438 protein-coding genes, 5 tRNA genes, 2 rRNA genes, 1 other RNA gene and 1 pseudogene (1 of these 447 only partly in view) are annotated in these 442,404 nt (G+C 63.4%); 227 read left to right on the top strand and 220 right to left on the bottom strand.

Annotated features, from left to right (window positions below):
• The 3 genes from IB262_RS07215 to IB262_RS07225 form a co-directional block, all read left to right on the top strand.
• Positions 1-107, top strand: a 23S ribosomal RNA gene (locus IB262_RS07215); the annotation flags it as partial.
• A gap of 145 nt (positions 108-252) precedes the next feature.
• Positions 253-367: ribosomal RNA gene (gene rrf, locus IB262_RS07220) — 5S ribosomal RNA — on the top strand.
• Between the two features lie 206 nt (positions 368-573).
• Positions 574-650, top strand: a tRNA-Met gene (locus tag IB262_RS07225).
• A gap of 91 nt (positions 651-741) precedes the next feature.
• Here IB262_RS07225 and IB262_RS07230 read toward each other — a convergent pair.
• The gene (locus IB262_RS07230) at positions 742-1,473 is read right to left on the bottom strand and encodes an alpha/beta hydrolase (protein WP_162728890.1); all 732 of its coding nucleotides are present in this window, start codon (positions 1,471-1,473) and stop codon (positions 742-744) included.
• Positions 1,474-1,684: 211 nt separating this feature from the next.
• Between IB262_RS07230 and IB262_RS07235 the strand changes: the two genes are divergently transcribed.
• The 9 genes from IB262_RS07235 (at position 1,685) to deoA (ending at position 12,464) form a co-directional block, all read left to right on the top strand.
• Positions 1,685-2,392 carry a lysoplasmalogenase gene (locus IB262_RS07235; RefSeq protein WP_034805132.1) on the top strand — a complete coding sequence of 236 codons (708 nt, stop codon included), beginning with the start codon at positions 1,685-1,687 and terminating at the stop codon, positions 2,390-2,392.
• The gene (locus tag IB262_RS07240) at positions 2,376-3,647 is read left to right on the top strand and encodes an aldehyde dehydrogenase family protein (RefSeq protein ID WP_192493498.1); all 1,272 of its coding nucleotides are present in this window, start codon (positions 2,376-2,378) and stop codon (positions 3,645-3,647) included. Before IB262_RS07235 ends, IB262_RS07240 begins: the two co-directional genes overlap by 17 nt.
• Positions 3,648-3,742: 95 nt before the next feature.
• On the top strand, positions 3,743-6,061 hold the full coding sequence (locus IB262_RS07245; protein ID WP_192356750.1) for a heavy metal translocating P-type ATPase: 2,319 nt from the start codon (positions 3,743-3,745) through the stop codon (positions 6,059-6,061).
• Between the two features lie 248 nt (positions 6,062-6,309).
• A complete protein-coding gene (locus IB262_RS07250) occupies positions 6,310-7,845 on the top strand; it encodes an ABC transporter ATP-binding protein (protein ID WP_034805126.1) in 1,536 nt (511 codons plus the stop codon).
• Positions 7,842-8,975, top strand: coding sequence for an ABC transporter permease (locus tag IB262_RS07255; protein ID WP_034805123.1), 1,134 nt, complete (start codon positions 7,842-7,844; stop codon positions 8,973-8,975). The genes IB262_RS07250 and IB262_RS07255 overlap by 4 nt, the downstream gene beginning before the upstream one ends.
• Before the next feature lie 4 nt (positions 8,976-8,979).
• Positions 8,980-9,951 (top strand): ABC transporter permease, encoded by a 972-nt coding sequence (locus IB262_RS07260; RefSeq protein ID WP_043622808.1) that lies wholly within the window; start codon positions 8,980-8,982, stop codon positions 9,949-9,951.
• Positions 9,952-9,955: 4 nt separating this feature from the next.
• The gene (locus tag IB262_RS07265; protein ID WP_034805117.1) at positions 9,956-10,348 is read left to right on the top strand and encodes a cytidine deaminase; all 393 of its coding nucleotides are present in this window, start codon (positions 9,956-9,958) and stop codon (positions 10,346-10,348) included.
• The gene (locus IB262_RS07270) at positions 10,345-11,151 is read left to right on the top strand and encodes a purine-nucleoside phosphorylase (RefSeq protein ID WP_060580511.1); all 807 of its coding nucleotides are present in this window, start codon (positions 10,345-10,347) and stop codon (positions 11,149-11,151) included. The genes IB262_RS07265 and IB262_RS07270 overlap by 4 nt, the downstream gene beginning before the upstream one ends.
• Positions 11,148-12,464, top strand: coding sequence for a thymidine phosphorylase (gene deoA, locus IB262_RS07275; protein WP_192493499.1), 1,317 nt, complete (start codon positions 11,148-11,150; stop codon positions 12,462-12,464). The genes IB262_RS07270 and deoA overlap by 4 nt, the downstream gene beginning before the upstream one ends.
• Here deoA and IB262_RS07280 read toward each other — a convergent pair.
• The 7 genes from IB262_RS07280 to IB262_RS07310 form a co-directional block, all read right to left on the bottom strand.
• A complete protein-coding gene (locus IB262_RS07280; protein WP_089043333.1) occupies positions 12,457-12,984 on the bottom strand; it encodes a TIGR02281 family clan AA aspartic protease in 528 nt (175 codons plus the stop codon). The two genes, deoA and IB262_RS07280, sit on opposite strands and share 8 nt — an antisense overlap.
• A 128-nt stretch (positions 12,985-13,112) precedes the next feature.
• Positions 13,113-13,742: a uracil phosphoribosyltransferase gene (gene upp, locus IB262_RS07285; protein WP_034805105.1), complete on the bottom strand. Its 630-nt coding sequence runs from the start codon at positions 13,740-13,742 to the stop codon at positions 13,113-13,115.
• A gap of 117 nt (positions 13,743-13,859) precedes the next feature.
• Positions 13,860-14,828: an adenosine deaminase gene (locus IB262_RS07290; RefSeq protein WP_192493500.1), complete on the bottom strand. Its 969-nt coding sequence runs from the start codon at positions 14,826-14,828 to the stop codon at positions 13,860-13,862.
• Positions 14,825-16,045 (bottom strand): phosphopentomutase, encoded by a 1,221-nt coding sequence (locus tag IB262_RS07295; protein WP_112977013.1) that lies wholly within the window; start codon positions 16,043-16,045, stop codon positions 14,825-14,827. The genes IB262_RS07290 and IB262_RS07295 overlap by 4 nt, the downstream gene beginning before the upstream one ends.
• Positions 16,046-16,186: 141 nt before the next feature.
• A complete protein-coding gene (locus tag IB262_RS07300) occupies positions 16,187-16,774 on the bottom strand; it encodes a TadE/TadG family type IV pilus assembly protein (RefSeq protein WP_112977012.1) in 588 nt (195 codons plus the stop codon).
• 11 nt (positions 16,775-16,785) lie between these two features.
• Entirely contained in the window at positions 16,786-17,409 is a 624-nt protein-coding gene (locus IB262_RS07305; RefSeq protein ID WP_060580516.1) for a TadE/TadG family type IV pilus assembly protein, read from the bottom strand.
• 116 nt (positions 17,410-17,525) lie between these two features.
• Positions 17,526-17,939, bottom strand: a complete 414-nt coding sequence (locus IB262_RS07310) for a pilus assembly protein N-terminal domain-containing protein (protein ID WP_034805079.1) — start codon at positions 17,937-17,939, stop codon at positions 17,526-17,528.
• A 257-nt stretch (positions 17,940-18,196) separates the two neighbouring features.
• Here IB262_RS07310 and IB262_RS07315 point away from each other — a divergent pair, with 257 nt between their 5' ends.
• The 10 genes from IB262_RS07315 (at position 18,197) to IB262_RS07360 (ending at position 27,298) form a co-directional block, all read left to right on the top strand.
• Positions 18,197-18,382, top strand: a complete 186-nt coding sequence (locus IB262_RS07315; RefSeq protein WP_060580517.1) for a Flp family type IVb pilin — start codon at positions 18,197-18,199, stop codon at positions 18,380-18,382.
• A gap of 33 nt (positions 18,383-18,415) precedes the next feature.
• Complete coding sequence (locus IB262_RS07320) at positions 18,416-18,601, top strand: Flp family type IVb pilin (protein ID WP_060580518.1); 186 nt, start codon at positions 18,416-18,418, stop codon at positions 18,599-18,601.
• A 123-nt stretch (positions 18,602-18,724) separates the two neighbouring features.
• Positions 18,725-19,237, top strand: a complete 513-nt coding sequence (locus IB262_RS07325) for a prepilin peptidase (protein WP_060580519.1) — start codon at positions 18,725-18,727, stop codon at positions 19,235-19,237.
• 121 nt (positions 19,238-19,358) lie between these two features.
• On the top strand, positions 19,359-20,168 hold the full coding sequence (cpaB, locus tag IB262_RS07330; RefSeq protein ID WP_034805067.1) for a Flp pilus assembly protein CpaB: 810 nt from the start codon (positions 19,359-19,361) through the stop codon (positions 20,166-20,168).
• Positions 20,165-21,742, top strand: coding sequence for a type II and III secretion system protein family protein (locus IB262_RS07335; protein WP_060580520.1), 1,578 nt, complete (start codon positions 20,165-20,167; stop codon positions 21,740-21,742). Before cpaB ends, IB262_RS07335 begins: the two co-directional genes overlap by 4 nt.
• A 56-nt stretch (positions 21,743-21,798) precedes the next feature.
• Positions 21,799-22,494 (top strand): CpaD family pilus assembly protein, encoded by a 696-nt coding sequence (locus IB262_RS07340; RefSeq protein WP_090296388.1) that lies wholly within the window; start codon positions 21,799-21,801, stop codon positions 22,492-22,494.
• An 18-nt stretch (positions 22,495-22,512) separates the two neighbouring features.
• Positions 22,513-23,799 carry a CpaE family protein gene (locus IB262_RS07345; RefSeq protein WP_060580521.1) on the top strand — a complete coding sequence of 429 codons (1,287 nt, stop codon included), beginning with the start codon at positions 22,513-22,515 and terminating at the stop codon, positions 23,797-23,799.
• Between the two features lie 17 nt (positions 23,800-23,816).
• Entirely contained in the window at positions 23,817-25,283 is a 1,467-nt protein-coding gene (locus IB262_RS07350; RefSeq protein ID WP_060580522.1) for a CpaF family protein, read from the top strand.
• 8 nt (positions 25,284-25,291) lie between these two features.
• Positions 25,292-26,302, top strand: coding sequence for a type II secretion system F family protein (locus tag IB262_RS07355; protein ID WP_060609560.1), 1,011 nt, complete (start codon positions 25,292-25,294; stop codon positions 26,300-26,302).
• 9 nt (positions 26,303-26,311) lie between these two features.
• Entirely contained in the window at positions 26,312-27,298 is a 987-nt protein-coding gene (locus IB262_RS07360) for a type II secretion system F family protein (RefSeq protein WP_060609557.1), read from the top strand.
• 169 nt (positions 27,299-27,467) lie between these two features.
• Here IB262_RS07360 and IB262_RS07365 read toward each other — a convergent pair whose 3' ends face one another.
• Positions 27,468-28,292 (bottom strand): tetratricopeptide repeat protein, encoded by an 825-nt coding sequence (locus IB262_RS07365; RefSeq protein ID WP_112977011.1) that lies wholly within the window; start codon positions 28,290-28,292, stop codon positions 27,468-27,470.
• Positions 28,293-28,423: 131 nt separating this feature from the next.
• Here IB262_RS07365 and IB262_RS07370 point away from each other — a divergent pair, with 131 nt between their 5' ends.
• The 3 genes from IB262_RS07370 (at position 28,424) to IB262_RS07380 (ending at position 31,113) form a co-directional block, all read left to right on the top strand.
• Complete coding sequence (locus tag IB262_RS07370; protein ID WP_112977010.1) at positions 28,424-29,815, top strand: M17 family metallopeptidase; 1,392 nt, start codon at positions 28,424-28,426, stop codon at positions 29,813-29,815.
• 86 nt (positions 29,816-29,901) lie between these two features.
• The gene (locus IB262_RS07375; RefSeq protein ID WP_034805040.1) at positions 29,902-30,252 is read left to right on the top strand and encodes a MarR family winged helix-turn-helix transcriptional regulator; all 351 of its coding nucleotides are present in this window, start codon (positions 29,902-29,904) and stop codon (positions 30,250-30,252) included.
• A gap of 6 nt (positions 30,253-30,258) precedes the next feature.
• Entirely contained in the window at positions 30,259-31,113 is an 855-nt protein-coding gene (locus IB262_RS07380; protein ID WP_112977009.1) for an NlpC/P60 family protein, read from the top strand.
• 145 nt (positions 31,114-31,258) lie between these two features.
• Here the strand turns inward: IB262_RS07380 and IB262_RS07385 are convergent, their stop codons facing one another.
• From IB262_RS07385 to IB262_RS07405, 5 genes are all read right to left on the bottom strand, one after another.
• A complete protein-coding gene (locus IB262_RS07385; RefSeq protein ID WP_112977008.1) occupies positions 31,259-32,218 on the bottom strand; it encodes a glyoxylate/hydroxypyruvate reductase A in 960 nt (319 codons plus the stop codon).
• A gap of 8 nt (positions 32,219-32,226) precedes the next feature.
• The gene (locus tag IB262_RS07390) at positions 32,227-33,855 is read right to left on the bottom strand and encodes an ABC transporter ATP-binding protein (RefSeq protein ID WP_034805312.1); all 1,629 of its coding nucleotides are present in this window, start codon (positions 33,853-33,855) and stop codon (positions 32,227-32,229) included.
• A gap of 8 nt (positions 33,856-33,863) precedes the next feature.
• Positions 33,864-35,000 carry an ABC transporter permease gene (locus IB262_RS07395; protein ID WP_034805015.1) on the bottom strand — a complete coding sequence of 379 codons (1,137 nt, stop codon included), beginning with the start codon at positions 34,998-35,000 and terminating at the stop codon, positions 33,864-33,866.
• Positions 35,000-36,082, bottom strand: coding sequence for a microcin C ABC transporter permease YejB (locus tag IB262_RS07400; protein WP_034805012.1), 1,083 nt, complete (start codon positions 36,080-36,082; stop codon positions 35,000-35,002). The genes IB262_RS07395 and IB262_RS07400 overlap by 1 nt, the downstream gene beginning before the upstream one ends.
• Before the next feature lie 177 nt (positions 36,083-36,259).
• Entirely contained in the window at positions 36,260-38,119 is a 1,860-nt protein-coding gene (locus IB262_RS07405) for an extracellular solute-binding protein (protein WP_089043066.1), read from the bottom strand.
• A gap of 230 nt (positions 38,120-38,349) precedes the next feature.
• Here IB262_RS07405 and mepA point away from each other — a divergent pair, with 230 nt between their 5' ends.
• From mepA to IB262_RS07435, 6 genes are all read left to right on the top strand, one after another.
• On the top strand, positions 38,350-39,402 hold the full coding sequence (gene mepA, locus IB262_RS07410; protein ID WP_112977007.1) for a penicillin-insensitive murein endopeptidase: 1,053 nt from the start codon (positions 38,350-38,352) through the stop codon (positions 39,400-39,402).
• A gap of 105 nt (positions 39,403-39,507) precedes the next feature.
• The gene (locus IB262_RS07415; RefSeq protein ID WP_034805003.1) at positions 39,508-39,888 is read left to right on the top strand and encodes a methylglyoxal synthase; all 381 of its coding nucleotides are present in this window, start codon (positions 39,508-39,510) and stop codon (positions 39,886-39,888) included.
• Positions 39,889-40,000: 112 nt separating this feature from the next.
• On the top strand, positions 40,001-41,020 hold the full coding sequence (locus tag IB262_RS07420; protein ID WP_112977032.1) for a glucokinase: 1,020 nt from the start codon (positions 40,001-40,003) through the stop codon (positions 41,018-41,020).
• A 112-nt stretch (positions 41,021-41,132) separates the two neighbouring features.
• Positions 41,133-42,968, top strand: coding sequence for an ABC transporter ATP-binding protein (locus IB262_RS07425; protein WP_051659689.1), 1,836 nt, complete (start codon positions 41,133-41,135; stop codon positions 42,966-42,968).
• A 21-nt stretch (positions 42,969-42,989) separates the two neighbouring features.
• Positions 42,990-43,808, top strand: a complete 819-nt coding sequence (gene dapB / locus IB262_RS07430; protein ID WP_060580530.1) for a 4-hydroxy-tetrahydrodipicolinate reductase — start codon at positions 42,990-42,992, stop codon at positions 43,806-43,808.
• Positions 43,809-43,842: 34 nt separating this feature from the next.
• Positions 43,843-44,478, top strand: coding sequence for a 2,3-bisphosphoglycerate-dependent phosphoglycerate mutase (locus IB262_RS07435; RefSeq protein WP_060519435.1), 636 nt, complete (start codon positions 43,843-43,845; stop codon positions 44,476-44,478).
• A gap of 77 nt (positions 44,479-44,555) precedes the next feature.
• Here the strand turns inward: IB262_RS07435 and IB262_RS07440 are convergent, their stop codons facing one another.
• Together IB262_RS07440 and IB262_RS07445 are read right to left on the bottom strand one after the other, a co-directional pair.
• Positions 44,556-45,443, bottom strand: a complete 888-nt coding sequence (locus IB262_RS07440) for a bifunctional helix-turn-helix domain-containing protein/methylated-DNA--[protein]-cysteine S-methyltransferase (protein WP_112977006.1) — start codon at positions 45,441-45,443, stop codon at positions 44,556-44,558.
• 105 nt (positions 45,444-45,548) lie between these two features.
• A complete protein-coding gene (locus IB262_RS07445; RefSeq protein ID WP_034804964.1) occupies positions 45,549-46,046 on the bottom strand; it encodes a DUF2244 domain-containing protein in 498 nt (165 codons plus the stop codon).
• A gap of 22 nt (positions 46,047-46,068) precedes the next feature.
• On the opposite strand from IB262_RS07445, the gene nth reads away from it, so the two are divergent.
• Entirely contained in the window at positions 46,069-46,839 is a 771-nt protein-coding gene (nth, locus tag IB262_RS07450) for an endonuclease III (protein ID WP_034805307.1), read from the top strand.
• A 22-nt stretch (positions 46,840-46,861) separates the two neighbouring features.
• Here nth and IB262_RS07455 read toward each other — a convergent pair whose 3' ends face one another.
• On the bottom strand, positions 46,862-47,455 hold the full coding sequence (locus IB262_RS07455; protein WP_060609535.1) for a TetR/AcrR family transcriptional regulator: 594 nt from the start codon (positions 47,453-47,455) through the stop codon (positions 46,862-46,864).
• A gap of 68 nt (positions 47,456-47,523) precedes the next feature.
• Between IB262_RS07455 and IB262_RS07460 the strand changes: the two genes are divergently transcribed.
• Together IB262_RS07460 and IB262_RS07465 are read left to right on the top strand one after the other, a co-directional pair.
• Complete coding sequence (locus IB262_RS07460; protein WP_034804958.1) at positions 47,524-47,952, top strand: VOC family protein; 429 nt, start codon at positions 47,524-47,526, stop codon at positions 47,950-47,952.
• Between the two features lie 87 nt (positions 47,953-48,039).
• On the top strand, positions 48,040-49,032 hold the full coding sequence (locus IB262_RS07465; RefSeq protein ID WP_034804955.1) for an adenosine kinase: 993 nt from the start codon (positions 48,040-48,042) through the stop codon (positions 49,030-49,032).
• A 39-nt stretch (positions 49,033-49,071) separates the two neighbouring features.
• Here IB262_RS07465 and IB262_RS07470 read toward each other — a convergent pair whose 3' ends face one another.
• Positions 49,072-49,623, bottom strand: coding sequence for an SH3 domain-containing protein (locus IB262_RS07470; protein WP_034804952.1), 552 nt, complete (start codon positions 49,621-49,623; stop codon positions 49,072-49,074).
• A gap of 182 nt (positions 49,624-49,805) precedes the next feature.
• Between IB262_RS07470 and IB262_RS07475 the strand changes: the two genes are divergently transcribed.
• Positions 49,806-50,810, top strand: a complete 1,005-nt coding sequence (locus tag IB262_RS07475) for a D-glycerate dehydrogenase (protein ID WP_034804939.1) — start codon at positions 49,806-49,808, stop codon at positions 50,808-50,810.
• Between the two features lie 48 nt (positions 50,811-50,858).
• On the opposite strand, the gene IB262_RS07480 is transcribed toward IB262_RS07475, so the two are convergent.
• From IB262_RS07480 to recF, 3 genes are read right to left on the bottom strand one after another with little or no spacing between them, the layout of a single operon-like run.
• A complete protein-coding gene (locus tag IB262_RS07480; protein ID WP_112977031.1) occupies positions 50,859-51,326 on the bottom strand; it encodes a GNAT family N-acetyltransferase in 468 nt (155 codons plus the stop codon).
• A 10-nt stretch (positions 51,327-51,336) separates the two neighbouring features.
• Positions 51,337-52,098, bottom strand: a complete 762-nt coding sequence (locus IB262_RS07485; protein WP_090296137.1) for a molybdopterin-synthase adenylyltransferase MoeB — start codon at positions 52,096-52,098, stop codon at positions 51,337-51,339.
• Between the two features lie 27 nt (positions 52,099-52,125).
• A complete protein-coding gene (recF, locus tag IB262_RS07490) occupies positions 52,126-53,250 on the bottom strand; it encodes a DNA replication/repair protein RecF (RefSeq protein ID WP_112977030.1) in 1,125 nt (374 codons plus the stop codon).
• Between the two features lie 203 nt (positions 53,251-53,453).
• Between recF and IB262_RS07495 the strand changes: the two genes are divergently transcribed.
• Together IB262_RS07495 and IB262_RS07500 are read left to right on the top strand one after the other, a co-directional pair.
• Positions 53,454-54,098, top strand: a complete 645-nt coding sequence (locus IB262_RS07495) for a DUF47 domain-containing protein (RefSeq protein WP_112977005.1) — start codon at positions 53,454-53,456, stop codon at positions 54,096-54,098.
• The gene (locus IB262_RS07500; protein ID WP_034804933.1) at positions 54,098-55,102 is read left to right on the top strand and encodes an inorganic phosphate transporter; all 1,005 of its coding nucleotides are present in this window, start codon (positions 54,098-54,100) and stop codon (positions 55,100-55,102) included. Before IB262_RS07495 ends, IB262_RS07500 begins: the two co-directional genes overlap by 1 nt.
• Positions 55,103-55,151: 49 nt before the next feature.
• Here IB262_RS07500 and IB262_RS07505 read toward each other — a convergent pair whose 3' ends face one another.
• Both IB262_RS07505 and IB262_RS07510 read right to left on the bottom strand, forming a co-directional pair.
• Entirely contained in the window at positions 55,152-56,540 is a 1,389-nt protein-coding gene (locus tag IB262_RS07505) for a serine hydrolase (protein ID WP_210333106.1), read from the bottom strand.
• A 140-nt stretch (positions 56,541-56,680) separates the two neighbouring features.
• Positions 56,681-57,580: a LysR family transcriptional regulator gene (locus IB262_RS07510; RefSeq protein WP_112977004.1), complete on the bottom strand. Its 900-nt coding sequence runs from the start codon at positions 57,578-57,580 to the stop codon at positions 56,681-56,683.
• Between the two features lie 133 nt (positions 57,581-57,713).
• Here IB262_RS07510 and IB262_RS07515 point away from each other — a divergent pair, with 133 nt between their 5' ends.
• The 3 genes from IB262_RS07515 to IB262_RS07525 all read left to right on the top strand — a co-directional run bounded on the left by IB262_RS07515 (position 57,714) and on the right by IB262_RS07525 (position 60,202).
• The gene (locus tag IB262_RS07515) at positions 57,714-58,463 is read left to right on the top strand and encodes an SDR family oxidoreductase (protein ID WP_089043338.1); all 750 of its coding nucleotides are present in this window, start codon (positions 57,714-57,716) and stop codon (positions 58,461-58,463) included.
• Positions 58,464-58,667: 204 nt separating this feature from the next.
• Entirely contained in the window at positions 58,668-59,303 is a 636-nt protein-coding gene (locus IB262_RS07520) for a DUF1326 domain-containing protein (protein WP_034804927.1), read from the top strand.
• 5 nt (positions 59,304-59,308) lie between these two features.
• Positions 59,309-60,202 carry a DUF2182 domain-containing protein gene (locus tag IB262_RS07525; protein WP_192493501.1) on the top strand — a complete coding sequence of 298 codons (894 nt, stop codon included), beginning with the start codon at positions 59,309-59,311 and terminating at the stop codon, positions 60,200-60,202.
• Positions 60,203-60,265: 63 nt separating this feature from the next.
• Here IB262_RS07525 and dnaJ read toward each other — a convergent pair whose 3' ends face one another.
• From dnaJ to IB262_RS07545, 4 genes are all read right to left on the bottom strand, one after another.
• Positions 60,266-61,396, bottom strand: coding sequence for a molecular chaperone DnaJ (gene dnaJ / locus IB262_RS07530; RefSeq protein WP_034804924.1), 1,131 nt, complete (start codon positions 61,394-61,396; stop codon positions 60,266-60,268).
• 251 nt (positions 61,397-61,647) lie between these two features.
• The gene (gene dnaK / locus IB262_RS07535; RefSeq protein WP_034804922.1) at positions 61,648-63,570 is read right to left on the bottom strand and encodes a molecular chaperone DnaK; all 1,923 of its coding nucleotides are present in this window, start codon (positions 63,568-63,570) and stop codon (positions 61,648-61,650) included.
• Between the two features lie 261 nt (positions 63,571-63,831).
• On the bottom strand, positions 63,832-66,102 hold the full coding sequence (locus IB262_RS07540) for a transglycosylase domain-containing protein (protein ID WP_192493502.1): 2,271 nt from the start codon (positions 66,100-66,102) through the stop codon (positions 63,832-63,834).
• A 236-nt stretch (positions 66,103-66,338) separates the two neighbouring features.
• Entirely contained in the window at positions 66,339-66,689 is a 351-nt protein-coding gene (locus IB262_RS07545) for a hypothetical protein (RefSeq protein ID WP_127889670.1), read from the bottom strand.
• A gap of 570 nt (positions 66,690-67,259) precedes the next feature.
• On the opposite strand from IB262_RS07545, the gene IB262_RS07550 reads away from it, so the two are divergent.
• Positions 67,260-67,748 (top strand): hypothetical protein, encoded by a 489-nt coding sequence (locus IB262_RS07550; protein WP_034804913.1) that lies wholly within the window; start codon positions 67,260-67,262, stop codon positions 67,746-67,748.
• 27 nt (positions 67,749-67,775) lie between these two features.
• On the opposite strand, the gene IB262_RS07555 is transcribed toward IB262_RS07550, so the two are convergent.
• The 3 genes from IB262_RS07555 to IB262_RS07565 all read right to left on the bottom strand — a co-directional run bounded on the left by IB262_RS07555 (position 67,776) and on the right by IB262_RS07565 (position 71,277).
• A complete protein-coding gene (locus IB262_RS07555) occupies positions 67,776-68,735 on the bottom strand; it encodes a YbhN family protein (RefSeq protein WP_034804910.1) in 960 nt (319 codons plus the stop codon).
• Between the two features lie 476 nt (positions 68,736-69,211).
• A complete protein-coding gene (locus tag IB262_RS07560) occupies positions 69,212-70,603 on the bottom strand; it encodes a M20/M25/M40 family metallo-hydrolase (RefSeq protein WP_089043078.1) in 1,392 nt (463 codons plus the stop codon).
• Between the two features lie 230 nt (positions 70,604-70,833).
• Positions 70,834-71,277, bottom strand: coding sequence for a MarR family transcriptional regulator (locus tag IB262_RS07565; protein ID WP_192493503.1), 444 nt, complete (start codon positions 71,275-71,277; stop codon positions 70,834-70,836).
• Between the two features lie 511 nt (positions 71,278-71,788).
• Between IB262_RS07565 and polA the strand changes: the two genes are divergently transcribed.
• Positions 71,789-74,797 (top strand): DNA polymerase I, encoded by a 3,009-nt coding sequence (gene polA / locus IB262_RS07570; protein ID WP_192493504.1) that lies wholly within the window; start codon positions 71,789-71,791, stop codon positions 74,795-74,797.
• Positions 74,798-75,033: 236 nt separating this feature from the next.
• Positions 75,034-75,888, top strand: a complete 855-nt coding sequence (gene purU, locus IB262_RS07575; RefSeq protein WP_112977000.1) for a formyltetrahydrofolate deformylase — start codon at positions 75,034-75,036, stop codon at positions 75,886-75,888.
• A 57-nt stretch (positions 75,889-75,945) separates the two neighbouring features.
• On the opposite strand, the gene IB262_RS07580 is transcribed toward purU, so the two are convergent.
• The 9 genes from IB262_RS07580 to IB262_RS07620 form a co-directional block, all read right to left on the bottom strand.
• Positions 75,946-76,590, bottom strand: a complete 645-nt coding sequence (locus IB262_RS07580; RefSeq protein WP_034804901.1) for a TetR family transcriptional regulator — start codon at positions 76,588-76,590, stop codon at positions 75,946-75,948.
• Between the two features lie 51 nt (positions 76,591-76,641).
• Positions 76,642-79,782, bottom strand: a complete 3,141-nt coding sequence (locus IB262_RS07585; protein ID WP_192493505.1) for an efflux RND transporter permease subunit — start codon at positions 79,780-79,782, stop codon at positions 76,642-76,644.
• A 9-nt stretch (positions 79,783-79,791) separates the two neighbouring features.
• Positions 79,792-81,015 (bottom strand): efflux RND transporter periplasmic adaptor subunit, encoded by a 1,224-nt coding sequence (locus IB262_RS07590; RefSeq protein WP_034804880.1) that lies wholly within the window; start codon positions 81,013-81,015, stop codon positions 79,792-79,794.
• A 256-nt stretch (positions 81,016-81,271) separates the two neighbouring features.
• Entirely contained in the window at positions 81,272-82,273 is a 1,002-nt protein-coding gene (locus tag IB262_RS07595; protein WP_034804877.1) for an ATP-binding cassette domain-containing protein, read from the bottom strand.
• 13 nt (positions 82,274-82,286) lie between these two features.
• The gene (locus IB262_RS07600) at positions 82,287-83,351 is read right to left on the bottom strand and encodes a Gfo/Idh/MocA family oxidoreductase (protein WP_110818580.1); all 1,065 of its coding nucleotides are present in this window, start codon (positions 83,349-83,351) and stop codon (positions 82,287-82,289) included.
• Positions 83,348-84,187, bottom strand: a complete 840-nt coding sequence (locus IB262_RS07605; protein ID WP_060609508.1) for a carbohydrate ABC transporter permease — start codon at positions 84,185-84,187, stop codon at positions 83,348-83,350. Before IB262_RS07605 ends, IB262_RS07600 begins: the two co-directional genes overlap by 4 nt.
• An 11-nt stretch (positions 84,188-84,198) precedes the next feature.
• Positions 84,199-85,149, bottom strand: coding sequence for a sugar ABC transporter permease (locus tag IB262_RS07610; RefSeq protein ID WP_034804869.1), 951 nt, complete (start codon positions 85,147-85,149; stop codon positions 84,199-84,201).
• A gap of 342 nt (positions 85,150-85,491) precedes the next feature.
• A complete protein-coding gene (locus IB262_RS07615) occupies positions 85,492-86,751 on the bottom strand; it encodes an ABC transporter substrate-binding protein (protein WP_034804866.1) in 1,260 nt (419 codons plus the stop codon).
• A gap of 57 nt (positions 86,752-86,808) precedes the next feature.
• Positions 86,809-87,705 carry an N-acetylmuramic acid 6-phosphate etherase gene (locus tag IB262_RS07620; RefSeq protein WP_060519462.1) on the bottom strand — a complete coding sequence of 299 codons (897 nt, stop codon included), beginning with the start codon at positions 87,703-87,705 and terminating at the stop codon, positions 86,809-86,811.
• A 198-nt stretch (positions 87,706-87,903) separates the two neighbouring features.
• On the opposite strand from IB262_RS07620, the gene IB262_RS07625 reads away from it, so the two are divergent.
• From IB262_RS07625 to nagA, 4 genes are read left to right on the top strand one after another with little or no spacing between them, the layout of a single operon-like run.
• Positions 87,904-88,788: an N-acetylglucosamine kinase gene (locus IB262_RS07625; protein WP_112976998.1), complete on the top strand. Its 885-nt coding sequence runs from the start codon at positions 87,904-87,906 to the stop codon at positions 88,786-88,788.
• On the top strand, positions 88,785-89,549 hold the full coding sequence (locus IB262_RS07630; RefSeq protein WP_034804855.1) for a GntR family transcriptional regulator: 765 nt from the start codon (positions 88,785-88,787) through the stop codon (positions 89,547-89,549). The genes IB262_RS07625 and IB262_RS07630 overlap by 4 nt, the downstream gene beginning before the upstream one ends.
• Positions 89,550-89,582: 33 nt before the next feature.
• The gene (locus IB262_RS07635; protein ID WP_043626593.1) at positions 89,583-90,605 is read left to right on the top strand and encodes an SIS domain-containing protein; all 1,023 of its coding nucleotides are present in this window, start codon (positions 89,583-89,585) and stop codon (positions 90,603-90,605) included.
• Positions 90,602-91,762, top strand: coding sequence for an N-acetylglucosamine-6-phosphate deacetylase (gene nagA, locus IB262_RS07640; protein WP_060519466.1), 1,161 nt, complete (start codon positions 90,602-90,604; stop codon positions 91,760-91,762). The genes IB262_RS07635 and nagA overlap by 4 nt, the downstream gene beginning before the upstream one ends.
• An 86-nt stretch (positions 91,763-91,848) precedes the next feature.
• Here nagA and IB262_RS07645 read toward each other — a convergent pair whose 3' ends face one another.
• Genes IB262_RS07645 through IB262_RS07655 form a run of 3 tightly spaced genes read right to left on the bottom strand, consistent with a single transcriptional unit; the run spans position 91,849 to position 94,849 of the window.
• Entirely contained in the window at positions 91,849-92,583 is a 735-nt protein-coding gene (locus IB262_RS07645) for a copper homeostasis protein CutC (RefSeq protein WP_034804846.1), read from the bottom strand.
• A complete protein-coding gene (locus tag IB262_RS07650) occupies positions 92,580-93,491 on the bottom strand; it encodes an ROK family protein (protein WP_060519468.1) in 912 nt (303 codons plus the stop codon). The genes IB262_RS07645 and IB262_RS07650 overlap by 4 nt, the downstream gene beginning before the upstream one ends.
• Positions 93,488-94,849, bottom strand: coding sequence for an amidase (locus IB262_RS07655; protein ID WP_034804840.1), 1,362 nt, complete (start codon positions 94,847-94,849; stop codon positions 93,488-93,490). Before IB262_RS07655 ends, IB262_RS07650 begins: the two co-directional genes overlap by 4 nt.
• 194 nt (positions 94,850-95,043) lie before the next feature.
• On the opposite strand from IB262_RS07655, the gene IB262_RS07660 reads away from it, so the two are divergent.
• Complete coding sequence (locus IB262_RS07660; RefSeq protein WP_034804837.1) at positions 95,044-95,775, top strand: sulfate transporter family protein; 732 nt, start codon at positions 95,044-95,046, stop codon at positions 95,773-95,775.
• Between the two features lie 75 nt (positions 95,776-95,850).
• Positions 95,851-96,060: a SlyX family protein gene (locus tag IB262_RS07665; protein ID WP_034804834.1), complete on the top strand. Its 210-nt coding sequence runs from the start codon at positions 95,851-95,853 to the stop codon at positions 96,058-96,060.
• Between the two features lie 81 nt (positions 96,061-96,141).
• Here the strand turns inward: IB262_RS07665 and IB262_RS07670 are convergent, their stop codons facing one another.
• From IB262_RS07670 to IB262_RS07680, 3 genes are all read right to left on the bottom strand, one after another.
• The gene (locus IB262_RS07670) at positions 96,142-97,134 is read right to left on the bottom strand and encodes a BMP family ABC transporter substrate-binding protein (RefSeq protein ID WP_034804831.1); all 993 of its coding nucleotides are present in this window, start codon (positions 97,132-97,134) and stop codon (positions 96,142-96,144) included.
• Between the two features lie 305 nt (positions 97,135-97,439).
• Positions 97,440-98,093: a peptide-methionine (S)-S-oxide reductase MsrA gene (gene msrA, locus IB262_RS07675; protein WP_192493506.1), complete on the bottom strand. Its 654-nt coding sequence runs from the start codon at positions 98,091-98,093 to the stop codon at positions 97,440-97,442.
• 39 nt (positions 98,094-98,132) lie between these two features.
• Positions 98,133-98,450: a membrane protein gene (locus tag IB262_RS07680; protein ID WP_034804825.1), complete on the bottom strand. Its 318-nt coding sequence runs from the start codon at positions 98,448-98,450 to the stop codon at positions 98,133-98,135.
• A 382-nt stretch (positions 98,451-98,832) separates the two neighbouring features.
• Between IB262_RS07680 and IB262_RS07685 the strand changes: the two genes are divergently transcribed.
• The 7 genes from IB262_RS07685 to IB262_RS07715 all read left to right on the top strand — a co-directional run bounded on the left by IB262_RS07685 (position 98,833) and on the right by IB262_RS07715 (position 102,748).
• Positions 98,833-98,922, top strand: a tRNA-Ser gene (locus IB262_RS07685).
• Between the two features lie 185 nt (positions 98,923-99,107).
• Complete coding sequence (locus tag IB262_RS07690) at positions 99,108-99,422, top strand: metalloregulator ArsR/SmtB family transcription factor (protein WP_034804822.1); 315 nt, start codon at positions 99,108-99,110, stop codon at positions 99,420-99,422.
• Positions 99,419-99,775, top strand: a complete 357-nt coding sequence (locus tag IB262_RS07695; protein WP_112976983.1) for a hypothetical protein — start codon at positions 99,419-99,421, stop codon at positions 99,773-99,775. Before IB262_RS07690 ends, IB262_RS07695 begins: the two co-directional genes overlap by 4 nt.
• Before the next feature lie 44 nt (positions 99,776-99,819).
• Complete coding sequence (locus tag IB262_RS07700; RefSeq protein ID WP_112770704.1) at positions 99,820-100,455, top strand: ATP-dependent Clp protease proteolytic subunit; 636 nt, start codon at positions 99,820-99,822, stop codon at positions 100,453-100,455.
• Between the two features lie 190 nt (positions 100,456-100,645).
• Complete coding sequence (locus IB262_RS07705; RefSeq protein ID WP_112770703.1) at positions 100,646-100,951, top strand: antibiotic biosynthesis monooxygenase; 306 nt, start codon at positions 100,646-100,648, stop codon at positions 100,949-100,951.
• A gap of 118 nt (positions 100,952-101,069) precedes the next feature.
• Positions 101,070-101,927 carry a sigma-70 family RNA polymerase sigma factor gene (locus tag IB262_RS07710; RefSeq protein ID WP_281435717.1) on the top strand — a complete coding sequence of 286 codons (858 nt, stop codon included), beginning with the start codon at positions 101,070-101,072 and terminating at the stop codon, positions 101,925-101,927.
• A gap of 182 nt (positions 101,928-102,109) precedes the next feature.
• On the top strand, positions 102,110-102,748 hold the full coding sequence (locus IB262_RS07715) for a class I SAM-dependent methyltransferase (RefSeq protein WP_112770701.1): 639 nt from the start codon (positions 102,110-102,112) through the stop codon (positions 102,746-102,748).
• Between the two features lie 102 nt (positions 102,749-102,850).
• On the opposite strand, the gene IB262_RS07720 is transcribed toward IB262_RS07715, so the two are convergent.
• Entirely contained in the window at positions 102,851-103,078 is a 228-nt protein-coding gene (locus tag IB262_RS07720; protein WP_348646536.1) for a DoxX family membrane protein, read from the bottom strand.
• A 35-nt stretch (positions 103,079-103,113) separates the two neighbouring features.
• On the opposite strand from IB262_RS07720, the gene IB262_RS35890 reads away from it, so the two are divergent.
• The 4 genes from IB262_RS35890 to IB262_RS07740 all read left to right on the top strand — a co-directional run bounded on the left by IB262_RS35890 (position 103,114) and on the right by IB262_RS07740 (position 105,043).
• On the top strand, positions 103,114-103,458 hold the full coding sequence (locus tag IB262_RS35890; RefSeq protein ID WP_246802616.1) for a hypothetical protein: 345 nt from the start codon (positions 103,114-103,116) through the stop codon (positions 103,456-103,458).
• Between the two features lie 137 nt (positions 103,459-103,595).
• Entirely contained in the window at positions 103,596-103,934 is a 339-nt protein-coding gene (locus tag IB262_RS07730; protein WP_192493508.1) for a metalloregulator ArsR/SmtB family transcription factor, read from the top strand.
• Positions 103,931-104,407 (top strand): SRPBCC family protein, encoded by a 477-nt coding sequence (locus IB262_RS07735; RefSeq protein WP_060519493.1) that lies wholly within the window; start codon positions 103,931-103,933, stop codon positions 104,405-104,407. The genes IB262_RS07730 and IB262_RS07735 overlap by 4 nt, the downstream gene beginning before the upstream one ends.
• A 12-nt stretch (positions 104,408-104,419) precedes the next feature.
• A complete protein-coding gene (locus tag IB262_RS07740; RefSeq protein ID WP_112976980.1) occupies positions 104,420-105,043 on the top strand; it encodes a dihydrofolate reductase family protein in 624 nt (207 codons plus the stop codon).
• A gap of 118 nt (positions 105,044-105,161) precedes the next feature.
• Here the strand turns inward: IB262_RS07740 and IB262_RS07745 are convergent, their stop codons facing one another.
• The 4 genes from IB262_RS07745 to IB262_RS07760 all read right to left on the bottom strand — a co-directional run bounded on the left by IB262_RS07745 (position 105,162) and on the right by IB262_RS07760 (position 108,762).
• On the bottom strand, positions 105,162-106,091 hold the full coding sequence (locus IB262_RS07745; RefSeq protein ID WP_192493509.1) for a hypothetical protein: 930 nt from the start codon (positions 106,089-106,091) through the stop codon (positions 105,162-105,164).
• 39 nt (positions 106,092-106,130) lie between these two features.
• A complete protein-coding gene (locus IB262_RS07750; protein WP_112976979.1) occupies positions 106,131-106,937 on the bottom strand; it encodes a MerR family transcriptional regulator in 807 nt (268 codons plus the stop codon).
• A gap of 104 nt (positions 106,938-107,041) precedes the next feature.
• Positions 107,042-108,238, bottom strand: a complete 1,197-nt coding sequence (cml, locus tag IB262_RS07755) for a CmlA/FloR family chloramphenicol efflux MFS transporter (protein ID WP_112976978.1) — start codon at positions 108,236-108,238, stop codon at positions 107,042-107,044.
• A gap of 242 nt (positions 108,239-108,480) precedes the next feature.
• On the bottom strand, positions 108,481-108,762 hold the full coding sequence (locus IB262_RS07760) for a BON domain-containing protein (protein ID WP_112976977.1): 282 nt from the start codon (positions 108,760-108,762) through the stop codon (positions 108,481-108,483).
• Between the two features lie 241 nt (positions 108,763-109,003).
• Here IB262_RS07760 and IB262_RS07765 point away from each other — a divergent pair, with 241 nt between their 5' ends.
• Complete coding sequence (locus IB262_RS07765) at positions 109,004-109,948, top strand: AEC family transporter (RefSeq protein ID WP_034805271.1); 945 nt, start codon at positions 109,004-109,006, stop codon at positions 109,946-109,948.
• A gap of 146 nt (positions 109,949-110,094) precedes the next feature.
• Here the strand turns inward: IB262_RS07765 and IB262_RS07770 are convergent, their stop codons facing one another.
• Positions 110,095-110,778, bottom strand: a complete 684-nt coding sequence (locus IB262_RS07770) for a cytochrome c family protein (protein ID WP_060519503.1) — start codon at positions 110,776-110,778, stop codon at positions 110,095-110,097.
• A gap of 156 nt (positions 110,779-110,934) precedes the next feature.
• Between IB262_RS07770 and IB262_RS07775 the strand changes: the two genes are divergently transcribed.
• The 3 genes from IB262_RS07775 (at position 110,935) to IB262_RS07785 (ending at position 113,132) form a co-directional block, all read left to right on the top strand.
• The gene (locus tag IB262_RS07775; protein WP_060580563.1) at positions 110,935-111,690 is read left to right on the top strand and encodes a 3-deoxy-manno-octulosonate cytidylyltransferase; all 756 of its coding nucleotides are present in this window, start codon (positions 110,935-110,937) and stop codon (positions 111,688-111,690) included.
• A gap of 26 nt (positions 111,691-111,716) precedes the next feature.
• A complete protein-coding gene (locus tag IB262_RS07780; RefSeq protein WP_029742350.1) occupies positions 111,717-112,571 on the top strand; it encodes a prephenate dehydratase in 855 nt (284 codons plus the stop codon).
• A gap of 423 nt (positions 112,572-112,994) precedes the next feature.
• Positions 112,995-113,132 carry a DUF1127 domain-containing protein gene (locus IB262_RS07785; protein ID WP_064817013.1) on the top strand — a complete coding sequence of 46 codons (138 nt, stop codon included), beginning with the start codon at positions 112,995-112,997 and terminating at the stop codon, positions 113,130-113,132.
• A 64-nt stretch (positions 113,133-113,196) separates the two neighbouring features.
• Here IB262_RS07785 and IB262_RS07790 read toward each other — a convergent pair whose 3' ends face one another.
• The 4 genes from IB262_RS07790 to IB262_RS07805 all read right to left on the bottom strand — a co-directional run bounded on the left by IB262_RS07790 (position 113,197) and on the right by IB262_RS07805 (position 115,814).
• Entirely contained in the window at positions 113,197-113,565 is a 369-nt protein-coding gene (locus IB262_RS07790; RefSeq protein WP_034804768.1) for a VOC family protein, read from the bottom strand.
• Positions 113,566-113,645: 80 nt separating this feature from the next.
• Positions 113,646-114,353 carry a YafY family protein gene (locus IB262_RS07795; RefSeq protein ID WP_112976976.1) on the bottom strand — a complete coding sequence of 236 codons (708 nt, stop codon included), beginning with the start codon at positions 114,351-114,353 and terminating at the stop codon, positions 113,646-113,648.
• Positions 114,354-114,378: 25 nt separating this feature from the next.
• A complete protein-coding gene (nudC, locus tag IB262_RS07800; RefSeq protein ID WP_034804765.1) occupies positions 114,379-115,359 on the bottom strand; it encodes an NAD(+) diphosphatase in 981 nt (326 codons plus the stop codon).
• A gap of 2 nt (positions 115,360-115,361) precedes the next feature.
• The gene (locus IB262_RS07805; RefSeq protein ID WP_029742355.1) at positions 115,362-115,814 is read right to left on the bottom strand and encodes an HIT family protein; all 453 of its coding nucleotides are present in this window, start codon (positions 115,812-115,814) and stop codon (positions 115,362-115,364) included.
• A gap of 64 nt (positions 115,815-115,878) precedes the next feature.
• Between IB262_RS07805 and ffs the strand changes: the two genes are divergently transcribed.
• From ffs to IB262_RS07830, 5 genes are all read left to right on the top strand, one after another.
• Positions 115,879-115,976, top strand: an RNA gene (gene ffs, locus IB262_RS07810) — signal recognition particle sRNA small type.
• Between the two features lie 45 nt (positions 115,977-116,021).
• Complete coding sequence (locus IB262_RS07815; RefSeq protein WP_112976975.1) at positions 116,022-117,890, top strand: DNA polymerase III subunit gamma/tau; 1,869 nt, start codon at positions 116,022-116,024, stop codon at positions 117,888-117,890.
• A 39-nt stretch (positions 117,891-117,929) separates the two neighbouring features.
• On the top strand, positions 117,930-118,253 hold the full coding sequence (locus IB262_RS07820; protein WP_029742357.1) for a YbaB/EbfC family nucleoid-associated protein: 324 nt from the start codon (positions 117,930-117,932) through the stop codon (positions 118,251-118,253).
• A gap of 162 nt (positions 118,254-118,415) precedes the next feature.
• Entirely contained in the window at positions 118,416-119,021 is a 606-nt protein-coding gene (gene recR, locus IB262_RS07825; RefSeq protein ID WP_029742358.1) for a recombination mediator RecR, read from the top strand.
• A 42-nt stretch (positions 119,022-119,063) separates the two neighbouring features.
• Positions 119,064-120,302 (top strand): lytic murein transglycosylase, encoded by a 1,239-nt coding sequence (locus IB262_RS07830; protein WP_029742359.1) that lies wholly within the window; start codon positions 119,064-119,066, stop codon positions 120,300-120,302.
• A gap of 109 nt (positions 120,303-120,411) precedes the next feature.
• Here the strand turns inward: IB262_RS07830 and IB262_RS07835 are convergent, their stop codons facing one another.
• Entirely contained in the window at positions 120,412-122,046 is a 1,635-nt protein-coding gene (locus tag IB262_RS07835) for an MFS transporter (RefSeq protein ID WP_029742360.1), read from the bottom strand.
• Between the two features lie 273 nt (positions 122,047-122,319).
• Between IB262_RS07835 and rimP the strand changes: the two genes are divergently transcribed.
• The 12 genes from rimP (at position 122,320) to IB262_RS07895 (ending at position 136,441) form a co-directional block, all read left to right on the top strand.
• Positions 122,320-122,940 carry a ribosome maturation factor RimP gene (rimP, locus tag IB262_RS07840; protein WP_029742361.1) on the top strand — a complete coding sequence of 207 codons (621 nt, stop codon included), beginning with the start codon at positions 122,320-122,322 and terminating at the stop codon, positions 122,938-122,940.
• 46 nt (positions 122,941-122,986) lie between these two features.
• Positions 122,987-124,606 (top strand): transcription termination factor NusA, encoded by a 1,620-nt coding sequence (gene nusA, locus IB262_RS07845; RefSeq protein ID WP_029742362.1) that lies wholly within the window; start codon positions 122,987-122,989, stop codon positions 124,604-124,606.
• Between the two features lie 5 nt (positions 124,607-124,611).
• A complete protein-coding gene (locus tag IB262_RS07850; RefSeq protein WP_089043097.1) occupies positions 124,612-125,319 on the top strand; it encodes an RNA-binding protein in 708 nt (235 codons plus the stop codon).
• Positions 125,320-125,424: 105 nt separating this feature from the next.
• Positions 125,425-128,136, top strand: a complete 2,712-nt coding sequence (gene infB, locus IB262_RS07855) for a translation initiation factor IF-2 (RefSeq protein ID WP_034804758.1) — start codon at positions 125,425-125,427, stop codon at positions 128,134-128,136.
• Entirely contained in the window at positions 128,136-128,588 is a 453-nt protein-coding gene (locus IB262_RS07860) for a hypothetical protein (RefSeq protein ID WP_029742365.1), read from the top strand. The genes infB and IB262_RS07860 overlap by 1 nt, the downstream gene beginning before the upstream one ends.
• A 79-nt stretch (positions 128,589-128,667) precedes the next feature.
• Positions 128,668-129,075, top strand: a complete 408-nt coding sequence (gene rbfA / locus IB262_RS07865) for a 30S ribosome-binding factor RbfA (protein ID WP_029742366.1) — start codon at positions 128,668-128,670, stop codon at positions 129,073-129,075.
• A gap of 8 nt (positions 129,076-129,083) precedes the next feature.
• A complete protein-coding gene (truB, locus tag IB262_RS07870) occupies positions 129,084-130,019 on the top strand; it encodes a tRNA pseudouridine(55) synthase TruB (RefSeq protein WP_034804752.1) in 936 nt (311 codons plus the stop codon).
• A gap of 183 nt (positions 130,020-130,202) precedes the next feature.
• Positions 130,203-131,915: a sensor histidine kinase gene (locus IB262_RS07875; protein WP_162728885.1), complete on the top strand. Its 1,713-nt coding sequence runs from the start codon at positions 130,203-130,205 to the stop codon at positions 131,913-131,915.
• Positions 131,916-132,185: 270 nt separating this feature from the next.
• Entirely contained in the window at positions 132,186-132,455 is a 270-nt protein-coding gene (gene rpsO, locus IB262_RS07880; RefSeq protein ID WP_029742369.1) for a 30S ribosomal protein S15, read from the top strand.
• Between the two features lie 355 nt (positions 132,456-132,810).
• The gene (gene pnp, locus IB262_RS07885) at positions 132,811-134,964 is read left to right on the top strand and encodes a polyribonucleotide nucleotidyltransferase (protein WP_112976974.1); all 2,154 of its coding nucleotides are present in this window, start codon (positions 132,811-132,813) and stop codon (positions 134,962-134,964) included.
• Positions 134,965-135,045: 81 nt separating this feature from the next.
• Entirely contained in the window at positions 135,046-136,062 is a 1,017-nt protein-coding gene (locus IB262_RS07890) for a class I SAM-dependent methyltransferase (protein ID WP_060580570.1), read from the top strand.
• Between the two features lie 157 nt (positions 136,063-136,219).
• Complete coding sequence (locus tag IB262_RS07895) at positions 136,220-136,441, top strand: hypothetical protein (protein WP_029742372.1); 222 nt, start codon at positions 136,220-136,222, stop codon at positions 136,439-136,441.
• Positions 136,442-136,477: 36 nt separating this feature from the next.
• On the opposite strand, the gene IB262_RS07900 is transcribed toward IB262_RS07895, so the two are convergent.
• The gene (locus tag IB262_RS07900) at positions 136,478-137,677 is read right to left on the bottom strand and encodes an MFS transporter (RefSeq protein ID WP_112976973.1); all 1,200 of its coding nucleotides are present in this window, start codon (positions 137,675-137,677) and stop codon (positions 136,478-136,480) included.
• 13 nt (positions 137,678-137,690) lie between these two features.
• On the bottom strand, positions 137,691-137,924 hold the full coding sequence (locus IB262_RS07905; protein ID WP_112977027.1) for a DUF1127 domain-containing protein: 234 nt from the start codon (positions 137,922-137,924) through the stop codon (positions 137,691-137,693).
• Positions 137,925-138,063: 139 nt separating this feature from the next.
• Here IB262_RS07905 and IB262_RS07910 point away from each other — a divergent pair, with 139 nt between their 5' ends.
• Entirely contained in the window at positions 138,064-139,569 is a 1,506-nt protein-coding gene (locus tag IB262_RS07910; RefSeq protein WP_034804746.1) for a winged helix-turn-helix domain-containing tetratricopeptide repeat protein, read from the top strand.
• 114 nt (positions 139,570-139,683) lie between these two features.
• Here the strand turns inward: IB262_RS07910 and fabI are convergent, their stop codons facing one another.
• From fabI to fabA, 3 genes are read right to left on the bottom strand one after another with little or no spacing between them, the layout of a single operon-like run.
• Entirely contained in the window at positions 139,684-140,490 is an 807-nt protein-coding gene (gene fabI, locus IB262_RS07915; protein WP_029742377.1) for an enoyl-ACP reductase FabI, read from the bottom strand.
• Between the two features lie 4 nt (positions 140,491-140,494).
• A complete protein-coding gene (gene fabB, locus IB262_RS07920; RefSeq protein ID WP_029742378.1) occupies positions 140,495-141,718 on the bottom strand; it encodes a beta-ketoacyl-ACP synthase I in 1,224 nt (407 codons plus the stop codon).
• A gap of 47 nt (positions 141,719-141,765) precedes the next feature.
• Positions 141,766-142,281 carry a 3-hydroxyacyl-[acyl-carrier-protein] dehydratase FabA gene (gene fabA / locus IB262_RS07925; protein ID WP_029742379.1) on the bottom strand — a complete coding sequence of 172 codons (516 nt, stop codon included), beginning with the start codon at positions 142,279-142,281 and terminating at the stop codon, positions 141,766-141,768.
• Between the two features lie 321 nt (positions 142,282-142,602).
• Between fabA and irrA the strand changes: the two genes are divergently transcribed.
• Entirely contained in the window at positions 142,603-143,025 is a 423-nt protein-coding gene (gene irrA, locus IB262_RS07930) for an iron response transcriptional regulator IrrA (protein ID WP_029742380.1), read from the top strand.
• A gap of 45 nt (positions 143,026-143,070) precedes the next feature.
• On the opposite strand, the gene IB262_RS07935 is transcribed toward irrA, so the two are convergent.
• The 3 genes from IB262_RS07935 to IB262_RS07945 form a co-directional block, all read right to left on the bottom strand.
• A complete protein-coding gene (locus IB262_RS07935; RefSeq protein WP_034804743.1) occupies positions 143,071-143,496 on the bottom strand; it encodes a plastocyanin/azurin family copper-binding protein in 426 nt (141 codons plus the stop codon).
• Between the two features lie 104 nt (positions 143,497-143,600).
• Positions 143,601-144,236, bottom strand: coding sequence for a trimeric intracellular cation channel family protein (locus IB262_RS07940; RefSeq protein WP_034804739.1), 636 nt, complete (start codon positions 144,234-144,236; stop codon positions 143,601-143,603).
• Positions 144,237-144,343: 107 nt separating this feature from the next.
• The gene (locus IB262_RS07945; protein ID WP_112976972.1) at positions 144,344-145,129 is read right to left on the bottom strand and encodes a YdcF family protein; all 786 of its coding nucleotides are present in this window, start codon (positions 145,127-145,129) and stop codon (positions 144,344-144,346) included.
• Between IB262_RS07945 and IB262_RS07950 the strand changes: the two genes are divergently transcribed.
• Positions 145,098-145,628, top strand: a complete 531-nt coding sequence (locus tag IB262_RS07950; RefSeq protein ID WP_143106248.1) for a hypothetical protein — start codon at positions 145,098-145,100, stop codon at positions 145,626-145,628. The two genes, IB262_RS07945 and IB262_RS07950, sit on opposite strands and share 32 nt — an antisense overlap.
• 32 nt (positions 145,629-145,660) lie before the next feature.
• Here the strand turns inward: IB262_RS07950 and IB262_RS07955 are convergent.
• Both IB262_RS07955 and IB262_RS07960 read right to left on the bottom strand, forming a co-directional pair.
• Positions 145,661-145,736: transfer RNA gene (locus tag IB262_RS07955), tRNA-Ala, on the bottom strand.
• A 200-nt stretch (positions 145,737-145,936) separates the two neighbouring features.
• A complete protein-coding gene (locus IB262_RS07960) occupies positions 145,937-146,329 on the bottom strand; it encodes a TIGR02300 family protein (RefSeq protein ID WP_029742385.1) in 393 nt (130 codons plus the stop codon).
• A 297-nt stretch (positions 146,330-146,626) separates the two neighbouring features.
• Between IB262_RS07960 and aroA the strand changes: the two genes are divergently transcribed.
• From aroA to rpsA, 4 genes are all read left to right on the top strand, one after another.
• Positions 146,627-147,973 (top strand): 3-phosphoshikimate 1-carboxyvinyltransferase, encoded by a 1,347-nt coding sequence (gene aroA / locus IB262_RS07965; protein ID WP_034804733.1) that lies wholly within the window; start codon positions 146,627-146,629, stop codon positions 147,971-147,973.
• 23 nt (positions 147,974-147,996) lie between these two features.
• On the top strand, positions 147,997-148,803 hold the full coding sequence (locus tag IB262_RS07970) for a hypothetical protein (RefSeq protein WP_034804730.1): 807 nt from the start codon (positions 147,997-147,999) through the stop codon (positions 148,801-148,803).
• The gene (gene cmk / locus IB262_RS07975; RefSeq protein WP_034804727.1) at positions 148,800-149,438 is read left to right on the top strand and encodes a (d)CMP kinase; all 639 of its coding nucleotides are present in this window, start codon (positions 148,800-148,802) and stop codon (positions 149,436-149,438) included. The genes IB262_RS07970 and cmk overlap by 4 nt, the downstream gene beginning before the upstream one ends.
• Positions 149,439-149,586: 148 nt before the next feature.
• Complete coding sequence (gene rpsA / locus IB262_RS07980; protein WP_082005877.1) at positions 149,587-151,311, top strand: 30S ribosomal protein S1; 1,725 nt, start codon at positions 149,587-149,589, stop codon at positions 151,309-151,311.
• Between the two features lie 137 nt (positions 151,312-151,448).
• Here the strand turns inward: rpsA and IB262_RS07985 are convergent, their stop codons facing one another.
• Entirely contained in the window at positions 151,449-153,041 is a 1,593-nt protein-coding gene (locus IB262_RS07985; protein WP_162728884.1) for a hypothetical protein, read from the bottom strand.
• Positions 153,042-153,381: 340 nt separating this feature from the next.
• Between IB262_RS07985 and IB262_RS07990 the strand changes: the two genes are divergently transcribed.
• On the top strand, positions 153,382-153,723 hold the full coding sequence (locus IB262_RS07990; protein ID WP_060608536.1) for a DUF6665 family protein: 342 nt from the start codon (positions 153,382-153,384) through the stop codon (positions 153,721-153,723).
• On the opposite strand, the gene IB262_RS07995 is transcribed toward IB262_RS07990, so the two are convergent.
• Positions 153,712-154,467, bottom strand: a complete 756-nt coding sequence (locus tag IB262_RS07995; protein ID WP_112976969.1) for a hypothetical protein — start codon at positions 154,465-154,467, stop codon at positions 153,712-153,714. The genes IB262_RS07990 and IB262_RS07995 overlap by 12 nt on opposite strands.
• A 233-nt stretch (positions 154,468-154,700) precedes the next feature.
• Positions 154,701-155,228, bottom strand: coding sequence for a BA14K family protein (locus IB262_RS08000; RefSeq protein WP_034805252.1), 528 nt, complete (start codon positions 155,226-155,228; stop codon positions 154,701-154,703).
• A 223-nt stretch (positions 155,229-155,451) separates the two neighbouring features.
• On the opposite strand from IB262_RS08000, the gene IB262_RS08005 reads away from it, so the two are divergent.
• From IB262_RS08005 to IB262_RS08015, 3 genes are all read left to right on the top strand, one after another.
• Complete coding sequence (locus IB262_RS08005) at positions 155,452-156,879, top strand: phosphomannomutase (RefSeq protein ID WP_192493525.1); 1,428 nt, start codon at positions 155,452-155,454, stop codon at positions 156,877-156,879.
• A gap of 77 nt (positions 156,880-156,956) precedes the next feature.
• Positions 156,957-157,043, top strand: a tRNA-Leu gene (locus tag IB262_RS08010).
• A 278-nt stretch (positions 157,044-157,321) separates the two neighbouring features.
• Complete coding sequence (locus tag IB262_RS08015; RefSeq protein WP_060580579.1) at positions 157,322-158,269, top strand: adenylate/guanylate cyclase domain-containing protein; 948 nt, start codon at positions 157,322-157,324, stop codon at positions 158,267-158,269.
• 3 nt (positions 158,270-158,272) lie between these two features.
• On the opposite strand, the gene IB262_RS08020 is transcribed toward IB262_RS08015, so the two are convergent.
• The 3 genes from IB262_RS08020 to IB262_RS08030 all read right to left on the bottom strand — a co-directional run bounded on the left by IB262_RS08020 (position 158,273) and on the right by IB262_RS08030 (position 161,977).
• Positions 158,273-160,279, bottom strand: coding sequence for an adenylate/guanylate cyclase domain-containing protein (locus tag IB262_RS08020; protein WP_112976968.1), 2,007 nt, complete (start codon positions 160,277-160,279; stop codon positions 158,273-158,275).
• 149 nt (positions 160,280-160,428) lie between these two features.
• Positions 160,429-161,457 carry a hydroxyacid dehydrogenase gene (locus tag IB262_RS08025; protein WP_060580580.1) on the bottom strand — a complete coding sequence of 343 codons (1,029 nt, stop codon included), beginning with the start codon at positions 161,455-161,457 and terminating at the stop codon, positions 160,429-160,431.
• 208 nt (positions 161,458-161,665) lie between these two features.
• Positions 161,666-161,977, bottom strand: coding sequence for a hypothetical protein (locus IB262_RS08030; RefSeq protein WP_029742399.1), 312 nt, complete (start codon positions 161,975-161,977; stop codon positions 161,666-161,668).
• A 107-nt stretch (positions 161,978-162,084) separates the two neighbouring features.
• On the opposite strand from IB262_RS08030, the gene IB262_RS08035 reads away from it, so the two are divergent.
• Complete coding sequence (locus IB262_RS08035; protein ID WP_029742400.1) at positions 162,085-162,711, top strand: ribonuclease D; 627 nt, start codon at positions 162,085-162,087, stop codon at positions 162,709-162,711.
• 14 nt (positions 162,712-162,725) lie between these two features.
• On the opposite strand, the gene IB262_RS08040 is transcribed toward IB262_RS08035, so the two are convergent.
• Both IB262_RS08040 and IB262_RS08045 read right to left on the bottom strand, forming a co-directional pair.
• A complete protein-coding gene (locus IB262_RS08040) occupies positions 162,726-163,070 on the bottom strand; it encodes a YqaA family protein (RefSeq protein ID WP_082566375.1) in 345 nt (114 codons plus the stop codon).
• A gap of 83 nt (positions 163,071-163,153) precedes the next feature.
• Positions 163,154-163,435, bottom strand: a complete 282-nt coding sequence (locus IB262_RS08045) for a SelT/SelW/SelH family protein (RefSeq protein ID WP_029742402.1) — start codon at positions 163,433-163,435, stop codon at positions 163,154-163,156.
• 214 nt (positions 163,436-163,649) lie between these two features.
• Here IB262_RS08045 and IB262_RS08050 point away from each other — a divergent pair, with 214 nt between their 5' ends.
• Positions 163,650-164,105 carry a DoxX family protein gene (locus tag IB262_RS08050; protein WP_029742404.1) on the top strand — a complete coding sequence of 152 codons (456 nt, stop codon included), beginning with the start codon at positions 163,650-163,652 and terminating at the stop codon, positions 164,103-164,105.
• Between the two features lie 95 nt (positions 164,106-164,200).
• On the opposite strand, the gene rnk is transcribed toward IB262_RS08050, so the two are convergent.
• A complete protein-coding gene (rnk, locus tag IB262_RS08055) occupies positions 164,201-164,605 on the bottom strand; it encodes a nucleoside diphosphate kinase regulator (protein WP_029742406.1) in 405 nt (134 codons plus the stop codon).
• 354 nt (positions 164,606-164,959) lie between these two features.
• Here rnk and IB262_RS08060 point away from each other — a divergent pair, with 354 nt between their 5' ends.
• Genes IB262_RS08060 through IB262_RS08075 form a run of 4 tightly spaced genes read left to right on the top strand, consistent with a single transcriptional unit; the run spans position 164,960 to position 167,289 of the window.
• A complete protein-coding gene (locus IB262_RS08060) occupies positions 164,960-165,715 on the top strand; it encodes a type 1 glutamine amidotransferase (RefSeq protein ID WP_112977025.1) in 756 nt (251 codons plus the stop codon).
• On the top strand, positions 165,712-166,191 hold the full coding sequence (locus tag IB262_RS08065) for a GFA family protein (protein ID WP_029742408.1): 480 nt from the start codon (positions 165,712-165,714) through the stop codon (positions 166,189-166,191). Before IB262_RS08060 ends, IB262_RS08065 begins: the two co-directional genes overlap by 4 nt.
• Entirely contained in the window at positions 166,188-166,751 is a 564-nt protein-coding gene (locus tag IB262_RS08070) for a sugar O-acetyltransferase (RefSeq protein WP_029742409.1), read from the top strand. Before IB262_RS08065 ends, IB262_RS08070 begins: the two co-directional genes overlap by 4 nt.
• A 25-nt stretch (positions 166,752-166,776) precedes the next feature.
• A complete protein-coding gene (locus tag IB262_RS08075) occupies positions 166,777-167,289 on the top strand; it encodes a GNAT family N-acetyltransferase (RefSeq protein ID WP_246802605.1) in 513 nt (170 codons plus the stop codon).
• A 191-nt stretch (positions 167,290-167,480) separates the two neighbouring features.
• Here IB262_RS08075 and IB262_RS08080 read toward each other — a convergent pair whose 3' ends face one another.
• The gene (locus IB262_RS08080) at positions 167,481-168,095 is read right to left on the bottom strand and encodes a helix-turn-helix domain-containing protein (protein ID WP_034804706.1); all 615 of its coding nucleotides are present in this window, start codon (positions 168,093-168,095) and stop codon (positions 167,481-167,483) included.
• Positions 168,096-168,224: 129 nt separating this feature from the next.
• On the opposite strand from IB262_RS08080, the gene IB262_RS08085 reads away from it, so the two are divergent.
• Complete coding sequence (locus tag IB262_RS08085) at positions 168,225-169,691, top strand: MFS transporter (RefSeq protein ID WP_112976967.1); 1,467 nt, start codon at positions 168,225-168,227, stop codon at positions 169,689-169,691.
• A 176-nt stretch (positions 169,692-169,867) separates the two neighbouring features.
• On the opposite strand, the gene lepA is transcribed toward IB262_RS08085, so the two are convergent.
• The gene (gene lepA, locus IB262_RS08090; protein ID WP_029742414.1) at positions 169,868-171,703 is read right to left on the bottom strand and encodes a translation elongation factor 4; all 1,836 of its coding nucleotides are present in this window, start codon (positions 171,701-171,703) and stop codon (positions 169,868-169,870) included.
• Between the two features lie 61 nt (positions 171,704-171,764).
• Positions 171,765-173,006 carry an MFS transporter gene (locus IB262_RS08095; protein WP_029742415.1) on the bottom strand — a complete coding sequence of 414 codons (1,242 nt, stop codon included), beginning with the start codon at positions 173,004-173,006 and terminating at the stop codon, positions 171,765-171,767.
• Between the two features lie 218 nt (positions 173,007-173,224).
• On the opposite strand from IB262_RS08095, the gene IB262_RS08100 reads away from it, so the two are divergent.
• The 4 genes from IB262_RS08100 (at position 173,225) to IB262_RS08115 (ending at position 176,098) form a co-directional block, all read left to right on the top strand.
• On the top strand, positions 173,225-173,803 hold the full coding sequence (locus IB262_RS08100; protein ID WP_082566367.1) for a helix-turn-helix domain-containing protein: 579 nt from the start codon (positions 173,225-173,227) through the stop codon (positions 173,801-173,803).
• A 2-nt stretch (positions 173,804-173,805) separates the two neighbouring features.
• On the top strand, positions 173,806-174,333 hold the full coding sequence (locus tag IB262_RS08105) for a GNAT family N-acetyltransferase (RefSeq protein ID WP_192356756.1): 528 nt from the start codon (positions 173,806-173,808) through the stop codon (positions 174,331-174,333).
• Between the two features lie 292 nt (positions 174,334-174,625).
• Positions 174,626-175,651, top strand: coding sequence for a histone deacetylase family protein (locus IB262_RS08110; protein ID WP_113554452.1), 1,026 nt, complete (start codon positions 174,626-174,628; stop codon positions 175,649-175,651).
• A gap of 99 nt (positions 175,652-175,750) precedes the next feature.
• A complete protein-coding gene (locus tag IB262_RS08115; RefSeq protein WP_112976964.1) occupies positions 175,751-176,098 on the top strand; it encodes an antibiotic biosynthesis monooxygenase in 348 nt (115 codons plus the stop codon).
• A 117-nt stretch (positions 176,099-176,215) separates the two neighbouring features.
• On the opposite strand, the gene IB262_RS08120 is transcribed toward IB262_RS08115, so the two are convergent.
• Entirely contained in the window at positions 176,216-176,854 is a 639-nt protein-coding gene (locus IB262_RS08120) for an exopolysaccharide biosynthesis protein (protein WP_034804677.1), read from the bottom strand.
• Between the two features lie 203 nt (positions 176,855-177,057).
• Here IB262_RS08120 and IB262_RS08125 point away from each other — a divergent pair, with 203 nt between their 5' ends.
• Positions 177,058-177,720, top strand: a complete 663-nt coding sequence (locus IB262_RS08125; RefSeq protein ID WP_029742421.1) for an OmpA family protein — start codon at positions 177,058-177,060, stop codon at positions 177,718-177,720.
• Positions 177,721-177,791: 71 nt separating this feature from the next.
• Here IB262_RS08125 and IB262_RS08130 read toward each other — a convergent pair whose 3' ends face one another.
• The 6 genes from IB262_RS08130 to epmA form a co-directional block, all read right to left on the bottom strand.
• Entirely contained in the window at positions 177,792-178,607 is an 816-nt protein-coding gene (locus IB262_RS08130) for a class I SAM-dependent methyltransferase (RefSeq protein ID WP_089043119.1), read from the bottom strand.
• Positions 178,608-178,692: 85 nt separating this feature from the next.
• A complete protein-coding gene (locus IB262_RS08135; protein ID WP_112976963.1) occupies positions 178,693-180,120 on the bottom strand; it encodes an MFS transporter in 1,428 nt (475 codons plus the stop codon).
• A gap of 90 nt (positions 180,121-180,210) precedes the next feature.
• Positions 180,211-181,104, bottom strand: a complete 894-nt coding sequence (gene sigJ / locus IB262_RS08140; RefSeq protein WP_034804673.1) for an RNA polymerase sigma factor SigJ — start codon at positions 181,102-181,104, stop codon at positions 180,211-180,213.
• 1 nt (position 181,105) lies between these two features.
• Positions 181,106-181,537, bottom strand: a complete 432-nt coding sequence (locus IB262_RS08145; protein WP_034804671.1) for a carboxymuconolactone decarboxylase family protein — start codon at positions 181,535-181,537, stop codon at positions 181,106-181,108.
• Between the two features lie 169 nt (positions 181,538-181,706).
• Complete coding sequence (locus IB262_RS08150) at positions 181,707-182,759, bottom strand: lysine-2,3-aminomutase-like protein (RefSeq protein WP_060580591.1); 1,053 nt, start codon at positions 182,757-182,759, stop codon at positions 181,707-181,709.
• Positions 182,756-183,808 carry an EF-P lysine aminoacylase EpmA gene (epmA, locus tag IB262_RS08155; protein ID WP_029742427.1) on the bottom strand — a complete coding sequence of 351 codons (1,053 nt, stop codon included), beginning with the start codon at positions 183,806-183,808 and terminating at the stop codon, positions 182,756-182,758. Before epmA ends, IB262_RS08150 begins: the two co-directional genes overlap by 4 nt.
• 160 nt (positions 183,809-183,968) lie before the next feature.
• Here epmA and efp point away from each other — a divergent pair, with 160 nt between their 5' ends.
• Both efp and IB262_RS08165 read left to right on the top strand, forming a co-directional pair.
• Positions 183,969-184,538: an elongation factor P gene (gene efp / locus IB262_RS08160; RefSeq protein WP_029742428.1), complete on the top strand. Its 570-nt coding sequence runs from the start codon at positions 183,969-183,971 to the stop codon at positions 184,536-184,538.
• A gap of 160 nt (positions 184,539-184,698) precedes the next feature.
• Complete coding sequence (locus IB262_RS08165) at positions 184,699-185,940, top strand: cyclopropane-fatty-acyl-phospholipid synthase family protein (protein WP_112976962.1); 1,242 nt, start codon at positions 184,699-184,701, stop codon at positions 185,938-185,940.
• Here the strand turns inward: IB262_RS08165 and IB262_RS08170 are convergent.
• Entirely contained in the window at positions 185,930-186,760 is an 831-nt protein-coding gene (locus IB262_RS08170) for a lipo-like protein (RefSeq protein ID WP_060580593.1), read from the bottom strand. The genes IB262_RS08165 and IB262_RS08170 overlap by 11 nt on opposite strands.
• Positions 186,761-186,925: 165 nt before the next feature.
• Here IB262_RS08170 and mbfA point away from each other — a divergent pair, with 165 nt between their 5' ends.
• The gene (mbfA, locus tag IB262_RS08175) at positions 186,926-187,909 is read left to right on the top strand and encodes an iron exporter MbfA (RefSeq protein ID WP_029742431.1); all 984 of its coding nucleotides are present in this window, start codon (positions 186,926-186,928) and stop codon (positions 187,907-187,909) included.
• A 73-nt stretch (positions 187,910-187,982) separates the two neighbouring features.
• On the opposite strand, the gene IB262_RS08180 is transcribed toward mbfA, so the two are convergent.
• Positions 187,983-188,603 (bottom strand): transglutaminase-like cysteine peptidase, encoded by a 621-nt coding sequence (locus IB262_RS08180; protein ID WP_029742432.1) that lies wholly within the window; start codon positions 188,601-188,603, stop codon positions 187,983-187,985.
• Between the two features lie 289 nt (positions 188,604-188,892).
• On the bottom strand, positions 188,893-189,696 hold the full coding sequence (locus IB262_RS08185) for an alpha/beta hydrolase (protein ID WP_192493510.1): 804 nt from the start codon (positions 189,694-189,696) through the stop codon (positions 188,893-188,895).
• 220 nt (positions 189,697-189,916) lie between these two features.
• Between IB262_RS08185 and infC the strand changes: the two genes are divergently transcribed.
• Positions 189,917-190,453, top strand: a complete 537-nt coding sequence (gene infC, locus IB262_RS08190; RefSeq protein WP_034804663.1) for a translation initiation factor IF-3 — start codon at positions 189,917-189,919, stop codon at positions 190,451-190,453.
• A gap of 174 nt (positions 190,454-190,627) precedes the next feature.
• Here infC and IB262_RS08195 read toward each other — a convergent pair whose 3' ends face one another.
• Positions 190,628-190,945 carry a hypothetical protein gene (locus tag IB262_RS08195; RefSeq protein ID WP_112976960.1) on the bottom strand — a complete coding sequence of 106 codons (318 nt, stop codon included), beginning with the start codon at positions 190,943-190,945 and terminating at the stop codon, positions 190,628-190,630.
• Between the two features lie 15 nt (positions 190,946-190,960).
• Between IB262_RS08195 and IB262_RS08200 the strand changes: the two genes are divergently transcribed.
• From IB262_RS08200 to pheT, 9 genes are all read left to right on the top strand, one after another.
• Positions 190,961-191,149, top strand: a complete 189-nt coding sequence (locus IB262_RS08200; protein ID WP_029742436.1) for a hypothetical protein — start codon at positions 190,961-190,963, stop codon at positions 191,147-191,149.
• A 280-nt stretch (positions 191,150-191,429) separates the two neighbouring features.
• Positions 191,430-191,903: a hypothetical protein gene (locus IB262_RS08205; RefSeq protein WP_060580595.1), complete on the top strand. Its 474-nt coding sequence runs from the start codon at positions 191,430-191,432 to the stop codon at positions 191,901-191,903.
• Between the two features lie 9 nt (positions 191,904-191,912).
• Positions 191,913-192,578: a response regulator transcription factor gene (locus IB262_RS08210; RefSeq protein ID WP_112976959.1), complete on the top strand. Its 666-nt coding sequence runs from the start codon at positions 191,913-191,915 to the stop codon at positions 192,576-192,578.
• Positions 192,575-193,942 carry a sensor histidine kinase gene (locus IB262_RS08215; protein ID WP_060580596.1) on the top strand — a complete coding sequence of 456 codons (1,368 nt, stop codon included), beginning with the start codon at positions 192,575-192,577 and terminating at the stop codon, positions 193,940-193,942. Before IB262_RS08210 ends, IB262_RS08215 begins: the two co-directional genes overlap by 4 nt.
• Positions 193,943-194,164: 222 nt before the next feature.
• Positions 194,165-194,368 carry a 50S ribosomal protein L35 gene (rpmI, locus tag IB262_RS08220; RefSeq protein ID WP_025425550.1) on the top strand — a complete coding sequence of 68 codons (204 nt, stop codon included), beginning with the start codon at positions 194,165-194,167 and terminating at the stop codon, positions 194,366-194,368.
• A 39-nt stretch (positions 194,369-194,407) separates the two neighbouring features.
• A complete protein-coding gene (gene rplT, locus IB262_RS08225; protein WP_029742440.1) occupies positions 194,408-194,812 on the top strand; it encodes a 50S ribosomal protein L20 in 405 nt (134 codons plus the stop codon).
• 145 nt (positions 194,813-194,957) lie between these two features.
• Positions 194,958-195,731 (top strand): serine/threonine protein phosphatase, encoded by a 774-nt coding sequence (locus IB262_RS08230; protein ID WP_112976958.1) that lies wholly within the window; start codon positions 194,958-194,960, stop codon positions 195,729-195,731.
• Between the two features lie 52 nt (positions 195,732-195,783).
• On the top strand, positions 195,784-196,866 hold the full coding sequence (pheS, locus tag IB262_RS08235) for a phenylalanine--tRNA ligase subunit alpha (RefSeq protein ID WP_029742442.1): 1,083 nt from the start codon (positions 195,784-195,786) through the stop codon (positions 196,864-196,866).
• Between the two features lie 33 nt (positions 196,867-196,899).
• The gene (gene pheT, locus IB262_RS08240; RefSeq protein WP_112976957.1) at positions 196,900-199,326 is read left to right on the top strand and encodes a phenylalanine--tRNA ligase subunit beta; all 2,427 of its coding nucleotides are present in this window, start codon (positions 196,900-196,902) and stop codon (positions 199,324-199,326) included.
• A 63-nt stretch (positions 199,327-199,389) separates the two neighbouring features.
• Here the strand turns inward: pheT and IB262_RS08245 are convergent, their stop codons facing one another.
• From IB262_RS08245 to IB262_RS08255, 3 genes are all read right to left on the bottom strand, one after another.
• On the bottom strand, positions 199,390-199,788 hold the full coding sequence (locus IB262_RS08245; RefSeq protein WP_112976956.1) for a VOC family protein: 399 nt from the start codon (positions 199,786-199,788) through the stop codon (positions 199,390-199,392).
• Complete coding sequence (locus tag IB262_RS08250; protein ID WP_034804642.1) at positions 199,785-200,147, bottom strand: nuclear transport factor 2 family protein; 363 nt, start codon at positions 200,145-200,147, stop codon at positions 199,785-199,787. Before IB262_RS08250 ends, IB262_RS08245 begins: the two co-directional genes overlap by 4 nt.
• Before the next feature lie 98 nt (positions 200,148-200,245).
• Complete coding sequence (locus IB262_RS08255; protein WP_112976955.1) at positions 200,246-201,241, bottom strand: aldo/keto reductase; 996 nt, start codon at positions 201,239-201,241, stop codon at positions 200,246-200,248.
• A gap of 249 nt (positions 201,242-201,490) precedes the next feature.
• Between IB262_RS08255 and IB262_RS08260 the strand changes: the two genes are divergently transcribed.
• Both IB262_RS08260 and IB262_RS08265 read left to right on the top strand, forming a co-directional pair.
• Positions 201,491-202,381, top strand: coding sequence for a LysR family transcriptional regulator (locus tag IB262_RS08260; protein WP_112976954.1), 891 nt, complete (start codon positions 201,491-201,493; stop codon positions 202,379-202,381).
• Positions 202,382-202,461: 80 nt separating this feature from the next.
• Entirely contained in the window at positions 202,462-203,097 is a 636-nt protein-coding gene (locus tag IB262_RS08265; protein ID WP_060580601.1) for a hypothetical protein, read from the top strand.
• Here the strand turns inward: IB262_RS08265 and IB262_RS08270 are convergent.
• Both IB262_RS08270 and IB262_RS08275 read right to left on the bottom strand, forming a co-directional pair.
• Complete coding sequence (locus tag IB262_RS08270) at positions 203,049-203,522, bottom strand: GNAT family N-acetyltransferase (RefSeq protein WP_029742450.1); 474 nt, start codon at positions 203,520-203,522, stop codon at positions 203,049-203,051. The genes IB262_RS08265 and IB262_RS08270 overlap by 49 nt on opposite strands.
• A gap of 19 nt (positions 203,523-203,541) precedes the next feature.
• Positions 203,542-204,492: an aldo/keto reductase gene (locus tag IB262_RS08275; protein WP_029742451.1), complete on the bottom strand. Its 951-nt coding sequence runs from the start codon at positions 204,490-204,492 to the stop codon at positions 203,542-203,544.
• A gap of 199 nt (positions 204,493-204,691) precedes the next feature.
• Here IB262_RS08275 and IB262_RS08280 point away from each other — a divergent pair, with 199 nt between their 5' ends.
• Positions 204,692-205,678, top strand: a complete 987-nt coding sequence (locus IB262_RS08280) for a Gfo/Idh/MocA family oxidoreductase (protein ID WP_029742452.1) — start codon at positions 204,692-204,694, stop codon at positions 205,676-205,678.
• Between the two features lie 64 nt (positions 205,679-205,742).
• Here the strand turns inward: IB262_RS08280 and IB262_RS08285 are convergent, their stop codons facing one another.
• Positions 205,743-206,198 (bottom strand): hypothetical protein, encoded by a 456-nt coding sequence (locus IB262_RS08285; RefSeq protein WP_246802606.1) that lies wholly within the window; start codon positions 206,196-206,198, stop codon positions 205,743-205,745.
• Positions 206,199-206,275: 77 nt separating this feature from the next.
• Here IB262_RS08285 and IB262_RS08290 point away from each other — a divergent pair, with 77 nt between their 5' ends.
• Entirely contained in the window at positions 206,276-207,055 is a 780-nt protein-coding gene (locus IB262_RS08290; protein WP_112976953.1) for a helix-turn-helix transcriptional regulator, read from the top strand.
• A gap of 4 nt (positions 207,056-207,059) precedes the next feature.
• On the opposite strand, the gene IB262_RS08295 is transcribed toward IB262_RS08290, so the two are convergent.
• From IB262_RS08295 to IB262_RS08310, 4 genes are read right to left on the bottom strand one after another with little or no spacing between them, the layout of a single operon-like run.
• On the bottom strand, positions 207,060-207,269 hold the full coding sequence (locus IB262_RS08295) for a hypothetical protein (protein ID WP_060519609.1): 210 nt from the start codon (positions 207,267-207,269) through the stop codon (positions 207,060-207,062).
• 17 nt (positions 207,270-207,286) lie between these two features.
• Positions 207,287-207,655: a transporter gene (locus IB262_RS08300; RefSeq protein ID WP_234798717.1), complete on the bottom strand. Its 369-nt coding sequence runs from the start codon at positions 207,653-207,655 to the stop codon at positions 207,287-207,289.
• Positions 207,656-207,658: 3 nt separating this feature from the next.
• Entirely contained in the window at positions 207,659-208,366 is a 708-nt protein-coding gene (locus IB262_RS08305) for a class I SAM-dependent methyltransferase (RefSeq protein WP_112976952.1), read from the bottom strand.
• A complete protein-coding gene (locus tag IB262_RS08310) occupies positions 208,363-209,391 on the bottom strand; it encodes a glycosyltransferase family 2 protein (protein WP_112977022.1) in 1,029 nt (342 codons plus the stop codon). The genes IB262_RS08305 and IB262_RS08310 overlap by 4 nt, the downstream gene beginning before the upstream one ends.
• Before the next feature lie 169 nt (positions 209,392-209,560).
• Between IB262_RS08310 and IB262_RS08315 the strand changes: the two genes are divergently transcribed.
• From IB262_RS08315 to IB262_RS08330, 4 genes are all read left to right on the top strand, one after another.
• On the top strand, positions 209,561-211,381 hold the full coding sequence (locus IB262_RS08315) for a hypothetical protein (protein WP_192356759.1): 1,821 nt from the start codon (positions 209,561-209,563) through the stop codon (positions 211,379-211,381).
• A gap of 73 nt (positions 211,382-211,454) precedes the next feature.
• On the top strand, positions 211,455-213,059 hold the full coding sequence (gene xseA / locus IB262_RS08320) for an exodeoxyribonuclease VII large subunit (protein ID WP_112976949.1): 1,605 nt from the start codon (positions 211,455-211,457) through the stop codon (positions 213,057-213,059).
• A 66-nt stretch (positions 213,060-213,125) separates the two neighbouring features.
• On the top strand, positions 213,126-213,710 hold the full coding sequence (locus IB262_RS08325) for an AAA family ATPase (RefSeq protein ID WP_112976948.1): 585 nt from the start codon (positions 213,126-213,128) through the stop codon (positions 213,708-213,710).
• 165 nt (positions 213,711-213,875) lie between these two features.
• Positions 213,876-214,466: an NAD(P)H-dependent oxidoreductase gene (locus IB262_RS08330; RefSeq protein ID WP_029742900.1), complete on the top strand. Its 591-nt coding sequence runs from the start codon at positions 213,876-213,878 to the stop codon at positions 214,464-214,466.
• Between the two features lie 6 nt (positions 214,467-214,472).
• On the opposite strand, the gene IB262_RS08335 is transcribed toward IB262_RS08330, so the two are convergent.
• The gene (locus IB262_RS08335) at positions 214,473-214,967 is read right to left on the bottom strand and encodes a MarR family transcriptional regulator (RefSeq protein WP_112976947.1); all 495 of its coding nucleotides are present in this window, start codon (positions 214,965-214,967) and stop codon (positions 214,473-214,475) included.
• Between the two features lie 89 nt (positions 214,968-215,056).
• On the opposite strand from IB262_RS08335, the gene IB262_RS08340 reads away from it, so the two are divergent.
• The 3 genes from IB262_RS08340 to IB262_RS08350 are packed head-to-tail and all read left to right on the top strand — an operon-like array spanning position 215,057 to position 217,057.
• Positions 215,057-215,935 carry an EamA family transporter gene (locus IB262_RS08340; protein WP_112976946.1) on the top strand — a complete coding sequence of 293 codons (879 nt, stop codon included), beginning with the start codon at positions 215,057-215,059 and terminating at the stop codon, positions 215,933-215,935.
• Positions 215,936-215,944: 9 nt separating this feature from the next.
• The gene (locus tag IB262_RS08345; RefSeq protein ID WP_246802607.1) at positions 215,945-216,637 is read left to right on the top strand and encodes a sigma factor; all 693 of its coding nucleotides are present in this window, start codon (positions 215,945-215,947) and stop codon (positions 216,635-216,637) included.
• A gap of 21 nt (positions 216,638-216,658) precedes the next feature.
• Positions 216,659-217,057, top strand: coding sequence for a VOC family protein (locus IB262_RS08350; protein ID WP_034804610.1), 399 nt, complete (start codon positions 216,659-216,661; stop codon positions 217,055-217,057).
• 90 nt (positions 217,058-217,147) lie between these two features.
• Here IB262_RS08350 and IB262_RS08355 read toward each other — a convergent pair whose 3' ends face one another.
• The 3 genes from IB262_RS08355 to IB262_RS08365 form a co-directional block, all read right to left on the bottom strand.
• Positions 217,148-218,401 carry an aminopeptidase gene (locus IB262_RS08355; protein WP_112976945.1) on the bottom strand — a complete coding sequence of 418 codons (1,254 nt, stop codon included), beginning with the start codon at positions 218,399-218,401 and terminating at the stop codon, positions 217,148-217,150.
• An 88-nt stretch (positions 218,402-218,489) separates the two neighbouring features.
• Complete coding sequence (locus IB262_RS08360) at positions 218,490-219,368, bottom strand: MBL fold metallo-hydrolase (protein ID WP_246802613.1); 879 nt, start codon at positions 219,366-219,368, stop codon at positions 218,490-218,492.
• Between the two features lie 93 nt (positions 219,369-219,461).
• A complete protein-coding gene (locus IB262_RS08365) occupies positions 219,462-220,133 on the bottom strand; it encodes a glutathione S-transferase family protein (protein ID WP_112977021.1) in 672 nt (223 codons plus the stop codon).
• A gap of 84 nt (positions 220,134-220,217) precedes the next feature.
• Between IB262_RS08365 and IB262_RS08370 the strand changes: the two genes are divergently transcribed.
• On the top strand, positions 220,218-220,673 hold the full coding sequence (locus IB262_RS08370) for a MarR family winged helix-turn-helix transcriptional regulator (protein WP_246802608.1): 456 nt from the start codon (positions 220,218-220,220) through the stop codon (positions 220,671-220,673).
• 282 nt (positions 220,674-220,955) lie between these two features.
• Here the strand turns inward: IB262_RS08370 and IB262_RS08375 are convergent, their stop codons facing one another.
• The 5 genes from IB262_RS08375 to tatA form a co-directional block, all read right to left on the bottom strand.
• The gene (locus IB262_RS08375) at positions 220,956-221,543 is read right to left on the bottom strand and encodes a dual specificity protein phosphatase family protein (RefSeq protein WP_112976943.1); all 588 of its coding nucleotides are present in this window, start codon (positions 221,541-221,543) and stop codon (positions 220,956-220,958) included.
• A gap of 109 nt (positions 221,544-221,652) precedes the next feature.
• Entirely contained in the window at positions 221,653-222,126 is a 474-nt protein-coding gene (ybaK, locus tag IB262_RS08380) for a Cys-tRNA(Pro) deacylase (protein ID WP_112976942.1), read from the bottom strand.
• A 21-nt stretch (positions 222,127-222,147) separates the two neighbouring features.
• On the bottom strand, positions 222,148-222,501 hold the full coding sequence (locus tag IB262_RS08385; protein WP_034804565.1) for an ArsC family reductase: 354 nt from the start codon (positions 222,499-222,501) through the stop codon (positions 222,148-222,150).
• Between the two features lie 122 nt (positions 222,502-222,623).
• The gene (locus IB262_RS08390; RefSeq protein WP_089043143.1) at positions 222,624-223,256 is read right to left on the bottom strand and encodes a YitT family protein; all 633 of its coding nucleotides are present in this window, start codon (positions 223,254-223,256) and stop codon (positions 222,624-222,626) included.
• 8 nt (positions 223,257-223,264) lie between these two features.
• Positions 223,265-224,434: a tyrosine aminotransferase gene (gene tatA, locus IB262_RS08395; RefSeq protein ID WP_089043144.1), complete on the bottom strand. Its 1,170-nt coding sequence runs from the start codon at positions 224,432-224,434 to the stop codon at positions 223,265-223,267.
• A gap of 238 nt (positions 224,435-224,672) precedes the next feature.
• Between tatA and IB262_RS08400 the strand changes: the two genes are divergently transcribed.
• Complete coding sequence (locus IB262_RS08400) at positions 224,673-225,146, top strand: Lrp/AsnC family transcriptional regulator (RefSeq protein WP_192356761.1); 474 nt, start codon at positions 224,673-224,675, stop codon at positions 225,144-225,146.
• A 28-nt stretch (positions 225,147-225,174) separates the two neighbouring features.
• Here the strand turns inward: IB262_RS08400 and IB262_RS08405 are convergent, their stop codons facing one another.
• Positions 225,175-226,233 (bottom strand): succinylglutamate desuccinylase/aspartoacylase family protein, encoded by a 1,059-nt coding sequence (locus IB262_RS08405; RefSeq protein WP_060519636.1) that lies wholly within the window; start codon positions 226,231-226,233, stop codon positions 225,175-225,177.
• Between the two features lie 171 nt (positions 226,234-226,404).
• Here IB262_RS08405 and IB262_RS08410 point away from each other — a divergent pair, with 171 nt between their 5' ends.
• Entirely contained in the window at positions 226,405-227,031 is a 627-nt protein-coding gene (locus tag IB262_RS08410) for a glutathione S-transferase family protein (protein ID WP_034804548.1), read from the top strand.
• 66 nt (positions 227,032-227,097) lie between these two features.
• Here the strand turns inward: IB262_RS08410 and IB262_RS08415 are convergent, their stop codons facing one another.
• The 6 genes from IB262_RS08415 to IB262_RS08440 all read right to left on the bottom strand — a co-directional run bounded on the left by IB262_RS08415 (position 227,098) and on the right by IB262_RS08440 (position 231,012).
• The gene (locus tag IB262_RS08415; protein ID WP_162728878.1) at positions 227,098-227,670 is read right to left on the bottom strand and encodes a hypothetical protein; all 573 of its coding nucleotides are present in this window, start codon (positions 227,668-227,670) and stop codon (positions 227,098-227,100) included.
• Positions 227,671-227,802: 132 nt separating this feature from the next.
• The gene (locus IB262_RS08420; RefSeq protein ID WP_112976940.1) at positions 227,803-228,216 is read right to left on the bottom strand and encodes a GFA family protein; all 414 of its coding nucleotides are present in this window, start codon (positions 228,214-228,216) and stop codon (positions 227,803-227,805) included.
• Between the two features lie 119 nt (positions 228,217-228,335).
• A complete protein-coding gene (locus IB262_RS08425; protein ID WP_112976939.1) occupies positions 228,336-228,803 on the bottom strand; it encodes an SRPBCC domain-containing protein in 468 nt (155 codons plus the stop codon).
• Positions 228,800-229,129, bottom strand: coding sequence for a metalloregulator ArsR/SmtB family transcription factor (locus IB262_RS08430; RefSeq protein ID WP_112977019.1), 330 nt, complete (start codon positions 229,127-229,129; stop codon positions 228,800-228,802). The genes IB262_RS08425 and IB262_RS08430 overlap by 4 nt, the downstream gene beginning before the upstream one ends.
• Positions 229,130-229,253: 124 nt before the next feature.
• The gene (locus IB262_RS08435; RefSeq protein WP_060580615.1) at positions 229,254-229,988 is read right to left on the bottom strand and encodes an SDR family oxidoreductase; all 735 of its coding nucleotides are present in this window, start codon (positions 229,986-229,988) and stop codon (positions 229,254-229,256) included.
• Between the two features lie 265 nt (positions 229,989-230,253).
• Positions 230,254-231,012 (bottom strand): alpha/beta hydrolase, encoded by a 759-nt coding sequence (locus tag IB262_RS08440; protein ID WP_034804533.1) that lies wholly within the window; start codon positions 231,010-231,012, stop codon positions 230,254-230,256.
• 147 nt (positions 231,013-231,159) lie between these two features.
• On the opposite strand from IB262_RS08440, the gene IB262_RS08445 reads away from it, so the two are divergent.
• On the top strand, positions 231,160-231,606 hold the full coding sequence (locus IB262_RS08445) for a MarR family transcriptional regulator (protein WP_034804530.1): 447 nt from the start codon (positions 231,160-231,162) through the stop codon (positions 231,604-231,606).
• A gap of 101 nt (positions 231,607-231,707) precedes the next feature.
• On the opposite strand, the gene guaA is transcribed toward IB262_RS08445, so the two are convergent.
• The 4 genes from guaA to IB262_RS08465 form a co-directional block, all read right to left on the bottom strand.
• A complete protein-coding gene (gene guaA, locus IB262_RS08450) occupies positions 231,708-233,270 on the bottom strand; it encodes a glutamine-hydrolyzing GMP synthase (protein WP_034804526.1) in 1,563 nt (520 codons plus the stop codon).
• 207 nt (positions 233,271-233,477) lie between these two features.
• Positions 233,478-234,116 carry a 5'-methylthioadenosine/S-adenosylhomocysteine nucleosidase gene (locus IB262_RS08455; RefSeq protein WP_112770658.1) on the bottom strand — a complete coding sequence of 213 codons (639 nt, stop codon included), beginning with the start codon at positions 234,114-234,116 and terminating at the stop codon, positions 233,478-233,480.
• On the bottom strand, positions 234,113-234,565 hold the full coding sequence (locus tag IB262_RS08460) for a PaaI family thioesterase (protein WP_112976937.1): 453 nt from the start codon (positions 234,563-234,565) through the stop codon (positions 234,113-234,115). The genes IB262_RS08455 and IB262_RS08460 overlap by 4 nt, the downstream gene beginning before the upstream one ends.
• Positions 234,566-234,629: 64 nt before the next feature.
• Positions 234,630-235,082, bottom strand: coding sequence for a TspO/MBR family protein (locus IB262_RS08465; RefSeq protein ID WP_192493512.1), 453 nt, complete (start codon positions 235,080-235,082; stop codon positions 234,630-234,632).
• 84 nt (positions 235,083-235,166) lie between these two features.
• Between IB262_RS08465 and IB262_RS08470 the strand changes: the two genes are divergently transcribed.
• On the top strand, positions 235,167-235,721 hold the full coding sequence (locus IB262_RS08470; protein WP_034804517.1) for a GNAT family N-acetyltransferase: 555 nt from the start codon (positions 235,167-235,169) through the stop codon (positions 235,719-235,721).
• A 13-nt stretch (positions 235,722-235,734) separates the two neighbouring features.
• Here IB262_RS08470 and IB262_RS08475 read toward each other — a convergent pair whose 3' ends face one another.
• The 10 genes from IB262_RS08475 to IB262_RS08520 form a co-directional block, all read right to left on the bottom strand.
• Positions 235,735-236,838, bottom strand: a complete 1,104-nt coding sequence (locus IB262_RS08475) for a DUF1513 domain-containing protein (protein ID WP_226020645.1) — start codon at positions 236,836-236,838, stop codon at positions 235,735-235,737.
• A 61-nt stretch (positions 236,839-236,899) separates the two neighbouring features.
• Positions 236,900-237,889 carry a magnesium transporter CorA family protein gene (locus IB262_RS08480; RefSeq protein WP_060519881.1) on the bottom strand — a complete coding sequence of 330 codons (990 nt, stop codon included), beginning with the start codon at positions 237,887-237,889 and terminating at the stop codon, positions 236,900-236,902.
• A gap of 242 nt (positions 237,890-238,131) precedes the next feature.
• Positions 238,132-239,247 carry an imelysin family protein gene (locus IB262_RS08485; RefSeq protein ID WP_192493513.1) on the bottom strand — a complete coding sequence of 372 codons (1,116 nt, stop codon included), beginning with the start codon at positions 239,245-239,247 and terminating at the stop codon, positions 238,132-238,134.
• Complete coding sequence (locus tag IB262_RS08490) at positions 239,247-240,776, bottom strand: di-heme oxidoredictase family protein (protein WP_112976936.1); 1,530 nt, start codon at positions 240,774-240,776, stop codon at positions 239,247-239,249. Before IB262_RS08490 ends, IB262_RS08485 begins: the two co-directional genes overlap by 1 nt.
• A 49-nt stretch (positions 240,777-240,825) precedes the next feature.
• Positions 240,826-242,106: an imelysin family protein gene (locus IB262_RS08495; protein WP_090296315.1), complete on the bottom strand. Its 1,281-nt coding sequence runs from the start codon at positions 242,104-242,106 to the stop codon at positions 240,826-240,828.
• Positions 242,107-242,295: 189 nt separating this feature from the next.
• Positions 242,296-243,582: an RsmB/NOP family class I SAM-dependent RNA methyltransferase gene (locus tag IB262_RS08500; protein ID WP_034804507.1), complete on the bottom strand. Its 1,287-nt coding sequence runs from the start codon at positions 243,580-243,582 to the stop codon at positions 242,296-242,298.
• Positions 243,583-243,718: 136 nt separating this feature from the next.
• Positions 243,719-244,093: a septal ring lytic transglycosylase RlpA family protein gene (locus IB262_RS08505; protein ID WP_060519659.1), complete on the bottom strand. Its 375-nt coding sequence runs from the start codon at positions 244,091-244,093 to the stop codon at positions 243,719-243,721.
• A 460-nt stretch (positions 244,094-244,553) separates the two neighbouring features.
• On the bottom strand, positions 244,554-245,429 hold the full coding sequence (locus tag IB262_RS08510) for an SDR family oxidoreductase (protein ID WP_089043155.1): 876 nt from the start codon (positions 245,427-245,429) through the stop codon (positions 244,554-244,556).
• Positions 245,417-246,589, bottom strand: a complete 1,173-nt coding sequence (gene queG / locus IB262_RS08515) for a tRNA epoxyqueuosine(34) reductase QueG (RefSeq protein ID WP_112976935.1) — start codon at positions 246,587-246,589, stop codon at positions 245,417-245,419. The genes IB262_RS08510 and queG overlap by 13 nt, the downstream gene beginning before the upstream one ends.
• A gap of 10 nt (positions 246,590-246,599) precedes the next feature.
• Positions 246,600-247,292 (bottom strand): glutathione S-transferase family protein, encoded by a 693-nt coding sequence (locus IB262_RS08520; protein WP_034804500.1) that lies wholly within the window; start codon positions 247,290-247,292, stop codon positions 246,600-246,602.
• Positions 247,293-247,453: 161 nt separating this feature from the next.
• Here IB262_RS08520 and IB262_RS08525 point away from each other — a divergent pair, with 161 nt between their 5' ends.
• Complete coding sequence (locus IB262_RS08525) at positions 247,454-248,260, top strand: undecaprenyl-diphosphate phosphatase (protein ID WP_034804497.1); 807 nt, start codon at positions 247,454-247,456, stop codon at positions 248,258-248,260.
• 165 nt (positions 248,261-248,425) lie between these two features.
• Here the strand turns inward: IB262_RS08525 and IB262_RS08530 are convergent, their stop codons facing one another.
• The 7 genes from IB262_RS08530 to dnaN all read right to left on the bottom strand — a co-directional run bounded on the left by IB262_RS08530 (position 248,426) and on the right by dnaN (position 253,591).
• The gene (locus tag IB262_RS08530; protein WP_034804494.1) at positions 248,426-248,587 is read right to left on the bottom strand and encodes a hypothetical protein; all 162 of its coding nucleotides are present in this window, start codon (positions 248,585-248,587) and stop codon (positions 248,426-248,428) included.
• Between the two features lie 240 nt (positions 248,588-248,827).
• Positions 248,828-249,808 (bottom strand): complex I NDUFA9 subunit family protein, encoded by a 981-nt coding sequence (locus tag IB262_RS08535; protein ID WP_060519663.1) that lies wholly within the window; start codon positions 249,806-249,808, stop codon positions 248,828-248,830.
• A 120-nt stretch (positions 249,809-249,928) separates the two neighbouring features.
• Positions 249,929-250,216 (bottom strand): DUF1330 domain-containing protein, encoded by a 288-nt coding sequence (locus tag IB262_RS08540; protein ID WP_034804478.1) that lies wholly within the window; start codon positions 250,214-250,216, stop codon positions 249,929-249,931.
• A gap of 115 nt (positions 250,217-250,331) precedes the next feature.
• Positions 250,332-251,036 carry an orotidine-5'-phosphate decarboxylase gene (gene pyrF, locus IB262_RS08545; protein ID WP_034804475.1) on the bottom strand — a complete coding sequence of 235 codons (705 nt, stop codon included), beginning with the start codon at positions 251,034-251,036 and terminating at the stop codon, positions 250,332-250,334.
• Positions 251,037-251,039: 3 nt separating this feature from the next.
• Positions 251,040-251,627, bottom strand: a complete 588-nt coding sequence (locus IB262_RS08550; RefSeq protein ID WP_112976934.1) for a histidine phosphatase family protein — start codon at positions 251,625-251,627, stop codon at positions 251,040-251,042.
• 4 nt (positions 251,628-251,631) lie between these two features.
• On the bottom strand, positions 251,632-252,234 hold the full coding sequence (gene pmtA / locus IB262_RS08555; RefSeq protein WP_082005986.1) for a phospholipid N-methyltransferase PmtA: 603 nt from the start codon (positions 252,232-252,234) through the stop codon (positions 251,632-251,634).
• Positions 252,235-252,472: 238 nt separating this feature from the next.
• Positions 252,473-253,591 (bottom strand): DNA polymerase III subunit beta, encoded by a 1,119-nt coding sequence (gene dnaN, locus IB262_RS08560; protein WP_034804468.1) that lies wholly within the window; start codon positions 253,589-253,591, stop codon positions 252,473-252,475.
• A 252-nt stretch (positions 253,592-253,843) separates the two neighbouring features.
• Between dnaN and rsmI the strand changes: the two genes are divergently transcribed.
• From rsmI to IB262_RS08605, 9 genes are all read left to right on the top strand, one after another.
• Positions 253,844-254,773, top strand: coding sequence for a 16S rRNA (cytidine(1402)-2'-O)-methyltransferase (rsmI, locus tag IB262_RS08565; protein WP_034804465.1), 930 nt, complete (start codon positions 253,844-253,846; stop codon positions 254,771-254,773).
• Positions 254,763-255,131 (top strand): YraN family protein, encoded by a 369-nt coding sequence (locus IB262_RS08570; protein WP_060608384.1) that lies wholly within the window; start codon positions 254,763-254,765, stop codon positions 255,129-255,131. Before rsmI ends, IB262_RS08570 begins: the two co-directional genes overlap by 11 nt.
• A 160-nt stretch (positions 255,132-255,291) precedes the next feature.
• Positions 255,292-256,590 carry an extracellular solute-binding protein gene (locus tag IB262_RS08575; protein WP_029742937.1) on the top strand — a complete coding sequence of 433 codons (1,299 nt, stop codon included), beginning with the start codon at positions 255,292-255,294 and terminating at the stop codon, positions 256,588-256,590.
• 5 nt (positions 256,591-256,595) lie between these two features.
• A complete protein-coding gene (locus tag IB262_RS08580) occupies positions 256,596-257,600 on the top strand; it encodes an ABC transporter permease subunit (RefSeq protein WP_226020646.1) in 1,005 nt (334 codons plus the stop codon).
• 10 nt (positions 257,601-257,610) lie between these two features.
• Entirely contained in the window at positions 257,611-258,453 is an 843-nt protein-coding gene (ugpE, locus tag IB262_RS08585) for a sn-glycerol-3-phosphate ABC transporter permease UgpE (protein ID WP_034804459.1), read from the top strand.
• A gap of 66 nt (positions 258,454-258,519) precedes the next feature.
• Positions 258,520-259,632: a sn-glycerol-3-phosphate import ATP-binding protein UgpC gene (locus tag IB262_RS08590; protein ID WP_034804456.1), complete on the top strand. Its 1,113-nt coding sequence runs from the start codon at positions 258,520-258,522 to the stop codon at positions 259,630-259,632.
• Positions 259,629-260,618, top strand: coding sequence for an endonuclease (locus tag IB262_RS08595; RefSeq protein ID WP_162731846.1), 990 nt, complete (start codon positions 259,629-259,631; stop codon positions 260,616-260,618). The genes IB262_RS08590 and IB262_RS08595 overlap by 4 nt, the downstream gene beginning before the upstream one ends.
• Positions 260,619-260,767: 149 nt before the next feature.
• Positions 260,768-261,715: a glutathione synthase gene (gshB, locus tag IB262_RS08600; RefSeq protein WP_060519677.1), complete on the top strand. Its 948-nt coding sequence runs from the start codon at positions 260,768-260,770 to the stop codon at positions 261,713-261,715.
• A 217-nt stretch (positions 261,716-261,932) separates the two neighbouring features.
• Positions 261,933-263,465 (top strand): YifB family Mg chelatase-like AAA ATPase, encoded by a 1,533-nt coding sequence (locus IB262_RS08605; RefSeq protein WP_112974787.1) that lies wholly within the window; start codon positions 261,933-261,935, stop codon positions 263,463-263,465.
• Positions 263,466-263,532: 67 nt separating this feature from the next.
• Here the strand turns inward: IB262_RS08605 and cysK are convergent, their stop codons facing one another.
• Together cysK and IB262_RS08615 are read right to left on the bottom strand one after the other, a co-directional pair.
• Entirely contained in the window at positions 263,533-264,501 is a 969-nt protein-coding gene (gene cysK / locus IB262_RS08610) for a cysteine synthase A (RefSeq protein WP_034797566.1), read from the bottom strand.
• 137 nt (positions 264,502-264,638) lie between these two features.
• Positions 264,639-265,256 carry a LysE family translocator gene (locus IB262_RS08615; protein WP_060580631.1) on the bottom strand — a complete coding sequence of 206 codons (618 nt, stop codon included), beginning with the start codon at positions 265,254-265,256 and terminating at the stop codon, positions 264,639-264,641.
• A gap of 174 nt (positions 265,257-265,430) precedes the next feature.
• Here IB262_RS08615 and IB262_RS08620 point away from each other — a divergent pair, with 174 nt between their 5' ends.
• The gene (locus IB262_RS08620) at positions 265,431-266,063 is read left to right on the top strand and encodes a LysE family translocator (RefSeq protein WP_034797562.1); all 633 of its coding nucleotides are present in this window, start codon (positions 265,431-265,433) and stop codon (positions 266,061-266,063) included.
• Positions 266,064-266,102: 39 nt separating this feature from the next.
• Here IB262_RS08620 and IB262_RS08625 read toward each other — a convergent pair whose 3' ends face one another.
• Together IB262_RS08625 and IB262_RS08630 are read right to left on the bottom strand one after the other, a co-directional pair.
• Positions 266,103-266,408: an NIPSNAP family protein gene (locus IB262_RS08625; protein WP_112974788.1), complete on the bottom strand. Its 306-nt coding sequence runs from the start codon at positions 266,406-266,408 to the stop codon at positions 266,103-266,105.
• Positions 266,405-267,322, bottom strand: a complete 918-nt coding sequence (locus tag IB262_RS08630; protein WP_192493514.1) for a DMT family transporter — start codon at positions 267,320-267,322, stop codon at positions 266,405-266,407. Before IB262_RS08630 ends, IB262_RS08625 begins: the two co-directional genes overlap by 4 nt.
• Positions 267,323-267,452: 130 nt before the next feature.
• On the opposite strand from IB262_RS08630, the gene IB262_RS08635 reads away from it, so the two are divergent.
• Positions 267,453-267,890, top strand: a complete 438-nt coding sequence (locus IB262_RS08635) for an Lrp/AsnC family transcriptional regulator (RefSeq protein ID WP_060519687.1) — start codon at positions 267,453-267,455, stop codon at positions 267,888-267,890.
• A gap of 203 nt (positions 267,891-268,093) precedes the next feature.
• On the opposite strand, the gene dut is transcribed toward IB262_RS08635, so the two are convergent.
• Positions 268,094-268,567, bottom strand: coding sequence for a dUTP diphosphatase (dut, locus tag IB262_RS08640; protein WP_034797555.1), 474 nt, complete (start codon positions 268,565-268,567; stop codon positions 268,094-268,096).
• Between the two features lie 91 nt (positions 268,568-268,658).
• Between dut and IB262_RS08645 the strand changes: the two genes are divergently transcribed.
• Positions 268,659-270,242 carry a peptide chain release factor 3 gene (locus IB262_RS08645; protein WP_034797554.1) on the top strand — a complete coding sequence of 528 codons (1,584 nt, stop codon included), beginning with the start codon at positions 268,659-268,661 and terminating at the stop codon, positions 270,240-270,242.
• Positions 270,243-270,317: 75 nt separating this feature from the next.
• On the opposite strand, the gene IB262_RS08650 is transcribed toward IB262_RS08645, so the two are convergent.
• From IB262_RS08650 to IB262_RS08660, 3 genes are all read right to left on the bottom strand, one after another.
• A complete protein-coding gene (locus tag IB262_RS08650; protein WP_060580632.1) occupies positions 270,318-271,016 on the bottom strand; it encodes a phenylalanine--tRNA ligase beta subunit-related protein in 699 nt (232 codons plus the stop codon).
• A gap of 33 nt (positions 271,017-271,049) precedes the next feature.
• Positions 271,050-271,967, bottom strand: coding sequence for a DMT family transporter (locus IB262_RS08655; protein ID WP_112974789.1), 918 nt, complete (start codon positions 271,965-271,967; stop codon positions 271,050-271,052).
• A gap of 94 nt (positions 271,968-272,061) precedes the next feature.
• The gene (locus tag IB262_RS08660; protein WP_112974790.1) at positions 272,062-272,868 is read right to left on the bottom strand and encodes an AraC family transcriptional regulator; all 807 of its coding nucleotides are present in this window, start codon (positions 272,866-272,868) and stop codon (positions 272,062-272,064) included.
• A 200-nt stretch (positions 272,869-273,068) separates the two neighbouring features.
• On the opposite strand from IB262_RS08660, the gene IB262_RS08665 reads away from it, so the two are divergent.
• Positions 273,069-273,764: a DUF2268 domain-containing putative Zn-dependent protease gene (locus IB262_RS08665; protein WP_162728661.1), complete on the top strand. Its 696-nt coding sequence runs from the start codon at positions 273,069-273,071 to the stop codon at positions 273,762-273,764.
• A gap of 18 nt (positions 273,765-273,782) precedes the next feature.
• Here IB262_RS08665 and IB262_RS08670 read toward each other — a convergent pair whose 3' ends face one another.
• The 7 genes from IB262_RS08670 to IB262_RS08700 all read right to left on the bottom strand — a co-directional run bounded on the left by IB262_RS08670 (position 273,783) and on the right by IB262_RS08700 (position 282,649).
• Positions 273,783-274,202, bottom strand: coding sequence for a GFA family protein (locus tag IB262_RS08670; protein WP_112974792.1), 420 nt, complete (start codon positions 274,200-274,202; stop codon positions 273,783-273,785).
• Between the two features lie 169 nt (positions 274,203-274,371).
• A complete protein-coding gene (gene iolB / locus IB262_RS08675; protein WP_112974793.1) occupies positions 274,372-275,172 on the bottom strand; it encodes a 5-deoxy-glucuronate isomerase in 801 nt (266 codons plus the stop codon).
• Between the two features lie 261 nt (positions 275,173-275,433).
• Positions 275,434-276,333, bottom strand: coding sequence for a myo-inosose-2 dehydratase (gene iolE / locus IB262_RS08680; RefSeq protein ID WP_034797543.1), 900 nt, complete (start codon positions 276,331-276,333; stop codon positions 275,434-275,436).
• A 98-nt stretch (positions 276,334-276,431) separates the two neighbouring features.
• Positions 276,432-278,285, bottom strand: a complete 1,854-nt coding sequence (gene iolD / locus IB262_RS08685) for a 3D-(3,5/4)-trihydroxycyclohexane-1,2-dione acylhydrolase (decyclizing) (RefSeq protein ID WP_112974794.1) — start codon at positions 278,283-278,285, stop codon at positions 276,432-276,434.
• A gap of 73 nt (positions 278,286-278,358) precedes the next feature.
• Positions 278,359-280,296 (bottom strand): 5-dehydro-2-deoxygluconokinase, encoded by a 1,938-nt coding sequence (gene iolC, locus IB262_RS08690; RefSeq protein WP_112974795.1) that lies wholly within the window; start codon positions 280,294-280,296, stop codon positions 278,359-278,361.
• Positions 280,297-280,420: 124 nt separating this feature from the next.
• Positions 280,421-281,275 carry a MurR/RpiR family transcriptional regulator gene (locus tag IB262_RS08695; RefSeq protein WP_060519708.1) on the bottom strand — a complete coding sequence of 285 codons (855 nt, stop codon included), beginning with the start codon at positions 281,273-281,275 and terminating at the stop codon, positions 280,421-280,423.
• 246 nt (positions 281,276-281,521) lie between these two features.
• A complete protein-coding gene (locus IB262_RS08700; protein WP_112974796.1) occupies positions 281,522-282,649 on the bottom strand; it encodes a Gfo/Idh/MocA family oxidoreductase in 1,128 nt (375 codons plus the stop codon).
• Between the two features lie 271 nt (positions 282,650-282,920).
• Here IB262_RS08700 and IB262_RS08705 point away from each other — a divergent pair, with 271 nt between their 5' ends.
• Complete coding sequence (locus IB262_RS08705) at positions 282,921-283,727, top strand: class II glutamine amidotransferase (protein ID WP_034797533.1); 807 nt, start codon at positions 282,921-282,923, stop codon at positions 283,725-283,727.
• Positions 283,728-283,997: 270 nt separating this feature from the next.
• Here the strand turns inward: IB262_RS08705 and coaBC are convergent, their stop codons facing one another.
• Positions 283,998-285,206: a bifunctional phosphopantothenoylcysteine decarboxylase/phosphopantothenate--cysteine ligase CoaBC gene (coaBC, locus tag IB262_RS08710; RefSeq protein ID WP_060580642.1), complete on the bottom strand. Its 1,209-nt coding sequence runs from the start codon at positions 285,204-285,206 to the stop codon at positions 283,998-284,000.
• A gap of 268 nt (positions 285,207-285,474) precedes the next feature.
• On the opposite strand from coaBC, the gene IB262_RS08715 reads away from it, so the two are divergent.
• A complete protein-coding gene (locus IB262_RS08715) occupies positions 285,475-287,286 on the top strand; it encodes a sensor domain-containing diguanylate cyclase (RefSeq protein ID WP_112974797.1) in 1,812 nt (603 codons plus the stop codon).
• A 161-nt stretch (positions 287,287-287,447) separates the two neighbouring features.
• A complete protein-coding gene (locus IB262_RS08720; RefSeq protein WP_112974798.1) occupies positions 287,448-289,028 on the top strand; it encodes an ABC-F family ATP-binding cassette domain-containing protein in 1,581 nt (526 codons plus the stop codon).
• Between the two features lie 5 nt (positions 289,029-289,033).
• Here the strand turns inward: IB262_RS08720 and IB262_RS08725 are convergent, their stop codons facing one another.
• Positions 289,034-289,936 carry a cation transporter gene (locus tag IB262_RS08725; protein ID WP_210333109.1) on the bottom strand — a complete coding sequence of 301 codons (903 nt, stop codon included), beginning with the start codon at positions 289,934-289,936 and terminating at the stop codon, positions 289,034-289,036.
• A 213-nt stretch (positions 289,937-290,149) separates the two neighbouring features.
• Here IB262_RS08725 and IB262_RS08730 point away from each other — a divergent pair, with 213 nt between their 5' ends.
• On the top strand, positions 290,150-290,926 hold the full coding sequence (locus IB262_RS08730) for a DUF4239 domain-containing protein (protein ID WP_034797523.1): 777 nt from the start codon (positions 290,150-290,152) through the stop codon (positions 290,924-290,926).
• A 6-nt stretch (positions 290,927-290,932) separates the two neighbouring features.
• On the opposite strand, the gene IB262_RS08735 is transcribed toward IB262_RS08730, so the two are convergent.
• From IB262_RS08735 to IB262_RS08745, 3 genes are all read right to left on the bottom strand, one after another.
• Positions 290,933-292,201, bottom strand: a complete 1,269-nt coding sequence (locus tag IB262_RS08735) for an MFS transporter (protein ID WP_060519722.1) — start codon at positions 292,199-292,201, stop codon at positions 290,933-290,935.
• A gap of 213 nt (positions 292,202-292,414) precedes the next feature.
• Positions 292,415-292,885 carry a nucleoside deaminase gene (locus IB262_RS08740; RefSeq protein ID WP_112974799.1) on the bottom strand — a complete coding sequence of 157 codons (471 nt, stop codon included), beginning with the start codon at positions 292,883-292,885 and terminating at the stop codon, positions 292,415-292,417.
• An 11-nt stretch (positions 292,886-292,896) separates the two neighbouring features.
• Positions 292,897-293,490, bottom strand: a complete 594-nt coding sequence (locus tag IB262_RS08745) for an ankyrin repeat domain-containing protein (RefSeq protein WP_192493526.1) — start codon at positions 293,488-293,490, stop codon at positions 292,897-292,899.
• Positions 293,491-293,848: 358 nt separating this feature from the next.
• Here IB262_RS08745 and IB262_RS08750 point away from each other — a divergent pair, with 358 nt between their 5' ends.
• On the top strand, positions 293,849-294,721 hold the full coding sequence (locus IB262_RS08750; protein ID WP_112974800.1) for a LysR family transcriptional regulator: 873 nt from the start codon (positions 293,849-293,851) through the stop codon (positions 294,719-294,721).
• Positions 294,722-294,773: 52 nt separating this feature from the next.
• On the opposite strand, the gene IB262_RS08755 is transcribed toward IB262_RS08750, so the two are convergent.
• The 5 genes from IB262_RS08755 to ubiE form a co-directional block, all read right to left on the bottom strand.
• Positions 294,774-295,553 (bottom strand): SDR family oxidoreductase, encoded by a 780-nt coding sequence (locus IB262_RS08755; protein ID WP_112974801.1) that lies wholly within the window; start codon positions 295,551-295,553, stop codon positions 294,774-294,776.
• A 158-nt stretch (positions 295,554-295,711) separates the two neighbouring features.
• A complete protein-coding gene (locus tag IB262_RS08760; protein ID WP_034797516.1) occupies positions 295,712-295,972 on the bottom strand; it encodes a hypothetical protein in 261 nt (86 codons plus the stop codon).
• A gap of 169 nt (positions 295,973-296,141) precedes the next feature.
• Complete coding sequence (locus IB262_RS08765; protein WP_112974802.1) at positions 296,142-296,672, bottom strand: GNAT family N-acetyltransferase; 531 nt, start codon at positions 296,670-296,672, stop codon at positions 296,142-296,144.
• A gap of 222 nt (positions 296,673-296,894) precedes the next feature.
• Positions 296,895-298,469, bottom strand: a complete 1,575-nt coding sequence (gene ubiB, locus IB262_RS08770) for a 2-polyprenylphenol 6-hydroxylase (RefSeq protein ID WP_090300967.1) — start codon at positions 298,467-298,469, stop codon at positions 296,895-296,897.
• Positions 298,470-298,474: 5 nt separating this feature from the next.
• A complete protein-coding gene (ubiE, locus tag IB262_RS08775; RefSeq protein ID WP_034797505.1) occupies positions 298,475-299,251 on the bottom strand; it encodes a bifunctional demethylmenaquinone methyltransferase/2-methoxy-6-polyprenyl-1,4-benzoquinol methylase UbiE in 777 nt (258 codons plus the stop codon).
• Positions 299,252-299,423: 172 nt separating this feature from the next.
• On the opposite strand from ubiE, the gene mutM reads away from it, so the two are divergent.
• The 4 genes from mutM (at position 299,424) to dnaA (ending at position 304,181) form a co-directional block, all read left to right on the top strand.
• On the top strand, positions 299,424-300,314 hold the full coding sequence (mutM, locus tag IB262_RS08780) for a bifunctional DNA-formamidopyrimidine glycosylase/DNA-(apurinic or apyrimidinic site) lyase (RefSeq protein WP_034797500.1): 891 nt from the start codon (positions 299,424-299,426) through the stop codon (positions 300,312-300,314).
• A gap of 46 nt (positions 300,315-300,360) precedes the next feature.
• Positions 300,361-301,134 carry an enoyl-CoA hydratase gene (locus IB262_RS08785; RefSeq protein WP_060580650.1) on the top strand — a complete coding sequence of 258 codons (774 nt, stop codon included), beginning with the start codon at positions 300,361-300,363 and terminating at the stop codon, positions 301,132-301,134.
• A gap of 191 nt (positions 301,135-301,325) precedes the next feature.
• A complete protein-coding gene (gene rpsT / locus IB262_RS08790) occupies positions 301,326-301,592 on the top strand; it encodes a 30S ribosomal protein S20 (RefSeq protein WP_034797494.1) in 267 nt (88 codons plus the stop codon).
• Positions 301,593-302,735: 1,143 nt separating this feature from the next.
• A complete protein-coding gene (dnaA, locus tag IB262_RS08795; protein ID WP_034797490.1) occupies positions 302,736-304,181 on the top strand; it encodes a chromosomal replication initiator protein DnaA in 1,446 nt (481 codons plus the stop codon).
• Positions 304,182-304,233: 52 nt separating this feature from the next.
• On the opposite strand, the gene gcvA is transcribed toward dnaA, so the two are convergent.
• Positions 304,234-305,178: a transcriptional regulator GcvA gene (gcvA, locus tag IB262_RS08800; RefSeq protein WP_112974804.1), complete on the bottom strand. Its 945-nt coding sequence runs from the start codon at positions 305,176-305,178 to the stop codon at positions 304,234-304,236.
• A gap of 134 nt (positions 305,179-305,312) precedes the next feature.
• On the opposite strand from gcvA, the gene IB262_RS08805 reads away from it, so the two are divergent.
• The 6 genes from IB262_RS08805 to IB262_RS08830 all read left to right on the top strand — a co-directional run bounded on the left by IB262_RS08805 (position 305,313) and on the right by IB262_RS08830 (position 309,641).
• Positions 305,313-306,272, top strand: coding sequence for a DMT family transporter (locus IB262_RS08805; protein WP_234824388.1), 960 nt, complete (start codon positions 305,313-305,315; stop codon positions 306,270-306,272).
• Positions 306,273-306,394: 122 nt separating this feature from the next.
• A complete protein-coding gene (locus tag IB262_RS08810) occupies positions 306,395-306,769 on the top strand; it encodes a YciI family protein (RefSeq protein WP_034797485.1) in 375 nt (124 codons plus the stop codon).
• The gene (locus IB262_RS08815) at positions 306,766-308,037 is read left to right on the top strand and encodes an RNA polymerase sigma factor (RefSeq protein ID WP_034797482.1); all 1,272 of its coding nucleotides are present in this window, start codon (positions 306,766-306,768) and stop codon (positions 308,035-308,037) included. The genes IB262_RS08810 and IB262_RS08815 overlap by 4 nt, the downstream gene beginning before the upstream one ends.
• Positions 308,038-308,124: 87 nt before the next feature.
• The gene (locus IB262_RS08820) at positions 308,125-308,520 is read left to right on the top strand and encodes a DoxX family protein (protein WP_192356877.1); all 396 of its coding nucleotides are present in this window, start codon (positions 308,125-308,127) and stop codon (positions 308,518-308,520) included.
• Positions 308,521-308,547: 27 nt separating this feature from the next.
• A complete protein-coding gene (locus tag IB262_RS08825; protein ID WP_112974805.1) occupies positions 308,548-308,919 on the top strand; it encodes a DUF1801 domain-containing protein in 372 nt (123 codons plus the stop codon).
• A 107-nt stretch (positions 308,920-309,026) separates the two neighbouring features.
• Positions 309,027-309,641 (top strand): glutathione S-transferase family protein, encoded by a 615-nt coding sequence (locus tag IB262_RS08830; RefSeq protein ID WP_112974806.1) that lies wholly within the window; start codon positions 309,027-309,029, stop codon positions 309,639-309,641.
• A gap of 28 nt (positions 309,642-309,669) precedes the next feature.
• Here the strand turns inward: IB262_RS08830 and hemW are convergent, their stop codons facing one another.
• The 4 genes from hemW to rph form a co-directional block, all read right to left on the bottom strand.
• Complete coding sequence (gene hemW, locus IB262_RS08835; protein WP_060580654.1) at positions 309,670-310,854, bottom strand: radical SAM family heme chaperone HemW; 1,185 nt, start codon at positions 310,852-310,854, stop codon at positions 309,670-309,672.
• A 78-nt stretch (positions 310,855-310,932) separates the two neighbouring features.
• On the bottom strand, positions 310,933-311,577 hold the full coding sequence (gene rdgB, locus IB262_RS08840) for an RdgB/HAM1 family non-canonical purine NTP pyrophosphatase (protein ID WP_034797474.1): 645 nt from the start codon (positions 311,575-311,577) through the stop codon (positions 310,933-310,935).
• A gap of 17 nt (positions 311,578-311,594) precedes the next feature.
• Positions 311,595-311,990 (bottom strand): VOC family protein, encoded by a 396-nt coding sequence (locus IB262_RS08845; RefSeq protein WP_034797471.1) that lies wholly within the window; start codon positions 311,988-311,990, stop codon positions 311,595-311,597.
• Positions 311,991-312,005: 15 nt separating this feature from the next.
• A complete protein-coding gene (gene rph, locus IB262_RS08850) occupies positions 312,006-312,725 on the bottom strand; it encodes a ribonuclease PH (protein WP_034797469.1) in 720 nt (239 codons plus the stop codon).
• A 262-nt stretch (positions 312,726-312,987) separates the two neighbouring features.
• Here rph and hrcA point away from each other — a divergent pair, with 262 nt between their 5' ends.
• Both hrcA and grpE read left to right on the top strand, forming a co-directional pair.
• Positions 312,988-314,067, top strand: a complete 1,080-nt coding sequence (gene hrcA / locus IB262_RS08855) for a heat-inducible transcriptional repressor HrcA (RefSeq protein ID WP_112974808.1) — start codon at positions 312,988-312,990, stop codon at positions 314,065-314,067.
• Between the two features lie 262 nt (positions 314,068-314,329).
• Entirely contained in the window at positions 314,330-314,938 is a 609-nt protein-coding gene (gene grpE / locus IB262_RS08860) for a nucleotide exchange factor GrpE (RefSeq protein ID WP_112974810.1), read from the top strand.
• Between the two features lie 94 nt (positions 314,939-315,032).
• On the opposite strand, the gene IB262_RS08865 is transcribed toward grpE, so the two are convergent.
• Entirely contained in the window at positions 315,033-316,268 is a 1,236-nt protein-coding gene (locus IB262_RS08865; protein ID WP_090300954.1) for a D-arabinono-1,4-lactone oxidase, read from the bottom strand.
• 11 nt (positions 316,269-316,279) lie between these two features.
• Complete coding sequence (locus IB262_RS08870; protein WP_060519753.1) at positions 316,280-317,047, bottom strand: SDR family NAD(P)-dependent oxidoreductase; 768 nt, start codon at positions 317,045-317,047, stop codon at positions 316,280-316,282.
• A gap of 150 nt (positions 317,048-317,197) precedes the next feature.
• Here IB262_RS08870 and IB262_RS08875 point away from each other — a divergent pair, with 150 nt between their 5' ends.
• The gene (locus tag IB262_RS08875) at positions 317,198-318,010 is read left to right on the top strand and encodes a helix-turn-helix transcriptional regulator (RefSeq protein ID WP_060607300.1); all 813 of its coding nucleotides are present in this window, start codon (positions 317,198-317,200) and stop codon (positions 318,008-318,010) included.
• A gap of 54 nt (positions 318,011-318,064) precedes the next feature.
• Here the strand turns inward: IB262_RS08875 and ptsN are convergent, their stop codons facing one another.
• From ptsN to lptC, 6 genes are all read right to left on the bottom strand, one after another.
• Positions 318,065-318,529, bottom strand: a complete 465-nt coding sequence (ptsN, locus tag IB262_RS08880; protein ID WP_034797457.1) for a PTS IIA-like nitrogen regulatory protein PtsN — start codon at positions 318,527-318,529, stop codon at positions 318,065-318,067.
• 172 nt (positions 318,530-318,701) lie between these two features.
• On the bottom strand, positions 318,702-319,274 hold the full coding sequence (gene raiA / locus IB262_RS08885; protein ID WP_034797455.1) for a ribosome-associated translation inhibitor RaiA: 573 nt from the start codon (positions 319,272-319,274) through the stop codon (positions 318,702-318,704).
• 223 nt (positions 319,275-319,497) lie between these two features.
• Complete coding sequence (rpoN, locus tag IB262_RS08890) at positions 319,498-321,036, bottom strand: RNA polymerase factor sigma-54 (RefSeq protein ID WP_112974811.1); 1,539 nt, start codon at positions 321,034-321,036, stop codon at positions 319,498-319,500.
• A gap of 146 nt (positions 321,037-321,182) precedes the next feature.
• Positions 321,183-322,001 (bottom strand): LPS export ABC transporter ATP-binding protein, encoded by an 819-nt coding sequence (gene lptB / locus IB262_RS08895; RefSeq protein ID WP_034797451.1) that lies wholly within the window; start codon positions 321,999-322,001, stop codon positions 321,183-321,185.
• Between the two features lie 12 nt (positions 322,002-322,013).
• On the bottom strand, positions 322,014-322,574 hold the full coding sequence (locus IB262_RS08900; protein WP_034797449.1) for an LptA/OstA family protein: 561 nt from the start codon (positions 322,572-322,574) through the stop codon (positions 322,014-322,016).
• A gap of 15 nt (positions 322,575-322,589) precedes the next feature.
• Positions 322,590-323,258, bottom strand: coding sequence for an LPS export ABC transporter periplasmic protein LptC (gene lptC / locus IB262_RS08905; RefSeq protein ID WP_034797447.1), 669 nt, complete (start codon positions 323,256-323,258; stop codon positions 322,590-322,592).
• 263 nt (positions 323,259-323,521) lie between these two features.
• On the opposite strand from lptC, the gene sppA reads away from it, so the two are divergent.
• From sppA to IB262_RS08920, 3 genes are all read left to right on the top strand, one after another.
• The gene (gene sppA, locus IB262_RS08910; RefSeq protein ID WP_034797445.1) at positions 323,522-324,481 is read left to right on the top strand and encodes a signal peptide peptidase SppA; all 960 of its coding nucleotides are present in this window, start codon (positions 323,522-323,524) and stop codon (positions 324,479-324,481) included.
• A 54-nt stretch (positions 324,482-324,535) separates the two neighbouring features.
• Positions 324,536-324,913: an integration host factor subunit beta gene (locus tag IB262_RS08915; protein ID WP_226020731.1), complete on the top strand. Its 378-nt coding sequence runs from the start codon at positions 324,536-324,538 to the stop codon at positions 324,911-324,913.
• Positions 324,914-325,020: 107 nt separating this feature from the next.
• On the top strand, positions 325,021-325,365 hold the full coding sequence (locus IB262_RS08920; RefSeq protein WP_034797442.1) for a lipopolysaccharide assembly protein LapA domain-containing protein: 345 nt from the start codon (positions 325,021-325,023) through the stop codon (positions 325,363-325,365).
• Positions 325,366-325,426: 61 nt separating this feature from the next.
• Here IB262_RS08920 and IB262_RS08925 read toward each other — a convergent pair whose 3' ends face one another.
• Complete coding sequence (locus IB262_RS08925; protein ID WP_034797441.1) at positions 325,427-325,885, bottom strand: carbon monoxide dehydrogenase subunit G; 459 nt, start codon at positions 325,883-325,885, stop codon at positions 325,427-325,429.
• A gap of 309 nt (positions 325,886-326,194) precedes the next feature.
• On the opposite strand from IB262_RS08925, the gene IB262_RS08930 reads away from it, so the two are divergent.
• From IB262_RS08930 to IB262_RS08950, 5 genes are all read left to right on the top strand, one after another.
• Complete coding sequence (locus IB262_RS08930) at positions 326,195-327,349, top strand: class I SAM-dependent rRNA methyltransferase (protein ID WP_113079945.1); 1,155 nt, start codon at positions 326,195-326,197, stop codon at positions 327,347-327,349.
• Positions 327,346-328,206 (top strand): RNA methyltransferase, encoded by an 861-nt coding sequence (locus IB262_RS08935; RefSeq protein ID WP_043615629.1) that lies wholly within the window; start codon positions 327,346-327,348, stop codon positions 328,204-328,206. The genes IB262_RS08930 and IB262_RS08935 overlap by 4 nt, the downstream gene beginning before the upstream one ends.
• Positions 328,203-328,694 (top strand): signal peptidase II, encoded by a 492-nt coding sequence (gene lspA / locus IB262_RS08940; RefSeq protein ID WP_034797436.1) that lies wholly within the window; start codon positions 328,203-328,205, stop codon positions 328,692-328,694. Before IB262_RS08935 ends, lspA begins: the two co-directional genes overlap by 4 nt.
• Positions 328,695-328,965: 271 nt before the next feature.
• Entirely contained in the window at positions 328,966-331,026 is a 2,061-nt protein-coding gene (locus tag IB262_RS08945) for an ATP-binding protein (RefSeq protein WP_246802615.1), read from the top strand.
• A 121-nt stretch (positions 331,027-331,147) separates the two neighbouring features.
• A complete protein-coding gene (locus IB262_RS08950; RefSeq protein WP_034797430.1) occupies positions 331,148-332,038 on the top strand; it encodes a GNAT family N-acetyltransferase in 891 nt (296 codons plus the stop codon).
• 349 nt (positions 332,039-332,387) lie between these two features.
• On the opposite strand, the gene IB262_RS08955 is transcribed toward IB262_RS08950, so the two are convergent.
• Positions 332,388-334,673, bottom strand: a complete 2,286-nt coding sequence (locus IB262_RS08955; protein ID WP_060519765.1) for an NADP-dependent malic enzyme — start codon at positions 334,671-334,673, stop codon at positions 332,388-332,390.
• Positions 334,674-334,776: 103 nt separating this feature from the next.
• On the opposite strand from IB262_RS08955, the gene mutS reads away from it, so the two are divergent.
• From mutS to IB262_RS09035, 16 genes are all read left to right on the top strand, one after another.
• Entirely contained in the window at positions 334,777-337,530 is a 2,754-nt protein-coding gene (gene mutS / locus IB262_RS08960) for a DNA mismatch repair protein MutS (RefSeq protein ID WP_112974815.1), read from the top strand.
• Positions 337,531-337,766: 236 nt separating this feature from the next.
• Positions 337,767-340,610, top strand: a complete 2,844-nt coding sequence (locus tag IB262_RS08965; RefSeq protein WP_034797421.1) for a [protein-PII] uridylyltransferase — start codon at positions 337,767-337,769, stop codon at positions 340,608-340,610.
• Complete coding sequence (murJ, locus tag IB262_RS08970) at positions 340,607-342,211, top strand: murein biosynthesis integral membrane protein MurJ (protein ID WP_112974816.1); 1,605 nt, start codon at positions 340,607-340,609, stop codon at positions 342,209-342,211. Before IB262_RS08965 ends, murJ begins: the two co-directional genes overlap by 4 nt.
• Positions 342,211-342,603 (top strand): VOC family protein, encoded by a 393-nt coding sequence (locus IB262_RS08975; protein ID WP_112974817.1) that lies wholly within the window; start codon positions 342,211-342,213, stop codon positions 342,601-342,603. Before murJ ends, IB262_RS08975 begins: the two co-directional genes overlap by 1 nt.
• 111 nt (positions 342,604-342,714) lie before the next feature.
• Positions 342,715-343,779: a tryptophan--tRNA ligase gene (gene trpS / locus IB262_RS08980; protein WP_034797415.1), complete on the top strand. Its 1,065-nt coding sequence runs from the start codon at positions 342,715-342,717 to the stop codon at positions 343,777-343,779.
• 166 nt (positions 343,780-343,945) lie between these two features.
• On the top strand, positions 343,946-344,437 hold the full coding sequence (locus IB262_RS08985; protein ID WP_034797413.1) for a universal stress protein: 492 nt from the start codon (positions 343,946-343,948) through the stop codon (positions 344,435-344,437).
• Positions 344,438-344,542: 105 nt separating this feature from the next.
• On the top strand, positions 344,543-345,109 hold the full coding sequence (locus IB262_RS08990; RefSeq protein ID WP_034797411.1) for a NifU family protein: 567 nt from the start codon (positions 344,543-344,545) through the stop codon (positions 345,107-345,109).
• 101 nt (positions 345,110-345,210) lie between these two features.
• The gene (gene tsaB, locus IB262_RS08995) at positions 345,211-345,870 is read left to right on the top strand and encodes a tRNA (adenosine(37)-N6)-threonylcarbamoyltransferase complex dimerization subunit type 1 TsaB (RefSeq protein WP_034797409.1); all 660 of its coding nucleotides are present in this window, start codon (positions 345,211-345,213) and stop codon (positions 345,868-345,870) included.
• A 6-nt stretch (positions 345,871-345,876) separates the two neighbouring features.
• Positions 345,877-346,374 (top strand): N-acetyltransferase, encoded by a 498-nt coding sequence (locus IB262_RS09000; protein WP_192493515.1) that lies wholly within the window; start codon positions 345,877-345,879, stop codon positions 346,372-346,374.
• A gap of 154 nt (positions 346,375-346,528) precedes the next feature.
• Positions 346,529-347,320: a lysophospholipid acyltransferase family protein gene (locus IB262_RS09005; protein ID WP_060519777.1), complete on the top strand. Its 792-nt coding sequence runs from the start codon at positions 346,529-346,531 to the stop codon at positions 347,318-347,320.
• 71 nt (positions 347,321-347,391) lie between these two features.
• On the top strand, positions 347,392-348,792 hold the full coding sequence (gene miaB, locus IB262_RS09010) for a tRNA (N6-isopentenyl adenosine(37)-C2)-methylthiotransferase MiaB (RefSeq protein ID WP_034797403.1): 1,401 nt from the start codon (positions 347,392-347,394) through the stop codon (positions 348,790-348,792).
• A 27-nt stretch (positions 348,793-348,819) separates the two neighbouring features.
• Positions 348,820-349,875, top strand: coding sequence for a PhoH family protein (locus tag IB262_RS09015; RefSeq protein ID WP_034797402.1), 1,056 nt, complete (start codon positions 348,820-348,822; stop codon positions 349,873-349,875).
• An 18-nt stretch (positions 349,876-349,893) separates the two neighbouring features.
• On the top strand, positions 349,894-350,400 hold the full coding sequence (gene ybeY, locus IB262_RS09020; RefSeq protein WP_060519781.1) for an rRNA maturation RNase YbeY: 507 nt from the start codon (positions 349,894-349,896) through the stop codon (positions 350,398-350,400).
• Between the two features lie 12 nt (positions 350,401-350,412).
• On the top strand, positions 350,413-351,573 hold the full coding sequence (locus IB262_RS09025) for a hemolysin family protein (RefSeq protein WP_192356767.1): 1,161 nt from the start codon (positions 350,413-350,415) through the stop codon (positions 351,571-351,573).
• A gap of 229 nt (positions 351,574-351,802) precedes the next feature.
• Positions 351,803-353,398, top strand: coding sequence for an apolipoprotein N-acyltransferase (gene lnt / locus IB262_RS09030; protein WP_112974819.1), 1,596 nt, complete (start codon positions 351,803-351,805; stop codon positions 353,396-353,398).
• A 146-nt stretch (positions 353,399-353,544) separates the two neighbouring features.
• Entirely contained in the window at positions 353,545-353,964 is a 420-nt protein-coding gene (locus tag IB262_RS09035) for a helix-turn-helix domain-containing protein (protein ID WP_034797393.1), read from the top strand.
• On the opposite strand, the gene IB262_RS09040 is transcribed toward IB262_RS09035, so the two are convergent.
• On the bottom strand, positions 353,930-354,151 hold the full coding sequence (locus IB262_RS09040; RefSeq protein ID WP_192493516.1) for a hypothetical protein: 222 nt from the start codon (positions 354,149-354,151) through the stop codon (positions 353,930-353,932). The two genes, IB262_RS09035 and IB262_RS09040, sit on opposite strands and share 35 nt — an antisense overlap.
• Positions 354,152-354,167: 16 nt before the next feature.
• On the opposite strand from IB262_RS09040, the gene metK reads away from it, so the two are divergent.
• Positions 354,168-355,436: a methionine adenosyltransferase gene (metK, locus tag IB262_RS09045; protein WP_034797391.1), complete on the top strand. Its 1,269-nt coding sequence runs from the start codon at positions 354,168-354,170 to the stop codon at positions 355,434-355,436.
• A gap of 166 nt (positions 355,437-355,602) precedes the next feature.
• The gene (locus tag IB262_RS09050) at positions 355,603-356,301 is read left to right on the top strand and encodes a tRNA (guanosine(46)-N(7))-methyltransferase TrmB (RefSeq protein WP_089043191.1); all 699 of its coding nucleotides are present in this window, start codon (positions 355,603-355,605) and stop codon (positions 356,299-356,301) included.
• Positions 356,302-356,631: 330 nt separating this feature from the next.
• Here IB262_RS09050 and IB262_RS09055 read toward each other — a convergent pair whose 3' ends face one another.
• Both IB262_RS09055 and IB262_RS09060 read right to left on the bottom strand, forming a co-directional pair.
• Positions 356,632-356,889 (bottom strand): DUF1150 family protein, encoded by a 258-nt coding sequence (locus IB262_RS09055; RefSeq protein ID WP_034797387.1) that lies wholly within the window; start codon positions 356,887-356,889, stop codon positions 356,632-356,634.
• Positions 356,890-356,936: 47 nt separating this feature from the next.
• Entirely contained in the window at positions 356,937-357,368 is a 432-nt protein-coding gene (locus tag IB262_RS09060) for an Hsp20 family protein (RefSeq protein WP_034797386.1), read from the bottom strand.
• 240 nt (positions 357,369-357,608) lie between these two features.
• On the opposite strand from IB262_RS09060, the gene IB262_RS09065 reads away from it, so the two are divergent.
• Positions 357,609-358,553: a nucleoside hydrolase gene (locus IB262_RS09065; RefSeq protein ID WP_112974820.1), complete on the top strand. Its 945-nt coding sequence runs from the start codon at positions 357,609-357,611 to the stop codon at positions 358,551-358,553.
• Positions 358,554-358,628: 75 nt separating this feature from the next.
• On the opposite strand, the gene IB262_RS09070 is transcribed toward IB262_RS09065, so the two are convergent.
• The 3 genes from IB262_RS09070 to IB262_RS09080 form a co-directional block, all read right to left on the bottom strand.
• Positions 358,629-361,034, bottom strand: a complete 2,406-nt coding sequence (locus IB262_RS09070) for a methyl-accepting chemotaxis protein (RefSeq protein WP_112974821.1) — start codon at positions 361,032-361,034, stop codon at positions 358,629-358,631.
• A 358-nt stretch (positions 361,035-361,392) separates the two neighbouring features.
• Positions 361,393-362,292 carry a ribokinase gene (locus IB262_RS09075; RefSeq protein WP_112974822.1) on the bottom strand — a complete coding sequence of 300 codons (900 nt, stop codon included), beginning with the start codon at positions 362,290-362,292 and terminating at the stop codon, positions 361,393-361,395.
• 52 nt (positions 362,293-362,344) lie between these two features.
• Positions 362,345-363,538, bottom strand: coding sequence for a DNA recombination protein RmuC (locus IB262_RS09080; protein ID WP_060519794.1), 1,194 nt, complete (start codon positions 363,536-363,538; stop codon positions 362,345-362,347).
• Between the two features lie 151 nt (positions 363,539-363,689).
• Between IB262_RS09080 and def the strand changes: the two genes are divergently transcribed.
• From def to truA, 3 genes are all read left to right on the top strand, one after another.
• A complete protein-coding gene (gene def / locus IB262_RS09085; protein ID WP_112974866.1) occupies positions 363,690-364,214 on the top strand; it encodes a peptide deformylase in 525 nt (174 codons plus the stop codon).
• Positions 364,215-364,377: 163 nt separating this feature from the next.
• Positions 364,378-365,313, top strand: a complete 936-nt coding sequence (gene fmt, locus IB262_RS09090) for a methionyl-tRNA formyltransferase (RefSeq protein WP_112974823.1) — start codon at positions 364,378-364,380, stop codon at positions 365,311-365,313.
• Positions 365,313-366,056, top strand: coding sequence for a tRNA pseudouridine(38-40) synthase TruA (truA, locus tag IB262_RS09095; protein ID WP_034797373.1), 744 nt, complete (start codon positions 365,313-365,315; stop codon positions 366,054-366,056). Before fmt ends, truA begins: the two co-directional genes overlap by 1 nt.
• A gap of 10 nt (positions 366,057-366,066) precedes the next feature.
• Here the strand turns inward: truA and IB262_RS09100 are convergent, their stop codons facing one another.
• The 5 genes from IB262_RS09100 to IB262_RS09120 form a co-directional block, all read right to left on the bottom strand.
• The gene (locus IB262_RS09100) at positions 366,067-366,666 is read right to left on the bottom strand and encodes a hypothetical protein (RefSeq protein WP_034797371.1); all 600 of its coding nucleotides are present in this window, start codon (positions 366,664-366,666) and stop codon (positions 366,067-366,069) included.
• Positions 366,653-367,846 (bottom strand): succinyl-diaminopimelate desuccinylase, encoded by a 1,194-nt coding sequence (dapE, locus tag IB262_RS09105; protein ID WP_112974824.1) that lies wholly within the window; start codon positions 367,844-367,846, stop codon positions 366,653-366,655. The genes IB262_RS09100 and dapE overlap by 14 nt, the downstream gene beginning before the upstream one ends.
• A 222-nt stretch (positions 367,847-368,068) precedes the next feature.
• The gene (locus IB262_RS09110) at positions 368,069-371,254 is read right to left on the bottom strand and encodes an efflux RND transporter permease subunit (protein WP_060519801.1); all 3,186 of its coding nucleotides are present in this window, start codon (positions 371,252-371,254) and stop codon (positions 368,069-368,071) included.
• Between the two features lie 128 nt (positions 371,255-371,382).
• Positions 371,383-372,585 carry an efflux RND transporter periplasmic adaptor subunit gene (locus IB262_RS09115; protein ID WP_192493517.1) on the bottom strand — a complete coding sequence of 401 codons (1,203 nt, stop codon included), beginning with the start codon at positions 372,583-372,585 and terminating at the stop codon, positions 371,383-371,385.
• Between the two features lie 79 nt (positions 372,586-372,664).
• Entirely contained in the window at positions 372,665-373,489 is an 825-nt protein-coding gene (locus IB262_RS09120; RefSeq protein WP_034797364.1) for an alpha/beta hydrolase fold domain-containing protein, read from the bottom strand.
• Positions 373,490-373,629: 140 nt separating this feature from the next.
• On the opposite strand from IB262_RS09120, the gene IB262_RS09125 reads away from it, so the two are divergent.
• On the top strand, positions 373,630-374,541 hold the full coding sequence (locus IB262_RS09125; protein ID WP_034797362.1) for a LysR family transcriptional regulator: 912 nt from the start codon (positions 373,630-373,632) through the stop codon (positions 374,539-374,541).
• 164 nt (positions 374,542-374,705) lie between these two features.
• Here IB262_RS09125 and IB262_RS09130 read toward each other — a convergent pair whose 3' ends face one another.
• The 3 genes from IB262_RS09130 to dapD form a co-directional block, all read right to left on the bottom strand.
• On the bottom strand, positions 374,706-376,676 hold the full coding sequence (locus IB262_RS09130; RefSeq protein WP_112974826.1) for a DEAD/DEAH box helicase: 1,971 nt from the start codon (positions 376,674-376,676) through the stop codon (positions 374,706-374,708).
• A gap of 139 nt (positions 376,677-376,815) precedes the next feature.
• Positions 376,816-377,199, bottom strand: coding sequence for a DUF805 domain-containing protein (locus IB262_RS09135; protein WP_034797357.1), 384 nt, complete (start codon positions 377,197-377,199; stop codon positions 376,816-376,818).
• A 5-nt stretch (positions 377,200-377,204) separates the two neighbouring features.
• Positions 377,205-378,062, bottom strand: coding sequence for a 2,3,4,5-tetrahydropyridine-2,6-dicarboxylate N-succinyltransferase (dapD, locus tag IB262_RS09140; RefSeq protein ID WP_034797345.1), 858 nt, complete (start codon positions 378,060-378,062; stop codon positions 377,205-377,207).
• Positions 378,063-378,427: 365 nt separating this feature from the next.
• On the opposite strand from dapD, the gene IB262_RS09145 reads away from it, so the two are divergent.
• A complete protein-coding gene (locus tag IB262_RS09145) occupies positions 378,428-379,327 on the top strand; it encodes an LOG family protein (RefSeq protein WP_077962548.1) in 900 nt (299 codons plus the stop codon).
• Positions 379,328-379,445: 118 nt separating this feature from the next.
• Here the strand turns inward: IB262_RS09145 and IB262_RS09150 are convergent, their stop codons facing one another.
• Both IB262_RS09150 and IB262_RS09155 read right to left on the bottom strand, forming a co-directional pair.
• Positions 379,446-379,967 carry an EF-hand domain-containing protein gene (locus tag IB262_RS09150; protein WP_162728662.1) on the bottom strand — a complete coding sequence of 174 codons (522 nt, stop codon included), beginning with the start codon at positions 379,965-379,967 and terminating at the stop codon, positions 379,446-379,448.
• Between the two features lie 168 nt (positions 379,968-380,135).
• Entirely contained in the window at positions 380,136-380,849 is a 714-nt protein-coding gene (locus IB262_RS09155) for a pyrimidine 5'-nucleotidase (protein ID WP_090295082.1), read from the bottom strand.
• Positions 380,850-381,004: 155 nt separating this feature from the next.
• Here IB262_RS09155 and IB262_RS09160 point away from each other — a divergent pair, with 155 nt between their 5' ends.
• From IB262_RS09160 to IB262_RS09175, 4 genes are read left to right on the top strand one after another with little or no spacing between them, the layout of a single operon-like run.
• On the top strand, positions 381,005-381,796 hold the full coding sequence (locus IB262_RS09160; protein ID WP_060581818.1) for a sterol desaturase family protein: 792 nt from the start codon (positions 381,005-381,007) through the stop codon (positions 381,794-381,796).
• A gap of 58 nt (positions 381,797-381,854) precedes the next feature.
• Positions 381,855-382,769, top strand: a complete 915-nt coding sequence (locus tag IB262_RS09165) for a DMT family transporter (protein ID WP_034797329.1) — start codon at positions 381,855-381,857, stop codon at positions 382,767-382,769.
• A 57-nt stretch (positions 382,770-382,826) separates the two neighbouring features.
• Positions 382,827-383,906 (top strand): trifunctional transcriptional activator/DNA repair protein Ada/methylated-DNA--[protein]-cysteine S-methyltransferase, encoded by a 1,080-nt coding sequence (locus IB262_RS09170; protein ID WP_060607227.1) that lies wholly within the window; start codon positions 382,827-382,829, stop codon positions 383,904-383,906.
• Positions 383,903-384,670 carry an isocitrate lyase/phosphoenolpyruvate mutase family protein gene (locus tag IB262_RS09175; protein ID WP_112974828.1) on the top strand — a complete coding sequence of 256 codons (768 nt, stop codon included), beginning with the start codon at positions 383,903-383,905 and terminating at the stop codon, positions 384,668-384,670. Before IB262_RS09170 ends, IB262_RS09175 begins: the two co-directional genes overlap by 4 nt.
• Positions 384,671-384,756: 86 nt before the next feature.
• Here IB262_RS09175 and argB read toward each other — a convergent pair whose 3' ends face one another.
• Positions 384,757-385,644 carry an acetylglutamate kinase gene (gene argB, locus IB262_RS09180; RefSeq protein ID WP_192493518.1) on the bottom strand — a complete coding sequence of 296 codons (888 nt, stop codon included), beginning with the start codon at positions 385,642-385,644 and terminating at the stop codon, positions 384,757-384,759.
• Positions 385,645-385,796: 152 nt separating this feature from the next.
• Here argB and IB262_RS09185 point away from each other — a divergent pair, with 152 nt between their 5' ends.
• From IB262_RS09185 to msrB, 4 genes are all read left to right on the top strand, one after another.
• Complete coding sequence (locus tag IB262_RS09185; protein ID WP_034797319.1) at positions 385,797-386,336, top strand: sigma-70 family RNA polymerase sigma factor; 540 nt, start codon at positions 385,797-385,799, stop codon at positions 386,334-386,336.
• On the top strand, positions 386,333-387,052 hold the full coding sequence (locus IB262_RS09190; protein ID WP_112974829.1) for an anti-sigma factor: 720 nt from the start codon (positions 386,333-386,335) through the stop codon (positions 387,050-387,052). Before IB262_RS09185 ends, IB262_RS09190 begins: the two co-directional genes overlap by 4 nt.
• A gap of 166 nt (positions 387,053-387,218) precedes the next feature.
• On the top strand, positions 387,219-387,776 hold the full coding sequence (locus tag IB262_RS09195; protein WP_192493519.1) for a fasciclin domain-containing protein: 558 nt from the start codon (positions 387,219-387,221) through the stop codon (positions 387,774-387,776).
• Between the two features lie 212 nt (positions 387,777-387,988).
• Entirely contained in the window at positions 387,989-388,480 is a 492-nt protein-coding gene (gene msrB, locus IB262_RS09200; RefSeq protein WP_112974831.1) for a peptide-methionine (R)-S-oxide reductase MsrB, read from the top strand.
• A 13-nt stretch (positions 388,481-388,493) separates the two neighbouring features.
• On the opposite strand, the gene IB262_RS09205 is transcribed toward msrB, so the two are convergent.
• The 6 genes from IB262_RS09205 to rpmH all read right to left on the bottom strand — a co-directional run bounded on the left by IB262_RS09205 (position 388,494) and on the right by rpmH (position 393,322).
• A complete protein-coding gene (locus tag IB262_RS09205) occupies positions 388,494-389,030 on the bottom strand; it encodes a DUF1269 domain-containing protein (protein WP_034797308.1) in 537 nt (178 codons plus the stop codon).
• A gap of 149 nt (positions 389,031-389,179) precedes the next feature.
• The gene (gene yihA / locus IB262_RS09210) at positions 389,180-389,833 is read right to left on the bottom strand and encodes a ribosome biogenesis GTP-binding protein YihA/YsxC (protein ID WP_060607324.1); all 654 of its coding nucleotides are present in this window, start codon (positions 389,831-389,833) and stop codon (positions 389,180-389,182) included.
• A gap of 56 nt (positions 389,834-389,889) precedes the next feature.
• A complete protein-coding gene (locus IB262_RS09215) occupies positions 389,890-390,822 on the bottom strand; it encodes a DMT family transporter (RefSeq protein WP_060581823.1) in 933 nt (310 codons plus the stop codon).
• Between the two features lie 159 nt (positions 390,823-390,981).
• A complete protein-coding gene (gene yidC, locus IB262_RS09220; protein ID WP_060607207.1) occupies positions 390,982-392,769 on the bottom strand; it encodes a membrane protein insertase YidC in 1,788 nt (595 codons plus the stop codon).
• Positions 392,769-393,167: a ribonuclease P protein component gene (gene rnpA, locus IB262_RS09225; RefSeq protein WP_034797300.1), complete on the bottom strand. Its 399-nt coding sequence runs from the start codon at positions 393,165-393,167 to the stop codon at positions 392,769-392,771. The genes yidC and rnpA overlap by 1 nt, the downstream gene beginning before the upstream one ends.
• Before the next feature lie 20 nt (positions 393,168-393,187).
• Complete coding sequence (rpmH, locus tag IB262_RS09230) at positions 393,188-393,322, bottom strand: 50S ribosomal protein L34 (protein ID WP_060519824.1); 135 nt, start codon at positions 393,320-393,322, stop codon at positions 393,188-393,190.
• Positions 393,323-393,719: 397 nt separating this feature from the next.
• On the opposite strand from rpmH, the gene IB262_RS09235 reads away from it, so the two are divergent.
• The 3 genes from IB262_RS09235 to IB262_RS09245 all read left to right on the top strand — a co-directional run bounded on the left by IB262_RS09235 (position 393,720) and on the right by IB262_RS09245 (position 398,047).
• Entirely contained in the window at positions 393,720-395,723 is a 2,004-nt protein-coding gene (locus tag IB262_RS09235; RefSeq protein WP_034797297.1) for a methyl-accepting chemotaxis protein, read from the top strand.
• A 444-nt stretch (positions 395,724-396,167) separates the two neighbouring features.
• Positions 396,168-397,649, top strand: coding sequence for a HAMP domain-containing sensor histidine kinase (locus IB262_RS09240; protein WP_034797295.1), 1,482 nt, complete (start codon positions 396,168-396,170; stop codon positions 397,647-397,649).
• A gap of 321 nt (positions 397,650-397,970) precedes the next feature.
• Positions 397,971-398,047: transfer RNA gene (locus IB262_RS09245), tRNA-Arg, on the top strand.
• Positions 398,048-398,298: 251 nt separating this feature from the next.
• On the opposite strand, the gene IB262_RS09250 is transcribed toward IB262_RS09245, so the two are convergent.
• From IB262_RS09250 to IB262_RS09285, 8 genes are all read right to left on the bottom strand, one after another.
• Positions 398,299-398,967, bottom strand: a complete 669-nt coding sequence (locus tag IB262_RS09250; RefSeq protein ID WP_210333112.1) for a hypothetical protein — start codon at positions 398,965-398,967, stop codon at positions 398,299-398,301.
• 218 nt (positions 398,968-399,185) lie between these two features.
• Positions 399,186-399,563 carry a MerR family transcriptional regulator gene (locus IB262_RS09255; protein ID WP_060607201.1) on the bottom strand — a complete coding sequence of 126 codons (378 nt, stop codon included), beginning with the start codon at positions 399,561-399,563 and terminating at the stop codon, positions 399,186-399,188.
• A gap of 492 nt (positions 399,564-400,055) precedes the next feature.
• Positions 400,056-400,487 carry a DUF1810 domain-containing protein gene (locus IB262_RS09260; RefSeq protein ID WP_060581827.1) on the bottom strand — a complete coding sequence of 144 codons (432 nt, stop codon included), beginning with the start codon at positions 400,485-400,487 and terminating at the stop codon, positions 400,056-400,058.
• A gap of 40 nt (positions 400,488-400,527) precedes the next feature.
• Entirely contained in the window at positions 400,528-401,514 is a 987-nt protein-coding gene (locus IB262_RS09265; RefSeq protein ID WP_112974867.1) for an aldo/keto reductase, read from the bottom strand.
• 177 nt (positions 401,515-401,691) lie between these two features.
• Positions 401,692-402,276, bottom strand: coding sequence for a YigZ family protein (locus IB262_RS09270; RefSeq protein ID WP_112974833.1), 585 nt, complete (start codon positions 402,274-402,276; stop codon positions 401,692-401,694).
• Between the two features lie 220 nt (positions 402,277-402,496).
• Positions 402,497-406,204 carry a trifunctional transcriptional regulator/proline dehydrogenase/L-glutamate gamma-semialdehyde dehydrogenase gene (gene putA / locus IB262_RS09275; protein ID WP_112974834.1) on the bottom strand — a complete coding sequence of 1,236 codons (3,708 nt, stop codon included), beginning with the start codon at positions 406,202-406,204 and terminating at the stop codon, positions 402,497-402,499.
• A 186-nt stretch (positions 406,205-406,390) separates the two neighbouring features.
• Complete coding sequence (locus IB262_RS09280; RefSeq protein WP_034797263.1) at positions 406,391-406,705, bottom strand: YkgJ family cysteine cluster protein; 315 nt, start codon at positions 406,703-406,705, stop codon at positions 406,391-406,393.
• 40 nt (positions 406,706-406,745) lie between these two features.
• Positions 406,746-407,552, bottom strand: a complete 807-nt coding sequence (locus tag IB262_RS09285) for a phosphodiesterase (protein ID WP_112974835.1) — start codon at positions 407,550-407,552, stop codon at positions 406,746-406,748.
• A 200-nt stretch (positions 407,553-407,752) separates the two neighbouring features.
• On the opposite strand from IB262_RS09285, the gene IB262_RS09290 reads away from it, so the two are divergent.
• On the top strand, positions 407,753-408,787 hold the full coding sequence (locus IB262_RS09290; protein ID WP_034797259.1) for a proline racemase family protein: 1,035 nt from the start codon (positions 407,753-407,755) through the stop codon (positions 408,785-408,787).
• Positions 408,788-408,879: 92 nt separating this feature from the next.
• Here IB262_RS09290 and IB262_RS36660 read toward each other — a convergent pair whose 3' ends face one another.
• Together IB262_RS36660 and IB262_RS36665 are read right to left on the bottom strand one after the other, a co-directional pair.
• Positions 408,880-409,218 (bottom strand): tetratricopeptide repeat protein, encoded by a 339-nt coding sequence (locus IB262_RS36660; RefSeq protein WP_309139233.1) that lies wholly within the window; start codon positions 409,216-409,218, stop codon positions 408,880-408,882.
• A pseudogene (locus tag IB262_RS36665) lies at positions 409,195-409,740 on the bottom strand (sel1 repeat family protein); the annotation flags it as partial. The pseudogene IB262_RS36665 and the gene IB262_RS36660, both read right to left, overlap by 24 nt.
• Positions 409,741-409,950: 210 nt before the next feature.
• Between IB262_RS36665 and IB262_RS09300 the strand changes: the two are divergent.
• Entirely contained in the window at positions 409,951-410,574 is a 624-nt protein-coding gene (locus IB262_RS09300; RefSeq protein WP_060607322.1) for a FecR family protein, read from the top strand.
• A 48-nt stretch (positions 410,575-410,622) separates the two neighbouring features.
• Here IB262_RS09300 and IB262_RS09305 read toward each other — a convergent pair whose 3' ends face one another.
• Genes IB262_RS09305 through IB262_RS09315 form a run of 3 tightly spaced genes read right to left on the bottom strand, consistent with a single transcriptional unit; the run spans position 410,623 to position 413,352 of the window.
• A complete protein-coding gene (locus tag IB262_RS09305; protein ID WP_112974836.1) occupies positions 410,623-412,485 on the bottom strand; it encodes a CHASE2 domain-containing protein in 1,863 nt (620 codons plus the stop codon).
• Between the two features lie 5 nt (positions 412,486-412,490).
• Positions 412,491-413,195 carry a Crp/Fnr family transcriptional regulator gene (locus IB262_RS09310; RefSeq protein WP_034797255.1) on the bottom strand — a complete coding sequence of 235 codons (705 nt, stop codon included), beginning with the start codon at positions 413,193-413,195 and terminating at the stop codon, positions 412,491-412,493.
• Complete coding sequence (locus tag IB262_RS09315) at positions 413,143-413,352, bottom strand: hypothetical protein (protein ID WP_192493520.1); 210 nt, start codon at positions 413,350-413,352, stop codon at positions 413,143-413,145. Before IB262_RS09315 ends, IB262_RS09310 begins: the two co-directional genes overlap by 53 nt.
• Before the next feature lie 106 nt (positions 413,353-413,458).
• Between IB262_RS09315 and IB262_RS09320 the strand changes: the two genes are divergently transcribed.
• Entirely contained in the window at positions 413,459-413,881 is a 423-nt protein-coding gene (locus IB262_RS09320) for a DoxX family protein (RefSeq protein WP_034797251.1), read from the top strand.
• 73 nt (positions 413,882-413,954) lie between these two features.
• Here the strand turns inward: IB262_RS09320 and IB262_RS09325 are convergent, their stop codons facing one another.
• Both IB262_RS09325 and IB262_RS09330 read right to left on the bottom strand, forming a co-directional pair.
• On the bottom strand, positions 413,955-414,383 hold the full coding sequence (locus IB262_RS09325) for an RbsD/FucU family protein (protein ID WP_060519841.1): 429 nt from the start codon (positions 414,381-414,383) through the stop codon (positions 413,955-413,957).
• Positions 414,383-415,615: an ROK family transcriptional regulator gene (locus tag IB262_RS09330; protein ID WP_060519843.1), complete on the bottom strand. Its 1,233-nt coding sequence runs from the start codon at positions 415,613-415,615 to the stop codon at positions 414,383-414,385. The genes IB262_RS09325 and IB262_RS09330 overlap by 1 nt, the downstream gene beginning before the upstream one ends.
• Before the next feature lie 342 nt (positions 415,616-415,957).
• Between IB262_RS09330 and IB262_RS09335 the strand changes: the two genes are divergently transcribed.
• From IB262_RS09335 to IB262_RS09365, 7 genes are all read left to right on the top strand, one after another.
• Complete coding sequence (locus tag IB262_RS09335) at positions 415,958-416,983, top strand: sugar ABC transporter substrate-binding protein (protein WP_034797243.1); 1,026 nt, start codon at positions 415,958-415,960, stop codon at positions 416,981-416,983.
• Between the two features lie 198 nt (positions 416,984-417,181).
• Positions 417,182-418,267 (top strand): ABC transporter permease, encoded by a 1,086-nt coding sequence (locus tag IB262_RS09340; protein WP_034797242.1) that lies wholly within the window; start codon positions 417,182-417,184, stop codon positions 418,265-418,267.
• On the top strand, positions 418,267-419,049 hold the full coding sequence (locus IB262_RS09345; protein WP_034797240.1) for an ATP-binding cassette domain-containing protein: 783 nt from the start codon (positions 418,267-418,269) through the stop codon (positions 419,047-419,049). The genes IB262_RS09340 and IB262_RS09345 overlap by 1 nt, the downstream gene beginning before the upstream one ends.
• Positions 419,046-419,666 carry a nucleoside triphosphate hydrolase gene (locus IB262_RS09350; protein WP_112974839.1) on the top strand — a complete coding sequence of 207 codons (621 nt, stop codon included), beginning with the start codon at positions 419,046-419,048 and terminating at the stop codon, positions 419,664-419,666. Before IB262_RS09345 ends, IB262_RS09350 begins: the two co-directional genes overlap by 4 nt.
• A 186-nt stretch (positions 419,667-419,852) precedes the next feature.
• Positions 419,853-420,890 carry a dihydroorotase gene (pyrC, locus tag IB262_RS09355; protein WP_112974840.1) on the top strand — a complete coding sequence of 346 codons (1,038 nt, stop codon included), beginning with the start codon at positions 419,853-419,855 and terminating at the stop codon, positions 420,888-420,890.
• A 27-nt stretch (positions 420,891-420,917) separates the two neighbouring features.
• Positions 420,918-421,610: an orotate phosphoribosyltransferase gene (locus IB262_RS09360; protein ID WP_043618867.1), complete on the top strand. Its 693-nt coding sequence runs from the start codon at positions 420,918-420,920 to the stop codon at positions 421,608-421,610.
• 92 nt (positions 421,611-421,702) lie between these two features.
• Positions 421,703-422,629: a carbohydrate kinase gene (locus IB262_RS09365; RefSeq protein ID WP_034797231.1), complete on the top strand. Its 927-nt coding sequence runs from the start codon at positions 421,703-421,705 to the stop codon at positions 422,627-422,629.
• 3 nt (positions 422,630-422,632) lie between these two features.
• On the opposite strand, the gene IB262_RS09370 is transcribed toward IB262_RS09365, so the two are convergent.
• The 4 genes from IB262_RS09370 to IB262_RS09385 all read right to left on the bottom strand — a co-directional run bounded on the left by IB262_RS09370 (position 422,633) and on the right by IB262_RS09385 (position 427,421).
• The gene (locus IB262_RS09370; protein WP_034797229.1) at positions 422,633-422,845 is read right to left on the bottom strand and encodes a helix-turn-helix transcriptional regulator; all 213 of its coding nucleotides are present in this window, start codon (positions 422,843-422,845) and stop codon (positions 422,633-422,635) included.
• Positions 422,846-422,848: 3 nt separating this feature from the next.
• Complete coding sequence (locus IB262_RS09375) at positions 422,849-423,403, bottom strand: DUF2975 domain-containing protein (protein WP_034797227.1); 555 nt, start codon at positions 423,401-423,403, stop codon at positions 422,849-422,851.
• A gap of 552 nt (positions 423,404-423,955) precedes the next feature.
• Positions 423,956-425,581 (bottom strand): glucose-6-phosphate isomerase, encoded by a 1,626-nt coding sequence (pgi, locus tag IB262_RS09380; protein WP_112974841.1) that lies wholly within the window; start codon positions 425,579-425,581, stop codon positions 423,956-423,958.
• Positions 425,582-425,720: 139 nt separating this feature from the next.
• Positions 425,721-427,421, bottom strand: a complete 1,701-nt coding sequence (locus tag IB262_RS09385) for a long-chain fatty acid--CoA ligase (protein WP_060522360.1) — start codon at positions 427,419-427,421, stop codon at positions 425,721-425,723.
• A 336-nt stretch (positions 427,422-427,757) separates the two neighbouring features.
• Between IB262_RS09385 and IB262_RS09390 the strand changes: the two genes are divergently transcribed.
• The 7 genes from IB262_RS09390 (at position 427,758) to IB262_RS09425 (ending at position 438,723) form a co-directional block, all read left to right on the top strand.
• Positions 427,758-428,993, top strand: a complete 1,236-nt coding sequence (locus IB262_RS09390) for an MFS transporter (RefSeq protein WP_060581841.1) — start codon at positions 427,758-427,760, stop codon at positions 428,991-428,993.
• A 188-nt stretch (positions 428,994-429,181) separates the two neighbouring features.
• The gene (locus IB262_RS09395; protein ID WP_034797607.1) at positions 429,182-430,342 is read left to right on the top strand and encodes an AI-2E family transporter; all 1,161 of its coding nucleotides are present in this window, start codon (positions 429,182-429,184) and stop codon (positions 430,340-430,342) included.
• A gap of 500 nt (positions 430,343-430,842) precedes the next feature.
• Complete coding sequence (gene kdpA / locus IB262_RS09405) at positions 430,843-432,552, top strand: potassium-transporting ATPase subunit KdpA (RefSeq protein ID WP_060522356.1); 1,710 nt, start codon at positions 430,843-430,845, stop codon at positions 432,550-432,552.
• Positions 432,553-432,565: 13 nt separating this feature from the next.
• Positions 432,566-434,683 (top strand): potassium-transporting ATPase subunit KdpB, encoded by a 2,118-nt coding sequence (kdpB, locus tag IB262_RS09410; RefSeq protein ID WP_192493521.1) that lies wholly within the window; start codon positions 432,566-432,568, stop codon positions 434,681-434,683.
• 2 nt (positions 434,684-434,685) lie between these two features.
• Positions 434,686-435,255: a potassium-transporting ATPase subunit KdpC gene (gene kdpC, locus IB262_RS09415; protein ID WP_060581843.1), complete on the top strand. Its 570-nt coding sequence runs from the start codon at positions 434,686-434,688 to the stop codon at positions 435,253-435,255.
• 82 nt (positions 435,256-435,337) lie between these two features.
• Positions 435,338-438,034, top strand: coding sequence for a sensor histidine kinase KdpD (locus tag IB262_RS09420; RefSeq protein WP_192493522.1), 2,697 nt, complete (start codon positions 435,338-435,340; stop codon positions 438,032-438,034).
• Positions 438,031-438,723 (top strand): response regulator transcription factor, encoded by a 693-nt coding sequence (locus IB262_RS09425; protein ID WP_034797205.1) that lies wholly within the window; start codon positions 438,031-438,033, stop codon positions 438,721-438,723. The genes IB262_RS09420 and IB262_RS09425 overlap by 4 nt, the downstream gene beginning before the upstream one ends.
• Positions 438,724-438,744: 21 nt before the next feature.
• Here the strand turns inward: IB262_RS09425 and IB262_RS09430 are convergent, their stop codons facing one another.
• A complete protein-coding gene (locus IB262_RS09430; protein WP_246802611.1) occupies positions 438,745-439,959 on the bottom strand; it encodes an alpha/beta hydrolase in 1,215 nt (404 codons plus the stop codon).
• 248 nt (positions 439,960-440,207) lie between these two features.
• Positions 440,208-441,380, bottom strand: a complete 1,173-nt coding sequence (gene ampC, locus IB262_RS09435; RefSeq protein WP_192493523.1) for a class C beta-lactamase — start codon at positions 441,378-441,380, stop codon at positions 440,208-440,210.
• Between the two features lie 543 nt (positions 441,381-441,923).
• Here ampC and IB262_RS09440 point away from each other — a divergent pair.
• Positions 441,924-442,175 carry a glycine zipper 2TM domain-containing protein gene (locus IB262_RS09440; protein WP_034797201.1) on the top strand — a complete coding sequence of 84 codons (252 nt, stop codon included), beginning with the start codon at positions 441,924-441,926 and terminating at the stop codon, positions 442,173-442,175.
• A 17-nt stretch (positions 442,176-442,192) separates the two neighbouring features.
• A protein-coding gene (locus IB262_RS09445; RefSeq protein ID WP_060581847.1) for an EF-hand domain-containing protein crosses the window boundary here: on the top strand, positions 442,193-442,404 show its 5' portion. Its footprint extends 139 nt past the window's final position; only the first 212 of its 351 coding nucleotides appear in the window; the start codon lies at positions 442,193-442,195; its stop codon lies off the right edge, out of view.

The following is a 442,404-nucleotide window of genomic DNA, read 5'->3' on the forward strand; positions in this document are numbered from 1 at the left end:
AGTATTCCCTTGAGAACCGTGGAAGACGACCACGTTGATAGGCTGGGTGTGGAAGTGCGGCAACGCATGAAGCTTACCAGTACTAATCGTTCGATTGGCTTGATCGTTCCCATTGCTCATGCTCATCATCCAGATGAGCGACGTGTTCAAAACAAAACGAGTGAAGGCGATAAACCGCAAGCGGTTTACGCCGACCTCACCAGCTTCTCATCCGGTTTGCGTCCGCTAGACGCAAATCTTGCGCTTTGCCGACCTGGTGGTTCTGGCGGGGTGGCTGCACCCGTTCCCATTCCGAACACGGCCGTGAAACGCCCCAGCGCCGATGGTACTTCGTCTTAAGACGCGGGAGAGTAGGTCGCTGCCAGGTCTGCAAATCGCAAGAAAATCCGGAAATCTTCTCGACACAAAACTCGGCCAAGCCGAAACGCAAGGGCCGCCACCAAGCGGCCTTTTTGCGTAGGTAAAATCGAAACACACAACGGGATTTTGCTTCGCAAAACCCGGACCGGAAAAAGCATAAACCGCCAAGCGGTTTACGCTACCGCGCCAAATCCCAAAGGGATTTGCGCTGGACGCGGGGTGGAGCAGCCCGGTAGCTCGTCAGGCTCATAACCTGAAGGCCGCAGGTTCAAATCCTGCCCCCGCAACCAAATCAAAAAAAGCCCGCATGGAGAAATCCAGCGGGCTTTTTGGCGTTTGAACGGCCGAAAGCATTCCCCTGCTAAGCCGCAAGCGTCCAATTTAGGTGACGTCCTGAGATCTGATCACGTCCGCCAGGATGGCATTCAGCGCAAACGCACGCTCCAGTGGGACATAATGGCCGCAAGCCGGGAGGACGTGCACACGGCCGTCGATCGCGGCGGCGGCCTGTGAGGCGCCCGCCCTTGGCCCCGGAGCGACGTCGTCCGCTCCGGACACGATCGTGATCGGCCCTGGAAACGTCGAGAGGCAGTGATCCCGGCTCTGCCGCGTATGAAACACGGTAACGCCCCTTGCTATCTCCGCCGCCGAGGATCGTAACGCCATTACTTTCGCCCGGTTGACGGTCGCCGCACTGGTGGCGCGGGAAAACAGCGGCGCCCAATAGGATTCCCAGGCAGCTTCCGGGCCTTCCTCGCCAATCAGCCTGAGCGCGGAGGCATGGAAAGTCGGATCGGGATGATGCCTGGCCTTCGTGCCGATAAGCACCAGCGCCGAGACCCGTTGCGGTGCGATGGTCGCGACCTCGAGCGCGCACGATCCGCCGACGGAACAGCCGACCACGATGATATTGTCGCCCTTCAGCGGTTCGAGTGCGGCCCGCGCCCATGCGTCAATCGTCTCTCCCGAAGAATAGAGGGTCGGGGCATGGGTTGCGCCTGGCAGCAGATGCATCTGCTCCGCCCACATGGAACCGTCGAGCGGCAATGCGTGCAGCAGCAAGAGTTCGGGGGCCGATCTTGGCTGCGGCCCGTTGGTGGAATGGGCGATCATGGAACGCACTATGAGCCAGCCGCCGGCGAAAGGGCAATCCTGCCGCGCTTCGGACGGTTCACCAGCGGAGCGATGTCCGCAGTAGTCCGTCAGGAGTGTAGTGTTGCTCGATATGCCCGCGCGCGCCCGCTGGACAATCGCGCAAAAATAGAAACTATCGCCGTGACCGGAACAGAGTCGAAACGCGGCCTTAGGGCGGGAGTGGCACGACATGAGTTATCAGGGAACCTTGGACGTTCACCGAAGCCGGCCCGTCCACGTGCTCTTTTTCGTCTGCGCCGCTTTGGCGATCCTCGGCAGCCTGCTTGCCGCCCCCGACGATTCTCCCTGGCGCTGGCTGCATTATCTGACGAAGCCGACGGCGACGCTGCTGCTTCTCGTCGTGGTGTTGCGAACGATCTCTGAAACACCCAGCGCCTATGCCTGGGCCGTTGCTATCGGTCTCGTCTTCGCGGCGGCCGGCGATGTCTTTCTTATGCTGCCGGGTGATTATTTCCTGGCAGGCCTCGTTTGCTTTCTGCTGACCCATTGCACCTATATTTACGCACTCACCCGTGATGCCAAGTTTGCCGAAAGCAAAGGCATCTTCGCGGCCTTTGCCCTCGTTGCGCTCGCCGTTGTCGGTGGGCTCTGGACCTCGCTTCCTGACGAAATGCGCATTCCCGTCATCATCTACGCCCTGGCGCTTGGAGCAATGGCGGCTCAGGCCATTTCGCGCGCCCGACAGCTTTCGGGAACGCCCCGGGCAACGGCGGCACGGCTCGCCGCCTATGGCGGCCTGTTGTTCCTGATCAGTGACAGCATACTCGCCTATGGCCGCTTCCGCTTCGCGATCCCCTTCAACGCGCTCTGGGTGCTTGGCACCTACTACGCAGCCCAATGGTTCTTTGCCCGCTCGACCGATGACCATAGCCACTGACAACCCCGCAGGTCTCCATGCCACTTTCGACGGGCTACGCACGACCTGGCGCGACAACCGGCCGTCCGTCGAACAACGCCGTGCGGACCTGAGCCGGCTCAGGGACCGCCTGCGCGACCGCATGGAGGAGATGTGCGAGGCGATCGAAGAGGATTTTGGTCATCGCGCCCTCGGTGTCGTCGGTATCATTTCGCCGTGGAACTACCCGGTCAACCTGGCGCTTGCCCCCTTGGTGGCGGCGATCGCGGCCGGTAACCACGTGTACCTGAAGCCGTCCGAACACACGCCGCGCACCGCGGAATTCCTTCGCTCGCTGCTTGCCGAAGTCTTTCCCGAGACACGGGTGGCTGTTGCCCTGGGGGCCGCCGAGCTTTCGGCAGCCTTCTCCGCCCTTCCCTTCGATCACTTGTTCTTCACCGGCTCGACCGCCGTCGGCCGCAAGGTGATGGCGGCGGCCGCGCAGAACCTGACACCTGTCACGCTGGAGCTCGGCGGCAAATCGCCGGCGATCGTCGGCGAAGCCGCAGACCTCGCCAAGGCTGCTGCGCGCATCGCGACCGGAAAGTTCTTCAACGCCGGGCAGACCTGTATCGCGCCCGACTATGTGCTGATCCATGAGAGCAGGCGGGATGCTTTCGTGGAGCAGCTCAAACGGGAGGCTGTGGCGCGCTATCGGTCGAAGCGTGGTCTCGACGATTACACGTCGATCATCAACGACGCCCAGTACGAGCGCCTGAAGCGGCTCATTGCGGATGTCGAGGCGCGCGGTCATCCGGTGGTTTCCCTTCTCGAAGGGGCAGCAGACGCGATAGCGCGGGAACGCGTCCTGCTGCCGACGCTCGTGCTTGATCCGGACCACGACAGCGCCGTCATGGGCGAGGAGATTTTTGGGCCCATCCTTCCCATCGTCAGTTACGCTTCCATCGACGAAGCCATCGCCTATGTGCGCGATCGCGACCGCCCGTTGGCACTTTATTGCTTCAGTCGCGATAACGTTGAAATCGAGGCCGTCCTGTCACGCATCGTCGCCGGCGGGGTCTGCGTCAACGACACGCTCTACCAGTTCGGCTGCAACGACCTGCCTTTCGGCGGCGTCGGCGCCAGCGGCATGGGCCACTATCACGGGCGCGACGGGTTCCTGACCTTCTCCAAGGCGATGCCGGTGCTGAGGAAACTCGATCCGGCGCCGAGCGACCTGGTGAAACCGCCCTATCGGGGCATTGCCGACTGGGTCATCCGCTTCCTGTCGCGATAATTCGCCAAAAAATCTGCAATCACGCAGCAATTTGGCCTTGTAGCTCTAGTTGCTAGAGGTCGTAGCCTTGCTTCAGAATTTGCAAGGAGCAGGTTATGGCGAGCACTATTCGGGAAGCCCGTTATCGCGTCGAGGGCATGGATTGCGCGTCCTGCGCGTCCAAGATCGATACGGCGGTGCGCCGGCTGTCGGGCGTCGAGGACGTATCGGTCTCTGTGTCGGCGGGCACCATGTCGGTCAAGTTTGCCGACGAAAACGATCTTGCGACGTCGATTGTGAGCAGGGTCGGAAAGCTCGGCTATCGTTTGCATCCGATCCAGGCAGGCCAGGCGTCGGAGCGGAAAGCGGCGCATGTCTGCTCCGGACACGATCATGATCATAACCACGACCACGATCACGGCGATCACAGTCATGACCATGACCATGACCATGATCATGGTAATCGACACGATGAGCACGCCCATCATCACGAGGGTAACGCCAGCCAGAAGGGCGAGACAGCCGCGGCAGCGATGGGCCTTCACGGTCATGACCACGGCCCGACGAGCGGCCCCTGGTGGAAGTCGGGCAAGGGCAAGCTGACGATTGCCAGCGGCCTGGCGCTGATTGCCGCCTATGCGGTCGGCAAGACGATCCCGGCGACCGAGCCCTTGATCTTTACCCTCGCCATGCTCGTCGGCCTGTTGCCGATTGCGCGGCGCGCCTTTGTCGCTGCGACCATGGGCACGCCGTTTTCGATCGAGATGCTGATGACGATCGCCGCGATCGGCGCGGTCTTCATCGGCGCGACGGAAGAGGCGGCAATGGTCGTCCTGCTCTTCCTGGTCGGTGAACTGCTGGAGGGCGTGGCCGCCGGCAAGGCGCGCGCCAGCATCCAGTCGCTGACGGCGCTCGTTCCGAAATCCGCCTTCGTCGAGCGCGATGGGCGGCTGGATGAGGTTCCGGCCGAAACGCTGAGCGTGGGCGCCGTCATTCTCGTTCGCCCCGGCGACCGCATTCCGGCTGACGGAGTCATTCTCTCCGGCGAAAGTGCCGTCGACGAAGCGCCGGTTACCGGCGAGAGCACGCCGGTGCGCAAGGAAGTCGATGACACCGTGGTTGCGGGCACCGTCAATGGCTCCGGCGCGCTGCGCGTGCGGGTCACGGCCGCCGCTGCCGACAACACCATTGCGCGCATCGTCCGCATGGTGGAGGAAGCCCAGGAAAGCAAGGCGCCGACCGAGCGCTTTATCGACCGCTTCTCGCGCTACTATACGCCGGGTGTCGTCGTCGTCGCGGCGCTTGTGGCGGTGCTGCCGCCGCTTCTCTCCGGCGGCTCCTGGGACGAGTGGATCTACAAGGGTCTTGCCATCCTTCTGATCGGCTGCCCCTGCGCGCTGGTCATCTCGACACCGGCAGCGATCGCCGCCAGCCTTTCGGCCGGCGCCCGTCGCGGTTTGCTGATGAAGGGCGGCGCTGTGCTTGAGAATGTCGGCAAGGTCACGGCCGCCGCCTTCGACAAGACCGGAACGCTGACCGAAGGCAAGCCGAAGGTGACGGACATCGTCGGCTTCGGCCGGTCGGAGGCGGAGGTCCTGCGTCTTGCCGCAGCACTGGAGCAGGGATCGAGCCACCCGCTTGCCCGGGCCATCCTGGAGCGCAGCACGGCTGATGGCGTTGCGATCCCCAATATCGCCACTGTGAACGCGGTGGGCGGCAAGGGGCTGGAAGGCACCGTCGAAGGCATCGCGCTGTTCTTCGGTTCGCCGAAGGCCGCAGCCGAGCGGACGCCGATGACGGCCGACGAAAAGGCGCGCGTCGCCGCTCTCAACGATGAGGGCAAAACCGTTTCTGTGCTGGTCGCCGGTGGCGTGATGGCCGGTGCCATTGCCATGCGTGACGAGCCTCGGCCGGATGCGGCCGCGGGTGTGAAGGCGCTCACGGACGCCGGCCTCCGCGTCGTCATGCTGACGGGCGACAACCGCCGCACGGCCGAAGCGATCGGCCGCCAGTTCGGCATGGAGGTCCGTGCGGAGCTCCTGCCCGAGGACAAGCAACGTATCGTGCGCGAACTGAAGGCGGAAGGCTTCAACGTTGCCAAGATCGGTGACGGCATCAACGACGCGCCGGCGCTGGCCGCGGCCGACATCGGCATCGCCATGGGCGGCGGCACCGATGTGGCGCTGGAAACGGCGGACGCGGCGGTGTTGCACGGCCGTGTCGGCGACGTTGCGGCGATGATCCGGCTCTCCCGCTCGACGATGCGCAACATCGTTCAGAACATCACGATTGCGCTTGGCCTGAAGGCGGTCTTCCTGGTGACGACGATCATCGGCGTTACCGGCCTTTGGCCGGCGATCCTCGCCGACACCGGTGCGACCGTTCTCGTCACGATGAATGCCCTCAGGCTGCTTCGGCCCGTACGAGCCGTCTGAGAACCACCAAATAATCCCAATATGAAGGACCGGCGGCACCCGTTGTCGCCGGTTTTTCGCGTCCAAGTGCCTGTGTATATTCACGCTGGACTCTCACCAGCGATCTGATGAGAGTATAAGGAGATCACGGTTGAGGGCTTTCGCCCCGAAAAATCGATGATAAACTTAGACCAAATGGTAAAAAAATCGCCGGCACGGTTTCTGGGAAGAATGCCGAAGCGGGCCAGTTTGGGGATCGCAAGGCCAATATGGACAATATTGCCATCGAACTGCGTGGGATCGACAAGAGTTTCGGTCCGGTCCACGCCAACAAGAACATCAATCTAAAAGTCCGCAAAGGGACGATCCACGGCATCATCGGCGAAAACGGTGCGGGAAAATCGACCCTGATGTCGATCCTCTACGGCTTCTATCAGGCCGATAGCGGTGAAATCCTCGTCGACGGAAAACCCGTCGCGATCCGCGATCCGAATGCGGCGATCGCCGCCGGCATCGGCATGGTCCACCAGCATTTCATGCTGGTCGAGAACTTCACGGTGCTCGAAAACATCATGCTCGGCGCCGAGGACAGCCAGATCCTCAACAAAGGTATTGCCAAGGCGCGCGTCGAGCTGAAGCGGCTGGAGCGCGAATATGCGCTAGAAGTCGATCCGGATGCCGTCATCGAGGAACTGCCCGTTGGCCTGCAGCAGCGCGTCGAGATCCTGAAAGCACTTTATCGCCGGGCCGATATCCTGATCCTCGACGAGCCGACCGGCGTCTTGACGCCGGCTGAGGCCGACCATCTCTTCCGGGTGCTCGAACAGCTGAAGAACCAGGGCAAGACCGTCATCCTCATCACCCACAAGCTGCGCGAGATCATGGCGATCACCGACGAGGTGTCGGTCATGCGCCGCGGCGAGATGGTAGCAACGCGCACGACGGCTGAAACCTCGGTCGAAGAGCTTGCCGAACTCATGGTCGGGCGTCGCGTCTTGCTGCGTGTCGAAAAGGGCGAGGCCAAGCCCGGCGAGGTGAAGCTCGCGGTCGAGGGGCTGACGGTCAAGGACGGCCGCGGTGTCACCATGGTTGACAACGTCTCCTTCAACCTGAGGGCGGGTGAGATCGTCGGCATTGCCGGAGTTGCCGGCAACGGCCAATCCGAGCTGCTCGAAGCGATTTCGGGCATTCGTCGCGCCGTGTCGGGCTCCGTGCTTCTCAACGGTAAGCCCATCGACGTTACCGGCCGCGCCGACCCCTCCGAACTGCGCAATCGTGGTCTCGCCCACGTGCCGGAAGACCGCCACCATGTCGGTCTCGTGCTGAAGTTCGAGGAATGCGAAAACGCGATCCTCGGCTATCATCACGACAAGCGTTACCTCAACGGCGTCTTCCTGAACGTCGATGCGATCCGCAAGGACGCAGAGCAGCGCATCGCCGAATACGATATCCGCCCGCCGAATCCGCGGCTGAAGACCGCCAATTTCTCCGGCGGCAACCAGCAGAAGATCGTGCTGGCGCGTGAAATGGAGCGCGGGCCCGATGTGCTGATCATCGGCCAGCCGACGCGCGGCGTCGATGTCGGCGCCATCGAATTCATCCATAGACGGATCATCGAGATGCGCGACCAGGGCATGGCTGTCCTGTTGGTCTCCGTCGAGCTCGATGAAATCCGCGCCCTGTCGGACCGTATCCTCGTCATGTTTGCCGGCCGTGTCGTCGGCGAGCGCGATCCGGATGCGACCGAGGGCGAACTCGGCCTGCTGATGGCCGGCGTTGAAGGCCGCAAGGAGGCCGCAGAATGAGCACCCCCTATGCTAAGCTTCCGGGCTGGGTCGAATACGGCCTCGTCCCGCTGGTCAACCTCGCTGTTGCCTTCCTCGTCGCCGGTCTCGTCGTGTTGCTCGTCGGTGAAAATCCGTTGGAAGCGGCCTATCACCTGATCAACGGCGCCTTCGGCCGCGGCGAATATCTCGGCTTCACGCTGTACTACGCCACCACCTTCATCTTCACCGGTCTTGCCGTCGCCGTCGCCTTCCATGCCGGCCTCTTCAACATCGGCGGCGAAGGCCAGGCCTATGTCGGCGGTATCGGCGTGGCGCTTGCCTGCCTCTGGCTCGACCAGACGATGCCGTGGTTCGTGGTGTTCCCGCTGGCGATCCTCGGGTCCGCCTTCTTCGGCGCCGCCTGGGCCTTCCTGCCCGGCTGGCTGCAGGCCAAGCGCGGCAGCCACATCGTCATCACGACGATCATGTTCAACTTCATCGCCTCGAGCCTGATGGTCTACCTGTTGACGCGGGTGCTGAAGCCGCTCGGCTCGATGTCGCCGCAGACGCGCACCTTCGCCGAAGGCGGGCAACTGCCCAAGCTCGATTGGCTGCTCGCGATCTTCGGGCTGGATATCGGTACGGCGCCGTTCAACGTCTCGTTCCTGCTGGCGCTGGTCGCGGCCTTCTGCGTCTGGCTTCTGATCTGGCGCACCAAGCTCGGCTATGAAATGCGCACCATGGGCCACAGCCCTTCGGCCGCGCGCTACGCCGGCATGAGTGAAAGCCGCATCACCGTCATCACCATGATGATATCCGGTGCGCTTGCCGGCATGATGGCGCTCAATCCGATCATGGGCGAGCAGGGGCGCATGCAGCTCGACTTCGTGCAGGGCGCAGGCTTCGTCGGCATCGCCGTGGCGCTGATGGGCCGCTCGCATCCGGCCGGCATCATCCCGGCCGCCATTCTCTTCGGCATGCTTTACCAGGGCGGAGCCGAAATCTCCTTCGAAATGCCGTCGATCTCGCGCGACATGATCGTGATCATCCAGGGTCTCGTCATTCTCTTTGCCGGTGCACTCGAAAACATGTTCAGGCCGGCGATCGCCCGGCTGTTTGCGATGCAGAGCCGCCGTGCGGCCGTCGTGGCACAGACCAAGGGAGCTTGAAGCCATGGATTTCTTCCACGTCATCGTGGTGCTCCTCGAGTCCACCATCCGCGTATCCGTCCCGCTGATCTTCGCAGCGCTGGCAGGGCTCTTCACCGAGCGCGCCGGCATCTTCGACATCGGCCTTGAAGGCAAGATGCTTGGTGCTGCCTTTGCCGCCGGCGCTGTTGCGGCCGTCACCCAGTCGGTCTGGATGGGGCTGCTTGCCGCCATCCTGATCTCGATCGCGTTGTCGCTGGTGCACGGCTATGCCTCGATCACCCAGCGCGGCAACCAGATCGTCTCGGGCGTCGCGATCAACTTCATCGTCGCCGGCTCGACCGTCATCCTTGGCGAGGCCTGGTTCCGCCAGGGCGGCCGCACGCCGGCGCTCGGCGAAGGCGCACGCTTCCAGACGATCACCTTTCCCTATGCCGACAGCATCCGCGAAATCCCGATCCTCGGCCCGATCTATTCGGACCTGCTTTCCGGGCATTTCATCCTGACCTATGTCGCCTTTGCCATGGTGCCGATCAGCTGGTGGATCCTCTATCGCACCCGCTTCGGCCTGCGGCTGCGCGCCGTCGGCGAGAACCCGGGCGCGGTCGACACAGCCGGTATTTCGGTGATCTGGATGCGCTATCGCGCCGTCATCTGCTGCGGCATTCTCTGCGGCTTTGCAGGTGCCTATCTGTCGCTGGCCATGACCGCCGGCTTCGTCAAGGGAATGACCGCCGGTAAGGGTTATATCGCGCTGGCAGCGTTGATCTTCGCCAAGTGGCGTCCATTCAACATCATGCTCGCCTGCCTGCTTTTCGGCTTCCTAGATGCGCTCGCCATCCGTCTGCAGGGCAATCCGCTGCCGCTGATCGGCCAGGTGCCGGTGCAGTTGATGCAGGCGCTGCCCTATATCCTCACCGTAATCCTGCTTGCCGGTTTCATCGGCAAGGCCATTCCGCCGAAGGCCGGCGGCGTCCCCTATGTCAAGGAGCGCTAGAACCATGGAAAAGGAACTGTTCGAAGCCGCGCGTGACGCAATGGCCAAGGCGCATGCGCCCTACTCGAAGTTTCCGGTCGGCGCGGCGATCCGCGCCGAGGACGGCAAGATCTATACCGGCGCCAACATCGAGAACCTGTCCTTCCCCGAGGGCTGGTGCGCCGAAACCACCGCGATCAGCCATATGGTCATGGCCGGCCAGCGCAAGATCATGGAAGTCGCCGTCATTGCCGAGAAGCTGGCGCTCTGCCCGCCCTGCGGCGGCTGCCGCCAGCGGCTGGCGGAGTTCTCCGGCGCCAGCACGCGCATCTTCCTGTGCGACGAGACCGGCGTGAAAAAGACCCTGGCACTGTCGGACCTGCTGCCGCACAGCTTCGAGACCGAGATTCTCGGATGACCGCGGCCGCTGAACTGTTGAAGGCCAGGCTCGGGGGCCTCTCTCCACGCTATGGCATCGTGCTCGGCTCTGGCCTCGGTTCTCTGGTCGAGGCTTTGGACGAGACGTTGCGCCTCTCCTACGCCGAGATCCCCGGGTTCCCGGTCAGCAGCGTCTCCGGCCATGCCGGCGAACTTGTGGCCGGAACGCTCTCGGGCGTGCCTGTTGTCATGCTGTCTGGTCGTGTCCACTACTACGAGCAGGGCGACGCCAATGCGATGCGCGTCCCGCTCGAAACCCTTAGGGCGCTCGGCATCGAATGCCTGGTGCTGACCAATTCCGCCGGATCGCTGCGGGACGATCTGCCGCCGGGATCGGTGATGCGGATATCCGACCACATCAACTATTCGGGCTTCAACCCGCTGATCGGCGTCGACAGCGACGATCGCTTCGTCGGCATGACCAATGCCTATGATGCCGAGCTTGCGGAAAGAATGCAGGAGAGCGCCGAGCGCCTCGGCATTCCGCTTCTCGCCGGCGTCTACATGTGGTTCTCCGGACCGAGCTTCGAAACGCCGGCGGAGATCCGCATGGCGCGCATCCTTGGCGCCGATGCGGTCGGCATGTCCACGGTTCCGGAAGTCATCCTCGCGCGCTTCTTCGGCCTCCGCGTCGTTGCCGCCTCTGTGATCACCAATTTCGGCGCCGGCATGACCGGTGGCGAGATCAGCCATCACGAGACGAAGGACATGGCGCCGATCGGCGGCAAGCGGCTTGCCGCGATCCTCGCCGACATGATCGCGGCCGACGCGGTGTGCGGGTGACGATGCTTCCGCAGGAAACCATCAGGCGCAAACGCAACGGCGAGCACCTCGCCCCGGCCGAGATCGCGGATTTCGTTCGCGGCCTGTCGGATGGTTCGATCTCCGAAGGGCAGGTCGCCGCCTTCGCCATGGCGATCTGGTTCTCCGGCATGAGCCGCGAGGAGACCGTCGCGCTGACATTGGCGATGCGCGATAGTGGCGAAACACTCGACTGGAGCACCATCAGACGACCCATAGCCGACAAACATTCGACCGGCGGTGTCGGCGACAACGTCTCGCTGATGCTGGCGCCGATCGTTGCCGCCTGCGGGCTCGCCGTGCCGATGATATCAGGGCGCGGGCTCGGGCACACCGGCGGCACGCTCGACAAGCTCGAATCCATACCCGGCTATGATATCCAGCCGTCGGCGAGTGTCTTCCGCAGGACGGTCGACGAGATCGGTTGCGCCATCATCGGCCAGACCGCTAATCTCGCGCCTGCCGACAAGCGCCTCTATGCGATCCGCGATGTCACTGCGACCGTCGATTCGGTACCGCTGATCACGGCCTCGATTCTGTCGAAGAAGCTCGCGGCCGGCCTTCAGTCGCTGGTGCTGGACGTCAAGCTCGGCAACGGCTCCTTCATGAGCGATGCGCGTGAGGCCGAGATCCTGGCGCGCTCGTTGGTCGACGTTGCCAATGGCGCCGGCGTTCGCACCTCCGCACTCCTGACCGACATGAACGAGCCCCTGGCAGACGCGGCCGGCAATGCACTGGAGATCGACAATTGCCTGGCTTTCCTTCGAGGCGAGAAGAAGGGAACGCGGCTTGAAACCGTCGTGCTCGCCTTTGCCGCCGAAATGTTGGTGGCCGGCGGCGCTGCCGGCGATGCCGAACAGGGTGAAGCCCAGGCGCGCAAAGTGCTTGCCAGCGGAGCGGCACTGGAACGGTTCGGGAAGATGGTACATGCGCTGGGTGGACCGGCGGACTTCATCGAGGGCTCGGGCGCCTATCTCGGACGTGCGCCGGTCATTCTGCCGGTCGAAGCCGAGCAGTCCGGCTATCTCGCCGCCTGCGAGACGCGGGAACTGGGCATGGCCGTCATCGCGCTCGGCGGCGGGCGTTCGCATCCAGACGACAGGATCGATCACCGCGTCGGTTTCGATGCGCTGAAGCCGCTTGGAACGCGGGTCGAGAAGGGCGATCTCATCGCCTTCGTTCACGCGGCAGACCAGGAGGCTGCGGAAGCGGCCCGGCGACGCCTTTTGGCACTCTACACGATCGATGAGGCCGAGCCGGAGACGAGGTCCCCGATCGTCGCGAAAATCACCTGACGAGATGCAGGTCGCCGTCCTCGACACGGAAAGAGGACAGCCGGTTCAGGAAGGTCATGCCGATCAGAGTCCCCGAGAGCGCCTTGTCCGGAAGCACCAGCGCCTGAACGTCGCGCACCGATATGCCTCCGATCTCGATTCGGCTGAGGACCGCCGGCGCTGCCCCGACGATGCCATTGGCCGTGTTGACACGTGCCGCGGCGAAGTCGAGCGTGCTCGCCGAAATCCCGAGCCGCCTTGCGGTTGAAAAATTGATAATGATCGCACTGGCGCCGGTATCGACCAGTCCGCGTTCCGTTCGCCCATTGATGCGGAAGGTGCCAATGAAATGGCCTCTGTCGTCGGCGTCGAGCACGACGCTGCGCCCCATCGCGTATTTCGCGGTGGTCGTCGGCGGGGCTGCAGCTTCCTGTGTGGTCTTCCCGTTGTCTGCGTGGGACAGAAACCTGGTCGCAAGGTTCGGGACCAAGATGGCCGCGACTGCCGCAGCGCCGGCCAATGTCAGCAAACGGACGAGCATGGACATCACCTCTCAATCTAACTTATGCTCGTGCAAGTAGAGCTGGTGATGCCTAAGACGACATAAAAAAACCGCCGGGATCCGGCGGTTTTCTCATCGATTTCAGATCCTGGTTAAGGATCTGAAAATCACTTGGTGCCGTACATGCGGTCGCCGGCGTCACCCAGACCGGGCATGATGTAGCCGAGTTCGTTCAGGTGGCTGTCGATCGAGGCGGTGAAGATCGGCACGTCCGGGTGCGCGCTCTGGAAATTGCGGATGCCTTCAGGAGCGGCGAGCAGGCAGAGGAAGCGCATGTTCTTGGCGCCGCGCTCCTTCAGCTTGTCGATCGCCGCGATCGAGGAATTGCCGGTGGCAAGCATCGGATCGACGACGATGATCAGGCGCTCTGACAGGCTCTCCGGTGCCTTGAAGTAGTATTCCACCGCCTCCAGCGTCTCATGGTCGCGATAGACGCCGATATGGGAGACGCGGGCCGAAGGCACCAGTTCGAGCATGCCTTCCAGCAGCCCGTTGCCGGCGCGTAGGATCGAGGCGAAGACAAGCTTCTTGCCTTCGAGGACCGGCGAGTCGATTTCCTGCAGCGGCGTTTCGATGCGCTCCATCGTCAGCTCGAGATCGCGCGTCACCTCGTAGCAGAGCAGCGTCGAGATCTCACGGAGAAGCCGGCGGAAACCCGCAGTCGAGGTCTCCTTCTTGCGCATGATGGTCAGCTTGTGCTGCACAAGCGGATGATCGATCACTGTAACGCCGTTCATGGCTCACCTTTCCGGATTTTTTGTATCCGTCCTTTTTCCATGGAATGCGCCTTCGCCGCAAGGGTATTGGCCGACCGGAGACCGTCATCCCCAGCCGGCAAATCGCGACCTGTACCCCTAGATCCGCGTCAGCAACCGCTGGCGCGTCGCCTCGTCGACAAAGGCGGCTTCGATCGCGGTCCTGGTCATGCCGTTGATCTCATCGTCGCTGAAGCCCATCACCGCGGAGGCGATGTCGTATTCCTGGGCGAGCGAAGTGTGGAAGAACGGCGGGTCGTCGGAATTGAGCGTGACGCGCACGCCGGCCTCGTGCAGGGCCCGCAGCGGATGCGACGCGAAATCGGGGAAGACCTGAAGCGAGATGTTGGAGCCGGGGCAAACCTCGAGCACCACACCCTCATCGGCGAGGCGCCGCACCAGATCCGCGTCTTCGATCGCCCGCACACCGTGGCTGATGCGCGACGGGCGCACGTGGTCGAGCGCGTCGCGAACGCTGAAGGCGCCCGAGAGTTCGCCCGCATGGATCGTCAGCCCGAGGCCGGCATCACGCACGATGTCGAAGGCGCGCGCGAAGTCGGCGACCTTGTGCATGCGCTCTTCGCCGGCAAGGTTGAAGCCGGTGACGAGCTTGTGTTCGCGCCTGGCGGCGAATTCGGCCGTCTTGATCACCGATTCCGGGCCGAGATGGCGGATGCCCGTGATCAGCATGCGCGATTCGATGCCGGTCTTCTGCCGGGCCGCTTCCATGCCGGCGGCAAGACCTTCGAGATAGGCGTGGGCACCCAGGCCGATCGTGTTGCCGTGGTCGGGCGAAACGATGATTTCGCTATAGCTCGTTCCGGCTTCGGCAAGTTCGGTCAGATAGGCTTCCGCGAGCAGCGCGTAGTCTTCCTCGGTCTTAAACAGCGAGGCGATGGCGTCGTAGCATTTCACGAAGCTGGTGAAGTCTTCCCAGACATAGGCCTTGTCGCGGATGATTGCGCTGGTGTCGACGCCATATTTCTCGGCCTGGGCCAAAGCCAGTTCGGGCGGCGTCGCACCCTCGATGTGGCAATGCAGTTCCGCCTTCTTCAGATGTGCGGTCAAATGAGGCTTCTCCCATGGTGGCCCGGCGCGATGCCGAGATGCTTGGCGACGGTTTCGCCGATATGCGTGAAGGTATTGGCAATGCCAAGCGAGCGGCTGCGCAGGGACGGCCCGAACATCAGCACCGGCACGCGCTCGCGCGTATGGTCGGTACCGCGCCAGGTCGGGTCGCAGCCATGGTCGGCCGTCAGGATGACGATGTCGCCCGGCTGCAGGCGCCGGTCGAGATCGGGCAGGCGCGCGTCGAAGGCCTCGAGGGCAGCCGCATAGCCGGCAACGTCGCGACGATGCCCGTAGAGCATGTCGAAATCGACGAAGTTGGTGAAGACCAGGCTTCCGTCCTCGGCCTCGTCGATGGCTGCAATGCTGGCATCGAAGAGGGCCATGTTGCCATCGGCCTTGGTCAGCTTGGTCACGCCCTGATGGGCGAAGATGTCGCCGATCTTGCCGATGGCGTGAACCGTGCGCTCGGCCTCCACCAGCCGGTCGAGGATCGTCGGCTCCGGCGGCAGCACCGAAAAGTCGCGCCGGTTGCCGGTGCGCGCAAAAGTCTGCGGGCTCGCGCCGACGAAGGGGCGGGCGATGACGCGGCCGATATTGTAGTGGTCGAGTAGGCGGCGAACGATCTGGCAAAGCTCGAGCAGGCGGTCGAGGCCAAAACTCTGCTCGTGCGCTGCGATCTGGAAGACCGAGTCCGACGAAGTGTAGCAGATCGGCTTGCCACTGCGCATGTGCTCCTCGCCGTGGCGGACGATGATATCGGTGCCGGAGGCGTGGCAGTTGCCGAGAATGCCGGGAATGTTGGCCTCGCGGCAGATCGCTTCGACAAGCTCCGGCGGAAAGGCGTCGCCTTCGGCGGAGAAGTAGCCCCAGTCGAACATGACGGGTGTCCCGGCGATTTCCCAATGACCGGAGGGCGTGTCCTTGCCGCGCGATACTTCGCTCGCCGCGCCATAGGCGCCATAAACGCGATTGGGCACCGGCATGCCCTGGGGAATCGTGCCGGTCGCAAGCTTTGCCGCGTGGATCAGGCCAAGCGCGGACATGTTCGGCAGGCTGAGCGGGCCCTCGCGCAATCCGGGCCGGTCGGCAGCACCGATAGCGCAGAACTCGGCGATATGGCCAAGCGTGTTGGCACCGAGATCGCCGAAGGCTTCGGCGTCCGGCGCTCCGCCTATGCCAAAGGAATCGAGAACGAATAGAAAGGCACGCGCCATGATGCACCTGACAGCGGGCGCGCGGCGATCGCGGCCCGAAACCTCCGGAAAAGCGCAGGCACGCCCTCTAGGGCACCCGCGCAATCTCGAAGGGATAGCGCCGCTCGTTGCTCAATGCAATTGCGCCGCATGTCTGTCCGATCAGCAATCCGAGCATTTTATCGGCTGGGAGAGGCGTGCGTGGAAGTAGGCCGTCTTGGAGAGATCGATGGTCTTTGTCGTCGCCTGAAGGTTGGGCGCATAGAGTAGGAGTTCGTGCGGTACCGTCAGTTCCGTGCGAATGACGAAGGAGTTGGTCGCTGTGAACTGGGCGGGCAGGGAGACCTTGGTATTGACGGCATAGGGCGTGCCGCCTGCCTGATCGCGCGACCACAGGATCGTGCCCTCATTGGTGTTCGTGACCGCGATGCCGCTGATCTTCAGCGTGTAGTTGGCGTTTCCGTAGGGCGCCAGGATGCTCTTTGCGATGTTCGGCACGTTGGCGAGGAAGGCCTTGTTGACCTCCGTCTGCTGCGCGACGACGTCGGCCGTAGCGCTTGCGGCGCGCGCGGTCTTGCCGGCAACTGTAAAACCGACCGAGAGTTCGAAGGCGCCGAGATAGGCCATCACCAGCAGCGGGGCGACGATCGCGAATTCGACCGCACCGACGCCGCTTCTGTCGCGCCGCAGCGCGCCAAGGGCCTTGGTGATCGGCTTGAGGCGCAGGATTTCAAACGCGGAATACGGCATCGCGGGGCGCCTCACTCGCTCTCGTTTCGGAAGGTGGCGGTCGCCACCATGAGATAGTCCTTCGGCATGCTTGAGCCGGCGGGCCGCAGGTTGGTGATGAACGGCCTGACGAGGTCCGTGAAGACGCTCCAGCGATAATAGGCGCGAACCACGTTGAAGGAGCCGGGGCCGCCAGGGGCAAACTTGAAGCCGGTCGTGTCGATGTCGGTGGAATCGGCCTTCCGCGGGATCAGCACGGGAAACTTGCTGAGATCACTGACCGCTCTGACGTCCAGATAGAATTGCGAGGGTAGGCCGGCTTCAGTGGCCGAGCACTTCATCAGGACCGAGATCTCGTCGCAGAACGCCTGGCGGAACTGAGCCTCGCTCATGTCGGTCTGTTTTCCCTGCTGGAAGGTGATCTGACCGGTGCGGACCTTGCGCGCCATCGTCTCCGTCGCATTCGCCAGGAGCTGGTCGCCGTAGAAGGCGGCGAAGGTTTCGAGCGAGGCGAAGATCACCACGAAGAAGGGAAGCGCGAGAATGGCGAACTCGATGCTTGTCGTGCCTTTGCGGTTGCGAAGGAAGCGGCTGAAAATGCCTTTTCGCCTTTTTTCGGCCCCGCTCGGCCGCCATGTTGCCTGCTCGATGTTCATTGCGCCGTCCCATCATGTTACGCCAGACGGGCGGCAGATTATGGAGCAACCATTGATATTTCGTTCTCAGGGATGGTGCGCATTTTAACGAACCACGCGCTTCGAACCCATAAAAATCAATTGGTGCTACCTGTGGTTTTGCGTTCCGCGTGACGCTCGCAATTTGGTGTGCAGGAGAGCACGGTGCGGGACGTTTGTTTATAGACGCGCACGGTGTTACCTTCGTCGATCGACACCAGGATCCGCTCGTCGACGATGGCGTTTCCGTCCTGATCGAGGATGACCAGGTTGGTGGTTCCGAAGTTGCGGCCGGTAATGACGATCGTACGGGCGTCCGCAACCGTCGCGTCCGCCACCTCGGCATTGCCGATGATGACCTTGCTGACCGGGCGATCGAGCTTCAATACGCGCGCATGATCCATATACACGCGCATCATGTCGCTTTCGGCCGCGGCGGCAACCGATGGGGCGAGGGCGGCGATCGCGAATGCGAATATGGCGGCTCGGCCGGTCGCGAATGGCGTGGTCATGGCGGGTCCCTAGGTGGTGTTCATGCCATACTCACCGGTCTTGGTGAACGAACCGTTAAGTCGGTCCTATTGAGGCTTTGCGGAGGCTTCGCCGTTTTCTGTTCGTTTACCCAATAATCAGGGATGCTTCGTTAACCTTCAGGTAACCGCCTTCTTTAAGTTGATGGCAATGCGCCAGGACTAGTTTGGGGTTCATCCGATCAACGGCAACAGTTGGCGGAAGTGCTGAACAACAAACGTGAAGTAGGAGAATCATCATGAAGAAGATTTTTGCCCGTCTGATGAAGGACGAGTCCGGCGCGACCGCCATCGAGTATGGCCTCATTGCCGCGCTCATCTCCGTTGCCCTGATCGCAGGCGCAACGACCCTCGGCGACCAGCTGAATTCCGTATTCAGCAGCCTCGGCACCAAGATGACGACTGCCGCGACCGCAGCAAAGTAATCGGGCTGACCGCCTCGAACGGAGGGGATTTCGATGAAGTCGATTTTCTGCCGCTTGCTGCGGGATGAGTCCGGAGCGACCGCGATCGAATACGGCATGATTGCCGCCCTCGTCTCGGTGGCGCTCATTGTCGGTGCAAGTTCGCTCGGCAATGCGATTAACGCCACGTTCAGCGGGGTCGAAACAACGGTTTCGACGAGCACGGCCGGAAAACTGTGATGATCCAGCTTTCGTAGCGGATCGACGATGGAGCCGCCCCCGAAAAGGGCGGCTCCATCGGTATCTATGGATACTGCGATCGGATCTCAGATCGCGTGCATCTGATTTCGGGAGGCCGTGAATATGACTGAAGCCGCCATTTTCGTAGTCTTTCCCTTTTGCCTGGGATTTGCGGCGTTTTCCGACCTGCTGACGATGACGATCCCGAACCGTGTTTCGGTGATCCTGCTTGGTGCCTTTTTCCTGGTGGCGCCAATGTCCGGCTTGGGGTTCGCCGAGATCGGCCTGCATGTGCTCGCGGCCGCCGCAGTCTTTGCCGCATGTTTTGCCCTGTTTGCGACGAACGTGATGGGCGGCGGGGACGCGAAGCTCCTGACGGCCTGCGCCATCTGGTTCGGCCTGACGTCGTCGTTGACGGCCTTCCTGCTCTATGTCTCGATCTTCGGCGGCGTGCTGACGCTCGCGGTGCTTTTGTTGCGCCAGCAGGAGGATACGCTCCTTGCGAGCGGCATTCCTTTCCCGCAGCTTTTGCTCACGGCCAAGAAAATTCCTTACGGGATCGCGATCGCGCTTGGGGGCTTTGCCGCCTATCCCTCGTCGCCGCTTATGGAGGCGGCCTTCGCGCGGCTGACTTGAGAGACCTTTGGGCCGACTGGTCAGCTTTCGTTAACTGCGCTCATAAGTAATCCGTTAACCATAATTACACCAATTCCTGATCAATCTGAGCCTGGCATTTCTTCGGGGCTCGGAAACAATCATGAAACCGGTTCGCATCATCATACTGGCAGTGGCCGTTCTCTCGGCTGCGATGGCCGGTCTTTTGGCGATGAGGCTGACGGGCGCGCCTGCGCCGCAGATGGCTGAACCGGTCGTCGAGCGTGCCCCCACCGTCAACGTGCTTGTCGCCAGCAAGAGCCTGCCCGTCGGATCGCGACTGGGCGGCGACAGCATCCAATGGATGGCTTGGCCGAAGGACGGTGTGGTCGATGGCATCATTACCGAAGAAAATCAGCCGACCGCGATCGATGATCTGAGCGGCGCGGTCGTGCGTCTGCCGATCTTCAACGGCGAACCCGTGCGCCACGAAAAGGTGGCAGATTCGTCCAGCCGCATCATGTCGTCGCTGCTGCCGGCGGGCAAGCGCGCCGTTGCGACCGAAATCACGGTCGCAACCGGTGCCGGTGGCTTCATCCTGCCGAACGACCGCGTCGACGTGATCATGGTGCGCAAGGGTGACGGCGAACTCTACCTGACCGAAACCGTGCTCAGCAATGTGCGTGTGCTCGCGATCGACCAGCAGGTCGAGGAAAAGGATGACGGCACCAAGGCGGTGGTTGGAACCACGGCCACGCTGGAACTTACGCCCGACCAGTCGAAGGTGATGACGGTTGCGCAGCAGATGGCGGAACGTATTTCGCTGGCGCTCCGAAGCGTCGCCGATGCGCAGGAGTCTGACACGGACGCCGCGGACTATCTGCTGAGCGGTGACGGCCAACCGAACATTCAGGTCATCAAGTCCGGCTCCATCGTCAAGGGCGATGGAACGGTCGGCCAGACGCAGCAATGACAGACACGAGCAGGAACCAGGTGAGAACGGGGCATAAGGTGAAACGGAGCGGAAACAAATTTCGGGCGTCTGTCGCAGCCGGCCTATCATTCTGCCTGGCGGCTACCGGCATGTATCTGCCGGCGCCGACGGAAGCTTTTGCCGGCGCGTCCTCGGTCGTCCGCATAGTCGAAAGCGGCCCCGGCGTGAAGAAGAAGGTCAGCCTCGGTTTGAACAAGGCCGTAGTCGTCGATTTGCCTGCAGACGCGCATGATATCCTCGTTGCCGACCCGTCTCTCGCCGACGCCGTGACCCGTACGTCGCGGCGCATCTACCTCTTCGGCAAGTCGGTCGGCCAGACCAACATCTTCGTCTTCGGTCCCAATGGCGAGGAGATCGTCTCCCTCGACATCGAGGTCGAACGCGATGTCTCCAGCCTTCAGTCCAACCTGCGCCGCTTCATTCCGGACGCCGATATCAACGTCGAGATCGTCTCGGACAACATCGTGCTGACCGGCACCGTGCGCACACCGCTCGATTCCACCCGTGCCGTCGACCTTGCCAAGGCCTTCCTTCAGGGCGGTGAGGCGACCACGCGCAACATCACGGCCCAGGGCAACAATGGTGACGCCGATATTTTCGCCGAAGACCGGCAGGTGTCGCAGATCGTCAATCTCCTGACCATCGATGGCGACGACCAGGTCAATCTCAAGGTCACCGTGGCCGAGGTCAGCCGCCAGGTGCTGAAACAGCTCGGCTTCAACGGCCGTGTTGGCGACGGCGAAAGCGGGATTGCTTTCCGAAACCCGGCCAACCTCGGCGATGCGGTCGGCGTCGGCGTGAACGCGATCATCAACAAGACGGTCGGCGGCACGGTGATCTCCAGCTACATCAACGCGATGGAGCAGGCCGGCGTCATGCGGACGCTGGCTGAGCCAAGCCTGACGGCGATTTCGGGCCAAGAAGCCAAATTCTACGTCGGCGGCGAGTTTCGCCTGCCCGGAACCCAGGAAGTCACGACTGATGACAAGACCGGCGAGGAAAAGGTTACACGCGAAGTCAACGATGTCGAATACGGTATCCGCCTGAACTTCAAGCCGGTCGTCCTCGGCCCCGGGCGCATCAGCCTGAAGATCGAGACGAATGTCTCCGAGCCTACCTACGAGGGATCGGTCGTCACCGGCAACGGCAAGAACGCGATCCCCGGCAACACCTTCCTCGGCATCCGCAAGCGTGAGGCATCGACCAGCGTCGAACTGCCGTCCGGTGGTTCGATCGTGATCGCCGGCCTGGTTCAGGACAACATTCGCCAGGCGATGTCTGGCCTGCCGGGCGCTTCGAAGATCCCGGTCCTCGGCACGCTGTTCCGCAGCAAGGACTTCGTGCGCAACGAGACCGAACTGGTCATCATCGCCACGCCCTATCTGGTCCGTCCGGTTGCCAGAAGCGCGATCTCCCGGCCTGACGACAACTTCAATCCGGCCAACGATCTCGACAGTTACTTCCTCGGCCGCGTGAACCGCATTTACGGACGGCCGGAAGCGACCGCTCCGGCAGGCCGTTACCACGGCAACGTTGGCTTCATCTACAAATAGGCTGGGTCATGACGCTTCGAACCGATTTCCACGTGAATTCCGAAAGGCCGAACGCCATGTCCTCAGGTCCGTCCGGAACATTCATCCGTCGCACGAGCCGGGCAGCCGTCCTGGTGCTGGCCGGTGCCCTGCTTGCCGGTTGCGGCACGAGGGACAATCTGGCGACCGGCTCCATCCCCGACGACTACCGCACCCGGCATCCGATTGTGCTCGCCGAAGGGGAACGCGTCATCGATATCCCGATCGCCTCGGGCGATCGCCGTCTTACTCAGGGCACGCGCGATGTCATCGCCGGTTTTGCGGCCGACTATCGCAACTCGGCAAGCGGCGTCGTGCAGATCATGATGCCGCGGGGCGCTGCCAACAGCCACGCCGCCCAGGCGATGCGCCGGGAAATCCGCGGGGTGCTGGTGAATGCCGGCGTACCGGCCAAGAGGTTGCTGGAGACGAGCTACGACGCCGGACCCTATGGCGACGCGGCCCCTATCCGTCTGAGCTATGTGGCGATCACGGCGCAGACGGGACCTTGCGGCACCTGGCCGGAAGACATGAACCTCAACACCATGGAAAACAAGAACTACTACAACTTCGGTTGCGCCTCGCAATCGAACCTGGCGGCCCAGCTTGCCAACCCGACGGACCTCCTCGGTCCGCGTCAGATGTCGCCGATCGACGCCGAGCAGCGCGGCCAGGTGATCACGGATTGGCGTGGAACCGAGAAGAAGGACGGCACGGTCATCACCTTCAACTGATATCGGCTGGATGAAAAGATGAGTACCATCGATTACAGGATCGAGACTGGGACCGAGGGGGACGACCCGTCCTTCGATGCGCGTATGAGCGATCTGGAGCAGGTTCGTCCGTTGCCGCGGATTTCGATCCACGCGTTTTGCGAAAGCAACGCGATGTTGCGGCTGATGGAGCGGTGCGGCCAGGATCGGCGCATGGCGAAGGTGAGCCTGCGCATCAACAGCGGCAGCATCGATGCCGCCGCCAACATGTTCGCGACCGTATCGACGCCCAACCTGATCATTCTCGAGACGGCGACGGAACCGCGTTCGCTGCTGACCGAACTGGCACCGCTGGCGGAAGTCTGCGATCCCAGCACCAAGGTGATCCTCGTCGGCAAGCACAACGATATCGGGCTCTACCGCGAACTCATCCGCAACGGCATTTCCGAATACATGGTCGCGCCGGTTTCGATGCCGGACATTCTCACTGCCGTTTCGGCGATCTTCGTCGACCCGGATGCCGAACCCTTGGGGCGAAGCATCGCCTTCATCGGTGCGAAGGGCGGCTGCGGATCGTCCGTGATCGCGCACAATTGTGCCTGGGGCATCTCCAGCCTGTTCTCGACCGAAACGATTCTCGCCGATCTCGACTTGCCCTATGGCACCGCCAACATCGATTTCGACCAGGATCCGCCGCAGGGCATTGCCGAGGCGGTCTTTGCGCCGGAGCGCCTGGACGAGGTGTTTCTCGACCGTCTGCTGACCAAGTGCTCCGAGCACCTGTCGCTGCTGGCGGCACCTTCGATGCTCGACCGCGCCTATGACTTCGAGACCGGGGCTTTCCACCCGATCCTCGAGATCCTGCAGCGCAGCGCCCCCGTTTCCGTTCTCGACATTCCGCACCTGTGGACGGACTGGACACGGTCCGTGCTCGGCGAAGCCGACGAGGTGGTGATCACGGCGATCCCCGATCTTGCCAGCCTGCGCAACACCAAGAACCTGCTCGACGCCCTGAAGAGGCTGCGCCCCAACGACAAGGCGCCCCACCTGGTGCTGAACCAGGTCGGCATGCCGAAGCGGCCGGAGATTGCCGCCAACGAGTTCTGCGATTCGCTGGAAATCGAAGCCGCGGCCATCATTCCCTTCGACGCGGCTCTGTTCGGTAACGCTTCGAACAGCGGGCGGATGATCGCCGAAATCGACAAGAAAGCGCCGGCCGCTGAAACCTTCTCGCAGCTCGCACATCTTCTGACCGGCCGCGTGACGATGAAGAAGGCCCGGCGCGGCGGCCTCGGCAAGATGCTTGCAGCGCTCGGCAGGAAATAGGAAGTAGGATTACGCAGATGTTTGGCAAGCGCGGAAACGAAGGCTTCGGCAAAGGCGGCGGCACCCCGGTTTCCGCCCCTCCGCCGATCGTGGCTGCGGTGCAAGCGCCGGTGGTCGAGCGCGCCGTGCCGGTACTCGCCGATACGCCCTCCGCCAGCGCCAGAGTGCCGACGCCCGCCCCGCCGGCAAGACGGCGGCAGGCGCGGACGGAAGACTACTACGACACGAAATCGCAGGTCTTCTCCGCGCTGATCGACACGATCGACCTGTCGCAGCTCGCCAAGCTCGATACCGAGAGCGCGCGCGAGGAAATCCGCGATATCGTCAACGACATCATCACGATCAAGAACTTCGCGATGTCGATCTCCGAGCAGGAGGAACTGCTCGACGATATCTGCAACGACGTTCTGGGTTACGGTCCGCTCGAACCGTTGCTTGCCCGCGACGACATCGCCGACATCATGGTCAACGGTGCCGGCCAGACCTTCATCGAAGTCGCCGGTAAAGTGCAGGAATCGGAAATCCGGTTCCGCGACAACGCGCAGCTTCTTTCGATCTGCCAGCGCATCGTCGGCCAGGTCGGCCGCCGCGTCGACGAATCGAGCCCGATCTGCGACGCCCGCCTGCCGGACGGGTCCCGCGTCAACGTCATTGCCCCACCGCTCGCCATCGACGGCACGGCGCTGACCATCCGCAAGTTCAAGAAGGACAAGCTGACGCTCGAGCAGCTGGTCCGCTTCGGCTCGATCACGCCAGAGGGCGCCGTTCTCCTGCAGATTATCGGTCGCGTCCGCTGCAACATCGTCATTTCGGGCGGCACGGGCTCGGGCAAGACGACGCTTCTCAATTGCCTGACACGCTATATCGACACGGATGAGCGCGTGATCACCTGCGAAGACACGGCCGAACTGCAATTGCAGCAGCCGCATGTCGTGCGCCTCGAAACCCGGCCACCGAACATCGAAGGCGAAGGCGAGATCACCATGCGCGATCTCATCAAGAACTGCCTGCGCATGCGCCCCGAACGCATCATCGTCGGCGAAGTGCGTGGCCCGGAAGTCTTCGACCTGCTGCAGGCGATGAACACCGGCCATGACGGCTCGATGGGAACCATCCACGCCAACACGCCGCGCGAATGCTTGAGCCGCATGGAATCAATGATCGCGCTTGGCGGTTATACGCTGCCTGCAAAGACCGTGCGCGAGATCATCGCCGGATCGGTGGACGTGATCATCCAGGCGTCCCGCCTTCGCGATGGTTCCCGCCGCATCACCCACATCACCGAGGTGGTGGGCATGGAAGGCGACGTGATCATCACCCAGGACCTGATGCGCTACGAGATCGATGGCGAAGACGCCGGCGGGCGGATCATCGGCCGCCATATGTCGACCGGCATCGGCCGGCCGCACTTCTGGGATCGCGCGCGCTACTTCAACGAGGACAAGCGACTGGCCGCGACCCTCGACGCGATGGACAAGGGCTAGGAGCTGCGATGTTCGGGATAGACATCACCGTTCTGGCGCTAGCGGCCCTCGTCGCCATATCGGCGGCGGCGCTTGCCTACGGCCTGCTGTTCTCGCGCATCGAAAGCGAAAAGAAGGCGGAAGGCCGCGTGCGCAAGATCAGCGTGGCGGAAACCGACCGCGCCAAGATGAAGGCCGCACGCGACCGCGTGAGCGAACTGTCGAAACGGCGAAAATCCGTCCAGGATTCGCTGAAGGAACTGGAAAAGAAACAGCAGGAGCGCTCGGCCAAAGCCACCCCCTCGATGAAGGTGCGTCTCACCCAGGCGGACCTGTCGATCTCCATCGGGCGCTTTTATCTGTTCAGCGCGCTCTTCGGTTTTTTCGCCTTTCTGGTCGTGCTGATATTGGGCGCCGGGCTCCCCATTGCCGTCGGCTTTGGCATGATCGCCGGTCTCGGCCTGCCGCGCTGGTTCATCGGCTACCTGGTCAAGCGGCGCTGCAAGAAGTTCCTTGAGGAATTCCCGAACGCGCTCGAAGTCATGGTCCGCTCCATCAAGTCGGGCCTTCCCTTGAACGACGCACTGCGCCTCATCGCCGCCGACGGCCAGGAGCCGGTCAAGACCGAGTTTCGCCGCGTGGTGGAATCCCAGCAGGTGGGCCTGAGCGTGACCGAGGCCTGCGCCCGTATGGTCAACAGCATTCCCCTGCCGGAGGTGAATTTCTTCGCCATCGTGATCGCCATCCAGGCGCAGGCGGGCGGCAACCTCTCGGAAGCTCTCGGCAACCTGTCCAGGGTCCTGCGCGAGCGCAGGAAGATGCGGGCGAAGGTCAGCGCCATGTCGATGGAAGCCAAGGCCTCGGCCTGCATCATCGGCGCCCTGCCGTTCATCGTCACGCTTTTGGTCTACCTGACATCACCCGCCTACATGATGGTGCTTTTCACCGACCCCCGCGGTCATCTGATCATCGGTGCCGGCCTGTTCTGGATGAGCATCGGCATTTGGGTGATGCGCAACATGATCAACTTCGACATCTGAGGGGCGTCGATGAGCACTGACCTGATCAAGACCCTGACCGATCCCAACGTCGTCGTCGCCATTCTGGTTTCGCTCGCCGTGCTCGCAACCTTCTATTCGCTGATCGTGCCGCTGTTCGATCGCGGCGATCTCGGGAAGCGGATGAAGTCCGTTGCCACCGAGCGCGAACAGATCCGGGCGCGCGAGCGCGCGCGGCTTGCCACCGAGGTTCAAAACGGCAGGGCAAGCCTGCGGGGGCAGAACAACGCCTCCATCCGGCAGGTCGTCGAGCGGCTCAACCTGCGCTCGGCGCTCGTCGACGACAACACGGTCAACCGGTTGAAAATGGCCGGCTTCCGTTCGCAGAACGCGCTCAACACCTTCCTGTTCGCGCGCTTCTGCCTGCCCTTCCTGTTCCTGATCGTCGCGCTCGTCTACATCTTCGTGCTCGGCAATTTTGCCGACAAGCCGCTGATGGTACGGCTGTTCTTCGCGATTGGCTTTGCCTATGTCGGCTTTTACGCGCCGAATATCGTGGTGGCCAACGCCGTCTCCAAGCGCCAGGCATCGATACGTCGGGCCTGGCCGGATGCGCTGGATCTCCTGCTGATCTGCGTCGAATCGGGCGTGTCGATGGAACTGGGGATGCGTCGCGTCGCCGACGAAGTGGCCTCGCAGTCGCAGCCGCTGGCGGAAGAGCTGGTGCTGACGACGGCGGAACTGTCGTTCCTGCCCGACCGCCGGGTTGCGCTTGAAAATCTCGGGCAGCGCACCGGCCTCGAAGAGGTGAAGTCCGTGGTCCAGGCGCTGATCCAGGCGGACCGCTACGGCACGCCGATCGGCCAGGCTCTGCGCGTGCTTGCACAGGAAAGCCGCGACCAGCGCATGACGGCAGCCGAGAAGAAGGCGGCTGCCCTGCCGCCGAAGCTGACCGTGCCGATGATCCTGTTCTTCCTGCCGGTGCTGGTCGCCGTCATCCTTGGACCGGCCGGCATCCAGGTCGCCGACAAATTCTAGGCAGCGGCGCCGCTGTCGGCGCTCTACAAACATGGGTTCGAAAACCGCTTGCGCGGTGGCGGACAAAGGCATGCCGCGCAAATGTGCGCGGCTGACTTTGCGGATGACGGTAGCGGTAGATGGGAAGCGCTAGAGGCGCCAAGAGCGTCTCTGAAGAACGCGGCGCGCCTTAGTTGGCGACCTTCTTGTCGTCGGCCTTGGCGAGCTCTTTCCATGCGCCCTGCTGCGACAGCATTGAGCGCAGATAGGCGACGTTCGCTTCCGCCTGCTCGCTGGAAAGTTCCTGGCGGGCGATCGTCTCGGCTTCCTGGAAGCGGCCCTGAAGGCCGACGGCGAGCGCGAGGTTCTGGCGCACGCTGCTGTCGGCGCCGGGCTGGCTTGCCGCCGACTTGAGATAGGTTTCGGCGGTGCGAAGGTCCTTGGTCAAAAGATAGGACATGCCGAGATTGGAGAGTACTGACGGCTCGTTCGGCTTGAGGTCGAGAGCCTCGCGGTAGCGTAGTCGCGCCTCCTGGGCGCGGCCCAGCTGGTCGAGGATTGCGCCCTCGGCCGATTTCAGCTTCCAGTCCGGACGGTCGGGTGTCTGCGCCCGGCCGATTGTCGCAAGCGCCTGCTCGAGCTGACCGGCGGCGGCCTGTGCCTTGCCGTAGGCGCCGAGCACTTCGCGGTCCGACGGATGGTTGATCGCGACCTGCTGCATCACCGCAAGCGCCTGCTCATTGCGGCCGGTCATGCGCAGGAGATTGGCATAGTTGAGGCCCGCTTCGCGATCCTTGGGGTTCTTTTCATAGGCCTGGCCGATGCTTTCGGCAGCGGCCGAAAGCTCAGGCGCGGTCATCGACTGCACCGGTTTTGACGTTCTGGAGATCGACCCCGTCGTCAGTTCCTTCTTCGGCTGGTTGGCGCAGCCGGCAAGCGAAAGCGCCACCAGCGCGATTGCCGCGCCCTGCAAGAAACGGGCGTGTCTCGAGGATGAGGTCGTATATTTGGCCATGTGTGTCCCCAGCATGCATTCGCGCACCTGAACTTCAGACAACACCGGCGCAACTTTCACTCCAGCAATAATCTGTTAACCCTAACAGAGCGTTAATGGCGCGATTCCATCTCTGTCAGCCGAGGACTTTCATGGCTCCCTATCAGTTCATCGAGCGGCCTTCGCCGTTCAACACCAGCGCCGGCAAGACCCTGCCGATCTTCGCCGTCACGCCGGCGCATATCGAGACGGGGACGATCGACCCGATCGCTTTGGACTGGGCGCGCAAGGCAGGCTTTACGGCCGAGTCCGGCGCGGTGCTGTTGATCCCGTCCGCCGACGGCCATCTTGGCGGCGCGCTCTTCGGCCTCGGCAGCAACCCGTCGGAAGCGCCGTTCCTCGCAGGCAAGCTGGCGCGGGCGCTGCCGGCCGGCAAATGGCATATCGAAACGGCACCGCTGACGGCCAACCGGCTGGCGCTCGGCTACGGCCTCGGCTCCTATCGCTTCGAGCGCTACAAGTCCGCCAAGGGTGAACCGCCGACGCTGCTCATCCCCGCCGATGCGGACGCGACCGACATCAAGCGCCAGCTCGCCGGCGTGTTCCTCGCCCGTGACCTCATCAACACGCCGACCAACGACATGGGACCGGAAGCGCTCGAAGGCGCGTTCCGCGCGCTTGCCGCCCACTACAAGGCCGATGTTTCGGTCATAACCGGCGAAGCGCTGCTGACGCAGAACTTCCCGCTGGTTCACACCGTCGGCCGCGCCAGCGCCGAGGCTCCGCGCCTGCTGGAGCTGCGCTGGGGCAAGAAGGGCCACAAGAAGGTAACGCTCGTCGGCAAGGGCGTGTGCTTCGATACCGGCGGTCTCGACATCAAGCCGTCGGCCTCCATGCTGCTGATGAAGAAGGACATGGGCGGTGCCGCCAACGTCCTTGGCCTGGCGCTGATGATCATGGACGCCAAGCTCAAGGTGGATCTGCGCGTCATCGTGCCGGTGGTCGAAAACTCTATTTCCGCCAATGCTTTCCGGCCCGGCGACATCTATCGCAGCCGCAAGGGCCTGACGGTGCAGATCGACAATACCGATGCCGAAGGCCGGCTGATCCTTGCCGACGCGCTCGCCTATGCCGACGAAGAGAAGACGGATCTGCTCGTCGACATGGCGACGCTGACCGGTGCCGCGCGCGTCGCGCTCGGCCCGGATCTGCCGCCTTTCTTCACCGACGATGCCGATCTGGCCCACGATCTGACGGAAGCAAGCCTCGAGGTCGACGATCCGATGTGGCGCATGCCGCTCTATAACGGCTACGACAAGGATGTCTCGGCCCGCATCGCCGACCTCACCAACGCGCCTGCGGGCGGCATGGCCGGATCGATCACCGCGGCACTCTTCCTCCGACGCTTCGTCACCGACGCCAAGAGCTGGGTCCATTTCGATATCTTCGGCTGGGCTCCGTCCGAGCGCCCGCATTCGACGGTTGGCGGGGAGGCGCAGGCAATCCGTGCGCTTTACCAGCACGTCGAGAAGATGACGAGGTAACCGCAACCAGCGTAACCGGCAAAGAAACGCTTGCGTAACGATCCGCCGCTATCGTGGCGGATCAGTATCACGCGTAGGAGCCGCCATTGCCGATCGAGCTAACGCCCTCCCAGGCCCTCGGGCTTTGGCATTCGGTGTCGCTCGCCCAGGTTCGCGTCGACAGCCGCGACCTGACCTTGCGGCAGCTGGCGATCCTGCTGCACATCTACCTCGTGCCGCCGCCGCACACCGTGCGTGGATTGGCGGCGACGCTTGGGGTCACCAAGCCGGTCATCACCCGCGCGCTCGACACCATGGGAGCGCTTGGACTTGTCGATCGCACCCGCGACGAGCGTGATCGCCGCAACGTCGTCATCAAAAGGACAGTCGAGGGTGCTCTCTATCTTGAAAAATTCGGTGACCTGATCATTGATCAGGGCCGCAAGCAGCTGAAGTGAGTAGACATGTCGACACCGCCCGATCGCCGCCTGAACGCCTATCGCCCCGACCTCGCAGAGAGCCGGCTACGCGGTGTCGTGCAAGCCGAACGCTACGTCGAGGGAAGCGTTGCGCGCATCTCTGTTCCGGTTGCGCCCCTGCGGGCCAAGCCCGATCTCGCCTGCGGCACCGACACCGAGCTGCTGCTCGGCGAATCCGTTCGGGTACTCGACACCAACGAAAGCTGGTGTTGGGTGAAGGCCGATCTCGACGGCTATGTCGGCTATCTTCCGGAATATTGCCTTGCGCCGGTGGTCAAGAGCCCGACCCATATCGTGACGGCGCCGCGCACCTTCGTCTATACCGGCCATGATCTGCGTTTCCCGACGGTCTATCCGCTGTCGATGGGCAGCCGGTTGACGGTTGTCGATGAACGCGAAACGAGGGGCACGCGCTACTTTCTGCTCGACGGCGGCCAGGCGGTCATCGCCAATCACTGCATCGAGGTCGGCAGTGTCGTGCCGGGAGACTATGTCTCGGTCGCTGCCCGCTTCGTCGAAACACCCTATCTCTGGGGCGGGCGTTCCGGCTTCGGCATCGATTGCTCCGGCCTTGTGCAATTGTCGATGATGATGGTCGGCAGGCAGGCGCCGCGCGATTCCGACATGCAGGGGACGGGGTTGGGAACGCCGATTGGGCGCGAAGAGCTCACACGCGGCGACCTCGTCTTCTGGAAAGGGCACGTCGCGCTGATGGAGGACGACGAAACCCTGATCCACGCCAACGGTCACACGATGACGGTTGCGCGAGAGGGCTTGGAGGCCTCGATCGAGCGGATTGGCTGGCTCTATGAGCAGCCGACGGGCTACCGCCGTCCCTGAGCGCCCGCAAACGGAGCGTAGGGGGGCGCGAGCCTCCGCAATCGTAGCCGATGAAGGCAAAACACCCGTTCACGTCGCAGAATGCGACGCTGCGTCTCTGCCAGGAGGCTCGGCGTGGCAAGCGTCGCACCTCGCTTTCGCTGGATCAGTAGCCGGCTACTTTGTCGACGACGTGTTCGAGCGCCTGTCCGCCTTCGAAGCGGGCGATCTGCTGCTCCACATGGCGGAAGAGGGCCTTGACGTCGGAGGATGCCGCCACGTGCGGTGTGACGTAGACGTTGGGCAGGGTCCAGAAGCGGCTGTCCTGGGCAAGCGGCTCCTGCTCGAAAACGTCGAGCGAGGCACCAGCGAGCACGCCGCTGTCGAGCGCCTTCAGGATGTCCGCTTCGACCTGGCTACCGCCGCGGCCGGCATTGATGAAGACAGGCGCGCCGAACGGGCCGTTACGGCTGAGCCTTGCAAACAGGCGCAGGTTGAAAATGCCGCGGGTGTCCGGCGTCAGCGGCAGCAGGCCGACAAGGAAGTCGCTGCGTGCCAGTAAGCTGTCGAGTTCGTTGCCGCCAAAGGTCTCGATGCCGGCGACGTCGCGCTTGCTGCGCGACCAGCCGATGACCTTGAAGCCCATGGCCGAGAGCTTGCGGGCGGCGTCCTGGCCAAGCACGCCCATGCCCATGATGCCGACGGTGATGTCGGCGGCTTCCGGCTGGGTCAGGTCGCGCCATTCGCGTTTCGCCGCCTGCGCCTCGTAGGTGCGGTGCTGGCGCAGGTGCATGAGGCACTGCATGACCACCCATTCGCTCATGCGCGTCGTCAGCGTCTGGTCGACGAAGCGCACGAGCGGCACTTCGGGAAGGCCCGGCAAGGTCAGGACGTGGTCGACGCCGGCGCCGCCGGAGAACACCACCTTGAGATCCGGCGCCCGGTCGAACAGGTCCGGTGCCGATTTCCAGACGACTGCATAGTCGATGCCGGAGAGGTCGCGGTTGTGGTGCACGGCATCGGCGCGGTTGATCACCTCGCGATCCGGGAAGGCCCCGCGAAGCGCCGCCTCGACCTCCTCCGGAATGAACTTCAGATCGACGATGACGGGGCTTTTTGCGGACATTCGGGCACCTATTGACGGATCGCGGTCAAGTTGACGGCTTCGAGGTTGAAGGCGGCAGCCATCAGCGCCTTCGTGTAGTCCTGGCTCGGGGCATTGAAGATGCGTTCGGCCGGGCCCTGCTCAACCACCTTGCCCATGCGCATCACGATCATCTCGTTGGCAAGGGCGCGCACGACCTTGAGGTCGTGGCTGATGAACAGATAGGCGAGGTCGTGTTTGCTCTGCAGGTCCCGCAGGAGGTCGACCACCTGCGCCTGCACGCTCATGTCGAGCGCCGAGGTCGGCTCGTCGAGCATCACGAATTGCGGCTTAAGCACCATGGCGCGGGCAATGGCGATGCGCTGCCGCTGGCCACCGGAGAACTCGTGCGGATAGCGCCAGCGGGTCGCGGGATCGAGGCCCACTTCTTCGAGCGCCGCCGCGACGCGGGCGTCGCGCTCGTTGTCGGATAGGGAGCGCTCGTGGATTTTCAGGCCCTCGGCGATGATATCGGCCACCGACATGCGCGGGCTGAGTGAGCCGTAGGGATCCTGGAAGACGATCTGCATCCGGTTTCGAAGCGGCCGCATCTCGTTGAAGCTGTAGCGGTCGATGTCCTTGCCGATGAAGGCGATGCGACCCTTCGACGAGATCAGCCGCGTCAACGCAAGCCCGAGCGTCGTCTTGCCGGAGCCGGATTCGCCGACGACGCCGAGTGTCTGGCCTGCACGCAGCTTCAGATCGATGCCGTCGACGGCCTTCACATGATCGACCACCTTGCGCAGGAATCCCGCCTTGATTGGGAACCACACCTTCATCTCAGAGGCTTCCATCACGATCGGCTTCGACGCGTCAGACGGCGGCGGATTGCCCTTCGGCTCGGAGGCGAGCAGATGGCGGGTGTAGGCATGCTGCGGATTGGCAAAGATCTCGGCGGTCGGTCCCGTTTCAACGATCTTGCCCTTGGTCATGACGCAGACCCGATCGGCGATCTTGCGCACGATGCCGAGGTCATGGGTGATGAACAGCATCGACATGCCGTGCTCATCCTTGAGCGTCTTCAACAGCTCGAGGATCTGTGCCTGCACGGTGACGTCGAGTGCGGTCGTCGGCTCGTCGGCGATCAAGAGTTCCGGTCGGTTGGCGAGCGCCATCGCGATCATCACACGCTGGCGCTGGCCACCCGAGAGCTCGTGCGGATAGGCGCTCAGCCGCTTCTCCGGCTCGCGGATGCCGACCTGGTTGAGCAGCTCGAGAATGCGCGTGCGCCGCGCTGCACCCTCCAGCCCCTGGTGCAGTTCGAGGATCTCGCCGATCTGCCGCTCGATCGAATGCAGCGGGTTGAGCGAGGTCATCGGCTCCTGGAAGATCATGGTGATGTCGTTGCCGCGGGCGTGGCGCAGCTCCGCATCGCTGGCTTTCAGCAGGTCCTTGCCGTTGAAGACGATTTCGCCGCTCGGGTGGCTGGCGGACGGGTAGGGCAAGAGCTTCAGGATCGAGTTGGCCGAGACCGATTTGCCCGAACCGGATTCGCCGACAAGCGCCACGGTCTCGCCGCGCCTGATGTCGAAGGAGATATGGTCGACGGCAACGGAGGTGTTGCCGCCCTGGTGAAAGGCGACGGAAAGGTCACGGACGGAGAGGATTGGATCTGTCATCGTCGCGCTCACCGGAACGTCTTTCTCGGATCGAAGGCATCGCGCGTCGCTTCGCCCACGAAGATCAGCAGCGACAGCATCAGCGACATGACGCAGAAGGCCGTCAGCCCCAGCCAGGGCGCCTGCAGGTTGGACTTGCCCTGGGCGATCATCTCGCCGAGCGAGGGCGATCCCGGCGGCATGCCGAAGCCGAGGAAGTCGAGCGAAGTCAGCGTCGTGATCGAGCCAGAGAGGATGAAGGGCAGGAAGGTCAGCGTCGCCACCATCGCGTTCGGCAGGAGGTGGCGATACATGATCGTGCCATTGCCGACGCCGAGCGCGCGTGCCGCGTTGACGTATTCGAAATTGCGAGCCCGCAGGAACTCGGCGCGCACGACACCGACGAAACCGACCCAGGAGAACAAGAGCATGATGCCGAGCAGGATGAAGAAGCCTGGCGGCAGGATCGCGGCGATGATCAGGAGAATGTAGAGCACCGGCATCGACGACCAGATCTCGATGAAGCGCTGCATCAGGAGGTCGGTCCAGCCGCCGAAATAGCCCTGGATGGCGCCGGCGGTGACGCCGATCACCGCCGAGGCGATGGTGAGCGTCAGGCCGAAGAGCACCGAGATGCGGAAGCCGTAGATCATGCGCGCAAAGACGTCGCGGGCCTGGTCATCGGTGCCGAGCCAATTGAGGTTTCCGACGATGCAGTTCCGGTCGTTGGTTTTGTCAGGGTAGGCGGAGCAGCGCTCTTCCTTGTCCATCAGCCAGAACGGCTTGGTCGGCGCCGAATGCGGGATGTTGGAATTGACCGTCTGGTAGGAATAGCGCACCGGCGGCCAGATCATCCAGCCATTGGCCTCGATCTCGTCGCGGATGAAGTCGGAGCGATAGTCGGTCTCGGCCAGGAAGCCGCCGAACTTTTCCTCCGGATAGTCGATGACGACAGGGAACAAAAGCTCGCCCTTGTAGGAGGCGATGATCGGCTTGTCGTTGGCGATCAGTTCACCGACCAGGCTGAGCCCGAACAGCGCCAGGAACAGCCAAAGCGACCAGTAGCCGCGTCGGTTCGCCTTGAAATTCTGCCAGCGGCGCTGGTTGACCGGCGACAACCAGCCACGCGGCGCCACAGCGGTCGGGGACGTTGCGAGGCTTGCCATCAGACGTCCCTCCGCTCGAAATCGATGCGCGGATCGACCCAGGTGTAGATGAGGTCCGACAGCAGGCTGACGAGCAGGCCCATCAGCGAGAAGATGAAGAGCGTGGCAAAGACGATCGGATAGTCGCGCTTGACGACCGAATCATAGCCGAGCCGGCCGAGGCCATCGAGCGAGAAGATGTATTCGATCAAAAGCGAGCCGGTGAAGAAGGCCGAGATGAAGGCGCCGGGGAAGCCGGCGATGATGATCAGCATGGCGTTGCGGAAGACGTGGCCATAGAGCACCTGGCCGTCGGTCAGGCCCTTGGCCCGTGCCGTCGTTACATACTGCTTCTTGATTTCGTCGATGAAGGAATTCTTGGTGAGCAGCGTCGTCGTCGCAAAGGCCGAGAGCAGCAGCGTGATCAGCGGCAGTGTCATGTGCCAGATGTAGTCGAGGATCTTCTGCCACCAGGGCAAATCCCAGAAATTGTCGGAGACGATACCACGCAGCGGGAACCAGTCGAAGAACGAGCCGCCGGCAAAGACGACGATCAGCAGGATGCCGAAGAGGAAGCTCGGCACGGCGTAGCCGATGACGATGATGCCCGAGGTCCAGACGTCGAAGGCCGAACCGTCGGATACGGCCTTCTTGATGCCGAGCGGGATGGAGATCGCGTAGGAGAATAGAAGGATCCACAGCCCGAGCGAGATCGAGACCGGCATCTTCTCCTTGATCAGATCGATCACCGAGGTGTTGCGGAAGAAGCTCTCGCCGAAATCGAAGCGGAGATAGTTCCACATCATGGTAGCGAAGCGTTCGAGCGGCGGCTTGTCGAAGCCGAACTGCTTTTCGAGCTTGGCGATGAACTCCGGGTCAAGCCCTTGAGCGCCGCGATAGCGCCCGCCTTCGTCGCCGCCGGCCTGCATCAGGTCGCCGCTGCTGCCCGACAGGCGATCGGAGCCGCCGGCATTGGTCAGGTCCGAGATCACCTGCTCGACCGGGCCGCCGGGCGCGAATTGCACCACGATGAAGGAGATCGCCATGATCCCGAAGATCGTCGGGATCATCAAAAGCAGGCGGCGCAGGATGTAGGCACCCATCAGGCGGGCCTTTCGATCGACGTGTGGGCGGTGGCCCGGACCGGCGAAGCGTCGGCAAGCCGTCTATGGTGTCTCAATCCCTGTGTCTCCTTGCGGCTGTCAGGCCCGGATCGGGGCTTGTTTCAGTGATTCGTTTTTTTGCATTTGGAATCGAGACGCCATTCGAGTGCAAGGACTTCATTTGGGGGAGGCGTTTTTCGACCACCACGCGTCCGGAAAGCCTATTCCGTAGTAGGGCAGTTCCTGCGGACGGGCGAGCTGGTTCCAGTAAGCCACGCGAACCGAGCGCGAGTAGAACAGCGGAACCACGAAGTGATGGGCGAGAAGAACGCGATCGAGGGCCCGTGTTGTTGCCACCAGTTCGTCGCGGTTGGGCGCGAAGATGATCCTGCGGATGAGTTCGTCGATCGCCGGATCGGATATGCCGGCATAGTTTCTCGATCCCTGCTGATTGACCGAAGCCGAACCCCAGTAGTCGATCTGCTCGTTGCCGGGTACCAGTGTTTGCGCCCATATGCCGTAGATCATGTCATAGTCGAAGCTTCGGACGCGGTTGGTGTATTGCGAATCGTCGACGGTCCGGATGCGCGCATCGATGCCGATCTTCTTCACGCTGTTGATGAACGGCGTGACGGTGCGCTCGAACGACGGGTTGGCCAAGAGTAATTCGAAGCTGAAGGGCTCGCCGCTCTTTACGTTGACCAGGCGGTTGCCCTTGAGTTCGTAGCCCGCCTCCTTGAACAGCGCCAGCGCCTTGCGCAGGTTGTCGCGCACCTTCTGCGGGTCGCCGTTGACCGGGTTCGCGTAGGGCGCGGTGAAGACTTCTGGAGGAACCTTGTCCTTCAGTTCCTCCAGAATGGCCTTCTCGCGTCCTTCCGGCAAAGCCTTGGAGGCAAGCTCGGTGCCCCAGAAATAGCTGTCGACACGCTGGAAGGCGTTGTAGGCGAGGTTGCGGTTCAGGTCCTCGAAGTCGAAGGCGTAGTTCAGCGCCTCGCGCACGCGCTGATCCTTGAATTTGTCGCGGCGCATGTTCGGCACGAAGGCTTGCATGATGCCGGCTGCGCGCAGCGGATTCTCGATCTCCTCGCGGACCACACGGCCATCCTTCATCGCCGGAAAGTCATAGGCGGTCGCCCAGTGACTGGCGCTGTTGTCCTGGTAGAAATCGACGTTGCCGGCGCGGAAGGCTTCGAACTGCACGTTCCTGTCGCTGAAGAAGGCATAGCTGATCACGCCGAAATTATATTGCCCGACATTGACGTTGAGGCTCTTGCCCCAATAGTCGTCCCTGCGTTCGAAGCGGATCGAGCCGCCGGCCTGGAACGACGCAATCTTGTAGGGGCCTGAGCCCATCACCGGCTCCAGCGTCGTGCGGCTGATGTCGCGCTTGTTGCCCTTCTCGTCCTCGCCTTCCCACCAGTGTTTCGGCACGATGGGGAACTGGCCGAGGATGTTCGGCATTTCGTGGTTGTTCTTCTCGTCGAAGCGGAAGGTGACGTCGCGGTCGCCAGTCTTTTCCGCCGAAACCACGTGGCGGTAGTAGTTGGACAGAAGCGGATTGTGTTCCTTCACTTTTTCGAACGAAAAAACCACGTCCTCCGGCGTCACAGGCTTTCCGTCAGCCCACTTGGCCTCGGCGCGCAGGCGAAACGTCGCGGAGGAAATATCGTCGGGATAGGAAACGCCCTCGGCCAGCAGCCCATAGGCGGTTGTGATCTCGTCCTCGGCCGATTTCATCAACGTATCGAAGACGAGCGAGGTTACGCCGCTCGCCGCCTCGCCCTTGGAGAGAATTGGATTGAAGGTATCGAATGTACCGCTCTCCGACAGGCGCAGCTCTCCACCCTTGGGAGCGTCAGGATTGACGTAGTCGAAGCGCGCAAAATCGGGCTTGTATTTCAGTTCACCGATTGACGATGTTCCGTAGCGCCAGACGGGCTGTTCTTGGGCATTGCCTGCAGGAGGGAGGAGAAGAAACGCCGCTGTCAGTAGCGAGGCAGCGAGGCCAGGTTTCACGGTCCTGCAGAAGTTTGGCATCCAGCCGGTACCCCTTATATTTCAAACTTCTTTTGCGAGAGCATAGGCGAAATCAGGGCAAATGACAGGCACTGCCGCAAATCAGGCCAAATTTTTGAGTCACATCCCGGTGATTCACAAGCTGTAACGCGTAAGGCTGAGGCAAAGACGGGGCCTTAGGATCGGGGTTCGCCGGAGAGGCATGCCGCATATCGGCGCCGCTCGGCGCGAGACAAACGGGACGAAATTCAATGATTGCTCCATTTCGACGTTGCGGCTCGGCGTTTCTTGCGCTGCTGCTCGGAACAAGCCTCCTGATCGCGGACAACGCCGCGGCGGACGAAACGCCGGCCAAGGCGCTTTTCGGCGCCAAGGCCCTGCCTGCCGAGATGGCGGCAAATTCCTACGGCTTCTATGCGAAGGGGTGCCTAGCCGGCGGTGTCGCCATCCCGACCGACGGGCCGACCTGGCAGGCAATGCGGCTGTCGCGCAACCGCCGCTGGGGCCATCCGCAGATGATCGCGCTGATCGAGCAGTTTTCCCACGATGCCGCCGACAAGGTCGGCTGGCCGGGCCTGTTGCTCGGCGATATCTCGCAGCCGCGCGGCGGTCCGATGCTGTCGGGCCACGCCTCGCACCAGATCGGGCTCGATGCCGATATCTGGCTGACGCCGATGCCGCAACGCACGCTCACCTATCGCGAGCGCGAGGACATCTCCGCCACCTCGATGTTGCAGAAGAACAAATTCCTGACGGTCGACCGTTCGATCTGGACGCCGAAGCACGCGCAGCTGATCATGCTGGCGGCGAGCTACCCGCAGGTGGAGCGCGTCTTCGTCAATCCGGCGATCAAGAAGAAGCTTTGCGATACCTGGGCGGGCGACCGCACGAATCTTGGCAAGGTCCGACCGATCTACGGCCACGATTATCACTTCCACATCCGCATCAAGTGCCCCGCCGGCGCTTCGACCTGCAAGGATCAGGCGGAAGTGCCGGCGGGCGACGGCTGCGACAAGTCGCTGGCCTGGTGGTTCACCGACGAGCCATGGGCGAAGCCGACGAAGAAGCCGGACGCAAAGCCCGTCAAGCCGAAGGTGACGACGCTTGCCGACTTGCCGAAGGCCTGCGCTCTGGTCCTGAACGGCCCGGCGCCGGCCTCGGAAGCCGCCGCCACTTTTGGCACGGCCTACCGGGCTGCCGCGCCGGCCGCAGCGAACGATAGCATCGAGCAGGTGATCGGTGCGTCCGGTGATGTCCCTCCGGCCGATATCCCCGTACCAATGGCGCGTCCGACGCTGCAGTAGGATTAAGGACACACGAGCGGGGCGGGGAGGCATCAGCCTTCCCATTCCCGTGGCGCTCATGTATAGGGCAATCAAATCGATTTAAATATTGATGCGAGGCCCGGCATGGCGGATCGGAAATGTGTTGCGCTGATCGCGCATGATCAGAAGAAGGACGATCTTGCGGACTTTGCCAAGGCGCACGAGACGGTTCTGGCTGACTGGCGGATCGTCGCCACCGGCACGACCGGCGGTCGCGTCCTCGACGTCTGCCCAAGCCTCGATATCACCCGGCTGAAAAGCGGCCCCCTCGGCGGCGACCAGCAGATCGGCGCGATGATCGCCACCGGCGAAGTGCAACTGTTGATCTTCTTCGTCGATCCGCTGACCGCCATGCCGCACGATGTCGACGTCAAGGCGCTGATGCGCCTCGCCATCGTCTACGACATTCCGATGGCGCTCAATCGTGCAACGGCCGAGCAGTTGATCGACCTGAACCCCAGATGATGCGGGCTCCCGGCGGGCGGATTCTACTGAGATCCTCCCGCACTTTTCCTCATCCCGTTCTGTCTGATAGACAGTTCAGCAACCCAAGATGACGATCAGGATGGATCTTGCGATGTCCGGCACCAGTGAACACAGCTTTCCTTTTCCGATCCTGATCGGCGACATCGGCGGCACCAATGCGCGCTTCGCCCTGCTCATCGACGCTTTTGCCGACCCGAAGCAGCTGCCGCCGATCAAGACCGGTGATTTCGAGACGATCGAGGAGGCGCTGCAGAAGAGCATTCTCGACAAGACCTCGGTGCAGCCGCGCTCGGCGATCCTGGCGGTCGCTGGTCCGATTCGGGGCGACGAAATTCCGTTAACCAACGCCGGCTGGGTGATCCGGCCGAAGGACATGCTTTCGAGCCTCGGCCTCGAAGACGTGCTCATCATCAACGACTTCGAGGCGCAGGCGCTTGCCGTCGCCGCTCCGGCGGATGAGGATCTGGTGCAGATCGGCGGCGGCAGCATTCGGCCGATGACCTCCCGCGTCGTGCTGGGTCCGGGAACGGGCCTTGGCGTCGGCGGTCTGGTCTTTGCCCAGCACACCTGGTTCCCGGTGCCGGGCGAAGGCGGACATGTCGATATCGGTCCGCGCACTGAACGCGACTTCCAGATCTGGCCCTTTCTCGAGCCGATCGAAGGCCGCATGGCCGGCGAGCAGATCCTCTGCGGCCGCGGCATCATGAACCTTTACCGCGCGGTCTGCGCCGCCGATGGCGTTGACCCGGTTCTGACGGACCCCGCGGAAGTAACGACGCACGCACTGGCCGACAGCGACAGGGCGGCGATCGAGACCATCTCGCTGTTCTCGACCTATCTCGGGCGGGTCGCCGGCGACATGGCGCTGATCTTCATGGCGCGTGGCGGCGTTTTTCTGGCGGGCGGCATCTCGCAGAAGATCCTGCCGGCGCTCTTGAAGTCGCCCTTCCGTGCTGCCTTCGAGGACAAGGCGCCGCACTCGGCGCTGATGCGGACGATCCCCACCTTTGCCGTCATTCACCCGATGGCGGCGCTCTCGGGATTGGCGGCCTTTGCCCGCACACCGAGGGATTTCGGTGTGGCAACGGAAGGACGCCGCTGGAGAAGCTGAGCCCGCTGCGCGCGCAAAGACTCGCCAAAGCGATATCAAACCACTATAGAGCGCCGGGAAAGATCGGGCCGGATGCCGGCTCTCCAGATTGGTTCCAGGGAAGACGGGCTTTTTGAGCGCCAGCAAGAAAAAACAGCACGCGGTCGACTCCGATACGATCAGCGGAATCCTCAAGCGGGTGATTGCCGAAAACGGTCGTGACCACATTCGCGGCTATGTTTTCGCCATCAGTTGCCTGGCCGTGGTCGCCGCGACGACCGGCTTTACCGCCTCGATCATGGAAACCGTGATCAACGAGGCCTTCGCCAACAAGCGGGCGGACATCGTTCTGCTCGTCTGCGGCGCAATCCTTGCCGCCTTCGTGCTGCGCGGCTTTGCGACCTATGGCCAGGCCGTCGCGCTTTCGAAGATCGGCAACAACATCGTCGCGCGCTACCAGCGCCGCCTTTATGCCCATCTGATGGCGCTCAGCGTCGGCTATTTCAACGAGACCCGCTCGGCGCAGCTCGCAGCCCAGATCAGCCAGAATGTCAGCGGCATTCGCGACGTGCTCAATCTGACCGTTACCTCGATCGCGCGCGACCTGCTGACGCTGATCGGCCTGGTCGGCGTCATGTTCGCCAAGGACTGGCTGCTGTCGATCATCGTCTTTGTCGCAGCGCCTCCTCTGCTCCTGGGCCTGCGCTATGTGTCCAAGCGCTTGCGCTCGGCCACGCGCGAGGCGATCGAGGTCAACAGCCGTGTTCTCGGCGCGATGCAGGAGACCATTCAGGGCATCACCATCGTCAAGGCCTTCACCATGGAGGGCGAGCTGCGCGGCAAAGTCGAGACGATCATCGACCGGGCCGAAAACCGCGCCAACCGCATTGCGCGGCTGAGCGAGCGCACCGCGCCGATGACCGAAACCTTCGCGGGTCTGGCGATTTCGGCCGTGCTTGCCTATTCGGCCTTCCGCGCCATCTACGCCGACGTGCCGCCCGGTGCATTCTTCGCCTTCGTCGTGGCCCTGCTCATGGCCTATGATCCGGCCCGCCGCCTGGCGCGCCTTCAGGTCTCGCTCGAACGCGCCGCCGTCAACGCCCGTATGGTCTACGAGATCCTCGACACCGTGCCGCACCAGCGCGACAAGGCCGATGCCAAGGAACTGGCGTTTACGAATGCCGCTGTCGAACTGCGTGACGTGCGCTTCCGCTATCCCAATGGCGACGAGGTGCTGAAGGGCGTCAGCTTCGTGGCCGAGGGCGGCAAGACGACCGCGCTGGTCGGCCCCTCGGGTGCCGGCAAGTCCACGGTCATCAGCCTCATTCCACGGTTCTACGATCCGGCATCCGGCCAGATCCTTATCGACGGGCAGGACATCGCCGACGTCACCAAGCAGTCGCTGCGCCAGGGCATCGCCTATGTGTCGCAGCAGCCCTATCTCTTCGAAGGCTCGATCCGCGACAACATCCGCTACGGCCGCATCGACGCAACGGATGCCGAGGTGGAGGACGCCGCACGGCTTGCCTACGCCCATGAGTTCATCTTGGCGCAGCCGCAGGGCTACGATACGCCGGTCGGCGAGAACGGCATGACGCTGTCGGGCGGTCAGCGCCAGCGTCTGTCGATCGCACGTGCGCTTGTGCGCAACGCCCCGATCCTTCTGCTCGACGAGGCTACCTCCGCACTGGATACCGAATCGGAAGCCGCCGTGCAGAAGGCGCTCGACCACGCGATGGATGGCCGGACGGTGATCGTGATCGCGCATAGACTTTCGACCGTCGTCAACGCCGACAAGATCATCGTCATGAAGGATGGCTCCGTCGTCGAGGAAGGCACCCATGTCGATCTTGCACGGCGGCCGGACGGTCTCTACGCTCGCCTCCACAATCTCCAGGGCCAGTCTTCGGAAGAGCAGTCGCCTGAAGGCGAGGCGCCCGAAGCGCCGGCCGACGCCGAAATTCACTAGCGGACAAGAAGGAAATCACCGATGGGCGCAAACGATATGAAGCTCGTGGTGGTGGGTGCGGCCGGCCGTATGGGTCAGACGCTGATCAGGACGGTTCACGCGATGGATGGCGTTCGCCTGCATGCGGCCATCGAGCGCCCGGGTTCCCCCTTCATTGGCCGCGATGCGGGCGAGCTCTCCGGCCTCGGCCCGATCGGCGTGCCGGTGACCGACCAGCCGCTCGAAGCCTTCGTCGAAGCAGAAGGCGTCCTTGATTTCACGGCGCCGGCTGGCACCGTCGAGTTTGCCGGGCTCGCCGCCCAGGCCCGCATCGTCCATGTGATCGGCACCACCGGCTGCTCGTCCGACGACGAGGCGAAGATCCGCGCTGCCGCCCGCCACGCCCGTATCGTCAAGTCGGGCAATATGAGCCTCGGCGTCAACCTGCTCGGTGTGTTGACGGAGAAGGCGGCGCGGGCGCTGGGTTCGGCCGACTGGGACATCGAAATCCTCGAAATGCACCACAAGCACAAGGTAGATGCGCCCTCGGGCACGGCCCTGCTTCTCGGCGCGGCGGCGGCGAAGGGGCGCGATATCGCCCTTGCCGACCACTCCGTGCGCGTGCGTGACGGTCATACGGGTCCGCGTCCGGCTGGCACGATCGGTTTTGCGACGCTGCGCGGCGGCTCGGTCATCGGCGACCACTCGGTCATTCTTGCCGGCGAAGGCGAGCAGGTGACGCTCTCGCACAGCGCCACGGACCGTTCGATCTTCGCGCGCGGCGCCGTCACCGCTGCACTCTGGGCCCGCGGCCAGAAACCCGGCTTCTATTCGATGCTCGACGTTCTCGGGCTCAACTGACCTTTCCACTCTCAAGTCTCAAGGGGAATTCGACATGAGCGGTACTCTCGTCCTCGTCCGGCATGGCCAGAGCGACTGGAACCTGAAGAACCTGTTCACCGGCTGGCGTGATCCGGACCTGACGGAACTCGGCGTCGAGGAAGCCAAGGCCGGCGGCAAGGCGCTTGCCGACTACGGCATCAAGTTCGACATCGCGTTCACTTCGGATCTCATCCGCGCCCAGCGCACGTGCCAGTTCGTGCTCGACGCCGTCGGCCAGTCCTCGCTCGAAACGATCCGCGACCAGGCGCTGAACGAACGCGACTACGGCGACCTGTCGGGCCTTAACAAGGATGACGCCCGCGAGAAGTGGGGCGAAGAGCAGGTGCATATCTGGCGCCGCTCCTACGACATTCCGCCTCCGGGCGGCGAGAGCCTGCGCGACACCGGCGCACGCGTCTGGCCCTATTACCTGACCGAGATCCTGCCGCGCGTGCTGTCGGGCCAGAAGGTCCTGGTCGCTGCACACGGCAACTCGCTGCGCTCGCTGGTCATGGTGCTCGATCGCCTGAGCAAGGAACAGATCCTGAAGCTCAACCTCGCGACCGGCGTGCCGATGGTCTACAAGCTCAACGCCAATTCGACCGTCGCTTCCAAGGAAGTGCTCGGCGACATGTCCGGCGCCCACTGAGCGCTGACAGACGGAGAATGAAAAAGGGGCGCTGGGCGCCCCTTTTTGCGTCTGTGATGATGCTGGGAAGCCTGTAATCAGATCGTGCCGTCGGCCGCCTTGCCGGCTTCCCAGCCGAGGATGGCGCGTTTGCGCGTCAGGCCCCAGTGATAGCCGGTGAGATCGCCGCTTTTGCCAAGCGCGCGGTGGCACGGAACCACGAACGAGATCGGGTTGCGCCCGACCGCAGCACCCACAGCGCGCGATGCCGTCGGCTGGCCGATGTTGCCGGCGATGTTCGAATAGGTGGTGGCGCAGCCGAGCGGGATCTTGAGCAGCGCCTGCCAGACCCGGATCTGGAAGTCGGAGCCGATGAGGAAGATGCGCAGCGGCTCGTCCTGCCGCCAGCGCGAAGGATCGAAGATGCGCGCGGCGTATTGGGACGTCGCCGCGCTGTCCTCGATGTAGCGGGCGTTCGGCCAGCGTTGCGCCATGTCCTCGAAGCTTGCCTGCTCGCCGCCGGCATCGTTGAAGGCAAGGCCGGCGAGGCCGCGCTCGGTGATCATCACCAGCGCCGTGCCGAAGAGCGAGGGGTGATAGCCGAAGCGGATTGTCAGCCCTTCGCCGCGCGCCTTCCATTCGCCCGGCGACATCGCCTCGTGGGTGACGAACAGGTCGTGCAGCCGGCTCGGTCCTGACAGGCCCACTTCGATGCTGGTTTCCAGCAGCGGCATGTCTTCCTGGCGCAGCAGGCGCTTGGCGTGGTCGAGCGTGACGGCCTGCAGGAAGGCCTTCGGCGAAAGCCCGGCCCAGCGGGTGAAGACCTTTTGGAGCTGCGTCGGCGACTGCTTCAGGCGCTGTGCCACGGATTCGAGCGACGGCTGGTCGCGATAGTCCTCGGTGAGCATTTCGATCACGCGGCTGACCGTATCATAGTCGGTGCCTTTCGGCGTGATGTCGGTGGGTACGGATGTCGCAATGTTCATGGCTCTTCTCCTGTCTTGCCACAGGTAACCATTTGCTGGCCCCGTCAACCACCCGAAACTTGAAAACACGCGATCGCCGGGTGCCGCGATTACCAGCGCCAGGCGTCAGCGGCGGCGCACGGTCGCAAGCGCCCCCGAGAGCGCCAGCGCAAAGGTCTCGCGGTCGTCGCGGTTGAGGAACGAGCCGATATCGGTTCGGCGGCCACCGCCGCTGATCGTCATCGAGACGATGCCGATCTCCTGATGCCGGGCGACATTCAAGCGCGCCCAGAACGGATTGAAACGATGCTCGCTGATCTGGCCCGAGGGCGTGAACTTGCGCACCGAAACGTCCGTCCTGCTAACGCGGACCTCTTCGCGGCTGAGCCCCGAGCGATTGTTCAGCCAGAAGGCGCCGAACAGCAGCAGGTAGTCGAGCCCGAAAAAGAACACCACCGGCCAGGCGCCGATGATGAGGAAGACGAGGCCGTGAACGAGGCTCAGGAGCCCGGCGATCAGGAAGAACATTTTGAAGCCGCGGCGCCCGAGCGAGCGATAGGGCGTGAGCTCGGCGGTGAAGACCGGAGCGTCCTCAGATGGGGTGGTGGCGTTGCCATGGATCATGACCTTTGACTATAGATGCATCATGAAAAACGTGAAGCCAAAATTGCCCGTGGGTGTTGCAAAACCGAAGGCGAGCCGCCGCGCCACGCCGCGGGTGAAGAGCCTCTATAGCCAGGACGAGCTCAAGGAGATCTTCCGTCGCTTCTCGATCCAGCGGCCGGAGCCGAAGGGCGAGCTCGAGCACGTCAATCCCTTCACGCTGGTCGTCGCCGTGGCGCTCTCGGCGCAGGCGACCGATGCCGGCGTCAACAAGGCGACGCGTGCGCTCTTTGCCATCGCCGATACGCCGGAAAAGATGCTGGCGCTCGGCGAAGAAAAAGTCCGGGACTACATCAAGACCATCGGCCTCTATCGCAACAAGGCGAAGAACGTCATCGCGCTGAGCGAAAAGCTGATCCGCGACTTCGGCGGCGAGGTGCCGCGCACACGCGAAGAGCTGGTGACTCTGCCGGGCGTCGGGCGCAAGACCGCCAATGTCGTGCTCTCCATGGCCTTCGGCCAGTCGACGATCGCCGTCGACACCCACATCCTGCGCATCGCCAACAGGATCTGTCTGGCGCCGGGCAAGACCCCGGACGAGGTGGAAGACAAGCTGATAAAGATCATCCCCGACGAGTATCTCTACCACGCCCATCACTGGCTGATCTTGCACGGGCGCTACTGCTGCAAGGCGCGCAAGCCTGAGTGCGAGCGCTGCGTCATCGCCGATATCTGCAAGTCGCCGGAAAAGACCTGCGACATCCCGGCGTCGCTCGTCGAATTGCCGCCGCAGATGATCTCCGCCGCAAGCTGACGCCTGCCGTAAACGCTGATCCTTACGGCGACACCATCCGGTCGATCAGCGTGCCGATCGTTTCCGCATAGACCTCGCTCGACGCGCCATCGGCTATGTCGAGCGCCGCGCGATCGAAAGCAGCTGAAAGCAGCGAAGCCATGGCCGACAACCTTTCGGCAGAAACGGTGGCCGGAGCCATTGCCTCGGCAATCCCTTCCTCGAGCGTTCTCTGCGCGTTGGCCGCGTCGATCGCCATCATCTCCAGCTTACCGAGGACGGCAGGTCCATCAAGCAAGAGCAGGCGGATACGCCCCGGCTCGCGCATGGCGTCGAAATAGGCGCGGGCGCCGACCTTCAGTGCCTGGCGGGCCGAAAGGTCGCCTGACGTCGCCTGCTCGATCGACGTCGCCACAGCAATTGCTTCCCGTTCCGCCACCGCGCGAAACAACGCCTTCTTGTCTTCGAAGTGGTGATAGAGCGCGCCGCGGGTCAGGCCGGCGGCCGCGACGATGTCCGGCGTCGAGGTGTCGGCGTAGCCCCTGGTGACGAAGAGGCCGCGGGCGGCATCGAGGATCGCGGCGCGCGTCGTGTCGGAGCGCTCGCGATTGGAGCGTCGGGAGATTTCCTGTTGCATACATGCAGCCTGTATGTTAATTGAAGAAACATACAGATTGTATGATATTGCCGGAGCGAGGAAAAGCCATGAAATCGACGAGCTATTACCCGGTCATCATGACGGCCGACGTTGCCGCCACCGCCGCCTTCTATGTCGATCACTTCCGTTTCCAGGCGCTCTTCACCAGCGACTGGTATGTGCATCTTCAATCGGTCGAGGACGAGCATGTGACGTTGGCCGTGCTCGATTACCGCCACGAGACGATCCCCGAGGAGGCGCGTGCGCCGACGCGCGGTCTGCTTTTGAACTTCGAGGTCGATAATCCGGATGCGATCTATGCGCAGGCGCTTGCTGCCGGCCTGCCGATCCTCAAAACCTTGCGCGACGAGGATTTCGGCCAGCGCCATTTCATCACTGCCGACCCGAATGGCGTGCTGATCGATATCATCAAGCCCATTCCGCCGAGCGCCGAATTCGCCGCCGCCTATGAGGAAAGCGCGCTTCCTACGGCGTGAAGCCGCCTGCACGCGTCTTTTGTCTTCCAAATGGCCGGAAAACCGGTATTAACGAACACCGGCCATCACGGAGACCGGACGAGGTTCATGACAAAATACGACGTGCTGACGATCGGCAACGCCATCGTTGATATCATCGCGCGCTGCGACGATGCTTTTCTCAATGAAAACGGCATCATAAAGGGCGCCATGAACCTCATCGATGCCGAGCGAGCCGAGTTGCTGTACTCGCGCATGGGCCCGGCGGTCGAAGCCTCCGGCGGCAGCGCCGGCAATACGGCTGCGGGCGTTGCCAGCCTCGGCGGCCGCGCTGCCTATTTCGGCAAGACCGCAAGCGACCAGCTCGGCGAGATCTTCGCCCACGACATCCGTGCCCAGGGCGTCTATTTCCAGACGAAGCCGCTCGAAACCGTGCCGCCGACGGCGCGCTCGATGATCTTCGTCACCGAGGATGGCGAACGGTCGATGAATACCTATCTCGGCGCCTGCGTCGAGCTTGGCCCCGAGGACGTCGAAGCCGACGTCGTCGCTGAGGCCAAGGTCACCTATTTCGAAGGTTATCTCTGGGATCCGCCGCGCGCCAAGGATGCTATCCGCGAAACCGCACGGATCGCCCATGCGAATGGCCGCGAGACCGCGATCACGCTGTCGGACAGCTTCTGCGTTCACCGCTATCGCGACGAGTTCCTGGAACTCATGCGCTCCGGCACGGTCGACATCGTCTTTGCCAACAAGCAGGAGGCGCTGGCGCTCTACGAGACCGAGGATTTCGATCTGGCGCTGGAGAAGCTCTCGAAGGATTGCAAGCTTGCGGCGGTAACGCTCAGCGAAGAGGGTTCGGTTGTCGTGCGCGGCGACGAACGCGTTCGGGTCACCGCAACGCCGATCGCCCAGGTTGTCGATACGACCGGCGCCGGCGACCTCTATGCCGCCGGCTTCCTTCACGGCTACACGAGCGGGCGCTCGCTCGAAGACTGCAGCAAGCTCGGCAATCTCGCGGCCGGCATCGTCATCGGCCAGATCGGGCCGCGGCCGATGGTCTCGCTGGAAACGGCCGCCAAACAGGCTGGTCTCGCCTGATCCGACCGAATTGATTTTTGGTTAAAGACGGGCGCGGCCTTACTTGAAGGCCTCGCCCGGATAGGCGCCCCAGATTTCGCCTTGGGCGATCCAGCCTTCGACGCCTTGCGCTTCGGCATGGCACCAGTCGCCATTGCACTCGCCGACTTTCACGATGACACCGGGCTCCATGCGGGCGACGATCGGGGAATTGCCCTGCGCGTCGCGGCGCATGTTGACGAAGACGCCTTCGCCCTTGCCGCGCATCCAGGGGGCTGCAACGGCTGTGCGGTCGCCGGAAAGCAGCGCCTGGTTCACCCAGCCTTCGGTGCCGTCGGCGTCGCGGATGCGGCGCCAGTTGTCGTATTCCTGAATGATCTCGACCGGCACGCCCGGCTTCATGTAGCGGAAGGCGACTGCGTAATCGACGCTCGGGCCGATCCGCAGATTGACGCTCTTGGACTTCAGGCTGACGAAGCGCGGCAGCGGCAGCCCGCTGGCGCCCTTGGCGGCCTGAGCGTAAGCCGCTGACGTCATGATCGCGGCGCCAAGGCAGGCGGCGATCAACGAGAGCGAGAATCTGGAAATGACGTGACGCATGACGAAGCCCATTTTCCGTGGCACTAGCTTTTGCAGGCGCAGTTCACTTGAGGCCCGTGGGTCGGGCGGAAATCGCGGGGACGACGACGCGAGTTTTGTTTGTCTTCCCGGTGGGGTCTGGTAGAAATTGCGGCTACAGGGAGAAAGTATCGCCCAACTTGGTTAAGGACCCGTCAACAAGGCCCGTCGCAGCAATGACAAGCAAGAAGAAGCCCACGGTCTACATCACCCGCAAATTGCCTGACATCGTCGAGACGCGCATGCGCGAGCTCTTCGATGCGGAGCTGAACATCGACGACACGCCGCGCAGCCAGCCGGAACTCGTTGCCGCGGTGAAACGCGCCGACGTGCTGGTGCCGACGGTGACCGATCGCATCGATGCGGCGCTGATCGAGCAGGCCGGCCCGCAGCTGAAGCTGATCGCAAGCTTTTCCAACGGCGTCGACAACATCGATGTCGATGCTGCGGCCCGCAAGGGTATCACCGTGACCAACACGCCGAACGTGTTGACCGAAGACACCGCGGACATGGCGATGGCGCTGATCCTCGCCGTGCCGCGCCGGCTTGCCGAAGGTGCGCAGATCCTGACCGATCGCAAGGGTGAATGGGCTGGCTGGTCGCCGACCTGGATGCTCGGCCGGCGCATTGCCGGCAAGCGCATCGGCATCGTCGGCATGGGCCGGATCGGCACCGCTGTCGCCCGCCGCGCCAAGGCCTTCGGCCTTTCGATCCACTACCACAACCGCCACCGGGTGAAGGCGGAAACCGAAGAGATGCTGGAGGCGACCTATTGGGACAGCCTCGACCAGATGCTTGCCCGCGTCGATATCGTCTCGGTCAACTGCCCGTCGACGCCGGCGACCTACCACCTGCTCTCGGCACGGCGATTGGCGCTGATGCGACCGGACAGCTACATCGTCAACACCGCCCGCGGCGGCATCATCGACGAGACGGCGCTGATCAAGTCGCTGCGCGAAGGCAAGATCGCTGGCGCCGGCCTCGACGTCTTCGAGAACGAGCCGGCCGTCAATCCGAAGCTGATCAAGCTTGCCGGTGAGGGCAAGGTCGTGCTTCTGCCGCATATGAGCTCGGCGACGCTTGAGGGCCGCATCGACATGGGCGAGAAGGTGGTGATTAACATCCGCACCTTCTTCGATGGCCACCGACCACCGGACCGCGTGCTTCCGGGCCGCGACTGAACGCGAAACGCCGTGCGGCCGTCCATTCGGTTCGCTCAAGCCCGGAAGCTAAAGTGTCTTGCGCATCTCGATCGCCGTCGGCCGGGTAAAACCGGGATGGCACATCGTGCCGCTCTGGACGAAGCCCCAGGCGGCAAAGGCGCGGTGATTGTCGATGAGTTCGATGCGGGTGAGGAGCCTCAGCGCCGGCAGCTTCAGCGCACGCGCCGTCGCCTCCGCTTCGGCGAGCAGCAGCCGACCGATACCCTTTCCTTGCGTCTCAGGCGCGACGGCAAGCTTGCCGATATAGAGACAATCGTCCTCCGGCTTGCAGAAGATGCAGCCGACGAGCCTTTCGCCGTCGCGGACGCCGAAGGCAATCTCGTCAACGATCTTCTGCCGGAGCAACTCGATGTTCAATGCATGCGCCGACGACGGCGGGTCGATCCGCCCGTCCATGTAGGAGAAGGCGCCAAGGATCAGCGCCAGCAGTTCCTCGTAGCGGTCGAATGCTTCGTCGATGCGAAAGATCTGCACCATGGTCGGCCTATGCTCTGCGGCGATAGCGGATGGTGTTGAACTGTGCCGTCAGTGCGTCATACATCAGCAGCCGTCCGACCAGCGGTTCGCCGAAGCCGGCGATCACCTTGATTGCCTCCATCGCCTGCAAGGTGCCGATGACGCCAGTCAGCGCGCCGACGATGCCGGCCTCCGCGCAGGAGGGCACGACACCGGCCGGCGGCGGCTCGGGAAAGAGATCGCGATAGGATGGGTTCGGCCGTCCATCGGCGCCGGCGCTGTAGGGCATCAGCACTGTCAGCGATCCGTCGAAGCGGCCGACGGCGCCGGTCACCAGCGGAATGCCGACCGCTGCCGCCGTATCGGCGGCGAGATAGCGCGTATCGAAATTGTCCGAGCCGTCGATCACCAGGTCATATTGCCGGAAAAGCGCCTCGGCATTGTCGGGGTTGAGCCTGAGCCTGTGTTCGTCGACGCCGACATGCGGGTTGAGGGCGGTGATCGCCTCGGCGGCCCGCTCGACCTTGGCGCGGTCGATGTCTTCAGTGCGGTGTATGATCTGCCGCTGCAGGTTGGAAAGCGCGACCGCATCGTCGTCGACGATGCCGATCCGGCCGATGCCGGCGGCGGCAAGATAGACGAGCACTGGAGCGCCGAGCCCGCCGGCCCCGATCACCAGCACACGGGCCGCCTTCAGCCTTTGTTGCCCGGCACCCCCGATCTCCGGCAGCACGATATGGCGGGCGTAGCGGGTGATCTCCGATTGGTCGAGCTTGTCCTCACCGGTCATGGCAAAATCCTCCTCGGTGACCTCTGCTTATCCCGTAACACTGCCGTGCGAAACCGTCAGAAAGCGGCCGCGTTCGCACAGCGCCTCGAACATCGCTTGGTCCGTCCCGGTCATGAAGGCCTGGCCGCCAAGGCCGTCGACGAGATCGAACAGAGCGGCGCGCCGGTTGACGTCGAGATGGGCGGCGATCTCGTCGAGCAGCAGGATCGGCGCGTGGCCGGTCATGTCGCCGACGAGGCGCGCATGCGCCAGCACCAGGCCGACGAGCAGCGCCTTCTGCTCCCCGGTCGAGCAGCGTGCTGCCTCCATGTCCTTCTCGCGGTGACGCACGAGCAGGTCGCTCCGGTGCGGCCCGTCGAGCGTGCGTCCCGCCGCGGCGTCGCGCGGACGCCCATCACGCAGCATCGTCAGATATTGTTCTTCCAGATCATAGGCCGGACGATGGCCCTCGTCGTCGAGAAAGCCCGACAACGCCAGGCGTGCCGACGGAAAGACGCTTTCATCGACAGTGCGCTCGACCAGCGCCGTCAACAGACCGAGCATTTCCTGCCGCGCCAGCGCCATGGAGACGCCGAGACCGGCCATTTCCTTTTCGATCGCCGTCAGCCAGGAAGGGTCCGGGCGGAATTCACCGAGCAGCCGGTTGCGGCTGCGCATCGCCCGGTCGAATTCGCTGGCGCGACGGCCATGCTCCGGATCGAGCGACAGCACAAGACGATCGAGGAAACGCCGCCGGTCGGCCGAAGGCCCGGTAAAGAGCCCATCCATCGATGGCGTCAGCCAGAGGACGCGCAGGTGATCGGTCAGTTCGTCGACGGTCGCTGCCGGTGTTCCATTCAGCCGCAGCCGCCGGGATTGCCCTTCCGTGACGCCGGCAGTCCCGGTGCCGATCTCGACGGTTCCCTCCATGCCCTCGACTTCCGCAAAGACCGAGAACCCGTCGCCGGCACCGACCCGGGTCACGTCCGCATAGGCTGCGCGCCTGAGGCCGCGGCCGGGCGAAAGGAAAGAGACGGCTTCCATGAGGTTGGTCTTGCCGGCGCCGTTCTCCCCCGTCAGCACCACATGGCGCTGATCGAGCTCAAGCGAGAGGGCCGCATAGTTGCGGAACTCCGTAAGCTTCAGGCGGTTGAGAAAGACCTTGTTTGGCATCGGCAGTCCGGATTCGACGTTGGGCGCAGCTAGGACGAAAGCGCCTGCCAAGGCAAGGCGAAATGGGGCGCGTCGCCATATCGTGCAAGATAGGCCGATATCGACAGGGGAAAGGCGACAAACCCCTTTGATTCGGTGCTTTTCATAAAGGACCTAGTGAAATATGACAGCCGCATGACAATCCACAGATGGATATACGTGTGATGCTGGCTTGGTTCCGCAAACTTCTTCCCCGCGAGGATCGCTTCTTCGACCTCTTCGCAAAACATTCGCGCACCGTCGTCGGTGCTGCCGATGCGCTCGACAAGGTTCTCGCTGGCGGCGGCGATCTGGAAAGACACTGCGACCGGATCGTCGCGCTCGAGGATGAGGCGGACCACATCACCGCCGAGGTGCTGCTGGCCGTGCGCCGGTCCTTTATCACGCCCTTCGACCGCGGCGACATCAAGGATCTGATCCAGTCGATGGATGATGCCATCGACATGATGCACAAGACCGTCAAGACGATCCGCCTTTACGAACAGAAGAGCTTCGATCCCGGCATGCGCGAAATGGGCACCACGGTCGTCAAGGCCGCGCACCTGATCGCCGAGGCCATTCCGCTGCTCGATAGGATCGGCGCCAATCACGACCGCCTGATCGCGATCGCCGAAGAGGTCACCCGCATCGAGGGCCGCTCCGACGAACTGCACGAACAGGGCCTCAAGGACCTGTTCCGCCGCCACGGCGCCAGCAACCCGATGGCCTACATCATCGGCAGCGAGATCTATGGCGAGCTCGAAAAGGTCGTCGACCGCTTCGAGGACGTCGCCAATGAAATCAGCGGCATCGTGATCGAGAACGTCTGATGGATGCGACGCTCGCCTTTCCGTTGCTCGTCGGGCTGATCGGCATCGCGCTGTTCTTCGACTTCCTGAACGGTCTGCACGACGCAGCCAACTCGATCGCGACGATCGTCTCGACACGGGTGCTCCGGCCGCAATATGCCGTCATGTGGGCGGCCTTCTTCAACTTCATCGCCTTCCTGTTCTTCGGCCTGCACGTAGCCGAGACGCTGGGCAAGGGCATCATCGATCCCGGCATCGTCACGCCGCTGGTGATCTTCTCGGCGCTGATCGGCGCGATCGTCTGGAACATCGTCACCTGGCTCTTCGGCATCCCGTCGAGTTCGTCGCACGCGCTGATCGGCGGCCTCGTCGGCGCCGGTCTTGCGAGCACCGGTTTCAGTTCGATCGTCTGGACCGGCCTTTTGAAGACCGTGGGCGCCATCTTCATGTCGCCGGCGATCGGCTTTTTCCTGGCGCTCATGCTGGTGCTGATCGTTTCGTGGATCTTCGTGCGCCAGACGCCCTTTGCCGTCGACCGCACCTTCCGCGTCATGCAGTTCGTCTCGGCCTCGCTCTATTCGCTCGGCCATGGCGGCAACGACGCGCAGAAGACCATGGGCATCATCGCGGTGCTGCTCTACTCGCAAGGCTATCTCGGCTCGGAGTTCTATGTGCCGTTCTGGGTGGTGATCACCTGCCAGGCGGCGATCGCGCTCGGCACGCTGTTCGGCGGTTGGCGCATCGTCCACACCATGGGCTCGAAGATTACCAGGCTCAATCCGATGCAGGGCTTCTGCGCCGAGACCGGCGGAGCGATCACGCTCTTTGCCGCCACCTGGCTCGGCATCCCGGTCTCGACGACGCACACCATCACCGGAGCGATCATCGGCGTTGGTGCTGCGCGTCGCGTTTCGGCCGTGCGCTGGGGGCTTGCCGGCAATATCGTCATTGCCTGGTTCATCACCATGCCCGCCGCAGCGGCGATTTCGGCGCTCGCCTACTTCACCATCGATCTGCTGTTCTGATCGATCTGGAAATCGTCTCCCGCCTTCATAAGCAGGCGGGAGACGCCCGTCATTTCGAGACCCGAGGCGCAGGGCTGCTCTGCCCACCCTGGTGCAAGGTCAGGCTTTCGGCTCGGTCGCCTTTGAGCGTGAAGCTGATCTGGGCATCGATGAGCTTCGTAAAGAAGCGGTGCTCGGCCTCCGGAAGGATTTCGAGCCGGTCCTGCCCGGTCGCCTGGGCAAACAGGCTATCGCCATCCCGAAAGATCGTGAGTTCGAAGTCGGGCGCCAGCCTGTAGGTGCCGACATAGACATCATAGCGCGCCGGGTCGATCACTATGGCCGTGCGCTTGACGATCGGCGGCGCAAGCGGCGCGTTGCGATTGAGCAGATGGCGGCCGATGTCGTCGACGCCGACGTCGGTCGACGCATTCGACAGGGCGACCACGCCGACACCCGTCGACGGACGGTAGCCGACGAAGGATCTGTAGCCGCCGGTTCCGCCATTGTGCCAGATGAACTGCTCGTCGCCCTTGCCGGAGACGACCCAGCCGAGCGCCTGCTGGTCGCGATCGCCGTTGCCGAGCGGTTGTCGGGTCGACAGCAGCGTGCTGAAGGCGGGAGCGAGCGGCGATGCTGTCTTTCCCATGGCCGCCTCAAGGAAAAGCAGGAGATCGTCGACGGTCGAGCGCAGGGCGCCTGCACCCTGCAGCGCGTCGAGATCCCAATCGCTCACCGGCTCCATGGCCGCATCGTGGCCCGTTGCCCGGCGTTCGGCCCAGTCGGGCTGCTGCGTGATCGCCGTGTCCTTCATGCCGAGGGGAACGGCGATACGGCTGATGACGAGGTCTTCATAGGAGACTCCGGCCTTCAAGGCGATCGCGTGGCCGAGAAGCCCGGCGCCGAGATTGGAGTATTCATGCTCGACGCCGGGGCGGCGCTGCGGCTTGTGACTGGAGAGGAAAGCATAGAGCTTCGCCGCGTCGTAGCCGGCATAGGGATTGCTCATGTCGGCCGGCACCAGATTGCTGGGCAATCGCGGCAGGCCGGACATGTGCGTTGCGAGGTCGCCGAGCGTGATCGGCGTCTGCTTGTCCTCGGGCATGATCACGCTCTCGGGAAGAAGCGTGGCGACGGGTGTGCCGAGGCTGAGTGTGCCTTTCTCCATCGCATCGGCCAGCAGCAGCGCGGTAAAGACCTTGGTGACCGAGCCGATCTCGAACACGGTCTGCCCGTCGACGGGGCGCGGGTCACCTTTGGCCGGATGGCCGTGGGCGATGATGCGCCGGCCATTGGCATCGATGATACCGACGACGATGCCGATCGACTGCTGCTGCTTGTCGATCCGGTCGGCCAGGATCTCCTGAATTTCTGCGTCGGTGGGAGCGGGAAGCGGACTTGCGTGAGCGTTGGTGCCAAGCGCCATGAGGACGATCCAGTTCAGAAAGCGGTTCCGCATGAAAGATAGGAATCCAATTTTCGGTTGTCAGGGGATGCGCTGATGATGCCAGCCGGTTTCGGTCAAGCCTTGGTCAAGACTTGATCGGCGATCGGCGCGATACCGTCGCCCGCAACGATTGTGCCGGGATTGCGGAGCCGTCACGGATCCCAATAGGGCGGATCGCCGAAGGCTTCCTTCAGGTGCTGGGCGATGGCTCTGAGCTTGGTGGAGGCGCGCCGGCCCTCTGGATGCGCCATGTAGATGAACTCCGGCTCCGGGCTGAGCCCGACGTCGATCTCGTTCAGTTGCCCCTCGCGCACGGCCGGACCGGCGATGAAGGCGGGCAACAGCGCGATGCCGAGCCCGGCGACGGCGGCATCGTGCAACATGTCGCCATTGTTCATGCCAAGCGCCAGGCGCGCCCGTACGACTGTCGCACCGCCAGGTCCTTCGAAGCGCCAGTCGGCAGCACCCCGGTTGGTGTAGAAGATGCCGCGATGGCCCTCGAGTTCGGCGAGCGACGCGGGCGTGCCGTGCCGGTCGAGATAGTCGGGCGCGGCGACCAGCAGGCGCCGGCTTCTCGCAAGTTTCCACACGACCAGCCGCGAGTCGGCGATCGCGCCATGGCGCACGATCGCGTCGTAGCCTTCGGAGGCGGCATCGACCCGTCGGTCGTCGAGGTCAAGCGTCAGCTCGATCTCCGGGTGTTGGGCCAGGAACGGATAGAGCGCCGGGCCGAGATGCCTTCGGCCGAAGCTGACGGGGGCCGCGAACCGAAGCGGTCCCGTCAGCAGCCCGCGGCGTTCGGCAAGATCGCTGGCGGCCGCCTGCACTTCGCTGACAATCCGGATGGCGCGCTCGCGAAACGCGATGCCATCCTCGGTGAGCGTCAGCTTGCGTGTGGTGCGGTGGAGAAGCGTGGCGTTGAGCCCGCGCTCCAGTTCTGCCACTCTTTCGCTGACGACGGATTTCGACAGCCGCAGGCGACGTGCCGCCTCGCTGATCGAGCCGGCTTCGGCCACGGCGACAAAGGCAGCTATTCCTTCGATCTTCATCATCGTTCGGCTTTTCCGAATTCGAGTTCCACGATTGGGAGACTAATCCGAACGACCGTTTTCCGCCATATCTGTGGGCATCGAAGGACGGCCAATTGAACCGGCCTCCTTCTCAACCCAGCAAGAGGATTTCATCATGTCACGTTTGGAGAACAAGACGGCACTCATCACCGGCGGCACCAGCGGCATCGGTCTCGAAACCGCCCGCCAGTTCATTGCCGAAGGCGCACGCGTTGCCGTCACCGGCACCAATCCGAAGAACATCGCCGAAGCCCGATCCGTCCTTGGCGAGGCTGCGCTCATCATCGAGGCCGATGCCGGCAATGTCGCCGGCCAGGCGGCCGTTGCCGAAAAGATCCGTGCCGCCTTCGGCACGCTCGACATCCTGTTCATCAATGCCGGCATCGCCAAGCTGCAGCCGATCGAAGAGTGGGACGAGGCGAGCTTCGACCGGTCGATCGCCATCAACGTCAAGGGCCCGTACTTCCTGATCCAGGCACTGCTGCCCGTGTTCTCCAAGCGCGCCTCGGTCGTGCTCAACACCTCGATCAACGCCCATATCGGCATGCCGACCTCCAGCGTCTATGCGTTGACCAAGGCGGGCCTGCTGTCGCTGGCCCGCACGCTCTCCGGCGAACTCGTCGGCCGCGGCATCCGGGTCAATGCCGTCAGCCCCGGCCCAATCCGCACGCCGCTTCATGACGGCCACGCCCCGACGCCCGAACAAAACAAGCAAGTGGTTGATGCGATCGCCGCGCAGATCCCGCTTGGCCGTTTCGGCGATGCGAGCGAGATCGCCAAGGCCGTGGTCTTCCTCGCTTCGGACGAAGCCACTTTTACCGTCGGTGCCGAACTGATCGTCGATGGCGGCATGGCGACGCTCTAGGACGCACACCGATAAAGAGCTCGAAACCTGATCATCCAAGCGCCGCGGGTCCGACCGACCCACGGCGCTGTCGTGTTCCCGCCTTTGCCCATCGCCTGCCGTTGGCATCGGCGGCGGAGAAGAGTATATTTTTCTATTCTAATAAAAGGCATCCGTTTGCGGGGAACCGCGAGACGAACACCGATCAGATCTCAGGAGGAGACGATGACGAGTGTCAGATGGATGATGAAGGGGCGTGAGTTCATTCATTGCAATTGCGCCTATGGCTGCCCCTGCCAGTTCAACGCTCTGCCGACCCAAGGCCATTGCAGCGCTGTCGGCGCCTTCGAGATCGAGGAAGGCTATCACGGCGACACGCGGCTCGATGGGCTTCGCGGCGGCCTGATCGCCGCCTGGCCGGGCGCGATCCATGAGGGCAGGGGGCAGGTGGTGCCGATCGTCGACAGCCGCGCATCGGACGAACAGCGCGGCGCGCTGCTGCGCATTATGAGTGGCGAGGATACGGAACCCGGCGCGACCTTCTTCCAGGTCTTCGCAACCACCTTCGAAACCATGCACGATCCGGTCTTTGCCGAGATCGATTTCGAGGTTGATGTTGGCGCCCGAACGGCGCGGCTGAACGTGCCGGGCTGGATCGCCGCACGCGGCGAGCCGATCCTCAATCCCGTGACCGGCGCCGCCCATCAGGCGCGCATCAATCTCCCCCATGGCTTCGAATACGACATTTGCGAAGTCGGGCGCGGATGGGCCGATACGAAAGGGCCGCTGACTTTGGCGCTTGCGGATTCGCATGCCCATTTCGCCCGGATGCATTTGACCGAAAGCGGCGTGATCCACTGACGCCGATGGGAGACACGGCGCTCGAAACCCTGCTTAGACGTGACCGCGTCATCGTCGTGGCGGCGCTGGTCACCCTGACGGCGATCAGCTGGCTCTACATCCTGTGGCTGGCGTCGGCCATGGACATGGCTGGTCCCCCGGCTCCTTCAGCCAGCATGGATATGGGCTCCGGCATGGACATGGATATGCCCATGGACATGCCGGCGGACAAACCCATGACCATGGGGGCACAGCAGGGCGCCATGGCATCGATGGCGGGCGCGGTTGCCGCTCCCTGGTCCGCCACGACCTTCGCCTATGCCCTCGTCATGTGGGCCGTAATGATGGTCGGCATGATGGTGCCGTCGGCGACGCCGATGATCCTGCTCTATGCCCGTGTCGGCCGCAAGGCCGCCCAACAGGGCAAGCCCTTTGCCGCCACCGGTTTCTTTGCCGCCGGCTATCTGTCGGCGTGGATCCTGTTCGCGCTCGTCGCCGTTCTCGGGCAATGGCTGCTCGATCGCGCCCTGTTGCTCACGCCGGCGCTTGCAAGCGCCAGTGCGGTCCTCAGCGGCATCGTTCTGACTGCTGTCGGCCTGTTCCAGTTCACGCCGCTCAAGGATCGCTGTCTCAGCCAATGCCAGGCGCCGCTGCTTTTCATCCAGTCCCACGGCGGCTTTCGTCGGGAAGCGGGCGGTGCCTTCGGCCTCGGTGTGCGGCACGGGCTCTATTGCGTCGGCTGCTGCTGGGCGCTGATGGCGCTGCTGTTCGTCGGCGGGGTGATGAACGTGCTGTGGATCGCCGCGATCGCCATCTTCGTTCTAGCGGAGAAGGTCGTGCCCGGCGGCAGGATCCTGTCTCGCATCGCTGGGGCAGCGCTCGTTTTGGCCGGGCTGTGGCAGCTCATGGCCTTGCTCTGAAATAGAAGCGCCGCGCAACCGTTTCCGGCGCGCGGCACTGCAGAAGTCGTCGGGCTTGAAGCCTTAGTCGCTCAGCGTATCGAAGAAATCCTTCATCCGGGCAAAGAAGCCGGTCGATTCCGGATTGTTGTCCTTGGAGGAGATCTCCTCGAATTCCTGCAGCAGTTCGCGCTGGCGCTTGGTCAGCTTCTGCGGCGTTTCGATCTGGATCTGGATGTAGAGGTCGCCCGATTGCGCCGAGCGCAGCACCGGCATGCCCTTGCCCTTCAAGCGGAACTGCTTGCCGGCCTGGGTGCCCTCGGGAACCGTGACGCGCGACTTGGTGCCGTCGAGTGTCGTCACGTCGAACTTGCCGCCAAGGGCAGCCGTCGTCATCGAGATCGGCACGCTGCAATAGAGATCGGCGCCGTCGCGCTGGTAGAACTCATGCGGCCTGACCGAAAGGAAGATGTAGAGGTCGCCCGACGGTCCGCCGCGAAGGCCGGCTTCGCCTTCGCCCGAAAGGCGGATGCGCGTACCGTCCTCGATGCCGGCCGGAATGTTGACCGAGAGGGTGCGCTCTTCGGTGACCCGGCCCTGGCCGTGGCACTTGCCGCAGGGGTCGGTGATCGTCTGACCGCGCCCGCCGCAGGTGGGGCAGGTGCGTTCGATCGAGAAGAAGCCTTGAGCGGCGCGCACGCGGCCGGAGCCGTGGCAGGTGCCGCAGGTCTTGGGGCTGGTGCCCGGCTTGGCGCCGGAGCCGGTGCAGACGTCGCAGGTGATCGAGGTCGGAACGCGGATCTGCGCCGTTTTGCCGCCGAAGGCTTCCTCGAGCGAGATCTCCATGTTGTAGCGAAGATCGGCGCCGCGCTCGCGGCCGCCCGATGAGCGCCGCTGGCGCCCGCCGCCCATCATCTCGCCGAAGATGTCTTCGAAGATGTCGGAGAAACCGCCGGCGCCACCGCCGCCGAAGCCGTTGCCCATGCCGCCCTGCTCGAAAGCCGCATGACCGTAGCGGTCATAGGCCGCCCGCTTCTGCGGGTCCTTGAGCATCTCGTAGGCTTCGTTGATTTCCTTGAAGGTCTTCTCCGCTGCCGCGTCGCCGGGGTTCTTGTCCGGATGATACTTCATCGCGAGCTTGCGGAAGGCGCTCTTCAGCTCCTTTTCGTCGGCGTTCTTGGCAACACCAAGCGTTTCGTAGAGATCACGTTTCATTCGTAGAAGATTATCCTGTTGGCAAGCCAGCGCGATGGCTCGGCGGCTGCCCGTTTACCTTGCCACCGATTTAGTAAACCTTGAAGCGCGATACCATAGCCCGAACGGCGGTAGATACGGTTTTTTGTCGGAAAAGGTACGTTTGCGGCAAGTCACAGTGCCGATCGCCGATATTGCAGGCCCTGACGGGCGAGACCGGCAACAAAAAAGCCCGGGCGAACCCGGGCTTTTCCGTCTGTTTGAAGGGCGACTTAGGCCGAACGCTTGCGATCGTCTTCGTCGTTGACTTCTTCGTAGTCGGCATCGACGACATCGCCGTCACGGGCAGCGTCGGCGGCGGCATCCGCATGAGCGGCTTCCGTCTGCTGCGCTTCGTAGATCGCCTGGCCGAGTTTCATGGAAACTTCCATGAGCGTGTTGGTCTTGGCCTTGATGTCTTCGGCGTCCGGCTCGGAGGCTTCGACGGCGGTCTTCAGCGCGGCAATCGCGTCGGAGATCGCCTTGCGGTCCGTTTCCGAAACCTTGTCGCCGTAATCCTTCAGCGACTTCTCGCTGGAGTGGATCAGGCTTTCGGCCTGGTTCTTGGCTTCCACGCCTTCGCGACGCTTCTTGTCGACTTCAGCGTTGGCTTCGGCGTCCTTGACCATCTTTTCGATGTCGGCGTCGGAGAGGCCGCCAGATGCCTGGATGCGGATCTGGTGTTCCTTGCCGGTGCCTTTGTCCTTGGCCGAAACCTGCACGATGCCGTTGGCATCGATGTCGAAGGTCACTTCGATCTGCGGCATGCCGCGCGGTGCCGGCGGAATGCCGACGAGGTCGAACTGGCCGAGCAGCTTGTTGTCTGCAGCCATTTCACGCTCGCCCTGGGAGACGCGGATCGTCACGGCCGACTGGTTGTCGTCGGCGGTCGAGAAGGTCTGCGACTTCTTGGTCGGGATCGTCGTGTTGCGTTCGATCAGGCGGGTGAAGACGCCACCGAGCGTTTCGATGCCGAGCGACAGCGGGGTGACGTCGAGCAGGAGAACGTCCTTGACGTCGCCCTGCAGAACGCCGGCCTGGATGGCGGCGCCCATGGCGACCACTTCATCCGGGTTCACGCCCTTGTGCGGCTCCTTGCCGAACAGCTGCTTGACGGTTTCCTGCACCTTCGGCATGCGGCTCATGCCACCGACGAGAACGACTTCGTCGATCTCGGCAGCCGAGACGCCAGCATCCTTGAGGGCTGCCTTGCACGGCGCGACGGTGCGCTGGATCAGGTCGTCGACAAGCGCTTCGAACTTGGCGCGGGTCAGCTTCATCGTCAGGTGCTTCGGACCGGAAGCGTCAGCCGTGATGAAGGGCAGGTTGATTTCGGTCTGCTGCGACGAGGACAGCTCGATCTTAGCCTTTTCAGCGGCTTCCTTCAGGCGCTGAAGAGCGAGCTTGTCGTTCTTCAGGTCGATGCCCTGTTCCTTCTTGAACTCGCCGGCGAGGTACTGGACGAGACGCATGTCGAAGTCTTCGCCACCGAGGAAGGTGTCGCCGTTGGTCGACTTCACTTCGAAGACGCCGTCGCCGATTTCGAGAACCGAGATATCGAAGGTACCACCACCCAAGTCGTAAACGGCGATCGTCTTGCCGTCCTTCTTGTCGAGGCCGTAGGCGAGCGCTGCCGCGGTCGGCTCGTTGATGATGCGCAGAACTTCGAGACCGGCGATCTTGCCGGCATCCTTGGTTGCCTGGCGCTGGGCGTCGTTGAAGTAGGCCGGTACGGTGATGACGGCCTTCTCGACCTTTTCACCGAGGTAGGATTCGGCCGTTTCCTTCATCTTCTGAAGGATCATGGCGGAGATCTGCGACGGGGAGTAATCCGTGCCGTGCGCTTCGACCCAGGCGTCGCCATTGTCGGCCTTGGTAATCTTGTAAGGAACCATGTCCTTGTCTTTTTGCGTGGTCGGGTCCTGGAAGGTCCGGCCGATCAGGCGCTTGATCGCAAAAAGCGTGTTTTCCGGATTGGTGACAGCCTGGCGCTTGGCCGGCTGGCCAACGAGACGCTCGCCGTCTTCGCTGAATGCCACCATCGAGGGGGTCGTGCGCGCACCCTCGGCATTTTCGATCACCTTCGCGTCTTTACCGTCCATGACGGCGACGCAGGAGTTGGTCGTTCCCAGGTCAATACCAATAACTTTAGCCATGTCGTTCTCTCCTTGCAGCGGACTGTCGGAACCCGGTCAGGCATTCGTGAGACAGCCCCTAACGGGATGGTCTTTGGATTTCTTCGCAGCTTAGACTGCGCCGATGCGGCGTATATAAGGACCGGCGTTTCGGACTGCAAGGCATTCTGCGGGGCGTTTGGGGGCAAAAGCAAGCCCGGGATTTGTCTAGCCCGAAATGGGCCATCGGCCGCAGCCTGCCTACAGGCCGGATCCCCTGTCAAATCGAGGTTCACGGGCGGCTCAGCCGCCGGTCAGAATATCGAAAAGCGTGGTGCGGCGCGTGGCCCCGGTCGTCTGGCCGACATCGGCCGGCGGTACCAGGCCGCCGTTGCCCTGGTCCGCCGTCTGGCCGCCCCACGGGGCGCCGCCCTGGTCGACCGGACGTTGCCCGACCGCGACGCCGCCATCGACGCCGACGGGTGCTTCCGGGAAGGCTTCCGGGTCGCCGGACATCAGGTCGCCGGGGGGCGGCGCGGTGCTGTCGTCGAAGACCGGCTGCACGCCGGTCGTCCCGAACAGCGGCGAGGGCGAAAGCCCTTCGTGGGCCGCCATCATGAAATCGTGCCAGGCCTTGGCCGGCAGGCCGCCGCCGGTGACCTTCTTCATCGACTTGCCGTCGTCGTTGCCGAACCAGACGCCGGTCGTGAGATTCGAGGTGTAGCCGACGAACAGCGCGTCGCGGAAGGACTGCGTCGTGCCGGTCTTGCCGGCCGCTTCCCAGCCTTTCAGTTGCGCCTTCTTGCCAGTGCCCTTGGTCAGCACCCGCAGCAGCATCTGGTTCATCTCGCTGACGATCGCCGGATCGAGCACGCGCGGCGGGTTGTCGTAGGTGTTTTCGTAGAGCACCGTTCCGTCCGCCTTGGAAATGCGGCGGATCACGTGCGGCGTCGCCTTGAAGCCGCCATTCATGAAGGGGGCATAGGCCGACGTCAGTTCGACGAGGCTCACTTCCGACGTCCCGAGCGCGATCGAGGCGTTTGCCTGCATCTCGGAATCGATACCGAGGCGGTGCGCGACCTTGACGACGTTGGAAGGACCGACCTCCATGACCAGCTGGGCTGCGATCGTGTTCAGCGAGTTGGCGAGCGCATCGGCAAGCGTCACCTCGCCGCGATATTTCTGGTCGTAATTCTCCGGCGTCCAGTTGCCGATCCGAACCGGACCGTCGTTGCGGATCGACATCGGCGTGCGGCCGATCTCCATGGCCGCGGCATAAACGAAGGGCTTGAAGGCCGAGCCCGGCTGGCGCTTGGCCTTGGAGGCGCGGTCGAACTGGCTCTCGGCATAGTCCTTGCCGCCGACGAGCGCCCGGATGGCGCCGGTGCCGTCGACCGAGACGAGGGCGGCCTGCGAGGCGTCGAGCTTCTTGCCGTCGGCGTCCAGCGTCGCGGCAATCACTTCCTCGGCCTTCTTCTCGAGATTGAGGTCGATCGTCGTGTCGATGACCAGGTCTTCCTTGATCTCGCCGATCATGCCCGGAAGCTGGTCCATCACCATGTCGGCGACATAATGCTCGGCGCCCGACCAGTAGCTCTTGGCCTTGGTCGGCGTTTGCGACATCGCCGTCTTGATCTCGCTGTCGGTGACGAAGCCTTCCTCGCGCATCGCGCCCAGCACGATCTGGGCGCGCTCTTCCGCCGCCTTCGGATCACGCGCCGGCGAGAGCCGCGAAGGGGCCTTGAGCAAGCCCGCGAGCAGGGCCGCCTCGCCGAGGTTGACGTCGCGTGCCGACTTGTTGAAGTAGCGCCGCGAGGCCGCTTCGACGCCATAGGCGTTGGAGCCGAAGAACACCCGGTTGAGATACATCGCCAGGATCTGGTCCTTGGAATATTTCTGCTCGAGCCAGAAGGCGAGCAAGACTTCCTGCACCTTGCGCTCCAGCGTGCGCTCCGGCGACAGGAACAGGTTCTTGGCGAGCTGCTGCGTCAGCGTCGAGCCGCCCTGGACCATGCGGCCCGTAGTGACGTTCGTCAGCATGGCGCGGGCCAGACCTAAGGGGTCGATGCCGAAATGGGAGTAGAAGCGCCGGTCTTCGATGGCGATGACTGCCTGCGGGATATAGGGCGACATGTTTTCGAGCGAAAGCGCTTCGCCGCCCGTGGTGCCGCGGTTGGCGATGATGTCGCCGCTGACGGCAAGGATCTTCACGTTCGGCGGGCGATCGGGGATCGACCAGCTTTCGGCGCTCGGCATGCGCGCGCCATAGTAGAGCACCAGGCCGCCGACGCCCATCGCGCCCCAGATGCCGAGCACGATGCACCAGTAGAACAGGGTGCGGACAAGGCCGACTAAGCCACCGCCACCGGAGCCGCGACGGCCGCCGCCGCGCTTGCCGGCTGGCTTCTTCTTGCCGTTGCTCCTGTTGGTCTGGCCGGAAGATTTGCCGCGTGGCGCCTTGCGGCTCGTGGTCACGCGGTCGCTGGCCTCGACGCGAAAATCGTCGTCGTCATCGTCCTCGTTTCCGCCGAACGAGGGCTCGATCCGCTGTCCTGACCTGCCGCTTGCTGCCATGCCGTTTGATCTATCCCTCACCGCCCAGCGGTGGCCCTTGGCGCTATCGTTGCGGCCAATCGATTTCGACGGCGGTAACGGCGTCCCACGCCCATCCGCCACGGCGACCGGGTGAACTTTAAATGCGGCAATTTAAGGGGTGGTTAAGAAAGTCGTTGTGAAAAAGCCTGATGGTTCAAAACCTTGACGGTGAGGCGCGCAGGCACCTCCAAGTCCGAGCCTGTGCTCGCCGGTTCTCACTGGATGGCGTTTCGAAGCGGAGTCTCTTCGACCGATGCCGTGGGGCTCACCGGATAGGGATCGGTGAAATCGTAGAGCCATTGGTTGAAAGGCATCCGCAGCAGCACCCGCTTGCTCAGATGGTTCATGGCCACCTCCTCGCAGTCGGCGGCCGGGTGGGCCCGACGGCCGCACATGCCGAGCGGGCTGTCGATCAGACGGAAGCCATGTCCCTGATAAACGAGGGCCGTCATCGCTTTGAGCTTGAGGGAGCCGGGCGGCAGCACCACGAGACGGAGGCTGGCAAGCCAGGTCGCAAGGATCAGGACAACGATGAGGGCGGTCGGAATCTGGAGCAGCAATTTCATTTGAGCGCCTGCAATTACTGAGTGAAAATTTATTCTTGGTTTACACGTAGATGTATGTCGAAAAAGCTGAACAAAAGGAACCTGCCATCAATAGTTGTGGTTTCTATGAGGTTATCGGTCGCGGTGGTCCTCCGGATGCACCATCCGCGATCCGACGTCAGGGACGATGCTTTTGGCCCTGCCTTTCCTTCACGATTTTGTGCAGTGCAAAATTATGTCTTGAAATTGTTGCGGCGCATAATTATTGTACGACTTATCGAAGCGCTGCACCTCCTCCCGCGGCGCCCGATGCGGATCGGCGGCACTCCTCCTCCCAGCTGCCGATCAAGTTCGAGAGCCCCGTGTACCTCCTCCCACACGGGGCTCTTTTCATTTTGCGCTTATGCCCGCGGCTTTCTGCTCATCGGCGTGACGCCGCCCACCGCCTCCCAAATTTACTGAGGTCAAACGGATCGCCGGTGCCGCGCCGGCCGGTGGCTGTCCTATGTCGTTATCGATCCACTCGCGAATCCTGCTATGGCTTCGCCTCATTGTTGTGTTCGGCTGCCCGCACGACAAAGGAGGACTGCCATGAAGCTTCGATCCACCGTCTTCGCCCTCGGCGCATTTGCAGCCCTGAATGGCGAAGCTCTGGCGCAGGACAGCGTCGCCTATGTCGATGACCGGTCCGATGGGGCCGCGCTCGTCCGCTCGCTCTACAACGCCGTCAACCGCAAGGAATATGCCCGCGCCTATGGTTATTTCGGCGAATCGAAACCCGTCGGCGGCTTCAAGGCGTTCACCCGCGGCTATGAGCGCACGGTGTCTGTCGAGATCAAGGTAGGCAAGGTGAAGACGGAGGCCGGGGCGGGCAGCATCTATTCCGCCGTTCCCGTCGCGGTGAAATCGATCGAGAAGCGGGGGCGGGTACGGTTCTTCGCCGGCTGCTATGTCGCCCGCATCATCAATCCGTCGCTGCAGGTGCCGCCGTTTACACCCTACCAGATCGAAGCGGCGCGCCTGCACGAGGTGAAGGGGCCGCTCGAGCAGGCGCTGCCCACTGTCTGCAACGCGCCCTGATATCCGTGATGGACGCGGTCCCTTCGCCTAGGGGAGGTCGCTTCCCTTTGGCGGCTGGCGCTCCGCCACGAAACGCGCCCGCTCGAACACCAGGATCACGATCAGCGCAAGCACGAACGGGATGACGAGGTAAAGCAGCCGGAAGATCGCAAGCGCCGCAAGCACGGCAGCCGGGTCCATTTCCGGCAAGGCGGCGATGAAAATCAGCTCGAGTACGCCAAGCCCGCCGGGCGCATGCGACAGAAGGGCTGCCGAAAAGGACGCAAGGAAGATCCCGAGAATGACGATATAGCCCGGATTTCCCGCTTCCGGCAGGGCGAAATAGATGATCCCGGCGGCGCCGATCAGCTCCACCGGAGCGATCACCAGCTGCCGGAAAACGATCTTCGGCTTCGGGTAGTGCAGCTGGAACCAGCGCGTGCGGAACGACGGCAGCCCGACGAGACTGCCGATGACATAGAGCCCGATGACGATGAGGATGAGCACGCCGGTTGTGAGCGACATTTCGACCGGCAGGAATTCGGCAAAACGCTCGATGATGTCGGGCCGTACCAGAAGCACGACGGCCGATAGAACCAAGGTCCCGAGCGTGAAGGTGAAGGAGCAGAAGGCGACGAGAACGCCGACTTCGCCCGGGGAAAGCCCCTTGGAGCGGTAGGCGCGGTAGCGCACGACCGCGCCGGAGAACACCGAGGCGCCGAGATTGTGCGACAGCGCGTAGGTCGTGAACGAGCAGAGCGTGATGAACCAGAGCGAAATGCGGTGGCCGAGGTGGTCGAGCGCAAGTCGGTCGTAGGCCGCCAGAGCCGCATAGGCGAGGAGCGTCGAGCCGATCGCCAGAAGCCAGCTCCTCAGCGAAATCGCATTGAAGCTTGCGAGAAACTCGTCGAACGACAGGCCGCGCAGCTCATGATAGAGCGCGTTCACCGAAAACAGGATCGCGAGAAGGCCGACAACGGGCCAGAAATAGGTCTGCAGCCGCTTCATGCCGGTGCCGCGATGGATGCGAGGGCGTGGCGGGGTTGTTTCAAGGACACTTCCGTTGCAGCGGCCGGAGGGTTTCTCCGAGCGGAGACGTTCAGTTTTCTGAGCCGCTTTGTCATAACGTCACGCCCGCAGCGCGACGCTTCGGTCCTTACCCTTGCCAACGATCCGATTTCCCTTTGTGATTTGTTTCACAAAAAGGAAGCACCTGAGACCCCGGAGGTCAAGGATTGACGGCCCGCCGACAACGGAGAAACCGCCGGGAAACAGTGAAGGGGAAACGGTAAAGCGTGGACATCCCATCGATCAGGCAGCGATGCATGCGCGTCGATGGAGCGCTTGCGCGCGAGGGCTGCATCATCTCCAGCCACGCAACCAAAACGAAGAAGCCGTGGCGGAGAGCTCCGCCACGGCTTCCGGGGTCAAGTGGCTCGGGCGGGATGCGCGCAGAAAATCGCAGCCCCGTCCCGCACCGATCATCAGGCGGCGAGCGCGTCGAGGATACGGATCCAAGAGCGGATGCCCTTGTGATAGGACTGCAGCTCGTACTTCTCGTTCGGCGAATGGATGCGGTCGTCGGAAAGACCGAAGCCGACGAGCAGCGATTCCATGCCGAGCATCTTCTGGAAGTCGCCGACGATCGGGATCGAGCCGCCCATGCCGATGATGACGGCCGGCTTCGGCCACTCGTCGGACAGGGCCACCTTCGCCGTGTTGAGCAGCGGCGATTCGTATGGAAGATGGATCGCTGGCGAACCGCCATGGGCATGGAACTCGACCGAGCAGTCGGCCGGAACCTTGGAGCGCACATAAGCGCGGAAGGCTTCGCGGATCTTTTCCGGGTTCTGGTTGCCGACCAGGCGGAAGGAAACCTTGGCTGAGGCCTCGGCCGCAATCACCGTCTTGAAGCCTTCGCCGGTATAGCCGCCGGTGATGCCGTTGACTTCCGCGGTCGGCCGCGCCCAGGTCAGTTCCAGCACCGAGCGGTTCTTTTCACCCGACGGGATCGAAAGGCCGATTTCGCCGAGGAACTTCTCTGCCGTCTGGCCGAGCGTTTCCCAGGCCGCCTTGATCTGGGCCGGGGTCTCTTCGACACCGTCGTAGAAGCCTGGCAGCGTCACGCGGCTGTTTTCGTCATGAAGGCCGGCGAGAATGGTGGTGAGGATGCGGATCGGGTTGGCGGCAGCACCACCGAAATAACCGGAATGCAGGTCGCGGTCGGCAGCCCGGACGATGACTTCTTCGCCGACGAGGCCGCGCAGGCCAGCGGAGATCGCCGGCGTATCGCGGTCCCACATGCTGGTGTCGCAGACCAGCGCATAGTCGGCCTTGAGTTCGGCGGCATTGGCTTCGAGGAAGGGCTTCAGCGACGGCGAGCCGGATTCCTCTTCGCCTTCGAACAGGATGGTGACGCGGCAGGGCAGGGCGCCATGCACGTCCTTGTAGGCGCGCACCGCCTCGACGAAGGTCAGGAGCTGGCCCTTGTCGTCAGCCGTGCCACGGCCGGTGATCACCTTGCGGCCGGGTTCGATTTCCTTGATGCCGGGCTCGAACGGATCCGTGTCCCAGAGGTTCAGCGGATCGACCGGCTGAACGTCATAGTGGCCATAGAACAGCACATGCGGCGCATCGGGCTTGGCGCCGTCATGGTGGGCGACGACCATCGGATGGCCGGGGGTGTCGCGCACCGATGCGGTGAAGCCGAGGCTGTTGAGTTCGGCCACCAGCCATTCGGCCGCCTTGCGGCATTCCGCCTTGAAGGCCGGGTCGGTCGAGATCGACTTGATCCGAACGAGGTCGAACAGCCGGTCGAGGCTCCTTGGCAGGTTGGCGTCTGCGCGTTCGAGAACGGGGGTGATGTCAGCCATCATGCATATCCTTGCTTCAAGTTTCGCCGGAACCTACTGCATGTGCCGCCAAAGCGAAATCGATTTGAGCGATTTTGGGCAGAGGTCTCAGGTAACGGTGAACGGAGAGCCTGGCGCGTCGGCAAGGTGAGCGCCGGGGCGCCCGGATCGACGCGTCTGCCCCCGCTTTAGAACGGGCGAACGCCCGCTTTAAGCCAAATTTTTTGATGGAATGATCATAAGGGGGTGGTGCGTCAGGCGCGACTGTCGCTGCGTGCCACGCTCGCGAGCGCCATGCGCATATATTCGAGCATCAGTTCGCGTTCGAAATTCCTGAGGCCGGCAAGCAGCGACTGGTCGGCGGAAAGCGCTGCCTCCTTGGCGGCCGCCTCCATCTCCTTTGCCTTTTCGGTGAGGTAGATCTGCTGCGAGCGCTTGTCCTGCGGATGCTTGCGGCGGAGGATGAGCCCGTCGCGCTCCATGCGCGAGAGCGTGTTTGCCATCGTCGCCTGTTCGATGTCGAGGCGATCGAGCAGTTGTTTCTGCGTCAGGCCTTCCTCGGCCCAAAGCTCGAGCAGGATGGGAAACTGACCGGGCGCGAAACCAAGCTTCTGGCCGCGCTCGTGCAGCGCGCGCGAAAAGCTCTTAGCCAGCAGGCTGGCCAGGTAGGTCGCAGATTCCATACGATTGAAGGCCATGCCTATCGGTACGCCCGAACCGCCATGAAGACAAGTTACAATGCAGGCGATGGACCTTGAGACCGTCGGGTCTCACCGGGATTTGAGCGGAGGTGATCGGACGGCAGAAACAAAAAACCGTCACGGTGCGGAGGCGGCGCCGTGACGGTCTTTTGAAAACGGGACAAAGGCCCGGAGAGGGGGATAAGGCCTTTGTCCTCATCTGGTGCGGGCGGGGGACAGGCCAATCACCAGAAGACGGCATCACTCGGTGCCGTTGAGTAAGATTTGAGGATTCAAATGTGGCTTTTCAAGGATACCGGGGCTGAATCGGACATTACAAATATGTAACGTTTGCGTGAAGCCGAACGGGCGCTTGCGAAGCCTTTTGGCGCTCGATCCCAAGGCGAAATCAGCCCCCGTTTTCGCAATCCGCGGTGGCGATCGCGGCCACCGCGACCGGTGGAGAATGTAGTGTCTGGCGGGAAAACCGCAATGGACCTTTGGCTTGCCCCGCGCTATCCATTTGCCCATGAAAAACGGTGATCATCTCTTCCTCGTCGACGGCTCCGGATTCATCTTCCGGGCGTTCCACGCCATCCCGCCGCTCAACCGCAAATCCGATGGCCTTCCGGTCAACGCGGTATCGGGTTTCTGCAACATGTTGTGGAAGCTGCTCACTGATGCGCGCGACACCTCGGTCGGCGTCACGCCGACCCATTTCGCGGTCATCTTCGACTATTCGTCGAAGACCTTCCGCAACGCGCTCTACGATCAGTACAAGGCGAACCGCACGGCGCCGCCGGAAGATCTGATCCCGCAGTTCGGGCTGATCCGTCACGCGACCCGCGCCTTCAACCTGCCCTGCATCGAGAAGGAAGGCTATGAGGCCGACGACCTGATCGCCACCTACGCCCGGCTTGCAGAAGCCGCCGGCGCCGGCGTCACCATCGTCTCGTCCGACAAGGACCTGATGCAGCTCGTGACCTCGAACGTGTCGATGTACGACAGTATGAAGGACAAGCAGATCTCGATCCCGGAAGTGATCGAGAAATGGGGCGTGCCGCCGGAAAAGATGATCGACCTGCAGGCGATGACCGGTGACTCCACCGACAACGTCCCCGGTATTCCCGGCATCGGCCCGAAGACGGCGGCACAGCTGCTCGAGGAGTACGGCGATCTCGAAACGCTGCTGGCCCGCGCCGGCGAGATCAAGCAGGCCAAGCGCCGCGAGAACATCATCGCCAATGCCGATCTCGCTCGTCTGTCGCGCCAGCTCGTCGAACTCAAGACCGACACGCCGCTCGACGTTCCGCTCGAAGAGCTGAGCCTCGAGCCGCAGAACGGTCCGAAGCTGATCGCCTTCCTGAAGGCGATGGAATTCACAACGCTGACGCGTCGCGTCGCCGCCGCGACCGGTACGGACGCCGATGCCGTTGAAGCAGCCTTGGTGCCGGTAGAATGGGGCGCCGAGGCGCGCGGCCCTGATCTCGACAAGGGAGATGGGGCGGAAAAGGTCAGCGAGGGCTCCTCCACCGCGGCTGCCGCCCGTGGCGAGGCCGCACAAGCCGCCGCCGTCCTGTCGCGTGCCGGCGAAGCGAATGGCGCGGACGCGACGCCCGAGGCGCTCGCTGCGGCACGCGCTGAAATCTTCGACAAGGCGCCGATGGATCAGAGCGCCTATGTGACGATCCGCGACATCGCCACTCTCGACCGGTGGATATCGGACGCGCGCGAAGCCGGTGTCGTCGGCTTCGACACGGAAACGACCTCGCTCGATGCAATGCAGGCCGACCTCGTCGGCTTCTCGCTGGCGATCGCCGACCACAAGGCTGACCCGACCGGCGCCTCGATCCGGGCGGCCTATGTGCCGCTGATCCACAAGACCGGCGTCGGCGACTTGCTCGGCGGCGGGCTCGCCGAAAACCAGATCCCGGTCGCAGAAGCCTTGAGCCGGCTGAAGCGCCTGCTGGAGGACCCTTCGGTCCTCAAGGTCGCCCAGAACCTGAAATACGATTACCTCGTGATGAAGCGGCACGGCATCACCGTCGAAAGCTTCGACGACACGATGCTGATGTCCTACGTCGTCGATGCCGGCAACGGCACCCATGGCATGGACTCGCTGTCTGAGCGCTGGCTGAACCACAAGCCGATCGCCTACAAGGACATCACCGGAACCGGCAAATCCTCGGTGACCTTCGACTTCGTCGATATCGACCGGGCAACCGCCTACGCGGCTGAGGATGCGGACGTCACGCTCAGGCTCTGGCATATCCTGAAGGCCCGATTGGCCGCCAAGGGGCTGATGCGCGTCTATGAGCGGCTGGAGCGGCCCCTGGTTGCCGTTCTGGCACGCATGGAAGACCGCGGCATCACCGTCGACCGCCAGATCCTCTCGCGGCTTTCGGGCGAGCTCGCCCAGGGCGCAGCCGGGCTCGAGGACGAGATCTACAAGCTCGCTGGCGAAACCTTCACCATCGGTTCGCCGAAGCAGCTCGGCGATATCCTCTTCGGCAAGATGGGCTTTGCCGGCGGCTCGAAGACCAAGACCGGGCAATGGTCGACCTCGGCACAGGTTCTGGAAGACCTGGCAGCCGAAGGCCACGAACTGCCGCGCAAGATCGTCGACTGGCGACAGCTGACCAAGCTCAAGTCCACCTATACCGATGCGCTTCCGGGCTTCGTCCATCCGGAGACGAAGCGCGTGCATACGTCCTACGCGCTTGCCGCCACGACCACCGGCCGCCTGTCGTCGTCCGATCCGAACCTGCAGAACATTCCGGTGCGCACCGCCGAAGGCCGCAAGATCCGCACCGCCTTCATCGCAACGCCCGGCCACAAGCTCGTCTCGGCCGACTACAGCCAGATCGAACTGCGCGTGCTTGCCCATGTTGCGGACATTCCGCAGCTTCGCCAGGCCTTTGCCGATGGCGTCGACATTCATGCGATGACCGCATCGGAAATGTTCGGCGTTCCGGTCGAGGGCATGCCGAGCGAAATCCGCCGGCGCGCCAAGGCGATTAACTTCGGTATCATCTACGGCATCTCCGCCTTCGGCCTTGCCAACCAGCTGTCGATCGAGCGCTCCGAAGCCAGCGACTACATCAAGCGCTATTTCGAGCGTTTCCCCGGCATCCGCGACTACATGGAGGGCACCAAGGTGTTTGCCCGCGAGCACGGCTACGTCGAGACGATCTTCGGTCGCCGCGCCCACTATCCGGACATCCGCTCGTCGATCCCGTCGCACCGTGCCTTCAACGAGCGCGCCGCGATCAACGCGCCGATCCAGGGCTCGGCCGCCGACATCATCCGCCGCGCCATGGTGAAGATGGAGCCGGCGCTGGCCGAGGCGAAGCTTTCGGCCCGCATGCTGCTGCAGGTGCACGACGAACTGATCTTCGAGGTCGAGGACGCCGAGGTCGAAAACACCATTCCGGTCGTGGTCTCGGTGATGGAGAACGCCGCCATGCCGGCGCTCGACATGAAGGTGCCGCTGAAGGTCGATGCGCGCGCGGCGACCAACTGGGACGAGGCGCACTGATCTAGTCGGTGCACACCGGGTTTTTGATGGAAACCTCTCAGAAAACCTCAAAAGCCGGATGCGACGAATCTTGCAGCGCCCGGGGGCATTCCATGCTCCCGGGCGCCTTTCCATCAGGATGATAGAAAGCGTCAGTCGTCGCAGCCGGAACGATTGCCGGCGCGTTCAACTCCTCATAGGCAGCCTTTGGGAAGGGGCTCGAGCCTCATCCGAAACGGCTGCAATCGGAGGAGATCATGGCGCCGAAGACCTTCATTCTTGTCCTGTCCTGCGACGACAAACCCGGCATTGTCGCCGCCGTCACCACGGAGCTTGCCGCCCTTGGCGCAAACATCGCCGAGAGCAACCAGTTCTGGGATACCAAGACCAACAGCTTCTTCATGCGCATCGCCTTCCAGGTTGCAGCGAGCGTTCAGGCTGGTGATGTCGAGCGGGCGCTTCACCCGGCCGTCGAGCGTTTCCAGATGCGGACCACGCTTGCGGATGCTGCGGTCAAGCCGAAGATCCTGGTCCTCGTCTCCAAGTTCGACCATGCGCTCCTGCACCTGCTTTACCAGATCCGCGTCGGCTGGTTGAACGCGGAGGTCGTCGCCATCGTCTCCAACCACGAAGACAGCCGGCGTACGGCTGAAGCCGAAGGGCTCGCCTATCACTGTTGGTCGGTATCGAAGGACAACAAGGCCGAGCAGGAGGAAAGGCTTCTGCGACTGGTCCAGGAGACCGGCGCCGATCTCGTCATCCTTGCCCGCTACATGCAGGTGTTTTCCGACAATCTGTCGAAGCGCCTCTACGGCAAGGCGATCAACATCCACCATTCGTTCCTGCCGAGCTTCAAGGGCGCCAAGCCCTATCATCAGGCGCATGAGCGTGGCGTGAAGCTGATCGGGGCGACGGCGCACTACGTCACGCCGGACCTCGACGAAGGCCCGATCATCGAACAGGAAACCGAACGCGTCAGCCATGCCTTGACGGCGGAAGATTTCGTCGCCACCGGCCGCGATATCGAAAGCCGGGTGCTGGCGCGCGCCGTCAAGCTGCACCTGGAGCGGCGCGTCATGCTCAACGGTCACAAGACGGTCGTGTTCAGCTAGAGGGTTCCGGAAGGCGCTTCATGTAGCCGGTACTCACAGGGGTGCCGGCTACAGCTGTTACAGGCGGGCTACGACGGCGGTCGCGGTAACGGCCGGCGCGCGGAAGCTGGCAAAGAGCCGGCTCAGACCCTCGCGTCCCTCGGCCGTCAGATCGAAGGTGCGGCCGAACAGCAGCCATTCCGTACAGAGCCCGAGCATCATCCAATGCAGGGTCCGCGTCGCGGAGGCGGGGGTCCAGGTCTCGTGCATCTGCCCCTTGGCAAGCGCGCGGGAAAAAGCGAGTTCGAGCACGACATTGTGGTGCTCGTCGAGTTCCTTCTGGCGGGCGAGGACCTCGCCCAGGTCGCCGTCGTAATTGGTGCGCAGCATGATCGTCAGAATGCGCTGGCGCTGCTCGTCGGCGGCCAGAACATCCAGCCAGTCGCCCATGGCACCTTCGAGGATGGAGAGTGTATCGGCAGCTTCCGCTTCGATCTCGCGGGCGACCATGTCTTCCTGCGGCAAGGGCACAGCGTCGTGCAGCGCGAGGAACAGGTCGGTCTTGTTGGCAAAGTGCCAGTAGATGGCGCCACGGGTCACGCCGGCGGCCTTGGCTATTTCTTCGAGCGTCGTGTTCGAGACGCCCTTTTCGTAGAAGACGCGCTCGGCGGCGCTCAGGATCTTCTGTCTTGTTGCTTCTGCATCGGCCTTTGTTCGGCGCATTCATTCCTCCTCATGCGACGGCCCGCCAGAGGCGGGCCGTCCAGTCTTGTTTTATTCGGCGGGTGTCGGGTTTTCTGCGGCTGTCGGTGTGTTCTCCACCTTCTTTCGGCTGAAGAGCTTCGTGACGAACACGAAGAAGACAGGAACGAAGAAGATGGCGAGCACCGTTGCCGAGATCATCCCGCCCATGACGCCCGTGCCGATGGCGCGCTGGCTGCCGGAGCTGGCACCCGTGGCGATTGCCAGCGGCAGAACGCCGAGCGTGAAGGCCAGCGACGTCATCAGGATCGGCCGGAAGCGAAGATGTGCCGCCTCCAGGGTCGCGTCGATCAGCGACTTGCCCTGCTCACGCAGTTCCTTGGCGAACTCGATGATCAGGATCGCGTTCTTGGCCGAGAGACCGATGATCGCGATCAGGCCGACCTTGAAGTAGACGTCGTTCGGCATGTCGCGCATCATTACGGCGAGCACCGAACCGATGACGCCGAGCGGAACGACCATGATCACCGCCACCGGGATCGACCAGCTCTCATAGAGAGCTGCAAGGCACAGGAACACCAGAAGGCACGACAGCGCGATCAAGAGAGGCGCCTGGGTGCCGGACTGGATTTCCTGCAGCGACTGGCCGGTCCATTCGTAACCGAAGCCTGCAGGCAACTGGCCTGCCAGCCGTTGCATCTCGGCGATCGCGTCACCCGAGGAGTAGCCGTGGGCGGCTTCGCCGCTGATACGGACCGACGGGTAGCCGTTGTAGCCGATCGTCTGGGTCGACGCCTTGACCCACTCCACCGTCGCGAAGGCCGACAGGGGCACCATGCCGCCATTGGCGTTGCGGACGTTGAGGTTCAGGAGGTCGGCGGTCTGCATGCGCTGACCTTCGTCCGCCTGCACAGTCACGCGCTGCATGCGTCCGGCATTGGGGAAGTCGTTGACGTAGGACGAGCCGAGGTTGGTCGAGATCGTCGAGTTGATATCGGCGAAGGTCACACCGAAGGTGTTGGCCTTCTCGCGATCGATCGTGACGCTGACCTGAGCCGCATCGGGCATGCCCTCGAAGCGGACGCCGGAGAGCACCTTGCTCTCAGCAGCCATGCCGAGCAGCTGGTCGCGGGCCTGCGACAGCGCCGCCTGGCCGAGACCGCCACGGTCCTGCAGGCGGAACGAGAAGCCGCCGGTGGTGCCGAGGCCCTGGATCGCCGGCGGCGACAGCGCGAAGCTGATCGCATCCTTGATCTGGCTCATCGCCATCGTCGCCCGCATGGCGATCGACTGTGCGGCGTTGTCGGCGTCACGTTCCTTCCAGTCCTTCAGCGTCACGAAGGCGAGCGCTGCGTTCTGGCCGGTACCGAAGAAGGAGAAGCCGTTGATCGCGATGATGCGTTCGACTGCCGTTTCCTGGCCGAAGATCTTCTCGGCCTGCTCCACCACCTCGGTCGTGCGGTTGCCCGTTGCTTCCGACGGCAGCTGCATCATGACGATCACGAAGCCCTGGTCTTCGTCCGGAAGGAACGACGACGGCAGCTTCATGAACAGCCAGCCGAGACCGGCGAGCACCGCGACATAGACGATCATGTAGCGGCCGGTCCGGTGGACCAGGCGCTTCACGATGCCGCTATAGCCGTGCGACGTCTTGTCGAACGAGCGGTTGAACCAGCCGAAGAAGCCACGCTTGGCGTGATGATGACCCTTCGGAACCTGCTTCAGGAAGCTCGCGCAGAGCGCCGGTGTCAGCGACAAAGCGAGAAGTGCGGAGAACAGGATCGAGACGACCATCGTCAGCGAGAACTGGCGATAGATCACACCGACCGCGCCCGGGAAGAAGGCCATCGGAATGAACACCGAGGCGAGAACCAGCGTGATGCCGATGACGGCGCCGGTGATCTGCTTCATCGCCTTACGGGTGGCTTCTTTCGGCGTTGCCCCTTCCTCGGACATGATGCGTTCGACGTTTTCGACGACGATGATCGCATCGTCGACGAGAATGCCGATCGCCAGCACCATGCCGAACATGGTCAGAACGTTGATCGAGAAGCCCATCGCCAGCATGACCGCGCAGGTGCCGAGGAGCGCCACCGGCACGACGAGCGTCGGGATGATGGTGTAGCGGATGTTCTGCAGGAACAGGAACATCACGATGAACACGAGCGCGACCGCTTCGACCAGCGTGGAAAGCACCTTCTCGATGGAAACGGCGACGAAGGGCGAGGTGTCGTAGGGAACCGAATATTCGAGGCCCTGCGGGAAGAACTTCGCCAGTTCGTCCATGCGTTCCTTGATCGCGGCCGAGGTCGACATGGCGTTGCCGCTCGGCGAAAGCTGGACGGCGATAGCCGCCGACGGCTTGCCGTTCAGGCGCGTCGAGAAGGCGTAGCTTTCGCCACCGATCTCGATGCGGGCAACGTCGCGCAGGCGGACGGAGGAGCCGTCCGGATTGGCGCGAAGCACGATCGCACCGAACTCTTCGGCGCTTTCGAGCTGACCCTTGACGACGACGGGCGCGCTGATCTGCTGGGTGATCGGGTTCGGCTGTGCGCCGATCGAGCCCGAAGCGATCTGGGCGTTCTGCGCCGTGATCGCATTGGTCGCGTCCGCAGCCGTCAGGTTCAGACCCAGCATCTTGTCCGGATCGAGCCAGACGCGCATCGAGCGTTCCGTGGCAAACAGCTGCGCACGGCCGACGCCGGGCACGCGCTGAATTTCGCTAAGCACGTTGCGGCTTAGATAGTCGCCGAGACCGATGGCGTCCATCGAGCCGTCGGTCGAGGTGAGCGCCACGATCATCAGGAAGCCGGAGCCGGCTTCATCGACCTGGACGCCCTGGCGCTTGACCGAATCGGGCAGGCGCGGTTCGACGCGGCGAACGCGGTTCTGGATGTCGACGGCCGCCTGTCCCGGATCGGTGCCCGGTGCAAAGGTGGCGCTGATTTCGACCGAGCCGGAGGCGCTGGAGGTCGACTCGAAATAGAGCAGGCCTTCGACGCCGTTCAGCTCGTCTTCGATCAGTCGCGTGACGCTCTGATAGGTGTCTTGCGACGAGGCGCCGGGGTAGCTCGTGTTGATGGAGATCTGCGGCGGCGCGACGTCAGGATATTGCGATACCGGCAGAAGCGGAATCGCAATGACGCCGGCGACCATGATGAAGATCGCCACCACCCAGGCAAAAATAGGCCTGTCGATGAAAAAACTAGGCATCAATCAAACTCACTTTGTAGCTTCGGCAGGCTTTTCGTCGGCAGCGGCCGTCGTCTGCGCTGCTTCGGCAGTCGGCTTGGCGTCCGGGTTCCAGTCCGTCGGCTCGACGGGAGCACCGGGGCCGATCTTCTGGAAGCCTTCGACGATGACCTTTTCGCCGGCCTTGATGCCGGAGGTCACCTGCCAGCGGGTGCCGATCGTGCGGCCGAGGGTCACGTTGCGGAACTCGACCTTGTTGTCGGCGCCGACGACATAAACCTGCGACTGGCCGGCGTTGTTGCGCTGGACGGCCTGCTGTGGAACGGTGATCGCGTCCTTCTCGACGCCCTGCTGCACAAGTACGCGAACATACATGCCGGGAAGCAGGTCGTTGTCGGGGTTCGGGAATTCGCCGCGCAGGGTCACCTGGCCGGTCGTCGCGTCGACGGCGGCTTCCGAGAACAGGAGCTTGCCCTTGTGCTCATAGGTGGTGCCGTCGTCGAGCACGAGCTGGACTTCGGCTTCCTCGCCGTCGCCGTTCATCATCTGGCCGTCCTCGAGCGCCTTGCGCAGGCGGATGAGGTCGGTCGCCGACTGGGTGAAGTCGGCGTAGAGCGGGTCGAGCTGCTGGATCGTCGCGAGATTTTCCGAGCTGTTGGTGCTGACGAGCGCGCCTTCGGTGATCAGCGCACGGCCGATGCGGCCGCTGATCGGTGCCGTCACGTCGGCATATTGCAGGTCGAGCTTGGCCGCAGCGAGGCCGGCTTCGGCGATCGCGACATCGGCGTCGGCGGTAGCTAGCAGCGCAGCCGCATCTTCCAGCTGCTGCGCGGCGACGACGTTCGCCTTCTTCAGCTGCTCCTGGCGATCGGCCTTCTGCTGGGCCTGCTGGCGAATGGATTGGGCGCGCCGAAGCGTTGCCTCTGCCTTTTCGACCTGGACGCGGAAGGGCGCGGGATCGATGCGGTAGAGCACGTCACCGGCATTGACCTTGGAGCCCTGCTGGAAGACGCGTTCGACGACAATGCCGGAAACGCGCGGACGGACCTCGGCGACACGGGTCGCGGCGATGCGGCCCGGAAGCTCGTTGGTGATCGGCAGGGTTTCGGTCTTGGTCGTGAAGACCGCGACGGCGGACGGTGGGAATGCGGCGGCGCCCTGTTGTGCTTCCTCTTTCTGGCAGCCGGAAAGAAGAATCACAGTTGCCAAGGCGGCGGCCAGTGTCGGTCGGTTCATGCGCATAGCGATGTCCATATTCGGTGACCGCAGGCGACAGGTGCATCTCGCAAGGTGCCCGTGCGGTCCGGAAGTGAAGGGGAGCGAGACCGGTATTGCTTGGGGAAAATACCGGAAAGCTAATATACAAACACAAATGTATGTTAAATTGCTTTGCAGCGCAACAGAGTCATTCAGCACGGCCATTCAAAAAATAAATCAGCCGCCACAAGGGGTTAGTCCCGTGGCGGCTGGTTTTCACGCAGCTGTGATGAGGCCTTAGCCTCAAAACGGATCAGGCGAGGACGCGGTCGTCGTCGCCGAAACGGTGCATGGCACCGACCGTCGGCGTCGCATAGACGATGTCGTCAGGCGCGTAGCGATGTTCGCCGAAGAGGCGGACGGTGATGGTGCCGACCTGCTCGGAATCGATATAGACGATGGTGTCGGCGCCGAGGTGCTCGACATGCACCACCTTGCCCTTCCAGTCGCCGCTCTCGCGTGAAAGCGCCATGTGCTCCGGGCGGATGCCGATCGTCTTGGCTTTGACATCGCCGAGCCGGGCGCCTTCGATGAAGTTCATCTGCGGCGAGCCGATGAAGCCAGCGACGAAGACGTTGGCCGGGCGATTGTAGAGATCCATCGGCGAGCCGATCTGTTCGATCTGGCCGGCGTTGAGGACGACGATCTTGTCGGCGAGCGTCATCGCCTCCACCTGGTCGTGGGTCACGTAGATCATCGTTGCCTTCAGGCTTCGATGCAGCCGGGCAATCTCAAGCCGGGTGTTGACGCGCAGCGCCGCGTCGAGGTTCGAAAGCGGCTCGTCGAACAGGAAGAGCTTCGGTTCGCGCACGATCGCGCGGCCGATCGCGACGCGCTGACGCTGGCCGCCCGAAAGCTCGGCCGGGCGACGGGCGAGGTAGGGATCGAGCGACAGCATGTTCGCTGCCTTGCCGACCTTGTCCTCGATCTCCGCCTTCGGAGCGCCGGCCTGTTTCAGGCCAAGGCCCATATTGTCCTTCACCGACAGGTGCGGATAGAGCGCGTAGGACTGGAACACCATGGCGATGCCGCGCTTGGCGGGCGCCACGTGGCCGACTTCCGTGCCGTCGATCTGCACGCTACCGGAGGTCGCGTCCTCGAGACCGGCGATGGTGCGCAGCAAGGTCGACTTGCCGCAGCCCGACGGGCCGACGAAGATGACGAACTCGCCGTCCTTCACCTCGAGGTCGATGCCCTTCAGCACCTCATGGCTACCGTAGGCCTTGCGGATGGATTTGAGTTGAAGCGATCCCACCTGGTTGCCCCCTTTAAAGTTTGACTGGTCTGCCGGTGCGCACGCTTTCGTCTGCGGCAAGGCAGATGCGTAGCGACTGCACGGCGTCGTTCATGTGACGGTCGAGGTCGATGTTTTCGCGAATGGCCTTCAGCACATAGGCCTGCTCGCGGTCGCAGAGTTCCTGGTGGCCGGGCTCGCCGTCCATCTTCAGGTCCTCGTCGGCTTTCAGGAAACGGCCATCGGGACCGGTTTCGGCATTGTGCAGCCGGATCACCGCGGTTTTGGTGTGCATGTCGATGTCGTCGGACTTGGCATTCTGGTCCATGACGATCGACACCGATCCCTTCGGCGACATCACGTCCTTCACGAAAAAGGCGGTTTCCGAGATCATCGGCCCCCAGCCGGCTTCATACCAGCCGGCCGAACCATCCTCGAAGATCACCTGCAGGTGACCGTAATTGTACATGTCGGGCGCGATCTCGTCGGAGAGACGGAGCCCCATGCCGCGCACTTCCACCGGCTTGGCATCGGTGATCTGGCACATGACGTCGACATAGTGCACGCCGCAATCGACGATCGGCGACGTCGTCTTCATCAGCGACTTGTGCGTCTCCCAGGTCGGTCCGCTGGACTGCTGGTTCAGGTTCATGCGGAAGACATACGGACCGCCGAGCTTGCGCGCTTCGGCGATCAGCCGGATCCACGAGGGGTGATGGCGCAGGATGTAGCCGATCACCAGCTTGCGGCCGTGCTTCTTCGCAGCCGCGACGACGCGCTGGGCGTCGGCGACGGTGGTTGCGAGCGGCTTTTCGACGAAGACGTCGGCGCCGGCCTCGAACGCCATGACCGCAAAGTCCGCATGGCTGTCCGAATAGGTGCAGATCGAGCAGAGCTCGGGCTTCAATTCGGCCAGGGCCGTCTTGAAGTCCGGATGGATCGTGTAGCCGCTCAGTTCCTCCGGCAGCGGCACCTTCGAGCGGTTGACGAGGCCGACGATCTCGAAGCCGGGATTGTTGTGATAGGCGAGCGCATGGCTGCGCCCCATGTTGCCGAGCCCCGCGACGAGGACCCGGACCGGTTTGCTGCTTGCACTCACTTGACTGCTCCTGCCGTGATGCCGCGGATCAGTTGCCGCGAGAAGATGACGTAGAGGACGAGAACCGGAAGGATGGCGAGCGACAGCGCCGCCAGAACCGCGTTCCAGTTGGTGACGAACTGGCCGATGAAGATCTGCGAGCCGAGCGTCACGGTCTTGGTGGTTTCCGCCGGCGCGAGGATCAGTGGGAACCAGAGATCGTTCCAGATCGGGATCATCGTGAAGACCGCGACGGTTGCCATGGCCGGACGGACGAGCGGCAGAACCAGGCGGAAGAAGATCGAATATTCCGACAGCCCGTCGATGCGCCCGGCGTTCTTCAAGTCATCCGAGACCGTGCGCATGAACTCCGAGAGAATGAAGATCGCGAGCGGCAGGCCTTGGGCTGTATAGACGAGGATCAGTGCCGTCAGCGTGTTGACGAGGTTGGCAGCGACCATGCCCTGCAGAATGGCGACGGTGCCGAGACGGATCGGGATCATGATGCCGATCGCGAGATAAAGGCCCATCAGCGTGTTGCCACGGAAGCGGTATTCCGACAGCGCGAAGGCGGCCATCGCCCCGAAGAGCAGAACCAACGCGATCGAGACGATCGTGACGATGAAGCTGTTCTGGAAATAGGTGGCGAAGTCGCCCTGGCCGAGGACGGTCTGATAGCCGATCAGGCTGAAGGTCTGCGGCGTCGGGATCGTCAGCGGCGCCCGAAAGATCGCGTTGCGATCCTTGAACGAGTTGATGATCGTCAGGAACACCGGAAACAGCGAGATGAGCGTGTAGGCGATGAGCGCTGCATGCACGAAGCCGGTGCGGAGAAATGAATCGCGTGCTTTCGACATCTCCGGTCTCCTCAGAACTGGTAGCGGCGCATGCGGCGCTGAATGACGAAGAGGTAGAGCGAGACGCCGGCGAGGATGATGAGGAACATCACCGTGGCGATCGTCGCGCCCATCGAGCGGTCGCCGAGCTGCAGCTGGAAACCGAAGAAGGTGCGGTAGAGCAGCGTACCGAGAATGTCGGTCGAGCCGTCAGGACCGGCAAGCGCGCCCTGCACCGTGTAGACCAGGTCGAAGGCGTTGAAGTTGCCGACGAAGGTCAGGATCGAGATGATGCCGATGGCGGGCAGGATCAGCGGCAGCTTGATCTTCCAGAACTGGCTCCAGCCGGTGACGCCGTCGCATTCGGCAGCCTCGATCACCTCATCCGGTATGTTGAGCAGGGCGGCATAGATCAGCATCATCGGGATGCCGACATATTGCCAGACCGAGATCAGCGACACGGTGATGAGCGCCGAGCCCGGCTTGCCGAGCCAGGGGGCAAACAGCGACTTCAGGCCGACGAGGTCGAGCATGCCGGGTGCCACGCCCCAGATCGGCGACAGGATCAGCTTCCAGATGAAGCCGACGATCACGAAGGAAAGCAGCGTCGGCAGGAAGATCGCCGTGCGGTAAAAGGTGACGAAGCGCAGCTTCGGGATCGACAACATGGCGGCGAGCGCAACGCCGATAGGGTTCTGCACGCACATGTGGATGATGAAGAAGATGACGTTGTTCTTCAGCGCATTCCAGAAGTCGTGCGCCCAGCGCTCTTCGCCAAACAGCGTCTGGAAATTCGCAAGTCCGACAAAGGTCGACTGGCCGTCGACCGTGTTGAACAGCGAAAGCCTGAGCGTCTCGATCAACGGCAGGATCATCACCGCCGAATAGACCAGGAAGGCCGGCAGCAGGAAGACGAGGATGTGCCAGCGTTTCGGCCGCCTTGCGGTCGGCTGTCCCTCTTGCACTGAAAGAGCGTCACTCATGGATCCATCCGTTTCTAGAAGACCGGTCCCCAGACAATCATGATGCGCACCGGCGCCACGCGGCCGGTCGCGCCGCATGCCGTCTGCCCCTTTATCGAGGGCTCATGACGAAGGTTAAGTCTATCGCGTTCTTTTGCAAACGACTGCGTCGGTGGCCTCCCACTGTGGGAGGCCGGTGACGCTTCGGCTGGGGGAGTGCCGTCATTCGGCATGTCGCCCCGCCCGGTCCCTACGGCATCCTTAAATCCATCCGGCTAAAGGTGCTCTATGCACGTCCAGGACGTGCGGCGCCGTAGGGCCGACCCTCCCCAAGAAGGGGAGGGAACCTGTTGCGCTTACGTCTTACTTCGCCGGCTTGTACCAGGCGTCGAGGCCCTTCTGCAGCTTCTCGGCGGCAACCTCAGGCGTATCCGTGCCGTTGATCACGTTGGCCGATTCGACCCAGGTCTCATTTTCCAGGCTCGGGGTGCCGCGTGCCAGGATCTGGTAGGTCGAGCGGATCGTCGGCTTGCACTTTTCGCGCCAGGAGACGAATTCCTGGGCGAGCGGATCGGTCATCTTCACCGGGGTCGAGTTGAGGCTGAAGAAGCCCGGCAGTGCGTTGGCGTAGATGTCGGCGAACTCAGGCGAAGCAACCCAGGTCAGGAAGGTCTTGGCCTGCTCGGCATGTGCGCTCTTGGCATTGAGGCCGATACCGATGTCGTTGTGGTCCGAAATGTAGCAGGTGTCGCCAGCGTTTTTGACCGGCGGCGGGAAGGCGCCCATCTTGAACTGAGCCTGGGTGTTGAACAGGCCGATCTCCCACGAGCCGGCCGGATAGATGGCGGCACGGCCGAGGGTGAACAGGTTCTGGCTGTCCGGATAGGTCTGGGCTTCGAAGCCGTCGCCGAGATAATCCTTCCACTTGGCAAGAACGCGGTAGGGCTCGACCCACGGCTCATCGGTCAGCTTCTGCTCGCCCTTGATCAGCGCGGCGCGGCCTTCCTCACCCTTCCAGTAGTTCGGGCCGATGTTCTGGTAGCCCATGGTTGCGGCTTCCCAGAGATCCTTGGTGCCCATCGCCATCGGGATGTAGTTACCGTCGGCCTTGATCTTGTCGAGGGCAGCGAAGAATTCCGCTTCCGTCGTCGGGATCTGGATGCCGAGCTGGTCGAAGGCGTCCTTGTTGTAGATGAAGCCGTGGATGACCGATGCCATAGGCACGCAGAAGGTGGCCTTGCCGTCATCGGTGGTCCAGGCGGACTTGGCGACCGGCGAGAAGTTTTCCATGCCCGGCAGGCTCGTCAGGTCGGCGAGGTGCTTCTTGTTGTAAAGTTCGAGCGAGACGTCGAACGGACGGCAGGTGACGAGGTCGCCTGCGGAGCCGGCGTCGAGCTTGGCGTTGAGCGCGGCATTGTATTCGGTCGGTGCCATCGGGGCGAACTTGACCTTGATGCCCGGGTTCTTGGCTTCGAAGGCCGGGATCAGCTTTTCCTGCCAGATCGCCAGGTCGTCGTTGCGCCAGCTTTCGATGGTCAGCGTCACGTCCTCGGCGTGCGCCAGCCCGGCCGTGCCGAGAATGCTCGACGCAAGCAGCAGGCCCTTGATAGTCGTACGGGTCATTCAGCTTCTCCCTCTTATGTTGCGCCGTTTTGGCGCGGTTTGAATCCCAGGCTTATGTCAGGCCGTGACGATATCGATCGCCCGGCGCAGGTTCTGTCTGGCCTCTTTCAGTGCCGCCTCCGCGACCGCAACGTCCTTCGCGCCAGAGGCGAGAAGGATTGCGACCTTGACCGAGCCGGAGGCCATGTTGATCAGCCGGCCGGCCTCGCCAGCGCTGATGCCGGTAATGTCGGTAACGATGCGGATTGCGCGGCCGTGCAGCTTGATATTGTCGGCGCGCAGGTTGACCATGTGGCCGTCGAGGACGTGCCCGAGTTGAATGCCGACCAGCGTCGAGAACATGTTGAAGGCGATCTTCTGCGCGGTACCGGCGCCCATGCGCGTCGAACCGGAAACCACTTCCGGGGGCGTCTGCAGAAGGATCGAAACGTCGGCGTCCTTGAACAGCGCCGCACCAGGATTGTTGGCGACAGCGATCACCTTGGCGCCCAGCTTGCGGGCCTCGTCGGCCGCGGCGAGCGCGTAAGGGGTGGAGCCGCTGGCGGAAACGGAAACAAGGCAGTCGCCCGCGCCGATGCCGGCCTTGCGGACGTCGTTGCGGGCAAGGTCCATGTCGTCTTCATAGCCGCCCGCAAGGTCGCTCAGGCTGGCGGTGCCGCCGGCAAGCAGAACGACGATCTGGTCCTGGGGAATGCCGTAGGTGCCGGGCAGTTCGAGCGCATCGGCCATGGCCATCAGGCCGGAACTGCCAGCGCCCGCATAGGCGAGACGCCGGCCGGATGCGAGGGATTCGGCCGCGAGCGATGCGGCAGCCGCAATCGACTCGATCGCCGCGTCGACGGCCTTGGCGGCCGCCTGCTGGCCGGACGCGAGCAGCCGGAGCGCCAGCGCCGGATGCATAAGATCCAGGCCCTTGGCGTTGTCGTGGCGCTCTTCGGTCTTGGCTGACGGCATGGGTTGTATCTCCTCTTGGTCAAATTAATGCCAAAAAAATACCAATTGTCCAGCAGAATTTAAGTTTTGACATCTTAAAAAACTAAACAGCTAAATTAGCCCTTGAATTTCAACGTATTGCAACGAAAACGAAACTGCAGACGGATTCAGGCTTGGTTATTGGTATTTTTTTGGTATCCTCAATGGGCGGAGGTGCTCATGACAAATTACCTGATCGGAATCGATGGCGGCGGAACGAGCTGCCGGGCTGCCGTGGCATCGGCGGACGGGCGCATTCTCGGGCGCGGCAAAGCGGGTGCGGCCAATATCCTGACAGACCCGGAAACCGCGCTTGCCAATATCGGTGAGGCCGCACGCGCCGCCTTTATAGAAGCGGGCCTTGATCCCCAGGGCATAACCGCTGCCAAGGCGATCGTCGGTGTCGCCGGGCACAATGTCGGCGACGCCGTGCATTATGTGAAGCGCCGCCTGCCGTTCGCCGCAGCCGATATCGAATCCGATGGCTTGATTGCCCTTCAGGGCGCGCTCGGCAATCGTGACGGTGCGGTCGCCATTCTCGGTACCGGCAGCATCTATATCCTTCGCCAGGGCGAAACCGTCAGCTATGTCGGCGGCTGGGGCTTCACCATCGGCGACCATGGCAGCGGTGCACGCATCGGCCATGCGCTTCTGCAGGAAAGCCTGCTTGCCTTCGACAATATTCATGAAGCCTCGGCGGTCACCGACAGCGTCCTTGCCGAATTCAACAACGAGGCGCGCGACGTCGTCGATTTCGCCCGCCTCGCCAAGCCCGGGGAATTCGGCCGCTATGCGCCGCGTGTTTTCGAAGGCGCCGCCGCCGGCGACCCGGTTGCCGTGCGCATCCTGAAAGCCGCTGCCCTCACAGTGGACGAGGCGCTTGATGTCGTCGTTGCAAGAGGCTGCGAAAGATTGTGCCTTCTTGGCGGATTGGCGCCGCTCTATCGCCCCTGGCTTGCCGATCGGCATCAGGCCCTGCTCGTCGAGGCGGAAGCCGACGCGCTGACCGGATCGGTCGCCGTTGCCGCCCAGCGTTTCGGCACCCAGGCGAGGGCAGGCGCATGACGCACCAGCTCGCTTCCATTCTGCCGCTCGAGGGTCTGCAGTCCGGAGGGTCGGGGCCGCTCTATCTCAAGCTTCGGCAATCGCTCGAAGACGCGATCCAGTCGGGCAAGTTGAACCACGGCGACGCTCTGCCGCCCGAGCGTGATCTTGCCGACTACGCCAACATCAGCCGCGTCACCGTGCGCAAGGCGGTGGACGATCTCGTGCGCGACGGCCTGCTGGTTCGCCGCCACGGCTCCGGCACCTTCGTCGTCAAGCCGGTCTCCAAGGTGCAGCAGTCGCTCTCGCGGCTAACCTCGTTCACGGAAGACATGGCGCGCCGCGGCCTGAACACCCACGCCCGCTGGCTGGAGCGCGGCCTGTTTCACCCCTCTCCGGATGAAATGATGGCGCTCGGCCTTCCGGCCGACGCGCTGGTTGCTCGCCTCGGGCGCCTGCGCATCGCCGACGACATGCCGCTTGCCATCGAGCGCGCCAGCATTTCGGCGGAGTTCCTGCCGGACCCGCAGGCCGTCACCTCGTCGCTCTATACTGCGCTCGACAAGACCCGCTCGCGACCGGTTCGCGCCGTGCAGCGCATCTCCGCCTGCAACATCAAGGATCCGGATGCCTCGATGCTCGGCGTTGCCGTCGGTTCGGCCGGCCTTTCCATCGAACGTGTCTCCTATCTCGCATCGGGACGCGTCGTCGAATTCACCCGCTCGCTCTACCGGGGCGATGCCTATGACTTTGTCGCGGAACTGACGCTGTCGGAATCCTAAAAGCGACGGCTCCGCCAAGAAAGGGAATTGACCATGCAGACCAATATGCGCCGAGAAATCGACGAGATCCCCGAAGCCGCCCAGCGTCTGCTGGAACGCTCCGCCGACCAGCTCAAGGCGGCCGGCGCCGCACTGCGCGCCAAGGATCCGGCCTTCCTCGTCACTATCGCCCGCGGCTCCTCCGACCATGCGGCGCTGTTCCTCAAATATGCGATCGAGCTGCAAGCCGGCGTGCCCGTCGCTTCGCTCGGCCCGTCGCTCGCCTCGATCTACGGTGCCAAGCTGAAGCTCGGCGGTGCCGCGGCGATCGCGATTTCGCAGTCGGGCAAGAGCCCGGATATCGTCGCCATGGCAAAGGCTGCGACCGATGCCGGCGCGGTCTCGATCGCGCTCACCAACACGCTGCCGTCGCCGATTTCAGAGGCCTGCACCAACCCGCTCGACATCTTGGCCGGTCCGGAAATCGCCGTTGCCGCCACGAAGTCATACGTCAATTCGATCGTCGCCGGCCTTGCCGTGCTCGGCGAATGGACCGGCGACGCTGCACTTCAGCGCGCGGTCGCCGACCTGCCGAACCAGTTTGCCAAGGCCGTGAAGCTCGACTGGCAGGCCTTTGCCGACGATCTCGGCGAAGCCGAATCGCTCTATGTGCTTGGCCGCGGCCCGGCGCTCGCCATCGCCAGCGAAGCGGCGCTGAAGTTCAAGGAAACCTCCGGCATGCATGCGGAAGCCTATTCGGCGGCCGAAGTGCTGCACGGACCGGTGGCGCTCGTCGGCGCCAAGTTCCCGGTGCTGACGCTTGCAGCCCGTGATGCGGCCGAGACGTCGGTTGCCGGCATTGCCGACGGTATGGCGGAAAAGGGCGCGGTGGTTCATGCTACCTCGAACCTCGCCGCCAAGGCCAAGCGCCTGCCGTTCGTCGAGACCGGTCACCCGATCACCGACGCGCTGACGCTGATCCTGCCGTTCTACGGTTTCGTCGAGGCCTGGTCGCGTTCGCGCGGTCTCAATCCCGATGCGCCGGCAAGCCTCAAGAAGGTAACGGAGACGAGATGAGCGAGAGGAAGGCAATCACCGGCGCCCGCCTGTTCGACGGCGTCGAATGGCACGACGGCTGCGCCCTCGTCATCGAAGCTGGTCGCGTCAAGGCGATCGTGGCGTCGGCCGACATTCCCGCCGGCGCCGAACGGATCGATGCCCACGGCATGCTGCTGGTGCCGGGTTTCATCGACCTGCAGGTCAACGGCGGCGGTGGTGCGCTTCTGAACGAGGAGCCGACCGTCGAAGGCATCCGGCAGATCTGCTCGGCCCATGCCAAGTTCGGCACCACGGCGCTTCTGCCGACGCTGATCACCGATACGCGCGAAATCCGAAGCGCCACCATCAAGGCCGGCCTTGAGGCAAAGGCGGCCGGTGTGCCCGGTTTCCTCGGGCTGCATCTCGAAGGCCCGCATCTTTCGGTCGCGCGCAAGGGTGCTCATGATCCGAAACTGATCCGGTCGATGGACGATGCCGATCTCGCCGAAATGCTCGATTGCGCCAAGGCGCTCGGTGTCCTGATGGTGACTGTGGCGCCGGAAAACGCCACGAGGGAGCAGGTAAAGGCGCTCGCCGATGCCGGTGCCGTCGTCAGCCTCGGCCACACGGATGTCGGCTATGAAACTGCGGTCGCCTACGCCAAGGCGGGTGCACGTACCGTCACTCACCTCTTCAATGCCATGAGCGGTCTCGGCCATCGCGAGCCGGGCGTGGTCGGTGCTGCGCTTGCCACCGGCACGCTGCATGCGGGCCTGATTGCCGACGGCTATCACGTCGAGCCGGCGTCGATGGGCGTGGCGCTGCGCGCCAAGGTGGGGCCGGGCCAGATCTTTCTCGTCACGGACGCGATGTCGCCGATCGGCACCGACATGAAGAGCTTCCAGCTCAATGGCCGCGAAATCCTGCGCGAAGGTGGCCGCTTGACGCTTGCCGACGGCACGCTTGCCGGCGCCGACATCGACATGCTGTCTTCGGTGCGCTTCGTGCACGAGAAGCTTGGCCTCCCGGTCGAGGAAGCCCTTCGCATGGCGTCCGCCTATCCGGCCGATGCCATGGGGCTTGCCACTCACAAGGGACGGCTGAAGCCCGGAGCGGACGCCGATTTCGTGTTGCTCACGCCTGAACTCGGCATGGGCTCCACCTGGATTGGCGGCGACCAGGTCTACGCAGCCTGATTGCCGCTTACGAGAAGATTTGACAAGAAGACCCGGAAAGCGCTCCGCTCTCCGGGTCTTTCCTATGAGGGAAGGAAAGGCGCCGATCAGCGCGGGCTGCGGGCCGCAAGCTTCACCTTCATCGCCCGCACCGTCTCCGGATCGGTGCGGCGCCGATCGGAAGAAACGAACCCCATATCGACCAAGCGTGGATCCTGAGCCGGCTCACTAATCGAGCAGGAGGAGTGCACCTCGCTGACCGTGAGGTGATCGAGCAGAGCGTCGACCGTCTTCAGCGTGACGCCGGATCCCGGCATGATCGACAGCCTGGCCTTGGCAAGGCCGATGATTTCGCTAAGGCGGTCGATCGCCTGCGGCGCGCTCCTGGCCCCGCCTGAGGTGAGAATGCGCTCGAAGCCAAGGTCGACTGCGATTTCCATCGCCTCGGCGAAATCCGGGACGAGGTCGAAGGCCCGGTGCAGCGTCATGCCGAGTCCGGCCGCATGGCCGCTGAGCTTGGTGAGCATCGACGTGTCGAGCCGGCCATCGGCAAGCGAGGCGCCGAGCACGACGCCGGCCAGACCGGCATCCCGCACCGCGTCGATATCGCGGCGCATCGCGTCGAGGTCAGCGGTTGAGAAAATGAAGTCGCCGGGCCGCGGCCGGATCATCGCGTAGACGGGCACTCGTGGCGGGCCAGCCAGCGCCATAAGGCCGGGATTGGGCGTGAGGCCACCGACGGAAAGGGCGGCGCAAAGCTCGATCCGGTCGGCGCCGCCTTCGATGGCCGCGTAAAGCCCGTCGGCATCGTCGACGCAGACTTCGAGTTTGATGTCGCTCATGCCTTGTCTCCTGAAAGCCCGAGCAGCGCCGCGCCGATGAGGCCGGGCTCGATCCGGCATTCGCCGCGCACAACCAACGGCCGGTCGAACCGCCGCAGAATCCGGCTACGCACCGCCTTGTCGATCTCGGCGAGCAGTTCCTCGGCATTGGAAAGGCCGCCGCCGACGGGCACGATCGTCGCACCCGTGATGTTGATGACGAGCGCCAGCGGTGAGCTGACGAGATCGACGAGCAGGTCGACCGTGCGTTTCGCCTCGGCGTCGCCAACCTTCCAGGCCTCGATGATCTCGTGGCTCGAAAGCGTCTTGCCATGGGCCGTCTGGTGCAGCCGTTCCAGCCCGCGGGCGCCGCCGACGGTATCGACGCAGCGCTTCTGGCCGCAGCCGCAGGCATAGGCGGAAATCGCCATTGGTGGATCCCCGGCCTCCGACGCGATCGCCGGGCCATGGCCCCATTCGCCGGCGAATCCGCCATCGGCATTGATCAGCCGGCCGTCGATGACAAGGCCGCCGCCGACCCCGGTGCCGAGGATGGCACCAAAGACGATGCGATGACCGCGCCCTGCACCCGCTCCGGCCTCGGCCAGCGCAAAACAGTCGGCGTCATTGGCGATCTTCACCGGCAGATGCAGCGCCGCCTCGAGTTCAGCAACCAGTTCGAGCCCGTCGATGCAGGGAATGTTGGCGCATTTGATGCGCCGCGTCTCGGGATCGATCACGCCGGTGATCGAGATCGCCACGCAGTCCGGGTGTCCGCCCGCTTCGTCCAGAACCGATTCGAGCGCCTGCACGAACTGGCGGAAATTGGTAAGCGGCGTGGTTCGGCGCGGCAACGGAAAGATCCGGTCGCGCGAATGCACGATCGCGCCTTTGATTGCAGAGCCGCCGATATCGAAACAGACGATCATGCCTCACCCCGGATGATCGCCTCGGCCGAAAGCGCCACCGAAAGCAGCCGGTCGTCCTGGTGATGCGGGGCCGCAAGCTGGAAGCCGACCGGCATTTCCGCCGCCCCGAGCCCGCAAGGAATGGAGATGCCGCAGAAATCCAGGAAGTTGCCGATCGAGGTGTTGCGCAGCGTCTTGCCGTTGATCTTGAAGAACAGCTCGTCGTCTTCGAGAAGCGGCGCGATCGGCGGGGCGACATGGGGCAGCGTCGGGTGGGCGATGAGTTCGTTCGGCTTCAGACTTTCGACCGTCTCGTGGATCAGCTGGTCGCGCGCGTCGAGGAGCGCGATGTAGTCGGGCATGGAGATCTTCTCGCCGAGCCGCGTGCGGGCGACGACGCGTGGATCCATCGCGTTGGCCTCCGGCCCGGCCAGACGCTCGCGGTGCAGCGCATAGGCCTCCGCCGTCACCAGGGCGCCGTGGCGGGCCATCAGCCCGAACACCGCCGAGAAGGATGGAAAAGCGCGGCGGCTGACGGCAACGCCCGCCTTCTCGAGCCGCTTGATCGCGTCCTCGAAGGCCTCGACGACTTCCGGCTCCGCATCGTCGAACACCACTGTTTCCGGGATCACCAGCGCGATGCTCGAGAGGTCGGCGCGGCGCACGGTCGGCGCCGTCAGCCCGTGCATGGCGGCGTCCACCCAGACGGCATCCTGTACCGTGTGGCAGAGTGGCCCGAGCGAATCGAGGCTTTCAGCCAGCGGAAAAATGCCCTTCATCGCATAGCGGCCGCGCGTCGCCTTGTAGCCGACGATGCCGGTGAAGGCTGCGGGAATGCGGACAGATCCGCCGGTGTCGGTACCGATGGCCGCCGGCACCAGTCCGGCCGCAACCGCGACCGCCGAGCCCGACGACGAGCCGCCGGGAATGCGCTCGACGTCGGTGGCCGCCGGGTTGCGCGGCGTGCCGTAGTGCGGGTTGAGGCCAAGGCCGGAGAAGGCGAATTCACTAAGGTTGGTGCGACCGACACTGACCATGCCGGCGGCGGAAACGGCGGCGACCACAGGCGCGTCGCTCGTTGCCGGCGCGTTCGTCCGAAGCACGGCCGAGCCGGCGGTCGTAACGTTGCCGGCGGTGTCGAACAGGTCCTTCCAGGCGACCGGCAGGCCGTCGAGCAGACCGAGCGACCGCCCGGCCCTCAGACGCTTCGAGGCAGCCTCCGCATCCCGCGTCGCGCGCTCCGGCGTCAGCTCGACAAAGATGGCGTAATCGCCGTGTGCGTCGATCGCCGCATAGGTTTCCTTGGCGAGCTCCACCGGATCCAGCTTGCCGCTCTGCACCAGCACTGAAAGGCTGGCGAGTGTCTTTTGTTCTGTCATGTCATCCTCCGCGGAGCGCTGCTGCCGGCATCCCGTATGTCTACAATATCGCCGCTCCCGGCGTTTTCCATGCTTCCCTTAGACGAGGCGCATGAATCTTGCATAAAGACGGGTGCCTGCCGGGACTATCTTGTCGCCGGTAGCGCCTCTGCCTACATGCACCATCGAACCTTGGCCCATGCTGGAGAGCGATGATGATCCTGGACGCGGCGCGACTGTCGCTTGCCAATCTGTTTGCACCCGAGACCCGATCGGTCTTCTGGAAGGTGCTGGGCCTGACGATCCTTGCGCTTGTCGCCCTGTGGTTTGCGGTGCGCGAAGTGTTCATCTGGCTCGCCTTGCCCTGGATCGACACGCTGATGCCGGGCACACCCGTCTGGGCCGGCTGGCTGACCTTCGTGCTCGGCATCTTCGCAAGCCTTGGCCTGGCCTTGGCGCTCGCCCTGCTTCTTGCGCCCGTCACCGCACTGATCGCCGGCTTCTTCCTCGACGACGTCGCCGACGTCATCGAGAAGCGTGACTATCCGAACGAGCCCCCGGGACGGCCGCTGCCGCTCGGCGAGGCGGTTGCCGGCTCACTGAAGTTCCTGGGCGTCGTGATCCTCGGCAACCTCCTGGCGCTGGTGCTGCTGCTCGTTCCGGGCGTCAATCTCGTCGCCTTCTTCCTGGTCAACGGCTATCTGCTCGGCCGCGAATTCTTCGAGTTTGCGGCGATGCGCTATCGCGCGCCGGCGGAAGCGCGGCTCTTCCGGGAAAAGCACCGCTCGACCGTCTTTCTCGCCGGTCTGCTGCTCGCGGGCTTCCTGGCTGTGCCCTTCGTCAACCTTTTGACGCCGCTCTTTGCCGCCGGCCTGATGGTGCACCTACACAAGCGTCTTTCGGCTAGGGATCCCGGGTTCTCGCTGCGTGTGGCGGCGAAGGCATAAGGCCTTGCTTGACATAAGGCCGGCTGTGGCCAATCTGCCGGCAAACGGCGCCGCGCGCCCATGGAGTTTGCAAGAATGAGCAACACCGACGAACGGATCACCCGCCTCGAGGAGACCGTGGCCCATCAGGCCAAGACCATCGAGGAGCTTTCCGATCAGCTTGCCGAGCAATGGAAGGTGGTCGAGCAGGCGCGCGCCAAGCTCGACCGGCTGACCGAAAGGTTCCTGACGCTCGAAGAGCAGTCGCTCGACGCGCCGGCAATCACGAAGCCGCCGCATTACTGATCGCCGCGCTCACGTCAGGACAAGAAAAATGGCCGCCGGTCCAATGAACCGGCGGCCTTTTTCATGACGCAAGCGCTGCTCTTAGTAAGGGCAGGACTCGTCGCTCATGTAGTCGTGGACCTGGACCTTGCCGGCAATGATTTCGGCTTTCACCTTTTCCACCGCGTCGAGCATCTCCGGCGTGATCAGCGCCTTGTTGTTGTCGTCGAGCGCGTAGCCGACGCCGTCTTCCTTGAGGCCGAGGTTGGAAATGCCGAATTCGAACTTGTCGTTCTTGGCTGCCGTGAAGGCTTCGTAGACGGCGACGTCGACGCGCTTCAGCATCGAGGTCAGGACCTTGCCCGGCTGCAGGGCGTTCTGGTTGCTATCGACGCCGATGCCGAGCTTGCCCGCATCTGCGGCTGCCTGCAGAACGCCGACACCGGTGCCGCCGGCTGCGTGGTAGACGACATCCGAGCCCTGGTCGATCTGGGACTTGGCGATTTCGCCGCCCTTGACCGGGTCGTTCCAGGCGTCCGGCGTCGTGCCGGTGTAGGCTTCCAGAACCTTGACGTCAGCGCCGGTCGACTTGGCGCCGCCAACGTAGCCACAGGCGAACTTGTGGATCAGCGGAACGTCCATGCCGCCGACAAAGCTGACGGTCTTCGACTTGGAAGCGAGACCGGCGAGAACGCCGACGAGGTAGGAGCCTTCCTGTTCCTTGAAGACGACCGACTTGACGTTCGGCTTCTCGACGACCATGTCGATGATCGCGAACTTGATATCCGGATATTCCGGCGCGATCTTCTCGAGCGAAGCCGCCCAGTTGAAGCCGGCCATGACGATCGGGCTGTTGCCGTCGCTGGCGAAGCGGCGCAGCGCCTGTTCGCGCTGGGCATCGTTGGCGATTTCGAACTCGCGGTATTCGACGCCCGATTCCGTCTTGAACTTCTCGGCGCCGTTAAAGGCAGCCTCGTTGAAGGATTTGTCGAACTTGCCGCCGAGATCGTAGATGATCGCCGGCTTGATGTCGGCGGCCAGTGCCGTGGCGGACATCATCGAAAAGGCAAAAAGACCGAGAATTGTTTTTTTCATCGTGCAGCCCTGTTGTCGCTATTGATCTTATTGGGTCCTCCCGCCGGCTCCCTGACGGAAGCCTGTCTGCGGAACCCACCCCCTTCTCCTTGGGGCTAGGGTGGCGCATCCTTGCACGGTCACGGCAAAAAAACACTCAAAATTTTTCAGATGGTAAAAATTGAAGCCACGGATACCGGCACTCGTAAGGCACCGGTTCTGTTGCATTTTTTGAGATCACGACAAGGTGTCCCGGTCGGTCCGGCGCGGCCTCAGGGTTGTGGGTATCGCGACCGCGCGCGGGATGCCATCCGCGGGGTATGCGTCTAGTGGCCGATCGGGCAGTTGACGCCGGTGCCGCGCAGGCCGCAATAGCCGCTGGGGTTCTTTGCCAGATATTGCTGGTGGTAGTCCTCGGCGAAATAGAACGGTCCCGCCATGCCGATCTCGGTCGTCACCCGGCCGCCGTGATTGGCGTGCTTCAGCGCCGTCTGGAAAGTGGTGCGCGCGGCCTTGGCGTGCGCCAACTGCTCGTCGTCATAGGCATAGATCGCCGAGCGGTAGGTGGTGCCGATATCGTTGCCCTGGCGCATGCCCTGCGTCGGGTCGTGTTCCTCGAAGAAGGTCCTGAGCAGGCTCGCGAGCTTCACCTTTTCCGGATGATAGACGACCAGGACCACTTCGGCATGGCCGGTAAGCCCTGTCGTCGTTTCCTGGTAGGTCGGGTTCGGCGTCAGCCCGCCGGCATAGCCGACCGCCGTCACGTAGACGCCGGGGATGTTCCACAGCAATCGTTCGGCGCCCCAGAAGCAGCCCATGCCCAGAAGGATGCTCTTGGTGCCGTCGGGGTAGGGGCCTTTCAACGGCCGGCCGGAAACGAAATGTGTCTCGGCCGTCGGGATCGCGGCGTCACGGCCCGGCAGCGCCGTCTGCGCGTCCGGCATGATCGTTTTCTTGTTGAACATGTCGATCAGGAACATCAGCACACTCCTTTCGATGCGAAGGCCGCCTGCAATGCGTCAGGCGGCGAATCGTCCGGCCGCCGGCCGCTTCTTGTATCCGACCATCCATAGCACGAGGGCGATCAGCGCCAGCACCGCAAAGGCCGGCTGTTGCAGCAGCCAATGCAGCATCCCGTGCCAGATCGTCGGTGCGGTATCGGAACGTTGTGCAAACTGGACCCAGCTTGCCGTGTCGGCGCCAAGCGCTTCCAGGTCGTCGCCGAGCGACGTCATGACCAGTTCCGATGCTGCGACCGACTGGATCGCGTCGACGGCACCGGCAAGCACGGCGGCAAACAACACGACGGCGCTCGCCAGCCTCAGTAGAAATCGCATCGGACGGCATTCCCTTCAATTCGCTGGCTGGCACCGGTCATCGGCTCGGCGCGTCGCCCTGCCGCATCTTCTCCGATCGCCCGTGCCTCGGACAAGGCCCGACAATGAAAATATGCGGCAATCTGGCATGCCGGAGGATGTGGCCGAGACGGGCCGGACGCATCGGACACGCCCTGACGCAAGAGATAAGCCCCTTGCCCGGAGTGCACAATGGGAACCGGGAACCCGCCCGCGTCACAAGATGTCAATAATCTGTCAGAAAGCAGTTGATCCCGGGCAAATCATCGGTATATAGACGCGCGTCCGCCGGTTATCAGCCGGCTGACGCCGAAGGGCCCCGCCCTTCCCATCCAGCCGGATTGACCATCGGCTGCTGACGGATGGACAGGTGGCCGAGTGGTTGAAGGCGCACGCCTGGAACGCGTGTATACGTGAAAGCGTATCGAGGGTTCGAATCCCTCTCTGTCCGCCATTTCCCCCTTGTTCTGCTTCCATTGCCAATGCGCATTAAGCGCTACCCTTGTCCCATCTACTGGCGGGTATTGATCTGAGGCGCCGTGACAATGTCGTTTGGCGCGCAAAGTCGCGTCCTTTCTTTTCTCCTCCTGCTGAACAGCACACTTGTTATTGAGATAAGTACGTGCTTATGTGTTTGGCATGATCGAGAACGAGATATTCCGAGCCCTGGCTGACCCCACGCGCCGCGCCATCTTCGAGAAGCTTGCTGACGGAAGCATGAATGCCAGCGCTTTGCGGGAAGGTATGGACATAAGCCAGCCGGCCATGTCCCAGCACATTTCCGTGTTGCGGAGTGCCGGGTTGGTGAAGGAGCAGCGGCAAGGTCGGTTCGTAAACTACGAAGTCGACCCGGACGGGCTGGCGCAAATTGCGCAGTGGCTCGCGAAATACCGTGCCTACTGGCCGGCACGCATCGAAGCTCTGAAGATCTTGCTGAAGGATATGGACCAATGAACCGCGAAATCAGCGCCCCGGACGATAACAGCCTTGAGCTGGAATACGAACTCGACGAGGCGCCGCAGAAGGTCTGGCGCGCAATCAGCATCCCGGCGTTTCGCGAGAACTGGCTACCGAAAGAGGCATTGGCCGACCCCCATGGCGCCGTCGTCGTGCCTGGAGAAGAGGTCCGCTACAGGCTGCGCGAAACCGAAGCTCCCTTTCTCGAAAGTACGGTCACATTCCGGATCGCCCCGATTGGTTCGGGTGGCACCCGGCTGCGGATCGTCCACGAACTGCCGAATGTTCGCGGCGGTCGCGTGACCAGGACGGCCGCGAACAGCAACGATACTCTCATGCTCGCCGCCTAGACCGGCGAGCTTCCCCTCAATCTCTGGATAAATGGAGTTCGCCGATGCGCGAAGCGATGCAACTCGTCCCTATGGTCGTCGAGCAGTCGAACGGTGGAGAGCGGTCGTTCGACATCTATTCCCGCCTGCTGCGCGAGCGAATCATCTTTCTCAACGGTGAGGTGAACGACACGGTCTCTGCGCTGGTCTGCGCCCAGATGCTTCTTCTCGAAGCGGAAAACCCGAAGAAGCCCATCCATCTCTATATCAATTCGCCGGGCGGCGTGGTGACCAGCGGTTTCGCCATGTACGACACCATGCGCTACATCCGGGCACCGGTGCATACACTGTGCATGGGGACCGCACGGTCGATGGGTTCGTTTCTGCTGATGGCCGGCACGCCGGGCCAACGGGCCGCCTTGCCCAATGCCAGCATCCTCGTGCACCAGCCATCGGGCGGTTTTCAGGGCCAGGCGTCCGACATGCAGATCCATGCCGAGGAGATCCTTCGCACCAAACAGCGCATGACGCGCCTCTATGCGGAACATTGCGGACGGACCTACGAGGAGTTCGAACGCGCCATGGACCGGGACCGTTTCATGACCGCAGAAGAAGCATTGGAATGGGGCCTGATCGACACCATCCTGAAGGTTCGCGACGACGGCGAGCCGGCGGCGGCTTCCAGCGGCTTTGCCCTCTAACGGTCTGTCACTGTTCGGCGGGCTACCGGCCGATAACGGATGGTCCGCTGCCGAGTCCCTCGAAGGCGGTCCCCTGCCAAGGGAGTATCCCCGACGTCCGAATCGCCTGGCGCTAAAAAATCGTCGCCCGCGCGATCCGTTTCGCCTCTCCGCTTCGTCTTTCGTGCATCCGCAACGAAGGAGAAGCACCATGACCACTGCACCCGTCACTCTCGTCAACGTTCTGAAGGTCGAACCCGGCAAGCAGAAGCAGTTGATCGCGCTGTTGAAGCGCAACATCGACACCGTCATCCGCACGCTCGGCGGCTGGCGGACGAGCCGGCTGATTGCTGCCAGGGATGGCACCAGCGTCATCATCTATTCGGAATGGGAGACGCCCGCGGCCGTCGAGGCGATGCGCGCCGATGTCAGGATGAAGGCCTATTTCCCACAGATCCTCGAACTGGCGAGCCTCGAATCGGTCATCGGTGAGGTGGTCCTCAGCGATCACAGCTGATGTCGAACGGCCGTCCGTTGCCGGAGCCGGTTTCGATCGGTCAGGCAGCGGACATTTTCTTCAGTCCACGCTATCGTGCGAACCGGCCCCTGGAGATATCCCCATGGAACTCGATGTCATGAATACGGAAGACTTCGAGGATCGCTTGAGGGAACTCCGGCCGCGGCTGCACCGCTATTGCGCACGCATGACCGGCTCGGCCGTGGATGGTGAGGACGTGCTGCAGGACACGCTGATCAAGGCCGTGCAGGCGCGGGCGGATGGCGTGGTGGTGGACAATCTCGAAGGCTGGCTGCTGCGCATCGCCCACAACACCAGTCTGGATTTTCTGCGCCGGCGGTCCAGGCACAAGATCGTCCCCCTGCTCGATGACATGGAAGACGCCCCGCTGCCCGAGGCGGACATCGTTGCGATCGGCTTTCAAACTTTCCTGCAACTGCCGGAACTTCAGCGCTGCGCGGTGATCCTGAAGGATGTGCTCGGCCATTCGATCGAGGAAATCGCCGCTATCGCCGAGTGTACGCCGGCGGCGGCCAAATCTGCGCTGCAGCGCGCCAGGGTGGCGCTCAGGCACCTGACCGAACGCCCGGAGGATATGCGGCTGCCGCTGATGTCCGACGCGAACCGGCACAAACTGGCAAGTTTCGTGCGCTTCTTTCAGGGCGGCGACTTCGATGCCATCCGCGCCATGCTGGCCGACGATGTAAAACTTGAGCTGGTCAACAGGCTGAAGCTGGAGGGTCGCGAGGGCATCAGCCGCTATTTCACCCGCTATGCGCAGGAGACAAAGTGGCGTTTCGCGCTCGGCGCAATCGAAGGGCGGCCGGCCATGCTGGTTTTCGACAGTGCCGGCCCCATGGAAAAACCGGCGCATTTCGTCGTTCTCGATTGGCGTCGGGACGAGATCGCCGCGATCCGCGATTTTCTCTTCGCCCCCTATGTGCTTGAAACCGTTGATTGGGTTCGCCTGGCTTGAACTGCGAGAGAGCGGCTCTTTGCCGATTGAGGGTCCGTTCTCCGTCAAATGTTGACGGTTCCGCGCTATTCTTGGACCGTCGCTGGTATCGGCAGCCGTTGGGTTTCGGCAGGTTTCCCTGGCCGGTGTGGCACCGGCTCCGAGCATCGCGGGGGACCGGTTGCGTTCTGGGGAGAGGCAGCATGAGTTTGGCGAGCGACGCGCGCTTCTGGGACCGGACGTCGCGGCGATACGCCAAGGGAACGATCGCGGACCCGGCCGCCTATGAACACACGCTCGACCGCACCCGCGCCTTGCTTCTGCCCGATGACCGCGTGCTCGAACTCGGTTGCGGCACGGGAACGACGGCGTTTCGGCTGGCGGGCGATGTGCGCGACTACCTTGCAACCGATTTTTCGACCGAGATGATCGCCATTGCCCGGGAGAGGTACGCCGTCGACCTGGTTCCGAACCTCGCCTTTCGCAGCGCGACGGCCGAAACGCTTGCGGCCGAACGTGGGCAGTTCGATGCGGTGCTGGGCTTCAACTACCTGCATCTCGTGCGCGATCTGCCCGCCACGCTCGACAACATCCATACCCTGCTTGCCTCCAGGGGAGTGTTCATCTCCAAGACGCCCTGCGTCGGCGACATGAACCCGCTCGTCCGGCTCCTGCTGTTGCCGGCGATGCGGGCCGTCGGACTGGCGCCCTATGCGGCAACTTTCAGCGCAGCAGAGCTCAGCCGGCACATCGTCGCCGCCGGCTTCGAGCTTCTGTCGGCGGAAAATCACGCATCGGCGAGCAACGACAACCGCCCCTACATCGTCGCCCGGAAGCGCTGAGGTGTTAGACCAGAGCAGCCGCGCTGCCCTGGTCTCGATGCGTTCCAGACACGCGCTGCCGCGAGGGCTGAGTGGTCCTGCCGAGCCGCCGGTTGTTGACGTTCAACGCCTGCGCGACAGGATCGATACCAGCGCCAGGCCGCCGATCACGGAGACGTGCTCCAGCGCGACGGTCATGTCGCGGAAGGCCTCTTCGCCTTCCTTCAGCCAGAAAGGATGGGCGATCGGGATCGTCAGCACCGTGAAGACGGCGAGCGCCCCGGCGGCAAGCCAGACCCAACGGTTGAGGATGATCAGCAGAGAGGCGCCGATCTGCAGGATCAACGTCATTGAACAGCCATCCCGGCGTCAGGCCGAAGCCTTCCATGATCGCGACGTTGGCGTTGAAGTCGAAGAGCTTGGCAAGGCCGCTTGACCAGAAGACGAGCGTCAGCAGCACGCGGGCGAGAATGCCGAAGGCGCGCGAATCGAGAATGCTTGCGATAGGGCCTGACATGGATCATCCCTGCCTTGCGGTGAGAAAGGCGACCCTGCGCGCGCTCGCAATCGCCGGTGTCTGTGCGATGGCGACCAGGCCAGCGAGCCAGCAGGCGGCGCTCGATGCTGCGGCGCCGCCGGGCTCGGCGATGCCCGCAGATGCCGTTCCAGTCCCGGGATTGTCAGTCCTTATCTGGTTTTCCAATGCCACGTCGGCCCCCATTTCCGATTGAACCGACGGGGTTTGTAGAAGCTCAACCAGGCTTGAGGTCAAGAAAACGGCCATGCGACAAATTGGGTGGCGCTGGGGGCGGTCGTTGGATGAATAGTTAGCTCTTGCGCTAAGTATTGACGCGTGATACTTAGCCTTATGGAACAGTATTCAGACCGATTGGACGTGATCTTTCAGGCGCTCGCCGATCCCACCCGCCGTGCGGTGCTTGCGCGGCTCGGCGGCGGTCCGGCGAGCATCAGCGATCTCGCCAGACCCTTCGACATGGCCCTGCCGTCCTTCTTGAAGCACATCCACTACCTTGAAGGCAGCGGGCTCATCCGCACGCACAAGGAGGGCAGGGTGCGCACCTGCGCCATCGAGAAGGCGCAGTTCGCCGCGGTAGAGAGCTGGCTTTCGGCGCAGCGCGCGCTCTGGGAAGGCCGCGCCGACCGGCTGGAGAAATTCGTCACTGAACACGAGGAGGAAAGACCATGATCCGCTCTCCCGATCCTGAACTCGACCTGACGATGGCGCGCATCATCAAGGCGCCGCGCGCGACAGTCTGGCGCGCCTGGAGCGATCCCACTCGGCTTGAGCAATGGTGGGTTCCTGAGCCGGCAAGATGCAAGGTGATCGACATGGATCTCAGGCCCGGCGGCAGTTTCGTGACGCGGATCAGCGAAGGCGGCGGCGCATTCGTGCCGCATATCGACGCCTGTTTTCTCGCGGTCGACGAACTCTCGCGCATCGTCTTCACCGACACGCTCGTTGCCGGTTGGCGGCCGGCGGAAAACGCCTTCATGACGGCGATCATCACCCTCAGCGATCATCCAGCCGGCACCGAATACGCTGCCCATGTAATGCATCGGAGCGGCGCGGACCGGAAGATGCACGAGGAGATGGGTTTTCACGACGGCTGGGGAACGGTTGCCGGGCAACTGGCCCGGTTCGTCGAGCAAACTCACTGAGGAGACGATCCCATGCGCAATATCGTGCTGCAGATGATGACGACGCTGAATGGCCGCCTCGACGATCCGCTTGCCTGGATGGGGACCGTGGTCGACGAACAATACCGGGCGATTGACCGCCTTTACGCAGGCTACGACACGGTTCTGGTCGGCCACACCACCTATGAGGAGATGGTCGGCTATTGGCCGGGCGCGCTGAACGACAAGGCGGGCGGCGAGACCAATCGGGTGATGGCAGGGCGCATGCACGACTATCGGAAGATCGTGTTCTCCCGCACCGAAGAGCAGGCGATCAGCCGCTGGCACAATGCCGAGCGGGCGGTGGTTCCTGATGATGCGGCGCTCTCGCGCTACCTGACCGACCTGAAGGCTGAGCCCGGCCGGGATATCCATCTGTCCGGCGGCGCGAGCCTGGCGCAGACGGTGATCGGCCTCGGCCTCGTCGATCGCTACCACTTCTTCGTCTACCCGGTCGTATCGCCGGGCGAACCATGGTTCGCCCGGCTTCGCGACAAGAACGAGCTGCAGCTGATCGGCAGCGAGCACTACGACAACGGCGTCGTTGGGCTCCACTACGCGACGGTACGCGACGCAAAGGCGGCGCGACCGAAAAGCTTCTCGGAGCTCATTGCCTAAGAGCAATTCCAGGAAAAGTGCGAAGCGGTTTTCCGTCCGGAATTGCGCCAGCCAAGCGAGCGGATTCCCAGGAAAAGTGCGAAGCGGTTTTTCGTCCGGAGTTGCGCGGCTTTTGGGATCACTCCCCGGCTTGCAGGGTGGTGAACAGCCGGTCGTAGGTCGGCGCCAGAAGGCGTAGGCTTGCGGCCGCCTCGGCATCCCTGCGCAGGAGCAGCGGATACTGCAGCGCGCCGATCAGCCGTGCCTGTTCGCCGGCGATGGCGGCGGATTTGGCAAGGCCTGCCCGCGCCAGGCAGGACGCCGCATCGCCGGCGCGGCGGGCACCGACACGAACGGCGAAGTGCACGAGGTGAGCCCGCAGGTTCTTGTCGCAATGGTCTTCGATCAGAGCGGCGAGCGCTTCGGCTGCGTCGGCATTGCCAAGGCTGCCCGTCGGCACCAGCCGGTCCGTGGTCATCGAGAGCCAGTGGATCGCGGCCGGCACCGAGGCGCGGATTGCCTCGACCTCGCTCACGTCGGCGACACGAGAGAATCCCCATCGCATGGTGTAGGGGTCGCCGTAGCTCAGCGTCTCGGCGCCCCAGGCCGTCATGAAATCGTGGAGCGGCAGGGAGGCGTAGGGATATCCTTGCGGGTCGTGCATCAGCACGCGCGTCTCGTCGATCGCGAGGACCACGACATAGTGATCGGCCTCGATCGGTCCCGTCATGCCGGGCTGGTGCCTCAGATGCCCCATCTCCACCGGGCCGACCCAGACGGGACCATCCTTCAGCGCCGAGCGCAGGCGGGAAAGCGCGTCCTCGGGCTCGCCGCCGCTGCTGACCTGCGACGTCCAGCCGAGCGCCTTCAGCGCGCCGTCGAACCCGGCCTCCGGATCCCAGCCGTAGGGGTCGAAGAACGGCAGGGTACCGCCGACGATCTGCATGCCGAAGGGGCTACCGGTGGCAAGCTCAATGGTCGAGGTCGAGGGCGCGGCTTCGCCGAACATCATTGCAAACGAGTTGGCGTAGCAATAGGGGCCGGAGCCCACATAGGAAAAGTGCTGCATCGGTTGGTCCTTGAGTGATTGGAGCGTGCGGGGATTGGGTTAACGCACGATGGGGTAGGCGACATCGAAGCGGGTACCGCCGCTGCCGGGATAGATTTCGTAAGGGCTGCCGAAGCAGCTGAGATCGTCGCTTTGCTCGAACCAGGCTTCGATCGCGTCATAGACGCGGAGCACGGCCGGAAAGGTTTCGAACGGTTCGGCCACGGCCAGGAACGCTTCGCGTCCCGCCGGCTGAAGGCGGATGCGCAGATCACCAGTGGGTTCGAGGCTGCCGTCATAGCCGATCGCCACCTCGACGAGACCCTTGCCGTCGTGATTGACCGGCTCGTGGAAATGCAGCGTCATCGGTCCGTCGTCGCTCTTGCCCGATTGCGCAAGATAGCCGCGGATCTCCGCTTCGGCGCTTTCGGTGAAGGCCTCGAGCGCATCCACCGTCACATGGTGCTGGCGATAGACGATTTTCGAAGGCGCGACGTCGCGCACGGCAACGGCCCTGACCAGCGGATCGTCGCCGCCGCTCGATTGCCGGATGATTGCCTCCACCAGCTCGCGCTGATCCTCGAGTCGTTTGCTCTGCACCTCCAGCCAGGCGCGCAGCTCCGTGAGGCGAACGTCGGGCTGAAGATCGATCAGCCGTGCGATCCGGGCGATCGGCAGGCCCAGCTGCCGCAGCCGGGCAATCAGCCTGGCGCGGCTTGCCTGCGTGGCGGCGTAATAGCGGTAACCGGTCGCGGGATCGACATGGGCAGGCACCAGCAGGCCCTGCTCGGCATAAAGCCTGAGTGCTTTCGGCGACAATCGTGTGGCGGCGCCGAAGCGGCCTGCGAGGAAGTAGGAATCGGTCATGAAGGTAGTCTGGGGCCAGCCCCAGGGGCGAGGTCAAGGGGCATGTTGCCGCCTTTCCTGTTGAAGACCTCCCGGAGCAGGCGACCGCTCCGGGAGGGGCAAGGCTATCGATTTTCGAGCCGGTTGAGAGACGCCAGCGCCAGCAGCGTGATCGTCGCCATGCCGAGGCAATAGCCGACGAGCGGCCAGGCCGTATCACCGCCAAGCAGGAGAACGGCGCCGGTGCCAATGAGGCTGACGATCAGGCTCTGGATCGAGAAGTAGAGCGCGACCGCCGTCCCGGCGATGGCATCGAAGGCCTTGAGCGCTCCGTTGGCGGTGACCGAGGCGCTCATGACGATGCCGAAGGCGATCACCCACATTGGCAGCACGAAGCTCTGGAACGACGGCACCGCCGAGGCTTCGCCCGCGCCAAGCAGCAGCCCGCCGAGGATGATCAAGGCCATGCCGCGGGCCAGGCAACCGGAGGTCCCGTAGCGGGTGACGAAGCTCCTGGCGAAGCGCGTGGCGATGATCATCACGACGGCGGCGGTGGCGAATGCCAGGCTGAAGCCCAGCTGCGAATAGCCGGCGCGATCGATGAGCAGGCGTGGCGCCGTGGAGAAGAACACGAAAAACGCGCCCATAGCCGTGCTGAAGCCAAGCGTATAGGTCCAGAAGGCGCCACTTGCGAGCATGGGCCTGAACCTCGGCCTCATCGGTGCCGCGGCGTCAGGCCGGGTTTCCGACCACCGCGGCAAGGCCTGGCCGAGTGCTGCAAGGCCAAGCATGGCAAGCGTCAGGAAGATCGCCCGCCATCCGAAAGCGCCTGATATCAGCGCGCCGGCGATCGGCCCGAGCGCCGGCACGAAGGAGAGCATGGCGCTGAAGAGGCCATAGATGGTCACACCCTCCGGACGTGCGCCATAAACGTCGCGCACGGTCGCGAAGGTCGCGACCAGTGCGGCCGAGGCGCCGGCCGCCTGGACAAGCCGCAAGGCGACGAAGACCGGTGCCGAGGTGGTTGCGGCCAGTCCCAGCGAGGCCAGCGCAAATAGCGTCGCGCCACCGAGAAGAACGGGACGGCGGCCGACGCGGTCGGACAGCGGGCCGAACAGCAGCTGACCCAGCCCCAAAAGCAGCATGTAGAGGCTGAGCGTGAGCTGGACGACTGCGGGCGACGTGCCGAGGATCGCCGGCATGTCGGGCACGACGGGCAGGTAAATGTCCATGGCGAGCGACGCCAGGATATCGAAGGGCGCCATCAGCAAAAGGGCTGCCGGCAGCGAATAGGACCAGGTGAGGGAATTACGATCGGGCATGATGAAACATCCGCGCAAATGAAAACCATTCGGCGGCGATCTGCCACTTCATCAAATCTTCTGAATGTGAGCCGACAGACGCCGCAACAACTTATTCAACCGTTGTTGCGGCTTACCTGGTTGCTGACGGGTCGGTCCTCATCTGCGGCTCCTATGGCGGCTCTCCAGCGATACCGCCAAGCTAGCCGAAATCTCATGCCGGCATGTCCTATCATCGGGATTTCCGGACGGCAACTCCTGGCTCAGCTATCAGCCTCGGCCGCGCCCGGCATCACCGCCAGCCGGTTCTCGACGCTGGTGACGCCGATCACCGATGCTGCGGCATCGCCGGCGCAGGCGATATCGGATGCCTGCGCCACATGACCGGAAAGCACCACGATCCCGCCGAGCGCCATCACCGAGATCTCGCGCGTATCGATCATCGCCGCATACTGGATGTAGCGCAGCACCTTGTCGGCGAGCGCATCGTCGATGAGATGCGGATCGTCGTCTTTGTTCGCGTAAATGGGCTTCTCTGTCGGCATGGCTCGTTCCTCATGCTGTTTCGGAACGCCTGCGGCCGGGGAATGTTCCCCTCCCTGTGCCCGCTGCTCGCGCGCTTGCGGCGCGGGTGCGAACAACGTTATTGCTGGCAGGACCATTCCAGGAGCGGAAAGAGGAAAGCATCTGCGGTCTTCCGCCCGTCTCCCGCTTTACCTCATGAGAACAGACCCCGAAGATCTTGGATCGATCCGCTCCAAGGTCATCGTGATCCAGGGCCCGCGCATGTCCGACATCTTCCAGAACGTCCTGCCCATCTTCATCCTGATCCTTGCCGGCTGGTTGCTGGTGCGCCTGGGTTACCTGAAACCGGCCGTCGGCGAAGCCTTGGGCGATTTCGTCTTTCGCGTCGCCGTGCCCATCCTGCTGTTTCGCACGATTGCGGAAGCGGATTTCAAGGACGGTTCGCCCTGGCCGCTCTGGGTCGCCTATTTCTCGGGCGTCGCGGTGACCTGGACGTTGGGACACGTGGCGGCGACGCTCGTCTTCGGGCGGGATGCGCGCATGGGCGTTCTCGCTGGCGTCTCCTCCGCCTTCGCCAACACGGTCTTCATCGGCCTGCCGCTGGTGTCGCGAATCGTCGGCGAGGAGGGCATCGTTGCGATCTCGATCCTGCTTTCTGTGCATCTGCCCGTCATGATGATAGCGGGCACGCTCTTGATGGAGCGTGCGGAGCGGCGCGCCGGCGGCAAGCCGGGGCAAAGCCCGCTGCAGCTCTTGGCCGGTGTCGCCCGCAATCTGGTGCGCAACCCGCTGGTGATCGGCCTTGCCTGCGGCGCCGCCTTCCACCTTATCGGCCAGCCGCTTGGCGGTCCGGTCAAGACCGTCGTCGATCAACTGGCATCGATGGCAGCACCCGCGGCGCTGATCTCGATCGGCATGGCGCTGGATAAATACGGCCTTGCCGGCAATCTCGGGCTCGCGTCGGTGACGAGCGTCTTGAAGCTCGCCGTCATGCCGGCGGTCGTCTATGCGAGCTGCCACCTGCTCGGCCTCAACGACAACTGGACGACGGCGCTGGTGCTGACGTCGGCCGTGCCGACGGGTGTCAATGCCTGGCTGATCGCCAACCATTTCAATGTCGGCCATGGGCTGGCATCCTCGACGATCACGCTGACGACCGCGCTCGGCGTCATCAGCGTTTCGGTCTGGGCCTATCTGCTGATGTGATTACCGCCCTCTCCGGCAAACTGTTTCGCCGCGGAGGCTTGGATCCGCCTGAACGTTCCGTGCGCAACATCTCTGCCTATCCCCGAATACGAAAAGGCCCGGCGCGAGCCGGGCCTTTTGCATGGGATCGTTTCCGACCGCTGAACTTATTGAGCCGGTGCCGGCTGGCCTTCGGCAGGCTTGGCTTCGGTTGCCGGCGCTTCGGCCGGCTTTGCACCTTCGGCGCCAGCAGCCGGTGCTGCTTCGCCGGCAGCCGGTGCGGCTTCGGCAGAACCGGCAGATGCGTCCGGCAGTGCTGCCGGAGCGTCGGACTGCTCGCGCAGCCAGGCGATCAGGTTGGCGCGCTCGTCGGGCTTCTTGACGCCGGCAAAGCCCATGGCGGTGCCCGGAACGTGCTTCTTCGGTGCTTCGATGAAGTAGCTGAGGTGGTCGTAGTCCCAGACGACCTTGCCGCCTTCGGCAAACGTCTTCATGCCGGCCGAGTAGCTGAAGCCCTCATGCGAAGCGATCGGACGGTTGACGAGGCCCCAGAGGTTCGGACCGACTTTGTTTGCGCCGCCCTTGTCGGCGGTGTGACAGCTTGCGCATTTCTTGAACACGGCTTCACCGGCAGAAGCGTCGGCCTTGAGCAGCAGCGGCTTGATGTCGACTTCGACTTCCGCGGCACCACCGGCACCTGCTTCAGACGTGCCTTCTTCCGCAACGATCGTAAAGCCTTCCTTCTCGGGAGCTTCGGAATGGAAAATGCCTTCCGATGCAATGGACACGGACATCAGAACGAAGACCGTTCCCAGAAAGGCGCCCACGCCCATGTTCACATATGAATTCATCTGCAAACGCTCCCTTTGCCACCGGCGCAAACAAAAACCCGGCCTATCTTGAAATCGCGCGGAACCTATGTCTTTTGGCTCTGCGTTGCAACAGTGATTATCGGCCCCTAACTGAGACTTATTGACACTTTCGGCGGGGTTTTTGAAGGCCAGATCATGAATCGCGAAAATTCAGGTAAAGTCATCGTGCTCATTCCGGCGCGCATGGCCTCGACACGCCTACCCGGAAAGCCGCTCGCCGATATTTGCGGCCTGCCGATGATCGTCCAGGTCGCGACCCGAGCGCAGGAAGCGGACGTCGGCCGCGTCGTCGTTGCCGTTGACGACCAGCAGGTCTTCGACGTCGTGCGCGAGGCCGGCTTCGAAGCGATAATGACCCGCATCGACCACCAGTCCGGCTCGGACCGGATCTACGAAGCGCTGCGGAAGGCCGATCCGAACGGCGAAGCCGAAATCGTCATCAACGTCCAGGGTGACCTTCCGACGGTCGAGCCGGCATCGATCCGCGCGGCGCTGAACCCGCTCGAAAATGCTGCCACCGATATCGCCACGCTGACGGTGGCGATCACCGAGGAGAGCGAGAAGACCAACCCGAACATCGTCAAGGTCGTCGGTTCGCCGCTTTCCGACACGCGCCTGCGTGCGCTCTATTTTACCCGCGCGACCGCGCCTCATGGCGAAGGCCCGCTCTATCATCACATCGGGCTCTATGCCTATCGACGGCAGGCGCTGGAACGCTTCGTCTCGCTTCAGCCCTCCGTGCTCGAACGCCGCGAATCGCTGGAGCAGCTGCGTGCGCTCGAAGCCGGCATGCGCATTGATGTCGAGATCGTCGATTCGGTCCCGCTTGGTGTGGACACGCCGGTGGAGCTGGAAAAGGCCCGCCGCATCCTGTCTGCCCGTACCCACTGATATCAGAACCTGAGAAGGACGCTACCGTGACCGCCAAGACCAACAGGATTTCCTTCCAGGGCGACTATGGCGCCAATTCCGACATGGCCTGCCGCGACATGTTCCCGTCGATGGAGCCGCTGCCCTGCCAGACCTTCGAGGATGCCTTCGTCGCGGTCGAGAACGGCGACGCCGATCTGGCGATGATCCCGATCGAGAACACGATCGCCGGCCGGGTCGCCGACATCCATCACCTCCTGCCGGAATCGCGGCTGCACATCGTCGGCGAATATTTCATGCCGATCCGTTTTCAGCTGATGGTGCTTCCGGGTGTCACGCGTGACGAGATCCGCACCGTGCACAGCCACATCCATGCGCTCGGCCAGTGCCGCAAGATCGTGCGCTCCAACGGCTGGAAGCCAGTCGTCGCCGGCGATACGGCGGGCGCGGCAAAGCTCGTCTCCGAAAAGGGCGACCGCTCGATGGCAGCGCTCGCGCCGCGGCTTGCCGCCGATCTCTATGGCCTCGAAATCATCGCCGAGAACGTCGAGGATACCGAGAGCAACGTCACCCGCTTCGTCGTGCTGTCCAGGGAAGAGCAGCGCATTGCCCGCACCAGCGACGAAGAGCTGATCATCACCACCTTCGTCTTCAATGTCCGCAACATCCCGGCAGCGCTCTACAAGGCCATGGGCGGTTTCGCCACCAACGGCATCAACATGACCAAGCTCGAGAGCTACCAGCTTGGCGGCCGGTTCGTGGCGACGCAGTTCTATGCGGATATCGAAGGCCACCCGGATGATGTCGGCGTGCGCCATGCCATGGACGAGCTTCGCTTCTTCTCCGAAAAGGTCCGCATCCTCGGAACCTATAACGCGCACCCGATGCGCGGCGTTCTCTGAACAGGCCGCTCCGGCGCCAAGTTGTTGAGAAAGGCCTGCGTAGGCAGGCCTCGACCGCCTCCCAAAGCGGTGAGGCAGTCACTATCGCTGGCACGCTGCTTGGCCCCTCAGCTCCGCCTGAAGGCCGAAAATGCGCCTGATTTCTGACCAAAATGAAGCCTGCGGTTGTGGTCTTCTCGCGCCGCACATATCTGATCCTGCCATCTGGCTAAGGTTTTCAGAGCATCACGTTTAAGTCCTGAGCGTACCGTTTGCGGTGATTTTCCGAGAGAATCATTGGTTTCGCCACGCCCTACGGGGCTGAAAGTGGCAAAAATTCGTTAACCGGCTACGCGTCTGGCGCATGCCTAGTTTGCAATCGTGGCGCTACACAAATTTTAGGCAAATGCCTATTTGACGCTCGTCAAGTAAGGAGTGTTAAAGATGAAGATCCGTCAGAAGATCATGGAATATGCGAAGACCCGCCGTGCGATCCGCGAGCTGAATGCTCTCGACGATCACGCACTGAGCGACATCGGTCTGTCCCGTTCGCAGATCCAGGCCGCCGTTTACGGCCGCTAATTCCGTACCATTCGCGCATCCCGCCGCTTCAGGCTGGTGGGATGCGCGCAGCATACCCTCTCGCTTAAGAATCGTAGAGGCAGACGCGCAGCCGGTGACCATCCGGATCGAGCGCGACGAAAGTCGGACCGAAATCCATTTCGGTCAATTCCTGCGCAATCGGCAGGCCTTTCCCCTTCCAATCCTCGTAACGTGCGCGCACCGCGCTCTCGTCTTCCACCATGAAGGCCAGTTCCGACCGGCTGCCCGATGCCGCCGGCTCCGGCGCGACCGTATGTTCGGCCCAGAGCCCGAGCGTGAAGCCACCCGGCAGCTCGAAGGACGAGAAGGTCTGGTAGGTGACGCTTGGTTCCTGCGCGAGAAGCGCGCGATAGAAGGTCACGCTTGCGAGCGGGTCCTTGACGTAGAGAACGATGAGATTTGCCTTGGCCATGCTGTTCCTCCTTGTTGCGGGAGGTGCAGGCTAGGACTGGCCGCTGCCAGTTTCTGTCAGCATTGGCGCACCAACACCCGTCAGGAGCCGACCGTCTCTCGCTTCGACGCCGACATGTTCTGGCTCGCGCGCCAATCCTTCATCAGCACCTGTCGGCGGCGGGGATAGCGCGCCTCAGTCACCGTCATCTTCTGCATGCGGTCAGCGCGAAAGTGCCGGAAGTCCAGGCGCAGCTCGCACCAGGCCATGACCATGCGCACGTTCTCAAAGAAGCCGAGGGCAAAGGGCCAGACGGTGCGCTGCGTCGCGCTGCCGTCATTGTCGACGTAGTCGAGTTCCACCTTGCGCTCGTTGCGGATTGCGCGCCTAAGCGCGGCGATGTCGATGCCGTTGGTGGCCGGCGGGCTCGGCCCGACGAGCAGGGTCGAACTGTCGAGCTCCTCGCGAAGTTCGGCCGGCAGCACCGCGGCAATCTTGGCGAGCGCATTGGCGGCAGCGCCGGCGAGATCGTCGTCGGTGCGCTTGGAGACCCAGCGCGAGCCGAGCACCAAGGCTTCGATCTCCTCGGCGGAAAACATCATCGGTGGCAGCATGAAGCCGGGCTTGAGCACATAACCGAGCCCCGGCTCGCCCTCGATATCAGCGCCTTGCGCCTGGAGGCTGGCGATATCGCGGTAGAGCGTTCTGAGGCTGACGCCGGTTTCTTCCGCCAGTCGCTGGCCGCTCACCGGCTGGCGGTAGCGCCGGAGCACCTGCAGAAGGTCGAGCAGCCGTTCGGAGCGGGACACGGTCGATCTCCCTGTATCCGTCGCCTTATGTCCGCTCGCCCCAGGCGAGCCAGTCACGCATCAGCTGGTGCGCGATCGCGCCCTTCGGCGGCGGAATATGCGCGTCGCCGGTGTCGGCGACCCCGGTCGACCTTTCGAGCATCGCGATCGTTTCATCGCGCGTGAACCAGCGCACGTCTTCCAGCTCGTGCTCGTCGCGCTTGATGACGGTTGATTTCGCCTCCGCATAACAGCCGATCATCAGCGTGTGCGGCATCGGCCAGGGCTGCGAGGCATGGTAGCGCACCCGGCCGATATGGATGCCGGACTCTTCGAGCGTTTCCCGCCGAACGGCGTTTTCGATCGTCTCGCCCGGCTCGACGAAGCCGGCAAGGCAGGAATACATGCCCGGCGCGAAATGCGGGCTGCGGCCGAGCAGGCAAAGATCGCGCTCAAGGTCGATCGTCATCATGATGACGACAGGGTCGGTGCGCGGGAAGACCATATGGCCGCAGGCGGTGCAGACCCGGCGATAGCCGCCGGCCTTGCCTTCCATCGGGCCTGCGCAGCGACCGCAGAAGCGGTTGTTGGCATTCCAGGTAATCAAGCTCGAGCCTTGCGCGAACTGGCCGAGCAGTTCCTCCGGCAGCATCTGCTGGCGATAGAGGGTGCGGCCGTCGGCGATCTTGAAGGGCTCGGTGATCGTCTCGTCCGTCAGGCCCGTCGGCACGGCCAGCCGGGGCTCGCCGTTGGCGAGGTAGCCGAGCAGGATCGTCTCGTCGAGAACGGGTTCGAGACCTTCGAGCTCATAAGGCGCAAACAGTGGGTCGATGATCTTCTCGTCATGCTTGACGATCAGCTTCGGTCCGGAGAAGGCCAGGAAATGCGCACCCGGGTGCTTCAGTGCCACCTGGACGCAATCGTCGGCCCGGTGCTCCGACTGGCGATCCAGATGATTCTCCGAGAAGGCGACGAGGGTGCTTGGCTCTGGATGCGGGCTGCGAAGGTCAAAGATCGATTTCGTCATGTTCAGAGGTTTTCCAGAATGCGGGCTGCGAAGGCCTGATGTTCTTTTTCGTCCCACGGCTCCGCCTTGCCGAAGCCCCAGACCGGCCCCGGCCAGTTCGGGTCGCCGTCGCTGCGGGCGATGATATGCACGTGAAGCTGCCGGACGATGTTACCCAATGCGCCGATATTGATTTTCTCGGCGCCCGTGACCTTCTTCAGCGCCGTCGCTGCCATGGTCGTCTCGAAGGTCAGCATCGTCTGGTCGAGCGGGGTGAGGTCGAAGATCTCAGAAATGCCTTCACGCTGAGGAATGAGCACGAGCCAGGGCCAGCGGCGGTCGTTCATCAGCCGCATCTGGCAAAGCCCGATCGAGGCGATCGGAATGCCGTCGCGCTCGAGCCGCTCGTCGAGGGTGAAGGTCGTCAACTGGGTCTCCTCGGCTATTGAGAATGGCGGATTCGCCTTGTTTTGCATATCGATATCAGTTTTTTGACGGCTTGGCTTGCATTTGCTTTCGATATTGCCGATATGGAAGCCGGGAGGTTGGTGGTGGACGAGCCACTCGCCAACCGGGTCAGGTCCGGAAGGAAGCAGCCCCAACGAGCTCCGGCACGGGTCATCGTGCCAGCCTCCCACCTTCTCCGTCCTGTCGGGACAAGAGTTCGAACAGCGGCAGGGTCGATGAGCGACGATACGTCCATTTCATCCGTTGAGAAACCAGCCGCCTACCGTGTTCTGGCGCGCAAGTATCGCCCCAAGGATTTCTCCGACCTGATGGTCGGCCAGGAACCGATGGTGCGCACGCTCACCAACGCGTTCGAAACCGGCCGCATCGCCCAAGCCTACATGCTTACCGGGGTGCGCGGGGTCGGCAAGACCACCACCGCCCGCATCCTCGCTCGCGCGCTCAATTACAAGACGCAGGATATCAACCGGCCAACGATCGACCTGCGCGTTCCCGGCGAGCATTGCCAGGCGATCATGGACGGTCGTCACGTCGACGTCATCGAGATGGACGCCGCCTCGCACACCGGCATCGACGATATCAGAGAGATCATCGAGCAGGTGCGTTACCGCCCGGTCTCGGCGCGTTACAAAGTCTACATCATCGACGAAGTGCACATGCTCTCGACCCAGGCCTTCAACGGCCTGCTGAAGACGCTCGAAGAGCCGCCGGAGCATGTGAAGTTCATCTTCGCCACCACAGAAATCCGAAAAGTGCCGATCACGGTGCTGTCGCGCTGCCAGCGCTTCGACCTGCGCCGCATCAGCGCGTCCGATCTCGTCGGCCTGTTTTCGACGATCCTCGGCAAGGAAGGCGTATCCTTCGATCCGGAAGCGCTTGCGATGGTGGCCCGCGCTGCCGAAGGCTCGGCGCGCGACGGCCTGTCGCTGCTCGACCAGGCGATTGCCCATGGCGGCGGCGCTGTGGAAGTCGAAACCGTGCGTTCGATGCTCGGCCTTGCCGACCGCGCCCGCATCGTCGACCTCTTCGAGCACGTCGTCAAAGGCGATGTCGCCGCGGCCCTCAAGGAATTCACCGCACAATACGAGGCCGGCGCCAATCCGACGGTCGTATTGACCGACCTTGCCGATTTCACCCATCTTGTCACCCGGATGAAATACGTGCCGGAGGCGGTCAACGACCAGTCCTTGAGCGAGATCGAGCGCACCCGCGGTGCCGGCTTTGCCGAGAGCGTGGCGGTTACGGCGCTCTCGCGCATCTGGCAGATGCTCCTGAAGGGCATTCCAGAAGCCGAAAGCTCGTCGCGCCCGGCGGGTGCCGCCGAAATGGTGCTGATCCGCCTGGCGCATGCGGCACATCTGCCGGCGCCTGAAGAGGCCGCGCGGCGCTTGCTGGAACTTTCCGGCAATGAAGGCGGCGGCGCTCGCCCTGGCCCTTCAGGTGGCAACGGCGGCGGCGCACAGGCCCAGGCTTCCGTGTCCGTGTCGGCGCAGGCATCGCAGCCGCTGCCGGTGCAGCGCCCGACGAGCAATGGCGCGACCATGCTGCGCGCCGTCCCGGACGTGGCGCCCCAGGCGGTTGCCATTGGCCGCATCGAAGAACGCCCGGTGGCGGCGCCTGCGGCCAAGCCGCAGCCGTCGGTGCCGGTCAATTCGATCGCCGACATCGCCGATCTCTGCGCCAAGAACCGCGACATCAAGCTGAAGACGCTGGTGCGCGGCTTTCTGCGGCTCGTGCGGATCGAGCCCGGACGTCTCGACGTCAACGTCTCGGATGACGCGCCGAAGACGCTGCTTGGCGAAGTGGCCGTCAAGCTCAAGGAATGGACCGGCATCCACTGGATCGTCAGCTACAGCCGCGAGGCCGGTGAGCCGACGCTGATCGAGGCGGAACAGCGGGCGCAGGAGCAGCGCGTCAACGACGCGCGCCAGGACCCCGATGTCGCCGCCATTCTCGCCCGGTTCCCGGGCGCCAAGATCACCGACGTGCGCATTCGCGCCGTTGAAGAAGAGGCCGAGAGCCAGGCTCCGGCCACAGCCGAATCCGCCGACGGCGATATCGTCCCTGGCGACGACATCGAATAGTCCCGTCTGCGAGCAGAAACAGAAAGACAGGAGACGACGATGCGCGACATCATGGGGATGATGGGCAAGGTCAAGGAAATGCAGGCCAAGATGGAAAAGATGCAGGCGGAAATCGCCGCGCTCGAAGTCGACGGCACCTCCGGCGGTGGCCTCGTCACCGTTCGCCTCGACGGCAAGGGCACCCTCAAGAGCCTGAAGATCGATCCCTCGCTGTTCAAGGAAGACGACGTCGAGATCCTCGAAGACCTGATCGTCGCCGCCCACAAGGACGCCAAGGACAAGGCCGAAGCCGTGCAGGCGGAAAAGACCCGCGAACTGACCGCCGGCCTGCCGATTCCGCCCGGCATGAAGCTGCCCTTCTGATCGTCTCCAGGCAGTAGGTTCGGGAAGCAGGGCGGTCTGCCGCCCGCAGCATTTGCGCGCCGGTGGTGGTAGCCGCCGGGTACCGCGTCGACACCCGCCGCTTCGCGTGCGGGCGCTTCGAAGGCGATTCCGTTTCGGCGCGATATGGGCTAAAAGCGCCGCATGGCAAAACGAGTCACCGGCCCCGAAATCGAAAAACTCATCCAGCTCCTGGCGAAAGTGCCGGGGCTCGGACCGCGTTCGGCGCGCCGCGCCGCCCTGCATCTCGTCAAGAAGAAGGACCAGTTGCTGGGTCCGCTCGCCGACGCGATGGGCGAAGCGCACCGCAAGGTCCGCATCTGTTCCTGCTGCGGCAATGTCGATACGATCGATCCCTGCACCGTTTGTTCGGACGAGCGTCGCGACCACTCCGTGCTCATCGTTGTCGAGGACGTGTCCGATCTCTGGGCACTGGAACGCGCCGGCGCTATGAACGCCGCCTATCATGTGCTCGGCGGCACGCTCTCGCCGCTCGACGGCGTCGGCCCCGACGATCTCAACATAAAGGGTCTCGTCCAGCGCGTCGCCAATGGCGGCGTCCGCGAGCTGATCATCGCCGTCAATGCCACCGTCGAGGGCCAGACGACAGCGCACTACATCACCGACCAGCTCGAAGGCATGGAGGTGAAGATCACCCGGCTTGCCCATGGCGTGCCGGTCGGCGGCGAGCTCGACTATCTCGACGAAGGCACCTTGGCGGCTGCCCTTCGCGCCCGCACGTCGATCTGAGCGTCATTTCGGACGCTGCAATCCAACCGATGGGGAAGCCTTATGCTGAGACTTCTTTCACTGACGACCTTGCTGCTCTGTGGCTGGCTGGGGCTCGCGCAAGCCGCGACCAAAGCCGATGTCGAGGCGCAGTTTCGTACCTGGCTGCAGAATGATCTCTGGCCGGAGGCGAAGAAGGCCGGCATTTCCGCCGGATCTTTCAAGGCGGCGTTTTCCGACGTGAAGCTCAACTGGGACCTGCCGGATCTGGCGCCGCCCGGCTTCCCGAAGCCGAAGGAACAGAAGCAGAGCCAGGCGGAGTTTTCCTCGCCCGGAAACTACTTCTCGGAAAAGCGTCTGCAGGGGCTCGCCGCCACCGGCCGCAGCCTGGCTTCCACCCATGCGTCGACCCTGAAGAAGATCGAGCGCACCTATGGCGTGCCGGGCTCGGTGATCGTTGCCATCTGGGGCCGCGAATCCGGCTTCGGCCGCGCCAAGATCCCCTATCCGGTGGTCGATGTGCTCGCGACCAAGGCGTTTATGTCGACGCGGCCAGACCTGTTTCGCCGCGAGCTGATCGCGGCACTGCACATTCTCGACAGCGGCGATGTCGACGAGGCGGCGATGCGCGGCTCCTGGGCCGGCGCGATGGGTCAGCCGCAGTTCATGCCGTCGAGCTTCCTGCAATATGCCGTCGATTTCGATGGCGACGGCCGCCGCGACATCTGGAATTCGGTGCCAGACAGCCTGGCGTCGATCGCCAATTATCTGGTCAAGAAGGGCTGGCAGCGCGAGCGTGACTGGGGCTTCGAAGTATCGATTCCCGAAGCCGTCTCCTGTGCGCAGGAAGGGCCGGACCTCGCCCAGCCCCTGTCGAGTTGGGCGAACAAGGGGATCGTCAGGATTTCCGGCAAGGCCTTTCCGTCGCACGAATTGTCCGCATCTTCGATGATGCTGGTGCCCGCTGGTCGCCATGGGCCGGAGTTTATCGTCACGCCGAATTTCTACGTGCTCAAGGAATACAACAACTCCGACCTCTACGCGCTCTTCATCGGCAACCTCGCCGACCGCATTGCGACGGGCGGCGGCGCGTTCCGCGGCACCTGGGGCGACGTCGGCAACATGCTGCGCTCGGACGTTCTGAAGATGCAGAAGGCGCTGGTTGCCAAGGGTTACGACGTCGGCAAGGTCGATGGTCTCCCCGGCTACAAGACGCGCCGTTCGCTCGGCGACTGGCAGGCAAAGAGCGGCCTTGCCGCCACCTGCTTCCCCGATGCTTCGCTGAAGGCGAAGCTGCGGTAGAGCCAATTGCAGCCGGAGGCGCTGGTGCGCCGACTGCCGAAAAGAAAAGGCCCCGTCACCGGGGCCTTTTTCGTTGCATGGTCGAGATCGGCGCGAGGGCCGGCACAAGCTAGTGCATGTCCACATTCACCTGGCGCTTGTAGCGCTCGTAATGGGTCGGCACGATCGTCTGGCGCTCGATCATCCGGTGCACGCGCGGGGGTGCTTTGCCGCTATGCAGCGCCGTCAGCCTGTCGCCGACGGCCGCGTCCGCCTGGGTGCGCCGCTGGTTGTGACGCACATATTCAACCCAGGTCGGCACGTGGTAGGTCTCGGTCCAGGTGGTCGGGTTTTCGAGGTCGCGCATCAGCGCCCAGTGTCCGGCGCCGTCACGGATGCGGATGCGCCGCCGTTCCGCCATCGTCGTCAGGAATTCCGGGATATCGTCGTCGGCGATCTCGTAGTCGATCATGATGACGATCGGGCCGCTGCGCGGTTTCAGGTCCAGTTCGAGCGGCGGCTCGTTGAAGCGGTTCAGCGGATCGAGGTTGAGCGAGGTGAATTCCGGCAAGGGCAGGCGAAAACCGACCACGACGCCGGCGAACATCAGCAGACAGGAGCCCATCAACGCGTTGGCCGCGCCATATTGCTCGGCGGCCGTACCCCAGAGCCAGCTGCCGCCGGCAATGCCGCCGAAGGTCATGGTCTGGTAGAGCGAAAGGGCCCGGCCAACCACCCAGCGCGGCGTCGACAGCTGCACCGTGGTGTTGAACAGCGACAGCGCCAGCACCCAACAGGCGCCGGAGATGAGCAGCACGAGACAGCTCAGCCAGGCATAGGTGCTCCAGGCCGTGATCGCGGCGCTGGCGGCAAAGCCGGTGAAGGCGATGCGCACGATCGCCTCGCTCGAAAGCTTCTCGCGCAGGCGGGCGGAGAGCAGCGCCCCGCCGATCGCGCCAAGGCCGAAGGCGCCGAGCATCAGACCGTAGGTGAGCGGCCCACCCTGAACGAGGTCGCGGGCGACGAGCGGCAAAAGAGCGAGGATGGCGCTCGCCGAAAGGCCGAAAAGGAAGCCGCGCAAGAGAACCTTGCCGATGTTCGGCGACATCGCGACGTAGCGCAGGCCAGCCGAAATGGCGCGCCCCAGCGTCTCGCGCGGCAACGTGCTCGTCGGCACCTCGCGACGCCAGCGCACCAGCGCAAAGAGGATGGCGAAATAGCTGAGCGTATTGGCGAAGAAGGCAGCCGCCGCACCGAGCGCCGCGACGATGGCGCCGCCGATCGCCGGGCCGACGCTTCGGGTGATGTTGAAGCCCATGCTGTTGAGCGCGACCGCTGCCGGCAGGTCTTCGCGCGGAACCATGTCGCCGACCGACGCCTGCCAGGACGGGTTGTTGAGCGCCGTGCCGCAGCCGATGAGGAAGGTGAAGAGCAGGAGCAGCCAGGGCGTGATCAGCCCGACATAGGCACAGATCGTCAAGAGCGCCGAGACGAAGAGCATGAAACACTGCGCCACCAGCATGATCCGCCGCCGGTCGAAATTGTCGGCAAGCGCGCCAGAGACAAGCGAGAAAAGCATGATCGGCAGCGAGGTCGAAGCCTGCACCAGCGCCACCATGTTCGCCGACGAGGAAATGGAGGTCATCAGCCAGGCGGCCCCGACCGATTGAATGAGGCCGCCGAAATTGGAGGCGAGGCTCGCGATCCATATCGTGCGGAAGATATCGTGCTTGAAGGGGGCAAGCGGCGAAATACGGGTTGGCACCTCGTCTTCTCTCTTCGTTTCTTGATTGTCGTCTCGAAGCGGTTCGTCTCCTGTTATAGGCCCGACAACGCGAAGTGCCACCCGCTGAAACTGACCTTGTTGGCGAAGATGCTCGCCGGCGGTTCGTCCGGCCATTTGCGTCGGACGGCCCAATGCCTTGCAATTTGCGGCGATGGGGCGTATATGAGCCTCAAATTCTTGATCGGTAGATGAAGAGTGGGCCCGTCAGGACCCGCTCTTTTTTATTAGCCGGTCCGATGAGGAGATGATCGTTTGTCCGATACGACAACGGCTGAAAATGCAAATGAACCCCGCCTGATCACCGAAACCGGTCTCGACCAGCGCGTCGCCGACATCATCGAGCCGGTGATCGTGCCGATGGGCTACCAGCTCGTGCGCGTGCGCATGTCGGGCCAGAACGGCATGACGCTGCAGATCATGGCAGAGCGCACCGACGGCACCATGACCGTCGAGGACTGCGAAGAGATCTCCAAGGCCATTTCGCCGGTGCTCGATGTGGAAGATCCGATCGACAAGGCGTATCATCTCGAAGTGTCGTCGCCGGGCATCGACCGCCCGATGGTGCGCAAGTCCGACTTCTTCCGCTGGCAGGGTCACCTGCTGAAATGCGAGACGTCGGTTCTGGTCGATGGCCGCAAGCGATTCCGCGGCAAGATCGTTTCTGTCGATGACGACGGTTTCCGGCTTGAGCGCGACCAGGTGGCCTATGGCGAGGAGCCCGTCGTCGTGATCCCGTTCACCACGCTTTCCGAAGCGCGGCTGATCCTGACCGACGATCTGATCCGCGATGCGCTGACGGCCGACAAGAAGGCCAAGGCTGCGCGTGCCGCGAACGAGAATTTCGAAGACGAAGATTCACCTATTGAGGAATAAGTCGGGCGGAGCTTGAAAGCCCCCTGCAACCCAACGGAGACAAGACATGGCAGTCAGTGCTAACCGGCTCGAGCTTCTGCAGATCGCGGATGCTGTCGCGCGTGAAAAGGTGATCGACCGCGAGATCGTTCTGGCCGCGATGGCCGACGCGATCCAGAAGGCCGCCCGCTCGCGCTATGGGTCGGAATCGAACATTCGCGCCGACATCAACTCCAAGACTGGCGAAATCCGCCTGCAGCGTCTTCTGGAAGTGGTCGAGAAGGCTGACGACTACTCCACGCAGATCCCGCTCGAGCTTGCTCGCGATCGCAATCCGGACGCCAAGCTCGGTGACTTCATCGCCGACCCGCTGCCGCCGATGGATTTTGGCCGCATCGCCGCCCAGTCGGCCAAGCAGGTCATCGTGCAGAAGGTGCGTGAAGCCGAGCGCGACCGTCAGTTCGACGAGTTCAAGGATCGCGTCGGCGAGATCGTCAACGGCACGGTCAAGCGCGTCGAATACGGCAACGTCATCGTCGACCTCGGCCGTGGCGAAGGCATCATCCGTCGCGACGAGATGATCCCGCGCGAAAACATGCGCTACGGCGATCGCGTCCGCTCCTTCGTCTACGACGTTCGCCGCGAACAGCGCGGCCCGCAGATCTTCCTGTCGCGTACCCATCCGCAGTTCATGGTGAAGCTCTTCACCATGGAAGTGCCTGAAATTTACGACGGCATCATCCAGATCAAGTCGGTTGCCCGCGACCCGGGTTCGCGCGCCAAGATTGCGGTCGTCTCCAACGATAGCTCGATCGATCCGGTCGGCGCCTGCGTCGGTATGCGCGGTTCGCGCGTTCAGGCCGTCGTCGGCGAGTTGCAGGGCGAAAAGATCGACATCATTCCGTGGTCGCAGGATCCGGCATCGTTCATCGTCAACGCGCTGCAGCCGGCGGAAGTCGCCAAGGTCGTTCTCGACGAAGACGCCGAGCGCATCGAAGTGGTCGTTCCCGACGAGCAGCTGTCGCTCGCCATCGGCCGACGCGGCCAGAACGTTCGCCTCGCTTCGCAGCTGACCGGCTGGGATATCGACATCCTGACCGAGCAGGAAGAGAGCGAGCGCCGCCAGAAGGAATTCACCGAGCGCACCAACCTCTTCATGGATGCGCTCGACGTCGACGAAATGGTCGGTCAGGTGCTGGCTTCGGAAGGCTTTGCCGCCGTCGAGGAGCTCGCCTATGTCGATCTCGACGAAATTGCGTCGATCGACGGTTTCGACGACGAGACCGCCAACGAAATCCAGACCCGCGCTCGCGAGTACCTGGACCGGATCGAGGCGGAAATGGATGCCAAGCGCCGCGAACTCGGCGTTGCCGACGAACTGCGCTCAATCGACGGCCTGACGAGCCAGATGCTCGTTGCGCTGGGCGAAGAAGGCATCAAGACGGTCGAGGACTTTGCTGGTTGCGCCGCTGACGATCTCGTCGGCTGGAGCGAACGCAAGGACGGCGAGACCAAGCGTTTCGAAGGCACCTTCTCGAAGTTCGACGTCTCGCGCGCCGAAGCCGAAGCCATGATCGTTCAGGCCCGCCTCGCAGCTGGCTGGATCACGCAAGAGGACCTGGCAAGCGAAGAGGTCGAAGGTGAAGAGCCGATCGACGTTGCCGAAGGCGCCGAGCAGGACGCTTAAGGACGATGATCGCCTCTGATCATGCCGACAGCCTGCCTTCGGACGCCCTGCCCACGGATGGGGGGCCGAAGGATCGCAACGGCAGCACGCGGACCTGCATCGTCACCCGTGAAAGCGGTTCGCCAGACGAGTTGATCCGCTTCGTGGCTGGGCCAGACGGTCGCGTCGTTCCCGATCTGAAGCGTCAGCTTCCGGGGCGCGGCTGCTGGGTCAAGGCCGAGCGGACGCTGATTGAGAAGGCGGTGGCGAAGAAGTTCTTCGCCCGCGCCCTGAAGGCGGACGTCAAGGCCGACGCGACGCTCGCCGACGATGTCGACCGGCTGCTCGCCGAGCAGCTGGCCGGAATGATGAACATGGCGCGCAAGGCGGCCCAGTTCATCTCCGGCGCAACGAAGACGGAGCAGGCCGTCAGGGGACTGGCGGCACTCGCCGTGTTTCACGCGTCCGACGCTGCGGCCGACGGCGTGCGCAAGATAGACCAGGCCCGCAAGGCGATGAGCTTTGTGGCCGACGATGAAATGGAAATACCTTCGTTCCGTCCCTTCACCGGGGCGGAAATGGAGGGCCTTTTAGGAAGTAATGCTTTTATCCATGCCGCAGCGCTTGCAGGGCAGGCGGGTGAAGGTGTAGTGAAGCGCGCAATCATGCTCGAAAAGTACCGAGGATCCGTCCCGGTCCGGGCCGACGGCGGCGCTGGCAAGCCACAGCAATGACCCGCGTCACCGGCACAGTCTGGCATCGCGTACATTGTTTGAGACAATTTGGAAGACAGGGTCAGGTGATACGCATCCGGCCCTGATCGCTAGGAACGGAACGGAATGACCGACAACAACGACGACAAGACAGGCAGCGCAGCGGGCAAGAAGACGCTGACCCTGAAGCCCCACGGGGTTTCGCAGGGGACCGTGCGTCAGGACATGGGCCGTGGCCGCACCAAGGCGGTCGTGGTCGAAACCAAGAAACGCCCCTTCCACCGCCCCAAGGACGAGCGTCCGATCACACCGGTTGCTGCAGCTCCCGCTGCGCGCCCGGCCGATCAGCGCCCGGCTCAGCCGCAGCCTTCGGGTCGCCCGGCACCGCAGCCGCAGCAGCATTCGACGCGTCAGGAAGCCAACCAGGCCAATCGTCCGCGCGTCGGTGTCGTTCTGAACCAGCTATCCGCCGGTGAGATCGATGCGCGCCGCCGTGCTCTGGCCGAAGCCCAGATCCGGGACGCCGAAGAAGCGGTCATCCGCGCTGAGAACGAAGCACGCCGCAAGCGTGAGGAAGAAGCCCGTCTCCAGCAGGAGAAGGAAGAAGCCGCACGCCGCGCTGCCGAGGAAGCAGCCCGCGCGGCTGCCGAGCCCGAAGCCAAAGCCGAAGTTAAGGCCGCAGAGGTTGTTGAAGAGCGCCCCGTGGCTGCTCGCGCACCGGCTTCCACCGAGCGTCGCGTTGACAGCCGCCCGCAGGCCGGACGGCCCGCCGACCAGGCAGGTGGACTTCCGACCCCGGCTCCGGCCGGCGCACTGCGCGGCCGTAAGGTCGACAACGAAAAGGATGACGATCGTGGTCCGCGTCCCGGCGCAGGTCCGGCGCGCGGCAAGGTCGTGCGTCCCGAGCCTGCCAAGGTTCCGGCCCGCCCGAAGGGCGACGACGGCCGCCGCCAGGGCAAGCTGACACTGACCACCGCTGCCGACGAGGATAGCGGCCAGCGCGCCCGTTCGCTGTCGGCCATGCGTCGCCGCCAGGAGAAGTTCAAGCGCAGCCAGATGCAGGAAACCCGCGAGAAGATTTCGCGCGAAGTCATCCTGCCCGAGACCATCACCATTCAGGAGCTGTCGCAGCGCATGTCTGAGCGCGCCGTTGACGTCATCAAGTTCCTGATGAAGGAAGGTCAGATGATGAAGCCCGGCGATCTGATCGATGCCGACCTGGCCGAACTCATCGCCGGCGAATTCGGCCACACGGTCAAGCGCGTTTCGGAATCCGACGTCGAAGAGGGCATCTTCAACGTTTCGGACACGGACGAAGAAATGGAACCGCGTCCGCCGATCGTCACGATCATGGGTCACGTCGACCACGGTAAGACCTCGCTGCTCGATGCGATCCGCCACGCCAACGTGGTGGCCGGCGAAGCCGGTGGCATCACCCAGCACATCGGCGCCTACCAGGTCGAGCAGAACGGCAACAAGATCACCTTCATCGACACCCCCGGCCACGCGGCGTTCACCGCCATGCGTGCTCGCGGTGCCCAGGCGACCGACATCGCGATCCTGGTGGTTGCGGCTGACGACAGCGTGATGCCGCAGACGATCGAATCGATCAACCACGCCAAGGCGGCCGGTGTTCCGATCATCGTGGCGATCAACAAGGTCGACAAGCCGTCGGCAAATCCGCAGAAGGTTCGCACCGAACTGCTGCAGCACGAAGTCTTCGTCGAATCCATGGGCGGTGAAGTCCTCGACGTGGAAGTGTCCGCCAAGAACGGCACCAACCTCGACAAGCTGCTCGAAGCGATCCTGCTTCAGGCGGAAATCCTCGACCTGCGCGCCAATCCGAACCGGACGGCCGAAGGTACGGTCGTGGAAGCCGAGCTTGACCGCGGTCGCGGTGCGGTTGCCACCGTCCTCGTTCAGAAGGGCACGTTGCGTCCGGGTCAGATCATCGTCGCCGGTGATCAGTGGGGCCGTGTGCGCGCGCTCGTCAACGACAAGGGCGAACACGTCAAGGAAGCCGGTCCGTCCATGCCGGTCGAGGTTCTCGGCCTGTCCGGTACGCCGGCAGCCGGCGACAAGTTCGCCGTCGTCGAGAACGAAAGCCGTGCTCGCGAGATCTCCGAGTACCGCCAGCGTCTCGCCCGCGAGAAGCAGGTTGCCCGTCAGTCCGGCTCGCGCGGTTCGCTCGAGCAGATGATGACCCAGCTCCAGACCTCCGGTCTCAAGGAGTTCCCGCTGGTCATCAAGGGTGACGTGCAGGGTTCGATCGAAGCGATCGCCGGTGCTCTCGACAAGCTCGGAACCGACGAAGTGCGTGCGCGCATCGTGCATTCGGGTGCCGGCGGTATCACCGAGTCCGATATCTCGCTCGCCGAGGCATCGAACGCCGCGATCATCGGCTTCAACGTCCGCGCCAACTCGCAGGCCCGTTCGGCCGCCGAGCGTGCCGGCATCGAAATCCGCTACTACAACATCATCTACGATCTGGTAGATGACGTGAAGGCGGCGATGTCGGGCCTGCTCTCGCCAGAGCGTCGCGAAACCTTCCTCGGCAACGCCGAGATCCTGGAGGTGTTCAACATCACCAAGGTCGGCAAGGTCGCGGGTTGCCGCGTCACCGAAGGCAAGGTCGAGCGTGGCGTCGGTGTCCGTCTGGTTCGCGACAACGTCGTTATCCACGAAGGCAAGCTCAAGACCCTCAAGCGCTTCAAGGACGAAGTCTCGGAAGTCAATGTCGGTCAGGAATGCGGCATGGCCTTCGAGAACTACGAAGACATCCGCGCCGGCGATACGATCGAGTGCTTCCGCGTCGAGCATATCACCCGGACGCTCTAATGGGCCTGAAAGCCCGGCAAATCTGCACAACGGCGGCCCTGGCCGCTGTTGTGTCGTTTTGGTGGACGCCGGCCTTCGCGGAAGTCTGCGACAAGATCTATCCCGAATGGGATGGTCAGAAATTCTCGGTTCTCAACGAGGTGGCCGCTTTTCTGACCAATTGGGTCGGCCTGGCGGCGCTTTTCTGTCTCGTTACCGGTTCAGCGGTTTTGCGCCTTCGGGCGCTGCTTTGGGTCGGGAGCCTTCTCGGCGGCCTCCTCCTCCTGGTGGCCATTACGTCCTGGGGAGATGCCGCGCACCAGGTATGGCAGTCGGCCATCAATGAGGGTTGCGCACATCCGCAGTTCGAACTGATCCAACTGCTGTCCGCGCTCGTGTTGACCGCTACGGGCGTCTTTCTGGGACTGCGTCGAAGAAAGCGGGCGCAGGCAATCAGAGCTACCCGTGCCTGAGGCACGGAAGGTATATTACGCTGAAGAGTAAAACGGTTTGCCGCCCCGAGCGGGCGCAATACCTTGGAAAGCAACGACCATGAGCAAAGCCACATCCTCTGCCCCCTCACAGCGCATGCTGCGCGTCGGCGAACAGGTGCGCGCTGCCATCACCCAGGTTCTGCAACGCGGCGAGGTCCGCGATCCGGTGATCGAGAAGACCGTCATCGCGATTTCGGAAGTGCGCATGTCACCGGATCTGAAGATCGCCACGGCCTATGTCACGCCGCTTGGCGTGCCCAACCATGCCGAGGTCATCGACGCGCTCAACCGCAATGCCAAGTACATTCGCGGCCGCCTCGGCCCGCAGCTGCGACAGATGAAATACATGCCCGACGTTCGTTTCCGCGACGATACGAGCTTCGACAATTACAAGAAGATCGACGAGCTCTTGCGTTCGCCGGAAGTCAGCCGCGATCTCGACCAGACCAGCGAAGACGAAGAATAGTAGATTTCATGTCCAAACCGCGTAAGCCCAAGGGCCGCCCGATCTCGGGCTGGCTGATCCTCGACAAGCCGCTCGACTTCGGCTCCACCGAAGCTGTCTCGAAGATCAAGTGGCTGTTCAAGGCCCAGAAGGCCGGCCATGCCGGCACGCTCGATCCGCTGGCCTCCGGCATGTTGCCGATCGCGCTTGGCGATGCGACGAAGACCGTTCCTTACGTCATGGACGGCCGCAAGATCTACGAATTCACCGTCGCCTGGGGCGAGGAACGCTCCACCGACGACCTCGAAGGCGAAGTAACCCATTCCTCGGCCGAACGGCCGAACGAAGAGGCAATCCGCGCGCTTCTGCCGAAATACACCGGCGTCATCAGCCAGGTGCCGCCGCAGTTCTCGGCGATCAAGATCGATGGCGAACGCGCCTATGATCTCGCCCGCGACGGCGAGACGGTCGAAATCCCGGCCCGCGAGGTCGAGGTCCACCGGCTGACTCTGCTGGGTGCCGCACCCAACCTGGCCCACTTCGAAATCGAATGCGGCAAGGGCACTTATGTGCGCTCGCTCGCCCGCGACATGGGCCGCGACCTCGGCTGTTTCGGCCACATCGCGTCGCTGCGCCGCACCTTCGTCGCGCCCTTCGGCGAAGAGGACATGGTGCCGCTTGCCGACCTGGTGGCGTTGGAAAAGATCGAGGACGACCAGGAACGTCTGGCGGCACTCGACGCCTATCTGATCGAGACCGGCGAGGCGCTTTCCAGCCTGCCGCACGTGCCTGTCAATGACGACCAGGCGCACCGTCTCAGGATGGGCAATCCCATTATCCTGCGCGGCCGCGACGCACCGCTGGCGACGCCTGAGGCCTATGCCACGGCGCGCGGCAAGCTGGTCGCGATCGGTGAGATCGCAGAGGGCGAATTCCGCCCCAAGCGCGTATTCGCGGGAAGCTAAGCACCCGGAACCATTTGCCTTTGCTTTATCCTTGACGCATGATCCCGGCATGGGTTCCCAGGCCATCCGAGGTGATTCCGTTTCCGTATCGCGTTTCGTTGCCGTTTGGCGGTTGCGCCGCTTGCGGCGGCGTGCGCCGAAGGCGTTGATGCCGCCGGCAGGGAACCGCAAGGGACGTTGCAGGTGACCGGTGTGACGGAGGAAGGAAAGCGCAGGGCAAGCGATGGCCTGGCGGCGATGGTTGATCGCGCCCGTCATCGGCTGACCCGCCCGTTCAGTTTCTATCTGACGTCGCTGCTGCTGGTCGCCATCGTTCCGGCCTTCATCTTTTCGCTGGTCGTGCTGAAGCGCAGCGTCGACGCGCAGGAACAGGTCATCACCTCGCTGCTGCAGGCCTCGACCGGATCGGTGACGCGCATCGTCGAGCGCGATATCGAGGGCATGTTGACGACGCTGAAGGTGCTGTCGACCTCGCGGGCGATCGAGGACGACAATTTGCAAGCCTTCTACGAGAGAGCCTCGACGGCGCTCGCGCAGACGGATTCCTATCTGATCGTCATCGATCGCAAGCACGAGCAGCGGCTTAACACCCGCGTCCCCTTCGGCACTCAGCTTGGCAAGGGGTCGGATGCGGACTCCATCGAGCGCGCCTTCACCAATAGCGGCGCGCCGCTCGTCTCCAACGTCTTCTTCGGCAAGACCGCCGGAAAATGGGTGTTCAACGTTTATCTGCCGGCAAAACTCTCGACCGGTGAGGAGTATCTGCTGGCGTTGACGCAAAACGCCGAGAACATGGCCAAGGCCGTCAACCGCGATACGCTGTCGCCTGGTTGGAACGCGGCCCTCGTCGACGGCGCGGGAAAGGTCATCATCTCCTCGGACGCGGCGGTCAAGGCCGGGGAGCCGTTCTTCCTCGACAAGGTTCCGGCGATCAGCATCGGCGTTCGCAACATCAAGGAGAACGGCACGGAGTACCGGGTGGCGACCGAATTCTCGGTGATCACCGGCTGGCGGATCATCGCCTGGGCACCGCGGGCGATCGTCGATGCTCCGGCCGTCTGGTCGTTCCTGTGGCTTTCGCTCGGCGGCATCATCTTTGCCGGCATCGCGATCGCCGGTTCGCTGGCAATCGCGCGGCTGTTGTCGCAGGGCGTCAAGCTCGTGGCGCAGGATGCCCGCCGCCTTGGCGCCGGCGAGCGGATCGAGCCGCGCCCGCATATGATCGCCGAGGTCGAACAGGTCTCGGCAGCTCTGGCCCGTGCGGCGGCCGCGCGCACCAAGGCGGAGAGCGAAATCCGTTTCTTGATGCGCGAGGTGGCGCACCGCTCGAAGAACCAGCTGACGGTGATCCAGTCCATGCTGAACCAGTCGGTCTATTCGGCCGAGAGTGCCGCTGATTTCGCCGACAGTTTCCGCAAGCGCATCGCCGGGCTCGCCCGCTCCACCGACCTTATGATCGCCAACGCCGCCCAAGGGGTCGATTTCCGGGAACTGGCCCAGAACCAGCTTCAGCCATTCACGCCTGACGATCCGAGGCGGGTGATCCTGTCCGGCCCGCCTTTGCGGCTCGAGACCCAGATCGCCCAGACACTCGGCATGGCGCTGCACGAGCTCGCGACCAATGCGACCAAATATGGCGCGCTCGCCAACACCTCAGGCGTCGTCAAGCTGAGCTGGTCGCTGGAGGATGAGGGCATTGCCATACGCTGGCGGGAGGAGGGGGCCGATCTCGCGGACAAGCCCTCAGATCCGATCCGCAAGGGGTTTGGCACGCTCGTGCTCGAACGCATGCTCGGCATGGCCCTGAATGCGGGGCTCGAGCGGATGATGCATGCCGACGGCATCGAGTGGCGGATCACCGTGCCGCGACCGGCCGAAGGGGATGACGCGCCATGACCTGCCGCCGTCACTTTTTCTCCCTCGATCGGGGCCGCACTCCTGCCGATCGCGGCCGAATGAAATCGCCGCCGGTGCACCCGTTCCCGACCGGCAATTGAGGTCTTCCGCCGGCCCTCCCGGGCGCCGGTCCATGACCCTTTCCTTTTTCATCCAATTCGTTTATAGGCACGCCAGCAAAAGGCGCATGCCCGTTGCATTCACGGCCGCAGCTGGACGACATCCCGGCTGACGGCGTCCCGAAATCCTCGAAATCGAAAGGATCATCCGATGTCGATTGCTGCAGAGCGTAAGGCTCAGCTCATCAAGGAATTTGCAACCGTTGAAGGCGACACCGGTTCTCCGGAAGTCCAGGTTGCTATCCTGACGGAACGGATCAACAACCTGACCGAACACTTCAAGGGCCACAAGAAGGATAACCATTCCCGCCGTGGTCTGCTCGCGATGGTTTCCAGCCGTCGTTCGCTCCTCGACTATCTGAAGAAGAAAGACGAAGCGCGCTACACCAAGCTGATCGGTGCCCTGGGCATCCGTCGCTAAGCGACTTATCCGGCGGGTCTTTGCGGCCCGCCGGCTTTTTTATGGAGCGTTGAACGCTCGACGATTAAACTCTCCAGCCGCATAGGAAACGTGGCTAAACGAGAGAATCCAGCGAGCCGGATGGGCCGGTATCGCGGATCAACCGATGGCCCGTCATGGGGCAGGATTGCAGGATGCTTCGGCCCCTGCTTGCCGGAAACGTCGCTGAAAGCGGATGGTCGGGCAAAGCGGAAAACAGCCGATTAAAGCGTGAAGCCTCCCGTTGTCTTGCCCGTGATGCGCCATTTCATGCGGCCCTTCGACCGCCCGCGCTGTAACAGCCGCGGAGAGGTCCGCCGCACACGAAGGACAGAACATGTTCGATACCCACAAGGTTGAAATCGAATGGGCTGGGCGTCCGCTCAAGCTCGAAACCGGCAAGATCGCCCGTCAGGCTGACGGCGCCGTTCTCGCCACCTACGGCGAAACCGTCGTTCTCGCCACCGTCGTTTCGGCCAAGTCGCCGAAGCCGGGCCAGGACTTCTTCCCGCTGACCGTCAACTACCAGGAAAAGACCTACGCCGCCGGCAAGATCCCGGGTGGCTACTTCAAGCGCGAAGGTCGTCCGAGCGAAAACGAAACGCTCGTCTCGCGCCTGATCGACCGTCCGATCCGTCCGCTCTTCCCCGATGGCTACAAGAACGACACCCAGGTCATCGTCACGGTCATGCAGCATGACCTCGAAAACAACCCCGACGTCCTGTCGATGGTCGCCGCTTCTGCAGCGCTGACGCTGTCGGGCATCCCCTTCATGGGCCCGATCGGTGGCGCGCGCGTCGGCTACATCAACGGCCAGTACGTTCTGAACCCGCATCTCGACGAGATGGACGAATCGACCCTCGACCTCGTCGTCGCCGGTACCCAGGAAGCGGTGCTGATGGTCGAATCCGAAGCCAAGGAACTGCCGGAAGACGTTATGCTCGGCGCCGTCGTCTTCGGTCAGAAGGGCTTCCAGCCGGTCATCGACGCCATCATCAAGCTCGCTGAAGTCGCTGCCAAGGAGCCGCGCGAATTCGAAGCCGAAGATCATTCCGCTCTCGAAAACGCCATGCTCTCGCTTGCCGAAGACGAGCTGCGCAACGCCTACAAGATCACCGAGAAGGCTGCCCGTTACACTGCCGTCGACGCCGTCAAGGCCAAGGTGAAGGCGCACTTCCTGCCTGAGGGCATCGAGAACCCGGCCCATTCGGCCGAAGAAATCGGCGCCGTCTTCAAGCACCTGCAGGCCAAGATCGTTCGCTGGAACATCCTCGACACCAAGAGCCGCATCGACGGCCGCGATCTGGAAACCGTTCGCCCGATCGTGTCGGAAGTCGGCGTTCTGCCGCGCACCCACGGTTCGGCGCTGTTCACCCGCGGTGAAACGCAGGCGATCGTCGTTGCCACGCTCGGCACCGGCGAAGACGAACAGTACGTCGACAGCCTGACCGGCATGTACAAAGAACGCTTCATGCTGCACTACAACTTCCCGCCCTTCTCGGTCGGCGAAACCGGCCGCATGGGCTCCCCGGGCCGCCGCGAAATCGGTCACGGCAAGCTCGCCTGGCGCGCTATCCGCCCGATGCTCCCGGAAGCCGAGCAGTTCCCCTACACGCTGCGCGTCGTTTCCGAGATCACCGAGTCCAACGGCTCGTCCTCGATGGCCACCGTCTGCGGCACCTCGCTCGCTCTCATGGACGCCGGCGTTCCGCTCGCAAAGCCGGTTGCCGGTATCGCCATGGGCCTGATCAAGGAAGATGAGCGCTTCGCCGTTCTCTCCGACATTCTCGGCGACGAAGACCACCTCGGCGACATGGACTTCAAGGTTGCCGGTACCGACGCCGGCATCACCTCGCTCCAGATGGACATCAAGATCGAGGGCATCACCGAAGAGATCATGGGCATCGCGCTCAACCAGGCCAAGGGCGGCCGTCTCCACATCCTCGGCGAAATGGCCAAGGCCATTTCCGAAAGCCGTGGCCAGCTCGGTGAGTTCGCCCCGCGCATCGAAGTCATGAACATTCCGGTCGACAAGATCCGCGAAGTCATCGGTTCGGGTGGCAAGGTCATCCGCGAAATCGTCGAAAAGACCGGCGCCAAGATCAACATCGAAGACGACGGCACCGTGAAGATCGCCTCCTCGTCCGGCAAGGAAATCGAAGCGGCCCGCAAGTGGATCCACTCGATCGTCGCCGAGCCGGAAGTCGGCCAGGTCTACGAAGGTACCGTTGTGAAGACCGCCGACTTCGGCGCCTTCGTCAACTTCTTCGGCGCCCGTGACGGTCTCGTCCACATCTCGCAGCTCGCCTCCGAGCGCGTCGCCAAGACGACCGACGTCGTCAAGGAAGGCGACAAGGTTTGGGTCAAGCTCATGGGCTTCGACGAGCGCGGCAAGGTTCGCCTGTCGATGAAGGTCGTCGACCAGGCCACCGGCAAGGAAATCGTTGCCGAAAAGTCTGAAAAGAAGGGCGACGGCGAAGCCGCTGAATAAGCGCGCTTCACCCGAATGCATTCGGGGCGCGGGGCGGATCGCTCCGCGCCCCTTTCTTGTAGGAAGATGACGGATAGACCGATGAGCCGAGATTCGTTGAAGACCCTGTTTTACCCGTTCGACAGCGGCGTGATCGACCCGCCGGGCGAGGGCGAGCGCGTGCTGTTCCTCGGCGCCGAGGCGGGCTACAGGCTGCCGCAGGGCTTCGAGGCGTCGATCTCGGCGGTGCAGCCGCTGCGGCCGCTCTATCGCGCCCTGGAAGCCGCCCGCGCCGACGTGGCGCCTGAAATCACCGGCGAGGACTACGACGTCACGCTGATCCTCTGCGGCAAGCACAAGGGCGAGAACGAAGACCGGATCGCCGAGGCGCTGAAGCGCACGCGCGAGGGCGGTCTGATCGTCGTTGCCGGCGGCAAGGAAGACGGCATCCAGTCGCTGAAGAAGCGCATCGCCAAGTTCGAATGGGACGGCGACCATCTGCCGAAGTATCACGGCGTCGCCTTCTGGTTCACCCGCCCGGAAGATGTCACCGACGCAGTGCAAAAGCTTGCCAAGGTGCCGGTACGCGTCGACGGTCTGTTCGAGGCCTCGCCTGGCATGTTCTCGCACGACCGCATCGATGCGGGCTCCGAGCTGCTGGCGTCGCGTCTGCCGAACGATTTCCATGGCCACGCCGCCGATTTCGGCGCTGGCTGGGGCTATCTCGCAGCCAAGCTTGCTGAAGCTTCACCGGGTACCAAGGGGGTCGATCTCTTCGAGGCCGATCACGAGGCGCTCGAGGCGGCCCGCGTCAACATGATGGCGAACGCGCCGCGCATGCCGGCCCGTTTCTACTGGTTCGACCTGACGAGCGAAGAGCCGCGCGACAAATACGACCTCATCGTCATGAACCCGCCCTTCCATGAAGGCCACGCGGCTGAGCCGTCGCTCGGCGTCGCCATCATCAAGACGGCGCTGAAGGCGCTGAAGCAGGGTGGCAAGCTGATGATGGTCGCCAATCGTGGCCTTCCCTACGAGCAGGTGCTGGCGGAAAATTCCAAGGAATATGGCGAGACCTGCCGCAACGCCCGATTCAAGGTGCTCTGGGCCAAGCGCTGAGACGCCGCAGGACGCATTTTGCGCCATCCGAGAATGGAAAAAGCCGGGCAGATGACCCGGCTTTTTTGCATCTGGCTGCAAGTCAGACTTAGCCCGTTGCCTTCGTCGCAGATCCGGCTCACCATGTGCCCGGTTTTACTGCCGGAGGATGAGTTCCATGACGTCGGGAGTGAACAGGCCGCCCTTGAGCGAGGATGCGGCCGAAGCTATTGCCAAGGACATCAAGCAGGGCGAGGGACATGGCGCGACCTCCGAGGTGCCCATGTCGTTCTTGCAGAGCCTCTATCGCTCGCCGCTTGACCCGGCACGCCGGACCCATACGGGCTTCGTCGTACTGGCGGTCATCGTGGCTCTGCTCGTGCTGTTCGTCCTGATTTGAGCTTGCCGGCAAAAGGCAGGCGGACCGGCGCGCGCCTCAACCGCGCCTTCTCGCGACGACCAATACCGCCGCAAGGATGGCGCAGAGCAGGCCGAGTGACAACGGCAACCCGTGGTGTCCCGTCACTTGCATGACAAGTCCCGTTGCTGGCGAGCCAACCATGCCGCCAAGGCCCCAGGCGAAGGCAAAGGTGGCGTTGCCGGCGATCAGGGTCAGGCCGCTGAACCGCTCGCCGAGCTGGATCAGCGACAGGGTATAGATCCCGAACGTCACCCCGCCCCAGACGAAAACAAGCGGCCAGATGAGCCAGCTTTCGAACAGCCATGGCAGCAGCAGGCAGCCGGCCAGGGAGGAAAGCACGCAGAACAGCATCGTCTGCGTCGATCCCCAGCGTTCGGAGAGGCGCCCGAGCAGGATCTGCAACGACGCGTTGCCGGCAATGAAGCAGGTGATGAGCGGCGCGACGCGCTCCTCATTGCTGGCAAGCGCTGCGCCATAGACCGCAAGCAGCGAAAGCAGGGTTTGCTCGAAGGCCGCAGCCGTTGCGACCGCAAACAGCAGCAAAGGCGCTAGCGCGAAAAACCCGGCGACGGAGGTTGCTTCCCCATCCTGCGGCATCTCCGGCAGGCGCGACACCAGGGCAAGCAAGATCAGGCCGCAGGCGACAAAGGCCACGATGCCGATCAGGAACGGCGACCAGCCCGCCGTTCCGACCATCCCGAGCGACAGTGGCCCTATGGCGAAACCGGCTGAAACGACGGAGGAATAGAGACCCATGATGCGGCCCCGGCGGGACGCGGGCGTAATGGCCACCAGCCAGGTCTCGCTGATCACGGAAAGCGGATTGGCGAAGACGCCTAGCAGAAAGCGAAGCGGCATCCAGGCCCAGACGTCGTCAGTCCACGCAATGGCGGCAAGCGTGCTGGCGGCCAGCACCGAACAGAGGATCGCGAGCCGGGCACCGCCCAGCCGCCGCGAAAGCATCGGGATCAGAGGCGCCGACAGGATGAACCCCAGCGGCGTCATGGCCGCCGACAGGCCGATCAGGGCGGGTGCGGTCCGCTGCCGCTCCAGGATGAAGCTGAGCAGCGGATAGGTGAGCCCTTGCGCCACCGCAAAGACGGTAACGGTGGCGATGATACCCGCCATCGCCGCCCAGGGGGCTTGATCCTCGCGGAACGTCGTGATCACCTCGCCAAGGGTCGGCGCTGGTGGCGGTCGCTGGTCCGATGTCATTGCGCGGCTCACCTCAAAGCACTTGCCAGAAGGGCCTGGCGAGCTCCTCCTCGACTTGACGTCGCGTCAGGCCGATATCGTCGATCAGATGCGGATCGCCCTTGAGCTTTCGATCGAGCTCTAGGTGAAATTGGTTCCGTTCACGCCAGGCGGCGACCATCCGTTTCAGCGTCTCGACAGGGGAATGCGAACGCGTCGGGCTCCTCGCGGCCTGAGGCGATGCAATGGGAAAGGGGGCGTTGTTCATGACAACCTCGCTATCGGCTTTGAGGGTCGGGGGGACCCTCGATCTGAAGGAGGTTGGATTCTGCGGAATAGGATCGGCGCCGTACTTAAGCCCTTCCAAAAAGTTCTCAAAAACTTCCAAACGGGCTATAGATCGCCGCATGCAGGATACACGGTTTGCCTTTGGTCCGTTCGTGCTTGATCCGGGTGCGGGAACGCTCCTGCGGAACGATGATCCGGTTGCGGTCGGGCATCGCGGCGTGAAGCTGCTTGCGGCGCTCGTGGAAAGGCCGGGCGAAATCCTCGCCAAGACCGAGCTGATGGACGCGGCCTGGCCTGGTACGGCCGTCGAGGAAGGCAATCTCACCGTACAGATCGCACAGCTCAGGAAGCTGCTCGGCCGGGCTGCCGACGGCGGCGAGTGGATTTCAACGGTTCCGCGCATCGGCTACCGTTTCATGGGCAGTATCGAGAGGCTGGCAGGCGGGCGAAAGCCGCTGCCGTTGCCGGGCCGGCCTTCGATCGCGGTGCTGCCCTTCGTCAATCTCAGCAACGATCCCGATCAGGATTCCTTCGCGGACGGGCTGACGGAGGATCTGATCACCGATCTCTCCCGGAGCGGTGGTCTGTTCGTCATCGCCCGCAATTCCACCTTTGCCTACAAGGGCAGGGCGATGGATGTACGCGCGATCGCCGAAGACCTCGGCGTGCGCTACCTCCTGGAAGGAAGCGCAAGGCGCGCCTCCGGACGCGTACGCATCAACGCCCAGCTGGTCGATGCGCTGAGCGGAGAGCACCTCTGGGCAGAACGCTTCGACCGCAACCTGGAAGACATCTTTGCCGTTCAGGACGAGGTGACGGCCAAGATCGTCGAGGCGTTGCTCGGTCGGCTGCGCACCCCGCCGTCACGCAATCGCCCCAGGAGCCTCGAGGCCTATGATCTCTGCGTTCGGGCGCGCAAGCTGATCGACGATTCGCCGCAGACCGCCCGGGAAGCGCATCTGATGCTCACTCGCGCCGTTTCGCTCGACCCTGATTATGCCGAGGCCTATCGCTGGCTCGCCATGAACCACTGGATGGGGTGGGTGCACTGGGGCGAGCCAATCGTACCGACCCGCGGCATCGCCCTGGATCTGGCGCGCAAAGCCGTCGCGATCGATCCCAACGACGCCGGTTGCCGCTGGGTGCTGGCCAATCTGCTTGCCTATGAGCGCAACTTCGCCGAGGCCGACGCGGAATTTGCCAGGGCCATCGAGCTTGACCCGAACGAAGCCGACACCTGGGCGACATTGTCCGACATCACGATCCTGGCAGGCCGGGTCGAGGAAGGGCTGGAGCACATTCGCAAGGCGTTCCGGCTGAACCCCTATCCGGCAAGCTGGTACTATCTGACTCTCGGCCAGGCGCAGTATGCGGCCGGAGACTACGAAGCCGCGGTCGAGACGCTGCGCAAGGACGAGACCTACCGCACCAGCTCGCGTCGCTTCCTGGCGGCGAGCCTCGCGCAATTGGGGCGGTTCGACGAGGCACGCGCCGAGGTCGACCTGTTCCTCGTCGCCAACCCGCATTTCACGACCGGTTTCTGGGCGACGACCGAGCCGTTTCGTGACGCAGCGACGCTCGCGCACTTCGTGGACGGATTCCACAAGGCCGGCCTTCCGGACTGATGTTGTCTCGGGCCGTCGGGCCCTGTCGACCTAAAAAAAAGAGACCCCGGCGAGGTGTCTCGCCGGGGTTTTCTATAGAAGCTGGGTCGTCAGTCAGCGGCTTTGCCGCTGCCGTCACTCTGCGTCGGCGGTCCTGAGCGCATCGAGTGCCGGCATCGACGTAATGTTGTAGCCGGAATCGACATAGTGGATTTCGCCGGTCACGCCGCGCGAAAGGTCCGAAAGAAGGTAGAGGGCCGAGCTGCCGACATCGTCGATCGTGACAGTGCGGCGCAGCGGCGAGTTCTTCTGCTGCCAGGACAGCATCGCCCGGGCGTCGGAAATGCCGGCGCCGGCAAGCGTGCGGATCGGGCCCGCCGAGATCGCGTTGACGCGAATGCCGCGAACGCCATAGTCGGCGGCGAGATAGCGCACCGACGCCTCGAGCGCTGCCTTGGCGACACCCATGACGTTGTAGTTCGGCATGACGCGCATCGAGCCGCCATAGGTGAGCGTCAGCATCGAGCCGCCCTCATCCATCAGTTCGGCAGCCCGCTTGGCGATCTCGGTGAAGGAGAAGCAGGAGATCACCATCGTGCGGCTGAAGTTGTCGCGCGAGGTGTCGGCGTAGAGGCCCTTCAGCTCGTTCTTGTCCGAAAAGCCGATGGCATGAACGATGAAGTCGAGCTTGCCCCAGCGTTCCTTGATCGCATCGATGACCGCATCGACAGACGCAATGTCTTCGACATCGCAAGGAAGCAGGAAGTCGGAACCGAGCTCGGCCGCCAGCGGCTTGACGCGCTTACCCAGCGCCTCGCCCTGAAAGGTGAAGGCCAGTTCCGCGCCTTGCGCTGCAAGCGCCTTGGAGATGCCCCAGGCAATAGAATGGTTGTTGGCCACACCCATGATGAGGCCACGCTTTCCAGTCATCAGTCCCGTCATGGTGTTATCCGTTGTAGCGCTGGAAGACGAGCGTTGCGTTGGTGCCGCCGAAGCCGAAGGAGTTCGAAAGAACCGTATCGATCTTGGCATTGTCGATGCGCTTGCGAACGATCGGAACGCCATCGAATTCCGGATCGAGCTCGCTGATATGCGCGCTTTCGCCGATGAAGCCCGCCTGCATCATCAACAGGCCGTAGATCGATTCCTGCACGCCGGCCGCACCGAGCGAGTGACCCGTGAGCGACTTGGTCGACTGGATGTGCGGCATCTTGCTGCCGAACACTTCGCGGATCGCGCCGATTTCCTTGCTGTCGCCAACCGGGGTGGAGGTGCCGTGGGTGTTGATGTAGTCGACCTCGCCCTTCACGGTCGAGAGCGCCTGACGCATGCAGCGGATTGCGCCTTCGCCCGACGGAGCCACCATGTCGTAGCCGTCGGAGGTGGCGCCGTAGCCGACGATTTCGGCGTAGATCTTCGCGCCGCGGGCCTTGGCGTGCTCCAGTTCTTCGAGAACGAGAACGCCTGCGCCACCGGCAATAACGAAGCCGTCGCGGTTGGCGTCATAGGCGCGCGAAGCCGTCGCCGGCGTTTCGTTGTACTTCGACGACATGGCGCCCATGGCGTCGAACAGGTTGGACATGGTCCAGTCGAGGTCTTCGTGACCCCCGGCAAACATCACGTCCTGTTTGCCCCACTGGATCATCTCGGCGGCGTTGCCGATGCAATGGGCCGAGGTCGAGCAGGCCGACGAGATCGAGTAGTTGACGCCGTGGATCTGGAACCAGGTGGCAAGCGTCGCCGACGCCGTCGAAGACATCGCCTTGGGAACGGCGAACGGGCCGATGCGCTTCGGGCTGACGTTCTTGCGGGTGATGTCGGCCGCTTCAACGATGGTGCGGGTGGACGGTCCGCCCGAGCCCATAATGATACCGGTACGCTCGTTGCGGGCGATGACGGCTTCTTCCAGACCGGAGTCGGCGATCGCCTGCTTCATCGCCACGTGGTTCCAGGCGCCGCCCTGAGACAGGAAGCGCATGGCACGGCGATCGACGAGTTCGGTCGGATCGAGCGACGGCGCGCCCCAGACCTGGCACTTGAAGCCATTCTCGGCGAAATCGGGAGAAAACGTGATGCCCGACTTGGCATCGCGCAACGACGCCGTAACTTCGTCTGCATTGTTCCCGATCGAGGAAACGATGCCGAGGCCCGTGACAACAACCCGTCTCATGGTACTGACCTTTTCTTTATTTCGTTGGCTGCGGAAAGGCCTGAATTTTACTCGGCCTTATCCTTCGACAGGCCGACGCGGAGGTCGGTTGCCTGATAGATAGTCTCGCCATCGGCTTTCAGCCAGCCGTCGGCCGTGCCGAGCACGAGCCGTCCGCGCATGACGCGCTTGAAGTCGATGCCGTACTCGAGAAGCTTGGTATGGGGACGCACCATGCCCTTGAACTTCACTTCGCCGGTGGAAAGCGCCATGCCGCGGCCGGGCTCGCCGAGCCAGCCGAGGTAAAAACCGGTCAGCTGCCACATGCCATCGAGGCCGAGGCAGCCGGGCATGATCGGGTTGCCCTGGAAGTGGCAGGGAAAATACCAGTCGTCCGGCCGCACGTCGTACTCGGCGCGCAGGTAACCCTTGTCGAAGGCGCCGCCGGTCTCGGAGATTTCGGTGATGCGGTGGACCATCAGCATCGGCGGCAGCGGCAGCTGGGCATTGCCGGGGCCAAACAACTCACCACGGCCGCAGGCCAGGATTTCCTCATAGCTGAAGCTGGATTGTCTGGTCGTCATGAATAGATGTTTCCCCGCGTAACAAATTGTGTTGTCCGACCTGCTTTAGAGCAAGTTCGGCTTGAAATGAAGCGTGGCGACCCGGATCTTGCGGTTTTCCGTCCGGTCTCCATCGCTTCTGATGGCGATTTCACTCCGCCGTCGCTTACAGGATCAATGTGGGCGCGACCAGAGTTAATTGCCAGCATTCCCCGAGTTTGACCGGTTTTTCGGGCTTTGCAACGCCTGTCAGGGCTGGAATCTATTGAAAGGCGAGGACGTAAAAGTTATATCGCGGAGGAAGTATTGTGAATTTCGCCGGGATACATGGAACGACCCTTGATGACGAAAGCAACAGAAGTGAGTTCGGAAGAAAGGCTACGCCACTCAGGCCTGCGTCCGACCCGTCAACGCGTTGCCCTCGCCGATCTGATCTTTGCCAAGGGTGATCGCCACCTGACCGTCGAAGAACTGCACGAAGAGGCCGTCATGGCCGGCGTGCCAGTGTCGCTGGCGACCGTCTACAACACGCTGCACCAGTTTACCGAAGCCGGCATGATCCGCGTGCTGGCGGTGGAAAGCGCCAAGACCTATTTCGACACCAACGTGTCGGACCATCATCACTTCTTCGTCGAGGGCCAGAACGAGGTTCTCGATATTCCGGTCAGCAACATCCACATCGACAATCTGCCGGAACCGCCCGAGGGCATGGAGATCGCCCATGTCGACGTGGTCATTCGTCTGCGCCGTAAAAACGACCGCTGATCCGGCGGCCACCGTCATGGTGGCCGCGATGGCGATCGATCGCCGCTATTCCGTCACCGTCAGATTGGCGCGCATGCCGGCCTCGTAGTGTCCTTTGATGTTGCAAAGGAGCACGTAGCTGCCCGGCGCGAGCTTGGCTTTCAGCTGGCCGTCGGCTCCGGGCTTCAGCTCGGAAACCTCGCCGAGGCTCTTGAGCTGCTTTTCGTCGACCCGATGCTTGGCCGCGATGAGATTGATCTTCTGGTCGGCTGATTTCAGCTTCACCAGCACCATCTCGTGCTCTTCCGTCATGGCGTCGTTGTGCACCAGGAAGACAGTCTCTCCGGCCTTTATCGTCGACTGGTCGAGTGTCAGTGTCATCGGGCCGCCCGCTTCACCACCTTCGACGACCTTGACGGTCGTGGCGGCAAATGCCGGCGAGGCCATGCAAAGAAGGGCGAGTGCGGCAAGCTTGTTGCTGAAGAAACGCATGCGGTATCCCTTTCGCTGAAGCCGCCCGGGTGGCGGCCGACACCGCATCAACTACGATACCGGCGCTGTCCGCCGCCTGTCATAGGCACGCACGTGCGAAAGGCTCACATCACGTCGTCCGGATCGCGGCCCGGCAGCGCCTTGCCGGTCGGCAGCGTCCATCCGAACTTGAGCGCACCGGCACGCACGGCAAAGGCCGAGGCCACGCCGAGCGTTGAGGCGGCCACAAGTGGTAGTCCCGCCATCGTCGCCAGCACGTAGGCACTGGCACCGATCAGCGCTGCCGTCACATAGACTTCCGGCCGCAGCAGCACCGAGGGTTCTCCGGCCAGCAGATCGCGAAGCACGCCGCCGAACGTCGCCGTCAGCATGCCGGTAACGAGCGCGACGCTCGGCGACCCCGTCGCTGCATAGCCTTTCGCCGCACCCATCACGCAATAGGCCGACAGCCCGATCGCATCGAGCCAGACGAGGACCCGGTAGCGGGAATCGAAGAGATGGGCGGTGAAGAACAGGAGAACGGCGACCGTCGCGCAGACCAGAAGATAGGTCGGATTGGTGACCCAGAAGACGGGCGTTGCGCCGAGCACGACGTCACGCATCGTGCCGCCGCCGATGCCGGTGACCGAGGCCAGGAACAGATAGCCGATGATGTCGAGTTGCTTGCGCGAGGCCGACAGCGCCCCGGTTGCGGCAAACACGGCCACACCGGCATAGTCGAGGATTTCGAGGATCGGCATGGGCGCTCCGTTTCAGCCCGATTGGCTCCCGCAGATCATTAGCGCACCGTCGGGATGAAGTCAGGAGGCGCGCTGCCATTTGCTGCACTGGGGCGTGTCATGGTCGTCTAGCTCGGCAGCACCGTCTGAGTGCGGCCGAGCAGGTAATAGGCGACGAGCCCGGTCCATTCCTTGGCGGCCGTCGTTGTCAGCTGCGCGTTCAGTGAGGGCTGGGTGAAATCGAAGCCAAGCCGCACCTTGCCGCTGGTGCGGTAGTCGGTCGGCCAGGGCAGGACGTCGATGTCGTTGGCGCGGAACAGCCCGACGGAGCGCGGCATGTGATACGCCGAGGTGACGAGCGCACATTGCGTCAGCCCGTTTGCCGCCAGAAGATCCTTGGTGTAGCGCGCGTTCTCGAAGGTGGTGCGCGAATCTTCCTCGCGGATCACCCGATCGGCCGCAATGCCGAAGATGTCGAAGAACGCCTTCGAGGCCAGCGCATCGCCCTCGTAGGCGCCGCTGATCGAGCCATCGCCGCCGGAGACGAGGATTCGTGCTTCGGGATAGCGCTTGGCGAGGCTCGCTGTCTCGATGAAGCGGTCTGCTGCCTGGTTGAGCTCCGTGCCGCCGCGGCTTGCCATGACTTCGTTTTCGAAGGCGCCGCCGAGCACAATGATGCAGGAAAGCGCTGTCGGCGGCGTCGGGCGCACAAATCGATCCTCAAGCGCTTGCAGGGCATAGGGGCCAGCGGTGGTGAACAGGCTGACGAAAAGAACCAGCGCGCCCAGGCTGCCGAGAACGGCGCCGATGCGTCGCCAGCCGATGGCCGTCGCAAGCAGCCCGGCGATGACGGCGAGCAGCGAGAACGACAGCGGCTGCACAATGAGCCAGAAGATTTTCGAGATCAGAAACATGGCACCAGCTTCTGCGTTCCGCTGCTTAACAAATCATGAATGCATGGCGCGCGGCCGGATGTTGCGCGCGAAACGGCTGTTCGCGTTCGCGCAAGGTAACGCATGCACCATGTTCATCCGAACGTTGCGTGGGCGGCCCCGGCCACCACTTTCATTTGAAGCCGAAAGGAGTATCATCCGCGAGATGACCACGATAGCCGGCTTCCGATCGCAGCTGTTTCGTGCCGCCAACGAGGTCCATGACCTCACCCCGGTGCAGGCACAGCGTTTGCTTGAAGGCGCAGTGGCGCTGATCCGCTGCATGCGCGAGCAGACGGGCATGGAACCGAACACCGAAGCGCCGGACGTGACCAACATCCTGCTGGACATTGCCGGTTCCATACCCAAACGGTCCGAGCGCGAAATCCGCAATGCTCTGCTCGAATCCGCCGACATCATCCGGTTGCTGACGATGATCCTGGATTCGCTGGACGAAATGGCCGCGAACGAGGGTCCCTGAGGACTGGGTACTGATCAATCGAAGGAAGGTTTTGGTGGAGCTAAGCGGGATCGAACCGCTGACCTCTTGCATGCCATGCAAGCGCTCTCCCAGCTGAGCTATAGCCCCATATCGGGTTCCGGCTAGGCCGGTCCGGGAAGTTCGTCGAGCTGTTGTGCTCGGCGAGTGGCGGCTTATTACTTCCCCTTTTTGAGGATGGCAAGCCGAAAAATGCGTGGCCCGTGGATTTATTTTTTGTCCGGGCCGTTTTTCTCCCGTCCGGGCCACTTTGGCCGAGGACGGGAGCATTTCTTTGTCATTTGAAGCGCTTAGACGTCTTCTTCGTCGTCCGACACGCCAATGAGGTCGCTCATGTCGTCGTCATCGTCTTCGTCGTCGGTCTGCAGGAAGGTGTCGTCATCGTCGTCGCCGTCGATTTCGACGTCGTCGTCGCCGAGATCCGGCAGGTCGTCGCCGCCCGCTGCCTCATCATCGGCATCCTCGAGCGAAACGAGTTCGACTTCGGTGTTCTCTGCGTCGACTTCCGTTACCTCTTCTTCTTCTTCCTTCTCGAGCACCTTGGCGACCGAGGTTTCTTCGAAGAAGGACAGCGGATAGGACTTGCCGGTGTAAGGCGAAACGATCGGATCACTGTTCAGATCGTAGAATTTGCGCCCCGTTTCCGGGTCGATGCGCTTTGTTCCAAGTTCCGGTTTTGCCACAGTCAAAGCCTCTTGAATGGCCGGCCGAGCCGGCGCTTGCCGGAAAGCCGGCGGGTGGAAAGGGTATCAAGCTTATGATGATTAGCCGGTCCCCATAATCGTCTTGGCCGCATCTGTCAAAGACAAATCGCCAAAGCCCCGGCGTTGCTGGCTTTCCGGCTCTTGCCCGCCCCTTGTGGCGCTCCTCGAGCGGCCGCAATTTATGGAAACACGCAGCGAGGGTGTGATAGGAGTGCCGCGGTGCGGGCGCGGTTGTGCCCTTCGGTGAGAGCGCCCTTTCGGGCCAGAGGATGCCGCATGTCTCATGGATCGGGCCCGAGACCCGCCACTGCCCGAAAGTCCGCCGATCTGCGCGGCTCGATCCGCATCCCCGGCGACAAGTCGATCTCGCACCGGGCGCTGATGCTGGGCGGGCTTGCTAGCGGCGAGACGCGCATTACCGGCCTGCTACAAGGCGCGGACGTGCTGGCCACCGGCCGCGCGATGCAGGCGATGGGGGCCCGCATTCGTAAGGAGGCCGATACCTTTATCGTCGATGGTGTCGGCAACGGTGCACTGCTTGCGCCGGAAGCGCCGCTCGATTTCGGCAATGCTGGCACAGGCTGCCGTCTGGCGATGGGGTTGGCGGGCGTCTACGACTTCGAAACGACATTCCTTGGCGATGCTTCGCTCGGCCGCCGGCCGATGGCGCGGGTTCTCGAGCCCTTGCGTGAAATGGGCACGCAGGTGAGGGCCGCCGCAGGCGATCGCCTGCCGGTGACCCTACGCGGACCGAAGACGCCTGCCCCGATCACCTATCGCGTGCCCGTCGCCTCGGCACAGGTGAAGTCGGCGTTGCTGCTTGCCGGTCTCAACGCGCCCGGCATCACCACTGTCATCGAACCGGTCATGACGCGCGATCATACGGAACGGATGCTGGAGGCATTTGGCGCCGCGCTCTCTGTCGAGACCGACGTCAGCGGCGTCCGTACGATCCGCCTTGACGGTCGCGGCAAGCTTACCGGCCAGGAGATCGACGTGCCCGGCGATCCCTCGTCCGCGGCTTTCCCGCTGGTCGCAGCCCTGATCGTCCCAGGCTCGGACATCACGATCACCAACGTGCTGATGAACCCGACGCGCACGGGCCTGATCCTGACGCTTAAGGAGATGGGAGGGGATATCGAGGTGATCGGCAGCAGACAGGTTGGCGGGGAGGACGTGGCGGATCTGCGCGTACGGCACTCGGAACTCAGCGGTGTCACCGTTCCCGAAGAGCGCGCCGCCTCGATGATCGACGAGTACCCGGCTCTCGCCATCGCCGCCGCCTTCGCCGAGGGGAATACCGTCATGGCCGGGCTCGACGAACTGCGTGTGAAGGAGTCCGATCGCCTCGCCGCCATCGCCGCGGGCCTGAAGCGCAATGGCGTCGATTGCGAGGAGGGCGCCTCGTCGCTGGTCGTGCGCGGCCGTCGCGACGGTAAGGGGCTCGGAAGCGCTGCCGGCGCGACCGTAAACACCCATCTCGATCACCGCATCGCCATGAGCTTCCTTATTTTCGGGCTTGCATCCGAACATCCGGTCACCGTCGACGACGTGTCGATGGTCGCGACAAGCTTTCCTGAATTCATGCACCTCATGACCAGCCTCGGCGCGAGGATCGCGTAAGACCCACGATTCCGGCGGTAACAATGAGATGGCTGCTGACACTCGCGGTCGTGGTTCTTCTGACGTTGCTGACGCAGATCGGTGGCGCCGTCTGGATCGTCACTCTTGGGCTCCTGCGTCGAAGGAGAGCCGGCGTTGCCGTATTTCTGGCGCTCTTTCTCGGCCTCTATGCGGCAGGGACCGCGCTCAGCTATGCCATTGCGCCGATCTTCGGCCGCGTTCCTCTGCCCTGTTTCGACGACGGCACGTCGCGGCTGAAAATGCAGTCGCCGCTCTTCTGTGTCCTGAACCGCCAATATGTCGTTCCGGAACTGAAGGAAGCGGCCGCTGCCCTGTCACGCCATGTGGATCAGGTATTCCCCGGAACGACCACCTTGGCGCTCGACGCCAACTTTCCGTTCTTCGACGGTTTTCCGCTCTTCCCGCATTTGTCCCATTCGGACGGTCGGAAGCTCGATGTCGCGTTCTTCTATCAGGATGCCGAGGGCAGCTATAAGGATAAGGCGACCCGCTCGCCGATCGGCTATTTTGCCTTCGAGCAGCCGCGACCGGACAGCATTCTCCCATGCCGGGATCGCGAAGACCTCTTGACCTTGCGCTGGGACTTGGACTTCTTGCAATCGCTGTGGCGGCCCTTGCCGCTGGAAGAAGGCCGGACCGCAGAGGCGCTCCGCTGGCTCTCGGCCGAGGGGAGCGGTTTCGGCATCGAGAAGATTTTCGTGGAGCCGCATCTGGCGCAGAGACTTGGCGTCGAAGCGGAGTCCATTCGGTTTCAGGGTTGCCGGGCCGCCAGGCACGACGACCACATACATATGCAGGTTGGAAAATGACGTTCACCATCGCTATCGACGGACCGGCCGCAGCCGGCAAGGGCACGCTCTCGCGCCGCATCGCCGAGGAATACGGCTTCCATCATCTCGATACCGGCCTCACCTACCGCGCCACCGCCAAGGCGCTGCTCGATGGCGGCTTGCCGCTCGACGACGAGGCGGTCGCCGAGAAGGTGGCGCGCGAGGTTGAACTGGCCGGGCTCGATCGCTCGGTGCTTTCCGCCCACGCGATCGGCGAGGCCGCCTCGAAGATCGCGGTCATGCCGGCCGTGCGCCGGGCGCTGGTCGAGGCGCAGCAGGCTTTTTCGCTGCGCGAGCCCGGTACGGTGCTCGACGGCCGCGACATCGGCACGGTCGTCTGCCCGGATGCGCCGGTGAAGCTCTATGTCACAGCATCGCCGGAAGTGCGGGCGCAGCGCCGCTACGACGAGATCACCGGCAATGGTCAGCCGGCCGACTACCAGACGATTTTCGAAGATGTGAAGAAGCGCGACGAGCGTGATATGGGCCGCGCCGACAGTCCTTTGCGCCCGGCCGACGACGCGCACTTGCTTGATACGTCTGAAATGAGTATAGAGGCGGCGTTTCAGGCCGCGAAGTCTTTGATCGATGCGGCCCTGATCAAGAAGATCTGAAGAAGAGCCCATCCCCGACACTGTCAGGATCGCTCTTCTTGCATAAGCCTGAAATTCCGTCCACGCGCCGGATTGTCCCTTCGATGGGGCGGACTGGGTTCAGGCCTGTTCAACACCAGCCCCCGGCGCATATGCGTCTCCCCGTGAGATGCATGCAGGAGATTCCATGTCTGCTACCAACCCAACCCGTGACGATTTCGCAGCGCTTCTCGAAGAATCCTTCGCGAAGACCGATCTCGCCGAAGGCTATGTTGCCAAGGGCATTGTCACGGCCATCGAAAAGGACGTCGCCGTTGTCGACGTCGGTCTGAAGGTCGAAGGCCGCATCGCTCTGAAGGAATTCGGCGCGAAGGCGAAGGACGGCTCGCTCAAGGTCGGCGACGAAGTCGAAGTCTACGTTGAGCGCATCGAAAACGCGCTCGGCGAAGCTGTTCTGTCGCGCGAAAAGGCTCGCCGCGAAGAAAGCTGGATGCGCCTGGAAGTGAAGTTCGAAGCCGGCGAACGCGTCGAAGGCATCATCTTCAACCAGGTCAAGGGTGGCTTCACCGTCGATCTCGACGGCGCCGTTGCCTTCCTTCCGCGCTCGCAGGTCGACATCCGTCCGATCCGCGACGTCACCCCGCTGATGCACAACCCGCAGCCCTTCGAAATCCTCAAGATGGACAAGCGCCGCGGCAACATCGTCGTATCGCGTCGTACGGTTCTCGAAGAGTCCCGCGCCGAGCAGCGTTCTGAAATCGTTCAGAACCTTGAAGAAGGCCAGGTTGTCGAAGGCGTCGTCAAGAACATCACCGATTACGGTGCGTTCGTCGACCTCGGCGGCATCGACGGTCTGCTCCATGTCACCGACATGGCATGGCGCCGCGTGAACCATCCGTCGGAGATCCTGAACATCGGCCAGCAGGTCAAGGTTCAGATCATCCGCATCAACCAGGAAACCCACCGCATCTCGCTCGGCATGAAGCAGCTCGAGTCGGATCCGTGGGATGGCATCGGTGCGAAGTACCCGGTCGGCAAGAAGATCTCCGGTACCGTCACGAACATCACCGACTACGGTGCGTTCGTCGAGCTGGAGCCGGGCATCGAAGGCCTGATCCACATCTCCGAAATGTCCTGGACCAAGAAGAACGTACACCCCGGCAAGATCCTGTCCACGAGCCAGGAAGTCGACGTTGTCGTTCTCGAAGTCGATCCGACCAAGCGTCGTATCTCGCTCGGCCTCAAGCAGACGCTCGAGAACCCGTGGCAGGCATTCGCGCATAGCCATCCGGCTGGCACCGAAGTCGAAGGCGAAGTCAAGAACAAGACCGAGTTCGGCCTGTTCATCGGCCTCGACGGCGACGTTGACGGCATGGTTCACCTTTCCGACCTCGACTGGAACCGTCCGGGCGAGCAGGTCATCGAAGAGTTCAACAAGGGCGACGTCGTTCGCGCTGTTGTTCTCGACGTCGACGTCGAGAAGGAGCGCATCTCGCTCGGCATCAAGCAGCTCGGCAAGGATGCAGTCGGCGACGCCGCTGCTTCGGGCGAACTGCGCAAGAACGCCGTTGTTTCGGCCGAGATCATCGCGATCAACGATGGCGGCATCGAAGTGAAGCTCGTCAACCACGAAGACATCACCTCGTTCATCCGCCGCGCTGACCTGTCGCGTGATCGTGACGAACAGCGTCCGGAGCGTTTCTCGGTTGGTCAGGTTGTCGACGCTCGCGTCACCAACTTCTCCAAGAAGGACCGCAAGATCCAGCTGTCGATCAAGGCTCTGGAAATCGCCGAAGAGAAGGAAGCCGTTGCTCAGTTCGGTTCGTCCGACTCGGGCGCTTCGCTCGGCGACATCCTCGGCGCCGCTCTGAAGAACCGCCAGAACAACGAGTAATCGTTGCCTGACGTTTGAATTGGAAAACCCGCCGAGAGCGATCTCCGCGGGTTTTTCTTTCCAACCAAGTCCGAATTGTGAAATCGGCCCCCAGCCCTGGATGGAGCTAGGCCCGAGCTTAAGGCTGAACCGGCGTCTTAGCCGAGACCGCCGAGCCTGCGGTAAAGATCGTAGGCGTCGGGCGTTTCCGGTGCCTCGCCCTCCGGCATGGCTTCGCCGGTCGGCTCTCCGTCGTCCGGATTTCCGTCGCCTCCCTCTTGTGCCGTTTCTTCCTCACCCGCTGCATCTTCGCCCGAGCCTCCGGGCATGCCGCGCGAATGGTCTTCGCCTTCCACCTCGCCGGCGGCCACTGGATAGGGGATCATGGCGAAGGGGATGGCCTCGCGCGGCAGGCCGTTTTCCACCAGTCTGGCGATCATCTGCTGCACCGTCTGCTCGTCCGTGGCGCGTTGCGGGCGAATGTCCGCGGGTCCGCGCGGTGGTGCAGCGGTCTCCTCGGAGCGATCGTCGAGCAGCGACGGCAAGGTCGTGCCGGCGTCCGTTACGGCGCGTTGGCGGGCGGCGGCATCAGCGACGCGCATGCCAGCTTCCTTGGCGGCGGGCTGGGGCTGCGTAGCCGGCTCGTCCGTCTGCTGCGTCGCCGATCCCGGATCGCCATCGGCCGCGCCGGCAGGCAAGGCCACGCTGTCGCGGATGAGCGTCTTGATGGCCTCGGAGAGCACGCGTGCCGAGCGCACCTCAGGATCGTTGCGACCGGCGGCGGTGGTCCTATGGCCGTCTTCTTCGTCGGCATCGGGCAGCGGGCCGTAGGTGCCGTCGGGATCCTCGCCTTTGATCGTGTCGGCAGCCTCCATTTCATCGGCGCCATGCGCTTCAAGCGGTGTTGCAGCACTTTCTCCGGCGGGCGCTTCCGTCTCGCCGTGTCCGACTTCGCCGGATTGCAGGTCCTGCTCGGCCTCCGCGATGGGGCCAGACAGCGATGCCGCTTCCGCGATCTCGCCTTCGCCCGCAAGCAGCGAGGCAGCGCTCCCGATCGGCGTGTCGCCCGATGAAGCGCTCTTCGCGGCGTTCGCGCGCGCCTCACCCCGCTCCGTGGGCTTTTCGCTTCCGCTCTTTGATGGCGCTTCGGTTCCGGCCGCGTCCAGATCCTCGCCCTGCGGCTCGGTCACATCGTTGCCGACGCCAAAGGTCTTGCGCAGCACAGCCTGTAGAAGTGCGACTTCACCACCGAGCGGCGTGCGTGCCGCGGTCTGGCTGAACGGCAGCGCAGGCTGGAGCGAGGGGTTGCGCAGGATGAGGTCGCGCGCCTGCGCCGGCATGGGTGTCGCGGTGCCGCCCGGCGCGCTCGTGCCGTTGCGGATCGCCGGCAGGTCCGCTAGCAGGCCGACGCGGATTGAAAGATTGCGCCCGCCAAGCTGACGCTCCAGAAGCAGCCGGTCGGACGTCGGCATCGATTCGAGGAAGGCCACCAACCGCCGGACGAAATCGCGCCCCCCCTCCTGCGGGAGTGGCGGGAACTTCAGGATGCGCGCGAGATCCTCCATCAGCCGCACCAGCGCGTCCTTCGAAAGGATCTCACGACCGGAAAGATGCCGCGTCAGCGCATCGAGGATCTTCTGTATGGCTTCGCCACGCTGGCTGGCGGTCAATGGTGCTGCAGGCTGCAGCGTCCTTGCGCTCGTCTCTTCCGTGGGGGCCGCGGTTCGAGCCGCCTGGATGGGTATCAGCATTCTGGTCTCCATCTCGCTTGACCTCGGTTTGACCATTCGTCGTTGAACGACAAAACGCGCTCGGGCGCGGTCCGATTTTTCGGCTTGCGCGCGACTTTCTGTTCATCACTTGCGGGTTGGCGCCTCATGCGCGTCGTGGCGAATGGCCAGACAGCCGCGGCTCGGCCGCGGATAGGAGAATCGGCATGATGGTTTGAGGTTAGGGCAAAGAGGTTTATGAATTCTTAACCATGTTTCGGCTTCCGGCATGTCGCGACCCAGCTTGCGGACGGGTCTGCAAGGTCTATCTTTAAGGGAGCCGCTCTGCAGGCTCGAATGGTGTCTGTGCCAGGAGTTTCGGATGACAGTCCGTCCCCCAAAAGCCCTAAGCCCGAACTTCTCGACGGCCGGCGCCTTCAACGTGCTCGAATACGAATTGATGTCCGAGCGCGCCGATGCGCTTGGCCGGCATGGCCTCAAGGTCGAAAAGGCGCTTGCAGCGCTTGCGGCATTGAAGGGAGATGTGGCGAGGGATCTACGCGAGCGGGTGCTCGACGAGGCGGCCGATGCCGTATGGGCCTTCCTCATTCAGCGGGAGATTTGCGGTCTGCGTGACAGCCGCGATGTGGTTCGCCGCTATGGCATACCCAAGGAGGTCATGGCGCGGCTCGGCATCGTGCGCCGAAAGCCGTCAGAGGCTTAGCGCAGCGAGCCTATAGAGGCCGTTGTCGTCGAAGCGCAGAAAGGGGCCGGCTGCCGTGCGTTGGTCGGCGATATCCTCCATCTCGTCCTTGAGCTGGAGCGCACGCAGATGCTGCTCCTCTTCGTCGAGCGACAGCTTGTCGGTTCTGCGCGTCGGGTCACCGCGCAGGCTGTTGAGCTGGGCTTCCTCGGTCGACGCAGGCTCCGTCGCGCTGTTCAGGCGGTCGACGGCATTTGCGGCTTGTGCAGCGCTTTGAGGTGCCTTGTCGCTCGTTTCGCCGAGGGCAACCTTCAGTGCGTCGTTTTCCGGGCCGCCGGGGTTCTTGAGCGCCTCGACCAGCTCCGCAAGCGACAGTCCGAGCTTGTCGAGCCCCAGTTCTTCCTCGATTTTCGCAATGGCGGGCGATTCCAGCTGCTTCAGCTGGTTCTCGATTTCCCTTGCAAAGGCGGAATCGGACTTGAATGTTTCGCGCTCGATGTCGAAAAATTTTCCGACCTCACGGATGAGCACGGCGCGGTTGTTGTTGGCGTCGTTGCGAGCATGATCGAAGAAGTAGCCGTTGATCTTCTCGTTGGCGGCCTTTTGAGCGCCATCGGGCTCGACCTGCGCCCTCAGGAGCCGGTCGTCCTTTGTACCCTTGGCCTTTTCTTCTTCCTCCGTCTGCCGTTTTTCGATGTCCTTGAGGATCGAGCCGACCAGATTGGTCGTCGCGGTGGCGGCAGATTGCTGGGTCGGAAGCAGCATGATTCATCCTGGCAGCACAGTGGATCGATTTGAAACGGTAGGCTCTTGCAGTTAATGCCGGTTTAACTGGCGCTGCCGAGATGTTGGGGCACGCAAGCGCCGGTGATGGCATGCAAAACTTCCAACTCCCGCTAATGCGGGTCGCAGAGAAGGTGCGCAAGCGGTACGGCCAGGCCGCGCCCCAATTAGGGCGCTAGAGCGTTTCTCGTGCGTTCATGCGGACGCGCCGCGCTCTAGCGATAGGGCGAATAGCAGACCTTGTAAGCGCCGCCGTAGCTCAAGAACCGGTTGGTTGCCGGATTGTAGGAACGGTAGCGCGACAGGCACCAGCTGACATGGGCGTTGCCGCCACCGACATACCGATCGCGATAGTAGTAGTTGCCGCCGTAGTAACGGCGGGGATAATAGCCGCGATTGTAGCCGTAGCGGGGATAGTAGCCGTAGCGGGGGTAGTATCCGCCGCCATAGTAACCGCCGCCGTAGTATCCGCCCGAGCCGAAGTAGAGGGTCAGGCCGGAGCCGCCATAGTAGGGGCTACCCCATCCGCGTCTGTAATAGGGGCCTCCCCAACCGCCTCGCCAGCCGTATCCGCCATATCCGCCGTAACGGCGGTGGTAATACTGCACATTCTGGACGTCGCCTTGTGCCTTGATCTGAAGGTCGGGCGCCTGAAGCGGCATCGCCTGCACAGGTCCGACGGGGGTGATCAGGGAGGCGGCGGCCAAGCTGCAGCCGATAACGAAATTGCGAAATCCCGTCATTTTGTCCTCGCTTTCGGAAAGCACTGCCTTCCGGTTGTGTCCCTGCCTGTATTACGTTTGCATTTCTTGGTTTATTCATGGCAATGGGCAGGGAGCGTGCAGAAGGGAGCCTCGGAGCTCCGGCCTTTGGCCAACTTGCCCGGACAGCGCTTGTCCCGCGTGCGCGCCGTTTTGTTTTTGTCCCTTTTTCGCCCGGCAGCGGGCAGCGGAGAATGCGATGCAGTTGAAGTTTGGTACCAGCGGCCTGCGTGGCCTTTCAGAGGAACTGAAGGGTGAGCCTTCGGCCCGCTACGCGACCGCGTTTGCGCGCTATCTTCTGACGTCCGGGCGCAGCCAGCCGGGTGACCCGATCGTGATCGCCCGCGACTTTCGCGATTCGAGCCCGGAAATCGCGGCAGTCTGTGCCTCGGCACTCGCGCGCGAAGGACTGCGCGTCTTCGATTGCGGCACGGTGCCGACGCCGGCGCTTGCGCTTTATGGCCGCGAATGCGGAGCGGCCGGTCTGATGATCACCGGCTCCCATATCCCGGCTGATCGGAACGGCATCAAGTTTTATCGGCCGGATGGCGAAATCGACAAGGAAGATGAAGTCGCCATCAGCCGGATTGCCGATGAAATCGCCGGGCAGATCGAGCCGGTCGCCAATCAGGGCATTGGTGAGGACCATGCGTCCCGCGCATCCTCGCTCTTCATCGAGCGAAACCGGCAGTTGCTGCCCGCCGGCGCGCTCGCCGGCCTCAAGGTCGGCGTCTACCAGCACAGCACCGTCGCGCGGGATCTTCTCGCCGATCTGATCGCCTTCTTTGGCGCCGAGGTCGTCGCCCTTGGACGTTCGGAACACTTTATCCCCGTCGATACCGAAGCAGTGTCGACCGACACGATCGAACGCCTTCAGGAATGGGCCCGCGAACACCGGCTCGATGCGATCGTATCGGCGGACGGCGACGGCGACCGGCCGCTGGTCGCGGACGAGAACGGCTTGCCGCTGCGGGGCGATCTCCTCGGGCTGATTGCCTGCGGCTTCCTCGGTGCGACGCTTGTCGTCACGCCGGTCACCTCGAATTCGGGCCTGGAGCGCAGGGAAGGGCTCTCCGTGCTGCGCACCCGCGTCGGGTCGCCCTTCGTGATCGCCGGAATGCAGCAGGCCCTGGACGAGGGGTCGACCAAGGTCGCCGGCTTCGAGGCCAATGGCGGCACGCTGACGGCCAGCCCCTTCGTCGTCAACGGCGCAACCCTCCAGCCGCTGCCCACCCGCGACTGCGTCCTGCCGATCGTCGCCGCATTGGCTGCGGCGGCAGAGGCCAAACTCTCGCTGTCGGTGCTGGCCGCCTCCTATCGGCTTCCCGTGGCGCTCAGCGACCGGCTCGAAAACTTCCCGGTCGAAACCAGCGCCCGGCTGATGGCCCATTTGCGCGGCGGCGACGAAAATCTCGCGGCATTCCTGGCGCCGATCGGCCGGCCGGTCGCCGTCAGCGACATCGACGGGCTGCGGGTGACGCTTGACGACGGTCGCATCATTCACTTCCGCCCCTCCGGAAATGCACCGGAGATGCGTTGCTATGTCGAGGCGGACACGGCCGAGGCGGCCGAGGGACTGCAGTCGAGCGGTCTATCCACAATCCGGCATTGGGCAAAAACCGCCTCGAACTGAGTTTTTTGTCCTCCGACACGAAAACTTCAAAAAGCCTGTTGACACTTCGACTCGAGCCTTTTACACACCCGCTCGTCGCCCAGATGGCGGAATTGGTAGACGCGCCAGCTTCAGGTGCTGGTACTCGAAAGGGTGTGGAGGTTCGAGTCCTCTTCTGGGCACCAAATTCCCAAACCAAATCTTTGATTTGGTTCTGAAAAACCCCGGTTCGCCGGGGTTTTTTCGTTTCTGGCGTTTGGCCGGATTCCGTGGCGATTTCCTGCCTTCCGAGCCTCGCTCTTCGACCAGGATGGTTGCATGCCCAGGATATTTTCGCGTGGTGCGCCTTGAAGCTTGGGCCGGCAGCATTGATATTCTATCGGCTATGAAGGGCAGGCTTTCCGCGTGAGGGCGGTCCCATGTTATCGTCCGCCGGGGCGGCGGCTTTGAGAAGGACGAAGCGATGTCTGAGACACGTCGCAAGCTGACGACCATATTCTCCGCGGACGTCCAGGACTACACGCGGCTGATGCGCGCCGACGAGGAGGGCACGCTCGCCACGTTGAAGCGCCATCGCGATGCCATGGGAAGGCTCATCGAGGCGCATGAGGGCCGTGTCGTCAACACCTGGGGTGACGGACTGATCGCCGAGTTTCCGAGCGTCGTGGAAGCGCTGCGCACCGCGATCGACGTGCAGAACGAACTCGCCGGCTGCAACGAGAAATGCGCGGCCGACGAGCAGATGCTGTTTCGCATCGGCATCAATCTCGGCGACGTGATCGCCGAGGGCGACGATCTCTACGGCGACGGCGTCAATGTTGCAGCCAGGCTGCAGGCGTCCGCGCCGGCTGGCGGCATCGTCATCTCCAATACCGTGTACGACCAGGTGCGCAACAAGGTCGCCGTCGGTTTCGATTTTCTGGGGCCTCTTGAGGTCAAGAACATCGATGGCGGTGTGCCGAGCTATGCCGTGCGCATCGGCGCGGACGATCCCCGTCCGACCTTTGCCGCAGAGACCTTCGGCCGCCGTGCTGAAGCAGCCGCTGCCGAGGCGGCCAAGCCGCGTCCGGAGCCGGTGGGCGTGATTGCGGCAATCAGGAGCGGATCGCTCCCGGTTCTCTGCATCGTTGCCGCTGGCTTGGTCGCTCTCAACCTGTTGACCTGGAACGGAACCTTCTGGTCCGTCTGGCCGCTGCTTGGCCTCGCCATCCTTGCCGGCCTTGCCTGGATCAAGACCAACCCGTGGGTGGACCGCAGCATCGGCATACTGGTGCTCTCGGGATTGGTGCTTCTCACCATCAATCTCTTGACCTGGCGCGGCGTCTTCTGGGCCGTCTGGCCACTGCTCGCCTTCGCCGTGGTCGGCGGCATTCGCTGGGTCACCCGGCAGAGCCGCCGCCTCGGCTCCTGACGTCTATTCGCGGCTTTCGGAGCCGGCCGACAAGTTGTCGTGTGTCTTCGGGCCGTCATCGAGGGCTTCCGGCTCTTTCGGCTCCGCGCCCAGCACTTCGTAAATCTCCAGGGCCGAGGCTCGGCCCTTGGCCTGCGCTGTGCCGAGCGGCCGGAAGCGGATCGTGCCACCCGTATGGGCAACGACCGCGCCGCTCGCCATGATCATCGTGCCGTAGTTCTTGTTCATGCCCTCGAGGCGCGAGGCGACGTTCACCGTGTCGCCCATGGCGGTATATTGCAGCCGCTCCTTGGCGCCGACATTGCCGACGACGGCGGTGCCGGTGTGAATGCCGAAGCGTGTGCGGAACTCCGGCAGTCCTTTCTTGCGCTGTGCTTCGTTGAAGATGCTGAGGCGCTGCTGGACCGCGAGCGCGCACCGACAGGCATTCTCGGCGTGTTTGTCGTCCGGTGCCGGGGCGTTCCACATGGCAAAGACCGAATCGCCGAGGAACTGGATGATCGTGCCGTCGTGCTCGCCGACCGTCTCGCTGAAGATATCGAAATACTCCGACAGCATCGCCACCACCTCCTCGGGCGAATGCCGTTCGCTGAGCGTGGTGAAATCGTAGATGTCGGTGAAGAGCGCGGTGACTTCCTGACGCCAGGCGGAGCGGCCGCTGAAATGGCCGGATTCGATGCCCTTGCGCACCAGTTCCTTCGGCACATAGAGCGCAAAGGTGAAGATTGCATCGCGGGCCCGGTTCATGGCGCCGCCGAGGGTCGAGATTTCGCTGACATGCGAGGAAACATCGATCGGGGTGGTGAAGTCGAGGTCCTGCAGCCGGTTGGCGCTGGCGGTCAGCTGGTTGAGCCCCTTGGTAATCAGATGTGCCAGCACCAGCGAGGCGAGTACCGCCAAGGCTACCACTGCCCCGGAAATCGCCAGCCCCTGAACGAGCGTCTTGTTGGCGTCCGCCATCAATTCGTCGAGCGGTGCGGCCACCACGGCGCGGTTGCCGGAGAGAAGCAGCGCGGATTCGAGCGGCGTTACCATGACGAGATAGGTGCGGTCCCCGACCTGGACGAAGTCGGCCTTCCCGGGCGCTGGCGGATGTTGGCGGATGCTCTGGATCAGCGGGTCGCTGTCGGCCTGCACGATCGGGGCGTCCTTATCCTTGGCCGCCATGATGCGTCGCATCATCACCCGGTCGGAATGGATGATCGGCCGGCCGACGGCATCGAGGATGAAGGACACCGAACCAGCAGTCAGCCGTTCGCGGGCGAGGAAGTCGGTGATCGTATCGAGCACGACATCGGCGCCGATGACGATCTGCGGATTGCCGCGATGCGCCTGCGAGATGGTCATGCCCAATGTTTCGGTGGTGGCGCTTTCATAGGGTCCGGTCGAGACCGCGGCCTTGCCGTTGACGGCCGCGCGATACCAGGGTCGCGTGCGCGGGTCGAAGCTCGATGGCGGTAGCCGCCGTTCGGAGAATTGCGTGCCGTCCTTGTCGACGAAGAGAACGCGCTGGAGCGGCTTGCCGTTTGAGTCCCTTTCCATCGAGCGCACCGCAATGGCGGCGCCACGGGGCGCGTCGAGCGCCATGCGCCAGGCAACCTGCTTGAGGTCGACGACCTGAAAGAAGGCGCCGTTGGGGTAGCCGACATAGACCCCATCGATGTGCGGCGAGCGGGTGATGCCTTCACGAAGCACCGCCACCTTGTCATTCATGCGCTCAGGCGGGGGCACGAGGAAGGAATTGGCGACGGAGGAGACGAGATTGACGAGGGCGGAAGTGTCGCCCGAGAGCACGCCCAGCCGGTCGACAAGGCGGTTCATGAAGCCGCGCATGTTGGCCTCGGCATCAGCGATCGCGGCGTTGCGCGAGCGATGGTAGTCGAGCCCGACAAGCGTCGCGGAAACGACGATCAGCATGGCGACCATGACGAGGCTGAACAGCGATCGCAGCGAACTGTTCCAGCCATCGCGTGCTTTGCCTTGTCGAGCGCCGGGCGCCGTGTCTACCATCGCGTTTCTCTGATTCCGTAACGATGCCTCTGCGACGACCTTAACGTGCAAGGTTGATCGCATGTGCAAGAAAAGTTAAATGCGAATCCCATAAAACACGTTAATCGGCGGGATGCACGATCCCGCCGAGATCCGCAGCGAAAAATGTCTCAGTTCACCGTTACCGGCTTCGAGCGCATGCGCGCGACGGTTTCGCGCTCGGCACGCTTGCAGCGCATCGGTGGCAAGCCGCGATCCATCAGGTCCATGTCTTCAAGCACCATATCGCCCATTTTCTTGAAGGCGCTGTCGAGCGCGCCGGCGCGGTGCGCCGAACGCAGGAAGCCCGGCAGGCGGCGAACGGGATGGTCGAGCGGCGGGGGCTCCTCCGGAAAGACGTCGCTCGCCGCCACGATATGGCCGCTTGCGACCGCGGCCATCAGCGCCTCGAAATCGACGACGCCGGCGCGACTGAGGAGAATGAAGGCGGCACCCGGACGCATGCGGGCAAACGCCTTCTCGCCAAGGAAGCCTTCGTTCTCGCTGGTAACGGAAGCAACCACGAAGACGAAGTCGCTTTCGCCCAGCACGGTCTCGAGCGATGCCGGTTCAACGCCATTGTCCCGCAGGATCGAGGCCGGCATCCAGGGGTCGAAGACGCGGATTTTCGCCCGGAAACCGGAGAGCACGCGGTTCAGGGCCTTGCCGAGATCGCCGAAGCCGATGATGCCTATCTCGGAGCCGGAAAGCAGGCGCGCCGAACGGTTGCCGTCGCCACCCCAGAGTTCGCGGCCTTCACGGAAGGCAAGGTCGGCGTCGACGACGCCGCGGGCAATGTTGAGCGCCATGGCGAGGCCGAGTTCCGCCACTGGCTCGGCAAAGACCTGCCCGGTGGTCACCACATGAATGCCGCGCTCGAACAGCACCTCATAGGGCATGTTGTTGATCAGGTTGCTTTCGACGTTGAGGATCGCTTTCAGCTGGCTCATGCGCCTGAGGGTGGCGTGGTCGAGCGGGGGCTGGCCGATGATGTAGTGGGCGTTGCCGAGCACGTCGTCGCCAAGGCCGGCGATATCCTCCGGGTCCGCTTCGACGATGCGGTAGCGGCGATGCAGGTCCTTGAGGGTTTCCGGTGTGAAGATGAGATCGAGCGTGCGTGGTGCGGGTGCACTGATGGCAAGCGGCCGGTTGTCGGGCATGGTTCCTCCCACTGCAGGTTTCCTTTGATCGGGTCGATCGAAGGATAAAAACATGCAGCACCTCAAAGCGCTACCGTGACCTTTGCGCGGCGCTGAGACGGAGGACGCCCATGCTCTGGCCGTGGGCTAGGAACAGTTCCGCCGCTTGCCAAGCGGCGTGGCGGTCCCGATGCTGTCTTCGCACGAGGATTGCTTGTCGTGTTTTTGCTTAGTAGCCGAGACCACGCTTCTGCCGATAGAGCGAAGGCGGCAGGTCGCTGCCCTGGAAGACCGGCCCGTCGCCACGGCGGCAGTTGTAGATCGTGTCGTAGATGGGGCCGCCGCGGGCCGACGATTCGAACGGATAGTTTCGGTCGACAAAGGTCTGCTCGCATACGGTTTGGTCGCCACCACCATTCAACGGATCCATCTGGCGCACGCCCGGCAGGTCCCGATAGGTCTGCGCCGGCGCCGGCATGGCCGTCAGCCCGATCGCCAGCGCGAGCGTGGAGAGAGCGAGGGCGGGTTGAAAAGACGTCATCGTCAGGACTTTCAAAGGGCAGCCGGCGGGCGGAACGTGACAACGGTATCGCCGACGCCAAACTTGCGCTATAGGCCACACCACTTCGTTTGATCTGGGGATTTTCGATGGCGAATGCAATACGGTTCCATGAAGGCGATATCTCCGCAGCCGACGCCGACCGTTATCGAGGCGCAATCGCGATCGACACGGAAACGCTCGGCCTCATCCCCCGCCGCGATCGCCTTTGCGTGGTGCAGCTGTCTCCGGGCGACGGTACGGCCGACGTGATCCGCATCGCAGCCGGCCAGAAGCAAGCGCCGAACCTCGTCGCCATGCTTGCCGATCCGGCCCGCCAGAAGATCTTCCATTTCGGCCGCTTCGATATCGCCGTCCTCTTCCATACCTTCGGGGTGACGACGACGCCGGTCTTCTGCACCAAGATCGCCTCGCGGCTGACCCGCACTTACACCGATCGCCACGGCCTCAAGGACAACCTCAAGGAAATGCTCGACGTCGACATTTCCAAGCAGCAGCAGTCGTCCGACTGGGCAGCAGAGACCCTGTCGCAGGCGCAGCTCGAATATGCCGCCTCCGACGTGCTGCACCTGCATGCGCTGCGCGACAAGCTGACGGCGCGCCTCATCCGCGATGGTCGCATCGAGCATGCCGAAGCCTGCTTCGCCTTCCTGCCGACGCGCTCCAAGCTTGACCTGCTTGGCTGGGACGAGACGGATATCTTCGCGCACAGCTGAGTTGTGCGGGGCTGTTATGGCGTCAGGTAAAGGACGACCGCATAACGTGCGGCCTTGCCGATGGTGACGAACAGCAGGAACAGCGGCAGCTTCATGCGCAGCAATCCGGCGACCAGCGTCAGTGGGTCGCCGATAACCGGCAGCCAGGAAAGAAGCAGCACCGGCTGGCCGTAGCGGGCAAAGAGCGCCTCTGCCTTTTGCCGATTGGTGGGCGAAACTGGAAACCACCGGCGCCCCTCGAAGCGGATCAGAAAACGCCCGAGCGCAAAATTGACGACGGCGCCGAGCACGTTGCCTGATGTCGCGGCGATGAAGAGGGCAGGGCGGCTCGTTTCGCCGTGCAGGGCGGCGGCCACGATCGCAGCTTCCGACATGCCGAAAAGCAACGTCGCCGACAGGAAGGCCGCGGAAAAGACGCCGGCAAGAATTCCGAAATCCAGGATCAGCTCCTGTCCGTATGACCGAGATCGCGCTCCGGCTCGATGATGTCGCGGATGCGCTGCTTCAGTTCCTTCGGCCCGGGGAAACCGCCGTCCCGCTTGCGCTCCCAGATGAGCGCGTCATCGACGCGGATCTCGAAATTGCCGCCGGTGCCGGGAATGAGCGCCACTTCGCCGAGCGACTGCCCGAACGTCTGCAGCAGTTCCTGCGCCATCCAGCCGGCGCGTAGCAGCCAGTTGCACTGGGTGCAGTAAAGGATGGTGATGCGCGGCTTCTGGTCCATCGGGTGTCTCGGATGTGCTTCGGGCGGCGACCATAGCGGTCGCCTCAGTTGGAAACAACTGCGTTCCGGGGGGCTCATGCTCACGCTGCGCTCACAATTGTCAACCAATTTAGTCATGTTTTTATCGGCGGATAGCTTGCTTTGCGCGGTCGTCGCGGCGAGACAATGCGGCATTGCACAAATTGTCGCACCCAACCGCCGGAGAGGCCCCTTAATGACCGACGTCACCGTTTCCAGTTCCCGCCCGCGCGCCATCCTGCCGGCGCTGGAAAAGATCTATCTGCCGCTCAATACATCCGCCGAAACGCTGTTGCGTGTGCTCGCCGGCGCTCTGCTTGCGGTTCACGGTTTTGGCAAGATCACCAATCCCTTCGGCGCGATCGGCATGGTCGAGGGCCTCGGCTTCTATCCCGGCGTCTTCTGGTCGCCGCTGCTCGCCGCGACCGAATTCTTCGGCGGCATTTTGATCGCGATCGGTTTGTTGACGCGCCCGGCTGCCTTTGCCGGCATGATCGTTCTGCTCGTCACCGTCTACTTCCATGGCATCGTGCAGGGTGAGGGCCTCTTCGGCGCAGAGAAGTCGATCCTCTGGGCAGCGATCCTGTTCTTCTTCGCCATCCGCGGCGCCAACAGCCAGTCTGTCGACGCCAAGCTCGGCAAGCAGTTCTGATCGAACGAACGACGCTTAGAAAAACGGGGAGGCGGTGAAAACCGGCCTCCCCGTTTTCGTCTTGCAGCTGGTGAGGCTTTCGCCGTCGCGACCTCTCAGGCGCTTTCCTTCGCCGTCACGCTGCGAATGGTCATCCGGTGCACCTTGCCCGACCGGTCCTGCCAGTCGATCGACTGGCCGACGGAGAGCCCGATCAGCGCCGCGCCGACAGGGGTCAGCACAGAGATGCGGCCGGCCTCGATATCGGCCTCGCCGGGATAGACGAGCGTCACCTGCTTGGCAAAACCATTGTCCGCCTCGAAGGCGACGGTGGAGCCCATCTGCACGCTGTCGGCGGGCAGCGCGTCGGGCGCGCCGACCCGGGCCCGGTCGAGTTCAAAGAGCAGTGCCTCGGCCACATCAGGCACGCGCTCTAGCGCGGAGGAGGCGAGCGCCGTCAGCCGCTTGTGGTCTTCGGCATTGATGATGATCGGGGGAAGTTTCTTGCGGGTTGCCGCCATGATGGGACCTGACACGTTCAATCGAAGCGCACGACAGGGCGCAATCGAATAGGTTTTCTGGAGATTAGGCGCTCGTTCAGCCGCGCTCGGAAATTTCTTCTGCCGACGCGAAAGGCTCCCCTGACCCGGAGAGCGCAAGCGTCCGGGCTGGGGTCAGGTTCCTGCGATCGGGCACACCCGGAAGCAGCAATGAGAAGAAATCGTCGGCATCATCATGCCCCAAGGGTCGGAAAGTTCGCTCACGAAGTCAAGGCCCGCATGAACCCGTCCGCATCATCGCATCGCTATGTGACCTCTTGAACAGTGGCCGCGCTCGTGGTCAATCTCCACGGTCGATGCGAAGGGAATGCGATGATGCGGGTGCTGGTGGTTGAAAACATGGCGAAGACCGAGCTCGGCCAGGTCGGCACGGCGCTTCGCGAGGCAAAGGCCGAGATCGAGATCCGCCGCGCCTATCTCGGCGAGGCCGTTCCTGAAACACCGGAAGGATACGACGCACTGGTGGTGCTCGGCGGCGAGCAGAGCGCGCTCGACGATGCCGCCTATCCCTATCTGCCTGATCTTGCCGCGCTGATGCGCCGCTTCGGTGACAGCGGCCGTTCCGTGCTCGGCATCTGCCTCGGCAGCCAGCTTCTCGCCCGCGCCTATGGGGGCCGGAACCTGCTGGGCGAGGCCAAGGAGTTCGGTTGGTGCGAGGTGCAGGTGCGCGGCGAAGGCGCCGAGGACCCGGTCCTTTCCAGCGTCGGTGAGAGCTTCCCGATCTTCCAGTGGCACGGAGACACTTTCACGCTGCCCGAGGGGGCTGTCCATCTCGCCGAAAACGCCGTCACCCGAAATCAGGCCTTCCGCGTCGGCCGCGCCGCCTACGGCACCCAATTCCACTTCGAGGCCGACACACACCTGGTCGAAGACTGGAACCGCGCTTTCCCGGACACCATCAAGCGGCTCGATCCGACCTGGCTTGCGTGCTATCGCGAACACGCCGCGCGCCACGGCCGGCAGGCGGATGCCGCGGGCCTGTCTCTTGCCCGCGCCTGGGTCGCGACGATCGTTCGCCATCAGGGCGGCGCGGTGAATGAGGAACCGGCGTTGGAGGAGGTTACCGGATGAGCGAGGCACTAAACGGCGGCTGCTTCTGCGGCAGGATCCGCTATCGGCTGAAGGCGGCGCCGATGTTCGTCAACTGCTGCCATTGCAGCGATTGCCAGCGCCAGGTCGGTAGCGCCTTCGTCGTCAACGGCGTGATCGAGCGCGACAATATCGAACTCATTGAGGGCGAGCCGGTCGTCGTGACGCTTCCGACGGACAGCGGCCGTCCGCATGATGTCTACCGCTGTGCCGAATGCCAGACGGCCCTCTGGAGCGACTACGGCCGGCGCGGCTGGCTTTCCTTCGTCCGGATCGCAAGCCTTGACCGCCCGTCGGACTTCCCGCCGGATGCGCATATCTTCACCCGCTCCAAGGTTGCTTGGCTGTCGCTCGAGGGCGGCGCACCGGCTTTCGAGATTTATTACGACATGAAGACGATGTGGCCGCCGGAAAGCCTGGCACGGCGCGAAGCCGCGGAAGCGAAAGCAAAAGCGTGACAGCCAGCGAACGCGACAAGATGGCAGCCGGAGAATGGTACACCTGCCTCGTCGACGAACTCGAGGCGCTTCGGATGACGGCACGCAATGCTGTCCATCAGCACAACGCCATGGCGCCGACCGAGCGTGGAAACATGGCGCCGGCGCTGCGGGTGCTGTTCGGTGCGGTCGCTGACGACGTCTTCATCGAGGCGCCATTCCATTGCTCCTACGGCATCAACATCCACCTTGGCGCCCGCGTCTATCTCAATGCCGGCTGCACGATCCTCGACAGCGGCCGCGTGGCGATCGGGGCGGGAACGATGCTGGGGCCGAACGTGCAGATCTATTGCGCCGAGCACCACAGGGATGCCGTGCTTCGCGGCCAAGGCCTCGAAGTCGCCAAGCCGGTGACGATTGGTGCCGATGTCTGGATCGGCGGCGGCGCGATCATTCTCGGCGGTGTCACGATCGGGGATGGCGCGATCGTCGGTGCGGGCTCGGTGGTGACGAAGGACGTGGCGGCCGGCGCCGTGGTCGCCGGCAACCCGGCGCGGCCGCTCCGCCGCGCGTCGATGTAAGACGATTGGAGAAGGACAATTTTCGATGACGAATGAGATGAAGACGATCCACGTGCGCCCGGCGCGGCCAGAAGATGCGCCTGCGTTGTGCGCTTTCCTCAACGAGATCATCGCAATCGGTGGCACCACGGCCCATCAGACGCCGTTCACGCCTGAGAGCTTCGTGGCGCACTATCTCGCCGGCCCGGGCTTCGTCAGTTGTTTCGTCGCCGAGGACGAGGCGGGTGAGCCTTGCGCCTTCCAGGCGCTCGACCGCTGGGACGGCATACCGCAGGATTGGGCCGACATCGGCACGTTCTCGCGCCCCGACAACAAGGTGCCCGGCGCCGGCACGGCGCTCTTTAAGGCCACCTGCGACTTCGCCCGCTCGATCGGCCTGAAAGCCCTCAACGCCACCATCCGTGCGGACAATGTCAGCGGGCTCAGCTATTACGGCAAGATGGGTTTCGTCGACTACAAGGTCGACAAGACGGTGCCGCTGAAGGACGGGCAGTTGGTGGATCGCATTTCGAAGCGGTACGTGCTTGAGGACGGATGAGGCGAGCACTGCCGCTCTGGCAGCGCCACCCTCCCGGTCTTCATCCCCGGGCCTGAAGTTCAGTCCGGGGAGGCAGCCGACATCATAGGATGGATCCGCCTTGAGGAGATCGGCCCCACGCCTTGGCGAGAGGCGTCGGCGATAAAAGAGCGTCGACGCTCGCCAAGGGCATCTCTTGAAAGCGTGCCGCTCTAACGGCAGCTTCTGTTCACCATGGCAATGATCGTCTCGTAAAGCTCGTCCTGAGCCTCGTCGGCGGTGATTTCGCTCGTCGCTGCAGCGTGGGACAAGCCATCGGCTGCGCCGAGCATTGCCCAGAAACCGGCCTGTGCGATGCCCCTCTGCCCGATGAACGGGCCCAGCACCTTTCGGCACTTTTCGATATAGACCAGCTGATAGTCCCGTTTGACGGCCGCAAGCTCGGGCGAGCCGGCGAGGGCCGCCAGCACGCCGGGCATCTCGCGACCCTGCGTGAGCACGCAGTCGACATAGGAGGCGGCAATCGTCCTGACTGTCGCTTCCAGCGTTGGGTCGCTCGCGGCAATGGCAGCGTCCATCACCACCGTCTGGCGCACATCAAAATCCTGGTAGAGCGCGGCGAGCAGTCCGTTGCGTGTTCCGAAATGATCATAGACGACCGGCTTGGCGACGGCCGCTTCCTCGGCCAGGCGCGGCAGCGTCAGCACATCGGTCCCTTCCTCGCGAACGAGCCTCCAGGCGACGTCCAGCAGCTGGCGTAGCCGCTGCTCGCGGGTGAGGCGAACGCGTTTGGCGGTGACCGTGTCTCTTTCCATGGTGCTTGACATCACTATATACCAAAAGTAACTTACCTTAAGTATATAGAAGATATCTCCCAACCGCAACCATCCGCCTCCTCACGGGCGGCGGCCGAAGCGGCATGCCGACGCATGCCGTTTGCAAAGGAATCGTGCCCAATGACTGACGTCTCACTCCCTCACTCCCAAGGCCGAAGCGCATGGCTCGGCCTCATCGCCGTGCTGCCACTGGTCCTCATCGTGGCCATGGACGGCTCCATCCTCTATCTCGCCATGCCGCGCGTGACTTCGGCTCTCTTGCCCACCGCCGACCAGGCGCTCTGGATCCTCGATATCTACGGTTTCGTCGTCGGTTCGCTGCTGATTGCCTTCGGCAATATCGGCGATCGCTACGGGCGGTTGAAGCTGATCATGATCGGCGCGGTGATCTTCGGTGCAGGATCGCTCGGTGCGGCCTATGCGCAGTCGCCCATGGCGTTGATTGCTTCCCGGGCGCTGATGGGGCTCGGCGGCGCGACATTGCTGCCCTCGGGGCTGGCAATCGTCAGCGCGCTGTTTCCGGATCCGCGACTGCGGGCGCAGGCGATCGGCATCTTCGCCGCCACCTTTGCAGCCGGCTTCGCCATCGGTCCGGTTATCGGCGGCATCCTGTTGCAGCGGCTCGAGTGGGGCGTGGTGTTCCTGATCAACGTTCCCGTCGTGCTCGGCTTCCTGGTCGCCGCACCCATTCTGCTTCGCGAGGTGCGCTCCACGACCTATGGCCGCATTGACCTGCCAAGCCTTGTCCTGTCCTTTGCCGGTATCCTGCTCACCACCTATTCGCTGAAGACCGCAGCCGCCTACGGCTTCACGCCGCTGCAGACGCTCTCCGGGTTCGTCGGCGTCCTCGCCATCGCGTTGTTTCTTCGCAGGCAAACGCGGATCGCCTATCCGCTGCTCGACCTCGGCCTGTTCCGGGACCGCATCTTTTCCATCGCCATTCTCACCGGCCTCCTGCCGCTGGTCGTCTGGTCCGCCGTCGGTTACCTCTCGGGCATCTATCTGCAATCGGTCCTCGGCTTCGATGTTTTTACCGCAGCACTTTTGACCTTGCCCGGCGCCGTCGTGCTGATGGCGACCTGCATCGGGACAGCGCGCATCGTCGATGTGGTCGGCCGCAAGACGGCGCTTGTTGCGACGCATTTCCTGATCGCAGCCGGCCTCTTTCTGCTGCTCCTCACGAGCACCGAGGCGGGCGTGGCAGCGCTCATCGCCTCGACTGTGGTTGCGGGCATCGGCTACGGCCTCTCCTTCAGCCTCGTCGCCGAGATCGCCGTGTCGGCGGTGCCTGCCGAACGCGCCGGTGCCGCGGGCTCGATCGCCGAGACCAGCAACGAACTCGGAAATGCGCTCGGTATCACGCTTCTGGGTTCACTGGCGGCACTCAGCTTCCGGCTGCTCGGCCCCGGCGTGGCCGGCACGCTGAACGAAACCCTCGATCAGCCGGGCCTTGCTTCTGAAACGGTGCTGCAGGCCAAGGACGCCTTCCTCACCGGTCTTCACATCGCGGCCGGCGTCGGCGCACTGTCGCTGCTCGCATTGGGTATCATGGCCTGGCTCTGGCTGCCGAAGAAGCTGCCGGAGTAACCGTCGTGAGAGGTCACTGTGAGACGCCGTGGCCCAGAATAACGGAGTAGCTAGTCCGGGAAACCACGCCTGCGTGCGACCAATCCTGCTGCTCCAGCATCGCCTCACCTTCACAAACCAAAAAGGGCGACCCGAGGGCCGCCCTTTACAAACGTTGAAACATGCGGCGCTGCCGCTTACTCGTCGCCCATCTTGAGGGCGGCGATGAAGGCTTCCTGCGGGATCTCCACCTTGCCGAACTGGCGCATGCGCTTCTTGCCGGCCTTCTGCTTTTCGAGCAGCTTGCGCTTGCGGGTGGCGTCGCCGCCGTAGCACTTGGCGGTCACGTCCTTGCGCAGCGCCGAGATGGTTTCGCGGGCAATCACGTTGCCGCCGATGGCCGCCTGGATCGGGATCTTGAACATGTGCTTCGGGATCAGCTCCTTGAGCTTTTCGCACATTTCGCGGCCGCGCTTTTCGGCTGCCATCCGGTGCACCATCATCGACAGCGCATCGACCGGCTCGCCGTTGACGAGGATCGACATCTTCACAAGGTTGCCTTCCTTGTGCTCGGTGATCTGGTAGTCGAACGAGGCATAACCCTTGGAGATCGACTTCAGGCGGTCGTAGAAATCGAACACGACTTCGTTGAGCGGCAGGTCGTAGGTCAGCATCGCGCGGGTGCCGACATAGGTCAGCTCGATCTGGATGCCGCGGCGGTCCTGACAGAGTTTGAGGATGCCGCCGAGATAGTCGTCGGGCGTCAGGATCGTCGCGCGGATCCACGGCTCGTGGATTTCTGCGATCTTGACGACGTCGGGCATATCGGCCGGGTTGTGCAACTCGCGTTCCGAGCCGTCCGTCATGAACAGCTTGTAGACGACCGACGGGGCCGTCGCGATCAGGTCGAGGTCGAACTCGCGCTCGAGACGCTCCTGGATGATTTCGAGGTGCAGCAGACCGAGGAAGCCGCAACGGAAGCCGAAGCCGAGTGCTGCCGAGGATTCCATCTCGAACGAGAACGAGGCGTCGTTGAGGCGCAGCTTGCCCATCGCCGAGCGCAGGTCCTCGAAGTCGGCAGCATCGACCGGGAACAGGCCGCAGAAGACCACCGGCTGTGCCGGCTTGAAGCCCGGCAGCGCGGTTGCGGTCGGGCGCTTGTCCTCGGTGATGGTATCGCCGACGCGGGTGTCGGCCACTTCCTTGATCGAGGCGGTGATGAAACCGATCTCGCCGGGGCCGAGCGCATCCATCGCCACCATCTTCGGGGTCAGCACGCCGACACGTTCGATCGTGTACTTGGCGTCGGTGCCCATCATGCGGATGGTCATGCCCTTCTTGAGCGTGCCGTCGATGATACGCACGAGAACCATGACGCCGAGATAGGTGTCGTACCAGCTGTCGACGAGCAGCGCCTTCAAGGGCGCCGCATCGCCGCCGTCGCTCTTCGGCGCCGGCAGCTTGGTGACGATGGCTTCGAGGACATCAGGAATACCGAGGCCGGTCTTCGCCGAGATCAGCACCGCGTCCGAAGCGTCGATGCCGATCACTTCCTCGATCTGCTCCTTGATGCGGTCCGGTTCGGCCGCCGGCAGGTCGATCTTGTTGAGCACGGTGACGAGCTCGTGGTTGTTGTCGATCGCCTGGTAGACGTTGGCGAGCGTCTGGGCTTCCACGCCCTGCGACGCGTCGACGACAAGCAGCGAGCCTTCGCAGGCCGAAAGCGAGCGCGAGACTTCGTAGGCGAAGTCGACGTGGCCGGGGGTGTCGATCAGGTTCAGCACATAGGTTTCGCCATCATTGGCCTTGTAGTGCAGGCGCACCGTCTGGGCCTTGATGGTGATGCCGCGCTCACGCTCGATATCCATGCTGTCGAGCACCTGCTCGGACATCTCGCGCTCGGCGAGACCACCGGTGGACTGGATCAGCCGGTCAGCAAGCGTCGACTTGCCGTGGTCGATGTGGGCCACGATCGAGAAGTTGCGGATATGCGAAAGGGGCGTCTTCGAAGATGTTGTGCTCATGGGCCGCATATAGCAGTGCCTTCAACCGCCGCAAAGCGGGAAATGAAGGCTTCGTTCACTATAAATCGGCCTATTCGGCCCCCGCTTCCGCATCGACGAGCGCGCCGGCATTGGGCACCTGCGCGCTCCTGATCTCGAAGCTCTCGCGCTCGGCCGCCGGCACCTCATCACGTTTGCGCAACCTGAGCAGCACGAAGAAGGCATAAAGCGCGGCAACGGCCATCGCCGCATAGATGAACGTGCGCTGCCCGAACACCGGTGTCAGCAGCGTCACCAGCATCGGCACGACGGTCGCAGCAATCGACCAGGCGACCAGCATGGTGCTGGCAAGCGGCACGAAATCGGCGGGATCCGTGCGGTCGTTGGCATGCGCATTGGCGATCGAATAGACGGTCTCGACAGCACCTGCAAAGAGCGCGAAGACCAGCATCAGAAGGAGCAGATTGCTGAACGACGCCGAAAGCGCGAAGAAGCCGGCAGCAAGGATCAACAGGCACGTGCCGATCAACACCAGGCGCCGGTCGATCCGGTCCGACAATGTTCCCATAGGATACTGGATGGCGATGAGGCCGAATTGCATGACGAACATCAGATTGGCGACGTCGCTCTGACTGACATTGTTGGCGGCCGCATAGATCGGCGTGAAGCCCTGCACCACCATCGAAAGGCCGCCGGCGGCAAGCACGCCGATGAAGGCGACGGGGGAATTGCGCCAGACCATCGGGATGTCGATGCTCACTTTGGCCGGCGGCGGTGGCGTCGGCAGCCGCGTCAGCCCGATCGGCAAGAGCGCGAGCGCTGTGAAGAAGATGGTGACGAGCGGCGGCAGGTTGCCGTCGGCCGGGATCTGTCCGAACAGCCAGGCGCCGGTGCCAAGCCCGATGACATAGGCCATGTAGAACAGCGCCATCGCCTTGCCGCGCCAGTGGTTTTCGCTCGCATGGTTGAGCCAGCTTTGGGCGATGATGAAATTGGTGTTGCCGGACGCGCCATAAAGCCCGCGGGCCAGTACCCACAAGAGCGGATGCATGCCGAGCGCGATCGTCAGCGCCGAGAGGATGACGAGCGCCATCGAGCAGGAGAAGGCGCGCGCATGGCCGACACGACGGATCATCGGTCCGGCGATGACGCAGCCGATCAGCCCGCCGAAGGCGATCATCGTGACCGCAGCACCCGGCACCCAGTCCGGCGCGTCCGAGCGCGTCAGCGCGAAGGGCACATAGGCGAGCATCATGCCGTTGCCGATCGCCACCGCCGTCATCGAGGCGACGATACTGGCGATCGAGGTCAGCGAGGAGGGCTGCTTTGTCATGTCCAACCTGTCGATGAGGCCGCCCGTGCGGGTGCGCTGGCGTGATGGATGAGGGCTGTCTAAAGTATTGAAGTGAAAGCTTTTCTCGTTTCTGCGTCGGAAGCTGCCACCTTAGCCGAAATACCCTTGTTGCGCTGTCGCCAAAGCGGCATCGCATGCCTGTATTTTCGGTCTTTCGCAGTCTTGACTCCACTATATGAGAAATGCAATCTCAAATAATGGAAAACGTCACCGATCCCCTCGAACATGCCATCGGCGAGCGCATTCGCACGCTGCGGACGCAACAGAACCTGACGCTCGACGAGCTTGCCGCTAGTTCCGGTGTCAGCCGGGCGATGATCTCGCGCATCGAGCGCGGCGAGGCGAGCCCGACCGCCCAGCTTCTTGCCAAGCTCTGCAGCGCGCTCTCAACCACGCTTTCAGCACTCTTTGCCTTTGATGCCGAGGAGGCGTCACCGCTTGCCAGGCGCGCCGACCAGCGGCTCTGGCGCGATCCGGAATCCGGCTATCTGCGCCGCTCCGTCTCGCCGGATGGTCTTGGCTCGCCGATCGATATCGTCGAGGTCGAGTTTCCGCCCGGTGCCCGTGTCGTCTTCGAGAGGCAACCCTCCGATCGCGGCATTACCCAGCACCTCTGGCTCTTTTCCGGGCGGCTCGAAATGACGACCGAATCCGGCTTCCATTCGCTCGAGCCAGGCGATTGCCTGTTCATGGGGCTGGAGGCGGGACACATCTTTCACAACCCCCACGATGAGCCGGCTCACTACGCCGTCATCCTCTGCCGCACCAAGGTTTGACCATGTCCGATATTCAGATCCGCCTGCTGTCTGCGAATGAAGCGCTGGCCGCCATCCCTGCGCTCGCCGAGGTGCTGTCCGATTGCGTCGAGGGTGGCGCCTCGGTCGGCTTCATGCAGCCCTATCCGCCCGAGAGCGCGCTTGCCTACTGGCGCGGCGTCGCCGAGGCGGTTGCGGGCGGCGAGACGTTGCTGATGGTGGCCGAGGTTGCAGGCCGCATCCTCGGCACCGTGCAGGTCGGTGTCGCGCAGATGCCGAACCAGCCGCACCGCGGCGATCTGAAGAAGCTGCTGGTGCATCGCGACGGCCGCGGCAAAGGGCTGGCACGCCGGCTGATGGACGCGGTCGAACGCGAAGCCGCCACCCGTGGCAAGACGCTACTGGTGCTCGACACCGCGACTGGCAGCGATGCCGAGGCGATCTATCCGCGCCTGGGCTGGGAGCGCGTCGGCGTCATCCCCGACTATGCGATGTGGCCGGAAGGCGGCCTCTGCGCCACGACATTCTTCTACAAGCGGATTGCGGCTTAGCGGCATTTATTGTGTCTCGCGATTGCCCCTCTCCTCGGGTTGAAACCGAGGACTAGCCCTCTCCCCGCAGGCGGGGAGAGGGGACGTGCCAGTTCGCAAAGCTGTCGGGCGAAGCCATCGCCCTTCAACAGTGCTGTTGTTGAAGCGAGCGGGTGCCGCGCGTCTCCGTCGCCCCGCTTGCAGGGAGAAGGTGGTCGGCAGGCCGGATGAGGGCGCACGCCGAGATGGCCAGCAGCCCGACTCCTGTCGTAGGTTGCCCGCGCCCGCCAGTCGCACCCGAACAGGATACCCCATGCGCATCTACTACTCCGAAGACCACAAGCTCCGCGACGCCAAGACCGAACTTTTCGGCGGCGAACTTGTGCCGCCTTTCGAGGCGCCGTTCCGCGCCGAATGGATCCTGGCGGCGGTGAAGGAAGCGGGTTTCCTTGATGTCGTGGCACCCGCGCGTCACGGTCTCGATGTCGCTCTCAAGCTGCACGCGCCCGACTACCTCGACTTCCTCGAAACCGCCTGGTCGCGCTGGGTCGCCGATGGCTACAGGGGGGAGGCGATCCCGGCCTGCTTCCCGGCGCGGCGCATGCGCCAGCATCCGCCGAGGGATATCGACGGCGCGCTCGGTTACTATTCCTTCGCCGCGGAAACAGCGATCACCGAGGGTACCTACGCCGCCGCCCGCGCGGCGATGGATTGCGCCATCTCGGCGGCCGACCACATCCACACCGGGAGCCGTGCCGCCTTCGCGCTCTGCCGCCCGCCCGGCCATCATGCGGCGATCGATCTCTATGGCGGCTATTCCTTCATCAACAATGCTGCCTGCGCCGCCCAGCGCCTAAGGGACTATGGTGCCCAGAAGGTCGCCGTGCTCGATGTCGATTTCCACCATGGCAACGGCACCCAGGATATTTTCTACGAACGCGGCGACGTTTACTTCGCCTCGCTGCATGGCGACCCGGTCGAGGCCTTCCCGCATTTCCTCGGCTTTGCCGACGAGGAGGGTGCCGGTGCCGGGCTCGGCACGACGAAAAACTATCCGCTGCCGCGCGGCACCCTGTTTGATGCCTGGTCGGGCGCCATGGCCGACGCGCTCTCGCGCATCGAGGCCTTCGGTGCCGAAGCCCTGGTCGTCTCGCTCGGCGTCGATACCTTCGAGCGCGACCCGATCTCGTTCTTCCAGCTGAAGTCCGAAGACTATCTGCGCATGGGCGAGGCGTTGCGGCGCACCGGCCTGCCGGTCGTCGTCTGCATGGAGGGGGGCTACGGCGTGCCGGAAATCGGCCTCAACGTCGCCAACGTGCTGAGAGGTATTTCCGGCTAGGATTCCGTCATCGGAAAAGCGTTTTGCCGCTATTGACCTCAACTATACTTGAGGTCGTACGACTGCTCTCGTTCAAAAAGAGATGAGAGGAAAAGAGCTATGAGCAGTCAATCAAATAGCGTGGCGCCGCTTTACCGCATCAACAAATACACCGTGCCGGCGGAAGCGCGGCCGCAGTTCGTCGAGCTGGTCGACAAGACGCTGGCCGTCATCCGCAAGCAGAACGGATATGTGAAGGACCTGTTCCTGGAGCAGCACGCCGGTCCTGGCCAGTTTGACTTCATCACCATGATCGAATTCGCCAATGCTGACGTCGCGCCGAAGGTCGCAGCCGCGCTCATCGAGTTCGACCGCCAGCTCGGCCTCGATCGCGAGGCGCTGATGAAGATGCTCGGCATCCGCACCGACTTTGCCAGCTACCGGGCTTTCGGCGGTCTGGCTGCCTAGAGCAATTCCAGGAAACGTGTACAGCGGTTTCGGTCCGGAATTGCGTGCCACAGATGGTCAGAACGAAAAGGCCCGGCAGTTGGCCGGGCCGATCCACACGCCTGATGTGAATATGTGTCAGGAGACGAAGAACGACGACAGGCCCTGACCGGCGGCAAAGGCCATATAGGCAAGCACGGTGAAGTAGACCGTGGTCGCGATCAGGAAGAGATAGCCCCCGGCCACCATCAGTCCGTCGCGCTGAATGATACCGAGCGAGAGTAAGAGGATCGCGATCCCCGGCAGCGTGTTCGACAGCGGGATCAGGCCGAGCGGGAACATCAGGAGAATGCCGCCGGCCATGATCATCAGGCCGTTGAAGCGGTTCATCAGCGCGCCCTTCGTCAGGAAGCCGAGACGCGGACGGACGTAACGATCCAGCTTGGAAACGAGATTCGCGCCTTTCTGCAGCGTCGGCACCAGCTTCTCGGTCTCGATCCGGCGATCGAGAATGCGCTGCGGCATCCACGGCAGGCGATTGAGCGTGACCGATACGGAAATCAGGATGATCGCTGCGCCGAAGACGGTGCTGACGCCGGGGATCGACACCGGCAGCAGAAACGGCAGCGTCAGCAGGGCACACAGCAGCAGGAAGCCCTGTTCGCCGATTTCCGTCATCAGCTCGCGTAGCGTGATCGTCTCGCCGCGGATCGAGGCAATCATGCCGTTGAGCGTGTCGCTGAGACTGCGTTGCGTGTCGCCGAACTCGATTGCCATTGGAGCTTGCCTCTCTTTTCTTTGGTGCCCGTCCTATCAAGAGCGTGTGAAGGATCGGTTATTGTGTGCCCTGATGGCCACGCCAGCCGCTGGCGAAGCTGGATTTGCCGGTAAACCTTGGCGTGAATGGGACGCCTCTTCATCTTCCTGCCGCAATCGCTAGTATGAAGCAACTTCGAGCACCAATGGGGACAACTGATTCCATGATCAAGAAATGCGCCATTCTGGCTGTCGCGGCCATCTATCTTTCGGGATGCACCACCACCGATCCCTATACGGGCGAGCAGAAGATGTCGAACACGGCCGGTGGCGCGCTGATCGGCGCAGGCCTCGGCGCGGCGACCGGTCTGCTGGTTGGCGGCAGTGCCGCAGGACGGCGTGACTCCGCACTCGTCGGCGCCGCAATCGGCGGTCTCGGCGGCGGCCTGATCGGCAACTACATGGACAACCAGGAAGCCGAGCTGCGCGCCCAGTTGCAGGGCACCGGCGTATCGGTCACCCGCGCCGGCGACCGCATCATCCTCAACATGCCGTCCAACATCACGTTCGCGACCGACCGCGACCAGGTGATCCCGGCCTTCTACGACACGCTGAACTCGGTGGCGATCGTGCTGCGCAAGTTCAACAAGACGATGATCGACGTCGATGGCCACACCGACGCGACCGGCAGCGCCTCCTACAACCAGGGCCTCTCCGAGCGCCGCGCCGCTTCGGTCGCCAACTACCTGGCGGGCCAGGGCGTCGACCAGCGCCGTATGTCGGCCATGGGCTACGGCAAGGAGCGTCCGATCGCCTCCAACGGAAGCGAAGCCGGCCGCGCGCAGAACCGCCGCGTCGAAATCTCGATCGCGCCGATCAAGGCCTGATCGGCCGAAAGCGACCGCTTGCAATCGAAGGGCTGCGCCGCAAGGCGCGGCCCTTTTCATGCCTTGCCGGGCTAGAAACGGTAGCGCAACAGGCGGCCCATCCGGCGCAGCATCGGCAGGGCGCTGACGACATGCGCCGCTATCCGCGCCATCGGCGACAGGCGTGCGACCTGGCCTGAATCATACTCGCTGATCTCGTCGAGCAACGTCAGCCCGGGCACGTCGCGTTCCAGCGTTTGCGCGTTTTCCAGCCCCCAGCGAAGCTCCGCCCCCGTTGCCCGCAGCGATGGGCTCAGCCGCAAAAGCTCGATACCGAGATGGCTGTAGGCGTCGAAGACGATTTCCCCGCCGGCAAGACAGGAGGTCAGCCGTCGCAAGACGTCGCGGACCTCGTGTTCTGAGAGATAGGGAAACACGCCCTCGGCGACGACGATCGCCGGGCGGTCCGCCGGAACGAGGTCGATCCACTCACGCTCCGTTATCGAGGAGGCGATCGTCGTGCAGCCGACGCGCGCCGGGAAAAGCTGTCGCCGCAAGGCGATCACATCGGGAAAGTCGACATCGAACCAGCCGATGGACGCGGGCGGATCGAGCCGCAATATACGTGTGTCGAGACCGCAGCCGAGGTTGAGCACGATTGCGTCCGGGTGGCGCCCGATAAAGGCGCGCGCCCAGCGGTCGAGCATATGGGCGCGCACGGCAATGCCGATGGTCATGTCGTGGCCGGCATCGGGCGGTTTCGGCCTGCCGGCGAGCCGCCGCATGAGATCGGCGGCAAAGTGATCGTTGAGCAGGGAATCCGGGAACGCGCTCTCTGCGGCTTTGGCCTGGAGCGTGACCAGCAAGGTCTCCCGTACACCGTGAAGGCCGATCTCCTCGGCTTCCATCCTCTCCTCCCAAGGGCGTGATGCACCCCGCCGCACAGCTTGCGTTTTGCAGGCCCTCCACCCCGGGGAAGGCCCGCAAAGGCGCCTATTTCGCCGTTCGGCGCGCCCGCCAGACTCGTCCGGCTGTCAGAACGGCCAGCGCCGGCATCAGCGCAAACAGCCAGAAGAGCCAGCGTGTCGCCATCGCCACGCCTTCCGTCGACGGCGTTTCGATGCCGGCGAGATTGGCGGTAAGCCCGGCCAGCGCCGCGCCGAGTGCTGCGGCGAAGAGCTGGACCGTGGTAATCGAACTCGACGCCTTCTCCGCTTCGCCTTCCGGCGCAAATTCATAGACGGCCGTCACGATGTGCGGCCAGGCAAAGCCCATGCCGAAGCCGACCGCCATGATGCCGAGGCTGAGCGGCGCGGCGATCACCATGAATTCCGATCCTGCCATCGGCATGAACAGCGCAATCAGTGCCAGGCCGACAAAGCCGAAGGCCGGGCCGGCAAAGATCGTCTGCTTTGCCCTTTCCCCATGCCAGTGGGCGCTTGTCATCGACCCGGCGGTCCAGCCGATCGACATCAGCGCCGCAATGTAGCCGGCTACCAGCGGCGACAATCCGTGCAGCTCCTGCAGGAGGTACGGCACATAGATTTCCGGCTGCAGGCCGACCATCAGCAGGGTGATCGTAGCATAAAGGGCTGCCAGCGGGGAGGTCGGGGTGAAACTGCCGGAGGGGAGCAGCTTGCCTGTCGCCCGTTTCTCGACGACGAGCAGTGCCAGGAACATGAGGATCGCCGCGCCGACGCAGCCTACCTGCTCCACCGCCGTGGTCAGCGTGCCGGCGATGGAAAGCGCAAGCACGATGGCGACGAGCAGTGCCAGTTGCACCAAGGGAAGCGGCGTGCGTGCGCCTTCGCCGGCAGCCTTGCGCGGCAAGGTCGAGAAGGCGAGGGTTGCCAGCAGCGCCGTCAGCGGCAAGAGCGACCAGAAGGCGACGCGCCAGGTGGAAAACTCCGCGAACATACCGCCGATCGCCGGACCGACCAGCGTCGCCGTACCCCAGGTGGCCGAAATCAGGCCGATGGCGCGGGTCCAGAGCTCTGGCCGGAAGACCTCACGGATCACGCCATAGGCAAGCGCATAGAGCAGCCCGCCGCCGAAACCCTGGATCGCGCGGCCGGCGAGCAGCATCGCCATCGAGGGGGCCGCAGCGCAGAGGAGTGTGCCCAGCCCGAAGACCAGCGCACCGATCGCATAAGCGCCGCCGGCGCCGACGGCACCAAGCAGCCGGGCCGACAGGGCCGCGCCGAGGATCGAGGCGGCGACGAAGACGGTCGTGCTCCAGGCGTAATATTCGAGCCCGCCGATCTCGCGCACGATCGACGGCATGATCGTCGTCACGACGTATATGTTGAGCGCGTGCAGCGCGACGCCGCCGCTGAGCACCAGCGAATGCACGGCGTTTCCGCCGGTCAAAAGCGCGCGCCAGCCGGTTTCCTGGTGGGCTGCGGATGTTTTTTCGAGCATGTCAGTACCTCATGCGGCGGTATTGCCGAAAACGTGCGACCGGCCTGGCCGGTGGGGAGGATCACGTTTGCAAGGGCGATGCCGCCGGTATCAGTGGAGCGCAGCCTCGCCGAAATGCGTGAGCTTGTCCGGGTTGCGCATGATGAAGATGTCGTTGACGTTTCCGTCGCCGTCATAGCCGAAGGCGACGGTTGCCGCGATCTCGTTTTTCGCTTCGTCCCGAAGCACGATGCCGCGGCCGCCATTGATGTCGCCGATTTCCCAGACGTAATGCGACCAGTATTCGGTAAGCCGATCGATGATAAAGGCGAGCACTGTCTCCTTGCCCGAGAGCACTCCGAGCACGGTCGCCACCTTGCCGCCGCCGTCGGCCGTCAGCTTCACATCGGCCGAAAGCAGGGCCGAGAGGCTAGCGACATTGCCGCCGTGGATTGCCTGGTGGAAGGCCGAAAGCAGTTCGTCCTGTCGCTCACGCGGCGTCTGGTGCCGGGCTTTTTCGAGCCCGATATTGGTCTTGGCGCGCGACACGAGCTTGCGGGCGGCGGTTTCCTGCATGTCGAGCGTTTCGGCCACTTCCTCATAGGGCTGGCCGAAGATCTCGTGCAGCAGATAGGCGGCGCGCTCCTTCGGCGTCAGCCGTTCGAGCATCAGCAGGAAGGCCGTCGTCAGTGAGGATGTCAGCGCAAGCTTCTCCTCGGCATTGTCATCGCTCGCCGTATGGATCGGCTCCGGCAGCCATGCACCGACATAATCGATGCGCTTGCGGTGCGCCGCCTTCAGGAGGTCGAGGCAGCGCCGCGTGCAGGCGGTCGTCAGCCACGCCGCCGGCGTTTCGATCGTTGTCCGGTCGACCTCCTGCCATTTCAGGAACGTGTCCTGCACCGCATCTTCCGCATCGGCACGCGAGCCGAGGATGCGGTAGGCAAGGCCGAGAAGGCGCGGGCGCGCCTCCTCGAAGATCTGCATGTGCTGCCGGTCGTTCATGTCAGTGCCTCGAGATCTGGATGCGGTTCCAAAGGTTGATCATCGCCACCGTCGCGGTGATGACGCTGATCTCCTTTTCGCTGAAATGCTGGCGCAGCTCGGCGCGAAGCGGCGCAAAGTCGGTGCGCGGCTCGAGTTCGGTCAGAGCTTCGGTCCAGGCAAGCGCTGCCTTCTCGCGCGGCGTGAAATCATTGACCTGGTCCCAGACGATGATGCGGTCGAGCCGCTCGTTGCTCTCGCCCTCGGTGCGGGATTCCTTGGTGTGCATCTTCACGCAGAAGCCGCAGCGGTTGATCTGCGAGGCGCGCAGCTGCACGAGATTGTGGATCGTGCGGTCGAGCCCGTGCAGGTCCATGGTCTTGTGCACGTCGGCGAGCGCGCCGAGCACATCGGAGATTTCCTGTTCGTAGCGGACGGCTTTGGTATCGGTCATGGTCTCAACTCCATCGTTGTCGTGTTGCTTATGACCAATTGACGATCGACGCCGGACAGCTGTGACGCGGGCACGATGATTTTTCTCGCAGGACGCGAAGAAAAATGCACGAGCTGATTATTTTGAAGAAGTTTCAATAATTTGGAGAGTCGCGATTTCTCGCCGTGCATCAGGTTTTCGGTGGGTAGCTGTGCTCGCCACCGCGAAAATCCGTGACGGTGTAGCAGCCGCCGCCCTCGTCCGCGATCGAGGCAGCGCTGATCACCGCCTTGCCGTGCCCGCCAGGAATGTCGAGGATGTAGGTCGGCTGGCAGAGGCCGGAGACGCGGCCGCGCAGGGCGGCAACCAGCGCCTGGCCTTCCTCGATCGTCAGGCGAAAATGGCTGGTGCCGGGGGCGAGATCCGGGTGGTGCAGGTAGTAGGGCTTGATCCGCGTTTCGACGAAGGCGCGCATCAGGCTGGCAAGCACCTCGGCATCGTCGTTGACGCCCCTCAAGAGCACCGATTGGCTGATCATGACGATGCCGGCATCGATCAGTCGGGCAGAGGCGGCACGTGCCTCGTCCGTCAGCTCGCGCGGGTGGTTGGCATGCAGCGCCACATAGGTCGCCTTGCCGCTGGCTTTGAGTGCAGCGATCAGGTCGGCGTCGATGCGTGCCGGCTCGACCACGGGCACGCGGGTGTGGAAGCGGACGATCTTCACATGCGGGATCGGCTTCAGCCGTTCCATGAGTTCGGCGAGCCGCCGCGGGGACAGTACCAGCGGATCGCCGCCGGTGAGGATCACCTCCCAGATTTCCTTGTGTTCGGCGATGTAGGCGATCGCGGCATCGAGTTCGGCTGGCGTCAGCGTGCCGAGCCCCTGGGGCCCGACCATTTCGCGGCGGAAGCAGAAGCGGCAATAGACCGGGCAGACATGCACGGCCTTCAGGAGCACCCGGTCGGGATAACGGTGGACGATGCCGGTCACGGGACTGTGCGGCTTGTCGCCGATCGGGTCCTCGCGCTCTTCGGGCAGCAGGGTCAACTCGGCGGCATCCGGCACGAACTGCCGGGCAATCGGGTCATTGGGGTCGTTGGGATCGATGAGACCGGCGATGACGGGGCTGATCGCAACGGCATAACGCTCGGCAACGGCGGCAACCGCCGCCTCCTTGGCGCTGTCGATGAGGCCTGTTTCGACCAGTTCGCGTGCGGTCTTGATCGGGCGGTGCGCGTTCACGCTCGTGTCTCCGCCACTGGCGCCCAGAGCACCTGGTCGATGCGTGAGGCTCCGGTTGCGAGCATCACCAGCCGGTCGAAGCCGAGCGCGATGCCGCTTGCCTCGGGCATGAAGGCAAGTGCTGCAAGAAAATCCTCGTCGAGCGGATAGGTCTCGCCATAGACGCGGGCCTTCTCCGCCATCTCCATCTCGAAGCGACGCCGTTGTTCCGGCGCATCCGTCAGCTCGCCGAAGGCATTGGCAAGCTCAACGCCGCAGGCATAGAGCTCGAAGCGTTCGGCAACGCGAGGGTCGCGTGCGGCAGGACGCGCCAGTGCCGCCTCGGCGGTTGGATATTCGTCGAGGATCGTTGCGCGGCCGAAGCCGAGGTGCGGCTCGACCTTTTCGACAAGCACCCGGCTGAAAAGATCGGCCCAGGTGTCGTCATGGGCGACCCGAAGGCCGGCTGCGGCCATCGTGGCAGCCAGATGGTCGCGGTCGGTCTCGCCATTGGCGGCGATCGATGCCAGCAGGTCGATGCCGGCAAAGCGCTCGAAGGCGTCCGCCACGCTGAGGCGCTCCGGAGCGGCGAAGGGATCGCAGTCCTGCCCCTGGAAAATGAACTGCTTGGTGCCGGTGGTTTCCGCCGCAAGCGCCAGGATCTCGGCGCAGTCGCGCATCAACGCCTCGTAGCTTTCGCCGGCGCGGTACCATTCGAGCATGGTGAACTCGGGGTGATGAAGCGGCCCGCGCTCGCGATTGCGGTAGACATGGGCAAAGCAGGCGATGCGCTCTTCGCCGGCGGCCAGCAGCTTCTTGCAGGCAAATTCCGGCGAGGTGTGCAGATAGAGCGGATGGCCGGTTCCGTCGTGGTTGAGCGCCTCGGTCGCGAAGGCATGCAGGTGCGCCTCGTTGCCGGGCGAGACCTGCAGGGTCGCGGTGTCGACCTCGATGAAGTCGCGTGTCTCGAAGAACCGGCGCAATACCGATTGGATCCGGTTGCGGCCGAGAAGAAACGGGCGCCGGTCGGCATGGACATCGGGTGTCCACCAGGGTGAGGCATGCGACATGATCGGTTCAGTCCAGGCTTTCTTCGTGCAGATACCGGCTCAGGCTGGCTATTTGCGCGAAATTAGGGTAGTGGCGGCGCGAAATCCTTCTTTCCGCGTCCTTCAGGGCCCGTGTTTCCGGCCCGCGGTGTCGCGCATACCTCTGTTACAAGGAAGACTAATGGTCAAGGTCATCGCTTCATCTGTCCGTAAGGGCAACGTTCTCGACGTCGACGGCAAGCTCTATGTCGTGCTTACCGCCCAGAACTTCCACCCGGGCAAGGGCACGCCGGTCACCCAGGTCGACATGCGCCGCATTTCCGACGGCGTGAAGGTCTCCGAACGCTACCGCACGACCGAACAGGTCGAGCGCGCCTTCGTCGAAGACCGCGAGCACACCTTCCTTTATGAAGACGCCGAAGGCTTCCACTTCATGAACCCGGAAAGCTATGACCAGCTGGTCATGACCACCGAGGACATCGGCGATCTCAAGGCCTACCTGCAGGAAGGCATGGCCGTCATTCTTTCGATCCACGAAGGCCTGGCGATCGCCATCGACCTGCCGCGCCACGTGACGCTCGAAATCACCGAGACCGAGCCGGTCGTCAAGGGCCAGACGGCTTCGTCGTCCTACAAGCCGGCCATTCTGTCGAACGGCGTCCGCACGCTGGTTCCGCCACATATCCAGGCCGGCACCCGCGTCATCATCGCGACGGAAGACGGCTCCTACGTCGAGCGCGCCAAGGACTGAGGCATCGACCAGGTCAATTTGGACGGGGACGGCAGCGAAGGTTGCCGTCCCCGTTTTCGTTTCGGGCAGGCCGCATGAGCAACCAGAAATTTAAGGGGCGCATTTCGAAAAACGGGTGCTAGGATGCGGCGCCGATACGACGTGTCACGAGAGGGCCTGCATGTTCCCATTGTCGCATATGATGAAGTCGTTCATTCGCAAGGGTCGCCTGACGGTGATCGATGCCGATGGCAAGAGGCACGTTTATTCCGGGACGCCAGGACCGGAAGTGACGATGCGTCTCACCGACAAGAAGCTTTATCGCAGCCTCGTCTTCAATGCCGAACTGGCCGCCGGCGAAGCCTATATGGACGGCACCATGCGCTTCGAGGAGGGCTCCACCCTCCGCGATTTCCTGACGCTATTTTCGGTCAACCGCCTGTCGCTCGGCTCCTACCCGGTCCAGAAGTTGCTGCGCGCGGTAAAAATGCGCTTCCGCAAGCGTCAGCAGGCCAACCCCAAGGGCAAGGCCCAGCAGAACGTCGCGCATCACTACGATCTCGGCAACGAGTTCTACAAGCTGTTCCTCGACGAGAACATGCTCTACTCCTGCGCCTACTTCCGCGAGCCCAACGAGACGCTCGAGACGGCGCAGCGCAACAAGCTGAGGTTGCTTGCCTCCAAGCTTTGCCTGGAGCCCGGCATGAAGGTGCTGGATATTGGCTGCGGCTGGGGCGATCTCGCGATGTACTTGGCGCAGCTGGCGGATGTTCAGGTGCTCGGCGTCACGCTTTCCAAGGAGCAGCAGGCGCTTGCCACCGAACGGGCGCGCAAGGCGGGCCTGTCGGACCGGGTGCGCTTCGAGCTCAAGGACTATCGCGATGTGCAGGGGCCGTTCGACCGCATCGTCTCGGTCGGGATGTTCGAACATGTCGGCGTCCATCACTATGACGAGTTCTTCAAGAAGCTGAACGCGCTGATGCCGGACGACGGCCTGGCGGTGCTGCATTCGATCGGCCACATGAGCCCGCCCGGCATGGCGAGCTCGTGGCTTCGCAAGTACATCTTCCCGGGCGCCTATTCGCCGGCACTGTCGGAGGTCTTCGAGGTCGTCGAGCGCAACAGCCTCTGGGTCAGCGATCTCGAATTCCTGCGGGTGCACTACGCGACGACGCTTGCCCATTGGGGCGCGCGCTTCGACGCGAACCGCGACAATGTGATCGCGCTATACGACGAGCGCTTTGCCCGCATGTGGGAGTTCTATCTGATCAGTGCCGAGATGATGTTCCGCACCGGCAGCCAGCTTGTCTTCCACATGCAGCTGTCGCGCTCGCGTGATGCGGCGCCGATCGTTCGCGACTACATCACCGACCGCCAGCGCGATTACATGGCCCGCGAACAGGCGCTCGCTCTCAACCTTTGAACGGGTGTTCTCCGTCACCTTGCCAGCGTAATCGCTTGTAGTCGAAGCCGAACTCCAGCGTCGGCTTGACGATCGCGAAGAACGGCGAGAGGTCGAAATCCCTGGGCGTGTAGAGCGAATGATGGCGGATATGCAGGATCTCCTCGCGTGAATAGGTCGAGGTCGCGGACGCCCGTCCGGGCGCGCGGGTAACCTCGGGCAGGATCGGATAGCGGATCTGCTCGAAGGCGGCCGCAATCAGCGTCGAGCAGATCGCGCGCGTCGGGTCGCCGGAACCGAAGGCAAGCAGGCGCCGCCGCCAGCGCACCGGAACCGGCGGCGTCGGCATGAAATAGCGCAGCATGTCCAAAATGTTCTTCAGGTCGTATTTCATCCCGAGCCTCGAGATCATGAAGCCGACGAGTGCTGTGCGATCATCCGGCGTCAGCGCGATAGGCCGGCAGATGCGGGTGTTGAACGAGGCGTATTTCTTCAACGGCACGGCAACGCAGCCCTCGCCGATGTTTACCTCGATCAGTTGCGGCCGCTCGATGACGGGTAGTGTCGCCTGATCGAGCGTCAGCGGCATCTGGTCACCGGCAAAGAAGGCGGCATGCGACCAGGTCGATTGCGTCAGATACTTGATCGCTGCCGAAACCTTCTGGTTGCCTTCGATCAGGAGAATGTCGCCCGGGCGCAGCGTGCGCGCCAGCGTTTCCTGATCGGATGGCGTGTAGGGCTCGTAGCCCGACGTCTGCGCCTGCAGGCGTGCGGCGAGCCTGGCGCCGAGACGATCGAGCAGCGTGTCCTTGCTTTCGGAAAGTGGATAGATGGTCCTCATCGAGGCGATCGCTCCGGGGAGGGGATGGGGATTCGAAACTGGCGGGCATGGTGGCCGAGCCGCGACACTCTGTCGAGCGATTGTTACATGATTGCATAGCTTTGGGCTTGACGGTGCGATCCCGCGTTTCTATTTTAGAACTATTCTAAAGAAGGTTTTCTCCCAATGTTTTCCCGTCTCTTCTCCCGTTCCAAACGCCCGTTTTTGTCTCTCAGCGAACAGGAAATCCTGGCGCTCGCCATCTCCTCCGAGGAGGACGACGGGCGCATCTATCTCGCCTATGCGGATGCGCTTCGGGCGCAGTATCCCCACTCGGCAAAAGTGTTCGAGGAGATGGCGGAGGAGGAAAGCCACCACAGACAATGGTTGATCGATCTGCACGTCCAACGCTTCGGCAACCGCATCCCGCTGATCCGGCGCGAACATGTGCGCGACTTCCCCGAGCGCAAGCCTGACTGGCTGATTGCCGAAATGCCGATCGAAAAGGCGCGCGAGGAGGCCGAAGCGATGGAGGAAGCAGCGCACCGCTTCTATGTCGAGGCCGCCACCAGAACCCAGGATGCCGCCACCCGCAAACTGCTCGGCGATCTCGCGATCGCCGAAAAGTCGCATGAATCGCTCGCCCGTCGGCTTGGCGAAGAGCACACGCCTGAGGACGTGCGCGCCGAGGAGGACCAGACCGCGCGCCGCCAGTTCATCCTCACTTACGTTCAGCCCGGTCTCGCCGGCCTGATGGACGGCTCGGTCTCGACGCTGGCCCCGATCTTCGCCGCTGCGTTTGCCACCCAGGATACCTGGCAGACCTTCCTTGTCGGTCTCTCGGCCTCCGTCGGCGCTGGCATCTCCATGGGCTTCACCGAAGCCGCCCATGATGACGGCAAGCTTTCCGGTCGCGGCTCACCGATCAAGCGCGGCCTTGCCTCCGGTATCATGACCGCGCTCGGCGGTCTCGGCCATGCGCTGCCCTATCTGATCCCGCATTTCTGGACGGCGACCGCGACTGCAGCGGTAATCGTCTTCGTCGAGCTTTGGGCGATCGCCTTCATCCAGAACCGCTACATGGAAACGCCGTTCCTCAGGGCCGCTTTCCAGGTGGTGCTCGGCGGCGGTCTGGTGCTCGCGGCCGGCATCCTGATCGGCAACGCCTGACGGGCGAGCGGGAGATACGAAAAAGGGCCGGTTCGACCGGCCCTTTTTTGAAACTCTTCGTGTTGTCTTGAGGTCAGTTGCCAACCGAGCCGACGAGGACTTCCGCGCCGTTCTGGATGGTGACCCAGCGGCCGCTGTGGTTCGACGCCTGGCGCTTCAGGTAGCGGTAGGGCGTGTTGGTCCAGAGCTTGACGCCGTTTTCGAGGTTATCGAGGATGAAGTCGCCCTGCGAGGTGCGAACGGTCAGAACCGCATGGCCTTCGCCATCAGGCTTGCGCACCACGGTGATCAACAGGTCGCTTGCCGAGAAGCCCCTGCTCATCAGGCGCTTGCGCTTTTCGAGCACGAAGTCTTCGCAGTCGCCGGCGCCGTCCGGATAGGACCAGACTTCGTCCCGGCCGTGCAGTTCCAGGTCGGTCATCGGCGTGATCTCGCGGTTGACCGCCGCGTTCACCTGCCGGATCGTTGCCCAGCCTCGTTCGGTCACACGCGCAGCGACGGTTCCCTTGGAGCGTACGTTGCACTCGCTCTTGTACTTCTGGCAGAATTCGTAGTGGCCGATCGGCTGCGAGGTCGCGGAGCCGGTCTGCATCCAGGGAGGCGATCCCGCCTGTGCGGGGATTGCCGTGTTTGCTGAAATGAAAAGTGCGCAGAACGCCGCGATACTTCCCTTAACCCCAGTCCAAGACGCCATACAAGTCCCCTGCGGCGCGGTATGCCGGACGCTCTTTGTCCGGACGCATTCGCGCAATCCTGAGTTGAAGGCAGCTTGTTTAGGTTCGTCCCCGGCGCTGCTCTAATCGTTAATAAAGAGTTAATAACGTCGGGGCTGCGGAGTCAATCTCCGGAATCGGGGCATCGGACTTTATGGTTAAAACCGGAACCGGGCGCACGCGAACCGTTGCGCCGCAGGGGATCTACGGCACGGGACGGGTTTTGTCCTTGGGATTCGGTCGAAAAGGAAGGGCTATTGCGGCATGGGCTCAGGCGAGCATCGTGCCGATCGCCTGTTTCATTTTAGCAATGTCTTCTTCACGCGAGAGGCGATGGTCGCCGTCGCGAATGAGCGTCATGACGACGTCGTCGGCGGGTAGGTGCTCCATCAGCCGCAGGGCGTGGGAGTAGGGGACATCGGGGTCGCGCATGCCCTGCAGGATGTGCACCGGGCAGCCGGTGGAGATCGTGCTGTCGAGCACCCGGTTGGCCCGGCCGTCCTCGATGAGCGCGCGGGTAAAGATGTTCGGCTCGGGGCTGTATTCGGAAGGCTCCTCGAAATAGCCGCGTTCTGAAAGCGAGGCCCGCTCGGCCTCCGTCAGGTTGGGCTCGATCAGTTCGGCGGTAAAGTCGGGTGCCGGCGCGATCAGGACGAGACCGGCGAGCCGGTTTCCGTCGCCCCGGCGCCTGAGCTCCTGGATGACCCGCAAGGCAATCCAGCCGCCCATCGACGAACCGATCAGCACCACGCGCCCCGGTGCCGCCTGATCGATGACGGCGAGGCTTTCTTCCAGCCAGCGCGAGATCGTGCCGTCGGTGAAGGCGCCGCCGGAGGAGCCATGGCCGGAATAATCGAAGCGCACGCAGCTAGCCCCCCGTTCCATGGCATAGCGCTCGACTTCGACCGCCTTGGTGCCGGTCATGTCCGAGCGGTAGCCGCCGAGCCAGACCAGCGTCGGCTGTCCATCCGTCGGCTTGTCGGCGTGCCGCACGCGCATCGCGATCTTGCGCGCGGCCTCCGCTGCGCCGACCTCGATGAAGCTGATTTCCGTCTCGGCTGGCGTATCCTGCATGCAAATTCTCTCCAAAGGCCCGTTTCGCTGGCGATTTTCTTTCTAAAACAGATTCGTCTTGCTATCGACAGGTGGTGATTTTCCTTGCAAGCCGTGCTATTGACTCTCCCGTCGCAATTCACACATTGCCGTCGGTGACAGATTCAGGCGCTTCGTTTGGGATCGCGCCGGCGAACGAATTAAACAACATTTTTCGAAATAGCTCGAGGAGAGTACGACCATTCGCAGACCGTTCAAAGCGGACGCCCCCGTCAAGGAGGGGCCGCGCTCAAACAAGGAAATCCGGGTGCCCCGGGTTCAGCTTATCGACGCCGAAGGCCAGAACATCGGCGCCGTCCCGATCGACCAGGCGCTCCGTATGGCGGAGGAAGCCGGTCTTGATCTGGTGGAAATCGCGCCGAACTCCGAACCGCCGGTGTGCAAGATCCTCGATCTTGGCAAGCTGAAGTTCGCCAACCAGAAGAAGGCGGCCGAAGCGCGCAAGAAGCAGAAGATCGTCGAAATCAAAGAAATCAAGATGCGTCCCAACATCGACACGCACGATTATGACGTGAAGATGCGGGCGATGAACCGGTTCTTCGAGGACGGCGACAAGGTCAAGGTCACGCTGAAGTTCCGCGGTCGCGAAATGGCCCACCAGGAACTCGGCATGAAGCTTCTGCTGCAGGTCAAGGACGACACCCAGGCGATTGCCAAGGTGGAAGCCGAGCCGAAGCTCGAAGGCCGCCAGATGATGATGGTTCTCGCGCCGCGCTAAGCGCGTGCCGCCCATCCGTCGAGATGACGAAAGCCGCCTCCGGGCGGCTTTTTTCGTTTGCGGGATCCTTCGGGCTTTGCTGACAGAATGCTGACAATCGCCCTCAGCGAGCTGTCAGGCGTCCCGTGCCATTCTCTCCGCATCGCATCGGGAGAAGGAGCCGAGATCATGACTTCAGTACTGCGCAAGGCCTTGCTCGTTTCTACGGTCGCCGTCTGCGGCCTCGTTTCGGCGCCGATTGGCGCTTCCCTCGTTGCCACCGGAGCGTCGAATCCCTTCTCGACCACGGCGCTCGCCGACGATGACGATGACGGCGACGATAACGGCGGTCGTGGTGGCGGCAATGACGACCGCGACGACGATCGGGACGACGGTCGTCACAACGATCGAGACGATGACGATGATCGTGGCCCCGGTCATCGCGACGACGATGATGATGATGACCGCTTCGACGACATCGACGACGACTTCGATGATGCCCGAGATGATCATGAGATTGAACTGCGGGTGACCGACGAAAATCTCCGGGGCCTGCGCAATGGTTCGCTGGTTGCCGTCGACAATCTCGGCCGTGTGCTCGAGGTCGAGGTGGAATACGAACATGGCGTTCGCGTCGTGACGGTCGAGCCGCACGACAGCGATATCCGCCGCAATCCGGGACCGGTCGGCAGCGTCTCCATCCGGCCGGCATTCTGATCAGGTCACAATTTGCCCGGCGCATTCGCCCCACACCATGCGCCGGAGCGATGGTCGGCCGTCACCAGCCCGCCCGGCGGCCCGACCCGGCAAGCGCATGCCCCCTGTGCCCGAAACGGCGCCGGGGGCATGCGCGTCGCTGGCGTTCTCGCCAAGGCTGGCATAGGCTCGCCCCGAACGATGCCCGCGGCGTCGCCGCAGACGAAGCACCTGGCGGATGCTTGCGCAAGCGCATTTGGAAGGACCCGACGCTGAGGAGCAGTTGCGACAGGATGAAGCCATGGCGATGACACGACGAGACCTGATCGCGCTCTTCTGCTGCTCGCTCCTGCTTTCGCTCGCGCCGCAGCCCGGCGGCATGGCGGCTCTCGCCAAGGATGACGACGACGATGATGACGGTGGCTCGCATGGCGGCGGCGGGCACGGCAACGACGATGACGACGATGATGACGAAGACGAAGACGATGATGATGATGATGACGACGAAGACCTAGGGCCGGATGGTGCCGGCGGTATCCGTCGAAGCGATCAGGAGCGGGCGCGCGACGGCGTCGAAAAGGGCGACATCCTGCCGCTGAAGGAGGTTCTCCGGCTGGTCGACGAAGACAGATACGGCCAGGTCATTGCGGTCGATCTCAAGCGATCGGGTGGCAGCGAGATTTACCGGCTCCGCACCCGCGACGAGCAGGGCACGATCCGCAACCTGCGCATCAATGCTCGAACCGGCAAGTTCGTGAACATTTTCGGGTTCTAGAGGAACGACATGCAGATTCTTCTGGCGGAGGACGATCCCAACATCGCGGCCCATGTGGCAAGCCGGCTGGAGGCGGAAGGCTACGGCGTCGATACGCTCACCCATGGCCCGGATGTCTGGGAGCAAGGGGAGAGCGGTAACTACGCCCTGGTCATCCTCGATCTCGGCCTGCCGGGCATGGACGGGCTGTCGATCCTGAAGCGTTGGCGGCAGGCGGGGCTGGAGACGCCGGTTCTGGTTCTGACGGCGCGCGGCTCCTGGATGGAGCGCGTCGACGGTTTCGATGCCGGGGCGGACGACTATCTGCCGAAACCCTTTCGGGCCGAGGAGCTTCTGGCGCGGCTGCGCGCCCTTCTGCGGCGCGCCGGTCCGCGTGTTGGGTCGGTGCGTGCTGCCGGACGCTTCACCCTCGACGAGGCGGGGCGCCGGGTGACCTTCGACGGGCTGCCGCTCGACCTCAGCCCGCTCGAATACCGCATGCTTGCACTGTTCGTGGAGCGCAAGGGGCAGGTTGTCACGCCGCTCGAGCTGGCAAGCCACGTTCAGGGCCGCGACGACGATGCCGCCAAGAATGCGGTGGAAGCGATGATTGCCCGTCTGCGCAAAAAGACGGAGAGCGGTGCGATCGAAACGCGGCGCGGATTTGGCTATGTCCTGCCGGACGGTGGCGCATGATCCGCTCGTTGCGGCTGAGGCTGGCAATCGGCGCATCGGTCGCCATCTGCCTGGTTCTGCTGGTGGTCTGGCTCTCCTTGAGCCGGCTTTTTACCGACTACGTTGCCGGGCGCTACCGCGCCGAAATGGCAACGCTCGTCGATACGGTTGCCGCCCAGGTGCGGGTGCGCAACGGTGAATTGGTGCTGCCGCGCGCGCCGGCCGATCCGCGCCTGAGCCTGCCGGCCGGCGGCCGCTACTGGCAGCTCGACCGCGACGGCGGCACTCCTCTGCGTTCGCGCTCCCTGTGGGACACGGTAATCGATGCCGATCGCCCGTCGGCGCCGCACCACCTGGGCTTCCTCGAAGCGGAGGGGCCGGATGGAGCGCCGATCCTTGTCTACCGCCAGGCCCTGACGCTTGGCGAAGGCGCGGATGCCAGGCAGTTCGCGGTTACTGCCGGCTTTGCGCGCAGCGAACTCGATGACGCTCTTTCCGCCTTTCACGGCCGTATCCGGCTGATGCTGCTGGCGACGGCCGTCGTGCTTGCCGGCGCCGCATTCCTGCAGGGTGCCCTCGGCCTTCTGCCACTGGTGCGGCTGCGGGAGCGAGCCGCCCGCGTCCGGTCCGGCGAGGAGAAGGATTTTGGCCTGGCCGGGCCAAGTGAGGTGCAGCCGCTCGTCAGCGAAATCAATCTTCTGCTTGCGGAGCGCGCGACGGCGCTGGCGCAGGCCCGGGCGCGCGCCAGCGACCTCGCCCACGGGCTGAAGACGCCGCTGACGGTGCTGGCGCAACTCGCCGAAGGCCTGCCGAAACACCAGCGCGACATCGCGCTCGAACAGGTCGACCTCGTACGCCAGCGCGCCGACCGCCAGCTTCAGGCGGCCCGCATGGGCGTCGAGCGCATGGCAACGACCTTACTCGCCGATCTCGGCAACAAGCTGGTCAGCGTCCTGCGTCCCGTGACCGCGGAGCGCGACGTCGTCTGGGAGGTCGACATCGATCCGTCGATTTCACTCGACGTCGACCCGGCCGACCTTGCCGAATGTCTCGGCAATCTGCTCGACAATGCCGCCAAATGGGCGCGGGCGCGGATCCGGCTATCGGCCGAGGTGGTCGACGGGCGCGTGCGGATCACGGTCGGTGACGATGGGCCGGGGGTTGCCGAGGGCGACCGCGAGCAGGCGATGCGCCGCGGGGGGCATAGTGCCAATGCAGCGCCGGGCCACGCCTCCGGCAATGGCCTGGGGCTGGCGATCAGCGCCGATATAGCGGAGGCCTATGGCGCGACCATGTCGCTCGGGCAGTCGGCCCTGGGCGGTCTCGAGGTCGCGCTGATCTTCGACGTCGGCGGCGGCAGCCGGCGTCCGCGCGATCCGACCTGAGGCGCAATGCGTCGTCGCAAAAAAAAGGCGGCATGCGCAGGCGGCGAAGGCACTGGATCGCCGCTTGCAGCCCGCTCTTTCGATTCCCCAGTTGCGCTTTTCGGGATGTGCGGTTATAAGCCCCCGTCCGAACGGTCCGGCAGGGCATGCCGTGGCCGTTTTTAACGCTGGAAATGGACCTCGTCTGTCCGTTTCGATTCTTAAGAACAATGGAGTAGCAAAATGCCCAAGATGAAGACGAAATCGTCTGCCAAGAAGCGGTTCAAGATCACCGCGACCGGCAAGGTTCGTGCAGCAGCTGCTGGCAAGCGCCACGGCATGATCAAGCGTTCCAACAAGTTCATCCGCGACGCACGTGGAACCATGGTTCTCGCGGAGCCTGATGGCAAGAAGGTCATCAAGAACTACCTGCCCAACGGTCTCTAAGACTTTCAGGCATATTGGACACGTTAAGGAGATCATGACATGGCACGTGTAAAACGCGGCGTAACCGCTCACGCCAAGCACAAGAAGACGCTCAAGGCAGCCAAGGGCTTCTATGGCCGTCGCAAGAACACTATCCGCGCCGCCAAGGCAGCGGTTGACCGTTCGAAGCAGTTCGCTTACCGCGACCGCAAGGTCAACAAGCGCAACTTCCGCGCTCTCTGGATCCAGCGTATCAACGCTGCCGTCCGCGAATTCGGCCTGACCTACGGCCGCTTCATCGACGGCCTGAACAAGGCTGGCATCGAAGTTGACCGCAAGGTTCTGTCCGACATGGCTATCCATGAGCCGGCAGCATTCGGCGCCCTCGTCGAAGCTTCCAAGAAGGCGCTCGCCTATCTCAAGGAAGCCGGCACGGCAAACGAGTTTGAAAGCGCTGTTCGTTAAGCCAGCGTTTTCCCAAAATCGTTTTTGAAATTAGTTGGGAAACTCGCGCTGGCAGGGCTGGCGCGGGTTTTTCTTGTTTTACGGGACGAAAGTGTACCACGATCGAAGGGGACCATGCGCGGTCCCGGAGCTTGATGACGACGATATGACGCCTCTGCTGGCAGCGCTTGCAGCCGGCCGGGAGCGCGTTGAGCGCTGCGAGCTCAAGGATCGTATGGTCTGGATCAAGCGCTATCGTCGTCAGGGCCCTCGTCTTTGGCTGCGCACGCAAGCCTTTGTCGCGCGGATTTGTGGCCTTCCGGTGCTGTTGCCGTCCCCGCTTCTCGACATCGAGGGCATGATCGAGCGCGAAGTTCGCCAGATCGCGACCTTCTCCGCGGCCGGTTTCATGACGCCCGAGGTCGTCTACCGTGGGCCGAAGGTGCTGGTTCTCTCCCATCTTGGTCTGCCGGTCAGCAAGCATATGGGGCCGCTGCGCAACAGCGACGCCGCCGCGCACGATCAGCTGCTGGTGCGCTGCGCTGCGGAACTCGGGCGCCTGCACCGCGCAGGTCTCTGCCACGGACGTCCGCATCCGCGCGATTTCATCATCGACAACGGCGAATTCGGCTTCCTCGATTTCGAGGAGGTGCCTGCGAGCGTCATGCCGCTGGCGACCGCCCAGGCGCGCGACCTCTGGCTCCTGTTCCTGCAGGTGGCGAGCCGGGCCGTGCAGCCGGAAACCCCGGCCGCGGCCTTTGCCGCCTGGAAGCGCGCAGCGCCGGCGGAAGCCAGGCGGGCGCTCACCGAAATCATGCCGCTCTTCATCCGCTTCCTGCCGCTGGCGCGCTTCGTCCTGCGCTTCCGCAAGGGCAACGATATCATCCGTTTCATCGCTGCGACGGACTATCTGGCGGGTGCGACGCAATCACATTCCTGAAGACAAGAACCGATATAGAACCGAACCCATTCCCGCATCGAGGCAGGACAGAATGAGCGAACTGGAAACACTGGAACGGACACTCCTGGCGGACATCGACGCCGCCGGCGACGAAGGATCGATCGAGGCGGTGCGCGTCAACGCGCTCGGCAAGAAGGGCTCGATCTCCGAGCTCCTGAAGACGCTCGGCACCATGACGCCGGAAGAGCGCCAGACCCGCGGCGCGCAGATCAACGCGCTGAAGAACACGGTCGCCGAAGCGATTGCCGCCCGCAAGTCGGCGCTGAAGGACCAGGCGATCGCCGAGCGCCTGGCGCGCGAGACCGTCGATATCAGCCTGCCGGTCCGCTCCTCGCCGGCCGAGCGCGGCCGCATCCACCCGATCAGCCAGATCGTCGACGAGATCACCGCGATCTTCGGCGACATGGGCTTCTCGATCGCCGAAGGTCCCGATATCGAGACCGACTACTACAACTTCACGGCGCTGAACTTCCCCGAAGGTCATCCGGCCCGCGAGATGCACGACACGTTCTTCTTCAACCCGGATGAGAACGGCGATCGCAAGGTGCTGCGCACGCACACCTCGCCGGTGCAGATCCGCACGATGGAAGCGCAGAAGCCGCCGATCCGCATCATCATCCCCGGCAAGACCTACCGCCAGGATTCGGACGCGACCCACTCGCCGATGTTCCATCAGGTCGAAGGCCTGGTCATCGACAAGGCGGCCAACGTCGCCAATATGCGCTGGGTGCTGGAAGAATTCTGCAAGGCCTTCTTCGAGGTGGACCAGGTGACGATGCGCTTCCGCCCGTCCTTCTTCCCCTTCACCGAGCCGTCCTTCGAGGTCGACATCCAGTGCGACCGCTCTGGCCCGATCGTGAAATTCGGCGAGGGCACCGACTGGATGGAGATCCTCGGCTGCGGCATGGTGCACCCGAACGTGCTGCGCTCGGGCGGGCTCGATCCGGACGAGTACCAGGGCTTCGCCTGGGGCATGGGCCTCGATCGCATCGCCATGCTGAAATACGGCATGCCGGACCTGCGCGACTTCTTCAACGCCGACGTTCGCTGGATGACCCATTACGGCTTCCGCCCGCTGGACATGCCGACGCTGTTCGGCGGTCTCTCGGCCTGATCGCGCGTAGATATTTAGGACACAGGTGAAATCATGAAATTCACGCTTTCCTGGCTCAAGGACCACCTTGAAACCGACGCTTCGCTGGAAGACATCTGCGCGCGCCTGACGATGATCGGGCTCGAAGTGGAAGACGTCGACGACAAGGCCGCCTTCAAGCCCTTCGTCATCGCCAAGGTCGTTTCGGCCGAGCAGCATCCGAACGCCGACAAGCTGCGGGTACTGATGGTCGACACCGGCGCCGGCGCTCCGATCCAGGTCGTCTGCGGCGCACCGAATGCGCGCGCCGGCCTTGTCGGCGCCTTTGCAGCCCCCGGTACCTATGTTCCCGGCATCGACGTGACGCTCGCCGTCGGCACCATCCGCGGCGTCGAAAGCCGCGGCATGATGTGCTCGGAAAAGGAACTGCAGATCTCCGAGGACCACAACGGCATCATCGACCTTCCGGCCGACGCACCCGTTGGCACGAGCTATGCGACCTATGCCGGCCTCGACGATCCGATGATCGAGATCAACCTGACGCCGAACCGGCCGGACTGCACCAGCGTCTACGGCATTGCCCGTGACCTCGCCGCTTCCGGCCTCGGCACCTTGAAGGCGCGCAAGGCGCCGGCCTTCAAGGTGGAAGGCGACACGCCCACCAAGCTGACGCTCGATCTCGGCGAAGACAGGCATCTCTGCCCGGGCTTCTCGCTGCGCCTGGTGCGCGGCGTCAAGAACGGCCCGTCGCCGAAGTGGATGCAGCAGCGCCTGCTGGCGATTGGCCTCCGCCCGATCAATGCGCTGGTCGACATCACCAACTACATGACCTTCGACCAGGGCCGGCCGATGCACGTCTTCGACGCCGCCAAGGTCAAGGGCAACCTGACGGTCCGCCGCGCCAAGGACGGCGAGACGGTGCTGGCGCTCGACCAGCGCGAATATAAGCTCGGTCCCAGCAACGTGGTCATCGCCGACGAAAAGGCGATCGAGTCGATCGGTGGCGTCATGGGCGGCGAACATTCCGGCTGCGACGAGAACACCACCGACGTCCTGATCGAATCGGCGCTCTGGGACCCGATGAACATCGCCAAGACCGGCCGCACGCTCGGCATCATCACCGATGCGCGCTACCGCTTCGAGCGTGGCGTCGACCCGGAATATATGGTGCCCGGTCTCGAGCGCACCACCGAACTGGTGCTCGAGCTTTGCGGTGGCACCGCCGCCAAGGCGGAAGTGGTCGGTTATGCCGGCCATGAGCCGAAGATCGTCGACTTCCCGGTTTCCGAAGTGAAGCGCCTGACGGGCCTTGAGGTTTCCTCCGAGGAAAGCGTCTCGATCCTGAAAAAGCTCGGCTTCGGCGTCGAAGGTTCTGGCGACCGCTTCAAGGTGTCGGTTCCTTCCTGGCGTCCCGATGTCGACGGCAAGGCCGATCTCGTCGAAGAGGTCATGCGCATCCACGGCGTCGACAACATCGTTGCAGCCCCCTTGCCGAGCCATGGTACCGTCAACGGCAAGATCCTGACGACGCTGCAGATCCGCACGCGCCTTGCCAAGCGCGCGCTTGCCAGCCGCGGCATGCTCGAAGCCGTTACCTGGTCGTTCATCTCCGAAGAGCAGGCAAAGCTCTTTGGCGGCGGCGCACCGGCACTGAAGCTTGCGAACCCGATTGCCTCCGACATGTCGGACATGCGCCCGTCGCTGCTGCCGGGCCTTTTGACGGCTGCCCAGCGCAATGCCGACAAGGGTTTCGGCGACGTCGCGATCTTCGAAGTCTCCGGCACCTATGAAGGCGATACGGCGGACGCGCAGCGCCGCGTAGCCGGCGGCATTCGTCGCGGCACGGCTTCCTTGAACGGTGCAGGTCGTCTCTGGTCGAACGCCGCCAACGGCGGCGGCAAGCCGGTCGACGTGTTCGACGCCAAGGCCGACGCGATTGCCGTGCTCGAAGCCTGCGGCGTGCCGATGGGCAACGTCCAGTTCGAACCGGGCGGTCCCGCTTGGTATCATCCGGGCCGCTCCGGCACGATCAAGCTCGGCCCGAAGATCGTTCTCGGCACCTTCGGCGAGTTCCATCCGAAGACGCTGGAAGCGCTCGACGTCTCCGGCGCACTCTGCGGCTTCGAGATCTATGTCGATGCCATGCCGGAGCCGAAGAAGAAGGCGACCCGCACCAAGCCGGCGCTCGATCTCTCGCCGTTCCAGGCGGTCAAGCGCGACTTCGCCTTCGTTGTCGACAAGGCGGTGGAAGCCGGCGCAATCCTGCGCGCCGCATCGGGTGCCGACCGCAAGCTGGTGACCGGCGTCAGCGTCTTCGACGTCTTCGAGGGTTCGTCGCTCGGCGAAGGCAAGAAGTCGATCGCCATCGAGGTGACCATCCAGCCGGTCGAGCGTACGCTCACCGACGAGGATTTCGAGGCGCTCACCGCCAAGATCGTCGCCAATGTGACGAAGACGACCGGCGGCGTACTGCGCGCCTGATCCGATCGACAAAACGGATACCGAAAGGGCCGCTGCCACCGCAGCGGCCCTTTTCGTTGCGGCCTATTGCGCGCGCTGCATCAACTCGATGCGGTTGCCGAACGGGTCGTTGACATAACATCTGCGGTAGCCGGCAAGCGGCTCGTCCTCGGCGATCGTCACGCCGCCGGCTTCGAGCCTGAGGATCATCCGCTCGAGATCGTCGACCAAAAAGGCCGGATGGGCCTTGCGCGCCGGCACGAAATCCTGGTCGATGCCGAGATGCAGGCGGATGCTGCCCCGCTCGAACCAGCAGCCGCCACGGCCAAGCAGATTGGCGGGCTTGACGACCTCCGTCAGCCCGAGCGATCCCCCATAGAAGCCGCGCGCCAAGTCTTCGCCGCCTTCCGGTATCGCAAGCTGCACATGGTCGATGGCAAGCAGCCGGCCGGTCGATGTGGACTCGGGTCCGCCGTCCGTCATTGCGCGTGCAGGTGATAGATCTTGTTGACGATCAGCCAACGGCCGTCGATCTTCACCAGCGACAGGTAATCGGAGAAGCGCTCTCCGGCGAAGCTGTCGATGACCTTCACCGTGGCGGCGTCGCCGGTGATGTCGATCATCTGCACGTCCATTTCCGGCTGTGTTCCGGGTGGTGCCGCACCGGTATCGAGGATCGCCTTGATGAAGCCGTCACGCGTCATCCATTCGAGCGCGCCCTGGTAGTTGCCGATGATCGCCGCATCGGGATGGAACGCCTTGCGCAGCGCCCCTTCGTTGGCAAATGCCATGCCGTCCACATAGAGGTGCACCACTGCACTGATCGCCTGCTCGTCGGACATCCCGCTCCTCCCCAGTTGCTTGTTGCTCAGAGGTAGTGCGTTCAGCGGGAATTTCGATGGGCATTCTCTCCGCTGCGGGAGCGGAGAGAAATTTTGGCTCAACGATTGGTGAGTGCCAGCGAGGCGTCGGTGTAGCGTTTTCCTGCGACCAGGGTCGGCGAGAGTGCGTCGGACAGCCGGGTGGTTTCTTCGACCGTGAGCCGGATTTCCGCAGCGGCGGCGTTCTGCTCCAGATGGTCGAGCTTGCGGGCACCCGGGATCGGCACGATGAAATCGCCTTGGTTGATGACCCAGGCGAGCGCCAGCTGGGCGGCAGTCACGCCCTTCTCCTCGGCCAGCGCCTGCAGCGTCTCGACCAGTCGGACGTTGGCGTCGATGTTCTCCGCCTGGAACCGCGGCAGCGAGCGGCGAAAATCGTCGGCTTCCAGATCTTCGGCTTTGCGGATCGCGCCCGTCAGCATGCCGCGTCCAAGCGGGCTGTATGGCACGAAACCGATGCCGAGTTCGCGGCAAGTGGCAAGCACGTCTTCTTCCGGATCGCGCGTCCACAGCGAATACTCGCTCTGCACCGCGGCGATCGGATGAACCTTGTGGGCGCGGCGGATGGTGGCGGCACTCGCTTCCGAGAGACCGAGCGCGCGCACCTTGCCCTCGCGCACCAGCTCGGCCATGGCGCCGACGGTGTCCTCGATCGGTACGTCAGGGTCGACGCGGTGCTGGTAGTAGAGATCGATGACATCTGTGCCGAGCCGCTTGAGCGAGGCTTCCGCTACCGCCTTCGCATGCTCCGGCCGGCCGTCGACGCCTCTGATCGCCTGGACGCTTGGCACGCCGGTCTCGATGCGGAAGCCGAACTTGGTGGCGATGACCACCTTGTCACGCACCGGGCCGAGCGCCTTGCCGACGAGCTTTTCGTTCTCGAAGGGACCATAGACTTCGGCCGTGTCGAAGAAGGTGACGCCGAGATCGACGGCGCGCTGCAGCGTGCGGATCGATTCCGCTTCGTCCGCAGCGCCATAGGCGAAACTCATGCCCATGCATCCAAGGCCGATGGTGGAGACGGTAAGATCACTTCCGAGTTTGCGGGTCTTCATGTCGTGTCCTTTATGGCTACCATGCGTCGGAGCTAGCGCGTTGGGAGCGCACGTCTATCGTCCGAGGCATGAAATGGTGGGTGGCACCGCCGCCCACGCCCTTTTGTGGCGGCGCGACGGGTTCCTCTGCCTCATCGCCAGACGAGCTCCTCGCTTCGTCCTGACGCTGGCGACATGTGAAGAATAGGGCTCGATGGGGCGGCTGAAAATCACTGTCAATTCTCACGGGCTGTTCTATTATTTCGATCAATGAACAGAACACAGCTCTCCCAACTCGCGGTATTGGCCGCCGTCGCCACCCATGGCAGCTTTCGTGGTGCCGCGCGCGAACTGGGCGTCGCACCTTCGGCCGTCAGCCACGCCATCGGCAGCCTCGAGGCGAGCCTCGGCATTCGTCTGCTTGCCCGCACCACCCGCAGCGTCGCCCCGACGGAGGAGGGGCGCCGGCTGCTCGAACGGTTGGCGCCGGCGCTCGACGAGATCGCCCATGCACTGGAGGCAGCCGCCGACGCCCGCGAGCGCCCGGCCGGCAATCTGCGCATCACCGCACCGCGGTTCGCTGCCGATCTGATCCTGGCGCCGCGCCTGGGCGCCTTCCTGGATCGGTATCCCGAGATCGTGCTCGAAATCGCCAACGAGGACGGCTTCACCGATATCGTCGAAGAAGGTTTCGACGCCGGCATCCGGCTCGGCGAGAGCCTGGAGGCCGACATGATCGCGGTGAAGGTCGGCCCCGAGCTGGAAAGCGCCGTCGTCGCGTCTCCCGAATATTTCCAACGCTATGGCCGGCCGCAGCATCCGCGCGACCTCGCGCAGCATCGCTGCATCCGCCGGCGCTTCTCCAACGGCACGCTCTATCGCTGGGAATTCGAGAAGGATGGCGAGGAATTGACGGTATCGGTCGAGGGACCGCTGATCCTTGGCGAGGACCGGCCGATCATCAAGGCGACAATGGGTGGCGCCGGTCTCGCCTATCTCTTCCTCTCACGGGTCGAGACTGCGATTGCCGAAGGGAAGCTGGTGCGCGTCATGGAGGACTGGTGCGCGCCCTATGCCGGCCCCTATCTCTACTATCCGAGCCGCCGGCAGATGCGGCCGGCACTGCGCGCTTTCATCGACTTCTTCCGGCACAGCGGATAGCAGCCGGCGCAAAATCGGGTGGCGGGACGGGCCCGGATCTGGAATGCCATTGGTTTCGTGTCTTGATGAGAGGAAGGCCTATGAAAAAGCCCGGTTCGATGAAGGGTCTTGAAGATCTCGGCCGGGTGCGGCTTTCTCGAAACTTCTTCTTTCGCGATTTCCTGCATTCGGAAATCGCCGACTTCTACCGTATCCCGAACATTCCCGATGATCCGGATCTGGCGATCGAGGCCGGGCGCCGTCTCTGCGAGGAACTGCTGGAACCGCTGGAAGCGACCTTCGGCCGCCTCGTCATCCGCTCGGGCTACCGCAACCGCGCCGTCAACGGCTTCGGCAATGCCAATGGGCTCAACTGCTCGACCAATGCGGCCTCTGCCGCCGACCACATCTGGGACATGCGCGATGCCGACGGGTGCATCGGCGCCACCGCCTGCATCGTCATTCCCTGGGTCTGGGATCGACGCGGCGAGATCGGCGGCTGGCAGTCGATCGCCTGGTGGATCCACGACCATCTGCCCTACGCCTCGCTCTGCTTTTTCCCAAAGCTATGGGCTTTCAACATCCAGTGGCACGAGCGGCCGGCGCGCCGGATCATGAGCTTCGTCGAGCCGCGCGGTGTCCTGACCAAGGCCGGCATGGCGAACCAGGCCGGCCGCCACGCCGGGGCCTATGCCGGGTTTCCGGATTTGAGGGCCGCGCCGATATTCACCTTGTAGCGCACGTGCTCGTCGGTGCCGGAGTAGCGGTCATAGAGCCGCCGCGCCGTGGCATTGTCGGCCTCGGTGTACCAGTAGAGCCGGTCCCAGCCCTTCTCCTGGCAATGCGCAATGAGATCGTCGATCATCGCCCGCGCCACGCCCTGGCCGCGCGCTGCAGGATCGACATAGAGATCCTCGATGTAGCAGATCGGCCGGCGAAAGAAGGTGGCGAGCTGCTCCTGGCAGATCGCAAAGCCGACCACCTGCCCGTCGAGCATCGCCAGCCGCGCAAAGAGCGGTGCGGCGGGATCCATAAGCCTCTTCCAGGTGAGGTCGATGATGTCTTCGGCGAGATCGGTGCCGGAAAAGGCGACATAGCCAGCCCAGAGGCGGCGCCAGTCCGCCTCGTCGCCGCCAGTCGCGGCGCGTATCGTCAATGCCATTGTGTGGTTTTTGCTCCCGTCACTCACCGACGTCGTTGAGTTTTTGCACCGCCTCGTCCGACAACTTGAGTTCCGCGGAGCGAATGAGGCTTTGCAATTGCTCAAGGCTGGTGGCGCTGGCGATTGGCGCTGTGACGCCCTTGCGTGTCCGGATCCAGGCGAGCGCGATTTCCGCCTGGGTCGCGCCCGTGTCGGCCGCGATGTCGTCGAGAACGCCAAGGATGCGCATGCCGCGTCCGTCGAGATATTTCTCGACTCCGCTGCCGCGCACGGAGCCTTCGAGGTCCTTGTGGGTGCGGTATTTCCCCGAAAGGAAGCCCCGCGCCAGCCCGAAATAGCTGATGACGCCGATCTCCTCGGCGATGCAGAGGTCGCGCAGCGGTCCTTCGAATGCGTCGCGGTCGTAGAGATTGTATTCCGGCTGCAGCACCTGATAGCGGGGCAGGCCCTGGTTGGCGGACACGTCGAGCGCCTCGCGCAGTTGCAGCGAGTTCAGGTTGGAGGCGCCGATCGCCCGCACCTTGCCTTCGGACAGCAGCTGGTCGTAGGCCGCAAGCGTCTCCTCGTAAGGCGTGTCGGGGTCTGGCCAGTGCGAGAGATAAAGATCGATATGGTCGGTCTGTAGCCGCTTCAGCGAATCTTCGACCGCCTGCAGGATCCAGCGGCGCGAAAGCCCCTTGCGGTCGGGGCCGAGCTCCGAGCCGACCTTGGTGACGATGACGGCCTTGTCGCGCGACCGGCCCGACTGTTTCAGCCACTTGCCGATGATCGTTTCGGACTCGCCGCCCTGATTGCCGGGCGCCCAGGAGGAATAGACATCGGCGGTGTCGATGGCATTGAAGCCGGCATCGAAAAAGGCGTCGAGCAGCGCGAAAGAGGTCTTCTCGTCGGCGGTCCAGCCGAAGACATTGCCGCCGAAGACGAGGGGCGCGATTGTCAGGTCGGTGCGGCCAAGTCTCAGTTTTTCCATGGTTTCGCTCCATTGGACTGGATGAGGGCATGTTGCGATCGGGAGGATTGCGAAGGAAAGATAGGGCAGAAAAGCTGACATTGTCACCCGCCTTTCGGCAATTTTCTGCACGTCGTACTTCTTCGCCAAACCGCTCACTGCCGCTTGCTAGGTACGTACCTCGGCGCTAGTCTCTGCCACCAAATCAGGGAGCCTTGTCATGTTACGTTTCGGAATTCTGTCCACGGCCAGGATCGGCCGCGACCTCGTCGTGCCGGCCATTCAGGATGCGGAAAACGCCGTCGTCTCGGCTGTCGCCAGCCGCGACTTCGCCAAGGCCCGGGCAATGGCCGATCGCTTCTCCGCGCCGCACGCCTTCGGTTCCTACGAAGAGATGCTCGCTTCCGATGTCATCGATGCGGTCTACATTCCGCTGCCGACGGCGCAACATGTGGAATGGTCGGTCAAGGCCGCCAATGCCGGCAAGCATGTGCTTTGCGAAAAGCCGATTGCCCTGCGCGCCTCTGAGATCGACCAGCTCATCGCCGCACGTGACCGCAACGGCGTCGTAATCGCCGAAGCCTTCATGGTCACCTATAGCCCGGTCTGGCGAAAAGTCCGCTCCCTGATCGCCGAAGGCGCGATCGGCCGGCTGCGCCACGTCCAGGGCGCCTTCACCTATTTCAACCGCGACCCCAACAACATGCGCAACATCCCGGCGCTCGGTGGCGGCGGCCTGCCGGATATCGGCGTATACCCGACGATCACCACCCGCTTCGTCACGGCCAAGGAGCCGGTGCGCGTTCAGGCAAACACCGATCGCGATCCGGAATTCGGCACGGATATCTATTCGAGCGTGCGCGCCGATTTCGGCGACTTCGAGCTGAGCTTCTACATCTCCACCCAGTTGGCGGCCCGCCAGGTCATGGTCTTCCATGGCGACAAGGGCTTCATCGAGGTGAAGTCGCCCTTCAACGCTGACCGCTATGGCCGCGAGGAAGTGGAGTTGACGAACCAGAACCACGCCCAATCCCAGCTTTTCCGCTTCCAGGACGCGCGCCAGTACAAGCTCCAGGCGGAGGCTTTCGCCCGCGCGGCCAAGGGCGAGGACGAGGAAGTGGTGACGCTGGAAAACTCCCGCCTCAATCAGAAATTCATCGACGCGATCTACCGCGCCAGCGCCAAGGACGGTTGGGAGACTATCTGATCACGGAAAGGGCCCGCTGGTTTGCCGGCAGGCCCTTTCCTCTTCTTCTCCAGCGATCATCCCGTCAGGCAATCGCTGCCTGTTCCCGCGCAAGGCCGCGCAGCTTGAAGATCAGAAAGTCGGCGACCGTGATCAGGCCGATGACGATGAAGCCGATACCCGCGACAGTGAGGAACGGGTAAGCCGCGGCCAGCAGTGCTACGCTTGCCACCTGCCAAAGGATGTCGCCAGCGATGCTGACGCGTGCCGCTGCTGCGACCGGCCCGCCGTTGCGCGCCGCGGCAAGGTGGAAGATCCCCCAAAACACCAACCCGACGCCGAGGATCTTCATCATCGGCGCTGTCGCGGCGGGGCTGAAGAGCGAAGCAAGCGGGGCGGCAAAAAGGATCAGCACGGCGCCGACGGCAAGAGAGTAGACGCCGTCGGCAAGGAAGGTCTTGTTGAGCAGGCTGCGGTTCGAGAGGTTCATCGTCGGCTCCATCGGTTTGTCGATGACCGGAGATTGCCGGTTCGGTGTCATTAAACCAATTACCTCTGAGGTAATGGATTTTACGACCGGCGCGCGCCACTCTCCGGCAGAACGGAGAATCACGATCCATGCAGTTTGGTGAACATCTGAAGGAATGGCGCGGGCATCGCCGCATGAGCCAGCTTGATCTTGCGGTTGCCGCCGGCATCTCGGCGCGCCACCTGTCCTTTCTCGAAACCGGCCGCTCGAAACCGTCGGAGGGCATGATCCTGCGGCTGGCCTCCGTGCTGGAAGTCCCCGCCCGCGACCAGGGCACGCTGTTTTCGGCAGCCGGCTATCGACCGCGCATGGCGACGCGGCCCGCCTCCGGGCTGGACGCCATGCCGCCGGTCGTTGCCAATGCCATCAGGCTGATCCTGGCGCGCCACGATCCCTATCCGGGGCTGGTGCTCGATCACGAGTATACGCTGCTGGTCGTTAATCCGGCGCTGGCGAGCCTGGCGGTTGCCGCCGACATTCCGTTCCAGCCCGGCGAGAACTTTCTCGACACGTTTCTCGGCAACGACAATGTGCGCAAGCTGGTCGTCAACTGGGAGGCCGCGGCCGCCGATCTGGTGCAGCGGGTCAGAACCGAAGCCTGGCTGCAGGGTCCCCGCAGCCGCCTCGGCAAGCGGCTGGAAAAAGCGGCGTCCAATCCGGCCGTGGCGCGTGCGACCGAAAACCATCCTGACACTGACCGGTTGCCGGTGCTGCCGATCGAGCTCGACATCGGCGGCTTGCGCTTAAGCTTCATCACCACGCTTCAGACCTTCGGCTCGACCCAGGATGCGCTGGTCGAGGGGGTGCTGATCGAATCCTTCTTTCCGGCCGACGAGGAGACCAGGGCGTTTTTCGAACGCAAGGGATGATCGGCTATCGGTCGCGCTCCAGGCCGATGGCAATCGCGCCGCAAATCATCAGCGCGACGCCCATGTTGTAAGCGCCGATCGCTGCCGCCGCCTGGATCCAGTCGCCGCTTGCGCCGGCAAGCGCCAGCAACCCCGTGCCGGCAAACAGGCAGGCGCGGGCGGATTTGAGGCCGCATACGGCAATGCCGAGGACGAAGGATGCGGTGACGATCATGAGGCCCGCTTATCCCCTTAGGAGTTGATGATGATCATGCCGCTGATGATCAGCGCGGCGCCGAAGGCGTAGCGCAGCGTCACCGCCTCGCCGAGAAAGACGGCGGCAAGCAGCGGCACGATGCAGAAGGTAAGCGCCATGAAGGAATAGGCGATCGTCAGTGGCACCGACTTGATCGTGAAGATCCAGATGATCGTGCCGATGCCATAGACGGCGAGCGCAATCAGCAGGGTGGGGCTGAGGGCCAGAGCCAGGAGCCCCTGGGCACTGGCATTCCCGGTCTTCGCGCTTGTCAGCTTGAAGAGGATCTGCCCGGCCGAGATCAGCACCGGCGTGAAGAACAGCCCGAACCAGACGGTGGGCGTGAGATTGAGGTTCATCGCCATGCCTCACTCCGCCGCGGCAGTTCTGTCTTCGCAATAGAAGATATCGCGGCCGATATCGACGCATGTGTGCTCGGCCGGAACGGGATGCATCGCCCGCAGGAAGGAGTGGGTATAGGGAAAGAAATTGAAGTGCGGATTGAAGGTGTAGCGGTACTCGCGCTCGCGCGGCACGACGATGATCAGGTGCCGGCGGGTGACCCGGCGAAGCTCGGCGATCGCTTTGCGGTAGTCGAGAATGTGCTCGATCACATGCGTGCAGACGACCGTGTCGAATTCACCGTCCGCAAAGGGCAGGTCCTCGATCATCGCGGCGTGATATTCGATGCCTTCGATCCGGGCCGCATCGTCGATGGCGAAGTCGACACCGCCGAGGCGTTTAAGGTCGGGCTTGGCTTCCCGGATACGCTTCAACAGAACGCCGGTGCCGCAACCGACGTCGCAGACGCTGTCGCCGACAACGCTTGCCACGATCTTGCGCACGCAGGCTTCGGAATTGTCCGTTCCCTCGTGCACTCTCGGGTGCTGCCGGTAGAGGTCCCCGTACTCGTTCGCCGACAGGAACGGCGCCCGTGCGCGAAAGTCGGCGAGGTGGGCGATGTGCTTGCCCCAGGCGAGGCTCGCCATGCCCTTGAACAGGCGCGAATCCCTGAGGATCGGCGGAATGACGTCTTCGATCAGGAAGCGTATGCGGTTGGTCGTTTCCCGGTTCATCCGCGGCGCTCCCGCACAATGCGTGGTGCCGACTGCAAGCCGGCCTCCTGGTCCTCGCCCCGGGGCAGAGCGCCGCCGCTATCGACCTTCTCCAGCGGCGCGGCCCGTACCGGTGTCGCGATGTAGTGCAGCCGGAGCTGCTCGGTGCGGGCGCGCGAGACCGAATCGAGGATCAGGCCTGCGGTGAACATGATGATCGACATCATCAGCATGGCCAGCGCGAGGACCCAGGTCGGCATGCGCGGCACGAGGCCTGTGGCGAAATATTCGAGCAAGACAGGCATCATGAAGCCGATGCTCGTCGCAAAGAACGCCATGGCGATCACGCCGAAGAACGTGAAGGGCCGCGTTTCTTTCATGAGCATGGCGAAGGTCCAGAGGATCTTGGCGCCATCCTTGTACGTCGACAGCTTGGAATGGGAACCTTCCGGGCGCCGGCCATAGTCCAGTTCAAGCTCCGCGACCGGCAGTTTGAGACGCGAGGCATGGACGGACATCTCTGTTTCGATTTCAAAGCCGTTGGAAATCGCCGGGAAGCTCTTGGCGAAGCGGCGCGAGAGCACGCGGTAACCGGAGAAGATGTCGTTGAAATCGGTACCGAAAATTTCCCGGTACAGAATGTTGAAAAGCCTGTTGCCGAAGGCGTGACCCTGCCTGCCGGCATCGTCGTGAACGCCGCGCCGCGTGCCGACGACCATGTCGGCGCGCTCGGTGATCAAGGTGCGGATCAGGTCTTCCGCATCGGTCGGGCAATAGGTGCTGTCGCCGTCGGCCATGACATAGATGTCGGCGTCGATATCGGCGAGCATGCGGCGCACCACGTGCCCCTTGCCCTGCCGGCGTTCACGTACGACGGTCGCGCCGGCAAGCATCGCCTTCAACGCCGTGCCATCGGTCGAGTTGTTGTCGTAGACGTAAATTCGCGCCGTCGGTAGTGCCGTCTGGAAACCCTCGACCACCTGTCCGATGGTCGATGCTTCGTTGTAGCAAGGCAGGAGAACGGCGATGTTGAAGCGGTCGAACATCAAGGTGGCTCGGTTGCTGTTGGATCGCGCCATCATAGGATCAGGGTGTTAACAAGACGCCAAGGTGCGCCGCGCGGGCCGGTCGAAGCGACCGGCCTCGCCGCCGCGCGCTTTACGCTTTCTTGATCGCAGGGACGTAAGATCCACGCGATCTAGAGGGCGGGAACCTATGTCGAGCGGAATGGCGGCACTACCGGAAATGGCGGCTACGCCCAGGCAGCGGCGGCTCTCGTCGAGCCTCCTTGGAATGGTGCTCGCCTATGGCGTGCCCACGGTTCTTTTCCTCGTCACCCAGTTCATGCGGGCGCCGGATTATCTCGGCCGCGACAATGACGATGCCATGCGCCTGGTCGAGGTGCGCGACCTCCTCGCCGGACAGAGCTGGTTCGACCTCACCCAGCCCCGCCTGGGGCTCGAGGGCGGAACGCTGATGCACTGGTCGCGCCTGATCGATCTGCCGATCGCCGGGCTCATGTCGATTTTTCGGCCTTTTGTCGGCGTGGAGCAGGCGGAAGTCCTGGCGCTTGCGATCTGGCCGATGGCGCTCGCGGTCGGGCTGCTTGCGGCGATGGGGCTCGCCGGACGCCGTGCCGGCGGCACGGTCGCCATGCATTTCTGCCTGGGGCTGACCGCGATCTTCATCGCCACCTCGAACCGTTTCCTCGGGGGCGCCATCGATCACCACAATGTGCAACTGGTGCTGGCCGCGGTCATGGCGGCGATGCTCGTCGATCGACGGTATCGTGCCCTAAATTATGCGCTTGCGGGAGCGGCGGCCGCACTCGCGATCGCCGTAGGTGCCGAAACCACGCCACTCGTGGCGGTCGTCTGCGCAATCGTTGCCTGCCAGTGGCTCTGGGCCGGCCAGACGGCCGCGCGTTCGACCGTCGCCTTCGGCCTGTCGCTGGCAGCCGGCCTCAGCGTCATCTTCTTTTCGACCGTGCCGCCGCGCCTCTATTTCGTCGCGACCTGCGACAATCTCTCGATCGCCTTCTATTCGCTGGCGCTGACGGGAGGCGTCCTCCTCGCGCTCGCCGCCGCCACTGTCAGCCACCGCGCGCCAGCGCTGCGCTTCGGCGCGCTCGCTCTCTGCGGTCTCGTCGTTGCCGCGGTCGCCCTGTCGGTGGCGCCGCAATGCCTCGGCAATCCACTGGCCGGTCTCGATCCGCTGCTCATCGAGCTCTGGCTCGACCATATCTCCGAAGCCCGTTCCGTCACGCTGATCGCTGTGCAGGAGCCGACCAATATCGGCGCCTACTATTTCACCGGCGCCTTTGCCTCGGCCATCTGCCTCTGGCGCATCTTGCGTCGCGACCGGATCGATCTCCATCTCGTGCTCCTTGCCTTGGTGCTTTCGAGCCTGGCGATCGCCCTCGTCCAGGTCCGCGGCATGGCATTTTCCAACCTGCTCGCCATCGTGCCGATGGCCCTGCTGCTTGCCGACCTGCGTGCGCGGTCGAGCGGCGGAACGGCTGGCGCCTGCGCCTCCCTTCTCTATGTCGGAGCGTTGCTCGTTTCCGTTCCGGCGATGTGGGCCGTTGCCGGAACGCTTGCGGAAAAGGGGATCAGCGGGTTTGCTGCCGCGGAAGCAGCGGTCACGAACGGCGAGGCGTGCCTGACCGACGCCGCCCTTGCCGATATTGGGCGGCTGGCGCCGTCGCTGGTCGTCGGACCGTCGGATATCGGCGCGACGCTGCTTCGCCGCACCGAACACCGCGTGCTCAGCGCGCCCTATCATCGCAATGCCGGCGGCATGCTCCGCGAGCTGAAGATCGGCCTGGCCGAGCCCGAAGCCGCCGCCGTCCTGCTGCACCAGCTCGGGCAGCCGGTGCTCGCCTTCTGCGCCGTTGACGCTCAAACGCAGGTCATAGCTGCCCGCGCTCCGCGTGGTCTCTATGCGGATCTCGCCGCCGGGCGCGTGCCGGCATTCCTGTCGCCCCTGCCGGTTTCGGAAGGCTCGCCCATCCGGCTCTATACGCTGGCGCCTTGAGCGCCACGCCCCTGGCGCGTGGAAAGCGTGAGGGATGTGCTGGCCTTCGGCGAAGGGTGCGGTAAAAGAGGCAATGGCCTCTTTCTTCGACAGCGATTCTCCGAGCAACCTCACCGAATATTCGGTGTCCGAGCTTTCGGGCTCGATCAAGCGAACGGTCGAACAGGCCTTCGACCAGGTGCGCGTGCGCGGCGAAATCTCCGGCTATCGCGGCCCTCATTCGTCGGGCCACGCCTATTTCGCGCTCAAGGACGATCGGGCGCGCATCGATGCAGTCATCTGGAAGGGTACCTTCTCGCGCCTGCGCTTCCGTCCGGAAGAGGGCATGGAGGTGATCGCGACCGGCAAGGTCACGACCTTCCCGGGCTCGTCGAAGTATCAGATCGTCATCGAGACGATGGAACCGGCCGGCGCCGGCGCACTGATGGCGCTGCTCGAAGAGCGCAAGCGCAAGCTCGCCGCCGAAGGGCTGTTCGACGCCAATCGCAAGCGGCAGCTGCCCTATATGCCCAAGGTCATCGGCGTCGTGACGTCGCCGACCGGTGCCGTCATCCGCGACATCCTGCACCGCATCGCCGACCGCTTTCCCGTCCATGTCGTCGTCTGGCCGGTTCGCGTGCAGGGCGATGGCTCGGGTGACGAGGTTGCAGCGGCGATCCGCGGTTTCAACGCGATCGAGCCCGGCGGGCCGATTGCGCGGCCGGATGTCCTGATCGTCGCGCGTGGCGGCGGCAGCCTCGAAGACCTCTGGGGCTTCAACGATGAGGCCGTCGTGCGCGCCGCCGCCGCCTCCGGGATCCCGCTGATTTCGGCCGTCGGCCACGAGACGGACTGGACGCTGATCGACTATGCCGCCGACCAGCGCGCGCCGACGCCGACGGGTGCAGCGGAAATGGCGGTGCCGGTCAGGGCCGATCTCGAAGCCGGTCTCTCCGGCCTGTCGGCACGCCTCAAGTCGGCTGTCGGACGCCAGATGGACAATCGGCGCCAGGCGGTGCGGTCTCTGGCGCGGGCGCTGCCGTCGCTCGACCAGTTGCTGGCGCTGCCGCGCCGCCGTTTCGACGAGGCTGCGCTCGGGCTCGGGCGCGGCCTCACGATGAACACGGCCAACAAGCGCCGTCAGTTCGAACGCGTGTCTGCCGAGCTGCGTGCCGATCTTCTCAAGGGCAAGCTTTCCGAGCGTCGCCAGCGCCTGGTCGACGCCATGAACAAGGCCGACCGCATCGTCGAGCGGCAGGTACATCGCGGCGAGGCGCGGGTTTCTGCGGCCGACGCTGCGCTGCGCGCCTTACCCTCGCGCCTCATCGGCCAGATCCATCGGGCATCCGATCGCGTCGCCGGGCTTGCTGCCCGGTCTGATGCGGCCGTGCGCGCCGACGTGCGACGCCTGCGCAGCGTCATCGTCGCCCAGGATCGCATCCTGCAGTCGCTTTCCTATCGCAACGTCCTGCAGCGCGGTTTTGCGCTGGTGCGCGATGCCGAAGGCGGGCCGGTGCGCCAGGCTTCGTCCGTCTCGGTCGGCATGACGCTCAGCCTGGAATTTGCCGACGGTCGCGTGTCGGCGATTGCCGGCGACGGGGAGGGCGAGCCAGGTTTTCCGCCGACGGCGCCCCGCAAGAAGCAGCCGAAGCCCGTAGACCCGGCGGGAGACCCGCCGAAACAGGGCAACCTGTTCTAGCGCGTCATCCCACTGTCATGCCGACGACGTAACGCCAGCGTTCGCAAGAAAGTGACGGAGCCCGGCATGGTCGAGCGAGCCAAGATTATCTTCATCCACGGCGCTTCCAGCAGCGGGAAATCGACGCTGGCGCGGGCGGTCCAGGCGCAGATCGGCGCGCCGTTCTGGCATGTTTCGATCGACCATCTTCGCGATTCGGGGACGGTGCCAATGGAACGGTTCCGCCGCGGCGATTTTCGTTGGAAGGAACACCGGGCGCGCTTCTTCGACGGTTTTCACCGCTCGCTGGTCGCCTATGCGTCAGCCGGCAACAATCTCCTGCTGGAGCACATTCTCGAAGAGCCCGGCTGGGCGTCTGAGCTCGCGGTGATGCTTCAGCCTTTCGATGTGTTTTTTGTCGCGCTTCATTGTGAACGCGACGAACTCATCCGGCGCGAACGGCTTCGCGCCGACCGGCCGATCGGCAGCGCCGCAGATGATTTTCACCGCATTCACGTCGGGCAACGCTACGATCTTGAGCTTGGTCCGGGACAGGCCGCCGATGACGCCGCCGCGCAATTGGTTTCCGCCTGGTCGGTGCGCCGCTCGCCCTCCGTCTTCGACACACTGGCGCTGGAAGCCCGGGCAGGATCGGGCAAATCCCCGTTCTGAAGAAGGCGGCTGCTGGCGGTCCAGGGAGCGAGCGTGTCGGCTCGCATGACTGCCTCCTCGGCGCGGCCTGACAGTCGCGAAAAACGGCATTGTATTCGGTTGATTTTTAAGCTCATTTTCCCGGCGACGGATCTTGATTCCAGATCGATATGTTAGGAACACCGCATGCGCATCCTGCTCGTGCTTGCCCACCCGCTCGAAGACAGTTTTGCCGCGAACGTGGCGCGTGAAGCGCGCGCCGCCTTGGAGGCGAGGGGACATTCGGTCGACTTGCTCGATCTCTATCGCGAGGATTTCGATCCGCGCCTCAGCGTCGCCGAGCGCGGCAGTTACTTCACCGACACCTATGATCGGTCAGGCGCGGCAGATTGGATCGGCCGGCTGCAGGCGGCCGATGGGCTGGTGCTCGTCTTCCCGCAATGGTGGTTCAATTTTCCGGCGATCCTGAAGGGCTTCTTCGATCGCGTCTTTGCGCCGGGCATCGCCTTCGACAACGACCCGGCCGGCGGCCGCATCATCCCGCGGCTCCACAATATCAAGCTCTTCTGGGCGCTGACGACGACCGGCTCGCCCTGGTGGGTGGTGCATCTCTACATGGGCAATCCGGTGAAGCGGCTTTTGAAGCGCGGCATCGCCGCCTTCTGCGCCAAGGGACTGAACTTCCGCATGCTCGCGCTGCACGACATGGACCGGGCGACCGACGCCAAGCGCAAGGCGCATCTGCAGCGTGTCCGTCGGCTTGCCTCCAGTTTGTGATCGCGGCTACTCGAAGGTCGCGAGATATTTGCGCAGCAGTGCGTTGAGCACCACACGTTCCTCGGGCGACAGCGCGGAAACGACGCGATGCTGGTTGGCCACATGCGCGGTCGCGGCCTCGTCGACACGGCGCAAGCCCTCGTCCGTCAAGGCGATGATCACCCCTCGCCTGTCCTCGGGATTGGCGATCCGTTCGACGAGCCCGGCCTTTTCAAGCTGGTCGATGCGGTTGGTCATGGTGCCAGAGCTGACCATGGTCGTATCCAGAAGGTCTCCGGGCGAAAGCCGATAGGGCGGTCCGGACCGACGAAGCGTCGCGAGCACGTCGAAGCTCGACGCATTCAATCCGCGCTCGGAAAACGACTTGTCGATTTCCCGGGCGATATGTGTCGAAACCCGTGAGAGCCGGCCAAGCAGGCCCATGGCCGAAACATCGAGGTCCGGCCGCTCCCGGTGCCATTGGGCCAAAATCCTGTCGACGCGATCCATCAAAACCTCCATGCATTTATCTCAGCATAGAGTATCTTGACTTAGAGATAAACCGCACTATCCTCATTTTATCTTGACATAGAGATTCTTGAGGTAAAGATATGACTTCGAACCGCACCGTCGACCTTGCCTTGACCGCGCTGGCACCGGCCATCTGGGGCAGCACCTATCTCGTCACCACAGAGTTCCTGCCGTCTGGCTATCCGTTAACGGTTGCCATGCTGCGGGCCCTGCCGGCGGGGTTGCTCCTGCTCCTGATTGTGCGGCGCCTGCCGGACGGTATCTGGTGGCCGCGGACCTTCGTGCTCGGCGCGCTCAACTTCTCCTTCTTCTGGGCCATGCTGTTCGTTTCCGCTTATAGGCTGCCAGGCGGCGTCGCCGCAACCGTCGGTGCCGTTCAGCCGCTGATCGTCATCCTGTTGTCGCGCGTCTTCCTGGGCTCGCCGATCCGCCTGCTCAGCGTGGTTGCCGGCCTTGCGGGCATTGCCGGCGTCGCCCTGCTGGTGCTGACGCCGGGCGCCGCGCTCGATCCGCTCGGGGTGCTCGCTGGTCTCGCCGGAGCCGTCTCCATGGCCTTCGGCACGGTGCTGAGCCGCCACTGGGCGCCGCCGATTCCGCCGCTCACCTTCACTGCCTGGCAATTGGCCGCCGGTGGCCTCATGCTCGTGCCGGTGGCGCTGTTCTTCGAGCCGTCGCTGCCGTCGCTGACTACCGCCAACGTCCTCGGTCTCGCCTATCTCGGCCTGATCGGCGCCGCCTTCACCTATCTGCTCTGGTTCCGCGGCCTGTCGCGCCTCGAACCTTCTGCCGTCTCGCCGCTCGGTTTCCTGAGCCCGGTCGTTGCCATCCTGCTCGGCTGGGGCGTGCTCGGCGAGCAACTGACGCCGGTGCAGGCGCTCGGCATCCTCGTCGTCTTCGTCAGCGTCTGGCTCAGCCAGCGCGCGCAACTCGCCCCGAAGGTGCGACCGGCGCGCGCCTGAAAGCAGGGCTTGCAACCACAGCGCATGCGCTTCACATTGCCGGCAACGTCAATCCTCAAAGAAGCGCACGCCCTGACCGAGCATCTGACGCCAGCGCACTATTCCGATCTCCTCCGTTTCGCGAGGCGGCAAAGCCGCCGTGCGGCCGAAGCGGAGGATTTGCTGCATGAGGCGCTGATCGTCGCGCTCAAGGCAGGGCGTTTTCCAACCGGCGGCGATCGCGCCTGGTTCTGCGGTGTTCTCCGCAAGCTCGCAGCGATGCAGGCGCGCACCGCTGCTCGCCGTTTGCGCCGGGAGCTGCAAGCGGACGTTCCCGAAGTGGAAGAGCGGCGCTCTGGCGATCCGCTGGCCTTCGCCGTCACGCTTTCCCCGAGCCTCAGGATCGTGATGCTGCTGGCGATCGGCGGCCACAATCGCCTCGAAATCCGTCATCTCCTCGGCATTTCCGATGAAGCGCTGCGCCAGCGCATCCTGATGCTGCGCCGGGCCTGGCGCGATGCCGGCCATGTCGAGACCAATCTGGAGCTGACCGGACTTCGCTATCCGCTCGAAAGCGGCCGTATTCGTCAGGCCCTGCTGCCGGTCACCCGCGGCGGCCGCGCCGCCTTTGCCAGCCACGATCCGGACGGCCATCTCTTCGCGATCAATTTTTCGCCGCGCGTGTCTCACGAAACGGCAACCGGCGGCAACAAGCCGGCGTAACAAACACAAGGGAAGCAACCAATGTTGTCGAAACCACGTATCGGGGCCATCTGCTACTTCGTCTCGGATCTCACCCGCACGGAAGCCTTCTACCGTGATGTTCTGGGTCTCAACGTCCAGCGCATGGAGGACGACGAAGCCGGTTCCTGGCTGATGGCGAAGATAGAAGACGAGGTCGAGTTGATCTTCTTCGTCGTGGAGAGCAAGCCGGGCAACACACCGATCGTCGTGTTCGATCTCGCCGAGGGCGGCATCGACGATGTGGTCGCGGGCCTCGCTGAAAAGGGAACCACCATCGTCACGCCGGTGAGCCATGCGCCCGGCGGCTGGTCGGCAGAATTCGCCGATCCCGATGGCCACGTGCTGTCCCTCTACCAATCGGCGGAGATGCCGCGTCTGAAGCGGGCTGCCAACGGCTGAAGGGGCAGTTTCCCCAATAGAAAAGGCCGCCGCATGTGTTGTGGCGGCCACAAGCCTTTCAGGTCGGACGAGACCGGGGAGGGGCCGTGATCAGGCCCATTCACCCTTTCGCATGACCGGAACGCGGCTACCATCGGCGCGCACGCCGTCGATGTCGACCTGGCCCGAACCGATCATCCAGTCGATGTGGATCAGGCTGGAATTGCCGCCCTGGGCGCGGATCTGTTCCGGCGTCAGCTTGGTGTCGTCGACGAAACAGCCGGAATAGCACTGGCCGAGCGCGATGTGGCACGAGGCGTTTTCGTCAAACAGCGTGTTGTAGAACAGGATGCCGCTTGCCGAGATCGGCGAGGAATGCGGCACCAGAGCCACTTCGCCGAGCCGGCGCGCGCCCTCGTCGGTGTCGAGCACCTTGTTCAGTACTTCCTCGCCGCGCGATGCCTTGGCCTCGACGATCCGGCCGCCCTCGAAACGCACCTGGATGTTGTCGATCAGCGTGCCCTGGTGCGACAGCGGCTTGGTCGAGGAGACTTGGCCTTCGACGCGCAGCGCATGCGGCGTCGTGAACACTTCCTCGGTCGGGATGTTTGGGTTGCAGGTGACGCCATTCTTGGCCTCCGATGCGCCGCCGCACCAGAGATGGCCATCGGCAAGCCCGACGGTCAGATCGGTGCCCGGGCCGGTAAAGTGCAGCGCGGCAAAGCGTTCGCCGTTCAGCCAGGCCGAGCGCCGGGCGAGGTTGGCGTTGTGCTCCTTCCAGGCGGCCACCGGATCGGCGACATCGACGCGCGAGGCGGCGAAAATGGCGTTGGCGAGCTTCTCGACGGCAACCTCTTCCGGGTCGTTCGGGAAGACGAGCTTCGCCCAGGACGGGTTCGGGTATGAAACGATGTTCCAGTTGATGTCGAAGTTCGAGATCTTTTCGAGCGCCGGCTTATAGGCAATGGAATTTGCCTTGTTGGCCCGCGCCACCTTGGCCGGATCCTGCGCCGAAAGCATCATCGGGTTGTCGCCGGAGATTGCGAGCCGCGCTGCACCACCGGCGAAAGCTTCGGCCATGCCCTTGAACAGCCAGTCGCTTGCCCGGTCGAAGCTCTCGTCCGGTGCATAGGCATAACGCGAAAGCGTCGTGTTCTCGTCCGAATAGAGCGTCGTCACGAGGCCGGCACCGGCCTTGTAGGCGTGCTTGGTGATGAGGCGAACAAGCGGCATCGCCGCGACCGGTGCAGTCATGACAAGGTCCTGACCGCGCTGAAGCTGCAGGCCGACCTGGATCGCGACTTCCGCGAGCTTGTCGAGTTTCACCGGGTCGATCGGATCGGGCGTATTGGCGGGAAAGGTCATGATCTACCTGTTTTTCTGAAATCGGAAGAAGAAGACTTAGAGCGCTTTGCGGCGAAAATGAAGGCTGAGCCCGGGAGGTTTCGTGCAATCAGCGCGCGCCGAGGGCCGCACGCACCCGCTCGACATTGCTCCTGTGCACAGCCTCATACGGCGCGAAATAGAGGATCGCGCCGGAGGCGATATCCTCGGCGGCGAATTCCTTGAGTGTGCCGATGGCAGAACCGGTCGCGATCGCGCGGGTCAGCCGCTCGAGATAGCCGCGATTGGCATCGATCAGTTTCGGTCCGTAGCCGCCGCTGGCGATGCGTTCGCGGTCGCCATGGGCGGGTAGAATCCGAGCAATCGGCCATTGCCGCAGGCGCTTGAGTTCCGCGATGTGCGTCGCCGTCTGATCAGCCTCGCTGATGAAGGTCGTCGTATCCTCGAGCGTATCGCCCGCCAGCAGCAACTTCTTCTCGGGCAGCCAGATCACGTTGCCGTCGGCGCTATGGATGGCGAAGTGATGCAGTTCGACCCGGCGTGCGCCGACGGTCAGTGCAAGCGTCTCGTCGAACAGGCGGTTCGGCATCACGAGGGGCTGGATCGGCGGCGTCGCCGTTTCGATCTTCTCGCGGTTTTCTTCAAGTTTCGCTGCCGTCAGCTTGAGGGCGATGATCTCGCAATCGGCGAAGACCGCATTTCCGGCCACATGGTCCTTGTGCCAATGGCTGAGCACGACGCGGATCGCGGTGACGCCAAGGCTTTCGAGATGGTTGCGGATCGCCCGGGCGTGATCGAGCGAGATATGCGTGTCGTAGACCAGCGCTTGCGTGCCGTCGACGATGGCATAGGAGGCGACGCCGAGTTCGTAGGCGCCGTCATCGAGCCAGTTCGCCGCCTGCGAATAGAGCCGCACTCCGGCAACGCGCCCGTCATAGTAGGCATAGACGCCGGGATAGGGCTCAAGAACCGTAAGGGTCGAGATCATGTCGGTCACAAGGCGCTCCTCCAGCATGGCTTGCGCCCTGTCATAGAGCAGGCGCGCGCCAAACTGAAGGACGGCGTGATCACGCGCTCTTCGCTATGCCTGTCCGACGCGCAGCAGATAGGCGTCGTGCTCCCTGAGGAAGGTCATCAGCCGCTCACCGTAATCCGGCGTCACGGCCGCCTTGACGCTCGGCCGCTCGGCGAGCGCCTTGCGCCAGGCGCCGACACGATCAAGTCCGTCGAAAATGCCGTGATCTGCAAGCGTGTCGAAGAGATCGAAGTAACGGAAGATCGGTGCGAAGACCGCATCGACGAGCGAAAATTGTGTACCGGCAAAGTAGGGACCTTCGCCAAGTGCCGCTTCCATGGTCGCAAGTTTGCCGGCCACCGCCTGGCGTTTCTGTTCGTAGGTTTCCCGGTCCTTCGCAGTCTCGAAGCCCCAGAGATCCGAAAGGATCGACGAGCCGAATTCCATCCAGCCGCGATGACGGGCGCGCTCCAGCGCATCTTCGGGGTGAAGCTTCGGGCCGGCTTGGCTTTCCTCGACATATTCGGCGATGACGGAGCTTTCAAACAGTACCGTTTCGCCGCTCTGCTGCGGCACCTGCAACAGCGGCACCTTGCCGAGCGGGGAGATTTTCAGGAACCAGTCGGGCTTGGCCTTGAGGTCGATATAGGTCCGCTCGAAGCGAACGCCTTTTTCGTCGAGCGCGATCGAGGCGCGCTGCACATAGGGGCAGAGATGGTGGCTGACGAGGGTAAGCATGGCAATCTCCCGGTTGAGGTAAAGTAGATGCATATGCATGTATGTGGGCTTGCTTCGACTTTCAAGATGGATGTAATTGCATCTATGAGCAAAGAGACGAAAATCGACGAGAAGGGCCCTGGCCCCGAAACGACCGCGGCCTGGATCTGCCTGATGCGCGCACGGGAATGCGTGCTTGCTCGGATCGAGGCCGATTTCAAGGGGGCCAGCCTGCCACCGCTTGGCTGGTACGACGTGTTGTGGGAACTGGTTCAGGCCGAAGACGGCCGGCTGCGGCCCTTCGAGATCGAGGCGCGCACCTTGCTCGCGCAGTATAACTTGTCGCGCCTGATCGATCGCCTGGTCAAAGAGGGGTTGGTCCGTCGCGAAGCCTTCGACGCCGACGGTCGCGGCCAATGGGTTGTCGTCACCGAGGCCGGAAGGGCGCTGCGCGCGCGCATGTGGCAGACTTATGGGCCTTCGATAGAGGCCCATGTCGGCGGCCGGCTGACAGAAGCGGAGGCGCGGCAGCTCACGGGGCTGCTGGCGAAGCTCAGGTAGAGCACGTCAGTTCTCAAAGAGGGTACCGGCGAACGATCGGGTAGCGCCTTCCAGGCAAGTTACCCCTCACCTCAGCGCTCTTCCTGCAGGTGGGGAGAGGGGGCGTGCTGGCGTGCTGTTCGTAGCGCCGCCGACCGGAGCCGTCACAGGAGAGGGAGGTCGTCGTTGCTGAGACGAACGGGACCATGCGTCTCCTTCGCCCCGCTTGCGGGGAGAAGGTGGCCGGCAGGCCGGATGAGGGGCCTCGACGGAGCGAGCGTCAATCTGGGACGCCGTCGTCGCCTAGCTGCTCAGCCCGAACGACTTCTCCAGCGCTTCCCAGGTCTCGTCCATGGCGAAGGTGCCGGAGAGATAGGGAATGGCCAGGTGTCCATAGAGCGGCGAAAGCTGCCACTCGGCCGTTTCCTCGTCGACCCCTGCGATCTGCTGCAGGTAGATCGTCGAGACGAGGCCGGTGCGGTCGGCGCCGGCCTTGCAGTGGATCAGAAGCGGCTTTGGCGCGTCCCTGAGGATCGCCATCAGCGCGTCGGTTTCCTTGCGGTCGATCTCGGCCGAAGCGGACATGGGGAAGTTGATGAGCCGGATACCGTTGCGCTCGGCGGCGGCAACCTCTTCGCGATACCAGCGCTCGTCCGGCTTTTCGCCGCGCAGGTTGAGAATGGTGCGGATGCCGTAGGCCTTGGAATAGGCGGCGATCGCCTCCGGCGTCGGCTGTGCCGAACGGTAGACCTCACCGGCCACGAGCGTATGGAAATTGCCGGTCCACTGAAGACCGACGAGGTAGATGACCAAGGCCGCGACGAGCGCAGCCGTGCCGACGGCGAGGCGCTTCAAAAGACGCTTCGCGCTGGGAAATCTTGAAAATGCCATGTGAGAGACCCGACGCCGTTCGAAGGCGGGCGTGCATGCAAAAATTGCACATTTCGTCCCCGCATCCGCGGCTCGTATAAGGCATCTGTGATATTTTGATGGCAGCGCCTCAGGCGATGAGCGGTGCGGCGATCGCGTTTAGCGTGGCCTGGGCGTCGCGGGGTGCAAGCCGCACCTGCAGACCGCGCTGTCCGCCATTGATGTAGACCTGCACTTCGGCAAGTGCGGCCTCCTCGATTGCCGTCGGCACGTGTTTTTTCTGGCCGAACGGGCTGATGCCGCCGACATGGTAACCGGTCAGCCGCTCGGCATCCGCCGGCTTCATCATCGCCGCCGACTTGCCGCCGAAGGCGGCGGCGAGCTTCTTCATGCTGACCTCGCGATCCGAGGGAACGACGCAGCAGACCGGCTTGCCGTCGACTTCAGCCATCAGCGTCTTCAGCACCCGGCTCGGATCCTCGCCGAGCGCCTCGGCTGCCTGCAGGCCGACGCGCTCCGCATTGGGATCATAGTCATAGGCATGCACGCTGAAGGTGACACCGGCCTTCGAAAGCATCTGCGTGGCGCGCGTGGTCTTCGACATCGTCGTCGCTCCAAATGGGGGTCAGGCTTTGGCGAGTACGGCCTCGTAGAGGTCCGGCTTGAAGCCGATCAGCAGATTGCCGTCCGCTTCGAGCACCGGACGCTTGATCATCGAGGGCTGGGCGAGCATAAGCGCAATCGCCTTCTGTTCGTCGAGGCCCTGCCTGTCGGCCTCGTCGAGCTTGCGGAAAGTCGTGCCGGCGCGGTTCAGCACCGTTTCCCATCCGGCCTCCTTGCACCAGCGCTCGAGATGCGGGCGGTCGATGGCCTCGGCCTTATAGTCGTGGAAGCGATAGGCGATGCCCCGGCCGTCGAGCCAGGTGCGGGCCTTCTTCATCGTGTCGCAGTTCTTGATGCCGTAAATCGTAACTGTCATTCCCATGCTCCAGCCGCAGCGAGCAATTCCCGAACGGCCGTGCCTCTGGGAATCGCGCAATTTCAAAGCGTGGCAGGAGTGATAGCCGCCCGATGCGCGGGAGGGAAGACCGAGACCTTGCGTCAGGTCACGCCGGCGTAGCGTCCCGGCTTGTGATTGATCGCCAGCGTCATGTTGACGACAGCGGCCCCGATCACCGAGAGCACCAGGTTCGATGGCGGCAACACGAAGAAGGCGGCAGCCAGAATGGTGAGATCGACCGCCAGCTGGAAATAGCCGGCACGGATGCCGAACCTTTCCTGGAGATAGATCGCGACGATGTTGATGCCGCCAAGCCCGGTGCGATGGCGAAAGAGGATCAACAGGCCCATGCCCATCAGCCCGCCGCCGACAACCGCCGCATAGATCGGGTCAAGCCGGGCGATCTCCACCCAGCCGGCCGTCAGCCGAGAAAACAGCGAGACGAGGCTGACGGCGATGAAGGTGCGCAGCGCAAACATCCAGCCGAGCCGTTTGACCGCCAGGACGTAGAAGGGCAGGTTGACGAGCGAAAAGACCAGCCAGAACTCGGCGCCGGTCGCATATTGCAGAAGCAGTGCCAGGCCCGACGTGCTGCCCGTGAGCAGCATCGCCTTGCTGTAGATGATGATGCCGAGCGACATGATCAGCGTGCCCGTCAGGATCGCCAGCGCATCCTCGTAGAGGCGATGGCGTTCAGTCGGGGTTTCTGTCGCGTCGATGCTGTGCTCGGCCATCATGGTCCTCAGAGGTTCTTGAAGTTGGCGATGACGCCGTCGACTTCCGCCGTCTTCAGGCCGGCAATGTTGATGCGGCCGGAACCGGGCATGTAGATGCCGTGCTCGTTCCGAAGCCGCATGACGTCGGCCTCGGCAAGCGGAAGCAGCGAGAACATGCCTTCCTGGCTGGCGACGGCGCCGAGCGCCTGCCAGCGATCGCGCAAGCCTTCGGCGAGCGCGCGGCGGATGTTGGTGATGCGCAGCCGCATGGTTTCGAGTTCTGCTTGCCAGTCACGCTTGAGCTCGGCGTCGGAAAGGATCATCCGCACGATTGCAGCACCGTGATCCGGCGGCATCGAGTAGCTGGTGCGGGCAAGGCCGGCGAGGTTGGAGCGGACCGTATCGGCCGAAGACGAGGAGGCCGTCACCGCGAAGATCGCCCCGGCGCGCTCGCGATAAAGCCCGAAGGACTTGGAGCAGGAAACGGCAACCAGCGCTTCCGGAACGACGCCGATCAGGTGGCGGAGACCGGCGACATCCTCGTCGAGACCGCGGCCGAAGCCCTGGTAGGCAAGGTCGACGAGCGGCAGCAGGCCGCGCTCGGCGATGACGGCGGCAAGCTCCATCCACTGCGCTTGCGTGATGACGCCGCCCGTCGGGTTGTGGCAGCTCGCATGCAGCAGCACGGCGTCGCCGGCAGCAGCGCTCTGGAGCGCCGTTATCATGTTGTCGAAGAGCACGCTCTGCGTCGGCACGTCGAAGAACGGGTAACCGGCGGGCTCAAGGCCAGCGGTCTTGAAGATGCTGGCATGGTTTGGCCAGCTCGGCAGCCCGATCCAGATGCGCTTGCCGCCCATCTGGTGGATGAGGTCGGCCGCGAGCCGGAGAGCGCCGGAACCGCCCGGCGTCTGCACGCCGGCGATATGGCTGCGATCGATGGTATCGCCACCGACCAGCGTCCAGAGATGATCGATAAAGACGAGATCGCCCTCGGGGCCGACATAGGACTTGCTGTCCTGCGTTTCGAGCAGGCGCTTCTCCGCTGCCTTGACGGCGCGAAAGATCGGGGTGTGGCCGGTTTCGTCGCGGTAGACGCCGACGCCGAGATCGACCTTTCCGGGGCGCTCGTCCTTGCGGTAAAGCCCGATCAGGGCCAGCAACGGATCATCGGGTTGGCGGATCAGAGCGTCGAACATGCCGGAAATTCCCCCTTGAGTGGCAGCGATGCGTTATCGGTCGAGAAAGCCTGCCGGCCGCCGTTCCTCCGGCTGCCTTGCGGCTTTCTTCTTAAGTCAGCGCAAGCGCAAAATCGATGCGATATTTGCCACGGAGACAATATCGACAGCGTGCTATTTGCGCAAAATTCTGCAATTCATTTGCTGATTTGCGTGCTGCGGCATATTTCCTGAAGCCGAAATCGAAGCGTTGGGGGCGATGATGGTCGAGAAGACGGTGGAACTGGATCAGATCGACCGGCGGATCATCCGCCTTCTGGTGGAGGATGCATCGCTCAGCAACAACGCGCTTGCGGCGAGAGTCGGGCTCTCGCCGGCGCCGCTGTCGCGCCGCCTTGCCCGGCTCTATGCGGCCGGCGTCATCCGCCAGACGGTGGTCGTCGATCCGAAGGCAGCCGGCATCGGCTTCCAGGCCTTCGTCGAGGTGACGCTGGAGCGCACCGCAAGCAAGGTCGGCCAGCGCTTCATCGAGCTGGTGTCGCGCATGCCGGAGGTGGTGGAATGCCACACGGTCGCCGGCGATTTCGATTTTCTTCTGAAGATCGCGGTGCGCGACGTCGCGGATTACAAACGCCTGCTCTGGAGTGAATTCGAGCAGATCGCCGAGATCAAGACGTTGCGCTCGACCATTCTGCTCGACAGCCCAAAGATGACGGCCGCCACGGGGGCGTGACGGCCGCTTGAACATTCAATCCCAAGTCCTAGGCTTCGAGCGACCCGGGTTTGCGCCCGGCGCTCGACGGCGCAGCGCAGGCGATCTTCATCAAGTCCGAGCGCCGGCGTGCAAGGCGGGTCGAGACGCGGGTGACAATCAGCCCGTCCTGCGGCGCGCGCACCTCGAGGGCGCCGTCCGCCTGGCCGGGGCGCGTAAGGATCGTTGCGAGCAGATCGCCCGCCTTCACGCTCTCGCCGATATCCCGGTGGAACAGGATGGCGCCGGCCTCAGGGGCCCGGATCATCTCGATGTTGTCGAGCGGTGCGATGATGCCAGCGAAGGGTGCAATTGTTTCTTCGTCACCGGTAATGACGCCGCGGGCGACGAGGAAGCGGAAGACCCCTTCGGCATCCTTGCGAGCAAGCTCCGGATAGACGTCGCGCGTGCCGCGAAGCTCGACCGTCACCGAGAGGCGTCCCGGCAGGCGTGTCTTCTTCTGCCCGGTTTCGTATTTCCAGGCATAGGCGACAGCCTCCTCGAAGGCGGAGCTTTCGCCGTCCGAAAGGAAGACCGCCTCCATATCGAGCGCCGAGGCGAGGTCGCCCGCTTCCGGCCAGAAGGCGTCGTCGATATAGGCGTATTGCAGCGCCTCGTCGTCGCAATGAAGATCGAGCATCAGGTCGGCGCCGAGCGCCATATGCAGCAGCTGCCGTTTCAGCCGATCCGTCGCCGAGTAGCGGTCGAGATCGTCGATCAGCCGGTCACGGTCGCCAAGCGTGATCAGCGGAAAATCACGGTTGAAGTTCGTGCGTGAGCCGAGGTCGAAGCGGCCCTGCAACTCGCCGAAATGCGACTGCGCGGTGCCGATCGGATTTGCCTGGGGCACGACGGTGATGTCGCCGAGGATGGCGCCGTCTTTCTCCGCCTGCTGCAGCCGCTGCAGCAGGAAATGGGCGAGTGCGGTGCCCGGCAGTTCGTTGGCGTGCAGCGCCGCCTGGATGTAGGTCTTCGGTGCAGCGGCCGTTCTGCCCTTGAAACGGAAAACCGGCAGGCGCCATTCGATACCGGGCGTATCGCCGGCGATGATGATTTCGGAAACGTCCATGGGCTCCTCCCGTATCGTTCGTTGGTCGCGCTTATCGGCATTCCCAAGGCGCTCCGCAAGTCGCTAAGAACTAGGGTGCGGTTTCGGGTTGCGCCGACGTCGCTCTGGCTTTGACATGATCGGCAGGCCTATTGTTCTGTGAAGCATCCAGCACAGGTGGGAGACACCAAGATGATCCTGATCGGCCAATATGACTCCCCCTTCGTGCGACGCGTGGGCATCGCGCTCAGCCTTTACGACATCCCGTTCGAACACCGTCCCTGGTCGTCCTTCGGCAATGCCGACGAGCTTCGGGCCTACAATCCGCTGACGCGCGTGCCGACGCTGGTGCTGGACGATGGGACGGTGCTTACCGACAGCCATATCATTCTCGATTATCTCGACAGTCTCGTTTCCGACGACCGGGTCCTGTTCCCGCGAACGGAACCGGCGCGCCATCGGGTGCTGAGAATCGCGACGCTTGCCACGGGCCTCGGCGACAAGGCCGTCAGCCTGTTCTACGAGAAGCGGTTGCACGGGGCGGTCTCGGCACTCTGGGTCGACCGCTGCCGCCGCCAGATCGAAGAGACGCTTCAAGTGCTCGAAACGAGCCGCGCGCAAAGCACGGGCGCCTATTGGTTCGGCGAGCGCATCGGCCATGTGGATATCGCCGTTGCGGCCGTGTTGCGCTTCCTCAAGGAGGTGCATCCCGATCTGGTCGCGATGGGGCGCTATCCGCGTCTGCAGGCGCATGCGGACATGCTTGAAGCGCTTCCGGTGTTCCAGACGATCAGCCAGCCCTTCATTCCGCCCGCGTAAGGGGGGCTCCCCGTCGGAGCCGGGCTGGCACATCACCAAGGTGTACGGCTACCTTCCGCCTGGACTTCAGCGCGACGGCAATAGCGGCCAGCGGGCGAGGATCTTCGTAGAGCCCGCCCCCTTGCGGGCATGGATCAGAACGAGTTCGCGCGCCACCCAGGAGACCGGTTCGGAAACGCGGAGATTCGGCGCGACCCGATCGTTCCGGTAGAGCGTCATATGGGGGATTGCCATGAGCGGGCGTTTGAGCGCCTCGATCTGCCGGACCAGCGCGCTGAAGCCCGGCGCGGCGTCGCGCGTCGTCAGGGCGCGCGGCCGGTCGCGGCCATTGCCGTTGCTGACCAACCTGTCGAGGCGGATCTCGACCGCTGGCACGTCGACGCGGTCACCCTGCCGCAGCGCATCCGCAACCGCGAAGTCGGGCAAGCCGCGGCCCTGCCAGCGCTTGTCGACAGAGACGTGCAGGCGATCGGGCCGATAGATGAAGCCATCCGCCATCTGGTCGGCGAAATCCCTTTCGGCAATCGCCAGTGCCTTCGTGGCAGCCGGCTCGTCCGGAAGCAGCGCGAAGTAGAGGATGTCGATTGCCGGCGCTGGCTGGGGACAGCCGAGATCGAATGCGAATTGGTTCGACGACATGGTACCCTCCGCCGCCCGGGTCGCGCGCCACGACATGTGGTCTCGACCGGAGATGGGGATGCCGGCTGACAATGCCAAGGACATCCGGCGGGGAATGGAAGACTTCACCCGTTGGCTGACGCTGTTGTTTCGCTACTCCGTCGGCATCCGGCCAAATTTCTGCAAATTCGGATCGAGGCGGTCCCAGGCAAGGCCGCGCACGGCGTAGGTCACCGCTTGCGGTCTGTAACGGCTGGGATCGTCGAGGCTTGCAGCGCGAACGCTGAAGAACTCCGGCATGGCTGAGAAGGTCATGTAGACCGGAGAGCCGCAACTGGGGCAGAAGCCGCGCGTCTTCACATGGCCGCTGTCGGCGACCATGTCCCAATGCGAGGCCTGACCTTCGAGCTTCACGCCCTCGCGGCGGAACGTCATATGCGATCCGTGCCCGGTCCCGCTTTCGTGCTGGCAATCACGGCACCGGCAGTCGTTGGAGAAGACCGGTTCTCCTGAGATCTCGTAGCGGATCGCACCGCAGGCGCATCCGCCGATATAGGACTTGCTCATACATTCGCTCCAGTCTCGGGCACGGCAAAGCCTTTCGCGTGGCTGCGAGGGCGACGCCGACCAATCACTTTGCCTGTTTCGGGGGGGAGCCGGATCGCTATGGCGATCCGGCCTGGGCTTCAATGCTGTTCGTCGGTAACGGTGCCGAGCCGCGACAGGACCTTCGGCCAGCCATTGCTCATGTTGGCATAGGCGCTGTCGTTCTTCGGCGTGACGAAGCCCGAATGAACGAGCCGGAGGCGGGTGCCGTTGTCGACCTTCGTCAGCGTCCAGGTGACGACCGTATCGAGACGCGAGCCATAGCCGCTGTTGCCTTCGTCGCCACCTTTCCAGGAGTAGACGAAACGCTCATGCGGGCGCACCTCCAGCACCTGGCAGCGGATGGTCCCGTCCCATGCGCCGGCGGGCGTCGTCCGGAAGGTGAAATGGGTGCCTTCCACCGGTTGGAAGCCGGTCGGCGGCATGATCCATCGGCCCATCAATTCGCCGTTGGTCAGCGTCCTCCAGATCGTCTCGGGCGTATGCGGAAAGACCTCGTCGACGACGATATCCTGGGTCTCGAGTTTCAAGGCTGCTGCGTCGGTCATGGATCGATCTCCTTGAGAAGGGTGCGCAGATTGGCGAAGCGGTCATGCCAGAAGGTGCCGTAGTGGCTCATCCAGTCGACGAGCGGCGCCAGGCCCTCGGGCTCGGCGCGGTAATAGACGTTGCGGCCCTCCGGACGCTCGGCGACGAGACCCGCCTGTTTCAGCGACTTGAGGTGCTGCGAAATCGCGCCCTGCGTCACGCCGCTGCCGCGCGTCAGTTCAACGACGGTGATCTCGTCGGCATTGGTGATGCGCTCGAACACGGCGCGCCTGGTCGGATCGGCAAGGGCGCGCATGACGGCGGTGATGGGAGCGGTTTCGATCATCATGGATAAATAAATAGCGGATGCTAATTGATTAGTCAATGCTATTGATTTGAATGCTGCTGCAGAACGAAAAGGCACGCTCGAGGCGTGCCTTCAGTCGCTTTGATCCCCGGAGCACATTGCCTCAATGCGGGCTCGCCGTCGGGCGCACGATGATCTCGCTGACGTCGACATCGTCGGGCTGTCCGATGGCGTAGGCGATCGACGACGCGATGGCGTCAGGACTGATGCAGACGGCCCGCCATTCCTTCATGGTTTCTCGTGCAGTCAAATCGCTGATCGTATCGGCGAGTTCGGAGGTCGTCGTTCCGGGCGAGATGACGGTAACGCGGATGCGGTCGGTCTCCTGCCTCAGGCCGTCCGAGATCGCCCGGACGGCGAACTTGGTGGCGCAATAGACGGCGGCCGTCGGCGACACGGAATGGCCGCCGATCGAGGAGATGTTGATGATCTGCCCGTCCCCTTGCGCGCTCATGATCGGCAGGGCCGCGGCGATACCGTAGAGCACACCCTTGATGTTCACGTCGACCATGCGGTCCCACTCGTCGACCTTGAGCGCTGCCAGCGGCGACAGCGGCATCACGCCGGCATTGTTGACGATGACATCGAGGCGGCCGAATTCGGCCTGGGCAAAGCGGGCGAAGGCCGCGACGTCGCCGCGGTCGGTAACGTCGAGCACGCGAAAGCGGACCTCGCCGCCGGCGCCGGCGATTTCGCCGGCGATGCGTTCCAGCCGGTCGGACCGGCGTGCGCCAATCACGACTTTGGCTCCGGCAGCCGCCAGCAACTTCGCAGCGGCTTCGCCGATGCCGCTGCTTGCGCCGGTCACGGCCACGACTTTTCCGTGAACATTTTCCATGGATATGCCCTTTCGAAAGGTGCGTTTCTGTTTGAGTCCGGCTCGGGCGTTGGGCCTGAGCGCCGGTGAGACAGAAGATAGAAAGGGCGATCCGTTCGATCGAGGTGCCGATCGAGCATGGGGCGGTCAGAAATTCTAACCAAAGATCTGGCGGCAACGGGGCCGGCAATGGCGTCCACCAGGATCTTCCGGACTGTCTTCAAGACAAGCAAAAGGGCGACGCGTCGCGCTTCGCCCTTTTGCCTTCGTTGCCGGTTGATATCGCTTATTCGCTCGCCTGCGCTGCCTGCTCGATCAGCTTGGCGACCGCTTCCGGCTTCGAGACGTAGATGGCGTGGCTGCCGGATGTTTCGACCACGGTGGAGCCGGCGCGTTTTGCCATCTGGCGCTGGGCGGCCGGCGGGATCATGTGGTCGTCGGTCGCGACCAGATAGAAGCTCGGCTTCTCCTTCCAGGCCGGAGCGGTGACGGCGCCGGCTGCCGCTTCGACCCCCCACGGGACCTGGGAGTCGGCCATGAAGGCGGCAATCTCAGGATCGACATCGGCCGCGAAGGCGGCGGCGAACTTTTCCTTGTCGAGCGAGAGGAAACCATCGACCGGCGGCAGGATCGGCGGAACGGGCGCGCCGGCCGGCGGGTTGGCGATGAGCGAGGAAACGGACTCGCCCTTATCCGGCGCGAAGGCGGCGATGTAGACGACAGACTTCACCTTCTCATCGGTGCCGGCTTCCGAAACGACCACACCGCCATAGGAGTGGCCGACGAGCACGATCGGGCCGTCCTGAGCGGCGATCGCACGCTTGGTGGCCGCGACATCGCCGGCAAGCGTCAGGGTCGGGTTCTGCACGATGGTGACGTTATAGCCGTCCTTCTTCAGGATGTTGTAGACGCCCTGCCAGCCGGAGCCGTCGGCAAAGGCGCCGTGAACGAGCACGACATTCTTGGTGGCGGGGGCGGCCTGGGCCGGCGTCAGCGCGCTTGCGGAGAGGGCGAAAGCGGCGGCGGTGATGAGGGACTTGAGCATTTCGGGTCTCCTTCGTTGAGTTGTTTTCGCGACAGTTATTATCGCGATAAGCATCGTATACGGCGACTCCGGTTTCTTGTAAAGATATTAATTATCGCGATATCTATTTTCGCGGAAGAAGCCGCAAAGCGCCACAAGGAGGTTGGAATGCCTGACGAACCGACAACGCTGCCGCTCGACAGCCAGCTCTGTTTTTCGATCTACTCGGCGTCGATCGCCATCAACCGCGTCTACAAGCCGATGCTCGATGCGCTCGGTGTGACCTACACGCAGTATCTCGTCCTGAGCACGCTTTGGGAGAGGGATGGGTTGACGATCTCGGCGATTGCCGATCGGCTGGGTCTGGAATCGAGCACGATCACGCCGGCTGTGAAGCGGCTCGAAGCTGCCGGCTTCCTGGGTCGGCATCGCAGCGTCACCGACGAGCGGCAGGTCGAGGTCCACCTCACCGCGAAAGGGCGCGGCCTCCACGTGAAGACCGGCTGCCTGACCGATGCGCTTCTGGAAAACTCCGGCTTCACGGTGCCGGAAATGATCGATTTGAACGAGCGGGTGCGGAAACTCCGCGATGGCATGCGCGACGCGGTGAAGTAGCGCTGCACCCGGGCCGCGACTGTGCCGGGAAGCAAAAAGGGCGCGCCGAAGCACGCCCTTTAACATTTTTTATCACCGACGCAGCAGATGCGTCCGCGCGCTTATTCCCACTCGATCGTGCCCGGCGGCTTCGAGGTGACGTCGTAGACGACGCGGTTGATGCCGCGGACCTCGTTGATGATGCGCGTCGCCGCGCGGCCGAGGAATTCCATGTCGTAGTGGTAGAAGTCCGCCGTCATGCCGTCGACCGAGGTGACGGCGCGAAGTGCACAGACGAACTCGTAGGTGCGGCCATCGCCCATGACGCCGACGGTCTGCACCGGCAGAAGCACAGCGAAAGCCTGCCAGATGGCGTCATAGAGGCCGGCCTTGCGGATTTCGTCGAGATAGATCGCATCCGCTTCGCGCAGGATCTCGAGCTTCTCGCGGGTGATGCCGCCCGGGCAACGGATGGCAAGGCCCGGACCCGGGAAGGGGTGGCGGCCGATGAAGCTGTCGGGCAAGCCGAGTTCGCGGCCGAGCACGCGCACTTCGTCCTTGAAGAGTTCGCGCAGCGGCTCGACGAGCTGCATGTTCATGCGCTCCGGCAGGCCGCCGACATTGTGGTGCGACTTGATGGTCACCGACGGGCCGCCGGTAAACGAGACGCTTTCGATCACGTCGGGATAGAGCGTCCCTTGGGCGAGGAAGTCCGCACCGCCGAGCTTCTTTGCCTCTTCCTCGAACACCTCGATGAACAGGCGGCCGATGATCTTGCGCTTGGTTTCCGGATCGCTCTGGCCTTCCAACTCGCCGATGAACCGGTCGGAAGCGTCGACGTGCAGGAGGTGGAGGTTGTAGTGCTCCTCGAACATCGCAACGACGTTCTTCGCCTCGTCCTTGCGCATCAGGCCGTGGTCGACGAGGATGCAGGTGAGCTGGTCGCCAACGGCTTCATGGATCAGCAGTGCCGCAACCGAGCTGTCGACGCCGCCCGAGAGCGCGCAGATCACCTTCTTGTCACCGACTTGGCGGCGGATCGCCTCGACCGCCTTGGCACGATAGGCCGACATCGACCAGTCGCCCTTGATGCCGGCGATCTTGTGCACGAAGTTGGAAATCAGCTTGGCACCATCGGGCGTGTGCACGACTTCCGGATGGAACTGCACGGCGTAGTACTTGCGCTTCTCGTCGGCGATGAAGGCGAAGGGGGCGTTGGCGGAGGTCGCGACGACCTCGAAGCCTTCGGGGATCGCGGTGACGCGGTCGCCATGCGACATCCAGACCTGGTGGCGCGAGCCGAGGGACCAAAGACCGTCGAACAGCGCGCATTCCTTTTCGACTTCCAGGAAGGCGCGGCCGAATTCACGGTGATGGCCGCTCTCGACCTTGCCGCCGAGCTGGGCGCAGATGGTTTGCTGGCCATAGCAGATGCCGAACACCGGCAGGCCGGAATCGAAGATCACCGAGGGCGCACGCGGCGAGCCGATATCGAGCGTCGAGGCCGGGCTGCCGGAAAGGATGACGGCCTTCGGCTTCAGCCGCTGAAAACCTTCTTCGGCCGACTGGAACGGCACGATTTCGCAATAGACACCGGATTCGCGCACGCGCCGGGCGATGAGCTGCGTTACCTGGCTGCCGAAGTCGACGATAAGGACGGTGTCGGGATGGGCTGTCTGGGTCATTGGGTGCCTTCAAACAAGCTTGATCATGGCGAGCCTTTAATGAAAGCCCGCCATCGACGCAACGATTCAATTGCACCCGGACAATTCCGGGGTTTTGGAGCGGGATGAGGAAAAGTGCGTGCGGTTTTCCGCCCGCATCCCGCTCTGACTTGTGAGCATCGATCACGTTTATGGCCTTGGGTCGACCAGACCCGAAGCCATCGGGGTCTAGAGCGGGATCACGCCGCTCGAAACCGCATTCTCCAACCGGTCGATCACGCTTGCAAGCTTCTCGTCGATGACGTGAAGATACTCCGTCCAGTCGTTGACGTGCTTAAGTTCGGCCTTGCCGTCGGAAATGCCGCGAAGCGCAATCAAAGGAATGCCGAAGGACTGGCAGGCGCGCAGCACCGCGAAGGTCTCCATCTCGACCATGTCGGCGTCGATCGTCTCATAGGCAGCGCCCGAGACGATGTTGGCGCCGGTCGAAAGCCGCGCTTCCGGAACGCCGGGGATGCGCAGCGGCAGCGGCACCACGGCCGGAAGGTCGAGAAACGGCGTTGCGCCCTTCTCGAAGCCGAGCGGCGAGGCATCCATGTCGCGGTAGCCGACGGAAACCGCCTGGTAAACTTCGGTCTGTTCGAGCGTGGCGGCACCCGCCGAGCCGAGCGAAACGACGAGATCGGGCAGGGTCCGCTCGGCGGCGAGTTCGGCAAGCGTGCGCGTCAACACGACGGCCGCCTCGACCGGCCCGACGCCGGTCATCAGCGGCTTGATCCTGTCTTTCAGGTGCGGACCGTACTCGGCATCCACGGCCATGACGTAGAGCACCTTGCGTCCGGCAACGTCCTTGACGGCAAAACTCATCCTTCGATCCCTTCGCGTCCGCGCACAACCATCATCGTTCCGGTCATTGAGGCGATCAGCTTTGCCGGTCCGTCGGAGCGGATCGCATAGCCGCGACCGTCGGAAACGATGATCGTCGATCCGGGCTTTGTCACCTCGCCGCGGAAGAGGAAGCGTTCGCCGCGCCCGGGCGAAAGCAGGTTGACCTTGAACTCGATTGTCAGGATCGAGGCATCCGGGTCAATTACCGAATAGGCCGCATAGGTGCCGGCTGAATCCAGCGCCGCGGAGATCACGCCGGCATGCAGGAAGCCGTGCTGCTGCGTCAGCTTGTCGTCGAAGGGCAGCTCGATTTCGACCGTGCCTTGCTCGACAAGTGTCAGTTCGGCTCCGATCGTGCGCATCGCCACCTGCCGCGCGAAGCTCTCGCGAATGCGCTTTCGGAAATCGGGGGGATCACGGTCGTCCATCAGTTCATGGGCCTTTGTGTCGGGGACCGCGGGACAGTGGCACGGTCGTGAAGGTCGGACAAGTTCAATTCATGAGCAAAATCGCGCTGTTGAGCACCGTCGCAAACGCAACCCAGGCGAGATAGGGAAGGAACAGCAGGGCTGAAATGCGATCCCGTTGCCAACTTGCGACGACGAAGCCGGCAACCGCGATCACGAGCGCGATGATCACGATCAGCGCCGACGCTATATCCTGCATGCCGAAGAACAGTGGCGACCAGAGGAAGTTGAGGATCATCTGCGCCAGCCACAGGCGCATGGCGGCGCTGCGCCGATGATCGAGAAACATGCGGGCGCCGACAACGCCGATCATCACGTAGAGGATCGACCAGACCGGCGCGAAGATCCAGTCCGGTGGATTGAAGGCTGGCTTTGCCAACGACCGGTACCATTCGCCGGGGATGTTGTTGGTGCCGATGAGAAAGCCGAGGCCGAGAACGGCGGCGATGAAGACTACGTATACGATGGTTCTGTTCATGATCTCGCCAGATAGAACAGACTTTCCGTCTTTCCAGCGGGGCCGCCGTTTTGAAGCCATCATGCACCACCTATATGAGCTGCCATGAAGACCTTCCGACGTATCGACATCCGGCCGGCCGGCCCGGATGACATCATGATGATCGCCTCCGTTATCGTCGAAACCTGGCGATCGACCTTCCGCGGGCTGATTTCCGATGCCTTTCTCGACGCGATGAGCATCGAGGAACAGGCGTTGCGCCACGCAAGACGCATGCGCATCGCCGACGTCTTCCATCTGGTTGCGGTTGACGTGAGCACGAACAAGGTGATCGGCTTTGCCAATTACGGCAAGGCGCGCTCGATGCCGCCGCGGTTCGACCGCGAGCTCTATGCGCTTTACATCCTGAAAGAGTTCCAGGGCGCGGGCATCGGCTCGGCACTGGTGCGCAGCGTCGCCGGTCACTGCCGGGAGCTTGGCGGCAAGTCGCTCTTTGCCTGGGTGCTTTCCAGCAACCCGAATCGGGGCTTCTACGAGCATCTCGGCGCCATTGCCGTTGGCCAGGGCCAGGTGAGCCTCGGCGGCGAAAACCATGACCAGACCGCCTATCGTTGGAACGATCTGGCAAAACTCTCCGGCGACGGCCGTTTTTCGGCCTGAGATCGTCTTAGGCCTAAGCCAACCGCACGATGTGCTGGTCCCAGGCCACTCGGCTCTTGTTAGCCTTGAAGTGGCCGTCATAGGAGGAAACGGCAAAGCCGTGGTCGGCACTGGCGACCCCCGCTGCATCGGCGACGCGCTCTTCCTTCAGCACGGTACCGGTTCGTGCATCGAGCGTCACCGCCACGCCGCCCTTCGGCGAAGTCAGTCCGATCAGCCCCTCGTTCCGGTTGACGGCGATGGCGCCGACATAGTTCGCCAGCGCTTCCGTCGTGCGCTCGGGCAGAGACAGGAACTTCAGGTCTTCGCCCTGGGAAAACGAGCCGACGAGCGGCGGCAGGTCGCTGCGCGCACCCTCATACTGGCAGGCGAACCAGATCTCGCCCTTCGGACCGATATCGACATGCCGGGTCGACAGGCGGCTGAGATCATCCGGCAGACCGTGCTTCTGTACGAGCGCGCCGGTTCGCGTATCGACCAGCGTCAGGCTCGGCTCCATATGGTCGAGATTGAGCTTGGTGCGGCCAAAATCCGGATGGGTCTCGATGCCGCCATTTGCAATCGCCAGCAGTTTCCCGTCGGCGCTCAGCGTCATGTCGTGTGGGCCGATGCCATAGGTCGGGAATTCGCCGATGCGGGTGAAGTGGTCGCTGCCGTCATAGATGCCAACCATGCCGCGATTGGCGGCAAAGTCGTTCTCGGTGGCGTAGAGCAGCTTGCCGTCTGCCGAGAAGCAGCCATGGCCGTAGAAATGCCGGCCGTCGGCAGCGGTGATCACGATCGGCTCGGCCGTGCCGTCGGTTGCAAGGATCGTCGCATAGGTGCCGGGCCTGCGGGCAAAGGCGACGGTGCGGCGGCTGACGGGCGAATAGGCCATGCCGTGTGCACGGGCCGGCAGCGCCGTGCGGTCGATGATCTCGCCCGCTTCCGTGAGCGTCGCGACGCCATAGCTGCCGTCCGGCGCCATGAAGGCCGAGGCAAAGACGGCGTCGGCCCTGGTCAGGGCGAAGGCTCGCTCAGGCGCGAGGCTCGCCACCCAGGCCGCGCCCGCCATCCTCAGGAAACTGCGCCGGTCGATCAGGCCCGTGGCGGCTGTCATGCCATCCTCGCTCGTCATGGAAATCTGCAAGCCCTGGGCGGAGTGCCCGCTCAGGGCTGCGATGCAGCAGGTTGCGCGCTCAGAGCCAGCCCCGGCGCTTGAAGTAGAAATAGGGCACGATCGCCGAGATCACCATCAGCATCAGTGCCGCAGGGTAGCCGAATTCCCATTGCAGTTCCGGCATCACCCCGAAGTTCATGCCGTAGATCGAGGCGACCAGCGTCGGCGGCAGGAAGACGACGGCGGCAACCGAGAAGATCTTGATGATTTGGTTCTGCTCGAGGTTGATGAGGCCAAGCGTCGCGTCGAGCAGGAAATTGATCTTGTTCGACAGGAACAGCGCGTGATCACCAAGCGACGTCGCGTCCCGCTGGATCAGCTTGATCCGCTGCCGGCTTTCCTTGCCTGCCTTGCGCGGCCCCATGCCTTCGAGCGCCACATGATAGGCGACGAGCCGGCCGATGCTGACCAGGCTTTCGCGGATGACCGTCAAAAGGTCGCCCTTCTGGCCGATCTGCTCGATCAGCGACTGCAGGTCGCGCGTCTTCTTGGTGGCGCTGGCATTGGTCTTGCGGAACACATCCCGCGAAATTCCGTCGACCTCGCTGCCGGCGCGCTCCAGCGCATCCGCCGTACGGTCGATGATCGCCTCAAGCAGCCCGAGCATCACCAGTTCGCCGCTTTCGCAGATCTGGCCGTTGGCCTTCTGGATGCGATTGGAAAAATTCTGGAACGGCTTCGGGTCCGCGTGGCGCACGGTAACCAGCGTCGTGCCCTTGAGAATGAAGGTCACCGGCACCTTGACCGGATAATCGCTGTCGAGCTTGGCGGCGGCCGTCATCGTCATGAATTCGGCGCCGGCCTCCTGGTAGAGGCGGTCGGAAAGCTCGATCTCCTGCATCTCGTCGCGGGTCGGGATCTCGATGCCGAGCTGGCCTTCGACGAGCCGCGTTTCCTCGGCCGATGGATTGTAGAGGTCGTACCAGATTGCCGGCGTCGGCAGGGCGATGCCGTCGATCATGTCGACAAGCACGAGGTGGCTGTTCTGGCTTTTGTAGATGCGCAGCATATTGGGCTCCATAGGGCGAGTCATCCGACCGCCTGAAGCCCTGATCAATCAGGACCGGACGGCCGTGAGCGTGAAGGCTCGACTTCGACTGTCGGGGTTCATTGGGAGTTGGTCCTTGTGGTGAAACGTGCCCGCGAGAGCGGACACGGGAAGCGCTTTGCGCCCAAAAGCCTTGATTGTCAACACTCGGCGCTTGAGCGGGATGCGGGCGGAAAACCGCGCACACGTTTCCTCATCCCGCTCTAGTCGCCGTCGGCAAAGGAGAAGCCCGCGCCAAGCCCGATCGCACCGCCGAAATCCTTGTTCAGCCGATCGAGAAGGTCATTGGTATTGAGCGACAGAAAGGCGAGCTTGGCCCGTTTGTCCTTGTCCTCGAGCGCCTGATCGATCGGTCCGTCGATGTTGCCGGCCATGCCGATCACCGACTTGAAGACGAAGTCGGCGGAACCCGCGACCGAGCGGCTGTCTTCCGGCAAAAGGCTCTGCATGTCGGCAACGTCGAACAGTGTCTTCAGGCCCCGCACGTTGGCGGCGATCGACGGCATGGTGTTGCCGGAGCGCCAGTAGATCGCGAGCTTCGGATGTCCCTTGTCGTCCTTGCTCTCGTAGAACGGCTTCAGCCGCTGGTCCTTCACCGTCTCGACGCCATGGACGAGAATGCCGAGCAGTTCTGTTGCCGCTTCGCGGTTGTCGCGGAACTCGGAATTGTCAGGGCCCGGATGTTTCCAGGCCGCCTGAATGCCATCGGGCTTCTGCCATGCGGCCAGGAACTCGTTGGCGATCGTGTCGAGGTTCTTGGTGATCGCCAGGCCGTAGCGGCAGCGGAAATCACCGTCCTTGTTCAGAAGCGAATCGGCGCCCGTGCCATAGAGCACGTATTCGAGCGCGCCGAGCCCTTGTGCGGCGACGCTCTTGCCCTTGAGTTTGGCTTCGTCCGTTGCGCTTTCATCGTGCTTCGAAACGATCGCCTGCACCTGCTTCAGGCCCGTGCTCTTGCGGTCGGGGTAGAACAGGAACCGCTCGAAGCGGTTCTGCTCAAGTGCCGGACCAAGCCTCACCACCTCGATCGCCGACCAGGCGCCGACCATCTCGGAAAAGGCAACGCGAGCGCCATCGACCGTCGCCTGCGACGGCGCCGCGCAGAGCTTGGCCGTGGCCTGCGTGGCGGCAGCGGTCTTTTCCGTGAGGTTGCGATAGCCGGGGATGATGAAGTCGTCGACGGCTTTGGCCATGACCGCGGGCACGGCCGCCTCGTTGACGACGCGCGGCGAGAGCGCGCTTCCTTCCTGGGCCACCGCCGGGAAAACGGCGGTCAAGGTCAGGGCAAAAGAGAGAGTAAGCGTATGCGTGCGGGGCATCAGAGTGACTCCAGGAAGGCAAGGAGATCGCGGCGATCGCTTGCGGCAAGGGCGGCAAAGGCGTCACGGGCCTTCTGCCCTTCGCCGCCGTGCCAGAGGATCGCTTCGGTGAAATTGCGGGCGCGTCCGTCGTGGAGCAGGAAATTGTGCCCACTGACGGTCTTCGTCAAGCCGATGCCCCAAAGCGGCGGCGTGCGCCACTCGCGGCCGGTGGCCACACCCACCTGCTGTCCGTCGGCAAGACCCTCGCCCATGTCGTGCAGCAGGAAATCGGAATAGGGCCAGATCAGCTGGAACGACTGCGCCTTGTTGGCCGCGTCCCGGCGGGTGACGAATTTCGGTGTGTGGCAACTGGTGCAGCCGAGTTCGTAGAAGACCTTCTTGCCACGCAGTGTCTCCGCAAAGCTCGCCTTGCGCCGCGCCGGCACGGCCAGGTTCTCCGAATAGAAGGTCACGAGGTTGAGCACCGGGTCGGGCGCTTCTGTGGGGCCAAGGCGTGCCTGCTCGCCGGTCGGCATGGTCAGGCATTTTGCCTGGGCCGCGGTGCAGTCGCCATGCGGGCGGTCGGCGTCGGGTGAAGAGATGCCGATGTCGGTGGCGAAGGCATCGGCGCTCTGTTGCCGCACGGTGGCGTTCTGCGCCTTCCAGCCGAAGCGCCCGAGCATGAGCTTGCCGGTCCTGGCGTCGCGCGTCAGCGCCGGCCGTCCGCTGATGCCGTCGCCATCCCTATCGTCGGGGTCGGCAAGGGCGAGGATATCCGCCTCGTGGATCGCCTCGATCAGGCCAAGGCCGATCATCGGCTGCGCCACACGCGGCGAGAGCGTGGTTTCCGGATCGAGCGGGCCATAGGCGAGATCGGCCACCGAATAGCCTGGTCGGCGCAGAGAGGCCGTTTCGCCGTCGGGGAAAGTGAAGGGCTCCTCGGTGTAGCTGATCTTCAGATGGCCTTCGGCGGCAAGGCCGGGCACGGCGCTATCCTGAAGCTGGGCGCCATAAACAGCGTCGCCGAAGTTCACCACCTCGTGCGCCGCAATCATCCGGCGCTCCTCGTCGTCGCGGGGCGGCCGCGCCAGGCGGAAGAACATCGAGGTTGTATCGACGGCACCTTCCGGCGGCCGGCCGCGTCCGTCCTTCAGGTGACAGCTCTGGCAGGCTCGGGCGTTGTAGAGTGGGCCGAGCCCGTCGGAGGCCTGTGTGGAGGAGGGGGAGGAAACCCAAAGCTTTCGAAAGAGCGCGTTGCCCAGCTTGAAGCCCTCTTCCTCCTGGAAGGTGAGATTGGCCGAGAATTGCGAAAAACTGTCGGCATTGACGGGCGCGATCGAGGTCGCGGCACCGCCGGACATTGCTTCGAAGGTTTCTGCCTTGGAGAAATCGGTCGCAGGCCGCGTCACCGCCTGGACGCGCTGGCGGTCCTTGTCGTTGAGGTCGGAGCGTTCGGTCAAAAGGCCGTCGCCGGCGAAGGCGGGCAGGGCCGTGAAAAGCGCTTGAACGAGAACAAGCGCGCAAAGGCGGAAAGCGCCAGATTTCATCTCAGGAGGATCGGGCCGCGTCTTTGTCGATGCGGCCCGCCTTTTCAGCTTATTGGAAGACGGCGTTAGGATTATCCAGGCTGTCGGAACCTTCAAGCTCGACGGTGCCGAGATCCAGCGACGCAATGACGCGCTGTACGGTCTTTGCCTGGGCGATCAGGCCGTCGATCGCCGCCTGAACGGTGGCGTTGCCCTCGGCATTGCCTTCGCCGATCATCTGGTCGTAGGCCTCGGTCGTTTCCGCGCGCTTGGCCATCGCCTGCATCTTCTCGACCGTGGTCGAAAGGTTGCCGGCCATTTCCTTGTCGAGCGCTGCATCCTTGGCGGCGACGAGTTCGGACAGCGACGGGCCGGTCATCTTCGTGCCGTCGACGCGGGTATATTCGCCGGTATAGGCCGACTGGATGCCGATCGCGTCGTGCAGGTGCGAGTTGTGCGTGTTGTCGGAGAAGCAGTCATGCTCTTCTTCCGGATCGTGCAGCAGCAGGCCGAGCTTCATCCGCTCGCCCGCCAGTTCGCCATAGGAGAGCGAGCCCATGCCGGTGAGGATGGCGACGAGACCAGCCTTCGGGTCGGCCTCGACCGCCTTGGTGGCGGCACCATCCGGCGTCCAGTTGGCAACCATCTCCTTGAGGTCGGAAACGAGCAGCTCGGTCGCAGCCTTCAGGTAGGCGGCGCGGCGGTCGCAATTTCCGCCGGTGCAGGCCTTGGTGTCGTAGTCGGTGAAGGGGCGGTTGCCGGCGCCGGCCTTGGTCCCGTTCAGGTCCTGGCCCCAGAGCAGGAACTCGATCGCGTGGTAGCCGGTCGCGACGTTCGCTTCGATGCCGCCGGCTTCCTGTAGCGTGCCCGCCAGGAATTCCGGCGTGATGTTGGAAGCGTCGACGTCCTTGCCGTCGATCTTGATCGTCTTGTTGGCGATGACATTGGCGGTGAACAGCGCGTTCTCGTCGCTCTCGGTGCCATAGCTCGGATCGACATAGTCGATCAGGCCTTCGTCGAGCGGCCAGGCGTTGACCTTGCCTTCCCACTCGTCAACGATCGCGTTGCCGAAACGGTAGACTTCGGTTTCCTGGTAGGGGTTGCGGGCCTTCTTCCAGGCGTCGCGCGCGGCCTTCAGCGTTTCTTCGCTCGGCGTCGCGATCAGCGCGTCAACGGCCTTGTCGAGCGCTTCTGCGGTCGTCAGCGCGTCTTCGAACTTGGCGTGGGCGACGGCGGTGTAGTGCTTCACCACGGCGGCGGCATCGGTTGCGGCATGGGCCGGCTGCAGGGCCATCGCCGAGGTCGCCGTCATCAGCGCCAGCGCGGCGCCCCGGAAAAATTTCTTGGTCATGACCCTCTCCTGTTGCGTCCCCCGGCGCCGTCGAACGAGCCGCAAAACATGGCGTCGTTCAGCCGTCGAGCCATCAGAAAAGGCCCCGGCGAGCCCGCTTCTCATGAACCAAAAGCAAACTTGTGTCAAAGTGTATAGTTTAGAACGCTTTCAATCTGATGCGCGTCTTTTGCCGATCGTCAAACGGCCTTAACCCTTGCGTTGCATCAGGCAGAAGAAGAAGCCGTCCGTGCCGGTGGAAGCGGGTGTCAGCGTCACCGTCTTCATGTCCGCCGACCAGGGCTGCGGCTTGTCGGTGCCGAACAGCGTCGCCCAGATATCGGCGGCCGACAGGATCTCGAATTCCGGATTGTCTTCGCAGAAGCCGTAGACCTGCGCCTCGTTTTCCTCAGGCAGTACCGAGCAGGTGACGTAGATCAGGTGGCCGCCGGGACGGACGAACTGGGCAGCGCTTGCCAGCGCTTCTTCCTGCTGGGAGATGCGCTCTTCGAGGTTCTTCTGGTTCAGCCGCCACTTGGTGTCGGGGCGACGGCGCCAGGTACCGGTGCCGGTGCAGGGCGCATCGACCAGCACGCGGTCGAAACGGCCGGCAAGCGGCGCGAGGCTGTCGGTGGATTCATGCACCTGGACATTGCGCGTGCCGGCGCGCTTCAGCCGCTCGATGATCGGGGCAAGCCGCTTGCGGTCGGTGTCGTAGGCGTGCACCTGGCCCTTGTTGTTCATCGCCGCCGACATGGCGAGTGTCTTGCCGCCGCCGCCGGCGCAATAGTCGAGCACCTGTTCGCCTTCCTGCGGATAGGCGAGATCGGCGACGATCTGCGAGCCCTCGTCCTGGACCTCGAACCAGCCTTTCTGGAAGGAAAGCTCGGCCGTGACGTTCGGCAGGCGCGAGGCGCCTTCGCCGGCGGGAATGCGGATGCCGTTGCGGGCGATCGTTGCGGCCTCGGCGCCGCTGCGCTCGAGTGCCTTCAGGACCTTGGCGCGCGACGCCTTCAGCGTGTTTGCGCGCAGGTCCAGCGTCGGCCGGCCGGCGAGCGCCTTGGCTTCTTCCAGCCAGTCGTCGGAAAAGTTCTCTTCAAAGGAGGCCTGGACCCATTCGGGGATGTCGCCCTGCACATGGGCCGGGGCGTCCTCGATCCGGCGCGACCTGAAGGCTTGAAGCTGTTCGGCCGGTGCCTCCGGCGCGAACTTGTCGCCATCGAGCTCGGCGGCCAGCGCCTCGGGCGAAAAGCCCCACTGGCGGTACATCACCGCGTGGCCGAGGGCCGAGGCGCTGTCGCTATCCATCAGGTAGGCGTGGGAGAGCTTCATGCGAAGGGCGTCGTAGACGATGTTGCCGATCGCCGAGCGATCGCCGGATCCGGCGAAACGGTGGCCAAGGCCCCAATCCTTGAGCGCGTCGGCGACCGGGCGCTTCCGCTTTTCGATATCCTCAAGAACCTCAATGGCTCCAGCGAGCCTGCCGCCCAAACGCATCTTCGATCAACTCCTTTTTCGCCGTGGTAACGGCGATGGCATCGAAGAGCAAGACGGCGGAGAAGATTAACCGCCGAGAACGGTCTTTAGCGAAGTAGATCCACCCGCCCGCAGGCCGGGTAGCAGTATTTCAAGATCAGGAATTGACGACGCGATAGCAGACGCTGGCAGTGCCGGAGCGGACCATGCCGATCTGCGATGCTGCAGCCTTGGAAAGATCCATGACGCGACCGCGGATAAACGGGCCACGATCGTTGATGCGAACGATAACGCTCTTGCCGTTGCGCTTGTTGGTAACCTGCACCTTGGTGCCGAATTTCAGGCTGCGATGGGCGGCCGTCAGGTGAGCGGCATTCATGCGCTCGCCGGAGGCGGTCTTGGAGCTCAGCGCATACCAGGATGCGCCGCCGCAGCCGGCGCCGGCTGCATGGCTATCGGAAACGGAGACGAGACCGATAGTGGCCGTGAATAGCGCTGCAGCGGCAGCCGTCTTGATCTTCGCTGGCGTCAAACTGGCGATCCCCTCGGTCAAAACACTTGGTTAAAAACTTCTGAGAACCGCTAATTGGGGCGAAAAATGGCAAAAACGTGCTTCAACCATTTACGCTCTATTAGGATTTATTAAAAAATGACGAAATTTCAAAAACGAAGATTGTTTGAAATAGTTTAAACGCAGACAGGAGTTCTTTGGAATCAGGGGTTGAGCGTTCGCCAGCCTCCGCACGCGAGCCGAACCCGCCCGTAAACGAAAAATTTCATTAAAAATTTCGAATTGGACCAATTTTCCGGAATCCGGATGGTCGAAAATTCGTTACTAGCGCGCAGGTTGTATGAAATTAGCCAAGTATCGAACGAATATCCAAAGAATGTCACAATTGCGATGGCCCAGCCCTGGCCATTACTGACGGACTGACTATCGACGTTCTATAAGCATTACGGGTTATGCTATCTGGCGGGTGCCGTATTGCATTTCACTGTCCGCGCCACGCGCCCGACTGCCAAAGCTGTGCAAGCGAGACGCGATAATCCGGAAAGGCAAATTCAAAACCGGTTGCACGCATGCGGGCATTCGAAACCCGCTTGTTTTCTCCATAGAAAGTGCGGGCCATCGGTGACAGTTCGGCTTGCTCGAAAGGCGTTTCCGGCGGCGGCTCGACGCCCATCAGCCGGGCGGCTTCCGCGACCACGTCCTGCGGCGGCGCCGGCTCGTTGTCGGTGATGTTGAAGACGCCGCTGGTGCCATTGTTGGCGAGGAACAGCGCTGCGGCGCCGATATCCTCGACGCGGATTCGATTGAACACCTGGCCGGGCTTGACCAGCCGCCGTGCCGTGCCGTTTTCGAGATTGCAGAAGGCGTTGCGTCCGGGTCCGTAGATGCCGGAGAGCCTGAGCACCGCGACCGGAATATCCTGGTTCTTGCCGAAGGCGATCCAGGCGTCCTCCGCTTCCACGCGCTCGACAGAGCGGGCCGAGACCGGCTTGCGCAGCATGTCCTCGGTGACCCATTCGCCGCCATGGTCGCCATAGACGCCGACCGTTGAGAGATAGCCGATCCATTTGAGGTTCGGTGCGATCTGCGTGAGGTCCGGGCTCGTGGTGCGGAACATGGGATCGCCATCGCGACCGGGCGCGATCGACTGGATCAGATGCGTTGCCTTGCCGAGGGCGGCGGCAAGGTCGTCGGAGATCGTCTCGCCGTCGAAGAGCACCGGGCGGATGCCGGCCCTTTCGAGTTTTGCCGCCTTCTCCTCGGTCCTGGTGGTGCCGATAACGCTTGTGGCCGTTGGGGCCATCGCTTTTGCGATTGCCGTACCGGAGTAACCGGCGCCAAGGATCAGGACATGCATCGGCTCACTCCCGCGATCTGCCATTCGTTGAGGACGTCTTCGTCCGTCTCTGGCTCGCATTGTTCGGCAAATTCCGCAAGCGCCGCAGGCGCGACCAATCGTGACAGCGCCCAGACCGCCATCGCCCGCACCACGGCTGAGGTGTCGTTGACGCGGGCCTTGACTGCGGGCACCAGCGCCTGGCTGCCTGAATTGCCGGCGGCGATCAGCACGTTCCGCACGAACCGGTCGCGACCGATGCGCTTGACCGGTGAGCCTGAGAACAGGCTGCGAAAGCTCGGATCATCGAGGTCAAGCAGGGTTTCGAGCGACGGCGCCTTCAGATCGTCGCGTGCTCGGAGCTTCATTTCCGAGGCTGCCTGCGCGAACTTGTTCCAGGGGCAGGCGGCAAGACAGTCGTCGCAGCCATAGATGCGGTTGCCGATCAGCGGCCGGAATTCGGGATCGATCGGCCCCTTGTGCTCGATCGTGAGGTAAGAGATGCAACGTCGCGCGTCGATCCGGTAGGGCGCCGGGAAAGCGTCTGTCGGACAGGCATCGAGGCAGGCGCGGCAGGAGCCGCAATGGTCGCGCTCGGCTTCGTCGAAGGCGAGGTCCGCCGTCGTGAACAGACTGCCGAGAAAAAGCCAGGAGCCGAATTCGCGGCTGACCAGATTGGTGTGCTTGCCCTGCCAGCCGAGGCCGGACTGCTCCGCCAGCGGCTTTTCCATCACCGGGGCGGTATCGACGAAGACCTTGACGTCCTCGCCAGCGCGCGCGGCAAAGCGGGTCGCGACTTCCTTGAGCTTGCCCTTAATGATGTCGTGGTAGTCGCGGTTCTGGGCATAGACCGAGATCGCACCGCGATCGGTCTGCTTCAGAATGCCACGCGGATCGTGTTCCGGGCCGTAGTTCATCGCGAACATGACGACGGAGCGCACCTCGCTCCAGAGCGTGCGCGGATCGGAACGGCGCTCGGCTGTCTCTTCGAGCCAGTCCATCGTGCCGTGAAAGCTCTCGTCGAGAAAGTCTCGAAGCCGGGCCGGTGCTTGCGGAATGGCATCCGGCCGGGTGATGCGACAGAGATCGAAGCCCTTGTCTGCCGCCTCTGCCTTCAGGAACGCCGTCAGCTTCAGCCGGCGCCGTTCCTCACTGTCTGCCTTGGCATCGATGCCGGGCACGGTATTCGCCTCAGAAGTCGAGATCCGCATAGTGCGGAACGGGGGTGACGCCGCGCACGCGCTCGGCAAGCAGCGGCCGGAAGGAGGGGCGGGACTTCAGTCGCTGGTACCACTCCTTGGCGCTCGGGGCGTCCGACCAGTCGATTTCGCCGAGATAATCGAGCACGGACACCGTCGCGGCGGCGGCAAGATCGGCATAGGAAATCCGGTCGCCGGCAAGCCAGGTGCGCGTGCCCGCGAGCCAGGAGAGATACTTCATATGCTGGCGGATGTTGGCGCGCGAGGTCCGCAGGACCTTGCTGTCGGGTGCGCCGCCGCCCTGGTCCGGCGTCATCTGCAGCTTGAAGATCCGCTCGCGCACCAGCGGCCGCGTCACATCGGCTTCCATCTTCTGCAGGAACCATTCGACCAGCCGGCGGATTTCCGCGCGCTGGAACGGATCCTCGGCCAGAAGGCGGCGATCCCGCTTCATGATGCCATTCGTCTCGTCGAGATATTCCGAGATGATCGTCGCCCCACAGAGCGCCCTCATACTGTCGTCAACATAGACCGGTAGCGTTCCGGCCGGGTTCAAAGCCAGGAAGTCGCGCCGGTTCTCCCAGGGCTGCTCGTCCGTCAATTCCGTCTGGTAGCCGTATTCCGAAAGGATCAGGCGAACGAAGCGTGAAGCGGCGGACATGGGGTGGTGATACAGTGTCGGCATCGATGATCTGGCTTCTCAGGGCTTTGGCTTGGGGGCGTCAGCGTGGCGGCGCAAGCGTCTGGCCACGGCTCATGTGTTAGAGCTATAGAAATTTGTGGTGGCAAACACAAGCGAATCAGCCTTTTCCTCCCACTCCAAAACTTGTCAGGAAATTCTCATATATGGCGGATCAATCGATCATCAGTGCGCTTGTCCTCGGTCTGATCGAGGGCCTGACGGAGTTCATCCCCGTCTCGTCAACGGCGCACGTCCTTCTCGCCGGCCACTTCCTCGGCTTCAAGTCGCCGGGCAACACCTTCGCCGTCCTCATCCAGCTCGGCGCCATTCTGGCGATCCTGCTCGTCTATTTCCAGAAGCTTCTGTCGATCGCGCTGGCGTTGCCGACAAGCATCAAGGCGCGCCGCTTCGTCGTGTCAGTGCTGCTCGCCTTCCTGCCGGCGGCGGTCATCGGTGCCATTGCCCATGATTTCATCAAGACGGTGCTGTTCGAGACGCCTGTCCTGATCTGCGTCGTACTGATCGTCGGCGGCGTCATCCTTTATGCGATAGACCATCTGCCGCTGAAGCCGCGCTATACCGACGTGATGGACTACCCGCCGTCGCTGGCGCTGAAGATCGGCCTGTTCCAGTGCCTGGCTATGATCCCCGGAACGTCCCGTTCCGGCGCGACGATCGCCGGCGCCCTGCTGATGGGCACCGACAAGCGTTCGGCCGCCGAATTCTCGTTCTTCCTGGCGATGCCGACCATGGTCGGCGCCTTTACGCTGGACCTCTACAAGAACCGCGATGCGCTCTCCTTTGACGATTTTACCCTGATTGCAGTCGGTTTCATTGCGGCCTTTGTCGCCGGCATCTTCGTTGTGCGCTCATTGCTCGACTTCGTCTCGCGGCGCGGTTTCACGCCTTTCGCCATCTGGCGCATTATCGTCGGGATCGCCGGCCTGATCGGTCTGTGGCTGCTTGGCTGAGCAGAACCGACGATCTCAGAATGACAAAAGGCGCGTCCCGGACGCGCCTTTTTCTTTGACCTGTTGTCAGGCCCTAAAAACAAAGCCGCGTGCGTCTCATGGTGAAACGCACGCGGCTACTGGCCCCCGCCAATAACTTTTGATGCCTCGTCGAGGCGCCGGCCCTTAGTGGCCGGAAAGGTCGATCGATGCCGTGGTGCACGGATCGACGCCATAGGCCGGTGCGCAATCCTTGCCGCTGCTGGCGACCGTGTTCGGCGCCATGAACGAGCCAGCCAGAATGATCAGTGCCGCACACGCAAAAAAGATTGCGATCGACTTGCCCATGGACGCTATGCCTTTCGAGATTGATGCCGCCGCCCGCCGTCATGCCTTGGGATCGGGGGCGCGAGGCGGTGTTTAGTTGGTGGATATGACATGATCAATATCAGGACATGTTGAATTTGCGGTAAATGCCAATCGCTTTTCCGACTGCGGCAGAACTGCAACGCTGTTACCGCAATACAACAGAAAACGGCCGCCGGTGGTTCCGGCGGCCGTTCAAAAAAATCGTTGGGCTGCTGCCGATCAGGCGGCGCGGCCGCTACGGGTGTACTGGCCCTGCGGGCGGTAGCGCACCAGATAGGTCGGCAGGATCGATTCCAGCATCGTCGGGTCGATGCCGATGCCGGAAAGCGTGCGGCCTTCCGATACGGCCTTTGCGGAGACGACATTGTCAGATTTCAGCAACACCACCTGGTCGGCGGTAAGCGGCGGCGTGACGAAGGGGATCAGCGACGAAACGCTGCCGATCAGGGACGCGACGCCGAAGGGCAGCGAGACGAGCGTGCGCTTGCGGTCGATCGTGTTGAGCATGATCTCGAGACAGTCGCGGAAGCTCAAGACGTCAGGGCCGCCGAGTTCGTAGATCTTGCCCTTGGCGATCTTGCCGTCGACGGCGCGGGCCACGGCTTCGGCGACGTCGGTCACGTAGACGGGCTGGAATTTCGTCTCACCGCCGCCGATCAGCGGCAGGACCGGCGAGAAGCGGGCCATGTTGGCGAATTTGTTGAAGAAGCCGTCCTCTGGACCGAAGACGACCGACGGACGCAGGATGATCGCGTCAGGCTTGGTCTCAAGGATAGCGGCCTCGGCGCGGCCCTTGCTGCGGGCGTAGTTCGATGCAGAGGAGGCGTCGGCGCCAATGGCGGAGATATGGGTCAGCGTCGCGCCGACGCCGCGGGCCGCTTCAGCCACGGCACGGGCGCCGAAATCCTGGACCGCATCGAAGGTGTTGCGGCCGCTCTCGAACAGCACGCCGACGCAGTTGATGACGTGATCGGAGCCTTCAACGGCGCGGTCGACCGATTTACGGTAGCGCAGGTTCGCCTGAACGAAGGAGATCTGGCCGACATTGCCGAGCGGCTGGAGATGACCGGCAAGGTCCGGCCGGCGAACGGCGACGCGGATGCGATAGCCGCGTTTGGCGAGCGCGCGCACCACATGACGGCCGACGAACCCGGATCCGCCGAAAATCGTCACCAGCGGCGGAAGGTTGGACAAGGTCATGGGATGTGCACTCCTGATCGGATCGGAAAGAATTGATTGCTACATAGCCCAACAGCCGCGAGAGGTGAAGGCCAATCGACGCCTGCGTGCAGGGCCTGCTGAAGGTTGGGGGCGGTGGGATCAGACGCCTTCGACGACCACCATCTCGGCGTCGGCGACTTCCTGGCGGATCGCGGCGGCAATCTGGTACTCGGGAGAGTTATAACAGTCGATCGCTGCCTGCAGCGATGGAAATTCGATGACGACGTTGCGGGCGCGAACGCCACCCTCCAACCGATGATGCAGCCCGCCGCGTGCCAGAAAATTGGCGCCGTATTTCTCGAAGGCGGGCTTTGCGGCCGCTACATAGTCCTTGTAGCGCTCGGGGTCGCGGACATCGACCCGTGCGATCCAGTATCCCTTGGCCATATTGAGCTCCTCGTCTTGCAGCACGAAAGGCTGACGGGAGTGTTACTTCCGGCAAATTTGGGCCAAGGTCAAGCGGATCGACCGGGCGCGTTGGTCCGACGGGTGTCGCCCGGCATCAGCGGGCGAGCGCACCGTTCATTTCGGCAAGGATGGCGCGGGCAGCCGCAAGCGGCTCGGCGGCTGCGACGATTGGGCGCGCGACGACGAGATGGCTGGATCCGGCCTTGAGCGCCTCGGAGGGCGTCATCACCCGCTTCTGGTCGCCCTTGTCCGCGCCGGCCGGGCGAATGCCCGGGGTGACGAGTGCCATGTCCGGCCCGATGATCTTGCGCACTGCCGCCGATTCTTCCGCTGAGCAGACGATGCCGCCCATGCCGGCGGCGCGCGCCTGTTCGGCCCGGCGCAGCACCAGCGTGTGCGGATCGTATTCATAGCCGGCATCGATCACGTCCTGCTCGTCCATCGAGGTGAGCACGGTGACGCCGAGCAGGCAGAGGTCGGAGCCTTTCGCAGCCTCGACAGCCGCCTTCATCGCCTTCGGATAGGCGTGCAGGGTCAGCATCGACATGCCCATCTTGGCGATGTTCTCGACGCCCTTGGCCACCGTGTTGTCGATGTCGAGCAGCTTCATGTCGAGGAAGACGTTCTTGCCGCTTTTGGCCAGGTCGCGCGCGAATTCCAGGCCGCCGGCAAAGACCAACTGGTAGCCGATCTTGTAGAAGGAGACATCGTTGCCGAGCGTCGACACGATCTTCTCGGCATCCGCAATCGTCGGAAGGTCGAGGCCTACGATCAGTCTGTCGCGCGCGGTTTCGGTCATCGTCTAAATCCCCTGCCAGTGTTCCATCGGGGTCCAGTCGCATGCAACAGTCCGATCCGCAAGGCGGAAAGCGAAGACATTGCCGCCGCCACCACCCTTCTGGTCGGCTGCGCGCGAGATTGGCGCGCCGGTAAGGCGGCATTTCAGAAGTGTGCCGACGCCGCCATGGCCGACGAAGGCAATCGGGATTTTCGGATCGTGATCGCCGAGGATCCGAAAGACCGCGTTCGAGATGCGGCTCTGGGCATCGATCGCGCGCTCCCAGCCCTTGAAGCTTTCGGTGGGATTGGCGAAGAACCAGTCGGCCGCCTTCTCGAATTCCGGCGGCGGCAGGAAGCCGGTGGCCGAGCGATCGTTCTCGCCCATGTCGTGGTGGACCTCGACCGTCACGCCGGCCGCATCGGCCAAAAGTTGTGCCGTCTCGATCGCCTTGGTTTCGTCGCTCGAAACGATCCGTCCGAGCGAACGCACCCAGGGCAATGGGGCGGTGATGACCGCGCGTTCGCGGCCAACAGTGGAAAGTCCCCATTGCGGGACGGGCACGTCCGGATCGATCTGGACCTGCGGATGGGTGACGTAGACGCCGAACATCCCGTCAGTGCGCCCGGCGATAGACCCAGAGCTGCGCCGGCGGAATGTTGCGCACGACGAAGTCGAGATGCTGGATGCTGTAGCGGTCCGGCATGGCAACGACGGGCGACAAAGGCCCATAGGAAATCTGCACGACAGGCCGGCCGACCGGAATGCGCGACAGCAGATCGTCGATCAGTTCGACGCGGCGATGCATCGGGAAGTTCAGAAGCGGCACGGCAGAGACGACGCTGTCGAAGGTCTGGCCGTTGAGTTCGCCGAGCGTGTGTTCCAGATCGAAGGCGTCGCCGTTGATGAAGTTGACGCCGTTGAAGTTGGTCTTGAGCTGATTGTAGAAATCGGTCGAATACTCGATCGACACGAGATTGGACGGCTCAAGGCCACGTTCCAGGATCGCCTTGGTGATGACGCCGGTGCCGGGACCGAGCTCAAGAACCGGAAGGCCTGAGGCCGGATTGATGACGCTCGCCATTCGGCGCGCTGTGACGGAGGAGGTCGGCAGGATCGCGCCGACGGCCTTGGCATTGCTCATCCATCCCTTGAAAAAGCGAATCTCTTCGTCGAACTTCCGTCCGAGCCGTTCCTTCACCTTCACGCGCAAATTCATTGAACCCCTCAAAACCGCTGTCCTCTCCTCGCACAGGCCGTCCGCTCAAAATTCCTCGCCCGGTGATTCGGGCCGGCCGCGGCGGCGGTGATCATAATGTGTCCCCATCTGCGGCAAAAACAAGTCTGTCTGCGCCTGAAAGCGTTCGCTTATCAACAGTCCGCAGATGCCGCGGCCAACAAAAAACCCGCCACGCGCGGGCGTGACGGGTTGGCATTTCGCGCCGCGTCAGGCCCGGCTACACGCGCATCGGCATGAGCACATAGAGCGCATCTTCAGCGGCCAGATCACGGACGAGCGTCGGCGAGCCCGGGTCTGCCAGCATGAAGATCGCATCGGTGCCGGTCAGCTGCGAAGTGATGTCGAGCAGGTACTTCGCGTTGAAGCCGATTTCGAGCGGATCGTGGTCGTAGCCGACGGGCAGTTCTTCCGTAGCACTGCCGGAATCGGGATTGTTGACCGTCAGCGTCATCTGGCCTTCGTTCAGCGCCAACTTGACGGCGCGGCCGCGCTCCGACGAGATCGTCGATACGCGATCGACCGCCTGAGCGAAGGACTGGCAATCGACGCGCAGTTCCTTGTCGTTGTTGGCCGGGATGACGCGCTGGTAGTCGGGGAAAGTGCCGTCGATCAGCTTCGAGGTCATGACGATCGAGCCGATCGTCAAGCGGATCTTGGCGTCCGAGACTTCGACGGTGACGACGAGTTCCGGGTTGTCGAGCAGCTTCTGCAATTCGCTGACGGTCTTGCGCGGGATGATGATGCCCGGCATGCCTTCGGAGCCGGATGGCGCCTCGACGTCGGCGCGCGCCAGGCGATGGCCGTCGGTTGCGACGGCGCGCAGTTTCAGCTCACCCTTGCTTTCGACCGTGTGTACGAAGATGCCGTTGAGATAGTAGCGGGTTTCCTCGGTCGAGATCGCGAACTGGGTGCGATCGATCAACATCTTGAGGTCGGTCGCCTTGAGGCGGAACGAATGCGAGAAGCTGCCGGCGGTCAGATCCGGGAAGTCGGATTGCGGCAGGCACTGCAGCGAGAACTTGGAACGGCCCGAGGCGACGGTCATCGCCGTGCCCTCGGCGTTGGTGGCGAGCAGCACTTCCGAACCGTCGGGCAGCTTGCGCACGATGTCGTAGAGCAGGTGCGCTGGCACGGTGGTCGCGCCCGCCTGCTCCACCTGGGCCGGGGTCGCCTCGGTGATTTCGAGGTCGAGGTCGGTCGCCTTCATTTCGAGGCTGGCGCCGTCGGAACGCAGGAGCACGTTCGAGAGGATCGGGATCGTGTTTCGCCGCTCCACCACGCGGTGCACGTGGTTCAGCGATTTCAGGAGGTTGGATCGCTCGAGAGTAATGCGCATGGGATGCCGCTTTCAACCATTGCCCGGCGGGCGAAACGTCCGCCTGAGCGTCAACTGCGAGTGCCCCGGCCGACCGACCGGATAGATGTGGACCGGCAAAATGGCAGAAAGAGCGCCCGGAAAGCAAGGGGTTTGAGGGCTTCTGTCCCCAGATGCGGCACGTAGGCCCGTCGTCTTGCCCTTGCTCTGCGATGGTGGCTCACTCATAAAGACCGGACAGACACATCGGTAAGCACGATCAGGACGTTACAGGTGGAAAAGCAAAAGACAGCGGAACCGGCAGGCGGACAGAGGGAGCGCAGCTACCGGCTGCACAATGTGAGCGTTCCGGCCCGCCCCCTTGATGCCGCGCTCTATCTGGTGGCAACCCCGATCGGGAATCTCGGCGATATCACGCTGCGCGCGCTGGAAACATTGGCCGGCGCCGATGTGCTTGCCTGTGAGGACACGCGGGTCACCCGTGTTCTGCTTGATCGATACGGCATCACCAATCGGCCCTACGCCTACCACGAGCACAATGCCGACGAGGCCGGTCCGCGGCTGCTGGCAGCGCTCGCCGAAGGGCGTTCGGTGGCACTCGTCTCTGATGCCGGCACGCCACTGGTCTCTGACCCCGGCTACCGCCTGGGGCAGCTTGCGATCGAGGCCGGACATCGCGTCGTGCCGATTCCCGGCGCCTCGGCGCCGCTTGCAGCCCTCGTCGGGTCCGGCCTGCCGAACGATGCTTTCCTCTTTGCCGGTTTCCTGCCGACCAAGGACAAGGCCAAACGCGATCGCCTCAGGGAACTCGCCGCCGTGCCGGCAACGATCCTGTTCTTCGAATCGCCGCACCGGATCGCTGCGACGGTTGCGGCGGCGGCCGACGTTTTGGGGGAAGGCAGGCGGGCGTCCGTCTGCCGCGAATTGACCAAGACCTTCGAGGAATTTCGCCGCGGCACGCTCGGCGAGCTTGCTGCTCATTATGAACAGGCGGGGCCGGTCAAGGGCGAGATCGTGCTCGTCATCGGCCCTCCCGATGCCGCGCCCGAACCGGAAGCGGCCGACGTCGACGCGCTGCTGCAAAGCCTGGTCGCCGACATGCCGACCGGCAAGGCGGCAACCGAAGCCGCCCGCCAGACGGGCCTGCCGCGCAAGGAACTCTATGACCGGCTGCTGCAGTTGAAGGAACGCAATGGCGACTGAGGCGGGTGATCGGCGGAAGCTGAAGGCACTCAGGCGGGGATACCTAGCCGAGTATCGCGCCGCACTCTGTCTCTTGCTCAAGGGCTACCGCATCGTCGCGATGCGCCATCGCACCAAGCTTGGCGAAATTGACATCATTGCCCGGCGCGGCGATCTCATCGCCTGCGTCGAGGTCAAGGCCCGTCGCTCGGCCGAAGACGGCGTCTTCGCCGTGACGGCGACAGCGCAGAGGCGTATCCGTGCCGCGAGCGATCTTTGGCTGGCGAAACAGCCTGATTTCAACAGGCTTTCCGTGCGCTACGACATCGTCACCGTGACCCCCTGGGGCTGGCCGCGGCACCTGCCGGATGCGTTCTGAATCGGCGCATAATGAAGGGAAATGATTGCGTTGTTCCGCGGGTGCCCCTCATTGGAACATATTCTCGAATTTGTAATCGTTCCGACATAAAAGCGTTACGGGCCTGTCATTGAAGGTCACTAGTCCACTGCCATCCGCAACCCGGTGGAGAGGATTAGTCATGTTCAAGAAGTTTACGCTCGCAGCCCTTACCCTTGCATTTTCCGCGACCTCGTCGCTTGCCGCGACCAACATTACCTGGTGGCACGGCATGGCCGGCCGCAACGGCGAAGTCATCAATGAAGTTTCCAAGAAGTTCAATGAAGCCCAGAGCGCCTGCGCGCTGACCCCGGTTTCCAAGGGCACCTACGAGGAAGCGCTCGCTTCCGGTATCGCCGCTTTCCGCTCGGGTGAACAGCCGAACATCCTGCAGGTCTTCGACGCCGGTGCCGCCACGATCATCAACGCCAAGGGCGCGGTCATCCCGGCCGAAGACCTGATCATCAAGGCTGGTCACAACTTCGACCGCAACGCCTTCATCGATGGCGTGCGCTACTTCTACGCCGACAGCGAAGGCAAGTTCGTCGGCATGCCGTTCAATTCCTCCGCGCCGATCATGTACATCAACGACGAGGCCCTGAAGAAGGCCGGCGTCGAAGCGCCGAAGACCTGGGAAGAGTTCGAGGCCGTCGCCCCGAAGCTGAAGGAAGCCGGTTACATCCCGCTCGTCCAGTCGCAGCTCACCTGGCAGTTCACGGAGAACTTCTTCTCCCGCAACAACATCCAGTTCGCCACCAACAACAACGGCTACGACGCCGTCGTCGACACTGAGCTGAAGGTCACCGACCCGAACCTCGTCATGATGTTCGACAAGCTGAAGGCCTGGAAGGATGAAGGCTACTTCGCCTTCTACGGCGCCGGCTGGAACGACAACCAGAAGGTCTTCGAAGAAGGCAAGGCTGCGTTCTGGATCGGTTCGTCGGGTTCGTTCGGCGGCCTGCAGAAGACGGCGCAGATGCCGTTCTCGGCAACCTTCCTGCCCTATTGGGGCTCGATCAAGGGCGCCGGCACCAACTCCTTCATCGGCGGCGCGGCACTCTTTGCCATGTCCGGCAAGACGGATGAAGAAAACAAGTGCGTTGCCGACTTCTTCCAGTTCCTGACCTCGCCTGAGATCCAGTACTTCTACCACAAGGCCACCGGCTATGTGGCCATCACCAAGGCAGCCTACGAGCTTGCCCAGAAGGATGGCTACTACAAGGAGAAGCCGGTTGCCGAAGTCGGCATCAAGCAGCTGATGCTGCCGGCCGGCGACTGGTCGAAGGGCTACCGCCTCGGCTTCTACCCGCAGATCCGCGAAATCATGGAACGCGAATACGGCCGCATCTTCTCGGGCGAAACGACCGTCAAGGACGCGTTCGACACCATCGAGAAGGAAGGCAACGAGCTGCTCGCCCGTTTCGCCAAGACGGCCGGCTGATCTCGATGTCGACCGCGACAGATCTCCTCCCCGCAGCGCGGGGAGGGACCGGAACAAAGACCGGGGGGCGTCGCTTCGGCGCCTTCCGGCTTTTCGGTGGCCAGTCGAATAGCGGAGGCGAAAGCGCTGCAAAGCGCGTGCAGTTCTCCTCGCCCTTCCTGCCATACCTCTTCCTCGCGCCGCAGCTCGCGATCATCTTCATCTTCTTCTACTGGCCGTCGGTTCAGGCGATCCAGTCGTCGTTCTATCTTGAAGACCCCTTCGGTTTCGGCTCGACCTTCGTCGGGATGACCAATTATACCGACGTGCTGAAATCAGGCGAATATCTCGGCATTGCCCGTTTCACCGCCGTTTTCACGGCGTTGGTCACCTTCTTTGCGCTGTCGATCGGGCTGCTGCTCGCCGTCAAGGCCGATGGCGTCATCCGCGGCAACGCCGCCTATAAGACGCTGCTGATCTGGGTCTATGCCATTGCCCCGCCGGTCGCAGGCCTCATCGGCATGATGTTCTTCGACCAGCATATCGGCCCGATCGTCGAGCTTGCGCGCTGGTTCGGCTGGGACATCAAGGTTGGTCTGAACTACTTCGACACCGCCTTTTCCATGGTGGTCGTCTCGGTCTGGAAACAGATCCCCTACAATTTCATCTTCTTCCTCTCAGGGCTCCAGGGTATTCCGGTCTCGGTGCGGGAAGCAGCGGCGATCGACTGCCGCTCCGGGTTCCGCCGTTTCTGGACGGTGATCCTGCCGCTGCTCGCGCCGACCGCCTTCTTCCTTCTGATCATTAACGTCACCTATGCGCTGTTCGACACCTTCGGCGTCATCGACGTGATGGTGAAGGACAAGGCTGCCAACAACCCGATCACCCTTGTCTACAAGGTCTACATGGACGGTTTCCGCGGCAACGATCTCGGCGGGTCCTCGGCCCAGTCAGTGATCCTGATGCTGATCGTCTTCGTGCTCACCATCTTCCAGTTCCGCTTCATCGAGCGGCGCGTGCATTACAACTGAGGTGGGGCCGATGTATCGCACCAAGATTTTCGACCACATCATCCTGCTCTTTGGCGTCTTCATCATGGTGGCGCCCGTCGTCGTCGCCTTCATGACCTCGACGCACGAGGCGGCCGACATTCACCGCAACGGTCTCAGCCTCAGCTGGGGCGGCCATTTCGTCGAGACCTACCAGACGGTACTGACGCGCGAGGGCGGCTTCACCGGCAAGATCACCGGCTTCAACATGATGCTGAACTCGATGATCCTCGGCCTGGGTTTCGCCGTCGGCAAGATCGTGCTGTCGATGCTGGCGGCCTATGCGCTCGTCTATTTCCGCTTTCCGCTCGCGACCTTCTTCTTCTGGGTGATCTTCACCACCCTGCTTCTGCCACTCGAAGTGCGCATCCTTCCTTCCTATGAAGTGATGAACACGCTGAAGCTGACCAACACCTATACCGGCCTGATCGTGCCGCTTCTCGCCTCGGCGACGGGCACCTTCTACTTCCGGCAGTTCTTCAAGTCGGTGCCGGACGAGTTGCTGGAGGCCGCGCGCATCGACGGCGCCGGACCCTTCAAGTTCTTCATCGACGTGCTGGTGCCGCTCTCGCGCACGATGATGGCGGCGATCTTCATCATCATGTTCGTCTACGGCTGGAACCAGTATCTCTGGCCCACACTGATGACCACCGACGAAGGCTTCTTCACCCTGGTGCGCGGCATCAAGCAGATCCTGCTCGTCTGGGTCGGCTCGAACATCCCCGACTATAACGAGGCCTTTGCGCTGGCGATTCTCGCCATGCTGCCGCCGGTCATGATCGTCGTGATCTTCCAGCGCTGGTTCATCAAGGGCCTGACGGAAAGCGACAAGTAAACGGGGTCGTGGCGGGACAAAAGTCCCGCCCGCTCCTGAAACGACATCAATCTTACGGAGGCAGCCATGGCGGCCATTACCATCGCCGAGGTCTCGAAGATCTATCACGGCAATGTCGAGGCGGTGAAATCCGTCTCGATCGATATCGAGGACGGCGAATTCATCGTGCTGGTCGGCCCGTCCGGCTGCGGCAAGTCCACGCTTCTGCGCATGGTCGCGGGGCTGGAGACGATTTCGAAGGGCACGGTGACGATCGGCTCACGCGTCATCAACGAGGTCGATCCGGCCGAGCGCGACATCGCCATGGTCTTCCAGAACTACGCGCTCTATCCGCACATGACCGTCTACGAAAACCTCGCTTACGGCCTGAAGAACCGCAAGACGCCGAAGGCCGAGATCGACGCCCGCGTCGCCGAAGCCGCTCGCATGCTGGAGATCGAGCCCTATCTTACCCGCAAGCCCCGTGCGCTCTCGGGCGGCCAGCGCCAGCGCGTCGCCATGGGCCGCGCCATCGTGCGCAAGCCGGCGGCCTTCCTCTTCGACGAGCCGCTCTCCAATCTCGACGCCAAGCTGCGCGTCTCCATGCGCGGCGAGATCAAACGCCTGCAGAAGCGCCTCGGCACGACCTCGCTCTACGTCACCCACGACCAGCTCGAGGCGATGACCCTTGCCGACCGTCTGGTGGTGCTGAATGGCGGTCGCATCGAACAGATCGGCCGTCCGCTCGACGTCTATCACCGCCCGGCCTCAACCTTCGTCGCCAGCTTCATCGGCTCGCCGGCGATGAACCTGATCAAGGGTGTGATCGAAGGCGGCAACCTGCAGATCGGTCTCTACAGGATCGCGCTTGGCGACCGTGCGCCGGTCGAAGGCCCGGTCACGGTTGGGCTTCGTGCCGAAGATCTCAAGCTCGCCGGCGTCGGCGAGGACGCCATGCTGTTCCAGGTCGACTATGTCGAGGAACTGGGCGCGCAGCGGCTCGTGCACGGCACCATCGAGAGCCAGGCGCTCACCATCGCGCTGTCTCCGGAGACGCCACTTTCGGGTGATCTTGCAGTGACGATCGCCGTCGACCGTCTGCACTTCTTCTCGACCGAGACCGGCAAGCGGCTGGAGCGCGGCACGTCGTTTGCCAATGAAGCGCCGGTTGCAGCGCCACGCCTGGAGACCGCATCGTGATCTCCAAGACCGTCGAGCAGCTTGCCGTTCCTTCGCTTGAAACCCGCGCCAGCTTTGCCGAGATCGTGCGCACCATTGCCGCCCATGACGCAGCCATGGCCGCACGGCCGGAGATGAACAGCGTCGAGGTCGGCGGCACACCGGCCTCCGATACGCCGCTCGCCTTCCCGTTCACCGTTGCTGCCTGGAACCTGGAGCGCTGCCTGTTTCCGGCCGAAAGCGCCGCCCATCTCGCCGCGACAAACGCGCCGGTCGTCCTCCTTTCAGAGATGGACAACGGCATGGCCCGCACCGGCCAGCGTCACCCGACCGCCGAAGTCGCCGAAACACTCGGCATGCACTATGCGTATGGCATCGAGTTCATCGAGATGGGGCTCGGCTCCGATACGGAGCGCGAATTCTGCGAGGACGAATTCAACGCCAAGGGGTTCCATGGCAATGCGGTGATGGCTGCGGTGCCGTTCTCCCGGCCCTTCATGTTGCGCCTATGGGGCGAACGCCTCTGGTTCACCGATGGCGAGCAGCCGCGCCTTGGCGAGCGCTGTGCGATCGGCGCCGTCATCGAGACGGAAGCCGGACCCTTCGTCGCCGTCTCCACCCATCTCGAGAGTGCGACGACTGCCGTCTACCGAGAGCGCCAGGTCAAGGAATTGATCGATGCGCTCGACGAGACTTTCCCCGGCCTGCCGGTGATGATCGGTGGCGATCTCAACACCGGCAACCATGCCGGCGGCGATTTCGAGGCCGAAGGGCTGTTTGCCATGAGCGCCATCAGAGGCTTTACCCGCCATGGCGGGCCGCTCGACGTGATGACCACGCGGCCGAGCCTGATCACCCGCTGGCCAGAGCGGGCGATGAAGCTCGACTGGTTCCTGTCGCGCGGGCTGAAGATCGGCGAGACCACGATCATTCCTTCGCTTGACGAAACCGGCCGACCGCTTTCGGATCACGATCTCATCACCTGCGTGATCGAAGGCTTCGAATAGGCTCGCCTCTCCTTGCCTAAGGCCCGCCCGCATTCTACATGTCGAGGGCTTTGCCAGTGCGGCAGAGGGCAGCGGTTTTCCCGTCCTCATTCGCTCCGGCGGTTTTGAAATCGATCACGGCTATCCGTGATCCATGAGGGAATGGGTAGATGGCGAAAATCGTCAATGTCGGGGTCCAGATGGACCATGTGTCGGGCATCAACATTGCGGGCGACTCCACCTTCGCCATGAGCCTCGAGGCACAGTCGCGCGGCTATCGCCTCTTCCACTATACGCCGGAAAAGCTGTCGCTGCGCGACGGCAAGGTCTATGCGAGCGTGCAGCCGATGACGCTGCGCGATGTCAAGGGCGACCACTTCACGCTTGGCGAAGCCGAGCGCGTGGATCTTTCGACCATGGACGTCATCCTGCTGCGCCAGGACCCGCCCTTCGACATGGCCTACATTACCTCGACGCACCTTTTGGAACGCCTGCATCCGAAGACGCTCGTCGTCAATGATCCCGCCTGGGTGCGCAATTCGCCGGAGAAGATCTTCGTCACCGAATTCGCCGACCTGATGCCGAAGACACTGATCACCCGCGACCCCGCTGAGATCGCCAGCTTCCGCCAGGAAATGGGCGACATCATCCTGAAGCCGCTCTACGGCAACGGCGGCGCCGGCGTGTTCCACTCGACCCGCGACGACCGCAACATGTCCTCTCTGCTCGAAATGTTCGGCCAGATGTTCCGCGAGCCCTTCATCGCCCAGGAATACCTGCCGGCGGTGCGCAAGGGCGACAAGCGCATCCTGCTCGTCGACGGCGAGCCGGTCGGCGCCATCAACCGCGTTCCGGCAGACCACGACGCCCGCTCCAACATGCATGCTGGTGGCCGGCCTGAGCCGACCGAACTGACGGCGCGTGAGAAGGAAATCTGCACCCGCATCGCGCCTGCGTTGAAGGAGCGCGGCTTCCTCTTCGTCGGCATCGACGTTATCGGCGACTACATGACCGAGATCAACGTGACGTCGCCGACCGGCATCCGCGAAGTGAAGAAGTTCGGCGGCGCCGATGTCGCGAGCCTGCTGTGGGATGCGATCGAGCGCAAGCGCGCCTGATCAAGATCTCGGCCTAGGATCTATCTCGGGTCGATGGCGCATGCCGCGGGCCTACGCCCGCGGCCGTTTGCCGAAACGTCCCGGGTACAGGCCCGCGCCTCCTCAAATGTTCCGTTATTGTTCTTGTTTTTGTGCGCGATCCGTGCAAGTCTTCTGCCTGCAACCCTGGGCGGTTGTGGCGCCCGATAACTGGGCTGCCTGGGCGAGGGGGGCAAGCATGGTCGCGCGCGTCAGCACGGTCGCATTTCAGGGTATCGAGGGTCTGCCTGTCGATGTGCAGGTGATGGTCGCGCCGGGCAAGGTCGGCATGCAGATCGTCGGCCTGCCGGACAAGGCCGTCGCCGAAAGCCGCGAGCGGGTGCAGGCCGCCCTTCATGCTTCAGGTCTGGCGCTGCCGGCCAAGCGCGTGACCGTCAATCTTGCGCCCGCTGACCTTCCCAAGGAAGGCAGCCACTTCGACCTGGCGATCGCACTCGGCCTGATGGCAGCCCTCGGCGCCATTCCCGGCGATGCTTTGGCGCCTTATGTGGTGATCGGTGAGCTCAATCTCGATGGCACCATTGCTGCCGTTGCCGGCGCGCTCCCCGCCGCGATCGGCGCCAATGCGCTCGGCAAGGGGCTGATCTGCCCGGCCGAAAGCGGACCCGAGGCGGCCTGGGCCGGGGCCGAGATCGACATTCTGGCGCCCCGCAGCCTGATCGCAATCGCCAACCATTTCCGCGGTACGCAGGTGCTTTCGCGACCCGAGGCCGCGATCCGCTCAGGCGCATCTAACCTGCCCGCTCTCGCCGATATCAAGGGTCAGGAAAGCGCCAAGCGGGCGCTCGAAGTGGCGGCCGCCGGCAACCACAATCTGCTGATGGTCGGCCCGCCCGGCTCGGGCAAGTCGATGCTCGCTGCCCGCCTGCCGTCGATCCTGCCGCCGCTCAACCCGGCCGAGCTCCTCGAAGTGTCGATGATCCATTCGATCGCCGGGCAGCTTCCAGGCGGCAAGCTCTCGGACCGGCGGCCGTTCCGCACGCCGCATCATTCCGCGACGATGGCCGCCATGGTTGGTGGCGGCTTGCGTGCCAAGCCCGGCGAGGCGTCGCTTGCGCACAACGGCGTACTGTTTCTCGACGAGTTTCCGGAATTCTCGCCGCAGGTGCTCGACGCGCTGCGCCAGCCGCTTGAAACCGCCGAATGCATCATCGCCCGCGCCAACCACCGCGTCAGCTATCCCGCCGCGATCCAGCTTGTCGCGGCCATGAACCCCTGTCGCTGCGGCATGGCCGGCGAACCCGGCCGCAGCTGCGCCCGTGGACCGCGCTGCATGTCCGACTATCAGGCGCGCATTTCTGGTCCGCTGATGGACCGCATCGATATCCGCATCGACGTGCCGGCCGTCAGCGCCGCCGATCTCCTGAAGCCGGCCGCAGCCGAAAGCAGTGAGGTCGTTGCCCGTCGCGTCGCCCGTGCCCGGGCGCTGCAGATCGATCGTTTCGCCGCCCTCGGACATCCAGAGCTGACAAGCAATGCCCGCGCGTCAACCTCGATGATCGAGAAGATCGCAGCACCCGATGCGGCCGGCCTGCAGCTTCTCCGGGACGCCGCCGAAAAGATGAAATTCTCCGCCCGCGGCTATCACCGGGTGCTGAAGGTGGCGCGCACGCTTGCGGACCTCGATGGTGCGTCGACGGTCGGCCGAATCCATCTCGCCGAGGCGATTTCCTATCGGATCGCCGGGGAACGCTTGCCCGTCGCCGCATAGCGGCGTGCCTGGAAAAAAAAGGGCGCCTCGTGGGCGCCCTTTCCGATCAGAAGTTATCCCAGCCTGATCAGCCGCCCAGGCCATCGAACAGCACCGTCGAGAGGTAGCGTTCGGCAAAGGACGGGATGATGACGACGATGGTCTTGCCGGCATTTTCCTCGCGCTGGCCGACCTCGATTGCCGCGGTTAGAGCGGCACCGGCGGAGATGCCGACCGGGACGCCTTCGAGCTTGGCGACAAGGCGGGCGGCCTCGATCGCTTCCGCGCTGTTGACCGTGACGATCTCGTCATAGACCGTGGTGTCGAGGATCGCCGGCGCAAAGCCTGCGCCGATGCCCTGGATCTTGTGCGGCCCGGGATTGCCACCGGACAGAACCGGAGATTCCTCCGGCTCGACGGCGATTACCTTGATCGAAGGCTTGCGCGCCTTCAGCACCTGGCCGGCGCCGGTAATCGTGCCGCCGGTGCCGATGCCGGAGACGAAAATGTCGACAGCGCCGTCCGTGTCGTTCCAGATTTCTTCGGCCGTCGTCTTGCGGTGAATTTCCGGGTTGGCCGGGTTTTCGAACTGCTGTGGGATGATGGCGTCCGGCAGTGTCTCGACCAGTTCCTGCGCCTTGGCGATCGCGCCCTTCATGCCCTTGGCGCCCTCGGTCAGCACCAGCTCGGCGCCGAGCAGCGCCAGCATCTTGCGCCGCTCGACCGACATGGTCTCCGGCATCGTCAGGATCAGCTTGTAGCCCTTGGCGGCCGCGACGAAGGCGAGCGCGATGCCGGTATTGCCGGAGGTCGGCTCCACCAGCGTCGTGCGGCCGGGCGTAATCTTGCCCTGCGCTTCCAGGCTCTCGATCATCGCCACACCGATACGGTCCTTGACCGAGGCGATCGGGTTGAAGAATTCGAGCTTGGCGAGCAGGTTCGCCTTGACGCCCTTTTCCTTGGCAAGCTTGTCCAGCCGCACGATGGGCGTGTCGCCGATCGTTTCCGTGATCGAGGAGTAGACGCGGCCGCGGCCGGGCTTGCGTGTGTCGGACATGGGTTTCTCCCTTGGGCGTAAATTGTCGAGCTATGAGAATAGGAACAATGATCGCGCAATTCCAGAACGACAAACACCGCGCGGCGATCCGCCGAAGGAAAAACCACTGGCGAAGTCGTTGTTCGGGAAAAGTTTTTTCAGCTGGCGCGAACCGCGATATAGGCCGCCGTGCCGGCAAGCACGCTGGCCGCAACCCGGTTCAGCGCTTTCAGGGCCTTCGGTTGCTTGAGCAGCAGACGCGCTCGCGATGCGAGCAGCATATAGGGTACGAGAACGCTCAAGAGCACCAGAAAGGTGGCGGTCAGGAGCAGGCCGTAGTCGCCGGGTCCGATCGCCCGAATGTCGATCAGCGTCGGCACGAGCGCCACGTAAAACAGCATCGTCTTCGGATTGCCGAGCGTGATCAGCAGGCCGGACAGAAAGGACATGGCCGCACTCGTCGACGGCTTCGCCTTGATGTCCTCCGGCAGCAGCCCTGCGCTCCACAGCTTCCACGCGATGTAGCCGAGGTAGAGGACGCCGGCAAACTTCACCACCAGGAAGGCTGTGGTGAAGGTCTGGGCAATCAGCGCCAGCCCGAGGATGACCGCGGTTAGATAGATCATGTCGCCGAGCGCGATGCCGAGGCCCATGAAGAAGGTCTCGCGGAAACCGGAGCCGAGCGCGCGCGCAACCAGCGCCGTCACGCCGGGGCCTGGAATGGCCGCGGCGATGAAGAGCGCGCCGCTATAGGCGATGAGGGCCGCGAGCGTCATGGAACGTCCTTCCGAAGATGATGCCGATTTCTACCTCAAGCGACTGAAAAAGGAAATCACCGAACAGCGACCGGCGGGCGTCCGCTGAAGAAATTGACCGGGTGACAAGTCTGGCGTTGTCCGCTGGTGCGAAATGCGTAGAGCTTGGCGAAAACGAGCGAAAGGCGCCTCTCCATGCCCGAGTTGAAGGATATGATCGGCTTTGCCCTCCTGGCCCTTGGCATGGTGCTGACGCCAGGCCCGAACATGATCTACCTGATCTCGCGCTCGATCAGCCAGGGGCCGGGCGCAGGCTTGATTTCGCTCGGCGGCGTGGCGCTCGGCTTCGTCGTCTATATGGTCTCGGCGGCACTCGGTATCACAGCGCTGCTTCTGGCCGTGCCGCTCGCCTATGATGCGCTTCGCATCGCCGGTGCAGCCTACCTTCTCTATCTCGCCTGGCAGGCGGTCAGGCCCGGTGGACGCTCGCCCTTTCAGGTCAAGAACCTGCCGAAGGATGGGCCGAAGAAGCTGTTCGTCATGGGCTTCCTGACCAGCCTGCTCAATCCCAAGGTAGCGGTGCTCTATCTCTCGTTGCTGCCGCAGTTCATTCGGCCGGAGCTCGGCAACGTGCTCGGCCAGTCGCTGGTCTTCGGCTCGATCCAGATCGCGACCAGCGTCACCGTCAACGCCATGATCGCGCTCGCCGCCAGCGGCATCGCCGCTTTTCTTGCCGGGCGGCCGTTGTTCATGGTGGTGCAGCGCTGGGCGATGGGGACGGCGCTCTTCGGCTTCGCGCTGAGCATGGCCTCGGAAGCGCGGCGCTAACGCGCGCTTGCCGATGCCGCCCTCGACTCCGGAGCTGGCTTACTCGAAAACCGGCCGCATGAAGCTGCGCTCGTAGCTGAGGATGCAACGCGTCTTCTCGGCATAGGCGAAGGCGTCCTGGCATTCCGGATCCGCGGCCATTTCCCGGCGGTAGTTTTCATAGTCGGCAAGGGTCGGAAAGCTGAAGAGAGCCAGGGCGATGTTGTTCGCCCCTTCATGCGGCAGGAAGTAGCCGTGATGCGTGCCGCCCAGCCGATTGACGAGCGGGATCCAGAGCTTGGCGTAATGTTCGAACTCGGCCGCCTTGTAGGGGTCGATAGTATATTTCAGGTAGCAGGTGATCATGCAGTTCTCCCTTCGCGTTCCCGCTTCTTGATAGAAGAGGGAAGGCGAAGTTTCCAGCCGAGAGTCATGCCGGCGGCGGCAACGAGGATCGCGACGGAGCCGGCGATCTGGATCGGCTGCAACTGGTGCCCGAAGGCGAGGCGGTCCACCACAATGGCGGCAATCGGATAGATGAAGGAAAGCGCCCCGGTCATGTGCGTCGGCAGCCGCTGGATCGCGCCGTAGAGCATCACATACATCAGCCCGGTGTGGATGACGCCGAGGGTCAGGACGATCGACCATTGCGTTGCACCTGACGGGGCGGGTGCGGCAAGCGCCATCGGTGCCAGCATCACGGTGCCGGTGATCACCTGGATCAGCGCAATCAGATGCGGCGGCGTGCCCTTGAGCAGCTTGGTCGCAATCGCCGCGATCGCGTAGAAGAAGGCAGCGCCGATCGAAAGGGCCACGCCGATCAGATAATCTTCAGGCGCGAAGCCTTGGCCAGGCTTGGCCGAAATGATCGCGAGCATGCCGGCAAACGACACCAGGAGCCAGAAGATCTTGGTGACGGTGATCTTTTCGCCGAGGAACACGGCGCCGAGGCCCAAGAGCATGAAGGGCTGGGTGTTGTAGACCATCGTCGCGATCGAGATCGATGCGTGGGAATAGGCGGCGAAAAGCAGCAGCCAGTTGACCACGATCGCGATGCCGCCGATGACCGAACGCAGCAGCATCCGTCGGCTGAAGTGGCGACGGTCGAGAAGTCCGAGCGCCCAGGCAATGGCAACGAGCGTTATGGCCCCGAAGACGCAGCGCCAGAACACCACGCTCGTCACCGGCTGCCCCGACATCAGCACGAACCAGCCGATGGTGCCGGATATCAGCATCGCTGCCGTCATCTCGATGCTGCCGCGTTTGAGCTCGGTATTCATGATTTCTGCTCCTATTGGTGATCGCAGAATAGCCGGTGCTCATGGCCTTTCCCATAGATTAACGAAGGCAATTGTGCTAGGTTGCCTAATTATCGAAGTTCTGTTTGTTGTTGTGACTTATGGTGTCGTGATGCTGGACGAGATTGACCGACGAATCCTCGACATACTGGCCGCCAATGCCCGGGTGTCGCTGAAGGAGCTCGCGCAGGAGGCTGGGCTCTCCTCGCCGAGCGCTGCGGATAGGCTCCGCAAGCTGGAAGAGCGCGGTGTCCTCGACGGTTTCACCATCGCCCTCAACCCCGCCAAAGTCGGCTACCCGCTGCAGGCGGTCATCCGCGTGCGGCCGATGCCGGGCATGCTGCACATCGTCGAGAGGCTGATCCAGGAAACGCCGGAATTCGTCGAATGCGACAAGGTTACAGGCGACGACTGCTTCATCGCCAAGCTCTACGTGCGTGACATGGCGCAGCTCGACACGATCCTCGACCGGATCGCCGAGAAGGCGCAGACCAACACCTCGATTGTCAAGTCGACACCGGTCAAGCGCCGCCTGCCGCCTTTGATTTAAAGCAATCCCAGGAAGAGTGCGAAGCGGTTTTCCGTCCGGAATTGCGCATGCGAGAGCAATCCCAGGAAAAGTGCATAGCGGTTTTCCGTCCGAGATTGCGTAAGTGGGAGCAATTCCAGGAACAGTGGGATGCGGTTTTCCGTTCGGGATTACGGCCTAAAAGCCAATTCCGGGAAAAGTGCGAAGCGGTAGCCGTCGCTCGATCAGACGCCGGTCGAGCCGAAGCCGCCGGCGCCGCGTGCCGTCTCGCTTGCGCCGTCGGCCTCGCGAACCGTGACCTGCGTGACCGGTGCGATCACCATCTGGGCGATGCGCATGCCGCGCTCGATGATGAACTCCTCGTCGCCGAGATTGACGAGCAGCACCTTCACTTCACCGCGATAGTCGCTGTCGATCGTACCGGGCGTGTTGAGGCAGGTGATGCCGTGCTTGAAGGCGAGGCCGGAGCGCGGGCGGATCTGCGCCTCGTAGCCGGCGGGCACTTCGAAAATGAAGCCGGTCGGAACGAGGGCGCGCTTGCCGGGGGTGAGCATCAGCGGGCGATCGGCGGGGACGCCCGCGCGCAAATCCATGCCGGCGGCGCCTGCGGTCTCGTAGGCCGGAAGCTCCAGGCCTTCGCCGTGCGGCAGACGAACGAGGTTGAGGGTCGGGCGGGATAGGGAAGTGTGCGTGCTCATGCCCGCATAAGCCGGGCCACGGGCGCCTCGGTCAATTGCATAATCGGGGCCGAGCCTGTAAAGGACGCGGCAACTCACAGGATTTTACGACATGGCTGAAACTCTCGCCGAGGCGGTCTCCCGCCGCCGCACATTTGCGATTATCGCCCACCCGGACGCCGGTAAGACCACGCTCACGGAAAAGTTGCTGCTGTTCGGCGGTGCCATCCAGCTCGCCGGTGAGGTCAAGGCCAAGAAGGACCGCATCCAGACCCGTTCGGACTGGATGAAGATCGAGCGCGAGCGCGGCATCTCGGTCGTCACCTCGGTGATGACCTTCGAGTATGGCGGCAACGTCTTCAACATTCTTGATACGCCCGGTCACGAAGACTTCGCCGATGACACCTATCGCACGCTGACGGCGGTGGATGCGGCCGTCATGGTCATCGACGCCGCCAAGGGTATCGAACCGCGCACGCTAAAGCTCTTCGAAGTCTGCCGCATGCGCGACATCCCGATCATCACCTTCGTCAACAAGATGGACCGCGAGAGCCGCGATCCCTTCGAGATCCTGGATGAGGTCGAGGAGAAGCTGGCGCTCGACTGCGCGCCGGTGACCTGGCCGATCGGCCGCTCGAAGACTTTCTGCGGGTCCTACAACCTCGCCGACAACACCGTGCGCGGTTCGGACACGCAGGAAATCCCGACCAAGGTCAACGGCCCGGAAATGGCCTCCCATCGCCTGCCGGAAAACGAGCGCGACGCCTTTACCGAAGAGCTGATGCTGGCGATCGAGGCCTGCAAGCCCTTCGACAAGAAGGCCTTCCTCGAAGGCCACCTGACCCCGGTCTTTTTCGGCTCGGCGCTGCGCAACTTCGGTGTGCGCGATCTCATCAATGCGCTTGGCGACATCGCCCCGCCGCCGCGCGACCAGGTCGCGGATATCCGCACGGTGCATGCGACCGACGACAAGATGACGGCCTTCGTCTTCAAGATCCAGGCCAACATGGACCCGAACCATCGCGACCGCATCGCCTTTGCCCGCGTCTGCTCCGGCAAGCTCGAGCGCGGCATGAAGGCACGCCTGTCGCGCACCGGCAAGCAGCTTGGCCTCAGCGCCCCGCAGTTCTTCTTCGCCTCGCAGCGCCAGCTCGCCGACACGGCTTACGCCGGCGACGTCGTCGGCATCCCGAACCACGGCACGCTCCGTATCGGCGACACGCTGACGGAGGGTGAGCCGCTGGTGTTCCAGGGCGTGCCGAACTTCTCGCCGGAAATCCTGCGCCGCGTGCGGCTCGAGGATGCGATGAAGGCGAAGAAGCTGAAAGAGGCGCTGCAGCAGATGGCGGAAGAAGGCGTCGTGCAGCTCTTCTCGCCGGAAGACGGCTCGCCGGCGATCGTCGGCGTCGTCGGCGCGCTGCAGCTCGACGTGTTGAAGGAGCGCCTCAGCGCCGAATACGGCCTGCCGGTCTCCTTCGAAATGTCGCGCTTTTCCGTTTGCCGCTGGATTTCGTCCGATCAGCCGGCCGAACTCGACAAGTTCGTCACCGCGCGCCGCGGCGACATCGCCCGCGATCTCGACGGCGACCCGGTGTTCCTGGCGCAGGACAGCTTCTCGCTGCGCTACGAAGCCGAGCGCTATCCGGCGATCAAGATGGTCGCGATCAAGGAATATCACGTCGCCAAGGCGGCCTGATTGTCCTGTGTCCGGCCGGTGCCTAGGCATCGGCCGGTCTCGCGGCGCCCAAGCGCCGTTTTCCGAACGAAATCCCTAAACCGAAAAATCGAAACGCGGCGACGAACGATCGAGCATGGCCATGCTCGGGCGAGCGCCCCAGGTCTGTTCGATTGCCTGCGAAAGTGCCGTGAGCAGGCGTTCGGTGTCCTCGCATGCCGTCTTGTGCAGCGCTTCCGCCACGATCAGCGCATGCGTCGTCTGCGGCCGGATGGCCGAAAGACCGCTCTGCCGGTTGGTCCAGCGCCGGGCATGCGCCCGCCCCTCGGCATCGGCGAAGATCACTTCGCCTGGTTCGGGGCTCTCCGTTTCTCCTGAGAACGTCAGATAGCGTTCGCTGCCGGCCGCCCGGCGGACGTGCAGAAAACCGCTGACGTGGGAGAGGTCGAAGACGGCGATCGGAATGGCGAAGGCGAGCGAAGCGGCGTTGCAAAGATCGATCAGCGGATGGATCGAGGGCAGGTCGCCTTCCTTGCGGAAGCGGCGGAGCAAGGCTTCGGCTGCCGAGCGGTATTGTGTCGGCTTCAATCCCATCTTGGCAAAGGTCCGGCGCCACGCCTGGATCTCGGGCAGGTCGCTTTCCGAACCCGCGCCGAGACGATCATTTGCGCTCGCCTGGAACTGGCGAACATGGTCCTCGACCGAGACGCCGCCATTTATGCCATCGATGAAAAGCGCGCCGGCGCTCAGCTCCGGGAAATCGCGCCAGATGTCGTCTGCGTGCTGGAAGTGCATGGAAGTCCTCGAATTGGATGCGTTCATTCTGGTTCAAACCTCCGCGACCGGAAAGGCGCGTGCCGTCCTTCGGCCGGCGAGGATCTGGGGTAGGGTCAGGCCGAGGACGGCGGCGAGCACGCAGCCGATCCCAAGCAATTGAGGGGCGCCGACCGGCTCGTCGAGCAGGAGAAAGGCGAAGGCGACGGCTGAAACGGGCGCCAGCGCCGTGAAGACGGAGGCCTCGGTGCCGCTTACTTTGGCCGATCCCGCATACCAGAGCAGGAAGCCGGCAACGGTCGGGATGAGGGCGTAGTAGAGAACCGCAACGATTGCGCCCCTGTCGATCTCGGCCGTCGCATGCGTCTCGAAGAGCGCAGGGATGATGGCGACCGCGAAGCCGAGGCCGGCCATCAGCGTCGAAAGAGCCAGCGGCGAGATCTCCGTCTTGACGCGCTTGTTGAGAAGGATGAACAGGCCTTCGCATATGACGGCGCCAAAGATGAGGGCGATGCCGAGCGGCGGATGGGTGCCGCCTTCGCCGGGCTTGAAGACGATGGTCAGCACGCCGGCTGCGGCAAGTGCGATCGCCGCAAGCACTTTGCGGTCCGGGCGCTCGCCGAGAAGAAGGATGGCGATGGCGGCGGAAACCACCGGCAGCGTACCGATCACCACGCCGGCATCGGTTGCCGAGGTCAGGCTGAGGCCGGCGATCAAAAGCGTCGTATAGCCGACGCTGCCAGCGCCGGCCTGGGCGATGAGGAGAAGCCAGTCGCGGCCTTTAAGTTTCGGCCATGACGTCCTGGTGAGCCACATCAACAGCAGGAAGAGCGGGAAGGCGACGGCGAAGCGCAGCGCGGTGGCCGTGAACGGTGGCAGGCCCGTCGCGATGATCTTGCTGGCGATCACCGTACTACCGACGAGGATCATCGCCAGCGACAGATAGAGATAGCCTTGAAATTTTCCCGACATGTCCGTTCTCCGTTGCTGCGCCGCGCTTGTCGCTGCGCAGCCGGTGCAGCAATGCTCCGGGGGAGGGCTCGGGTCTTGAACGGAATTGCGGGCGTTACTTTTTGGCCTCGGCATAGATGCCCGGCGAGAGGCCATATTTGCTGACGAAGACGCGGGTCATGTGGCTCTGGTCGGCGAAGCCGGCCGCGAACGCGGCCTCCGCCAGCGGCATGCCCCCGCCGATCAGGCGGCGGGCGAGATCGATGCGGCGCTGGACGATATAGGCATGCGGCGTCAGGCCGACCGCACTTGCGAAATTGCGCACCAGTTGAAAGCGGCTGAGCCCGGCTTCGGCGGCGAGATCGGCAAGCGTGATCGCGGCCGTCGGATCGTCGTCGATCATCGTCTTGGCCGCCGCGACTGTTGCCGGCCGTTCACGCTGGTGTCGCCTGCCGGTGGCAAGAACGCCTGCAAGCAGCGGCAGGAGCTGCTCCTCGTGCCGGATGGCGTCGCCCATGGCCGTCGGATCGGTGATGGCCGCAAACAGTGCCCGAAAGTGATCTGCGACCTCCCGGTCGTGGAACGCGGGTGCAGTGAACTCGCCGGAATGCGCGCGGCCCTGGCTGATATCCTCGGCGGCAGTCGCGATGACCGAGGGATCGAAGTAGAGCATGCGCCAGGCGCGGCCGGCATCACCGATCGGCGTTCCGTCATGCACCTCGCCGGGGTTGACGGTGATCATGTCGCCGGCGCCGGCTTCGACCATGCCGCGGCCGCTGAGCGACTTCTGCGCGCCCTCATAGATGAGACCGATGCCGAACTGATCGTGCGTGTGGCGGGCGAAGGACTGGCGCGTTTCGGCCTCGACAGCGTCTATGCCCGCGGCGGCACTGCGCAGCATCCTGATCTTGCCCTTTGCCATCCCGCGCGCCTGCTCCGTTCTCCAGCTTTGTCTTGTACACCGCGGCGCCGCATCCGGCCATCGCAATGACGCCTCATGACGCCTCCTGCTCCGGCTGACATCGGTGGGTCGTAGAAACTTTCATCTTTCCGGCGTTGCAATCACCGGCCGCATCCTTACGTTGCGGTGCCAGGCGGCTGAGACAATAGGAGATGGTCGAAATGCTGGATCTTCGTGTTCACTTTCTCGAAGCGGACGGGTCTCTGGCGCCGTGGCACGAACGAATACGGGAGGCCGTGCGGGAAACCGCCGAGCGTGTCGGCGCGGCGGTTTCTGCCTCGGACAGCGCCGCCCCCATCGATGTCCTCGTCGAGTATCGTGCGGGCGAGACGATCCCCGAACTCGGTGTTGCGGGCGCCTGCTACCGCAGGGCGCTGGTCTTCTTCACGGTCGATCCCGGCAACGAGAATTTCGAGGCGAGCCTTAGTGCGGGAGAAGTGCGCAAATTGCTGACGCACGAACTGCATCATTCCTTTCGCCACGCGACCTGCGGCTATGGTTCCAAGCTCGGCGAAGCGCTGGTCAGCGAGGGGTTGGCCGATGCTTTCGATGCCGAGATCAACGGCGGCGACGGCCATGTGTGGAATCATGCGCTCAACGCCGCGGATTGGGAAAGCTTGTTGGAGCGCGCCGAACGAGAGCTTTGGACCGAGACCTATGATCACGCAGGCTGGTTCTTTGGCACCGATCGGTCTCTGCCGCGCTGGGCCGGCTACACGATCGGCTATCATCTGGTGAAGACTTATCTTGCTGTCAATCCGGAGGCGCGCCCATCGCAGATGACGGCGACGCCGGCATCGGTCGTGATCGGCGAAGCATGGGCGCCGCTCAAGGATCGTCTGCTCGTCGCCGCATGATGGTTCAGGCCGAGATGGCTAAGTGTGAGGCGCCTCGTCGCGATCGCGGCCCGGCAGCTTCCTGACGTCGCCGATCCAGGGCAACGCCGAGGAACACCAGATCTGCGACCGCGGTCTGAGCTGCCGGCGCTGGTTGATCGTTCCCACCCGGATGCCAACCTCCAGCGCGTCCTCGTCGGTGCCGGTCGTATAGATCGGCGAGCCGCAGTTCGGGCAGAAGAACTGCAGCCGCTGCCGCCCGTTTGCGCCGATCTTCACATAGAGCTTCGGTTCGCCGCCGGTCAGCCGAAAGTTCTCCCGTTCCGTGCCGGCGGTGACGCGGTAGGCCGATCCCGTCAGTTGCTGGCAATCGGTGCAATGGCAGATCCCGACATCGGCCGGGTCGATCTCCGCCTCGTAGGTGACGAAGCCGCAGTGGCATTGCCCGTCGATATGCATGGAGCCCTCCCTGAAAGCGGGAAAGCTAGGGCGGTCCGGGCGAAAGGCTATGCCGCTCTCATCCGCCCGAAGCCTCATTGGGCGATCGGGCTCAAGGATCGCAGCGTCTCGCCCCGCCGTTCGGCATGGACGGAGAGCGGTGGAGCGCCACCGTTTGGTTCGCCGCCGCTTACACGCCGGTAAACAGCCACTCGTGTTCGCGGGCGTTGTGGAACTTCCAGATGCGCTTCGGTCCGGCCATGACGTTGAGATAATAGACGTCGTAGCCGTGCACGGCAGCGACCGGATGATAGCCCCTCGGCACCAGCGTCACGTCGCTGTCCTCGACTGCCATGGTCTCGTCGAGCGAGCGATCGTCGGTATAGACGCGTTGCATCGCAAAGCCCTGGGGCGGGTTCAGCCGGTGGTAATAGGTCTCTTCCAGATAACTCTCGGCCGGCAGGTCGTCCTGGTCGTGCTTGTGCGGGGGGTAGGAGGAAGTATGGCCACCGGGCGTGATCACCTCGACGACGAGCAGCGACTGCGCCGAGCCGTCATCTTCCGGCATGATGTTGGTGACGTAGCGGGTGTTGGTACCCTTGCCGCGGGTCATCTGCGGATGGGTGCCCGGTGCGATCACCTTCGCCTTGAAGCCGTCGCCGCCCGGGGCCGAGCAGATGGCAAGGTCGAGGTCGGAGGTGGCCGTTGCTTGCCAGCGGCTGCCCTTCGGCACGTAGACGGCATAGGGCTGGCCCTCGAAGGGGGTCATGCGCTCGCCGAGCTCGCCGAGGCTTTCGCCGTCGACGGCGACCTTCGCCTTGCCGGACACGAGCACCAGGCAGATTTCCTTGTCGCCGGTCTCGCCCTCGGTCGTCTCGCCCGCTTTCAGCCGTTCCAGCGCGAAGCCGACATAGGTCCAGCCGGCGCTCTCCGGCGTCACGTTTTGCATGAGGCCCGATTTGGCCTTCGGTTTGACGAGCAGCTTGGACATGTCGATCTCCCTGATACTTTTTCTGGAGCCGCGCCGAATGTTTGGCCTGCCCCTCACCCTAGCCCTCTCCCCGCTTACGGGGAGAGGGGATTTTCGGAGTTTGCGTCGTGCTCCCCACCTCTACGTCGCGAGGGACCAGAGGGCGCGGCCTATCCCTTCACCCCGCCGGCGGGGAGAAGGTGGCGGCAGCCGGATGAGGGCCTCCCTCACCGCGCGGATGAGGGGCACGCCCCGTGAAGTCCGGCGACCGAAAGTGACGGCTTACTTGTCGAGCCCGGCTTCCTTGGCGAAGGCCTTCAGCGATTTCAACCCAAGTGACTGGTATTCGAAAGGGTTGCGCACGGCCGAATCCTGTTCCGCCTCGATCACCAGCCAGCCGGAATAATCGTGCTCGGCGGCGATCTTCAGTACGGGCAGGAAGTCGACGCCGCCTTCGCTGTCGCCGGGAACCGTGAAGACGCCACGGCGCACGCCTTCGAGGAAGGAGAGGCCTTCGCCCTCGACGACCTTGCGGACAGCGGGACGCACGTTCTTGCAATGGATGTGGCGCACGCGGTGCATGTATTTCTTCGCGACCTCGGCCGGATCGGAACCGCCGAACCAGGCGTGGCCGGTGTCGAGCAGCAACTTGGTCGCCGGGCCGGTGTTCTGCATCAGGAGATCGATTTCCTCACCGGTCTGGACGATCGTGCCCATGTGGTGATGGTAGACGAGGTCGATGCCCTGGTCGGCGCAATATTGCGCGATCGCTTCGAGGTCGGCGCCGAACTTCTTCCACTGGTCGGCCGGCAGCACCGGCTTGTCGTTGGCGACCGACTTTCCGTCGTCGCCATGGATGGCGTTCGAGGTTTCGCAGACGATTGCCACCTTGCAGCCATTGTGCTTCAGGAGGTCGAGATGCGGCTGGATCGCCTTCTTCTCGGCCTCGACGTCATGGGTGAGCAGGTTGGTCGAGTGCCAGCCGGAGACGAAGACGAGATCGTAGGAGCCGAGCTTCTGCTTCAGTGCTTCCGGATCGGACGGCATCTTGTGGCCCTTCTCGATGCCGTCGAAGCCGATCTTCTGGCAATCGGACAGGCAGTCCTCGAGCGTCAAATGCGCGCCGATCGAATGATCGTCGTCGTTGCTCCAGGCGATCGGGTTAGTTCCGTAGCGGATCATGTCTTTCACTTTCTGATGCCATCCGCGGAAGGCGGATGTTTTGTGAGCATAAACGGGAAAAGCGCCCGCGCGAAAACGCGGGCGCCGAAAGGGCAATCTTAGCCGAAGCGCTGTGCGGCGAGCGCCTTCTCATAACCCTCGCGCGCCGCGTTGACCTGGGCGCGGCCCGAGACCTCGGGCACTGCGACATCCCACCAGTGGCCGCCGGCCTCGGTCGTGATCAGCGGATCGGTGTCGATGACGATCACGGTCGTGCGCGTCTCGCTCGCGGTCTCCTTGAGCGCTGCTTCGAGCTCGGAGATCGAGCCGACCTTGCGGGTGACGGCGCCCATCGCGCCGGCATGCGCCGCGAAGTCGATCTGCGGCAGTTCGACGTGATGGGTGTCCTTCAAGAGATTGTTGAAGTTGGCGCCACCGGTACCCATCTGCAGCCGGTTGATGCAGCCGTAGCCGGCATTGTCGAGCAGCACGATCGTGAACTTGGCGCCAAGCATGATCGAAGAGGCGATCTCCGAATTCAGCATCATGTAGCTGCCGTCACCGACCATGACGATCACGTCGCTCTCGGGCTTGGCGAGCTTGACGCCGAGACCGCCGGCAACTTCGTAACCCATGGTCGAGAAGCCGTATTCCATGTGGTAGCCGCCGGGCTCTTCCGCCTGCCAGAGCTTGTGCAACTCACCGGGTAGACCGCCGGCGGCGCAGACGAGCGTCGTGTTCTTGCCGCCGCGGGCGCGCTGCACGGCGCCGATCACCTGCGCGTCGGAGGGGAGGGCGGCATTGGTCGTGGCCGTCGCCTTGTCGGCCGCCGCCAGCCATTCCGCCTTGCCGGCCTTGGCCTTCGCGGTCCAGCTCGGATCGGCCTTGTGGCCGCCAAGACCGCCGGAGATGCGGTTGAGACCGGCGCGGGCGTCTGCGATCAGCGGCAGGCCGTTGTGTTTGCCGGCGTCGAAAGGCTGAACGTTGAGGCCGATGATCTTCAGGCCCTCGTTCTTGAAGAGCGCCCAGGAGCCGGTTGTGAAGTCCTGCAGGCGCGAGCCGACGGCGAGAACCACGTCGGCATCCTCGGCAAGCGCGTTGGAGGCGGTGGTGCCGGTCACACCGACCGAGCCCATGTTGAGCGAATGCGAATGCGGCAGCGCCGACTTGCCGGCCTGCGTCTCGACCACGGGGATGCCGTGGCGTTCGGCGAAATCGCCGAGCTCCTTGCTCGCTTCGGAATAGAGCACGCCGCCGCCGGCGATGATGATCGGCTTCTTTGCTTCCTTCAGCGCCGCGATCGCCGTCGCCAGTTCGTCGAGATCCGGCTCGACGCGGCGCGGCACCCAGACCTTCTCGTCGAAGAAGTTTTCCGGATAGTCATAGGCTTCCGCCTGGACATCCTGGCAGAGCGACAGCGTTACCGGGCCGCAATCGGCCGGATCCGTCAGCACCTGCATGGCGCGGCGCAGCGCCGGGATGATCTGTTCGGGCCGGCTGATGCGGTCGAAGTAGCGCGAGACCGGGCGGAAGCAGTCGTTCGCCGAGATCGTGCCGTCGCCGAAGCTTTCCACCTGCTGCAGCACCGGATCGGGGCGGCGGTTGGCGAACACATCGCCGGGCAGGAAGAGGACCGGCAGGCGGTTGACATGGGCGAGTGCTGCCGAGGTCACCATGTTGAGCGCGCCGGGGCCGATCGAGGTGGTGCAGGCCATGAAGCGGCGGCGGAAGCTCGCCTTGGCAAAGGCGATCGCCGCATTCGCCATGCCCTGTTCGTTCTGGGCGCGGTAGGTCGGCAGCGTGTCCTTGATCGCGTGCAGCGCTTCGCCGACGCCGGCGACGTTGCCATGGCCGAAGATGGCGAAGACGCCGCCGAAGATAGGCACCTTCTTGCCTTCGATGACGGTCATCTGGCGGGTCAGGAACCGCGCCACGGCCTGGGCCATGGTCAGGCGCACGGTCTTCTGGCTCATAATCTGTTTCCTCCTCGTGGCGGAATCGTCCCGTTCCGCCCTGTCCGGCATTATCGACTGATATCTGTCGATCCTATGCCGCCTTTGTTTCACCCAGTTGCAGCCAGAGATCGACCAGGGCCTTGAATTTTCCGGCCATGTCGGCGATCGCCTGGTCGTCGCTCATCGTGCCGCCGAGCCAGGCCCGGCCGGCATCGGCGAAAATCGTTCGGCCGACGGCAAAGCCCCGGACCGTCTTCGAAGTGCGGGCGGCTGCAAAGCCGTCCTTCAGCTGCTCATAGGGCGCTTCGAGGCCCAAGAGCACCACGCCGCGGCAGAGCGGATCGCGTGCCTCGATGACGGCATCGATCGCTGCCCAGGCGCCGCGGCTCGCCTGCGGCTCGAGCTTCCACCAGTCCGGCTTGAGCCCGGCGTCGTAGAGTTCGGTCAGTGCCCGCGGAATGGTCTGGTCGTCGAGCTTGCCGTGCTTGCCGGCAATGATCTCGATCAGGATCTCACGGCCAACCTTGCGCGCCGCTTCGAAGGCGGAGCGGAGCTTTGCCACCTGCTGGGCTTTCAACTCCACCGGATCGTCCGGGTGGTAGAAGGAGAGCACCTTGATGCAGTGGTCGACCGGCCAGTCGATCAGGCGACTGCCGAGATCCTGGCTGAATTCGAATTGCAGCGGCCGCGAGCCCGGAAGCTCGATCGGTTTGCCGATCCAGAAATCGCGATGGGCGCCGGCGGCGTAAAGCGCGTCGCGGCCGTACTTGTCGTCGATCAGCATGCCGAAGCCGGAGCGGCCGGCCGCGACCTGTGCGGCGGCCTTTACCGCCAGCACCTTGAAGGCGGGAATGCGGTCCAGCAATGCCTGGTCGCCGGCGGCCATGTCTTCGAGCTGGCTGCGATGGTCGATCGCCAGCGCCATCAGAAGCGGGATATCGCGGCGACGTGTGGTTGCCCAGTGAACGTGGTTGATCGCCTCGTCCTTGCGCAGGGCCCGTTCGTTGCTGCCCTTTTCCAGGAAGAACTGCAGTTCCGTCCAGGTCGGGATTTCAGGCGCACAGAGCAGGCGCGAGACGGCGAAGGCGCCGCAGGCATTGGCCCAGGTAGCAGACGTCGCGTGCGGCTCGTTTTTGAGCCAGCCGCGCAGGAAGCCGGACATGAAGGCGTCGCCGGCGCCGAGCACGTTATAGACCTCGATCGGAAAGCCCTTGCCGACGATGCCGTCTTCGAGGTCGTCGGTGATCGGACCGTCATAGACGATGCAGCCCATCGGTCCGCGCTTGAGCACAATCGTCGCCTTGGAGAGCGAGCGGATCGTCTTCAGCGCCTGGAGCAGGTCACTATCGCCCGAGGCGATCAGCACTTCCTCTTCCGTGCCGACGATCAGGTCGCAATCGGCAAGTACCGTTTTCAGATGCGCCGAAACGCGATCCGACGCGATATAGCGGCTCTCGCCGGCGTCATGGCCGGCAAGGCCCCAGAGGTTCGGGCGGTAGTCGATGTCGAAGACGACCTTCGCGCCGTTTTCCTTGGCGATGCGGATCGCCTTACGCTGGGCGGCGTCGGTGTTCGGCTTGGAGAAATGCGTTCCCGAGACGAGCACGGCGCGGGCGGAACTGATGAACTCCTCGGAAACGTCATCTTCGCAAAGCGCGTTGTCGGCGCAGTTGTCGCGATAGAAGAGCAGCGGGAAGGTCTTGTCGTTTTCGACGGCGAGGATCGCGAGCGCCGTCAGCCGCTCCGGATCGGTGACGATGCCGCGGGTCTCGACGCCTTCGCGAGTGAGCTGCTCGCGGATGAAGCGGCCCATCTGTTCGTCGCCGACGCGGGTGAGAAGCGCTGACTTCAGGCCCAGGCGGGCGGTGCCGACAGAGATGTTGCAGGGGCAGCCGCCCACTGACTTCGCAAAGCTCGAAACATCTTCAAGCCGCGTGCCGATCTGCTGGCCATAGAGATCGACCGAGGCCCGGCCGATGGTGATCAGGTCGAGCGGCTTTGCTCCCTGTGCCGAAACGTTCTGGCTCACTGCTTCCTCCCCGCGGACACCTTGGCGGGCCCGACCATTTCCGTACTGTGGGTGATGGCTGTATGAAACATAAATTCCGACGTTTCGTCAATATGGAATTTTCATTCTATCTGTTCCGTTTTGCCTAGCCGCCCTCGGCGAGGCGCTGGCGCTTCTCGGCGATGGCGACCGTCAGCGCCATGGCAAACGCCATGCTGGCGGAAAGAGAACGGAAGCCGGCATGGTCGGCCTCGACCAGTTCGAACCAGACCTTCGAGGATTCTGCCAAGGGCGAGAAGGCCGAGTCCGTCAGCGACACGACGGGGACCTTGCGTTCGGCGAGAAGCCGCGCCTGGGCCGCACTTTCGGAGGCGTAGGGCGAGAAGCTGACGGCAAAGGCGGCATCGTTTTTCGTCGCCATCGCCAGCATGTCCTCGTCGATGCCGGCGGCGGTGCCGACGAGCTGGTATTTCACCTTCAGCTTGCCGAAGGCATAGGCCATGTAGCTGGAAATCGGATAGGAGCGGCGCTTGGCGATCAGGTAGACGGTGTCGGCCTTGGCGAGGATATCGACGGCGCGTTCGAAGGCTTCAGGATCCACCGAGGAGGCGATGTTGTCGAGCGAGCGGTGGGCGGCAGCGACGAAGCCGTTGAAGATCGAACCGCTTTCGAGCTTGCTGTGGTCGTTGGCGCTGAGCGCCTTCAGCCGGTCCTCATAGCCGGGCGTGCGCTCACGCAGCCGGGCGCGAAAGATCTGCTGCAGGCTGGAAAAGCCCTCGAAGCCGAAATGCTGGGCGAAGCGCACCAGCGTCGACGGCTGCACTTCGGCGGAAGTCGCGATGCTCGCTGCCGTGCCGAAGGCGATTTCATCGGGATTGTCGAGCGAATAGGCGGCAACCTGGCGCAGCCGTTTCGGCAGCTCCGCCTTGCGTTCCAGAATGGCGGCCTTCAGCGCCTCGAAATCCTGCGGCACCTCTGTCGTCGTTTCCGGCATGGCCATGTCTCGCTCGTCTCCCTCGATGTCAGTCTGGCTTTCGGCCTCACCCTAATCGATTAGTCGGGAACGGGATAGAACAGGCATTCTATTTTTCTCGGAGCATGTCCAGGAAAAGTGCGAAGCGGATTTCCGTCCGGAATGCGCACCAAAACAGAGAGCATGTCCAGGAAAAGTGCGCAGCGGTTTAGCGTCCCGACGTGCGTGCAAAAATAGATGGTTTTCCTACGACACGCCGGCCGTCGAAGCCGCCTAGATCCGCACCCATTCGTTTGTCTTGGCCGATCGATAGGTCGCCGAAAGCACCTTCTGCACCTCGTAGCCTTCGCGGAAATCGGTCGAGGGAGACTTGCCGCCGGCGATGGCGTCGAGGAACTCCTTCACCTCGATGGCCTTCAGGTCGTTGAAGCCGATCTGGTGGCCCGGCGCCACGCAGAACGCGCCATAGGGCGGATGTTCCGGTCCGGCCCAGATGGTGCGGAAGCCGCGGGTGCGGATATCATCGCCCGTCTTGTAGAGGCGGATTTCGTTCAGCCGCTCCTGGGTGAAGACGATGCTGCCCTTCGAACCGTAGATCTCGAAATCGTGCTGCATCTTGCGACCGGTCGCGATCCAGCTTGCTTCGAAGCTGCCGGTGGCGCCGTTTTCGAAGCGCACGAAGGCGCGGGCGATGTCGTCGACCTCGACGGCGCGGGTTTCGCTGGAGCCCGCGGAAACCGGGCGTTCCGGGATCTGGATGATGGTTTCGGCAAGCACCTGTTTGATCGGGCCGACGAGGTGGCGCATGGAGGCGATAATGTGGCTGCCGATGTCGGCAAGCGCACCGCCGCCGCTGGCCGGGTTCAGGCGCCAGCCCCACGGAACCTGCGCGTCGGCCATGAAGTCTTCCGCATGGATGCCGCGCATCGAGCGGATCTCGCCGATCTCGCCGCTTTCGATGATGTCCTTGGCAAGGAAGATCAGTGGGTTCTTCAGATAGTTGAAGCCGACCTGGGTCACGACGCCCGCCTTCTCGGCCGCCTCAACCATCTCGCGGCATTCCGCAACGGTCGGCGCCAGCGGCTTTTCACAATAGACGTGCTTGCCATGGGCGATCGCCGCAAGCGCCATCTCCTTGTGCAAAAGGTTCGGCGTGGTGATGTCGATGATGTCGATATCCGGATCGGTCAAGAGCTCGCGCCAGTCGGCGGTCGCCTTGCGGAAGCCCAGTTGACCGCGGGCGCGTTCGGCACTCTCGACGGTCACGTCGGCGACCGAAACCAGATCGAGCTCGAAGGGCAGGTCGAAGACCCGCGCGGCAATGGTGAAGCCGAGCGCATGGGCCTTGCCCATGAAGCCCGTGCCGATCAGGCCGATGCCGAGTTTGCGCTTTCTGCCCATGCTGAATTCCTCCCTGGCGGCGCTGTCGTGTTGGTCTGAAATGAAATGAATTTTGCAAGTTTTGTCAATATGGAATGTTTGTTCGAAATACTACGGCGATACCGACGTTGTGCCGTTTGAAACAGCCAAAACTGTGCGTTCCGGTTAGCTTCACCTTGACGAAGGGGGAATGTGTTAACGCATTTTTACCATGTTCCGTTGGAACATCGCGTTTCGTCATGGTTAACGAATCGCTCCGCAGTGAACGGAGCGGAGCTGGAGTGAAATCAGCATGTGCCGCTGGGCAGCCTATCGCGGGGAGCCGCTGTATCTCGAGGAACTGGTGACCTCTCCGGCGCACTCGCTGATCGAACAGTCCCATTGCGCGACACGGGCCAAGACCGCCACCAACGGCGACGGCTTCGGCATCGCCTGGTACGGCGACCATCCCGAGCCGGGGCGCTACCGCGATATCCTGCCGGCCTGGTCCGACTGCAACTTGAAGAGCATCGCACGGCAGATCCGCTCGCCGCTCTTCCTCGCCCATGTGCGCGCCGCGACCGGCGGCGGAACCAGGCGCGACAACTGTCATCCCTTCGTCTTCGGCCGCTGGTCCTTCATGCACAACGGCCAGATCGGCGACTTCGAGCATCTGCGCCGTCCGATGGAGAGCATGCTCGACAATGACCTCTATTCGGCGCGCACCGGCACGACGGATTCGGAGCTCCTGTTTCTTCTCGCCATGCAGTTCGGGCTCGACCGCGATCCGCTCGGCGCCATCGCCGAGGCGCTCGCCTTTATCGAACAGCTTGCCGAGCATCTGGAGCGGCAGGTGCTGGTGCGCTTCACCGCAGCTTTCTCCGACGGCCAGGATCTCTACGCCGTGCGCTACGCCTCCGACTGGAAGGCGCCGACGCTCTATGCCGCACCGATGGGCCCCAGCGGTGGCTATTGCCTCGTCTCCGAGCCGCTCAACGACGACGACAGTGCCTGGGTCGAAATCCCCGACGGCACCGCGGTCATCGTCGGCGAAAACGGAGTCGATGTTCGGCTGTTTTCGACCAAGGGCACGCCGGTCAGATCTCGCCAGATGGCCTGAGCCGGCGGCGCTTTCGGTTTCGACGAGGACGACGCGCCCCTCATCCGGCTGCCGCCACCTCCTCCCCGCAGGTGGGGAGGAGGGACGCGTGGCGCTCGCTCGTCCACGACTGGCTCTTCGAGAAAGCGACCGATTATCATCGTTCTCGAGGTTAGACGGGAGAAGCTAAGCCCGCAGCCAACGGGACGCGATATCGCGTGTGCCGCGTCCCCTCGCCTCGCTTGCGGGGAGAGGGTTCGGGTGAGGGGCATTTGCCATGAGATCGATTGTTTAGCGCGCCAGCTGCTCGGCAATCATCGCCGCCAGCTTCTCCGCCACCGCGTCCTTGTCCATCTCTGGCCAGTCGTCATTGCCGGCATGTGAGATCAGCTTCACCTTATTGCGGTCGCCGCCCATGATGCCGGTTGCCGGCGAGACGTCGTTGGCGAGGATGAAGTCGGCGCCCTTTCGCTCGAGCTTGGCGCGGCCGTTGTCGGCGACGTTTTCGGTCTCGGCGGCAAAGCCGATGACGAGCTTTGGCCGCTTCGCATGGTGGCCGACCGTCTTCAGGATATCGGGGTTTTCAGCAAGCTGCAGCGGCGGCGGCGCCTCGCCCGGCTTCTTCTTGATCTTGTTGCCGGCGGCCGTCGCCACCCGCCAGTCGGCAACGGCGGCGACCATGACGGCGACATCGGCGGGAAGGGCGGCAAGCACCGCATCGCGCATCTCTTCGGCCCGCTCCACATGCACGACTTTCACACCAACCGGATCCGGGATCGTCACCGGGCCGGAGACCAGCGTGACGTCGGCGCCGAGCTTTGCTAGCGCCGCGGCGATCGCATGGCCCTGCTTGCCGGAGGAGCGATTGGCAATGTAGCGCACCGGGTCGATCGGCTCATGCGTCGGCCCTGAGGTGACGACGACGCTGCGCCCGGCAAGCGGTTTTGGCGCGCCTAAGAGCAGGTCTTCAACGGCCGCGACGATCGCCAGCGGCTCACTCATGCGGCCTTCGCCGGCCTCGCCGCTTTCGGCCATTTCGCCCGCTTCCGGGCCGATGAAGCGGAGGCCGTCCCTGGCAAGCGTCGCCCGGTTGCGGCGCGTCGCCGGATGCGCCCACATTTTCGGGTTCATCGCCGGCGCAACCAGGACAGGGCGGTCCGTTGCCAACAGAATGGTCGAGGCGAGATCGTCCGCATGGCCGTTCGCCATCTTCGCCATCAGGTCGGCGGTCGCGGGTGCCACGACGATCAGATCGCATTCGCGCGCCAGCCGAATATGGCCGACGTCCTGCTCGTCCTCGCGCGAGAACAGGTCGAGATAGACATGCGAGGCCGAAAGCGCGCCGACGGCAAGCGGCGTCACGAACTGCTGTGCGCCCGCCGTCATGACCGGCCGCACGCTTGCGCCGCGCTCCCTGAGGCGCCGGATGAGATCGAGGCTCTTATAGGCCGCGATGCCGCCGGAGATGATGAGGAGAATACGCTTGCCCGACAGTGTCATTTGCACCCGGCCCTTCGGCCGTCCTCTCGCCCGGCATGGGCTGCCGAGCCTACGCGATATCAGAATAGTCCAGGCGACCGGCCTCACCGACGCCTTTGATGTCGAACCTACTTGAGCGATCTGCCGGGCGCAACGTGTCCGGAGGGGCCGGCAGGTCAAGGGGGCGGAACAAAAGCCGCGCCGCTTGCGTCAACCGGGGCAGGGGCTGTTGCCGAAGCCTGATAATGCGGTTAATCCGCTCTCAATCCGCGGGGGCTAAGCTTCTTCCATGCGAATAAATGCGATCACAAACTGGGCCTATGGCGTGACCGTCCTTCTGACGGGGCTTTCCGGTGCCGCCTTCATCCTGTCGACCGACAGCGCGATCAAGGAACGCCAGGCGGTTGAGCAACATCTGGTGCTTGACACGCTCGGCGAAGAGCTTGCGCTCGGGGCTGAAACGCGAAGTGACGAGGCACGTCTTTATGTGATGCGCGGCGACGAGCGCCATCTCGAAGCCTTCCACCGCGCCGAGGAAGAAGAACGCCGGCGCGAGGAGGCGACCAAGACCGCGACCAATCTTGGCGCAACGCCGGCGGAGATCGCCGCCTTGCAGGATATCGTTCGCGAGGCGGAAGCGCTCGACAAGGTCGAGGTTACCGCCATCGAGGCCTACCAGAAGGGTGACCGCGCCGGCGCGCAGGAAAAGCTCTTTGGGCCCGAGCACGAGCGTCTGCAGACCGCCCTTCTTGAGACGGTGGCGCGGTTCAGGGACCTGACCAACGTCCGCACCGGCGCGGCCCTCAACGAGGCGCAGGAGCGCAGCGATTGGTATGCGGCCGCCGCCAAGACGATGCTCGGCATCACCGCCGCCCTGTTCCTGAGCGTGCTCTATTTCATCCTCAAGCGTCGCGTAGCCATGCCGCTCACCCGCATGAGCGGCATCGTCACAAGACTTGCCGAGCAGGATTACGCCGTGGAAGTCCCGCTCGATCGCCGCAGCGACGAGATCGGCGAGATGAACAAGGCGATCCATATCTTCCGCGAAAACGGCCTGGAGCGGGACCGTCTGGACGCGGAGCGGCGGCTGGACCAGCAGACCAAGGATCTCATCCTGCAGATGATGCACCGGCTGCAGGCCTGCCAGAGCCAGGACGAACTGGCCGAGGTCGTCGCCCGTTTCGCGCCGCAGGTCTTTCCCAACCTCGCCGGCCATCTCTATGTGCTGAACGACAGCCGGACGCTCCTGTCGCGCGTCGGTACCTGGCTCGATCCGCAGCATTCAGCGCCGACGTTTCCGTCCAGCGCCTGCTGGGGGCTCCGCCGCGGCCGGCCGCATGTCAGCAACCGTGGCCACAGCGACATCGCCTGCCAGCACCTCGACGATGAAGGCGTGATCGGCCTCTGCGTGCCGCTGACGGCCCAAGGCGACACGATCGGGCTCCTCTACTTCGAGGAACGGTTTGAGGAGGAATTCGCGGTCGAGGCGTCGCGCCTCTATCTCGAACTGATCGCCGAAAACATCGGGCTTGCCGTCGCCAATCTTCAGCTGCGCGAGAAGCTTACCAATCTCGCCGTCCGCGATGCGTTGACGGGCCTGCTCAACCGGCGCTGCCTCGACGAGGCGCTGAACCGGCAGCCGCGCGGGCAGGCCGGCAAGCCGCTCAGCTGCCTCATGATCGACATCGACCACTTCAAGCGCTTCAACGATGAGTTCGGCCACGATGCCGGCGACGTCGTCATGCAGTATGTCGCGCAGATCATCGTCGACACGGTCGGCGATGCCGGCAGTGCCTACCGTTTCGGCGGCGAGGAGTTCACCGTGCTCATGCCCGACGCCGGCGAAGCCGCGGGCTTCGAGCTTGCCGAGCGGCTGCGGACGCGGATCGGCACGACGCCGCTGTCGCATCGCGGCCGGATTCTGGGCACGGTTTCGGTCTCGGTCGGCGTTGCCTCGGCGCCGGACGATGGGCCTGTAGCCACGCTCCTGACCCGGGCCGATGCCGCTCTTCTCGACTCCAAGAACCACGGCCGAAACCGGAGCGTGCGGGCCTCCGGGCTCGTCTTCGGCGACGACGAGGTGCAGCGCAGCCTCGCCTGATCCCCTGGCCCCCGCAGGTCTGTATCGAAGGGCCTGCCTTGAAACGGGCGCATTCGATGCTATCTATGACCGCGATAGAAATCTGAACAGGATACACGCATCGATGGATTTCACCCTGACCGCCAAGCCGAACCGTCTTGCCATCAGGGAAAACCGTATCCATGCCTGCTTCGATTTCACTCTCCCAAATTTCGTGGTCCACGCCTGAGGGCCGAAGCCTCCTTTCCGATCTCGACCTGAGCTTTGGCCCTGTTCGCACCGGCCTTGTCGGTCGCAACGGCGTGGGAAAATCCACCCTGCTGCGACTGGTCGAGGGATCGCTGGCGCCGCAGGCCGGCAAGGTCAGCGTCGTCGGTAGCCTCGGCGTGCTCAGCCAGACCGTTCAGGTCGCGGCCGACGAGACCGTCGCCAATCTCTTCGGCGTCACCGACGCGCTTGCGGTTCTGCAGAAAGCAGAAGAGGGGGGCGCCACCATGGACGAGCTGGCTTCCGCCGACTGGACGTTGGAGGCCCGCATGGAGGAAGCGCTGGCGCGCGTCGGTCTGGACGCTTCGGCGGAAACGCGCCTTGCCGCCTTGTCCGGCGGGCAGATGACCCGCGTGAAGCTTGCCGCGCTCGTCTTCAAGGAGCCGGACTTCATCCTGCTCGACGAACCCACCAACAATCTCGACCGCGAGGGGCGGGCGGCCGTCGCTGCGCTGATGGCGGGCTGGCGCGGCGGCGCCATCGTCGTCAGCCATGATCGCGAACTCCTGGAAGAGATGGACGCAATCGTCGAACTGACAACGCTCGGCGCCACCACCTACGGCGGCAATTGGAGCCACTATCGTGAACGCAAGGCGATCGAGCTGGCGTCTGCTCGCCACGATCTCGCCGATGCCGAGCGGCGTCTGGCTGAGGTCGAGCGCAAGACCCAGGAGACGGCCGAACGCAAGGCGCGCAAGGATGCCGCCGGCCGCCGCAAGCGCGCGAAGGGCGACGAACCGTTGCTCTTGCTCGACGCCAGGAAGGAGCGGAGCGAAAAGACCGGCGGCGACAATGCCCGCCTTGCGGACCGGCGACGGGACCAGGCGGTCGGCGATCTCGTCGAAGCGCGCGAGCGCATCGAAATCCTGCAGCCGCTGACTGTTCGCCTGCCGCCGACCGGACTGCCTGCCGGTCGCAGTGTCCTGCAGGTCGATAACGTCGGCGTCGGCTATGAACGGGGGAAGCCGGTCGTCGACCGGCTGTCGCTCTCGATCGTCGGGCCGGAGCGCGTTGCGCTTACCGGCCGCAACGGTTCGGGCAAGACGACCCTGCTGTCGCTGCTGACGGGTGATCTACAGCCATGGTCCGGCAGCGTGCGCCTGCTGGTCGATCACGCGATGCTCGACCAAAAGGTAAGCCTGCTCGATCCCGCGCTCTCTATCCGCGACAATTTTCGGGGTCTCAATCCTGATGCCAGCGAGAACGATTGCCGGGCAGCGCTCGCCCGCTTCATGTTCCGGGCCGATGCTGCCCTGCAGGTCGTCTCGAGCCTCAGCGGCGGCCAGATGCTGCGGGCCGGTCTGGCCTGCGTGCTCGGTGGTCGCAATCCGCCGCAGCTCCTGATCCTCGACGAGCCGACCAACCATCTGGATATCGATTCCATCGAGGCGGTCGAGGCGGGGCTCAGGGCCTATGACGGCGCGCTGCTCGTCGTCAGCCACGACTGGGCCTTCCTGGAGGCGATCGGCATCACCAGGCGGATCGAACTTTCCTGACGGGACTATTCCGCCCAGCGCGCGTCGCCGGTAAAGGCGATCGTCAGCCAGCGGTCATGGCCGGGATCACCGATCTCCTCGCCGATCTCGGCGCGGATCCGGTCGAGTTCGGCGAGCGTGCCGACCTTGGTTTCGGGCGTTCCGATCAGATAGACCTCGATCGTCTTGGAGCGCCCGACCTTGGCGACATAGGTGCGGTAATCGGCAAAGCCGTGGCGTGTGACGGCGTTCGCCGCTGCCTGCCGCACGCGCTCGTCAAGCTCGGCGGGTGCGACGAGGAAGATCTCCTTCAGCGCCTGGAAGACCGTGCGGATCGGCAGCGGGATCAGGCAGAGCGTCAGCACGATCAGGATCGCCGGGTCGACATAGGGCGTGACGTATTCGTAGGCCGTTCCTTTCAAGGCGGCGGCGATCGCAAAGGCGACGAGCAGGGCGGAGGTAATCGCGCCGGACATCGCCCAGGCGCGCACGTCGAGCGCCAGGAACTCCGAGCCGATCGGCCGGTTCGCCCGGCGTACATAGAAGAACATGAAGGCGCAGATCACCACGACGACGGCGGCATAGGCGATCGCCCAGTCGAAGGCGAGGTGATTGCCGCCCGACAGAATGGAGCCGACGGCGTTCACCATCGCGTAGAAGGAAAGCAGGGTCAGAAGGCCGGCATTGAAGAGCAGCACCATCGGTTCGATGTGCCAGAAGCCCATCTGGAAGCGCTTGCTCGGCTTCGGGATCAGTTGCGTCACGCCAAGCGCAAGCAAGGTCATGGAGGCGTCGACGGCCGAGAAGACGCCGTCGAACACGATGGAGACCGAGCCCGATAGCAGACCGAAGATAACGCCCGTCACCCCGACGACGACGGTGGCCGTGATCGATTGTTTGAGGACTGTCTGTTCGCTTGGCACACTCATGATCTTGTTTTTACTCCAGTTTTGGCGCGGTGCTTAGGCGTTGGCAGTGTCGAAATGGTGGCAAGACGGGCGGATGGCGCTGCAAGCATAGCGTTTCGGCCAGCCGCAAGACAGCCGCCCAGGGCCTGGTCCGGGGCGTGCAGTTGTCTTTCGCCGGTCGTGGGCTCAGAATTGACGAAGGCCCGCGGCAGGAGAATGGGCTGTGGAGGGGACATGATCGTCGAGATGCTGCTCGGTGCACTCTTCGTGTGTGGCACGGTCGCACTGACGCTTGCTGCGTACTTCCTGATGCGGCTGATCATGGGCGGCGAGGCCGAGGGCCATGAAAAGGAGCTGGCCAGTTCGGTCATCTTCCGGATCTCGGCACTGCATGGCCTGATCCTTGCGCTCGTGTTCGCGCAGGAGATGGTCGAGTACCAGCAGCTCAAATACGAAATGGCGACCGAAGCCGGCGCTATCGCCGACATCTACTATGATGCCGCACGCTACGGTGAAGGCTTCAAGGCACCGATCCAGCAGGCGATATCCGCCTACGTGTCCCAGGTGATCGACGGCGAGTGGCAATCATTGGCGGACAAGGGCCGTCTTTCAAATGAGGCCTGGGCGTTCTGGGACAAGGCCTACCAGCATGTGCTGAACCTCGTGCCCGCCGACAAGCGTCAGGAGAGCCTGCGCAGCCAGATGCTGGAGCGGCTGCACGACGTTTCGCAGAGCCGGACCAAGCGGGAAAGCAACGTCGCGGACTCGATCGACAGCATCTTCTGGTTCGCGGCACTCTCCGGTGTGATCTTCATCGCGCTCGCCTATTATGCCTATCCGCCGAGACGGCGGAACCTGCTGCTGCTCTGCCTCTTCGGCGCCTATACCGGCATCATCCTGTTCCTGATCTACGCCTTCTCCAATCCGTATCAGCCGCCGGCAGCACTGGCGCCGGGGCCACTCGAACGGGTGCAGGAGCAGATCAACGCGTCGCCTGCGACCGGCTTATAACCGGTGTCAAGCGAACTGCCCCAGCCGCAGCAGGTCTCCCGTGGCGGCGCCATCGTCGAGCGCCGTGGTGCGCGCGGCCTCAGGACGCGGCGGCGGCATGGAATGGCCGATCGCAAACAGAAGCGCACCTGCCGCCGCAAATGCCCCGAACAGCAGGAACATGCCGGCGCCGCCGACGGCGCCAAGCGCAAGGCCGCCGGTGAGCGGCCCGAGGAAGTTTCCAAACGTCGAGAGCGAATGGGCACCGAAATAGGTGCCGCGGTTGCCGGCGTTCGAAATTCCGTCGACCAGCACATATTCCGACGGCACGACCAGCACCTCGCCTATGGTGAAAAGGATCATCGAGGCGACGAGCATTTCCATTCCGGACGAGGCGGCAAAGCCGATTTCGCCGATCAGGAACAGCAGGCTGCCAAGCGACAGCGCGTGCAGGGCGCCGATCCGTTCGATGACGAAGCGGGCCGGCGTGCTGGCGACCAGCACCGTTACCGCGTTGGTCGAAACCAGCAGCGCAAAAAGCGTGACGCCGTCCTCAAAGCCGGTATTGAGATACTGCGACAGGGTCACGGACCACTGACCGTGAACGGCGAGAAGCAGCGTGCCGCCGACGACGAAGAAGACCAGGCGCCGGTCACGCAAGGCGGCGACAAGTCCGCGCCAGCCACCGGCACTCCCTGACGTTCGTTCGGCTTCGATAGCCTGCCTGCTGCTGGCCTCCGGTACCGTGAGCAAGAGTACGAGACCGAAGGCTGCGTGGATGACGCCCGCGATGACGAAAAGCGTCACATAGGCAGCGCCGACCCATACGCCGATCAATGGCCCGATCGCCCAGCCGGCATTGATGGCGAGATAACGCCAGGAGAAAACCTTGAGGCGCAGATGTTCAGGCGCCGCATCGCTCATCAAGGCGCGCGCGACCGGTTCAAAAACGGCGGCGGCAACGGCGGAAACGATGTGGGCCAGCGCGAAGGCGGCGATCGATTGTGCCAGTCCGAGCCCGGCCAGCGCAAGTCCGGCCATGAAGAGTGCGACGGTCAACACGCCTTTTCGGCCAATCCGATCGGAGAGCGTGCCGGCGAAGGGGCTGACGATCGCGCCGAGCAGCGGCCCCACGCCGATCAACGCGCCGATGCTGGCAGGGTTGAGGCCGAAGTCACGCTGGAGGCGGATTGCAAGGAAGGTCAGGCTCATGCCCTTGGCGATCGTCACCACACCGGAGCCCGCGATGAGAAGCAGCGCGACGAAGCGGCCGGCTTTTTCGGAATAGGCAGTCATCACAGGCACCTGCTGGCTGGAAACCGCCCGGTCTCCTTAAGGGATGGGGCGGCGCAAAAGGAAGAAACGCCTATGCGATTACAGCCGGCACGTGTGTTCGGCAAGGGGGCGTCGATTCCCAATGGGGCCCGGCATGAACAGAATAGCCCCGAGGCGGCCGTCGGCCGCCTCGGGGCTATTCGCAACGTGATGGCCGGGCGTTGGCCCGACGACTCAAGCCTTGGCCTGGCGCTCTTGCCAGGCGGCGTAAAGCGGTGTCGTTTCGGCATCGTCGATCGGCACATGGCGGAAGCGCATCGCCTGCTCGGCGAGCGGTTTTGCCAGTTCCGCATAGATCGCTGCGGTCGAGAGGCCAAAGGGTTCGGCGTCGGCATTCGAGTTCGCATAGGCGATCTCGGTGATCCCGGCCATGCGCATGGCCGCCAGGCACATCGGGCAGGGCTGGCCGCTGGCATAGACGGCGGCGCCTTCGAGCCGCGGGGAACGAAGGTTTTGGGCGGCGGAACGCAACGCGTTCAGTTCCGCATGCGAGGTGGGGTCGCCGGATGACAGCATCTCGTTGACGCCGCGACCGACGATCTCGCCATCCTTGACGACGACGGCGCCGAAGGGGCGTCCGCCTTTCTCGATGTTGCGGCGGGCAAGCGTTACTGCCTCGGCCAGATAGGTCTGTTCCTGGGTCATGAGAGTTCTTTCTAGCGTGCGCCGGCGTCGGCCAGCAGCCTCTCGATCTTGCCATAGCCGCGCTGGCGGGCATGGGTCAGCGGGCTGACACCCTCGCCATCGGCAAGGTTCACGTCGGCGCCGGCCTTGATCAGCAGGCGTACGATCTCGGTGTGCTTTTCACCGCCACTGCCGAGGATGATGGCTTCGAGCAGCGCGGTCCAGCCGAGGCGGTTGACGTGATCGACGTCGATGCCGGCTTCGATCAAGGTCTTGACGGTCTCGACATGGCCGCGCTCGGCGGCCGGGATCAGCGCCGTTCCGCCATAGCGGTTGGTGCTCTTAAGGTCGGCGCCATTGGCAAGCGTCAACTTCAGGATGTCGAGATGCCCACGCGCGCCGGCATAGAGATAGGGGCTGTCCTGGATCTTGTCCTTGGCGTTGACGTCGGCGCCGGCCTCGATCAGGGCAAGCGCCGCATCGACGCGATTTTCATGGGTGGCGGCGAGCAGCGCCGTCGCACCGCTGGCGTCGCGCGCTTCGATGCTCGCGCCTTCCTTGAGCAGCGCCTTGACCTTGTCTGGATCGCCGGTCTCGGCGGCGGAGATCAGCTGGTTTTCAAGCATCGAGGCCCCCACGGTTTGAGGTGCAAGGCTGAAGGCGGCAATGGATGCGCCGATCAGCGAGCCGAAAAGTCTTGGTCGCATTTGTTCTTTCCGATCATGCGGGCCGGCCGAATGGGTCGGTTGATCGCAATGGTTCCGGTTAAGAGCGGACGAGGAAACCTCGAAAGGGCTCCATCCGTGCCGCTCTTGCTCATCGCAATCTCGTGCTTACTTGAGCCGATCCGTGACCTTTTCAAGGGCGCAAGACACGCGTCGTCGCCGAACGTCTCCCGCGCTCGGCGTGGCCCTCCCGTGTGCGACCATAGGCAGTGCCGCAATCATTTGGAAATTAAATGTATGAATGCTATCAAGTGGAAATATGAATGCTCAACCTTTCGATCTGGATCTGCTGAAAGCCTTCGCGGCGGTGGCCGATTGCGGCGGTTTCACCGCTGCGGCCGGCCGGCTCAATTCCACCCAGTCGACCGTCAGCCAGAAAGTCCTGCGGCTGGAAGAGCAGGCCGGCCATCGGCTGCTCGAACGCAGCCATCGCCAGGTCCGCCTGACGGAAGCGGGCGAGCAGTTGATCGGCTATGCGCGGCGCATGCTGGCGCTGGACGCGGAAGTGCGGCAGCTTCTCTCGGGCGCATCGGTTGCCGCGACGCTGCGCCTCGGCCTGCCCGAAGACTTTGCCGCCGGCCGCACGACCAGCACACTCGCGGCCTTTGCCCGCCGCCACGAGAATGTCAGGCTCGAAGTGACGAGCGGGCTCAGCCGCGAGCTGCGGTCGCTCTATGATCGCGGCGAGCTCGATATCGTCGTCGTCAAGCAGCGCCGCGGCACGGGCGATGCCGTGAAACAGTGGCAGGAAAGCCTGTGCTGGATCGACAGCGCCGCCCATCCTGTTCTGGCGCTCGATCCTCTGCCGCTCGTCGTCTTTCCGCCGCGCGGTCTCTATCGCGACGACATGGTGGCGGCACTGGATGCCTCAGGGCGACGCTGGCGCGTGAGTTATACCAGTTCCAGCCTCGCCAGCATTCAGTCGGCGGTCGCCGATGGGCTGGGCATCAGCCTGCTGCCGGCCCGCGTCGTCCACGACCGGCACCGGACGGTGGGGCCGCAGCAAGGACTGCCGATGATCGAGACGATGGAGATCGCCCTCTATTACCGGCCCGAGGCCGGCGCGCTGGTCACGCGGTTGGCCGAAGACCTCTCGGCGCTCATCGGCGATGACAGTCGGGAAGAGGTATGACCTCGCCTTCGTAGCTCACCCCAATCCGTCGGCGGAAATGTCCAGAACGGTATCAGAGCATCGAGCGGCTGAGGCCGCCATCGATGGGCAGCGCCACGCCGGTGATGTAGCTTGCCTGACGGCCCGCGAGGAAGGCTGCGGCCGCCCCGAATTCCGCCGGCGTGCCGTAGCGGCCGATCGGGATGTCGCGTTGGCTGCGGGCTGCGACCGTCTCGATATCGAGCCCTTCGCTTTCGGCGTCCATCCGGTCGAAGCTGAGCGTGCGGTCTGTGGCAAGCCTTCCGGGCAGAAGCAGGTTCACGGTCACGCCGTCGGCAGCGACCTCGCCGGCGAGCGTCTTCAGCCAGCCGGCAACCGCACTTCTGAGCGCATTCGACGCGGTGAGCCCGACGATCGGTTCGCGGATACTGGTGGAGGCGACGGCGATAATGCGCCCGAACTGGCGTTCCCGCATGCCGGGCAGCAGCCGGCCGGCGATGCGCATGCCGGCCAGCACCATGGTCTCGAATTGAGAACGCCAGAAGTCCGGTTCGATGACCGAGGCAGGTGAGGGCGGCGGCCCGCCGCCATTCAGCACCAGAATGTCGATCGCGCCGAAATCGGCTTCGAGCTGGTCCAGCAGGCCATCGAGGCTTTCGGGCTTCGAGAGGTCGAGGGCGTAGCCGCGCGCCGAAGGGCTGATGTCGCTTGCCACCTTGGCCGCCGATGTCGCGTCGCGGCCGGTGAGCGCCACGATGACGCCTTCGCCGGCGAGAGCCTCGGCAATACCGCGCCCCAGCCCCTTGCTGCCGCCAAGCACCAGCGCACGTTTTCCGGCGATACCAAGATCCATGACCGACCCTCCTCGATTGCGGAATTCAGAATGGCTCGGCATCCGAGCTACACCAGATTTCCTCGCAGCGGAATCGTTTTGACGTCAGTGGATGTCGGAATGCAAAAGCCCGGCCGCACCGCGGCCGGGCTCTCAAGCGCCCTCCCTCATTCTGTCGCTTAGCGGCAGATGCGGATTTTCTTGTAGTAGCGGTTGCCGTAGCTGTCGTAGCGCTTCACCGTCTTCAGGAAGCAATAGGGTTCGTCCTCGTAGTAGTAGGGTCCGCCATAATAGCTGCCGACGTAGCCGACACGGCCGCTCCAGCCATGACCGTAGTAGCCGTTGCCGAAGCCGATCGAAATGCCACCGGCCTGCGAAGGTGCTGCAAAGGAGATGGCAGCGGTAATGGCGACAGCGGCTGCGACGATGAACTTGCGCATGATGATCTCTCCTCCGGATGGGTTGGGATGAACCTTTGTCATCCATGAGACGAAAGTCGCATGAAGCCGAGATATTCGCAGTTCCGGATGGAACAGGATGCTGCCGGCGGTTGCGCTGGATCGCAATCGGCCGGCCACAGTCCGTGCCGGTTGCCGGCCGTTGCGGCCTTCAAGCGGCCTTCGGCGCCGCAGGCTCACGAATGCGGGCCATCGCGAACACGTCGGCCAGCACACCGTTCCTCAGCGCATAGGCCCGGTGCGTACCCTCCATCTCGAAGCCGGCCTTGCGGTAGAGTGCGATAGCGGGCTCGTTGTCGGTAAAGACCGTAAGCTCGATGCGGCTGATGCCGAGCCAGTTATCGGCGGCGTCGATCAGAGCGGTCAGCAGCGACTTACCGATGCCCTCGCCGCGATGGTCGTCGTCGACGCTGATCCCAAGGGCCGCGGAATGATGCCGGCGCCCCTTGCTGCGATGCAGTCCGGCCATGCCGAGGATCCGGTCGGCGCGCTCGGCGACGATGACGACGCTGTCGTCCGAGAGGCTCTCCAACCACTTGCGTGTCTGTTCCGGGGTGGCGAACGGCTGGCGCAGCGTGCCCGAGCGGATGCCCGGCTGGCTCATCAGCGCCGCGATCGCTTCGAAATCGACGACGCGGGCCGCGCGGATGTTGATATCTGAAGGGTCGTTTGCGTCGGTCATTGTTTCCTCTCTTTGGTTCCGAGGAAACAGGTCCCAACCCTGCTCGCCTCGGCAGGGTTGGTGGGGGACATTTCGCTTAAGTCAGCGCAACAGGTCTCCCGCACACCCCTGGGGTATGCGCGCAAAGCACCATGGTGAGAATAGAGCGATTATCCATGCGGGAAGGATAGCAAGCGTGGGTAGAAAGACAAGCCCGCCGCGCCGGTTCGGGCGCGGGCGGGATCAGGTCACCTGCCAGGCGATATAGGCGAGCGTGGCGGCGATGAGCCACAGCGCGATGCGGCCGGAGCGCGTGTGTTTCGCTTCCGCCTTGCCGATCGCATGCGCGGTCTCGGCGTCGAAGCGCAGACCGTTTTCGCTCATCGCCATGATCTCGCTCGAAAACTTCTCCGTGCGGGCGGCGATTTCGGGCGCGGCTTCAGCCAGCCTGAGTGCGGCATGCAGGCCGTCGCGCAAATCGGTGACGATGCGCTTCGGTCCGAGATTGTCGCGGATCCACTTGCCGACGACCGGCTCGGAGGCCTTCCACATGTTGAAGCGCGGATTGAGCGTGCGAGCCACCCCTTCAACGACCACCATGGTCTTCTGCAGCATGACGAGCTCGGGGCGGGTCTGCATGTCGAAGAGCTCAGTGACCTCGAAGAGCAACGTGAGCAGCTTCGCCATCGAAATGGTTTCGGCCGGCTGGCCGTGGATCGGCTCGCCGATCGCGCGGATCGCCTGGGCGAAACTCGCAGCGTCGTGGTGCGAAGGCACATAGCCCGCCTCGAAATGCACGTCGGCCACGCGCTGGTAGTCGCGGGTGATGAAGCCGAAGAGGATCTCGGCCAGGAACCGGCGTTCCTTCTTGCCGAGGCGGCCGACGATGCCCATGTCGACGGCGACGATATGGCCGGCATCGTCGACGAAGAGATTGCCCTGATGCATGTCGGCATGAAAGAAGCCGTCGCGCAGGGTGTGGCGCAGGAAGGACTGGATCAGCACTTCGGCTAGAAGGTTGAGGTCGTGGCCTGCGGCCTTCAAGCCCTCGATGTCCGACATCTTGACGCCGTCGATCCACTCCATGGTGACGACGTCGCGCCCGGTCCGCTCCCAGTCGACCTTCGGCACGCGGAAGCCGGAATCGTCCTTGGTGTTCTCGCCAAGCTCGGAAAGGGCGGCCGCCTCCAGACGAAGATCCATCTCGATCTTCGTCGTCTGTTCCAGCGTCTTGGTCACCTCGACCGGCTTCAGCCGGCGGGTGTAGGGCAGGAAACGCTCCTGCATGTGGCTGACGAGATACATCGCCTCGATGTCGGAGGCGAAGCGCTGCCGCACGCCTGGACGGATGACCTTGACCGCGACCTTCTCAGGGCCGCTGTCGCGCATCACGATCGCCGGGTGCACCTGAGCGATCGAGGCCGCGGCCATCGGCTCGGAAAACTCGGCATAGAGATCGTCGACCGTCCGGCCGAGTGATCCCTCGATCGCGGCCTTCGCCTCGTTCTGCGGGAAGGTCGCCATGCGGTCCTGCAACAGCGACAGGTCTGCGGCAAACTCCGCGCCAACGACGTCGGGGCGGGTTGCGAGGAACTGGCCGATCTTCACATAGGAGGGGCCGAGCCGGGCGACGGCGCGCGACAGCCGGTCGCTACGCTCCTCTCCCGGCACTCTGCGCCGCGCCAAAAGTCCGGCCGCCTTCTGGGCGAAACGGGCAAAGGGTGGCAGGTGCTCCGTCGGGACGGCCGAGACGACGCCTTCGCGCACGAGAACCCAGCCGATCCGCGCGAGGCGGATATATGCTCCAGGCGTGCTCATCGGGATCAGATTTTCCAGCCGGAATGCAGCGCTGCGATGCCGCCGGTGTAATTGGTGAAGGAGACGCGCGAGAAGCCCGCTTCCTTGATCATCGTCGCGAAGTCCTTCTGGTTCGGAAACTTGCGGATCGATTCCACCAGATACTGGTAGGGCGCTTCATCGCCGGTGATCAGCTTGCCGAACTTCGGGATCGCGTTGAACGACCAAGCATCATAGAAGCGGTCGAGCAGCGGCATCTCCACTTCGGAGAACTCCAGCACCAGCAACCGGCCGCCGCGCTTCAGCACCCGGTATGCCTCCTTCAGCGCCACGTCGATGCGCGGCACGTTGCGGATGCCGAAGGCAATCGTATAGGCGTCGAAGGTATTGGCCTCGAAAGGCAGGTCCTCGGCATTGGCCTCGACGAAATCGAGATTGGCGGAGAGCTTCTTCTTCTCGGCCCGCTCGGCGCCGACGGCCAGCATCGAGCCGTTGATGTCGAGCACCGTCGAATGCGCCTTGCGGTCGGAGGCTTCGATGATGCGGAAGGCGATATCGCCGGTGCCGCCGGCAACATCGAGCGTCCTGTAGCCCTCGCGGCGTGGCGGGTTGAGGGCCGCAATCATCGCATCCTTCCAGGCGCGGTGCAGGCCGGCCGACATCACGTCGTTCATGATGTCGTAACGCTTGGCCACCTTGTGGAAGACGTCGTTGACGAGCGGCTGCTTCTCGCCCGTGCCGACGTTGCGGAAACCGAAAGATGTTTCCATGCCGCCATCGGCCGATACGCGCTGATCCGTCATACGAAGAACTCCACCTGAACCAATTTTTCCGGCACCATAGCGAAAAGGCCCGTCACACGCTATCTCGTGGGCGGGACTGCGGCTGCGGCATAGCGCACCCCTATAGGATAAGAAGGCCGCCAAGGAAATGCCAACCACCGCATCCGGTGGCTGAGATCGAAGGAGTGCATTCATGCCGGAGTTGCCCGAGGTCGAAACCGTCAAGCGCGGCCTAGCGCCGACCATGGAAGGGGCGCTGCTCGTGAATGCGGAATTGCGCCGGCCGGATCTGAGGTTTCCCTTCCCGGAGAATTTCTCCTCGACCGTTGCCGGCCAGCGCATCGTCTCGCTGTCGCGCCGCGCCAAGTATCTGATGATCGATCTGGAAGCCGGTGACGTGATCATCGCCCATCTGGGCATGTCCGGTTCCTTCCGCATCGAGGTGGGGCCGGCGGCAACAACGCCCGGCGAATTCCACCATCCGCGCGGCAAGGATGAAAAGCACGATCACGTCATCTTCCATCTCGACGGTGCGCAAGGCCCGGTGCGGGTGATCTACAACGACCCGCGCCGCTTCGGCTTCATGGACCTTGCTCGCCGCGACACGGTGGCGAGCCACGCCTATTTCCGCGCGCTCGGCGAGGAGCCGACCGGAAACGTGCTCGATGCCGCCTATCTCGCCGCACGCTTTTCCGGCAAGGCGCAACCGCTGAAGGCGGCGTTGCTTGACCAGAAGAACATCGCCGGTCTCGGCAATATCTATGTCTGCGAGGCGCTCTGGCGCTCGCACCTGTCGCCGCTGAAACCGGCAGGCGCGCTCGTCGACAAGCGCGGCAAGCCGAAGGAGGGGCTCGTGCGCCTGACGGATGCGATCCGCGAGGTCATCGCCGATGCCATAGCCGCCGGAGGATCGTCGCTGAAGGACCATATCCAGGCCGACGGCTCGCTCGGCTACTTCCAGCACTCCTTCTCCGTCTATGACCGCGAAGGACAGGCTTGCCGCACGCCCGGCTGCGACGGTACGGTCGCCCGCATCGTGCAGGCGGGACGCTCAACCTTCTATTGCCCGCACTGCCAGAAATGAACGCCAGTCCGTGAGCGGTCTGGTGCATGAACCGGAGGAAACAGAAATGACCTACGAAACGCTGCTGGTCGAAACACGCGGCCGCGTCGGCCTGGTGACGCTCAATCGTCCGCAGGCGCTGAATGCGCTGAACTCGACCGTGATGCGCGAGCTTGCTGCGGCGCTGAAGGCCTTCGACGCCGACAAGGAGATCGGCGCCGTGGTCCTCGCCGGGTCGGAGAAGGCCTTTGCCGCCGGCGCCGACATCAAGGAGATGCAGGCGCTCGATTTCGTCGACAGCTATCTCGGCGACTTCATCGGCGGCTGGGACCAGGTGGCGGCAGCTCGCAAGCCTTTGATCGCTGCCGTTTCCGGCTACGCGCTTGGCGGCGGCTGCGAGCTGGCGATGATGTGCGACTTCATCATTGCGTCCGAGACCGCGAAGTTCGGCCAGCCGGAAATCACCCTCGGCGTCATTCCCGGCATGGGCGGCTCCCAGCGCCTGACGCGCGCCGTCGGCAAGGCGAAGGCCATGGACCTGGTGCTGACCGGCCGGATGATGGATGCGGCCGAGGCCGAACGCGCGGGACTCGTTTCGCGTGTGGTGGCGCCGGAGAAATTGATGGAGGAAGTGCTCACCGCTGCCGAGAAGATCGCCTCCTTCTCGCTGCCCGCGGTGATGATGGCCAAGGAGGCCGTAAGCCGCTCGCTGGAGCTGACGCTTGCCGAAGGCCTGCGTTTCGAGCGTCGGCTCTTCCACTCGCTGTTTGCGACCGAAGACCAGAAGGAAGGCATGGCCGCCTTCGTCGCCAAGCGCAAACCGGAGTTCAAACATCGCTAGCCCAGAGCACGGCGCGCAGATTCTGGAAATTGCGCGTTGACGGGGCGGCGGTTTCCCGCTATACGCCGCCCTCAGTTTGGAACGCCATTCTGGGCTTTCCGGAAATACTCCCGAATTGCTTTGATGACAGGTCGCAGTGACCCGGCACGGCGAGGGGCGGAGTTCATGTCAGTTTTCGAAGAGAGGCACAAATGGCCAATACAACTTCGGCGAAAAAGGCGACCCGCAAGATCGCACGCCGCACCGCAGTGAACAAGGCCCGTCGTTCGCGCGTTCGCAACTTCATCCGCAAGGTCGAAGAAGCGATTGCAACCGGCGACCAGGCAGTTGCAGCCGCAGCGCTCAAGGCAGCTCAGCCCGAGCTGATGCGCGCAGCCACCAAGGGCGTCCTGCACGCCAACACTGCATCGCGCAAGGTTTCGCGTCTTGCGCAGCGCGTAAAGTCGCTTTCGGCCTAATCCGGCTAAGAAAAATCTGTTAATCGAGAGCCCGGCCCTTGCGCCGGGCTTTTCGGATTCATACTTCTGTCATCGCGATGGTTAATCTGGCGGCTTGGGCTTATGTCAGTGCGATGACAAGATTTATATAATTATTTCAATGGCTTGTGAGAGGTCCTTATCAAAAGGATGTCTCTGACTGGGGGTCCGTTCGGCCCATTCTGAGTCAAGCGAATTTTTATTTTTTTTCTTTTTCGCCAGCTAAGCAAAGAGCGAAAAATCAAAACCCTTGATTCAACAGGGATTCTTCTCGGACTCGGAATGCGGCAAGCAAATGGCGGCCGGAGAGTCAACGGCCAGCGCTTAAGGTTGCGTAAAAATCGCGATTGATCTTGCCCATCGATCCTGCCTAAATGCCCTCCACAGGGGACACGGACCACATCTGTAAAAAGAAGCAAAAGAGGCCATTTCGAAGAAATGGTTTCGATGTTTCTGTCCTTTGTATCAGGGCGGCTCCGCGTCGTTCAATCAGACAAGTCGAAGGTGAAAAAACCGGATGGTTCATACCACTCCGGACGGGAAACTTTCGTCCTGTGATTGTGAGGCGGCCATCTGCAGCACCTGCGTCCGGTCGGACGCCTAGAGGTCGCTGCGGCGCTTTGACGGCTGCCTGTCTTGCCCTTTGATCGGCTACGACAAAGGAAAGATGCAGGAGGCCTCGATGGAGGGTGCAAGCGGCGCCCGACGCGAGGCCAAGGTCCAACGCGCGGCTCATCGCTTCGTACGAGGGTGCGACGAGCTGTTGACGAGGAGGAGGATCCGGTACGGCGCGGGAGCGCGTCGAAGGGATTGTTGACGAGAGGCGCGAGGGGACATCCTCCGGCCCAGCAGGGCAGGTGGGTGCGCGTAGCGCGCAGCGAGGCGGGAGATGAGGAGCCCGGCGTCGTCTGCGACTGTGACGTTCGGCGAAAGCGGCATGGCCCATACGGGCGCCGCGGGCGGCGGACATAAGAGATGAGGCCGGCAGCGATGACGGCATCTGAACATGAATTGGAAGGCGGCAAAATGCAGATGAATTTGGTGACGGCGGGCGCACTTCAGAAAGAAGGAGACGCATTTCAAGCCGGAAGCAATCTATCTCAGGCGGCGGGGGAAAAAACCGACATGAGGCACGACGCACTGTTTGAGCGGGTAAGTGCGCGTCTCAAAGCTCAAGTCGGTCCGGATGTCTTTGCAAGCTGGTTTGGGCGTCTGAAGCTCCATTCCGTATCCAAGAGCGTCGTGCGCCTTTCGGTGCCGACCACGTTCCTGAAGTCCTGGATCAACAACCGTTATCTTGACCTCATCACCTCGATCTTCCAGCAGGAAGACGGCGAGATCATGAAGATCGAGATCCTGGTGCGCACGGCAACCCGTGGCGCCCGTCCGACCACCCAGGAAGAAGCGCTGCCGCAGGCGGCAGAAGCATCTCCGGCTCAGCCCGCGCGCCGTCCGGCCGCAGCCCAGCCGGTGGCAACCGTTGCCGCGGCGACTGTCGCAAGCATGCAGAGGCCGACCCAGGCGCCGCTCTTCGGCTCGCCGCTCGACCAGCGCTACAATTTCGAAAACTTCGTCGAGGGTTCCTCGAACCGCGTGGCGCTTGCCGCCGCCCGGACGATTGCGGAAGCCGGCGCCGGTGCGGTGCGGTTCAACCCGCTCTTCATCCATTCGAGCGTCGGTCTCGGCAAGACGCACCTTCTGCAGGCGATCGCCATCCAGGCGCTGCAGAGCGCGCGTGCGCCGCGCGTCGTCTACCTGACGGCCGAATACTTCATGTGGCGTTTCGCCACCGCGATCCGCGACAACGACGCGCTGTCCTTGAAGGAGTCGCTGCGCAACATCGATCTCCTGATCATCGACGACATGCAGTTCCTGCAGGGCAAGTCGATCCAGCATGAGTTTTGCCACCTGCTGAACATGCTGCTCGATTCTGCCAAGCAGGTCGTCGTCGCAGCCGACCGCGCACCGTGGGAACTGGAATCGCTCGACAGCCGCGTTCGTTCGCGTCTCCAGGGCGGCGTCGCCATCGAGATGGACGGCCCGGACTACGACATGCGCCTGGAAATGCTGAAGCGCCGCCTGGACACGGCCCGTCAGGACGACGGTTCGCTCGACATTCCCGGCGAAATCCTGAGCCATGTGGCACGCAACGTGACCGCCAGCGGCCGCGAACTGGAAGGTGCCTTCAACCAGCTCCTATTCCGCCGCTCATTCGAGCCGCAGCTCTCGCTCGAGCGCGTCGATGAATTGCTCGGCCACCTCGTCAACGCCGGCGAACCCCGCCGCGTGCGCATCGAGGACATCCAGCGCGTCGTCGCCAAGCACTACAACGTCTCGCGCCAGGAGCTCGTCTCCAACCGCCGCACCCGTGTCATCGTCAAGCCGCGCCAGATCGCGATGTATCTGTCGAAGACGCTGACGCCGCGCTCCTTCCCGGAGATCGGCCGTCGCTTCGGCGGACGCGACCACACGACCGTGCTGCACGCCGTGCGCAAGATCGAGGAGTTGATCTCGGGCGACACCAAGCTCAGCCATGAGATCGAGCTGCTGAAGCGCCTGATCAACGAATAGTCGAGGCGCATTGCCGCAAAAAAAAGCCCGGGTTCGCCCGGGCTCTTTTGTTTTACCGGACCGCTTTCAGTGCCGGCTGCGGCGGACGCTTGGTCGCCGCATTCCCCACACCCTGCTCGGCTCGTGCCTGTTCGATGATCCAGGCGCGAAAGGCCGTGACCGGCGGGCGGTCGAGTGCGGCCGGCGGGTAGACGAGATGGTAGGCAAGCCCGGTCATCACGCCCTCAGGGAAGGGGGCTTCCAGCACACCCTCCGCAAGCTCGCGCGTGACCAGCGACAGGCGCACCAATGCAACGCCGTCGCCGGCCTTGGCCGCCTCGATCGCGCCGTTGCTGTTGACGAAGACCGGCCCTCGCCCGGCGTCCACCCCGTCGGCGCCCGCCGCATCCAGCCACAGCCTCCAATCCTGACGATGGACGTCGTGCAAGAGCACATGCGCGGCAAGCTGACCCGGCATGTCGAGTGGGTTCCTGGCCCGTAGGGCCGGGTGAAGCACCGGCACCGGGTCGTCATCGATCAATCGTTCGCTCACAAGACCGTCATAGCGGCCAAGCCCATGACGGATGGCGATGTCGACCCCATCGCTGTTGAAGTCGGTCAGCCGATTGGTGGTGCTGATGCGCACGTCGATGCCGGGCACCTGTAACTCGAAGGCGCCGATGCGCGGCACCAGCCATTGCGCGGCAAAGGTGGGCGTGCAGCTGACCGTCAGCACCGGCGCACGCTTGCGCGCCGTCAGTTCCTCGGTCGCCTCGCGCATCATTCGGAACGCGCGCCTGAGCGTTGCGAAATAGGTGCTGCCGTCCTCCGTCAGCGCCAACTGTCTCGGCCGGCGCTCAAACAGCGTCACTGCTAACGCCTGCTCCAGTTCGCGCACCTGCAGGCTGACGGCGCCAGGCGTCACGTTCAGTTCTTGCGCGGCCTTGGTAACGCTTAGATGTCGCGCGGTGGCCTCGAAGGCGCGAAGCGAGGCAAGCGAAGGAAGGTATGTCGACATGGTTTAGCCAAACTCAATCATGCGGCGAGAAATGATCGTTTGTTCGAAGCTCAATATCCTGAGAATAATGGCATAAAGTCAAGATGGTCGATGCCATCACGGTTTAGCCTGACAAACAAACGAGGGTTAAGGCAATGACACAAGCAACGCAGGCCAAGGTCATGGGCGCCCGGGAATGGGGCATGTTGATCCTGCTCTCCATTCTGTGGGGCGGCTCCTTCTTCTTCATCGGCGTCGCCGTCAAGGCGTTGCCTCCAGTCACGATCGTGGCGCTCCGCGTCAGTCTCGCGGCGCTCGCGCTGCTCGCCTTCGTTCGACTGATGGGACTGTCGATGCCGCGCGACCCGCGCGTTTGGCTGGCCTTCTTCGGGATGGGGCTGCTCAACAATCTCATCCCTTTCTCGCTGATCGTCTGGGGGCAGACGCATATCGCAAGCGGCCTTGCCTCGATCCTCAACGCCACCACGCCGCTGTTCGGCGTGATCGTCGCGCATCTCCTGACCGATGACGAGAAGCTGACAGCCAACCGGTTTGCAGGCGTCGTCGTCGGCTTCCTCGGGGTCGCGATGATGATTGGTCCGGCGGCGCTCGGTGGCCTTGGTTCGAACCTGCTTGCCCAGGTCGCAGTGCTTGGCGCAGCGCTCTCCTATGCGCTCGCCGGTGTCTTTGCCCGCCGCTTCAAGCGCATGGGCGTGGTGCCGATCGTGACGGCGACCGGTCAGGTCTCGGCCGCAAGCATCATGCTGGTCCCGCTGTCGCTGCTGATCGATCATCCCTGGACGCTTCCCATGCCCGGCTTCGACGTCTGGGCGGCGATCGTCGGCATCGCGCTGATTTCCACGGCGCTCGCTTACGTCCTGTTCTTCCGCATCCTGGAAACGGCCGGTGTCACAAACCTGATGCTGGTGACCTTCCTGATCCCGGTCAGCGCCATCCTGCTTGGCGCTTTGTTCCTCGGCGAAACGCTGGAACCCAAGCACTTCCTGGGCATGACCTTGATCGCGGCCGGTCTGGCGGCGATCGACGGGCGGCTTCTGCGCCTCTTTTCTCGACCGGCCATCGACACCAAGTTAGAGTGCCGCGACAACGCTTGAGCATTTCTGATTTGCACGCATTGCGGGCCGGTGGGCGAAAGCACCACCGGCCCTGTTTTTTTCATCCGGGTTGTCGGCTATTGCTTGCCGCCACCGTCTTTGTTTCAGGAGCTGGAGTTCCGATGCTTTACGCCGTGTTTTGCTACAATCAAGAAGATGTCACGAACGCCTGGACCAAGGAGCAGGACGAAAAAGTCATGCATGATCTGTTGGCCGTACAGAGCAAATATGCGGAGGCAGGCCGGCTTGGGCCGGTGGCGCGCTTGATGCCGACGACGGCGGCGACGACGCTCCGGCACAGTCACAGCGAGACGATCGTAATCGATGGCCCGTTTGCCGAAACGAAAGAGCAACTGCTCGGTTTCTATGTCATCGACTGTGCGTCTCTCGATGATGCGCTCGAGTTCGCCCGTGATCTGAGTTCTGCCAATCCGGCCGCCGGCTCCTATGAAATCCGTCCTCTTGCCATCTACAAACCCAGTGAGCTTGCTTCATGACAGACACAGCCTGGATAGACCTCGCTCTCGTTTCGGCCCGGCCGCAGGCCGTGGGCGCGCTGTTGCGCTATTTCCGCAACCTCGACACTGCCGAAGAAGCGTTTCAGGAGGCCTGTATCCGGGCTTTGAAGACCTGGCCGAAGAGCGGCCCGCCGCGCGACCCCGCCGCCTGGCTGATCTTCGTCGGCCGCAACAGCGGCATCGACAAGGTGCGCCGCCAGTCCCGCGAAACGGCGCTGCCGCCGGAGGAAATTCTTTCCGACCTCGAGGATCAGGAGGGCGCGCTCGCCGACCAGCTCGACGGCTCCCACTATCGCGACGACATTCTTCGCCTGCTGTTCGTCTGCAGCAATCCGGCGCTGCCGGCAACGCAGCAGATCGCGCTGGCGCTGCGCATCGTCTCGGGCCTTTCTGTCAAGCAGATCGCCCGCGCCTTCCTCGTCAGCGAGGCGGCGATGGAACAGCGGATCACGCGGGCCAAGTCGCGTGTCGCGGCCGCCGGCCTTGCCTTCGAGACCCCGGATGCGGCCGACCGGTCAGATCGGCTCGCCGCCGTCGCCACGATGATCTACCTCGTCTTCAACGAGGGCTATTCGGCGATGAACGGCCCGGAAAGCGTCTCGGCCGACCTGTGCCAGGAGGCGATCCGGCTCGGACGCCTGCTGCTTCAGCTTTTCCCGGCCGAGCCGGAGATCAAGGGGCTGACGGCGCTCATGATGATCCAGCATTCGCGGGCGCGCGCCCGCTTCGACGCCGATGGCGCCGTCATCCTGCTTGATGACCAGGACCGCAGCCTGTGGGACCGCTCGCTGATCGACGAGGCCTTGGCGCTGATCGACAGGGCGATGCAGTACCGCCAACCGGGCGCCTACCAGATCCAGGCGGCGATCGCGGCGCTGCATGCCCGCGCCGAGCGTGCGGATGAGACCGACTGGGCGCAGATCGACCTGCTCTACCAGGCGCTCGAGCGGCTGCAGCCCTCTCCGGTGATCACGCTCAATCGCGCAGTGGCGGTTTCGAAGCGTCAGGGGCCGGAAGTCGCGCTGGCGATGATCGCGCCCTTGGCGGAAAAGCTCTCCGGCTATTTCTATTTCCATGGCTTGAGCGGCCATCTCCTGAAGCAGCTCGGCAAGGTCCGCGAGGCGCGTGTGGCCTTCGACCATGCGATTGCGCTTGCGACCAACGCGGCCGAATGCGCTTACATCCGCATGCAGCTCGACAAGCTCGATGAAACGCCTGGTATCGAGATCTCCGAAAGAAAAATCTGACGGTGCCTGTCGGGATCCCTCATGCGCTTTCGTCCTTGGACCGAGAACGAAATCCAAGGAGAGAAATCAGTGACCACCAGCCTCGTTATGCCCGCCCCAACGGCAAAGTCGATCATCCTCGGCCGCTTCCTCAGCGGCGTGCTAGTCGCCTTCCTGATTTTCGATGCCGTCATCAAGCTTGTGCCGCTTGCTATCGTCACCGAAACCATGGTCGCGCTCGGCTATTCCGCCGACCAGGGTCTGGCGCGGCTGCTCGGCATTCTCACATTGTTGTGCACGGTGCTCTATGTGATCCCGCGCACCTCGATCCTCGGCGCCATTCTGCTCACCGGCTATCTCGGCGGGGCGATGGCGACGCATCTGCGGGCCGGCAGCCCGCTCTTCACCCATCTGCTTTTCGGCTTCTATCTCGGCGTGATCGCCTGGGGCGGCCTCTGGCTTCGAGATCCGCGGCTGCGCGCCCTCATTCCCTTCAGCAACTGACAGAAACGGAGCGCTCGAAAGACGACCATGACCAAAACAGTCAACGACTACATTGCCGGCCTCTCCGGTGTCCCGGCCGACGTGGCGAAGCGCCTGCATGGTGCCCTCCTGGCCACAGGCGCGCTCAATGACGCCGTCAAATGGGGCCATCCCATCTATGAGGCCGGCGGCGCGGTCTGTCTGCTCAAGGGGGCAAAGGATTACGTGACCTTCGGTTTCTGGCGCGGCGCCGAGATGCTTGATCTCGACGCACGCCTGGAGAAGGGCGGAGGCAAGGGCGACATGGCCTATATTCGCCTGCGCACCACCGATGACGTGGACGACGTTCAGGTCGCCCGGCTGGTGGCTAGGGGCATCGAGCTCAACCGGCTGAAGGGCGATCCGATGAAAGCCGCCTAGACGAAACAAACTTGCATCGTGGCCGAAGAAACAGAGCGCCTTTATCGGCTGCGATGCAATATCTCTTCACGGGAACAGGAATTCACGCCAGATCCCGCGAGGCAGCCATGATCCTCTACTATCAAACCCACTCTCCCTTCGCCCGCAAGGCGCTTGTCTTTGCTCACGAGATCGGCCTTGCCGACCGGCTGAAAGTCATCCACCACGAGACGAGCCCAACGCGGCGCAACGACGAGGTCTATGCCGAAAACCCGCTCGGCAAGGTTCCGGTGCTGCTGCGTGAGGGCGAAGAGCCGATCTTCGACAGCGATGTCATCTGCGCCTATCTCGATACGCTGCACGAGGGACGCAAGCGGATCCCCGAGGTCGGCGAACCTCGATGGCGGGCGCTGCGCATGCAGTCGGTGGCGCAGGTTCTTGCCCAGACCGGGATCGGCTTGCGCTGGGAGTGGGAGAGGCGCCCCGAACATCTGCGCTATCCGGAACTCGCCAAGGGCTACGAAGAAAAGATCGAGGCGACCTACGATTGGCTGGAGCAGAGGTTATCGCCCGAGGAAGACGTGGATATCGGGCAGATCGCGCTGGCGACGGCACTGTCCTGGATGGCGTTTCGCAACCTGCCGTCGTTTCGCAACCGTCCGAGGCTGACCCGCTGGTTCGATGCATTCGAAGGCCGGCCGTCGATGCAGGCCACGCCGCTGTCGGGTGAAACGTTCGATTGAGTCTGTAGCCGGCGAAGACCGCCTGCCCTCAGGGGCAGGCGAGATCAGCGACCACGGCGTCGAGGATCAGCATGCCGGCCGGCGTGCAGCGCAGACGCGAATTGCCCAGCCGCTCGATGAAGCCGTGATCGATCAGGAACTGCTCGCGCTCCGGGTCCGGGTCGCGGCCGGACAGCGTCTGCCATCGCGCCAAGTCGACGCCTTCCTTGAGGCGCAGACCCATCAGCAACAACTCGTCGGACTGTGCTTCGAGATCGAGGGATTCCCGCTCGATCATGCCGTGACCATGGGTCTCGACGAGCCGCAGCCATTCCTCCGGCTTGCGCTCCGTAGAGGTAGCGATCTTGCCATTGCCGATGCCCAGGCGCCCGTGGGCGCCCGGGCCGATGCCGGCATAGTCGCCGTAGCGCCAATAGGTGAGGTTGTGCCGGCTCTCGGCACCCGGGCGGGCGTGGTTTGAAACTTCGTAGGCCGGCATGCCGATGGCGGCGGTAATGTCCTGCGTCGCCTCGTAAAGCACTGCCGACTGCTCGCCATCAGGCACGATCAGCTTGCCGGCCTTGTGCAGGCCGTAAAAGGGCGTGCCCTCCTCGATCGTCAGCTGGTAGAGCGACAGATGGTCGACCGCATAGGAGACGGCTTCCTTCAGCTCACGCTCCCATTCTTCGACCGTCTGGTTCGGACGGGCATAGATCAGGTCGAAGGACATGCGCGGGAAGATCTCGCGCGCCAGCCGGATCGCCTTCAGCGCGTCCTCGACATTGTGCAGCCGTCCGAGGAACTTCAGATCGCGGTCGTTCAGCGCCTGGACGCCGAGCGAGACGCGATTGACACCGGCAGCGCGGTAGCCGTGGAAACGCGTCGCTTCGACGCTCGACGGGTTCGCCTCCATGGTGATTTCGATGCCGTCGGGCACATGCCAATGGCGAGCGATGCCCTGGAGGATGGCATCGACCGTCGACGGCTCCATCAAGGACGGCGTGCCGCCGCCCATGAACACGCTGGTGACCGTGCGCGGGCCGGAGAGTTCGCGCACCTCTTCCATTTCCTTAAGGAAAGCTGCAACGAAACGCGGCTGGTCCACCGGCTGGTGGCGCACATGGCTGTTGAAGTCGCAATAGGGGCACTTGGCCGCGCAGAACGGCCAATGCACGTAGACCCCGAAACCGGGGTCCATGCCGTCACCGATCGCCGATAGCGTGGCAGTTTGCATTATTGCGTCTCTCATGGTCACTTTCAGTAGAGAGCGGGATGAGGAAAACCGCACGCACTTTTCCTCATCCCGCTCAGATCAGGCTCCGAGGCAGGTCTCGGCAAAGATCTTGAAGGCGCGGGCGCGGTGCGACAGAGCCTCTTCGTCACCCGGCTTCCAGCCGTGTTTCTCGTCGGCGCTCATCTCGCCGAAGGTGGTCTCGTAGCCCTTGGGCTGGAACACCGGATCATAGCCGAAGCCCTGGCCGCCGCGCGGCGGCCAGACGACGAAACCTTCGACCTCGCCGCGGAAGAGCTCGACATGACCGTCCGGCCAGGCAAGGCAAAGAACCGAGACGAAACGGGCGGTGCGCTCGGAAGGCGTTTTGGCGCCTTTCTCCTGCAGCGCATCTTCGACCTTCTGCATGGCCATGGCGAAGTCGCGGCTGCCATCTTCGCGCTCGGCCCAGTTGGCCGTATAGACGCCGGGCGCTCCATCGAGCGCGTCGATCGCGAGACCAGAATCGTCCGAAAGTGCCGGCAGGCCGGAGGCCTTGGCCGAGGCGAGCGCCTTGATCGCGGCGTTCTCCTCGAAAGTGGTGCCGGTCTCGTCGGGCTCGATGAAGTTGAGGTCTGCGGCCGACTTCGCCTCGAAGCCGAGCGGGCCGATGAGATCGCGGATTTCGCGGATCTTGCCGGCGTTGTGGCTGGCGACGATCAGCGTCTTGTTGTCGAGTTTGCGCATGGTGTCTCGTTTCGTGTTCATTCGATGGACCAGAGGCCCGGTTCCGCACATTCAAGGCTGTTGCCGGCCGGGTCGCGGAAATAGAAGGACCGCGCCCCGTTCGGCCAGCGGGTGTCCGCTTCGATCGCGATGCCCGCCGCTTCCAGTTTCGCCTTCCAGGCGTCCAGCGCTGCGGCGGAAACCCGGAAGCACATGTGGCCCTGGCCGCTCGTGCCGTGCGGGATCGGCGGCTTCAGCGTTTCGGCCGGATTGAAAATCAGAAGCACGCCCGGTCCGCAGCGATAGAAGACGTGGCGGTTGCCGGCACGCGTGATCTTTGCGAGCCCGAGAATGCCACCGTAGAAGGCCTCGGCGGCATCGAGATCACCCACGTAAAGGGCGGTCTCGAGAATGCCTTCCAGCGCCGGGGCCATCTTGACGTTCCTTCCTCAGCCGGCGATCGCCTGCTTCTGCAGCGCGACCAGTTCGGCAATGCCGGTCTTGGCAAGGCCCATCAGGCTCGCGAATTCCTCTTCCGAGAACGGCTTGCCTTCGGCCGTGCCCTGGATCTCGACGATGCCGCCGGAGCCGGTCATAACGAAGTTGGCGTCGGTCTCGGCAGCGGAATCTTCGAGGTAATCGAGATCGATTACCGACTGGTTGGCGAAGATGCCGCAGGAAATGGCGGCGACGTGATCCTTCAGGACCTTCTCGACCTTGACCATGTTGCGGGCTTCCATCCACTTCAGGCAGTCGTGGAGCGCGATCCAGGCGCCGGTGATCGAAGCAGTGCGCGTGCCGCCATCGGCCTGGATGACGTCGCAGTCGATCGAGATCTGGCGTTCGCCGAGAGCCGGCAGATCGACCACGGCGCGCAGCGACCGGCCGATCAGCCGCTGGATTTCCTGGGTGCGACCGCTCTGCTTGCCGCTGGCTGCCTCGCGCCGCATGCGCTCGCCGGTGGCGCGCGGCAGCATGCCGTATTCCGCCGTCACCCAGCCCTTGCCGCCATTGCGCAGCCAGGCCGGAACCTTTTCCTCAAGGCTTGCGGTGCACAGCACATGCGTGTCGCCGAACCGCACCAGACAGGAGCCTTCCGCATGCTTGGAAAAATTGCGCTCGAAAGAAACCTTGCGCATTTGATCGGTTTTTCTGCCGGATGGCCGCATCGTCAACTCCTATCGTATCTCGTGAGCCTTCTACTGCATAATTCCCTAAATCGAAATCGATTTAGGGACAAAATTATGCAGCAGTTTAAGGTGCTGCAGCGACCTTTGGCGCGTCCAAGGATGCGCGGCGCTGCAGAGCATGGCAGAGGTAAAGGGATCCGGTGGAAAGCCGGACATTCGACCGTTTTTTCCCTTTTGCCAACGGACCGCAGGGACACTATATTCCGGCCACGGCAGGATGTGCCTGCATATGTGGAGTGACATGGTACTGCGCAATCCCGGAGCAAAGGAAATCGCCGCGGCGCTCGACGAGCGCTCGGGCGAAATCTTCCGTCGCATCGTGGAGACCTATCTGACGAGCGGCGAGCCGCTTGGCTCGCGCAACCTGTCGCGGCTTTTGCCAATGGCGCTGTCGCCTGCCTCCGTGCGCAACGTGATGAGCGATCTCGAAGATCTCGGCCTCATCTATTCGCCGCATGTCAGCGCCGGTCGCCTGCCGACCCAGACGGGCCTGCGCTTCTTCGTCGACGCCTTCATGCAGGTCGGAAATCTATCGCCCGAAGATCGCGCCTCTATCGACCGCCATGTCCGGCGCGACGACCATACCCAGCCGGTCGATACGCTTTTGACCGAAGCGAGCCAGATGCTGTCGGGCATGTCGCGCGGCGCGGGTCTCGTCATCACCGCCAAGGCCGATCCGGTGCTGAAGCATGTCGAGTTCATCCGCCTGGCGCCGACCAAGGCGCTGGCGGTGCTCGTCGGCGAACATGACCAGGTGGAAAACCGCATCATCGAGCTCCCGGCCGGCGTCACCAGTTCGCAACTCACGGAAGCGGCGAACTTCCTCAACGCCCATCTCGCCGGACAGACGATCGCCGAGGTGCGGGCGCAGCTCGAAAGGGTGAAGCTGACGGTGCGCGGCGAGCTCGACGCGCTGTCGCAGGATCTTGTCGAGCGCGGTCTTGCAATCTGGTCGGGCAACGAGGGCGACGAGAAGCCGGCGCGCCTGATCGTGCGCGGCCGCGCCAACCTGCTCGAAGGCCTCGAGGGTGCCGAGGACATCGACCGGCTCAGAATGCTGTTCGACGATCTCGAAAAGAAGGACAGCATGATCGAGTTGCTCGATCTCGCCGAAAGCGGCCCTGGGGTGCGGATATTCATAGGCTCGGAAAACAAGCTGTTTTCGCTTTCCGGCTCGTCGTTGATCGTCGCGCCCTATCGCGATGGCGAGGACCGCATCGTTGGCGCCGTCGGCGTCATCGGGCCGACGCGGCTCAACTACTCGCGCATCGTTCCGATGGTCGATTATACCGCGCAGTTGATGTCGCGGCTTTCGCGCTAAGGGCGCTTTTAGTCGTTGCATGTCTCATTGATCGATCTCGATGAAGGACAAAGACATGCAGCAAATCAAAGTGCTACAGCGACCTTTGCGCGTCTGATAAGACGCGCGGCGCTGTAGGAGCGCGATTGAACCCTTGATTTTTCGGCACCAAACCTCGATATCGGCTTCAAATCCAGTCCCTAAGCATTTTTGCTGAAACGCAGGCTCGCGCTTGCGGCGTGGAAATGCGAAGGACAATAGAGACGACACTGCGGAGAACGTCATGACCGACGATACGAACAAGCACGGACCCGAGGCCACCGACGAGGTATTCGACGCCGCACCGGACGCTGTCGAGGCAGCAGCCGTTGCCGAGCCCGATCCGTTGGAACTCGCCCGGGCCGAAAGCGCCGAGCTGCGCGACAAGTACCTTCGGCTTGCCGCCGAAATGGACAACCTGCGCCGTCGCACCGAACGCGACGTCAAGGATGCCAAGTCCTATTCCGTTGCTGGCTTTGCCCGCGACATGCTGGCGGTATCTGACAACCTGCGCCGCGCGCTCGATGCCATTCCGGCGGAAGCCAAGGAAGCCGGTGAGGCCGGTCTCAACACGCTGATCGAAGGCGTGGAGATGACCGAGCGCTCGATGCTCTCGGCGCTTGAGCGTCACGGCGTCAAGAAGCTGGAGCCGGAAGGCCAGAAGTTCGACCCGAACTTCCACCAGGCGATGTTCGAAATCCCGAATGCGGATGTGCCGAACAACACGGTGCTGCAGGTCGTCCAGGCCGGCTACACCATCGGCGACCGCGTCCTGCGCCCGGCCATGGTCGGCGTTTCCAAGGGCGGCCCCAAGGTCGTCGCTGGCGAAAACGGCGACGCGCCGACCGCCTGATCCTGCCGATCAGAATTCAACAAGAACGCCGCGCGAACTTCGCGCGGCGTTCTTGTTTGGGCTGAGCGTAGCGGTGTGCGTTCGTTCGCCGGCGCTATCCGAACAGTTGCTGCAGGTGATCGTTGAGGAAACGTCCCTCGGGATCGACCTTGGCCCTCAGTGCCCGGAAATCGCCCGCTCGGGGGTAGAGCGCCGTCACATCCTCGGCGCCGAGGAAATGCAGCTTGCCCCAGTGCGGCCGCGAACCGTACTGCCTGAGGATCGTGTCCACGTCCTTCAGATATTCCCAATAGTCGGTGCCCGGTTCGCCCGAGACCGAAAGCGTGATCGAATCCTGCTCGAAGAAGGGGCTGATCCAGCCGGTATCGCCGGCGGTGAAGCGATACTCGATCGGGTAGATGCAGGTCGGGTGCTTTTCCAGCATCAGCTTGCGCACCGCCTTTACCGCTTCCTTGCCGTGGGCGACAGGCACCGCATATTCGAGCTCGTGGAAGTTCGGCACGTACTCGATCGGGTAGATCTCCGAGGAATAGGCGATCTTCTCGAACCCGCGCTCCATCGGCGCTTCCTCGGTGATGTCGATCACCTTCATCTCGCAGACGTCGGAGGTCTTGTCCGTGGTCGACACCGAGGCCGTGTCCGGCAGGCAGTAGCAGTGGCGGCTCTCCGGAACCGGGCACCAGAAGAAACCGAAATGGCGGTGCTTGGCGGCAAGCTCGTCGTGCTGTTCGATCATTTCGTCGAAGGTGCAGCGCCAGAGCTTTTCATGCAGATTGTAGCTTTCCATCGCCTGCAATGTGATCTCCGAGATCACGCCGAGCATGCCGACCGAGACGCGCGCCGCCTCCAGCAGATCCGGCGTGGTCTCGTCGACCACGAGGATGCTGCCGTCCGGCTGCACCAGCCGCATGCCGACGATCTGCGAGGCCATGTTGCCGAGCCTGGCGCCGGTGCCATGTGTGCCGGTCGTCAGCGCGCCGGCTAGCGCCTGGCTGTCGATATCGCCCTGGTTGATCAGCGACAGGCCGTTCTCCTTCAGCACCTTGCCGAGCTGGTTGATGGTGGTGCCGGCCTTGACCGCCACGCGCTTGCGGGTGCTGTCGATGTTGACGACGCCCTGCATGCTCGAGAGTGTCAGCTGTAGCCCGCTGGTAAGCGCCACTGGCGTGAAGGAATGTCCGGAACCGGCGCAGCGAACGTTCAGCCCTTGCGCGGTTGCCTCGCGCACCATTTCGGCTAGCGCCGCCTCACTCTCCGGCGCGCCGCGATGGCGCACGATGCATGATTGGTTTCCGACCCAGTTGCGCCAGTGGCCACCTGCCTGAAGCATTTTCCCCTCCCTCAAACCGCGGTGAAGCAATTGTCGACGAACAGATGCGTGCCGTTGATGAAGCTCGCCTCGTCACTCGCCAGAAACAATGCCGCGTTCGCCACTTCCTTCGGATCGCACATGCGGCCCTGTTGCGCGGCGATCGCCGCTTCCGAAACGTCGACGCCGTATTTGCTGAGCCCGACGAGCTCGCGCTTGCCGTGGTCGGTGGCGATGAAGCCCGGGCAGACGGCGTTGCAGCGGATTCCGCGGTCGCGGAATTCCACGGCGATGGCGCGGGCGAACATGTGGCAGGCGCCCTTGGTGGTGTCATAGAGCACCTCCATCGGTGTTGCGGCCACGGCCGAAATCGACGAGGTGCAGACAATGCTGCCGCCGCCGGCCGCAAGCATGCCTGGCAGTACCGCCTTGGTCATCAGGAACATGCTGCGCACATTGACCGCCATCAGCCGGTCCCACTCGTCCTCCTCCGTTTCGAGGAAGGGACCGACGGCGAGGATGCCGGCGTGGTTGAAGAGCACGGTGATGGCGCCGAAGGCCGCTTCAACCGCCTTGACGGCGGACGTCACCTCGGCCGACACCGAGACGTCGGCCGGGGCAAAAATCGCCTCGCCGCCGTTGGCGCGGATCGAGGCGGCCACCTCTTCGCCTTTGCTGCGCGGCAGATCGACGATGCCGACCTTGGCGCCTTCGCGCGCGAACAGCTCGGATGCGGCAAGACCGCAGCCTCCCGCGCCACCGCTGATCAACGCCACCTTGCCTGAAAGCCTGCCTGCCATCTTAATCCTCCCCTTGGCGCATCCTTCGCAGCGGTCGCCGATGACGACCCGCGACGGATCCGGTTTCTCACTCCCCGGGAATTATTGTTGACGAGTGAGGGGCTGTCGATATCCCATGGGGGATACGTAGGGTTGGGGGATGACAAGGGAATGCTCGCAAGCGAGTCTGCCGATATCTCGGCGATGATCGGCCTGATCGGCACGGAAGATTTCGGCCGAGCGCTCGATCGGATGCTCCGATCGGTCACCGGCTTCGATCTCTCGGTCGCGTTTGCCTATCCTTACGATGCAAGGCCGATCGTCCTGCATGACGGCTATACGGCCAAGGTGTCGGCAAGTGCGCTTTCCGCCTATCTCGGCGGCGCCTACCTGCTCGATCCCTTTTACGTCGCCTGTTGTGCCGGCCAGCCGGCAGGGCTCTGGCGAATGCGCGAGCTTGCGCCGGACCAGTTCTTCCTGTCCGACTTCTCGTCGTCGGCGGAAGTGCATCCCTGCGTGTCGATGGAATCCGGCGTTCTCGTCGAGGAGGTGGGCTTCGTTATCCCGCTCGATGGCGGCCTGCAGGCGACCTACTCGTTGATGCGCGGCCGCGGCGGCGAGCCTTTCAGCGAGACGGAGCTGGCCAGGCTGCGCGTCTACGAGCCGATCGTGCGCGAGGCCATCAGGTCGAACTGGCGCCAGCAGGGCCAGACGATTGCGCCGTCGCCCTCCGAGGAGGGCGACGATGCGATGGAGGCGGCGTTCGAAAGCCTGTGTTCAGATCGGCTGACCAAGCAGCAGCGCAACATCGTGCGCCTCATCCTTAGGGGCCACAGCAACCTGTCGATCGGCAAGGTGATGAACATCGCCGAGGGCACGGTTCGCATCCACCGCAAGAACATCTATCGCCGGCTCGGCATTTCGAGCCAGGGTGCCCTGTTCCGGATTTTCATTGATCATTTGAACGGGCGTCAGCTCTACTGATGCAGGCTTCGGGCGACTGTGCGCATCCTGCAGGATGCGCCCCGTTGTTCAAGCTCAGGCCGCGTGCGAGGTCGCGTCGTCGTCGAGCAGCGTGTAGATCGCGCTGGCGGAATCGCTCGAGCGGATCTTGGCGACCATGTCCTGGTCGCGAAGCACGCGCGCGATGCGCGACAGCGCTTTGAGGTGGTCCGCGCCGGCGCCTTCCGGAGCGAGCAGCAGGAACACGAGATCGACCGGCTGGTCGTCGAGCGCCTCGAAATCGACGGGCGTGTCGAGACGCGCGAAAATGCCGATGATCGAGGGGAGATTGTTGAGCTTGCCGTGCGGAATGGCGATGCCGTTGCCGACGCCGGTGGAACCAAGGCGCTCGCGCTGCAGGATCACGTCGAAGATTTCACGCTCGGGAACCCCGGTGATCTTAGAAGCTTTTGCCGCCAATTCCTGAAGGAGCTGTTTTTTCGAGTTGGCCCTCATGGCCGGGATGATCGCATTTTGATGCAGTAGACCTGCCAATGCCATTCTTTTGTCCTCGTTCGCCGGTTAGAGCCGGACAACATCATCACAAATGCGTCGCAATGGCTCTAACCATCTTTGTCATGGCGGATCCCATGCACAGAAAAGTCACATTTCCGGCCTGGCCGCTGATTTGCGGGAGAGGGACGCCGGCACGCCGGCATCCCTCTTTTTTCGCTCATGCTTTGATATTGGCAGCATCGATCCAGCCAATATTTCCATCGTTGCGCCTGTAGACGATATTCAGTTCGGCCTTGCCGGGAGTGCGGAACATCAGGACGGGTTCGTCCGTCATGTCGAGCGCCATCACGGCGCTTGCGACAGACATCGTCCTTAATTGTTTCGAGCTCTCAGCCACGATGGTCGGCGCATAATCCTCGGGAACTTCGTCGTCCTCGAACGGCACCGAATCCATCACTGTGTAAGCCACCTCGGCAGCGTTCTGTCCGTTGCCGTTGTGGTGATCCTTCAGCTTGCGCTTGTAGCGACGCAGACGCTTTTCGATGCGATCCGACGCCGCGTCAAACGCAGCCTGTGGATCGTTCGCCTGGCCGTTCGCCTGCATTACCACGCCCGTATCGAGATGAAGCTTGCAGTCGGCGCTGAAGCGCGGCCCGGATTTTTCCACAGTGACCTGGCTTGAATATCCTCCGTCGAAATATTTGGTAACGGCCTGCTCGATCTGCTCGCCAATGCGGGCGCGGAACGAATCGCCGATTTCCATCTGTTTACCGGATACACGCACACTCATGGAGTTTCCTCTCTCGTTCGTGATTTGCGCAGCCAGTCTATTCCAAGCGGTCCCGTCATCCAAGCCTTTCAGACTTGCGAGCGCGCCTCTGTCGCAGCCACCGGTCGCACCGGAGGCTTCCGGGGTGAGCAGTCCCCGGCAATTGCGGCGGGCTCATATCGCCTGTGTCGGAGAGAGTCAATCGAAGGTCGCAAAAAAGTTAATGCGCCTTAACTTCCGGTGCTCAGAAACCGGCGGCCTTGGCGAGCGCGCGCTTCTCCCGCCGGCGCTGCACGGAGGAGGGGATATTCATCGCTTCCCGGTATTTGGCGACCGTGCGCCGCGCGATATCGATGCCGGCCTTCTTGAGGACGTCGACGATGTCGTCGTCAGAAAGCACCGCCTCGGTGCTCTCCTCGTGGATCAGCGTGCGGATCTTGTGGCGCACGGATTCCGCCGAATGGCTGTCGCCACCCTCGGCCGAGCCGATCGAGACGGTGAAGAAATACTTGAGCTCAAACAGCCCGCGCGGCGTCAGCATGTACTTGTTCGAGGTGACGCGGCTGACGGTCGATTCATGCATCTTGATGGCGTCGGCGACGGTCTTGAGGTTCAGCGGCCTGAGGTGCCCGATGCCGTTGACGAGGAACGCGTCCTGCTGGCGCACGATCTCGGTGGCGACCTTCATGATCGTGCGGGCGCGCTGATCGAGGCTGCGCGTCAGCCAGTTGGCATTTTGCAGGCATTCGTTGAGGAAGGCCTGGTCGGCGCTGTTTTTCTGCGTGCCGCGTGACACCGAAGCGAAGTAGTCCTGATTGACCAGAACGCGCGGCAGCGCATCCGGATTGAGTTCGACCATCCATGAGCCGTCGGGCGCTGCCCGCACGACGATATCGGGCACGATCGCCTCGCTGACGCTGGTCTCGAAGCTGGTGCCGGGCTTCGGGTCGAGCTTGCGGATTTCCGCCAGCATGTCGATCAGGTCTTCCTCGTCGACGCCGCAGATCTTCTTCAGCGTCGCGAAATCACGCCGCGCCAGGAGTTCGAGATTGGCAAGCAGCGCCTCCATTGCCGGATCGAGCCGGTCGCGGGCGCGCAGCTGGATGGCGAGACACTCGCCGAGCGAGCGGGCAAATACACCGGGCGGATCGAACTGCTGCAGCGTCAGCAGCACCCTGAGGACATCGGCATGGGCGGCGCCCAGCCGTTCGCCAACCTCGCCGAGGTCCGCCTGCAGGTATCCGGCGTCGTCGAGTTGGTCGATGAGGTGCTGCGCGATCAGTCGATCGGAAGGAGCCGGCAGCGCGAAGGGCAATTGCTCCAGAAGCGTTTCGCGCAGGCTCTTGCGGCCGGCGACGAAATCGTCGAGGTCGTAATCTTCGCCCTCGCCGCTGCCGGGCATCGATTTCCACTGGCCAAGCAGTTCCGGCGCATCGGCGCGTTGCGGCGTGGTGTCGTCCTGGAAGACATTGGCGAAATCGGCATCGAGCTGGTCGTCGAGCCGCTCGCCGCTTTGCGACGTGGCGCTGTCATAGAGATCCGCCTGGCCGCCGCCGTCGTCGCTTCCGCCTCTCTCGTCTCCGCCGGCCATCTCGCCCTGCTCCGGGGCGACCTGATCGTCATTTGCCTGAAATTCGAGCAGCGGGTTCTTTTCGACTTCCTGGGCGATGAACTGGTTGAGCTCAAGATGCGTCATCTGCAGCAGCTGGATCGACTGCATGAGCTGTGGCGTCATCACCAGGGACTGGGACTGGCGCAGATGAAGGCTGGCGGACAGGGCCATGCTGACGCGAAACTCCCGAGAAATCTCCAGGGGCCGCGGTGCTTCTCCGGTCGCCGGTCGGGCCCTTTTCTTAATTGGCCCAAAAATTGCTTATCGGAAAGGTTTGGTCAAGCGCGTTCGCGGGCGGAATCGCCCGCGAGGCGGTTTCAGAGGCTGAAATTGTCGCCGAGATAGAGCCGACGCACGTCAGGATTGGTGACAATGTCGTTGGCGCGACCATGCGTCAGCACTTCGCCGGCATGGATAATGTAGGCGCGATCGATGAGGCCGAGCGTCTCGCGCACATTGTGGTCGGTGATCAGCACGCCGATGCCGCGCGAGGTCAGGTGCCGGACAAGCGCCTGGATGTCGGCGACCGAGATCGGGTCGACGCCGGCAAAGGGCTCGTCGAGCAGCATGAAGGTCGGGTCGGTCGCAAGCGCACGGGCGATTTCGAGACGGCGGCGTTCGCCACCGGAAAGCGCGATCGCCGGCGACTTGCGCAGATGCGTGATGTTGAACTCGCCGAGCAGGTCGTTGAGCTTGCTTTCGCGCCGCTCCAGGTTCTTATCGTGAACCTCGAGCACGGCGCGGATGTTCTCCTCGACCGTCAGCCCGCGGAAGATTGACGCTTCCTGCGGCAGGTAGCCGACGCCGAGGCGTGCACGCCGGTACATCGGCATGGTCGTCACGTCATTGCCGTTGATCTCTATCGAACCCTCGTCGACGGGGACGAGGCCGGTGATCATGTAGAAGCAGGTGGTCTTGCCGGCGCCGTTCGGCCCGAGCAGGCCCACGGCCTCGCCGCGCCGCACCACCAGCGACACGCCGTTGACGACCCGACGCTCGCGATAGGCCTTGGTCAGTCCGCGGGCAATCAGGGTGCCGTCATAGCGCGCCTTGTCGACCGCATGGCCGGAAGCGACCGCAGTGGTCGCCGACGGCTTGCGGACCCGTTTGCGCTTGTGGAGGAAGGGAAGTTGCACGAGCGGTCTACGTCAGTTCGTCTTGCGGGACTTCGGGTCGAGCTGGATCTGCACGCGGCCGCCGCAGGCTTCGAGCTGGGCCTCACCGGTTTCCATCTGGACGTTGAGCTGGCAGCCGACGAAGACGTTCTTGCCTTCGGAGAGGACGACCTTGTCGCCCTTGAGAACGAAGACCTGCTTGGTCATGTCGAACGAGCCGGTATCGGCCGTCGCCTGCTGCGTGCCGGAGCTCAGGAATACTTTCTCGCTGACCTCGATACGGTCGATGTCGGCGTCGCCGCTCGAAACCGAGCCGCCGCCGGACTTGTAGAAGACGACCATATTGCCGGCCTGCAGCGTCGTCGTGCCCTGCACGACCTTGACGTTGCCGGTGAAAATCGCCTTGCTTTCCGGGTCCTTGATTTCGAGCTTGTCGCTCTCGATCTGGATCGGCTTGTCGTTGGACAGCTCAAGGCCCTTCATCTTGCTCGACGTGGCCTGCGCAAAAGCGCCGGAGGCAATAATCAAAGCGCCCGCTCCGGCAATGGCCAGGCTGGCGGAAATCTTGAAAAATGATGCGGTTGTGACCGACATGGAGTGCACCGGGTCCTATTTCGCGTTTTTGCGGATGGCGGCGGGCTCGACGTTCACCCTCACCATACCCTCGAAAATTACAATACGTCCCTTATCCGTCATTCGCAGCGTCTGCGCAATGATCGAACCACCCTTCATGCTGATCGCAACGGGCTGCTTCGTTTCCATCTCGCCGGCATTGATGTCCAGATAGGCCGACTGGAAGTCGGCGTTGATGCCATTATTGACGGAAATGGTGAACGGGGCGTTCATGTCGAGTGTATTGGCGCCGCGATCATAGATGCCGTTGGTGGCGTCGACGGTCGCTATCATCGAATCCTTCATCGGCATTTCTGCGTGGATCGTCTGCAGCGTGATGATGTCGGGGTTGGCGATATCCTGAAGCGCCCGCTGGGCCTTCATCGAGTAGCTGATGCCCTGCTTGTTGCGACCGGAGATCGCCGGATTCTTCATGACGATCTTGCCGTCCTCGATCGTCGCGGTCTCGATCTGCAGGTCGACGGGCATGAAAGCGCGCACGAAGGACACGGCGGCAAAAATGACGGCAATGACGCCGGCGATGATCGGCAGGATGATCTTCAGGCGGCGCACGCGCGCGGAATGCCGTGCGGCGAGCGCATAGGCGTCGGCGGAGCTCGCACCCGTATCGGCAAAGATGCCCGGGGCTGGCGCGTGGTTCAACATGGAAGGGCCTGTCGGTTCTACTGCTTTTGTCGCTGACCCAACGTGGGGGTCATTTACATACATTGGTGTAAGTCGTCGCAAATATGGATATTTTTTGCTGACGCACAATGGCGCCGCAAAAAAACTCGGGTGAAGCGCAAAAACGCCAGCCGCGGCTTTCAACCGTGGTCAAGCGCGTCTATGGAATATGCCTCTTCGCGCGCAGATAGCACGTTCCCGCGGAAACTGACAGAAGCAGCGCCAACAAATCGGGAGAAACCCACATGGACGAACTCGCCATCGCCGATCGCCGCAGCCTGCGCCGGAAGTTGAGCTTCTGGCGCTTTGTGGTCGCGGGGCTGCTTCTCCTCGTCGCGCTCGCGATCTTTGCCTGGTCCGGGGCTGCCGACGACGTCGGCCACAACAGGCAGCATGTGGCGCGCGTTGCGATCACCGGCCTGATCCAGGATGACCGCGAACTGCTCGAGCGCCTGCAGAAGATTGCCGACAACGATAGCGTCAAGGCGCTGGTCGTGACCATTTCGTCGCCGGGTGGCACCACCTATGGCGGCGAGGTCATCTACAAGGCGATCCGCAAGGTGGCGGCCAAGAAGCCGGTCGTTTCCGACGTGCGCACGCTTGCCGCCTCGGCGGGCTACATGATCGCGCTCGGCGGCGATACGATAGTTGCCGGTGAGAGCTCGATCACCGGCTCCATCGGCGTCATCTTCCAGTATCCGCAGGTCAAGGAGTTGATGGACAAGCTCGGCGTCTCCCTGGAATCGATCAAGTCGCGGCCGCTGAAGGCGGAACCTTCGCCCTTCCATCCGGCGAGCGACGAGGCGAAGGCCATGATCCAGTCGATGATTGACGACAGCTACGCCTGGTTCGTCGACCTGGTTGCCGACCGCCGCAAGTTGCCGCGTCCCGATGCGTTGCTGCTCGCCGACGGACGCATTTTCACCGGCCGCCAGGCGCTGAAGGCCAAGCTCGTCGACAAGCTCGGCGGCGAGGACGAAATTCGCGCCTTCCTCACGGAGAAAAAGGTGTCGAAGGACCTGCCGATCGTCGATTGGGAAGCCCCCCGCAAGACCCTGCCTTTTGGCCTCGGCGCGCTGGTCGGCAACTGGATCAAGATGTTGGGATATGACGCTTTTCCGGCAATGAGCGGGCTCGAAAAAATTGCAGGCGACAAGTTGTTTCTTGACGGTCTTGTTTCGGTTTGGCAGGTTGATGGCCAATGAGCAAGGCGACATATACCCAGCCTGAGCCGTCGAGCGATGTCGGTGATTTTGCAAATGCCGCGCACCGCCTTGCGGAAATCACAATGCAGACCGAAAAAGCAAAACAAACAAGAATTTGAGGGGGCGACAGTGATCAAGTCAGAACTGGTGCAGATTGTTGCGGCTCGCAATCCGCATCTCTACCACCGCGACGTCGAAAATATCGTCAACGCGGTCCTCGATGAGATCACCGACGCGCTCGCTGCAGGCAACCGGGTCGAACTGCGTGGCTTCGGCGCCTTCTCGGTCAAGAACCGGCCGTCGCGGTCGGGGCGCAACCCGCGCACCGGCGATTCCGTTTTTGTCGAGGAAAAATGGGTACCGTTTTTCAAGACCGGCAAGGAACTGCGCGAGCGGCTCAACCCGGGCATGAACGGCGAAGACGAGGATTGATCATCCTTGGCGGTCGCCAGAGACCCCTAACGACCCCTTTTATACGAGGCCCGTTGCCGGCAAGCGTCCGGCAAAGCGCACGGGCGTCGGTGAGATGGAGCGATTGAATGTTCAAGAAACTGATCAACATCGTTGTTCTCGTGCCGGTCGCTATCATCCTGATTGTGCTGAGCGTGGCCAACCGCCAGAGCGTAACGCTGGCGCTGAACCCCTTCCGGCCGGAAGACAGCGTGCTTTCCGTGAGCGCGCCGTTCTTCGTCTTCCTGTTCCTTGCGGTCATCGTCGGCGTCATCCTCGGTGCCGCCGCGACCTGGTTCAGCCAGGGCAAGTACCGGCGGCGCGCGCGCAACGAGGCGAACGAAGCAGTGAAGTGGCACCGCGAGGCGGAGAAACACCGCAGCCAGGCGGAAAAGCTCGCAACCCAGGCGACGCTCGCAGCGCCGCAGAACTGATCAGAAGTTCACAAGCCTGCGAAGACCGAGACGGGGCGCCCGTTCGGTCCGCGTCGCCTCTTTAGCTCGCAGCTTCCGCCGTACCGCCGACGGCGGCGCTAAAATCGGCGAAGAATTGCTGCGCCAGTTTCTTGGCGGTTGAGTCGATCAGGCGCGAGCCGAGCTGCGCGAGCTTGCCACCGATCTCCGCCTTGACGTCGTAATGCAGCACCGTTTCGTCCCCGTCCGCTGTTAAGGCGACGTCGGCGCCGCCCTTGGCAAAGCCGGCGATGCCGCCCTTTCCTTCGCCCGAGATCGTATAGCTCTGCGGCGGATTGAGATTGGAGAGCACGACATTGCCGGTGAAGGAGGCCGAGACCGGGCCGATCTTGATCTTCACCACGGCCGCAAGCTCGGTTGGCGACGTCATCTCCAGCGACTGGCACCCGGGAATGCATCGCTTGAGGATTTCCGGGTCGTTGAGGCCGCGCCACACCGCGTCGCGCCCAGCCGCAATCCGCTCTTCGCCGGTCATGTCCATGCGTTTTCCTCCCCCCATGCGACGCCGCGCGCCCGATATCGACGCGCAAATGTCGCTTCGACACACTAGACCTGCCGCGGAATTTTGTCGCGAAGCCGGTTCCAGCCCAAGAAAATTCGCAGCGGGTTCTTGCGCGTTATCTTCGCAAAACGGAAACGGCTTTGCCAAGAGCATCAGCGATGCTATTTGCAGCTTCAAGAGATGCCGCGGCTTCAGGCTGCGGCGACAAACCTCATGGCGTCCGCCGGCCCGTCCCGGATACTGCGCAGGCAGGCGGCCCATGCACTAACAAAGCCCAGGGATTTCAGCGTGAAGGAAAAGGACCGGCGGTCGAAGAATGCCTCCGTGACGACGGCCAAGGGCCGTGGTGCCGAAGCGCGTGGCGGCGGCCGCCACGATCAGAAACGTTCGGCACCGCCGAAGGGCGGCGGCTTCAAGGAACGGCCGGCGCGACCGGCGGCAGCACAGACGGCGGAGACGCGCGAGAAGCCAGCAAAACATGCGCCTGCACAGGAAACGCCGGCGCGGGTGATCGCGCGGCGAACGGGGGAAAAGCCGGCCGAGCGCATACCGCTCATTCTCGAAACGTCGGACGCATCCGGCTATCACCTGATCGACAGCGGCGCCGGCGAAAAACTTGAGCAATACGGTCCCTACCGCATCGTGCGCCCCGAGGCGCAGGCGCTCTGGCCGCGCAGCCTGCCCGATAGCGTCTGGGAAAAAGCCGACGCGATCTTCACCGGCGACACCGACGAAGACGGCATGGGGCGCTGGCGCTTTCCTGGCGCCGTGCTCGGCGAGACCTGGCCGATGCAGCTTCTCGGCACCGATTTCCACGGTCGCTTCACCTCGTTCCGCCATGTCGGTGTGTTCCCGGAACAGCTCGCGCACTGGAGCTGGGTGAAGGATCAGGTGGAAAGGGCTGGGCGGCCGCTGAAGGTGCTGAACCTCTTCGGCTACACCGGCGTCGCCTCGCTGATCGCCGCCAGGGCCGGCGCCGAGGTGACCCATGTCGACGCCTCCAAGAAGGCAATCGGCTGGGCGCGCGAAAACCAGCAGCTGGCGCGGGCCGAAAACCTGCCGATCCGCTGGATCTGCGACGATGCGATGAAGTTCATCCAGCGCGAAGAGCGCCGTGGCAGCCGCTACGACATCATCCTGACCGACCCGCCGAAGTTCGGCCGCGGGCCGAACGGCGAGGTCTGGCAGCTTTTCGACCATCTGGCGGCGATGCTCGACATCTGCCGCGAGATCCTGTCGCCGGAGGCGCGCGGCCTGGTGCTGACGGCCTATTCGATCCGGGCGAGCTTCTACTCGATCCATGAACTGATGCGCGAGACGATGCGCGGCCACGGCGGCCGGGTGGAGTCGGGCGAGCTCATCATCCGCGAGGGCGGGCTTGACGGCCGCGAGCCGGGCAGGGCGCTTTCGACCTCACTCTTCAGCCGCTGGGTACCGCAATGACGAACGACAGAAGCGAACACGGCACCGGTCGTGTCGGTCAGGTGAAGGAGGTCACGAGCCTCACCAACCCGATCATCAAGGACATCCGCGCGCTGACGCAGAAGAAGCACCGCGACGAGACGCGCTCCTTCATGGCCGAGGGCCTGAAGCTGGTGATCGACGCGCTCGACCTTGGCTGGAAGATCAAGACGCTGATCTATGCCAAGGCGGCCAAGGGCAAGCCGCACGTGGAGCAGGTGGCGGCAAAGACCTTCGCCAAGGGCGGCCTGGTGCTGGAAGTCAGCGAGAAAGTGCTGTCGACGATCACGCGGCGCGACAATCCTCAGATGGTCGTCGGCATCTTCGAGCAGCGTTACCAGTCGCTGAAGGACCTGAAGCCGCAGCTGGGCGAAACCTATGTGGCGCTCGACCGCGTCCGCGATCCCGGCAACCTCGGCACCGTCATCCGCACCGCCGATGCCGCCGGCGCTTCCGGCGTCATTCTCGTCGGCGAGACCACCGATCCGTTTTCGCTCGAAACCGTGCGTGCGACCATGGGCTCGGTCTTTGCCATGCCGGTGGCGCGCGCCAGCGTCGAGGACTTCATCCGCTGGCAGAAATCCGCCGGCGTGAAGGTCGTCGCGACCCATCTCGCCGGCGCTGTCGACTATCGCACCATTGACTACAAGACCAAGCCGGTCGTGCTTCTGATGGGCAACGAGCAGTCGGGTCTGCCGGAGGAACTCGCTCGAGAAGCCGGTGCGCTTGCCCGCATCCCGCAGGCCGGCCGCGCCGACTCGCTCAATCTGGCGATTGCCACCGGCATCATGCTGTTCGAGGCGCGCCGCCACCTTCTGACCCTGGATGCCCGCGCATGAGCGAGAAGCAGGTGCTGTTTTCGCGGCCGCTGCCGATCGCGGTCTTCATCGTCTTCGCGCTCATCGCCGACCAAATAATCAAGTATCTGGTCGAGCTTTACCTGCCCTTCAATCAGGCGGTCCATGTCGTGCCGATGCTGGCGCTCTACCGCACCTACAACTACGGCGTCGCCTTCTCGATGCTGTCAGGCATGGAGGGCTGGTTCATCGTCGGCATGCGGCTCACCGTCTGCGCCTTTGTGCTCTGGCTGTGGAAGCGCACGCCGAAGGATCGGTTCTTCGCCCATTTCGGCTATGCGCTGATCATCGCCGGCGCGCTCGGAAACCTCGTCGACCGGCTGCTCTTCGGCTACGTCATCGACTACATCCTGTTCTATACGGAGACGTGGTCTTTCGCCGTCTTCAATCTGGCCGATACCTTCATCACCATCGGCGCCGGCGCGATCATTCTTGACGAACTACTGCACGCGAAAAAAGCGGATCGCTAAGATTTTATCGAAGCCTTGAAGCCATTCGGAACGCCTGTCGTGTTAGCCGGAACGCATGAGCGAACCGTCACGACTGCTAGAGCGGATCGAAACCGGCTTCGGGAGAGACGCCCGGGCGGGTAAGGCTGCGTCGGTTTCGGCGCTCCCGCTCGATGGGCCGGCGTCCCGTCAGGTGTCGGCGCAGCCGGCTTCCGGCGCGCGCTCTGCGCTTAGTTACGTATCCCTGGCGCTGCTCGGCCTGGTCGCTTCCGGCCTTGTCCTCGTCGTCGGCATGACTGCCGGCTTCCACCTGTTCGCCGCGGCGATTGCCGCGGCCGGCGTGGTCGGTGCGCTTTTGCTCGCCGTCGAAGCCATCCGCGCGTTTGATAGCGTGCCGGTTTCCGATGAGGTGGAGCGGGACCAGGATTGGCACCGCTCCGAAACCTCGGCGCTGCTTTCGACCATTCACGATGCGCTGGGTGACCTTGCGATCATGCGTGGCATGGACGGAAAGATCGTCCACGCCAATGCTGTCTTCCATCAGGTCTGCGGCCGATCGGATGTCCGGGGCATGGCCTGCGGCGCCCTTGGGCTGAGCTTCGAGCCGAAGGCTGCGCCCAATCATTACCTCGTGCGCATCGCCGCGGCCGAAGGCGTCCGCCTTTTCGATTGGCATGACGTGATCGCCCGCGATCCGGCGAGCGGCAAACTCATGCGCCACAGTATTGCGCGCGATGTCACCGAGGAAGCGCGCGCCGCGCGCGAGCGTGAGGCGGCGCGCCGGCGAGCCGAGGAGGCGAGCCAGGCAAAGTCGCGGCTGCTCGCCACCGTCAGCCACGAGATCCGCACGCCGCTTTCGGGCATTCTCGGCATGAGCCATCTGCTCGGCCAGACCCGCCTGTCGAGCGAGCAGCAGAACTATCTCGCCGGCATGCAGCAATCCGGCCACGCGCTGGTCCAGCTCGTCGAAGACCTGATCGACTTCTCGTCGCTTTCAGCCGGCCGCTTCCAGTTTCGCCCCAGCCGCCAGGATCCGCGCGGCGTGATCGAGAGCGTCGTGGAAATGCTCTCCAATCGCGCCCACGAGAAGGGCATCGAGATCGGCGCCACCGTTTCCGTCGACGTGCCCGCGTTGATGGCTTTCGACGCGGCGCGTCTGCGCCAGGTGCTCTTCAACGTCATCGGCAACGCGGTCAAATTCACGGAAGTCGGCGGCGTCTTCGTCAGCGCCGACACGATCGAGGATTGCGTGCGGATCCGCATCGACGATACGGGGCCGGGCATGTCGCCCGACGACCTGAAGCGCATCTTCGAGGAGTTCGAGCAGGCCGGCAACGACGAGCAACGCGCCAAGGGCACAGGGCTCGGCCTCGCGATCTCCAGGCGCATCATGCAGGCCTGTGGCGGCAGTCTCACGGCCGCAAGCGCGCCCGGCCGCGGCAGCCGCTTTGAAATCCGCCTGCCGCTTGCCGAAGTCGAGGCGATTGCGTCGGAGCGCCGCTCCACCCTCGCCGGGTCGCATGTGCTGGTCATGGCTCCCGATGGCCCGGCCTCGGCGGCGCTGGCGGCAACCATCGCGACGCTTGGCGGGCGCTGTCATCGCGCAACGACGCTTGCCGCAGCCCAGCATGTTCTTGCCGATGTGCAGGCAGGTGGCGCGCCACTCACCGACGTGATCGTCGACCACCGGCATGCGCAGCAGTACGAGCAGCTCCTCGCACTCCAGCCGGCCATCGGCCGGCTGGAGGTTCGCCGCACCTATCTGATCAATCCGGAGGAGCGCAACGGCCACCCCGTCAACCAGATGGATGGCTACGAGGCCTGGCTGATCCGGCCCTTGCGCGAAAAGTCGCTGATTGAAGTGCTGCTCGGACGCCTGAAGGGCATCGAAAAACGCGACGCGATCAACGACAACAGGCCGGTCCTGCGCGAGGAGCCCGTCGTTGAACCCGTCCGCCGACCGGGACACGGCATCCTGCTGGCCGAGGACGATCCGATCAATGCGTTGATCATCCGCACGCTGTTGCAGCGTTCGGGACACGCGGTGCAGCTCGTCAGCGACTTCGCGGGGGTCGCCGAGACGCTGCGAGCCCCTGCCGGAAACGCCTTGCCGGAGCTTCTCGTCACCGACCTCAATATGCCGGGTGGCGACGGGCTTTCCATGATGCGGCACATCCGTAATGACGAGGCAATACGCTCCTTGCCAAGGTTGCCGGTCATCGTGCTGACTTCCGATATCCGCGAGGATATGCGCGACCGCCTGCTTGCCGCCGGCGCCGATGTGGTGTTGGCGAAGCCGGCCGACCCGCAGGTGCTGACCTCGGAGATCGCGCGTCTGCTGCGCAAACAGTAACTCTTGCGATGGTTACGGTATTGATCGGGCGGCGGGGGTTGTACGCAACTTTCATGTCACTATGTTGTTGCAGAAACGTGGTCTAAGCCCCCGCAGACAGATTTGATTCGGGATGACGCGGATGGCCATCGAGCTACTGGATTCAGCGAACGTGGTTGACACTTCTCAGGCTTGCATCGGCACGAAAGCTGCCGTCCCGACGACCGACGTGCTTGGCCGGATCGCCAATCTTGAGACGCGCCTTGCCCGCACGGCATCGGAAATCGATGCTGCCCAGGCCGTGCGCTACAAGGTTTTCGTCGAGGAGATGAAGGCGCAGGTCGGCCCCGAGGCCGATCGGCGCAAGCGTGACGTCGACAGCTGGGACGCGATCTGCGACCACCTGCTGGTTCTCGACACCTCGATCGAAGGCGACGCCGAAGATCAGATCGTCGGGACATACCGGTTGCTGCGCCAGGATGTGGCTGAGCGCTCCGGCGGCTTTTACTCGTCTTCCGAATTCGCGATCGACGCGCTTCTCGCCCGTCATCCGACCAAGCGCTTCATGGAGCTCGGCCGCTCCTGCGTCCTGCCGGACTACCGGACCAAGCGCACGGTCGAACTCCTGTGGCAGGGCAATTGGGCCTATGCGCTCAAATACGGCATGGACGCGATGTTCGGCTGCGGTTCGTTCCCGGGTGTCGTTCCGGCCGAGCACGCGCTGGCGCTGTCCTTCCTGCACCACAACATCCGCGCCCGCGACGACTGGGCCGTCAGCGCACGGCCCGAGCTGCATCGGACGATGGATTTGATGCCGGCCGAGGCGATCAATGCCAAGAAGGCGCTCGCCGCTCTGCCGCCGTTGATCAAGGGCTATATGCGCCTCGGCGCGATGGTCGGCGATGGCGCAGTGGTCGATCATGCGTTCCGCACCACCGACGTTCTGATCGTTTTGCCGATCAGCAATATCTCGGGCCGCTACCTCAACTACTACGGCGCAGATGCCGGACGTTTCGGTGGCGCCGCCTCCTGACCGGGTCCCGGTGAGGTTAACCAATTATTAATGATGGATTTGACTTTCAAGGTCGAAAGAGAGACATGTATTGTCATGTTCTTCTCTAATTTCATGACGAACGAATAGAGAAAATAAATGGAGAAACTGCCGATCTTCCGGGGGTCGACAGGTATAGGGTTCCCAAGACTCCGTCTTTCATTACCTTAAACATAAATGCATTGCCTGTTATTAAGCCCGCCTCCTTTTCGGAAAGCGGGCTTTTCTTCTTTATAGTTGTATCGAATTGCTACCAATCGGGGTCGCGCGTTGACCCGAATGAAGGCGGCTGCACCAGAATGAAGCAGCCGCCGGACCGGCAATGCCGGTCCTACATGCCGGCGTTGTAGGCCGCGATCGCCGCCATGTTGACGATGTCGGAATCCTTGGCCGACATCGAGACGATCTGGATCGACTTGTCGAACCCGACGAGCAGCGGGCCGATCACCGTCGAGCCGCCGAGTTCCTGCAGCATCTTGGTCGAAATCGATGCCGAGTGGAACGCCGGCATCACGAGCACGTTTGCCGTGCCCGAGAGGCGGCAGAACGGGTATTGCTCCATGACGCGGGCATTGAGCGCCACGTCCGCGGCCATCTCGCCGTCATATTCGAAATCGACGCGGCGCTTGTCGAGGATATTGACCGCTTCGCGCACCCGCTCAGAGCGTTCGCCCTGGGGATGGCCGAAGGTGGAATAGGCAAGCATTGCCACGCGCGGCACGTAGCCAAGCCGCTTGGCGAGGCCGGCCGCTTCCTCGGCGATATCGGCAAGCTCCTCCGAAGAGGGCATGTCGTGAACCGCCGTGTCGGCGACGAGCACCGTGCGGCCGCGGCAGAGCGCGATCGAGACGCCGATGACGCGGTGGCCGGGCTTCGGGTCGATGCAGCGACGCACGTCTTCGAGTGCCGTCGAATAGTTGCGGGTCAGGCCCGTCACCATGCCGTCGGCATCACCGAGCGCCACCATGCAGGCGGCGAAGTGGTTGCGGTCGTTGTTGATCAGGCGCTGGGCGTCGCGGAAGAGGAAGCCCTTCCGCTGCAGGCGGGCATAGAGATAGTCCGTATAGGCGCCGACGCGCTTGGAAAGCCGCGCATTGACGATCTGGATGCCGGGGCGGTCGAGGTCGATGCCCTCGCGCTCTGCCGTCTCGCGCATGCGCTCCTCGCGGCCGAGCAGGATGGCGGTGCCAAGCTGCTGGTTGGCATAGGCGATTGCAGAACGCATGACCTGCACCTCTTCGCCCTCTGCAAAGACGATGCGCTTCGGCTGGCGCCGGACGCGCTCGTAGATGCGCTGCAGCGTCGAGGCGATCGGGTCGCGGCGGGCGGAGAGTTGGCGGCCATAGGCTTCGAGGTCGGTGATCGGTTTGCGGGCGACGCCGCTTTCCATCGCCGCCTTCGCGACCGCCATCGGGATCGCCGAAATCAGCCGCGGATCGAAGGGGACCGGGATGATGTATTGCGGACCGAAACGCGGACGGTTGCCCTGGTAGGCTGCGGCGACATCGTCAGGAACGTCTTCCTTGGCAAGGCTCGCCAGCGCTTCAGCCGCTGCGATCTTCATCTCGTCGTTGATGGTCGTCGCGCGCACGTCTAGCGCGCCACGGAAGATATAGGGGAAGCCGAGCACGTTGTTGACCTGGTTCGGATAGTCAGAACGGCCGGTGGCGACGATCGCGTCGTCGCGGATGCGGGCGACTTCTTCCGGCGTGATTTCCGGATCCGGGTTGGCCATGGCGAAGATGATCGGCCGCGGCGCCATCGAGCGCACCATGTCTTCCGAAAGGGCGCCCTTGGCCGAGAGGCCGAAGACCACGTCGGCGCCGTCGAGCGCTTCGGCGAGCGTGCGGCGGTCGGTCTTGACCGCATGCGCCGACTTCCACTGGTTCATGCCCTCGGTGCGGCCCTCGAAGATCACGCCCTTGGTGTCGCAGAGGATGATGTTGTCAGAGGCAAAACCCATCGACTTGATGAGCTCGATGCAGGCGATTGCCGCCGCACCCGCACCGTTGCAGACGAGCTTCGTCGTCTTGAAGTCGCGGCCGGTCAAGGCCAGCGCGTTGATGAGGCCTGCTGCGGCGATGATCGCCGTGCCGTGCTGGTCGTCGTGGAACACCGGGATGTCCATGACCTCGCGCAGCTTCTGCTCGATGATGAAACAGTCCGGCGCCTTGATGTCTTCAAGATTGATGCCGCCGAAAGAGGGCCCGAGGAAACGCACGCAGTTGATGAACTCGTCGACGTTTTCGGTATCGACTTCAAGGTCGATGGAATCGACGTCGGCAAAGCGCTTGAACAGCACGGCCTTGCCTTCCATGACAGGCTTTGACGCAAGCGCGCCGAGGTTGCCGAGGCCGAGAATGGCCGTGCCGTTCGAGATCACGGCCACCATGTTGCCGCGCGTCGTGTAGTCATAGGCGGTGTTGGGGTCCTCGGCGATCGCCTTCACGGGGACTGCAACGCCCGGAGAATAGGCAAGCGACAGGTCGCGCTGGGTGGCCATCGCCTTGGTGGGAGAAATCTCCAGCTTTCCGGGACGACCCTGCGAGTGAAAATCGAGCGCTTCCTGCGCGGTGACGCTCGTCATGGTGCGATCGGTCTTGTCGGTGGCCGGCATGTTTCCTCAATCCTCCTGTGGGCGAGCCTTGCGGCGCGCCTCTTTATGGTTGTCGTCTATAATTCCTTGGCGATAGTGTGCCATCTCTTTTTTCGGGACAATCATGAATTTCGTGACAGACTATTCGACCCGCGCGGGGGAGGTTTTATCGGCAGCCGAATTGGCGAGCGAGGAAAGCCGTTCCACGGCGACGCCGATGATGGAACAGTTCATCGAGATCAAGGCGAACAACCCGGATTCGCTGCTGTTCTACCGCATGGGCGACTTCTACGAGCTGTTCTTCCAGGACGCGGTCGAAGCCTCGCGCGCGCTCGGCATCACGCTCACCAAGCGCGGCCAGCACATGGGTCAGGAAATTCCGATGTGTGGCGTGCCGGTACATGCGGCCGACGATTACCTGCAGAAACTGATCGGTCTCGGCTTTCGCGTCGCCGTCTGCGAGCAGGTGGAAGACCCGGCGGAAGCGAAGAAGCGCGGCAGCAAGTCGGTGGTGCGCCGCGACGTCGTGCGCTTGGTCACTCCGGGCACGATCACCGAAGAGAAACTGCTTTCGCCGTCCGAGACCAACTATCTGATGGCGCTGGCGCGCATCAAGAGCGGGTCCGAGCCTGCCTACGCGCTCGCCTGGATCGACATTTCGACCGGCATCTTCCGCCTCGCCGAGACAGCCGAGAGCCGGCTGCTTGCGGACATCCTGCGTATCGAGCCGCGCGAACTGATCCTCGCAGATACCGTGTTTCACGACCCGGAACTAAGGCACGTCTTCGACGTGCTCGGCCGCGTTGCCGTGCCGCAGCCGGCGGTCTTGTTCGACAGCGCCACGGCGGAAGGGCGCATCAGCCGCTACTTCGGCGTCAAGACGCTTGATGGCTTCGGCACGTTTTCCCGTGCGGAACTCGCAGCGGCGTCTGCGGCGATCTCCTATGTCGAGAAGACCCAGCTTGCCGAACGCCCGGCACTCGGCACGCCGGAGCGCGAAAGTGCCGCCTCGACCTTGTTCATCGATCCGGCGACCCGCGGCAATCTCGAACTGGTGAAGACGCTGTCCGGCGCGCGCGAGGGCACGCTGCTGAAGGCGCTCGACCGCACGGTGACAAGCGGCGGCGCCCGCCTTCTTGCCGAGCGGCTGATGTCGCCGCTGACCGACCCGGACCGTATCAATGAGCGTCTCGATTCCATCGAGATCCTGGCGGACCAGCCGTCCTTTGCCGGCGACCTGCGCGATGCGCTACGTCGCGCGCCGGATATGCCGCGCGCCCTGTCGCGGCTGGCGCTCGGCCGTGGTGGCCCCCGCGATCTCGGCGCAATTCAGGCCGGCTTGCATGCATCCGCGTCCATTTCACGGCTGATGGCCGCGGGAACGCTCTCGGACGAACTGAAAGAGGCGCGCGCCGCAATCGATGCGCTTCCCGCAGGCCTGCTCGGCCTGCTCGATGCGACGCTTGGCGACGAGCTGCCGCTTCTGAAGCGTGACGGCGGTTTCGTCTGCGAAGGCGCCAATGCCGAGCTCGATGAGGTCCGGGGCCTGCGCGACCAGTCGCGCCGGGTGATTGCCGGGCTGCAACTGCAATATTCCGAAGAGACCGGCATCAAGTCGCTGAAGATCAAGCACAACAACGTGCTCGGCTACTTCATCGAGGTGACGGCGGGCAATGCCGGCTCGATGACCGACACGGACGAGGGCCGCGCCCGTTTCATCCATCGCCAAACGATGGCGAACGCGATGCGTTTCACCACGACGGAACTGGCCGAGCTTGAAAGCAAGATCGCCAACGCCGCCGACCGGGCGCTGTCGATCGAGCTTGAAGCCTTCGATCGGATGACGGCAGAAGTCGTCGCTGCTGCCGAGACGTTGAAGGCGGCGGCACTGGCGCTTGCGATCGTCGACGTCTCCGTCGGTCTCGCGGTGCTTGCCGAAGAGCAGGCCTATGCCCGCCCCACCGTTGACCGCTCGCGCATGTTTGCCATCGACGGCGGCCGCCATCCGGTGGTCGAGCAGGCGCTGAAGCGCCAGGCATCGAATGCCTTCGTTGCCAATGGCTGCGATCTCTCTCCGCCTGAGGGCGAGGAGGGCGGTGCGATCTGGCTGCTCACCGGTCCCAACATGGGCGGTAAGTCGACCTTCCTGCGCCAGAACGCGCTGATCGCGATCATGGCGCAGATGGGCACCTTCGTGCCTGCCGCGAGCGCCCATATCGGCATCGTCGACCGGCTCTTCTCCCGCGTCGGCGCCTCCGACGATCTGGCGCGCGGTCGCTCGACCTTCATGGTCGAGATGGTCGAGACCGCGGCGATCCTCAACCAGGCGACCGACCGCTCGCTGGTGATCCTCGACGAGATCGGTCGTGGCACCGCCACCTTCGACGGCCTGTCAATCGCCTGGGCGGCAGTCGAGCACCTGCATGAGGCGAACCGCTGCCGCGGCCTCTTTGCCACCCACTTCCATGAACTGACCGTGCTCTCCGAAAAACTCGGCCGTCTCTCGAACGCGACGATGCGCGTCAAGGAATGGCACGGCGATGTGATCTTCCTGCATGAGGTCGGTCCGGGCGCCGCCGACCGCTCCTATGGCATTCAGGTCGCGCGTCTCGCTGGCCTGCCGGCCTCGGTCGTGGCTCGCGCCAAGGACGTGCTCGCCAAGCTCGAGGACGCCGATCGCAAGAACCCGGCGAGCCAACTGATCGACGATCTGCCGCTGTTCCAGGTGGCGATCCGTCGTGAAGAGGTGAAGCCCGCTGGAAACTCCAAGATCGACGAGGCGCTGAAGGCGCTAAACCCCGACGACATGACGCCGCGCGAGGCGCTCGATGCGCTCTATGCGCTGAAGAAGGAACTGAGCGCCGCCAAGGCGGGATGACAGGACGTGCGTGCGGTTTTCCGCTCGCACTCTATCACCCGTTGGCCGAAGCGGCGCTACGCCTTTTTCCTGTGCAAGCCGTCTGTAAAAAGGCTATACAGCGCCGCACGCTTTTGCGGGCGCGGCGCTCGAATTGTTGTGTGGTCTTTATTCGGCCTCGGTCGCAAGGATCATGCAGGAGCGCTTGACAGCGAACGACCACGCAACCAGTCGGACAGGACGCCCCTCGGCACTTCATGGGCAGACACGAAACCTTCTTTCCCGAAATCCTCGACGTCGCAGCGCTCCGGGCAAAATGCGACTTCATCGCCTCGGCCCACGCCGAACAGCGCGACCCGATGCGTCAGGCGTTGCTGGCGGCTTTCAAGCAGGCAAATGTCGCCGGCCGGGCGAAGGCCCGCGAGCTGTTCAACGCCGATGGTGCCGGCATTCTCTGCGCCGAACGTATTTCCTGGCTGCAGGATCAACTGATCACAGTGCTGCATGATTTCGTGCTGAACGAGATCTTCGACGCCGCCAATGCACCGCCCGCGTCCCGGATCGCCGTGACGGCGGTCGGCGGCTATGGCCGCGGCACGCTGGCGCCGGGTTCAGACATCGATCTTCTGTTCCTGCTGCCGGTCAAGAAGGCGGTCTGGGCCGAGCCGGCGATCGAGTTCATGCTCTATATCCTCTGGGATCTGGGCTTCAAGGTCGGCCACGCCACCCGCACCATCGACGAGTGCATCCGGCTATCGCGCGCCGACATGACGATCCGCACGGCCATCCTCGAGACGCGCTATATCTGTGGCTCCGAGACATTGTGCGCCGAGCTCGAAACGCGCTTCGATCATGAGATCGTCCGCAACACCGGCCCGGATTTCATCGCCGCCAAGCTTGCCGAACGCGACGAGCGCCACCGCAAGGCCGGCGACACGCGCTACCTCGTCGAGCCCAACGTCAAGGAAGGCAAGGGCGGGCTTCGCGACCTGCACACGCTGTTCTGGATCGCCAAGTACTTCTACCGGCTGAAGGACACCGCCGACCTCGTCAAGCTCGGCGTGCTTTCGCGGCAGGAGTACCAGCTCTTCCAGAAGGCCGAGGACTTCCTCTGGGCGGTGCGCTGCCACATGCATTTCCTCACCGGAAAATCCGAGGAACGGCTCTCTTTCGATATCCAGCGCGAGATCGCCGAGGCACTCGGCTATCACGACCATCCGGGCCTTTCGGCCGTCGAACGCTTCATGAAGCACTTCTTCCTGGTGGCAAAGGACGTCGGCGATCTCACCCGTATCTTCTGCGCAGCACTCGAAGACCAGCAGGCCAAGGACGCGCCCGGCATTTCCGGGCTCATCGGCCGCTTCACCCATCGTAGCCGCAAGATTGCCGGCACGCTCGATTTCGTCGACGACGGCGGTCGCATCGCGCTTGCAAGCCCCGACGTCTTTAAGCGCGATCCGGTCAATCTGCTGCGCTTCTTCCACATCGCCGATATCAACGGGCTGGAATTCCACCCGGCGGCACTGCGCCAGGTCACGCGGTCGCTGAGCCTGATCAAGCCGGCGCTGCGCGAAAACGAGGAGGCGAACCGCCTCTTCCTGTCGATCCTCACGTCCCGCCGCAAGCCGGAGCTGATCCTCCGGCGCATGAACGAAGCCGGCGTGCTCGGCCGCTTCATTCCGGATTTCGGCAAGATCGTCTCGATGATGCAGTTCAACATGTATCATCACTATACGGTCGACGAGCATCTGCTGCGCACCGTCGACGTGCTGTCGCGCATCGAAGGCGGCATCGAGGAGGAGGCCCATCCGCTCGTCGCCAAGCTGATGCCGGGGATCGAGGAGCGCGAGGCGCTCTATGTCGCCGTGCTGCTGCACGACATCGCCAAGGGCCGGCCGGAGGATCACTCGACCGCCGGCGCCAAGGTGGCACGCAAGCTCTGCCCGCGCTTCGGGCTGTCGCCGAAGCAGACGGAACTCGTCGCCTGGTTGATCGAGGAGCATCTGCTGATGTCGATGGTCGCCCAGACGCGCGACCTCAACGACCGCAAGACGATCGTCGACTTCGCCGAGCGGGTACAGTCACTCGACCGGTTGAAAATGCTGCTCGTCCTGACCGTCTGCGACATCCGCGCCGTCGGCCCGGGTGTGTGGAACGGCTGGAAAGGGCAGCTGCTGCGCACGCTCTACTACGAGACCGAGCTGTTGCTGTCGGGCGGATTCTCCGAGTTGTCGCGCAAGGAGCGTGCGGCCCATGCCGCCGTCATGCTCGGCGAGGCGCTGACCGATTGGTCCGAGAAGGAGCGCGAGGACTACGTGCGCCTGCACTACCAGCCCTATCTTCTGACGGTGGCGCTGGAGGACCAGATCCGGCATGCGCGCTTCATCCGCGAGGCGGATGCCGCCGGCAAGGCGCTGGCGACGATGGTGCGCACCCACCAGTTCCACGCGATCACCGAAATCACCGTGCTTTCGCCCGACCATCCGCGGCTTTTGACCGTGATTGCCGGTGCCTGTGCGGCCGCCGGCGCAAACATCGTCGACGCGCAGATCTTCACGACCTCGGACGGCCGTGCGCTCGATACCATTCTCGTCAACCGCGAGTTCGCCGTCGACGAGGACGAGATGCGCCGGGCAGCGAGCATCGGCAAGCTGATCGAGGACGTGCTTTCGGGCCGCAAGCGGCTGCCGGAAGTCATTGCCAGCCGCACCAAGGTGAAGAAGCGCACCAAGGCTTTCACGGTGACGCCGGAAGTGACGATCAGCAACACGCTGTCGAACAAGTTCACCGTGATCGAAGTCGAAGGCCTCGACCGTCCGGGCCTCTTGTCCGAGATCACCGCGGTGCTATCCGATCTTTCGCTCGACATCGCCTCGGCCCACATCACCACCTTCGGTGAAAAGGTGATCGACACCTTCTACGTCACCGATCTCGTCGGCCAGAAGGTGACGAGTGAAAACCGTCAGATGAACATTGCCGCCCGCCTCAAGGCCGTCATGGCCGGGGAGGGGGACGAGGCGCGCGACCGCATGCCCTCGGGCATCATCGCGCCGCCCCCGGGCGTTTCCTCCGCTCAAAGAACGACAAAAGCCGAAACATGAGTCTGGTCAAGAAATTTGCAACCGTCGGCGGCGCGACACTCGGAAGCCGCCTGTTCGGCTTCATCCGCGAAACCTTCATGGCGGCAGCGCTTGGCACCGGCCCGGTTGCCGACGCCTTCAACACCGCCTTCCGTCTGCCCAACACCTTCCGCCGGTTGTTTGCCGAGGGCGCCTTCAATTCCGCTTTCGTGCCGCTCTTTGCCCGGGAAATCGAGGCGAACGGCATGGATGGCGCGCGGCGTTTCTCCGAGGAGGTCTTTGGCGTCCTCTTCACCGTGCTCCTGTTCCTGACGATCGCGATGGAACTGACGATGCCCTTCATCGTCAGCAACCTGATCGCGCCCGGCTTTGCCGACGACCCGGAAAAACTCGGAAGCACCATCGTCTTTGCGGCGATCATGTTCCCCTATCTCGCCTGTATGTCGCTGGCGGCGATGATGGCGGGCATGCTGAATTCGCTGCACCGCTATTTCGCGGCGGCCATCGCGCCGGTCTTCCTCAATTTCATCCTCATCGGCGTGCTCGGCTATGCGTGGTATGCGGGTCAGGATCCGATCGCGGTCGGCTACGGCCTTTCCTGGGGCGTCATGGCCGCCGGCCTCGTCCAACTCGCAATCGTCTGGATCGCCGTGCGCGATGCCGGCATCAAGATCGGCCTTCGTCGCCCGAGGATGACCGCCAACGTGAAGCGCCTGCTCGTACTGGCGCTGCCGGCGGCGATCACCGGCGGCATCACCCAGATCAACCTGCTGATCAACACCAACATTGCGTCTGCCCGGGAAGGTGCGGTGTCGTCGCTCGTCTATGCCGACCGCATCTATCAGCTTCCGCTCGGCGTCGTCGGCATCGCGGTCGCAACCGTGCTTCTGCCGGAACTCGCCCGCGCGCTGCGGTCGGGCAATGTCAACGAGGCCTCGAACCTGCAGAACCGCTCGGTCGAGTTCACGCTGTTCCTGACGCTGCCGGCCGCCGCCGCTTTGCTGGTCATGTCCGAGCCGATCGTCCGGTTGCTGTTCGAGCGCGGCAAGTTCTCGCCGGAATCGACCATCATCGTCGGTCATATCCTGGCAATTTACGGCCTCGGCCTGCCGGCTTTCGTGCTGATCAAGGCCTTCATTCCCGGCTTTTTCGCGCGCGAGGACACGCGCACGCCGATGATCTTCGCCGCGATTTCCGTCGTCGTGAACGTGTCCCTGGCGCTCACCCTGTTTCCACGGCTTGGCGCGAGCGGCATCGCCACCGCCGAGATCGTTGCCGGCTGGGTGAATGCCGTGCTGCTTTTCGCAACGCTTGTCTGGCGCGGCCATTGGGGCAGGGACATCCCGCTTCTGACCCGTATCCCGCGTCTCGTCCTCGCGGCGGCGGGTATGGCGGCGGCGCTGCATTACGCTGTCGACTGGTTCGCTTTCGAACTGTCCTCTGCCGCGTCCCTCCTGACGCGGGCAACGACGCTGACGGGCCTGGTCGCAGTCGCCATGGTGATCTACTTCGGGCTCGCCTTCGGCCTCGGCGGCGCGAGCCTCGGCATGATCCGCCGCAACATCAAGCGGGGCGCGAAAGCGCCTGCGGAGCCTGCAGCAACGCCGGAGGCGGGTGACTGATGCGCCAGACCATCGCACGCATTGCCCTGGTCGTGCCGGATTATGACGCCGGCATCGCCTTCTATTGCGGCAAGCTCGGTTTTGATCTCTTGGAGGACACCGTTCTCGACGCCACCAAGCGCTGGGTCGTCGTCCGTCCCAAGGGGGCCGTCGAAACGGCGCTGCTGCTTGCCAAGGCTGACGGCGAGCGCCAGCAGGCGGCGGTCGGCAACCAGACCGGCGGTCGGGTCGGGTTCTTCCTGTTCACCGACGATTTTGCCCGAGACCATGCGGCGATGCTGGCCGCAGGCGTCGTCTTCCTGGAGGCGCCGCGCCACGAGCCCTACGGCACGGTGGTCGTCTTCAGCGACCCGTTCGGCAACCATTGGGATCTCTTGCAACCGGCGGCGTGAACCTACAGGTCTCGACCTCTTGATTGCCTCCCGCCACCCGTGCATAAGCCATGCCGTTAGCAACATGGGCCAGCCGGCCCTGGGGCCCTCCACCAGCCTATTGAGGACGACATGAACGAATTCAAGCCGCTCGTATTCTCCGGCGTTCAGCCGACGGGCAATCTCCATCTCGGCAATTATCTCGGCGCGATCCGCAAGTTCGTGGCGCTGCAGGAAAACAACGATTGCATCTATTGCGTCGTCGACCTGCACTCGATCACCGCGCAGCTCGTACATGAGGACCTGAAGGGGCAGATCCGCTCGATCGCCGCAGCCTTCATCGCTTCGGGCATCGATCCGAACAAGCATATTGTCTTCAACCAGTCGGCCGTGCCGCAGCACGCGGAACTCGCCTGGATCTTCAACTGCGTCGCCCGCATCGGTTGGATGAACCGCATGACGCAGTTCAAGGACAAGGCCGGCAAGGACCGCGAGAATGCGTCGCTCGGCCTGCTGGCTTATCCGAGCCTGATGGCGGCTGACATTCTCGTCTATCGCGCCACCCATGTTCCCGTCGGCGACGACCAGAAGCAGCACCTGGAGCTGACGCGTGATATCGCCCAGAAGTTCAACATCGACTTCATGGAGCATATTCGCAGCGCTGGTTACGGTGTCGACATGGTTGTCGGCGAAGAGCCGATCCATGCCTACTTCCCGCCGGTCGAGCCGCTGATCGGTGGCGCTACGCCGCGCGTCATGTCGCTGCGTGACGGCACCAAGAAGATGTCGAAGTCGGATCCCTCCGATCTCTCGCGCGTCAACCTGATGGACGACGCAGAGACGATCTCGAAGAAGATCCGCAAGGCCAAGACCGATCCGGACGCGCTTCCGAGCGAAGTGGACGGTCTGAAGGGTCGTCCCGAGGCGGACAACCTCGTCGGTATCTACGCGGCGCTGTCGGACAAGACCAAGGAGCAGGTGCTCGCCGAATTCGGTGGGCAGCAGTTCTCGGTCTTCAAGCCGGCGCTGGTCGACCTCGCGGTCGAGGTTCTCTCGCCGATCACGGCCGAGATGCGCCGCCTGATGGGCGACACCGCCCATATCGACGCAATCCTTAGGGATGGCGGCGAGCGGGCGCGGGCGCGGGCAGAAAAGACGATGCGCGAAGTGCGCGAAATCATCGGCTTCCTGCAGTAAATTGATTGGGTCCGGGGAACTCCCGGACCCAGTTTCATTTTGATGGTCGGACTTCGCAAGCCGAAGTGAACCTCGACCGGAAAGCCTCGGGCACTTTTCCGTGCCCTCGTCCGAAACGCAAAAATCAGACCTTGCGGCGGCTCGCGCGGGATGTATTGTTCACCCTATGGTCTCGACCCGACTCTCTCGACTTGAAGGACACCGCCGCAAATTCATGGCGGTGATAGACGATACCCCGGAATGCGGGCGCGCCGTGCACTATGCGGGCATGCGCGCCAAGAATTCCAATGGTGGCCTCGTCCTGCTCTATGTGATCGCCGACGGCGACTTCCAGCAATGGCTGGGGGTCGAGGAAATCATGCGTGCGGAAGCACGCGAGGAGGCCGAGGCGACGCTCGCCAAGGTGTCCCAATCGGTCCGCGAGCGGATCGGCATCGAGCCCGAGGTCGTCATCCGCGAGGGCACGGCCACGGAGCAGATCCACGCGGCGATCGAAGAAGATCGCGACATCGCCATTCTGGTTCTCGCGGCCGGCTCGGCGAAAGAAGGCCCCGGTCCGCTGGTGTCGTCCATTGCCGGCAAGGCCGCGGCCTTTCCGATCCCCGTCACGGTCATCCCGGATGCCCTGACGGACGAGGAGATCGACGCGCTCAGCTGACCTGCGTCGCTATGTGCTCTTGCGACCAGACGGCCATGCTCCTATATTCTTTTGAATTATTCTAAAAAGCTGGGCGGATGCCGCTCCGGCGAAACGGAGACAGACATGTTCATTCAGACCGAAGCCACGCCGAATCCGGCGACGCTGAAGTTTTTGCCGGGCAAGGTCGTCCTGGAAAACGGCACGGCCGAGTTCCGCGACGAGGAAGAAGCACGCGCCGGCTCGCCGCTCGCGGCACGGCTGTTTTCGATCCCCGGCGTCACCGGCGTCTATTTCGGCTACGATTTCATTACCGTCAGCAAGGAAGGCCAGGAATGGCAGCACCTGAAGCCGGCGATCCTCGGTTCGATCATGGAGCACTTCATGTCGGGCCAGGCGATCATGGCTGGCAGCGGCCGCGCCGAGCAGTCCGACGAGGAAGACGAGTTCTTCGACGAGGGTGACGAAACGATCGTCGCCACGATCAAGGAACTGTTGGAAACCCGCGTGCGTCCGGCCGTCGCCCAGGATGGCGGTGACATCACCTTCCGCGGCTTCAAGGATGGGACTGTGTTCCTCAACATGAAGGGCGCCTGCTCCGGTTGCCCGTCGTCCACCGCGACGCTGAAGCATGGCGTGCAGAACCTGCTACGCCACTTCGTTCCCGAGGTGGAGGCCGTCGAGGCCGTCTAATATAGCGCGCGCCTGTCCGGCGCGCCGGTTTCGCGTATCGATTTTGCCGCAAAGCCCGATCGGCTTTGCGGCTTGTGGCGTCTGAAAGATCCTGCGTTGAAATGATTGTACTTGCGCTCGACACGTCCGGTTCCGGTTGCTCCGTTGCCGTCTATGACAGCGAAACGGAAGCCGTGCTCGGGCGCTCCGGGGCCGATCTCGGCAAGGGACACGCCGAGCGGCTGATGGAGTTCGTCGACGAGGCATTGGCTGCGTCCGGCCGGTCGCTTGACGCTATCGACCGCATCGCCGTCACTGTCGGCCCGGGATCCTTCACCGGCATTCGCGTCGGCGTAGCGGCCGCTCGCGGCCTGGCGCTTGCGCTCGGCAAACCCGCCGTCGGCGTCTCGACACTTGCGGTCGTGGCCGAGGGGCTGCGCCGGACGGCCGCCGGAAAGCCCGTCCTTGTCGCCATCGACGCCAAGCGGGACGAGGTCTATCTCCAGGCTTTCGATGCGACCGGTAGCGCCACGGGTGAGCCCGAAGCACTCTCCGTCGGAAGTGCGCGCGAACGATTTGCCGGTTTCGACGGCGTCATAGGCGGCTCCGGCGCGCATCTCGTCGCTGCCGATCTACCGCTCAAGCCTTCAGAACTCATCGATGTCGCCGCCGTCGCCAAACTTGGTGCCGCTGCCGATCCAGCCTCGGCCAAGCCGCGTCCGTTATATCTCCGAGGCCCCGACGCCAAGCCGCAGGCGGGCTTCGCGATTGCCCGAGCATAGACCGAGATGAGCTTCACCGATTACTTCACCCGCCGCACCGAGTTCGACATCTTCCCCTTGGAGGAAGCGGACCTGATTGCCGCGGCGGCGCTGCACCGTCAGCGTTTCGCGGCCCCGTGGAGCGATGGCGAAATCCATGCGCTTCTGGTGCAAGAGACGGTGTTCGGCTTTGTCGCCCGGCAGACCAATGGCAGCTTTCGGCCGGCATTCGGTGGGTTTGTCCTGTCGCGTGCGGTTGCCGGTGAGGCGGAAATCCTGACGATCGGTGTCGAGCCGCGTTATGCGCGCTCCGGTCTCGGCTGGCGGTTGATGCAGGCGGCAATGCGTGAAGCGCTGGTCAAGGGCTCCGAGGCCCTGTTCCTCGAAGTCGACGAGGCCAACCAGCCGGCAATCGGGCTTTACCGTAAGCTCGGCTTCAACAAGGTCGGCGAACGCCGCGCCTATTACCAGGACAAGGCCGGCCAGCGGACCGCCGCGCTTGTCATGCGGCTCGATCTTCGCTAGTCCCGACACGGGGAACAGCAGGATGAAGAAGGCCAAGGCGGTCTTCCGCCCGCATCCCGCATTACCCTATCGGAACAGGTCACGATGATCGCGCCGCGGTTCGGCTCCAGATCATCGCGATTCTCAAGGTCTCGCGCAGGAAAACTCTTCCCGGATGGTCAATTGGCTACGGATCGCGATCTTCGCAGCGCTTCTGGCGCTGGTTTCGCTCGTGCTGATGCCGATTCAGGTCGTCTGCCTCTGGCTCGATCTGAAACCCCGGCGCCGTCTGCCGCGATATTGGCACCGGCTCGCCTGTTACCTTCTCGGCATAAAGGTGCGCGTTCATGGCATGGCGGATCGCCGTCGACCGCTTTTGATCTGCGCCAACCACGCCTCCTGGAAAGACATTCTGGTGCTCTCCTCGGTTGCTGACGTTGTTTTCGTCGCCAAGTCCGAGGTGAAGGGCTGGCCGGTCTTCGGCGTGCTTGCCCGGCTGCAGGCGTCGATCTTCGTCGAGCGCGAGCAGAAGCGCTCGACCGGCAAGCAGGTGAGCGAAATCGGCGAGCGCATGGCGGCCGGTGAAATCGTCGTGCTCTTTCCCGAGGGAACGACCTCCGACGGCAACCGTCTGCTGGAGATCAAGACCTCGCTTTTCGGGGCTGCCGCTTCCGCCGTGCCGCATTCGCCGACCGGTCTCGTGCATGTGCAGCCGGTCGCGATTTCCTATACCGGTATCCATGGCATGCCGATGGGCCGCTTCAACCGGCCGATCGCCGCCTGGCCGGGCGACACCGAACTGGTGCCGCATTTGCTCGGCATCCTGCGTGAGGGCGCGATCGAGGTCGACGTCGATTTTGGTGAGGCCATCGACTACGACCGCCATACCAATCGCAAGGAGGTGAGCCGTACGGTCGAGCAGCGCATCCGCAGCATGCTGTCGGATCGTCTGCGCGGGCGGGCTTGAAACGCCCCGGGCAAGGACCGCTGCGCCGAAAATACTTCAACTTCCGACCGCTTTGCACTAAAGAACCCGGCATGACCCAGGAAACCGCCCTTCTGTCGACGACGCCCGCCACGGGCGACGAGCGCGCCCCGGCCCGCAAGGTCTTCGTCAAGACCTACGGCTGCCAGATGAACGTCTACGATTCCGACCGCATGACGGACGCCCTGTCGCGCGACGGCTACGTCTCGACCGATGTGCTGGAAGACGCAGACTTCGTCCTGCTCAACACCTGTCACATTCGCGAGAAGGCGGCAGAGAAGGTGTATTCCGAACTCGGCCGCCTGCGCGATCTGAAGAAGGAAAGGGCCAAGGAAGGCCGCGAGATGGTGATCGGCGTTGCCGGCTGCGTCGCGCAGGCCGAAGGCAACGAGATCCTGCGGCGCGCACCGGCCGTCGACCTGGTGATCGGCCCGACCACCTATCACCGGCTGCCCGAGGCGCTGAAGCGCGCCCGCAGCGGCGAGCGTGTCGTGCAGACGGAGTATGCCGTCGAAGACAAGTTCGAACACCTGCCGGCACCCGACAAGGCAAAGACCCGCATGCGCGGCGTTACCGCGTTCCTGACGGTTCAGGAAGGCTGCGACAAGTTCTGCACCTTCTGTGTCGTGCCCTACACGCGCGGCTCCGAGGTTTCCCGCCCCGTCGCCCAGATCGTCTCGGAGGCGGAAAAGCTGGTCGAGGGCGGCGTGCGCGAGATCACCCTGCTCGGTCAGAACGTCAACGCCTGGCACGGCGTCGGGCCCGATGGCCGCGAATGGGGCCTTGGCGACCTGCTTTCGCGTCTTGGCGAGATCGGGGGTCTTGCCCGGCTGCGTTACACCACCAGCCACCCGCGCGACATGGACGACAGCCTGATCGAGGCGCATCGCTCGATGGTAAAGCTGATGCCCTACCTGCACTTGCCGGTGCAGTCCGGCTCCGACCGTATCCTGAAGGCGATGAACCGCAGGCATACGGCGGCGGAATATCTGGCGCTGATCGCGCGCATCCGCGCCGTCCAGCCGGACCTCGCATTGTCGGGCGATTTCATCGTCGGCTTCCCCGGCGAGACCGATGAAGACTTCGAGGACACCATGCGCCTCGTCGAGGCCGTGGGTTATGCACAGGCATTTTCATTCAAATATTCGACCCGTCCCGGCACGCCGGGCGCCGAGCTCGGCGACCAGGTTCCCGAGGACGTGAAAGCCAAGCGCTTGGAAAAACTGCAGGCTTTGCTGTTTTCCCAGCAGCGCGCCTTTGCCGAGTCCTGCGTCGGCCGCGAAATCGACCTGCTTTTGGAGAAGGAAGGGCGCATGCCCGGCCAGCTCGTCGGGCGTTCGCCGTGGCTGCAGCCGGTGAATGTTGATGCAAAAGCATCGCAAATCGGTGACATTATCAAGGTGCGAATCATCAAGGCCGGGCCGAACAGCCTGTTTGCAGAGATGATCGGGTAAGGACCGAAAACAAGGAGCCTGAACCGCTTGAACGGACACGAATTGATCTCTTCATCCACGCGCCAGTCGAAAACAACTGCGACAGACGCCAATCACTTCGTGCTGACCTTCGAGAACAATCGGTTCGCCAGCGAGCTCTTCGGCCAGTTCGATCAGAACTTGAAGCTTCTCGAAGAGCGCCTGCGCATCGACGCTCGGCCGCGCGGCAATTCCGTCGCGATCTCGGGTGACGTCGTCGCCACCAACCAGGCCCGCCGTGCTCTCGATTATCTCTACGGGCGGTTGCAGGGCGGCGCGTCGATCGATACGTCTGATGTCGAGGGTGCGATCCGTATGGCGGTTGCCGCCGACGATCAGCTACAATTGCCGACCATGGAGCGTAAAGCCAAATTGACAATGGCGCAGATTTCAACGCGCAAGAAGACGATCGCCGCGCGCACGCCAACGCAGGATGCCTATATCCGAGCGCTCGAGCGGTCCGAGCTCGTCTTCGGCGTAGGCCCCGCGGGTACCGGCAAGACCTATCTTGCCGTCGCCCACGCCGCACAGCTGCTTGAGCGCGGCGCCGTCGATCGTATCGTGCTCTCTCGCCCTGCCGTCGAGGCGGGCGAGCGCCTGGGCTTCCTGCCGGGCGACATGAAGGAGAAGGTCGATCCCTATCTTCGGCCGCTCTACGACGCGCTCTATGACATGATGCCGGGCGACAAGGTCGAACGCGCGATCACCGCCGGGGTCATTGAAATCGCGCCGCTCGCCTTCATGCGCGGCCGTACGCTCGCCAATGCTGCCGTCATCCTCGACGAGGCACAGAACACCACATCGATGCAGATGAAGATGTTCCTGACCCGTCTTGGCGAAAACGGCCGGATGATCGTCACTGGCGATCCGAGCCAGGTGGACCTGCCGCGCGGCGTTAAATCGGGCCTGGTCGAGGCCCTGCAGATCCTGAGAGGGGTCGAGGGCGTCTCGGTCGTCCGCTTCAAGGATGTCGATGTCGTTCGCCATCCGATGGTGGCGCGCATCGTCAAGGCCTACGAATCCCATACGGCCGTGCACGACGAAAGCGAGCAGGGCGACCGCTAACAGGCGGTCGCTGCGATCATGACGGCTTTGGATATCCAGATCAGCGTGGAAGAGGGCAACTGGCCGGACGAAGAGGCGTTGCTCGCCTTCTCGTCGCCCGTGCTCGAAGCGGCGGCAGCCTTTCTCGCAAGCGAAGAAAAGCAGCCGTTGCCGAAGATGCCGCCGGAGCTCTCGCTCGTCTTCACCGACGATGCCTCCATGCGCGCGATAAACGCCGAGTGGCGCAACCAGGACAAGCCGACCAACGTTCTGTCCTTCCCGGCCTTTCCCGTGACGCCCGGATCGATGCCCGGACCGATGCTCGGCGACATCATCGTTGCCCGCGAAACCCTTGAGCGCGAGGCGGTGGAGCTCGAGAAGTCCTTCGATCAGCATCTGACGCATCTTCTCGTGCATGGATTCCTGCATCTTTTCGGCTATGATCATATGGAAGATGATGAAGCCGAAAGAATGGAAAGCCTGGAGACTCGCATTTTGGCGCGTCTTGGCTTATCTGACCCCTACGGGGATCGTACCCCGGATTAACAGTTTGGACCGATGAGCGATTATAAAACACAGCCTGTCGCGCTGGCGACCGAGGAGGCAGATGCCTCCGGAGAGGCGGAGGCGGGCAGTAGTAGCACCGCCACTCGACACGAGGGCACGAAATCCACTTCCACCTTCTGGAGCCGGGCCGCGCGCCTTTTGCGCGGCGCAAGTCCATCGAGCCTGCGCGAGGATCTTGCTGACGCGCTGCAGACCGATGCCGACAGCAACACGGTCTTTTCGCCCGGCGAACGGGCGATGCTCAACAACATCCTGCGGTTCCGCGAGATCCGGGTCGAGGACGTCATGGTCCCGCGCGCCGACATCGAGGCGGTCGACCAGAGCATCACCATCGGCGAGCTGATGGTGATCTTCGAGGAATCCGGCCGCTCGCGCATGCCGGTCTATAGCGACGGGCTCGATGACCCTCGCGGCATGGTCCACATTCGCGACCTGCTGTCCTACGTCACCAAACAGGCCCGCAATCGCCGGCGTAACGGCAAGGCCCAGGCGTCGACGACGGCTGCGTCCGAAAAGACGCCGCGCTCGCCCAAGGCAAGTTTCGACCTTTCACGTGTCGATCTCGGCAAGTCGTTGGAAGAGGCGGGCATCGTCCGCCAGCTTCTCTTCGTGCCGCCCTCTATGCTGGCCTCCGACTTGATGCAGCGCATGCAGGCGGCCCGTATCCAGATGGCGCTTGTCATCGACGAATATGGCGGAACCGATGGCCTCGTCTCGCTCGAAGACATCGTCGAGATGGTCGTCGGCGACATCGAGGATGAGCACGACGATGACGAAGTCATGTTCGCGCGCACTTCGGACGATGTCTTTATCGCCGACGCTCGTGTCGAGCTGGAAGAGATCGCCGCGGCGATCGGTCCCGACTTCGACGTGCGCGAACAGCTCGAAGACGTCGACACCCTCGGCGGCCTGATCTTCGCTTCACTCGGCCGCATTCCCGTACGCGGCGAGGTCGTTCAGGCGATCCCGGGCTTCGAGTTCCAGATCCTCGACGCCGACCCGCGCCGCGTGAAGCGCGTCCGCATCATGCGCAAGCGCCCGCCCGCCCGCCGCCGCGTCCTGCGACCGGAAGGCGAGACGATTGCGGAGGCCGGTGCGCTCAATCGCGCCAACGGTGCAGCCGCCCCCGAGGCAGCGGCCGACGAACAGTAATTGTCCGGTTCCCGCGCGTTTCTGCGCGCGCGGGAAGTCCTCCCCCCACCTTTGACGTCTCCCGAGGCTGTGTCGTAAACACCGACCAAGGGCCGGAACCGTCGTCTCGCCCCCTAATCCAGCCCCGAAAGGGGACAAGCAGCCGGTTTTTTGGAAGACTGGCCCCGATTGATTCGGGTGTTGTTTCGCTCCTTCGCCGTGGCAGGCTGCGGGATCGACTGGAGGCTGTATGGCAAGATTGGCTGGCAGGGTGATGCTACTTTCCGGGTTCCCCCGGGCTTTGCTTGCTTTCTTCGCGGGGCTGCTCGCGGTTCTGGCCCAGCCGCCCTTCGGCATCTTCGCCTTTGCTTTCGTCGCTTTCCCGATTCTCGTCTGGCTGCTCGACGGTGCGACCGGAAGTCCGGACGGTGGCTTCATCCGCCGGCTCTGGCCGGCTGCGGTTGTCGGCTGGTGGTTCGGCTTCGGTTACTTCCTCGGTGGTCTCTGGTGGCTCGGCAATGCGCTGCTCGTCGAGGCCGACGAGTTCGCCTGGGCGCTGCCGCTCGCCGTCGTGGGCCTGCCGGCCTTTCTCGCGCTGTTCTATGCGTTGGCGACGCTGATCGCCCGCCTTTTCTGGTCCGACGGCGTCGGGCGCATCGCCGCACTCGCCCTGGGCTTCGGGCTTGCCGAATGGCTGCGCAGCTTCCTCTTTACCGGCTTTCCCTGGAATGCGATCGGCTATGCGGCCATGCCGATGCCGCTGATGATGCAGTCGGCAAGCGTCATCAATCTCGCGACCGTCAACATGCTCGCCGTCTTCGTCTTTGCCGCTCCCGCCCTGATCGCGACGGGCCGCGGGAGCCGGATCGGGCTCACGATCGCCGTCGTGCTTTTTGCCGGCCATGTGGGCTTCGGCTTCTACCGCCTGGCGCAGCCGGCGCCGGCCTCGCCCGAGCCGCCGCTGACCGTGCGCCTCGTCCAGCCGGTGATCGACCAGGCAAAGAAGCTCGATGACGGCGAGCGTGCCGCGGTGTTCGAGGAGCATCTGGCTTTGACCGCCGTGGCTCCGGAGAAAGACGGCAAGCGGCCGGATATCGTCGTCTGGCCCGAGACGTCGATCCCTTTCATCCTCACCGACAATCCGGACGCACTGGCGCGTATCGCCGAGGTGCTTGATGACGACCAGATCCTGATTGCCGGCGCGGTGCGCGTAGAGGATGCCGGCGCCGGTCTGCCGCCCCGCTACTACAACTCGATCTACATGATCGACGGTCGGGGCCAGATCATCGGCGCTGCCGACAAGGTGCATCTGGTGCCTTTCGGCGAATATCTTCCCTTCGAGGATCTGTTGTCTTCCTGGGGCCTGAGTTCGGTCGCCGCGTCGATGCCCGGTGGCTTCACAGCGGCCAAGACCCGTTCGCTGCTGACGCTGCCCAGCGGCCGCACGCTGTATCCGCTCGTTTGCTACGAGGCGATCTTCCCGGACGAGATCGATGGGGCCGCGCGCCGGGCCGATGTGCTTCTCAATGTTACCAACGACGCCTGGTTCGGAGATACGCCAGGCCCGCGCCAGCATTTCCATCAGGCACAATTAAGGGCCGTTGAAACCGGCACCCCCCTTGTCCGAGCGGCAAACAGCGGTATATCAGCAATTGTTGATGCACGTGGGGTTTTAATGGTAGGATTATCCTACAATTATAGGGGAGTGGTCGACACACTTCTGCCGGGAAGGATGCCTACCCCGTTGGACGACGCTATGCGAAGCCGCGTTTTCTGGCTGGGTGCGATCTTCCTCCTTCTGGTTGCAGTGTTTTCGCGTGTTGGTTTTAATATCAGGAAGAATTGACCTAAAACCCCTAAAATTGCATAGTGGTCCGCACCATCGTCCTTGTTGTGCTGGCTCTGTCCTTATCACCCTGGCGGTCGCTTCGGTGAGCGTAGGTCTCATGCTGGGCGATGGATAAACGAAACAGCGTGTTTGGGAACGCAGATATGATCGAAAACAAGAAGAAGCCGAACCCGATCGACATTCATGTCGGAAGTCGGATTCGTCTTCGCCGTACGATGCTTGGCATGAGCCAAGAGAAGCTCGGCGAAAGTCTGGGGATCACTTTCCAGCAGATCCAGAAGTACGAGAAGGGCACGAACCGCGTCGGCGCCAGCCGGTTGCAGAACATTTCAGGCATCCTGAACGTTCCGGTTTCCTTCTTCTTCGAAGATGCCCCGGGCGATAACGCTGCCGGTCAGTCCGGCATGGCAGAAGCTTCCAGCTCGAACTACGTCGTCGATTTCCTGTCGTCCTCCGAGGGGCTGCAGCTCAACCGCGCTTTCGTCAAGATCACCGACCCGAAGGTTCGCCGCCGGCTCGTCGATCTCGTCAAGGCACTCGCTGCGGAAGCAGAAAGCGAATAGTTCCAACGTTCCCCGTCGGGACTTGAAAAACAAAGCGGCCATTTGTGCCGCTTTTTTCTTGCGCGCCTTTCCCTCCGGTGCGCCAAAGTGATTGGCCGCAATGGCGATATAAAGATATATTTATGTCGTTGTGTGCTTGTTTTTCGGTCGCAAAACCACTAACACCGTGCCAGCGCTTTTTCTTCATTGAGGGGACTTCCCGCATGCGTGCAAACTACCTGTTCACGAGTGAATCCGTAGCCGAAGGTCATCCGGACAAGGTGTGTGACCGTATCTCCGACGAGATCGTGGACCTGGTCTACCGCGAAGCGGCCAAGACCGGTGTCGATCCCTGGGGCGTGCGTATCGCCTGCGAGACGCTGGCGACCACCAACCGTGTCGTGATTGCCGGCGAAGTGCGCCTGCCGCCGAGCCTTCTGAAGAAGGACAAGGACGGCAACGACGTCATCAACCCCTCGAAGTTCAAGTCCGCCGCCCGCAAGGCGATCCGCGAGATCGGCTATGAGCAGGACGGCTTCCACTGGAAGACCGCGAAGATCGACGTGCTCCTGCACTTCCAGTCCGCTCACATCGCTCAGGGCGTCGACAGCGCTGCCGACAAGCAGGGCGAAGAAGGTGCCGGCGACCAGGGCATCATGTTCGGCTACGCCTGCCGCGAGACCGCCGAGCTGATGCCGGCGCCGATCTACTATTCGCACCGCATCCTCAACCTGCTCGCCGCTGCCCGCAAGAAGGGCGAGGGCGAAGTCGCCAAGCTCGGTCCTGACGCCAAGAGCCAGGTCACCGTACGCTACGTCGACGGCAAGCCGGCGGAAGTCACCTCGATCGTTCTGTCGACGCAGCACCTCGATGACACCTGGGATTCGGTCAAGGTTCGCTCGGTTGTCGAGCCCTATATCCGCGAAGCCCTCGACGATCTGAAGATCGCCGACGACTGCACCTGGTACATCAACCCGACCGGCAAGTTCGTCATCGGCGGCCCGGATGGCGATGCTGGCCTCACCGGCCGCAAGATCATCGTCGACACCTATGGCGGTGCCGCACCGCACGGCGGCGGCGCCTTCTCGGGCAAGGACACGACCAAGGTCGACCGTTCGGCCGCCTATGCTGCCCGTTACCTGGCAAAGAACGTCGTTGCCGCCGGCCTGTCCGACCGTTGCACGATCCAGCTGTCCTACGCCATCGGCGTCGCCCAGCCGCTGTCGATCTATGTCGACCTGCACGGCACCGGCAAGGTTTCGGAAGACCAAGTCGAGGATGCGATCCGCAAGACGATGGACCTGTCGCCGACCGGCATCCGCCGTCATCTCGACCTCAACAAGCCGATCTATGCCAAGACGTCTGCCTATGGCCACTTCGGCCGCAAGGCTGGCCGCGACGGTTCCTTCTCCTGGGAGAAGCTCGACCTCGTGAAGCCGCTGAAGGCTGCGATCGAGCAGAGCGGCGCCGTCAACGGCCGCGCTGCCGCCTAACAGGCGATGGGGCGCGGCGTCACGCCGCGCATTGAAGATAGCGCAACGTCCTGCTATCAGGCGTTTGCGAAAATCAAGGCGGGCGCTCCGACAAGGAGCGCCCGCTTCGTTCATTTTGATTTTGGGTTGGCCTGATCCAGATCGGTATGACCAAGGGAAAGACGACATGACCGAACCGCGCCGCGCCAGAGCAACCGAGGCCTTTTTCGGCCGCCGCAAGGGCAAGCCGTTGCGCGAGCGGCAGGCGGCGCATCTGGAAACCGTGTTGCCGACCCTGAAGCTCGACCTTTCGAGCCCGCCTCCGGCGGCCCTGAAGACCCTCTATCCGCAGGGCGTGGACCGCATGCGCCTCGAAATCGGTTTCGGCGGCGGCGAGCACCTGATCCACCGTGCGGCCGAAGCGCCGTCGACCGGCTTCATCGGCGTCGAACCCTTCGTCAATTCCATGGCCAAGCTCGTCGGTCATATCGAGGAGCGCGGCGTCAGCAACGTCAGGCTCTATGACGACGACGCCACCCAGGTCCTCGATTGGCTGCCGGCCGCGTCGATCGACCAGATCGACCTGCTCTATCCGGACCCGTGGCCGAAGCGCAAACACTGGAAGCGCCGTTTCGTCTCCAAGGTCAATCTCGATCGCTTCGCCCGCGTGCTGAAGCCCGGCGGCGTGTTCTGCTTCGCCTCGGATATCGATACCTATGTCAACTGGACGCTGTTGCACTGCCGCGATCACGCAGCCTTCGAGTGGACGGCAGAGACGGCTTCCGATTGGCTGACGCCCTATGAGGGATGGCCGAGCACGCGCTACGAGGCCAAGGCACGCAGGGAAGGGCGAAGCTCCGCCTATCTCACCTTCCGGCGCGTCTAAAGCAATTCCAGGAAAAGTGCGAAGCGGTTTTCCGTCCGGAATTGCGGACTGGAAGATCAATTCCAGGAAAAGTGCGAAGCGGTTTTCCGTCCGGAATTGCGGACTGGAAGATCAATTCCAGGAAAAGTGCGAAGCGGTTTTCTGTCCGGAATTGCGGACTGGAGGATCAATTCCAGGAAAAGTACGAAGCGGTTTTCCGTCCGGAATTGCGGACTGGAAGATCAATTCCAGGAAAAGTGCGGAGCGGTTTTCCGCTCGCGCTTGCGTCGCTCTCGAGAGCGACGGCTTCCATTCAAACGTCCGATTGCCGTCTCCACCGACGGCAGCCTGTCAGTGCAGGGTGACCGTCTTCAGATCATCCTCGGCCGCCTTGAAGAAGGTGCTGGAACGGTTGTCTGTCAGAAGGATCGGCGTGCCGTCGGCGCCGAAGAGCGCCCAGAGATCGATACCCGGTCCCATCTCCGGCGCTTCCGGGAAGCAGCGCGAGACTTCTTCCGAGCGCATTTTCCGGATGTAGCCGATTTCGCCTTCGCCGAGATGTGCGAGGTCGTTCTTCGACAGCGACGAGCTGATGTCTTTCAGTCCCATGGTGACACTCCGTGGTCGCCGGTGAGGGGAGAATCCCGCCGGTTATCCTACTCTGGGACTGAAATGTTAATTTTCTTTACCATACGAACCGGTTCGGGACGAACGAGGTCGACGGACAGCAGGCCGTTGCGCAGTTCCGCGCCCAGAACCTTCATGCCGTCCGCGAGCACGAAAGTGCGTTGAAACTGGCGTGCCGCAATGCCGCGGTGCAGGTAATCGCGGTCGCCGTTGTCGATCTGCCGGCCGCGGATGACGAGCTGGTTCTCTTCGGTGGTGACTTCGAGATCCTCTTCGGAAAAGCCTGCCACGGCGAGCGTGATGCGCAACCGTTCCGGTTCGTCGGTCGAGGCATCGCCGCGAACGCGTTCTATGTTGTAGGGCGGGTATCCGTCGTTGCCCTTGGCGATCCGCTCAAGGGTCTTTTCCATCGTATCGAAACCCAGCAGAAGCGGGCTCGTAAAAGGGGTAATTCGGCTCATTCTTCAAGTCCTTGCGAGATCAAGCGACCGTTGTTCGGACCTGCCTTGCAGCATCCTTTCCGCAATATGGTAGCTGTGCGCAATGAGTGCAAGCCGCTTGCCTCCGGCGTGCACGCAAATCATAGTCCGCTCTCGCAGAATCCGGGAATGGGACAAAGGAACGCCAGGGCGTTTACTCCCGTCCGGCCCAATGCAACGTATCGATCGCGCCGAACAACGTGGTCCAGGGAGGACGAGAAAGTGCCCGTGCCGAGAAAGATAATCATAGACACCGACCCCGGGCAGGACGATGCCGCCGCCATCATGCTCGCCTTCGGCAGTCCGGAAGAGATCGACCTGCTCGGCATCACCGCGGTCGCCGGCAACGTGCCGCTGGCGCTGACGGCCCGCAATGCGCGCATCCTGTGCGAGCTCTGCGACCGGCCGAAGGTTCGGGTGTTCTCGGGCGCCGACAAGCCGATTGCTCGCCCGCTGGTGACCGCCGAGCACGTGCACGGCAAGACCGGCCTTGACGGCCCGGAGCTTGCCGAGCCGACAATGAAGCTCGAGGAGCAGCATGCGGTCGACTTCATCGTCGAGACGTTGCGAAAGGAGCCAGAGGGCACCGTGACGCTCTGCACGCTCGGCCCGCTCACCAACATCGCGCTGGCCCTGCAGAAGGCGCCTGACATTGCGCAGCGGGTCAAGGAACTGGTGATGATGGGTGGCGGCTTCTTCGAAGGCGGCAACATCACGCCCGCCGCCGAATTCAACGTCTACGTCGATCCCGAGGCAGCCGACATCGTCTTCCGTTCGGGCATTCCGATCGTGATGATGCCGCTCGATGTCACCCACCGGGTGCTGACCCACAAGGCGCGCGTCCAGAAGATCCGCGACATTGGCAGCCGCCCGGCGATCGCCATGGCCGAGATGCTCGAATTCTTCGAGCGCTTCGATATCGAGAAGTACGGCACCGATGGCGGCCCGCTGCACGATCCGACGGTCATTGCCTATCTGTTGCGCCCCGAGCTTTTCACCGGCCGCGATTGCAACGTCGAGATCGAGACCAAGTCGGAGCTGACGACCGGCATGACCGTCGTCGACTGGTGGCAGGTCACCGGCCGGCCGCACAACGCCAAGGTTATGCGCTTCGTCGACGACCAGGGCTTCTTCGACCTTTTGACCGAGCGGCTGGCACGCATCTGAGCCTCGGCTCAATCATCGTAGTCCAAACAAAAACGGCGCCCCGAGAGGCGCCGTTTTCTTTTCTCGTTCCGTTGATCAGAACTCTTCCCAGTTGTCCTGGGCAAGCGCGTTGGCGCCGGAGGTCTGGGTCAGCACCCGCTGCGTCGAAGCCGAGTAGTTGCTTCGCGCTGGGTTCGCCGCCGGAGCGGGCCGCGCCTCGCGGGCGGGGGCCGGGACCGGAGCGGGGCGTTCGGCCGCGCGCATGCGCTCGGCCGTGCCACGCAGCATAGCCGCCGGGGACGGTTGGGCCGATGCGGTCGCCTGCGCGACCCGGAAGCGGGCCACGAGCGTGTTGAGCGTTCGGGCTTCTTCGTTGAGCGCCATGCCGGCCGCGGTCGTTTCCTCGACCATGGCGGCGTTCTGCTGGGTTACCTGGTCCATCTGGTTGACGGCGGAGTTGATCTCCTTCAGGCCGACGGCCTGTTCCGAAGCGGAGCTGGAGATCTGGCGGATGAGGCCGTTGATCTGCACGACCTGCTCGGCGATCTTTTCGAGCGCGCCACCGGCCTTGCCGACGAGATCAACACCTTCGCGCACCTGGCCGGCCGAGGTGTTGATCAATGTCTTGATCTCCTTGGCGGCATTGGCAGAGCGCTGGGCGAGTTCGCGCACTTCCTGGGCGACGACGGCAAAACCCTTGCCGGCCTCACCTGCACGCGCTGCTTCGACACCGGCGTTCAGCGCCAGAAGGTTGGTCTGGAAGGCGATTTCGTCGATGACGCCGATGATGCGGCTGACTTCGTGCGAGGACTGCTCGATGCCCTTCATCGCGGCAATCGCCTTCTGCACCACTTCGCCCGACTGTCCGGCATCGCTGCTGGCCACGTCCACCGATTTGGCGGCGACCTTGGCGTTTTCGGCGCTGGCGTTGACCTGCGAGGTCAGCTCGTCAAGAGCCGCTGCTGTCTCTTCCAGGCTTGCAGCCTGCTGTTCGGTCCGGTGCGACAGGTCGTTGGCGGCGCTGCTGATTTCGCTGGTGCCGTTGCCGATGTTGACGACCGAATGGTTGACGGTGCGGATCGTCTCTTCGAGGCTTTCCATCGCCGCGTTGAAGTCGCGCTTGAGCTGCGCATATTCGCCCGGGAAATCGTCGGTGATGCGGAATGCGAGATCGCCGGACGACAGATGCGAGAGACCCTTGCCGAGGCGGGCGACGATGTCGCGCTGAAGCGCGCTCGATTCTGCACGCTCGGTTTCCGAGCGGCCGCGTTCGCGCTCGGCCTGTTCGCGCTCATGGCGGGCTTCGCCTTCGAGGCGCTTGGTGTCGGCAAGCTGATGGCGGAAGCCTTCGAGCGCCTTGGCGACTTCACCGGTTTCGTCGGAACGATCCTGGCCGGCGATCGCCTTGGTGTAGTCACCGTGGCTGAGGTCGTTCACGTCCTTGACGAGGCTTGCCAGCGGCTTCTGCACGAAACCACGAACCGCGAGATAGAGACCGAGCAGCACAGCGCCGAGCACGACGAGGCCGCCGACGATCATCATGTAGGTCTGATCCTTGACCGGCGCATTGATCGCGGTACGCGGCACGTCGACGAGCACGACCCAGCTGGTGTTCACGCCCGAGAGAGTGAACGGATAGACGAGACGGTCGAAGGGCTCGTTGCCGTCATAGGAGAGGTTGGAGATGATGCCCGGCTTGCCGGAGGCGAGCGCGTTCTTGACGACCTCGTTGCCTTCGCCGTCATACTCCTTGAGCAGAAGGTCCGGGATCGGCGCGACCAGCCATTTGCCGGTCTGCGACAGCAGGTAGACGCGGCCGGTGTCGAAGGGCTTCAGCTTCGAGAGGCCATCGCCGAGCGAGGCGAGCGAAATGTCGACGCCGGTGACGCCGAGAAGCTTGCCGCCGGACATGACCGGGTAGGCGATCGAACTCATCGCGGTCGGAACGTCGGTGTCCTGCGCGGTGTAGGGCTGGGTGATTGCACCCTTGCCGCTTTTTGCAGCGAGTTTGTACCACTCGGCCGCATAGTCAGCGCCGAAAGTGGAGTACTGGATTTCGTTGGTGCGGCTCTTCGACCAGTAGGGCGTGAAGATGCCCTTGTCGTTACCGCCCAGTTCCTTGTTGTTGACGAGGTCTTCCTGGCGACCATCGAAAGCCTTGGGTTCTTCCGCGAACCAGCTGCCGAAGGCGAACGGGTTCTGCTCGAGGTTTGCCCTGAGGATGTTGATCACCCCGGTGCGCTCCAGCGACTTTTCGGCATGTGCGCGGCCGAGGATGCCCGCCATCGAGCGGGCAGCACTTGCAAGCTCGCCGATGTCGCCGGCAATGTCGGAGGCAATCGCGCGGGCTTCGCCGCCTGCCTGTTCGAGGACCAGCGTTTCGACGCGGTCCTGGGTCTGGGATATGAGAACGAAATTCGAGGCAAGCAGGACAAGTGCGATCGTGCCGCCTGTCACCGCGATCAGTTTGGTCGCCAGCGATTTGGCTTGGAACTTGAACATGAAATCCTCACGTGCTGGGAGGTTCGCAGGTTTTCACCTGCGGTGGACGCATTTCGCAATGGGGGTGAACTCCATCATGGAGCGTCAGATGCCGACCGGCATGTTGGAGACGACCAGGCGCTTTGGCCGGTTTTCTCACGGTCCTGAATAGACTGGAGATTCTTAAGATAGGGCCAACACGGACGCTGTTTTACGCATCGCTTGCATAAAATTGCACGCAAAGTTTTATGTCCGCGACATCGGCTGTCCGGATTGCGCAAGCGGCCGTCGGGAGGGTGAAATCTATGCGGGCCAGGGCCTGGGAAAAATGAGACGGGCGACTTCGCCCGTCTCAAGTGCGTGCTTTTTCGCGCAGGATTTAGAGACGCGACGCCACGTCCGCAGCGAGCGGGATCGAGGGCTGGGCGCCGCTCTTCAGGCAGGCGAGAGAGCCGGCGACTGCTGCGCGGCGCAGAGCGTCGGGGAAGGCGATGCCGGCATCGAGGCTGGCTGCGAGATAACCGCAGAAGGTGTCGCCGGCGCCGACGGTATCGACCGGCTCGATCTTCAGGCCCTTGGCGCGCTGGATCTCGCCCTCATGTACGGCCACCACGCCTTCGGCGCCAAGCGTGACGATGACCGTCTGGCCGGTCTCCGCGTGCAGCGCCTTCATCGCTTCTTCGCGCGCAGTGCTCCCGATACCGCTCTTGCCGGCCAGCAGCTCGAATTCGGTTTCGTTGGCAATGACGATATCGGCCATGCGGCCGAGGCGGGCTGCGTCCGGTGTCAGCGGCGCGATGTTGATGACCGAACGCACGCCCTTCTGTTTGGCGGCGGTGAGCGCCTTCTCGACCGAAGCGGCCGGAATTTCGAGCTGCAGCATCAAGGTATCGCTGGGCTTCATGCCGTCGACGGCCTTCACCGCATCGGCTTCATCGACCGTCGCATTGGCGCTGGCGACGACGACGATGACATTTTCGCCGTCACCGCCGACGAGGATATGGGCGGTGCCGGTCGGCTCGCTGACCGTCTTGGTCAACGACAGGTCGGTGCCCGCACCCTTCAACAGCTCGAGCGCGCCGTCAGCAAAGCTGTCCTTTCCTACCGCGCCTGCCATCTGCACCGTCGCGCCGGCACGCCGTGCGGCCAGCGCCTGGTTTGCGCCCTTACCGCCGGCGGCGGTCGAGAAGCTGGTGCCGGCGACGGTTTCGCCGGGCTTCGGAAGGCGTGCGGTGGTGGCGATCAGATCCATGTTGATGGACCCAAAAACAGTAATCATGTGAAACTATCCTGTCGGCTTTGCGAATTGGGCCGGAGAGTGCCCGACAGCCTCAGTCCTCGTCAACCACCCGCAGGCGCAATTGCCCGACCCGATTGTCGACCGCGGCACGTGGTTCGTCCGCGTCCCGTGTGCCGCCTTCCGCTTGCAGCTCTAGGGCCTCGATCTTGGCCCCGCGGCGGGTGAGCTTGCTGGAGGAAACGAGGATGTCCTCGACATCCTTCTGGCTCATGGCGAAATGGCCCTGCAGCTTGCGCACGCGCTCGTCGAGACGGCCGAGATCCTCCATCAGCCGCGCGACTTCGCCCTGGATCAGGTGCGCCTGCTCGCGCATGCGCGCATCCTTGAGGATTGCCTGGATCACCTGGATCGACAACAGCAGCAGGGAGGGCGAGACGATGACGATCCGCTGGCGATGCGCCTTTTGCACGATCGCTTCGAAATGCTCGTGGATCTCCGCAAAGATCGATTCCGAGGGTACGAAGAGGAAGGCGGTGTCCTGCGTCTCGCCCGGGATCAGATACTTGCCGGCGATGTCGCGCACGTGCGTTTCCATGTCGCGGCGAAAGAGTTGGGCGATCTGCTGGCGCCGCTCCGGGGTCGGAGCATCCCGCATCGCGTTCCAGGCTTCGAGCGGAAATTTGGCGTCGATGACCAGCGGCGGCTGGCCGTTTGGCATGCGGATGGTGCAGTCGGGCCGCACCCCGTTCGACAGCGTCGCCTGGAATTCGAAGGCACCCATCGGCAGCCCGTCGGCGATAATCGCTTCCATGCGCGACTGGCCGAAGGCGCCGCGCGTCTGCTTGTTCGATAGAATCGCCTGAAGTCCGGCCATGTCCTTGGCGAGAGACTGGATGTTGTTCTGGGCCGTGTCGATGACCGCGAGGCGCTCCTGCAGCCTGCGCAGGTTCTCGTGTGTCGCCTTGGTCTGCTCGCTGATCGAGGCGCCGATGCGATGGGTCATGCCGTCGATGCGCTGGCTGAGTGTCTGGTTGAGCTCCGCCTGCCGGGCGCCGAACACCTCGGCCATGGCCGCGACCCGCCCTTGCATCTCCGTCTGTGCTGCCAGCAGCATTGCCATCTGTTCCTGCCGCTCGTCGTCGCGGGGATTGCGCCGGCGCGAGAGCGCCATCAGGCCGGCAACAGCCAGCACAAGGCCGGCGGCAATCGCCAGATGGCCCAGGGTAATCGGCAGGGTGCCGATGAAAAACAACGGTTGGGCGAAGGGAAGGGGCGCGGGTTCCATGCGCCAAACCTAACAGATTCTCTCGCGAAGTGTAGATCAAAACAAGAACATATGTGCGCGGCGGTTAACGCCCGACGAGGGACGAGCGGGTGCCGCAGGTGGCAAGGCAATTTCCTTGCGCGTCGATGGAAAGATCGGCTATGGGAGCATCATGACCATCAAGCCGCTTATCATCCTTCCCGATCCTGTGCTTCGCCAGGTTTCAACGCCGATCGAAGCCGTCGACGCGGACGTCCGCCGTCTGGCCGATGACATGCTCGAAACCATGTACGATGCCCCCGGCATCGGCCTTGCCGCGATCCAGGTCGGCGTCGCCAGGCGCATGCTGGTGCTCGACGTTTCGAAAGAGGGCGACGAGAAGACGCCGCTTGTCTTCATCAACCCCGAGATCGTCGCTTCGTCCGACACCTATTCGGTTTACGAGGAAGGCTGCCTGTCGATTCCGGACTACTACGCCGAGGTCGAGCGCCCCGCCGTCATCACCGTCAAGCACCTCGACCGCGACGGCAAGGAACAGACGATCGAGGCCGAAGGCCTGCTCGCCACCTGCCTGCAGCACGAGATCGACCACCTGAACGGCGTGTTGTTCATCGACCACATCTCCAAGCTCAAGCGCGACATGGTGATCCGCAAGTTCACCAAGGCTGCCAAGACGCGCGGCGCAAAGGCGATCTGAGCCTTCGATCGCGGAAGATCACGCGAAATTTTGAAGGCGGGAACCCATTGAATATTCCAGGAAGAGCGTGAAACGGCTTTCCTGGAATTGTCCTGTTTTTAGAGAATGAGATCATTTCGCCGTTTCCCCGCATGAAGTGATCTGAAAGGACGGAGTTACCGCCTTGTCGCTTCGCATCATCTTCATGGGCACACCGGAATTTTCGGTGCCGACACTGGCGGCACTTGCCGAGGCCGGTCATCAGATCGTCGCCGTCTACACCCAGCCACCGCGGCCGGGTGGCCGCCGCGGGCTCGATCTGCAGAAATCGCCGGTGCACCAGGCGGCCGAGCTTCTGGGCATTCCGGTGCTGACGCCAGTCAACTTCAAGGACGAGGCGGACCGCCAGACCTTCCGTGATTTCGACGCCGACGTCGCCGTCGTCGTCGCCTATGGCCTGCTTCTGCCTGAGGCCATCCTCACCGGCACCAAGCTCGGCTGCTACAACGGCCACGCCTCGCTGCTGCCGCGCTGGCGCGGTGCAGCCCCAATCCAGCGCGCGATCATGGCCGGCGATCATGAGACCGGCATGATGGTGATGAAGATGGAAAAGGGGCTCGATACCGGCCCGGTCGCCCTCACCAAGACGGTCCAGATCGGCGAGACGATGACAGGTGGCGAGCTACACGACCGACTGATGCAGGTCGGCGCCAGTCTGATGCGGGAAGCGATGGCAAAACTCGAGGCCGACGATCTGCCGCTGACGGTCCAGGCCGAGGACGGCGTCGTCTACGCCCAGAAGATCAGCAAAACGGAAACCCGCATCGATTTCGCCCGTCCCGCCCGCGAGGTCCACGACCATATCCGCGGCCTGTCGCCATTTCCGGGCGCCTGGTTCGAACTTGAGATCGCCGGCAGGCCGGAGCGCATCAAGGTTCTGAACTCGGAGCCCGCTTCCGGCGAGGCCGAGGCCGGCACGGTGCTCGACGATAATCTGACGATTGCCTGCGCCGAGGGCGCCGTTCGGCTCACCCGCCTGCAGCGCGCCGGCGGCAAGGCGTTGGGTGCGGCCGACTTCCTGCGCGGAACGCCGGTTGTGCCCGGCACGAGGGTCGGCTGATGCCGCGGTTCAAGCTGACCGTCGAATATGACGGCTCGGACTATGTCGGCTGGCAGCGGCAGGACAACGGCGAGTCCGTGCAAGGGGCGATCGAAAAGGCGATCCTGTCGCTGACCGGAGAGACCGTGTCGATCCGCGGCGCCGGCCGCACCGATTCCGGTGTGCACGCCAGTGGCCAGGTGATGCATGCGGATCTCACGCGTCCGTGGAAGCCCTACACGCTGCGCAACGCGCTAAATGCCCATCTGGGGCTTGCGGGCGAGCGGGTGGCGATCCTCGAGGCCGAGGAAGTGTCCGAGGAATTCGACGCGCGCTTCTCGGCGCTGCGCCGCCACTATCTCTACCGCATTATCTCGCGGCCCGCGCCGCTGGCGCTTGAAGCCCGGCGCGCCTGGTGGGTGCCGAAGCCGCTCGACCATGAAGCCATGCATGCAGGCGCCCAGCGCCTCGTCGGCCATCATGACTTCACCACCTTCCGCTCCGCCCATTGCCAGGCGGCGAGCCCGGTGCGCACGCTCGATCGGCTGGACGTCGCGCTTGTCGCCGGCGTCATCGAGATCCGCGCAACGGCGCAGAGCTTCCTGCACAACCAGATCCGCTCCTTCGCCGGCTCGCTGAAGCTGGTGGGCGAAGGCAAGTGGACGCCGGATGATCTGCAGGCAGCGCTCGAGGCCCGCAACCGCAAGGCCTGCGGCCCCGTGGCGCCGCCCGATGGGCTTTATTTCCTTCAGGTGGATTACTGATCCTGAAGTCCTAGCTTGTCGGGATCAGACCGAAGAAGCGCTGCAAGAGATCGCCGATCATCATCGACGGCAACAGGAACAGTGCCGTCAGCGCCGAGGCAAGCAGCGTCTGGTTGCCGGTCACCATGCGCAAGAGCCGGAAGAGCACCGCAACGCTGATGACGAGCAGCGTCAACCAGATGAAGCTCGTCAGCCCCTGGCTCCCGGGAATGACGACACGGATCGCCGCCGGCACCGCCATGGCGTAGGAGAGCGGAACCGAGAGCCAGTTTGTGGTAACGACGATCGGTACCACCGCTCCGGCAAATCCGAGTGGGCGCGAGAGAATGGCGATCAGCACCAGCGGCAAGAGCCAGCTGACGAGATCGACGACGAGCAGCTTGAAGATGAAGCCGATGCCGATCGTGGTGCCATCAGGCATGACCGAGAGGTAGTAGAGCCGCCAGGACGCCCAGGTGACGGCGATCGCCGGCAGGCACCAGAGCATGGACGTGAACGAGCGCCAGAGGCCACTCTCGCTGAAATCGAGCCAGCGGAAGCCTTCTTCGTTACCCTGCGCCAGGAGCCAGAGCCCCCGGATATAGGCAAGCACCTCATCAAGCAGCGGCATGGCCGAACCAGCGGGCGATGAAGGTTTCATAGATATTGGTCAGGGTCTCGAGGTCGGCGACGGCGACCCGTTCGTCGACCATGTGCATCGTCTGGCCGACGAGGCCGAACTCGACCACCGGGCAATAGTCCTTGATGAAGCGCGCATCCGAGGTTCCGCCGGTCGTCGACAGCTTCGGCTGGCGCCCCGTGACGGCTTCGACCGCGCCGGAGAGCGAATCGATCAGCGCGTTGTTGCGTGTGAGAAACACGTGGCTCGGGCGCTCCGCCCAGACGATTTCGTAGCGAACGGGGGCGCGGTCCGGACGCAGGCTACCGCTTGCCGCGGCACGGTCGAGCCGGGCGATGATCTCGGCCATCAGGCTTTCGGCCGTCCATGTGTCGTTGAAGCGGATGTTGAAGGCGGCAGTCGCCTTGGCCGGAATGACGTTGACGGCACTGTTGCCGACATCGATCGTCGTCACTTCGAGATTGGAGGGCTGGAAGCTCTCGGTGCCGTTGTCGAAGGGTGGGTCCATCAGCGCCTGCGTCAGTTGCAGGATGCCGCGCACCGGGCTGTCGGCGAGATGAGGATAGGCCGCATGGCCCTGCACGCCGTGAACGGTGATGCGCCCGGACAGCGAGCCGCGCCGGCCGATCTTGATCATGTCGCCAAGGCTCTCCGGGTTGGTCGGTTCGCCGACCAGGCACGCATCCCAGCGCTCGCCCTTGTCGGCCGCCCATTGCAAGAGCTTGGTGGTGCCATTGATCGCCGGTCCCTCTTCGTCGCCGGTGATGAGGAAGGAGACCGAGCCCTTCGGGGCGCCATGCTTTTCGACATGGCGGGCGATTGCCGCCACGAAGCAGGCGATGCCACCCTTCATGTCGACGGCGCCGCGGCCATACATCTCGCCGCCGGCAATGTCGGCCGAAAACGGACCGTGGCTCCAGGCGGCCTCGTCGCCGACGGGAACGACATCCGTATGCCCGGCAAACATCAGATGCGGGCCTTCGGTTCCAAGCCGCGCATAAAGGTTCTCGATGTCGGGCGTGCCAGCCTCCTTGGCCATCACGCGGTCGACCGCGAAGCCGAGCGGCTTCAGCATGGCTTCAAAGGCTGCAAGCGCGCCGCCTTCGGCCGGGGTGACCGAGGGGCAACGAATGAGGGTGGCGAGATTGGCGATCGGATCGGTGGAGGTCATCTAACGTTATGCCGTCTGCATGGCCACGAAGGGCCTTGGGAATGGAGGCTGCTGGTTTATCCGATCGCCAGCGAACTGTCACGCAGGATGGGGCACGCGAGACGGGAACTGTGACGTCGAACGCAGAACGGCGCCGCGCCTGGGCGGAGGCGCAGCGCCGCAGCTTCAACGGGCCGGAAGGATCCGGCCCGCCTGAAGATCGCGAAGGGAATGGAGAAGGGCTTATTCTCCGGGTGCGAGATGCGGCGCCTCGATATGGGCTCCCGCGTGCTTCAGAGGCCGCTCGCCAGCGAGTTTGCGGATCAGCACGTAGAACACCGGCGTCATGAAGATGCCGAAGGCGGTGACGCCGATCATGCCGGCAAAGACCGCGATACCCATGGCCGAGCGCATTTCCGCACCGGCGCCGGTCGACATGACAAGCGGCACCACGCCCATGATGAAGGCCATCGAGGTCATCAGGATCGGGCGCAGACGCAGCCGGCTCGCTTCGATCGCCGCCTTGACCGGCGTGCTGCCCGACAGTTCCAGTTCGCGGGCGAACTCGACGATGAGGATGGCATTCTTCGCCGATAGCCCGACCAAGACGATCAGACCGATCTGGGTGAAGACGTTGTTGTCGCCTCCGGTCAGCCAGACACCGACGAGTGCCGCCATGATGCCCATCGGCACGATCAGGATGATGGCGATCGGCAGCGTCAGGCTCTCATACTGGGCCGCAAGCACGAGATAGACGAGCAACAGCGCCAGCGGGAAGACCAGGATGCCGGAGTTGCCAGCCAGGATCTGCTGGTAGGTCAGGTCCGTCCATTCGTAGCCGATGCCCGGAGGCAGGGTTTCAGCGGCGATGCGTTCGATGGCTTCCTGCGCCTGGCCGGACGAGAAACCCGGTGCCGGGCCGCCGTTGATGTCGGCCGACAGGAAGCCGTTGTAGCGGATCGCCCGTTCGGCGCCGACCGTTTGCTCGACCTTGAGAAGCGCCGACAGCGGGATCATCTCGCCGGATTGCGAACGCACCTTCAGCTTGCCGATGTCGTCGGCATGGCTGCGGTAGTTCGCATCCGCCTGGACGCGCACGCTGTATGTGCGGCCGAAGGCGTTGAAGTCGTTGACGTAGAGCGAGCCGAGGTAGATCTGCAGCGTCTCGAAGACGTCGGTGACGGCCACGCCGAGCTGGCGTGCCTTCACACGGTCAAGGTCGGCATAGAGCTGCGGCACGTTGATCTGGTAGCTCGAATAGAGACCGGCCAGCTCCGGTGCCTGGTAGGCCTTGGCGAGGAAGGCCTTGGTCGCCTCGTCAAGCGCCTGGTAACCGAGGCCGTTCTTGTCCTCGAGCTGCAGCTTGAAGCCGCCGGTCGTTCCGAGACCCTGGACGGGTGGCGGCGGGAACATGGCGATGAAAGCATCCTGGATGACGCCGAATTCCTGGTTGAGCTGCATGGCGATCGCGCCGCCGGACAGTTCAGGCGTCTTGCGTTCCTCGAAGGGCTTGAGCGCGACGAAGACGATGCCGGAGTTCGACGAGTTGGTGAAGCCGTTGATCGACAGGCCCGGGAAGGCGATGGCGTTTTCGACGCCCGGGTGCTTGAGCGCAATTTCGCTCATCCGCTTGATCACGTCTTCCGAGCGGTCGAGCGTGGCTGCGTCCGGAAGCTGGGCAAAGCCGATCAGGTACTGCTTGTCCTGCGCCGGTACGAAGCCGCCGGGGACCGCGCGAAACAGCGTGAAGGTGACGCCGAGAAGCACGACATAGACCACCATGATCAGCGACTTGCGCGTCAGGATGCGACCCACACCGCGGCCATAGGCCTCCGAGCTTGCGCCGAAGAAGCGGTTGAAGCCGCGGAAGAACCAGCCGAAAAGCCTGTCCATCACCCGCGTCAACCAGTCCTTCGGCGCGTGGTGGTCCTTCAAGAGAAGGGCAGCCAGCGCCGGGGAGAGCGTCAGCGAGTTGAGCGCCGAGATCACGGTCGAGATGGCGATCGTCAGCGCGAACTGGCGATAGAACTGGCCGGTGAGGCCGGTGATGAAGGCGAGCGGCACGAACACCGCGACGAGCACCAGCGCGATCGCGATGATCGGACCCGAGACTTCCTGCATGGCGCGGTAGGTCGCCTGGACCGGCGACAGTCCCTGCTCGATGTTGCGTTCGACGTTTTCCACCACGACGATCGCGTCGTCGACGACGATGCCGATCGCAAGCACGAGGCCGAAGAGGCTGAGCGCGTTGATCGAGAAGCCGAAGACATACATGACGGCGAAAGTGCCGACGATCGAGACCGGAACGGCGACGAGCGGGATGATCGAGGCGCGCCAGGTCTGCAGGAAGATGATGACGACGAGCACGACCAGCGCGATCGCCTCGAGCAGCGTGTCGACCACGGATTCGATCGAGGCGCGCACGAACTGTGTCGTGTCGTAGACGATGCCGTAGTCGACGCCTTCAGGCATGGTGAGCTTCATCTCGGCCATGGCCTTGCGGACGTCGTCCGAAATCTGGATCGCGTTCGATCCAGGTGCCTGGAAGACCGCCATGCCGACGGCCGGCTTGTTGTCGAGCAAGGAGCGCAACGAATATTCAGACGCGCCCATTTCGACGCGGGCGACGTCGCCAAGGCGGGTTACTTCGCCCTGGGCACCGGATTTGACGACGATGTTCTCGAAATCCTCAGGCGTCTGCAGACGGCCCTGCGCGTTGACGGAAAGCTGCAGGTCGAGACCTGGGACGGAAGGCGAGGCGCCGATGACGCCGGCCGCCGCCTGGACGTTCTGGCCGCGCACCGCGTTGGCGATATCGCCTGCGGCAAGGCCGCGCTCGGCTGCCTTCTGCGGGTCGATCCAGATGCGCATCGAATAGTCGCCGCCGCCGAAGATCTGCACCTGGCCGACACCTTCGATACGGGCCAGCCGGTCCTTGACGTTGAGCACACCGTAGTTGCGCAGATAGTTGATGTCGTACTGGCCGTTGGGCGAAAGCAGGTGCACGACCATGGTCAGGTCGGGCGAGCTCTTGACGGTGGTGACGCCGAGACGGCGCACCTCCTCGGGCAGCCGCGGCTCGGCCTGCGAGACGCGGTTTTGCACGAGCTGCTGCGCCTGGTCCGGATCGGTGCCGAGCGCGAAGGTGACGGTCAGCGTCATGAGGCCATCGGCGGTCGCCTGGCTCTGCATGTAGAGCATGTCTTCGACGCCGTTGATCTGTTCTTCAAGCGGTGTCGCCACCGTTTCGGCGATGACGGCCGGGTTTGCGCCCGGATACTGCGCGCGCACGACGATCTGCGGCGGGACGACTTCGGGATATTCGGAGATCGGCAGACCGGTCATGCCGATCAGGCCGGCCACGAAGATCAGGACCGATAATACGCCCGCGAAGACCGGGCGGTCGACGAAGAAGCGTGAGAAGTTCATGGTATCCCCCTTGGGATGCGTTCGGGCAGACCTCCGGCGGGCGCGGCGAAAAAACGCGCCGCGCGGCCATGTCTGCAGAGTGATGCCTTGGCTGGAGCCTCTTCACACCGGGCGAAGAGGCGCCGGGATTACTTGGCGATAGAGGCGGTCGTTTCCTCGACCTGCTGCGGCGCCACGACGACGCCGGGGCGAACCCGCTGCAGGCCGTTGACGACGATGTTCTCGCCGGACTTCAGGCCGCTTTCGACGATGCGCAGACCGTCGGAATTCGGCCCCAGCTTCACCTGGCGATACTCGACCTTGTTGTCGGTGCCGACGACGAAGACGAATTTCTTGTCCTGGTCGGAGCCGATGGCACGGTCGCTGATCACAAGCTTTTCCTCGGGGTCCGGCTCGCCGATGCGGATGCGGACGAACTGTCCGGGGATCAGCCTGCCGTCGGCGTTTTCAAGCGCCGCGCGTACCCGGATCGTGCCGGTTGCCGCATCCACCTCGTTGTTGATGAGCTGGATATGGCCCAAGATCGGCGTGCCCTCGTCGGTGGCGGTGCCGACCTGGACCGGCAGGCGCTCGATCGCGTTGCCGCCGGCCGATGCTGCGAGCCGGGCGAGAGCGGTGGTGACCACTTCTTCGCTGGCGTTGAAGCTCGCATAGATCGGATCGACCGAGACGAGCGTTGTCAGCACAGGCGAGGCGGAACCGGCAGCAACGAGGTTGCCGGCGGTGACGTCGAGCCGGCCGACGCGGCCGGAGATCGGCGCACGGACCTCGGTGTATTGCAGATCGAGTTCGGCCGTGCGCAGCGCCGCCTTGGCCGAACGCACCTCCGCCTGAGCTTCGTCATAGGCGCTGGCGCGCTGGTCGACGCTGCTCTGCGGCACGGCGCTGGTGGTCACCAGCTTGCGGCCGCGCTCGAGCTCGATCTTGGCGAGCGAAACACGCGCTTCGGCAGCCTCGACCTGGGCCTTTGCCCGCTCGACGGCGGCGGCATAGGGCTCGGGATCGATCGTCACCAGGAGGTCGCCCTGCTTGACCAGCGCGCCTTCGCGGAAGTGGGCCTTCAGGATGGCGCCGCCGACGCGCGGGCGCACCTCGACACGCTCGATCGCTTCAAGGCGTCCGGAGAATTCCTCCCAGGTGGTGATGCGCTTGGACTGCGCCCGCGCCACCGAGACCGGCACAGCCGGCGGAGGAGCGGCGGACGCATCGGTCGCGGCATCGGCCTCGAAATGCTGCGGCAGGCCGAACATGACGGCGGCGGCGCCGCCGACAGACAAAAGGATACTCAGGCCGGCGCCCCAGAGGGCCCGGCGGGTCACTGTCGATGTCATCTTTTCTCTCCTTGCCGGTTGGGAGCCGGCGCTTTGCGTTCGATGCCAGATCGGGGAATGAGCCTCTGAGCGGCCCCGCCTAACGCACCGTCATTTCCGCCGGCTTTGCCCCCGCCTTCTGGAAGAAGCGGGCGAAGATGCCGGTAATTTCCTTCTGCTGTGCCGACCAGCTTTCGCCGGTGCCTGCGTTCTGCGGCAACCATCCGGCGCGTCCGGGCAGCACGTGGGATTCTACCGCCACGCCCGCCTTGCGCAGGCGCTCGGCATAGGCTTCAGCCTCGTCGCGCATCGGACACTCTTCGCTGGTCACGATCAGCGAAGGCACGAGGCCGGCGAGCCGCGTACAGTGGGCCGGCGCGGCGTAAGGGTGGGTGAAGCCACCGTTCTGGCCGAGATAGCGCTGCCAGCCGTCGGCGATCGATTGCGCCGAGGACTGGGGACAGTATTGACGGAACGATGCCGTTGCCAGGCACGGATCCAGCATCGGCGACAGCAGGATCTGGCCCTTGAGATCGGTCAGATACTGGTCTCGCGCCATCAGCGCGGCCCCGGCGGCGACATTGCCGCCAGCCTCTTCGCCGGCCACGAACAGCGACGACTTCTTGTGTGCGAACTGCGGGCAGCGCGCGCGCATCGACGACAGCATGGCATAGGCGACATCGAGGGCCGCAGGAAAGGGATTGAGGCAGGCCGCGGAATATTCCGGAGATATCACCACCGCTCCGGCTGCCGCGAGTGCCTCAGCAACGCGCTCGCCGGCAGCGATCGTTCCGCCGACGAAGGAGCCGCCATGCAGGTGCAGTACGATCGGCGGCGGATTGAGCAGGGTCTCGCCGCGGTAGACGCGTGCGGTGCACGAGCCTTGGCCCGTCTGCATCGTCTCCACTTTGAACTGTTCGCCCATCTCTCTTGCCTTCGGCCCGAGCCAAACCCACATGTGGCGACAACACGCCACGATAGGAGAATAGCATTGTCTTCTGTCTGGAATAGTCTTTTCAATCTGATTACACTATTCGTATTCTCGAACAATTACGGCTCTTGAAAATGGACCAGCTCACGGCCATGCGCGCCTTTCTCCGGGTCGTCGAAACCGGAAATTTCACCCGCGCTTCCGCTTCGCTGAATATGCCCAAGGCGACATTGACCAATCTCATCCAGGGATTGGAGGCGCATCTGCGCACAAAACTTCTGAACCGCACCACCCGCCGGGTGCTGGTAACGCCCGATGGCGCGCTCTATTACGAACGCGCTGCACGCCTTTTGACCGACCTCGACGAACTCGACGGCAGTCTTTCGAGCGCCCAGACCTTGCCGAAGGGACGGCTCAGGGTGGAGATGGCAAGCGCGATTGCCAACCTGATCGTGATCCCCGCGCTACCGGAGTTTCACAAGCGTTATCCCGATATCCAGATAGACCTCGGGGTCTCGGACAGGACGGTGGACTACGTGGCCGAGAATGTCGATTGCGCCATTCGCGTCGGCGCGCTCACCGACCAGTCCCTGATCGCGCGCCGCATCACCGAGATGAGCTTCGTCGCCTGCGCAGCGCCCGATTACCTCTCGCGCCACGCGATCCCGCAGCATCCGTCGGATCTCTCGAAGAACTGCTACGTCGTCGGCTACTTCCGGCCGCAGACCGGGCAGCAGTTGCCGTTCTACTTCAAACGCGGCAACGAGGAGATTGAAGTGAACGGCCGCTATGCCGTGGCGGCGAATGAAGCCACCACCTATCTCGCGGCGGCGCGAGCCGGCCTCGGCGTCATTCAGGCGCCGCGTTTCATGGTGCGCGAGGACCTCGAGACCGGCGCCATGCGGCCGGTGCTGGAGGATTGGGAAGTCGAGCCCATGCCGATCTATCTCGTCTATCCGCCGAACCGGCACCTGAGCAGCCGGCTGCGCGTCTTTGCCGACTGGGTGGTCAAGATTGTCGCCCAGTCGCAGCTCGACGCTGCCTGACCGTCACGCGCGCCGGCTCGGTGCCATGCATGATCCGCGTTGCGCTGAGCGTCCGGGCGGAGTGCCGGGACCGCTCGCTCCCCGGTCGTCGGAGTAACAAAAAAAGGCGCCGCGATCGGATCGCAGCGCCTTGTTGATTGGCTTTTGGGTTGCCGTCGCCGGGCTCAGCCCTGGCGGTTCTTGGCGTTGCCCTTCGGCTTGGTTTTGGGCTTGAAGCCGCCGTCCTTGGCAGCGTCCGGCTTGCCCTTCTTCTTGTTGCCCCAGGGCTTTTCGGCGCCCTTCGCCGGCGGCCTGTCCTCGGTATGGGCGGGCCCATCGCTATAGGCGGCCTTCTTTTCGAACTTGCGCTTCGGCTTGAAGTCGCCGCGGTCGTCATTGCGAGCGGCGTCGTCGGAATAGGGGCGCTTCTTGGCAAAGCCCGGCTTATCCTTGGAGAAGTTCGGCTTGTCCCTCGAGAAACTCGGTTTTTCCTGGCGCTGCTGCGACAGATCCGGCGCACCGGCGAGCGGCTTCACGCGGATGCCCTTCTCCAGCATCTTGTCTTTGCCGATCGCCGACAGGAAGCGTTCGGCGCCTTCGGCGGTCATCTCGACGAAGGTCTCTTCCTGCTGCATGCGGATCGCGCCGATGTCGCGCTTGGTCAGCTTGCCGTGACGGCAGAGCATCGGGATAAGCCAACGCGGCTCCGCACTCTGCTTGCGGCCGACGGACAGCGAGAACCAGCTGCCGTCGCTGAAATCGGCCCGCTCGGCGCCGAAGTCCTCGCGCGGTGCACGATCATCGCGTGGTGCGCGTTCGTCGCGGCGCGGCTTGGCGCCGACAGCGACTTCGATCAGGTCTTCCGGAGCGGACCGTCCCGAACGGAACTGGCGTACGAAGGCGGCGGCCATCTGCTCGGCACCGTGGCGCTCGATAAGTGCTGCCACGATCGCCTGTTCGTCCTCGCGGATCGGCTCGGCAAAGCTCGTATCGGCAAGCAGGCGCTCGTCGTCACGTTGGCTGACCTCGTCGGCCGACGGCGGGCGTGCCCAGGTCGCGGTAATCCGGCCGCCGTCGAGCAGGCGCTCAGCCTTGCGGCGCTGGTTGACCGGCACGATCAGGGCGCTGACGCCCTTCTGACCTGCGCGTCCGGTGCGGCCGCTGCGGTGAAGCAGCGTCTCGGAGTTGGTTGGCAGATCGGCGTGAATGACCAGTTCCAGGCCCGGCAGGTCGATGCCGCGGGCGGCAACGTCGGTCGCAATGCAGACGCGGGCGCGGCCGTCGCGCATGGCCTGAAGGGCGTGGGTGCGTTCGTTCTGGCTGAGCTCGCCCGAAAGCGCCACCACCGAGAAGCCGCGGTTGTTGAAGCGGGCGGTCAGATGGTTGACCGCGGCGCGGGTCGAGCAGAACACGATGGCGTTGCGCGCTTCGTAAAAGCGCAGCACGTTGATGATCGCGTTTTCGCGATCGTTCGGCGCAACGGTGAGCGCGCGGTATTCGATATCGACATGCTGCTTCTGTTCGGAAGCGGTGCTGATGCGTACGGCGTCGCGCTGGTAGTTCTTGGCAAGCGTTGCGATCGACTTCGGCACGGTCGCCGAGAACATCAGGGTGCGGCGATCGTCCGGGGACTCTTCGAGAATGAATTCGAGGTCTTCGCGGAAGCCGAGGTCGAGCATTTCGTCGGCTTCGTCGAGAACGATGGCGCGCAGCGAAGAAATGTCGAGCGAGTTGCGGCGAATATGGTCACAAAGGCGACCGGGCGTGCCGACGACGATGTGGGCGCCGCGTTCCAGCGTGCGCTTCTCGGTGCGCATGTCCATGCCGCCGACACACGAGGCGATCGTCGCGCCGGTCTCACCGTAGAGCCACTCAAGCTCGCGCTTGACCTGAAGCGCCAGTTCGCGCGTCGGTGCGATGGCGAGCGCCAGGGGGGCACCGGCAGGCCCGAAGCGGCGTTCGTCGCCAAGCAGCGTCGGCGCCAGCGCCAAGCCGAAGGCGACCGTCTTGCCGGAACCGGTCTGCGCCGAAACCAGGGCGTCGCGCCCGGCGAGTTCCGGATCGCGCATCGCCTGTTGAACCGGCGTCAATTCGTTGTAACCGCGTTTTGCCAACGCCTCGGCGATCGCAGGCGCGATCCCTTCGAATTCAGTCATATCTTGTCTTTCGGATATCGGTCGTAGAGCCCAGGACGAACGGATCGTCTCGGCGCCAATTGCCGCGGCCAACACGTCGCGGGCCTGTCATGGCGCGCTACATACGCGCTCACGCGGTTCTTGTACAGGGGCGAAGGGTTCAAGGGCCGGGTTCGTCGCTGCGCGCGCCGAACTCGTTGGGCCCCTGATCGCCCGGCCAGAGGCAAAGGGCGATGAAGACGACCGGGCTCAAGACCGGGATAAACAGAGTGAGGGAAAGCGGGCCGGGATAGCCGATATCGTGCAGGCGCTTGATCGCCAGCATGGCGATGGAGGGCAGCGAGACGAGGCTCGAGACGACGAATGCCAGCGTCCAGAGCGCCAGCACCGTCTCATTGCCCTCGTTGGCAACCATTCGGGCGACCATGAAGCCGCCGATCAGGAACCAGAACAGCCAGGAGAGAAAGAAGGGCAGGCGGCCGATGCGACCGGAGGGGCTGAAGAACAGCCAGGTCATGCTCGGCTGCGGCCCCTCCGGTGTCATCGCGATCAGTCCCGAAGCAGTTCGTTGATGCCGGTCTTCGAGCGGGTCTTCTCGTCGACGCGCTTGACGATGACGGCGCAGTAGAGGTTCGGCGCCGGCTGGCCGTTGCCCATGGTCGAGCCCGAGGGCATCGAACCTGCGACGACGACCGAGTAGGGCGGCACTTCGCCATAGGTCACTTCGCCGGTGGCGCGGTCGACGATCTTGGTCGACTTGCCGATGAAGACGCCCATGCCGAGGACCGAGCCTTCGCGCACGATGCAGCCTTCGACGACTTCCGAGCGGGCGCCGATGAAGCAGTTGTCTTCAATGATCGTCGGGCCGGCCTGCATCGGCTCCAGCACGCCGCCGATGCCGACGCCGCCCGAAAGGTGCACGTTCTTGCCGATCTGGGCGCAGGAGCCGACCGTTGCCCAGGTATCGACCATCGTGCCTTCGCCGACATAGGCGCCGAGATTGACGAAGGAGGGCATCAGGATGGCGTTGGGGGCGATGTAGGCCGAACGGCGCACGACGCAGTTCGGAACGGCGCGGAAGCCGGCCTTCTCGAACTCGTTGACGCTCCAGCCGTCGAACTTCGAGGGCACCTTGTCCCACCAGACCGACTGGCCCGGGCCGCCCTTGACGATTTCCATCGGGTTGAGGCGGAAGGAGAGCAGTACGGCCTTCTTCAGCCACTGATTGACCGTCCAGTTACCGTCTTCGCCGCGCTGTGCGACGCGGACCTTGCCGCTGTCGAGCAGGTTCAGCGCCGTCTCGACGGCATCGCGCACCGCGCCGCGCGTTCCGGTGTTGACGGAGTCGCGGTCTTCAAAGGCGGCTTCGATCGTCTGCGACAGGGAGGCGAGGTCGTGGTTCGTCATCGGAATTCCTTAAAGTTCGGCGGTTATCCTGCGAAAGCTCTACTGCATAAATCCGAAAATCGGAATCGATTTAAGGACAAAATTATGCAGCAGATCTAGCTGCTGCAGCGACCTTGACACGTCCTGAGCGGCGGTGGCTGCACGACGTGATCCTGAAAAGTTGAAGGGCTTTTCAGGTCCCTGGAGTGGCCGGGGCTTGGCAAACTGAGGCGAACACGGCACTACAGCGCCGCGTACCCGTTCGGGATGCGCAAAGGCCGCCGCAGCGCGCTGATGCGCTTGCGACCTTCATGACCGAGGATTGAGGATAGGACGCGTCTGGACGAGATGCCGATTGTCCGGAACGCGACGGGAAAGACGAGAATATGGCACGCATGAAGAAGCGCGCTCTGCGCCGCAAAGATGGGGTCTGGGATCCGCTGGCCGACAGCTCGCAGAGCCGGCAACGCGCACAGACCGTTCCGGTCACGCCGCAATCGGCTTCGCCTTCCTATCGCCTCGCCTATATCGACGACGATTTTCTCTGCCGCGAGGAACTGCGCCCGATCCGGCTGCAGCTCGAACTCCTGAAGACCGAAATGATGCTGGAAGAGCGCGGCATCAACTCCACCGTCGTCATGTTCGGCGGCGCTCGCATTCCTGAGCCCGGCGGCGACGCCTGGGCGGCGAAGAACGAGACGCAGCGCAAGAACCTCGAAGCCGCCTCGGTCTATTACGAGGAAGCACGCAAGTTCGCGCGGCTCTGCTCCGAGCATTCGGCCAAGTTGCACTACAAGGAATATGTCGTCGTCACCGGCGGTGGGCCGGGCGTGATGGAAGCCGGCAATCGCGGCGCCGATGATGTCGGCGCGCCGTCGATCGGCCTCAACATCGTGCTGCCGCACGAGCAGGCGCCCAATCGCTACGTGACACCGGAATTGTCGTTCAACTTCCACTACTTCGCCATCCGCAAGATGCATTTCCTCTTGCGCGCCAAGGCCGTCACCGTGTTCCCGGGCGGCTTCGGCACGCTGGACGAATTGTTCGAGACGATGACGCTGATGCAGACCGGGCGTCTGGCGCTGGTTCCGCTCATTCTCTTCGGGGAAAAGTTCTGGCGCTCGATCGTCAATTTCGAGGCGCTCGCCGAGTTCGGCACGATCGCGCCCAACGATGTCGACCTAGTCCACTTCGTCGAAACGGCCGAGGAAGCCTGGGAGATCATCTCCCGCTTCTACGAAACGGTCGATCCGAAGTCGGTGCCGATGGCGAACGGCCGCCGCTGAAACGATCTCGCGCGGAACGCCTCCGACAATGCGCATAGCCCCTCGCTGGGGGGAGCAAGGGGCTATGGGCTAGCCGGGAGCCTCTCCACCGGGCGGTGGGGAGAGAGAAGAGCTCCCGTCAGATCTTCTTGGTAAAGTCGGCCGCGTCGATGACGCCGTCGCCATTCTTGTCACGCCGCTTGAACATGGCTTCCGCGGCGCCTGAAACCTCGCTGGCACTCAAGGAGCCGTTGCCGTCGGTATCGACGCGCTTGAAGGCCTTGGGCCGCAGGCCAGGCAGCATGGCCGGGCGGGCTTCCTTCAGCTTGGCAAGGGCGGTCTCGCGCTCCGTGCCGGTCTTTGCCTTGGCGTCCTTCCAGGCCTTGCGCGCCTCACGGAAGGCCTCGCGCTTGACCTTCATTTCTTCGGCGCTGATCTGCCCGTCGCCATTGGTATCGAAGGTTTTGAAATTGTCGGAGATCCGCGCCTGGAACTCGGTGAGCGAAACCTTCTGGTCCTTGTTGGTGTCGAGGCGCTCTATCATGCGCTGGCCGCGCTGCTCGGGCGTCATCTTTTCGCGGGCAGCAAAGGAGGGGGAGGCCATTCCGGTGACGGCGACGGAGAGTGCAGCCACGCCGAGGATCAGGGTCTTGTTCGGCATCATGCGTCCTTTCGATCGGTTGTTTCTGATCGCAAGGATAGACGCGGGTGCAGCCGACGCCAGTTAAACTTTGGTAATTTAAGTCATTGGCCGAAAAGGGGTTTTTCGGCGGCAAAATTGTGTCGCAGCGGGCGGGACGCCGTCTTTGCGGCGTCCGCCAGCGCCACTCTAGAGATCTGTGAGGAGGCTCCGCAGGAAGCCGGTGAGGTCTTCCGTCACGTAGTCGATCTGCTCGTCGGTGTCGTTCGACTTTTCCCACGATTCCGCAAAGGTGTATTCGAGGTTCTGCGGCACCAGCAGCACCGTCTTCATGCCCAGCGCCTTCGGCACGAGGAGATTGCGCGGCAGGTCCTCGAACATCACGGCATTGCGGGTATCGACCCGGTGCAGGCTCATGAACTTGTCATAGGTCTCGCCCGCGGGCTTCGGCACGAAGTCGGCGGCGACGATATCGAAGATGTCGTCGAAATGGTCGAGGATCCCGAGCGCCCGGGCCGTCATCTGCGCATGGGCAACGCTGCCATTGGTGAAGATGAACTTGCGGCCGGGAAGCGACTTGATCGCTTCGCCGAGCGCCGGGTCGGCCGGAACGATCGAATAGTCGATCGCATGGGCCTGCTCGAGGAACTCGTTCGGGTCGATGCCGTGATGGACCATCAGGCCTTTGAGCGTCGTGCCGTGGTCGCGGTAATAGTCCTTCTGCAGCTTCTTGGCGTCGGCCGGATCGAGCGACAAAAGCTTCGCCACATAGGCCGTCATGTTGCGGTCGATCTGCGCAAACAGGTTGACGTGGTGGGGATAGAGCGTGTTGTCGAGGTCGAAGACCCAGTCGGTGACATGGGCGAATTCGGAGCGGGTCGGCAGGCGGTCGAGCTTTTTCATGACCGCCTTATGACACGACCGACCGTGGCGGCAAACGGGAAAATGGCGATGCGGGGCCGGGCGTAATGCTGGCGCATAGATTAGCGCTTTGAATTGGCGGTTGTGCGTGGCATCTTCCGGCTCGCGCGGTTTTTGGCTCGGGGATGCGGATGCCAATGTCGAACGAAGTATTCTATCTGCTCTTTCTGTTCGGGTTTTACACGTTCACCGTCGTTACCTATTTCGCGCTTGGCTATGGCATCACATGGCTCAACGAGCGCAATCCCGAGCGAAAGATCCAGAAGGGACGCGGTTCCGACAAGCGCCGCAGCGCCGAGATCCGCCAGAGCCTCAAATCGATGTTCAGCGCCTGCCTGCCGCTGACGATCGGACTCTACGCCCAGCAGAAGGGCTGGGCGCCGGCGCCCTGGACGCTTACCTGGTGGAACGCCCTGCCGCTCTTCGTGCTCAGCATGATCCTCTACGATGCCTGGTTCTATTTCATGCACCGGCTGCTGCACACCAAGTGGCTCTATCCGCTGCATGCCCTGCATCATAAAAGCGTGGCGCCGACGATCTGGAGCACCTATTCCGAGGACGTCTTCGACAACTTCCTGCTTCAGAGCTTTTCGGCCGTCGTCGTTTTCGTCGTGCCGTTTCCGCCGCTGGTGCTCATCGCCCATCGGCTGTTCGAACATTTCAACGGCATGATCGGCCATTGCGGCTTCGAGTATTTTGCCGCCTCCACCGCGCGCTACCCGTCTCCGCTGCTGTGCACGACGTTCCATGATCAGCACCATTCGGGCTTCAGGTACAATTACGCCAACTACTTCTCCTTCTGGGACCGTGTGCTCGGAACGCTCGCGCCGAACTACGATCAGCGGGTAAAGACCTTCGAGGACGAGGCGCCCCGGATCACGATCAGCGAGGGCACGGAGCTCGCAGAGGCGCGGGAAAGGGCGGACTAGCAACCGGTCCGTTAGGTGGTCCTTGGCAACGAGCCGGCCTGCATGCTAGCTCGAAACGATGGAAACCTGGGTCCTCATCACCATCGCCGCGGCCTTCCTTCAGAACGTCCGCTCCGCAATGCAGAAACACTTGAAAGGCGTCATGGGCACGACGGGCGCGACCTTCGTGCGCTTCGGCTTCGGCCTGCCGTTCGCCTTCCTCTATCTCGTTGTGCTCTGGCAGGTGGTGGGCCGTCCGCTTCCGGTGCCGAACGGCACTTTTTTCCTCTGGGCGGTGATCGGGGGGCTGGCGCAGATCGCCGCAACCTTCCTGCTCGTCCATCTCTTCTCCTTCCGCAACTTCGCCGTCGGCACCGCCTATTCGCGCACGGAACCGGCGCAGGCAGCGCTTTTCGGCCTGATTTTCCTCGGCGAAAAGGCGAGCGAGGGCACGCTGGTGGCAATCGCCATCTCGGTCGTCGGCGTGATGCTGATTTCGGTGGCGCGCACGACCCTGAGTGCGCGCACGCTGGTGACCTCGGTATTCTCGCGCACGGCCGGCATCGGCTTGCTGTCCGGCACCTTCTTTGGCCTTTCGGCCGTCGCCTACCGTTCGGCGTCGCTGGCTCTGGCGCCGAGCCTGCCAGCACCCGACTACATGATGCAGGCAAGCTTCACGCTCGGCTTCGTCATCCTCTTGCAGACCGTGGTCATGCTGATCTGGATCGTGCTGCGCGAACGCGACGAGCTGCCGCGCATCGCGGCTGCCTGGAAGCCGGCCTTTGTCGTCGGTTTCGTCGGCGCGTCTGCCTCCTTCGGCTGGTTCATGGCGATGACCCTGCAGCAGGCGGCCGTCGTCAAGGTCGTCGCCCAGGTGGAAATGCTCTTCACCTTCGCCTCGTCCTTTTTCATCTTCCGCGAATGGATCAACAGACTGGAGCTATTGGGTTGCCTGCTGATCGTGCTCGGTGTCGTCATGCTGGTGCTGATCTGAAAAATAGACGCCCGAAAACCGGCGTCTCCCGAGCCGTGGTCATGCTAGAACCGCGGCATGTTGTTCGATCTTCCCTCCGATGAAACGCTCTACGACGCCTTGATGGCGCGCAGCAGCGAATACGAAGGTTCGGCCTTCGTCTGCGTCAAGACAACAGGCGTCTTCTGCCGCCTGTCCTGCCCGGCCCGCAAGCCGAAGCGGGAAAACACGATCTTCGTCGGCTCGATCGGCACCTGCCTGGAGACGGGTTTCCGTCCCTGCCAGCGCTGCCGGCCGCTTGCCACGTTCGGCGCCAAGGATCCGCTCGTCCAGGAGCTTCTGCAGGCGCTGGAAGCAGCACCGGAGCGCCGTTGGAGCGAGGACGACGTCGTGCGCCGCGGGCTTGATCCCTCGACCGTCCGGCGTGCCTTCAAGCGCGCGCTCGGCATCACCTTCCTCGATCTCGCGCGCCATCGTCGCCTGGGGCTCGCCGCCCGCCAGCTCGCCGACGGTGGTCGGGTGATCGACGCCCAGCTCGAGGCCGGCTACGAGTCGCCGAGCGGGTTTCGCGCAGCCTTCCAGCGCCTGCTCGGCGATGCGCCGGCGGCAGCCCAGGGGAGGGCGCTGCTCTCGTCCGACTGGATCGAAACGCCGATCGGGCCGATGGTCGCGGTTGCCGATGCGACGCACCTCCATTTGCTGGAGTTCCACGAACGCAAGGCGCTGCCGACGGAACTGGAGGCGCTGAAGCGCGCGACGCGCTCGGCCATCGTCCCCGGCCGGACGGCGCCGATCGATCAGATCGAAGGCGAGTTGAAGAGCTATTTCGCCGGCGAGGCGGGCGGATTTCAAACTCCGCTTGCGCCCGGGGGAACGCCCTTCGAGCGCAACGTCTGGGCGAAGCTCGTGAAGATTCCCGCCGGCGGGACGCGTTCCTATGGTGACATTGCCCGCGAGGTCGCTACGATCCAGTCCGCACGTGCGGTCGCCAAGGCCAACGGTTCCAACCGGATCGCCATCGTCATTCCGTGCCACCGTTGCATCGGCGCGGATGGTTCATTGACCGGTTACGGTGGCGGGCTTTGGCGGAAACAGTGGCTGCTTCGGCACGAGGCGAAAATGAAACCAGTCAGCCTGTTGGTGGAGGAAACACAATGAACCAGAAGGAAAAGGCGCTCGCCTTCGCCGCCCTGCATAAAAAGGGTGACCCGGTGGTGCTGTACAACATCTGGGACGCCGGCAGCGCCAAGGCCGTGGCAGAGGCCGGTGCCAAGGCGCTTGCGACCGGAAGCTGGTCGGTGGCGGCCGCCCACGGCTTCGGCGACGGCGAGAAGGTGCCTCTGGCCTGGCTTGCCGATATCGCACGCCTGGTCGTGGCGAGCACCGACCTGCCCGTCAGCATCGATTTCGAAGGCGCCTACTCCGACGACGCGGCGACCGGTGCCGCCAATGTCTCGCGCATCCTCGACGTCGGCGCCATCGGCATCAACTTCGAGGACCAGATCGTCGGCAAGGGCGGCGTGCACCCGGTCGAAAAGCAGGCGGAGCGCATCCGCGCCATCCGCGAGATGGCTGACCGGCGCGGCATCCCCCTGTTCATCAATGCCCGCACCGATCTCTTCCTGCAGGAGGGTGACGAGAGCCGGCATGCCGGCCTCGTCGACGAGGCGATCGCCCGCGGCAAGGCCTATGCCGAAGCGGGCGCCAGCGGCTTCTTCGTACCGTGGCTGGTGGACGAGGCGCTGATCGCCAAGGTCTGCGCCGCCTCGATCCTGCCCGTCAACATCATGATGCGCCCGGCCGCACCCGACCTGAAGACGCTCGCCCGCGCCGGCGTGTCACGCGTCAGCTACGGCCCGGGCCCATACCGCGTGATGATGGAAGAATTGAAGGCGGCGGCGACCGAGGTTTACAACGGCTGATCGGATTTCGCCCGCTAAAACGAAAAGCGGGAGAGGGCCGAGGCCTTCTCCCGCTTTCTTGTTGGTTGCGAACGAGTTCAGTCCGATCAGGGCACGATCAGCGTGCCGGCGCCGCGCTCGGTGAAGATTTCGAGCAGCACCGAATGGGCCGTCTTGCCGTTGAGGATGACGACGCCCTGAACGCCCGCCTTGATTGCGTCGATGCAGGTCTCGACCTTCGGGATCATCCCGCCGGAAATCGTGCCGTCGGCGATCAGCGCGCGGGCCTGGGATACTGAGAGTTCCTTGATCAGGTTGCCCTGCTTGTCGAGCACGCCGGGAACGTCCGTCAGGAACAGCAGGCGCGTGGCGTTCAGCGCACCGGCGATGGCGCCGGCGAAGGTGTCGGCGTTGATGTTGTAGGTGTGGCCGTCACGGCCGGGCGCGACCGGCGCGATCACCGGGATCATTTCCGAGCGGGCGAGCAGGTCGATCAGCGTGCGGTCGACTTCGACCACTTCGCCGACGAAACCGAGATCGAGGACGCGCTCGATATTGCTATCCGGATCCTTGACGGTCTTGCGTGCCTTTTCGGCGAAGACCATGTTGCCGTCCTTGCCGCAAAGGCCGATCGCCCATTCGCCCGTCTGGTTGATGAGCGCGACGATCTCCTTGTTGATCGAGCCGGCGAGCACCATCTCGACGATCTCGACCGTCTTTTCGTCGGTGACGCGCAGGCCGCCTTCGAACTTCGATTCGATGCCCATCTTCCTCAGCATGGCGCCGATCTGCGGGCCGCCGCCATGCACGACGATCGGGTTGACGCCCGACTGCTTCAAAAGCGCGATGTCGCTTGCAAAAGCGCGACCGAGCTCGCTGTTACCCATGGCGTGGCCGCCATATTTGACGACGATCGTCTTGTTCTCGTAGCGCTGCATGTAGGGCAGGGCCTGGGTGAGCAGGCGTGCCTGGATTTCACTTTCATTGGCGGACATGGCGGACCCTCGAAAAATACCGGCTGCTGTTTAGCGCAAGTTCCGGATCGATGGAATGATCGGAGAGCAACATAAAGGCCGAATGACGATATGGCTGGTTCAAAGTGAACTGCGCCCTATCTCTGGAGAGATGAGGCTTCGGGGCGCGTTCTATGATCGATGAGGATATAGCCGGCCTGCTTGGCCGCGTTTCGCTCGGCGATCGCGACGCCTTCGCCGAACTGTATCGGCAGACCAGTCCGAAACTCTTCGGCATCTGCCTGCGTATTCTTGGCAATCGGGGCGAGGCGGAAGAAGCGCTGCAGGAAATCTACGTCAAGATTTGGCAGCGGGCTGGCCGGTTTTCGCAAGGACAGGCGGCTGCGGGTTCCTGGCTGGCGGCAATAGCGCGTAATCAGGCCATCGACTTCATCCGGGCGCGCAAACCGGCTGCCAATGTGATTGACGAAGCCTACGATTTGGCTGATCCTGCTGCCGATCCGGAAAAGTTGGCAGTCGTGAGAGCAGAAGGCAGGCGGATCGACGCGTGCATGGAGGAGCTTGAAGAAGACCGCGCGGAAGCGGTGCGGCGCGCCTACGTCGAGGGCCTGAGCTACCAGGAACTGGCTGACGTCTTCGCGGTGCCGCTAAACACTATGCGGACTTGGTTGAGGCGCAGTCTCCTGAAGTTGCGAGAGTGTATGGAGCGATGACGACACCAACCCCAGAGGGCCGGGACTTTCGCCGCGACGAGGTGATTGCGGGCGAGTATGTGCTCGGCGTGTTGTCTGCCGACGATCGCCGCAAGGTCGAGGCCCGGCTTGCTTCCGATCGCAACTTTGCCGCCATGGTCGACCGCTGGCAGAGCAACCTTTCCTCCTTCGACGACGCCTATGATCCGGTGGTGCCCCCACCCAGGACGTTCTCCGCGATCGAACGGCAGCTGTTCGATACGTTGCGGTCGGAACCTGTACGGTCCCGCGGGCTCTGGCACTCGCTGGCGCTCTGGCGAGGACTGGCGCTTGCCTCGTTCGCCGCGCTGCTGGTGATGGGCGCCTCCATGGCCGGCCTGTTCGAGACGCGGTCGACCGGTGCCTCGCTTGTTGCCGAGCTCTCGGGGAAAGGCAGCGCCATCGATCTCGTCGCCCGCTTCGACCGGGCATCGGGCCGCTTGCAGGTAACGCCGGTGGCCGCCAGCCAGGCGGAACAGAAATCCCTCGAACTTTGGCTGATCAACGGCAGCAATCCGGCAATCTCGCTCGGTGTCCTGCCGCAGACCGGGGAGGGCGGAATCGCCGTGCCGTCGACCTTCCGCTCGCGGATCTCCGCCGGCTCGGTTCTTGCCGTCAGCGTCGAGCCGCTTGGCGGTTCGCCGACCGGCGTGGCCACCGGACCGATCATCGCGCTCGGCAAGGCGCGAAACCTCTGAGCGCGTGATATCGATAAATATCCTTATTTATCAATCGACTAACTTCCCTGAAAATTCCTGAAACTCTTTCTCTCGTCCTTCCGTTGCTTGTCTTGTTCCCCCGCAGGGAACGGCAGCTTCGGCAGGCGGCCCATGCGCCGCCTCCCTCAACAGGAAGGAAGAGAAGATGTTCACGTCTGCCATCCGCTTGGTCGCAACAGCGTCCGTCCTCGCAGCAAGTGCCTTCGTCGCCCATGCCGAAAATCCGATGGTCGGCGGCGCGCCGATGTATGCGGAGAAAAACATCGTCGAGAACGCCGTTAATTCCAAGGATCACACCACGCTGGTCGCCGCCGTCAAGGCAGCCGGGCTGGTGGAGACGCTGGAGGGCAAGGGGCCGATCACGGTGTTTGCGCCGACGAATGCCGCCTTTGACGCACTGCCGGCCGGTACCGTCGACACGCTTCTGAAACCAGAGAACAAGGACAAGCTCGCCAAGGTCCTGACCTGCCATGTCGTTGCCGCCGACGCGATGTCGGCGACGATTGCCGAGATGATCAAGAAGGACGGCGGCGAGCATGACGTCAAAACGGTCGGCGGCTGTGTGCTGAAAGCCAGGGAAGACGGCGGCAAGCTGATGCTGACCGATGAAACCGGCGGTATGGCGACGGTAACGATCGCCGACGTCAAGCAGTCGAACGGCGTCATCCATGTGGTCGACAAGGTGCTCCTGCCGAAAGGCTGAGTTCGGCGGCGCCTGGCCGCTGCCGGCGGCCTGGCGCTTACCATAGGTCGTATCACCGATGGCCTTTCACCGCGTCACGATGCTTTGAACGGCATTGTTTTGCAGCGGGTGTGTCCGGGCGGTATCGTCTATCGCGACATCCGACAAATCGACAACGTACAGCGCTCCGCGCGAATGATCGTGACGCGCTTTAGGCCAAGTGGGAGGTTAGCATGATCAGCCGGCGCGTCTTCCTGATGGCAGGCACGGCATTGGCCGCAGCATTCGCGTTGCGCGGGCTCACGCCGCTTGCATGGGCAGCGGGAATCGAGCCCTTCGAGGTCGTCAAATCTGATGCCGAATGGCGGGCAGCCCTCACCGACGACCAGTACCGGATCCTTCGGCACGAGGACACGGAGCGTCCCTTTACAAGCGCGCTTAACCACGAGAAGCGCAAGGGCACCTTCCAATGCGCCGGTTGTGCATTGCCGCTCTATTCGTCCGAGGCGAAGTATGACAGTGGCACGGGCTGGCCGAGCTTCTGGCAATCGCTCCCCAATGCCGTGGCGACACGGGAAGACAATTCGCTGCTCATGACCCGTACGGAATGCCATTGCCGCCGTTGCGGCGGCCACCTCGGTCACATCTTCGACGATGGCCCGCCACCGACCGGCAAGCGCCATTGCATCAATGGCCTGGCGCTCGCCTTCGTGCTGTCTCGATAAGCCAGCCGGACGTTTAGGCGCCGGCGGGCGGTGCAGCCGCTGTTGTGCCGGAGAGCGCTGCCTGCAGCTTCTGCTCCTGTTCGGGCGAAAGCGACGTTTTCAGCACGCGGCCGCGCAGGTCGGGGAATTCGGCGAGAACCTTTTCCGGCTGAACCTTGCGCACCAGGATGAACAGAGCGGAGGAGTTGTTCGGGATGGTGTTGCCGAGCGACTTGATGAATTCGTCGTCGATACCGTAGTCGCTGAGCGAGCCCGAGAGGGCGCCGGCACCCGCGCCGAGCGCACCGCCGATTGCAAAGCCTGCCAGCGGATTGAGGAACAGGAGGCCGACCAGGCCGCCCCAGAGCGAGCCGGAGAGCAGGCCCGAGGTGGCGCCGACGGCGGTCAGGTTGAGGCTCTGCTTGAGGTGGACCTTGCCTTCGGTGTCGCGCACGACGACCACCGCATCCTCGAGGTCGATCAGATATTCCTTCTTCAGCCCGGCGAGCCGGACCAGAACCCTGTCAGCCTCCTCGGGGGAATCGAACCCGACAACGATCAAATCGGACATGTCACACTCCTATCTCTGGCCGCGCCACCGTTCTGGACGCAACGCAGAGATAGAGCGGATTGCATGTCGGGGTAGTGACAGAGATCAAAGACATCGATTTCGCATGGGCGGGTGCTTGCAGCGCGATGCCGGACGCCCTGAGGCCCCCTTTAGCGCGCGATCGCGATGCCGATTGCCGCCCGCAGCTCGTCGAGCCCTTCGCCCTTCTCCGAGGAAGTCGCAAGGACTTCCGGGAAGGCGGCGGGATGCTTCTTGATCTTTTCGAGCGTCTCGGCGATCAGCCGCGGCACGCCGGCGGCCTTGATCTTGTCGGTCTTGGTCAGCACGAGCTGATAGGAGACGGCTGCCTTGTCGAGCAGGTCGAGCACCTCGTCGTCGTTCTTCTTGATGCCGTGGCGGCTGTCGATCAGCACGTAGACGCGCTTCAGCGTCGAGCGGCCGCGCAGGTAGTCGAAGACCAGTTTTGTCCAGGCATCGACCTGTTCCTTCGGCGCCTGGGCATAGCCGTAGCCGGGCATGTCGACGAGCGCCATCGGCGGCAGGTCGTCGGCCTCGCCGGAAAATCCATCCGGTACGAAGTAGTTGAGTTCCTGCGTGCGGCCCGGGGTGTTGGAGGTTCTTGCCAGACCCTTGTGGCCGACCAGCGCGTTGATTAACGACGACTTGCCGACGTTCGAGCGGCCGGCAAAGGCAATCTCGGCCGGTCCTTCCGGCGGCAGGAATTTCATGGCGGGGACGCCGCGAATGAAAATCCACGGCCGGCCGAACAACGGCTTGTCGTCTTTGGGTCTGGTATCGGCCATCGGCGGTCGGTCCTTCATCGAGAAAGTCCTTGGCTTCGAGGTTTTGGCCGTGGATGTCAAGGCGTCGGCGTGCGGACCGGCCGTGTGGGGATGGTTTGCGTCCGCCGGAATTCGTTGAGCAGGTAGGCCAGCAACGCCAGAAGAATGAAGGTGCCGCCGACGATCGTCCGGCTGCTCGGCACCTCGCCATGGATGATCGCGACCCAGAGCGGCCCCAGCACGGTTTCCGCCGTCCCGAGCAGCGCGGCCAGCGCCGAGGGCACCAGCCGGGCGCCGGTCACGAAGAGCGCCATGCCAAGCCCGAGGTTGAAGGCGCCGAAGACGAAGAGCAGCGCGAGCTCGCCTCCAGTCACTGCCAGGCCCGAGGACTGACTGGCGGCAATGCCGCTTGCGGCAAAGCAGCCGAAGCAGGTCGCCGGCGTCATGCGCACATGCGGGTATCGGCGGGTAATGACGGTTGCCAGCGCGAAGACGACGGGGATCAGCAGCGCCAGCGCATCGCCGACCGGTGACATTGTTCCCGTCAGGCTTTCCGAGACCATGATCCCGACGCCGAAAATGACGGCGGTGATCGCGCCCCAGGTGAAGCGCGAGACCCGCTCGCGAAACAGCACCCAGCTCATCAGCGCCGCAAACAGCGGCACCCCGGCGCCGAGCAGAACGACATTGGCGATCGTCGTGTAGGAGATCGCAATGATGAAGGAGGTCGAGGCGATGGTGAAACAGAGCCCGACGGCGATGCCCGGCCAACCCATGCCCTTGAACAGGGCCACCGTGCCGCGCGGTCCGTCACGCACCAGCATGAAGGCGAGCAGGAACAGGCCGGCAAACAGGCAGCGCCAGAAGACGATCGTCCAGCTGTCGGAAATGTGCAGGAACCGCGCAATCGCGCCGCCAAAGCTCCAGAAGAAGGCCGAGCCGAAGACGAGCAGGGCGCCAAGCTTCTCGTTGGCGGCGAACGGGGCGGAGGTGGCCGGCGGGTCGGTCATGACAAATTGTCCTGGAGCAGGGGCGCGCTGATTTCAATAACGCCAGATGCCCGGACCGCACGTCCGCGTCAACGCCATCCGCGTGTCGCGCCGCGGCGTGGAAACAAAAAAAGCCCCGGACCGAAGTCCGGGGCTCTGCGATTGTGGTACCGGCTGGCGTCATTCCGCCGGTTTGGGCTTCTTCGAGAACAGGCCCTTGAGATTGTCGAAGAGCTCGATCTTCACGCCCTGGCGCTTCATGATGATCGACTGCTGCAGCACCGAAAGCGTGTTGTTCCAGGCCCAGTAGATCACGAGACCGGCCGGGAAGGAGGCCAGCATGAAGGTGAAGACCACGGGCATCCAGGTGAACAGCATCGCCTGGGTCGGATCCGGCGGCGTCGGGTTCATGCGCATCTGCACGAACATGGTAACGCCCATGATCAGCGGCCAGACGCCGAGGTGCAGGAAGGCCGGACCGTCGAACGGCAAGAGGCCGAAGAGGTTGACGATCGTCGTCGGATCGGGCGCCGAAAGGTCGTGGATCCAGCCGAAGAACGGCGCGTGGCGCATCTCGATGGTGATGTAGATCACCTTGTAGAGCGCGAAGAACACCGGGATCTGGATGAGGATCGGCCAGCAGCCGGCGAGCGGGTTGATCTTCTCTTCCTTGTAGAGCTGCATCATCGCCTGCTGCAGCCCCATGCGGTCGTCGCCGAACTTCTTCTTCAGTTCCTCCATCTTCGGCTGAACCTTCTTCATGTTCGCCATCGATGCGTACTGCTTGTTGGCAAGCGGGAAGAACAGACCCTTGACGACGATCGTGGTGATCAGGATCGCGATGCCGAAGTTGCCGAACAGACGGAAGAAGAAATCCATCATTTTGAACATCGGCTTGGTGATGAAGTAGAACCAGCCCCAGTCGATCAGCTTGTCGAAGTTGGGGATCGAGTAGGCCACTTCATAGTTGTCGACGACAGGAACTTCCTTGGCGCCGGCAAAGACGAGGTTCTTGATTTCCGAGGACTGACCGGGCGCGACCGTGATCGCGTCGCTCTTGTAGTCGCTCTGGTAGCGCGCGCGACCGTCGGTGAAGTGCGTGAAGCGCGTGTCGTAGGGGGTTGCCTGCGGCGGAACGATCGCTGCTGCCCAGTACTTGTCAGTAATGCCGAGCCAGCCGCCGGTTGCCTTGCCCGGCTCGACCGACTTTTCGTCCTCGATCTTGCCGTACTTCAGTTCCTGCAAGCCATGCTCGCCGAGCACGCCGATGAAGCCTTCATGAAGCACGTAGACGCTCGGCGTCGTCGGCTTGTTGAAGCGGGTCACGCGGCCGTAGGAGGAAAGGCTGAGCGGCTCGGCCGCACCGTTCTTAATGCTGTCGACCACCTGGAACATGTAATGTTCGTCAACCGAGATGGTGCGGTTGAAGGTGATGCCCTTCTCGTTGGTGAAGGTCAGCGTCACCGGGGTCGCCGCGGTCAGCTTGTCGCCGCCCGAAAGCGTCCAGACGGTCTGCGGGCCGGGCACGGTGCCGGTTGCGTCGCTGCCGACATAGCCAATTTCGGCAAAGTAGCCGTCGACCGTTTCGGCCGGGCTGAAGAGGGTGATGACCGGGCTCTTCGGATCGACCGTCTCGCGGTATTCCTTGAGCTTCAGGTCGTCGAAGCGGGCACCGGTCAGGTTGATGGAGCCGGAAAGCGCCGGCGTGTCGATCGCAACGCGGGCCGATTTGGCAATCGCCTGGTCGCGGTTTTCACCGGCGCCGGGGATCGCGCCGCCGCCCGGCAGAGCCTGGCCCGGCGTCGCTTGAGTCGGCGTTGCCGGCTGCGATTGCGCCTGCTGGGCCTGCAGCGCTTCCGCAGCGATGCGTTCCTTTTCCATCTTCGGATTGACGTAAAGGAACTGCCAGGCAATGAGGATCAGCACGGACAGGCCAATCGCCACGAAATAGTTGCGGTTTTTTTCCATCATAGTTTCCTGGAACCGGCCGGCGGCCGCTTCTGTTTCGGCTTGTTTTCGATGCGCTCGTGAAGGCCCCGGGTCAAGGCGTCGAAGGGAGCATTCAGGAGTTCGCGTCGGGCGACAATCACATAGTCGTGTCCGGGTTTCATTGCAAACCCGGCGGAAAGCCGCACCGCCTCTTTCAGGCGTCGGCGCATCCGGTTTCGCTCGACGGCATTGCCGTGTTTCTTGGTGACGGTGAAGCCGACGCGGGCTTCGCCTTCCGGATCGTTGCGGTCGAGCACTTCGAGGAGAAACAAGGGGCCTCTGCGGCCTTCTCCTGCCCGAACGGCCAAAAACTGCGGACGGCTTTTCAGCCGCCCGACAGTCGTTTTGTCTTTATCTGACGTCATGTGCCCGGACACTGGTTTCGGGCAACTTCGGCTTAAGCCGAAAGACGCTTGCGGCCACGGGCCCGGCGGGCCGAGAGGACCTTCTGGCCACCCTTGGTAGCCATACGCGAACGGAAGCCGTGGCGACGCTTGCGGACAAGCTTGGACGGTTGGTAGGTACGCTTCATTTATTTAATACCGCGGTGTGCGGCCCTTCTTGGGTTTGCGTGTAGCAAGGAGCGTTTACGTTATCGGACATGGCTCCGCCATTTCGGGCAGGAGGGCTTGACCGGACGTGCGCGGCTTATAAGGGGAATTTTCCCGGAAAGTCAATTGCGGGCGGCGATTCAGTGGCGACAGCACCGCAAAAAGCGCCGGCGCACCCGCCAAAGGCGATCCGTCGGGCCGCGAAAAGGAAGGCCAACTAGCCGAGATTGGTAAATGGAGCCCTAACTGGATCTCCCCAGAATGCCGGTCGAGGGCGACGGGCTTTATTAACCACGCCTATTTTAGGGTCCCTCCGGTGCATATGGGGCGGCGGCATGTCCGATAATCGGAAGCTCTCGTCACTCCGTGGAGGTCGGGATGAAAATACGCGGTAAGATCAATCTAATCGTCGGCATCATGAGCGTGCTGGCGGTTGCGGTGACCGGCATGTCGCTGGTTGCTGTCAGTAAATACAACGAAAAGTTTCACCAGTACGAGAACGTGGCGAAGCGCGCCTTCTACGCGGAACGCCTCAATCGTCTGGTGACCGCGGTCGTCATGGAATCGCGTGGCATCTATGCCGCCCCGACCATCGAGAAGGCCAAGCCCTTTGCCGAGGGCATTCGCAAGAATCTCGACAAGATCGACACGCTGCTCGCCGATTGGCGCCCGCTGATCCCCGCCGACACCAAAGCGTCCTTCGACACGCTGGTCGCCCGCGCCGCGGAATTCAGGACCTTCCGCGTCGAGACGGCGCGGCTTGGCGAAGAAGTTTCACCGCAGGCTGGCAACGAGCAGGGCAATACCGACGCCAATCGCGCCAACCGCAAGGCGTTCCAGGAGCAGATCGACGGCGTCGTCGACATCAACCTGAAGACGCTTGAAGTCGTGACGGCTGACGTTGCCACCTTCGAGCGCAGTGTGATCATCACGATTCTTGCTATCGCCGGCCTTGGCCTTATCGCCGGCATTGGAGCGGCCTTCTACATCGCCACGAACCATTTGAGCCGTCCGATCCTCGAGTTGACCGGCAAGATGAAGCAACTGGCTGGCGGCGATCTCACCGCGGACGTGCCCTTCGTGGGCCGCAAGGACGAGATCGGCGAAATGGCAGAAGCCGTTCAGGTCTTCAAGCAGAACGGCCTGGCCGTACGCGACCTCAACGCGCAGGAAGCGGTACTGCGTGAAAAGAGCGCCGACCTGCAGTCGAGCATCGGTGTCGTCGTTGCGGCCGCTGCCGCCGGTGATTTCACCAAGCGCATCGGCAAGGACTACGAGAACGACGACCTCAACCGCTTTGCTGGCAGCGTCAACGAGCTGGTCGGCAGCGTCGATGCCGGTATCGCCGAAACCCGCCGAGTGATTGCGAGCCTTGCGGCCGGCGACCTGACCCAGAGCATGAACGGCCATTATCAGGGTGCCTTCGCCGAGCTGCAGAAGAACGTCAACGAAACCCTTTCCACGCTGCAAAAGACGCTGCGCGAGGTCCGTGTGACCACCGACTCGATCAACGGCAATTCGTCCGAGCTGCGTTCGGCGGCCGACGATCTGTCAAAGCGGACGGAGCAGCAGGCCGCAGCCCTTGAGGAAACGTCTGCAGCGCTCGACCAGATCACGGTTGCGGTCAAGAGCTCCACCGAGCGGGCGCAGGAAGCGACCGTCATGGTCAACGAAGCCAAGCACAGTGCCGCGCAGTCGGCGGCGGTCGTGCGCAACGCCGTCGACGCCATGGGCCGCATCGAGCAGGCCTCGAGCGAAATCGGTCAGATCACCAACGTGATCGACGAAATCGCCTTCCAGACCAACCTGCTGGCGCTGAACGCCGGCGTCGAGGCAGCCCGTGCCGGCGATGCGGGCAAGGGCTTCGCGGTCGTCGCACAGGAAGTGCGTGAACTCGCCCAGCGTGCCGCAAGTGCTGCCAAGGACATCAAGTCGCTGATCTCGAAGTCGGGCAGCGAAGTGGCAACCGGCGTCCGCCTGGTACAGGAGACCGGTTCGGCACTTGGCGAGATCGAGGAACGGGTCCTGAAAATCAACGACCACATCCACTCGATCGCGACGGCCGCGCGCGAACAGTCGACGGGCCTCAGCGAAGTCAGCACTGCCGTCAACCAGATGGACCAGGTGACCCAGCAGAACGCCGCCATGGTGGAGGAGGCGAATGCCGCAACCCACAAGCTCTCCGGCGAAGCCAACAATCTCGCGAGCCTGATCGCCTACTTCAAGGTCGACAATGTTGCCGCCCGGCCGATCGCCGTGGCTCGGGAGACGGCCCAGCCGGTCGCATCGCCCGCCCGGCGCATGATGGGCAACGTCGCCCGCGCGTTTGGCGGCGGCGGCTCCGCTGCGGCGGTTGCCAAGGACGATTGGGAAGAGTTCTGATCGGCGAATTGCCTTGCCAAGTGATTGGAGCCCGCGGTGCCATAAGGTGCCGCGGGCTTTCTGTTTCGTGAGCCTTCCAGACTTGCCCTCGATCAGGCCGCACGGCTGTCCTTGTCGTCCGCAAGGCTCGCCACTCGAACTGTTCCCTGGGTGACTTACACCGATGCCAATTCTGTGCAGGTAAGTCGAGCCGAGGCGGCGGCGCGCCGAAATTTGCTTCGGCGATGCAAGGGGAGAAAAATGGGCGGGACGCGATCCTTTGTCATGATCGACGGCACGAGACGAAGAGACAGCCGCGCCTATGCCGCACCCTCTAAGGTCCGTCTTCGATTGGAAAAACGGCGGCCATCTCCTATTATGCGCCGCAGGCGCGATGCCCCATGGCCCGGATGTTCATACGGGGTCCCAGGCGTTTTGGTTGACGGGCAGGAAAGTTTGTAAGGCATGGCGGAAGAAACACGTCCGGCGATGGCAGGCGAGGCATTGAGAACCAGTGCCGGGTTTTTCCGCGGCCTATCCGGCAAGCTGCTGCTCTTGACCATTGTCTTCGTCATGCTGGCGGAAGTGCTGATCTTCGCGCCGTCGGTTGCCACCATGCGCATTCGCTGGCTCGAGGATCGGCTGAATACGGCGGCGGCTGCTGCCGTCGTCGTCGATGGTCTGCAGAATGTCGAACTGCCGCGCAGCGTCCAGAAGGACACGCTGATGGCGACCGGCACGAAGGCGATCGTCATCCGGCGCAAGGACGCCTCGCGCATGATTGCGCTCACCGACATGCCGCTTGAGATCCAGGGCGAGTACGACGTCGCCAATTCCACAGCCGTTGCTGCCATCCGCGATGCCTTCGATACGCTGCTCTTCGGCGGCGACCGCGTGATCCGCGTCTATGGGCCGCTCGGCGAAAGCGATGCGACGATCGAGCTCCTGATGAAGGATGCGAGCCTGCGCAAGGCCATGCTCGTCTACTCGCGCAACGTCTTTGTCCTGTCGCTGATCATTTCGCTGATCACCGCGGCGCTGATCTTCCTGGCCATCAACCGCATGCTGATTGCGCCGATCCGGCGCATGACGGCCAACATGCAGGAGTTTTCCAACGATCCGGCCGATCCGGCCCGCGTGCTCGTACCGCCGCAGGGGCACGACGAACTCGCCGTCGCCGGGCAGCATCTCGCCAGCATGCAGCGCGAGCTGCAAAAGACGTTGAAGCAGCAGAAGAGCCTGGCCGAACTCGGGCTCGCCGTGTCGAAGATCAACCACGACATGCGCAACATCCTGTCCTCGGCGCAGTTGATTTCCGACCGCCTGGCCGACGTGGACGACCCGGTGGTCAAGCGCTTCGCGCCGACCCTGCTGCGCACCATCGACCGCGCCGTCGGCTACACCCGCGAGGTCCTGTCCTACGGTCGCACGACCGAGGCCGAGCCGCATCGACGCTTCGTTGCGCTGAAACCGCTGGTCTCCGATGTCGCCGAATTGCTGGCGATCGATCCGCAATCCGGCATCGATTTCCAGATCCAGATGCAGGACGACCTCGAGGTCGACGCCGACAGCGAGCAGCTCTTCCGGGTGGTGCACAACATCTGCCGCAACGCCGTGCAGGCGCTGACCAATCACGAGCCGGAGGATGGCCGCCCACGCACCGTTGCCGTTTCCGCCATGCGCATCGGCAGCGTCGTCACCATTTCCGTGGATGATACCGGGCCCGGCATGCCGCCCAAGGCGCGGGAAAACCTGTTCGCCGCTTTCCGCGGCTCGGCGCGCTCCGGAGGCACGGGGCTTGGGCTGGCGATCGCGCGCGAACTGGTGTTGGCCCATGGCGGCACGATCGCGCTCGTCGAAAAGCCGACGCCGGGCACGCTGTTTCGCATCGAGCTGCCCGACCGGCCGGTGCCGCTCGACGCCTTCCGTTCGAAGTTCCGCCATTAGCGCCGCACATTCACCCTCTTGAGTGTCGAGCCGGAGCCGTTGGTGATTCCATATTTGGGCGGGGTCTGACCGGCTACCGCGCGCGGCTCGTCTGGCGCATGGGCGGCGGAGGTGGCACCCTTCAATTATTTTTCGCAGCCAGGTCCTGCGGCGGCACCCCTTGCTTTCCAGCGGGTTCAGCGCCGGCGCGGTTGCCTCGGTCCACAGCAAAGCGGGCGTGCCATCGTAAAAATGAAATTTTTTACAGAACGGCGCTTGCAATCCCCGAAAGGACCCTTTAGAGAACCGCTCACGCAAGCGGTTCGACCGCTTCAGGCAAAAGCACCCGTAGCTCAGCTGGATAGAGCACCAGACTACGAATCTGGGGGTCAGGAGTTCGAATCTCTTCGGGTGCGCCATTCTTTTCAAAGACATAGATGATGTCTAGATCCGGTTCTTCCGGATCGCCACTTGGGTCGCGCGTCGCGACCTTGCGTTTCGCGACGCGCCTCTCACATCCTTCAAGTGTCTTCGTTTGCAGCGTTCCGCGGGTCAGGCTTGCGGCTGGTAAATCGCGGTGCCGCTCCTTCACTGGATCCGAATCGAGCAGTCAGCGGCCCTGAGGGCTCGCCTTCCCTCAATCCGGTAGACCGATCAGGACTGGCCCAGGCTATAGCCCTTCTCGACGAGCCAGGCATCGTGAAGCCACTTTTCCGTTCCGCGGCGTCCGGGAAAGCTGATCCAGTGAATGTCGCGCTCGAAGACCATGACCTTGCGGTCCGCGCCGACGATGACCCACATCCAGAGGCCGTCGGCCTGGTTGCGCATCTTGACCTTCATGCCCGTGAGGGTCAGGCACCTCGGTGCGTCCCTTGCGGGTAACCCGCAGCGGTTCGTCATGCGGGTCGATCCAGCTGATCCTCATTCCCGGCAGAAGGTCCGGCGCCGCTTCACGCAGGAAGTCCATGGCGATTGCCTGCGCTTCCTCGCGTGTCGGCAACGGGTGGCGGACTAGGTCCAGATCGATCCGGGCAAAACCCTTGAGGCGGCCGTCGTCGGCGATGACGGTGCTGAAGTGCTCGCCGCCGAGGGCGGCATTGCGTCCGTCGGCGCGCTCGTAGCGGACGAGTTCCGCAGCTTCACCATCGACGACGGCGGTTCGGCGGGCTGCCTCGCGGTAACCGGCGGGCATGAAGGCGGCGATGGTGGCGGCTGCGGGGTGGGCACTGCCGGTCGCGGCTGGCGTTGCCTTGGTCTCTGCCTGGGCCATGTTTGCGGTTCCCGTGACGGCGACAAGGCCGAGGGCGGCAAGGACCGCGAGAGGGCATCTATGCGGCATGTCCAGAGCTCCTTTTGTCTGGTTTGGGGGGGTCGGAAGGTGGTCATGAGATCGAGCCCTGCGATCGCGGATCGCCAAGGAGAGCGCTCAAGAAGCTGACGTTGCCGACAACGGAAGCGGAGTCGGCGTGGGCCGAGCCAGTAGGGCAAGTGAACCTATTAGTGTAACCTGACGTCAAGTGTAGATTACGCATGTGCCAAATCCCATTCGTGCCGCGCTTACTTTTGCCGCGCCTCGGAGATCAGCCCGTGCATGCGGGCGATGTTGTTTTCGAGGTCCCGTTTGAATGTCGAGAGCTCGTCGAGTTGGGCATTCGTCTTGTCGAGTTGGGCTTGCAGGATTTCCAGCACGCGCTCCTTTCCCCGGATGCCGCTCGCATCCTCGAAATAGAGGTCGATGACAGCGGCGATCTCGTCGAGGCTGAGGCCGAGACGTTTCAGCGCCGCGATCTTCTCCAGTCGTTTCGCGGCGGTCTCGTCATAGTATCGGTAGCCGGCCCCTTCGCGCTCGGCCGGCTTCACCAGGCCCAGCCGCTCGTAGTAATGGATCGTGCGGTGGCTGACGCCGGCCCGTTCCGACAGTTCCCCAATTTGCATGAGCGACGACAATCCGGCACCTATCTAAACCTGACGTTGGGTGTAGATTTAGAAAGCAATCTGCCATTCGTCAATGGTTGTCGTGCCGCTTGTTTCGCGCGCGTCAGCGGGAGCTCCGGCAACGCTGACCCTCGAAAGGATTAGGAGACAATAATATATGTTAGTATATAATGATTTACACCGCTCGCGCGCGGTGTCGCGGCGGCAATGGGCCGGGCTGCAACGATCAAGAATCCGATCACGAAAGCGCGGGCGGGTTCACGATCTTTTGACGCCGAAGTGTGAAAATCGGTCCCTCGGCTTCCTATATGAAGGAGGAAGGGGCCGCTGAAGAAAGGAGGTGCCGATGTATCGCTATATGATGAAAGAACTGCTGGTGATTGTTGCTGGCCTTTCGGTTTGTGCCTTCACGATCCTGTTCTTCCTGATCCATTCGACGCCCAACCTCTGACGGTCGCCGAAACGCGCATCTTGAGCGCTTGAACGCCGGCATCAATGCCGTTGCGCCAGGATTTCCATAGTGCGCCGATCCCTCTCTCCCGCGAAATAGCGCGCAAGCGCCGCTCCGAACGTCCCCCCGTCTTTCTCGACCTCGGCAAACAGGGTCATCGATGACCGGAACTTCATGTCATCGGGGCTGGAGAAAATGTCGTGGGCCGATCTGCCCGTAACCGCATTGGTCCGTTCGGTGCATTCGCGCAGCCTGGGGCCGAGCACCGGATGGGCGAGATAGGCCGACGCTTCGCCAAGCCCGGATATCGCGTAGCGCTCTGCCATTGCCGAATGGCCAAGGCCAGCAAGCTGCGGAAAGACGAACCACATCCAGTGCGTTCGCTTTTGGCCGTGTGCGAGTTCATCGAGGACCGCGGCATAGACGCGGTCCTGTGCGGTGACGAACCGCTGCAGATCGAAGGGATCGCTCATGTCGCTGCCTCCCTTGGTCGCCCCGTCGATGAGGCGTCAGTTACCAGCGATGATGAACATGAACCTTCACCAGCCGCTCGTAAACCGCGGCAATCGCCCCCTTGGCCTCGTCGTCGATGGCGGCAAGCGCGCTGGCAGCGGCGTTGGATTGCGCCTGAGCCTCATTGCGGGCGCCCGGGATCACCACGGAGACCGCCTGCTGCTCGAGGATCCAGCGGAGCGCAAACTGCGCCATCGGCACGCCCTCGGGCACCAGCGGGCGAAGCTGCTCGACGGCTTCCAGCGCCGCCTCGAACGGCACACCAGCAAAAGTCTCGCCGACATCGAAGGCTTCGCCATGGCGGTTGAAGTTGCGGTGGTCGTCGGCTGCGAAGGCGGTATCCTTGCTGATCTTGCCGGAAAGCAGCCCCGAGGCGAGCGGCACGCGCACGATGACGCCAACATTCTTTTTCTGCGCTTCCGCGAAGAACAGCTCGTGCGGACGCTGGCGGAAGATGTTGTAGATGATCTGCACGGTCGCAACGCCGGGATATCCGATCGCCTTCAGCGCTTCCTCTACTTTTTCGACCGAGACGCCATAGTGGCGGATCTTGCCCTTGGCAACGAGCCGGTCGAGCGCGCCGAACAGTTCCGGCCTATAGTAGACCTCGGTCGGCGGGCAATGTAGCTGCACCAGATCGAGCGTCTCGACGCCGAGATTTGAAAGGCTGCGGTCAATGAAGGCCTCGATGTTTTCGCCAGTATAGCCTTCGGTCACATGCGGGCTCAGCCGGCGGCCGGCTTTGGTTGCGACGAAGGGCTTGTCGCCCCCGCGCTCCTTCAACACCGCTGCAATGATCTTTTCAGAGCGGCCGTCGCCATAGACATCGGCGGTGTCAACGAAGGTGACGCCAGCATCGAGCGCGGCATTGAGCGCGCGCTTGCCGTCTGCCTCGCTGACATCGCCCCAGGAGCCGCCAATTTGCCAGGCGCCGAAGCCGATTTCGGATATGGTTGCGCCGGTCTTGCCAAGAACTCTCGTCTTCATCGTGCTGTCTCCTGTTTGTGCGTCGCGGATCATACGCTGGCTGGGGCGCTTCTAATATGACTGTTCGGATCGAGTAAATTAGCGCGGGACGTGGCGCAGGATACCGCGCACATTTTTCGGCAGTGACCCGCTCGTTACGGTCGGTGCTGCGTCGTGGGGTTTCTCGGAGCTGAGGGGCTAGTCGTCCAGCGAAACCACGGCCTTGCCGCGGCTGAGGTCAAGGACCATGGCGAGGATCGCCTCCGCCTCGTCCTTGCGAAGCTCTACCGTCAGCACAGGCCCCTTGTCGGTGAAGCTCTCATTGATGATCGCCACATCGCGCGCGAGAAGCCGCGCCTTGATCAGCGCCATGTCGGAAAAGTCGAGGGCGACGGTGGCGCGCACGGTCTCGATCATCTCGATCTTTTCCGCCGCCCTGAGGCACAGCGCCGCCGTGCCGCCATAGGCGCGCACCAGGCCGCCGCTCCCGAGCAGGATGCCGCCGAACCAGCGGGTGACCACGACCGCGACGCGGTCGAGCTCCTGGCCGTCTATGGCCGCGAGGATCGGTTTTCCGGCCGTGCCGCTCGGCTCGCCGTCGTCACTGAAGCGATAGGCCTGGCCGATGCGCCAAGCCCAGCAATTGTGGTTGGCGGTAGGATCGGAATGGGCGGCGAGGAAGTCTTTTGCCGCCTGTTCATCGGTAATGGGCGCGGCAAAGGCCAGAAACCGGCTCTTCTTGACGTCCTGGTTTGCCGTTTCGATGCGCTTGAGGGTGAACATGGCTGCTTCCGTTTCTCAGACGCTGATAACGGATTGTTGGGGGCGGCGCCACGGTGGATGCAGCTTGTGCTCTGGTAGATGCGGTCACGATGGAGACCGCACACACTTCGCCATTGTCCCGGAACGAGTGCAGGGGCGAGGACGCCCTATTGGTGGAATGTCAGTCAGTTTAGCCCTCTCCCACGACGGGGAGAGGGCGATTCACAAGATATGGAGCCGATCAGCCGATCGCCATCAGGCTGGCATTGCCGCCGGCCGCTGCTGTGTTGATCGAGGTCGAGACCTCCTCGAGCAGCCAGTTCAGGCAATAGGCGTCGGGGTTCTTGACGATCTCTTCGCTCGAAGCCGCCTGGACGAGAACGAGCGGCCCGGGAAGGCCGGCGATCGTCTTGCTGACTTCGCGCACGCGGGCGCCGTCACCTTCGACGAGCGCGCCTGCGAACGGACCGTCGGCGGCCCAATCCTTCGACCAGGAAAGGCGTGCGGCGACGCTCGCCGGCAGATCCTTCAGCGAAGCCTGCAGACCGGAAGCCGCGTCGACGACGACGGTGTTGCCGGTCGCAAGGGCGGCACCCAGCTGGTGGTAGAGGCCGGTTTCGGTGGTCGGAACCAGCAGCACGCGGCCACGCGGATGCAGCGCATAGAGGTTGCGCTCACCGACCGGGCCCGGAAGCTCGGAGTGGAGCCCGAGGGCCGAGTTGCTGCCGGCGGTACGGGCGGCTTCGGCTTCCGCCTTTTTACCCTTGCCGTCGAGCCACTTGGCGAAGTCGAGCAGAACAGGATCGGTGTGGACCGAGCTGTGCTGCGGCGGGACCGGGGCGGTGGCGACGAGGCGGCCGAGATAGAGCGGGCCGCCGGCCTTCGGGCCGGTGCCGGAGAGGCCACGTCCGCCGAAGGGCTGAACGCCGACGACGGCGCCGATGACGTTGCGGTTGACGTAGAGGTTGCCCGCCTTCACCCGCGAGGTGACGTGGGCGATGGTCTCGTCGAGGCGCGTGTGCAGACCGAAGGTGAGGCCGTAGCCGGTGGCGTTGATGTCGTCGATCAGCCGGTCGAGATCGTCGCGGCGGTAGCGGATGACGTGCAGAACCGGACCGAAGACTTCGCGCTTGAGGTCCGAGAGCTTGTCGAGCTCGATGATCGTCGGCGGCACGAAGGTGCCCTGTTCGGTGCCGGAAGCAAGGCCGATCTGCTCGACCTTGCGGCCGAGGCCGCGCATGGCATCGATGTGCTTCTCGATGATGCCCTTGGCCTCAGCGGTGATAACAGGGCCGACATCGACCGAGAGCCGGTCGGTGCGGCCGATCTTGAGCTCATGCAAAGCACCCTTCAGCATCGAAAGCGTGCGGTCGGCAACGTCTTCCTGCAGGCAGAGAACACGCAGCGCCGAGCAGCGCTGGCCGGCGCTGTCGAAGGCCGAGGCGATGACGTCGCCGACGACCTGTTCGGCAAGTGCCGAGCTGTCGACGATCATGGCGTTCTGGCCGCCGGTTTCGGCAATCAGCGGGATCGGCCGGCCGGCCGGCGACAGTCGATCGGCAAGCTGCGCCTGGATCAGGCGGGCGACTTCGGTCGAGCCGGTGAACATCACGCCGGCGATCTCAGGCGCGGCAACGAGCGCCGCACCGATGCGGCCGTCGCCGGGGAGCAGCTGCAGCGCGTCGGCGGGAATGCCGGCCTCGTGCAGAATGCGCACGCCTTCGGCGGCGATCAGCGGGGTTTCTTCAGCGGGCTTCGCCAGCACCGGGTTGCCGGCGACGAGCGCGGCGGCAATCTGGCCGGCGAAGATCGCCAGCGGGAAGTTCCATGGGCTGATGCAGACGATGGGACCAAGCGCCTTGTGAGCCGGGCCGAGCGTGCGACGCGTCTGTTCGGCGTAGTAGCGTAGGAAGTCGATCGCTTCGCGCACTTCGGCAATGGCGTTCGGCAGCGACTTGCCGGCTTCGCGGGCGATGAGGCCAAGCAGGGTCGGCATGCGCGCCTGCATCAGGTCGGCAGCGCGGGTAAGGCAGGCGGCGCGCTCGGCGGGCGAGACGGCGGCCCAGCTCGCGGCGGCCTTGGCGGCAAGCGTCGCTGCCTGGCGGGCGTCGGCTTCCGATGCCTCGGTGACCGAGCCGACCACGTCGCGGTGGTCGCCGGGGTTGACGACGGCGCGGGTTTCGCCGGAGGCAGGCCCCGTTGCCAGCTGCGGAACGGCCTTCCAGTTAACCGTCGCACTTGCCTGGAGCGCTGCGGTCAGCGAGGTCAGGCCGGCTTCGTTCGAAAGGTCGAGACCGGCGGAGTTGCGGCGCGTGTCGCCGAAGAGGTTGTCGGGCAGCGCGATCTGGTCGTGCGGTGCGCCAACGACCGGCATCGCGCGCACGATCTCGACCGGATCGGCAATCAGTTCGTCGACCGAGACCTTCGGGTCGGCGATGCGGTTGACGAAGGAGGAGTTCGCACCGTTTTCGAGCAGGCGGCGAACGAGGTAAGCCAGCAGCGTCTCATGGGTGCCGACCGGCGCGTAGATCCGGCAGGGACGGTCGAGATTGCCCTTGCCGACCACTTCGTCATAGAGCGGCTCGCCCATGCCGTGCAGGCACTGGAACTCGTACTTGCCGACCTTGAAGTCCTTGCCGGCCATTTCGTAGATGGTCGCCAGCGACTGGGCGTTGTGGGTCGCGAACTGCGGGAAGATCACGTCGGTTGCAGCCAGCAGCTTCTTGGCGCAGGCGATGTAGGAGACGTCGGTGTAGATCTTGCGGGTATAGACCGGGAAGTCTTCGAGACCGTCGAGCTGCGCGCGCTTGATCTCGGCGTCCCAGTAGGCGCCCTTGACGAGGCGCACCATGACGCGGCGGCCGGCGCGGCGCGCAAGGTCGATGATGAAGTCGAGCACGTAGGGGCAGCGCTTGCCATAGGCCTGGACGACGAAGCCCATGCCGGCCCAGCCGGCGAGATCCTTGTCGAGGCAGAGTTCTTCGAGCAAGTCGAGCGAAAGTTCGAGACGGTCGGCTTCCTCGGCGTCGATGTTGAGGCCGATGTCGTATTTCTTGGCGATAACGGCGAGCGCCTTCACCTTCGGCAGAAGCTCATCCATGACACGCGACGCCTGCGAACGGGCGTAGCGCGGGTGCAGCGCCGAAAGCTTGATCGAGATGCCGGGGCCTTCATAAATGCCGCGGCCGGCCGATGCCTTGCCGATGGCATGGATCGCCTGCTCGTAGTCGCGGTAGTAACGCTCCGCGTCGGCAGCCGTCGTCGCCGCTTCGCCGAGCATGTCGTAGGAATAGCGGAAGCCCTTCTGCTCGAGTGCGCGCGAACGGCGCAGCGCCTCGTCGATGGTTTCGCCGGTGACGAACTGTTCGCCCATCATGCGCATTGCCATGTCGACGCCGCGGCGGATGACCGGCTCGCCGCAGCGGGCGATCAGGCGGGTGAGCGCGGCGGAAAGGCTGCGGTCGTTGACGGTTGAGGTCAGCTTGCCGGTGACGACGAGACCCCAGGTGGCGGCGTTGACGAACAGCGAGCGGCCACCGCCGATATGCGACTTCCAGTCGCCGTCGGCGATCTTGTCGCGGATCAGCGCGTCACGCGTCGCGGTGTCCGGAATGCGCAGCAGCGCTTCGGCCAGGCACATCAGCGCCACGCCTTCCTGGCTGGAGAGCGAATATTCCTGCACGAGGCCTTCGACGCCCGAACCCTTGTGCTTGGCGCGTAGCGCTTCGATCAGCTTGCGCGCCGTCTTGGCGGCGGCCGCGCGGGTGGTGGCGTCGAGCGTTGCGGCTTCGACCAGCGCCGGCAGCGCTTCCGTTTCCGGCCGGCGGTAGGCGGCGGTGATCGCCTGGCGCAGCGTGCTCTGCGGTCGGACTGGCGGGGCGAACTCGGCAAAGGGAGCCTGAGGCGCGCCGGTCTCTGCAGTGGTCTTGTGAAGCGGTGTCTGGCTCATCGAGCGCTATCCTCCGGGAAGCGGTTTTGAAGGCGCGGCGCGCCCTCGATCGTGGGCGGAAAATACGCTTCCTTTCGCCGTACATCCATCCGGCAAATTTGATCTTTGGCGGAATGTTTCACCGTCCCACGCGCACGGCGCCGCAGAGGATGCGGAATGTTCGCAATATCGCCGGATGATCCGGTGTTATGCGGCCTTGCCGAAATGCTTCTCGCGGGCCATCAGGCACTCGTCATCGCCCGGCATGCAGGTGCGACAGACGATCGGTCGGATCGCGTAGATCTTGCAGCCGACATGGTCGCCGAGCTTGCCGTTGAGCGCCAAGCAGCGATCGTCCTCGCAACGCATGCCGCCGAGATCGGCGGACACATACTCCGCCGGGATCAGGTCGAGCTCCTCGTCCGTCTCCAGCGAGAAACGCGGCCAGTCGGCCGAATAGGCGCAGCAGGCGCCGCAGCTCTGGCAATCGAAGCTTTCGTCGAGGGATACGGGTTCGGTCATGCCGTCAAACTAGCATGAAGGCCGTGCGTTCGAAATGGCCTTACGCGATGGCGGCATCCCGGCGAGCGATCTCGTAGTCCTCCGTATGCACCAGCACGCCATCGGCGGTCACGACAGCGATGCCATAGGCCGCCGGTTCGTCGACCGACAACGACGCGTCTGGTGCATCGAAGGGCATCGGCTGCTGGTGCACCGGGCTCTTGAAAACCGAGAAGGGAATGCCGCGGGAAGAACCGCTGATCGTGCGGTGCACATGGCCGGCGAAGATGTGCCGGACATTGCGGTGCCGTTTGACGAGATCATAAAACTCCGCCTCGTTGGCGAGCCGGATCATGTCCATGCCGCTAAAGCCGGTCCTGTGCGGCGGGTGATGCATGAAGATGAGCACCGGCCGGTCGCCGGCATCGGCCAATTGCCGGTCGAGCCAGGCGAGACGCTTGGCGCAAAGTACGCCGGCATGGCTGGTCGGATAATCATAGGGCGGGGCAAACAGCGTATCGAGCAGGAGGACGCGGCAATCGGCAAAATCGATCGCCTGCTGCACGAAGCCGTTCTCGTCGGTCTCGGCATCGGCAAAGACGTCGCGGAACACCTCGCGCCGGTCATGATTGCCGATGGTGATGGCGACCGGCGGCGTAAGCTGATCGATCAGCCGCTTCAGGCGCTCGTAGGACGCGCGGTCCGCGTAGTGGGTGAGGTCGCCCATGAAGACCACCCGGTCTGCGTCCGCATGGTAGCGGTTGACATGCGCGATGCCGTTGGCCAGCCGCTGATGGGGGTCAAGGCCGATGATTGTCGTACCCTCGGGCACCATATGCAGGTCGGTGAAGATGATCAGCTTTGTCATGGAGTCCCAGTGGGTTGCGTCCGATTGGCCCAAGCTGTCGCGCCGACGGGCGTGCGTCAAGCCGCATCTTTGGGCTCGACAGACGAACTGCGGCCCGCGGTTTTTCTTGCGGGCGCGCGCGGAAAGCGGTAATGCAGGCGCATCTGATATATCAGCCATGGTCGTCGCTAAGGCTATGGCAAACGCGTTGGAGAAACGGCATGCGGTGGAAGCGCACGATCCAGTTGCTGGACGTTCATTGCGAGGGTGAAATCGGCAAGGTCGCGATCGGCGGTGTGCCGAAGATCCCGGGCAACTCGATCGCCGAGCAGCTCAACCATATCAACACGGTCGATGACAGCCTGCGCCGGTTCCTGTGCCTGGAGCCGCGCTCCGGCTCGATCGGATCGGTCAACCTTCTGGTGCCGCCGAAGCGGCCGGAAGCCGATGCCGGCTTCATCATCCTGCAGGCCGACCAAGCCCATGCCATGTCCGGATCGAACTCGATCTGCGTCACGACCGCGCTCTTGGAATCCGGCATCATCGAGATGAAGGAACCCGAGACCGTCGTCATGCTCGACACTGCCTCCGGCCTCGTCAAGGCGACCGCCACCTGCCGCGACGGCCGCTGCGAAAAGGTGAAGCTGACGATGGTGCCGTCCTTCGTGCATGAGCTCGACGTCGAGGTCGACACGCCGAAGTGGGGCAAGATCAAGCTCGATCTCTGCTACGGCGGCATCTTCTACGCCCTGGTCGATGTCGGCCAGATCGGTACCACGATCGACAAGGCGAACGCCCGCGAGATCGTCGAAGCCGGCATGATCCTGAAGGATATCGTCAACCGCACCATCCCCGTCGTTCATCCGGAAATCCCGGAGATCAAGGGCGTCGCCTATGTGATGTTCCGCGATGTCGAGGCTGACGGCACGATCCGCACCTGCACCACGATGTGGCCGGGCCGCGTCGACCGCTCGCCTTGCGGCACGGGCAGCTCCGCCAACCTTGCGACGCTGCATGCGCGCGGCAAGGTCAAGGTCGGTGACGTCCTGAAGTCCCGCTCGATCATCGGTTCGGAATTCGAAGTGGGCCTCGAAGGGGTCACGACTGTTGCCGGTCGCGAGGCGATCATCCCGACCATTGCCGGTCGCGGCTGGACCTTCGGTCTGCACCAGGTGGCGCTCGACCCGTTCGATCCGCTGGCCGATGGCTTCGCGCTCACCGATACCTGGGGGCCGCAGGCAGGCGAAATCCGCTAGTCGGCCGCGTTCTTAGGGGGTGTTCTAAACGAAAACGCGGGCCGAAGATCATGGGATCTCCGACCCGCGTGGCCCTTGGGAGGCGTGTTCGATTACTTGATGCGGCTTGCCTTGGGGAGCATGGCTGTCTCAAACCCATCGCTTACGCTGAGTGCGGCGAGCTTCTGGCCGGCAAACGCATCGCCTTCATTGGCGGCCTTGCGGAAGATTTCCCGTGCCGCGGGGATGTCCTTGTTGATGCCTTCGCCGTTCTCGAGCATCAGGCCGAGATTGACCATAGCATCGACATTGCCCCTGTCGGCGGCCAGCCTGTAGAACTTGGCGGCCTTCGCGTTGTCCTCAGCGACCAGCTTTCCTTCGTCCAGGATGACCGCGAGATTGAAGGCGGCGACGTCGTCGCCGGCGAGGGATGCCCGCTCGAACCATGCGATCGCGAGTTCGCCGTTGACCGAGGTTCCCATGCCGTCGCGATAGGAGACGCCGAGATTGTAGGCGGCGAGAATGTTGCCGGCGGCGGCCGCCTTCTGGTTCAGCGCGAATTCAGTCGCCGTATCGCCTTCTTCGCCGACGAGAACGGCATAGTTGGTCATGGCCAGCGCGTGGCCATGTTCGGCGGCTTCGCCGAGAATGCGTTGCGACTGGATCTTCTGGCCGGCCTTGTCGAGAACGCGGGCCAGCTGAAACTCGGTGCGGGCGCCACTCTTCTGGTTATAGGCCTCGCGGCAGGCCGACAGCGCGACGCCGATCTTGATGTCCTCAGTGGCAACGGCCGGGAAGGCCATATTGCGTTGCAGGTCGAAAATGCTGCCTGCCTCGCGGTCGCAGATGTCGGCTGCGGAAAGCTCGGCGGCGCGGGCTGAAGGAAGTGCGATCGCAGCAACCGCCAGCAAGCTGACGACAGCCAGGAATACGGCGTTGATGATGCGGGTGCCGGATGCGCTGCGATTTTCCATGAAGCTCTCCCTTCTCTTGACGGTGAACTTATCCCTGCTCGTTGAAGACGGCTGTTCCGGCGGGAACAGCCCGGCAACGAAAGCTCGGGCGAAGTGGGGAGGGATTGCTGCGGGCCGGCCCTGCGCCCGCTTGCATCCGGGAGCGCCGGGGCTATCCTCGCAAGGCGGCAGCGATACGGGAGATAAGCGATGGAAGATCTGGCAGCGTCGATGCGCAAGATGCTGGTGAGCCGGCGCGTCGTCGTCGGCGGTCTGTTGCTGACGGCGGTCGGCGGTGGTGCTACGCCCGCCTGGGCAGGCTCAGCCCTTGGCGAGGCAACGGAGATCCGCGGCGATGTCCGGCTGAGGCAGGCAAAAAAGGATAAGCCACTCGCCGTCGGCGGTCAGCTGTTCGAGAACGACCGCGTGCACACGAACGCCGAGAGTTTTGCAACCTTGAATCTGGGCACGGATACGCGCGTGCTTCTGGGCGCCGAAACCGAACTGCTCGTCGATAGCTTCATTGCCGGGCAGGGCGGCACGCTCGAGCTTGGAACGGGTCGCATGGTCTTCGACCGGCCCGAGGGGCTGCCGAAGGTCGATGTCGCCGTCCGCACGGCCTTCGGCATGATCGGCGTGCGCGGCACCAAGTTCTTCTGTGGTCCGAGCCGGGCCGCCTTTGCCGTCTTCGTCGAACATGGAAGCGTCTCGGTCGCGCGCGGCGGCGTAACCAAGATCGTCGCTGCGGGGCAGGGGGTGGAGTTTCATCATCGCGGGGACGCCCCGAGCGAGCCCGCCAACTGGGGCGAGGCGCGCATCAAGGAGGCCTATGCCACCGTCGGCCTGACGCGCTGAGCTGACGCCGACATTATCCGAAGCGGCGGGTGCAGACGGCGCGCCGCCTCAGTCGGCGACCGTGAACAGTTCCATCGTCGAGAACCCGCGGATCTCGTGGCTGCCAAGCGGGCGAAGCGGCCTTTTGCTTTCCTGAGCGGCAGCGGGCCCGACGCAGATCGCCGTGCCGAGAAACTTGTTTGCCTCCTGAAGGCGTGCCGCCAGATTGATCGCATCGCCGTGGGCCGTGTAGTCGAGCTTGCCGCCGGCGCCGACCTCGCCGACGACGGCCGGTCCGGTCTCGATCCCGATCCGCGTCCGGCCGAAACCGTTGGAGGCGAACTGCGGACGCCTGCGCATCTCTTCCGTCAGCGCATGGATCGCCTTGGCGCAATCGATGGCCCTGTCGACATGATCAGCCAGATCCTCCGGGGCGTTGAAGAACGCGTGCACCGCATCGCCCACCACCTTGTCGACCATGCCGCCATGGTCGGCTACCAGCGCGTTGACTTCGGCAAAATAGATGTCGAGCAAGGCGATGAGCTCCCGCGGCTTGAGCCTCTGCGACAGAGTGGAAAAGCTCTCGATGTCGGTAAAGAGCGCGGTCACCTGGCGCTCCTCGCCAGCCATGCGGGCAAGTCCGGGATTGTCGATGTAGCGGGCGACCACCGACTGCGGCAGATATTGCGAAAACTTCTGCCGGGCCGTCGCTTCCGCGCGCCGCACCTGGGCAAATTGCAGGACGCTGGTCACCGCGAGGACGGCAATAAGCGCGACCGAGACGCTGACGGCATCGATGAGCCAGCCACTGCCATCGTAGACGACGGCAGCTGCAGCGACCGTGACGGCGACGGTGCAGAGGCCGAGCGCCGCCGATGTCAGCGGCCGCAGGCGGGTGGCGGCAAAGGCGATGCCGAGGCCGGCGACAAGTGCGGCCACGGCTTCGGCAAGCGGCAATCGGCCGTCGCGCTGCGGCAGGAAGCCGGTCATGATTGCGTTGGCGATGTCGGCGTGGATCTGCACCGAGGGTTCGAGCGGCATCGAGGCGCTCGGTCTGAGGCCTCCGAGGCTTGGCAGGCTGCTGCCGATCAGCACGAGTTTGCCGGCGAAGCGCTCGGGCAAAGCCTTGCCGGACAAGACGTCGGCCGCCGAAACCGTACGTTCGCTGAGCCGTTCCTGGGGACTTGCGACGAAACGCAGGCTTCCGGTGTCGTCGAGCAAGATCGTTTGCCCGTCGATGCGCATCCAGGCCGGCTGGCCGCCGAGGATGGGCGTGCCGCCGCCCCGCATCTGCCGGGCCGCTTCGATCGCCAGCGTCGGATAGGCGTCGTTGCCGAGGATGGCATAGGCCTGAACCCGGCGTATGCGCGCATCCTCGTCGCCGACGAGAAACGAGGCCGCCGCCGCACCCGCCTGATCCATGAAGGCCCGGCACGACGTTTCCGCGCCGTCGAGAAACCACAGTTCGGGCGCGGTGAAGGGTCGGCTGAGCGCCAGCGGCGGCACGGGACGCGGCCGCTCCTGCACCGTATCGGCGACCAGAAAACCGAGAACGACGGCGGTCTTCGAAAGTGCCGCGGCAAGCGCCGGGTTGCCGTCGGAGCTGGGGTCGCAATCGGCGCTGAAGACGAAATCGACTGCAATCACCTTGGCGCCCGCGGTCGCAAGTCGCGACAGAAGCTCGGCGGTCGCTGTCCGGTCCCATTCACTCGAAGGGCGCGACTGGTGGGCCTGCCGGTCGATGTCGACGACGACGAGGTCGGGCGACTGGGGGGCAGGAACCCATTGCGTCAGACTGTCGAAGAACAACTCGCGCTGGGTTTCGAACAGCGGTCCGGCGTAGAGATAGAGTGCTATGGCCGCAAGCAGGCTCGTGAGGCAACCGCCGGCGAGCGGTGTGAAACGCAAACGCCGGCGCGGCTCAACGACCATGCGGTCTAGTCCTCCTCGGGGTCAGCGATGCTCTGCAGGCGACCGACCTTGCAGGCGATGATGCCTTCGTTGCGCTTGATCGCGCCGCTCTCCTCAAGCCACTGGATGGCGCGGTTGACCTTGGGCCGGCTGGCGCCGAGCACGCCGGCGATGTCCGTCTGGCTCATGGTCAGCCTGAGATTGGCACTTTCCGGCAATTCGTTGCCGTGGATCTGCCGGAGGGTCGCGAGGAAGAAGCGCGCCACCCGGGCGTTGAGGTCGTAAAGCGCGATGGTTTCCAGCCGCTCCGTCGTGTCGCGAAGCTGGGCGCAGAGAAAGCGGATGACCGCTTCGGCCGCCTCCCGTCGATTGGTGACGATGTCGAGAAAGGCCTTCTTGCCGATTACATAGCCCTCGGAGGCGGTCGTGGCGGTCGCATCGGCCGAACGGGTCTGACCGTCCAGCACCGCCATCTCGCCGAAGATCGCGCCGGCTTCGTGCTGGCGCAGCATCAGTTCGCGGCCCTGCGGCGTGATCAGCGACAGCTTGATGCGCCCGGAGATGACGACAATCATGTAGTTGCCTTCGTCGCCGCGCTGGAAGATCACGGTGCCGGCCGGCCATTTCCGATAGGTCGCGATATTGGCAAGTTCGGCGATAGCGTCCTTGTCGAATTCTTCAAAGATCGGAAACGAGCGCCAGAATGCCGGGCTCCTGTTGATTTCGTTCATGACATTCCCCCGCGCGGCGTCCCCTGCCGCGCCGAAATTCTTCGCCCAGCCGCTCCGTCGTTGCAACATAAAAGAACGAGGCGCTGTCGTTGTAGTTCCGCATTACCTTGCAGTCCTGCGTCGAGAAGTGGCCGATAGAAGGTTGACGATGCGTCATCGGCGTTTCATTTTTGTGAACGATCTGTCGCCCGCGCAACGGCTAGATGATTTTGAAAATACTGATACTTCTGTTGCCAACGAACCGTTTCTCACAGGAGTCTTCCATGTCTCAGAATGTTGTCGTCCTCGTTGGACGCATCCTGCTTTCGATCATGTTTATCACGGCCGGTTTCGGCAAGCTCACCGATCCGTCGGCGACCGCCGGAATGATCACCGGTGCCGGCTGGCCCGCGCCGACGCTGCTTGCCTATCTCGCCGGCGCCTTCGAACTGGTTGCCGGTCTTGCCGTTCTCGTCGGTTTCCAGACGAAGATTGCGGCCTACCTGCTGGCGGCGTTCACGCTCGTGACCGCCTTCGTCTTCCATAGCGGTGCGATCAACATTCCGACCTTCCCGCCGGAAGCCAACGGCCTGCTGAGCGTCTTCAACAGCCTGATGATGATGAAGAACATCTCGGTCGCCGGTGGCTTCCTCGTGCTCGCCGCCTTTGGCCCGGGCGCGCTGTCGATCGACAAGCGCGGCGCCTGAGGCACGGATTTCACTTGGTGAAATGCAAGGCCCGCCGGTTCGCCGGCGGGCTTTTTTCGTTGTGTGCGAAGTCTCAGGGATAAATCACGCCCTTGCGCAGGATGACGTTGCCGTAAAGCCGTGGCTCGCTCGTCTGGACCACCGTGTGGGCGGCCCTGACGCGCGGATAGAAATCGGCGCCGAGCAGAGGCACGACGCGGCGGTTCGGTTCGTGCTTGCCGCAGCACGCGACGATCTCTTGGTGGACCGGGTCGAGCGTGTCCTTGTCCTGTTTGACAGTGGCGCGGAAGATCGCCTCGGGCACAAAATCGTCGATCGGCAAGACGCTCAAGATAGCGTCGAGCACGGGGATCAGCGGGTGCCCGTCGAGCCGGATGAGACGGCGCGCATGTTCCTGGCCGGGGTAGTTGCCATCCACCAGCGCGATCTCGTCGCCGTGGCCCATCGCTCGCAGCGTTGCGAGCAGTTCGGGACTGAGGATCGGGTTTAGGCCTTTCAGCATCAGCCGAGCTCCTTGAAGAGGACATTGGTGTCGAGCAGGTAGCGGGAAAAGAGCGGCAGGCTCGCGCCGCCGATGGCGCGCGCATGGCTGCCGACCATGCCTTCCACCAGTTCGGGAATGGTTACACCCTGAAGGTCGAGGTCGTAGAGCGCCTTGCGCGTGGCGGAAAGCAACCGCGCCCGCACCCAGGGCGGGAAGCCGCCGTCGATGACGACGGCCGAGAAGTCGACGATCGAAACGGCGGAGACGACGGCCTGGGCGAGGGCTGCGCCGCAGTCGTCGATCCAGATGTCGAGCGGTTCGCCGAAGTCGATCCAGTCGTCGGCCGAGTACCAGAGCGGCCGCGGATCGATGCCGCGTTCGCGCAAGAGGTTTTCGAGCACGAAGACCGAGGCGATCTTGAGCAGCTGGATGGTTTTGCCGTCCTTGCCCGAGACCGGCAGCGGACCGACGGCGCCAGCCGTTCCTGTTCGCCCGGAGAAGAGTGCGGAGTTCAGCACAACGCCGCCGCCGATGAACGAGCCGATATAGAAATAGACGAAATCCGGATAGCTGGCGCCGACGCCGAAGGCGAGCTCGGCACCGCAGGCGCTGGTGCCGTCGTTCTGCAGAAACACCGGATAGGTGGTACGGGCAGCGACCGCCGCCTGCAGGTCGACGTCGCGCCACCTGTTCATCTCTTCGCGCGGCGCGCCCACTTCTTCGGCCCAGTTCCAGAGCTCGAAGGGGGTGGCGATGCCGATGCCGGCGATGCGCTTGCGCTGGTCGGGGCCAAGCTGCTGTTCGAGCTTCGCCATGCCGGAAATGATGAAATCGACGAGATCGCCGGGCAACGGATAGGGATGCACGTGGTGCAGATGCAGCCGGATGTTGCCGACGAAATCCATCAGCACCAGATCGGCGCTGCGCCGGCCGATCTTGACGCCGAAGGAATAGACCGCGTCTGGGTTGAGCCGCATCGGCGTCGAGGGCTGGCCGACCTTGCCTCTGACAGGATCGCCTTTGACCAGAAGGCCGTCGCTTTCGAGCGCGCGCATGATCACCGAAACGGTCTGCGCCGACAGGCCGGAGCGCCGGGCGATGTCTGCCTTGGAGAGGCCGCCGTGGCGCCGGACAAGCGACATGACCAGCCGTTCGTTATAGGCGCGCACGCGCGTCTGGTTGGCGCCGCCGCTCGGGTCGATGACTTCAGGTTGCGTCGGTCCCCGGTCGGGGCCGTCTGTCAGTGACATGCCACCGTCTCCTCCCGTTGGCATTGGATTATGTGAGCGGGATACGGGCGCAAACCGCCTGCATAGTTCCTCATCCCGTTCTGCCGCCCGCTTGGCGCGGGTCTCTTGTTTCCACTTGTCGCGGCTCTGTCAATTTGGTCGGCGCGCCAATCCTCCGGTGGAGCGCTGTCATCCCAAGAATGCCACATCGAAATAATAATTCAATTTGATTTATTTATTGACACCCCGGAAATTTAGTGTTTGTTTTTGTCTCGGAAGCGCCAGTTGCAGCGGAGGAGAATGCTGCGGTGGTGTAGCCAGGGCCGGTCCGCCGGCGCGATTTTCAATCCTTGGGAGGATTTCATGAAGAAGACTGTTCTTTCCGCTGCTTTTGGCGCGCTGTCGCTTGGCGTTGTCTTCGCCATGCCCGCGCAAGCCGCCGATGTCGGCGCCTGCCTGATTACCAAGACCGACACCAATCCCTTCTTCGTCAAGATGAAGGAGGGCGCGACTGCCAAGGCCAAGGAACTCGGCGTGACGCTGAAGTCCTATGCCGGCAAGATCGATGGCGACCATGACAGCCAGGTCGCCGCGGTCGAATCCTGCATTGCCGATGGCGCAAAGGGCATCCTGATCGCCGCCTCCGACACCAAGGCGATCGTCGATCAGGTCAAGAAGGCGCAGGAAGCCGGTCTGCTCGTGATCGCGCTCGACACGCCGCTTGATCCGGCAACCGCTGCCGATGCGACCTTTGCCACCGACAACCTGCTCGCCGGCAAGCTGATCGGCCAGTGGGCAGCCGCCACCATGGGTGATGGTGCCAAGACCGCCAAGATCGGCTTCCTTGACCTGACGCCGTCGCAGCCGACAGTCGACGTTCTGCGCGACCAGGGCTTCATGATGGGCTTCGGCATCGACACGAAGGATCCGAACAAGATCGGCGACGAGGACGATCCGCGCATCGTCGGCCACGACGTCACCAACGGCAACGAGGAAGGTGGCCGCAAGGCGATGGAGAACCTTCTGCAGAAGGATCCTGATATCAACGTCATCCACACCATCAACGAGCCGGCTGCCGTCGGCGCCTATCAGGCGCTGAAGGCCGTCGGCAAGGAAAAGGACGTGCTGATCGTTTCGGTCGACGGCGGTTGCCCGGGCGTCAAGTCGGTCGCCGAAGGTGTCATCGGCGCAACCTCGCAGCAGTACCCGCTGATGATGGCGGCTCTCGGCATCGAGGCGATCAAGAAGTTCGCCGATACCGGTGAGAAGCCGAAGCCGACGGAAGGCAAGGACTTCTTCGATACTGGCGTCTCGCTCGTCACCGACAAGCCGGCAGCCGGCGTCGAATCGATCGATACCAAGGTCGGCACGGAGAAGTGCTGGGGCTGATTGCCCGCCTTCTACTGTCACCATGTAAAGGCAACGGAAGGGCGGCCCCGGCCGCCCTTCGCGTAAGCGCCGATGTCTTTGACAAGGCGACGAAAACCGCGCAGCTTTTAAAGAGTGCTATTGCCCGCGTCATTGTGGGCGGGCTGTGCACGACACCATCGCAACCCCTTGGGAGTGGGGTTCACGGGAGGAAGGTCCATGGGCGAGCCCAACACAGCCGCGCAGCCATCCCAGGAATTCGAGAAAGTCCTGGTCAACAGTTCGACGCAGGTCGCGTCGTTCGATACGCATGACAAGACAGCGGTCCAGAAGATCCAGCATTTCCTGCATTCGACGCCGGCCGCCGTGCCGTTCATCGTGCTGATTGCAGCGATCCTGATCTTCGGCATCGCCATCGGGGGTAAGTTCTTCTCGTCCTACACCCTGACCCTGATCCTTCAGCAGATCGCCATCGTCGGCATTCTTGGTGCCGCACAGACGCTGGTGATCCTGACCGCCGGCATCGACCTTTCGATCGGTGTCATCATGGTGCTGTCGGCTGTGATCATGGGCAATTGCGCCGTCACCTACGGCCTTCCGGCACCGATCGCGATCTTCATCGGCTTCGTCGTCGGCGGCGCCTGTGGCTTCCTCAACGGCTTCCTCGTTTCCAGGGTCAAGCTTCCGCCGTTCATCGTCACGCTCGGCACCTGGTATGTCATCATGTCGACGAACTTCATCTATTCGGCCAACGCGACGATCCGCGAGGCCGACGTAACGGCCGTCACCCAGATGCTCCACCTCTTCGGCGTCAGCTTCAAGGTGGGCTCCGCCGTCTTCACGCTCGGCGTGGTGATGATGGTCGTGCTGGTCTTCGGCCTCTGGTACGCGCTCAATCACACCGCCTGGGGCCGCCACCTCTATGCCGTTGGCGACGATCCGGAGGCGGCGAAGCTCTCGGGTATCCGCACCAGCCGCGTGCTTCTGAGTGCCTATACGCTTGCCGGCCTGATCGCGGCACTTGCCGCCTGGGTCTCGATCGGCCGCAACGGCTCGATCTCGCCGTCTGCAGCCGTCACCGACTATAATCTGCAGGCCATCACCGCAGCTGTTATCGGCGGCATCTCGCTCTTCGGCGGCCGCGGGTCGATCCTCGGCACACTGATCGGCGCGATGATCGTCGGCGTCGTCTCCATGGGGCTCAACATGCTCGGCGCCGATCCGCAGTGGAAAGTCTTCCTCACCGGCGTCTTGATCATCACCGCCGTCGCAATCGACCAATGGATCAGAAAGGTAGCAGGCTGATGGCTCAGGAACCCATTCTCACCGCGCGCGGCCTGGTCAAGCGTTACGGTCGCGTCACCGCCCTCGATCATGCCGATTTCGATCTCTATCCCGGCGAGATCCTCGCCGTGATTGGCGACAACGGTGCCGGCAAGTCCTCGATGATCAAGGCGATCTCCGGCGCCATCACGCCGGATGAGGGCGAGATCCGGCTTGAGGGCCAACTGATCAACTTCCGTTCGCCGATGGAAGCGCGAACAGCCGGCATCGAAACGGTCTATCAGAACCTGGCGCTGTCGCCGGCGCTGTCGATCGCCGACAACATGTTTCTCGGCCGCGAAATCCGCAAACCCGGCATCATGGGCAAGCTCTTCCGCACCCTCGATCGCGCGGAAATGGAAAAGCGGGCGCGGGCGAAACTGTCCGAGCTCGGGCTGATGACGATCCAGAACATCAACCAGGCGGTGGAAACGCTCTCGGGCGGCCAGCGCCAGGGCGTGGCCGTGGCCCGGGCCGCGGCCTTCGGCTCCAAGGTGGTGATTATGGACGAGCCGACGGCGGCACTCGGCGTCAAGGAAAGCCGGCGGGTACTGGAGTTGATCCTCGACGTGCGCTCGCGCGGCCTGCCGATCGTCTTGATCTCGCACAACATGCCGCATGTGTTCGAGGTGGCCGACCGCATCCACGTTCACCGTCTCGGCAAGCGGCTCTGCGTCATCAATCCGAAGGAGCATACGATGTCGGATGCGGTTGCCTTCATGACCGGGGCGAAGGAGCCGCCGCGCGAGGCGCTTGCGGCATGAATGTCGAGCCGATTGCAAACGAAATCCTGAAACGGGCGGCCGGTGCCGCCCGCTTCGTCGTCGCCATCGCCGGGCCGCCCGGTGCCGGGAAGTCGACGCTGGCCGAGGCGCTGGCCGAAACCCTGGTTGCCGGCGGCGAAAGGGCGGCGGTTCTGCCGATGGACGGCTTCCACATGGACAATGCCGTTCTTGAGGAAAAAGGTCTTCTCCCACGGAAGGGATCGCCGGAGACGTTCGACGTCAGGGCTTTTCTTTCGACGGTCGCCGCGGTGCGCGCCAATGACGGCGAGGTGCTGGTTCCGGTCTTCGACCGCTCGCGCGAGATCGCGATCGCCTCTGCCAGGATCGTTGCGCCCGAGACCCGCATCATCCTGGTCGAGGGCAACTACCTGCTGCTCGACGAGGCGCCGTGGGACAGGCTCGAAGGCGCCTTCGGTTTCTCGATCTTCATCAATCCCGGCGTGGCAGAACTGGAGCGGCGGCTTTTGCAGCGCTGGTTCGATCACGGCTATGACGAGGAGGCGGCGAAGCGCAAGGCTCTCGGTAACGACATCCCGAACGCGCATCGCGTGGTCGACCATCAGCGGGCGGCGGATCTGGTGCTTGCGGATTTCTGAGCGATGGTCGGATTGCGGATTGTGTTTGCGGGCGCATTGGTGATATCGAGACGCGGTTCCACCACATGAGAAACCGCCCGCCACCCGCGTACCCGCCGGCTCGCAAAGCTGCGCGCGCGGATCGGGCGCGAGCCCGGGGCTGCGGTTTTCCGTCTGCGCCTGCTCTGACCTAGGAGAACGCTGACCATGCAAGACCTCGTTATCCGCCGCCCGGATGATTGGCACCTTCATTTGCGCGACGGCGACATGCTGAAGGGCGTTATCGCCGATACCAGCCGCCATTTCGCCCGCGCGATCATCATGCCCAACCTGGTGCCGCCTGTCGTCACGACCGCAGACGCCTCCGCCTATCGCGAACGGATCGTCTCGGCGATCCCGGCCGGGGACCGGTTCGAGCCGCTGATGACGCTCTACCTGACCGCAGGCACCAATCCCGACGACGTCGAAGCCGGCCACAAGAGCGGTCTCGTCAAGGCGGTCAAGCTCTATCCGGCAGGTGCGACGACCAACTCGCACAGCGGCGTGCGCAACATCGACGAGGCGATGCCGGTGCTGGAGCGCATGGCCAAGATCGGCCTGCCGCTCTGCGTGCATGGCGAAGTCACCAGCTCGGACGTCGACATCTTCGACCGCGAGGCCGTGTTCATCGAGACCGTGCTCGATCCCTTGCGCAAGCGCCTGCCGGAACTGAAGGTGACGATGGAGCACGTCACCACCAAGGACGGCATCGACTACATCAAGGCGTCGAAGGCGAACCTTGCGGGTTCGATCACCACCCATCACCTGATCATCAACCGCAACGCCATTCTCGTCGGTGGGATCAAGCCACACTATTACTGCCTGCCGGTCGCCAAGCGCGAGAACCACCGCCTGGCATTGCGCGCGGCTGCCGTCTCCGGCGACAAGCGCTTCTTCCTCGGCACGGACTCCGCACCGCACGTCGATCCGCTGAAGGAATGCGCCTGCGGCTGCGCCGGCATCTACACCTCGATCAACACCATGAGCTGCCTGGCGCATGTGTTCGAAGAGGAGGGCGCGCTCGACAAGCTCGAAACCTTCGCCTCGCTGAACGGTCCCGCCTGGTACGGGCTGCCGGTGAACGAGGAAACGATCACGCTCAGGAAACAGGCAGAGGCTGTCACTTATCCCAAGAAGATCGAGACCAGTGCCGGTCCGGTCACCGTTTTCGATCCGATGTTCCCGCTGCACTGGGCCGTCGTTTGATCGCTTGAAGTTTTGAAGGAGAGTTTGATGTTTTCCAACGCGTTCACCGACAAGGCCGTCATGGCCGAGCTGGTCGCCAAGATGCTCTGGGAGATCAAGGCCGTGCATTTCAGCGCCGACAAGCCCTACAAGCTGTCGTCCGGCATGGCGAGCCCCGTCTATATCGACTGCCGCAAGCTGATTTCCTATCCGCGCATCCGTTCGGCGGTGATGGATTTTGCTGCAGCGTCGATCCTGCGCGAAGCCGGTTTTGAGAAGTTCGACGTGGTTGCAGGCGGCGAAACCGCCGGCATTCCCTTCGCCGCCATGCTTGCCGAACGTCTCGGTCTGCCGATGATCTATGTGCGCAAGGCGCCCAAGGGCCACGGCCGCAACGCCCAGATCGAAGGCCATATGCCGGAAGGCGCCCGCGTTCTCGTCATCGAGGACCTGACGACGGCTGGTGGCTCGATGTTCAAGTTCATCGACGCGATCCGCGCAGCCGGTGGCATCGTCGACCACGGCATTGCGCTCTTCTACTACGACATCTTCCCGGAAGCGGTCGGCGAGATGAAAGGCAAGGGCGTCGACCTGCACTGGATCGCCACATGGCGCAACGTGCTTGCGGTCGCCCGCGAGCAGAAGCTGTTCGACGAAAAGACGCTCGGTGAGGTCGAGGCCTTCCTCAACGCGCCGCTCGCCTGGTCGGGCCGCAACGGCGGCGTCAGCGCCTTGGCGTAATCTCTGGCGAGGCCCCGGTTCTGCCGGGGCCTCGTAGCGTCTTCAGTCATAATTTTTAAATCGATTGAAAATCTGTCGAGGAGGATAAGCCGATGATCGTATGCTGCGGAGAAGCGCTGATCGACATGCTGCCGCGGGACACGACCGCGGGCGAGAGTGCCTTTGCGCCCTATGCTGGCGGCGCGATTTTCAACACGGCGATCGCCCTTGGCCGCCTCGGCATCCAGACCGGCTTTTTCACGGGTCTCTCCGACGACATGTTCGGCGATATCCTGCGCGACACGCTGAAGGCGGCGAATGTCGATTTCGGCCCCTGCGCGACGCTCTCGCTGCACACGACGCTTGCCTTCGTCAAGCTGGTCAACGGCCATGCCAGCTACGCCTTCTTCGATGAAAACACTGCCGGCCGCATGATCACCCGCGAGCACCTGCCAACGCTCGGCGATTTCTGTGAGGCACTGCATTTTGGCGCGATCAGCCTCATCCCCGAGCCCTGCGGCTCGACCTACGAAGCATTGATGACGCGCGAGCATGAAAAGCGGGTCATTTCTTTCGATCCGAATATCCGCCCCGGTTTCATCAAGGACCGAGAGGCTCATCTCGCCCGCATGAACCGCATGGCGGCGATGTCCGATATCATCAAGTTCTCCGACGAGGATCTTGCCTGGTTCGGCATGGAGGGCAGCCACGACGATCTCGCCGCCGATTGGCTGAGGCGCGGCCCCAAGCTGGTGCTGATTACCAAGGGCGCCGATGGCGCCGTCGGTTATACCGCCCGCCACAAGGTCGAGGTTGCCGGTGAGCGCGTGACCGTGGTCGATACGGTCGGTGCCGGCGACACTTTCGATGCCGGCGTGCTGGCATCGCTGAAGCTCGCCGGTCTCCTGAGCAAGGCCGATGTCGCCGGCCTCACTGAAACCGCCGTTCGCAACGCGCTGGCGCTCGGCGCCAAGGCGGCGGCCGTCACGGTCTCGCGCGCAGGCGCCAACCCGCCGTGGAAGCATGAAATCGGTCTTTGATCGTTAGTCCGGGTCCGGGCGGTATTCCAGGATATCGCCCGGCTGGCAGTCGAGTGCTGCGCAGATCTTTTCCAGCGTGTCGAAGCGCACGCCCTTCACTTTTCCGGATTTCAGCAGCGAGATGTTCTGCTCGGTGATCCCCACCTGTTCGGCAAGATCTCGTGAACGAACCTTGCGTTTCGCCAGCATCACATCGAGATTGACGACAATCGGCATGCGCTAGACGAAGCTCCTGTTCTCCGCCTCGACCCCCGATGCGATGACCATGACATGGCCGAGGCCGACGACGAGCCCGGCCATCAGAAGCACGATCATCGTGCCGCCATTGATGTCGAACATCACCGCATGTCCCGTGGTGCCCGGGTTGTCATAGGTGACAGCGAGGATGCCGATCCCATTGCTGACGGTCATGCACAGCGAGCCGAAAAGGGCGGTCAGTCCCACCCGCCGCAACAGCACGCCATTGCGGCCGGACAGGATCTCGCCGCGCTGGAAGCTGTCGAAAAGCTGCCAGGCGAATGCGAGGCCGGCAATGACGAGCGCGTTGTTGATCGCGGCCAGAAAGGCGACGGTCCCGATGGCTCGATAGGACAGAGTGATGATCTCGACCCGAGGGAAGACGATGTCGCGAACGCCCTGTTCGAAGCCTTGCCGGTCGAAGAAGATCTGCCAATGCGTGTAGACGACCGCCGAACAGAACAACGCTCCGCACAATATGATCATGAGCTTCATGAAGCGGCTGAGCTTGCGCAGCCTCTCGGCGGAGTTCGTCATACAAAGTTCCTTATCGTTTCACTTGTATTTTTATCGTAAAACAATAAATAATTGCCGTCAATTGTGATGTTGGATGCGGCCCTGGAGCTTTCCTGGCAGGAGGGGAGCGCGCCTGCGGAAAGCCAGAGCTATGCGCTCGACGTCCACGCGGGCAGTGTGCCGGCTGCGGCGCTCGCGAGCCGCCGGGAGAAACACTCTATGTTCTGGCTCTCGGCGAAGCGGATGCCGCGCGTTTGCGGCTGTTGCAGGAAAAGATCGCACGCTCGAAACGGGGCGAGCTTAACCGCGGCAGCCTGTCGGCCGGTTCTCCGGACGTTGCTGGCGTGGCGCCTTCCCGTCAGGCCGAAAGGTCATGGTCAATGCCTGGATGCAGATGGGGTCGGACACGGACTATTTTCTGCTGCTGTCGAAGCTCGATCTGATGGAGGTGCTGAAACCCGGCGCCACGACGTTGCCGGGTTGTGCAAAATGACGAGGCCCGAGGCGCGACAAGCGCCTCAGGCCTCTATCGTCTGGAGCGGTGCGGTTCCGGGGAGAACCGAGCGGATTTGTTTAATGGGCGGCTTTCAGCAAGGCTGCCACCAGACCCGCTGTCGACGAATCGTGACCATCGGCGCTTTCCTTACCTTCGACGACGGGAAGCAGGCCGGTCGCCAGCTCCTTGCCGAGCTCGACGCCCCACTGGTCGAAGGAATTGATGTTGAAGAGCGCGCCCTCGACGAAGACGCGGTGCTCGTAAAGCGCGATCAGGCGGCCGAGCGCGAAGGGATCGAGCTGGTCATAGACGATCGTCAGCGACGGGCGATTGCCGGTGAAGACGCGGTGCGGCGCAATCTTGTCGGCCTTGGAATCGGCCATACCCTTGGCGGTCAGCTGCGCCTTGGCTTCCGCGAGCGTGCGGCCCTTCATCAGCGCTTCCGACTGGGCCAGGCAATTGGCGATCAGCAGCTCGTGCTGGTGACGCAGGTTCTTCTCGTGGCCGTTGGCGGCAATCATGAACTCGGCGGGAATGACGTCCGTGCCCTGGTGGATCAGCTGGTAGAAGGCGTGCTGGCCGTTGGTGCCGGGCTCGCCCCAGACGACCGGGCCGGTCGAGTATTCGACCGGCGTGCTCTCAAGCGTCACCGCCTTGCCGTTCGATTCCATATCGAGCTGCTGCAGATAGGCGGGGAAGCGCGACAGGCGCTGGTCATAGGGCAGGATCGCCCGCGACGGGTAGCCGAGCACGTTGCGATGGTAGAAGCCGAGAAGGCCGAGCAGGACCGGTATGTTCTGACGGATCGGTGCGGTGCGGAAATGTTCGTCTATGGCGTGGCCGCCATCGAGGAAGCGGCCGAAATTCTCCTTGCCGACGGCGATCATCAGCGGCAGGCCGATCGCCGACCAGATCGAGTAACGCCCGCCGACCCAATCCCAGAAGCCGAAGACGCGGGCCTGGTCGATGCCGAAGGCGGCGACCTTGTCGAGCGCGGTCGAAACGGCTGCGAAGTGATGGCCGACGGCGGCCTCGCCGAGCTTGCCGGCGATGAAGGCGCGGGCGGTCGCCGCGTTGGTCATCGTCTCGATGGTGGTGAAGGTCTTCGAGGCGATGATGAAGAGCGAGGTTTCCGGATCGATCAGCTTCAGCGTATCGGCGATATGGGCGCCGTCGATGTTGGAAACGAAGTGCAGGCGCGGGCCGTCGTGGAAGGGCGCAAGCGCCAACGTCGCCATGACAGGGCCGAGGTCCGAGCCGCCGATGCCGATGTTGACGACGTCGGTGATCTTCTTGCCGGTCGCACCTTTCAGCGCGCCCGAGCGGATGCCGTCGGCAAAGGCGCCCATGGCGGCAAGCACGCCGTTGACATCGGGCATCACGTCCTTGCCGTCGACGAGGATCGGGCGGTTGCCGCGGTTGCGCAGCGCCGTGTGCAGCACGGCGCGCTCCTCGGTGATGTTGATGATGTCGCCGCGGAACATGGCGTCCCGCTTCTCCTCGACCTTGGCGGCCCTGGCGAGCGCCTCCAGTCCGTCCAGCACCTTGTCGTTGACGGCGCATTTCGAATAGTCGAGCAGCAGGTCGCCGAGCGTGGTGCTGAAACGCGCGAAACGTTCTGCGTCGGCGGCGAAGGCCGCGCGGATATCGGTTGCGTTGGTTTGAGCGGCGGTGGCTTTGAGTTGGTCGACAAGCGCTTTCATCGCGGGGCTCCTTGGTCGGACAGGGGTGTCGGACAATCGCCTGCGTAGCTATTCGCTTTAAGTGGACCAAATCAAGACTGGAAAACCGCCGAGGCGGCGGTTTTCAGGATTTTTTAAATCGTTTGAATTTCGGAGTAGTTTATCCGCGCAGATCCTTGCGCAGGATCTTGCCGACATTGGTCTTCGGCAGTTCGGTGCGGAATTCGACGAAACGCGGACGCTTGTAGTTGGTGAGGTTGGCGGCGCAGTGGCGCTTGACCTCTTCCTCCGTCAGTGCTGCATCCCTCTTGACGACGAAGAGCTTGACCGCTTCGCCGGAATGCTCGTCCGGAATGCCGATCGCCGCGCATTCGAGGATGCCCGGATGGGTCATCGCCACTTCCTCGATCTCGTTCGGGAAAACGTTGAAGCCGGAGACCAGGATCATGTCCTTCTTGCGGTCGACGATCTTGACGAGGCCGTCGGCGTTCATGAAGCCGATGTCACCCGAGCGGAAGAAGCCATCCGGCGAGATCGCCTTGGCGGTCTCGTCCGGCCGCTGCCAGTAGCCGGCCATCACCTGCGGCCCGCGGATGCAGATCTCGCCGACTTCGCCGATCGCCAGCGTATTGCCCTGGTCGTCGCGGATCTCGACGTCGGTGGACGGGATGGGCATGCCGATCGTGCCGGTGAACTCGGTCGCGTCGAGGATGTTGGCTGTTGCCACCGGCGAGGTCTCCGACAGGCCGTAACCTTCGGCGATCGAGCAGCCGGTCATCTGCTTCCAGCGTTCGGCGACCGGGCGCTGGATCGCCATGCCGCCGCCGAAGGTCAACATCAGCGACGAGAAATCGAGCTTCTGGAACTCCGCATTGTTCATCAGCGCGTTGAACAGCGTGTTGAGGCCCGGGAAGATATTGGTGTTGTGCTTGCCGAGTTCCTTGACGAAGCCCGGGATGTCGCGGGGATTGGGGATCAGGATGTTGTTGCCGCCGGTGGCAAGGCCCATCAGCGAATTCACGGTCAGCGCGAAGATATGGTAGAGCGGCAGCGCGCACATGAAGACGAGATTGTCCGGCCGGGTGCGCGAGCGGAACGCCGTCTGGAACCAGATTTCCATCTGCGCCATGTTCGACAAGAGGTTGGAATGGGTCAGCGTCGCGCCCTTCGAGACGCCCGTCGTCCCGCCGGTATATTGCAGGAAGGCGACGTCGCTCGCGGCGATGTTGGGCTTCGTCAGCTTGGCTCGCGCGCCCTTGGAAAGAACGTCCTTGAACGAGAGGTGGCCGGGAATCGACCACGCGGGAACGAGTTTCTTGACGCGGCGGACCACCAGATTGACGATCGCACCCTTCAGGCCCAGCATGTCGCCCATGGTCGCGACGACGACGTGCTTAACCGCGGTCTTGTCGACCACCTGCTGCACGGTGTGCGCGAAGTTTTCCAGAACGAAGATCGCCTTGGCGCCGGAATCGGTGAGCTGGTGCTGCAGTTCGCGCGGCGTGTAGAGCGGGTTGACGTTGACGACGGTAAAGCCGGCCCTGAGGATGCCGTAGACGATCACGGGGTTCTGGAGGATGTTCGGCATCATCACCGCGACGCGGTCGCCCTTGGCAAGGCCGATCGATTGCAGCCAGGCGCCGATCCTGGCGGACTGGGCGTTGAGGTCGGCAAAGGTCAGCGTCTTGCCCATGCAGGTGAAGGCCGGACGGCTCGAATAGCGGGCAACGGCGTGGTCGAAGAATTCGCCGATCGACTTGTAGGGCAGGGGGCCAATTTCGGCGGCTATTCCGGGTGGATAGGATTTCAGCCAGATCTTGCCTGGGCTGATACCCGTCTGTTGTGCGCTGACTTCCGCCATGACCTCTCTCCCTCTGGTCGCCACAGGCTGGCCTGATGCGGCCTGAGAAAATCCCTCCCGATCCTCTCACGCCGATGAGGATGATGCTTTTGCGACACCTCTTCAAGCTGAGATTCGGAATTATATAACTTTGACGTAAACGTCAACTGAGCTTACGGTTAACAGGCTTCTGCGAGCCTTGCGAAAAAGTATGACGAGAACCGCAAAAGCTTTGCCTGCCGCAGGAAAAGCCTGTATTGCATTGCAGCATATCCCCGTTGGTCCAATCCAACATCCGCCGACATATCCCCCAGATTTTTCTCCGGCCGCAAGGCACGGCGACACTGGCCATTGCCCATGAGTGAGCCCATGTGTGACGAAGCCTTCTCCTCTGCCGTCGATCCGCGCCGCGCCCGTGTTTCTGCCGCCGAAGTGGCGCTCGCCGTCGGCGGCTTCGGGATCGGTACCGGCGAGTTTGCGATCATGGGTCTCCTGCCGCAAGTCGCCGAAGACGTATCGGTATCGGTGCCCCAGGCTGGTGCGGTCATCAGCGCCTATGCGCTCGGCGTCGTCGTCGGTGCGCCGCTGATCGCGGTGCTTGCCGCCCGCTTCTCGCGCTTCCGGGTGCTTTTGGTCCTGATGCTGGTTTTTGCCGTCGGCAACTTCGCGAGCGCCGTCGCTCCGGATTTCTACACGCTGATTGCCGCGCGCTTCTTCGCCGGGCTGCCGCATGGCGCCTATTTCGGCGTGGCTGCCCTGGTGGCGGCCGGCCTTGCCGCGCCGAACCAGCGGGCCCGCGCCGTCGGCCGGGTGATGATGGGACTGACCATCGCCACTCTCTTCGGCACGCCGCTCGTCGCCTGGTTCGGCCAGGCGCTCGGCTGGCGCTCCGCGTTTGCCATCGTCGGCGCCATCAGCCTCCTGACCATGGCGCTCACCTTCGCCCACGTACCGCGGGACAAGGGCAACCCGAAGGCGACGCCGCTTCGCGAGCTGGGTGCGCTCGGCAAGCTGCAGGTCTGGCTGATGCTCGGCATCTGCGCCATCGGCTGTGGCGGCATGTTCGCCGTCTTCAGCTACATCACACCGGCGCTGACCGAAGTCGCAGGTGTTTCGCTTGGTAATGTGCCGATCATGCTTTCGGTCTTCGGTGCCGGCATGATCCTCGGCAACATCGTCGGGGCGCGGCTTGCCGACTGGGCGCTGATGCCGGCGATCGGTATCGCCATCGTCTTCAACATCTTTGCCTATGTGCTTTTCTATTTCACCATGGGCAATCCGTGGATCGCCATCGTCAACGTGCTCTTCATCGGCGGTGGCTTTGCCGTCGTCCCGGGCGTGCAGACCCGGCTGATGGATGTCGCCGGCGAGGCCCAGACGCTGGCTGCTGCCCTTAGCCACTCCGCCTTCAATCTCGCCAATGCGCTAGGCGCCTGGCTCGGCGGCGTTTCGATCGCTGCGGGTTATGGCTGGACCTCCACCGGTCTCGTCGGTGCCGTTCTCGGCGTTGCCGGCTTCGGTATCTTTCTCGCCTCAGTCTTCGTCGATCGCGCACAGCCTGCGCGTATGGCTGCAAAACCTGCGGCGGAATGACCGGCTTTATCGAAAGAAAGCCGGGGGCTCTTGAACCCTCCTAAATTTTTCTGTCATGTCCCGCCGCTAGCGTCGGCCACGGCCCTGAAACTACCGTAAAGCAGGGGCAAAGGGGCGGCGCGCGGTGTCAGAGTGGCTGGCAAGGCCGCGGGTTTGCTGTAAGCTCGTCGGAAGACGGAGGATCATTGGTGCAATTGGGTAATCGCGAACGAGAGAATTTCGCCGTGGAGCCACGGCTCCTCGGGCACACTGCCATTTCGCGCCATGCCCTTGTCGGCCCCATGACCGCTGCCCGCTGGATGCTGGTCTTCGTTCTGCTCGCCGGCGTCTATTTCTTCCATGGTTTCGTCGTTCCGGTTCTGGCCGCTGTCGTCATCGGGTTTGCCAGCTGGCCGATCTATCGCCGGCTGCTCGCCGGTGTGAACGGCAACCGGACGCTTGCCGCCACCATCGCGATCGTCTGCGTCATCTCCTTCATCGTCGTGCCGATCTCGATTGCCGCCGTCTATGCGGTCGACGAAGTGCGCGACTGGGTCGTCTGGGCCGTCGAGACCAATGCCAACGGCGCCGTCGTGCCCGCATGGCTGTCGAGCATTCCGATCGCCGGTGTCTGGCTTGGCGAGCAATGGGTCAAGCATATCGGCCATCCGGGCGCGCTCGGCGAACTGGTCCAGCTCGTCAGCGGCTCCAACATCGGCAATATCTACCGCGGCGTTCTGGTCGTCGGTGCCTCGACGTTCCATGCCTTCCTGACGCTGCTGTTCATGCTGATCACGCTGTTCTTCGTCTATCGCGATGGGCAGTCCTTCTCCGGCCAACTCGACAAGCTCGGCGAGCGCATCTTCCCTATGCGCTGGGAACGGCTGTCGCGCGTCGTGCCGCTGACGATCAGCTCGACGGTCACCGGCATGGGCATCATCGCCATCGGCGAAGGCATCGTGCTTGGCGTCGCCTATTGGCTTGCCGGCGTGCCGTCGCCGGTCACGCTCGGCATCATCACCGGCCTGATGGCGCTGATCCCCGGTGGCGCGCCGCTCTGCTTCACGCTGGTCTCGGTCTATCTCGTCGCCAGCGGTTCGCCCATTCACGGCCTGGCGCTGTTCACCTGGGGCACGACCGAACTCTTCATCGTCGACAAGACGCTGCGTCCGCGCCTCGTCGGCGGCCCGATCAAGCTTCCCTTCCTGCCGACCTTCTTCGGCCTCGTGGGCGGCGTGAAGACCATGGGTTTCCTCGGCCTCTTCGTCGGTCCGGTGCTGATGGCGCTGCTCGTTGCGATCTGGCGCGAATGGATGCGCGAAGCCACCACGCCCACCGAAACGAGCGTGAACGAGATTATCAAGGGCTAGGTGCTCTTTTGCCGAACCGGCGGTCGCATACGGGCGGCCTCGGGATCTCTTCAGCTTGTGGCAGATAGGCCGATACCGGACTGGTCCTGCGCCTATGAAGGTCGCCTCCCGCGCTCCCGAACGGATCTTTGCGGGCGTCTTTATCTTTTCCTTATGCCTCCTTCCGACCATCGCAATCGATAATTGACCCGCTGCGGGCGCAAGATCCGGACTTCAACAGTCCGGAGAATTTGCATGTCCGATGTTCTTTTTCTTGCCGCCGGAATCGGCGGCTTTGTCGTGTTCGCGCTTTATGCGCGCGCGCTGAGCCGGCTTTAGGAGGGCGTCATGTTCGAAGCCCTGCTCGGTCTTGCCGTCGCCATCGGTCTTGCGGCCTACCTCGTCGTCACCCTCGTTCGCCCGGAACGGTTCTGACCCGGTTGACGGGGATCGAACCCGTTGGCCGTTCGCATCAGCCGGGCGCCTTTGCGCCGTCCGGCCGCCCTTAGCGGAGTAATCTCATGTCTATCATCGGGTGGCTGCAGATCAGCCTCCTCTTCATCGCCGTCCTGATCGTCATCAAGCCGCTGGGGCTTTATATGGCGCGGGTCTTCTCCGGTGAACGCAACGTTTTTTCACCCGTCCTCGGTCCCGTCGAAAGCGGCCTTTATCTTGCCGCCGGTGTCGATCCGAAGAAGGAACAGGGCTGGCTCGCCTACACGATGTCGATGCTCGCCTTCAGCCTCGCCGGCTTTGTCTCGCTCTATGCGATCCTCCGGCTGCAGGCCTACCTGCCGATGAACCCGCAGGGCTTCTCGGGCATGCCGTCCGATCTCGCCTTCAACACGGCGGTCAGCTTCGTCACCAACACCAACTGGCAGAACTACGGTGGCGAAACCACGCTCAGCCATTTCAGCCAGATGGCCGGCCTGACGGTGCATAACTTCGTCTCCGCCGCGACCGGCATCGCCATGGCGCTTGCCGTCACCCGCGCCTTCGCCCGCTCGAACGCCTCGACCGTCGGCAACTTCTGGGTCGATCTCACCCGTTCGACGCTCTACGTGCTGTTGCCGATCGCCGTCGTCATGGCCCTTGCCATGGTCTGGACCGGCTTGCCGCAGACCTTCCACGCCGATCTGTCGGCAACCACGCTCGAAGGCGCCAAGCAGACGATCTCGCTCGGCCCTGTCGCCAGTCAGGAAGCGATCAAGCAGCTCGGCACCAATGGTGGTGGCTTCTTCAACGTCAATGCCGCCCATCCGTTCGAGAACCCGACGGCCTTCTCCAACTATCTCAACATTTTCGCCATGTTGTCGATCTCGGCGGCGCTCGTCTACACCTTCGGCCAGATGGTCGGTAACCGCCGCCAGGGTTGGGCCTTCATCGCCGTCACCGCGATCCTGCTGATCTCAGGCGTTGCGGTCGTCTACTGGGCGGAAGCCCACGGCAACCCGATCCTGACCGCCCTTGGTCTCGATGCCGCCCAGGGCAACATGGAAGGCAAGGAAGTCCGCTTCGGCCAGGCGATGACGGCGCTCTATGCGGCTGTCACCACCGGTCTGTCGGATGGCGGCGTCAACGGCATGCACGGCTCACTGACGGGCCTCGGCGGTCTCGTGCCGATGTTCCTGATGCAGCTTGGCGAAGTCCTGCCGGGTGGCGTCGGGTCCGGTCTCTACGGCATGGTGGTCTTTGCGATCCTCGCCGTCTTCGTTGCCGGCCTGATGGTCGGCCGCACGCCGGAACTGCTCGGCAAGAAAATCGAATCCCGCGAGATGAAATACGCGATGTTTGCCGTCCTCATTCTGCCGGTGACGATCCTCGGCTTTGCCGCCGTCTCCGCGATGCTGCCTTTTGCCGTCGCAAGCATCGGCACGGCGGGCCCGCACGGCCTGTCCGAAATCCTCTATGCCTTCACGTCGGCGGCCGGCAACAACGGCTCGGCTTTCGGCGGGCTCACCGGCAACACACCCTGGTACAACACGACGCTCGGGTTCGCGATGCTGCTCGGCCGCTTCGCCTATGCGGTTCCGGTCATGGCGATCGCCGGTTCGATCGCGGTGAAGACCCGCGTGCCGGCGTCCAAGGGTACCTTCCCGACCGACACGCCGCTCTTCGTCGGCCTGCTTGTCGGCATCATCCTCATTCTCGGCGGGCTGCAATTCTTCCCGGCGCTCGCGCTCGGTCCCATCGTCGAGCATCTCTCGATGCTTGCCGGTCAGACCTTCTAAAGGAATTCGACACATGTCTTCCAAACCTATCGCACCCAGTCTTCTGGACCCGGCGATCCTGCTGCCGGCGATCAAGGCGGCGTTCATCAAGCTCGACCCGCGCCAGCTCGTGCGCAATCCGGTGATCTTCGTCACCGAAGTGGTCGCAGCCGTGGTCACCGGTCTCTTCGTGCGCGACATCGCCACCGGCACAGGCAGCCCGCTGTTCTCCGGCCAGATCGCCGCCTGGCTGTGGTTCACGGTGCTTTTTGCCACCTTTGCCGAAGCCGTCGCCGAAGGCCGCGGCAAGGCCCAGGCCGACAGCCTGCGCCGCACCAAGTCCGAACTGACGGCCCGCAAGCTCGTTGCCGACGAAGGCCGCGAGACCCGGACGATCCCGGCGACATCGCTGAAGGTCGGCGACCTCGTGCTCGTCGAGGCCGGCGAACTGATCCCCGGCGATGGCGAAGTCGTCGAGGGTGTCGCCTCTGTCAACGAGAGCGCCATCACCGGTGAATCGGCGCCCGTCATCCGTGAATCCGGTGGCGACCGCTCGGCTGTCACAGGCGGCACGCAGGTGCTGTCCGACTGGATCAAGATCCGCATCGGCGTGGCACCCGGCGACACTTTCGTCGACCGCATGATCGCGCTGATCGAGGGCGCGCAGCGCCAGAAGACCCCGAACGAGATCGCCCTGTCGATCCTGCTTTCGGGCCTGACGCTGATCTTCCTGGTGGCCGTCGTCACGCTCTGGGGGCTCGCCGGCTATTCCGGTACCGTGCTCTCGGTCACCGTGCTCGCAGCCCTGCTCGTCACCCTGATTCCGACCACGATCGGTGGCCTGCTTTCAGCCATCGGCATCGCCGGCATGGACCGTCTGGTGCGCTTCAACGTCATCGCCACCTCCGGCCGCGCTGTCGAGGCTGCCGGCGACGTCGATACGCTGCTGCTCGACAAGACAGGCACCATCACCTTCGGCAACCGCATGGCGGCCGACTTCATGCCGGTGCCCGGCGTTACCGAGGCCGAGCTTGCCGATGCGGCACTGCTTGCAAGCCTTGCCGACGAAACGCCTGAGGGCCGCTCGATCGCGGCGCTTGCCACCGGTGAATTTGGCCGCCAGACGCCGGATGTGTCGCTGCCCGCGTCCGACAAGGGCGAGGTCCTGGCGATCGCCGTCGGCGGCGGCGCAAGCCGGGCCGGCGCGACCCGGATCGACGCGGTCATTCCCTTCGCTGCGGAAACGAGGCTTTCGGGCGTCGACTTCGGCGGCCGCCGGCTGCGCAAGGGCGCCGTCGACTCGATCCTGAAGTTCACCGGTATCCGCGACGAGAACGTGCCGAACGAGTTTCGCCGCGCCGTCGACCAGGTGGCCCGCACCGGCGGCACGCCGCTTGCGGTTGCCGACGGTCCGCGCCTGCTCGGCGTCATCCATCTGAAGGATGTGGTGAAGCCCGGCATCAAGGAGCGCTTCGCCGCTCTTCGCGCCATGGGCATCCGCACGGTGATGGTCACCGGCGACAACCCGGTGACCGCTGCCGCCATCGCGTCCGAAGCCGGCGTCGACGACTTCCTTGCCGAAGCCACCCCGGAGGACAAGCTTGGCTATATCCGCAAGGAGCAGCAGGGCGGCCGCCTGATCGCCATGTGCGGCGACGGCACCAACGACGCGCCGGCACTCGCCCAGGCCGATGTCGGCGTCGCCATGCAGACGGGGACCCAGGCCGCCCGCGAGGCCGCCAACATGGTGGACCTCGATTCCAGTCCGACGAAGCTCATCGAGATCGTCGAGATCGGCAAGCAGCTGCTGATGACCCGCGGGTCGCTGACGACGTTTTCGATCGCCAACGACGTGGCCAAGTACTTCGCCATCATCCCGGCGCTGTTCATCACCACCTATCCGGCCCTTGCCGCGCTCAACGTCATGGGCCTCGCCTCGCCGCAATCGGCGATCCTCTCGGCGGTGATCTTTAACGCGCTCATCATCGTCGCGCTGATCCCGCTGGCGCTGAAGGGCGTCAAGTACCGGCCGGTCGGTGCGGCTGCCCTTCTGCGCCGCAACTTGGCTGTCTACGGCCTCGGCGGCATTGTCCTGCCCTTTGCCGGCATCAAGCTCGTCGACCTCGCCGTCAACGCACTCAATCTGGTGTAACCATGCTGAACCAACTTCGCCCCGCCATCGTCATGATCGTGCTACTGACCGCGATCACCGGCCTTGCCTATCCCTTTGCGATCACCGGCGCGTCGCAGGTGCTGATGCCCGCGCAGGCAAATGGCAGCCTGATCGAAAAGGACGGCACCCTCATCGGCTCCGCCCTCATCGGCCAGAACTTCACATCCGACAAATACTTCTGGCCGCGGCCCTCCGCGACCGGTCCGGACGCCTATAACGCGGGGGCTTCGAGCGGCTCCAACCTCGGTACCACCTCGGTCAAGCTCAGGGATCGTGTCGCAGCCGATGTCGAGCGCCTGAAAGCTGCCGGCCTTGCGGGGGAAATTCCGGCGGATGCGGCAACCACGTCAGGTTCCGGGCTCGACCCGCATATCACGCCGGCCTTCGCCGAAGCCCAGGTCGCCCGCGTCGCCAAGGCGCGGGGCTTGAGCCAAGCGGATGTTGCCGCCCTGGTCGCCAAGGCGACGGAGGATCGGCTGTTCGGGGTCGTAGGCGAGCCGCGCGTCAATGTGCTAGAACTCAACCTGGCCCTTGATGCGCCTCGAACCTAGAGCGGGATGAGGAAAAGTACTTGCGGTTTTCCGCCCGCATCCCGCTCTAAGCTATTAGAATCGATCACGCCTGAGACAATGCATGCCCGACAGTGAACGCGACGCCAAAGGTCGCCCGGACCCAGACGCACTGCTGGCGCTTGCCGCGCAGGACCGCCGGGGAAAACTGACCGTATTCCTCGGCGCCGCTCCCGGCGTCGGCAAGACCTATGCGATGTTGTCGCGGGCCCGCCGGCTGAAGGATGACGGTGTCGATATCGTCGTTGGGCTGGTCGAGACGCACGGGCGCAGCGAGACCGCTGCGCTCATTGACGGATTGGAGATATTGCCGCGCCGCGATGTGAACCATCGCGGCCGAATGCTTTCCGAGTTCGACCTGGATGCGGCCCTCGCGCGGCGTCCCCGGATCATCGTCGTCGACGAATTGGCCCACAGCAATCCGGCCGAAAGCCGGCACCCCAAGCGCTATCAGGATGTTGAGGAACTGATCGCCGCCGGCATCGATGTCTGGACGGCGCTCAACATCCAGCATCTCGAAAGCCTCTCGGATATCGTCGCCCAGATCACCGGTGTACCCGTGCGCGAACGGGTGCCGGATACCGTATTGAAGCGCGCTGATGACGTACTACTTGTGGATCTGTCGCCGGCCGAGCTCATCGAGCGGCTGAAGGAGGGCAAGGTTTATCTGCCCGACAGCGCACAGCGCGCCGTCGACCGCTTCTTCCGCCTCGGCAACCTGACGGCACTGCGCGAACTGGCGCTTAGGCGGACAGCCGACCGGGTCGACGACCAGATGGTCGACTATCTCAAGCAGAACGCCATCGAAGGCATCTGGGCAAGCGGCGAGCGGCTGCTCGTCTGCATTGGTTCGGACCCGTTGTCCGAAAAGGTCGTGCGCACGGCAAGCCGGCTCGCCGAAGGATTGAATGCCCCCTGGATCGTCGTCTTCATCGAGCGCGCCGACCGCGAGAGCGGCGATGGCGAAGACGTGCGCCGGCTCGACGAAACCTTCCGTCTTGCTGAACAGCTCGGCGCCGAGACGCGCCGTATTATCGGCAACGACTTCGTCGAGGAAATCCTGAAGCTCGCGCGCCGGGAACACGCGACGCAGATCGTCATCGGCGCGCGCCGCCAGCCGTTCCCGATGCGGCTGTTTCGCCAGTCGCTTCCCGACGCCTTGGCCGAGCGCGTGTCCGGCATCGGCATTCACCTTGTGACCGATCGCGAGACGGTGCCCGTCAAACGGCGAACGAAGATGAAACGGACGCTGCCGCCGGGAAGTGGGCGCGCGATCGGCATCGCCGCCGGGTCGGTCGTCGTCTCGACCGCCGTCGGCTTGCTGCTTGGCCGTTTCGTCGTCCTGCCCAACATCTCGTTGCTTTATCTGCTCGCGGTGCTGGCCTCGGCGACCTATGCCGGTCACATCGCGGCAATCGCGGCAGCACTTTTTTCGGTGCTCGCCTACAACTTCTTTTTCATCAAACCGACCGGCACCTTCACCATCGCCGAGCCGCACGAGGTTTTTGCGCTCGTCGTCTTCCTCGCTGCCGCAGCCCTTGCCGGCAGCCTGGCATCGCGGGTACGGGAGCAGGCAAAGACCGCCCGCCAGCGCGCCGCCGCGACTCAGGCGCTCTATGATTTTTCGCGCAAGCTTTCAGGCACCGCCAAGGCCGACGACGTGCTCTGGGCGGCGGTGACGCAGATGCAGTCGACGCTGAAACGCAGTTCAGCGCTGCTTCTGCCTGAGGACGGAGACCTGCAGCTGAAAGCCGCCTGGCCGCCGGACACCGAGCTCGACGTCACCGACATCATGGCGGCGCGTTGGGCGATGGACAAACGCGAGCCAGCCGGCAACGGCACGGGAACCCTGCCGAACAGCCCTTTCCATTTCCGGCCGCTGACGAGCCCGCACGGCGTCGTTGGCGTCTGCGGCTTCGTCCAGGCCGACAAGCCACTGGAGATCAACGAGGAGCGGGCGCTCGCCGCGATCCTCGACCAGACGGCGATCGCCGTCGACCGCGCCCGCCTGTCACGCGAAAGCCTCGACCAGGCCGCAAAGCTCGAAGGCGAGCGCTTCCGCGCTGCCCTTCTTTCATCCATTTCGCACGATCTGAGAACACCACTTGCGACCATCACCGGCGCCGTCACCAGCTTGCGCCAGCTCGGTGATCGCATGCCGCCGGAAAGCCGCGACGACCTGTTGCAGTCGATCGAGGAGGAGGGCGGTCGGCTGACGCGCTTTGTCGCCAACCTGCTCGACATGACGCGCATCGAGGCCGGTACCGTCAATGCCAAGCGCGATTGGATCGATGTCGCCGACGTGGTGCGGGCGGCGGTCGATCGCGCTCGCAAATATTTTCCCGAGCGCGAGATCGAAACCAGCATCGCCCCTGACTTGCCCCTGATGCGGGGCGACAGCGTGCTGCTTGGCCAGGTGCTCTTCAACCTGCTGGACAATGCCAACAAATATGGCGGCGAAGAGCCGATCAGCATCTATGCCCGTACCGACGGCAACGAGATCGTGCTGTCGGTGACTGACCTCGGCAAGGGTATTCCGCCGCGGGACCTCGAGCAGGTCTTCGAGAAATTCTTCCGCCGCGGCAAGGCGGACGGCCGTACGCCGGGAACGGGGCTGGGACTGTCGATCGCCAAGGGCTTTGTCGAGGCGATGGGCGGGCAGATCAAGGCGGAAAGCCCGGCGCTTCGCCGCCGCGGCACGCGCATTTCCATGCGCTTTCCCGCCGCCAAGGCTGAAATCTCCGAAAAGGACCGTGCATGAGCGTGGAGCGTATCCTCGTCGTCGACGACGAACCCCAGATCCAGCGTTTCCTGAAACCCGCGCTGAGTGCTGCCGGCTATGACGTTCGTGAGGCGATGACCGGCGCCGAGGCGCTGAAGGCGGCAGCGACGATGGCGCCGGATGTCGTCATCCTCGATCTCGGCCTGCCAGATATGGATGGCAAGGAGGTCATCGCCAACCTGCGCGGCTGGTCGCAGGTGCCGATCATCATCCTGTCGGCCCGCGACCGGGAAAGCGAAAAGATCGCAGCACTCGATCTCGGCGCCGACGACTACATCGAAAAGCCCTTCGGTATCGGCGAACTGACGGCCCGCATCCGTGCGGCCCTTCGCCACCGGGTGCAGATGGAAGGCGGCCAGACGCAGCTTTCCGCCGATGGTGTTTCGATCGACACGATCAAGCGGGTGGTGACGAAGGACGGCGAGCCCGTCCGGCTGACGCCAAAGGAATACGACCTCCTGGTGATGCTGGCGCATCACGCCGGCCGTGTCGTCACCCACAAGACGCTGCTTACCTCGGTCTGGGGCGTCGCGCACGGCGAAGACCTGCATTATCTGCGCGTCTTCATCGGCCAGCTGCGCGGCAAGATCGAGCGCGATCCGGCCGATCCGAAGATCATCCGTACGGAGCCGGGCGTCGGCTATCGCTTCGTCGGCGACGAGGGCTGACGGCGGGCTGCCGCCAAGCCCTTATTTTATCTTCACCGGCGTCGGCATGTCGGTTGCGAGCGTGTCTCCGACGACCACCTTCTTCTTCTTCGCCGGCTGCGGGTTTTCGAGGATCGACACAGGCGCCGAGACCGTCACGGCCGCGACGTTGCCGACGTTTCTCGCCGTGCCGGCGACGACCGCGGCAATGCCGGTTCCAACCGAGATATCGGAATCTGTGAGCGTCTGCCCCGTGGCGAGCCGCGTGCCGATGAGCTGGACGATCTCGGGGCTTTCCGCAAACTTTCCGTGGTGCAGGCCGTCCTCAGACTTAACCTTTGTCAAATCGATGGCAGTGATGCCGGCCCTTTCAAGCTGAGTGCGATAAGGCTCTGCCGACGGGTCGATTGCGCCAAGGCGTGAAACGTCGCCCGAGATGAAGCTCGAAAGCGCCAAGGCGCGGTCGTCCTGCGAAACGAAGATGGTGAACTTCGGCCGTTTCTTGCCCATCTCGACAAACTGCTTGGCGAAGACATCGAGATCGATATCGGGCGAGGCGAGGATGACGTTCTCGATCTTGGACGGCACGTTGCCGTCGCGGATGCCCATCTGCCGGAGCGATTCCATCGTCAGCCAGGTACCCATGGAATGGGCGAGGATGGTTATGCTTTTGATCTTCGGCGCGTCGGATAGCTTTTTCAGAATGTCTTCGAGCGCCGTGCGCGAATAGTTCGTGCTTTCCTTGTCGTAGTTGTAGTCGAACACGTTGGCGCGCGAAGGCCAGGTGAAGAGAACCGGCGTTGCCTGGACCTCCGAGTCATGCACGATCTGCGCCAGCCGGTAGACCGAATCCTCGTAGCGATTGTTGAAGCCGTGCACGAAGACGAAGGCATTGCCGCCGACATCGTGCTGCAGGAACCAGGACTTGGCTTCATCGAGCGACTTGAGCTCGTTCACCCGCGTGACGGCGAATTCCTTGGCCGGATCCGGCGGCAGCTTGCGCGGCCATTGCACCGTGCCCGACTTGCGTGCCGTTTCCGGCGGGATCGAAACCGCGACGTCGGTAAGGAAGGTATTGGCGTCGCGCTCGCCGGAAAAGAGCGTTGCCGGATCGCCGGAGGGTTCGCGCGTGGTTGCGACAAGCATGTCGACGGTGGATGCGCCCGGGACCGGAGTGGTGAGTGCGACGGGCGCCATCACACCCTTGGCATGGCCGCCGCAGCCGGCAAGCAGCGTCAGCGCAGCAAGCACGAACATTGTCCGCCCCCTGCCTGCGCCTCCCCGATGTAACGAACCCTGAACTCCCACCCATTCGAACATCGGCATCCCCACATACGCCTGAACTCGACTGCATCTGATCGCGCTTTCGCGAAATGCAGATGACAATACTCGGCGTCAATATGCAAGCAGGCGCTGATTGAAGATTCGCTACAGAGTTGTTGATGGATGTCGTTTCCCGTGTCGCGGGCTTGCCGCGACACGAAACCGACGCGGGCGATCTGCCGTTACTTCGCCGCCGCTTCCAGCGACTTCAGGATCGCGTGGGCAGCCTTGATCCTCTCGGGGTTCGGGTAGTTGCGGTTGGCAAGCAGCACGATGCCGATCTTCTTCTCCGGTACGAAGGCGACATAGCCGCCGAAGCCGTTGGTGGAGCCGGTCTTGTTGTAGAGCGTCGAGCCATCGGGGCGCTTCGGGGGATCCAATGCCTTGACCGGGTTGCTTTTCAGGGCCATGTCGCGCGAATTGCCGTCGAGCAGCCGCTCCAGCGAAACGGGGTAGGGGTATTGTTCCCAGCCCAGCCCCTGCACCATCTTGCCGCTGTCGAAATATCCGACATGGGTGCCTTCGACCGCCTTGCGGATCGCGCCGTCGAGAAGTTCAGGCTGGATGTTGGTTTCGACGAAGCGGACCATGTCTATCGCCGATGACTTTACGCCATAGGCCTCCGCGTCGAACGTACCGGCGGTGACGCGAATTGGCTTGTCGGCCTTGCCGTAGCCCCAGGCGTAGCTGCCCATCTGGCTATCGGGAACGCGGACATAGCTGTGCTTCAGGCCGAGCTTGGGAAAGATCTCGCTTTCGAGAACCGCGCTGAAGCTGCCGCCCATCGCCAATGCCGCGGTGTGGCCGAAGAGGCCGATGCTCGGGTTGGAATAGCGACGCGTCTTGCCGGGCTTGGCCTCCGGTTTCCATGTGCTGAAATAGCCGACCATGTCGGCGTCGCTCTTGACCGCATCGGGAAACTGCAACGGCAGCCCGCCAGCCGTATAGGTGGCAAGATGCAGGAGGGTCGCCTTGTCGATCGGCGTGCCCGCAAAGGCCGGGATGTACTTGCCGGGATGATCGTCGAAGGAGAGCTTGCCGGTGACCTGCGCATAGGACGCCAGTGTCGCGGCGAAGGCCTTGCTGATCGAGCCCAGTTCAAACAGCGTATTCTCGGTAACCGGTGCGTTCGTTTCCTTGGAAGCGACGCCGTAGTTCAGGAAGTAGTGCCGGCCTTCAACGGTGACGGCGACGGCCATGCCCGGCACCTTGTGTTCGCGCATGATAGGGCGGATCGCCTTGTCCACGGCAGCGGCAATCTGCGCCCGCTCGCCGCCTTCGGCGAAGGCGCTGGACGCCAGGGTCGCAAGGATTGCAGTAGAAAGACCTAATTTAATTGTCGCCATTCTATCCATTCGATGTGTTCTCTCTCGATAGGTATGCTGTCGGTGGCGCGGTGTGGGAGGGTCGCCGGCCACGGTCGGAGATGCTGTGTCGGGTCCGAGCTGGCGCTTTGCCGGCCCATGTCCCGCCAGGCCATGGAGACCCTGCAAGAAGTGCCCAACGGGACGGCAAAGAGCTAGACCGCCCGGCCCGACGGCACAAATGACGATATTTCGAGGGAGACCCTAGAAAATCTAAGGTGAGATGTCGCCGCGCGGGAGACGATTCCAGAGGCCGAAAGGGCGGCGGGGAGGGGCGCCGGCGCCGTGCGCTCTACAAAATCACGCTGTCCGTTGTCATCGGGGGTTCTCGGGCGTAGTATTCGCCGGCAGTTCAAGGCCCTGTTGTTGCCAGACTGCATGTCTAATATGTCTAATCCGCGAGCTGCTTCTGATCCAACAGAAGAGTCTCCCCCGATTCCGGGAGAATATTCGGAAGCTTATTTACATCCGACGCCACTCAATGGCGCCTCCGCCGATCTCTATTGCAATCAGACGGCCATATTGGAGGATAAGATGAGCAAGCAGACCATAACTATCGTTCTTGCCGGCGCCCTAGCCTTATCGGGGTGCCAATCGGCCTATATGTCCAAGAGCGGTTCGACCGGCAACGAATTCGGCTGCATTGCCGGAACCGTTGGTGGGGCCATTGTCGGCGGCCTGATCGGCTCGACCATTGGTTCAGGCACCGGTCAGCTATGGGCCGTTGGTGGTGGAGCGACACTCGGCGCTGCTGCCGGCAACGCGCTGACATGCCGCTATTATTGATCGAGGAACAGAGCAGAATGAAGAAAATCGTTCTCATGAGCGTGCTTGCGCTCGGCCAGATCACACCGGCGATCGCGCAGCAAGCTGCGACGATGAACCAGGGACAGATGAGCGCGCTCGACAGCGACAAGGACGGCGCGGTCGAGCGGTCCGAGTACGAGGCCTTCATGGCGAGCGCCTTCGACAATCTCGACAAGAACAAGGACGGAAATCTTACGTCCGACGAGAC

The organism is Ensifer sp. ENS02 (genome assembly GCF_014851885.1).
GTDB classification, from domain to species: domain Bacteria; phylum Pseudomonadota; class Alphaproteobacteria; order Rhizobiales; family Rhizobiaceae; genus Ensifer; species Ensifer adhaerens.

What these genes read in the sequence shown, in the direction of transcription:
- hrcA (WP_112974808.1), top strand. Translation starts at nt 312,988, where the DNA reads ATGGTACTGCGCAATCCCGGAGCAAAGGAAATCGCCGCGGCGCTCGAC.
- putA (WP_112974834.1), bottom strand. Translation starts at nt 406,204, where the DNA reads ATGAGCCAGACACCGCTTCACAAGACCACTGCAGAGACCGGCGCGCCT.
- IB262_RS09205 (WP_034797308.1), bottom strand. Translation starts at nt 389,030, where the DNA reads ATGTCCGATTTGATCGTTGTCGGGTTCGATTCCCCCGAGGAGGCTGAC.
- IB262_RS07240 (WP_192493498.1), top strand. Translation starts at nt 2,376, where the DNA reads ATGACCATAGCCACTGACAACCCCGCAGGTCTCCATGCCACTTTCGAC.
- IB262_RS08700 (WP_112974796.1), bottom strand. Translation starts at nt 282,649, where the DNA reads ATGGGCAGAAAGCGCAAACTCGGCATCGGCCTGATCGGCACGGGCTTC.
- IB262_RS09285 (WP_112974835.1), bottom strand. Translation starts at nt 407,552, where the DNA reads ATGACAAAGCTGATCATCTTCACCGACCTGCATATGGTGCCCGAGGGT.
- IB262_RS07310 (WP_034805079.1), bottom strand. Translation starts at nt 17,939, where the DNA reads ATGACCACGCCATTCGCGACCGGCCGAGCCGCCATATTCGCATTCGCG.
- IB262_RS09260 (WP_060581827.1), bottom strand. Translation starts at nt 400,487, where the DNA reads ATGAGCGATCCCTTCGATCTGCAGCGGTTCGTCACCGCACAGGACCGC.
- IB262_RS07580 (WP_034804901.1), bottom strand. Translation starts at nt 76,590, where the DNA reads ATGCGCCGAACAAAGGCCGATGCAGAAGCAACAAGACAGAAGATCCTG.
- dnaK (WP_034804922.1), bottom strand. Translation starts at nt 63,570, where the DNA reads ATGGCTAAAGTTATTGGTATTGACCTGGGAACGACCAACTCCTGCGTC.
- ampC (WP_192493523.1), bottom strand. Translation starts at nt 441,380, where the DNA reads ATGGATAGAATGGCGACAATTAAATTAGGTCTTTCTACTGCAATCCTT.
- IB262_RS08985 (WP_034797413.1), top strand. Translation starts at nt 343,946, where the DNA reads ATGGTCTCGACCCGACTCTCTCGACTTGAAGGACACCGCCGCAAATTC.
- gcvA (WP_112974804.1), bottom strand. Translation starts at nt 305,178, where the DNA reads ATGTCGACATACCTTCCTTCGCTTGCCTCGCTTCGCGCCTTCGAGGCC.
- ugpE (WP_034804459.1), top strand. Translation starts at nt 257,611, where the DNA reads ATGTATCGCACCAAGATTTTCGACCACATCATCCTGCTCTTTGGCGTC.
- IB262_RS07765 (WP_034805271.1), top strand. Translation starts at nt 109,004, where the DNA reads ATGTCCGACATCTTCCAGAACGTCCTGCCCATCTTCATCCTGATCCTT.
- cpaB (WP_034805067.1), top strand. Translation starts at nt 19,359, where the DNA reads ATGAAACCGGTTCGCATCATCATACTGGCAGTGGCCGTTCTCTCGGCT.
- IB262_RS08060 (WP_112977025.1), top strand. Translation starts at nt 164,960, where the DNA reads ATGCGGGTGCTGGTGGTTGAAAACATGGCGAAGACCGAGCTCGGCCAG.
- epmA (WP_029742427.1), bottom strand. Translation starts at nt 183,808, where the DNA reads ATGTCGCATGCCTCACCCTGGTGGACACCCGATGTCCATGCCGACCGG.
- IB262_RS08875 (WP_060607300.1), top strand. Translation starts at nt 317,198, where the DNA reads ATGCTCGCAAGCGAGTCTGCCGATATCTCGGCGATGATCGGCCTGATC.
- IB262_RS07905 (WP_112977027.1), bottom strand. Translation starts at nt 137,924, where the DNA reads ATGAACAACGCCCCCTTTCCCATTGCATCGCCTCAGGCCGCGAGGAGC.
- trpS (WP_034797415.1), top strand. Translation starts at nt 342,715, where the DNA reads ATGAACGAATTCAAGCCGCTCGTATTCTCCGGCGTTCAGCCGACGGGC.
- ybeY (WP_060519781.1), top strand. Translation starts at nt 349,894, where the DNA reads ATGACGGCTTTGGATATCCAGATCAGCGTGGAAGAGGGCAACTGGCCG.
- IB262_RS07630 (WP_034804855.1), top strand. Translation starts at nt 88,785, where the DNA reads ATGACGCACCAGCTCGCTTCCATTCTGCCGCTCGAGGGTCTGCAGTCC.
- IB262_RS09190 (WP_112974829.1), top strand. Translation starts at nt 386,333, where the DNA reads ATGACGACACCAACCCCAGAGGGCCGGGACTTTCGCCGCGACGAGGTG.
- recR (WP_029742358.1), top strand. Translation starts at nt 118,416, where the DNA reads ATGGCAAAACGAGTCACCGGCCCCGAAATCGAAAAACTCATCCAGCTC.
- IB262_RS08415 (WP_162728878.1), bottom strand. Translation starts at nt 227,670, where the DNA reads ATGTCGTCGAACCAATTCGCATTCGATCTCGGCTGTCCCCAGCCAGCG.
- rpmH (WP_060519824.1), bottom strand. Translation starts at nt 393,322, where the DNA reads ATGAAGCGTACCTACCAACCGTCCAAGCTTGTCCGCAAGCGTCGCCAC.
- cml (WP_112976978.1), bottom strand. Translation starts at nt 108,238, where the DNA reads ATGCCCGATCGTAATTCCCTCACCTGGTCCTATTCGCTGCCGGCAGCC.
- IB262_RS08620 (WP_034797562.1), top strand. Translation starts at nt 265,431, where the DNA reads ATGCCCGAGTTGAAGGATATGATCGGCTTTGCCCTCCTGGCCCTTGGC.
- coaBC (WP_060580642.1), bottom strand. Translation starts at nt 285,206, where the DNA reads ATGACACTGTCGGGCAAGCGTATTCTCCTCATCATCTCCGGCGGCATC.
- IB262_RS08820 (WP_192356877.1), top strand. Translation starts at nt 308,125, where the DNA reads ATGCCCGCCCCAACGGCAAAGTCGATCATCCTCGGCCGCTTCCTCAGC.
- IB262_RS09365 (WP_034797231.1), top strand. Translation starts at nt 421,703, where the DNA reads ATGATCGTATGCTGCGGAGAAGCGCTGATCGACATGCTGCCGCGGGAC.
- IB262_RS08400 (WP_192356761.1), top strand. Translation starts at nt 224,673, where the DNA reads ATGATGGTCGAGAAGACGGTGGAACTGGATCAGATCGACCGGCGGATC.
- IB262_RS09420 (WP_192493522.1), top strand. Translation starts at nt 435,338, where the DNA reads ATGCCCGACAGTGAACGCGACGCCAAAGGTCGCCCGGACCCAGACGCA.
- rpoN (WP_112974811.1), bottom strand. Translation starts at nt 321,036, where the DNA reads ATGGCCCTGTCCGCCAGCCTTCATCTGCGCCAGTCCCAGTCCCTGGTG.
- polA (WP_192493504.1), top strand. Translation starts at nt 71,789, where the DNA reads ATGAAAAACGGTGATCATCTCTTCCTCGTCGACGGCTCCGGATTCATC.
- IB262_RS08295 (WP_060519609.1), bottom strand. Translation starts at nt 207,269, where the DNA reads ATGATCGTCACCGCATCCTTCGTCCTCGGCATTGCCGTATGCGGCCTC.
- fabA (WP_029742379.1), bottom strand. Translation starts at nt 142,281, where the DNA reads ATGACGACCAGACAATCCAGCTTCAGCTATGAGGAAATCCTGGCCTGC.
- IB262_RS08445 (WP_034804530.1), top strand. Translation starts at nt 231,160, where the DNA reads ATGCCTGACGAACCGACAACGCTGCCGCTCGACAGCCAGCTCTGTTTT.
- IB262_RS07985 (WP_162728884.1), bottom strand. Translation starts at nt 153,041, where the DNA reads ATGCTGATACCCATCCAGGCGGCTCGAACCGCGGCCCCCACGGAAGAG.
- IB262_RS07760 (WP_112976977.1), bottom strand. Translation starts at nt 108,762, where the DNA reads ATGCCGACAGAGAAGCCCATTTACGCGAACAAAGACGACGATCCGCAT.
- IB262_RS08405 (WP_060519636.1), bottom strand. Translation starts at nt 226,233, where the DNA reads ATGGACGTTTCCGAAATCATCATCGCCGGCGATACGCCCGGTATCGAA.
- IB262_RS08625 (WP_112974788.1), bottom strand. Translation starts at nt 266,408, where the DNA reads ATGATCACCTGCTACCTGAAATATACTATCGACCCCTACAAGGCGGCC.
- dapB (WP_060580530.1), top strand. Translation starts at nt 42,990, where the DNA reads ATGGGCGCAAACGATATGAAGCTCGTGGTGGTGGGTGCGGCCGGCCGT.
- cysK (WP_034797566.1), bottom strand. Translation starts at nt 264,501, where the DNA reads ATGTCCGACACACGCAAGCCCGGCCGCGGCCGCGTCTACTCCTCGATC.
- mbfA (WP_029742431.1), top strand. Translation starts at nt 186,926, where the DNA reads ATGTTTTCCCGTCTCTTCTCCCGTTCCAAACGCCCGTTTTTGTCTCTC.
- rpsA (WP_082005877.1), top strand. Translation starts at nt 149,587, where the DNA reads ATGCATGCAGGAGATTCCATGTCTGCTACCAACCCAACCCGTGACGAT.
- IB262_RS09300 (WP_060607322.1), top strand. Translation starts at nt 409,951, where the DNA reads ATGCGCAAGATGCTGGTGAGCCGGCGCGTCGTCGTCGGCGGTCTGTTG.
- IB262_RS08260 (WP_112976954.1), top strand. Translation starts at nt 201,491, where the DNA reads ATGAACAGAACACAGCTCTCCCAACTCGCGGTATTGGCCGCCGTCGCC.
- IB262_RS09075 (WP_112974822.1), bottom strand. Translation starts at nt 362,292, where the DNA reads ATGATTACTGTTTTTGGGTCCATCAACATGGATCTGATCGCCACCACC.
- IB262_RS07485 (WP_090296137.1), bottom strand. Translation starts at nt 52,098, where the DNA reads ATGACCGGTGAGGACAAGCTCGACCAATCGGAGATCACCCGCTACGCC.
- tatA (WP_089043144.1), bottom strand. Translation starts at nt 224,434, where the DNA reads ATGTTCGACGCTCTGATCCGCCAACCCGATGATCCGTTGCTGGCCCTG.
- IB262_RS07435 (WP_060519435.1), top strand. Translation starts at nt 43,843, where the DNA reads ATGAGCGGTACTCTCGTCCTCGTCCGGCATGGCCAGAGCGACTGGAAC.
- IB262_RS07385 (WP_112977008.1), bottom strand. Translation starts at nt 32,218, where the DNA reads ATGTCCGCAAAAAGCCCCGTCATCGTCGATCTGAAGTTCATTCCGGAG.
- IB262_RS09305 (WP_112974836.1), bottom strand. Translation starts at nt 412,485, where the DNA reads ATGGTCGTTGAGCCGCGCCGGCGTTTGCGTTTCACACCGCTCGCCGGC.
- IB262_RS09290 (WP_034797259.1), top strand. Translation starts at nt 407,753, where the DNA reads ATGCGGTGGAAGCGCACGATCCAGTTGCTGGACGTTCATTGCGAGGGT.
- IB262_RS08390 (WP_089043143.1), bottom strand. Translation starts at nt 223,256, where the DNA reads ATGGCCGAGCACAGCATCGACGCGACAGAAACCCCGACTGAACGCCAT.
- IB262_RS35890 (WP_246802616.1), top strand. Translation starts at nt 103,114, where the DNA reads ATGATCGCGACGTTGGCGTTGAAGTCGAAGAGCTTGGCAAGGCCGCTT.
- IB262_RS07820 (WP_029742357.1), top strand. Translation starts at nt 117,930, where the DNA reads ATGCGCGACATCATGGGGATGATGGGCAAGGTCAAGGAAATGCAGGCC.
- IB262_RS09250 (WP_210333112.1), bottom strand. Translation starts at nt 398,967, where the DNA reads ATGCCGCATAGATGCCCTCTCGCGGTCCTTGCCGCCCTCGGCCTTGTC.
- IB262_RS08410 (WP_034804548.1), top strand. Translation starts at nt 226,405, where the DNA reads ATGATCCTGATCGGCCAATATGACTCCCCCTTCGTGCGACGCGTGGGC.
- IB262_RS07615 (WP_034804866.1), bottom strand. Translation starts at nt 86,751, where the DNA reads ATGACCCGTACGACTATCAAGGGCCTGCTGCTTGCGTCGAGCATTCTC.
- IB262_RS07550 (WP_034804913.1), top strand. Translation starts at nt 67,260, where the DNA reads ATGAAGCTTCGATCCACCGTCTTCGCCCTCGGCGCATTTGCAGCCCTG.
- IB262_RS07620 (WP_060519462.1), bottom strand. Translation starts at nt 87,705, where the DNA reads ATGCCGTCAGCCAAGACCGAAGAGCGCCACGACAACGCCAAGGGCCTG.
- IB262_RS08475 (WP_226020645.1), bottom strand. Translation starts at nt 236,838, where the DNA reads ATGACGAGCGAGGATGGCATGACAGCCGCCACGGGCCTGATCGACCGG.
- IB262_RS08020 (WP_112976968.1), bottom strand. Translation starts at nt 160,279, where the DNA reads ATGGTAGACACGGCGCCCGGCGCTCGACAAGGCAAAGCACGCGATGGC.
- IB262_RS09345 (WP_034797240.1), top strand. Translation starts at nt 418,267, where the DNA reads ATGGCTCAGGAACCCATTCTCACCGCGCGCGGCCTGGTCAAGCGTTAC.
- IB262_RS07250 (WP_034805126.1), top strand. Translation starts at nt 6,310, where the DNA reads ATGGACAATATTGCCATCGAACTGCGTGGGATCGACAAGAGTTTCGGT.
- IB262_RS08325 (WP_112976948.1), top strand. Translation starts at nt 213,126, where the DNA reads ATGGTCGAGCGAGCCAAGATTATCTTCATCCACGGCGCTTCCAGCAGC.
- IB262_RS09325 (WP_060519841.1), bottom strand. Translation starts at nt 414,383, where the DNA reads ATGCTGAAAGGCCTAAACCCGATCCTCAGTCCCGAACTGCTCGCAACG.
- IB262_RS08215 (WP_060580596.1), top strand. Translation starts at nt 192,575, where the DNA reads ATGATCCGCTCGTTGCGGCTGAGGCTGGCAATCGGCGCATCGGTCGCC.
- kdpA (WP_060522356.1), top strand. Translation starts at nt 430,843, where the DNA reads ATGTCTATCATCGGGTGGCTGCAGATCAGCCTCCTCTTCATCGCCGTC.
- IB262_RS07415 (WP_034805003.1), top strand. Translation starts at nt 39,508, where the DNA reads ATGGCGGATCGGAAATGTGTTGCGCTGATCGCGCATGATCAGAAGAAG.
- IB262_RS08360 (WP_246802613.1), bottom strand. Translation starts at nt 219,368, where the DNA reads ATGATCTCGACCCTTACGGTTCTTGAGCCCTATCCCGGCGTCTATGCC.
- IB262_RS08085 (WP_112976967.1), top strand. Translation starts at nt 168,225, where the DNA reads ATGACTGACGTCTCACTCCCTCACTCCCAAGGCCGAAGCGCATGGCTC.
- IB262_RS07720 (WP_348646536.1), bottom strand. Translation starts at nt 103,078, where the DNA reads ATGACGTTGATCCTGCAGATCGGCGCCTCTCTGCTGATCATCCTCAAC.
- nusA (WP_029742362.1), top strand. Translation starts at nt 122,987, where the DNA reads ATGGCAGTCAGTGCTAACCGGCTCGAGCTTCTGCAGATCGCGGATGCT.
- IB262_RS07525 (WP_192493501.1), top strand. Translation starts at nt 59,309, where the DNA reads ATGGGAGACACGGCGCTCGAAACCCTGCTTAGACGTGACCGCGTCATC.
- IB262_RS08210 (WP_112976959.1), top strand. Translation starts at nt 191,913, where the DNA reads ATGCAGATTCTTCTGGCGGAGGACGATCCCAACATCGCGGCCCATGTG.
- IB262_RS08125 (WP_029742421.1), top strand. Translation starts at nt 177,058, where the DNA reads ATGATCAAGAAATGCGCCATTCTGGCTGTCGCGGCCATCTATCTTTCG.
- IB262_RS09375 (WP_034797227.1), bottom strand. Translation starts at nt 423,403, where the DNA reads ATGACGAACTCCGCCGAGAGGCTGCGCAAGCTCAGCCGCTTCATGAAG.
- IB262_RS08135 (WP_112976963.1), bottom strand. Translation starts at nt 180,120, where the DNA reads ATGCTCGAAAAAACATCCGCAGCCCACCAGGAAACCGGCTGGCGCGCG.
- IB262_RS09145 (WP_077962548.1), top strand. Translation starts at nt 378,428, where the DNA reads ATGGCACGCATGAAGAAGCGCGCTCTGCGCCGCAAAGATGGGGTCTGG.
- IB262_RS08435 (WP_060580615.1), bottom strand. Translation starts at nt 229,988, where the DNA reads ATGGAAAATGTTCACGGAAAAGTCGTGGCCGTGACCGGCGCAAGCAGC.
- IB262_RS07740 (WP_112976980.1), top strand. Translation starts at nt 104,420, where the DNA reads ATGCGCAATATCGTGCTGCAGATGATGACGACGCTGAATGGCCGCCTC.
- rplT (WP_029742440.1), top strand. Translation starts at nt 194,408, where the DNA reads ATGGCACGTGTAAAACGCGGCGTAACCGCTCACGCCAAGCACAAGAAG.
- IB262_RS08810 (WP_034797485.1), top strand. Translation starts at nt 306,395, where the DNA reads ATGCTTTACGCCGTGTTTTGCTACAATCAAGAAGATGTCACGAACGCC.
- IB262_RS07745 (WP_192493509.1), bottom strand. Translation starts at nt 106,091, where the DNA reads ATGCAGCACTTTTCCTATGTGGGCTCCGGCCCCTATTGCTACGCCAAC.
- fabB (WP_029742378.1), bottom strand. Translation starts at nt 141,718, where the DNA reads ATGAGACGGGTTGTTGTCACGGGCCTCGGCATCGTTTCCTCGATCGGG.
- IB262_RS09425 (WP_034797205.1), top strand. Translation starts at nt 438,031, where the DNA reads ATGAGCGTGGAGCGTATCCTCGTCGTCGACGACGAACCCCAGATCCAG.
- IB262_RS07660 (WP_034804837.1), top strand. Translation starts at nt 95,044, where the DNA reads ATGATCCTGGACGCGGCGCGACTGTCGCTTGCCAATCTGTTTGCACCC.
- dnaJ (WP_034804924.1), bottom strand. Translation starts at nt 61,396, where the DNA reads ATGAAACGTGATCTCTACGAAACGCTTGGTGTTGCCAAGAACGCCGAC.
- IB262_RS08530 (WP_034804494.1), bottom strand. Translation starts at nt 248,587, where the DNA reads ATGGGCAAGTCGATCGCAATCTTTTTTGCGTGTGCGGCACTGATCATT.
- IB262_RS08255 (WP_112976955.1), bottom strand. Translation starts at nt 201,241, where the DNA reads ATGAAGACCCGCAAACTCGGAAGTGATCTTACCGTCTCCACCATCGGC.
- pnp (WP_112976974.1), top strand. Translation starts at nt 132,811, where the DNA reads ATGTTCGATACCCACAAGGTTGAAATCGAATGGGCTGGGCGTCCGCTC.
- IB262_RS08615 (WP_060580631.1), bottom strand. Translation starts at nt 265,256, where the DNA reads ATGACGCTCGCGGCCCTCATCGCCTATAGCGGCGCGCTCTTCATCGCC.
- IB262_RS07655 (WP_034804840.1), bottom strand. Translation starts at nt 94,849, where the DNA reads ATGACAGAACAAAAGACACTCGCCAGCCTTTCAGTGCTGGTGCAGAGC.
- IB262_RS08935 (WP_043615629.1), top strand. Translation starts at nt 327,346, where the DNA reads ATGACGAACGACAGAAGCGAACACGGCACCGGTCGTGTCGGTCAGGTG.
- IB262_RS08270 (WP_029742450.1), bottom strand. Translation starts at nt 203,522, where the DNA reads ATGGCATTGACGATACGCGCCGCGACTGGCGGCGACGAGGCGGACTGG.
- IB262_RS09235 (WP_034797297.1), top strand. Translation starts at nt 393,720, where the DNA reads ATGAAAATACGCGGTAAGATCAATCTAATCGTCGGCATCATGAGCGTG.
- IB262_RS07650 (WP_060519468.1), bottom strand. Translation starts at nt 93,491, where the DNA reads ATGATCGTCTGTTTCGATATCGGCGGCTCTGCAATCAAAGGCGCGATC.
- IB262_RS08815 (WP_034797482.1), top strand. Translation starts at nt 306,766, where the DNA reads ATGACAGACACAGCCTGGATAGACCTCGCTCTCGTTTCGGCCCGGCCG.
- IB262_RS09385 (WP_060522360.1), bottom strand. Translation starts at nt 427,421, where the DNA reads ATGGCGGAAGTCAGCGCACAACAGACGGGTATCAGCCCAGGCAAGATC.
- IB262_RS08265 (WP_060580601.1), top strand. Translation starts at nt 202,462, where the DNA reads ATGAAAAAGCCCGGTTCGATGAAGGGTCTTGAAGATCTCGGCCGGGTG.
- IB262_RS07475 (WP_034804939.1), top strand. Translation starts at nt 49,806, where the DNA reads ATGACAAGCAAGAAGAAGCCCACGGTCTACATCACCCGCAAATTGCCT.
- IB262_RS07320 (WP_060580518.1), top strand. Translation starts at nt 18,416, where the DNA reads ATGAAGTCGATTTTCTGCCGCTTGCTGCGGGATGAGTCCGGAGCGACC.
- IB262_RS07380 (WP_112977009.1), top strand. Translation starts at nt 30,259, where the DNA reads ATGTCGACACCGCCCGATCGCCGCCTGAACGCCTATCGCCCCGACCTC.
- IB262_RS08180 (WP_029742432.1), bottom strand. Translation starts at nt 188,603, where the DNA reads ATGGCGTCTTGGACTGGGGTTAAGGGAAGTATCGCGGCGTTCTGCGCA.
- IB262_RS09050 (WP_089043191.1), top strand. Translation starts at nt 355,603, where the DNA reads ATGACCGAACCGCGCCGCGCCAGAGCAACCGAGGCCTTTTTCGGCCGC.
- IB262_RS08035 (WP_029742400.1), top strand. Translation starts at nt 162,085, where the DNA reads ATGGCGAATGCAATACGGTTCCATGAAGGCGATATCTCCGCAGCCGAC.
- msrB (WP_112974831.1), top strand. Translation starts at nt 387,989, where the DNA reads ATGATCAGCCGGCGCGTCTTCCTGATGGCAGGCACGGCATTGGCCGCA.
- nudC (WP_034804765.1), bottom strand. Translation starts at nt 115,359, where the DNA reads ATGACGAAATCGATCTTTGACCTTCGCAGCCCGCATCCAGAGCCAAGC.
- IB262_RS09000 (WP_192493515.1), top strand. Translation starts at nt 345,877, where the DNA reads ATGAGCTTCACCGATTACTTCACCCGCCGCACCGAGTTCGACATCTTC.
- IB262_RS07300 (WP_112977012.1), bottom strand. Translation starts at nt 16,774, where the DNA reads ATGCCGTATTCCGCGTTTGAAATCCTGCGCCTCAAGCCGATCACCAAG.
- IB262_RS08045 (WP_029742402.1), bottom strand. Translation starts at nt 163,435, where the DNA reads ATGGACCAGAAGCCGCGCATCACCATCCTTTACTGCACCCAGTGCAAC.
- IB262_RS08455 (WP_112770658.1), bottom strand. Translation starts at nt 234,116, where the DNA reads ATGAGTTTTGCCGTCAAGGACGTTGCCGGACGCAAGGTGCTCTACGTC.
- IB262_RS07540 (WP_192493502.1), bottom strand. Translation starts at nt 66,102, where the DNA reads ATGGCAGCAAGCGGCAGGTCAGGACAGCGGATCGAGCCCTCGTTCGGC.
- IB262_RS08065 (WP_029742408.1), top strand. Translation starts at nt 165,712, where the DNA reads ATGAGCGAGGCACTAAACGGCGGCTGCTTCTGCGGCAGGATCCGCTAT.
- IB262_RS07355 (WP_060609560.1), top strand. Translation starts at nt 25,292, where the DNA reads ATGTTCGGGATAGACATCACCGTTCTGGCGCTAGCGGCCCTCGTCGCC.
- IB262_RS08110 (WP_113554452.1), top strand. Translation starts at nt 174,626, where the DNA reads ATGCGCATCTACTACTCCGAAGACCACAAGCTCCGCGACGCCAAGACC.
- IB262_RS07690 (WP_034804822.1), top strand. Translation starts at nt 99,108, where the DNA reads ATGATCGAGAACGAGATATTCCGAGCCCTGGCTGACCCCACGCGCCGC.
- IB262_RS07440 (WP_112977006.1), bottom strand. Translation starts at nt 45,443, where the DNA reads ATGAACATTGCGACATCCGTACCCACCGACATCACGCCGAAAGGCACC.
- IB262_RS08990 (WP_034797411.1), top strand. Translation starts at nt 344,543, where the DNA reads ATGTTCATTCAGACCGAAGCCACGCCGAATCCGGCGACGCTGAAGTTT.
- IB262_RS09310 (WP_034797255.1), bottom strand. Translation starts at nt 413,195, where the DNA reads ATGAACGAAATCAACAGGAGCCCGGCATTCTGGCGCTCGTTTCCGATC.
- IB262_RS09110 (WP_060519801.1), bottom strand. Translation starts at nt 371,254, where the DNA reads ATGAACTTCTCACGCTTCTTCGTCGACCGCCCGGTCTTCGCGGGCGTA.
- ubiE (WP_034797505.1), bottom strand. Translation starts at nt 299,251, where the DNA reads ATGACGGATCAGCGCGTATCGGCCGATGGCGGCATGGAAACATCTTTC.
- IB262_RS07360 (WP_060609557.1), top strand. Translation starts at nt 26,312, where the DNA reads ATGAGCACTGACCTGATCAAGACCCTGACCGATCCCAACGTCGTCGTC.
- IB262_RS07715 (WP_112770701.1), top strand. Translation starts at nt 102,110, where the DNA reads ATGAGTTTGGCGAGCGACGCGCGCTTCTGGGACCGGACGTCGCGGCGA.
- IB262_RS09135 (WP_034797357.1), bottom strand. Translation starts at nt 377,199, where the DNA reads ATGACACCGGAGGGGCCGCAGCCGAGCATGACCTGGCTGTTCTTCAGC.
- IB262_RS09125 (WP_034797362.1), top strand. Translation starts at nt 373,630, where the DNA reads ATGGACCAGCTCACGGCCATGCGCGCCTTTCTCCGGGTCGTCGAAACC.
- IB262_RS07345 (WP_060580521.1), top strand. Translation starts at nt 22,513, where the DNA reads ATGAGTACCATCGATTACAGGATCGAGACTGGGACCGAGGGGGACGAC.
- IB262_RS08120 (WP_034804677.1), bottom strand. Translation starts at nt 176,854, where the DNA reads ATGGCAATCGAGTTCGGCGACACGCAACGCAGTCTCAGCGACACGCTC.
- IB262_RS07340 (WP_090296388.1), top strand. Translation starts at nt 21,799, where the DNA reads ATGTCCTCAGGTCCGTCCGGAACATTCATCCGTCGCACGAGCCGGGCA.
- IB262_RS08755 (WP_112974801.1), bottom strand. Translation starts at nt 295,553, where the DNA reads ATGGATCTTGGTATCGCCGGAAAACGTGCGCTGGTGCTTGGCGGCAGC.
- IB262_RS09440 (WP_034797201.1), top strand. Translation starts at nt 441,924, where the DNA reads ATGAGCAAGCAGACCATAACTATCGTTCTTGCCGGCGCCCTAGCCTTA.
- purU (WP_112977000.1), top strand. Translation starts at nt 75,034, where the DNA reads ATGGCGCCGAAGACCTTCATTCTTGTCCTGTCCTGCGACGACAAACCC.
- IB262_RS08715 (WP_112974797.1), top strand. Translation starts at nt 285,475, where the DNA reads ATGCGAATAAATGCGATCACAAACTGGGCCTATGGCGTGACCGTCCTT.
- IB262_RS08900 (WP_034797449.1), bottom strand. Translation starts at nt 322,574, where the DNA reads ATGTCGGTCACAACCGCATCATTTTTCAAGATTTCCGCCAGCCTGGCC.
- IB262_RS08350 (WP_034804610.1), top strand. Translation starts at nt 216,659, where the DNA reads ATGTTGTCGAAACCACGTATCGGGGCCATCTGCTACTTCGTCTCGGAT.
- IB262_RS07325 (WP_060580519.1), top strand. Translation starts at nt 18,725, where the DNA reads ATGACTGAAGCCGCCATTTTCGTAGTCTTTCCCTTTTGCCTGGGATTT.
- mutM (WP_034797500.1), top strand. Translation starts at nt 299,424, where the DNA reads ATGCCGGAGTTGCCCGAGGTCGAAACCGTCAAGCGCGGCCTAGCGCCG.
- IB262_RS08525 (WP_034804497.1), top strand. Translation starts at nt 247,454, where the DNA reads ATGGCGGATCAATCGATCATCAGTGCGCTTGTCCTCGGTCTGATCGAG.
- nagA (WP_060519466.1), top strand. Translation starts at nt 90,602, where the DNA reads ATGAGCGAGAGGAAGGCAATCACCGGCGCCCGCCTGTTCGACGGCGTC.
- IB262_RS08245 (WP_112976956.1), bottom strand. Translation starts at nt 199,788, where the DNA reads ATGACGGACGGCGGACCCGAGTCCACATCGACCGGCCGGCTGCTTGCC.
- xseA (WP_112976949.1), top strand. Translation starts at nt 211,455, where the DNA reads ATGGCCTCTTTCTTCGACAGCGATTCTCCGAGCAACCTCACCGAATAT.
- IB262_RS07420 (WP_112977032.1), top strand. Translation starts at nt 40,001, where the DNA reads ATGTCCGGCACCAGTGAACACAGCTTTCCTTTTCCGATCCTGATCGGC.
- raiA (WP_034797455.1), bottom strand. Translation starts at nt 319,274, where the DNA reads ATGAGTGTGCGTGTATCCGGTAAACAGATGGAAATCGGCGATTCGTTC.
- IB262_RS07635 (WP_043626593.1), top strand. Translation starts at nt 89,583, where the DNA reads ATGCAGACCAATATGCGCCGAGAAATCGACGAGATCCCCGAAGCCGCC.
- IB262_RS07610 (WP_034804869.1), bottom strand. Translation starts at nt 85,149, where the DNA reads ATGAGTGACGCTCTTTCAGTGCAAGAGGGACAGCCGACCGCAAGGCGG.
- IB262_RS08230 (WP_112976958.1), top strand. Translation starts at nt 194,958, where the DNA reads ATGACGCCTCTGCTGGCAGCGCTTGCAGCCGGCCGGGAGCGCGTTGAG.
- IB262_RS07245 (WP_192356750.1), top strand. Translation starts at nt 3,743, where the DNA reads ATGGCGAGCACTATTCGGGAAGCCCGTTATCGCGTCGAGGGCATGGAT.
- IB262_RS08865 (WP_090300954.1), bottom strand. Translation starts at nt 316,268, where the DNA reads ATGCTTCAGGCAGGTGGCCACTGGCGCAACTGGGTCGGAAACCAATCA.
- IB262_RS07850 (WP_089043097.1), top strand. Translation starts at nt 124,612, where the DNA reads ATGATCGCCTCTGATCATGCCGACAGCCTGCCTTCGGACGCCCTGCCC.
- IB262_RS09160 (WP_060581818.1), top strand. Translation starts at nt 381,005, where the DNA reads ATGTCGAACGAAGTATTCTATCTGCTCTTTCTGTTCGGGTTTTACACG.
- IB262_RS07730 (WP_192493508.1), top strand. Translation starts at nt 103,596, where the DNA reads ATGGAACAGTATTCAGACCGATTGGACGTGATCTTTCAGGCGCTCGCC.
- IB262_RS09320 (WP_034797251.1), top strand. Translation starts at nt 413,459, where the DNA reads ATGTCTCAGAATGTTGTCGTCCTCGTTGGACGCATCCTGCTTTCGATC.
- IB262_RS09120 (WP_034797364.1), bottom strand. Translation starts at nt 373,489, where the DNA reads ATGGGCGAACAGTTCAAAGTGGAGACGATGCAGACGGGCCAAGGCTCG.
- IB262_RS09240 (WP_034797295.1), top strand. Translation starts at nt 396,168, where the DNA reads ATGGCGGAAGAAACACGTCCGGCGATGGCAGGCGAGGCATTGAGAACC.
- IB262_RS09360 (WP_043618867.1), top strand. Translation starts at nt 420,918, where the DNA reads ATGTTTTCCAACGCGTTCACCGACAAGGCCGTCATGGCCGAGCTGGTC.
- pyrC (WP_112974840.1), top strand. Translation starts at nt 419,853, where the DNA reads ATGCAAGACCTCGTTATCCGCCGCCCGGATGATTGGCACCTTCATTTG.
- IB262_RS07680 (WP_034804825.1), bottom strand. Translation starts at nt 98,450, where the DNA reads ATGCGATTTCTACTGAGGCTGGCGAGCGCCGTCGTGTTGTTTGCCGCC.
- IB262_RS08720 (WP_112974798.1), top strand. Translation starts at nt 287,448, where the DNA reads ATGCCTGCTTCGATTTCACTCTCCCAAATTTCGTGGTCCACGCCTGAG.
- IB262_RS08920 (WP_034797442.1), top strand. Translation starts at nt 325,021, where the DNA reads ATGTTCAAGAAACTGATCAACATCGTTGTTCTCGTGCCGGTCGCTATC.
- IB262_RS07790 (WP_034804768.1), bottom strand. Translation starts at nt 113,565, where the DNA reads ATGGCCAAGGCAAATCTCATCGTTCTCTACGTCAAGGACCCGCTCGCA.
- IB262_RS09100 (WP_034797371.1), bottom strand. Translation starts at nt 366,666, where the DNA reads ATGCCGCTGCTTGATGAGGTGCTTGCCTATATCCGGGGGCTCTGGCTC.
- rbfA (WP_029742366.1), top strand. Translation starts at nt 128,668, where the DNA reads ATGAGCAAAGCCACATCCTCTGCCCCCTCACAGCGCATGCTGCGCGTC.
- IB262_RS09035 (WP_034797393.1), top strand. Translation starts at nt 353,545, where the DNA reads ATGATCGAAAACAAGAAGAAGCCGAACCCGATCGACATTCATGTCGGA.
- IB262_RS08830 (WP_112974806.1), top strand. Translation starts at nt 309,027, where the DNA reads ATGATCCTCTACTATCAAACCCACTCTCCCTTCGCCCGCAAGGCGCTT.
- IB262_RS09060 (WP_034797386.1), bottom strand. Translation starts at nt 357,368, where the DNA reads ATGAGCCGAATTACCCCTTTTACGAGCCCGCTTCTGCTGGGTTTCGAT.
- dnaA (WP_034797490.1), top strand. Translation starts at nt 302,736, where the DNA reads ATGAGGCACGACGCACTGTTTGAGCGGGTAAGTGCGCGTCTCAAAGCT.
- IB262_RS08965 (WP_034797421.1), top strand. Translation starts at nt 337,767, where the DNA reads ATGGGCAGACACGAAACCTTCTTTCCCGAAATCCTCGACGTCGCAGCG.
- IB262_RS08310 (WP_112977022.1), bottom strand. Translation starts at nt 209,391, where the DNA reads ATGTTCGACCGCTTCAACATCGCCGTTCTCCTGCCTTGCTACAACGAA.
- IB262_RS08590 (WP_034804456.1), top strand. Translation starts at nt 258,520, where the DNA reads ATGGCGGCCATTACCATCGCCGAGGTCTCGAAGATCTATCACGGCAAT.
- IB262_RS08370 (WP_246802608.1), top strand. Translation starts at nt 220,218, where the DNA reads ATGAGCAAAGAGACGAAAATCGACGAGAAGGGCCCTGGCCCCGAAACG.
- IB262_RS08550 (WP_112976934.1), bottom strand. Translation starts at nt 251,627, where the DNA reads ATGTTCGGCGTCTACGTCACCCATCCGCAGGTCCAGATCGATCCGGAC.
- IB262_RS07270 (WP_060580511.1), top strand. Translation starts at nt 10,345, where the DNA reads ATGACCGCGGCCGCTGAACTGTTGAAGGCCAGGCTCGGGGGCCTCTCT.
- IB262_RS09175 (WP_112974828.1), top strand. Translation starts at nt 383,903, where the DNA reads ATGAACCAGAAGGAAAAGGCGCTCGCCTTCGCCGCCCTGCATAAAAAG.
- IB262_RS08170 (WP_060580593.1), bottom strand. Translation starts at nt 186,760, where the DNA reads ATGAGGACCATCTATCCACTTTCCGAAAGCAAGGACACGCTGCTCGAT.
- sigJ (WP_034804673.1), bottom strand. Translation starts at nt 181,104, where the DNA reads ATGAACGACCGGCAGCACATGCAGATCTTCGAGGAGGCGCGCCCGCGC.
- efp (WP_029742428.1), top strand. Translation starts at nt 183,969, where the DNA reads ATGGTCAAGGTCATCGCTTCATCTGTCCGTAAGGGCAACGTTCTCGAC.
- IB262_RS08075 (WP_246802605.1), top strand. Translation starts at nt 166,777, where the DNA reads ATGACGAATGAGATGAAGACGATCCACGTGCGCCCGGCGCGGCCAGAA.
- IB262_RS08785 (WP_060580650.1), top strand. Translation starts at nt 300,361, where the DNA reads ATGACCTACGAAACGCTGCTGGTCGAAACACGCGGCCGCGTCGGCCTG.
- IB262_RS07305 (WP_060580516.1), bottom strand. Translation starts at nt 17,409, where the DNA reads ATGAACATCGAGCAGGCAACATGGCGGCCGAGCGGGGCCGAAAAAAGG.
- pgi (WP_112974841.1), bottom strand. Translation starts at nt 425,581, where the DNA reads ATGAAAGCGCTTGTCGACCAACTCAAAGCCACCGCCGCTCAAACCAAC.
- IB262_RS09280 (WP_034797263.1), bottom strand. Translation starts at nt 406,705, where the DNA reads ATGACCGAACCCGTATCCCTCGACGAAAGCTTCGATTGCCAGAGCTGC.
- ybaK (WP_112976942.1), bottom strand. Translation starts at nt 222,126, where the DNA reads ATGTCGAAGACCACGCGCGCCACGCAGATGCTTTCGAAGGCCGGTGTC.
- IB262_RS07405 (WP_089043066.1), bottom strand. Translation starts at nt 38,119, where the DNA reads ATGCCAAACTTCTGCAGGACCGTGAAACCTGGCCTCGCTGCCTCGCTA.
- IB262_RS08305 (WP_112976952.1), bottom strand. Translation starts at nt 208,366, where the DNA reads ATGAACCGGGAAACGACCAACCGCATACGCTTCCTGATCGAAGACGTC.
- IB262_RS07230 (WP_162728890.1), bottom strand. Translation starts at nt 1,473, where the DNA reads ATGATCGCCCATTCCACCAACGGGCCGCAGCCAAGATCGGCCCCCGAA.
- lptC (WP_034797447.1), bottom strand. Translation starts at nt 323,258, where the DNA reads ATGTTGAACCACGCGCCAGCCCCGGGCATCTTTGCCGATACGGGTGCG.
- IB262_RS08105 (WP_192356756.1), top strand. Translation starts at nt 173,806, where the DNA reads ATGTCCGATATTCAGATCCGCCTGCTGTCTGCGAATGAAGCGCTGGCC.
- IB262_RS08630 (WP_192493514.1), bottom strand. Translation starts at nt 267,322, where the DNA reads ATGAATACCGAGCTCAAACGCGGCAGCATCGAGATGACGGCAGCGATG.
- nth (WP_034805307.1), top strand. Translation starts at nt 46,069, where the DNA reads ATGAAAAACGTGAAGCCAAAATTGCCCGTGGGTGTTGCAAAACCGAAG.
- guaA (WP_034804526.1), bottom strand. Translation starts at nt 233,270, where the DNA reads ATGACCCAGACAGCCCATCCCGACACCGTCCTTATCGTCGACTTCGGC.
- IB262_RS08335 (WP_112976947.1), bottom strand. Translation starts at nt 214,967, where the DNA reads ATGGAGGTTTTGATGGATCGCGTCGACAGGATTTTGGCCCAATGGCAC.
- IB262_RS07370 (WP_112977010.1), top strand. Translation starts at nt 28,424, where the DNA reads ATGGCTCCCTATCAGTTCATCGAGCGGCCTTCGCCGTTCAACACCAGC.
- IB262_RS07995 (WP_112976969.1), bottom strand. Translation starts at nt 154,467, where the DNA reads ATGCTGCTTCCGACCCAGCAATCTGCCGCCACCGCGACGACCAATCTG.
- infB (WP_034804758.1), top strand. Translation starts at nt 125,425, where the DNA reads ATGACCGACAACAACGACGACAAGACAGGCAGCGCAGCGGGCAAGAAG.
- IB262_RS07500 (WP_034804933.1), top strand. Translation starts at nt 54,098, where the DNA reads ATGGATGCGACGCTCGCCTTTCCGTTGCTCGTCGGGCTGATCGGCATC.
- IB262_RS09080 (WP_060519794.1), bottom strand. Translation starts at nt 363,538, where the DNA reads ATGGAACCCGCGCCCCTTCCCTTCGCCCAACCGTTGTTTTTCATCGGC.
- IB262_RS08490 (WP_112976936.1), bottom strand. Translation starts at nt 240,776, where the DNA reads ATGAAATCTGGCGCTTTCCGCCTTTGCGCGCTTGTTCTCGTTCAAGCG.
- IB262_RS08275 (WP_029742451.1), bottom strand. Translation starts at nt 204,492, where the DNA reads ATGGAAAAACTGAGACTTGGCCGCACCGACCTGACAATCGCGCCCCTC.
- IB262_RS08660 (WP_112974790.1), bottom strand. Translation starts at nt 272,868, where the DNA reads ATGGCAAAGGGCAAGATCAGGATGCTGCGCAGTGCCGCCGCGGGCATA.
- pmtA (WP_082005986.1), bottom strand. Translation starts at nt 252,234, where the DNA reads ATGAATTTGCGCGTGAAGGTGAAGGAACGGCTCGGACGGAAGTTCGAC.
- IB262_RS09070 (WP_112974821.1), bottom strand. Translation starts at nt 361,034, where the DNA reads ATGTTCAAGTTCCAAGCCAAATCGCTGGCGACCAAACTGATCGCGGTG.
- dapD (WP_034797345.1), bottom strand. Translation starts at nt 378,062, where the DNA reads ATGACGAACCACGACCTCGCCTCCCTGTCGCAGACGATCGAAGCCGCC.
- IB262_RS08205 (WP_060580595.1), top strand. Translation starts at nt 191,430, where the DNA reads ATGGCGATGACACGACGAGACCTGATCGCGCTCTTCTGCTGCTCGCTC.
- IB262_RS07940 (WP_034804739.1), bottom strand. Translation starts at nt 144,236, where the DNA reads ATGCCGATCCTCGAAATCCTCGACTATGCCGGTGTGGCCGTGTTTGCC.
- pheS (WP_029742442.1), top strand. Translation starts at nt 195,784, where the DNA reads ATGAGCGAACTGGAAACACTGGAACGGACACTCCTGGCGGACATCGAC.
- rpmI (WP_025425550.1), top strand. Translation starts at nt 194,165, where the DNA reads ATGCCCAAGATGAAGACGAAATCGTCTGCCAAGAAGCGGTTCAAGATC.
- IB262_RS08145 (WP_034804671.1), bottom strand. Translation starts at nt 181,537, where the DNA reads ATGACCGATACCAAAGCCGTCCGCTACGAACAGGAAATCTCCGATGTG.
- IB262_RS07335 (WP_060580520.1), top strand. Translation starts at nt 20,165, where the DNA reads ATGACAGACACGAGCAGGAACCAGGTGAGAACGGGGCATAAGGTGAAA.
- rpsO (WP_029742369.1), top strand. Translation starts at nt 132,186, where the DNA reads ATGTCGATTGCTGCAGAGCGTAAGGCTCAGCTCATCAAGGAATTTGCA.
- IB262_RS07395 (WP_034805015.1), bottom strand. Translation starts at nt 35,000, where the DNA reads ATGGCAAGCCTCGCAACGTCCCCGACCGCTGTGGCGCCGCGTGGCTGG.
- IB262_RS09390 (WP_060581841.1), top strand. Translation starts at nt 427,758, where the DNA reads ATGAGTGAGCCCATGTGTGACGAAGCCTTCTCCTCTGCCGTCGATCCG.
- IB262_RS08495 (WP_090296315.1), bottom strand. Translation starts at nt 242,106, where the DNA reads ATGACCAAGAAATTTTTCCGGGGCGCCGCGCTGGCGCTGATGACGGCG.
- rpsT (WP_034797494.1), top strand. Translation starts at nt 301,326, where the DNA reads ATGGCCAATACAACTTCGGCGAAAAAGGCGACCCGCAAGATCGCACGC.
- IB262_RS09165 (WP_034797329.1), top strand. Translation starts at nt 381,855, where the DNA reads ATGGAAACCTGGGTCCTCATCACCATCGCCGCGGCCTTCCTTCAGAAC.
- IB262_RS08745 (WP_192493526.1), bottom strand. Translation starts at nt 293,490, where the DNA reads ATGCTTGAAAACCAGCTGATCTCCGCCGCCGAGACCGGCGATCCAGAC.
- IB262_RS09350 (WP_112974839.1), top strand. Translation starts at nt 419,046, where the DNA reads ATGAATGTCGAGCCGATTGCAAACGAAATCCTGAAACGGGCGGCCGGT.
- iolE (WP_034797543.1), bottom strand. Translation starts at nt 276,333, where the DNA reads ATGATCCGCTACGGAACTAACCCGATCGCCTGGAGCAACGACGACGAT.
- IB262_RS07585 (WP_192493505.1), bottom strand. Translation starts at nt 79,782, where the DNA reads ATGCCTAGTTTTTTCATCGACAGGCCTATTTTTGCCTGGGTGGTGGCG.
- IB262_RS07990 (WP_060608536.1), top strand. Translation starts at nt 153,382, where the DNA reads ATGACAGTCCGTCCCCCAAAAGCCCTAAGCCCGAACTTCTCGACGGCC.
- IB262_RS08730 (WP_034797523.1), top strand. Translation starts at nt 290,150, where the DNA reads ATGATCGTCGAGATGCTGCTCGGTGCACTCTTCGTGTGTGGCACGGTC.
- IB262_RS07705 (WP_112770703.1), top strand. Translation starts at nt 100,646, where the DNA reads ATGACCACTGCACCCGTCACTCTCGTCAACGTTCTGAAGGTCGAACCC.
- IB262_RS07390 (WP_034805312.1), bottom strand. Translation starts at nt 33,855, where the DNA reads ATGACAGATCCAATCCTCTCCGTCCGTGACCTTTCCGTCGCCTTTCAC.
- IB262_RS07315 (WP_060580517.1), top strand. Translation starts at nt 18,197, where the DNA reads ATGAAGAAGATTTTTGCCCGTCTGATGAAGGACGAGTCCGGCGCGACC.
- IB262_RS07465 (WP_034804955.1), top strand. Translation starts at nt 48,040, where the DNA reads ATGACAAAATACGACGTGCTGACGATCGGCAACGCCATCGTTGATATC.
- rph (WP_034797469.1), bottom strand. Translation starts at nt 312,725, where the DNA reads ATGCGGCCATCCGGCAGAAAAACCGATCAAATGCGCAAGGTTTCTTTC.
- IB262_RS08925 (WP_034797441.1), bottom strand. Translation starts at nt 325,885, where the DNA reads ATGGACATGACCGGCGAAGAGCGGATTGCGGCTGGGCGCGACGCGGTG.
- IB262_RS07280 (WP_089043333.1), bottom strand. Translation starts at nt 12,984, where the DNA reads ATGCTCGTCCGTTTGCTGACATTGGCCGGCGCTGCGGCAGTCGCGGCC.
- IB262_RS08015 (WP_060580579.1), top strand. Translation starts at nt 157,322, where the DNA reads ATGTCTGAGACACGTCGCAAGCTGACGACCATATTCTCCGCGGACGTC.
- truB (WP_034804752.1), top strand. Translation starts at nt 129,084, where the DNA reads ATGTCCAAACCGCGTAAGCCCAAGGGCCGCCCGATCTCGGGCTGGCTG.
- IB262_RS09155 (WP_090295082.1), bottom strand. Translation starts at nt 380,849, where the DNA reads ATGAAAAAGCTCGACCGCCTGCCGACCCGCTCCGAATTCGCCCATGTC.
- IB262_RS07895 (WP_029742372.1), top strand. Translation starts at nt 136,220, where the DNA reads ATGACGTCGGGAGTGAACAGGCCGCCCTTGAGCGAGGATGCGGCCGAA.
- IB262_RS07770 (WP_060519503.1), bottom strand. Translation starts at nt 110,778, where the DNA reads ATGAATTCATATGTGAACATGGGCGTGGGCGCCTTTCTGGGAACGGTC.
- ptsN (WP_034797457.1), bottom strand. Translation starts at nt 318,529, where the DNA reads ATGGCATTGGCAGGTCTACTGCATCAAAATGCGATCATCCCGGCCATG.
- rdgB (WP_034797474.1), bottom strand. Translation starts at nt 311,577, where the DNA reads ATGCGCAAACTCGACAACAAGACGCTGATCGTCGCCAGCCACAACGCC.
- IB262_RS07590 (WP_034804880.1), bottom strand. Translation starts at nt 81,015, where the DNA reads ATGGACATCGCTATGCGCATGAACCGACCGACACTGGCCGCCGCCTTG.
- IB262_RS07805 (WP_029742355.1), bottom strand. Translation starts at nt 115,814, where the DNA reads ATGCAAAACAAGGCGAATCCGCCATTCTCAATAGCCGAGGAGACCCAG.
- lspA (WP_034797436.1), top strand. Translation starts at nt 328,203, where the DNA reads ATGAGCGAGAAGCAGGTGCTGTTTTCGCGGCCGCTGCCGATCGCGGTC.
- IB262_RS07950 (WP_143106248.1), top strand. Translation starts at nt 145,098, where the DNA reads ATGAGCCAGAAGATTTTCGAGATCAGAAACATGGCACCAGCTTCTGCG.
- IB262_RS09170 (WP_060607227.1), top strand. Translation starts at nt 382,827, where the DNA reads ATGTTGTTCGATCTTCCCTCCGATGAAACGCTCTACGACGCCTTGATG.
- IB262_RS08975 (WP_112974817.1), top strand. Translation starts at nt 342,211, where the DNA reads ATGCGCCAGACCATCGCACGCATTGCCCTGGTCGTGCCGGATTATGAC.
- IB262_RS08520 (WP_034804500.1), bottom strand. Translation starts at nt 247,292, where the DNA reads ATGCCGACACTGTATCACCACCCCATGTCCGCCGCTTCACGCTTCGTT.
- upp (WP_034805105.1), bottom strand. Translation starts at nt 13,742, where the DNA reads ATGAACGGCGTTACAGTGATCGATCATCCGCTTGTGCAGCACAAGCTG.
- tsaB (WP_034797409.1), top strand. Translation starts at nt 345,211, where the DNA reads ATGATTGTACTTGCGCTCGACACGTCCGGTTCCGGTTGCTCCGTTGCC.
- IB262_RS08195 (WP_112976960.1), bottom strand. Translation starts at nt 190,945, where the DNA reads ATGATCATCTCGGGCATCATCGAAGTCGTCGTCGATGTCGTCGAAGCG.
- IB262_RS08955 (WP_060519765.1), bottom strand. Translation starts at nt 334,673, where the DNA reads ATGCCGGCCACCGACAAGACCGATCGCACCATGACGAGCGTCACCGCG.
- IB262_RS08695 (WP_060519708.1), bottom strand. Translation starts at nt 281,275, where the DNA reads ATGGCCATGCCGGAAACGACGACAGAGGTGCCGCAGGATTTCGAGGCG.
- IB262_RS08385 (WP_034804565.1), bottom strand. Translation starts at nt 222,501, where the DNA reads ATGACAGTTACGATTTACGGCATCAAGAACTGCGACACGATGAAGAAG.
- IB262_RS09055 (WP_034797387.1), bottom strand. Translation starts at nt 356,889, where the DNA reads ATGGGACTGAAAGACATCAGCTCGTCGCTGTCGAAGAACGACCTCGCA.
- IB262_RS07785 (WP_064817013.1), top strand. Translation starts at nt 112,995, where the DNA reads ATGAAGATCCGTCAGAAGATCATGGAATATGCGAAGACCCGCCGTGCG.
- kdpC (WP_060581843.1), top strand. Translation starts at nt 434,686, where the DNA reads ATGCTGAACCAACTTCGCCCCGCCATCGTCATGATCGTGCTACTGACC.
- IB262_RS08355 (WP_112976945.1), bottom strand. Translation starts at nt 218,401, where the DNA reads ATGACCTTTCCCGCCAATACGCCCGATCCGATCGACCCGGTGAAACTC.
- IB262_RS07565 (WP_192493503.1), bottom strand. Translation starts at nt 71,277, where the DNA reads ATGGCCTTCAATCGTATGGAATCTGCGACCTACCTGGCCAGCCTGCTG.
- murJ (WP_112974816.1), top strand. Translation starts at nt 340,607, where the DNA reads ATGAGTCTGGTCAAGAAATTTGCAACCGTCGGCGGCGCGACACTCGGA.
- IB262_RS07665 (WP_034804834.1), top strand. Translation starts at nt 95,851, where the DNA reads ATGAGCAACACCGACGAACGGATCACCCGCCTCGAGGAGACCGTGGCC.
- IB262_RS07510 (WP_112977004.1), bottom strand. Translation starts at nt 57,580, where the DNA reads ATGATGAAGATCGAAGGAATAGCTGCCTTTGTCGCCGTGGCCGAAGCC.
- IB262_RS08650 (WP_060580632.1), bottom strand. Translation starts at nt 271,016, where the DNA reads ATGCACTTCCAGCACGCAGACGACATCTGGCGCGATTTCCCGGAGCTG.
- IB262_RS08340 (WP_112976946.1), top strand. Translation starts at nt 215,057, where the DNA reads ATGACTTCGAACCGCACCGTCGACCTTGCCTTGACCGCGCTGGCACCG.
- rnk (WP_029742406.1), bottom strand. Translation starts at nt 164,605, where the DNA reads ATGGCGGCAACCCGCAAGAAACTTCCCCCGATCATCATCAATGCCGAA.
- IB262_RS08470 (WP_034804517.1), top strand. Translation starts at nt 235,167, where the DNA reads ATGAAGACCTTCCGACGTATCGACATCCGGCCGGCCGGCCCGGATGAC.
- IB262_RS09185 (WP_034797319.1), top strand. Translation starts at nt 385,797, where the DNA reads ATGATCGATGAGGATATAGCCGGCCTGCTTGGCCGCGTTTCGCTCGGC.
- IB262_RS08440 (WP_034804533.1), bottom strand. Translation starts at nt 231,012, where the DNA reads ATGCTCAAGTCCCTCATCACCGCCGCCGCTTTCGCCCTCTCCGCAAGC.
- IB262_RS07545 (WP_127889670.1), bottom strand. Translation starts at nt 66,689, where the DNA reads ATGAAATTGCTGCTCCAGATTCCGACCGCCCTCATCGTTGTCCTGATC.
- IB262_RS07830 (WP_029742359.1), top strand. Translation starts at nt 119,064, where the DNA reads ATGCTGAGACTTCTTTCACTGACGACCTTGCTGCTCTGTGGCTGGCTG.
- IB262_RS07445 (WP_034804964.1), bottom strand. Translation starts at nt 46,046, where the DNA reads ATGATCCATGGCAACGCCACCACCCCATCTGAGGACGCTCCGGTCTTC.
- IB262_RS07470 (WP_034804952.1), bottom strand. Translation starts at nt 49,623, where the DNA reads ATGGGCTTCGTCATGCGTCACGTCATTTCCAGATTCTCGCTCTCGTTG.
- iolD (WP_112974794.1), bottom strand. Translation starts at nt 278,285, where the DNA reads ATGAGCCAGAAGACCGTGCGCCTGACCATGGCCCAGGCCGTGGCGCGG.
- IB262_RS08460 (WP_112976937.1), bottom strand. Translation starts at nt 234,565, where the DNA reads ATGGACGACCGTGATCCCCCCGATTTCCGAAAGCGCATTCGCGAGAGC.
- IB262_RS08420 (WP_112976940.1), bottom strand. Translation starts at nt 228,216, where the DNA reads ATGAGCAAGTCCTATATCGGCGGATGCGCCTGCGGTGCGATCCGCTAC.
- IB262_RS08030 (WP_029742399.1), bottom strand. Translation starts at nt 161,977, where the DNA reads ATGACGTCTTTTCAACCCGCCCTCGCTCTCTCCACGCTCGCGCTGGCG.
- IB262_RS08825 (WP_112974805.1), top strand. Translation starts at nt 308,548, where the DNA reads ATGACCAAAACAGTCAACGACTACATTGCCGGCCTCTCCGGTGTCCCG.
- sppA (WP_034797445.1), top strand. Translation starts at nt 323,522, where the DNA reads ATGGACGAACTCGCCATCGCCGATCGCCGCAGCCTGCGCCGGAAGTTG.
- IB262_RS08535 (WP_060519663.1), bottom strand. Translation starts at nt 249,808, where the DNA reads ATGACCTTGTCCAACCTTCCGCCGCTGGTGACGATTTTCGGCGGATCC.
- recF (WP_112977030.1), bottom strand. Translation starts at nt 53,250, where the DNA reads ATGCCAAACAAGGTCTTTCTCAACCGCCTGAAGCTTACGGAGTTCCGC.
- IB262_RS07235 (WP_034805132.1), top strand. Translation starts at nt 1,685, where the DNA reads ATGAGTTATCAGGGAACCTTGGACGTTCACCGAAGCCGGCCCGTCCAC.
- IB262_RS09005 (WP_060519777.1), top strand. Translation starts at nt 346,529, where the DNA reads ATGGTCAATTGGCTACGGATCGCGATCTTCGCAGCGCTTCTGGCGCTG.
- miaB (WP_034797403.1), top strand. Translation starts at nt 347,392, where the DNA reads ATGACCCAGGAAACCGCCCTTCTGTCGACGACGCCCGCCACGGGCGAC.
- dut (WP_034797555.1), bottom strand. Translation starts at nt 268,567, where the DNA reads ATGAGCACGCACACTTCCCTATCCCGCCCGACCCTCAACCTCGTTCGT.
- IB262_RS08845 (WP_034797471.1), bottom strand. Translation starts at nt 311,990, where the DNA reads ATGGCCCCGGCGCTGGAAGGCATTCTCGAGACCGCCCTTTACGTGGGT.
- IB262_RS09150 (WP_162728662.1), bottom strand. Translation starts at nt 379,967, where the DNA reads ATGCCGAACAAGACCCTGATCCTCGGCGTGGCTGCACTCTCCGTCGCC.
- def (WP_112974866.1), top strand. Translation starts at nt 363,690, where the DNA reads ATGACCATCAAGCCGCTTATCATCCTTCCCGATCCTGTGCTTCGCCAG.
- IB262_RS08805 (WP_234824388.1), top strand. Translation starts at nt 305,313, where the DNA reads ATGACACAAGCAACGCAGGCCAAGGTCATGGGCGCCCGGGAATGGGGC.
- IB262_RS08165 (WP_112976962.1), top strand. Translation starts at nt 184,699, where the DNA reads ATGTTCCCATTGTCGCATATGATGAAGTCGTTCATTCGCAAGGGTCGC.
- IB262_RS08425 (WP_112976939.1), bottom strand. Translation starts at nt 228,803, where the DNA reads ATGACCGACGCAGCAGCCTTGAAACTCGAGACCCAGGATATCGTCGTC.
- IB262_RS07515 (WP_089043338.1), top strand. Translation starts at nt 57,714, where the DNA reads ATGTCACGTTTGGAGAACAAGACGGCACTCATCACCGGCGGCACCAGC.
- mepA (WP_112977007.1), top strand. Translation starts at nt 38,350, where the DNA reads ATGATTGCTCCATTTCGACGTTGCGGCTCGGCGTTTCTTGCGCTGCTG.
- IB262_RS07255 (WP_034805123.1), top strand. Translation starts at nt 7,842, where the DNA reads ATGAGCACCCCCTATGCTAAGCTTCCGGGCTGGGTCGAATACGGCCTC.
- IB262_RS08025 (WP_060580580.1), bottom strand. Translation starts at nt 161,457, where the DNA reads ATGCCCGACAACCGGCCGCTTGCCATCAGTGCACCCGCACCACGCACG.
- truA (WP_034797373.1), top strand. Translation starts at nt 365,313, where the DNA reads ATGCCGCGGTTCAAGCTGACCGTCGAATATGACGGCTCGGACTATGTC.
- IB262_RS08570 (WP_060608384.1), top strand. Translation starts at nt 254,763, where the DNA reads ATGGCGACTGAGGCGGGTGATCGGCGGAAGCTGAAGGCACTCAGGCGG.
- kdpB (WP_192493521.1), top strand. Translation starts at nt 432,566, where the DNA reads ATGTCTTCCAAACCTATCGCACCCAGTCTTCTGGACCCGGCGATCCTG.
- grpE (WP_112974810.1), top strand. Translation starts at nt 314,330, where the DNA reads ATGACCGACGATACGAACAAGCACGGACCCGAGGCCACCGACGAGGTA.
- IB262_RS08485 (WP_192493513.1), bottom strand. Translation starts at nt 239,247, where the DNA reads ATGCCCCGCACGCATACGCTTACTCTCTCTTTTGCCCTGACCTTGACC.
- IB262_RS07710 (WP_281435717.1), top strand. Translation starts at nt 101,070, where the DNA reads ATGAATACGGAAGACTTCGAGGATCGCTTGAGGGAACTCCGGCCGCGG.
- IB262_RS07890 (WP_060580570.1), top strand. Translation starts at nt 135,046, where the DNA reads ATGAGCCGAGATTCGTTGAAGACCCTGTTTTACCCGTTCGACAGCGGC.
- IB262_RS08480 (WP_060519881.1), bottom strand. Translation starts at nt 237,889, where the DNA reads ATGCTGCGCATCTACAAAAGCCAGAACAGCCACCTCGTGCTTGTCGAC.
- IB262_RS07605 (WP_060609508.1), bottom strand. Translation starts at nt 84,187, where the DNA reads ATGTCGAAAGCACGCGATTCATTTCTCCGCACCGGCTTCGTGCATGCA.
- IB262_RS09130 (WP_112974826.1), bottom strand. Translation starts at nt 376,676, where the DNA reads ATGACTGAATTCGAAGGGATCGCGCCTGCGATCGCCGAGGCGTTGGCA.
- IB262_RS07700 (WP_112770704.1), top strand. Translation starts at nt 99,820, where the DNA reads ATGCGCGAAGCGATGCAACTCGTCCCTATGGTCGTCGAGCAGTCGAAC.
- IB262_RS08705 (WP_034797533.1), top strand. Translation starts at nt 282,921, where the DNA reads ATGTGCCGCTGGGCAGCCTATCGCGGGGAGCCGCTGTATCTCGAGGAA.
- IB262_RS08655 (WP_112974789.1), bottom strand. Translation starts at nt 271,967, where the DNA reads ATGTCGGGAAAATTTCAAGGCTATCTCTATCTGTCGCTGGCGATGATC.
- IB262_RS07555 (WP_034804910.1), bottom strand. Translation starts at nt 68,735, where the DNA reads ATGAAGCGGCTGCAGACCTATTTCTGGCCCGTTGTCGGCCTTCTCGCG.
- IB262_RS08605 (WP_112974787.1), top strand. Translation starts at nt 261,933, where the DNA reads ATGGTCGCGCGCGTCAGCACGGTCGCATTTCAGGGTATCGAGGGTCTG.
- IB262_RS09330 (WP_060519843.1), bottom strand. Translation starts at nt 415,615, where the DNA reads ATGTCACTGACAGACGGCCCCGACCGGGGACCGACGCAACCTGAAGTC.
- IB262_RS07505 (WP_210333106.1), bottom strand. Translation starts at nt 56,540, where the DNA reads ATGCGGAACCGCTTTCTGAACTGGATCGTCCTCATGGCGCTTGGCACC.
- IB262_RS08300 (WP_234798717.1), bottom strand. Translation starts at nt 207,655, where the DNA reads ATGGCGATGAACCTCAATCTCACGCCCACCGTCTGGTTCGGGCTGTTC.
- IB262_RS08645 (WP_034797554.1), top strand. Translation starts at nt 268,659, where the DNA reads ATGGCTGAAACTCTCGCCGAGGCGGTCTCCCGCCGCCGCACATTTGCG.
- ubiB (WP_090300967.1), bottom strand. Translation starts at nt 298,469, where the DNA reads ATGAGCACGCCTGGAGCATATATCCGCCTCGCGCGGATCGGCTGGGTT.
- IB262_RS08725 (WP_210333109.1), bottom strand. Translation starts at nt 289,936, where the DNA reads ATGAGTGTGCCAAGCGAACAGACAGTCCTCAAACAATCGATCACGGCC.
- IB262_RS09195 (WP_192493519.1), top strand. Translation starts at nt 387,219, where the DNA reads ATGTTCACGTCTGCCATCCGCTTGGTCGCAACAGCGTCCGTCCTCGCA.
- IB262_RS09370 (WP_034797229.1), bottom strand. Translation starts at nt 422,845, where the DNA reads ATGCCGATTGTCGTCAATCTCGATGTGATGCTGGCGAAACGCAAGGTT.
- IB262_RS08580 (WP_226020646.1), top strand. Translation starts at nt 256,596, where the DNA reads ATGTCGACCGCGACAGATCTCCTCCCCGCAGCGCGGGGAGGGACCGGA.
- IB262_RS08465 (WP_192493512.1), bottom strand. Translation starts at nt 235,082, where the DNA reads ATGAACAGAACCATCGTATACGTAGTCTTCATCGCCGCCGTTCTCGGC.
- IB262_RS08100 (WP_082566367.1), top strand. Translation starts at nt 173,225, where the DNA reads ATGGAAAACGTCACCGATCCCCTCGAACATGCCATCGGCGAGCGCATT.
- IB262_RS08635 (WP_060519687.1), top strand. Translation starts at nt 267,453, where the DNA reads ATGCTGGACGAGATTGACCGACGAATCCTCGACATACTGGCCGCCAAT.
- IB262_RS07750 (WP_112976979.1), bottom strand. Translation starts at nt 106,937, where the DNA reads ATGACCGATTCCTACTTCCTCGCAGGCCGCTTCGGCGCCGCCACACGA.
- IB262_RS08280 (WP_029742452.1), top strand. Translation starts at nt 204,692, where the DNA reads ATGTTACGTTTCGGAATTCTGTCCACGGCCAGGATCGGCCGCGACCTC.
- lnt (WP_112974819.1), top strand. Translation starts at nt 351,803, where the DNA reads ATGGCAAGATTGGCTGGCAGGGTGATGCTACTTTCCGGGTTCCCCCGG.
- pyrF (WP_034804475.1), bottom strand. Translation starts at nt 251,036, where the DNA reads ATGACCGAAACCGCGCGCGACAGACTGATCGTAGGCCTCGACCTTCCG.
- IB262_RS07935 (WP_034804743.1), bottom strand. Translation starts at nt 143,496, where the DNA reads ATGCGTTTCTTCAGCAACAAGCTTGCCGCACTCGCCCTTCTTTGCATG.
- IB262_RS08670 (WP_112974792.1), bottom strand. Translation starts at nt 274,202, where the DNA reads ATGCATATCGACGGGCAATGCCACTGCGGCTTCGTCACCTACGAGGCG.
- IB262_RS09270 (WP_112974833.1), bottom strand. Translation starts at nt 402,276, where the DNA reads ATGTTCACCCTCAAGCGCATCGAAACGGCAAACCAGGACGTCAAGAAG.
- IB262_RS08185 (WP_192493510.1), bottom strand. Translation starts at nt 189,696, where the DNA reads ATGCAGGATACGCCAGCCGAGACGGAAATCAGCTTCATCGAGGTCGGC.
- dnaN (WP_034804468.1), bottom strand. Translation starts at nt 253,591, where the DNA reads ATGCGCATTACTCTCGAGCGATCCAACCTCCTGAAATCGCTGAACCAC.
- IB262_RS07460 (WP_034804958.1), top strand. Translation starts at nt 47,524, where the DNA reads ATGAAATCGACGAGCTATTACCCGGTCATCATGACGGCCGACGTTGCC.
- IB262_RS09040 (WP_192493516.1), bottom strand. Translation starts at nt 354,151, where the DNA reads ATGAAGAAAAAGCGCTGGCACGGTGTTAGTGGTTTTGCGACCGAAAAA.
- IB262_RS08575 (WP_029742937.1), top strand. Translation starts at nt 255,292, where the DNA reads ATGTTCAAGAAGTTTACGCTCGCAGCCCTTACCCTTGCATTTTCCGCG.
- IB262_RS08760 (WP_034797516.1), bottom strand. Translation starts at nt 295,972, where the DNA reads ATGCGCAAGTTCATCGTCGCAGCCGCTGTCGCCATTACCGCTGCCATC.
- IB262_RS09025 (WP_192356767.1), top strand. Translation starts at nt 350,413, where the DNA reads ATGAGCGATTATAAAACACAGCCTGTCGCGCTGGCGACCGAGGAGGCA.
- IB262_RS08080 (WP_034804706.1), bottom strand. Translation starts at nt 168,095, where the DNA reads ATGTCAAGCACCATGGAAAGAGACACGGTCACCGCCAAACGCGTTCGC.
- gshB (WP_060519677.1), top strand. Translation starts at nt 260,768, where the DNA reads ATGGCGAAAATCGTCAATGTCGGGGTCCAGATGGACCATGTGTCGGGC.
- mutS (WP_112974815.1), top strand. Translation starts at nt 334,777, where the DNA reads ATGAATTTCGTGACAGACTATTCGACCCGCGCGGGGGAGGTTTTATCG.
- IB262_RS07900 (WP_112976973.1), bottom strand. Translation starts at nt 137,677, where the DNA reads ATGACATCGGACCAGCGACCGCCACCAGCGCCGACCCTTGGCGAGGTG.
- IB262_RS08250 (WP_034804642.1), bottom strand. Translation starts at nt 200,147, where the DNA reads ATGTCCGACGAGCAGGCGATCAGTGCAGTGGTGCACCTCTATGTGGAC.
- IB262_RS08130 (WP_089043119.1), bottom strand. Translation starts at nt 178,607, where the DNA reads ATGGAAGCCGAGGAGATCGGCCTTCACGGTGTACGGGAGACCTTGCTG.
- IB262_RS07265 (WP_034805117.1), top strand. Translation starts at nt 9,956, where the DNA reads ATGGAAAAGGAACTGTTCGAAGCCGCGCGTGACGCAATGGCCAAGGCG.
- IB262_RS09340 (WP_034797242.1), top strand. Translation starts at nt 417,182, where the DNA reads ATGGGCGAGCCCAACACAGCCGCGCAGCCATCCCAGGAATTCGAGAAA.
- IB262_RS07670 (WP_034804831.1), bottom strand. Translation starts at nt 97,134, where the DNA reads ATGAAAAAAACAATTCTCGGTCTTTTTGCCTTTTCGATGATGTCCGCC.
- IB262_RS09265 (WP_112974867.1), bottom strand. Translation starts at nt 401,514, where the DNA reads ATGAAGACGAGAGTTCTTGGCAAGACCGGCGCAACCATATCCGAAATC.
- IB262_RS07560 (WP_089043078.1), bottom strand. Translation starts at nt 70,603, where the DNA reads ATGATGGCTGACATCACCCCCGTTCTCGAACGCGCAGACGCCAACCTG.
- fabI (WP_029742377.1), bottom strand. Translation starts at nt 140,490, where the DNA reads ATGACGGGACTGATGACTGGAAAGCGTGGCCTCATCATGGGTGTGGCC.
- IB262_RS08050 (WP_029742404.1), top strand. Translation starts at nt 163,650, where the DNA reads ATGACCGACGTCACCGTTTCCAGTTCCCGCCCGCGCGCCATCCTGCCG.
- IB262_RS08665 (WP_162728661.1), top strand. Translation starts at nt 273,069, where the DNA reads ATGCTGGATCTTCGTGTTCACTTTCTCGAAGCGGACGGGTCTCTGGCG.
- IB262_RS07860 (WP_029742365.1), top strand. Translation starts at nt 128,136, where the DNA reads ATGGGCCTGAAAGCCCGGCAAATCTGCACAACGGCGGCCCTGGCCGCT.
- IB262_RS07645 (WP_034804846.1), bottom strand. Translation starts at nt 92,583, where the DNA reads ATGAGCGACATCAAACTCGAAGTCTGCGTCGACGATGCCGACGGGCTT.
- IB262_RS08750 (WP_112974800.1), top strand. Translation starts at nt 293,849, where the DNA reads ATGAATGCTCAACCTTTCGATCTGGATCTGCTGAAAGCCTTCGCGGCG.
- IB262_RS07775 (WP_060580563.1), top strand. Translation starts at nt 110,935, where the DNA reads ATGAATCGCGAAAATTCAGGTAAAGTCATCGTGCTCATTCCGGCGCGC.
- IB262_RS08945 (WP_246802615.1), top strand. Translation starts at nt 328,966, where the DNA reads ATGACTGCCGGCTTCCACCTGTTCGCCGCGGCGATTGCCGCGGCCGGC.
- IB262_RS09215 (WP_060581823.1), bottom strand. Translation starts at nt 390,822, where the DNA reads ATGACCGACCCGCCGGCCACCTCCGCCCCGTTCGCCGCCAACGAGAAG.
- irrA (WP_029742380.1), top strand. Translation starts at nt 142,603, where the DNA reads ATGACGAAAGCAACAGAAGTGAGTTCGGAAGAAAGGCTACGCCACTCA.
- IB262_RS07350 (WP_060580522.1), top strand. Translation starts at nt 23,817, where the DNA reads ATGTTTGGCAAGCGCGGAAACGAAGGCTTCGGCAAAGGCGGCGGCACC.
- IB262_RS08500 (WP_034804507.1), bottom strand. Translation starts at nt 243,582, where the DNA reads ATGCGTTTGGGCGGCAGGCTCGCTGGAGCCATTGAGGTTCTTGAGGAT.
- IB262_RS08540 (WP_034804478.1), bottom strand. Translation starts at nt 250,216, where the DNA reads ATGGCCAAGGGATACTGGATCGCACGGGTCGATGTCCGCGACCCCGAG.
- IB262_RS07815 (WP_112976975.1), top strand. Translation starts at nt 116,022, where the DNA reads ATGAGCGACGATACGTCCATTTCATCCGTTGAGAAACCAGCCGCCTAC.
- IB262_RS09315 (WP_192493520.1), bottom strand. Translation starts at nt 413,352, where the DNA reads ATGACGCATCGTCAACCTTCTATCGGCCACTTCTCGACGCAGGACTGC.
- IB262_RS07495 (WP_112977005.1), top strand. Translation starts at nt 53,454, where the DNA reads ATGCTGGCTTGGTTCCGCAAACTTCTTCCCCGCGAGGATCGCTTCTTC.
- IB262_RS08950 (WP_034797430.1), top strand. Translation starts at nt 331,148, where the DNA reads ATGGCCATCGAGCTACTGGATTCAGCGAACGTGGTTGACACTTCTCAG.
- IB262_RS07970 (WP_034804730.1), top strand. Translation starts at nt 147,997, where the DNA reads ATGAGATGGCTGCTGACACTCGCGGTCGTGGTTCTTCTGACGTTGCTG.
- IB262_RS09430 (WP_246802611.1), bottom strand. Translation starts at nt 439,959, where the DNA reads ATGTTCGTGCTTGCTGCGCTGACGCTGCTTGCCGGCTGCGGCGGCCAT.
- pheT (WP_112976957.1), top strand. Translation starts at nt 196,900, where the DNA reads ATGAAATTCACGCTTTCCTGGCTCAAGGACCACCTTGAAACCGACGCT.
- IB262_RS07520 (WP_034804927.1), top strand. Translation starts at nt 58,668, where the DNA reads ATGACGAGTGTCAGATGGATGATGAAGGGGCGTGAGTTCATTCATTGC.
- IB262_RS08095 (WP_029742415.1), bottom strand. Translation starts at nt 173,006, where the DNA reads ATGACAAAGCAGCCCTCCTCGCTGACCTCGATCGCCAGTATCGTCGCC.
- IB262_RS07455 (WP_060609535.1), bottom strand. Translation starts at nt 47,455, where the DNA reads ATGCAACAGGAAATCTCCCGACGCTCCAATCGCGAGCGCTCCGACACG.
- IB262_RS08365 (WP_112977021.1), bottom strand. Translation starts at nt 220,133, where the DNA reads ATGCTTACCCTCGTCAGCCACCATCTCTGCCCCTATGTGCAGCGCGCC.
- IB262_RS09335 (WP_034797243.1), top strand. Translation starts at nt 415,958, where the DNA reads ATGAAGAAGACTGTTCTTTCCGCTGCTTTTGGCGCGCTGTCGCTTGGC.
- IB262_RS08000 (WP_034805252.1), bottom strand. Translation starts at nt 155,228, where the DNA reads ATGACGGGATTTCGCAATTTCGTTATCGGCTGCAGCTTGGCCGCCGCC.
- IB262_RS07365 (WP_112977011.1), bottom strand. Translation starts at nt 28,292, where the DNA reads ATGGCCAAATATACGACCTCATCCTCGAGACACGCCCGTTTCTTGCAG.
- yidC (WP_060607207.1), bottom strand. Translation starts at nt 392,769, where the DNA reads ATGGAAAAAAACCGCAACTATTTCGTGGCGATTGGCCTGTCCGTGCTG.
- IB262_RS08315 (WP_192356759.1), top strand. Translation starts at nt 209,561, where the DNA reads ATGTCGAGCGGAATGGCGGCACTACCGGAAATGGCGGCTACGCCCAGG.
- IB262_RS09255 (WP_060607201.1), bottom strand. Translation starts at nt 399,563, where the DNA reads ATGCAAATTGGGGAACTGTCGGAACGGGCCGGCGTCAGCCACCGCACG.
- aroA (WP_034804733.1), top strand. Translation starts at nt 146,627, where the DNA reads ATGTCTCATGGATCGGGCCCGAGACCCGCCACTGCCCGAAAGTCCGCC.
- IB262_RS08330 (WP_029742900.1), top strand. Translation starts at nt 213,876, where the DNA reads ATGCGCATCCTGCTCGTGCTTGCCCACCCGCTCGAAGACAGTTTTGCC.
- IB262_RS08510 (WP_089043155.1), bottom strand. Translation starts at nt 245,429, where the DNA reads ATGCATGTCCTGATCCTTGGCGCCGGTTACTCCGGTACGGCAATCGCA.
- IB262_RS08375 (WP_112976943.1), bottom strand. Translation starts at nt 221,543, where the DNA reads ATGGCATTTTCAAGATTTCCCAGCGCGAAGCGTCTTTTGAAGCGCCTC.
- lepA (WP_029742414.1), bottom strand. Translation starts at nt 171,703, where the DNA reads ATGCGGCCCATGAGCACAACATCTTCGAAGACGCCCCTTTCGCATATC.
- IB262_RS08765 (WP_112974802.1), bottom strand. Translation starts at nt 296,672, where the DNA reads ATGACCGACGCAAACGACCCTTCAGATATCAACATCCGCGCGGCCCGC.
- yihA (WP_060607324.1), bottom strand. Translation starts at nt 389,833, where the DNA reads ATGGCCGATACCAGACCCAAAGACGACAAGCCGTTGTTCGGCCGGCCG.
- IB262_RS07695 (WP_112976983.1), top strand. Translation starts at nt 99,419, where the DNA reads ATGAACCGCGAAATCAGCGCCCCGGACGATAACAGCCTTGAGCTGGAA.
- IB262_RS08115 (WP_112976964.1), top strand. Translation starts at nt 175,751, where the DNA reads ATGAGCAGTCAATCAAATAGCGTGGCGCCGCTTTACCGCATCAACAAA.
- IB262_RS07735 (WP_060519493.1), top strand. Translation starts at nt 103,931, where the DNA reads ATGATCCGCTCTCCCGATCCTGAACTCGACCTGACGATGGCGCGCATC.
- iolB (WP_112974793.1), bottom strand. Translation starts at nt 275,172, where the DNA reads ATGTCCAAGCTGCTCGTCAAACCGAAGGCCAAATCGGGCCTCATGCAA.
- IB262_RS08870 (WP_060519753.1), bottom strand. Translation starts at nt 317,047, where the DNA reads ATGGCAGGCAGGCTTTCAGGCAAGGTGGCGTTGATCAGCGGTGGCGCG.
- IB262_RS08740 (WP_112974799.1), bottom strand. Translation starts at nt 292,885, where the DNA reads ATGACCCAGGAACAGACCTATCTGGCCGAGGCAGTAACGCTTGCCCGC.
- IB262_RS08290 (WP_112976953.1), top strand. Translation starts at nt 206,276, where the DNA reads ATGCAGTTTGGTGAACATCTGAAGGAATGGCGCGGGCATCGCCGCATG.
- IB262_RS07295 (WP_112977013.1), bottom strand. Translation starts at nt 16,045, where the DNA reads ATGGCGCGTGCCTTTCTATTCGTTCTCGATTCCTTTGGCATAGGCGGA.
- IB262_RS07945 (WP_112976972.1), bottom strand. Translation starts at nt 145,129, where the DNA reads ATGTTTCTGATCTCGAAAATCTTCTGGCTCATTGTGCAGCCGCTGTCG.
- cmk (WP_034804727.1), top strand. Translation starts at nt 148,800, where the DNA reads ATGACGTTCACCATCGCTATCGACGGACCGGCCGCAGCCGGCAAGGGC.
- IB262_RS08915 (WP_226020731.1), top strand. Translation starts at nt 324,536, where the DNA reads ATGCCGCGCACCGCCTTGCGGAAATCACAATGCAGACCGAAAAAGCAA.
- msrA (WP_192493506.1), bottom strand. Translation starts at nt 98,093, where the DNA reads ATGTTCCTGATCGACATGTTCAACAAGAAAACGATCATGCCGGACGCG.
- IB262_RS07260 (WP_043622808.1), top strand. Translation starts at nt 8,980, where the DNA reads ATGGATTTCTTCCACGTCATCGTGGTGCTCCTCGAGTCCACCATCCGC.
- IB262_RS07910 (WP_034804746.1), top strand. Translation starts at nt 138,064, where the DNA reads ATGCAGGATACACGGTTTGCCTTTGGTCCGTTCGTGCTTGATCCGGGT.
- metK (WP_034797391.1), top strand. Translation starts at nt 354,168, where the DNA reads ATGCGTGCAAACTACCTGTTCACGAGTGAATCCGTAGCCGAAGGTCAT.
- IB262_RS08285 (WP_246802606.1), bottom strand. Translation starts at nt 206,198, where the DNA reads ATGACACCGAACCGGCAATCTCCGGTCATCGACAAACCGATGGAGCCG.
- IB262_RS07400 (WP_034805012.1), bottom strand. Translation starts at nt 36,082, where the DNA reads ATGGGTGCCTACATCCTGCGCCGCCTGCTTTTGATGATCCCGACGATC.
- argB (WP_192493518.1), bottom strand. Translation starts at nt 385,644, where the DNA reads ATGTCCGCCAATGAAAGTGAAATCCAGGCACGCCTGCTCACCCAGGCC.
- IB262_RS08735 (WP_060519722.1), bottom strand. Translation starts at nt 292,201, where the DNA reads ATGACTGCCTATTCCGAAAAAGCCGGCCGCTTCGTCGCGCTGCTTCTC.
- IB262_RS08430 (WP_112977019.1), bottom strand. Translation starts at nt 229,129, where the DNA reads ATGATCGAAACCGCTCCCATCACCGCCGTCATGCGCGCCCTTGCCGAT.
- dapE (WP_112974824.1), bottom strand. Translation starts at nt 367,846, where the DNA reads ATGACCTCCACCGATCCGATCGCCAATCTCGCCACCCTCATTCGTTGC.
- hemW (WP_060580654.1), bottom strand. Translation starts at nt 310,854, where the DNA reads ATGCAAACTGCCACGCTATCGGCGATCGGTGACGGCATGGACCCCGGT.
- IB262_RS07625 (WP_112976998.1), top strand. Translation starts at nt 87,904, where the DNA reads ATGACAAATTACCTGATCGGAATCGATGGCGGCGGAACGAGCTGCCGG.
- IB262_RS09115 (WP_192493517.1), bottom strand. Translation starts at nt 372,585, where the DNA reads ATGACATCGACAGTGACCCGCCGGGCCCTCTGGGGCGCCGGCCTGAGT.